The sequence below is a fragment of the Dehalogenimonas alkenigignens genome, assembly GCF_001466665.1.
GTDB lineage: Bacteria > Chloroflexota > Dehalococcoidia > Dehalococcoidales > Dehalococcoidaceae > Dehalogenimonas > Dehalogenimonas alkenigignens.
Map to the genome: position 1 here is coordinate 355,526 of NZ_KQ758903.1, position 451,440 is coordinate 806,965.

466 protein-coding genes, 10 tRNA genes, 2 rRNA genes and 5 pseudogenes (2 of these 483 only partly in view) are annotated in these 451,440 nt (G+C 58.0%); 218 read left to right on the forward strand and 265 right to left on the reverse strand.

Annotation, left to right across the window (positions count from 1 at the left end; genetic code table 11):
* The 7 genes in view from DEALK_RS01915 to DEALK_RS01945 are tightly spaced (at most 60 nt apart) and all read right to left on the reverse strand, a layout consistent with a single transcriptional unit that may run on beyond the window.
* Positions 1 to 238 carry the beginning of a DUF1295 domain-containing protein gene (locus DEALK_RS01915; protein ID WP_058438204.1) on the reverse strand. 539 nt of this gene lie to the left of the window's left edge, so the window shows 238 of its 777 coding nt (coding positions 1-238); it begins with the start codon at positions 236 to 238; its stop codon lies beyond the left edge, outside the window.
* Positions 239 to 253: 15 nt separating this feature from the next.
* Complete coding sequence (locus DEALK_RS01920; RefSeq protein ID WP_058438207.1) at positions 254 to 793, reverse strand: hypothetical protein; 540 nt, start codon at positions 791 to 793, stop codon at positions 254 to 256.
* A gap of 1 nt (position 794) precedes the next feature.
* The gene (locus DEALK_RS01925) at positions 795 to 1,634 is read right to left on the reverse strand and encodes a DegV family protein (protein ID WP_058438209.1); all 840 of its coding nucleotides are present in this window, start codon (positions 1,632 to 1,634) and stop codon (positions 795 to 797) included.
* Between the two features lie 3 nt (positions 1,635 to 1,637).
* Positions 1,638 to 2,411, reverse strand: coding sequence for a heliorhodopsin HeR (gene heR / locus DEALK_RS01930; RefSeq protein WP_058438211.1), 774 nt, complete (start codon positions 2,409 to 2,411; stop codon positions 1,638 to 1,640).
* A 30-nt stretch (positions 2,412 to 2,441) separates the two neighbouring features.
* Positions 2,442 to 2,852, reverse strand: a complete 411-nt coding sequence (locus DEALK_RS01935) for a DUF2177 family protein (RefSeq protein WP_058438212.1) — start codon at positions 2,850 to 2,852, stop codon at positions 2,442 to 2,444.
* A 60-nt stretch (positions 2,853 to 2,912) separates the two neighbouring features.
* Positions 2,913 to 3,299, reverse strand: coding sequence for a cupin domain-containing protein (locus tag DEALK_RS01940; protein ID WP_058438214.1), 387 nt, complete (start codon positions 3,297 to 3,299; stop codon positions 2,913 to 2,915).
* The gene (locus tag DEALK_RS01945; protein ID WP_058438216.1) at positions 3,296 to 3,703 is read right to left on the reverse strand and encodes a Fur family transcriptional regulator; all 408 of its coding nucleotides are present in this window, start codon (positions 3,701 to 3,703) and stop codon (positions 3,296 to 3,298) included. Before DEALK_RS01945 ends, DEALK_RS01940 begins: the two co-directional genes overlap by 4 nt.
* Before the next feature lie 185 nt (positions 3,704 to 3,888).
* On the opposite strand from DEALK_RS01945, the gene rplS reads away from it, so the two are divergent.
* From rplS to DEALK_RS01975, 6 genes are all read left to right on the forward strand, one after another.
* On the forward strand, positions 3,889 to 4,239 hold the full coding sequence (gene rplS / locus DEALK_RS01950) for a 50S ribosomal protein L19 (protein WP_058438218.1): 351 nt from the start codon (positions 3,889 to 3,891) through the stop codon (positions 4,237 to 4,239).
* A gap of 77 nt (positions 4,240 to 4,316) precedes the next feature.
* The gene (gene priA, locus DEALK_RS01955) at positions 4,317 to 6,737 is read left to right on the forward strand and encodes a replication restart helicase PriA (protein WP_058438220.1); all 2,421 of its coding nucleotides are present in this window, start codon (positions 4,317 to 4,319) and stop codon (positions 6,735 to 6,737) included.
* Between the two features lie 55 nt (positions 6,738 to 6,792).
* Positions 6,793 to 8,325, forward strand: coding sequence for a tRNA nucleotidyltransferase/poly(A) polymerase-related protein (locus DEALK_RS01960; protein WP_058438222.1), 1,533 nt, complete (start codon positions 6,793 to 6,795; stop codon positions 8,323 to 8,325).
* 45 nt (positions 8,326 to 8,370) lie between these two features.
* Complete coding sequence (gene secD / locus DEALK_RS01965; protein WP_058438224.1) at positions 8,371 to 9,720, forward strand: protein translocase subunit SecD; 1,350 nt, start codon at positions 8,371 to 8,373, stop codon at positions 9,718 to 9,720.
* Positions 9,713 to 10,621, forward strand: coding sequence for a protein translocase subunit SecF (gene secF, locus DEALK_RS01970; RefSeq protein ID WP_058438225.1), 909 nt, complete (start codon positions 9,713 to 9,715; stop codon positions 10,619 to 10,621). The genes secD and secF overlap by 8 nt, the downstream gene beginning before the upstream one ends.
* 4 nt (positions 10,622 to 10,625) lie before the next feature.
* Positions 10,626 to 11,534 carry a cation diffusion facilitator family transporter gene (locus tag DEALK_RS01975; RefSeq protein WP_058438227.1) on the forward strand — a complete coding sequence of 303 codons (909 nt, stop codon included), beginning with the start codon at positions 10,626 to 10,628 and terminating at the stop codon, positions 11,532 to 11,534.
* On the opposite strand, the gene DEALK_RS01980 is transcribed toward DEALK_RS01975, so the two are convergent.
* The 9 genes from DEALK_RS01980 to DEALK_RS02020 form a co-directional block, all read right to left on the reverse strand.
* Positions 11,531 to 12,544 carry a histone deacetylase family protein gene (locus tag DEALK_RS01980; protein ID WP_065128667.1) on the reverse strand — a complete coding sequence of 338 codons (1,014 nt, stop codon included), beginning with the start codon at positions 12,542 to 12,544 and terminating at the stop codon, positions 11,531 to 11,533. The two genes, DEALK_RS01975 and DEALK_RS01980, sit on opposite strands and share 4 nt — an antisense overlap.
* Positions 12,541 to 12,984 (reverse strand): endonuclease domain-containing protein, encoded by a 444-nt coding sequence (locus DEALK_RS01985; RefSeq protein ID WP_065128669.1) that lies wholly within the window; start codon positions 12,982 to 12,984, stop codon positions 12,541 to 12,543. The genes DEALK_RS01980 and DEALK_RS01985 overlap by 4 nt, the downstream gene beginning before the upstream one ends.
* A 140-nt stretch (positions 12,985 to 13,124) precedes the next feature.
* Entirely contained in the window at positions 13,125 to 16,685 is a 3,561-nt protein-coding gene (locus DEALK_RS01990) for a beta strand repeat-containing protein (RefSeq protein WP_058438229.1), read from the reverse strand.
* A 498-nt stretch (positions 16,686 to 17,183) separates the two neighbouring features.
* A complete protein-coding gene (gene rho, locus DEALK_RS01995; RefSeq protein ID WP_058440011.1) occupies positions 17,184 to 18,425 on the reverse strand; it encodes a transcription termination factor Rho in 1,242 nt (413 codons plus the stop codon).
* A 123-nt stretch (positions 18,426 to 18,548) separates the two neighbouring features.
* Positions 18,549 to 19,214 (reverse strand): fructose-6-phosphate aldolase, encoded by a 666-nt coding sequence (gene fsa, locus DEALK_RS02000; protein ID WP_058438231.1) that lies wholly within the window; start codon positions 19,212 to 19,214, stop codon positions 18,549 to 18,551.
* 48 nt (positions 19,215 to 19,262) lie between these two features.
* Entirely contained in the window at positions 19,263 to 20,900 is a 1,638-nt protein-coding gene (pyrG, locus tag DEALK_RS02005; protein ID WP_058438233.1) for a CTP synthase, read from the reverse strand.
* Positions 20,901 to 21,101: 201 nt separating this feature from the next.
* Positions 21,102 to 23,597, reverse strand: a complete 2,496-nt coding sequence (locus DEALK_RS02010; RefSeq protein WP_058438235.1) for an ATP-dependent Clp protease ATP-binding subunit — start codon at positions 23,595 to 23,597, stop codon at positions 21,102 to 21,104.
* The gene (locus DEALK_RS02015; protein WP_058438237.1) at positions 23,597 to 23,911 is read right to left on the reverse strand and encodes a MerR family transcriptional regulator; all 315 of its coding nucleotides are present in this window, start codon (positions 23,909 to 23,911) and stop codon (positions 23,597 to 23,599) included. Before DEALK_RS02015 ends, DEALK_RS02010 begins: the two co-directional genes overlap by 1 nt.
* Positions 23,912 to 23,928: 17 nt before the next feature.
* Positions 23,929 to 24,858 carry a DnaJ C-terminal domain-containing protein gene (locus tag DEALK_RS02020; RefSeq protein ID WP_058438239.1) on the reverse strand — a complete coding sequence of 310 codons (930 nt, stop codon included), beginning with the start codon at positions 24,856 to 24,858 and terminating at the stop codon, positions 23,929 to 23,931.
* Between the two features lie 265 nt (positions 24,859 to 25,123).
* On the opposite strand from DEALK_RS02020, the gene purM reads away from it, so the two are divergent.
* The 3 genes from purM to DEALK_RS02035 all read left to right on the forward strand — a co-directional run bounded on the left by purM (position 25,124) and on the right by DEALK_RS02035 (position 28,813).
* A complete protein-coding gene (gene purM / locus DEALK_RS02025; protein WP_058438243.1) occupies positions 25,124 to 26,137 on the forward strand; it encodes a phosphoribosylformylglycinamidine cyclo-ligase in 1,014 nt (337 codons plus the stop codon).
* A 51-nt stretch (positions 26,138 to 26,188) separates the two neighbouring features.
* On the forward strand, positions 26,189 to 27,724 hold the full coding sequence (purH, locus tag DEALK_RS02030) for a bifunctional phosphoribosylaminoimidazolecarboxamide formyltransferase/IMP cyclohydrolase (protein ID WP_058438245.1): 1,536 nt from the start codon (positions 26,189 to 26,191) through the stop codon (positions 27,722 to 27,724).
* Positions 27,725 to 27,787: 63 nt separating this feature from the next.
* Complete coding sequence (locus DEALK_RS02035; RefSeq protein ID WP_058438247.1) at positions 27,788 to 28,813, forward strand: nicotinate phosphoribosyltransferase; 1,026 nt, start codon at positions 27,788 to 27,790, stop codon at positions 28,811 to 28,813.
* Between the two features lie 18 nt (positions 28,814 to 28,831).
* Here the strand turns inward: DEALK_RS02035 and DEALK_RS02040 are convergent, their stop codons facing one another.
* Positions 28,832 to 29,401: a YdeI/OmpD-associated family protein gene (locus DEALK_RS02040; protein WP_058438249.1), complete on the reverse strand. Its 570-nt coding sequence runs from the start codon at positions 29,399 to 29,401 to the stop codon at positions 28,832 to 28,834.
* A 105-nt stretch (positions 29,402 to 29,506) separates the two neighbouring features.
* Here DEALK_RS02040 and hgcC point away from each other — a divergent pair, with 105 nt between their 5' ends.
* Positions 29,507 to 29,764, forward strand: coding sequence for an HgcAB-associated protein HgcC (gene hgcC, locus DEALK_RS02045; protein ID WP_058438251.1), 258 nt, complete (start codon positions 29,507 to 29,509; stop codon positions 29,762 to 29,764).
* Between the two features lie 13 nt (positions 29,765 to 29,777).
* Entirely contained in the window at positions 29,778 to 30,605 is an 828-nt protein-coding gene (locus tag DEALK_RS02050) for an arsenite methyltransferase (RefSeq protein ID WP_058438253.1), read from the forward strand.
* Here the strand turns inward: DEALK_RS02050 and tilS are convergent.
* The 12 genes from tilS to DEALK_RS02110 form a co-directional block, all read right to left on the reverse strand.
* Positions 30,602 to 32,032: a tRNA lysidine(34) synthetase TilS gene (gene tilS / locus DEALK_RS02055; protein ID WP_058438256.1), complete on the reverse strand. Its 1,431-nt coding sequence runs from the start codon at positions 32,030 to 32,032 to the stop codon at positions 30,602 to 30,604. The genes DEALK_RS02050 and tilS overlap by 4 nt on opposite strands.
* Positions 32,033 to 32,073: 41 nt before the next feature.
* The gene (locus DEALK_RS02060; protein WP_058438258.1) at positions 32,074 to 32,700 is read right to left on the reverse strand and encodes a histidine phosphatase family protein; all 627 of its coding nucleotides are present in this window, start codon (positions 32,698 to 32,700) and stop codon (positions 32,074 to 32,076) included.
* 61 nt (positions 32,701 to 32,761) lie between these two features.
* On the reverse strand, positions 32,762 to 33,421 hold the full coding sequence (locus DEALK_RS02065) for a TIGR03936 family radical SAM-associated protein (protein ID WP_058438260.1): 660 nt from the start codon (positions 33,419 to 33,421) through the stop codon (positions 32,762 to 32,764).
* Between the two features lie 41 nt (positions 33,422 to 33,462).
* The gene (locus tag DEALK_RS02070) at positions 33,463 to 34,791 is read right to left on the reverse strand and encodes an HlyC/CorC family transporter (RefSeq protein WP_083496313.1); all 1,329 of its coding nucleotides are present in this window, start codon (positions 34,789 to 34,791) and stop codon (positions 33,463 to 33,465) included.
* Between the two features lie 118 nt (positions 34,792 to 34,909).
* The gene (hypE, locus tag DEALK_RS02075; RefSeq protein WP_058438262.1) at positions 34,910 to 35,923 is read right to left on the reverse strand and encodes a hydrogenase expression/formation protein HypE; all 1,014 of its coding nucleotides are present in this window, start codon (positions 35,921 to 35,923) and stop codon (positions 34,910 to 34,912) included.
* Positions 35,924 to 35,945: 22 nt separating this feature from the next.
* Positions 35,946 to 37,040, reverse strand: a complete 1,095-nt coding sequence (gene hypD, locus DEALK_RS02080) for a hydrogenase formation protein HypD (protein WP_058438264.1) — start codon at positions 37,038 to 37,040, stop codon at positions 35,946 to 35,948.
* Positions 37,037 to 37,264, reverse strand: coding sequence for a HypC/HybG/HupF family hydrogenase formation chaperone (locus DEALK_RS02085; protein WP_058438266.1), 228 nt, complete (start codon positions 37,262 to 37,264; stop codon positions 37,037 to 37,039). Before DEALK_RS02085 ends, hypD begins: the two co-directional genes overlap by 4 nt.
* Positions 37,265 to 37,278: 14 nt before the next feature.
* Positions 37,279 to 39,582 carry a carbamoyltransferase HypF gene (gene hypF / locus DEALK_RS02090; protein WP_058438268.1) on the reverse strand — a complete coding sequence of 768 codons (2,304 nt, stop codon included), beginning with the start codon at positions 39,580 to 39,582 and terminating at the stop codon, positions 37,279 to 37,281.
* A 1-nt stretch (position 39,583) separates the two neighbouring features.
* Entirely contained in the window at positions 39,584 to 40,240 is a 657-nt protein-coding gene (gene hypB / locus DEALK_RS02095; RefSeq protein ID WP_058438270.1) for a hydrogenase nickel incorporation protein HypB, read from the reverse strand.
* Positions 40,221 to 40,580 (reverse strand): hydrogenase maturation nickel metallochaperone HypA, encoded by a 360-nt coding sequence (gene hypA / locus DEALK_RS02100; protein ID WP_058438272.1) that lies wholly within the window; start codon positions 40,578 to 40,580, stop codon positions 40,221 to 40,223. The genes hypB and hypA overlap by 20 nt, the downstream gene beginning before the upstream one ends.
* Before the next feature lie 188 nt (positions 40,581 to 40,768).
* The gene (gene groL, locus DEALK_RS02105; protein WP_058438274.1) at positions 40,769 to 42,373 is read right to left on the reverse strand and encodes a chaperonin GroEL; all 1,605 of its coding nucleotides are present in this window, start codon (positions 42,371 to 42,373) and stop codon (positions 40,769 to 40,771) included.
* Between the two features lie 31 nt (positions 42,374 to 42,404).
* A complete protein-coding gene (locus tag DEALK_RS02110; RefSeq protein ID WP_058438276.1) occupies positions 42,405 to 42,698 on the reverse strand; it encodes a co-chaperone GroES in 294 nt (97 codons plus the stop codon).
* 264 nt (positions 42,699 to 42,962) lie between these two features.
* Here DEALK_RS02110 and tsaD point away from each other — a divergent pair, with 264 nt between their 5' ends.
* Together tsaD and DEALK_RS02120 are read left to right on the forward strand one after the other, a co-directional pair.
* Positions 42,963 to 43,955 (forward strand): tRNA (adenosine(37)-N6)-threonylcarbamoyltransferase complex transferase subunit TsaD, encoded by a 993-nt coding sequence (gene tsaD / locus DEALK_RS02115; protein WP_058438278.1) that lies wholly within the window; start codon positions 42,963 to 42,965, stop codon positions 43,953 to 43,955.
* A gap of 113 nt (positions 43,956 to 44,068) precedes the next feature.
* Positions 44,069 to 45,334 carry a M16 family metallopeptidase gene (locus tag DEALK_RS02120; RefSeq protein ID WP_058438279.1) on the forward strand — a complete coding sequence of 422 codons (1,266 nt, stop codon included), beginning with the start codon at positions 44,069 to 44,071 and terminating at the stop codon, positions 45,332 to 45,334.
* Positions 45,335 to 45,430: 96 nt separating this feature from the next.
* On the opposite strand, the gene DEALK_RS02125 is transcribed toward DEALK_RS02120, so the two are convergent.
* On the reverse strand, positions 45,431 to 45,832 hold the full coding sequence (locus tag DEALK_RS02125) for a gamma-glutamylcyclotransferase family protein (RefSeq protein ID WP_058438280.1): 402 nt from the start codon (positions 45,830 to 45,832) through the stop codon (positions 45,431 to 45,433).
* A gap of 125 nt (positions 45,833 to 45,957) precedes the next feature.
* Here DEALK_RS02125 and DEALK_RS02130 point away from each other — a divergent pair, with 125 nt between their 5' ends.
* The 10 genes from DEALK_RS02130 to DEALK_RS02170 all read left to right on the forward strand — a co-directional run bounded on the left by DEALK_RS02130 (position 45,958) and on the right by DEALK_RS02170 (position 52,014).
* Complete coding sequence (locus DEALK_RS02130; RefSeq protein ID WP_058438281.1) at positions 45,958 to 46,956, forward strand: hypothetical protein; 999 nt, start codon at positions 45,958 to 45,960, stop codon at positions 46,954 to 46,956.
* 73 nt (positions 46,957 to 47,029) lie between these two features.
* The gene (locus tag DEALK_RS02135; protein WP_058438282.1) at positions 47,030 to 47,632 is read left to right on the forward strand and encodes a MarC family protein; all 603 of its coding nucleotides are present in this window, start codon (positions 47,030 to 47,032) and stop codon (positions 47,630 to 47,632) included.
* A gap of 109 nt (positions 47,633 to 47,741) precedes the next feature.
* Entirely contained in the window at positions 47,742 to 47,882 is a 141-nt protein-coding gene (locus DEALK_RS10080; protein ID WP_165802795.1) for a DUF5679 domain-containing protein, read from the forward strand.
* 130 nt (positions 47,883 to 48,012) lie between these two features.
* Entirely contained in the window at positions 48,013 to 48,633 is a 621-nt protein-coding gene (locus DEALK_RS02140) for a TetR/AcrR family transcriptional regulator (protein ID WP_058438283.1), read from the forward strand.
* An 85-nt stretch (positions 48,634 to 48,718) separates the two neighbouring features.
* Positions 48,719 to 49,363, forward strand: a complete 645-nt coding sequence (locus DEALK_RS02145) for a TetR/AcrR family transcriptional regulator (protein WP_058438285.1) — start codon at positions 48,719 to 48,721, stop codon at positions 49,361 to 49,363.
* Between the two features lie 15 nt (positions 49,364 to 49,378).
* Positions 49,379 to 51,580, forward strand: coding sequence for an efflux RND transporter permease subunit (locus tag DEALK_RS02150; protein ID WP_058438287.1), 2,202 nt, complete (start codon positions 49,379 to 49,381; stop codon positions 51,578 to 51,580).
* 53 nt (positions 51,581 to 51,633) lie between these two features.
* Positions 51,634 to 51,709, forward strand: a tRNA-Trp gene (locus tag DEALK_RS02155).
* 3 nt (positions 51,710 to 51,712) lie between these two features.
* Positions 51,713 to 51,799: transfer RNA gene (locus tag DEALK_RS02160), tRNA-Leu, on the forward strand.
* 26 nt (positions 51,800 to 51,825) lie between these two features.
* Positions 51,826 to 51,900, forward strand: a tRNA-Gly gene (locus DEALK_RS02165).
* A gap of 39 nt (positions 51,901 to 51,939) precedes the next feature.
* Positions 51,940 to 52,014, forward strand: a tRNA-Cys gene (locus DEALK_RS02170).
* Between the two features lie 36 nt (positions 52,015 to 52,050).
* On the opposite strand, the gene DEALK_RS02175 is transcribed toward DEALK_RS02170, so the two are convergent.
* Positions 52,051 to 52,452, reverse strand: a complete 402-nt coding sequence (locus DEALK_RS02175; protein ID WP_058438289.1) for a hypothetical protein — start codon at positions 52,450 to 52,452, stop codon at positions 52,051 to 52,053.
* Between the two features lie 77 nt (positions 52,453 to 52,529).
* Between DEALK_RS02175 and DEALK_RS02180 the strand changes: the two genes are divergently transcribed.
* Complete coding sequence (locus tag DEALK_RS02180) at positions 52,530 to 52,910, forward strand: DUF8058 family membrane protein (RefSeq protein WP_058438292.1); 381 nt, start codon at positions 52,530 to 52,532, stop codon at positions 52,908 to 52,910.
* Between the two features lie 55 nt (positions 52,911 to 52,965).
* Positions 52,966 to 53,433: a helix-turn-helix domain-containing protein gene (locus DEALK_RS02185; protein WP_058438293.1), complete on the forward strand. Its 468-nt coding sequence runs from the start codon at positions 52,966 to 52,968 to the stop codon at positions 53,431 to 53,433.
* 44 nt (positions 53,434 to 53,477) lie between these two features.
* Here DEALK_RS02185 and DEALK_RS02190 read toward each other — a convergent pair whose 3' ends face one another.
* The 3 genes from DEALK_RS02190 to trhA form a co-directional block, all read right to left on the reverse strand.
* Positions 53,478 to 53,780 carry a hypothetical protein gene (locus DEALK_RS02190; protein WP_058438295.1) on the reverse strand — a complete coding sequence of 101 codons (303 nt, stop codon included), beginning with the start codon at positions 53,778 to 53,780 and terminating at the stop codon, positions 53,478 to 53,480.
* Between the two features lie 28 nt (positions 53,781 to 53,808).
* Positions 53,809 to 53,893, reverse strand: a tRNA-Leu gene (locus tag DEALK_RS02195).
* Between the two features lie 51 nt (positions 53,894 to 53,944).
* Positions 53,945 to 54,625 carry a PAQR family membrane homeostasis protein TrhA gene (gene trhA, locus DEALK_RS02200; RefSeq protein ID WP_144437062.1) on the reverse strand — a complete coding sequence of 227 codons (681 nt, stop codon included), beginning with the start codon at positions 54,623 to 54,625 and terminating at the stop codon, positions 53,945 to 53,947.
* A 104-nt stretch (positions 54,626 to 54,729) separates the two neighbouring features.
* Between trhA and DEALK_RS02205 the strand changes: the two genes are divergently transcribed.
* The 4 genes from DEALK_RS02205 (at position 54,730) to DEALK_RS02220 (ending at position 58,624) form a co-directional block, all read left to right on the forward strand.
* On the forward strand, positions 54,730 to 55,389 hold the full coding sequence (locus tag DEALK_RS02205; RefSeq protein WP_058438296.1) for a 50S ribosomal protein L25: 660 nt from the start codon (positions 54,730 to 54,732) through the stop codon (positions 55,387 to 55,389).
* Between the two features lie 153 nt (positions 55,390 to 55,542).
* Positions 55,543 to 56,436, forward strand: coding sequence for an ABC transporter ATP-binding protein (locus DEALK_RS02210; protein WP_058438298.1), 894 nt, complete (start codon positions 55,543 to 55,545; stop codon positions 56,434 to 56,436).
* On the forward strand, positions 56,433 to 57,659 hold the full coding sequence (locus DEALK_RS02215) for an ABC transporter permease (RefSeq protein WP_058438299.1): 1,227 nt from the start codon (positions 56,433 to 56,435) through the stop codon (positions 57,657 to 57,659). The genes DEALK_RS02210 and DEALK_RS02215 overlap by 4 nt, the downstream gene beginning before the upstream one ends.
* A 485-nt stretch (positions 57,660 to 58,144) precedes the next feature.
* Positions 58,145 to 58,624, forward strand: a complete 480-nt coding sequence (locus DEALK_RS02220) for a YdeI/OmpD-associated family protein (RefSeq protein WP_058438301.1) — start codon at positions 58,145 to 58,147, stop codon at positions 58,622 to 58,624.
* 7 nt (positions 58,625 to 58,631) lie between these two features.
* On the opposite strand, the gene metF is transcribed toward DEALK_RS02220, so the two are convergent.
* The 3 genes from metF to DEALK_RS02235 form a co-directional block, all read right to left on the reverse strand.
* Entirely contained in the window at positions 58,632 to 59,519 is an 888-nt protein-coding gene (gene metF, locus DEALK_RS02225) for a methylenetetrahydrofolate reductase [NAD(P)H] (RefSeq protein ID WP_058438303.1), read from the reverse strand.
* Between the two features lie 131 nt (positions 59,520 to 59,650).
* Complete coding sequence (locus DEALK_RS02230; protein ID WP_058438305.1) at positions 59,651 to 60,262, reverse strand: LysE family transporter; 612 nt, start codon at positions 60,260 to 60,262, stop codon at positions 59,651 to 59,653.
* 6 nt (positions 60,263 to 60,268) lie between these two features.
* Positions 60,269 to 60,760: a YajQ family cyclic di-GMP-binding protein gene (locus DEALK_RS02235; RefSeq protein WP_058438307.1), complete on the reverse strand. Its 492-nt coding sequence runs from the start codon at positions 60,758 to 60,760 to the stop codon at positions 60,269 to 60,271.
* Positions 60,761 to 60,797: 37 nt separating this feature from the next.
* Between DEALK_RS02235 and DEALK_RS02240 the strand changes: the two genes are divergently transcribed.
* The 15 genes from DEALK_RS02240 (at position 60,798) to DEALK_RS02300 (ending at position 72,013) form a co-directional block, all read left to right on the forward strand.
* Positions 60,798 to 61,535: an MBL fold metallo-hydrolase gene (locus tag DEALK_RS02240; protein WP_058438309.1), complete on the forward strand. Its 738-nt coding sequence runs from the start codon at positions 60,798 to 60,800 to the stop codon at positions 61,533 to 61,535.
* A 128-nt stretch (positions 61,536 to 61,663) separates the two neighbouring features.
* Positions 61,664 to 62,869 (forward strand): DNA double-strand break repair nuclease NurA, encoded by a 1,206-nt coding sequence (locus DEALK_RS02245; RefSeq protein ID WP_058438311.1) that lies wholly within the window; start codon positions 61,664 to 61,666, stop codon positions 62,867 to 62,869.
* Positions 62,870 to 62,899: 30 nt separating this feature from the next.
* Entirely contained in the window at positions 62,900 to 63,208 is a 309-nt protein-coding gene (locus DEALK_RS02250) for a hypothetical protein (RefSeq protein ID WP_058438313.1), read from the forward strand.
* 4 nt (positions 63,209 to 63,212) lie between these two features.
* Complete coding sequence (locus DEALK_RS09905) at positions 63,213 to 63,632, forward strand: hypothetical protein (protein ID WP_116633145.1); 420 nt, start codon at positions 63,213 to 63,215, stop codon at positions 63,630 to 63,632.
* A 1-nt stretch (position 63,633) separates the two neighbouring features.
* Positions 63,634 to 64,239 carry a hypothetical protein gene (locus tag DEALK_RS02255; RefSeq protein ID WP_058438315.1) on the forward strand — a complete coding sequence of 202 codons (606 nt, stop codon included), beginning with the start codon at positions 63,634 to 63,636 and terminating at the stop codon, positions 64,237 to 64,239.
* Positions 64,236 to 65,813, forward strand: coding sequence for a helicase HerA domain-containing protein (locus DEALK_RS02260; protein WP_058438318.1), 1,578 nt, complete (start codon positions 64,236 to 64,238; stop codon positions 65,811 to 65,813). Before DEALK_RS02255 ends, DEALK_RS02260 begins: the two co-directional genes overlap by 4 nt.
* Before the next feature lie 55 nt (positions 65,814 to 65,868).
* Entirely contained in the window at positions 65,869 to 66,201 is a 333-nt protein-coding gene (locus DEALK_RS02265; protein WP_058438319.1) for a hypothetical protein, read from the forward strand.
* The gene (locus DEALK_RS02270) at positions 66,198 to 66,842 is read left to right on the forward strand and encodes a GNAT family N-acetyltransferase (protein ID WP_058438321.1); all 645 of its coding nucleotides are present in this window, start codon (positions 66,198 to 66,200) and stop codon (positions 66,840 to 66,842) included. The genes DEALK_RS02265 and DEALK_RS02270 overlap by 4 nt, the downstream gene beginning before the upstream one ends.
* Complete coding sequence (locus DEALK_RS02275; protein ID WP_186007570.1) at positions 66,770 to 67,651, forward strand: patatin-like phospholipase family protein; 882 nt, start codon at positions 66,770 to 66,772, stop codon at positions 67,649 to 67,651. Before DEALK_RS02270 ends, DEALK_RS02275 begins: the two co-directional genes overlap by 73 nt.
* A 12-nt stretch (positions 67,652 to 67,663) precedes the next feature.
* A complete protein-coding gene (locus DEALK_RS02280; protein ID WP_058440013.1) occupies positions 67,664 to 68,665 on the forward strand; it encodes an ATP-binding cassette domain-containing protein in 1,002 nt (333 codons plus the stop codon).
* The gene (locus tag DEALK_RS02285) at positions 68,666 to 69,457 is read left to right on the forward strand and encodes an ABC transporter permease (RefSeq protein ID WP_058438325.1); all 792 of its coding nucleotides are present in this window, start codon (positions 68,666 to 68,668) and stop codon (positions 69,455 to 69,457) included.
* 117 nt (positions 69,458 to 69,574) lie between these two features.
* Positions 69,575 to 69,658, forward strand: a complete 84-nt coding sequence (locus DEALK_RS10205; RefSeq protein WP_240608339.1) for a hypothetical protein — start codon at positions 69,575 to 69,577, stop codon at positions 69,656 to 69,658.
* A 122-nt stretch (positions 69,659 to 69,780) separates the two neighbouring features.
* Positions 69,781 to 70,620 (forward strand): amidohydrolase family protein, encoded by an 840-nt coding sequence (locus tag DEALK_RS02290; protein ID WP_058438327.1) that lies wholly within the window; start codon positions 69,781 to 69,783, stop codon positions 70,618 to 70,620.
* A complete protein-coding gene (gene thpR, locus DEALK_RS02295; protein ID WP_058438329.1) occupies positions 70,617 to 71,228 on the forward strand; it encodes an RNA 2',3'-cyclic phosphodiesterase in 612 nt (203 codons plus the stop codon). The genes DEALK_RS02290 and thpR overlap by 4 nt, the downstream gene beginning before the upstream one ends.
* Entirely contained in the window at positions 71,225 to 72,013 is a 789-nt protein-coding gene (locus tag DEALK_RS02300) for a hypothetical protein (protein WP_058438330.1), read from the forward strand. The genes thpR and DEALK_RS02300 overlap by 4 nt, the downstream gene beginning before the upstream one ends.
* On the opposite strand, the gene DEALK_RS02305 is transcribed toward DEALK_RS02300, so the two are convergent.
* From DEALK_RS02305 to DEALK_RS02315, 3 genes are read right to left on the reverse strand one after another with little or no spacing between them, the layout of a single operon-like run.
* A complete protein-coding gene (locus DEALK_RS02305) occupies positions 72,010 to 72,702 on the reverse strand; it encodes a TIGR01906 family membrane protein (RefSeq protein ID WP_058438331.1) in 693 nt (230 codons plus the stop codon). The genes DEALK_RS02300 and DEALK_RS02305 overlap by 4 nt on opposite strands.
* A complete protein-coding gene (locus DEALK_RS02310; RefSeq protein WP_058438332.1) occupies positions 72,695 to 72,940 on the reverse strand; it encodes a putative signal transducing protein in 246 nt (81 codons plus the stop codon). Before DEALK_RS02310 ends, DEALK_RS02305 begins: the two co-directional genes overlap by 8 nt.
* Positions 72,930 to 76,574: a DNA polymerase III subunit alpha gene (locus DEALK_RS02315; RefSeq protein WP_058440014.1), complete on the reverse strand. Its 3,645-nt coding sequence runs from the start codon at positions 76,572 to 76,574 to the stop codon at positions 72,930 to 72,932. Before DEALK_RS02315 ends, DEALK_RS02310 begins: the two co-directional genes overlap by 11 nt.
* A 124-nt stretch (positions 76,575 to 76,698) precedes the next feature.
* Here DEALK_RS02315 and radC point away from each other — a divergent pair, with 124 nt between their 5' ends.
* The 6 genes from radC to DEALK_RS02345 all read left to right on the forward strand — a co-directional run bounded on the left by radC (position 76,699) and on the right by DEALK_RS02345 (position 81,578).
* Entirely contained in the window at positions 76,699 to 77,427 is a 729-nt protein-coding gene (radC, locus tag DEALK_RS02320; protein ID WP_058438333.1) for a RadC family protein, read from the forward strand.
* 114 nt (positions 77,428 to 77,541) lie between these two features.
* Positions 77,542 to 78,312 (forward strand): TIGR00282 family metallophosphoesterase, encoded by a 771-nt coding sequence (locus tag DEALK_RS02325; protein ID WP_058438334.1) that lies wholly within the window; start codon positions 77,542 to 77,544, stop codon positions 78,310 to 78,312.
* A 93-nt stretch (positions 78,313 to 78,405) separates the two neighbouring features.
* Positions 78,406 to 79,239 carry a PHP domain-containing protein gene (locus tag DEALK_RS02330; RefSeq protein ID WP_058438335.1) on the forward strand — a complete coding sequence of 278 codons (834 nt, stop codon included), beginning with the start codon at positions 78,406 to 78,408 and terminating at the stop codon, positions 79,237 to 79,239.
* A gap of 31 nt (positions 79,240 to 79,270) precedes the next feature.
* A complete protein-coding gene (locus DEALK_RS02335; protein ID WP_058438337.1) occupies positions 79,271 to 79,957 on the forward strand; it encodes a glycerol-3-phosphate acyltransferase in 687 nt (228 codons plus the stop codon).
* A gap of 33 nt (positions 79,958 to 79,990) precedes the next feature.
* Entirely contained in the window at positions 79,991 to 81,169 is a 1,179-nt protein-coding gene (locus DEALK_RS02340) for a thiolase C-terminal domain-containing protein (RefSeq protein ID WP_058438340.1), read from the forward strand.
* Position 81,170: 1 nt separating this feature from the next.
* Positions 81,171 to 81,578 (forward strand): Zn-ribbon domain-containing OB-fold protein, encoded by a 408-nt coding sequence (locus tag DEALK_RS02345; protein ID WP_058438342.1) that lies wholly within the window; start codon positions 81,171 to 81,173, stop codon positions 81,576 to 81,578.
* A gap of 81 nt (positions 81,579 to 81,659) precedes the next feature.
* On the opposite strand, the gene queD is transcribed toward DEALK_RS02345, so the two are convergent.
* Both queD and folP read right to left on the reverse strand, forming a co-directional pair.
* Positions 81,660 to 82,025, reverse strand: coding sequence for a 6-carboxytetrahydropterin synthase QueD (gene queD, locus DEALK_RS02350; RefSeq protein WP_058438344.1), 366 nt, complete (start codon positions 82,023 to 82,025; stop codon positions 81,660 to 81,662).
* A gap of 24 nt (positions 82,026 to 82,049) precedes the next feature.
* Positions 82,050 to 83,378: a dihydropteroate synthase gene (folP, locus tag DEALK_RS10350; protein WP_144437063.1), complete on the reverse strand. Its 1,329-nt coding sequence runs from the start codon at positions 83,376 to 83,378 to the stop codon at positions 82,050 to 82,052.
* Positions 83,379 to 83,579: 201 nt separating this feature from the next.
* Between folP and tatA the strand changes: the two genes are divergently transcribed.
* The 5 genes from tatA (at position 83,580) to DEALK_RS02380 (ending at position 86,590) form a co-directional block, all read left to right on the forward strand.
* Complete coding sequence (tatA, locus tag DEALK_RS09600) at positions 83,580 to 83,909, forward strand: twin-arginine translocase TatA/TatE family subunit (protein WP_065128675.1); 330 nt, start codon at positions 83,580 to 83,582, stop codon at positions 83,907 to 83,909.
* 44 nt (positions 83,910 to 83,953) lie between these two features.
* Positions 83,954 to 84,190 (forward strand): twin-arginine translocase TatA/TatE family subunit, encoded by a 237-nt coding sequence (locus tag DEALK_RS02365; RefSeq protein ID WP_058438346.1) that lies wholly within the window; start codon positions 83,954 to 83,956, stop codon positions 84,188 to 84,190.
* 52 nt (positions 84,191 to 84,242) lie between these two features.
* The gene (locus tag DEALK_RS02370) at positions 84,243 to 84,446 is read left to right on the forward strand and encodes a twin-arginine translocase TatA/TatE family subunit (RefSeq protein WP_058438347.1); all 204 of its coding nucleotides are present in this window, start codon (positions 84,243 to 84,245) and stop codon (positions 84,444 to 84,446) included.
* Between the two features lie 28 nt (positions 84,447 to 84,474).
* On the forward strand, positions 84,475 to 85,224 hold the full coding sequence (gene tatC / locus DEALK_RS02375; protein ID WP_058438348.1) for a twin-arginine translocase subunit TatC: 750 nt from the start codon (positions 84,475 to 84,477) through the stop codon (positions 85,222 to 85,224).
* A 145-nt stretch (positions 85,225 to 85,369) separates the two neighbouring features.
* On the forward strand, positions 85,370 to 86,590 hold the full coding sequence (locus DEALK_RS02380) for a 4Fe-4S binding protein (protein ID WP_186007571.1): 1,221 nt from the start codon (positions 85,370 to 85,372) through the stop codon (positions 86,588 to 86,590).
* Between the two features lie 170 nt (positions 86,591 to 86,760).
* Here the strand turns inward: DEALK_RS02380 and DEALK_RS02385 are convergent, their stop codons facing one another.
* Complete coding sequence (locus DEALK_RS02385; RefSeq protein ID WP_058438350.1) at positions 86,761 to 88,353, reverse strand: reductive dehalogenase; 1,593 nt, start codon at positions 88,351 to 88,353, stop codon at positions 86,761 to 86,763.
* 402 nt (positions 88,354 to 88,755) lie between these two features.
* Between DEALK_RS02385 and DEALK_RS02390 the strand changes: the two genes are divergently transcribed.
* Genes DEALK_RS02390 through DEALK_RS02400 form a run of 3 tightly spaced genes read left to right on the forward strand, consistent with a single transcriptional unit; the run spans position 88,756 to position 92,845 of the window.
* Positions 88,756 to 89,949, forward strand: a complete 1,194-nt coding sequence (locus tag DEALK_RS02390; RefSeq protein ID WP_058438351.1) for an FMN-binding protein — start codon at positions 88,756 to 88,758, stop codon at positions 89,947 to 89,949.
* 22 nt (positions 89,950 to 89,971) lie between these two features.
* Complete coding sequence (locus DEALK_RS02395) at positions 89,972 to 91,786, forward strand: FAD-dependent oxidoreductase (protein WP_058438353.1); 1,815 nt, start codon at positions 89,972 to 89,974, stop codon at positions 91,784 to 91,786.
* A gap of 24 nt (positions 91,787 to 91,810) precedes the next feature.
* Complete coding sequence (locus tag DEALK_RS02400; RefSeq protein ID WP_058438355.1) at positions 91,811 to 92,845, forward strand: FAD:protein FMN transferase; 1,035 nt, start codon at positions 91,811 to 91,813, stop codon at positions 92,843 to 92,845.
* Position 92,846: 1 nt separating this feature from the next.
* On the opposite strand, the gene DEALK_RS10085 is transcribed toward DEALK_RS02400, so the two are convergent.
* From DEALK_RS10085 to DEALK_RS02455, 12 genes are all read right to left on the reverse strand, one after another.
* Entirely contained in the window at positions 92,847 to 93,137 is a 291-nt protein-coding gene (locus tag DEALK_RS10085; protein ID WP_165802759.1) for a hypothetical protein, read from the reverse strand.
* Between the two features lie 72 nt (positions 93,138 to 93,209).
* The gene (selB, locus tag DEALK_RS02410) at positions 93,210 to 95,090 is read right to left on the reverse strand and encodes a selenocysteine-specific translation elongation factor (RefSeq protein ID WP_058438359.1); all 1,881 of its coding nucleotides are present in this window, start codon (positions 95,088 to 95,090) and stop codon (positions 93,210 to 93,212) included.
* Positions 95,091 to 95,129: 39 nt separating this feature from the next.
* Complete coding sequence (gene selA, locus DEALK_RS02415; protein WP_058438362.1) at positions 95,130 to 96,521, reverse strand: L-seryl-tRNA(Sec) selenium transferase; 1,392 nt, start codon at positions 96,519 to 96,521, stop codon at positions 95,130 to 95,132.
* A 9-nt stretch (positions 96,522 to 96,530) separates the two neighbouring features.
* Positions 96,531 to 97,520 carry a selenide, water dikinase SelD gene (gene selD, locus DEALK_RS02420; RefSeq protein ID WP_425479160.1) on the reverse strand — a complete coding sequence of 330 codons (990 nt, stop codon included), beginning with the start codon at positions 97,518 to 97,520 and terminating at the stop codon, positions 96,531 to 96,533.
* 43 nt (positions 97,521 to 97,563) lie between these two features.
* Positions 97,564 to 97,809: a four helix bundle protein gene (locus DEALK_RS09740; RefSeq protein ID WP_083496320.1), complete on the reverse strand. Its 246-nt coding sequence runs from the start codon at positions 97,807 to 97,809 to the stop codon at positions 97,564 to 97,566.
* Between the two features lie 62 nt (positions 97,810 to 97,871).
* Positions 97,872 to 97,966: transfer RNA gene (locus DEALK_RS02425), tRNA-Sec, on the reverse strand.
* A 118-nt stretch (positions 97,967 to 98,084) separates the two neighbouring features.
* On the reverse strand, positions 98,085 to 99,269 hold the full coding sequence (locus tag DEALK_RS02430) for an ABC transporter substrate-binding protein (RefSeq protein WP_058438365.1): 1,185 nt from the start codon (positions 99,267 to 99,269) through the stop codon (positions 98,085 to 98,087).
* Positions 99,270 to 99,377: 108 nt separating this feature from the next.
* Entirely contained in the window at positions 99,378 to 100,094 is a 717-nt protein-coding gene (locus DEALK_RS02435) for an ABC transporter ATP-binding protein (RefSeq protein ID WP_058438367.1), read from the reverse strand.
* The gene (locus tag DEALK_RS02440) at positions 100,091 to 100,876 is read right to left on the reverse strand and encodes an ABC transporter ATP-binding protein (protein ID WP_058438368.1); all 786 of its coding nucleotides are present in this window, start codon (positions 100,874 to 100,876) and stop codon (positions 100,091 to 100,093) included. Before DEALK_RS02440 ends, DEALK_RS02435 begins: the two co-directional genes overlap by 4 nt.
* A 108-nt stretch (positions 100,877 to 100,984) precedes the next feature.
* Positions 100,985 to 101,917, reverse strand: a complete 933-nt coding sequence (locus DEALK_RS02445) for a branched-chain amino acid ABC transporter permease (protein WP_058438369.1) — start codon at positions 101,915 to 101,917, stop codon at positions 100,985 to 100,987.
* A 1-nt stretch (position 101,918) separates the two neighbouring features.
* Positions 101,919 to 102,800, reverse strand: coding sequence for a branched-chain amino acid ABC transporter permease (locus tag DEALK_RS02450; RefSeq protein WP_058438370.1), 882 nt, complete (start codon positions 102,798 to 102,800; stop codon positions 101,919 to 101,921).
* Positions 102,801 to 102,941: 141 nt separating this feature from the next.
* The gene (locus DEALK_RS02455; protein WP_058438371.1) at positions 102,942 to 103,208 is read right to left on the reverse strand and encodes a hypothetical protein; all 267 of its coding nucleotides are present in this window, start codon (positions 103,206 to 103,208) and stop codon (positions 102,942 to 102,944) included.
* A gap of 160 nt (positions 103,209 to 103,368) precedes the next feature.
* Here DEALK_RS02455 and DEALK_RS02460 point away from each other — a divergent pair, with 160 nt between their 5' ends.
* Positions 103,369 to 103,587, forward strand: coding sequence for an FmdB family zinc ribbon protein (locus tag DEALK_RS02460; protein WP_058438372.1), 219 nt, complete (start codon positions 103,369 to 103,371; stop codon positions 103,585 to 103,587).
* Between the two features lie 54 nt (positions 103,588 to 103,641).
* Here the strand turns inward: DEALK_RS02460 and DEALK_RS10325 are convergent, their stop codons facing one another.
* Positions 103,642 to 103,764, reverse strand: a complete 123-nt coding sequence (locus DEALK_RS10325; protein ID WP_275477470.1) for a hypothetical protein — start codon at positions 103,762 to 103,764, stop codon at positions 103,642 to 103,644.
* 27 nt (positions 103,765 to 103,791) lie between these two features.
* Here DEALK_RS10325 and DEALK_RS02465 point away from each other — a divergent pair, with 27 nt between their 5' ends.
* The 9 genes from DEALK_RS02465 (at position 103,792) to DEALK_RS02505 (ending at position 110,189) form a co-directional block, all read left to right on the forward strand.
* A complete protein-coding gene (locus DEALK_RS02465; RefSeq protein WP_058438374.1) occupies positions 103,792 to 104,202 on the forward strand; it encodes a hypothetical protein in 411 nt (136 codons plus the stop codon).
* Positions 104,203 to 104,215: 13 nt separating this feature from the next.
* The gene (locus tag DEALK_RS02470; protein ID WP_058438376.1) at positions 104,216 to 104,518 is read left to right on the forward strand and encodes a DUF3303 family protein; all 303 of its coding nucleotides are present in this window, start codon (positions 104,216 to 104,218) and stop codon (positions 104,516 to 104,518) included.
* 150 nt (positions 104,519 to 104,668) lie between these two features.
* Entirely contained in the window at positions 104,669 to 104,893 is a 225-nt protein-coding gene (locus DEALK_RS02475) for a hypothetical protein (protein ID WP_058438378.1), read from the forward strand.
* An 11-nt stretch (positions 104,894 to 104,904) separates the two neighbouring features.
* Positions 104,905 to 105,594 (forward strand): ComF family protein, encoded by a 690-nt coding sequence (locus DEALK_RS02480; protein ID WP_058438380.1) that lies wholly within the window; start codon positions 104,905 to 104,907, stop codon positions 105,592 to 105,594.
* Positions 105,595 to 105,616: 22 nt separating this feature from the next.
* Positions 105,617 to 106,168, forward strand: a complete 552-nt coding sequence (locus DEALK_RS02485; protein WP_058438381.1) for an HPF/RaiA family ribosome-associated protein — start codon at positions 105,617 to 105,619, stop codon at positions 106,166 to 106,168.
* A 23-nt stretch (positions 106,169 to 106,191) separates the two neighbouring features.
* Positions 106,192 to 106,707, forward strand: coding sequence for a methylated-DNA--[protein]-cysteine S-methyltransferase (locus DEALK_RS10330; RefSeq protein WP_058438382.1), 516 nt, complete (start codon positions 106,192 to 106,194; stop codon positions 106,705 to 106,707).
* 279 nt (positions 106,708 to 106,986) lie between these two features.
* A complete protein-coding gene (locus DEALK_RS02495) occupies positions 106,987 to 107,718 on the forward strand; it encodes a hypothetical protein (RefSeq protein WP_058438383.1) in 732 nt (243 codons plus the stop codon).
* Between the two features lie 28 nt (positions 107,719 to 107,746).
* Positions 107,747 to 109,714 carry an endonuclease/exonuclease/phosphatase family protein gene (locus tag DEALK_RS02500; RefSeq protein ID WP_058438384.1) on the forward strand — a complete coding sequence of 656 codons (1,968 nt, stop codon included), beginning with the start codon at positions 107,747 to 107,749 and terminating at the stop codon, positions 109,712 to 109,714.
* A gap of 133 nt (positions 109,715 to 109,847) precedes the next feature.
* Positions 109,848 to 110,189: a hypothetical protein gene (locus DEALK_RS02505; protein WP_058438385.1), complete on the forward strand. Its 342-nt coding sequence runs from the start codon at positions 109,848 to 109,850 to the stop codon at positions 110,187 to 110,189.
* Between the two features lie 470 nt (positions 110,190 to 110,659).
* Here DEALK_RS02505 and rny read toward each other — a convergent pair whose 3' ends face one another.
* The 6 genes from rny to pyrF all read right to left on the reverse strand — a co-directional run bounded on the left by rny (position 110,660) and on the right by pyrF (position 116,344).
* A complete protein-coding gene (gene rny / locus DEALK_RS02510) occupies positions 110,660 to 112,201 on the reverse strand; it encodes a ribonuclease Y (RefSeq protein WP_058438386.1) in 1,542 nt (513 codons plus the stop codon).
* Positions 112,202 to 112,274: 73 nt separating this feature from the next.
* Positions 112,275 to 112,820, reverse strand: a complete 546-nt coding sequence (locus DEALK_RS02515; RefSeq protein ID WP_058438388.1) for a regulatory protein RecX — start codon at positions 112,818 to 112,820, stop codon at positions 112,275 to 112,277.
* 96 nt (positions 112,821 to 112,916) lie between these two features.
* Entirely contained in the window at positions 112,917 to 113,930 is a 1,014-nt protein-coding gene (gene recA, locus DEALK_RS02520; RefSeq protein ID WP_116632910.1) for a recombinase RecA, read from the reverse strand.
* 174 nt (positions 113,931 to 114,104) lie between these two features.
* Positions 114,105 to 115,325 carry a DNA polymerase IV gene (dinB, locus tag DEALK_RS02525; RefSeq protein ID WP_058438391.1) on the reverse strand — a complete coding sequence of 407 codons (1,221 nt, stop codon included), beginning with the start codon at positions 115,323 to 115,325 and terminating at the stop codon, positions 114,105 to 114,107.
* Entirely contained in the window at positions 115,325 to 115,513 is a 189-nt protein-coding gene (locus DEALK_RS02530) for a DUF951 domain-containing protein (protein WP_058438392.1), read from the reverse strand. The genes dinB and DEALK_RS02530 overlap by 1 nt, the downstream gene beginning before the upstream one ends.
* 36 nt (positions 115,514 to 115,549) lie before the next feature.
* Positions 115,550 to 116,344: an orotidine-5'-phosphate decarboxylase gene (pyrF, locus tag DEALK_RS02535; protein ID WP_058438393.1), complete on the reverse strand. Its 795-nt coding sequence runs from the start codon at positions 116,342 to 116,344 to the stop codon at positions 115,550 to 115,552.
* Positions 116,345 to 116,503: 159 nt separating this feature from the next.
* Between pyrF and rpsT the strand changes: the two genes are divergently transcribed.
* Positions 116,504 to 116,767 carry a 30S ribosomal protein S20 gene (rpsT, locus tag DEALK_RS02540; RefSeq protein WP_058438394.1) on the forward strand — a complete coding sequence of 88 codons (264 nt, stop codon included), beginning with the start codon at positions 116,504 to 116,506 and terminating at the stop codon, positions 116,765 to 116,767.
* Positions 116,768 to 116,843: 76 nt separating this feature from the next.
* Here rpsT and nadD read toward each other — a convergent pair whose 3' ends face one another.
* The 6 genes from nadD to dtd all read right to left on the reverse strand — a co-directional run bounded on the left by nadD (position 116,844) and on the right by dtd (position 121,091).
* Positions 116,844 to 117,446 carry a nicotinate-nucleotide adenylyltransferase gene (gene nadD / locus DEALK_RS02545; protein ID WP_058438395.1) on the reverse strand — a complete coding sequence of 201 codons (603 nt, stop codon included), beginning with the start codon at positions 117,444 to 117,446 and terminating at the stop codon, positions 116,844 to 116,846.
* Entirely contained in the window at positions 117,440 to 118,690 is a 1,251-nt protein-coding gene (gene obgE / locus DEALK_RS02550) for a GTPase ObgE (RefSeq protein WP_058438397.1), read from the reverse strand. The genes nadD and obgE overlap by 7 nt, the downstream gene beginning before the upstream one ends.
* 284 nt (positions 118,691 to 118,974) lie before the next feature.
* Entirely contained in the window at positions 118,975 to 119,247 is a 273-nt protein-coding gene (locus DEALK_RS02555) for a DUF2277 domain-containing protein (RefSeq protein ID WP_058438399.1), read from the reverse strand.
* A gap of 45 nt (positions 119,248 to 119,292) precedes the next feature.
* The gene (locus DEALK_RS02560; RefSeq protein WP_058438401.1) at positions 119,293 to 119,988 is read right to left on the reverse strand and encodes a zinc metallopeptidase; all 696 of its coding nucleotides are present in this window, start codon (positions 119,986 to 119,988) and stop codon (positions 119,293 to 119,295) included.
* 90 nt (positions 119,989 to 120,078) lie between these two features.
* Complete coding sequence (locus tag DEALK_RS02565; protein WP_058438402.1) at positions 120,079 to 120,627, reverse strand: GNAT family N-acetyltransferase; 549 nt, start codon at positions 120,625 to 120,627, stop codon at positions 120,079 to 120,081.
* 2 nt (positions 120,628 to 120,629) lie between these two features.
* Positions 120,630 to 121,091, reverse strand: a complete 462-nt coding sequence (dtd, locus tag DEALK_RS02570; RefSeq protein WP_058438404.1) for a D-aminoacyl-tRNA deacylase — start codon at positions 121,089 to 121,091, stop codon at positions 120,630 to 120,632.
* Between the two features lie 352 nt (positions 121,092 to 121,443).
* Between dtd and DEALK_RS02575 the strand changes: the two genes are divergently transcribed.
* Complete coding sequence (locus DEALK_RS02575; RefSeq protein WP_058438406.1) at positions 121,444 to 121,701, forward strand: hypothetical protein; 258 nt, start codon at positions 121,444 to 121,446, stop codon at positions 121,699 to 121,701.
* Between the two features lie 27 nt (positions 121,702 to 121,728).
* Here the strand turns inward: DEALK_RS02575 and DEALK_RS02580 are convergent, their stop codons facing one another.
* From DEALK_RS02580 to DEALK_RS02590, 3 genes are all read right to left on the reverse strand, one after another.
* A complete protein-coding gene (locus tag DEALK_RS02580) occupies positions 121,729 to 123,078 on the reverse strand; it encodes a bifunctional folylpolyglutamate synthase/dihydrofolate synthase (protein ID WP_058438408.1) in 1,350 nt (449 codons plus the stop codon).
* Between the two features lie 76 nt (positions 123,079 to 123,154).
* Positions 123,155 to 123,928, reverse strand: coding sequence for a head GIN domain-containing protein (locus DEALK_RS02585; RefSeq protein ID WP_065128798.1), 774 nt, complete (start codon positions 123,926 to 123,928; stop codon positions 123,155 to 123,157).
* A 125-nt stretch (positions 123,929 to 124,053) separates the two neighbouring features.
* Positions 124,054 to 124,695, reverse strand: a complete 642-nt coding sequence (locus DEALK_RS02590; protein ID WP_058438412.1) for a head GIN domain-containing protein — start codon at positions 124,693 to 124,695, stop codon at positions 124,054 to 124,056.
* A 126-nt stretch (positions 124,696 to 124,821) separates the two neighbouring features.
* On the opposite strand from DEALK_RS02590, the gene DEALK_RS02595 reads away from it, so the two are divergent.
* Positions 124,822 to 125,169, forward strand: coding sequence for a PAS domain-containing protein (locus tag DEALK_RS02595; RefSeq protein WP_058438414.1), 348 nt, complete (start codon positions 124,822 to 124,824; stop codon positions 125,167 to 125,169).
* Here the strand turns inward: DEALK_RS02595 and DEALK_RS02600 are convergent.
* From DEALK_RS02600 to DEALK_RS02615, 4 genes are read right to left on the reverse strand one after another with little or no spacing between them, the layout of a single operon-like run.
* The gene (locus DEALK_RS02600; protein ID WP_058438415.1) at positions 125,159 to 125,824 is read right to left on the reverse strand and encodes an endonuclease III domain-containing protein; all 666 of its coding nucleotides are present in this window, start codon (positions 125,822 to 125,824) and stop codon (positions 125,159 to 125,161) included. The genes DEALK_RS02595 and DEALK_RS02600 overlap by 11 nt on opposite strands.
* Positions 125,794 to 125,982 (reverse strand): TrmO family methyltransferase domain-containing protein, encoded by a 189-nt coding sequence (locus DEALK_RS02605; protein WP_058438417.1) that lies wholly within the window; start codon positions 125,980 to 125,982, stop codon positions 125,794 to 125,796. The genes DEALK_RS02600 and DEALK_RS02605 overlap by 31 nt, the downstream gene beginning before the upstream one ends.
* The gene (locus DEALK_RS02610; RefSeq protein WP_058438419.1) at positions 125,979 to 126,347 is read right to left on the reverse strand and encodes a hypothetical protein; all 369 of its coding nucleotides are present in this window, start codon (positions 126,345 to 126,347) and stop codon (positions 125,979 to 125,981) included. The genes DEALK_RS02605 and DEALK_RS02610 overlap by 4 nt, the downstream gene beginning before the upstream one ends.
* Positions 126,331 to 126,918, reverse strand: coding sequence for a hypothetical protein (locus tag DEALK_RS02615; protein WP_165802757.1), 588 nt, complete (start codon positions 126,916 to 126,918; stop codon positions 126,331 to 126,333). Before DEALK_RS02615 ends, DEALK_RS02610 begins: the two co-directional genes overlap by 17 nt.
* Before the next feature lie 116 nt (positions 126,919 to 127,034).
* Here DEALK_RS02615 and DEALK_RS02620 point away from each other — a divergent pair, with 116 nt between their 5' ends.
* A complete protein-coding gene (locus tag DEALK_RS02620; protein ID WP_058440015.1) occupies positions 127,035 to 129,224 on the forward strand; it encodes a RelA/SpoT family protein in 2,190 nt (729 codons plus the stop codon).
* Between the two features lie 61 nt (positions 129,225 to 129,285).
* On the opposite strand, the gene DEALK_RS02625 is transcribed toward DEALK_RS02620, so the two are convergent.
* Together DEALK_RS02625 and DEALK_RS02630 are read right to left on the reverse strand one after the other, a co-directional pair.
* Positions 129,286 to 129,510, reverse strand: coding sequence for a NifU family protein (locus tag DEALK_RS02625; RefSeq protein WP_058438423.1), 225 nt, complete (start codon positions 129,508 to 129,510; stop codon positions 129,286 to 129,288).
* Between the two features lie 56 nt (positions 129,511 to 129,566).
* Positions 129,567 to 130,682 (reverse strand): HD-GYP domain-containing protein, encoded by a 1,116-nt coding sequence (locus DEALK_RS02630; RefSeq protein WP_065128677.1) that lies wholly within the window; start codon positions 130,680 to 130,682, stop codon positions 129,567 to 129,569.
* A 211-nt stretch (positions 130,683 to 130,893) separates the two neighbouring features.
* Between DEALK_RS02630 and DEALK_RS02635 the strand changes: the two genes are divergently transcribed.
* The 3 genes from DEALK_RS02635 to DEALK_RS02645 all read left to right on the forward strand — a co-directional run bounded on the left by DEALK_RS02635 (position 130,894) and on the right by DEALK_RS02645 (position 132,275).
* Positions 130,894 to 131,115, forward strand: a complete 222-nt coding sequence (locus DEALK_RS02635; RefSeq protein WP_058438425.1) for a hypothetical protein — start codon at positions 130,894 to 130,896, stop codon at positions 131,113 to 131,115.
* A gap of 358 nt (positions 131,116 to 131,473) precedes the next feature.
* On the forward strand, positions 131,474 to 132,061 hold the full coding sequence (locus DEALK_RS02640) for a class I SAM-dependent methyltransferase (protein WP_058438427.1): 588 nt from the start codon (positions 131,474 to 131,476) through the stop codon (positions 132,059 to 132,061).
* A 10-nt stretch (positions 132,062 to 132,071) separates the two neighbouring features.
* Positions 132,072 to 132,275: a 4Fe-4S dicluster domain-containing protein gene (locus DEALK_RS02645; protein ID WP_058438429.1), complete on the forward strand. Its 204-nt coding sequence runs from the start codon at positions 132,072 to 132,074 to the stop codon at positions 132,273 to 132,275.
* A 10-nt stretch (positions 132,276 to 132,285) separates the two neighbouring features.
* Here the strand turns inward: DEALK_RS02645 and DEALK_RS02650 are convergent, their stop codons facing one another.
* The 10 genes from DEALK_RS02650 to DEALK_RS02690 all read right to left on the reverse strand — a co-directional run bounded on the left by DEALK_RS02650 (position 132,286) and on the right by DEALK_RS02690 (position 141,981).
* The gene (locus DEALK_RS02650) at positions 132,286 to 134,652 is read right to left on the reverse strand and encodes a DNA internalization-related competence protein ComEC/Rec2 (RefSeq protein ID WP_058438431.1); all 2,367 of its coding nucleotides are present in this window, start codon (positions 134,650 to 134,652) and stop codon (positions 132,286 to 132,288) included.
* A 3-nt stretch (positions 134,653 to 134,655) separates the two neighbouring features.
* Positions 134,656 to 135,126 carry a ComEA family DNA-binding protein gene (locus DEALK_RS02655; RefSeq protein WP_083496323.1) on the reverse strand — a complete coding sequence of 157 codons (471 nt, stop codon included), beginning with the start codon at positions 135,124 to 135,126 and terminating at the stop codon, positions 134,656 to 134,658.
* A gap of 73 nt (positions 135,127 to 135,199) precedes the next feature.
* Positions 135,200 to 135,676, reverse strand: coding sequence for a PH domain-containing protein (locus DEALK_RS02660; RefSeq protein WP_058438435.1), 477 nt, complete (start codon positions 135,674 to 135,676; stop codon positions 135,200 to 135,202).
* 3 nt (positions 135,677 to 135,679) lie between these two features.
* Entirely contained in the window at positions 135,680 to 136,759 is a 1,080-nt protein-coding gene (ychF, locus tag DEALK_RS02665; protein WP_058438437.1) for a redox-regulated ATPase YchF, read from the reverse strand.
* Positions 136,760 to 136,840: 81 nt separating this feature from the next.
* Positions 136,841 to 137,167, reverse strand: a complete 327-nt coding sequence (locus tag DEALK_RS02670) for a DUF4429 domain-containing protein (RefSeq protein WP_058438438.1) — start codon at positions 137,165 to 137,167, stop codon at positions 136,841 to 136,843.
* 37 nt (positions 137,168 to 137,204) lie between these two features.
* Complete coding sequence (locus DEALK_RS02675; RefSeq protein WP_058438439.1) at positions 137,205 to 138,194, reverse strand: mechanosensitive ion channel family protein; 990 nt, start codon at positions 138,192 to 138,194, stop codon at positions 137,205 to 137,207.
* Positions 138,195 to 138,295: 101 nt separating this feature from the next.
* Positions 138,296 to 139,513, reverse strand: coding sequence for an aspartate kinase (locus DEALK_RS02680; protein ID WP_058438440.1), 1,218 nt, complete (start codon positions 139,511 to 139,513; stop codon positions 138,296 to 138,298).
* A gap of 83 nt (positions 139,514 to 139,596) precedes the next feature.
* Positions 139,597 to 140,475 (reverse strand): hypothetical protein, encoded by an 879-nt coding sequence (locus DEALK_RS02685; RefSeq protein WP_144437065.1) that lies wholly within the window; start codon positions 140,473 to 140,475, stop codon positions 139,597 to 139,599.
* Positions 140,476 to 140,529: 54 nt separating this feature from the next.
* Positions 140,530 to 140,748, reverse strand: coding sequence for a hypothetical protein (locus tag DEALK_RS09915; RefSeq protein ID WP_144437066.1), 219 nt, complete (start codon positions 140,746 to 140,748; stop codon positions 140,530 to 140,532).
* Positions 140,749 to 140,793: 45 nt separating this feature from the next.
* Positions 140,794 to 141,981, reverse strand: coding sequence for a cofactor-independent phosphoglycerate mutase (locus DEALK_RS02690; protein WP_058438443.1), 1,188 nt, complete (start codon positions 141,979 to 141,981; stop codon positions 140,794 to 140,796).
* A 54-nt stretch (positions 141,982 to 142,035) separates the two neighbouring features.
* Between DEALK_RS02690 and DEALK_RS02695 the strand changes: the two genes are divergently transcribed.
* A tRNA-Pro gene (locus DEALK_RS02695) sits at positions 142,036 to 142,113 on the forward strand.
* 89 nt (positions 142,114 to 142,202) lie between these two features.
* Here DEALK_RS02695 and mazG read toward each other — a convergent pair.
* A complete protein-coding gene (gene mazG, locus DEALK_RS02700) occupies positions 142,203 to 143,009 on the reverse strand; it encodes a nucleoside triphosphate pyrophosphohydrolase (protein WP_058438445.1) in 807 nt (268 codons plus the stop codon).
* Positions 143,010 to 143,171: 162 nt separating this feature from the next.
* Here mazG and DEALK_RS02705 point away from each other — a divergent pair, with 162 nt between their 5' ends.
* The 3 genes from DEALK_RS02705 to DEALK_RS02715 all read left to right on the forward strand — a co-directional run bounded on the left by DEALK_RS02705 (position 143,172) and on the right by DEALK_RS02715 (position 144,605).
* A complete protein-coding gene (locus tag DEALK_RS02705) occupies positions 143,172 to 143,783 on the forward strand; it encodes a DOMON domain-containing protein (RefSeq protein ID WP_058438448.1) in 612 nt (203 codons plus the stop codon).
* A gap of 373 nt (positions 143,784 to 144,156) precedes the next feature.
* On the forward strand, positions 144,157 to 144,363 hold the full coding sequence (locus tag DEALK_RS02710) for a hypothetical protein (RefSeq protein ID WP_058440016.1): 207 nt from the start codon (positions 144,157 to 144,159) through the stop codon (positions 144,361 to 144,363).
* Entirely contained in the window at positions 144,360 to 144,605 is a 246-nt protein-coding gene (locus DEALK_RS02715; RefSeq protein WP_058438450.1) for a type II toxin-antitoxin system HicA family toxin, read from the forward strand. Before DEALK_RS02710 ends, DEALK_RS02715 begins: the two co-directional genes overlap by 4 nt.
* A 134-nt stretch (positions 144,606 to 144,739) precedes the next feature.
* Here the strand turns inward: DEALK_RS02715 and DEALK_RS02720 are convergent, their stop codons facing one another.
* A complete protein-coding gene (locus tag DEALK_RS02720; protein ID WP_058438452.1) occupies positions 144,740 to 145,057 on the reverse strand; it encodes a c-type cytochrome in 318 nt (105 codons plus the stop codon).
* A 236-nt stretch (positions 145,058 to 145,293) separates the two neighbouring features.
* On the opposite strand from DEALK_RS02720, the gene DEALK_RS02725 reads away from it, so the two are divergent.
* The 4 genes from DEALK_RS02725 to DEALK_RS02740 all read left to right on the forward strand — a co-directional run bounded on the left by DEALK_RS02725 (position 145,294) and on the right by DEALK_RS02740 (position 150,885).
* Complete coding sequence (locus DEALK_RS02725; protein WP_058438454.1) at positions 145,294 to 148,359, forward strand: anti-phage protein; 3,066 nt, start codon at positions 145,294 to 145,296, stop codon at positions 148,357 to 148,359.
* A gap of 277 nt (positions 148,360 to 148,636) precedes the next feature.
* Positions 148,637 to 149,062, forward strand: coding sequence for a hypothetical protein (locus DEALK_RS02730; RefSeq protein ID WP_058438456.1), 426 nt, complete (start codon positions 148,637 to 148,639; stop codon positions 149,060 to 149,062).
* A gap of 243 nt (positions 149,063 to 149,305) precedes the next feature.
* Entirely contained in the window at positions 149,306 to 150,217 is a 912-nt protein-coding gene (locus DEALK_RS02735; protein WP_058438458.1) for a branched-chain amino acid transaminase, read from the forward strand.
* Between the two features lie 56 nt (positions 150,218 to 150,273).
* Positions 150,274 to 150,885 (forward strand): glycerol-3-phosphate acyltransferase, encoded by a 612-nt coding sequence (locus DEALK_RS02740; RefSeq protein ID WP_058438460.1) that lies wholly within the window; start codon positions 150,274 to 150,276, stop codon positions 150,883 to 150,885.
* A 114-nt stretch (positions 150,886 to 150,999) separates the two neighbouring features.
* Here the strand turns inward: DEALK_RS02740 and DEALK_RS02745 are convergent, their stop codons facing one another.
* The 9 genes from DEALK_RS02745 to DEALK_RS02785 all read right to left on the reverse strand — a co-directional run bounded on the left by DEALK_RS02745 (position 151,000) and on the right by DEALK_RS02785 (position 161,340).
* Positions 151,000 to 151,560 carry an aldolase gene (locus DEALK_RS02745; protein WP_058438461.1) on the reverse strand — a complete coding sequence of 187 codons (561 nt, stop codon included), beginning with the start codon at positions 151,558 to 151,560 and terminating at the stop codon, positions 151,000 to 151,002.
* A 64-nt stretch (positions 151,561 to 151,624) separates the two neighbouring features.
* On the reverse strand, positions 151,625 to 152,269 hold the full coding sequence (lexA, locus tag DEALK_RS02750) for a transcriptional repressor LexA (RefSeq protein ID WP_058440017.1): 645 nt from the start codon (positions 152,267 to 152,269) through the stop codon (positions 151,625 to 151,627).
* Between the two features lie 96 nt (positions 152,270 to 152,365).
* Complete coding sequence (gene gyrA, locus DEALK_RS02755; RefSeq protein WP_058438463.1) at positions 152,366 to 154,807, reverse strand: DNA gyrase subunit A; 2,442 nt, start codon at positions 154,805 to 154,807, stop codon at positions 152,366 to 152,368.
* Positions 154,807 to 155,619 carry a tetratricopeptide repeat protein gene (locus DEALK_RS02760; protein ID WP_058438465.1) on the reverse strand — a complete coding sequence of 271 codons (813 nt, stop codon included), beginning with the start codon at positions 155,617 to 155,619 and terminating at the stop codon, positions 154,807 to 154,809. The genes gyrA and DEALK_RS02760 overlap by 1 nt, the downstream gene beginning before the upstream one ends.
* Before the next feature lie 147 nt (positions 155,620 to 155,766).
* Complete coding sequence (gene hisS / locus DEALK_RS02765) at positions 155,767 to 157,023, reverse strand: histidine--tRNA ligase (RefSeq protein WP_058438467.1); 1,257 nt, start codon at positions 157,021 to 157,023, stop codon at positions 155,767 to 155,769.
* A gap of 90 nt (positions 157,024 to 157,113) precedes the next feature.
* A complete protein-coding gene (locus tag DEALK_RS02770) occupies positions 157,114 to 158,028 on the reverse strand; it encodes a TPM domain-containing protein (RefSeq protein WP_222101655.1) in 915 nt (304 codons plus the stop codon).
* Complete coding sequence (locus DEALK_RS02775; RefSeq protein WP_058438471.1) at positions 158,000 to 158,566, reverse strand: LemA family protein; 567 nt, start codon at positions 158,564 to 158,566, stop codon at positions 158,000 to 158,002. Before DEALK_RS02775 ends, DEALK_RS02770 begins: the two co-directional genes overlap by 29 nt.
* Before the next feature lie 30 nt (positions 158,567 to 158,596).
* Entirely contained in the window at positions 158,597 to 160,477 is a 1,881-nt protein-coding gene (locus DEALK_RS02780; RefSeq protein ID WP_065128679.1) for a TIGR03960 family B12-binding radical SAM protein, read from the reverse strand.
* Between the two features lie 71 nt (positions 160,478 to 160,548).
* Positions 160,549 to 161,340 (reverse strand): MBL fold metallo-hydrolase, encoded by a 792-nt coding sequence (locus DEALK_RS02785; protein ID WP_058438473.1) that lies wholly within the window; start codon positions 161,338 to 161,340, stop codon positions 160,549 to 160,551.
* Positions 161,341 to 161,401: 61 nt separating this feature from the next.
* Between DEALK_RS02785 and DEALK_RS02790 the strand changes: the two genes are divergently transcribed.
* A complete protein-coding gene (locus tag DEALK_RS02790) occupies positions 161,402 to 162,163 on the forward strand; it encodes a hypothetical protein (RefSeq protein WP_244881569.1) in 762 nt (253 codons plus the stop codon).
* 6 nt (positions 162,164 to 162,169) lie between these two features.
* Here the strand turns inward: DEALK_RS02790 and DEALK_RS02795 are convergent, their stop codons facing one another.
* Both DEALK_RS02795 and DEALK_RS02800 read right to left on the reverse strand, forming a co-directional pair.
* Positions 162,170 to 163,453 (reverse strand): homocitrate synthase/isopropylmalate synthase family protein, encoded by a 1,284-nt coding sequence (locus DEALK_RS02795; RefSeq protein WP_058438476.1) that lies wholly within the window; start codon positions 163,451 to 163,453, stop codon positions 162,170 to 162,172.
* Between the two features lie 289 nt (positions 163,454 to 163,742).
* Positions 163,743 to 164,012, reverse strand: a complete 270-nt coding sequence (locus DEALK_RS02800; protein ID WP_058438478.1) for a hypothetical protein — start codon at positions 164,010 to 164,012, stop codon at positions 163,743 to 163,745.
* A gap of 262 nt (positions 164,013 to 164,274) precedes the next feature.
* On the opposite strand from DEALK_RS02800, the gene DEALK_RS02805 reads away from it, so the two are divergent.
* The 9 genes from DEALK_RS02805 (at position 164,275) to gyrB (ending at position 174,147) form a co-directional block, all read left to right on the forward strand.
* Positions 164,275 to 165,105 carry a UTP--glucose-1-phosphate uridylyltransferase gene (locus DEALK_RS02805; protein ID WP_058438480.1) on the forward strand — a complete coding sequence of 277 codons (831 nt, stop codon included), beginning with the start codon at positions 164,275 to 164,277 and terminating at the stop codon, positions 165,103 to 165,105.
* Between the two features lie 96 nt (positions 165,106 to 165,201).
* Complete coding sequence (alaS, locus tag DEALK_RS02810; protein WP_058438482.1) at positions 165,202 to 167,793, forward strand: alanine--tRNA ligase; 2,592 nt, start codon at positions 165,202 to 165,204, stop codon at positions 167,791 to 167,793.
* An 82-nt stretch (positions 167,794 to 167,875) separates the two neighbouring features.
* Complete coding sequence (ruvX, locus tag DEALK_RS02815) at positions 167,876 to 168,313, forward strand: Holliday junction resolvase RuvX (RefSeq protein ID WP_058438484.1); 438 nt, start codon at positions 167,876 to 167,878, stop codon at positions 168,311 to 168,313.
* Positions 168,314 to 168,814 carry an HPP family protein gene (locus DEALK_RS02820; RefSeq protein ID WP_058438486.1) on the forward strand — a complete coding sequence of 167 codons (501 nt, stop codon included), beginning with the start codon at positions 168,314 to 168,316 and terminating at the stop codon, positions 168,812 to 168,814.
* 1 nt (position 168,815) lies between these two features.
* A complete protein-coding gene (tgt, locus tag DEALK_RS02825; RefSeq protein ID WP_058438488.1) occupies positions 168,816 to 170,000 on the forward strand; it encodes a tRNA guanosine(34) transglycosylase Tgt in 1,185 nt (394 codons plus the stop codon).
* A gap of 77 nt (positions 170,001 to 170,077) precedes the next feature.
* The gene (locus tag DEALK_RS09920) at positions 170,078 to 170,323 is read left to right on the forward strand and encodes a hypothetical protein (RefSeq protein WP_144437067.1); all 246 of its coding nucleotides are present in this window, start codon (positions 170,078 to 170,080) and stop codon (positions 170,321 to 170,323) included.
* Between the two features lie 137 nt (positions 170,324 to 170,460).
* Positions 170,461 to 171,603, forward strand: a complete 1,143-nt coding sequence (locus DEALK_RS02830; protein ID WP_058438490.1) for an iron-containing alcohol dehydrogenase — start codon at positions 170,461 to 170,463, stop codon at positions 171,601 to 171,603.
* 57 nt (positions 171,604 to 171,660) lie between these two features.
* On the forward strand, positions 171,661 to 172,026 hold the full coding sequence (locus DEALK_RS02835) for a hypothetical protein (RefSeq protein ID WP_058438493.1): 366 nt from the start codon (positions 171,661 to 171,663) through the stop codon (positions 172,024 to 172,026).
* Positions 172,027 to 172,218: 192 nt separating this feature from the next.
* On the forward strand, positions 172,219 to 174,147 hold the full coding sequence (gene gyrB, locus DEALK_RS02840; RefSeq protein ID WP_058438495.1) for a DNA topoisomerase (ATP-hydrolyzing) subunit B: 1,929 nt from the start codon (positions 172,219 to 172,221) through the stop codon (positions 174,145 to 174,147).
* A gap of 55 nt (positions 174,148 to 174,202) precedes the next feature.
* Here the strand turns inward: gyrB and holA are convergent, their stop codons facing one another.
* The 8 genes from holA to DEALK_RS02875 all read right to left on the reverse strand — a co-directional run bounded on the left by holA (position 174,203) and on the right by DEALK_RS02875 (position 180,900).
* The gene (holA, locus tag DEALK_RS02845) at positions 174,203 to 175,210 is read right to left on the reverse strand and encodes a DNA polymerase III subunit delta (RefSeq protein WP_058438497.1); all 1,008 of its coding nucleotides are present in this window, start codon (positions 175,208 to 175,210) and stop codon (positions 174,203 to 174,205) included.
* 65 nt (positions 175,211 to 175,275) lie between these two features.
* Positions 175,276 to 175,944, reverse strand: coding sequence for a potassium channel family protein (locus tag DEALK_RS02850; RefSeq protein ID WP_058438499.1), 669 nt, complete (start codon positions 175,942 to 175,944; stop codon positions 175,276 to 175,278).
* A complete protein-coding gene (locus DEALK_RS02855; RefSeq protein WP_058438501.1) occupies positions 175,945 to 176,343 on the reverse strand; it encodes a potassium channel family protein in 399 nt (132 codons plus the stop codon).
* 12 nt (positions 176,344 to 176,355) lie between these two features.
* Positions 176,356 to 176,790, reverse strand: a complete 435-nt coding sequence (locus DEALK_RS02860; protein WP_058438503.1) for a universal stress protein — start codon at positions 176,788 to 176,790, stop codon at positions 176,356 to 176,358.
* A 105-nt stretch (positions 176,791 to 176,895) separates the two neighbouring features.
* Positions 176,896 to 178,347, reverse strand: a complete 1,452-nt coding sequence (locus DEALK_RS02865; protein WP_058438505.1) for a TrkH family potassium uptake protein — start codon at positions 178,345 to 178,347, stop codon at positions 176,896 to 176,898.
* A 6-nt stretch (positions 178,348 to 178,353) separates the two neighbouring features.
* Positions 178,354 to 179,715, reverse strand: a complete 1,362-nt coding sequence (gene trkA, locus DEALK_RS02870; RefSeq protein WP_058438506.1) for a Trk system potassium transporter TrkA — start codon at positions 179,713 to 179,715, stop codon at positions 178,354 to 178,356.
* Entirely contained in the window at positions 179,715 to 179,864 is a 150-nt protein-coding gene (locus tag DEALK_RS10090; RefSeq protein ID WP_186007572.1) for a hypothetical protein, read from the reverse strand. The genes trkA and DEALK_RS10090 overlap by 1 nt, the downstream gene beginning before the upstream one ends.
* Before the next feature lie 64 nt (positions 179,865 to 179,928).
* Entirely contained in the window at positions 179,929 to 180,900 is a 972-nt protein-coding gene (locus DEALK_RS02875) for a cation diffusion facilitator family transporter (RefSeq protein WP_058440019.1), read from the reverse strand.
* Between the two features lie 101 nt (positions 180,901 to 181,001).
* Between DEALK_RS02875 and DEALK_RS02880 the strand changes: the two genes are divergently transcribed.
* Positions 181,002 to 181,628: a DUF47 domain-containing protein gene (locus DEALK_RS02880; RefSeq protein ID WP_058438509.1), complete on the forward strand. Its 627-nt coding sequence runs from the start codon at positions 181,002 to 181,004 to the stop codon at positions 181,626 to 181,628.
* Positions 181,621 to 182,622, forward strand: coding sequence for an inorganic phosphate transporter (locus DEALK_RS02885; protein ID WP_058438511.1), 1,002 nt, complete (start codon positions 181,621 to 181,623; stop codon positions 182,620 to 182,622). Before DEALK_RS02880 ends, DEALK_RS02885 begins: the two co-directional genes overlap by 8 nt.
* Positions 182,623 to 182,639: 17 nt before the next feature.
* Here DEALK_RS02885 and DEALK_RS02890 read toward each other — a convergent pair whose 3' ends face one another.
* The 4 genes from DEALK_RS02890 to DEALK_RS02905 all read right to left on the reverse strand — a co-directional run bounded on the left by DEALK_RS02890 (position 182,640) and on the right by DEALK_RS02905 (position 185,454).
* Positions 182,640 to 183,254, reverse strand: a complete 615-nt coding sequence (locus DEALK_RS02890; protein WP_058438513.1) for a guanylate kinase — start codon at positions 183,252 to 183,254, stop codon at positions 182,640 to 182,642.
* On the reverse strand, positions 183,244 to 183,531 hold the full coding sequence (locus tag DEALK_RS02895; RefSeq protein WP_058438515.1) for a DUF370 domain-containing protein: 288 nt from the start codon (positions 183,529 to 183,531) through the stop codon (positions 183,244 to 183,246). The genes DEALK_RS02890 and DEALK_RS02895 overlap by 11 nt, the downstream gene beginning before the upstream one ends.
* 95 nt (positions 183,532 to 183,626) lie before the next feature.
* Positions 183,627 to 184,319 (reverse strand): response regulator transcription factor, encoded by a 693-nt coding sequence (locus DEALK_RS02900; protein WP_058438518.1) that lies wholly within the window; start codon positions 184,317 to 184,319, stop codon positions 183,627 to 183,629.
* Complete coding sequence (locus DEALK_RS02905; protein WP_058438520.1) at positions 184,300 to 185,454, reverse strand: PAS domain-containing sensor histidine kinase; 1,155 nt, start codon at positions 185,452 to 185,454, stop codon at positions 184,300 to 184,302. Before DEALK_RS02905 ends, DEALK_RS02900 begins: the two co-directional genes overlap by 20 nt.
* A gap of 281 nt (positions 185,455 to 185,735) precedes the next feature.
* Here DEALK_RS02905 and DEALK_RS02910 point away from each other — a divergent pair, with 281 nt between their 5' ends.
* From DEALK_RS02910 to DEALK_RS02920, 3 genes are all read left to right on the forward strand, one after another.
* On the forward strand, positions 185,736 to 187,250 hold the full coding sequence (locus DEALK_RS02910) for a reductive dehalogenase (RefSeq protein ID WP_058438522.1): 1,515 nt from the start codon (positions 185,736 to 185,738) through the stop codon (positions 187,248 to 187,250).
* A 218-nt stretch (positions 187,251 to 187,468) separates the two neighbouring features.
* Positions 187,469 to 189,010, forward strand: coding sequence for a reductive dehalogenase (locus DEALK_RS02915; RefSeq protein WP_058438524.1), 1,542 nt, complete (start codon positions 187,469 to 187,471; stop codon positions 189,008 to 189,010).
* Between the two features lie 287 nt (positions 189,011 to 189,297).
* Positions 189,298 to 190,815: a reductive dehalogenase gene (locus DEALK_RS02920; protein ID WP_058438526.1), complete on the forward strand. Its 1,518-nt coding sequence runs from the start codon at positions 189,298 to 189,300 to the stop codon at positions 190,813 to 190,815.
* A gap of 68 nt (positions 190,816 to 190,883) precedes the next feature.
* Here the strand turns inward: DEALK_RS02920 and DEALK_RS02925 are convergent, their stop codons facing one another.
* The 4 genes from DEALK_RS02925 to DEALK_RS02940 form a co-directional block, all read right to left on the reverse strand.
* Positions 190,884 to 191,075: an SHOCT domain-containing protein gene (locus DEALK_RS02925; protein WP_058438528.1), complete on the reverse strand. Its 192-nt coding sequence runs from the start codon at positions 191,073 to 191,075 to the stop codon at positions 190,884 to 190,886.
* A 60-nt stretch (positions 191,076 to 191,135) separates the two neighbouring features.
* On the reverse strand, positions 191,136 to 192,554 hold the full coding sequence (gltA, locus tag DEALK_RS02930) for an NADPH-dependent glutamate synthase (RefSeq protein ID WP_058438530.1): 1,419 nt from the start codon (positions 192,552 to 192,554) through the stop codon (positions 191,136 to 191,138).
* Between the two features lie 7 nt (positions 192,555 to 192,561).
* Complete coding sequence (locus DEALK_RS02935) at positions 192,562 to 193,392, reverse strand: sulfide/dihydroorotate dehydrogenase-like FAD/NAD-binding protein (protein WP_058438532.1); 831 nt, start codon at positions 193,390 to 193,392, stop codon at positions 192,562 to 192,564.
* A 142-nt stretch (positions 193,393 to 193,534) separates the two neighbouring features.
* Entirely contained in the window at positions 193,535 to 194,101 is a 567-nt protein-coding gene (locus tag DEALK_RS02940) for a nuclear transport factor 2 family protein (RefSeq protein ID WP_058438534.1), read from the reverse strand.
* 339 nt (positions 194,102 to 194,440) lie between these two features.
* Between DEALK_RS02940 and DEALK_RS02945 the strand changes: the two genes are divergently transcribed.
* The 3 genes from DEALK_RS02945 to DEALK_RS02955 all read left to right on the forward strand — a co-directional run bounded on the left by DEALK_RS02945 (position 194,441) and on the right by DEALK_RS02955 (position 198,115).
* Positions 194,441 to 197,392, forward strand: a 23S ribosomal RNA gene (locus tag DEALK_RS02945).
* Between the two features lie 87 nt (positions 197,393 to 197,479).
* Positions 197,480 to 197,597: ribosomal RNA gene (gene rrf, locus DEALK_RS02950) — 5S ribosomal RNA — on the forward strand.
* A 131-nt stretch (positions 197,598 to 197,728) separates the two neighbouring features.
* Positions 197,729 to 198,115 (forward strand): Rieske (2Fe-2S) protein, encoded by a 387-nt coding sequence (locus tag DEALK_RS02955; RefSeq protein WP_058438536.1) that lies wholly within the window; start codon positions 197,729 to 197,731, stop codon positions 198,113 to 198,115.
* Between the two features lie 108 nt (positions 198,116 to 198,223).
* Here the strand turns inward: DEALK_RS02955 and DEALK_RS02960 are convergent, their stop codons facing one another.
* The 5 genes from DEALK_RS02960 to radA form a co-directional block, all read right to left on the reverse strand.
* Positions 198,224 to 199,639, reverse strand: coding sequence for a reductive dehalogenase (locus DEALK_RS02960; protein ID WP_058438538.1), 1,416 nt, complete (start codon positions 199,637 to 199,639; stop codon positions 198,224 to 198,226).
* A 257-nt stretch (positions 199,640 to 199,896) separates the two neighbouring features.
* The gene (locus tag DEALK_RS02965) at positions 199,897 to 202,425 is read right to left on the reverse strand and encodes an ATP-dependent Clp protease ATP-binding subunit (protein ID WP_058438540.1); all 2,529 of its coding nucleotides are present in this window, start codon (positions 202,423 to 202,425) and stop codon (positions 199,897 to 199,899) included.
* A 144-nt stretch (positions 202,426 to 202,569) separates the two neighbouring features.
* On the reverse strand, positions 202,570 to 202,752 hold the full coding sequence (locus DEALK_RS02970) for a hypothetical protein (protein WP_058438542.1): 183 nt from the start codon (positions 202,750 to 202,752) through the stop codon (positions 202,570 to 202,572).
* A 9-nt stretch (positions 202,753 to 202,761) separates the two neighbouring features.
* Positions 202,762 to 203,109 (reverse strand): hypothetical protein, encoded by a 348-nt coding sequence (locus tag DEALK_RS02975; protein WP_058438544.1) that lies wholly within the window; start codon positions 203,107 to 203,109, stop codon positions 202,762 to 202,764.
* Between the two features lie 2 nt (positions 203,110 to 203,111).
* Positions 203,112 to 204,518 (reverse strand): DNA repair protein RadA, encoded by a 1,407-nt coding sequence (gene radA / locus DEALK_RS02980; RefSeq protein WP_058438546.1) that lies wholly within the window; start codon positions 204,516 to 204,518, stop codon positions 203,112 to 203,114.
* 182 nt (positions 204,519 to 204,700) lie between these two features.
* On the opposite strand from radA, the gene DEALK_RS02985 reads away from it, so the two are divergent.
* The 3 genes from DEALK_RS02985 (at position 204,701) to DEALK_RS02995 (ending at position 206,005) form a co-directional block, all read left to right on the forward strand.
* On the forward strand, positions 204,701 to 205,213 hold the full coding sequence (locus DEALK_RS02985; protein ID WP_058438547.1) for a protease inhibitor I42 family protein: 513 nt from the start codon (positions 204,701 to 204,703) through the stop codon (positions 205,211 to 205,213).
* A gap of 129 nt (positions 205,214 to 205,342) precedes the next feature.
* Positions 205,343 to 205,744: a NifB/NifX family molybdenum-iron cluster-binding protein gene (locus tag DEALK_RS02990; RefSeq protein WP_058438550.1), complete on the forward strand. Its 402-nt coding sequence runs from the start codon at positions 205,343 to 205,345 to the stop codon at positions 205,742 to 205,744.
* 15 nt (positions 205,745 to 205,759) lie between these two features.
* Positions 205,760 to 206,005 carry an FmdB family zinc ribbon protein gene (locus DEALK_RS02995; protein ID WP_058438551.1) on the forward strand — a complete coding sequence of 82 codons (246 nt, stop codon included), beginning with the start codon at positions 205,760 to 205,762 and terminating at the stop codon, positions 206,003 to 206,005.
* Here DEALK_RS02995 and DEALK_RS03000 read toward each other — a convergent pair.
* From DEALK_RS03000 to DEALK_RS03010, 3 genes are all read right to left on the reverse strand, one after another.
* Positions 206,002 to 206,622: a hypothetical protein gene (locus DEALK_RS03000; protein WP_058438553.1), complete on the reverse strand. Its 621-nt coding sequence runs from the start codon at positions 206,620 to 206,622 to the stop codon at positions 206,002 to 206,004. The genes DEALK_RS02995 and DEALK_RS03000 overlap by 4 nt on opposite strands.
* On the reverse strand, positions 206,619 to 207,644 hold the full coding sequence (gene ltaE / locus DEALK_RS03005) for a low-specificity L-threonine aldolase (protein WP_058440020.1): 1,026 nt from the start codon (positions 207,642 to 207,644) through the stop codon (positions 206,619 to 206,621). The genes DEALK_RS03000 and ltaE overlap by 4 nt, the downstream gene beginning before the upstream one ends.
* A gap of 190 nt (positions 207,645 to 207,834) precedes the next feature.
* Positions 207,835 to 208,299 carry a hypothetical protein gene (locus DEALK_RS03010; protein ID WP_058438555.1) on the reverse strand — a complete coding sequence of 155 codons (465 nt, stop codon included), beginning with the start codon at positions 208,297 to 208,299 and terminating at the stop codon, positions 207,835 to 207,837.
* 342 nt (positions 208,300 to 208,641) lie between these two features.
* Between DEALK_RS03010 and ispD the strand changes: the two genes are divergently transcribed.
* The 11 genes from ispD (at position 208,642) to DEALK_RS03070 (ending at position 214,914) form a co-directional block, all read left to right on the forward strand.
* Positions 208,642 to 209,334 (forward strand): 2-C-methyl-D-erythritol 4-phosphate cytidylyltransferase, encoded by a 693-nt coding sequence (gene ispD / locus DEALK_RS03020; RefSeq protein ID WP_058438559.1) that lies wholly within the window; start codon positions 208,642 to 208,644, stop codon positions 209,332 to 209,334.
* Positions 209,335 to 209,341: 7 nt separating this feature from the next.
* A complete protein-coding gene (ispF, locus tag DEALK_RS03025) occupies positions 209,342 to 209,812 on the forward strand; it encodes a 2-C-methyl-D-erythritol 2,4-cyclodiphosphate synthase (RefSeq protein ID WP_058440021.1) in 471 nt (156 codons plus the stop codon).
* A 39-nt stretch (positions 209,813 to 209,851) separates the two neighbouring features.
* A complete protein-coding gene (gene cysS / locus DEALK_RS03030) occupies positions 209,852 to 211,288 on the forward strand; it encodes a cysteine--tRNA ligase (protein ID WP_058438561.1) in 1,437 nt (478 codons plus the stop codon).
* A gap of 175 nt (positions 211,289 to 211,463) precedes the next feature.
* Complete coding sequence (locus DEALK_RS03035; RefSeq protein WP_058438562.1) at positions 211,464 to 211,760, forward strand: autorepressor SdpR family transcription factor; 297 nt, start codon at positions 211,464 to 211,466, stop codon at positions 211,758 to 211,760.
* Complete coding sequence (locus DEALK_RS03040; RefSeq protein ID WP_058438564.1) at positions 211,757 to 212,431, forward strand: SdpI family protein; 675 nt, start codon at positions 211,757 to 211,759, stop codon at positions 212,429 to 212,431. Before DEALK_RS03035 ends, DEALK_RS03040 begins: the two co-directional genes overlap by 4 nt.
* A 9-nt stretch (positions 212,432 to 212,440) precedes the next feature.
* Positions 212,441 to 212,659, forward strand: coding sequence for a hypothetical protein (locus DEALK_RS03045; RefSeq protein ID WP_058438565.1), 219 nt, complete (start codon positions 212,441 to 212,443; stop codon positions 212,657 to 212,659).
* Positions 212,656 to 212,970: a YbjQ family protein gene (locus DEALK_RS03050; RefSeq protein ID WP_058438567.1), complete on the forward strand. Its 315-nt coding sequence runs from the start codon at positions 212,656 to 212,658 to the stop codon at positions 212,968 to 212,970. The genes DEALK_RS03045 and DEALK_RS03050 overlap by 4 nt, the downstream gene beginning before the upstream one ends.
* 101 nt (positions 212,971 to 213,071) lie before the next feature.
* Positions 213,072 to 213,380 (forward strand): 50S ribosomal protein L21, encoded by a 309-nt coding sequence (gene rplU, locus DEALK_RS03055; RefSeq protein ID WP_240608270.1) that lies wholly within the window; start codon positions 213,072 to 213,074, stop codon positions 213,378 to 213,380.
* 17 nt (positions 213,381 to 213,397) lie between these two features.
* On the forward strand, positions 213,398 to 213,652 hold the full coding sequence (gene rpmA / locus DEALK_RS03060) for a 50S ribosomal protein L27 (protein ID WP_058438571.1): 255 nt from the start codon (positions 213,398 to 213,400) through the stop codon (positions 213,650 to 213,652).
* Between the two features lie 8 nt (positions 213,653 to 213,660).
* A complete protein-coding gene (gene rpmE / locus DEALK_RS03065) occupies positions 213,661 to 213,870 on the forward strand; it encodes a 50S ribosomal protein L31 (RefSeq protein WP_058438573.1) in 210 nt (69 codons plus the stop codon).
* 81 nt (positions 213,871 to 213,951) lie between these two features.
* On the forward strand, positions 213,952 to 214,914 hold the full coding sequence (locus DEALK_RS03070) for a DUF1385 domain-containing protein (RefSeq protein ID WP_083496329.1): 963 nt from the start codon (positions 213,952 to 213,954) through the stop codon (positions 214,912 to 214,914).
* Positions 214,915 to 215,062: 148 nt separating this feature from the next.
* Here DEALK_RS03070 and hisI read toward each other — a convergent pair.
* The 3 genes and pseudogenes from hisI to DEALK_RS03085 form a co-directional block, all read right to left on the reverse strand.
* Positions 215,063 to 215,407: pseudogene (gene hisI / locus DEALK_RS03075) on the reverse strand (phosphoribosyl-AMP cyclohydrolase); the annotation flags it as partial.
* Positions 215,408 to 215,477: 70 nt separating this feature from the next.
* Positions 215,478 to 216,191: a 1-(5-phosphoribosyl)-5-[(5-phosphoribosylamino)methylideneamino]imidazole-4-carboxamide isomerase gene (gene hisA / locus DEALK_RS03080; protein WP_058438581.1), complete on the reverse strand. Its 714-nt coding sequence runs from the start codon at positions 216,189 to 216,191 to the stop codon at positions 215,478 to 215,480.
* A gap of 46 nt (positions 216,192 to 216,237) precedes the next feature.
* Positions 216,238 to 216,702 (reverse strand): MarR family winged helix-turn-helix transcriptional regulator, encoded by a 465-nt coding sequence (locus tag DEALK_RS03085; RefSeq protein ID WP_058438583.1) that lies wholly within the window; start codon positions 216,700 to 216,702, stop codon positions 216,238 to 216,240.
* A gap of 318 nt (positions 216,703 to 217,020) precedes the next feature.
* On the opposite strand from DEALK_RS03085, the gene DEALK_RS03090 reads away from it, so the two are divergent.
* From DEALK_RS03090 to DEALK_RS03105, 5 genes and pseudogenes are all read left to right on the forward strand, one after another.
* Positions 217,021 to 218,442 carry a reductive dehalogenase gene (locus tag DEALK_RS03090; protein WP_058438585.1) on the forward strand — a complete coding sequence of 474 codons (1,422 nt, stop codon included), beginning with the start codon at positions 217,021 to 217,023 and terminating at the stop codon, positions 218,440 to 218,442.
* 77 nt (positions 218,443 to 218,519) lie between these two features.
* Positions 218,520 to 220,661, forward strand: coding sequence for a B12-binding domain-containing radical SAM protein (locus tag DEALK_RS03095; protein WP_058438586.1), 2,142 nt, complete (start codon positions 218,520 to 218,522; stop codon positions 220,659 to 220,661).
* Between the two features lie 111 nt (positions 220,662 to 220,772).
* Positions 220,773 to 223,745 (forward strand): annotated as a pseudogene (gene secA, locus DEALK_RS03100) (preprotein translocase subunit SecA); the annotation flags it as partial.
* A 123-nt stretch (positions 223,746 to 223,868) separates the two neighbouring features.
* Entirely contained in the window at positions 223,869 to 223,997 is a 129-nt protein-coding gene (locus DEALK_RS10410) for an SEC-C metal-binding domain-containing protein (protein ID WP_484481523.1), read from the forward strand.
* A 3-nt stretch (positions 223,998 to 224,000) separates the two neighbouring features.
* Positions 224,001 to 224,714 carry a hypothetical protein gene (locus tag DEALK_RS03105; RefSeq protein ID WP_058438588.1) on the forward strand — a complete coding sequence of 238 codons (714 nt, stop codon included), beginning with the start codon at positions 224,001 to 224,003 and terminating at the stop codon, positions 224,712 to 224,714.
* Between the two features lie 68 nt (positions 224,715 to 224,782).
* Here DEALK_RS03105 and DEALK_RS03110 read toward each other — a convergent pair whose 3' ends face one another.
* Both DEALK_RS03110 and DEALK_RS03115 read right to left on the reverse strand, forming a co-directional pair.
* Complete coding sequence (locus DEALK_RS03110; RefSeq protein WP_058438590.1) at positions 224,783 to 226,942, reverse strand: B12-binding domain-containing radical SAM protein; 2,160 nt, start codon at positions 226,940 to 226,942, stop codon at positions 224,783 to 224,785.
* 209 nt (positions 226,943 to 227,151) lie between these two features.
* Positions 227,152 to 228,678 carry a reductive dehalogenase gene (locus tag DEALK_RS03115; RefSeq protein WP_065128681.1) on the reverse strand — a complete coding sequence of 509 codons (1,527 nt, stop codon included), beginning with the start codon at positions 228,676 to 228,678 and terminating at the stop codon, positions 227,152 to 227,154.
* Between the two features lie 319 nt (positions 228,679 to 228,997).
* On the opposite strand from DEALK_RS03115, the gene DEALK_RS03120 reads away from it, so the two are divergent.
* The 7 genes from DEALK_RS03120 to DEALK_RS09745 all read left to right on the forward strand — a co-directional run bounded on the left by DEALK_RS03120 (position 228,998) and on the right by DEALK_RS09745 (position 236,469).
* Positions 228,998 to 231,865, forward strand: coding sequence for a twin-arginine translocation signal domain-containing protein (locus tag DEALK_RS03120; protein WP_058438594.1), 2,868 nt, complete (start codon positions 228,998 to 229,000; stop codon positions 231,863 to 231,865).
* A 258-nt stretch (positions 231,866 to 232,123) separates the two neighbouring features.
* The gene (locus tag DEALK_RS03125; RefSeq protein ID WP_058438601.1) at positions 232,124 to 232,672 is read left to right on the forward strand and encodes an RNA polymerase sigma factor; all 549 of its coding nucleotides are present in this window, start codon (positions 232,124 to 232,126) and stop codon (positions 232,670 to 232,672) included.
* A 6-nt stretch (positions 232,673 to 232,678) separates the two neighbouring features.
* Complete coding sequence (locus DEALK_RS03130) at positions 232,679 to 233,158, forward strand: hypothetical protein (protein WP_058438602.1); 480 nt, start codon at positions 232,679 to 232,681, stop codon at positions 233,156 to 233,158.
* 364 nt (positions 233,159 to 233,522) lie between these two features.
* A complete protein-coding gene (locus DEALK_RS03140; protein ID WP_058438604.1) occupies positions 233,523 to 233,921 on the forward strand; it encodes a hypothetical protein in 399 nt (132 codons plus the stop codon).
* Positions 233,918 to 234,487, forward strand: a complete 570-nt coding sequence (locus DEALK_RS03145) for a hypothetical protein (RefSeq protein WP_058438605.1) — start codon at positions 233,918 to 233,920, stop codon at positions 234,485 to 234,487. The genes DEALK_RS03140 and DEALK_RS03145 overlap by 4 nt, the downstream gene beginning before the upstream one ends.
* A 32-nt stretch (positions 234,488 to 234,519) precedes the next feature.
* Positions 234,520 to 234,759 carry a hypothetical protein gene (locus DEALK_RS03150; protein WP_058438606.1) on the forward strand — a complete coding sequence of 80 codons (240 nt, stop codon included), beginning with the start codon at positions 234,520 to 234,522 and terminating at the stop codon, positions 234,757 to 234,759.
* 432 nt (positions 234,760 to 235,191) lie between these two features.
* Positions 235,192 to 236,469: a LemA family protein gene (locus tag DEALK_RS09745; RefSeq protein ID WP_083496331.1), complete on the forward strand. Its 1,278-nt coding sequence runs from the start codon at positions 235,192 to 235,194 to the stop codon at positions 236,467 to 236,469.
* On the opposite strand, the gene DEALK_RS03165 is transcribed toward DEALK_RS09745, so the two are convergent.
* Both DEALK_RS03165 and DEALK_RS03170 read right to left on the reverse strand, forming a co-directional pair.
* Positions 236,466 to 237,314, reverse strand: a complete 849-nt coding sequence (locus DEALK_RS03165; RefSeq protein WP_058438610.1) for a presenilin family intramembrane aspartyl protease — start codon at positions 237,312 to 237,314, stop codon at positions 236,466 to 236,468. The two genes, DEALK_RS09745 and DEALK_RS03165, sit on opposite strands and share 4 nt — an antisense overlap.
* 259 nt (positions 237,315 to 237,573) lie before the next feature.
* Entirely contained in the window at positions 237,574 to 238,251 is a 678-nt protein-coding gene (locus DEALK_RS03170) for a helix-turn-helix domain-containing protein (protein WP_058438612.1), read from the reverse strand.
* A gap of 665 nt (positions 238,252 to 238,916) precedes the next feature.
* Between DEALK_RS03170 and DEALK_RS03175 the strand changes: the two genes are divergently transcribed.
* The 6 genes from DEALK_RS03175 to DEALK_RS03200 all read left to right on the forward strand — a co-directional run bounded on the left by DEALK_RS03175 (position 238,917) and on the right by DEALK_RS03200 (position 249,985).
* On the forward strand, positions 238,917 to 239,150 hold the full coding sequence (locus DEALK_RS03175) for a MarR family transcriptional regulator (protein ID WP_058438614.1): 234 nt from the start codon (positions 238,917 to 238,919) through the stop codon (positions 239,148 to 239,150).
* Between the two features lie 89 nt (positions 239,151 to 239,239).
* Positions 239,240 to 241,402, forward strand: a complete 2,163-nt coding sequence (locus DEALK_RS03180) for a GNAT family N-acetyltransferase (RefSeq protein ID WP_058438615.1) — start codon at positions 239,240 to 239,242, stop codon at positions 241,400 to 241,402.
* A 40-nt stretch (positions 241,403 to 241,442) separates the two neighbouring features.
* A complete protein-coding gene (locus DEALK_RS03185; RefSeq protein WP_144437068.1) occupies positions 241,443 to 243,965 on the forward strand; it encodes a DISARM anti-phage system protein DrmE domain-containing protein in 2,523 nt (840 codons plus the stop codon).
* Positions 243,966 to 243,975: 10 nt separating this feature from the next.
* Entirely contained in the window at positions 243,976 to 247,554 is a 3,579-nt protein-coding gene (locus tag DEALK_RS03190) for a helicase-related protein (protein WP_244881609.1), read from the forward strand.
* Positions 247,555 to 247,575: 21 nt separating this feature from the next.
* Positions 247,576 to 249,438: a zinc ribbon domain-containing protein gene (locus DEALK_RS09925; protein ID WP_144437069.1), complete on the forward strand. Its 1,863-nt coding sequence runs from the start codon at positions 247,576 to 247,578 to the stop codon at positions 249,436 to 249,438.
* A 1-nt stretch (position 249,439) separates the two neighbouring features.
* The gene (locus DEALK_RS03200) at positions 249,440 to 249,985 is read left to right on the forward strand and encodes a phospholipase D-like domain-containing protein (protein WP_058438623.1); all 546 of its coding nucleotides are present in this window, start codon (positions 249,440 to 249,442) and stop codon (positions 249,983 to 249,985) included.
* Positions 249,986 to 250,062: 77 nt separating this feature from the next.
* On the opposite strand, the gene DEALK_RS03205 is transcribed toward DEALK_RS03200, so the two are convergent.
* Positions 250,063 to 252,849, reverse strand: coding sequence for a class I SAM-dependent DNA methyltransferase (locus DEALK_RS03205; RefSeq protein WP_058438625.1), 2,787 nt, complete (start codon positions 252,847 to 252,849; stop codon positions 250,063 to 250,065).
* A 141-nt stretch (positions 252,850 to 252,990) separates the two neighbouring features.
* Between DEALK_RS03205 and DEALK_RS03210 the strand changes: the two genes are divergently transcribed.
* The gene (locus DEALK_RS03210; protein WP_058438627.1) at positions 252,991 to 254,715 is read left to right on the forward strand and encodes a hypothetical protein; all 1,725 of its coding nucleotides are present in this window, start codon (positions 252,991 to 252,993) and stop codon (positions 254,713 to 254,715) included.
* Positions 254,716 to 254,961: 246 nt separating this feature from the next.
* Here DEALK_RS03210 and DEALK_RS10095 read toward each other — a convergent pair whose 3' ends face one another.
* The 5 genes from DEALK_RS10095 to DEALK_RS03235 all read right to left on the reverse strand — a co-directional run bounded on the left by DEALK_RS10095 (position 254,962) and on the right by DEALK_RS03235 (position 258,440).
* The gene (locus DEALK_RS10095; protein ID WP_058438629.1) at positions 254,962 to 255,435 is read right to left on the reverse strand and encodes a hypothetical protein; all 474 of its coding nucleotides are present in this window, start codon (positions 255,433 to 255,435) and stop codon (positions 254,962 to 254,964) included.
* Between the two features lie 65 nt (positions 255,436 to 255,500).
* Entirely contained in the window at positions 255,501 to 255,797 is a 297-nt protein-coding gene (locus tag DEALK_RS03220) for a hypothetical protein (RefSeq protein WP_065128683.1), read from the reverse strand.
* An 84-nt stretch (positions 255,798 to 255,881) separates the two neighbouring features.
* On the reverse strand, positions 255,882 to 256,184 hold the full coding sequence (locus DEALK_RS03225; RefSeq protein WP_058440024.1) for a hypothetical protein: 303 nt from the start codon (positions 256,182 to 256,184) through the stop codon (positions 255,882 to 255,884).
* A 189-nt stretch (positions 256,185 to 256,373) separates the two neighbouring features.
* A complete protein-coding gene (locus DEALK_RS03230) occupies positions 256,374 to 257,579 on the reverse strand; it encodes a DNA polymerase III subunit beta (RefSeq protein WP_244881570.1) in 1,206 nt (401 codons plus the stop codon).
* 171 nt (positions 257,580 to 257,750) lie between these two features.
* Positions 257,751 to 258,440, reverse strand: a complete 690-nt coding sequence (locus tag DEALK_RS03235) for a hypothetical protein (RefSeq protein WP_186007573.1) — start codon at positions 258,438 to 258,440, stop codon at positions 257,751 to 257,753.
* A gap of 506 nt (positions 258,441 to 258,946) precedes the next feature.
* Between DEALK_RS03235 and DEALK_RS03245 the strand changes: the two genes are divergently transcribed.
* The 3 genes from DEALK_RS03245 to DEALK_RS03255 all read left to right on the forward strand — a co-directional run bounded on the left by DEALK_RS03245 (position 258,947) and on the right by DEALK_RS03255 (position 262,774).
* Positions 258,947 to 259,705: an SDR family oxidoreductase gene (locus DEALK_RS03245; RefSeq protein ID WP_058438642.1), complete on the forward strand. Its 759-nt coding sequence runs from the start codon at positions 258,947 to 258,949 to the stop codon at positions 259,703 to 259,705.
* Between the two features lie 495 nt (positions 259,706 to 260,200).
* Entirely contained in the window at positions 260,201 to 260,479 is a 279-nt protein-coding gene (locus tag DEALK_RS03250) for an AbrB/MazE/SpoVT family DNA-binding domain-containing protein (protein ID WP_058438644.1), read from the forward strand.
* Positions 260,480 to 262,774, forward strand: a complete 2,295-nt coding sequence (locus DEALK_RS03255) for an efflux RND transporter permease subunit (RefSeq protein ID WP_058438646.1) — start codon at positions 260,480 to 260,482, stop codon at positions 262,772 to 262,774.
* Positions 262,775 to 262,819: 45 nt separating this feature from the next.
* Here the strand turns inward: DEALK_RS03255 and DEALK_RS03260 are convergent, their stop codons facing one another.
* Positions 262,820 to 263,257, reverse strand: coding sequence for a universal stress protein (locus tag DEALK_RS03260; protein WP_058438648.1), 438 nt, complete (start codon positions 263,255 to 263,257; stop codon positions 262,820 to 262,822).
* 564 nt (positions 263,258 to 263,821) lie between these two features.
* Here DEALK_RS03260 and DEALK_RS03265 point away from each other — a divergent pair.
* The 4 genes from DEALK_RS03265 to DEALK_RS03280 all read left to right on the forward strand — a co-directional run bounded on the left by DEALK_RS03265 (position 263,822) and on the right by DEALK_RS03280 (position 267,369).
* On the forward strand, positions 263,822 to 264,532 hold the full coding sequence (locus tag DEALK_RS03265; protein WP_058438650.1) for a helix-turn-helix domain-containing protein: 711 nt from the start codon (positions 263,822 to 263,824) through the stop codon (positions 264,530 to 264,532).
* A 161-nt stretch (positions 264,533 to 264,693) separates the two neighbouring features.
* The gene (locus tag DEALK_RS03270; RefSeq protein ID WP_144437071.1) at positions 264,694 to 265,335 is read left to right on the forward strand and encodes a hypothetical protein; all 642 of its coding nucleotides are present in this window, start codon (positions 264,694 to 264,696) and stop codon (positions 265,333 to 265,335) included.
* A gap of 219 nt (positions 265,336 to 265,554) precedes the next feature.
* Entirely contained in the window at positions 265,555 to 266,388 is an 834-nt protein-coding gene (locus tag DEALK_RS03275) for a DegV family protein (RefSeq protein ID WP_058438654.1), read from the forward strand.
* Between the two features lie 189 nt (positions 266,389 to 266,577).
* Positions 266,578 to 267,369 carry a patatin-like phospholipase family protein gene (locus DEALK_RS03280; RefSeq protein WP_058438656.1) on the forward strand — a complete coding sequence of 264 codons (792 nt, stop codon included), beginning with the start codon at positions 266,578 to 266,580 and terminating at the stop codon, positions 267,367 to 267,369.
* Between the two features lie 229 nt (positions 267,370 to 267,598).
* Here DEALK_RS03280 and DEALK_RS10220 read toward each other — a convergent pair whose 3' ends face one another.
* The 38 genes and pseudogenes from DEALK_RS10220 to DEALK_RS03455 all read right to left on the reverse strand — a co-directional run bounded on the left by DEALK_RS10220 (position 267,599) and on the right by DEALK_RS03455 (position 289,556).
* Positions 267,599 to 267,841, reverse strand: coding sequence for a site-specific integrase (locus tag DEALK_RS10220; RefSeq protein ID WP_244881571.1), 243 nt, complete (start codon positions 267,839 to 267,841; stop codon positions 267,599 to 267,601).
* A 160-nt stretch (positions 267,842 to 268,001) separates the two neighbouring features.
* A complete protein-coding gene (locus DEALK_RS10225) occupies positions 268,002 to 268,352 on the reverse strand; it encodes a tyrosine-type recombinase/integrase (protein ID WP_338032925.1) in 351 nt (116 codons plus the stop codon).
* A complete protein-coding gene (locus DEALK_RS03285) occupies positions 268,289 to 268,828 on the reverse strand; it encodes a hypothetical protein (RefSeq protein ID WP_244881573.1) in 540 nt (179 codons plus the stop codon). Before DEALK_RS03285 ends, DEALK_RS10225 begins: the two co-directional genes overlap by 64 nt.
* 3 nt (positions 268,829 to 268,831) lie before the next feature.
* A complete protein-coding gene (locus DEALK_RS03290; RefSeq protein ID WP_058438658.1) occupies positions 268,832 to 270,307 on the reverse strand; it encodes an ArdC-like ssDNA-binding domain-containing protein in 1,476 nt (491 codons plus the stop codon).
* A complete protein-coding gene (locus DEALK_RS03295; RefSeq protein WP_058438660.1) occupies positions 270,304 to 270,612 on the reverse strand; it encodes a hypothetical protein in 309 nt (102 codons plus the stop codon). Before DEALK_RS03295 ends, DEALK_RS03290 begins: the two co-directional genes overlap by 4 nt.
* Positions 270,613 to 270,909: 297 nt before the next feature.
* Positions 270,910 to 271,212, reverse strand: a complete 303-nt coding sequence (locus tag DEALK_RS03300; RefSeq protein WP_058438662.1) for a hypothetical protein — start codon at positions 271,210 to 271,212, stop codon at positions 270,910 to 270,912.
* The gene (locus DEALK_RS03305; protein ID WP_058438664.1) at positions 271,209 to 271,445 is read right to left on the reverse strand and encodes a hypothetical protein; all 237 of its coding nucleotides are present in this window, start codon (positions 271,443 to 271,445) and stop codon (positions 271,209 to 271,211) included. Before DEALK_RS03305 ends, DEALK_RS03300 begins: the two co-directional genes overlap by 4 nt.
* 9 nt (positions 271,446 to 271,454) lie before the next feature.
* Positions 271,455 to 271,847, reverse strand: a complete 393-nt coding sequence (locus DEALK_RS03310) for a hypothetical protein (RefSeq protein WP_058438666.1) — start codon at positions 271,845 to 271,847, stop codon at positions 271,455 to 271,457.
* Positions 271,844 to 272,044 (reverse strand): hypothetical protein, encoded by a 201-nt coding sequence (locus DEALK_RS03315; protein WP_058438668.1) that lies wholly within the window; start codon positions 272,042 to 272,044, stop codon positions 271,844 to 271,846. Before DEALK_RS03315 ends, DEALK_RS03310 begins: the two co-directional genes overlap by 4 nt.
* 3 nt (positions 272,045 to 272,047) lie before the next feature.
* Positions 272,048 to 272,728, reverse strand: coding sequence for a tyrosine-type recombinase/integrase (locus tag DEALK_RS03320; RefSeq protein WP_058438670.1), 681 nt, complete (start codon positions 272,726 to 272,728; stop codon positions 272,048 to 272,050).
* Complete coding sequence (locus DEALK_RS03325; RefSeq protein ID WP_058438673.1) at positions 272,728 to 273,198, reverse strand: hypothetical protein; 471 nt, start codon at positions 273,196 to 273,198, stop codon at positions 272,728 to 272,730. Before DEALK_RS03325 ends, DEALK_RS03320 begins: the two co-directional genes overlap by 1 nt.
* Before the next feature lie 9 nt (positions 273,199 to 273,207).
* A complete protein-coding gene (locus DEALK_RS03330) occupies positions 273,208 to 273,810 on the reverse strand; it encodes a hypothetical protein (RefSeq protein ID WP_058438675.1) in 603 nt (200 codons plus the stop codon).
* A gap of 9 nt (positions 273,811 to 273,819) precedes the next feature.
* Entirely contained in the window at positions 273,820 to 274,206 is a 387-nt protein-coding gene (locus DEALK_RS03335; protein ID WP_058438677.1) for a hypothetical protein, read from the reverse strand.
* Positions 274,207 to 274,515: a hypothetical protein gene (locus DEALK_RS03340; RefSeq protein ID WP_058438679.1), complete on the reverse strand. Its 309-nt coding sequence runs from the start codon at positions 274,513 to 274,515 to the stop codon at positions 274,207 to 274,209. It abuts the gene before it with no gap.
* 5 nt (positions 274,516 to 274,520) lie between these two features.
* A complete protein-coding gene (locus DEALK_RS03345) occupies positions 274,521 to 274,712 on the reverse strand; it encodes a hypothetical protein (protein WP_058438681.1) in 192 nt (63 codons plus the stop codon).
* Positions 274,713 to 275,969 (reverse strand): S8 family serine peptidase, encoded by a 1,257-nt coding sequence (locus DEALK_RS03350; protein WP_058438683.1) that lies wholly within the window; start codon positions 275,967 to 275,969, stop codon positions 274,713 to 274,715. It abuts the gene before it with no gap.
* Between the two features lie 9 nt (positions 275,970 to 275,978).
* Positions 275,979 to 276,734, reverse strand: a complete 756-nt coding sequence (locus DEALK_RS03355; RefSeq protein WP_058438685.1) for a hypothetical protein — start codon at positions 276,732 to 276,734, stop codon at positions 275,979 to 275,981.
* A 13-nt stretch (positions 276,735 to 276,747) separates the two neighbouring features.
* Positions 276,748 to 277,251: a hypothetical protein gene (locus tag DEALK_RS03360; protein WP_058438687.1), complete on the reverse strand. Its 504-nt coding sequence runs from the start codon at positions 277,249 to 277,251 to the stop codon at positions 276,748 to 276,750.
* Positions 277,252 to 277,719, reverse strand: a complete 468-nt coding sequence (locus DEALK_RS03365) for a hypothetical protein (RefSeq protein WP_058438689.1) — start codon at positions 277,717 to 277,719, stop codon at positions 277,252 to 277,254.
* Positions 277,719 to 278,285: a hypothetical protein gene (locus tag DEALK_RS03370; protein ID WP_058438691.1), complete on the reverse strand. Its 567-nt coding sequence runs from the start codon at positions 278,283 to 278,285 to the stop codon at positions 277,719 to 277,721. The genes DEALK_RS03365 and DEALK_RS03370 overlap by 1 nt, the downstream gene beginning before the upstream one ends.
* Complete coding sequence (locus DEALK_RS03375; protein ID WP_058438694.1) at positions 278,282 to 278,443, reverse strand: hypothetical protein; 162 nt, start codon at positions 278,441 to 278,443, stop codon at positions 278,282 to 278,284. The genes DEALK_RS03370 and DEALK_RS03375 overlap by 4 nt, the downstream gene beginning before the upstream one ends.
* Positions 278,440 to 278,940, reverse strand: coding sequence for a hypothetical protein (locus DEALK_RS03380; RefSeq protein ID WP_058438702.1), 501 nt, complete (start codon positions 278,938 to 278,940; stop codon positions 278,440 to 278,442). The genes DEALK_RS03375 and DEALK_RS03380 overlap by 4 nt, the downstream gene beginning before the upstream one ends.
* Positions 278,941 to 278,957: 17 nt before the next feature.
* Positions 278,958 to 279,545, reverse strand: coding sequence for a hypothetical protein (locus DEALK_RS03385; RefSeq protein ID WP_058440026.1), 588 nt, complete (start codon positions 279,543 to 279,545; stop codon positions 278,958 to 278,960).
* A gap of 31 nt (positions 279,546 to 279,576) precedes the next feature.
* Complete coding sequence (locus DEALK_RS03390) at positions 279,577 to 279,771, reverse strand: hypothetical protein (RefSeq protein WP_058438703.1); 195 nt, start codon at positions 279,769 to 279,771, stop codon at positions 279,577 to 279,579.
* Positions 279,772 to 279,807: 36 nt separating this feature from the next.
* Positions 279,808 to 280,011, reverse strand: coding sequence for a hypothetical protein (locus DEALK_RS03395; protein ID WP_058438706.1), 204 nt, complete (start codon positions 280,009 to 280,011; stop codon positions 279,808 to 279,810).
* 142 nt (positions 280,012 to 280,153) lie between these two features.
* A complete protein-coding gene (locus tag DEALK_RS03400) occupies positions 280,154 to 280,366 on the reverse strand; it encodes a hypothetical protein (RefSeq protein ID WP_058438714.1) in 213 nt (70 codons plus the stop codon).
* 308 nt (positions 280,367 to 280,674) lie between these two features.
* Entirely contained in the window at positions 280,675 to 282,732 is a 2,058-nt protein-coding gene (locus tag DEALK_RS03405; RefSeq protein WP_058438715.1) for an ATP-binding protein, read from the reverse strand.
* Positions 282,729 to 282,959 (reverse strand): hypothetical protein, encoded by a 231-nt coding sequence (locus tag DEALK_RS03410; RefSeq protein WP_058438717.1) that lies wholly within the window; start codon positions 282,957 to 282,959, stop codon positions 282,729 to 282,731. Before DEALK_RS03410 ends, DEALK_RS03405 begins: the two co-directional genes overlap by 4 nt.
* Positions 282,949 to 283,194: a hypothetical protein gene (locus DEALK_RS03415; RefSeq protein ID WP_058438719.1), complete on the reverse strand. Its 246-nt coding sequence runs from the start codon at positions 283,192 to 283,194 to the stop codon at positions 282,949 to 282,951. The genes DEALK_RS03410 and DEALK_RS03415 overlap by 11 nt, the downstream gene beginning before the upstream one ends.
* On the reverse strand, positions 283,194 to 283,880 hold the full coding sequence (locus DEALK_RS03420) for a hypothetical protein (RefSeq protein ID WP_244881574.1): 687 nt from the start codon (positions 283,878 to 283,880) through the stop codon (positions 283,194 to 283,196). Before DEALK_RS03420 ends, DEALK_RS03415 begins: the two co-directional genes overlap by 1 nt.
* 39 nt (positions 283,881 to 283,919) lie before the next feature.
* Positions 283,920 to 283,979 (reverse strand): annotated as a pseudogene (locus DEALK_RS10415) (C2H2-type zinc finger protein); the annotation flags it as partial.
* 194 nt (positions 283,980 to 284,173) lie between these two features.
* Positions 284,174 to 285,088: an ATP-binding protein gene (locus DEALK_RS03425; protein ID WP_058438724.1), complete on the reverse strand. Its 915-nt coding sequence runs from the start codon at positions 285,086 to 285,088 to the stop codon at positions 284,174 to 284,176.
* Positions 285,089 to 285,090: 2 nt separating this feature from the next.
* Positions 285,091 to 285,474, reverse strand: coding sequence for a J domain-containing protein (locus DEALK_RS03430; protein WP_083496332.1), 384 nt, complete (start codon positions 285,472 to 285,474; stop codon positions 285,091 to 285,093).
* Positions 285,453 to 285,674 (reverse strand): hypothetical protein, encoded by a 222-nt coding sequence (locus DEALK_RS03435; RefSeq protein WP_058438733.1) that lies wholly within the window; start codon positions 285,672 to 285,674, stop codon positions 285,453 to 285,455. Before DEALK_RS03435 ends, DEALK_RS03430 begins: the two co-directional genes overlap by 22 nt.
* Positions 285,671 to 285,916 (reverse strand): hypothetical protein, encoded by a 246-nt coding sequence (locus DEALK_RS03440; RefSeq protein WP_058438735.1) that lies wholly within the window; start codon positions 285,914 to 285,916, stop codon positions 285,671 to 285,673. Before DEALK_RS03440 ends, DEALK_RS03435 begins: the two co-directional genes overlap by 4 nt.
* Positions 285,913 to 288,216, reverse strand: a complete 2,304-nt coding sequence (locus DEALK_RS03445; protein ID WP_244881575.1) for a DUF3854 domain-containing protein — start codon at positions 288,214 to 288,216, stop codon at positions 285,913 to 285,915. Before DEALK_RS03445 ends, DEALK_RS03440 begins: the two co-directional genes overlap by 4 nt.
* A 6-nt stretch (positions 288,217 to 288,222) precedes the next feature.
* Positions 288,223 to 289,206 carry a recombination directionality factor gene (locus tag DEALK_RS03450; RefSeq protein WP_058438737.1) on the reverse strand — a complete coding sequence of 328 codons (984 nt, stop codon included), beginning with the start codon at positions 289,204 to 289,206 and terminating at the stop codon, positions 288,223 to 288,225.
* Positions 289,207 to 289,319: 113 nt separating this feature from the next.
* Positions 289,320 to 289,556 carry a helix-turn-helix domain-containing protein gene (locus DEALK_RS03455; protein WP_058438739.1) on the reverse strand — a complete coding sequence of 79 codons (237 nt, stop codon included), beginning with the start codon at positions 289,554 to 289,556 and terminating at the stop codon, positions 289,320 to 289,322.
* Positions 289,557 to 289,717: 161 nt separating this feature from the next.
* Between DEALK_RS03455 and DEALK_RS03460 the strand changes: the two genes are divergently transcribed.
* From DEALK_RS03460 to DEALK_RS10420, 3 genes and pseudogenes are all read left to right on the forward strand, one after another.
* The gene (locus DEALK_RS03460; protein WP_058438741.1) at positions 289,718 to 290,116 is read left to right on the forward strand and encodes a helix-turn-helix domain-containing protein; all 399 of its coding nucleotides are present in this window, start codon (positions 289,718 to 289,720) and stop codon (positions 290,114 to 290,116) included.
* Positions 290,113 to 291,057 (forward strand): ImmA/IrrE family metallo-endopeptidase, encoded by a 945-nt coding sequence (locus tag DEALK_RS03465; protein WP_058438743.1) that lies wholly within the window; start codon positions 290,113 to 290,115, stop codon positions 291,055 to 291,057. Before DEALK_RS03460 ends, DEALK_RS03465 begins: the two co-directional genes overlap by 4 nt.
* Positions 291,047 to 292,114: pseudogene (locus DEALK_RS10420) on the forward strand (recombinase family protein); the annotation flags it as partial. The gene DEALK_RS03465 and the pseudogene DEALK_RS10420, both read left to right, overlap by 11 nt.
* A 500-nt stretch (positions 292,115 to 292,614) precedes the next feature.
* Here the strand turns inward: DEALK_RS10420 and DEALK_RS03480 are convergent.
* The 3 genes from DEALK_RS03480 to DEALK_RS03490 all read right to left on the reverse strand — a co-directional run bounded on the left by DEALK_RS03480 (position 292,615) and on the right by DEALK_RS03490 (position 294,937).
* A tRNA-Ala gene (locus tag DEALK_RS03480) sits at positions 292,615 to 292,690 on the reverse strand.
* Positions 292,691 to 292,738: 48 nt separating this feature from the next.
* The gene (locus DEALK_RS03485) at positions 292,739 to 294,082 is read right to left on the reverse strand and encodes a phospholipid carrier-dependent glycosyltransferase (RefSeq protein ID WP_058438749.1); all 1,344 of its coding nucleotides are present in this window, start codon (positions 294,080 to 294,082) and stop codon (positions 292,739 to 292,741) included.
* 150 nt (positions 294,083 to 294,232) lie between these two features.
* Complete coding sequence (locus DEALK_RS03490) at positions 294,233 to 294,937, reverse strand: glycerol-3-phosphate acyltransferase (protein ID WP_058438751.1); 705 nt, start codon at positions 294,935 to 294,937, stop codon at positions 294,233 to 294,235.
* A 137-nt stretch (positions 294,938 to 295,074) separates the two neighbouring features.
* On the opposite strand from DEALK_RS03490, the gene DEALK_RS03495 reads away from it, so the two are divergent.
* From DEALK_RS03495 to ligD, 5 genes are all read left to right on the forward strand, one after another.
* Positions 295,075 to 295,911, forward strand: a complete 837-nt coding sequence (locus DEALK_RS03495; RefSeq protein ID WP_058438753.1) for a DegV family protein — start codon at positions 295,075 to 295,077, stop codon at positions 295,909 to 295,911.
* 154 nt (positions 295,912 to 296,065) lie between these two features.
* The gene (locus DEALK_RS03500) at positions 296,066 to 296,689 is read left to right on the forward strand and encodes a M48 family metallopeptidase (RefSeq protein WP_058438755.1); all 624 of its coding nucleotides are present in this window, start codon (positions 296,066 to 296,068) and stop codon (positions 296,687 to 296,689) included.
* A gap of 77 nt (positions 296,690 to 296,766) precedes the next feature.
* Entirely contained in the window at positions 296,767 to 297,156 is a 390-nt protein-coding gene (locus DEALK_RS03505) for a response regulator transcription factor (protein ID WP_165802748.1), read from the forward strand.
* A 36-nt stretch (positions 297,157 to 297,192) separates the two neighbouring features.
* A complete protein-coding gene (locus DEALK_RS03510) occupies positions 297,193 to 298,068 on the forward strand; it encodes a hypothetical protein (protein ID WP_133240217.1) in 876 nt (291 codons plus the stop codon).
* Between the two features lie 111 nt (positions 298,069 to 298,179).
* Entirely contained in the window at positions 298,180 to 299,097 is a 918-nt protein-coding gene (gene ligD, locus DEALK_RS03515; RefSeq protein WP_058438758.1) for a non-homologous end-joining DNA ligase, read from the forward strand.
* Positions 299,098 to 299,162: 65 nt separating this feature from the next.
* On the opposite strand, the gene DEALK_RS03520 is transcribed toward ligD, so the two are convergent.
* The gene (locus DEALK_RS03520; RefSeq protein ID WP_058438759.1) at positions 299,163 to 299,549 is read right to left on the reverse strand and encodes a response regulator; all 387 of its coding nucleotides are present in this window, start codon (positions 299,547 to 299,549) and stop codon (positions 299,163 to 299,165) included.
* Positions 299,550 to 299,604: 55 nt separating this feature from the next.
* Entirely contained in the window at positions 299,605 to 300,174 is a 570-nt protein-coding gene (locus DEALK_RS03525; protein WP_058438760.1) for a rhomboid family intramembrane serine protease, read from the reverse strand.
* Between the two features lie 87 nt (positions 300,175 to 300,261).
* Here DEALK_RS03525 and DEALK_RS03530 point away from each other — a divergent pair, with 87 nt between their 5' ends.
* The 10 genes from DEALK_RS03530 to DEALK_RS03575 all read left to right on the forward strand — a co-directional run bounded on the left by DEALK_RS03530 (position 300,262) and on the right by DEALK_RS03575 (position 308,323).
* On the forward strand, positions 300,262 to 300,957 hold the full coding sequence (locus DEALK_RS03530) for a response regulator transcription factor (protein ID WP_058438762.1): 696 nt from the start codon (positions 300,262 to 300,264) through the stop codon (positions 300,955 to 300,957).
* The gene (locus DEALK_RS03535) at positions 300,957 to 302,288 is read left to right on the forward strand and encodes a sensor histidine kinase (RefSeq protein WP_058438764.1); all 1,332 of its coding nucleotides are present in this window, start codon (positions 300,957 to 300,959) and stop codon (positions 302,286 to 302,288) included. Before DEALK_RS03530 ends, DEALK_RS03535 begins: the two co-directional genes overlap by 1 nt.
* Before the next feature lie 292 nt (positions 302,289 to 302,580).
* Positions 302,581 to 303,024, forward strand: coding sequence for a methylglyoxal synthase (locus DEALK_RS03540; protein ID WP_058438766.1), 444 nt, complete (start codon positions 302,581 to 302,583; stop codon positions 303,022 to 303,024).
* A 23-nt stretch (positions 303,025 to 303,047) separates the two neighbouring features.
* Positions 303,048 to 303,977: a PstS family phosphate ABC transporter substrate-binding protein gene (locus DEALK_RS03545; RefSeq protein ID WP_058438768.1), complete on the forward strand. Its 930-nt coding sequence runs from the start codon at positions 303,048 to 303,050 to the stop codon at positions 303,975 to 303,977.
* A 121-nt stretch (positions 303,978 to 304,098) separates the two neighbouring features.
* On the forward strand, positions 304,099 to 304,494 hold the full coding sequence (locus DEALK_RS03550; RefSeq protein WP_058438770.1) for an acyl-CoA thioesterase: 396 nt from the start codon (positions 304,099 to 304,101) through the stop codon (positions 304,492 to 304,494).
* Position 304,495: 1 nt separating this feature from the next.
* Complete coding sequence (pstC, locus tag DEALK_RS03555; protein ID WP_244881577.1) at positions 304,496 to 305,431, forward strand: phosphate ABC transporter permease subunit PstC; 936 nt, start codon at positions 304,496 to 304,498, stop codon at positions 305,429 to 305,431.
* A 66-nt stretch (positions 305,432 to 305,497) separates the two neighbouring features.
* Positions 305,498 to 306,304 carry a phosphate ABC transporter permease PstA gene (gene pstA / locus DEALK_RS03560; protein ID WP_244881578.1) on the forward strand — a complete coding sequence of 269 codons (807 nt, stop codon included), beginning with the start codon at positions 305,498 to 305,500 and terminating at the stop codon, positions 306,302 to 306,304.
* 4 nt (positions 306,305 to 306,308) lie between these two features.
* The gene (pstB, locus tag DEALK_RS03565; protein WP_083496336.1) at positions 306,309 to 307,139 is read left to right on the forward strand and encodes a phosphate ABC transporter ATP-binding protein PstB; all 831 of its coding nucleotides are present in this window, start codon (positions 306,309 to 306,311) and stop codon (positions 307,137 to 307,139) included.
* An 11-nt stretch (positions 307,140 to 307,150) separates the two neighbouring features.
* On the forward strand, positions 307,151 to 307,810 hold the full coding sequence (phoU, locus tag DEALK_RS03570) for a phosphate signaling complex protein PhoU (RefSeq protein ID WP_058438774.1): 660 nt from the start codon (positions 307,151 to 307,153) through the stop codon (positions 307,808 to 307,810).
* Between the two features lie 108 nt (positions 307,811 to 307,918).
* Complete coding sequence (locus DEALK_RS03575) at positions 307,919 to 308,323, forward strand: arsenate reductase ArsC (protein WP_058438776.1); 405 nt, start codon at positions 307,919 to 307,921, stop codon at positions 308,321 to 308,323.
* Here the strand turns inward: DEALK_RS03575 and DEALK_RS03580 are convergent.
* From DEALK_RS03580 to DEALK_RS03615, 8 genes and pseudogenes are all read right to left on the reverse strand, one after another.
* The gene (locus tag DEALK_RS03580) at positions 308,318 to 309,073 is read right to left on the reverse strand and encodes an alpha/beta hydrolase family protein (protein WP_186007574.1); all 756 of its coding nucleotides are present in this window, start codon (positions 309,071 to 309,073) and stop codon (positions 308,318 to 308,320) included. The genes DEALK_RS03575 and DEALK_RS03580 overlap by 6 nt on opposite strands.
* A gap of 223 nt (positions 309,074 to 309,296) precedes the next feature.
* A complete protein-coding gene (locus tag DEALK_RS03585) occupies positions 309,297 to 309,929 on the reverse strand; it encodes a DOMON domain-containing protein (protein WP_083496337.1) in 633 nt (210 codons plus the stop codon).
* A 177-nt stretch (positions 309,930 to 310,106) separates the two neighbouring features.
* Entirely contained in the window at positions 310,107 to 310,913 is an 807-nt protein-coding gene (locus DEALK_RS03590) for a Dph6-related ATP pyrophosphatase (RefSeq protein WP_058438781.1), read from the reverse strand.
* Positions 310,913 to 312,730, reverse strand: a pseudogene (locus DEALK_RS03595) (adenosylcobalamin-dependent ribonucleoside-diphosphate reductase). Before DEALK_RS03595 ends, DEALK_RS03590 begins: the two are co-directional and overlap by 1 nt.
* A gap of 2 nt (positions 312,731 to 312,732) precedes the next feature.
* Complete coding sequence (locus DEALK_RS03600; RefSeq protein ID WP_058438783.1) at positions 312,733 to 314,205, reverse strand: B12-binding domain-containing radical SAM protein; 1,473 nt, start codon at positions 314,203 to 314,205, stop codon at positions 312,733 to 312,735.
* A gap of 9 nt (positions 314,206 to 314,214) precedes the next feature.
* The gene (locus DEALK_RS03605; RefSeq protein ID WP_058438785.1) at positions 314,215 to 315,018 is read right to left on the reverse strand and encodes a radical SAM protein; all 804 of its coding nucleotides are present in this window, start codon (positions 315,016 to 315,018) and stop codon (positions 314,215 to 314,217) included.
* A 115-nt stretch (positions 315,019 to 315,133) separates the two neighbouring features.
* A complete protein-coding gene (locus DEALK_RS03610; protein WP_058438787.1) occupies positions 315,134 to 316,531 on the reverse strand; it encodes a reductive dehalogenase in 1,398 nt (465 codons plus the stop codon).
* A 248-nt stretch (positions 316,532 to 316,779) separates the two neighbouring features.
* Positions 316,780 to 318,177 (reverse strand): reductive dehalogenase, encoded by a 1,398-nt coding sequence (locus tag DEALK_RS03615; protein ID WP_065128687.1) that lies wholly within the window; start codon positions 318,175 to 318,177, stop codon positions 316,780 to 316,782.
* A 198-nt stretch (positions 318,178 to 318,375) separates the two neighbouring features.
* Here DEALK_RS03615 and DEALK_RS03620 point away from each other — a divergent pair, with 198 nt between their 5' ends.
* Complete coding sequence (locus DEALK_RS03620) at positions 318,376 to 318,837, forward strand: MarR family winged helix-turn-helix transcriptional regulator (RefSeq protein ID WP_058438791.1); 462 nt, start codon at positions 318,376 to 318,378, stop codon at positions 318,835 to 318,837.
* Between the two features lie 7 nt (positions 318,838 to 318,844).
* Here DEALK_RS03620 and DEALK_RS03625 read toward each other — a convergent pair whose 3' ends face one another.
* The 8 genes from DEALK_RS03625 to DEALK_RS03660 form a co-directional block, all read right to left on the reverse strand.
* Positions 318,845 to 320,557, reverse strand: coding sequence for a proline--tRNA ligase (locus DEALK_RS03625; RefSeq protein ID WP_058438794.1), 1,713 nt, complete (start codon positions 320,555 to 320,557; stop codon positions 318,845 to 318,847).
* Between the two features lie 68 nt (positions 320,558 to 320,625).
* Positions 320,626 to 321,321 (reverse strand): aspartate/glutamate racemase family protein, encoded by a 696-nt coding sequence (locus tag DEALK_RS03630; RefSeq protein WP_058438796.1) that lies wholly within the window; start codon positions 321,319 to 321,321, stop codon positions 320,626 to 320,628.
* Positions 321,318 to 322,196, reverse strand: coding sequence for a DNA-formamidopyrimidine glycosylase (gene mutM / locus DEALK_RS03635; protein WP_065128689.1), 879 nt, complete (start codon positions 322,194 to 322,196; stop codon positions 321,318 to 321,320). The genes DEALK_RS03630 and mutM overlap by 4 nt, the downstream gene beginning before the upstream one ends.
* Before the next feature lie 146 nt (positions 322,197 to 322,342).
* Positions 322,343 to 322,945: a phosphatase PAP2 family protein gene (locus DEALK_RS03640; RefSeq protein ID WP_058438798.1), complete on the reverse strand. Its 603-nt coding sequence runs from the start codon at positions 322,943 to 322,945 to the stop codon at positions 322,343 to 322,345.
* A gap of 2 nt (positions 322,946 to 322,947) precedes the next feature.
* The gene (polA, locus tag DEALK_RS03645) at positions 322,948 to 325,704 is read right to left on the reverse strand and encodes a DNA polymerase I (RefSeq protein ID WP_058438800.1); all 2,757 of its coding nucleotides are present in this window, start codon (positions 325,702 to 325,704) and stop codon (positions 322,948 to 322,950) included.
* 134 nt (positions 325,705 to 325,838) lie between these two features.
* On the reverse strand, positions 325,839 to 326,399 hold the full coding sequence (locus DEALK_RS03650) for a hypothetical protein (RefSeq protein WP_058438803.1): 561 nt from the start codon (positions 326,397 to 326,399) through the stop codon (positions 325,839 to 325,841).
* 143 nt (positions 326,400 to 326,542) lie between these two features.
* The gene (locus DEALK_RS03655; protein ID WP_058438804.1) at positions 326,543 to 326,800 is read right to left on the reverse strand and encodes a DUF4342 domain-containing protein; all 258 of its coding nucleotides are present in this window, start codon (positions 326,798 to 326,800) and stop codon (positions 326,543 to 326,545) included.
* Between the two features lie 64 nt (positions 326,801 to 326,864).
* Positions 326,865 to 327,278, reverse strand: coding sequence for a response regulator (locus DEALK_RS03660; protein ID WP_058438806.1), 414 nt, complete (start codon positions 327,276 to 327,278; stop codon positions 326,865 to 326,867).
* Positions 327,279 to 327,491: 213 nt separating this feature from the next.
* Here DEALK_RS03660 and DEALK_RS03665 point away from each other — a divergent pair, with 213 nt between their 5' ends.
* On the forward strand, positions 327,492 to 327,857 hold the full coding sequence (locus DEALK_RS03665) for a helix-turn-helix domain-containing protein (protein ID WP_058438808.1): 366 nt from the start codon (positions 327,492 to 327,494) through the stop codon (positions 327,855 to 327,857).
* Positions 327,858 to 327,863: 6 nt separating this feature from the next.
* Here the strand turns inward: DEALK_RS03665 and DEALK_RS03670 are convergent, their stop codons facing one another.
* The 5 genes from DEALK_RS03670 to DEALK_RS03690 all read right to left on the reverse strand — a co-directional run bounded on the left by DEALK_RS03670 (position 327,864) and on the right by DEALK_RS03690 (position 331,817).
* Positions 327,864 to 328,652 (reverse strand): metal ABC transporter ATP-binding protein, encoded by a 789-nt coding sequence (locus DEALK_RS03670; RefSeq protein WP_058438811.1) that lies wholly within the window; start codon positions 328,650 to 328,652, stop codon positions 327,864 to 327,866.
* Entirely contained in the window at positions 328,645 to 329,508 is an 864-nt protein-coding gene (locus tag DEALK_RS03675) for a metal ABC transporter permease (RefSeq protein ID WP_058438813.1), read from the reverse strand. The genes DEALK_RS03670 and DEALK_RS03675 overlap by 8 nt, the downstream gene beginning before the upstream one ends.
* 95 nt (positions 329,509 to 329,603) lie before the next feature.
* Positions 329,604 to 330,395, reverse strand: coding sequence for a prolipoprotein diacylglyceryl transferase (gene lgt / locus DEALK_RS03680; protein WP_058438815.1), 792 nt, complete (start codon positions 330,393 to 330,395; stop codon positions 329,604 to 329,606).
* A gap of 46 nt (positions 330,396 to 330,441) precedes the next feature.
* Positions 330,442 to 331,350 (reverse strand): metal ABC transporter substrate-binding protein, encoded by a 909-nt coding sequence (locus tag DEALK_RS03685; protein WP_058438817.1) that lies wholly within the window; start codon positions 331,348 to 331,350, stop codon positions 330,442 to 330,444.
* Positions 331,347 to 331,817: a Fur family transcriptional regulator gene (locus DEALK_RS03690; protein ID WP_058438819.1), complete on the reverse strand. Its 471-nt coding sequence runs from the start codon at positions 331,815 to 331,817 to the stop codon at positions 331,347 to 331,349. The genes DEALK_RS03685 and DEALK_RS03690 overlap by 4 nt, the downstream gene beginning before the upstream one ends.
* Positions 331,818 to 331,972: 155 nt before the next feature.
* On the opposite strand from DEALK_RS03690, the gene DEALK_RS03695 reads away from it, so the two are divergent.
* The 8 genes from DEALK_RS03695 to DEALK_RS03730 all read left to right on the forward strand — a co-directional run bounded on the left by DEALK_RS03695 (position 331,973) and on the right by DEALK_RS03730 (position 340,447).
* Complete coding sequence (locus DEALK_RS03695; protein ID WP_058438821.1) at positions 331,973 to 333,070, forward strand: IS481 family transposase; 1,098 nt, start codon at positions 331,973 to 331,975, stop codon at positions 333,068 to 333,070.
* 22 nt (positions 333,071 to 333,092) lie between these two features.
* A tRNA-Glu gene (locus DEALK_RS03700) sits at positions 333,093 to 333,165 on the forward strand.
* 109 nt (positions 333,166 to 333,274) lie between these two features.
* Complete coding sequence (locus DEALK_RS03705) at positions 333,275 to 335,272, forward strand: ABC-F family ATP-binding cassette domain-containing protein (RefSeq protein ID WP_058438823.1); 1,998 nt, start codon at positions 333,275 to 333,277, stop codon at positions 335,270 to 335,272.
* Between the two features lie 118 nt (positions 335,273 to 335,390).
* The gene (locus tag DEALK_RS03710; protein ID WP_058440029.1) at positions 335,391 to 335,711 is read left to right on the forward strand and encodes a metal-sensitive transcriptional regulator; all 321 of its coding nucleotides are present in this window, start codon (positions 335,391 to 335,393) and stop codon (positions 335,709 to 335,711) included.
* An 11-nt stretch (positions 335,712 to 335,722) separates the two neighbouring features.
* Positions 335,723 to 335,938, forward strand: a complete 216-nt coding sequence (locus DEALK_RS03715) for a heavy-metal-associated domain-containing protein (RefSeq protein ID WP_058438825.1) — start codon at positions 335,723 to 335,725, stop codon at positions 335,936 to 335,938.
* A 52-nt stretch (positions 335,939 to 335,990) separates the two neighbouring features.
* Positions 335,991 to 338,534 (forward strand): heavy metal translocating P-type ATPase, encoded by a 2,544-nt coding sequence (locus DEALK_RS03720; protein ID WP_058438827.1) that lies wholly within the window; start codon positions 335,991 to 335,993, stop codon positions 338,532 to 338,534.
* The gene (locus DEALK_RS03725; protein ID WP_058438833.1) at positions 338,531 to 338,716 is read left to right on the forward strand and encodes a hypothetical protein; all 186 of its coding nucleotides are present in this window, start codon (positions 338,531 to 338,533) and stop codon (positions 338,714 to 338,716) included. The genes DEALK_RS03720 and DEALK_RS03725 overlap by 4 nt, the downstream gene beginning before the upstream one ends.
* An 822-nt stretch (positions 338,717 to 339,538) precedes the next feature.
* On the forward strand, positions 339,539 to 340,447 hold the full coding sequence (locus DEALK_RS03730; protein ID WP_058438834.1) for an EamA family transporter: 909 nt from the start codon (positions 339,539 to 339,541) through the stop codon (positions 340,445 to 340,447).
* Positions 340,448 to 340,494: 47 nt separating this feature from the next.
* On the opposite strand, the gene DEALK_RS10105 is transcribed toward DEALK_RS03730, so the two are convergent.
* On the reverse strand, positions 340,495 to 340,653 hold the full coding sequence (locus DEALK_RS10105; RefSeq protein ID WP_186007575.1) for a hypothetical protein: 159 nt from the start codon (positions 340,651 to 340,653) through the stop codon (positions 340,495 to 340,497).
* Positions 340,654 to 340,992: 339 nt separating this feature from the next.
* Between DEALK_RS10105 and DEALK_RS03735 the strand changes: the two genes are divergently transcribed.
* From DEALK_RS03735 to DEALK_RS10365, 5 genes are all read left to right on the forward strand, one after another.
* Positions 340,993 to 341,907: a dihydroorotate dehydrogenase gene (locus DEALK_RS03735; RefSeq protein ID WP_058438836.1), complete on the forward strand. Its 915-nt coding sequence runs from the start codon at positions 340,993 to 340,995 to the stop codon at positions 341,905 to 341,907.
* 99 nt (positions 341,908 to 342,006) lie between these two features.
* The gene (locus DEALK_RS03740) at positions 342,007 to 342,375 is read left to right on the forward strand and encodes a VOC family protein (protein WP_058438838.1); all 369 of its coding nucleotides are present in this window, start codon (positions 342,007 to 342,009) and stop codon (positions 342,373 to 342,375) included.
* 3 nt (positions 342,376 to 342,378) lie between these two features.
* Positions 342,379 to 342,909, forward strand: a complete 531-nt coding sequence (locus DEALK_RS10355) for an MFS transporter (RefSeq protein WP_338032929.1) — start codon at positions 342,379 to 342,381, stop codon at positions 342,907 to 342,909.
* Between the two features lie 8 nt (positions 342,910 to 342,917).
* Positions 342,918 to 343,361, forward strand: coding sequence for a hypothetical protein (locus DEALK_RS10360; protein ID WP_338032930.1), 444 nt, complete (start codon positions 342,918 to 342,920; stop codon positions 343,359 to 343,361).
* Positions 343,243 to 343,785: an MFS transporter gene (locus DEALK_RS10365; RefSeq protein ID WP_338032944.1), complete on the forward strand. Its 543-nt coding sequence runs from the start codon at positions 343,243 to 343,245 to the stop codon at positions 343,783 to 343,785. Before DEALK_RS10360 ends, DEALK_RS10365 begins: the two co-directional genes overlap by 119 nt.
* A 105-nt stretch (positions 343,786 to 343,890) precedes the next feature.
* Here the strand turns inward: DEALK_RS10365 and DEALK_RS03750 are convergent, their stop codons facing one another.
* The gene (locus DEALK_RS03750) at positions 343,891 to 344,526 is read right to left on the reverse strand and encodes an MBL fold metallo-hydrolase (RefSeq protein WP_058438841.1); all 636 of its coding nucleotides are present in this window, start codon (positions 344,524 to 344,526) and stop codon (positions 343,891 to 343,893) included.
* Positions 344,527 to 344,691: 165 nt separating this feature from the next.
* On the opposite strand from DEALK_RS03750, the gene hrcA reads away from it, so the two are divergent.
* The 3 genes from hrcA to dnaK all read left to right on the forward strand — a co-directional run bounded on the left by hrcA (position 344,692) and on the right by dnaK (position 348,278).
* Positions 344,692 to 345,732 (forward strand): heat-inducible transcriptional repressor HrcA, encoded by a 1,041-nt coding sequence (gene hrcA, locus DEALK_RS03755; RefSeq protein ID WP_058438843.1) that lies wholly within the window; start codon positions 344,692 to 344,694, stop codon positions 345,730 to 345,732.
* Between the two features lie 57 nt (positions 345,733 to 345,789).
* Positions 345,790 to 346,299 (forward strand): nucleotide exchange factor GrpE, encoded by a 510-nt coding sequence (locus DEALK_RS03760; protein WP_058438844.1) that lies wholly within the window; start codon positions 345,790 to 345,792, stop codon positions 346,297 to 346,299.
* A 65-nt stretch (positions 346,300 to 346,364) separates the two neighbouring features.
* Complete coding sequence (gene dnaK / locus DEALK_RS03765; RefSeq protein WP_058438846.1) at positions 346,365 to 348,278, forward strand: molecular chaperone DnaK; 1,914 nt, start codon at positions 346,365 to 346,367, stop codon at positions 348,276 to 348,278.
* An 83-nt stretch (positions 348,279 to 348,361) separates the two neighbouring features.
* Here the strand turns inward: dnaK and DEALK_RS03770 are convergent, their stop codons facing one another.
* From DEALK_RS03770 to DEALK_RS03825, 12 genes are all read right to left on the reverse strand, one after another.
* Complete coding sequence (locus DEALK_RS03770) at positions 348,362 to 349,747, reverse strand: sensor histidine kinase (RefSeq protein WP_058438848.1); 1,386 nt, start codon at positions 349,745 to 349,747, stop codon at positions 348,362 to 348,364.
* Positions 349,744 to 350,439, reverse strand: a complete 696-nt coding sequence (locus DEALK_RS03775; protein WP_240608371.1) for a response regulator transcription factor — start codon at positions 350,437 to 350,439, stop codon at positions 349,744 to 349,746. Before DEALK_RS03775 ends, DEALK_RS03770 begins: the two co-directional genes overlap by 4 nt.
* Before the next feature lie 75 nt (positions 350,440 to 350,514).
* A complete protein-coding gene (locus DEALK_RS03780; RefSeq protein ID WP_058438852.1) occupies positions 350,515 to 351,468 on the reverse strand; it encodes a hypothetical protein in 954 nt (317 codons plus the stop codon).
* A gap of 92 nt (positions 351,469 to 351,560) precedes the next feature.
* Positions 351,561 to 352,748, reverse strand: a complete 1,188-nt coding sequence (locus DEALK_RS03785; RefSeq protein WP_058440030.1) for an aminoacetone oxidase family FAD-binding enzyme — start codon at positions 352,746 to 352,748, stop codon at positions 351,561 to 351,563.
* Between the two features lie 54 nt (positions 352,749 to 352,802).
* Entirely contained in the window at positions 352,803 to 354,200 is a 1,398-nt protein-coding gene (locus DEALK_RS03790; protein WP_058438854.1) for a hypothetical protein, read from the reverse strand.
* Between the two features lie 33 nt (positions 354,201 to 354,233).
* On the reverse strand, positions 354,234 to 354,878 hold the full coding sequence (locus DEALK_RS03795) for a hypothetical protein (RefSeq protein ID WP_133240249.1): 645 nt from the start codon (positions 354,876 to 354,878) through the stop codon (positions 354,234 to 354,236).
* A gap of 32 nt (positions 354,879 to 354,910) precedes the next feature.
* The gene (locus DEALK_RS03800; RefSeq protein WP_058438858.1) at positions 354,911 to 355,633 is read right to left on the reverse strand and encodes an ABC transporter ATP-binding protein; all 723 of its coding nucleotides are present in this window, start codon (positions 355,631 to 355,633) and stop codon (positions 354,911 to 354,913) included.
* A gap of 1 nt (position 355,634) precedes the next feature.
* Complete coding sequence (locus DEALK_RS03805) at positions 355,635 to 356,828, reverse strand: ABC transporter permease (RefSeq protein ID WP_058438860.1); 1,194 nt, start codon at positions 356,826 to 356,828, stop codon at positions 355,635 to 355,637.
* 33 nt (positions 356,829 to 356,861) lie between these two features.
* Positions 356,862 to 357,518 carry a hypothetical protein gene (locus DEALK_RS03810; RefSeq protein ID WP_133240248.1) on the reverse strand — a complete coding sequence of 219 codons (657 nt, stop codon included), beginning with the start codon at positions 357,516 to 357,518 and terminating at the stop codon, positions 356,862 to 356,864.
* Between the two features lie 56 nt (positions 357,519 to 357,574).
* Positions 357,575 to 357,994 (reverse strand): DUF4418 family protein, encoded by a 420-nt coding sequence (locus tag DEALK_RS03815; RefSeq protein WP_058438864.1) that lies wholly within the window; start codon positions 357,992 to 357,994, stop codon positions 357,575 to 357,577.
* A 39-nt stretch (positions 357,995 to 358,033) separates the two neighbouring features.
* On the reverse strand, positions 358,034 to 358,846 hold the full coding sequence (locus DEALK_RS03820) for a class I SAM-dependent methyltransferase (protein WP_058438866.1): 813 nt from the start codon (positions 358,844 to 358,846) through the stop codon (positions 358,034 to 358,036).
* Positions 358,847 to 358,905: 59 nt separating this feature from the next.
* The gene (locus DEALK_RS03825; protein ID WP_144437073.1) at positions 358,906 to 363,498 is read right to left on the reverse strand and encodes a laccase; all 4,593 of its coding nucleotides are present in this window, start codon (positions 363,496 to 363,498) and stop codon (positions 358,906 to 358,908) included.
* 224 nt (positions 363,499 to 363,722) lie between these two features.
* Between DEALK_RS03825 and DEALK_RS03830 the strand changes: the two genes are divergently transcribed.
* Both DEALK_RS03830 and DEALK_RS03835 read left to right on the forward strand, forming a co-directional pair.
* Complete coding sequence (locus DEALK_RS03830; RefSeq protein WP_058438870.1) at positions 363,723 to 364,796, forward strand: M42 family metallopeptidase; 1,074 nt, start codon at positions 363,723 to 363,725, stop codon at positions 364,794 to 364,796.
* Positions 364,797 to 364,863: 67 nt separating this feature from the next.
* Complete coding sequence (locus DEALK_RS03835; RefSeq protein WP_058438872.1) at positions 364,864 to 365,685, forward strand: universal stress protein; 822 nt, start codon at positions 364,864 to 364,866, stop codon at positions 365,683 to 365,685.
* A gap of 8 nt (positions 365,686 to 365,693) precedes the next feature.
* Here the strand turns inward: DEALK_RS03835 and DEALK_RS03840 are convergent, their stop codons facing one another.
* The 3 genes from DEALK_RS03840 to rlmN all read right to left on the reverse strand — a co-directional run bounded on the left by DEALK_RS03840 (position 365,694) and on the right by rlmN (position 368,036).
* A complete protein-coding gene (locus tag DEALK_RS03840) occupies positions 365,694 to 366,140 on the reverse strand; it encodes a c-type cytochrome (RefSeq protein ID WP_058438874.1) in 447 nt (148 codons plus the stop codon).
* Positions 366,141 to 366,177: 37 nt separating this feature from the next.
* Positions 366,178 to 366,963 carry a BP74-related protein gene (locus DEALK_RS03845; RefSeq protein WP_058438876.1) on the reverse strand — a complete coding sequence of 262 codons (786 nt, stop codon included), beginning with the start codon at positions 366,961 to 366,963 and terminating at the stop codon, positions 366,178 to 366,180.
* A gap of 152 nt (positions 366,964 to 367,115) precedes the next feature.
* A complete protein-coding gene (gene rlmN / locus DEALK_RS03850) occupies positions 367,116 to 368,036 on the reverse strand; it encodes a 23S rRNA (adenine(2503)-C(2))-methyltransferase RlmN (protein WP_058438878.1) in 921 nt (306 codons plus the stop codon).
* 97 nt (positions 368,037 to 368,133) lie between these two features.
* Here rlmN and DEALK_RS03855 point away from each other — a divergent pair, with 97 nt between their 5' ends.
* From DEALK_RS03855 to DEALK_RS03880, 6 genes are read left to right on the forward strand one after another with little or no spacing between them, the layout of a single operon-like run.
* Complete coding sequence (locus DEALK_RS03855) at positions 368,134 to 368,538, forward strand: Fur family transcriptional regulator (RefSeq protein ID WP_058438880.1); 405 nt, start codon at positions 368,134 to 368,136, stop codon at positions 368,536 to 368,538.
* 13 nt (positions 368,539 to 368,551) lie between these two features.
* Positions 368,552 to 369,190, forward strand: a complete 639-nt coding sequence (locus DEALK_RS03860) for an energy-coupling factor ABC transporter permease (RefSeq protein ID WP_058438882.1) — start codon at positions 368,552 to 368,554, stop codon at positions 369,188 to 369,190.
* The gene (locus DEALK_RS03865; protein WP_058438885.1) at positions 369,191 to 369,481 is read left to right on the forward strand and encodes a PDGLE domain-containing protein; all 291 of its coding nucleotides are present in this window, start codon (positions 369,191 to 369,193) and stop codon (positions 369,479 to 369,481) included. It abuts the gene before it with no gap.
* A 23-nt stretch (positions 369,482 to 369,504) separates the two neighbouring features.
* Positions 369,505 to 369,987 carry a GNAT family N-acetyltransferase gene (locus DEALK_RS03870; RefSeq protein WP_065128814.1) on the forward strand — a complete coding sequence of 161 codons (483 nt, stop codon included), beginning with the start codon at positions 369,505 to 369,507 and terminating at the stop codon, positions 369,985 to 369,987.
* Between the two features lie 60 nt (positions 369,988 to 370,047).
* Positions 370,048 to 370,827, forward strand: a complete 780-nt coding sequence (gene cbiQ, locus DEALK_RS03875) for a cobalt ECF transporter T component CbiQ (protein ID WP_058438890.1) — start codon at positions 370,048 to 370,050, stop codon at positions 370,825 to 370,827.
* Positions 370,824 to 371,543 carry an energy-coupling factor ABC transporter ATP-binding protein gene (locus DEALK_RS03880; protein WP_058438892.1) on the forward strand — a complete coding sequence of 240 codons (720 nt, stop codon included), beginning with the start codon at positions 370,824 to 370,826 and terminating at the stop codon, positions 371,541 to 371,543. Before cbiQ ends, DEALK_RS03880 begins: the two co-directional genes overlap by 4 nt.
* Before the next feature lie 22 nt (positions 371,544 to 371,565).
* On the opposite strand, the gene dnaA is transcribed toward DEALK_RS03880, so the two are convergent.
* A complete protein-coding gene (gene dnaA / locus DEALK_RS03885; RefSeq protein ID WP_058438894.1) occupies positions 371,566 to 372,930 on the reverse strand; it encodes a chromosomal replication initiator protein DnaA in 1,365 nt (454 codons plus the stop codon).
* Between the two features lie 281 nt (positions 372,931 to 373,211).
* On the opposite strand from dnaA, the gene fmt reads away from it, so the two are divergent.
* From fmt to DEALK_RS10425, 4 genes are all read left to right on the forward strand, one after another.
* Complete coding sequence (fmt, locus tag DEALK_RS03890) at positions 373,212 to 374,150, forward strand: methionyl-tRNA formyltransferase (RefSeq protein ID WP_058438896.1); 939 nt, start codon at positions 373,212 to 373,214, stop codon at positions 374,148 to 374,150.
* Positions 374,151 to 374,223: 73 nt separating this feature from the next.
* Positions 374,224 to 374,799: a hypothetical protein gene (locus tag DEALK_RS03895; RefSeq protein WP_058438897.1), complete on the forward strand. Its 576-nt coding sequence runs from the start codon at positions 374,224 to 374,226 to the stop codon at positions 374,797 to 374,799.
* 20 nt (positions 374,800 to 374,819) lie between these two features.
* Positions 374,820 to 375,188: a VOC family protein gene (locus DEALK_RS03900; RefSeq protein ID WP_058438899.1), complete on the forward strand. Its 369-nt coding sequence runs from the start codon at positions 374,820 to 374,822 to the stop codon at positions 375,186 to 375,188.
* Positions 375,109 to 375,330 carry a phage virion morphogenesis protein gene (locus tag DEALK_RS10425; RefSeq protein ID WP_144437074.1) on the forward strand — a complete coding sequence of 74 codons (222 nt, stop codon included), beginning with the start codon at positions 375,109 to 375,111 and terminating at the stop codon, positions 375,328 to 375,330. The genes DEALK_RS03900 and DEALK_RS10425 overlap by 80 nt, the downstream gene beginning before the upstream one ends.
* Here the strand turns inward: DEALK_RS10425 and nrfD are convergent.
* The 9 genes from nrfD to lsrF form a co-directional block, all read right to left on the reverse strand.
* A complete protein-coding gene (gene nrfD / locus DEALK_RS03905) occupies positions 375,249 to 376,412 on the reverse strand; it encodes an NrfD/PsrC family molybdoenzyme membrane anchor subunit (protein ID WP_058439960.1) in 1,164 nt (387 codons plus the stop codon). The two genes, DEALK_RS10425 and nrfD, sit on opposite strands and share 82 nt — an antisense overlap.
* A gap of 29 nt (positions 376,413 to 376,441) precedes the next feature.
* On the reverse strand, positions 376,442 to 378,013 hold the full coding sequence (locus DEALK_RS03910; protein WP_058438901.1) for a nickel-dependent hydrogenase large subunit: 1,572 nt from the start codon (positions 378,011 to 378,013) through the stop codon (positions 376,442 to 376,444).
* A gap of 23 nt (positions 378,014 to 378,036) precedes the next feature.
* Complete coding sequence (locus tag DEALK_RS03915) at positions 378,037 to 379,083, reverse strand: hydrogenase small subunit (RefSeq protein WP_058438903.1); 1,047 nt, start codon at positions 379,081 to 379,083, stop codon at positions 378,037 to 378,039.
* A gap of 3 nt (positions 379,084 to 379,086) precedes the next feature.
* On the reverse strand, positions 379,087 to 379,878 hold the full coding sequence (locus tag DEALK_RS03920) for a 4Fe-4S dicluster domain-containing protein (protein WP_058438906.1): 792 nt from the start codon (positions 379,876 to 379,878) through the stop codon (positions 379,087 to 379,089).
* Between the two features lie 481 nt (positions 379,879 to 380,359).
* Positions 380,360 to 383,059 (reverse strand): PAS domain S-box protein, encoded by a 2,700-nt coding sequence (locus tag DEALK_RS03925; RefSeq protein ID WP_058438908.1) that lies wholly within the window; start codon positions 383,057 to 383,059, stop codon positions 380,360 to 380,362.
* The gene (locus DEALK_RS03930) at positions 383,052 to 383,513 is read right to left on the reverse strand and encodes a response regulator (protein ID WP_058438909.1); all 462 of its coding nucleotides are present in this window, start codon (positions 383,511 to 383,513) and stop codon (positions 383,052 to 383,054) included. The genes DEALK_RS03925 and DEALK_RS03930 overlap by 8 nt, the downstream gene beginning before the upstream one ends.
* Complete coding sequence (locus tag DEALK_RS03935; protein WP_058438911.1) at positions 383,482 to 385,716, reverse strand: sensor histidine kinase; 2,235 nt, start codon at positions 385,714 to 385,716, stop codon at positions 383,482 to 383,484. The genes DEALK_RS03930 and DEALK_RS03935 overlap by 32 nt, the downstream gene beginning before the upstream one ends.
* 183 nt (positions 385,717 to 385,899) lie before the next feature.
* Positions 385,900 to 386,913: an alcohol dehydrogenase catalytic domain-containing protein gene (locus DEALK_RS03940; protein WP_058438913.1), complete on the reverse strand. Its 1,014-nt coding sequence runs from the start codon at positions 386,911 to 386,913 to the stop codon at positions 385,900 to 385,902.
* 23 nt (positions 386,914 to 386,936) lie between these two features.
* A complete protein-coding gene (gene lsrF / locus DEALK_RS03945) occupies positions 386,937 to 387,707 on the reverse strand; it encodes a 3-hydroxy-5-phosphonooxypentane-2,4-dione thiolase (RefSeq protein ID WP_058438915.1) in 771 nt (256 codons plus the stop codon).
* 185 nt (positions 387,708 to 387,892) lie between these two features.
* On the opposite strand from lsrF, the gene DEALK_RS10110 reads away from it, so the two are divergent.
* The 6 genes from DEALK_RS10110 to DEALK_RS03970 all read left to right on the forward strand — a co-directional run bounded on the left by DEALK_RS10110 (position 387,893) and on the right by DEALK_RS03970 (position 392,316).
* Positions 387,893 to 388,045 carry a hypothetical protein gene (locus DEALK_RS10110; protein WP_165802791.1) on the forward strand — a complete coding sequence of 51 codons (153 nt, stop codon included), beginning with the start codon at positions 387,893 to 387,895 and terminating at the stop codon, positions 388,043 to 388,045.
* Between the two features lie 12 nt (positions 388,046 to 388,057).
* Positions 388,058 to 388,450, forward strand: a complete 393-nt coding sequence (locus DEALK_RS03950; RefSeq protein ID WP_058438917.1) for a response regulator — start codon at positions 388,058 to 388,060, stop codon at positions 388,448 to 388,450.
* A gap of 170 nt (positions 388,451 to 388,620) precedes the next feature.
* Positions 388,621 to 388,995, forward strand: a complete 375-nt coding sequence (locus tag DEALK_RS03955; RefSeq protein WP_058438919.1) for a DUF2089 domain-containing protein — start codon at positions 388,621 to 388,623, stop codon at positions 388,993 to 388,995.
* A 116-nt stretch (positions 388,996 to 389,111) separates the two neighbouring features.
* Positions 389,112 to 389,390: a hypothetical protein gene (locus DEALK_RS03960; RefSeq protein WP_058438921.1), complete on the forward strand. Its 279-nt coding sequence runs from the start codon at positions 389,112 to 389,114 to the stop codon at positions 389,388 to 389,390.
* 24 nt (positions 389,391 to 389,414) lie between these two features.
* Positions 389,415 to 389,855, forward strand: coding sequence for an SHOCT-like domain-containing protein (locus DEALK_RS03965; protein ID WP_058438923.1), 441 nt, complete (start codon positions 389,415 to 389,417; stop codon positions 389,853 to 389,855).
* A 136-nt stretch (positions 389,856 to 389,991) separates the two neighbouring features.
* Entirely contained in the window at positions 389,992 to 392,316 is a 2,325-nt protein-coding gene (locus tag DEALK_RS03970) for an MMPL family transporter (protein WP_165802792.1), read from the forward strand.
* 70 nt (positions 392,317 to 392,386) lie between these two features.
* Here DEALK_RS03970 and DEALK_RS03975 read toward each other — a convergent pair whose 3' ends face one another.
* The 4 genes from DEALK_RS03975 to DEALK_RS03990 all read right to left on the reverse strand — a co-directional run bounded on the left by DEALK_RS03975 (position 392,387) and on the right by DEALK_RS03990 (position 399,458).
* A complete protein-coding gene (locus DEALK_RS03975; protein WP_058438927.1) occupies positions 392,387 to 396,550 on the reverse strand; it encodes an alpha-2-macroglobulin family protein in 4,164 nt (1,387 codons plus the stop codon).
* 89 nt (positions 396,551 to 396,639) lie between these two features.
* Positions 396,640 to 397,284, reverse strand: a complete 645-nt coding sequence (locus tag DEALK_RS03980) for a response regulator (protein WP_058438929.1) — start codon at positions 397,282 to 397,284, stop codon at positions 396,640 to 396,642.
* Between the two features lie 4 nt (positions 397,285 to 397,288).
* Entirely contained in the window at positions 397,289 to 398,449 is a 1,161-nt protein-coding gene (locus tag DEALK_RS03985; protein ID WP_058438931.1) for a sensor histidine kinase, read from the reverse strand.
* Positions 398,450 to 398,576: 127 nt separating this feature from the next.
* Positions 398,577 to 399,458 carry a DUF72 domain-containing protein gene (locus tag DEALK_RS03990; protein ID WP_058438933.1) on the reverse strand — a complete coding sequence of 294 codons (882 nt, stop codon included), beginning with the start codon at positions 399,456 to 399,458 and terminating at the stop codon, positions 398,577 to 398,579.
* Between the two features lie 238 nt (positions 399,459 to 399,696).
* Between DEALK_RS03990 and DEALK_RS03995 the strand changes: the two genes are divergently transcribed.
* From DEALK_RS03995 to dnaJ, 4 genes are all read left to right on the forward strand, one after another.
* Positions 399,697 to 400,872 carry a DNA polymerase Y family protein gene (locus tag DEALK_RS03995; protein ID WP_058438935.1) on the forward strand — a complete coding sequence of 392 codons (1,176 nt, stop codon included), beginning with the start codon at positions 399,697 to 399,699 and terminating at the stop codon, positions 400,870 to 400,872.
* The gene (locus DEALK_RS04000) at positions 400,821 to 401,105 is read left to right on the forward strand and encodes a hypothetical protein (RefSeq protein ID WP_058438937.1); all 285 of its coding nucleotides are present in this window, start codon (positions 400,821 to 400,823) and stop codon (positions 401,103 to 401,105) included. The genes DEALK_RS03995 and DEALK_RS04000 overlap by 52 nt, the downstream gene beginning before the upstream one ends.
* Positions 401,106 to 401,216: 111 nt before the next feature.
* A complete protein-coding gene (locus DEALK_RS04005; protein WP_058438939.1) occupies positions 401,217 to 404,354 on the forward strand; it encodes a DNA polymerase III subunit alpha in 3,138 nt (1,045 codons plus the stop codon).
* Positions 404,355 to 404,438: 84 nt separating this feature from the next.
* Positions 404,439 to 405,545, forward strand: coding sequence for a molecular chaperone DnaJ (gene dnaJ / locus DEALK_RS04010; protein WP_058438941.1), 1,107 nt, complete (start codon positions 404,439 to 404,441; stop codon positions 405,543 to 405,545).
* A gap of 26 nt (positions 405,546 to 405,571) precedes the next feature.
* On the opposite strand, the gene DEALK_RS04015 is transcribed toward dnaJ, so the two are convergent.
* From DEALK_RS04015 to argF, 4 genes are all read right to left on the reverse strand, one after another.
* Complete coding sequence (locus DEALK_RS04015; protein WP_058438943.1) at positions 405,572 to 406,639, reverse strand: NAD(P)H-dependent glycerol-3-phosphate dehydrogenase; 1,068 nt, start codon at positions 406,637 to 406,639, stop codon at positions 405,572 to 405,574.
* 37 nt (positions 406,640 to 406,676) lie between these two features.
* Positions 406,677 to 407,327 (reverse strand): glycerol-3-phosphate 1-O-acyltransferase PlsY, encoded by a 651-nt coding sequence (gene plsY, locus DEALK_RS04020; RefSeq protein ID WP_058438945.1) that lies wholly within the window; start codon positions 407,325 to 407,327, stop codon positions 406,677 to 406,679.
* A 3-nt stretch (positions 407,328 to 407,330) separates the two neighbouring features.
* On the reverse strand, positions 407,331 to 408,644 hold the full coding sequence (gene der / locus DEALK_RS04025) for a ribosome biogenesis GTPase Der (RefSeq protein WP_338032935.1): 1,314 nt from the start codon (positions 408,642 to 408,644) through the stop codon (positions 407,331 to 407,333).
* 113 nt (positions 408,645 to 408,757) lie between these two features.
* Positions 408,758 to 409,693 carry an ornithine carbamoyltransferase gene (argF, locus tag DEALK_RS04030; protein WP_058438950.1) on the reverse strand — a complete coding sequence of 312 codons (936 nt, stop codon included), beginning with the start codon at positions 409,691 to 409,693 and terminating at the stop codon, positions 408,758 to 408,760.
* Between the two features lie 830 nt (positions 409,694 to 410,523).
* Between argF and DEALK_RS04040 the strand changes: the two genes are divergently transcribed.
* The 3 genes from DEALK_RS04040 (at position 410,524) to DEALK_RS04050 (ending at position 415,835) form a co-directional block, all read left to right on the forward strand.
* Positions 410,524 to 412,098: a reductive dehalogenase gene (locus DEALK_RS04040; RefSeq protein ID WP_058438954.1), complete on the forward strand. Its 1,575-nt coding sequence runs from the start codon at positions 410,524 to 410,526 to the stop codon at positions 412,096 to 412,098.
* 312 nt (positions 412,099 to 412,410) lie between these two features.
* On the forward strand, positions 412,411 to 413,976 hold the full coding sequence (locus DEALK_RS04045) for a reductive dehalogenase (protein WP_058438956.1): 1,566 nt from the start codon (positions 412,411 to 412,413) through the stop codon (positions 413,974 to 413,976).
* A 341-nt stretch (positions 413,977 to 414,317) separates the two neighbouring features.
* Positions 414,318 to 415,835, forward strand: a complete 1,518-nt coding sequence (locus tag DEALK_RS04050) for a reductive dehalogenase (protein WP_058438958.1) — start codon at positions 414,318 to 414,320, stop codon at positions 415,833 to 415,835.
* A 972-nt stretch (positions 415,836 to 416,807) separates the two neighbouring features.
* Here DEALK_RS04050 and DEALK_RS04060 read toward each other — a convergent pair.
* From DEALK_RS04060 to DEALK_RS04135, 16 genes are all read right to left on the reverse strand, one after another.
* Positions 416,808 to 416,990: a hypothetical protein gene (locus tag DEALK_RS04060; protein ID WP_058438962.1), complete on the reverse strand. Its 183-nt coding sequence runs from the start codon at positions 416,988 to 416,990 to the stop codon at positions 416,808 to 416,810.
* A 156-nt stretch (positions 416,991 to 417,146) separates the two neighbouring features.
* A complete protein-coding gene (gene coaBC, locus DEALK_RS04065) occupies positions 417,147 to 418,328 on the reverse strand; it encodes a bifunctional phosphopantothenoylcysteine decarboxylase/phosphopantothenate--cysteine ligase CoaBC (protein WP_058438964.1) in 1,182 nt (393 codons plus the stop codon).
* A gap of 68 nt (positions 418,329 to 418,396) precedes the next feature.
* The gene (locus tag DEALK_RS04070) at positions 418,397 to 418,723 is read right to left on the reverse strand and encodes a hypothetical protein (protein ID WP_058438966.1); all 327 of its coding nucleotides are present in this window, start codon (positions 418,721 to 418,723) and stop codon (positions 418,397 to 418,399) included.
* Positions 418,724 to 418,789: 66 nt separating this feature from the next.
* Positions 418,790 to 419,140: a hypothetical protein gene (locus tag DEALK_RS04075; protein WP_058438968.1), complete on the reverse strand. Its 351-nt coding sequence runs from the start codon at positions 419,138 to 419,140 to the stop codon at positions 418,790 to 418,792.
* An 85-nt stretch (positions 419,141 to 419,225) separates the two neighbouring features.
* On the reverse strand, positions 419,226 to 419,993 hold the full coding sequence (locus DEALK_RS04080) for a type III pantothenate kinase (RefSeq protein WP_058438970.1): 768 nt from the start codon (positions 419,991 to 419,993) through the stop codon (positions 419,226 to 419,228).
* On the reverse strand, positions 419,977 to 421,566 hold the full coding sequence (locus tag DEALK_RS04085; protein ID WP_058438977.1) for a bifunctional ADP-dependent NAD(P)H-hydrate dehydratase/NAD(P)H-hydrate epimerase: 1,590 nt from the start codon (positions 421,564 to 421,566) through the stop codon (positions 419,977 to 419,979). The genes DEALK_RS04080 and DEALK_RS04085 overlap by 17 nt, the downstream gene beginning before the upstream one ends.
* A gap of 44 nt (positions 421,567 to 421,610) precedes the next feature.
* Positions 421,611 to 422,378: an MBL fold metallo-hydrolase gene (locus DEALK_RS04090; protein WP_240608233.1), complete on the reverse strand. Its 768-nt coding sequence runs from the start codon at positions 422,376 to 422,378 to the stop codon at positions 421,611 to 421,613.
* 2 nt (positions 422,379 to 422,380) lie between these two features.
* On the reverse strand, positions 422,381 to 423,058 hold the full coding sequence (locus tag DEALK_RS04095; protein ID WP_058438981.1) for a queuosine precursor transporter: 678 nt from the start codon (positions 423,056 to 423,058) through the stop codon (positions 422,381 to 422,383).
* Between the two features lie 22 nt (positions 423,059 to 423,080).
* A complete protein-coding gene (locus DEALK_RS04100) occupies positions 423,081 to 424,031 on the reverse strand; it encodes a magnesium transporter CorA family protein (RefSeq protein WP_058438983.1) in 951 nt (316 codons plus the stop codon).
* 82 nt (positions 424,032 to 424,113) lie between these two features.
* Positions 424,114 to 424,902, reverse strand: coding sequence for a sulfite exporter TauE/SafE family protein (locus DEALK_RS04105; protein WP_058438984.1), 789 nt, complete (start codon positions 424,900 to 424,902; stop codon positions 424,114 to 424,116).
* Between the two features lie 26 nt (positions 424,903 to 424,928).
* Positions 424,929 to 425,162 (reverse strand): hypothetical protein, encoded by a 234-nt coding sequence (locus DEALK_RS04110; protein WP_058438985.1) that lies wholly within the window; start codon positions 425,160 to 425,162, stop codon positions 424,929 to 424,931.
* A gap of 35 nt (positions 425,163 to 425,197) precedes the next feature.
* Entirely contained in the window at positions 425,198 to 426,046 is an 849-nt protein-coding gene (locus DEALK_RS04115) for a 3-hydroxyacyl-CoA dehydrogenase family protein (protein ID WP_058440032.1), read from the reverse strand.
* 80 nt (positions 426,047 to 426,126) lie between these two features.
* Positions 426,127 to 426,888, reverse strand: coding sequence for an enoyl-CoA hydratase/isomerase family protein (locus DEALK_RS04120; RefSeq protein WP_058438987.1), 762 nt, complete (start codon positions 426,886 to 426,888; stop codon positions 426,127 to 426,129).
* Positions 426,889 to 427,006: 118 nt separating this feature from the next.
* Complete coding sequence (yedF, locus tag DEALK_RS04125; protein WP_058438990.1) at positions 427,007 to 427,585, reverse strand: sulfurtransferase-like selenium metabolism protein YedF; 579 nt, start codon at positions 427,583 to 427,585, stop codon at positions 427,007 to 427,009.
* A 54-nt stretch (positions 427,586 to 427,639) separates the two neighbouring features.
* Positions 427,640 to 428,416, reverse strand: a complete 777-nt coding sequence (locus DEALK_RS04130) for an acyl-CoA dehydratase activase (RefSeq protein ID WP_058438992.1) — start codon at positions 428,414 to 428,416, stop codon at positions 427,640 to 427,642.
* Positions 428,417 to 429,691 (reverse strand): double-cubane-cluster-containing anaerobic reductase, encoded by a 1,275-nt coding sequence (locus DEALK_RS04135; RefSeq protein WP_058438993.1) that lies wholly within the window; start codon positions 429,689 to 429,691, stop codon positions 428,417 to 428,419.
* A gap of 464 nt (positions 429,692 to 430,155) precedes the next feature.
* Between DEALK_RS04135 and DEALK_RS04140 the strand changes: the two genes are divergently transcribed.
* Positions 430,156 to 430,230 (forward strand) — tRNA-Met (locus DEALK_RS04140).
* 114 nt (positions 430,231 to 430,344) lie between these two features.
* Entirely contained in the window at positions 430,345 to 430,689 is a 345-nt protein-coding gene (locus DEALK_RS04145; protein ID WP_058438994.1) for a c-type cytochrome, read from the forward strand.
* A gap of 49 nt (positions 430,690 to 430,738) precedes the next feature.
* Here DEALK_RS04145 and DEALK_RS04150 read toward each other — a convergent pair whose 3' ends face one another.
* From DEALK_RS04150 to DEALK_RS04170, 5 genes are read right to left on the reverse strand one after another with little or no spacing between them, the layout of a single operon-like run.
* Positions 430,739 to 431,203 (reverse strand): Holliday junction resolvase-like protein, encoded by a 465-nt coding sequence (locus DEALK_RS04150; protein WP_058438996.1) that lies wholly within the window; start codon positions 431,201 to 431,203, stop codon positions 430,739 to 430,741.
* Positions 431,204 to 431,767, reverse strand: a complete 564-nt coding sequence (gene pyrE, locus DEALK_RS04155; protein ID WP_058438998.1) for an orotate phosphoribosyltransferase — start codon at positions 431,765 to 431,767, stop codon at positions 431,204 to 431,206. It abuts the gene before it with no gap.
* Positions 431,755 to 432,354, reverse strand: coding sequence for a signal peptidase I (gene lepB / locus DEALK_RS04160; protein WP_083496341.1), 600 nt, complete (start codon positions 432,352 to 432,354; stop codon positions 431,755 to 431,757). Before lepB ends, pyrE begins: the two co-directional genes overlap by 13 nt.
* Positions 432,355 to 432,399: 45 nt before the next feature.
* Positions 432,400 to 432,861 carry a GIY-YIG nuclease family protein gene (locus DEALK_RS04165; protein WP_058439000.1) on the reverse strand — a complete coding sequence of 154 codons (462 nt, stop codon included), beginning with the start codon at positions 432,859 to 432,861 and terminating at the stop codon, positions 432,400 to 432,402.
* A gap of 8 nt (positions 432,862 to 432,869) precedes the next feature.
* Positions 432,870 to 433,823: a hypothetical protein gene (locus DEALK_RS04170; RefSeq protein WP_058439002.1), complete on the reverse strand. Its 954-nt coding sequence runs from the start codon at positions 433,821 to 433,823 to the stop codon at positions 432,870 to 432,872.
* A 231-nt stretch (positions 433,824 to 434,054) separates the two neighbouring features.
* On the opposite strand from DEALK_RS04170, the gene DEALK_RS04175 reads away from it, so the two are divergent.
* From DEALK_RS04175 to DEALK_RS04225, 11 genes are all read left to right on the forward strand, one after another.
* Positions 434,055 to 434,801: an SIMPL domain-containing protein gene (locus tag DEALK_RS04175; RefSeq protein ID WP_065128818.1), complete on the forward strand. Its 747-nt coding sequence runs from the start codon at positions 434,055 to 434,057 to the stop codon at positions 434,799 to 434,801.
* A gap of 264 nt (positions 434,802 to 435,065) precedes the next feature.
* Positions 435,066 to 437,003, forward strand: a complete 1,938-nt coding sequence (locus tag DEALK_RS04180; protein WP_058439006.1) for a proton-conducting transporter transmembrane domain-containing protein — start codon at positions 435,066 to 435,068, stop codon at positions 437,001 to 437,003.
* Entirely contained in the window at positions 437,003 to 437,941 is a 939-nt protein-coding gene (locus DEALK_RS04185; protein ID WP_058439007.1) for a respiratory chain complex I subunit 1 family protein, read from the forward strand. The genes DEALK_RS04180 and DEALK_RS04185 overlap by 1 nt, the downstream gene beginning before the upstream one ends.
* Entirely contained in the window at positions 437,938 to 438,615 is a 678-nt protein-coding gene (locus DEALK_RS04190; protein ID WP_058439009.1) for a hypothetical protein, read from the forward strand. Before DEALK_RS04185 ends, DEALK_RS04190 begins: the two co-directional genes overlap by 4 nt.
* The gene (locus DEALK_RS04195; RefSeq protein WP_058439010.1) at positions 438,615 to 440,093 is read left to right on the forward strand and encodes a proton-conducting transporter transmembrane domain-containing protein; all 1,479 of its coding nucleotides are present in this window, start codon (positions 438,615 to 438,617) and stop codon (positions 440,091 to 440,093) included. Before DEALK_RS04190 ends, DEALK_RS04195 begins: the two co-directional genes overlap by 1 nt.
* Before the next feature lie 2 nt (positions 440,094 to 440,095).
* Positions 440,096 to 441,670: a hydrogenase large subunit gene (locus tag DEALK_RS04200; protein ID WP_058439012.1), complete on the forward strand. Its 1,575-nt coding sequence runs from the start codon at positions 440,096 to 440,098 to the stop codon at positions 441,668 to 441,670.
* Positions 441,667 to 442,200 carry an NADH-quinone oxidoreductase subunit B family protein gene (locus DEALK_RS04205; RefSeq protein ID WP_058439014.1) on the forward strand — a complete coding sequence of 178 codons (534 nt, stop codon included), beginning with the start codon at positions 441,667 to 441,669 and terminating at the stop codon, positions 442,198 to 442,200. The genes DEALK_RS04200 and DEALK_RS04205 overlap by 4 nt, the downstream gene beginning before the upstream one ends.
* A 285-nt stretch (positions 442,201 to 442,485) precedes the next feature.
* On the forward strand, positions 442,486 to 442,860 hold the full coding sequence (locus DEALK_RS04210) for a hypothetical protein (RefSeq protein ID WP_133240203.1): 375 nt from the start codon (positions 442,486 to 442,488) through the stop codon (positions 442,858 to 442,860).
* Between the two features lie 143 nt (positions 442,861 to 443,003).
* Positions 443,004 to 443,219 carry a hypothetical protein gene (locus tag DEALK_RS04215; protein ID WP_058439018.1) on the forward strand — a complete coding sequence of 72 codons (216 nt, stop codon included), beginning with the start codon at positions 443,004 to 443,006 and terminating at the stop codon, positions 443,217 to 443,219.
* Between the two features lie 79 nt (positions 443,220 to 443,298).
* Positions 443,299 to 443,688, forward strand: a complete 390-nt coding sequence (locus DEALK_RS04220) for a DUF1428 domain-containing protein (RefSeq protein WP_058439020.1) — start codon at positions 443,299 to 443,301, stop codon at positions 443,686 to 443,688.
* Positions 443,689 to 443,711: 23 nt separating this feature from the next.
* On the forward strand, positions 443,712 to 444,632 hold the full coding sequence (locus DEALK_RS04225) for a VOC family protein (RefSeq protein ID WP_058439021.1): 921 nt from the start codon (positions 443,712 to 443,714) through the stop codon (positions 444,630 to 444,632).
* Here DEALK_RS04225 and purU read toward each other — a convergent pair whose 3' ends face one another.
* Complete coding sequence (gene purU, locus DEALK_RS04230; RefSeq protein WP_058439022.1) at positions 444,633 to 445,487, reverse strand: formyltetrahydrofolate deformylase; 855 nt, start codon at positions 445,485 to 445,487, stop codon at positions 444,633 to 444,635.
* Between the two features lie 42 nt (positions 445,488 to 445,529).
* Positions 445,530 to 446,504 (reverse strand): tryptophan--tRNA ligase, encoded by a 975-nt coding sequence (gene trpS, locus DEALK_RS04235; RefSeq protein ID WP_058439023.1) that lies wholly within the window; start codon positions 446,502 to 446,504, stop codon positions 445,530 to 445,532.
* 202 nt (positions 446,505 to 446,706) lie between these two features.
* On the opposite strand from trpS, the gene DEALK_RS04240 reads away from it, so the two are divergent.
* From DEALK_RS04240 to DEALK_RS04250, 3 genes are all read left to right on the forward strand, one after another.
* Positions 446,707 to 447,603 (forward strand): SPFH domain-containing protein, encoded by an 897-nt coding sequence (locus tag DEALK_RS04240; protein ID WP_058439025.1) that lies wholly within the window; start codon positions 446,707 to 446,709, stop codon positions 447,601 to 447,603.
* A 211-nt stretch (positions 447,604 to 447,814) separates the two neighbouring features.
* Entirely contained in the window at positions 447,815 to 448,240 is a 426-nt protein-coding gene (locus DEALK_RS04245) for a MerR family transcriptional regulator (RefSeq protein WP_240608207.1), read from the forward strand.
* Between the two features lie 24 nt (positions 448,241 to 448,264).
* Entirely contained in the window at positions 448,265 to 448,699 is a 435-nt protein-coding gene (locus tag DEALK_RS04250) for a flavodoxin family protein (RefSeq protein WP_058439027.1), read from the forward strand.
* 53 nt (positions 448,700 to 448,752) lie between these two features.
* Here the strand turns inward: DEALK_RS04250 and ispH are convergent, their stop codons facing one another.
* From ispH to rnc, 5 genes are all read right to left on the reverse strand, one after another.
* Entirely contained in the window at positions 448,753 to 449,601 is an 849-nt protein-coding gene (gene ispH / locus DEALK_RS04255) for a 4-hydroxy-3-methylbut-2-enyl diphosphate reductase (protein WP_058439028.1), read from the reverse strand.
* Positions 449,598 to 450,245, reverse strand: a complete 648-nt coding sequence (locus DEALK_RS04260; RefSeq protein WP_058439029.1) for a lysophospholipid acyltransferase family protein — start codon at positions 450,243 to 450,245, stop codon at positions 449,598 to 449,600. The genes ispH and DEALK_RS04260 overlap by 4 nt, the downstream gene beginning before the upstream one ends.
* 90 nt (positions 450,246 to 450,335) lie before the next feature.
* Positions 450,336 to 450,599, reverse strand: a complete 264-nt coding sequence (locus DEALK_RS04265) for an acylphosphatase (protein WP_058439031.1) — start codon at positions 450,597 to 450,599, stop codon at positions 450,336 to 450,338.
* Positions 450,600 to 450,637: 38 nt separating this feature from the next.
* Positions 450,638 to 450,778 carry a hypothetical protein gene (locus DEALK_RS10115; RefSeq protein WP_165802727.1) on the reverse strand — a complete coding sequence of 47 codons (141 nt, stop codon included), beginning with the start codon at positions 450,776 to 450,778 and terminating at the stop codon, positions 450,638 to 450,640.
* A gap of 22 nt (positions 450,779 to 450,800) precedes the next feature.
* A protein-coding gene (rnc, locus tag DEALK_RS04270; protein WP_058439032.1) for a ribonuclease III crosses the window boundary here: on the reverse strand, positions 450,801 to 451,440 show its 3' portion. 89 nt of this gene lie beyond the right edge of the window; only the last 640 of its 729 coding nucleotides appear in the window; its start codon lies off the right edge, out of view — the gene reads right to left on this strand; its stop codon occupies positions 450,801 to 450,803.

Below are 451,440 nucleotides of genomic sequence, written 5' to 3' on the forward strand. Positions count from 1 at the left end.
GCAGGAAAATGCGCACCGCCAGGCGCATCCCCCAAACGGTGACCAGGGCGGCGGTCAGCAGCTTGACCCCGGAGACTTCGCCGGCGATAACCAGGGTCGTCAGCGTCACGGCGATGAATCCGATGCCCCAGCCGGTATCGGCGACGCTGTTGTTCCGGGTAAACGCCGCGATCACGAAGAGGAATGTCATGTAGCTGAAAATAACCAGGGCGGCGGCGGTGAATAAATCAGCGTTCATGGCCTGCTTCCCTCGCTACCTGAACAACGCCGCCCAGACCAGGGCGTCCAGCACGGCGGTATGAAAGGCAAAATAAAGGCTGCCGGCGACGGCCAGGCGGTAGGAGGCGCCGCGGGCGTTGCCCCGCAACTGTACCAGGGCAGCCGACAGCGCGATCGAAGCCAACCCGACCAGGGCAAGCACCGCCCTGATAGCCAGCCATAAAGCTTCGGAAGGCGAACCGATATACAGATTGGTCAGGGGCATCCACAGCGCTGAAGGCAGCAGGATGCCGATAAAGATCCAGTAAAAGAGCTGGAACTTCCCGCCCGAGCCAATGCTGACCGATTCCGGCCGGATCTTGAAAAGCAGATAGTAGATGAAAGCGAAATAGCCCAGGGCTGATACCAGCATCGATACCGCGTACAGGGGGCGGATGGCGGCCGGGACGCCGCCCCAAAGGGCGTCGGCGCCGGAACCCAATCCGACGGCGTAGCTGCCGAGAACGGCGATGCCGCCGGCGGCGTTAATCGCGAACAGGATTTTCTGAGCCGGGGCAAAGCGGGTCATCGGCATCTCACCCCGCCCGCCTGAGGCCGACCAGGAGCACCCCCGGCCCGCCGTGAACCCCGAGCCCCGCCCCCAACTCCGAGACCAGGATTTTCTCCGGATTCAGGAACTCCGCCAACCAGCCTCTCAGTTTTTCCGCTTCCTCCGCGGCGCGGCTGTGGACAACGGTGATTTCAGTCACCGGGGCGTGTTTTCTGACGAATTCGATGATTTTTTCCATCCCCCTGCCGATCGTGCGCACCAGGCCGGCGCGGGCGATCTCACCGTCATGGAAGGTCAATAAGGGCATGACGTTGAGCACGCTGGAGGCCGCAGCCACGGCTCTGTTGATGCGGCCGCTCCGGGCCAGGTATTTCATGGTGCGGAACATGCCGAACATCCTGACCTGAGAGACAGCCGCTCTGGCTGCGGCGAGCACCTCCGCCAGACCGGCCCCGGATTTGGCAGCCCGGGCGGCGGCAAGGGCCACCAGCCCGAGGCCTGCCGAATTGTAAGCCGAATCCACCACTTCCACCGGGCAGCCGTAATCCGCCGCCCTGACAGCCATGACAGCCGAATTATAAGTGCCGCTGATCTTGGATGAGATATGGATCGAGACAATGGCGTCGGCATCCCTGGAGACTTCCTGGTAAACGGCGGCAAAGTCCTCCGGGTTGGGCTGGGAGGTGGCCGGGTGCTCTTCCGAGGCAACCAGCCTCGGATAGAGCTCGCCTGGTGTTATGTCCACGCCGTCGCGATAGACCGCCGCGCCGAAACGGACATAAATCGGGATGATGGTAATGCCCAGATCGCGGGCGACCTCCGGCGGCAGGTCGCAGGTGCTGTCGGTGACAACTTTAACAGCCATAATTTACACCGGCCTGAGGGTGCCGGCAAAGACCTGCCACGCCAGCGCGGACTTGGCTATCAGGCTGAGCAGGATGTAGACGCGCTCGCCGAACAGGTAGTCGCGCCAGGGGCCGACTTTGCGGTACTGCAGCACCATGTTTAAAGCAAAGCTGAAGAAGAAGACGAACAGGGTGGGCAGGATGACGTAGACAAAGGTGGGGACGCCGCCATCAGCCTGGGACAGCGAGCCGAAGAAATAGATGGCGATGGCTACCCACGGCGCCACGCCGGCGATGCAGCCGACGGTATAGGAAATCCAGTTGGTCCGCTGGGTGGTTTGATTGTGGACTTCCATCACCAGCCCGCACAGGTTCATTACTGCGGTCAGAGCAAAGGCCATCAGCAGGGCGCCCAGATCATACACGCCGCACAGCATGGCGATCAGCACGATCATGAGCGAAGCGCTGAAGGAGTATTCATACCACCGGGCGTAGTTGATGCCCGTCTTGAGGTTTCTGACATACCAGCCGAATACCGGCGGCGAGGCGATGATGAAATGCGCGGCCGCCGACAGCAGCAGGAACACGGCGACCATGGCCCCGAGCGGCACATTGATCCAGACATCGGTCACCGGCCACAGCCGGCCGATGGTTTCATCAAAGGACAGGAACGAGGTGGTCACCGGCAGCTTGAAATCGTTGCTGAGAACCAGCACCGCCGCCGCCTGGATAAGATGCAGGAGTCCCATGAAAGCGTTGTAAACCCTGAGGCGTTTGAACTGCGGTTCGTACTCCATATTACTCCTTCAAATTATTTGACGGCTCATCTATCCGGCGACCGCCCGGGCCGCGGCATAGGAGATAAGGGAAACGGCGCCGGTCAGCAAGGAGCCCCAGACGATATCGGCGGCGACCACGGCGCCCGGCCACTTTTTCAGGGTGGCCAAATTGGACAGGTCATAGGTGGCATAGCTGACGCAGCCCAGCAGCGCGCCCAGGCCGCCGGCCTTAAGCGCCGAACCGGCTTCGACCGCCGGCGCCACAACGAGCACCAGGAGGCCGAAAACATAAAGCAGATAAAAGCCCAGCGCCGGCTGCCATTTCAGCTTCTCCAGCATCAGGTCGGCCAGCTGCCGCCGGTAAAATCCCCTGGCGATTTTGCCCAGCCAGACCAGGTCAATTGCCAGAAACGCTGCTAAAGACGCCACATAGACTGCGACCCACTGACCGATTTCCATATCACCTCACATGTTGCCCCGCCGGGGAGTGTCAACCAACCGCCGCCGCGGCAAAGCCGGCTAGTGATGTTCCTCAGCTTCAGCCCTTTCGGCGTCAGCCTTGGTTTTATGGACCGTGCCGTCAGGGTGGTTCGGCGGAGAATAAATGGTGTACAGCTTCATCGTCTCCGTTTTGGAAGTGTTGACCACATTATGGTAGGTTCCGGCCGGGACGATAACGGCATCGCCGTCGCGGGCGACGTGCTTTTCATCGCCGAGGGTAAAAGTGGCTTCCCCCTGCTCAACCCGGAAGAACTGGTCAACGTGATGGTGGACTTCATTGCCGATCTCTTCTCCGGGCTTGAGGCTCATGACCACCAGCTGGGCGTGTTTGCCGGTGAACAACACCTGCCTGAAATTGCCGTTTTTCAGAGTCTGCTTTTCGATGGGACCGAAGAAACCAATCATTGCGTTGCCTCCTTTTTAACTTTCTGTTCTTTTTTCTGGCAGGCCGGACATACCCCGTTGAACTGCACGGCGCTGCCGTTGACCTTGAAGCCGGTCCGCTCGACCACTTCCTGATGAAAGGTATGATCGAAAGGAACATCGACGTCGGCGACCAGGCCGCAGCTCCGGCAGCAAAGATGGCCGTGACCGCCGGTCCGGGCATCGTAGCGGCTCACCCGGCCGCCGATATACAGCTCGATGGCTTCACCCTTGCGGCAGAGTTTTTCAAGATTACGGTAGACCGTCCCCCGGCTGATGCGCGGCAGGCTGCTCCTGACGCTCTCATATACCTGCTCAGCCGTCGGGTGGACGGTGGTGGCTTGTAGGTACTCTAAAATCTTCTCTTTTTGCCTGGTGCAACGCATATATTTCAATTCTTAATAGTAATTATTCCTATTAATATAATATAATACAGATGCGCCTGAGTCAAAATAGACGGCGCCGGCGCCGGGGCTTGCTATCGGACCCCGGTTTATGATTTACTATTTGGTCTGTGACCTGATACCACCGCCGGTTCAGACCGGCGCGGCAAATAAAGGAGTCCCTGTAAATGAGAATCTCTGAACTGGTACCCCCGGCGGTGAAGGCCGACTTTCCGGAAGTCAACCCCGGCGATACGGTCAAGGTGCATGTCCGGATCATCGAAGGCGACAAAGAGCGCATCCAGGTCTTCCAGGGCGTGGTGCTGCGCAAGCGCTCCGGCACTGACGGCGGCAATTTCACGGTGCGCCGCCTGTCCTACGGCGTCGGCGTGGAACGCATCTTCCCCTTCGCTTCGCCGCTCATCGCCAAGATTGAAGTCACCCGCCGCGGCCGCGTCCGCCGCGCCAAGCTGTACTACCTGCGAGGCTTATCCGGCAAGGCTGCCCGCATCAAGGAAGAAAAAGAAACGGCGGCTTAAGCCGCCGCCCGATGCCTGCGACATGAGGCTCTCCGATTGCGGAGAGCCTCGGTCAATTTAACGGAGCGGAGAGCGCTTTGGCTTACGCCGAGGTCAGCGTCAACTCTCCGGCCGCCGGCCGGAACGCTTTCAGCTACCAGCTACCGCCGGGGCTTGCCGTCCGGCCGGGACAGGCGGTGCTGGCGCCATTCGGCCCCAAAGTCCTCCAGGGCATTGTGATCGAGGTGGCCGATAGGCCGCGTTTCGCCCAAACCCGCCTTTTATCAGGCATTATCGAGCCGCCCCTGTGCCTCACCCCGGCCCAATTAGCGGTCAGCCTCTGGATCTCCAGGCACTATCTGGCGCCGCTGTTCCCCTCTTTGGCGCTGTGGCTGCCCCCGGGGTTCGAGAGGCAAGCCGAACCAATCTTCACCCGCCGTCCAGCGGCGGCCGACCTCCCCCTCTCGGAGATCGAAGCGGCCGTTCTGTCCAGCCTCGATGACGAACAGCCCGAGGAGCAAAAAAGGCTGGAGAAGCTTTTCGGCAAGACGGAAGCGCGCAAGGCGCTGCGCCGCCTGCTGGAAGCCAACCTCATCGAACGGCGGTTCAGGCTGCAGCCGGTCAGGGTCAAACCCAGGCTTGAACGGGTAATCTTGTTAGCGGTGGAACCCGGGGCGGCCGAAACCGCCGCCGGGACTCTCCGGAAAAAAGCCCCGAAACAGGCCGCCGCTCTGAGAAGGCTCCTTGAAGCCGGGGGCCGGCTGGCGGCGGCCGAACTTGGAAAAGCCCTGGGCGGTAACTCCGCATCCGCCGTCGCCGCTCTGGCCGCCAGGGGGCTGGTCAGGGTTGCCGCCGAAGAAAGCCGGCGCGCTCCGAACTTGCCCGCGGCTGTCGAGCTGCCGATCGTACCCGAACTGACGTCCGGCCAGGCCGCGGCGGTGAACGCCGTCGCCGGAGCCATTGACAGGCGCGAAGGCCGGGCATTCCTGCTCCACGGCGTCACCGGCTCCGGCAAAACCGAGGTGTATCTCAAAGCCGCGGCTCACGCTCTCGGGGCGGGCAGACAGGTCATCGTGCTGGTGCCTGAAATATCGCTGACCCATCAGATCATCGAGCGTTTCACCGCCCGTTTCCCCGGCAGGGTGGCCGTGCTTCACAGCCGGCTGCCGCTGGGAGAACGCTACGATCAGTGGCGGGGCATGGACGAAGGTCACTATGATATCGTCATCGGGCCCAGAGGCGCCCTGTTCGCCCCGTTCGGCAGCCCCGGGCTGATCGTCATCGACGAAGAGCATGAGTGGGCTTACAAGCAACAGGAGACGCCCCCTTTGTACCACGCCCGCGCCGCCGCCCGACGATTAGCCCGGGAAACCGGCGCGGCGCTGCTGCTGGGTTCGGCGACACCCGATATCGAGACCCGCTTCCAGGCTGCCGCCGGCGAGTACACCCTGCTGGAACTGCCTCACCGGCTGACTCCCCGGCCGGCCGCCCCGCTGCCGCCGGTCTGGCTGGTAGACATGCGCAGCGAACTGAAACAGGGCAACCTGTCCATATTCAGCCGCAAGCTGGCGGCCGAGATGCGGGCGGCGCTGTCAAACGGCGAGCAGATCATCCTTTTCTACAACCGCCGCGGCGGGGCTACCTTCATCCAGTGCCGCGACTGCGGCGAAGTCCTCCAGTGCCGGAACTGCCGCCTGCCGCTGGGCTTTCACCCGGTGGAAAACCGCCTGATCTGCCATCACTGCAACACCGCCTACCGGGTGCCGGATACCTGTCCGGTCTGCGGCGGCAGGCGGATCAAATACCTGGGCCTGGGGACGCAGAAGCTGGAGGATGAGACCAGGAAAGAATTCCCCGAAGCCAGAATCCTGCGCTGGGATTCCGACGCCGCCCGCGGCAAAGAAGCCGGATACGGCATCTTCGACGATTTCCGCTCCGGCAAGGCCGATATTCTGGTCGGCACCCAGGTGGTGGCCCGGGGGCTTGATCTTCCCAGAGTCGGCCTGGTCGGCGTAATAAACGCCGATACCGCTTTGAACCTGCCGGATTTCCGTGCCGGCGAGCGCACTTTTCAGCTGCTGCTTCAGGTAGCCGGCCGGGCCGGGCGGGGTGAATTTCCGGGCAGGGTCGTCGTTCAGAGCTACCAGCCGGGACACTACGCCGTGGCGGCCGCCGTCAACCACGACTATCCGGCATTTTACGAGAAAGAAATTGAATACCGCAGGATGCTGGGCTACCCGCCTTTCGGCGAACTGGCGGTAGCCACCGTCGGTCACACTGTCGAAGGGGAAGGCCTGAAACTGGCTCAAAACCTGAAAAAAAGGTTGGAACTGTCCCGCGACGCCGCCGGCATTCCCGGCATTGAGTTTATCGGGCCGGCGCCCGCCTTCGTGCCCCGGCGGAGAGGTCTTTACCGGTGGCAGGTGACCGTCAAAGGCCGTCATATCGCCGAATTTCTGGAACAAGCCGATTTGCCGGCCGGGATACAGCTGAACGTCGATCCGGTTGGTCTCGACTGATTCGCGCCCGGCAATTGCCGGATATCCCGGATGGCTGTATAGTTAGAACCCGATTATGACCCAACCGCGCAAGCCTTTCCTCCCCGTCAGCAACCCCGGCCGCCGGGGCATTATCGAAGCCGCCGCCGAAACGGCGTCGGCCCTGGACATGCCGGCGTATGTCGTCGGCGGATATCTCCGTGACACCCTCCTGGGCCGTCCGGCAAATGATCTGGACCTGGTCGTCGAAGGGGATGCCGGGAAAATGGCCGCCGCCCTGGCGGCAGCGCTGGGCACGGAGTTTTTCGCTCTCGATGCCGCCGCCGGAATGTACCGTATCCCGCTCAAGCAGGCGGTTTTCGAGGAGATTGACATCAGCTCCGCCGCCGGCGCCATCCGGGACGACCTCGCCCGGCGCGATTTCACCGTCGACGCGCTGGCAGCCGCTGTCCCGTACCCTTTACCGGAGCGACTGGTCATTACCGACGAGGCGGGCGGCCTGGCCGACCTTGAACGAAAAGTACTCAGGGCTGTCTCGCCGGGCGTGTTCAGAGACGACCCGGCCCGCCTGCTCCGGGGCGTGCGCCTGGCCGCCGAACTGGGCTTTGCCATCGAGCCGGGCACCGAAAGCCTGATAGCCGCCGCCGCCTCTCTGGCCGCCAGCGTGGCCGGCGAAAGGACCCGGGAAGACCTGGTCAAGATTCTTTCGCTGCCTTCGATCGGTCAGACCGTCGAGTATCTCGACCGGCTGGGCTTGCTGGCGGCATTGTTTCCGGAACTCGAAACCTGCCGCGGCGTCGAGCAGCCGCCTGAACACGCCTGGGACGTGCTCGGCCATCAACTGAAGACGGTCGGTGCTTTGGACTGGGTGTTGCGACGGGGCATGTGGCCGCATGCCAGCGCCAAGGCACGTCAGCTCATCCCCTGGGACGGCGAATCAGAGGCTTATTTTCTGGGAAAGATCGGCGGCGGCGCCACGCGCCTGGCGCTGACCAGGCTGGCGGCTCTGATCCACGACGTGGCCAAGCCGGAAACCAGGACTCTGGCCGCCAACGGCCGCCTGCGGTTCTACGGCCACGCCCGCAAGGGCGCCGAGAAAGCTGACGCGATTATGAAGCGGCTGCGTTTTTCCCAGCGGGAAGCAGGGTTCGTCACCGCCATCGTTGAAGCCCACCTGAGGCCGACCCAACTCGGTCCGGAAGCCATCCCTCCTACGCCGAGAGCCGTTTACCGCTTCCTGCGGGACACCGGCGACGCCGCCGTCGCCACGCTGTACCTGAGCCTGGCCGACCACCTGGCGGCCCGCGGCCCGGACCTCGACCTTGATAACTTCCGCCAACATGTTACAATAGTGGGCTATGTTTTGGCCGAACGCGGCCGGCAGCTGGCCAAGCCGTCCGGGCGGCTGGTTGACGGCAACGAGCTTCAGGCGCGCTTCGGGATGAAACCGGGTCCGGCGATGGGCCGGGTTCTGGAGGCAGTCGCCGAGGCGCGGGCCACCGGAGAAATCGCTTCTAAAGAAGAGGCTTTGACACTGGCCGAGCGGCTGATCCGGGAGCCTCCGGCTGACGAAACAAAGAACCGGCGGCGGGGCTGCCGGGGAGAATAGGCGCAGCGGCGCGGCATGGCAGGAATTACTGATGCGGACTGAAGAATGAAAAAATACCGATTCGGGTTGATAACCATCCTGGTCTTGTTCATCCTTTCGGCGCTGGTGGTGCTGCCGGTGGGCAAAGGCGTCATCGGCGGCCGGGCTATCGAACTCGGTTTAGACCTTCAAGGCGGCCTGCACCTGGTATATGAAGCCGACCTGTCCGGAGTAGCCGAGGCCGATCGGGACAGCATCCTGAACGGCGTTGTTGACGTCATCAGTAACCGGGTCAACCCGCTGGGCGTCAGCGAACCCAATATCGAGAAACAGGGCGATAACCGCGTTGTGGTGCAGCTGCCGGGAACGGCGCTGACCGACGCCCAGAAGCAGCGCATCGGCTCCACGGCGCTTCTGGTCTTCGCCGAACTGGCCGCCGAAGGCGAGGAAGCCCGGTGGGAGAATGAACTGGGGCGCTGGAAGCCGGCTACCGCCGAAATCGACGGCGCGGTCAAGGAGCTTGATTCCAGCTATTTTAAAGACAACACCTTTTTAACCAGCGACCAGACCACCGGCCGAATCGAGCTTCGGTTCGAATGGAACGAAGAGGGCGCCAAGATCAGCGAGGCGGTCACTACCCGCATCCTCGGTAAAAGGATGGGTATCTTTGAGGGCGACACCGCCCTCCTCGGCGATAACGGCCAGCCGATCGCCCCGGTCGTCGAAGGCATCATCTCCACCAGCGGCGTCATTACCGGCCTGTCGTTCAACGAAGCCGAAATCCTGTCCCGCCAGCTCAATGCCGGCCGCCTGCCGGTACCGCTGGAGATTATCTATGAAAATACCGTGTCGCCGGTGCTGGGCGCCGATTTCGTCGACCGGTCGGTACTGGCCGGCGCCGTCGGCGTCATCCTGGTTATGATTTTCATGACCGCCTTCTACCGCCTGCCGGGCTTTCTGTCCAGCCTGGCGTTAATGGTATACATTGCCATTGTCCTGGCGATATACAAGCTGGTGCCGGTCACCCTGACACTGGCCGGCATCGGCGGCTTCATCCTGTCCATCGGCATGGCGGTGGACGCCAACGTGCTCATCTTCGAGCGGATGAAAGAGGAGCTCCGGGCCAGGCGCACCGTCGGCGCCGCCATTGAAGCCGGTTTCTCCCGGGCCTGGACCGCCATCTGGGATTCCAACGTCACCACCCTCATCGTCTGCGCCATCCTGGTCTGGGTCGGCGGCAGCGTCGCCGCCGGGGCGCCGGTGCAGGGCTTCGCCCTGACCCTTGGCGTGGGCGTACTCTCCAGCATGTTCACTGCCATGTTCGTTACCCGGACATTCCTGCGGATGCTCATCGGCAGCCAAACCGCGCGGAAGTTATCTCTATTCACTACCGAAGCAGGTGACCAGAATGCCTAACATCATCGGCAAGCGCAAGCTGTTTTTAAGCATCTCCGGGGCGCTCATCGCCTTATCGCTTTTGTCTCTGGCGGTTTTCGGCCTCAAGTCCGGCATCGATTTCTCCGCCGGGTCGCTCCTGACCGTCGCCTTCGACACCACGCCCTCCCTGGCCGACCTGAAGAGCGAACTGGGGGCGCTGGGTCACGGCAACGCCATCGTCCAGGAGACCGGCAGCGAGGATTTCATCATCCGGCTGGGCGTCCTCTCCGACGCCGAGAAGAATAGCCTTGAAGACGGCCTGGAAGCGGCGTTCGGGCCGCTGACCGAGCGCGGCTTCGAGATGGTTGACCCGATTATCGCCAGCCAGACCTCCAGAACGGCCATGATCGCCGTCGGCCTGGCTTCGATCGGCATCCTGGCTTACCTGACCTACGCCTTCCGCCGCATGCCCAAGCCGCTGCATTACGGCGTCGGCGCCGTCGCCGCGGTGCTCCATGACGTCCTGGCGGTGCTGGGCATCTTCGCCGCGCTGGCGGCGTTATTAGGCCTGGAGATCAACCTGGTGTTCATCATCGGCATCCTGGCGGTCATCGGCTACAGCGTCAACAACACCGTGGTCGTCTACGACCGCATCCGCGAGAATACCCTGCGCGGCGGCGGCAGCTTTGAAAGCATCGTCAACCGAAGCGTCGTCGAGACTTTCATCCGCTCCCTGAACACTTCGTTCACCACCATCATCGTGGTGCTGGCTCTGATGCTGTTCGTCGGCGCCACCATCCAGAACCTGGCGCTGGTGATGTTCATCGGCATCGTCGTCGGCACCTATGATTCGCTGTTCGTCGCCCCGGCCATCCTGGTCATCTGGGACAACTACGACAAGAGCCGCCTGGCGCCCAGGGCTTCCCGGGCCGGAGCCTAGAACCGTGGGCGGCCCCAGCCGCGCCGCCGCCGTTTCGGTGGCTTCCAATTCACTGCTCATCTTCCTCAAGGTGACGGTGGGCTTGCTCACCGGCGCCGTCAGCATCCTGGCCGAGGCCATCCATTCCGCCCTCGACCTGCTGGCGGCGGTCATCGCTTTCTTCGGTCTCAGGGCGGCCGGCAAACCGGCCGACCGGGAACACCCCTTCGGCCACGGCAAGTGGGAAAACGTTTCCGGCAGCATCGAGGCGGTACTGATTTTCATCGCCGCGGTGTGGATCATCTACGAGGCGGTCAAGAGGATCATCGGCGGCGCCGAGGTTGAAATGCTCGGCTGGGGCATCGCCGTCATGGCCGTCTCCGCCGCCGCCAACACCCTGGTCAGCCGCTACCTTTTCAAATCAGCCAGGGAGCATGACTCGTTGGCCCTGGAAGCCGACGCCCAGCACCTGCGCACCGATGTCATCACTTCCCTGGGCGTGCTCCTGGGCCTTCTGGCGGTGCAGTTGACCGGCCTGACCATTCTCGATCCCATTATCGCTATCGCCGTAGCCCTGATCATCGTCAGGGCGGCCTGGGACATCCTGCATAAATCCTTCGGCGGCATCATCGACGCCGGCCTGCCGCCCGCCGAGCAGCGGCTCATCGCCGACATCCTGAACGAGCACCGCGGCGCCCTGGCGGGCTTTCATGAAATCCGGACGCGCAAAGCCGGCGCCCAGCGCTTCCTGGAACTGCATCTGGTGATGCCCCGCGGCATCACCGTCGAGGAGTCCCACCGCATGTGCGACCACCTCGAAGCCGACCTGCGGGCGCGCCTGCCGCGGCTTGAGGTGGCGCTTCACGTGGAGCCGTGCGATGAAGACTGCCCGAACTGCCCCGCCGCCGCCTGCCCGGAGCGCCGGGAATCTTAGTCCAGGCGGTTCCGCTGTTTCAATGCGGCGGCCAGGCCGGCGACGCGCCGCGGCACCGGGCGCGGCGACAGATCCGGGGCGCCTCCGAGGAGCGCTCTGAAAGTGGCCGCCACGGAAGCCGCCAGCGCCTCCAGGTTGTAGCCGCCTTCCAGGCATAAGACCAGCCGCCCGCCGCAGATTTCCTCAGCCAGCCGCTTGATCCTGCCGGCGATGCCGGAGTAGCCTTCGGTCGAGACCTTCATCTCCGCCAGCGGGTCGTCCCGGTGGGCATCAAAGCCGGCTGAAACCAGCAGCAGTTCCGGCCTGAAACGCCTGACCGCCGGGAGGATTATGTCGTCAAAGATGGACAAATATTCATCGTCGCCGCAGCCCTCGGGCAGCGGTATGCTGATCCGGCTGCCGCTGCCGGTGTCGTCAACATCGCCGCCGCCGGGGTAGTGCGGAAACTGGTGCGTTGAGATGAACAGCACGCCAGGGTCGCCTTCAAAGACAGCGGCGGTGCCGTTGCCGAAGTGGACATCGAAGTCGATGATGGCCAGCCGCCTCAAACCGTAACGGGACTGGGCGTACCGCGCGGCTATGGCGATGTTGTTATAAAGACAGAAGCCGCCGCCCGCCCCGGCGAAGGCGTGGTGCCCCGGCGGCCTGACCAGGGCGAAGCACGAGGAAATCCTCTCACCGCCGCCCATGACCGCCTCTACGGCCGCCACAGCGCCTCCGGCGGCATATTCCGCGGCCTCGCAGGACTTTTTTGAGACCGGCGTGTCGGCGTCCAGCCAGCCGCCGCCCGCGGCGCAAATTTCCCTGACTCTGGAGATATAGCCGCGGCTGTGGACAGCGGCAAGTTCCGCCTCCGCCGCCCGCCGCGCCTCGACGGGGACCAGCCGCTCAAGCAGGCCATCGGATTTCAGGCGGGACATAACGGCTTCCAGCCGGGCGGCGGTCTCCGGGTGGCCGGCGCCGGTGTCATGGTCCAGGTATGAGGGATGGAAAACGTAGCCGGTGTTCATATGCTCTCTGGCAAAGCGGGCAAGGAATCCCCTCTCCCGTCGCCTGACGGGAGAGGGCAGGGTGAGGGTGTAATCTTGACATCTTCAGAATGAGTGATACGGGAAAGCTCGTCTTGAATCACATGGACGACGCCGTCGCAGTTCTTTAACACATCGTTATTCCAGAACCGGATTACGCTGTATCCCATTCTCTGGAGCTGCTCTGTCCGCCGGTTGTCGCTGTCAATATCCGCGAGGGCATTATGATGCTCGCCGTCAAGTTCGATGATAAGCCGATGCGTAAGCGAGACGAAATCAACGATGTAATCTCCGATCAAACGCTGGTGCCGGAATTTAATGCCATCTAATTGCCGGCTGTTGATTTTTGACCACAGCAGCTTTTCGGCTTCTGTCTGGCTCTTTCTGAGATCCCGGGCAAGTTTTTTATTCAGGTATGGCATAGCTTGAGCGTCATTTTACACCACGCCGGTGTCGCCCTCACCCTACCCTCTCCCGCGAGGCCGCGGGAGAGGGATTATAAAAGGGAGCCCCCGTTGCCGGGGGCTCCCTTTTATCCAACCGATTTGTCTAAGTGTTCAGTTTAGACGACGCGGCGGGTGCGGACGATCAGGACGATGACCAGGACGGTGAGCAGAGCGCCGACGCCGATGATGGCCCAGATGTAGGTCGGGGTCTCAGTGTCGGGGATGACCACGGTCACGGTCGGGGTGACTACCGGGGAGGTCGGGATGGTCACCGGAGGAGAGGTCGGGGTGGCAGCAGCGGTCGTGAAGACGCTGATGACCCAGTCGGAGGTGCCGGTGCCGGTGATGGCCCGAACGCGCCAGTAGTAGGTGGTGTTGTTGGCCAGGGCGGTGCCGGTCCAGGCGGCCGCCGGGATGGAGGTGGTGATCTTGGTGCCGGTCAGCGGGCTGAAGGATGAAGCGGTGGAGACCTCAAGCTCGTAGCTGGTGGCGCCAGTCACAGCCGCCCACTGGAAGGTCGGCATGGTCGGCACGTTGGAAGCGCCGGCGGCCGGGGCCAGGTTGGACGGAGTGGTCGGGACGTTGGGCTGGGTGGAGAAGGTGAAGGTCCCGGCGAAGGTGGCGGTAGCCAGGTGAGCATCGTCAGAGGTGCGAACGCCCCAGACTCTGACGGTGTAGGTGGTGTTGGCAGCGAGGCCGGTGATGGTGTAGGAGGTGCCGGACTGGCTGGAGGTGGCCAGGGTAGCGCTGTACAGGTCGCGGGCAGCGGTGCTGCTCTGGACTATAGCGACGGCGAAGCGATCGACGCCGGTCAGAGCGGTCCAGCTGACGGTGGCCTGGCTGGTGGTGAAGGCGCCAACGGTAACGCCGGCGACGGCGACGGCAAGAGTGTCGGTGTAGGTGAACATCTTGGCGCCGGAGACGACGGTCAGCGTATTGCCGTTAGCGAACAGGGCGGAAGCGGAGGAGAAGTCGCTGCTGGGGGCGATCAAGCCGGCTTTGGAGGCAGAAGACAGCAGGCGGACAACCGAGCCATTGGCGTTCAAGCCGTAGGTGACCCAGGCTGTGCCGGCGGCGGTGCCGGAGGCCAGGCCGACCGGAGCGGTCAGCAGGTTGCCGGCGGCGGAGTCGAACAGAGCGACGCCGTCGTCCTGGCGGGAAGACCAGGCCGGGGTGGTGGCGGCGAAGTCATAGGAGAATAGACCACCGGTGGCTTCAGTAGCCCAAACGACATCATTGGAGCCGGTCCGGAAAGCAACCATCAGGCTGGTGGCGCCGGTGAGGGCGGCAGTCGAGGTTGTCCAGGTGGCGCCGAGGTCGGTGGACTTGGACAGGCGGCCCTGATCGGTGCCGACTACCAGAGCGGTGCCGTCGGACGAGCGGGCCATGGAGGTGATGTTACCAGTGGTGCCGCCGGTGGGGGCAGCGATGGTAACGTTGGTCCAGGTGAAGCCGTTGTCAAGGGTCTTGGTCACGACGCCGGAGTTGCCGCCGACGACGTAAACATTCTTGTCAAGGACGATCAGGGTGTTGGCAACAACCGGGGTGGCTCCACCGGGAGCGACGAGTTGAGCGGTGAAGAGGGTACCGTTGTTGTTGGAGACCATGATCTTGTTGTTGGTGCCCTTGGTGGTGAAGACAACAGTCTGGTCGGTGGCGTAGTTGGGCGACAGGCGGAGCATGTTGATGGCGGCGGCATCAGTGCCGCTGAAGTAAACGCGCTCCCAGTTGTCGCCGGTCTTGCGCCACAGGCTGTTGGCATAAACGGTGGTGCCGGCAGTAACCGCGGCTGCCAGGCTGATGGGTGAGGTGGTCGAGGCGGTAGCAGTGGTCAGGGCAAAGGTGCCAGCAGCGGCCACAGCGCCGGTCTGGGTGATGGTGGCGGTGGGATTAGCGGTGTCCATGGTGACGTTAACCGGGAAGGCATCGACACCGAAAGTGTAGGTGCCGTTACCAGTGGCCGCACCAGTGACGGTGACGGCGCCAGCGGTCAGGGTGATGGCGATAGAACCAGCCACGACACCCGGGGTAGCGCTAGCGGCATCGGGCAGGCTGAAAGAGCCAACACCGGGCAGAACAGCCGGGGGAACAACGATAGCGTTAGCGGTGCCGAGAAGATCCTCAACAACAGCTAACACAACGGAACCGGCGCCCAAACCCTGAATATCAATCGAGCCACTGGTTCCAGCGGCTGTAGCGGTCAGGGTAGCTGAATCACCGGCGCCAAGGAAGATGACGTTGCCTACAATGGCTGCACCAGCGCTAGAGCCGGCATTAATAGCGGCACTAACCGAACCGGTAGCAACATTGAAGGTAGCAGTTAAACCATCGGTCGCATGACCATTAGTAATGGTCAGCTTGTCAGCCGCGATAGCGGTACTAGTGGTATTACCAGTAGCGGTGAAAGAACCGGCGGGAGAAGAACCGACGCCGGCAGTCGCGCGGCTGGTGGCCAGCCAGGTGACGGTGGAAGTGGCAGCCATGTCGTTGATGGCCGAGAATGAATCATTCAGCAGGCTAACGGCGCTGAAGTTCTTGGCCTGGTCAACGCTCAGGCTGAAACCGGACTGGTCGTTCTGGGCCAAGCCCATGCCGCCCTGGAGAGCGTAGGCAACACCAGAGGTGGCGAAGTCGCTCTTGAGGGCGACCATGGTCATGCCAGCGAAGGGGGTCAGCTTCTTGGCAGCGGTGAAGTTGGCGCCGCCGTCAGTGCTGAGGAAAGCCTTGCCATTGGAAGTGCCGGCAAAGATGGTGGCGCCGGAGAAGGTGCCAAGAACATCAATGCTGACAACCGGCTGGGCAGTACCGAAGAAGGGCAGCTGCAGGATGGACGGGGTGGAGGCATTGCCCATCACGCGGTAGACGCCGCCGTTGGTGCCGTTAAGGCCGGCATAGAAGAACGGAGCGGTGGACATGTTGAAGTCAGACGGGAAATCAATGGAAACGACAGTGTTGTCGGTGGCAGCAACAATCTGAACATCTTTAAGAGTGGTGTTGAAGCCGAAGCCATTAACGGAGAAGCTAGCGATGGGGGCTGCACCAGCAGCCTTTTTGATGACGATAATGCCCAGGTCAGTGGCGAAGTTGGGGGAAAGCTTGAGGGCTTGGACATTAAAGCCAGCGGTGTTCAGGAAGGCGGTGGCGTCGAAGACGGGGAAGAGTTCGCCTTCGTTCTGGTAGAAGACGCCGTTGCCAGTACCAATGAACACCTTGTAGCTGCCGCCGGCGAGGGCGGCGCCGATGGCGGTGATAGTGCCAGCGGCAGTGCCGCGGTTGGCGAAGGTGGCGCCGCTATCGGTGGACTTGTACAGGGTGGCTCCCTGGGCGACGTAAACAACGTTCGCCTCGTTGGGGGAGCAGAAGACGGCGGTGGCGGCCTGGGTCTGGTCCGGCAGGTTGGCCATGGTCCAGGAGCGGCCGCCGTTGGTGGACTTAATCAGTTTGTACTGATTGCTGGAGTGATTGACCTGAGCATAAGCGTAAAGGGTGCCGTCAATGCCCATGGTCATGAAACCGGTCTGGAGATAGTCGTTGGGCATGACTTCGCCGGTGTGAGCCGGTACGGAGACCGCGCTCCAGGCGTTGTCAGCAGCGCTGACAGGAACAGCCGCGATCAGCATGCTGGCCGCGATGGCTACTGTCAACACGACGCTAAAGATTTTGTTTAACTTTTTCATTTCGACCTTTCGGTTAACCTTTCAATATATTTTATGGTTATTGTCTATCGGTTTTGGTTATTTCCCTTAGACTATGGGGTGGCAATGGTTGCTGTTTTTGCCTTGCGGCTCATCTTTCTAATCCCATCACCTGCCTTTCTTAATTAATCTAACAAATATGCGTAAAGCCAAGCAGTGCACGGACTTATACCTGCACTAGTATCAATGATACCACGCGTGTCAATAGGTTTAGACCAGCTTCATGGGGGTACGATGGTACCGATTTGCGGTAGCCATCTTCAGGTAATATAACGGGCGGCGGGGCGGAGTGTTAGGGACGAAGATATTATGTAGAGTGATTGGCAGTACAGTCAGACGCTGATAAACAATCAGATACAGGTCGGATCGGATTGCCACGGACTTGCCCTTCAAGGCAAGTCCTCGCAAAGACAGGCTAGAAAGACGCCGGGTGGTGCCCTCACCCTACCCTCTCCCGCGAGGCCGCGGGAGAGGAGTTGCCTACTCTTTGCCGCGCTGGAGGTTATCCAGGAACTCCACGTTGTTGCGGGATTTCTTGAGCTTGTCCAGGACGCGCTCGGTGACCTCGGCGAAGTGGGTGGCGTCATCGGCGATGAGGGCGACCATACGGCGCAGCAGCTGCACCTGGCGGAAGGTGGTGTCCGACATCAAAAGCTCCTCGCGGCGGGTGCCGGAGCGGGGAATGTCGAAGGCGGGGAAAATCCTGCGCTCGGCCAGGCGGCGGTCGAGGTGGAGCTCCATGTTGCCGGTGCCCTTGAATTCTTCATATATAAGATCGTCCATGCGCGAGCCGGTGTCCACCAGGCAGGTGGCGATGATGGTCAGCGAACCGCCCTCGGCGGTGTTGCGCGCGGCGCCGAAGAACTTCTTGGCCGGGTGCAGGGCGACCGGGTCGAGGCCGCCGGACAGAGTGCGGCCTGACGGCGGCATGGCCAGGTTGTAGGCGCGGGTGAGGCGGGTGATGCCGTCAAGGAGGATGAGCACATCCTTGCCGGACTCCACCATGCGCTTGGCGCGCTCAAGGGCCAGCTCGGCGACGCGGGTCTGGTTCTCCACCGCCTCGTCGAAGGTGGCGGCCATGACCTCGCCCTTCACGGAGCGGCGCATATCGGTGACCTCTTCCGGCCGCTCGCCGATGAGGACGACCATCAGGTGGATATCGTTATAGTTGCCGGTGGCGGCGTTGGCGATGTTTTTGAGGAGCATCGTCTTGCCGGCTTTAGGCGGGGAGACGATCATGCCGCGCTGGCCGCGGCCGATGGGGGCGATGAGATTGATGAGGCGGGTCGAAAGCTGGAGGGGTTCGATCTCCAGGTTGATCATCTTGTCCGGGAAGGTCGGCGTCAAGGAGCCGAAGTGCGGCCGCTGCTTGGCGACGTCCGGGTTGAGATCGTTGATGGCCTCGACCCGGAGCAGCGAATAGTACTTTTCACCCGGCTTGGCGTGCCGCGACTGGCCGATGATCATATCGCCGGTCCGCAGGCCGAAGCGGCGGATCTGGGACTGGGAGATGTAAATGTCCGAGTTTGACGGCAGGAGAGAAGCCTGGCGCAGGAAGCCGTAGCCGTCCGGCATGATCTCCAGGATGCCGGAGCAGAAGATGTTGCCCTGCTGCTCGGTGGAGGCCTGCAGCAGCCGCAGCACGATCTCCTGCTTTTTGGCGCCGGTGACGCCGGTGAGCTTCATCCGCTTGGCCAGCTCCAGCAGGTCTTCCCGGCTCATCGTCTCCAGGGTGGACAGGCCCAGCGGCGGAGGCGGCGGCGGCGGGGCGGGGGGCTCCGGGCGGACTTCCACCGGTTCGATGCTGTTGATGGGATCGATTTCGGACATGGAACTCTCCTAAAATTACTGGTTCGAAGCGCCGCTTGTTTTCCAGTCGGCTAAAAACCGTTCGATGCCGATATCGGTCAGCGGGTGCTTCAGCATCTGTTCAAGTACTTTATAAGGTATGGTGGCGATATGGGCGCCCATCCTGGCCGCCTGGACGCAGTGCAGCGGGTGGCGGATGGAGGCGGCGATGACCTCGGTTTTAAACTCATAGTTGCTGTAAATATCGAGGATATCCTTGACCAGCGCCATGCCGTCATGGCCGATGTCGTCCAACCGGCCGACGAACGGGCTGACGAAGGCGGCGCCGGCGTGGGCGGCCAGCAGCGCCTGGTTGGCGGAGAAGCACAGCGTCATATTGACCCGAATGCCGCTGTCAGCCAGTTCACGCGTCGCCTGGAGGCCTTCCGCCGAGGTCGGCAGTTTGACCACCACGTTCTCCGGCGCCCACTTGAAAAAGCGTTTGCCATCGGCCGCCATCTGGGCGGCGGTGTCGCTGACCACTTCGACGGAGATGGGAGCGCCGGCGGGGATGATCGCGGCGATCTGGCGCACCACCGACTGGTAATCCTTGTGGCCTTCTTTGGCAACGAGCGACGGGTTGGTGGTCACGCCGTGCACCACACCCATGGCGGCGCCTTTTCTGATTTCGGCGATGTTGGCGGTATCGAGGAACAGCTTCATTGAAAACTCCTGCTGAAATTAAAAAGTAATACGGCGCGGTCTAAATTTCTATTCGGCTGCAAGCGGCAGCGCCGCCTGCGACCCCTCCCGCAGCACGTCTTTGGCGGCGCCGATGAAGTCCCGGAACAGCGGCTGCGGCTTGCCGGGCCGCGAGGTGAACTCCGGGTGGAACTGGCAGGCCACCATCCACGGGTGATCGGCCAGTTCGCAAACTTCCACCAGCTTGCGGTCCGGCGACAGGCCGGAGAAGACCATGCCGGCGGCGCGGTAGCTGTCGAGGTAGCGGTTGTTGAACTCGAAGCGGTGGCGGTGACGTTCATAGACGAGCTCTTTGCCGTAGGCCGCGGCGGCTTTAGTACCGGGCACTACCTGGCACGGCCAGTTGCCGAGTCTCATGGTGCCGCCCTTGCCGCAAACCACCTTCTGTTCCGGCATGATGTCGATGACCGGGTGAGCGGTACCGGCGTCGAACTCGGTGGAGTTGGCTCGGGCGGCCGACAGCACGTGGCGGCCGAACTCGATGACCATGATCTGCAGGCCCAGGCACAGGCCGAAGTAGGGCACTTTATGAACGCGGGCGTACTTGGCGGCCTTGATCATGCCTTCGATGCCGCGGTCGCCGAAGCCGCCGGGGACGATAATGCCCTGGGCATGCTCCAGCAGCTTTTCGCCGCCGGGGCGCTCCAGGTCTTCCGACTGCACCCAGTCAATCTGGAGCTTGCGGCCGTGATGCATGGCGGCGTGGGTGAGCGCTTCCCGCACCGAGTAATAGGCGTCTTTCAGTTCGACGTATTTGCCGACCAGGGCGATGCGGACGGTGTCGCAGGCGCCGCTGAAGCAGGATACCATTTCCCGCCACGAGTCGAGCTGCGGCGGGTGGGCTTTCAGATCCAATTTGCGGACCATGAAGTCGCCCAGGCCTTCGGATTCCAGCACCAGGGGTACTTCATAGATGGAATTGACCGTCGGGCAGAAGATGACCGCTTCGCGGTCAACGTCGCAGAAGAGCGAGATTTTGTCGCGGATGGCTTCGGGGATGGAAATATCAGAGCGGCAGACGATAACGTCCGGCTGAATGCCGATGCGCCGCAGTTCGTTGACGCTGTGCTGGGTCGGTTTGGTCTTGAGCTCCTGGGTAGGTCCTATATAAGGAAGAAGGGTCACATGGACGTACAGCACGTTGTCGCGGCCGACGTCCTTGCGCATCTGGCGGATCGCCTCAAGGAAGGGCTGGCCTTCGATATCGCCGACGGTTCCGCCGACCTCGATAAGGAGTACGTCAGCTTTGGATTTATCCGCCAGTTTGCGGAAGCGGTCTTTGATCTCGCCGGTCAAATGGGGCACCACCTGGATGGTGCCGCCCAGAAAATCGCCGCGCCGTTCTTTGGCGATGACGGCTGAGTACACCTGGCCTGAGGTGGTGTTGGATTCCGCGGTCAGGTCAATATCGATGAACCGTTCATAGTTGCCCAGATCGAGATCGGTTTCCGCGCCGTCGCCGGTGACAAAAACCTCGCCGTGCTGGTAGGGGGACATGGTGCCGGGGTCGACGTTTAAGTATGGATCCAGCTTCTGGACGGAGACGGAAATACCGCGGCTCTTAAGAACGGTGCCGATGCTGGCGACGGTGATGCCCTTGCCGACCGAGCTGACCACGCCGCCGGTAACAAAGATGTATTTAGTCATCCAAAAGCATGCTCGAATTTATGAATGGGATTTGGTGTGTCATGCGGAATAGCTGCGGGGCGGACTCGTTCAAGCCCGTGCCGTATTATAGATTCAGGGATTTGGGTTGTCAACACCTTTGCGGAAGCGGTCATGCCTGCTTAGAAAAACTTAGCCGGCAGCCGCTTCCCAGGGCTGCCGGCTCTCAATACTGACAACGCCTTACCCGGCCGGGTCAGCTTTAGCGTTGCGGCGCTTTTTGGGGCTGACTTTAACCGGGGGAGCTTCATCGCTCTTGGGTTTGAAGGTCAGGCCGTCGGCTTCAACGTCGACGATGACGGTGGAACCTTCTTTGAAGTCGCCCTTCAGAATGCGCGTCGCCAGCGGGTTCTCGACATGTTTTTCAATGGCGCGGCGCAGCGGCCGGGCGCCGTAAACCGGGTCGTACCCCACTTTCGCCAGCCATCCTTTTGCCGACTCGGTGATCTCCAGCCCGATTTCCAGGTCTTCCAGCCTCTGTTCGACTTCCCGGGCCATCAGGTCAACGATATGCCGCAACTGCTCCTGGCCAAGTTCGTGGAAGACGATGATCTCATCGACCCGGTTCAAAAACTCCGGCCTGAACGCCTTGCGCACTTCGGCCATGACCTTGTCACGCATGCGGTCATAGTTTTCTCTGCCGTCGCCGCCGGCGGCGGTGACAAAGCCGAGTTTAGATTCCCGCCGGATAGTTTCAACGCCGGCGTTGCTCGTCATGATCACCACGGTGTTCTTAAAGTCAACCGTTCGGCCGTGGCCGTCGGTCAGGCGGCCGTCGTCCAGCAGCTGCAGCAGGGCGTTGAAGACTTCCGGGTGGGCTTTCTCAATTTCATCCAGCAGGATGACCCGGTAAGGCCGCTTTCTAACCGCCTCGGTAAGCTGGCCGCCCTCTTCGAAGCCGATATAGCCGGGCGGGGCGCCGATCATGCGCGACACGGTATGCCGCTCCTGGTATTCCGACATGTCGATGCGGACCATGGCCGTGTCGTCACCGAACAGGAACCAGGCCAGCGAACGCGCCAGTTCGGTCTTGCCGACGCCGGTCGGCCCCAGGAAAAGGAAACTGCCGATGGGGCGGCGCGGATCTTTGAGGCCAGCCCGGGAGCGGCGGATGGCCTCGGAGATGGCGACCACGGCTTCGTTCTGGTCAACGAACCTTTCGTGAATGCGGTCTTCCATGTGCACCAGCTTCTGGGCTTCCGCCTCCAGCATCTGGGACACCGGGATGCCGGTGGCGGCGGCGATAAGGCCGGCGATATGTTCGGCGCTGACTTCCCCGGATATCTTTTCTCTGGCGACCCAGGCTTCTCGTTCTTTTTTATATTCGTCGTCAAGGCGAAGCCGCTCGCTCCGGGCATTGGCGGCGGCGGGGTAATCATTACGCTGGGAGGCGGCTTCTTCCTCTGACTGCAGCTGCTGCACTTTGTTCTCCAGTTCGCGGATAGCCGGAGGGGTGCTCTCCAGATCCAATCGCAGCTTGGAGGCAGCTTCATCAATCAGGTCTATGGCCTTGTCAGGCAGATGCCGGTCGGTGACATAACGCTGGGATAAACGGACCGCGGCATCCAGCGCTTCGTCGGAGATTTTGATTTTATGGTGAGCTTCGTACCGGGGCCTCAAACCTTTGAGAATTTCGATAGCGTCTTCGATGCCGGGTTCGTCAACGAACACCGGCTGCAGGCGCCGCTCCAGAGCTTTGTCTTTTTCAATATATTTGCGGTAATCATCCGAGGTGGTAGCGCCGATAACCTGCAGCTCGCCCCGGGCCAGCGCCGGTTTCAGCATATTGCTGGCATCGAGGGCCCCCTCAGTCGCCCCGGCGCCGACCAGGGTGTGTATCTCATCGATGAAGAGGATAATCTCACCCTGAGATGAGCGGGCTTCGTCCATCACCGCCTTCAGCCGTTCTTCAAATTCACCCCGGAATTTGGCTCCGGCCAATAGCGCGCCCATATCAAGGGCGACAACCCTGCGCCCTTTCAACGACGAGGGAACGTCTCCGGAGACGATTTTCAGGGCAACGCCCTCGGCTATCGCGGTTTTACCGACGCCGGCTTCACCGACGATGACAGGATTATTTTTGGTCCGCCGGGTGATGATCTGCATCACCCGCCTGATTTCCGCCTCCCGGCCGATCACGGGATCCAGCCTGCCCTGTTCGGCCATCTCATTCAGATCACGCGAATATTTAGCCAACGAACGGTATTTACTCTCGGCCCGGGCGTCGGTCACCCGGTGGCTGCCGCGAATCTTCTGCAGCGCGATATAAACCTTCTCTTTATCGATGCCGAAGCTTCTCAGAATAGCCGCCGAAACGCCTTTCGCCTCGCTGGCGATAGCGATGAATATATGCTCGGTCCCAATGAATTCATCCTTCAGTCGCTGTGCCTCCTGAGAAGCCTCCAGCCCAACCTGCTGGATCCGCGGCGTGGGATAGATCTGCTGGGCGTCGTAGCCCAGTTTGGGAACCTTGGACAGCACGGCATCAACCTCGGTTTTTATGGCGTCAGCATCGGCGCCGAGTTCTTTGATTATCTCTCCGACCAGGCCTTTCTCCTGCCCGAGCAACGCCAGCAGCAGATGTTCGACATCCCACTGGTTATGCTGGTACTGGCGAACCAGCTGTTGCGAGGAAGCGACTGCCTCCTGCGCCTGTTCGGTGAATTTTTCCTGTCGCATTATAAATTCCCTTCTTGAAGCCGAGTGAGTTGGGCGCGCAGCTTCTCGTTTTCCTTGATCAGATCGTTCATTTTCAACAGCATGTTGGTGATCACTTCTACTCCGGCCAGGTTCACGCCAAGGTCTTCCATTAAACTCCGTACCCGGCGCAGGGTCTCAATATCGCTCTCGGAGTAGAGGCGGATGTTGCCGGATGAACGCTGCGGCTTCACCAGCCCGGAGCGCTCATAGTAGCGTAGTGTATGAGTCTTAACGCCGATAAGTTCGGCGGCGACGTGAATGACGTAGCGCGGGCGGTATCTTTCTTCGTTCAATCTTTTCCTCCCCCGGATCAGTCAGAGGCGCTTAATTTCGACAGTTCAGTGAATAGTTCTTTTTCTCGGCCTGTCAAATTTGTAGGCAGAACAACATTTACCCGGGCGATCAGGTCGCCGTAGCCTGTCCGGCCAAGATGCGGCATACCCTGCCCGGCAAGCTTAATTGTCCGGCCATTTTGAGTCCCGGGCGGAATCTTCAAAGCCAGATTTTTTCCTTTTATGGTGGGCACGTGGATCTCGCCGCCCAGTATCGCGGTATAGAGCGGAAGATCAACAGTGACGTGAAGGTCATCTTCCTTGCGCTCGAATCGGCTGTGCGGCGTCACCTTAACCACTAAATACAAATCGCCCCGGGGCCCGCCCCCGGAACCCTCTCCGCCTTTTCCGGCCAGACGCACTTTAGAGCCGGTGGTTACGCCGGCTGGAATTTTAATTTCCAGCTTCTCGGCTTTGGCCCCCTGCATCGCCAGAGTACGCTGGGTGCCGTGGTAGGCTTCTTCCAGCGTTACCTCAACCTCGTAATCAACGTCTTCGCCCCGGCGCGGCCGGCGGCGGCCGCCCCCGCCCCGGAGAATCTGCTCAAAAATATCCCCGACATCGTCGCCGGGATAAGAGCCGGTGAACGGGCCGCCTGAAGTACGATATTCAAACCCCCCGAACGGATTTTGGGTTCCCTCGTACTGGTGAAAGCCGGCGCTGGCCTTCTCATAAGCTTCGGCATGCTGCCAGTTCTCACCGTATTTATCATACTTCGCGCGTTTTTCTTTGTCCGATAATACCTCGTGAGCCTCGTTGATCTCTTTGAACTTGGCTTCAGCGGCTTTATCGCCCGGATTTACGTCCGGATGATATTTTCGGGCCAGCTTGCGAAAGGCTTTTTTTATCTCGTCGGCGGTGGCTGCCCGCCCGATGCCGAGGGTGCCGTAATAGTCTTTAGCGGCCATAAGCCCTCTTTTCAACGATTATCAATGATTCATTGTACCAGCAGTCTAGCTTTTTTGTCCAGCAGGTATCATCTTTCTTAATACTCATTTATCAATTAGGTCTTCTCGGACAAGAGTCACCATTTTCTATCAGCAACTTATCCGGGAACTCAAAGCCGCCGGCATCGCCAGGCGCGGAAGGTCTGCCGTCTTGGCCGCCAGTTTGTGAATTGCGGCCTGTGGCTGTTGATGCTATCATTTCGGCATCATTCCAAGGAGAAATTCCATCAAACAGGACGCTTACGCCGCCGCCGGCGTATCCATCGACGCCGCGGTCCAGGCCAAAGAACGGATCAAGGAACTGGCTAAGGCCACCTTCACCCCGGGGGTGTTGGGTGGCCCGGGGTTTTTCGGCGGTATGTTCGAATTGCCGTCAGGCTTTAATAAACCGGTGCTTGTCTCCAGTTGCGATGGCGTCGGCACCAAGCTGAAGATCGCCGCGGCGATGGGCAAACATGACACGGTGGGTATCGATATCGTCAACCACAGCGTCGACGATATCCTGACCTGCGGCGCCGAGCCGCTGTTTTTCCTCGACTATATCGCCATGGGCAAGCTCGACCCGGTGATAGTGGCCGACGTTGTCAAAGGCCTGTCCATGGCATGTCAAGAGGTTTCCTGCGCCCTCGTCGGCGGCGAGACGGCTGAAATGCCCGGGCTGTACCACGGCAACGACTACGACCTGGCCGGCTTCATCGTCGGCATCGTCGAGAAGGACCGCATCCTTCACGGCCGCTCGATCAGACCCGGCGATGCCGTCCTGGGTTTGCCGTCAACGGGGCTGCATACCAACGGCTATTCTCTGGCCAGGAACGTCCTGGGTGAATCACCTTCGGCGATGGCTGCCCGCTACTCCACTCTGGACACCCCGGTCGGCGAGGCGCTGCTCAAGCCCCACCGCTCTTACCTGGCTGATTTGAAGCCGGTGCTTGGGGATGTCAAGGGGTTAGCCCACATTACCGGCGGCGGCTTTACCGACAACATCCCCCGCACCCTGCCGCCGGGCACCGCCGTCCGTATTAGCAAGGGCGCCTGGGAAGTGCTGCCGATTTTTGAACTCATACAGAAGATCGGCGGCGTGGCCGAAGCCGAGATGTACCGGGTGTTCAACATGGGCATCGGCATGGTCGTCTTCGCCGACCCGTCGAAGGTTGCCGCGCTTATGCAGTCCATGCCGGAGGCTAAGATTATCGGCGAAGTCGCCGCCGACACCGGCGGCGGCCGGGTCATCCTCGAATAGCCAGGTCATTATTGCCTCGACAAGCACAGAATAATATCCAGGAGGACACAGATGCGGGCAATCCTCTCCGTTTCCGATAAAACCGGCCTTGAGGCTTTCGCTGTTGAACTGGGCAAACTGGGTTGGGAGATTTTCTCCACCGGCGGCACCAAGAAATCCTTAACCCAGGCCGGAGTGCCGGTACACGCAATCTCGGACATCACCGGCTTCCCGGAAATCCTCGACGGCCGGGTCAAGACGCTGCATCCCATGGTCCACGGCGGCATCCTGGCCCGCCGCGACAAGGCAGACCATATGTCTCAACTGTCGGAGAACAAGATAACCCCGATCGATATGGTGGTAGTCAACCTTTATCCCTTTGTCCAGACCGTGTCCAGGGCGGGCGTGTCGCTGGAGGAGGCTCTGGAGAACATCGACATCGGCGGACCCGCTATGATCCGGGCATCGGCCAAGAATTACCCGGGTGTCATCATCGTCACCGATCCCGCCGACTACCCGCTCCTCATCGAGAAATTGCGGGGCGGCGGCTTATCCCCGGATGAGCGGAAGCGCCTTGCCCAGAAAGCTTTCCAGCATACCGCGATGTACGATACTGCCATCGCCCAGTACCTGTGGCAGGGCAGCGCAGGCTTCCCGGACAACATGACTTTAGCCCTTAAAAAGCGCTATAACCTGCGCTACGGCGAGAACCCTCACCAGGCTGCCGCTTTCTACGCCGAGCATCGCGTCGGCGCCGGGCAGAATTCCGGCATCACCTGGGCGGAGCAGCTGTGGGGCAAGGAATTATCATTCAACAACATCCTGGACGCCGACGCCGCCTGGGCGACGGCCACCGATTTCGAAGCGCCGACAGTGGCCATTGTCAAACATACCAACCCCTGCGGCCTGGCCAGCCGGGATGACGTTGCCGAGGCTTATCAGCGAGCTTTTGAAGGCGACCCGGTATCAGCCTATGGCGGCATTGTGGCAGTCAACCGGACACTTACCGCCGGGATGGCCGAGGCAATGCGCGGCACCTTCTACGAAATCTCGATCGCCCCGGATTACGAAGAAGCGGCGCTGGTAATCCTCAGGAAACGCAAAGACCTGCGCATCTTGAAGGCAAGGCTGCCGGCGGCAGAGACGCAGCCGGCGCTCAATTACCGCCATGTTAAGGGTGGATTGCTGGTACAGCAGGCTGACGCCCTGCCGGAAGACCAGATTACCCTGAAGCCGGTGACCAGGCGCCAACCGACTAAAGAAGAATACGAGGACCTGCGCTTTGCCTTCAGGGCAGTGAAGCACATCAAGTCCAACGCTATCGTCCTGGTTAAGGATAAAATGCTTTTGGGCATGGGCGCCGGACAGCCCAACCGGGTGACCAGCGTGGACATCGCTGTCAAGCGGGCCGGCGAGAAGGCTAAGGGCAGCGTCATGGCCTCCGACGCCATGTTCCCTTTCAACGATTCGGTGCTCCAGGCTGCGGCGGCCGGTATTGCTGCCATCGTCCAGCCCGGCGGTTCTATCCGTGACGAGGACTCCATCAAAGCGGCGGATGAGAACGGCATCGCGATGGTCGTCACCGGCGTCAGACATTTCCTGCATTAAACTACGATACGGGCTCGTATGACCGGACCAGGCTAATATTCTGGGCGGCGGAAGGCGGCACCGATGGCTGATATCAGGGAGATCCAAAACTCGGCTTGGTCGAAATTCCGCCCGTCTGAAGCCGTCCTGCGGGGCGATTCAGCCGATGTCTACTTCCATCGCACCATCCACATCCTGGAAAAAGAAGGTCTCAACCCTATTTCCGTCATGGAGGTCTTTCCCAACGGCGGCGGCATTATCTGCGGCATGGACGAGGCGCTGGCTTTGCTTGATCGGGTGCTGCCCGCGAATAACCGTGAAGTCTGGGCCCTCCAGGACGGAAACGCCGTGATCTCGAAAGAGGTCGCTCTGCGTATCAAAGCGCCTTACCTCAGGTTCGGACTATACGAAACGGCCATTTGCGGCATTCTGGCAGCATCGACCGGTTGGGCAACGGCGGCCCGGGAGTGCGCCCAGGCCGCCGGAGAAATCCCCTGTATCAGCTTCGGGGCGCGGCACGTCCACCCGTTCGTTTCCGGGCGCATGGACTACGCGGCGATGGTTGGCGGCTGTAAGGGCTGCTCCAGCGTCGAGGGGGCGCGCCTGGCTGATATCGAACCATCCGGAACCATGCCCCACGCCTTAATCATCGTCATGGGCGACACGGTCAAAGCCACGCTGGCTTTCGATAAGCACATCGACTCGGGCGTGTCCAGGGTGTCGCTGGTCGATACATTCAAGGATGAAGCCGAGGAGAGCCTGCGGGTGGCGGCAGCCCTGGGCAATAAACTCAAGGCGGTGCGTCTCGACACGCCGGTCGAGCGCGGCCGGGTCACCGCTGAACTGGTTAAGGAGGTCCGCGCCCGGCTTGACCAGGCTGGACATTCTCACGTCGACGTCTTTGTCAGCGGCGGAATCACCCCGGACCGCATCAGGTATTTTGTCGAGGGCGGGGCACCGGTGGCTGGTTTCGGTATCGGCAGCTATATTTCCGGGGCAAAACCCATTGACTATACCGCTGACCTGCATGAGGTTGACGGAAAACCCATTGCCAAACGCGGCAGGATACCTGGGATCACCGAGAATCCACGCCTGCAACGTGTTATGTAAACTCGCCTGGCCCGAAGCTCAACCGGGTTTGACATTGTCCTGCGCCCGGCTAACGACCTGGGTAATCCTCAAGCGCCTGGTACCCTCGGTCCGGGCATTTTCGACCCAGCGGATATACATATTGCGGGAATTGTTTGGTAAGCTCAAGAAATTGAGGGCCGCGGTCTTGTCTGATTCCAGGGCTTGTCGAAGATCTTCAGGGATAACCAGAACCGCCCGGTTGGAATAAGCGCTGTCCCAATTTCCATTGGCCCTGGCTGTTTCGACTGCGGCCATCCCCGCCTGCGCCATCTTGCCCTGCCTGATCAGGCCGCTGGCGATGTCTTTGTTTCTTTGAGACCAAACACTGTTTAACTTTCTTGGAGTATAGCGCAGCATGAAACGGTCGTCGCCCAGGCTCTTCATTTTGCCATCGATCCAACCGTAGGCGATGGCTGCTCTAAGGGCTTCACCATATCGGAGCCCGGGGAGCGGACTCTTAACCTTGTAATGGACCACCCAGGCTTCTCCAGCCTTATCATGGTTGGCGGCCAGCCATGATTTCCATCCAGCGGCATCGGCAAACACCAGAGGTTCGATGTTCGGCACAGGAATATTATACAGGGAATGTCGAGTTTGCTCCGGCGGACTAAAATATTCTTTGACTTTTCTGATTCTTCTGATTATACTGATTGTTGATAACTGGAGTTGGAGATGACAAAAGCTTTAAAAAGAAGCTGTTGCGAGACCGGCGAATGTTACAGTGTTGAGGCCGTTGTTTCAATCGATGGGCGCGGCCAGGTGGTCTTGCCCAAGGGAATCCGCGACGGGCTTGGGCTGGCCGCCGGGGACAAATTAGCTCTGGTGACTCTAGCCCGGGAAGGCAGGCCATGCTGCCTGATGGTAATGAAAGCCGACCGGCTGGCTAGAGGCGCTCGTGAATTCTTAAGTCCGATAATAAATGAGATTTGAAAAGGAGCCTTTGATGAAAGACACCGAGATCAAGAATTACGTCAAAGAACGCTACGGCGGCATCGCCCGCAGCGGCGGCGGCTGCGGCTGTGGGACAGGTTGTTGCGGCGACCCTTCCCCGGACCTCATTTCCCGGGCGATCGGGTATTCCGACGAGGATCTGTCGGCGGTGCCCGAAGGTGCCAACCTCGGCTTGGGTTGCGGCAATCCCACCGCCATCGCCGCTTTGAAACCTGGGGAGACGGTGCTGGATCTGGGGTCCGGTGCCGGCTTCGATGCCTTCCTGGCGGCTCGGCAGGTAGGCCCGGCCGGCAAGGTTATCGGTGTAGACATGACCCCGGATATGGTGTCCAGGGCTCGAGAGAACGCCCGAAAAGGGGACATCACCAATGTGGAATTCAGACAGGGCGAGATCGAAAACCTGCCGGTGGCTTCAGGAACGGTGGATACCATCATCTCAAACTGCGTCATCAACCTGTCGCCGGACAAACCCAAAGTGTTTGCCGAGGCTTTCCGGGTGTTGAAGCCTTGCGGCCGCATCGCGGTGTCGGATATTGTGTTGACCGAACCCCTCCCGGAGTATATCCGCGACTCCGTGGCCGCCTACACCGCTTGCGTGGCCGGTGCGGTTTTGAAGGAGGAGTACCTTGCCGCTATCCGGGACGCGGGTTTCGAAAAGGTTCAAATCATCGGCGAGACATGCTTCGACCTTGATTTCATCGAGATGGCCCCCGGCTTGATGCTGGAAGCTGAGTCGCTCGGCTTGACCGAGGCAAAGATCCAGCACATCTCCGAGACTATTATGAGCATTAAGGTTTCGGCGGTGAAGCCGGCTTCTTAGGCGGAACGGCGCTCAAATTCCAGCCTTAAAATTCTCGCCGTCGCCGGTGAGACTTTGACCCGTTCGTCGAGGCGGCAGCCCGCCACCCAGACGATCTGTCTAGGGTTGACAACGATGGGAACGCGGGATCGCCGGTCTTGTGGAATTTTGGCGTCGATGAAGAAGTCCTTGAGCTTCTTTTCAGCGCCCATACCCAGCGGCACGAAACAGTCCCCCGGCCGTCGGGCGCGTACCATCAGTTCGCCGCCGGCAGCGCCGAAATCCAATGACTGGGCGTATGGACTCGCCTCTTTTTCCGGCGGGTTTTCGGTGACCGAGTCTTTAATGCTCGCGACAACCCGCCAACCGTCAATATCCGTCACCCCGGGAATATTCAGCGGATGCGCGCCTTCAATCGTCGGCAGCAGGGTCAAAGCATTCAAATCGCGGCCGAGCAACACTTCCGAATAGCCGGCGGAGAACGCCAGACCCCCGGGAAGATCTATGCTGCGGCCGGCACCGCCGCTGGCGATCTCCAGCATGTCTTCGATGTGGACCGCCTCGATGTCTTTAGGACTCCCCAGCGCCGCCACCAGCAGCCGCCGCAGTACGGCGCGCCGCAGGGCGGGGTGAAGGCCGCCCAGGCCGGACTTGTCGATAGCCACGACCGGGCCGTTCTTCTTTACCAGGCTTTCAATGGCGTTCGCGGCTGCCGTTTCGATGAAATCAACCTCATCGGCGGCAAGTCTCGACAAACGAGATATTGCCTCGTCAACGGCCGGATTGAAGTGTTCACGGATCATGGGCAATAGTTCAAGCCTGATGCGGTTGCGTGTCGGGGTTAGCGATTCATTAGTGAAGTCAGCGCGGAATGACAGGTCGTGTTCGCGGCAATAGAGTTCAACTTCTTCACGCGACAGGCAAAGCAGCGGCCGGATGATACGCAGCGGATTAACATCCCTAGAGTGGAATTCGCTGGCAGCTTTCAGCCCCACCAGGCCTGTCAGTCCGGTGCCCCGGAGCAAGTGCAGCAGCACTGTTTCCACGTGGTCATTTTTGGTATGCGCTACGGCCACAGAGGCGGCGCCGGTTCGTCGGGCCGTTTCTTCCAGAAACTGGTAGCGGACGTCGCGCGCGGCTTCCTCCGGCGAGAGCCGGTGCTTCTTTCGGTAACTCTGAACATCCCTCCGGTCGATGGTGAATGGCAGGCCGAGGTCCTGGGCTAAGGCGGCGACGTAATCGGCGTCGGCGGCGGATTCCGGCCTCAGCCCGTGGTCCAGGTGAGCAACATGCAGCTCAATTCCGAGTTCGCTTTTGACTTTATGTAATATGTGCAACAAGGTGACCGAATCGGCACCGCCGGAGACCGCTGCCACCACCCTGTCACCCCTGGACACCAGGCTGTGACCGCGGAGGATGTCAAGAACTCTTTTGTCAATCAAGTCCATTGATAAGATTATAGCAGTTAGAGGAAGCGGCGGCAGTCTGCCTACCAGGGCTGGCTGTCTACCTGGAAGCATGACTCGTTGAAGACGACCAATTTGGCGTTTAGCTCGGGGTCGACCTCAATAACTGACAGGCTGCCGGTGTTCAGGCGAAATTTCCGGATGTCGCCTTCAGCTAAACCCAGTACCCGACAAACCAGAGACAGAACTACGAAATAGTGGGTTACGATGAGTGCCTCGCCATCCGGGAAACGCCGTACCAGAGTCTCTACGACGTCCCAGGCGCGTGCCCTGACATCGGCCAGGGATTCGCCTCCGGGCAGCTTCGGCAGGCCTTCGGCAGTGGCGGCGGTCAACAGTTTTCCTAGGCTGCCGCCGATCTCGGTCACGGAACGTCCCTCCAGGTCTCCGGCATCAATTTCTCGCAATCCGTGCTCGAGTTCGACTGCCATCTGACCGTGCTCCCGGGCGATAGCTTCGGCCGTTGCCCGGGCGCGGCCCAGTGGACTGGATACAATAGCGGATAGCTTCTCGTTTGCCAGACGTCCCGCCAGGCACTTGACCTGCTTAAGACCGGTCTCGTTCAGTGGCGTGTCAGATCCTCCGCCCTGGATGCGCTTCAGGCGGTTCCATTCGGTCTCGGCGTGACGGGCAATAAAGATTCGTGTCATTACCAGTTATGCCACTTGAAATTTGTTTCTGATTTCCCTGTCCTCAACCAGCTGACTCATCCTAATTGTCTTGAGCCAGCACTAATCGCACCCGGTGAATTGCCATGGGGTGCTGGGCGAAACCCAGGGCTAATGCCACCTGTTCAGGGCGGCCGGAACCGGAAGGGTCGTTCTTAAGCCGCATGGACAGGTTCACACTATCCCGGCCGAAAGCCTCGACGGTGATGTCGTCGATCTGGGTGCGCAGGTCGTAATGCCGGGTTTCATCGTCACGCTTATGGCTCCATTCGAGGGTGGCCTGGCCAAGCAGGTCGCCGACGGCTTTATTAATTACCTCTGCCGGCCGGTCCAGCGGCAGCGTCACCCGGTACTCGGCAAAACGCATCATTGACTGCAGCGACGGCCCCTCCAGCGGCAGAAAAATCCCCTGATCGATGGTCAGCCCCTCCGGAAGCACGGCTGACAGCAGCCCCAGCGCCGTCTGGACCGCCGGCGGGTTCTCCAGCCAGACCTCCATCAGTTCGGCCTCGCCGGTCCAACCTACCGCCAGCGGCGAGGCAACCGCCAGCCGGGGGTGGGCGTTGAAGCCCTCGGAATAGGCAATGCCGAGTCCGGCGCGGCGGAACAGCCGCGGCCACAGCCGCATCATATCCAGGTGCGAGATGAATTTCAGGCATTCGCCGCGGGCGAAAAGCAGACGGAAACGGCGGGTGTTGATCAATTTCGAACCTTCTTAAACCGAGATGAACGGCGGGATGGCGATTATTTACCTGCGGTCTGCGGCGGAGTGCCGGCGACAGGCTGGACGGGGGACGTCGCCGCTGTCTGTTCAGGCTTTTTTTCCTTGGTAATCAGCACGTCCTCGATCTTTTTGCCGCGCATGCGGGTAACTACCAGCTTCAAGCCGTCATGCCGCAGCACCTGTCCCTGCCGGGGTATCTGGCCTAACTTTTTCATGATGAATCCGGCTACCGTCTCATAGTCTTCGCCTTCGGGCAAGTTTAGCTCCAGTTCTTCGTTCAAGTCATTGACCCGCATGCCGCCGTCCACCTGGAAGGTGTATTCATTGATGGACTCATAGTCCTTTTCGGCGCGGGACAGTTCATCGCCGACCGGACCTACGATCTCTTCCATCAGCCGGGACAGGGAGACAACCCCCGCGGTCCCGCCGTGCTCATCAATGACCACGCACATACGGAAATTCTTGTCGCGCATCTCATTGAACAGCTCGCCTATTGGTTTGGATTCCGGGGCAAAATAGGCGGGGCGCATCAAGCCGTCGACCAAATCATCCGGTTTGACCTCACCCCGCGCCTGCGCCATCAGCACGTCTTTAATCGACAGGATGCCGACAACATTGTCCATGTTCTCCTCGTAGACCGGAAACCGCGACATCGGGGATTTTTCGTAAATATCGAAGAACTCCTTCATCGAGCTGCCTTTTTCTACCGCCACCACCTCCGGCCGAGGCACCAGCACCTCAGATACCGGCCGGTCGCGGAAATCGAAGACGGCATGCAGCATCTCGGCCTCAGCCATCTCCACCGTCCCTTCTTTGTGGCCGACATCGATCATCGAGCGGATTTCTTCCTCGTTGAAGAGAGAGCGGTGGTAAGCCTTGCCGCCGCCAAACAGGCGCATGAAGCCCGATGCAATCCATGACAAAAAGGCGACTCCGGGTGCAAACAACCAGGCGATGAAGCTGATCGGACGGGCAAAGGCCAGGGTGACCTTCTCAGAATGCCGTGTTGCCACCGTCTTGGGCGTCACCTCTGCGAAAATTAGAATGACAACGGTTAAGGCGATGGTGGCAACCAGTACCCCGTATTCCTCACCGAGCGCATCGATGGCGATTACCGTAGCTAAAGCAGACGCGGCAATGTTGACAAAGTTGTTGCCCAACAAGACGGTGGACAACAGTCTTTCCGGTTTTTCCACCAGGCGGGCGACAATGTCAGCGCCTTTCACCTTTTCGTCAAGCATCGTTTGCAGGCGAAACTTGGAAAGGGAGATAAAAGCCGTTTCCGAGCTGGAGAAAAAAGCGGACAGAAGCAGGCAGATTACGAGCAGAATTAAATAGGTATTTTCCATTAAGAAGCGACGCGCCGGCCAGAATCAGAGCTAATTTCGCCTGATAATAACACTTTTACCGAAAGGTTGCACTTGTTTGGCTGTCTAGTCACCCTGGTCAATCGTGTTCCTGGAGAAGTCAACAGATCCGCGGCAGCAGTTCCCCGGAGAGCATGTCCACGATGCGCCGGGCGCCTAACGCGGTCTTTAACACCACTCGGCCAGGATGTCCGCTTACCACTTCACCGATAATTGATGCCTTGCTGCCGTAGGAGTTGCGCCGCATCGCCTCCAGGACTTTATCGGCATCTTCGGGAGCGACAATGGCGATCATTTTACCTTCGTTAGCCACATAAAGCGGGTCGAAGCCTAAAAGCTCGCAGGCGGCGCCAACGGCGTCCTTCACCGGTATTTTCGTTTCGTCGATGTCGATGCCGACATTCGACTGGGCGGCGATCTCGTTCAGAGTGGTGGCCAGCCCGCCGCGAGTGGGGTCACGCAGTACATGAATATTTTTAGACGCCTCAAGCATCGTTGTAACCATGCCGTTCAGGGGAGCGCAGTCGCTTTCCACCGGCACCTTGAAGTTGAAACCTTCCCGTTGAGCCATGATTGCCATGCCGTGGTCGCCGATGCTGCCGCTTAACATAACTATATCTCCCGGCTTAGCGTTGCATCCCGAAATGTTAATCCCGTCCGGCACGATCCCGACGCCGGAGGTGTTGATGAACAGTCTGTCGGCTTTACCCCGGTTGACCACCTTGGTATCTCCGGTAACGATGCAGACGCCGGCCTCTGAGGAAGCGGCTTTGATACTGTTGACTACCCTTGCCAGGTCTTCCAGAGGCAATCCTTCTTCGATAATGAATGCGAGGCTGAGGAACTTCGGAGCCGCCCCGGCTGTGGCCAGATCGTTAACCGTGCCGCAAACCGCGAGCTTGCCGATATCGCCGCCGGGGAAAAATATCGGGCTGACCACATAGCTGTCGGTGGTAAAAGCTAGCCTTCCCCCGTTAAGACTGAAACAGGCGGCGTCGTCCAGCCTGGACAATGTTTCGTTGGCCAGTTCACCGACGAACATCTTCCGCACCAGGTCCTGCGATAGTTTGCCGCCGGAACCATGGGCCAGCAGCACTGTTTTACTCGCGTCCAAATGTTAACTCCGTGATCCGATATTAGCCGATGGCTTCGGCGAAATGATAATAAGCAGCGCAGGAACCTTCGCTGGAAACCATGCAGGGACCGACCGGATTTTCCGGGGTGCAGGCTTTACGGAACAGTTTACAGTCCTCGGGAGTCTTGACCGCCCGGATAACCTCGCCGCAGAGGCAGCCGGCCGGCTCCCGCGGTTCCCGTTCGAGCTTTATCTCGAAAACCTTTTCGGCGTCATGAGCCGCGAACTCTTCCCGTATTGCTAAACCGCTCTCCGGAATACTGCCGACACCCCGCCAGTCGGCAGGGGCGACTTCGAATACGCGGTCGAGCATCGCCAGTGCCTGGGGATTGCCTTCAGCCCTGACGGCCCGGCTGTAAGCTGTCTGGACTCGGGGAGCGCCGGACTCTATCTGGTCGATAATCATATCAACGCAATGGAGAATATCCAGCGGTTCAAAACCGGAGACAGCGCAAGCGATGCCGTACCGGCCGGGGATGAAATACCACGCGTCGGCGCCGATGATAGCTGAAACGTGCCCGGGGCAGATGATGCCCTGGATCTTTACCTCGCCGGCATCAAGAAGGGCCCGGGTAACCGGCGGCGTCACCTTATGCAGGGAAATGACTGAGAAGTTTTGCAGTTTTTCGGCATCTGCCTGGAGGATGGCGGCGGCCACTGTCGGCGCGGTCGTCTCGAAACCTATCCCGACGAAGACCACTTTTTTGCCCGGGTTATTACGGGCGATGTCCAGGGCGTCCAGGGTGGAATATACCGTGCGGACATCGGCGCCGGCGGCACGGGCGCGATCGAGGGATCCGTAGCTGGCCGGCACCTTGATCAGGTCGCCGAAGGTTGTGATGGTCACGCCCGGAATTCGCGCCAGAGCCATCACCTTGTCGAGATCGGCCGTCGAGGTCACGCATACCGGGCAGCCCGGCCCGGACAGCAGTTTCAAATGCGGAGGAAGCAAATCACGCAGGCCGTAGCGGAAGATGGCCACGGTGTGCCCGCCGCAGAACTCCATGATGTTGGCCGGTCTGGTGGATTTCCGGCGAATGCCGTCGAGGAGCTTCTTGGCCAGCGCCGAATCGCGGAACTCGGTGGCGAACTTCATGAGGCCTCCGGGATCATCTCCATCTCTTTGAAAAGTTTCAACGTCTCAAGCGCCTCGTGCTCATCCAGCACCTGAATTGCAAAACCGGTGTGCAGCAGAACGTAATCGCCGATCTTGGCCTCCGGCACCATCACCAGACTGGCGCGAACGGTGGTGCCCGCCATATCCACTTCGGCGATGACGCCGTCAATCTTCACGATTTGAGCCGGGACAGCCAAACACATATCCAACCTCCAAACTAGATGTTCTTTACATAATGCGCGGCGACGGCGACCTGTCCTAAAGAAATGCCGCCGTCATTAGTCGGTACTTCCCGATGGGCGTAAACCCGGAAACCGGCTTGCCCAAGGCGCTCAATACTGCGTCTCAGCAGCCGCCGGTTCATAAAACAGCCCCCGGACAAAGCCACCGAGCCCAACCCGGTGTCGCCTCTAATAATCTCACACACTTTTACGATTATGTCAACGACAGCGTTGTGGAAGCGTGCCGCCATTTCGGGCACCCTGACTCCTCCATGGATATCGTCAAGGAGACCCTCGAATAGTCGACGCAGCCGGATGACCCGGTGCCCACCCTCCGCCGCGATGTCAAAGGGGTAGCTGCCGCCGGTCTCCACTCCGTCGGCGGCCATCTCCAGCTCAACCGCCGCCTGAGCGTCGTATTGGATTTCTCGTCTCACCCCTAGCAGCGCGGATACGGCATCGAACAGCCGGCCGGCGCTCGAGGTCTCCGGCGTATTCAAGCCGCGGTCGACCTGGAGCTTGATCAGGTCGAGTTCCGACCCATCGACACACCTTAGACAGGCGGCTGCCTGTGTCAATCCTTCTGCGCCGAAAAGACGGTAAAAATATCCGGCGGCGGTGCGGTATGGCTTTTTGACCGCCGCCTCTCCCCCGGGCAGCGGGAGATACTCCAGGTGGGCGATTCGATCAATCCCTGCGGCGTCGGCAACTGAAAACTCGCCGCCCCAGATTTTCCCATCGGATCCGTAGCCGGTTCCGTCCAGAGCCACGCCAATGACTTTGCCGGAAACGCCGTTTTCGGCCAGACAGGAAGCAATATGGGCATGATGATGCTGGACTTTAACCAGCGGAATATCAAGCCGGGCCGATTCCTCGGCTGCCCATTTGGAGGTGGCATAATCAGGATGCAGGTCGCAGGTAATGGTCTGCGGCTCGATGCGGAACATTCTTTTGTACAGGCTTAACGTTTGTTCGAAATGCTCGATTGTTTCGAGATTCTCCATATCGCCGATGTGCTGCGAGACGAAGGCATTGTCGTCGCGGGTCAGGCAAAAGGTATTCTTTTCTTGCGCTCCAACACCCAAGATTTGCGGCACCGCGGAAGTTAACCTCACCGGGTAGGGAGCAAAGCCGCGGGCCCGCCGCAGCACCCGCTTTTCGCAAGCTTCATGCATGACCACCGAGTCGTCGTAGCGCGAAAATATCTCGCGATTGTGGAGGATAAAATAATCGGCGATGCCGCCAAGGCGGGACAAAGCTTCGTCATTGTCCCTGGCAATTGGTTCTTCCGAAAGATTCCCTGAAGTCATCACCAGCGGCCGGCCGGCTCCAGTCATAATCAAGTGATGAAGCGGGGTATAAGGCAGCATGACGCCCAGGTACTTCAGTCCGGGGGCAACTGCCGAGGCGATGTCTGTACCTTCGTTCAATCTGAGAAGGACGATAGGCGCCGCCGCCGAGATCAAAAGCCGCCTTTCCTCCACCGACAATTCGCAGCGGGGCTCTATCTCGTCCAGGCTGGACAGCATCACGGCGAATGGTTTGGCCGGCCGCCGCTTGCGCCGTCTCAATTCTTCAACCACAGTTTGACTGGTAGCGTCACTGGCGAGCAGGAAACCGCCCAGGCCACGGACAGCCAGAATCTTACCCTGCCGCAACAGTTCGGCAGCCTTTTCGATAACGTCGGCAGCCTCAACTCGCCGCCCGGAGCTGTCCACCAGCCAGAGTTTCGGTCCGCACACCGGACATGCGTTAGGCTGGGCGTGGAAACGCCGGTCCAGCGGGTCTTCATATTCGCGGCGGCATTCCGGGCATATCGGGAAGACCTTCATCGTGGTTAACGGCCGGTCGTACGGAATGTCTTCAATGATGGTGAAGCGCGGCCCGCAGTTGGTACAATTGGTAAACGGGTAGTGGAAGCGCCGGTCCTCTGGATCGTAAATCTCCCGGCGGCAGTCCGAGCAGGTGGCCAGGTCCGGGGAGATAAGCTGGTATCTACCGGCTTCAATCAGGCTGTCGCGGATTTCGAATCGGTCATATCCAGCCGGAGCCAACCATGTTGACATAATACTTGTAATGCGCGACTGGGGAGGCGCCTCGGCCTCTAAACTCCGGCGAAAGGCTTGAACCGCCTCAGATGAACCTTCGACCTCGATGCGGACTTCTCCGGAGGTGTTGGTCACCCAGCCGGTCAGGCCGAAGCGGCGCGCCATCTGGTAAACGAAAGGCCGGAAGCCCACCCCCTGGACAACACCTTTGACAGAAATAGCCAGGCGCTGGGAGGTTTTAGCCGGAGGCACGTTAACTGCCTCGTCCTGGTATCTGTGACTTCAGGAAGGCGATCCAGTCGCTGAAGCCATGCCCCGTTCGGGCGGACAGGGGAAAGACGCGGATACCTGGTTTCAGACCTTCAACCGACCGGGTGAACTTGCCGAGGTCGAAATCAAAATAGGGCAGGATATCGGTCTTGGTAACGATCACCGCGTCGGCCGACGCGAACATGCCGGGGTACTTGAATGGTTTGTCATCGCCCTCCGGTACGGAAAGCAGGACTACCCGAAGGTGCTCGCCGAGTTTGAATTCCGACGGGCAGACCAAATTGCCGACGTTCTCGATGAATAATACATCAATATTTTCCAGCGGCAGGTTGTCCAGGCCGGCGGAGACCTGCCCGGCGTCCAGATGGCAGCCGCCGCCGGTGTTGATCTGAACCACCGGCGCGCCTTTCTGGGCAACCTTCTCGGAGTCTATCTGGGAGGCGATGTCGCCTTCGATAACGCCGACGCGAGCATCAGGCCGAAATCCGTCGATCGTAGCCAGGATAAACGTGGTCTTGCCGGCGCCGGGCGAAGCCATGATATTGACTCCCAGAATGCCATGGTTATCGAGGCGGGCGCGGTTGGCTTCAGCGGTGGCCGTATTAGCGGCCATTATGTCCTTAAGCACTTTTATCTGCATCGTCCACCTCGATCGAATCGACATAAAATTCTTTGCCGGCGATGACCTCCGCCTGCCACAGACCGCATTTGGGACAAATCCACTCGTTGGGTGAGGTGATGAACTCTTCACCGCAAGCGCGGCATTTCATTCTGGCGGGGATGCGTTTGAAATGAAGCATGGATCCCTCGGCGATGGTGCCTTTTGTCATAAAGTCGAAATAGAACTGGATGGAGTCGTCGACCAAGCCGGAAAGTTCGCCGATGACCAGGGTAACAGTGTTCACCCTTTTAGCGCCGGCTTTTCCGGCTTCTTTGAGAACGATATCAAGAAGGCTCTGGGTCACCGCCAGTTCGTGCATTCACAGTCCTAATACTTAAGTACAACTTATAATTATATCGCGATCTTAACGACCGGACAATCGTCACACCGTCATTGCCCCGGTTCAGCGGATCGGAATCGGCTGTCGTAATCGCTGATTCCCTTTTTCGGGGCAAAGAAGAGAGCCGCCTTAAGGGGCGGCTCTCTTCTGAAAGGAGTCTTTATTTTTTAGTACTCGGACGGGGGCGGAGCCTCAACCTTTTTCTCCGGGATATCCGCCACCAGGGAGTTGGTGATGATGACCATATTGGCCACCGAGGCGGCGTTCTCCAGGGCAGACCGGACAACCATGGTGGGATCGATAATGCCCATCTCCACCATATTGCCGAACTCGTCGGTCTCTGCGTTGTAGCCGACGCCGGGCGGTGAGGTGCGGACTTTTTCGATGATGACCGAACCGTCGCGGCCGGCATTGTTGGCGATCCAGCGAACCGGGGTCGGCAAGGCGCGCTTTACGATCAGAACGCCGGTCGCTTCGTCATCCTGCAGCTTCAACTTGTCGAGGGCGGGCAGGGCGTTGATCAAACCGACGCCGCCGCCGGGCAGAATACCCTCTTCGAGAGCGGCGCGGGTGGCAGCCAGGGCGTCCTCGACGCGGGCTTTGCGCTCTTTCATCTCGGTCTCGGTGGCGGCGCCAACGGCGATGACGGCCACGCCGCCGGCCAGAGCGGCTTGCCGCTCCTGCAGCTTCTCGCGGTCAAAAGCGCTCTCGACCTCGTCGATCTGGGCTTTGATGTGCTTGATGCGGTCTTTGATGGCCTCGGGGTTGCCGGCGCCGTCAATGATGACCGTTTTGTCTTTGTTGGTGGTCACGCGGTGCGCGCGGCCCATATCTTCTTCGGTGACCGATTCGAGTTTGCGCCCGGCTTCTTTGGAAATGACGCGGCCGCCGGTCAGGACGGCGATGTCTTCAAGCATCTGCTTCTGGCGATCGCCGAAACCGGGGGCTTTGACAGCCAGGACGTTCAGGTTGCCGCGCATCTTGTTGACCACCAGGGTGGCCAGGGCTTCGCCCTCAACATTCTCGGCAATGATAACCAGGGTCTTGGTCCACTGAAGAATTTTCTCCAGGGCAGGCAGCAGGTCGCCCATGGTCTCGATCTTGCGGTCGGTGATAAGGATCATCGGCTCGTCGAGACTGGCTTCCATACGGCCGGTATCGGTTACGAAGTAGGCGGAAATATAACCGCGATCAAACTGCAGGCCTTCGACGTAGTCGGTCTGGTACTTGAGGCCTTTGGATTCCTCGATGGTAATAACGCCGTCTTTGCCGACCTTCTCCATGACATCGGCGATAAGCTCACCGATTTCAGGATCCTTAGCCGTGATAGTGGCGACCTGAACGATCTGCTCCCGGCCGCGGATAGGCGTGGACATCTTCTTGAGCTCTTTGGCAACTACTTCAGTTGCTTTCTCGATGCCGCGCTTCAGGGCGATCGGCTCGGAGCCGGCGGTAATGTTCTTGAACGCCTCGTTGATAATAGCCTGGGCAAGCATGATGGAGGTGGTGGTGCCGTCGCCGGCGGCATCGTTGGTCTTGGAAGCCGCTTCCTTGACGATCTGGCAGCCCATGTTCTCAAACGGATCCGGCAGGTCGATGTCGCGGGCGATGGTCACGCCGTCGTCGATGACGGTGGGGGCGCCCCAGGCCTTAGCCAGGGCAACCGGATGGCCTTTGGGGCCGAGGGTCACTCGCACGGTGTCGCTCAGGGTATTGATACCTTTGAGCAGGGATTTCCTAACCTGATCGCCAAAAATGATCTGTTTCGCCATTTTTTCTCCTTATCCTCTTTCTCGTTGCCGTTTAGTAGATTTTCTTGGCCAGAACTTGATTTTCCGGCATGATGATCATTTCTACGCCTTCGACTTTGATCTCGGTGCCGCCGAATTTGGGATAGATCACATAGTCGCCGACTTTTACATCCATTACCTCGCGGGTGTTGTCCTTGCCAAGACGGCCGGGGCCGGCGGCGACGACCTGCCCTTCCTGAGCTTTTTCCTGAGCGGTGTCCGGGATGACGATGCCGCTGCGCATCTCTTCCTTTTTGCCGGGTTTAACCAGGATGAAGTTCTGCAGCGGTTGCACGTTGATTGCCATGAATGCCTCCTTCTTTTCTCTCTTTTTACTCAATTTTTTAGCAGTCTCAGCCCGAGACTGCTAACATCACCAATAATATCCTATGTCTCCGACGACGGCAACCCATTCTGTGGCATTCGGCAACGATTTATACCTGTTCTCAGGGATTCCTAATGCCTTTTCGTAAGTATTTTCGCCTTTTCTCGCTGAATACTAATATATCATGTATGCTATAGCTGTTTATACTGCGGGTCTGACAGGTATCTGGTCTGCTATAATACGCCCATGCGCGTATTAGGCATCGAAAGTTCCTGTGACGAAACGGCGGCCGCCATCGTCGAAGACGGGATCAGTGTAATCGCGAGCGAAGTGGCTTCCCAGGTGGATATCCACGCCCGGTACGGCGGCGTGGTGCCCGAAGTCGCCTCGCGCCAGCACCTGCTGTCGGTGGCGCCGGTGGTGGCTAAATGCCTGGACGGCGCCGCGATGAAACTGGCCGAAATCGACGCCGTGGCGGTAACCTGCGGCCCGGGACTGGCCGGGTCGCTTCTGGTAGGCGTCAATTTCGCCAAAGCTCTCGCTATGGCTTTGGATAAACCCTTGATTGGCATCAACCACCTTGAGGGGCACATTTACGCCAATTGGCTGACGGGCAGCGTTCCGGAGTTCCCGGCGCTGGCGCTCATCGTTTCCGGCGGCCACACCGACCTGGTGTTGATGAGAGGCCACGGCGACTACCGGCTGGTCGGCCGCACCCGGGACGATGCCGCCGGCGAAGCCTTCGACAAAGCCGCCCGACTCTTGAACCTTGGTTACCCCGGCGGTCCGGCGGTCGAAAAAGCCGCCGGCCTGGGGAAACCGACCCTCAGGCTGCCCCGCAGTATCATCCGCGGCAGTTTCGATTTCAGCTTTTCCGGGCTTAAAACAGCCCTCTACCGTCTGGCCGAAACGGGCCAGATTGATTCGCCAAACGATGCCGCCGCCAGCTTTCAGGAAGCCGTGGTGGGAATCCTGGTCAAAAGGACGATCGCCGCGGCCGAGGAACTGGGCGTGCGCCAGATTCTTGTGGCGGGCGGTGTAGCCGCCAACTCCCGCCTGCGGCAGAAATTTCTCGCCGATTCACCGCTGCCGGTGCTTATCCCCCCCTTAAGACTTTGCACCGATAACGCCGCCATCATCGCCGGCTGCGGCTGCTTTCACCTGGCAAAAGGGGAGCGGTCGGGACTGGATCTTGACGTTTATCCCAGTCTGCCGTTTGCTTCAATCTCCCCCAATTAGGTTGCCTTCGACAAATATTATTCCGCGCAACATCAACCGCCCAGGCCGATACTCAATCTATCCGATTTGGTTACTAGAGGTTAACAAGGTAAAATCTCCTTAGAGGTTCAATAATGTTCCAGAAGACAGTGCTCCCATCCGGCCTCAGGCTGCTGACCCAGGAAATGCCCAACACCCGCTCGGCGTGCATCTGCATCTTTGTCGGCACAGGGTCCCGCTACGAGACCGACAAACAGGCCGGAATTTCTCATTTCATTGAACACGTCCTCTTCCGCGGCACCGAGAAACGGCCGACTTCGCGGGATATCTCTGAATCCGTTGAGGGCGTCGGCGGCATCCTTAACGGCGGCACCGACCGAGAGACCACGGTATACTGGGCCAAAGCCTCCTGTGACCACTTCGCGTCCACCCTTGACACTCTGTGCGATATCCTGCTCCATTCACGCTTCGACGACGGCGACATCGAAAAAGAACGCCAGGTCATTGTGGAAGAAATCCACATGTCGGAGGATCAGCCGGACCAGAAAGCCTGTCAACTGGTCGACACCGTGCTCTGGCCGAATCATCCGCTGGGCCGGGATATCGCCGGCACCGAGGCCACTGTCAACGCTGTCTCCCGGGTTGATCTGCTGGACTATATGGGCCGCCATTATCTTCCGGGCAACACCGTGGTTGCCATAGCCGGCGGTGTCAGCCATCAGGACGTTATCGCCGCAGTCGATGACAAATTGGGCGCCTGGCAGCCTGTTGCGGCGGCACCGGTCTTCACGCCGTTCGTATCGGCCAACGGCCGCCGCCTGGTAGTGGAGAAGCGCGATATCGAACAGGACCATTTCCTGCTTGCCCTGCCGGCGCTGTCCATCGCGGATCCCCGGCGTTATGTCGAGAGCCTGCTGAACGTGATACTGGGCGAAGGTATGAGCAGCCGCCTGTTTACCGAGATCCGCGACAGGATGGGACTGGCTTATGCCATTCACAGCTACACCGATTTCCTGCAGGATACCGGCGCCCTGACGGTAGCTGCCAGCGTGGATCCGTCCAACCTGAGGAAGGCTGTCAGCGCCGTCATCAGGGAACTCGATTTGTTGAAAACAACTTTAACGCCCCATGAATTGTCAAAGGCTAAGGAGTTGTCCAAGGGCAGGCTGGCTTTAAGGCTTGAAGACTCCCGGCATGTTGCTTCCTGGCTGGGCGGCCAGGAGATACTGACCGGCGAGGTATTGACCCCGGAGGACGTCATTCGCAAAATCGATGCGGTCACCCTTGACGATCTGAGGAACCTGGCCGGCGACCTCATTCAAACGGAAAAGCTCCGTCTGTCGGTGGTTGGTCCGGTGGTTGATGAGCAGCCGTTGAAGGATATGATCGCAGCCGCGTAGCCGGGTGAATTTCCGGGGTGATGCCTCAGGAATAACTTGCGGCGGCAATTATTTTCAGATTCGCTTCAGATTGCGCAAGTGAATTCCGGTTTCAGCCTACACCAGCCCCCAGTCCCGATAGCCCTGCTGTAATATTGCCAGGTATTCCGGGGCCGGCTTGCTCTCGGCGGTCTGATGCGCCGGTACATAGGTGAAACAACTTATCGATTCACCGGTCTCGGTGTTGACCACGAGGTTAATTTTAGCGTTCTGCGCCGGGAAGCCTTCGGCGGCATCCAGCTTTTTCAGCCATGCCTCGGGAACCTCGTAGATGCCGCCTTTGACCTGCGATCCCCGCAGCGGCTTGAGCGACGCCGTGCCGCCGCGGAAAACCCTGGACCATCCGGTGAAGGATAATTGATAGTGCGGCAGGGCGGCTGATACCTTTGGCTTGCATCCGGGACAACGTTCAGCCATGTATCGGCGGGACAGGGCGGCGCCGTAGGCGAAAAACAACATAGGTGTATTATAGCAACAAACTTAGCCTCGTACTTAAACGAGGCAGGCGCAACGATTGGTCAGGTTGACTTTTAATTTTGAGCGTCTTATATTGGCGATGATTTTCCGGAACGGGTGGACGCCGCATGCGGACTGCCGATGAACCCATTGTCGTCGAAAGTTTGGGCCGGCTGAACGAGTACGGCGCGGACGACCTTTTGATCTGCTGCGCCTCCTTCGAAGATCGGAGCATTTCGGCGGTGGAACGCCTTTCCGGGAACTTCAGGGTGCGTTACTCCATCATCTTCGTCATTGAAGAATCCCGGTACCAGCCGGCGATAGACGCCAATCTGTTGAAAATCCAGTCCGTACTCTCACGTAAAACGTCCGAAGGTGTTTTTGTTATCCGATGCCAGCGTGAAGATCCGGTTGAAGGCATAAATCAGCTCAAGGCCATTTGGAAACGCTGCCGTCCCAAGGATATCGAAGAGCCGTTCATCACCCTCGATATCTCCGGATTCTCCAAGGTTTACCTGCTCGGCCTGCTGCATTACCTGGTGGCTGAGCTGAATATGGGATTGCCCCGGATCATTCATACCACTCAAACTTACGCCCCGTCGCGTCTCACGCAAGGCGTCCACCAGATCACCACCATCGCCAATTTCTTCGGGTCCTTCTCGATAGAAAAAGAAACTGTGTTGGTGCTGTTTTTGGGCTTCGAGGCTGAACGTTCACTGTCCGTTTGGAAGCAATTCAACCCCGTACGCACGATTTGCCTGATCACTACGCCCAGGGATGGCAACGACGAATACGTGCGCTACGCCGAAAAAAACAACGAGGTTTTACTGGCCCAGCCCAATGTGGAAATCCGGCAGGTGGCCGCAGACTCGCCATACCACATCAGGAACACGCTTGAATCGATATACGAGGAGTTCAAGACTACCGCCAACATGATCATCGGGCCGTTCGGCACCAAACCGCAAACAGTCGGCATCTTCGTCTTCTGGCTTGAACATCCCAGGGTTCAGGTCGTCTATTCTTTCCCCAGCGAGTACACCAAGAGTTATCTAAACCGCAAACCTGGCAGGACTATAATGCTGCCCCTGTCGAATGTCACCCGCGGCACTATTGAGCCCCGTTTTTAATTCGGTTGTAAAGCCTCCGCGAACCGGAATATAATGGAATCGATTCCGCCCGGAAGGATTTTACGTCTATCTGATGGCCGATTTCTGGCAGCCCTTCCTCCTAACCTTCGTCCCCCTTTTCATCGTCATCGATGCCATCGGCAACCTGCCATTTGTCATTGCGCTGACCGAAGATTCCACCCGGGAAGAACGCCGCCGGATTATCAACCTGGCTACCGTTACCGCTGCCGGCGTCGGGCTGATTTTCCTGTTTCTGGGCCGATTCATCCTGAGTGCCATGGACATCTCTGTCGGCGCCTTCGCCATTTCCGGCGGGATAATCCTGATGATCTTCGCCGTCCGTTATATGACCACCGGGCACATGGTCGAAGCTATCAAAGAAGAAATGGTGGCCGTCGTCCCGATAGGCACGCCTCTAACGGTCGGCCCGGCGACAATCACCACCCTCCTGCTGCTGTCAACCCAATTCGACCTTTATATCGTACTTATCTCTTTCGGGTTAAATATATTTATCGCCTGGGCCACATTTGTCGCCGCCGGCTTCTTCATGCGGGTCATGGGCCGGGGCGGGTTGCGCGCTGTCTCCCGCGTTTTCAGCCTTCTCCTGGCGGCTCTGGCGGTGAACATGGTCATCAAGGGTCTGGAATTGATCGGCGTTCTTCCAGCCGCCGCCTGAGCGCAGAAAAATGCCTCGACCCCAGCTATAAAAATATTTCCCTCAAACGTCTTGACAATCGTGTTAGCTTGGGCTATCGTATATTCAAATCTGCGAAGGAGGCTATTTAATGGAAGGTTATTGCATGAAATGCCGCACCAAGAGAGTGATGAAGGGCGCCAAGGCCATCACCATGAAGAACGGCCGGCCCGCTACTCAAGGGGTTTGCCCCGTCTGCGGCACCAAGATGTTCAAAATCGGCAAAGCCTAACAAGCCTAGAACGAGCATTCAAAAAGCCGAGCGTTGAGACGCTCGGCTTTTTTATTCGCAGTTACTTAAGCGCCGAGCCTTGACACCCTGACCACCCCCTAATATAATCCGGCCGATGAGTGAACATTCAATGAAACCTGAACCCCACCGTCGCGCAACCTGGCGCGACGAAAAGGCTGAAGAACGCCGCCAGCAACTCATCGATACCGCCCTTCAGGTCTTCGCCCGTAAAGGGTTTGACAAAACCTCGGTTCGCGAACTGGCCGCTGCCGCCGGCGTCGCTCAAGGGCTCATGTACCACTACTTCAAGAGCAAGGATAAATTGCTGGAAGCGGTAGTGGAACGCCACAGCTTCATGCCTCAGCTTAAAACCCTTCTCAGCACTCTCCACGACGAGCCGGCCCCGAAAGTTCTTAAGGTGGTGGGGAAACAGTTCTTCGAGCTGTTAGGCCAAAAAGAGAGCCTGATGAACATATTTTTCCACGAGACGCAAAGCCACCCCATCGTGCCAAGAATATGGCGGGGCATTATGAACGAGGGCATCTCCTTGTTCCAGAATTACCTTGACGAACGGGTCAAACTGGGCGAACTGCGGCCTCACAACACCGATGTTTCCGCCCGGACCCTGGCCTATACCATTGTCCTTCTCCGGGGCACCGCCACTGCGTTCCCCCACCGGACACGCGCCGATGAGTTCATCTCCCATTTAGTGGATAACACACTGAGCGGAATCGCCGCGCCGGCCGGCTGAATCCCCGTTTACATATATTTTTTATCCTTAAGGTCTTGTTTTACCTTTGATCTGGTGGCATAATTAATTGATTACTCAGTCAGTTATGAGCGCCAGCAAGACCGATGGCAGGATTACAAAGGGCGAGGCCACCCGGCAGCGGTTGGTCAGCGCCGCGTTGAAGGTATTCGCCGAACTCGGCTTTTCACGAGCGACCATCAAGGATATCGGCGCCGCCGCCGGCGTTTCGCCGGCCCTGCTGTACCATTATTTCCCGAGTAAAGAAGACCTGCTCAACGCTGTAGTAGAGCGTTTCGGGCCGATCGGCGATGTCCGCCGTTTTATCGAACAATACGAAGCCTTGCCGGCTGCCGACTTCATTAGAAAACTCGCCAGGCATTTCTACGACCTCCTCGGCGAGCGCCTGGATCTGGTGCGCATCTTTCTGCGGGAAGGCACTTCCAACGGATCCGTCGCCGATGCCTGGCGCGGCATGATCCAGCGGGGACTGCCGATTATCCAGGGTTATTTTCTGCGGCAGGTGCTCATGGGCAGGCTGCGGCCGCACAATACCGAGGTCACCGTTCGCGCCCTGAGCACCACCATCGTCATGCTGCGGTTCAGCGAAAACGTTTTTCCGCTGCAGACATTAACCGGGCACCAATTTATAGATGAATTCATCGACAATCTTATGGCCGGCCTGCGGCCTGACATTCCTGAGATCTTCGGACATAACACCGCCGCGAGTTAGAAAGGGGCAACGCTTATGGATAAAATCGCCGGATTTGTGACCCGACGCCCTAAAATCATCATCGCCATTGTTGCCCTGACCAACCTGGCGGCGCTGCTGTCCTTCTTCCGCTTCAGCCTGGACACCGAATTCCTCAACTTCTTCGACCCGGACAACGAGGAAGTGGCGGCGTACCATCAGCTTAATCTGGAATACGGCACCGGCGAGGCGGTGACCGTGCTGGTGGAAAGCGATAATAGCCTCCTTGAGCGGGCCAATCTGCTGGCGGTATTTGACTTTCAGTCCCAAAGCAGCCGGATTCCTGGCGTGCAGCAGGTCCAGAGCTACATCCCTGCCCAGATGCTGTCCGGCTCCCTCCTCTTGCCGGTCAATGCCGAGTTCATCCAATCCAACGCCGAAGCCCTGGGCCAATTTGTTGACCAGCGTTATTTTTTAACCGATCAATTTCTCTCCGGAGACCGTAAAAGCGCCGTGGTGGTGGTGAGCCTGGATGTCGGGGCGGATTCGGGCCCGGCGGTCGATGCCTTAAGGCAGGCCATAGATGATTATCCGGGACTTCGGTTGTCGATAGCCGGCAACCCGGTGATTAAAGATACGGTTGTCGGCTACCTGGCCAATATTCTGTTTATCCTGCTGCCTTTTGCCATCGGCTTGATCCTGCTGGTCTTCTATTTCATTTTGAGACACAAACGGTTGACACCCCTGGCCATGCTGCCCGCGGCTTTCGGCGCCCTCTGGACCTTCGGGACTATCTTCTACAGCGGACACGAGTTGTCGCTGGTGACTGTCATAAGTCCGATTTTCATCATAGTCATGGGATCGGCTTACGGCCTGCACTATGTCAGCCATTTTCAGGAAAACCTCGCCAAATCCGGGAACAGCCTGGAAGCTACCCATCTGACTATGAAAATGGTCGGCTTGCCGATTATTTTGGCCACCCTGACGACCATGGCCGGTTTTGCCTCCCTCATCTGGAGCGAAGCAATACCCATGCGCCAGATGGGTATTTTCGTTACCCTGGGCATCGGATACGCGGGTCTGCTGGCCATCTTCTTCCTGCCGGCGCTCATCTCCCACCTGAAGCTATCAGTCATCCATCCGCCGGAGGAATCCCGAAGGCTCGGGCAAACGATAAATCAGGCCTCAACCCATCGGGTACCTATCATCCTGGGCTGCGTCGCCGTAATAATCGCGTCGGCGGTGTTTATCCCGAAGCTTGAGGTCGTGTCCGACCAGTTGATGTTTTTTAAAGAGAGTTCCGAGATCCGCCAGGCTTCGGCGCGTATTGAAGCCACTTTCGGCAGCGCCCAACCGTTAATAGGGCAGATGGTCTCTCCAGACGGTTCGGCGGCTTTGTTTAACCCGGCGGAGGCTGCCCGTTTGCTGGCAGTTGAACGGCAGCTGGAAGCCCAACCGGGCATTAAAAGCGTGATATCGGTGTTCGATCTGGCCGTCGGATTCAACCGAATGACTACCGGCACCGCGAGTTATCCTCAGAACCCCGCGGTGGTTCAGGCTTTTATCGGCCAACTTGGCGAAGATGGCATGAAAGCCTGGGTAAACCAGAATGGTTTTCGCCTGCTGGTCCGTCCGGTCGGGCTTGAAACTGATGAGATCAAGAATATTAAGACCTGGACTGCCGGCGAGCCCGCGGTCCAGGCTCTGACCGGGATGCCGATGCTTTTTGATGAATTCAACCGCATCGTGGTCAACAGCCAGATCAGCAGCCTGGGACTGGCGCTGGCGCTGGTCTTTGTGATGCTGGTAATCAGCCTGCGCAGCCTGAAGGCCGCCCTGGTCGGCATGCTGCCCATCGTCCTAACCATCGGAGTGGTGCTGACCTTCCTGGTCATCAGCGGCTTCAATCTGAACATTCTGACCGCCAACCTGTCCGCTATCGTCATCGGAGTCGGCGTGGATTATTCCATACACCTGATTTCCGGTATTTACTATTTCCGCCGATCCGGATTGTCGGAAAACCAGGCCGTCGCCTCAGCCATCGGTTCGGTATCGCGGCCGGTGCTCGCCAACGCCTTCGGGCTTTCCCTGGGGCTATCGGTGCTCTTTTTCTCGCCCCTGCTGATTCATATCCAGGCAGCGGCGGTCATGTGGGTGGCGATGGTCTTTTCCTCCATCGCGGCGCTGCTGGTCATCCCGCAGTTCTACCGCGGCGATAAAAGAGGAAAAGCTTCAACCGGGCCGGCCGCCGGCCGTTGACAACGGCGAAGAGCTTACGCTATGCTAATTACCCGCGCCTACATCGTGGTTGTAGGAGTGTAGCTCAGTTGGTAGAGCAGTGGTCTCCAAAACCACCGGTCGAGGGTTCGAATCCTTCCACTCCTGCCAGCGGCCGAGATGGTGGAATGGTAGACACGCTAGCTTGAGGGGCTAGTGAGTGATGAGCTCGTGGGAGTTCAAATCTCCCTCTCGGCACCAACCTGTGTAAAAAAAACGGTCACCGGGCGGAAGTAGTTCAGTGGTAGAACGCCTCCTTGCCAAGGAGGAGGTCGCGAGTTCGAGCCTCGTCTTCCGCTCCATCTTTTCAAATATTCAGCTTTACCGGGCTGATTCGATACGGCGACGTAGCCAAGTGGCAAGGCGGGGGTCTGCAAAACCCCTATTCACCGGTTCGAATCCGGTCGTCGCCTCCAGTTATTTCTCGCGCTCAAGAACACTGATTTGTTCAGTCACCCTTTTCTCAGATGGAATCCGGCTGAAGACAGCAACGCGGTAACCAGAAAATAGCTCCCCAGCAGGACGTCCGGATTGACGTTGAGGTTGAGTGGCTCCGCTAACCCGAGGATGATCAGCGGCCCGATTATTGCGCCTAACACCGCCAGCCAGATCGTGCCCTGGTATTTATAAACCTTGCTGAAAACCAGAATGCCCAGCACTACGCCGATGGGATACCCGATGACCATACCCATCAAGGCGCCAACCAGGTCTTCAAAACCGCCGAGGCTGTTATCGGCAAGGACCCTCGAACCGATGAGTATGCCGGGAACAGCGGTCATAAAGCCCCCGAACGCCCCGGCTAAAGTCAGCCAGAAAAAACTTTTAACAGTGCGTTTTTCTATCGGTTGAACCATTGACATCTCCTTGTTTAGTGCCCCATTATAACACGGAGCATTGACTCCTCCATCGAGGAAAGATCGAGCCGGGGACGATGGACTTTATCCTCGCCATCCTGATGGTCATAATCGGCGCCGGCATTCCGGCGTACTGGTTGAATTACTGGGCTTCGGGTCGGCTGCCCCTGGGCTTTCGCACCATAGTCAACGGCAGCTATATCGTTTTTCACATCCTTGCCGAGCTTGTTACCGCCGGCTTGTGCCTGGCCGCTGGCGCAGTCATCGTGTTCCACGGTTTTCCTCAGGCAAGGGCGCTGGTGTTTTTAGCCTCTGGGGCATTAATCTACGCCGGTGTTAACTCGCTCGGCTGGAGCTCGCTGACCGACCACAGGATGGTTATCATCTTTCTTCTGGTGAGCCTCATCGCCGTCGCTGCGGCCTTATACGCTCAAACTGGCTGGCAACAATTCGGCTGAACCCCTTGACACCCCCTTGTCAGGCCGGATACACTATGCCACGCCGATGAACAGTATGCCCAGCTTCACCATTCCCCAGGCCGCCGCCAAGTTGGGCGTTTCGACGCGCACCATCCGCCGCTATATCAAGGCGGGCAAACTGCGGGCTGATCTGGTCAACGGCCCCTTCGGCGAGGAATACCGCATCCGAGAACTGCCGGACGATCTAAAAAAACTTGAAACCCCAGATAATTTCACTGCCCTCGACAGGCATGATCCCTTCGCCGGCGCATCTTCGGAAGCCGTGGCAGTGCTTCGCGACCTGCAGGAGAAGAACCTGGCGCTGGCCGCCCAGCTCGGAGCGGCGACCGAGCGCATCCGTCAACTTGAAAGCCAGTTGAAACAGGTCACCGACGGCAGACCGCCCCGGACCCCCTGGTGGCAAAGGTGGTATGCGGGGCTAAAGGCGCGGTTCTCGGGTAAGCCGAAAGCAGAGAAATCAGCCGCCGGTCCGCCGCCGGAACAGGTAGAAACCATCTTCTGAACCCGCCCGGCACCCTTTTTGAGAGCGCCGACGAGAATCTTTCGCTAGTTCCTTTTTGACTTCGAAGCCCGGGCCGGGCCGCCGAAGATGATGCTGCAGCCGAAAACAAACCCGAAATTATACCAGCCGCCGTTGTTATGCACCTCGTAGATGTTCACGGAATCAGAAAACAGCGAGATGATGAAGGTGAACGGCGAGATGAAGCCGTGCCACAGCCCTGACCAGAAACCGTCCAGGGTGCCGCCGCTCACCGGCACGTCCTCGGCCAGGTTGGCGCCGGCGGCGCAGCCGGCTGCCAGCAGCGCCAGCGCTAGACAAACAAGGATCAGCAGAGTTCGCTTCTTCATCGGTTGCCTCTCAAAGACCGATACAAGTTGGTGCCGGGAGAGGGGATCGAACCCACACGACCGAAGTCGGCGGATTTTAAGTCCGCTGCGTCTGCCAGTTCCGCCATCCCGGCGCCGCCAGAGATTATAGCATAAGCTTGAGTAATTTCGAGGGCTTTTACTGCTTAGAGCACCGCGCCCAGGACGACGCCGAAGTGGATGAGCGCCCCGATGATGATCCACAGGTGGAAGATGTCGTGAAAGCCGAAGACGCCCGGAAAAGGGTTGGGGCGTTTCAGGGCGTAAATAACGGCGCCGATGCTGTAGGCGACGCCCCCGGCGACGAGGCCCCAGAAAGCCGGGGGCGGCATCGAGAGCCACAATTCCCTGAGGGGCACCAGCGCCAGCCAGCCCATGCCCAGGTACATAATCGGCGAAATCACCCGCGGCGCCCGGATCCAGAACAATTTGAAAAAGACGCCGAGGGCTACTAAAGACCAGGGAATGACGATCATGCTCCACCGCCAGACGCCGTCGAGATAGATATAAACCAGCGGCGTATAGCTGCCGGCGATCATGATGAAGATAGCTATATGATCCAGTTTGCGCCAGATGGAGGTCTCATTATCCCTTCGTTTAAGGGCATGATAAACGGCGCTGAAGGAAAACAGGATTGAGGCCGCCACGCCGTAGACGGCGATCACCGCCAGGTAGTCCCAGCGGCCCCAGGTCAGGGCGAGCAGCACCAGCAAACCGATAACAAAAGCGGCCGCGCCGCCCAAATGGGAGTAGAAAGCAAAACGCTCGGATCTGTTGGCGACGATATGACACCTCCGCAGAGGGATTATTATAGCGGGGGCGCCCACCCTTTACCACCAGGGTAATTAACATAATATGTCCAGTTGACTGGAACGACCCGGTTCTGTTTTAATTACCATTTGTTTGTTGAATTAAGGGAGGTCTACTTTTCATGGATAAGATCGCTGTTAAGCTCTCACCGCGAGTAACTACCGGCAAGAAGACCCGTTTCCTGCGCCGCTCCGGCGTCACGCCATGCCATCTTTTCGGCCACAACCTGGCTTCGGAATCCCTTCAGGCCGCCACCAGCGAACTGGAGCGCGTCATCGCCGTGGCCGGCACCACCCGCCTGGTAGCCCTGGAAGCCGGCGGCAAGAAGACGCGCATGGCTTTCGTCCGCGAAATCCAGCGGACCCCCGTCGGCGGCGACCTGCTGCACGTTGATTTTTACCAGGTAAATATGGATGAGCCGATCAAAGCCGAGATCCCGCTGCACCTGACCGGCGAAGCCCCGGCTCTCAAGACCAAAGGGCGCATCCTGGTCCACCCGATGGGTCATATCGAGGTCGAAAGCCTGCCGGCCAAACTGCCGGCCACTATCAGCGTCAACCTGTCCACGCTGGAAACCCTTGACGACGCCATCCACGTCCGCGACCTGGTCGTCGATCCTGCGGTCACCATACTGACCGACGGCGATCAGCTGGTGGCCAAGGTTTCCGAGATTTCGGTCAAGGCCGAAGAGGCTGAGGTGGTCGCCCCGACCGCTGAGGGCGCCCCGGCCGGAACTGAAGCGGCTGCGTCCGCCGAAGGCGCCGAAGCCAAGAAAGAGTAGTTCCAAGCGTCTGCAATACTCACAGCAGCCGGGGATGACCCGGCTGCTGGTCTAAAGACAGCTTTCCCCGGCCCTTCGGCGGTTGTCGCCCGGGTCCAATTCAATTATCATTTGTCCCATATCCGCTCCCGAGCTGAAAGTCCCAGAGGTACCATGCAGGCAGTAAAACTATCCGGCGTCACCAAGACGTACGGCGAGAAAAGGGTCGTTGACGGGGTCTCTTTCGAGGTCAATCCCGGCGAGATCTTCGCCTTGATCGGTCCCAACGGCGCCGGCAAATCCACATCTATCCGCATGATGATGGATATCATCAAACCGGACTCCGGCGATATCCTCATCATGGGCGAACATCTTTCCGAGAAATCCAAAAACTGCATCGGCTACCTGCCGGAGGAACGCGGCCTTTACCGCAAGCTCCGCATCATGGATACCATCGCCTACCTGGCCTCGCTCAAGGGCGCCGACCGCGCCGCCGCCGCCGGCCGCGCCGAGGCGCTGCTCAAGAAATTTGATCTTTACGACCACCGGCACAAGAAGATCGAGGAGCTGTCCAAGGGCATGGGCCAGCTCATCCAGTTCGTCGTCACCGTGGCCCACAACCCGGGACTGGTCATCCTGGACGAGCCTTTCGCCGGGCTGGATCCGGTCAACTCCCGCCTGCTCAAGAACACCATCAAAGAGCTCCGCGCCGAAGGCAAGGCTATTATTCTATCAACCCACCGCATGAACGAGGTTCAGGAGATGTGCGACCGGCTGTTCATGATCAACAAAGGGCGGCAGGTCCTTTACGGCGCGCTGGCAGATATCCGCCGCCAGTATAAGAGTCATGCCGTCATCGTCGAGAGTCCTTCGCCGCTGCCTGAGACGCTGCCGGGCGTCGTCGGGCGGAGGGCAGCCGGGCCGGGCTTTGAGCTTGAACTGGATGAAGCCACCGAACCGCAGGCCGTCTTAGAGCTTCTGGTACGGGACGGCATCCCGTTGGAGCGGTTCGAGGTGGCCCTGCCATCGCTCGACGAAATCTTCGTCCGGGTGGTAAAGAAGCAGTGAACAAGACCGCCATCATCTTCAAGCACGAATTCCTGACCCTCATCCGGCGCACCGGCTTCATCATCATGACCGTCGCTATCCCCCTGCTCGCCCTGGTCTTCATCGCCGGCGGCGAAATCCTGTCCGCCATCACCGGCGGCGAACCGGGACCGGCCGATACCGTGGAAATCGGTTACGTGGACCCTTCATCGGTCATCTCCGGCCACGAGGAGCAGGGCTTCATCAAGTTCATCCGCTTCGAGTCGATCGAAGCCGCCAACAGCAATCTCGTCGCCGGCGACATCGCCGAATATATCGTCATCGACCCCGACTACCTTGACAGCGGCGCCGTTGCCCGCTTCACGCCCTCCCGCGAACTGGAAGTGCCCGGCGACCGCTTCGTTGCCATCCGCGACTTCCTGCTGGACAATCTCCTCGGCCCGGCCGTCTCCCCGGATCTGCTGGACCGCGCTAAAGCGCCGGTGAACCTTTCCAGCATCCGCGTTGACCCGGCCACCGGCCTGCCGTCCGAGGACCAGGGCGGCTTCGCGGCGCTGGTGCTGCCGTACCTCTTCAGCATCCTCCTGGTCATGGCTATCTTCACCTCCTCCGGCTACCTGCTGCAAGGCCTGGCCGAGGAGAAGGAGAACCGGGTCATGGAGGTGCTGCTGTCGTCGGTATCCGCCAGGGAGCTTATCACCGGCAAAGTGCTGGGGCTGGGCGCCGCCGGGCTGGCGCAGATGGCGGTTTGGCTGCTGTCCGCCCGGTTCCTGGCCGATATGGCTTCCCAGAATTTTGCCGATGTTCTGGGGGCGCTGGAGGTTTCGGTCTACTTTGTCACTGTCGCCCTGGCGTATTTCATCATGGGGTACCTGCTGTATGCCATTATCATGGCCGCCGTCGGCTCCATTACTTCCACCGTGCGGGAAAGCCAGCAGCTGGCCACCATCTTCAGCCTGTTGGCGGTATCGCCGCTGTGGGGGCTGGTCTTTCTGGTGGAGAACCCGGACCACCCGGCGGCGGTGTTCCTGACGCTCTTTCCGTTCACCGCGCCTATCGCCACCATCATCCGCATTGGCGCTACAGAGGTTCCGTTGTGGCAGATCGCCGCCAGCATGGGGCTCATGGCGGCTACCACCATCGGCCTGCTGCTTCTGTCCGCCAAGGTCTTCCGCGCCTTCCTCCTGATGTACGGCAAGACGCCGAAGCTTGGCGAAATCGTGCGCATGCTGCGGCAGGCATAGCCGGCGCCCGCGCCTCCCCGGCAAAAAAACGACTGAAACGACTCATTTCCCGGGCTGCCGGTGAACAGCGGTTTGTTTATTCCAATAACATAATTCTTTTTGCGGAACGAATCATCGCCGGTCGTATTCGGTTTGAACGCAAAGTTCGTTTTCAAGAACGAGTCACTCCCAACGGGAAAAAATAAAGCGCGCCGATCCGGGCCGGGGCTGACGGCCGCCGCTGGTCGCGGTCAAGCGCCCGGTGTCTGATAGAGCATTTGTTCTGTACATCGGGCGGGTATTATAGCACCCCGGTTCAGCGTTCCGTCAAGGGACTTTTGTCGTTTTTCGACGCATATTTTTTATGTCGATCGCATTGAAAACGGGCAAGGTATGAGTCGCCCCCCCCCCCGCGAGCCCTCGATTCGACCACCATGGATTCCCGCCTGCGCGGGAATGACAATTCGATGAGGCGGCTTGAATGCCGGAAAGTGTTAGGGTATGGTATGGCCGAGGCCACAGCCCCGATGCCTGAGTTCAACGCCGTAATCCAGAGCCCGCCCGACGCTCCCCGCGCCGCGTTTATCCGCGTGCCGTTCGACGTTAAAGCCGCCTTCGGCACCAGGGCCGGGGTCGCCGTTAAAGGCGCGTTTGACGGCCGGGAGTACCGGGGCACCATCCAGCCCATGACAGGCGGCCATGTCATAGGCCTGAGCGCCGGAATGAGAAAAGCGCTGGGCAAGACCACCGGCGACACGATTCACGTCACGATGGAAAGGGACACCGAAGAACGGGCCGTGGAGGTCCCCGCCGACCTGTCGACAGCCCTGGACAGCCAGCCCGCCGCCCGCGACTATTTCAACAAGCTGCCCTACAGCCACCAGAAGGAATACGTCGAGCATATCACCGAGGCCAAGAAGCCGGAGACCCGGGCGAGAAGGGTGAAGAATACGGTGGAAATGCTGGCGCAAGCACCCCTTGAGTGATGATAGCCTACGCCAGTTTCTTGGAACTGGTAACCCCCAGCGATTTGTAGATCTGAAGGGTGGCGTCGGACTTGTTCAGGGTGTAGAAGTGGATGCCGTCAACGCCCTTGTCCACCAGGTCCCGCACCTGCTCCGCCGCCCAGTGGACGCCCACGTCCCTGACGCACTCCTCATTCTCCGCCCGTTCGATGGCGCGTAAAAGCGGCGCCGGGAAATGGGTGCCGGCAGCCAGGTCGGCCATTCTTTTCATCATCTTGACCGAGGTAATGGGCGAGATGCCGGCGACGATGGGCACATTTATGCCGGCCAGGGCGCAGCGCTCGCGGAAATCATAGAAGTCGCGGTTGTCGAAGAAAAGCTGGGTGCAGATGTAGTCCGCCCCGGCGTCCACCTTGGCTTTCAGGTACTGGATCTCGGTGAGGCGGTTGGGGGTCTGGGGGTGGCCTTCCGGGTAGCCGGCCACGCCGACGCCCATCTCCGGGAAGTTGTCCTTGATGAACCGCACCAGCTCGATGGCGTAGCTGAAGCCGCCGACCTCCGGAACGAAGCTGGTCTGCCCCTTGGGCGGGTCGCCACGGAGGGCCAGGATGTTCTCTATGCCTGATGCGCGGTATTTTTCCAAAATCTGGCAGATCTCAGCCCGCGTCGAGCCGACGCAGGTCAGGTGGGAGATGACGGTAAGATCGGTCTCCTTGTGGATGCGGACGAGGAGGTCATGGGTCAGTTCCCGCGTCGAGCCGCCGGCGCCGTAGGTCACGGAGACGCAGGAAAGCTCCAGCGGCTTGAGGTCTTTAATGGTGGTGAACAGTTCCTCGGCGGCTTCTTCGGTCTTGGGCGGGAATAGCTCGAAGCTGAAGACGATGCCTTTTTTATTGTAAATGTCGCGGACGTTCATATGCGCCTCCCCGGGTTCCTTTGGGTCAATACCATATTAATCCGTTCGCGGTCAGCTTGTCGAACCAGGGATAGGTCTATTCGGGAAGATTGCCGCGGCCGCCGTGCGGCCTCGCAATGACAAGGAAACGATCAAATAACCGCCTGCAAGCCGGAAACGATGAACCAGCCGCCGAAGCCGATGAGGAGCAGCGAGCACAGGGTGAACACCGCCGTCTGGAAAGCGGGAGCCCACAGCCGGTGGGTTTTGTAAACCAGCCCGGAGACAATCGAAAGCCAGACCAAATCTGTTGACCAGTGGGTCAGGATTAGCGCCCAGAGGCCGCCTGAGCCGAATTCAGCCGCCTGCAGTACCAGGAGGGCTCCAACGGTCGCCCACCACAGAATGAAGAACGGATTGCCCGCCGAAAGCATGATGCCGGCGGTAAAGGCGTTGTAGCGGGTATCTTTCTGCCCGGAGGATAGGGATTTGCGGGCGCGGAACATGCCGACGCCCATCCACACCACCATGCCGCCGCCGGCGACGCCGAGGATGAACCTGACCGCGGCCTGGTCGAAAAACGCGGCGGCGCCGAAGTAGATGAGAAGGATCAGCGGCACCTCGACGACGGCGTGCCCCATTGAGGCCTGGGCGCCGGCCCACGGCGACTTGTAGCTTTTAGCCAGCACCGTGGCGAACATCGGCCCGGGCATCAGGGCGCCGGACAGCGAAATGACGAAGACAGAGGCCAGAAGCGCCAGCATCGCGGCCTACCGCTTCATATTCACGAACTGAAGCGGGATATCATAGTCCTGGGCCCTGAGCTGAGCCATGACGGACTGGAGGTCGTCAATCTGCTTGCCGGTGATCCGGAGCTGGTCTTCCTGAATGGCCGGCTCCACCTTGACCTTCAGGCCTTTGATGAATTTCACCATCTTCTGGGCAAGCTCCCGCGGGATGCCCTCTTTGATCTTGACCGTCATTTCGGCGCCGCCCTGGGCGGTGGACTCCATTTTGCCGAAGTCCAGGCACTTGGCGTCCAGGCCGAAGCGGATGACCTGGCCGATGAGCATCTCGGTCATGGCCTTGACCTTGAGGTCGTCGGCGGACTCCAGGTGGATGGTCTTCTCCTTGCGGTTCAAAGAAATCTCGGACTTGATGTTGCGGAAATCGTAGCGGGTGGTGATATCCCGCTTGACGTTGTTGATGGCGTTGTCCAGCGCCTGCAGATCCACGGCGCTGACCACATCTACCGACGGCATGTCTAAGCCTCCTTGAAGCGATGGCGAATATTGTAGCATGAATACCCAGCCTTTGCCCCTTGCCCGCCGCCGGGCGAAAGACTATTATGGGCGGCGTATGGAGATCTTCCCCGGCATCCACTGGCTGAAAGGCGTCATCGGCGGCAACTCCTGGCTGGTGATGGAGACCGGATACGCTTTTGTCATCGACACCGGTTCGCCCGGCAACGCCCACCACATCCTCCGCTGCGCTCAGAACCTGGGCGTGGGCGATAAACTCAAATATATCGTCCTGACCCATGCCGACATCGACCACGCCGGCTCGGCGGCGGAGTTGAAGAAGCTGACCGGCGCCGCCATCGCCGTTCATACCGCGGAGGTGCCGTTCATGGCGGAAAAATCCAACCTGCCCGGCGCCCTGCGCTGGCTGGGCGGCGTCTTCCCCAAGATGAGCCGCTGCGCCCGGTTCGAGCCTGACCAGCTGCTGAACGAGGGCGATGTCATCGGCGCCTACGAGGTGGTCCATGTACCCGGCCATACCCCCGGCAGCATCTGCCTCTACGAACCGCGGAAACTTATCTTCACCGGCGACGCCCTGCGCACCCACGCCCATGACAGGCTGCTGCCGCCGTCAAGGCCCACCGCCCTGAACCTGCGGCAGGCGACCGATTCGATGCGAAAGATCGCCGGCCTGGATTTCTACGCCCTGTTCGGCGGCCACGGCCCGCCGGTCATCGGCAACGCCGGCGCCAAGCTGCGGGACATGATCTCCCGCCTGCCGCGCGAGGCGTTTTGACGTCAGATTTCGAAGCCCGGATTGGTTTCGGATTTCGATGTTCGTATTTCGGATTTGCATATTGGGGTTGTCCCTCATTACCGCATAAACTATACTAAGTCCGAATAATCGGGCCGGGGGACTTAAACGTGTCGCTGGACATCACCAGGGTCGCCGCCCAGATAAACGCCATGGCCGAAAAGCTGGCCGAAAACGGCGCCCAGCACCGCGCCCGCCTGGCGGCCGCCGCCGAACGGCTGGGCAGCGCCGGCGACCCGGCCGCCCTGCGCGACAAGGTGCGCCTCAGCCGGACCAGTTTCCTCCTGGCTGCCCCCTTGACAACCCTGGACGAACGGCACTGCCCCGCCGGCCCCCCGGCGGCTTATTCCGTTATAGCCGCCGACGGCTCGCATATAGACGTCGACCGCAATTACTCCACGCCCTGTTCGCTGATCAACATCGGCACGGTGCGCCTGGACTACGGCGCCGAGGCCGGCGCCTGGCTCGACAGCCGGCCGCGGCTCCTCTCCGATGAATCCGACCTGGTCATCGCCGAGCCGGGCGGCGCCGGGCGGGTCCCGGTCAAGGGCCCGCTCCTGGGCATCAAGCGGGATGTCGAGGAGTGCGCCGCCCTGGCGGCGCTGGCGGCGGCCCTGCCGCCGGAGAGGCCGGCCCTGGCGCTGGCCGACGGCACGCTCATCCGCTGGAATCTGACGACCCAGAACTACGAACCTTATGTCATCCGGGAGCTGCTCGACGAGGGATACCTGAAATGCCTGTCGGCGTTCCACAGCCTGTGCGCCCAACGGCCCCTCGGGGTGGCATCGTACATTTCATCCCCCGGCGGCGAGGAAGTGGTCAATACCCTGCGGCTGACGCTGTGCCCTTATGAACCGGCCAACTGCGACCGCTGCTGCGGCAGGCTGGGGTACGGCGAAAGGCCGTGCGACCCGGTCTCCGGCGTATCGGACGCCGAGCTTTTCGGGAGGTTCCTGGCCGCCGGCGAACGGTCGGCCATATTCGAAAGCACCTCGAAGGTTATCGGCCAGTACTACGGCGAGCACCGCATCTGCTTTTTCTACCTGAGACTCGAAGATGAGATAGCCCGGGTCGAGCTGCCGGTGTGGCTGGCAACCGACCCGGACCGCGTCGGCCTCATCCATACCTTGGTCCTCGAACAGGTGAAAAAAGGCCACGGCTACCCGGTGGCCCTCTCCGAAGCCCACGAGCAGGCGGTGGTCACCGGCGCCGACCGGGAAGTCTTCTACGAGGTGATAGACGCCTATCTGGCCGACCGCGGCCTGGCCTCCGCCGTGTCAGCCAAGAGCTTCTCCAAAAAAGCGAGGTGGATCTAGTTTCCTCTCCGGTGAAAGGAGCAAACAACGATGCGCGAACTGGATAAAGCGAGGGTCCTGGCCGTAGCCCGTGAAGCGGCGGCCAAACGCGGCTTTGTGACCTATGCCGATTTCAATGATTACCTGCGGGAGCTGATCATCAAGAAAAAACTTCAGCCTATTGAGGGCGGCAGGGCGCAGTGGACGCTCAAAAAGATGCTGGTCGACGCCGCCAACCCGGTGGACGACCGCTACGTCTATTCCCACACCGGCACCAAAACGATGTTCTATCCCGCGGCCTTCGTTGAGGCCAACCCGATGATGAAAAGCGCGGCCTCGAGGCAGGCCAAACTGGAATAGTAGATTGAATACATCATGGGAAATCTCAACAAGTAATTGGCTCTCGTTCAGCGCGGTTGGCATTTTTTTCGGGATAATATTGGCTTGGTTTTGGATTAGAGGCAGGGTTTTTGAACATATACATCGCGGGGGCAAAAAGCCCTCTTGGTTTGTTTTAAAGGTCAAACCGAAAGAACAGCGAATAATCCCAGACGACTATGGGGGGATGCCTCCAAAAATATTTTCAATAATCGGTTTAGCTGCCAGTATTGTAGGGTATCATGTTTATGTGGTACTTCCAGCATCTCAAAGTGGAATTGCTGGATTTTTGTGGGCAGAAACCAGCGGCACATTGTTTTTTTTACTCACCTGGATTTCGTTAACGGTATTGGTGGACAAATCATTAACAAAGTCTCTCTCGAGGTCCAAAATCAAGGAGGACTAGTTTGCCTGAACTGATATACTCAAAACTCGCCGAGGTCATCGAAACCTCATCAACCGGCTTCACCGCCCAGTGCTACGACCTGAACGCCGCCCCGGCGCTGGGGTCGCTGGTGAAAACGTCGCTTGATGGAATGACCGTTTACGCCGTCGTAGCCTATGTCTCGACCACGTCTCTGGAACCGGGGCGAAAGCCGGTGGCCCGCGGCAAGGATATCGAGACTGAGGAAGCCATTTTCCAGGCGAATCCCCAACTCGAAAAGCTACTGCGGTGCGAGGTCGCCGCGATTATCGTCGGGCACCAGCTCGACGGCGAGGTGAAACACTACCTGCCGCCGCGGCCCGCCCGCCTCCACGGCTTTGTCCACGCCTGCGACGACGCCGAGGTCAGGGCTTTCTCGCAAAAAACGGGGTTCATCAGCCTGCTGCTCGCGGCCCAGACAGATGTCTCGGCCGAGGAGATGACCGCCGCGGTCATTCGCCGGATGAGCGCCAGTTACGAAGGCGACGGGCGGCGGCAGTTCCTGGTGACGGCCGGCAAGGCGCTGGCGCAGCTCCTTTCAGCCGACTATAATCGGCTGAAATCCATCCTGGAAAGGCTGGCCGCATGACCGAGAAACTGGGCATCGTCACCGCCGGGTCGCTCAACAAAGGCATCGAGGTCAAGCTCGACGGCGCCGCCTCAATCGAGGACATGGCCGTCGGCCGCTACGTCACCATCGAGGGCCGGAAACGCCGCTTCTTCGGCATGATCACCGACGTCTCTTTGGGCGTCACCGACCTCAACCTGACCGTGTCGCCGCCGTCGGGCGATGATTTCCTGTCCGAGGTGCTGTCAGGGACTTCGGCGTACGGCTCGCTGCACGTGGCGCCCTACCTCACCATCGGCGGCGATGCCAAATCAATCGTCGAGGGCGCTCAACCGGTCAAGACGATTCCGAGCCATTTTTCGGTCGTCAAAGAGGCCTCGGCCGAGGATATCGAGTCGGTCTTCGGCAAGGAGGACAAGGAGAAGTTCTGGATCGGCAACCCCCTGGATATGGAGGTGAAGCTGTGCCTGGACCTGCCGACTCTGGCCAAAAGGTCCAACGGCATCTTCGGCAAGAGCGGCACGGGCAAAACCTTCCTCACCCGGATGCTGCTCATCGGCCTGCTGCAGAAGTCGGCGGCGGTCAACCTGGTTTTTGACATGCACTCCGAGTACGGCTGGGCCGGGACGAGCGAAAAGAAGCGCCAGGTCAAGGCGCTGAAGCAATTATTCCCGTCCAGAGTGGCTGTCTTCACCCTGGACGAGCAGAACTCCCGCGCCCGCGGCGTTTCCACCGACTACGTGGTGCAGATCGGCTTCGAGGAGATAGAGCCTGAGGATATCTCCCTGCTGCGGCAGACCCTGAACCTGACCGACCAGGCGGTGGAGGCCGTTTATCAGCTGCGGCGGCATTACGGCCGGGGCTGGATCGCGGCCGCCCAGAAGATAGAGGATTCCGAGACCCTGGAAGAGCTGAAAATCCACGAGAGCACCTTCCAGAACCTGCGCCGCGGCCTCAACACCATTCAAAGGCTGCCGTTCATTTCATCGAATGCCCCGGGCGACGTCGTCGAGCGCATCCTGGCTTATCTCGAATCCGGCAAGCACGTCGTGCTGGAGTTCGGCCGCTACACCGACATCACCGCCTACATCCTGGTGGCCAACATGCTGACCCGGCGCATCTACGCCCGCTACCGCGACCGGACGGAGAAAGCCATCGCCGCGGACTCCGGCTACCCCACGCCCCTGGTCATCACCATCGAGGAGGCGCACAAGTTCCTGAACCCGGCCGTCGCCTCGCAAACGATCTTCGGCACCATCGCCCGGGAGATGCGCAAGTACTCGGTGACGCTGTTAATCATCGACCAGCGGCCGTCGGGCATCGACGAGGAGATCATGTCCCAGATGGGCACCAAGATCACCTGCCTGCTCGATTCCGAACGCGACATTGACGCCGTGCTGTCCGGCGTCTCCGGCAAAGGGGAGCTCAAGAATGTCCTGGCCAAACTCTCGGCGCGGCAGCAGGCGCTTATCTTCGGCCACGCCGTGCCCATGCCCGTGGCTTTCGTGCCGCGGGAATACGGCCAGAGCTACGGCGACTGGGGCGAGCAGGCGGCCAAGGTGACCGACCGGGAAATCGAGGACCTTTGGACGTAGCAAATAGCCTCCGTCGACAACGGGTGGAGATTAGGAATTTCATCCGGAGAGGGTTATGGCCCGAAATGTTGGGATAGCGGTGATGCTGCTGACGGCAGCGGCTATCCTCGTAACATCGCTCGTTAGCTGGAATTGGCTTGCCGGGATAGCTGGCGGGGCGTTTCTGTTGACGGGCTTGGCGAGTTGGAAATGGCAAGCAGGAATTAATTATGCCTTCGGCGTAGGTATTATTTTACTTCTGTCTTCGATCCCCTTTCTATTCTCGAGCGAATCACCGTGGTATTACGGCACTCTCGGCACGCTTTCTAGCGCCGTTTTTATAATCGGAGCATTGATTACATTCCGATTCGACCAAAAGAATAACCAGGTAAGGGGTATGTCGCCATGACCAGCCCGCCGCTACCCGTCCGCAACCTGGGTTTCGATGACATCGAAATCGTCGGCACCAATATAAAACTGCGGCCGATGACCCCGGCTGACGCCGATGCCGCCTGGGACCTGGTTCACGATAACCGGGAAATCCTGAAATGGCTGCTGTGGGACGGCCCGACCGACAAAACCGAATTCGCCCGCCGCTACGCCGAGGATTTTCCGGAAGACATGCGGCAGGGCAGGAGCTACCGCTTCGCCATCGAACCGCTGGCCGGCCCGGAGTTCGCCGGCAGCATCAGCGTCAAGCTGCCGTACTACCCCAATTCGGCCGACCTGGGCTACTGGCTGGGCATCCCCTTCTGGAACCGGGGCTATATGACCGAGGCTATCGGCCTGGCCTGCTACTTCGCTTTCACCTGCCTGGACTGCGTCCGGGTGTCCTCGACCGTCTTTACCGACAATATGGCCTCCCGCCGGGCGCTGGAGAAGAACGGCTTCATCGTCGACGGGCAGCTGCGGCGCGACGTCTTCAAATACGGCCGGTGGCAGGACACTTACTTCATGACCCTGCTTTCCGAGGAATGGTGCCGGTCCCGCTTCGAGCCGGTTTCCATCAGGCTGACGCCCCACGTCGAGCCGCCGGGGACGGCGGCGTGAAACTGGGGCTGGCCCTGTCCGGAGGCGCCGCCCGCGGCCTGGCCCACGTCGGCGTCATCGGAGTGCTGGAGCGCGAAGGCATCCAGGTTGATATGCTGGCCGGGACGTCCATGGGCGCCATCGTCGGCGCCGCCTATGCCCGCGGCGCCTCGGCGGCGGAACTCAAAGCCTACGCCCTGGACCTGACCTGGCCCAAGCTGGTGCGCCTGTTCGATTTCAACCCGTTCAAGACCAGCGGTCTCTCCGGCACCCGCCGCATCCGGGACAAATTGAAAGAGATTATCGGCGACCTGGATTTTTCAGAGCTGAAGCGGCCGTTTGCCTGCGTCGCCACCGATCTGATTTCCGGCGAAGAAGTGGTTTTCACCCGGGGCAGAGTCCTGGACGCGGTGCTGGCCAGCATGTCCCTGCCGCTGGTGTTCCGGGTGCCGCGGCTGGGCCGCCGCTACCTGGTGGACGGCGGCCTGTGCGATCCGCTGCCGGTCGGACCGGCGCGCCGTCTGGGAGCCGACAGGGTTCTGGCGGTGAACGTCCTGAAAAATTTAGGCATACTGCCGCCCCGGCGGGCGGCGTCCAAACGGCGGGTCCCGCCCAACATGTTCCGCGTGGCCGAGCAGGTGATATACATCGCCTCGGCCCACCTGGCCGAAGCCGGCGCCCGGGACGCCGACGCCGTCATCGAACCGGATATGACCGGCATACATCTGGAGGACTTCGGACTTGCCGGCGAGGCTATCGCCAGGGGAGAGAAGGCGGCGGAGAATTACCTGGCCCAACTGGTTAGCAAAACTGCCGCCGAAAAGGCATAATATCCTTTGACCATGCCTGAAAACACCGGCAACATCATCGAAGTCAAGGAACTCACCCGGAAATTCAAGAACCTGACCGCCGTGGACCGCGTGTCCTTCGAGGTGAGGCAGGGCGAGGTTTTCGGCTTCCTCGGCCCCAACGGCGCCGGCAAGACCACCACCATCAACATGCTGTGTACCCTGCTGAAACCCACCTCCGGCCGGGCGGCGGTCAACGGCTACGACGTCGCCGGCCAGACCGACCAGGTGCGCTCCTCCATCGGGCTGGTATTCCAGGACACCACCCTGGACGACTATATGAGCGCCGAACAGAACCTGCGCTTTCACGCCTACGCCTACGGCGTCCCGGCCGCGGTGCGTGAAGAGCGCCTGCAGTCGCTCATGGAGATGGTGGAACTCTGGCCTAGGCGCAGAGACCGCACCCGCACCTATTCCGGGGGCATGCGCCGCCGCCTGGAGATCGCCCGGGGGCTGCTGCACCACCCCAGGGTGCTGTTCCTCGACGAGCCGACCATCGGCCTCGACCCGCAGACCCGCAACAAGATCTGGAGCTATATTCACCAGCTGCGCCGGCAGATCGGCATCACCATCTTCATGACCACCCACTACATGGACGAAGCCGACCTCAACTGCGACCGCATCGGCATCATCGATCACGGCAAAATCATCGCCCTGGATACGCCGCGGCGCCTCAAGGACGCCGTCGGCGGCGACGTCGTCACCCTTCGGACGACCGACAACGCCGCCGCCATTGAGGAAATCAGGCAGAAGCACGGCATCGAAGGCCACGTCCAGGACGGGCATGTCCACTTTTCGGTGGCTAACGGCGAGGCTTTCCTGCCGGAACTGATCAAAAATTTCTCCGGCCAGATCCAGGGGGTGTCGCTGCGCCGGCCGACGCTGGACGACGTCTTCCTGAAATACACCGGCCGGGAGATCCGGGCGGAAGAATTGAACTCGATGGACAACATGCGCCTGCGGCATAACGCCTGGGCGTCGTCGAGGCGGCGCTAGATGGCCGGGCTGTTCCGCGCCGTTTGGGTCACCGCCTACCGGGAGCTCATCCGCTTCTATTCGGACGGGGCGCGCGTTTTCTCCTCCTTCGCCATGCCGGTGCTGTTCCTGTTCGTCCTCGGTTCGGGCTTCTCGCGCACCATCGGCGCGCTGATGCCCGGCGTCGATTTCCTGCAGTTCATGTACCCCGGCATCGTCGCCCTGATCGCCTTCCAGACATCCCTCCAGAGCGGCCTCTCCATTGTCTGGGACCGCGAGTTCGGCTTCCTGAAGGAGGTGCTGGTGGCGCCGCTGCCCCGCCACGGCATCGTCTTCGGCAAGGCGCTGGGGACGGCGGTCATCGCGCTGTTCCAGGGCATGATCCTGCTCATCCTGGCGCCGATAGTCGGCGTGGAGCTGAGCCTCGGCGCCGTGGCGCAGCTGATGCCGGTGCTGATACTCATTTCGCTGTCGATCTCCGGGCTGGGGCTGCTCATCGCTTCCGGCATGCGCAGCATGTCGGGCTTCCAGATGGCCACCCAACTGGTGGTCTTCCCCACCATGTTCGCCTCCGGGGCGTTCTTCCCGCTCAACAACGTGCCGGGCTGGCTGGCCGCCCTGGCCAAAATCAACCCCCTGACCTACGGCGTAGATGCCGTCCGCCACCTGCTGCTGGGCAGCGAGGCCGCCGCCGCCTTCGGCGTCCGCCTGTTCGGCAGGAGCCTCAGCTTCAGTCAGGACCTGGTGATCATCGCCGGCATCGGTTTGGTCTTCATCAGTCTGGCGGCGCTGTCCTTCGGCCGCCGGGACTGAGACTTGGGGTTCAGCTGTGCCGGACAGCACAAATATTATCCGGGGGGTGAGCCATCGATGATCAGCGCGCGCAACCAATTCGAAGGCAAAATCAAGAGCCTCAAACTGGGCGCGGTCATGGCTGAGGTCATCATCGATGTAAATGGCATGGAGATCGTCAGCTTGATCTCCCGCACCTCCGCCGCCTCGATGGATTTATAGTTCGGCGCCGCGGTGACCGCCATCGTCAAGTCCACCGATGTCATGGTCGCCAGGGAGAAGTAATCCTCCGGCCGGGCCCGGTTGCCGTTGCGGCACCGGCCGGCGGTTGTTACAATCCAGGCGTGATCATTGATTTCCACAGCCACATCTTCCCGCCGCCGCTTATTGCCGCGCGGGATAAATACCTGTCCGATCCCTGCTTCCGGCTGCTGTACTCCAGTCACAAAGCCCGCCTGGCCGCCGCCGATGATCTTATCTCCGAAATGGACGCATCCGGCGTCAATAAAGCCGTCATCCAGAACATCGGCTGGGCTTCTCATGACCTGTGCGTCCGCACCAACGACTACCTGCTGGAAGCGGCCGCCAGATTCCCCGCCCGGCTCATCCCCTTCATCGCCGTCCAGCCGCTGGCCGGGACGAAAGCCCTCGGTGAGATCGAGCGCTGCGCCGCCGCGGGCGCCCGCGGTGTCGGCGAATTGCGGCCGGATGTCCAGGGTTTCGGTCTCGGCGATGATCGAGTCATCAAACCCTTCGTCGAAACCGTGGCCGGGAATAACCTGGTGCTGCTGCTGCACGCCGACGAGCCGGCCGGCTACGCCTATCCCGGCAAGGGCGCCGTGACGCCCGGCGTGCTCTACCCCTTCATCGCCGCCAACCCGGACTTGAAGCTGGCGCTGGCCCACTGGGGCGGCGGCTTACCGTTCTACGCCCTGATGCCGGAGGTCGGGGCGGCGCTCAAAAACACCTGGTTCGACAGCGCCGCCACGCCCTACCTTTACCGGCCGGAGGTATACGAACGCGCCGCCGATCTGGTCGGGGAGAACAGAATCCTTTTCGGCTCGGACTGGCCGCTCTTGGGCCAGCGTCGCTGCCTGGATGAGTTGAAGGCGCTTAATCTGTCGACCCAGACGCTCAACGCCATCCTGGGCGGCAATGCCGCCGCCCTGCTGGGGCTGGAATGACTGAAGCGCTTTCAATCCGCGCCTTCATCGCCATCGAGCTGCCGGAAGCGGTTAAACAGGAACTCGCGGCTCTGCAGCGCGGCCTGGCCGTGGAGCCGGCGGCGGGTATCAAATGGGTGTCCCCCGGCGGCATTCACCTGACGCTCAAATTCCTGGGTCAGGCGGCGCCGGGCAAGATCGAAGCCGTTGGGGCGGCGCTGGCCGCGGCTGTCGAGGCGGTCCCCGCCTTCGAACTGGGGCTTTCCGGGCTTGGCGCTTTCCCCAACCTGCGGCGGATGAACGTCGTCTGGTGCGGCCTGTCCGGCGGCCTGGATCGTCTGGCCGAGCTGCAGCGGGCAGTTGAAGCCAGAGTGTCGGTGCTGGATTTCCCGGCTGAAAACAGGGCTTTTTCACCCCACCTTACCCTGGCCCGCCTGCGCGATGACGTTGCCCCGGAAGCGCGGCTGGCGCTGGCCAAAAAGCTGGCCGCCACGACATTCGAGCCAGGCTTGAAGATCCCCGTCGTTGAGGTCAGCCTGATGCAGAGTACCCTGCTGCCCCGGGGCGCCGAATACCGCCGGCTGGCCTCTTTCCCCCTGGCCGGGCCCGGCAAGCGGCGGGGGCAATGAATACCTCCGCGGCAGCCGGTTCGGGGCACGTCGCTATTGAGCCGCCGCCGGATTTGAATCCGGAACTCATCGCCCGGGCGGCGGCGGTCCTGGACCGGGCGCCCTGTGACGCCCGGCTGCTGCTGGCCGGCAGAGTCCCGAAGCTCATCGCCCATTTCGACAATTTTACCCGGGCGGAGGCCGTCGCCGGGCATCTCCGCGCCGCCGGCTTGACGGCGCTGGCATTTGATGACCTGTCGCTCAAATGCCAACAGCCGGTTTTCATGGCCAGGGAGATTGATTTTACCGCCGGGGAACTGGTTTTTACCGGGGACGCCGGGCTGCGGCGGGTGATGGAAAAAGAGAAGGTGTTTCTCATTATCGAAGGCGTCGGCCGCCGCGCCGAAAGAGTCGAGACCGCGGTCCAGAAAACCCGGTTTTCCCCGGGCGCGACGATTCTCGCCGGGGGCATCCCGATCTGGCGCACCCGGACCGAGACCTCAAGTTCCGAGTCGGTCACCGCCGAGCCCTTCATCCGCCTTTACGAGGCTTCGCCCCGGGCGCCGCCGGTTGCCGTCAGCCGGGACGCGTTAAAAAGCTTCGCTTTCCTCGGCGGCGGCATTGCCGGGTCTTCGACGGTCAACCTGCGGAAAACAGCCGAACTGCTGCGGTCGGAATGCCCGCAGGCGGGATATGACAGCCGCCTGTCCAAACCGGCCGCGGCCGTAAGCTACACCGGGCGCCCGAAAGAGGACCTGGAGCTTAACTGCCGTCTCATTTTCCTGTTCCGCGCGGCGCAGGCTTAGCTTCTGACGGAACCGACCCTGACATGGCGCCAGGCAACGACGGTGACCGCCGCGGTCAGCGACAGGATGATGACATCGACGAAGACCATGGCGTCGCGCCAGAAGCCGCCGGGAAACAGCATGATCAGATAGTCAGTGGCCGGATTCAACAGCCAGAAGTCGTTGACGAAGCTGACCATGTGGAACTGGACGAAGAAGGCGTCGAAATCGACGATGGCGATGACCGCCCTGGAGATGACGATCCCGAGCGCCAGCATTCCGCCCCAGAAAAGCGGCGCCGCCAGCCGCTGCGGCTCGCGGCGCCGGACCATGATGGCCGACACGGCTGCGGCATAAGCCAGGCTCAAAGCTAAAACCCAGTAATCGAGCCGGATCAGTCCTTTGACGTCATAGAGGTGGACGATCTCCCGGTCGTTGAACAGGGCGAACGGGCGGCCGTCTTTTTCGACGGTGAGGTCGATGAACTCGGCGCCGGAGTTGAAGTAATCGATGAGGCCCCGGGCCGCCTTCGATAGTTCGGCTTCTGATAACCCCGTAGTCCGGCCGACGTCGTAGCGGTCGAAGCCGTACTCGTACAGCGGCTGGAAATTGACGGCGAAGGCGATGACGGCGCCGGTGATTAACAGCGGCACCGCCGGCACCAGGCCCCAGGCCGCCGCCCTGAGAGCCAGCCGGCCGAGTTTATTCATCCGGATTTTCAGGCTGCTCGTCGGCCGGCTCGATCTCTTCCAGCAGCCTTTTGGCCTCTTCCAAGCGGTCTTCCGGCACCATGACGCTGGCCGGCAGGATGGCCGAGGCGACCAGAAAAGTCGCCGCTTCCGACTCCCGGACGAAAGCCGGTATGCCGGCATCGATCAGGATATCCCGCCACAGGGTAGCGGCGAATTCATTGGGCGCCGAAGCCGCGGCGGCCCATTTAATGTCCATTGTTTTCGCACCTGGCCGAACCGGGTCCCAGCAGGGTCTCGATCTCGGCCATCAGGTCGTTATTGCAGGTTACCTTCAGGTTGGACAGCTTCAGGTGATACAGCCGGTCGGGGCAGGCGATCTGCAGGCTGATGCTTTCCGGGCCGGGATAGACGGCCAGGATATCCATCAGCCGGTTGAAAAGGCCCAGGTCGGCATCGGCGTTTTCGGTCTGGGTCAGGTTAACGATCAGGCGGCGGGGCATAATAGGCGGTTTATCCTTCTCGATTACTTTTTTGGTCTCGGCCTCGGGGGCGGCGGCTGCTGCCGGCCGGGCCGCCGCTTTAGGCGGCGGGTGGAAGGGCGGCCCTGCCTTGGGCGGAAAGCCCGGGCGGCCGTGGAAACCGTTGCCGCCGGGCGGCTTCACCCGCACCATCTGGCCGGCTTCAACTGAATCGCCTTCGGCGTTTGGCTGATACAGCCGCACCGCGTCGGCGTGCACCGAGCCGCGGTCGCCGCGGAAAGAAACCTTGCCCTCCACAAGGAGGACATTGCCCTCCTGCCAGAATTCTTTGGTCTGGGCGTACAGCTTCGGCCAGGCGACGATCTCGGTCCGGCCGTTGAGGTCTTCCAACTCCACCGTGGCGAAGGTGTTGCCGTCCCGGGTGACCGATGTCCTGGCCGCCGCTACCATGCCGGCCAGGGTTACCAGCTGGCCGTCAAGCTCGTCGGAAATCTCGCCGCACAGGGCGGTGGTGTCCCGCCCGATGCTGCCGGCAAACTGGCTGAACGGATGGGCCGACAGGTAGACGCCCAGCAGGTCCTTCTCCCAGGCCATCAATTCCTTCTGGGACACCGCCGAGGCTTCCATCTCCAGGGGCGCCGCCGGCATCTCGGCGACGCCGCCGAAGAGGTCGAACAGGGTGCCCTGGCCCGATTGGCGGATCCGGAGTTCGCGGGCGGCGAAATCGATAATGCGCCCGACGTTGTGGAGGAGGGTCGCCCGGCTGCCCAGGGGGTCGAAGGCGCCGACCTTGATCAGGCTCTCCATCACCCGCCGGTTCATGCAGGCGGCGTCGGCGCGGCGGCAAAAATCCTCGAGCGAGCGGAAGGGGCCGTTGCGGCGGCGCTCCTCGACGATGGGGATGACGGCCGCTTCGCCGACATTCTTGACCGCCGCCAGGCCGAAGCGGATGGCGTCTCCGCCATCGCCCGATTCGATGGTGAAATTGACCTCTGAGGCGTTGACGTCCGGGCCGCGAAGCTCGATGCCCAGGCGGCGGCTCTCGGCGGCGGCCGCCGCCACTTTTTCGGCATCGTCCCGCTGGGTCGCCAGGAAGGCGGTCATGTACTCCACCGGGTAATTGGCCTTGAGATAAGCCGTCTGGTAGGCGATGAGGGCATAGGATACGGCGTGGGCCTTGTTGAAGGCGTACCCGGCGAAAGGTTCGATGAGGGCGAAAATCTCCTCGGCCACAGCCTCGGTGTAGCCGTTCTTGACCGCGCCGGTGATGAAGTTCTGCTTCTGCTTCTGCATCACCTCGGCGTTCTTCTTGCCCATGGCCTTCCTGAGGATATCGGCCTGGCCCAGCGAATAGCCGGAGAATTTTTGGGCGATGAACAGCACCTGCTCCTGGTAGACGATGACGCCGTAGGTTTCTCTGAGGATCGGCTCGAGGTCCGGGTGCGGGTAGCTGATCGGTTCCAGGCCGTGTTTGCTTCTGATGAAGCGGGGTATCTGCTCCATCGGGCCGGGGCGGTACAGGGCTACCATGGCGGCGATATCGGTGAAGTGGGAGGGTTTCAGGTCACGGATATAGCGCCGCATGCCGACGCCTTCAAGCTGGAAAACGCCCATCGTCTCGCCGGCGGCCAGCAGGCTGAAGGTTTTCTTATCATCGAGCGGGATCCGGTGCACGTCCAGCGGCACGCCGCGCCGCTCCCTGATGATGTCCTGGGCCCGCGACAGGATAGTCAGATTGGCCAGGCCCAGGAAGTCCATCTTCAGCAGGCCGATGAGCGCGATGTCCTCCATGGGATACTGGGTCATCACCAGCTCGACCTTGCCGCCGCCGGCGCCCTCGCGGTTGAGGCGCTGCAGCGGGGCGTGGAGCGCCAGCGGCTCCTTGGAGATGACCACCCCGGCGGCGTGGGTGCTGGCGTGGCGGGACAGCCCGGAAACCTGCCTGGCAGTATCGATGAGCTTCTGCACCGCACCATCGCTCTGAACGGCTTCGCGCAGTTCAGCGGTCTCGTCGAGGGCCTTTTCCAGGGTCATGTTGGGGCCGAAGGGCACCATGCGGGCTACCCGGTCGACATCGGGGAGATTCATGCCCAGGGCGCGGCCGACGTCGCGGATGGCCGCCCGGGCGCCCAGCGTGCCGAAGGTGATGATCTGGGCCACGTGGTCCGGCCCGTACTTGGCTGAAACGTATTCGATGACCTCCTCGCGCCGATCGTCCTGGAAATCCATGTCGATATCCGGCATCTCCTTGCGCTCGATGTTCAGGAAGCGCTCGAAGACCAGGGAATACTCCAGCGGGTCGACCTCGGTGATGCCGAGACAGCGGAGGACGATGGAGGCGGCGGCCGAGCCCCGAACGCCGTAGTAGATATTCCGCTCCTTGACGAAGCGGATGATATCCCAGACCACCAGGAAGTAATCGGCGAACTGGGTCTTGTCGATGACCTCCAGCTCATAGGCGAGCCTGTCCTGGACCGCCGCCGATGGATTGGGATAATACTTCGGCAGGGCCTTCCGGCAAAGATCGGTCAGGTATTCGAAGGACGACATCCCCGCCGGGCGGTCTATCTGCGGCAGGTGCAGCCGGCCGAAGTCGAGCGACAGGTCGCAGGCGTCGGCGATCTTCTGCGTGTTGGACAGGGCTTCCGGTAAATCCCGGTACAGTTCGGCCATCTCGGCTTCGGTTTTAAGATAAAAAGAGTCAGCCTGCATCCTCATCCGGGAGGTATCCTGCACCGTGGTGCTGGTGCCGATGCACAGCAGCAGATCGTGGGTTACGGCGTCCTCGCGGTTGAGATAGTGGATATCGCCGGTGGCGACAACCGGGATGCCGAGCTCTTTCGAAAGCTTCAGGAGAGCTGAATTGATCCGGTCGAACTCCGGCATGGGATGCCGCTGGATCTCGAAGTAAAAATCCCCGCTGAAGTTGTCGCGGTACCAGGCGGCCGCCTTCCGGGCTTCGTCGATGCGGTTCTCCAGGATGAGCCGCGGCACCTCGCCTGAGGGACAGGCGGACAGGGCGATGAGCCCCTCGCGGTATCTGGCTAAAACTTCTTTGTCCACCCGCGGCTTGTAATAGTAGCCTTCGGTGTTGGCGATGGACACCAGCTGCAGCAGGTTCTGGTAGCCGGCCTTGTTCCTGGCCAGCAGCACCAGGTGGCGGTGGTTCTTGTCCGCCGCTGTTTTATCCAGCCGGGAACCGGGGGCGACATAGATCTCGCAGCCGATGATGGGCTTGATGCCCTGGGCTTTGCACTCTTTATAGAACTTCAAGGCGCCGTACATGGCGCCGTGGTCGGTGATCCCGAGGGCGGTCATGCCCAGCTCTTTGGCCCGCGCCACCAGATCCTTGACGCGGCACATGCCGTCCAGCAGGCTGAATTCGGTATGAACGTGAAGGTGGGTAAACATCGGAAACTCGGCGCCCATTATACCATCGGCGGCGGGACGCGTCCCGCCCGACGGGCAGATCTCCAGCTTCCGCGGTCTAAAAATTTTGTTGCCGCGTACAAAAAGTGGTATAAGTTCCGCAGCTATGGGCGACGATAAAAACAGCCGCGGCGACGGCCACCGCGGCCGGCTGCGGGAACGGTTCAAAAAGGGCGGCCTATCCGCCCTGGCCGACTACGAGGCCGTTGAACTGCTGCTGACCCTCGGCCAGCCCCGCAGCGACTGCAAACCAGCCGCCAAGGAAGCCCTCAAGCGTTTCAAGACACTCCGGGGCGTCCTTGAGGCATCGCCCGAGGAATTACAGCAGGTCCCGGGCATCGGGCCCAATAACTGCGTCGCCATCCGCCTCATCGCCGAGGTCTCTCGGGAATTACTGAAAGAGAAAGCCGTCGGCGAGCCCTGCGTCGGCGCGCCGGAGCAGGTGCTGGACTACCTGAACGCCTCGATGGGCGGCCTTAAAAAAGAGGTCTTCAAGGTCATCTACCTGGACAACCAGAACCGCGTCATCGAGGCGGCCGACATGTTCCACGGCACGGTCAACGCTTCCGCGGTGTGGGTGCGGGAGGTCATCGAGGGGGCGCTCAAGCGGCAGGCGGCGGCTATGATCTTCGTCCACAACCACCCGTCAGGGTCGACGACCCCCAGCCCTCAGGACCGTGACATCACCCGCGACCTGGTGCTGGCGGCCTCGGCGGTGGGCATCCGCGCGTTGGACCACATCATCGTCGGCGGCGACAAGCACTACAGCATGGCCGCCGAAGGCATTTTCGACCGCTATGTTGCGGAGTTCCAGGGGCTGCGGGGTCGGCGGTAACTGCCTCCTCCTTTGTAACAGGGGGAGAGGGGCCGAATAATTGAACGCTTGCCCAATGAGTGGCATAATAGAGCGTTTTCGGATACTATCCGTAGAGGGCGTTTTTAAGGACTCATGAAGATTCTGGCCATCGGCGATATCATCGGCAAGCCCGGGCGGCGGGCGGTCAAAGAACTGCTGCCGGCCTTGAAGCTGGGGCTGGGGATAGACTTCGTCATCGCCAACGGCGAGAACGCCGCCGGCGGCAAGGGGCTGACCCCGGAGACCGCCGAGGAACTATTTTCCTGCGGCGTCGACGTCATCACCTCCGGCAACCATATCTGGGCGCAGCAGGAGATTTACCCGATGCTGGAAGGCTCCGCCCCGGTGCTGCGGCCATTGAACTACCCGCCGGGAGTGCCGGGCAAGGGATTCGTCACCGTCAAGGGGGTGATGGTGGTCAGCCTGATGGGCCGGACCTTTATCAATACCATTGACTGCCCCTTCCGCGCCATGGATGCCCTCCTGTCAAGCCTTGACAGGAAGCCGGGCCACATCATCGTTGACTTCCACGCCGAGGCCACCTCGGAGAAGCAGGCCATGGGCTGGCACCTGGACGGCAAAGTGTCCGCCGTGGTCGGCACCCACACCCACGTCGGCACCGTCGACGCCCGCGTCCTGCCCGGCGGCACCGCCTGCGTCTCCGATATCGGTATGGTCGGGCCGTGGCACTCCATCATCGGCGATGACAAGGACGAAGTGCTGTCCCGCTTCCTGACCGGCCTGCACCAGCGGCTGTCGGTGGCCAAAGGGGCGCGAATCACCTTCAATTCGGTGCTCATCACCACCGATTCAAACGGCAGGGCCATCGCCATCGAGAGAGTCGACCGGGAAGCAGCGATATGATTGACGTTCAAAGCAACCTCGCGAGGCCGTGTCGGGATTGCGCCCTCACCTTCATTCCCTCTCCCGTCGAAGGAGAGGAAGGTTGGAGGAAGAGTGGTTAGCCGCGTCGACCTGCACCTCCATTCGACAGCCTCCGACGGCGTCCTCACCCCCGCCCAGGTGGTGCGCAAGGCGGGCTATTTGAAGCTAAAGTATATGGCCCTGACCGACCATGATTCCATCGACGGCATCGCCGAAGCCCTGGCCGAGGCGGAGAATTTCCCCGGGCTGACCGTCATCCCCGGGGTGGAAATGTCCACCGATGTAGCCGCCGGCGACGTCCATATTCTCGGTTATTTCATCGACTGGCAGAACCCGGAGCTCAAGCGCCGGCTGACCATTATGAGAGCCTCTCGCGAGGACCGCGGCCAGGCCATCGTCGAAAGGCTGGGAGAGCTGGGCATGCCGCTGGACTGGGAAAGGGTCAAGGAGATCGCCGGCGAGGCCGTCATCGGCCGGCCGCACATCGCCCAGGCCATGGTAGAGAAGGGTTACATCAGCTATATCGGCGAGGCCTTCGACAAATACATCTCACGCGGCGGGCCGGGTTATGTTGAACGCATCAAGCTGGCCCCGGCCGAAGCGGTCGCCCTAATCCGCTCCGTCGGCGGCGTGCCGGTGATGGCCCACCCGCTGACCCTGCCCGGCTATGAGAAACTCATCGAGGAACTGATCCCGGCGGGACTGGCCGGCATCGAGGTTTTCTACTCCAGCTTCAAGGACTGGGAAGTTGAGCGGTTGAAAATGCTGGCCGACCGCCTGGGACTGGTGGCTACCGGAGGCACCGACTATCACGGCCTGGACCCGGCCACCGAAACGATGATCGGCGGCCAGCCGGTGCCGCTGGCGGCGGTCGAGGGCCTGATCTCGCGGCGGCAGGCCGGGTGACCGTCGGCGTATCGTCAGGGAGATTGAGCTAATGTTTATTCTGCTTCTGATAGGGGCTTACCTGGTCGGCAGCATACCGTTGGCCTACCTGGTGGCAAAATGGGCCCGCGGCGTTGATTTGAGAAAGCACGGCTCCGGCAACGTCGGCAGTTCCAACGTGCTGGCCGCCACCTCCAAGCGCTGGACGATACCAGTGCTCATTTTCGACCTGGGCAAGGGCATTCTGGCGGTGCTGATAGCCCGCTGGTCCGGCCTGGACATCCCCTACCAGTTCGCCGTTGGCCTGGCTGCGGTGGCCGGACACAACTGGCCGGTCTTCCTGGGCTTTCGCGGCGGGCGGGGCATCCTGACCAGCCTGGGCGTCATCCTGGCTTTCTCGCCGCTGCTGGGGCTGGCGGCAGCGGTCATCGCTTTTTCGTTCGCCCCGTTCAAGCAGCTTTCACTCGGCGTATTCATCGGCTTGCTGCTGCTGCCTTTCCTGGCCTACTACCTGGCCGATTTCTTCGACATTACCGAGCCCGGGACGATGGCTGCGGGCTTTTGCGCCCTCACTCTGCTGGCTTATATCCGCCGTCTGCTGGCCGGCGGCCGCAGCGATCTGGCCAAGGACCTTTCGATGAGCGAAGTCCTGTTGAACCGCCTGGTCTTCGACCGGGACATCCGCAACCGCAAGCTGTGGCTGTCAAGGACGGAGAATGCCGGGAAGGCTTTCAGTTAGAAAACCCGAAAATAGAATCAGCGACGGGGTAGTATGCGTAAAGTAGCCGTCATCGGCGTCGGGCAGACCAGGTTCTCCGGCGCCCAGGGAAAAAGCCTGTCCGAGTTGTTCGCCGAAGCCGCCTTCGAGGCGCTGGCCGACGCCCATATTGAATCGAAATCCGTCCAGGCGCTGTTCGTCGGCAACGCCCTGGGCGACTTCGCCGAAGGCCAGGGAATGACCCCGGCCTTCATCGCCGACTACATCGGCGCCTGGAACGTGCCCGCCAACCGCTACGACGGCGCCTGCGCCTCGGCATCGGTGGCCATCCGCGACGCCTTCCTGCTGGTGGCCGCCGGCGTCTACGACATCGTCATCGCCGGCGGCGTCGAAAGGGCTGCCAGCTTGGGTACCCCACTGGCCACCCGCACCTTCGCCATGTTCTCGGACTCCAGGTACGAGTTCCCGGCCGGGATGACCTTTCCCGGCGTTTTCGCCCTTTTGGCCCACCGCTACGCCGCGGTCTACGGCTTGCCGATCGAAAAGCTGAAAGAGCAGATGGCGCAGGTGTCGGTGCAGTCTTACAACCATGGGATGTTCAATCCGAAGGCCCACCTCAAGAAATCGGTCACCATCCCCGACGTGCTGAAAAGCTTCACTGTGGCCACGCCCATCCAGCTCCATGACTGCTGCCCTTTCTCCGACGGCGCGGCGGCCGTTGTCGTTGCCTCGGAAGAGGCGGCGAAGACACTGTCGCCGCGGCCGGTCTTCATCGCCGGCGCCGGACAGGCGTCCTCGGGTCCGCTGGCTTCGCAGGGAGCCTATCTCCCCAGGCTCAAGGCGCGGGAACTGTCGGCCCGGCAGGCTTATGCGATGGCCGGCATAACTCCGGCCGATATCGACGTCTGCGAGCTGCACGACTGCTTCTCCATCGCCGGCATCATCGCCGCCGAAGGCCTGGGCTTTTTCGAGCAGGGTAAAGCCGGCGAGGCGTGGCTCAAGGGCGAGGCGGACATCGGCGGCAAGGTGGCCATCAACCCGTCCGGCGGCCTCAAGAGCAAAGGCCACCCCATCGGCGCCACCGGGGCCGCCCAGGTTTATGAGGTCGTCCGCCAGCTCAGGGGCGAGGTCGAGCCGGAGCGGCAGGTGCCGGAGGCCAGAATCGGCATGACCGATACTCTGGGCGGCGACGGCGGCACCATGGTCAGCCTGATCTTCAAGAGGGGCTGGTGAGATGACAATAAAGTTAACAAACAGCGATTTCGACGCCGCTCTCCGTGAAGGGAAGCTGATGGGACTTAAATGCGGCTGCGGGGGCATCCTCTGCCCACCGCGGGGCGTTTGCCCGCGCTGCGCCAGCACCGACCTCGAGGTCATCCAGCTTTCGGGCAAGGGGAAGATCGCCAGCTATACCACCCTCTTCGTGGCGGCTGAAGGCCGTGACCAGGAACTGCCCTACGCCCTGGCGCTGGTCGCCCTTGATGAAGGGCCGTATCTTGTCGGCCGGATTGAAACAGCCTGCCCGGATAAGCTCACCATGAGCATCATCGGCCAGCCGGTGACCGTGGGGCACGGCATTTTCAAAGGCGACAAGTATTCCGCCGGAGACGCGGCCTACCCGGCGTTTAGGCTCGTCGAGTAAAAATTCTCAAAATTCGGCCCGTTCACCCTGAGCCTGCCGAAGGGGTGAACGGAATGACAGGCTCGCCGCGAACGGCTCCTGTTAGTCCTCGGTGTACTCGGCGGAAGACTCCGGCGACTCCCAGACGGTAACCGCCTTCAGCGACGCGCCGCCGATCTCGGGCTTGATTTCCTCATAGATCGTCCGGGCGATGTTCTCCGCCGAGGGATTGATCTTGTTAAACGGCGGCACATCGTTCAGCAGGCTGTGGTCGTAGCGGGCGAGTATCGGCTTTAAAGCCGACTTGACGTCGCCGAAGTCGCAGGCTAAGCCGACGGAGTCCAATTCCTTCGACGACAGCTTCACCGCCACCCGGTACCGGTGGCCGTGGAGGTTTTCGCATTTGCCCTGGTAGCCCCGGAGGTAGTGGGCGGCGTCAAAGTGGCTTTCGACGGCGACAATATACATATTCAGGCCTCGGCTTTCTCCGGGTCAATCCGGAGTATTTTCCGGGTATGGCGCCACGCCCCGAATCTGACCCAGAGCAGACAGCATCTCGGCCGCGGTCCGCCCGGTCGCCGGGTGTTTTAATTCAGGATCCAGGTCGTTAAGAGGCACCAGGTTGAACGCCCGCTGCGCCAGGCGGGGATGGGGAAGGGTAAGCGCCGGGGTATCCAGGACCTGATCGCCGTACAGCAGGATGTCGATGTCGATAACCCGCGGCTGGCCGGGACCGGCGGCGGCGCGGCCGAGCATACGCTCGAGATTCTTTACATAATCTAGCAGATCGGATGGCGAGAGCGTTGTCTGCGCTTCTATCGCCATATTCAGAAACCTCGGCTGCGGCGCCACATTCCACGGCTCGGTCTCATAAACCGGCGAAAGCTGATTGACATGCAGATCCCGGCTGACAGCTTCTGCGGCAAGCGCCAGATTCCGCTTCCTGTCGCCCAAATTGGATCCGAGACCGAGATAGACGGTAACGCCCCGGGCCACGGCGTCGGCCATCCTGGCCGCCTGAACGTTCTCTTTGACATCGTGGACGCGGACGATGTCGGCGCCGTTCATTATTCCGATGGCCGTCGTCGCCACCGTGCCGAAAAGCCGTTCTTGAGGCGGCGCGTCGCCCAGCACCTTGCCGATGGTGGATTTGCGTGACGTGCCGAGGAGTACCGGTCTGCCGAACGCCCTGAGTTCATCCAGGCGCCGCAGCGCCTCGACGTTCTGTTCGACCGTCTTGCCGAAGCCGAAGCCCGGATCGAGAATGATGTTCTCGCGGGCGACGCCGGCTTCAGCGGCCCGGCCGATAGCCCAGCGCAGGCTGTCGAGGACGGCGGTCATAATGTCAGCGGCGGGAGCATCGCGCTGCGAACTCGAAATCACGATGGGCAGCCCGCGGCGGGCGGCGACATCGGCCAGGCGGGCATCGCGCTTCAGGCCCCAGACGTCGTTGAGGAGCGAGGCGCCGGCCGTGACCGCCGCCTCGGCGACCTCGGCTTTATAGCTGTCGATACTGACGGGGAGGTCGATCGCCGCCTTCAGGCGCTCGATGACCGGGACGACCCGCGAGATTTCTTCGGCGGCGGAGACCTCCGGAGCCCCGGGGCGGGTGGACTCGCCGCCGACGTCGATGATGTCGGCGCCCTCGGCCGCCATGCGCTCAGCCTGAGCGATGGCGGCCCCGATGTCGCCGCCCAGGCCGTCGCCGGAGAATGAGTCCGGGGTGACGTTCAGGATGCCCATGACATAGGTGCGGCGCCCCCAGCGGAACGTCCGGCTGCCGATGCGGGTAGGCTGCGCCAGCGGAATGTTGAAGCTCACCTCATAATGATAGCCATGCGGCTGACCGCGGGCAAGCGATCGGCCGGGACGAGGCGTTTTGAACTCCAAATTAGCACTCGGAGTAATAGTTTGCTAATTTCTTGACACTTTATGTCTAGTAGCAATTGACAACTCCGCAACCTCGGAGTATCATCTATTTACATGTGTCTTTTTAACCTTTTTTAGTTCAAGGAGGTAGCCATGCCCTTCAGACTCGGCCCGTTGGAACTGGTAATCATTCTGGTGATCGTGCTTCTGATCTTCGGTGTCGGCAAGCTGCCGCAGATCGGCAAATCGCTCGGCGAAGGTCTAAAGTCTTTCAAGCAGGGCGTCTCCGAAGACAGTGAAGAAGCCGCCAAGGAAAAAGAAGAGAATAAGACCGAGCCTAAAGCGGAACAAAGCGCCGCCGAGGCGCCCAAGTCTGAAACCGGCGCTATGGACGAGCCGGCCAAAGTCAGCGAGGAAGATCTGGAAGCCTTCAAGAAGTGGCAGGCTGAACAGTCAGGCAAGACTGCTTCCAAAGCCAAATAGGCGCCACGGGCCCGCCGCGGCAAAGGTAGTGTAAAGGCAATCATATGAGATTCGGACCACTGGAAATCATTATCATCATCGCCATTGTTTTAATCATTACCGGAGCGGCGTTCGCGCCGTCACTGGGCCGGAACCTGGGCAAAGGCGTCAAACAACTGCGCCAGGCGGTCGGCGGGGATGACAAGAAGACCAAAGTGATAAAAACCCTGTCGGACGGCGCGACGGCCGTGGAGGTCAAGCGGCGGGTTGCCGAACAAAAAAGTTCCGCCAAATCCGGTTGACCCGGATGCGGCGAGCCAGTACTTACAATACTCTGACAAGCAAGGTGGCTGAATGAATTTCTTCGGCATGGGCACTTTCGAGATCATCACGATCCTCGTGATTGCCACCCTCATTTTCGGGCCTAACAAGATACCTGAATTCGCCCGCAAAGCCGGCGAATTCCTGCGCAGCTTCCGTAAAATCACCGGCGAGATGACCAAGGAGTTCACCAAGGCCATCGACAGCTCGCCGACCAAACCGCCGACCAAAAAATAGTCTTCGCCGAGGATTTTACTGAGACCGCATGATCAACGCTAACGAAAAACGCCTGCCCATCACCGAACACTTCACCGAGATGCGGCAGCGCTTCCTCCGCTCCATCCTGGGCATCGTCGCCGGCACTCTCATCGCCATGTTCTTCGGCGATCAAATTATCGAAATCCTGCTGGCCCCCGTCCCCGACACCCTCCGGCCCAATGTGCAGGCCATTGACACGCTGGAGTACTTGAGCGTTTATTTCCGGACGGCCTTGACCGCCGGCCTGGTGCTGTCCATGCCCTGGCTGCTGTACCAATTTTTCGCCTTCCTGATGCCCGCCTTCACCCCGCGTGAGAAGCGGGCTATTCTCGTTGGCTTTCCATTCATCGTCGGCCTGTTCCTGGCCGGGGTAGCCTTCGCTTACTTCCTGGCCCTGCCTATCACCATTCAATTCCTCTTCGAGTTCGGCAGCGACGTGGTTAATGTCGCCCCCCGCATCAGCACCTACATCGACCTGGTGCTGCGGCTGCTGGTGGCCATCGGCCTGGCCTTCGAAATGCCGGTCATCCTGGGCGCCCTGTCTGTTGCCGGCATCGTCACCTCGAAGTGGCTGGCCGGCAAACGCAAGATCTGGTTTGTACTGGCCTTCGTCATCTCCGCCTTCATCACCCCGACGCTGGACCCCATCACCCAGTCGCTCATCGCCGCGCCGCTGATTGTCCTCTACGAAATCAGCATCTGGCTGACCAGGCTCATCGGCCGGCGCAAACCGTCATCGGTACCGGCCGTCGCCTGAGTTGCCGCCCTTCGTCGGCAGGCATATAATGATGCCCGTTCTTTAGGGTAAGCGCCTGTTACTGATGAATGAATTATGTCTCCCTCTTCAATTGAATCCGGGCGCCGCCGGATGATGCCGGCCGGCAGGGCCGCCTGGAGTCATGGTGCCGGATAATTTCTTCCGGCGGCACCGTTCCCGGATCATCTTCGGTTTAGCTTTGGCGCTGCTTTTGGGCGCCGCCGCTTACGGTCGGGCCAGCCAGGGTCTTGCCGGGTATGAAAATTTCCTCCCGGAACTGGCGCCGGAGGCCGCTGCTTTCAACATCGTCCGGTCTTCCGGCACCACCGTGGTTTACCAGACCGCCGACGCTTCAGGGACCGCCACCGGTTACATCACCGCCGCCGAAGGGCCCGGCTACGGCGGCCCGATGCATGTCCTGGTCGCCTGGACCACCGACGGCGTGATTACCGCGGTTAGTGTCCCGGACCATCATGAAGACCTGCCGTGGTGGAACGTCCTGGTAAAGAGGGATTTCTTCGGCCAGTACGTCGGGCGCAGCTTTACCGAACCCATTCAGTTGTTCGAAGACATCGACGCCATGACGGGTTCGACCGTATCCTGCAACGGCGTCTCCATCGGCGTGCGCACCGGGCGGCTGGCGCTGGCGGAATACCTGGGCCAGCCTTACGACGGGCCGCCGGATCCCATCCGCATCGGCTGGCCGGAAATCCTGGTCGGCGCGGGCTTGCTGGGAGTAGTGGCCGTCCGGACGCTGCCGGGCATCCGCCGCCACAACTGGCCGAGGGTTTTCACGTTGATGTACGGCTTCGCCGTGCTCGGTGTCTGGTTGTCTATCCCGCTGTCGCTGACCAATATCGCCGCCTGGCTGATCGGCTACTCGCCGCACCTGCAAACGTTCTTCGTCATTTATATCGTCGTTTTCGGCTTCATCGGCCTGGCGGCTCTATTCGGTAAAAACTACTACTGCTTCTGGCTTTGCCCCTACGTCGCCGTCCAGGAACTGATCCATCTGACGTTCCGGGGCAAAGTTCGTCCCAATCCGGGCTTATTCAAACGGCTCAAAAATACCCGGTTCGCGCTGCTGTTCGTGGCGCTGTTCCTGGTGCTGGCTATGCGCAACCCGTCGGTTTCGGTGTTTGAACCGTGGAATGTCCTTTTCAGCTTCAAGGGCACCCCCGACCAGTGGGTACTGATGGTTTTGGCCCTGGTTTCGGCGGTGTTTATCTACAACTTCTGGTGTCATTACCTGTGCCCGGTGGGGGCGGTTCTGGAACTGGTGATAAAAATTCGCAAGGGGATCATCGGACTATGGCCGGGACGGATCAAAAGGGAAGATCTCAAAAACGCGCCGACGCCTTCGTAACCGTTATGGTTTTCATCGGCGCGCTGATGGCGCTGGCGGTGATTTTCAGCAAGCTGGCGGCGCTGGAGTAGGACGCGAGCTCGTGTAGGCCGAATTGTTTCGATAAAAGGCTGTTAGAACAGAGGACCTGCCCACTGGGCAGGTCCTCCAATAAAAAGAGCTAACTGGTTCTAAATCTTGCGACCGCCACCTCGCAAAGTATTAATACCATAAATCGGAGTTTTCGATTGATTACTCCAGAAAGCATCCAAGTTTTCTTGAACATCTGGGCCGTCGATACCATAATCAAATTTAGGATACCCGAAGACACCATCCATGTCCTTGAAGAAACCATTGAACAGTGAGGTATTCGCGACAGTGGTCTTGATTACTTCATGAATGACGGACTCAGTTCCATTTGCGAAAACACAGCGGGAACCACAGGCGAAGGAGCCGCATTTATTGATAGCCACAGATAGATTACAGTCGGCAGGGGAGAACCACCAGTGCTTCATGAAGCCAGGTTCATTAATACTCTGATATTCGTTTTTGTTCACTTTCGCTAGTTCCGGGTGTTTCGCATCGAAAGCTGACCGCCCCATCCACCGGTTCCAAGGCCCGATAGCTTCCCAAGTTGGGTCTCTAACGATGGGGCCAGTGGGATCACCCATGCGGCTGATGGCGCTGCCGGGACACATCTCGGCGCATTTCATACAATCAAAACAGAATTTGTGAATACCCGCTTCAATAGGATTGGTCGGTGCTAGCGGTAGATCGGTAACGATTGTAGCCGCAACTCCAAGTGAGGACCCGAACACAGGCGAGATGGAGGAGTACCAACGACCAACCTCACTAATACCACCCAAGACAGCAAAGGCGACGTTTTCGGAGAAGTTGTTGGTGTAGTCAAGAGGGCCATGCGCCAAATAACCCAATCCAGATATCCAACCCTGAAGTTGCCGCTGAATAATCCTACCATGCCCATAACGTCGGTCGGAGAAGTTGTTGTTGATAGAGTCATTGCTCATTTGGAGAGTATAGTTAATCGCCCATTTGGCTTTGTTAGGTAATACCCTCTTCCCTGCGCGGGGCGACTTAGAAGTCCCGGTCTCGCCTGTCTCATAACCGACAGGTACATCTTCCCAGAGATACGGTTTGCCATCATGGAAGTCGTGGGAGAAGATAAACTTGCTCATTGTGTCGTCAAGCTCGTGAAATGCGACGTCACATGCTCCATTCAGAAGTAAACCGGCTTTAATCATCTGGGCGTTTTCTTCAGGTGTGCCCTCCCAACGTGGAATACCCCTTTTATCAGGAGTCGTTACTACAGGGGGCAGGAATCCATTGGGTGAATCTTGCGAACTGGCATAGCCAAAAGTGCCCCGGTAAGCCATATTCCGGATACCACCCCAGCCTTTAGGCTGCGTTAACCCCTGTTTATCATATTCGGCTTTCTCTTTTGCGAACCGGTCGGCCGTTCCAGCGCCATCACGATCATCTAACCATGCTTTAACCTCGGGGGTTCCTTGCCAGGAGCATTGAATCATATGACGTTGGTCAGTCCGAGTCAGTTTGCTATAGTCGTGATCTGCGGTCATGTCATATTGTGCACGCTCCTTGACCCACCAAGGGAAATTGTGGATAGGTCCCGGTTTTGATGCAATCAATTCATCTAAATCGTTGAACGCAGGCGCTGCCAGACTGGCGGCTCCCAGCCCGGCGCCGGCAATGCCGAGACCCTTCATGAATTCGCGGCGACTCAGGGTACCATGGAACTTGCTCATTCTTACTCCTTTTGTGTATTTTGTATCAATCCACTAATTTGAGGTCACCTTCGAGTTCCCATTCTTTTCTTCTTCGGTTCTTACCTCCCTTAGCAATTATTCCTAACCTCCGGTTATAGGTTGTTAACTTCCACCAGTATGACTAATAATTCTTTAAAAAACATCGTACCTTGGTATTAGTACCAGTAAGCATTTATGCGTATTTTTCATTAAGAATTGTGGGTACCGCCCTAAATATTCCAGTGTTTGAATATCCAACTGGTACTAATCATTCATCTTTATTCTTCGAGGTGTTGACACCGCATCCCGCCGGATTTATAATCTGCCGACACAAGATTTTGCATTAGAAATAATAACCTTAACTATGGGCGGTGGCGGCTGGGCAAGGAAGCGAGGGCCGAATTGACACAGGGCAGTTTCTGGCAGCTCCACGGTAAAAAAGTCCTTATTATCGGTGCCGTCGTCAGTCTGCTGGGAGCCTGGACTTTCGGCCAGCTTAACATCAAGACCGATGTTGACAGCTATCTGCCGGAGGTGATGCCGGAAGCCGCCAGCTTTGAGCTCATCACCAGCAAAGCCGCTGACGGGCAGTACCTGTACTCGGCTGCTAACGGCGCCGGTCCAATCGGCTACGTCACCGCCGGAGAAGGGCAGGGCTACGGCGGGCCGATCATCGTTCTGGTTGCTTGGACTCTGGATGGTAAAATCACCAATATCCAGGTTCCCCAGCATGAGGAAACCCCGGCCTGGTACAACCGCCTTTACACCGCCCAGTATTTTACTCAATATATCGGGCGGGAGTTTCTTGACCCGTTCACACTCGACGAGGACATCAACGCCGCCTCCGGGGCCACCCGCTCCTCCCACGGCGTCGCCGAGGGCGTTTATGAAGGCCGCCTGCTGCTGGCGGAACACCTCGGCCAGCCGTTTGTCGGCCCCAAGCAGCCAATCCAACTCGGCGCCCCTGAGATCGTCCTGCTGCTGGGACTGGCACTGGTGGTCATCTTCAGGATGGTGCCGGGGCTGCGGCAAAAACGCTGGCCGCGCTATGTCATGCTGGTTTACGGGTTGGTGTTTTTCGGCATCTGGCTCTCGGCGATGCTGTCGCTGATTAACTTCCTCGTCTTCCCCATCGGGTTCGCCCCTTCGCCGGCCACCAACCCGCTGCTGTACGTCATGGTCTTCGGCATCTTGGGTCTGGCCGCCATATTCGGCAAGAATTTCTGGTGCTTCTGGGTCTGCCCGTACTGCGCCCTGCAGGAAGGCGCCCATTTCCTGGGCGGCAGCCAGGTGCGGCCGATCTCCCGGCGCCAGCTGCTTTTACGCAATACCCGTTACATCATTCTCTGGGCGCTGGTGATGTTTGTTTTCATCTCCCGCCAGCCGCAGATTTCGGTCATCGAACCCTGGAATACCGTTTTCAGCCTGGAAGGCAATCTGTCGCAGTGGCTGCTGGTGATCGCCACCCTGGGCGTCAGCCTGTTTATCTATGACTTCTGGTGTCATTTCCTGTGCCCGGTAGGCGCCACCATGGATATCGTGCTTAAAATCCGCACCTGGACGGTCAACGCCATCGGACGGTTCACCGCCCGCTGATCCCGGGGAGGACGGAGTAAAATTGGCTAAAAATGACAGAAAAAACGTCCCGGTAGTCCCGGCTGAGGCTGTTGGACGCAGGCTCAAAAACTTCGGCGCCAACGAAGAGTTCAAGTGGTCCGAGGTCAAGTGCACCGCCTGCGCCCGCTGCAGCCGCGCCTGCCCGGTGGAGGCCATCACCGTCAGCCGTACCGACACTCTTAAAAAGCGTCTGCGCGCCGCTCCCTGCTCCCAGGCGTGCCCCGCCGGCCTCGACGTCTCCCGGTACGTCCGTTTCATCGCCGAAGGCAAGTATGATGAAGCCGCGGCGGTGATTCGGGAGCGGGCGCCGTTCCCTTACGTGCTGGGGCATATCTGCAAACGCCCATGCGAGTCCAGATGCCAGCGCGACGAATATGAAGGCTCCCTCCAGATCCGGGCCTTGAAGCGCATCGCCGCTGAAAACGATAAAGGCCTGTGGCGGAAAAACCTGAAAATCGCCCCGCCAACCGGTAAACAGGCCGCGGTCATCGGCTCCGGCCCGGCCGGCCTGTCAGCCGCCTATTTTCTGACGCTGCTCGGTCATAAAGTCACCGTCTTTGAAGCCCTGCCGGACAAGGGCGGCAAGATGCTTTCCAGCATTCCCGAATACCAGCTGCCCAAGACGGTGATGCGCCAGGAAATCGAGATTATCGAAAGCCTCGGCGTGGACATCCGCACCGGAAGCCGCGTCGATTCGGTTGAAAACCTCTTCAAGCAGGGCTTCGACACCGCGGTGCTGGCCATCGGCGTCCTCGGCTGGGGCAAGTCTTTGAAACTGCCCATTCCTGGCTCCGGCGACGAAGGCGTCATTGATGGCGAAGGTATAATGGACGCCGATTTGCCGCAGATTCTGGAGATCGGCAGACCCGCCAAATTAGCCCGGCGCATAAACATCCTCGGCGGCGGCAGCCTGGCTTTCCGAATTGCGCTGGCCGCGGCCCGCGCCGGCGCCAAAGAAGTCCATATATTCGGCCAGGAGCATATCGGCGACCGGGAAGCCGATTCGTGGGAAGTCGATGAGGCGCTGGCCGAAGGCGTCGTCGTCCATTCCTCGTCGCTGTTTTATCGTGTCACCAGTGAAAATGGCAAAGTCACCGGCGTGACGGGCCAGAAGATCCGGGCTTTCGGATACGACCGGGACGGCCAGCTCCACTGGGACCCGCTGCCGGGCACCGAAGAGCATTACCCGGCTGACAAAGTGATCTCGGCCCTGGGCAAAACCGGCGACCGGCCTGCCGGCGACCTTGAGGTCTGCCGGAACGGCGTTTTTGCCATCGGCGACGCCGTGAACGAGCAGCGCTCAGTGATAGAATCAATCGCCGCCGGCCGCTGGGCGGCATCCATGGCGGATAAATACCTGGGCGGCGACGGCAACCTGGACCAGTCGCTGGCTCCGCCGGAATCTCCAAGGGCGCTAACCCCGATCCGGGAGGTGAAAAGGCGACAGCCGTCACCGGTTGAAGTCAAGCACGTGCGCATTGCCGACGGTTCGCTGGCCGCCTCGGAACAGACATTGACCGCCGGGCCGGCAATGGCAGATGCCGCCCGCTGCTTGAAATGCGACCTCTGCTACGATCTGAGCGATTACCAGCTGGATGCCCGCGCCTGCGTTTTCTGCGGCCGCTGCATCGAGAGCTGCATGTGGAATGCCATCGTACCCGGCGGCGGCTATGCCTCAACCAGGAAACGCGCCGAAGAAGCCGAAACCAAAGAACAGGCTGCCCGCCGCAGACCCCTGGCGTATGTGCTTACTATACTGGTTGCCGCCGGAGCGGTGCTGATCGCCGCCGTGGTGTTGCTCAAGGCGTTTGAGTAGTCAGCCGATGTCAAAGGAACAAATATGAACAAGCCGCTTTCCCGACGGGATTTTATACGCCTCAGCGCCGTCGGCGCCGGGGTGATCGCCCTGGGCGGTCTCGGCGTCAGGGAACTGATTCAAGCCGGCGCCGCCCGGGAGGTCAGCGAAACCAGGGCTCTCCTGGGCACCTTCATCAGCATAAAAATCATCGAAACCGAAGAGGCTCCGGCCAAAGCGGCCATCTCCGATGCTTTCGCCGAAATCGAACGGCTCTCGGCCATCCTGTCGCGCCATGACCCGGCCAGCGAGCTTTCAATCCTCAACCGCGCCGGATTCATCGAATCGGCCTCTCCGGAACTGCTGGGCGTGGTGCAGAAAGCAGGCACCTTCGCCGAAATCACCGGCGGAGCCTTCGATGTCTCCGTGCTGCCCCTGCTCGATCTGTACGCCATGAGTTTCGCCGACGGCGGCGGCCCGCCCGTCGAGCGCGACATTCAGGCAGCCAGAGAGAAGGTGGGGTACTCTTTGATAGAGATTAACGGCCGCCGCGTATCGCTGGCGGCGCCGGGCATGGGCATCACCCTTGACGGCATCGCCAAGGGCTTTGTCGTCGACCAGGCTGCCGCCCTGCTGCGCGCCCGCGGCTTGACCCAGGTACTGGTTGAGGCCGGCGGCGATATGGCCCTCCGGGGCATGAGGGAGGACGGCCAGCCCTGGAAGATCGGCCTGACCCATCCCAGGGCTATGGCCGGCTACTATGAGGTTTTTTCGACCTCCAACGACTGCCTGGCGACATCCGGGGATTATGAAAACGCCTTCACCCCTGATTATTCCTGGCATCATATTATAGATCCCCGGATCGGGCACTCACCCAGAGAGGTGGCCTCGGCCACGGTCATCGGGCCTGACACAACCTACGCCGATGCTATGGCCACCGCCGCCATGGTGCTCGGCGTTTCCGACTCGCTGGCGCTGTTTGAAAAACTGCCGGGAGTTCAGGCGCTGCTGATCGATAAAAACATGAAGAGACATTTTACCAGCGGTTTCTATAACCTGGCCAGGGCAGCCGCGTCCTGAATTAAAAGGGGGAAGTGGCCATGGCAGACAGCACTTTAATTAAAAGCCTGTTAGTAACCTCCCCGATAATAGGCGCCGCTGTCATCAGCCTGGTGTTCAGCGTCAGCGTGGCTTTAAATCCTGAACCGACCGCTACCTTCTCACCGCCGACTCCAACGACTACCCGCCCCCCGGCTACAACCACCCGGCCTCCCACCACCACCCCGCCTCCGGCGACGACGACCGCGCCGCCGGTGTCCACTCCGCCGCCAGCCAGCACTAACCCGCCGACGACGCCTCCCCCAACGACCACGCCAGGCGTAACAGTGCCGCCAGTCGATTTTTAATCATCTTGTTCTTTAGGTTGATTGATCTCGCCGGTCTGCTACTCCAGCTTGCGCGCCGGCACCCGGACGTTCTCCTGGCGCCTGGTGATGCCTTCCTGGTCCAGCCTGGTCAGAAAAGGGATGGAGTATTTCCGGGAAAAACCGGTGAGGGCGGCCATGTCCTGGATGGCGATCTGGCCTTTTGACTTGAGGACGTCGATGACCTTTTGCCGGGTGGCGCGGTACTGGGCGGCCGTCATCAGGATGCCCTCCGGCAGTTCGACCACCCTGCCCTGCTCCAGCATATAGCGCAGCACCGGAGAGGCCTCCGGCACCGATTGCAGCAGCTCGGTCCGGGTCGGCGGCGCGGCCGGGTCCTTGTCCGCCGCCGCCAGGATGCGCTTTTCCATCTCTTCCTGGCTGCCGGACAGCGCCGGCTTGTGGGTCGAAAGAGCCAGCACGTCGCCGGCGCGGATGATCTTCTTCTGGCTGGCGAGTTCGTCAACCAGGGCGGCGAACAGTTCCGGCGGCAGCGGCAGTTTGGCCGCCGCCTCGGCCTGCGGCAGGCCTTTTTTCAAAGGCTCAGCCTGATGTACCGCGGCCAGGCTGCTGATCAACCGTTTTTGCTGTTCCTGCCAGAAGGCCCCGCCGATAAGGTATTCGCCTTTCAGCAGGATATCGCCTTTCTTGGTTATTGCCTCGATCGTTCGGCCTAGAGCCGCCTCATTCAGGGCGGCCGCTCTTAAAAAGCCCCGCCGTAAAGCAAAATGAGTCTTGGAAAGCTCGGTGCGGATGATGGAATCGGCATCGAGCCTCCGGCGGGCGGCCAGGCGCGCCAGCCGGTCGGCCGCATTTTTAAGCTGGTAGCGCTCCGCCGCGGGATCAAGGATCCTGCCGCCGCCGATGGTTTCAGCCGGGGAGCTTTTCCTCAGGATGAAGCGCTCGCCGATGGTGGCCGCGGCTTCGCGGTCGAGCCTGAGTTGCACCAGCGCCGGGGCGCCGGGAATTACCTCCCTACCTTCCAGGGCGATGACCCGCGCCGGCAGCTCCGCCGTCTCGAAGAAAAGCGATACTTCGGCGCCGGTCTTAAGGGGCTGCTTCACCGTTGGCAGCAGCGTCAGGTCGGCATCAAGGTAGCGCGACAGCGGCGTCTCCTGACCCTGCCGGACGATGATATCGCCGCGTTCCAGCTCGTCTTTTTTAACTCCAGACAGGTTCAAAGCGACGCGGGAGCCCGGGGCCGCCCGCTGGAGATGTTCCTTGTAGCTCTCGATGCCGCGGACGTGGGCGGAAAGCCCCCTGGGCAGGATAGTCAGCGCGTCGCCGACCGAAAGATGCCCGCCGTGGAGGGTGCCGGTGATGACCGTGCCGGAGCCTTTGATGTTGAACACCCGGTCGATGGGCAGGCGCGGCTTGCCGGCGTCTTCCTGTCTGACATAGCGGGCGAGGTTTTCGATCGCCGCTTTGAGGCTGTCGATGCCGGCGCCGGTCCTGGCCGAAACCTCGATTATGGGGGCTTGTTCCAGGGAGGTGCCGCCAAGATGGCTGGCAATATCGGCCTTGACCATATCCCGCCAGTCGGCCTCGGCCAGGTCCATCTTGTTCAGGACGACCAGGCCTCGATTGATTCCCAGTAAATCGATGATTTGAAGATGCTCTTCCGTTTGAGGCATCCAGCCGTCGTCCGCGGCCACGATGAGCATGACGGCGTCGATGCCGGTAAGGCCGGGGATGACGTTGCGGACGAAGTGCTGGTGGCCGGGAACATCCACCAGGCCCACCTTCTCGCCGGACGGTAAAGCGAACCAGGCGAAGCCAAGGTCAATGGTCATGCCGCGCTCTTTTTCCTCCGGCAGCCGGTCAGGGTCGATGGAGGTCAGCGCCTTGACGATGCTCGACTTGCCGTGGTCGATATGGCCGGCGGTGCCTAAGGTGAGCAATCAACCGTCCTCAGTGCGGGCTTTGTTCCCCATAAATCATCAAGAACAGGTTTTAGAATTTCCCGCCGCCGCCATCGCCATAACCAGTTCATCATCCTGCGCCGGGAAAACCGTCCGCAGGTCGATGACGAATCTGCCTTCGTGGACTCTGCCCAGCACCGGCGGCGAGCCCAGCCGCAGCCGGCGGCAGAAATCGTCCATCGAGCCTTTGACCTCGACGGCGACAAGGCGCGTCGGCAGGGTCTCGTCCGGCAGCGATCCGCCGCCGGCCAGGCTCTCGCCGTCGACGACCTCGGCGGAGAAACCGGCCCCGGCCAGTTTTTCGACCAGGTCATCGCCGCGGCGGGCCAGGCTTTCCAGCGTCTCGGCCATCATGCGGTAGACCGGCAGTTCGGCGGTCTGCCCCTTGAGGTACTGGAGAATGGTCGCCGTAAGGGCTATGGCGGCGTATTTGTCGATCCTGAGGGCTCTCAGCAGGGGATTCTTGCGCAGGCGGTCGATATACGCCTTTTTGCCCAGGATGATGCCGGACTGGGGTCCGCCCAGCAGCTTATCGCCTGAGACGCAGACGATGTCACAGCCGGCGGCCAGAGCCTCAGCGACGGTCGGCTCGTGACTCATCCCGAAGGCCGCGGTATCGGCCAGGGCGCCGCTGCCCAGGTCGTAGACCAGCGGCAGGTCGAACTGCCTGGCCAGCTCTTTAAGTTCCGGCAGCGCGGCGTCGTGGGAAAAGCCGCGGATAGCAAAGTTGGAGCGGTGGACGGCAAGGAGCATGGCTGTTTGATCGGAAACCGCCGCTTCGAAGTCCCGGATGAAGGTCTGGTTGGTGGTGCCCACCTCGCGCAGGACGGCGCCTGAGGCGGCCATAACCTCCGGCACCCGGAAGCCGCCCCCGATCTGCACCAGTTCGCCGCGGGAAACGATGACCTCCCGGCCCCTGGCCAGGGTGGACAGGACGAGTAAAACCGCCGCGGCGTTGTTGTTGACCACCAGGGCGCTCTCGGCGCCGGTGGCCATTTCCAGCAGCTTTTCCATGGATTGGGCGCGCACACCTCGTTCGCCCGTCGCCAGATCGAGTTCAAGGGCGCAGTAGCCGCCCAGCAGCTTCGAGAGCGCCTCGACGGCTGCCGGGGGCAGCGGGGCGCGGCCGAGATTGGTATGTAGAATGATGCCGGTGGCATTGATTACCGGCTCCAGTAAGCCGGGCCATGCGGCAGCCAGGTGATAACTTACCATCTCGACGACAGCCTCAAAAGGCGGCACCGCGCCGCCGGCGGCGGCGTGCTGCCTGATGCGGTCGACGACATCCCGGACCGTGGCCGCGACCACCGGATGGGAATAGCGCCCGATAGCCGGCGCCAGCGCCGGGTCGGAAAGAACCTTCTCGACCGAAGGGATTTTCCGCAGTTCGCTCTGATTTTCGTTGGGCATTTTCTGCCTCTATTCTGCGACGATTATTCGCCCTTTGGGTTCGGCGACGACCTCGCCGATGATGGCGGCGGCCGGGAAACCTCTGGCTTTGATGTTATTAACCATCTCATCAGCGATGCCCGCAGGCGCGGCGATCAGCAGTCCGCCCGAGGTCTGCGGGTCGAACAATACGTCCAGCATCCATTCCTCCGCCGGAAATTGAATGTCAAGCAGTCCCTGGCGGTATTCCCGGTTGGAGTAAGCCCCCCCGGGCACCAGCCCGGCTTTGGCCCAGCCCTCGACGCCGGGCATCAGCGGAATCGCTTTCCAGTTCATTTTATACCCGATTCCGCCCTGGGTCACCATCTCCGCGGCATGACCCAGGAGCCCAAAACCGGTGATGTCGGTGGCGGCATTGGCGCCCAGTTCATTCACCGCCTCGGCGGCGGCCTTGTTCAGGGTGGACATCTGAGCGATAACCGCGGTCGTCGCCGCCTCGTCGAGTCGCCCGCCCTTGAGGGCGGTGAGCAGGATGCCGGTACCCAGCGGCTTGGTGAGAATCAGTTTATCCCCCGGCTTGGCTCCGCCCTTGGTCAGCACCCTTTTGGGATCGATAACGCCGGTGACGGAAAGGCCGAATTTGATCTCGTCGTCCTTGACCGAATGGCCGCCGACCAGGGCGCATCCGGCCTCATCGAGCTTTGACACCGCGCCTTCGAGGATCAAGCGCAGTGTCTCGATCTCTATCTTGCCGGTGGGAAAGCCGACGAAACTCATGGCCGTCACCGGCCTGCCGCCCATGGCGTAGACGTCGGACAGCGAGTTGGCGGCCGCCACCTGCCCGAAGGCAAAGGGGTCATCCACCACCGGAGTGATGACGTCTATCGTCTGGACGATGGCGATATCAGGCGTGAGCCGATAGACCCCGGCATCGTCTGGAGATTCCAGGCCCACCAGCACCTCAGGGTAGGACTTGAGCGGCAAGCCGCACAGCGCTTTAGCTAGGTCACCCGGACCTATCTTGGCCGCTCAGCCGGAGTACGCGGAGTATTCGGTCAGGCGTTTAGCCATGCGTCCCACCCCCTTTCGGCCGGCAACCCGCGGTTTGCCGTGAAACTCGAAGCGCGAAATCCTTTTTACTCAGAGACTCGTTGGCTTCGATGTAGTTCGCTCCAACCGAACCAGCCGACCTGACCACCTGCCGTACCAATTCTGTGACCGCGGGGTCTTGAGGCAATTTGCGAGAAGTTTCGATCACAGCGGCGGCAAAAGCTTCAGTCCTTTGCTCGAGATCATATTTCTTCTCCATTTTCAATCAGGTCATTCGTATTTGTTTCGTATTTCGATATTCGAATTTCGGATTTTTACTTGTGGCGGAGGGGAAGGGAATCGAACCCCCCGCGGCGGTTTGCGCCGCCGCCTACGGTTTTGAAGACCGCGAGGCCCACCAGAGCCTTTCCGCCTCCGACTAAAGCGGCATTATAGCATAACGCCGTCAACCGGCAGCAATCGGAAGGCCGGCGCCGGCGTAAAAAAAGGGCGTCCTTCGCCTGAAGGACGCCCTTTTGATTCGCGAGCGGTGACTTACTGGTTGATCAGCTTGATCTGCTCGTACTTATAGGTGGCGCCGCTCTGGACGACCTTCCACTGTTCAAAGGTCGCGGTGGTGCGGTCGCCGTACTGGTCGAAGGTGATGGTGCCGGAGACGCCGGCGTAGTTCTTGCCCAGCCGCAGGATCTCGGCGGAGATCTTGGCGGCATCGGTCGTGCCGACGTTCTGCATGGCGGCGATGGCCAGTTTGGTGGCGTCATACACGGTGTCGTTGTAGGTGCCGGGGTCGCGGTTGTATTCCGCCTTGTACTGGGCGGCGTAGGTGGCGGCCAGGGCCAGGCCGGCCGGAGCTACCGGGTTGGTGCCGGTGACCACCTTGGCCATGAAGGCCGCGGCCTGGGCGTCGGCGATGGTTTTATCGACCTTGACGCCTTCGGAGGTGATCCACTTGGCGGAATCCAGGCCGACCTGAGCGGCCTGCTTGAAGATGATGACGGCGTCATCCTCGTAGCCGGCGTGGATGACCACGTCCGGGTTCTTGGATTTCACCGCCTGGAGGTCGGAGAGGTAATCCAGTTTGGTCGGGTCATATTTGACGGTGCTGACGACCGTCGCTTTGCCCGCCAGCAGGCCGGTAACTGTATCGGCGATGCCGACGCCGTACTGGGTGTTCTGGACGACGATGGCCACGTTCTTGTAGCCGGCGTCAATCACCAGCTGGGCCATGGCTTTGCCCTGGAGGGTGTCGGAAGGGGCGGTGCGGATGAAGTACTGGCGCCAGGCCTGATTGGTGATGGCCGGTGAGGTGGCCGAGGGCGAGATCAGGAGGACCTTGTTCTGGGCAGCCCATTCGCCGGAGGCCAGCACCGCGCCGGAGATCATGGGGCCGATGATGACCTTGCAGCCGTTGACCGTGCCCAATTTCTTGACCGCTTCGAATCCGGCGGTGGGATCGGTCTTGCCGTCTTCAACGATGAGATTGATCCTGGCGCCGTCGATGCCTCCGGCGGCGTTAGCCTGTTTGACCGCCAGGCGGATGCCGTCGGCCAGTGAGGAGCCGATGCCGGACAGCGCGCCGGTCAGGTCCATGACCGCCCCCAGATTGACATCCGGTTTGGAGGTGGTGCCGGTGGGATTGGTGGTGCTGTCATCGCCGCAGGCGGCGAAGGTGAATACCATCACCAGCGACAGGACCAGGACGAGTAACCTTTTGAGCATGAAATCCCCCTTTCAAAATTAGAATAGTGACGTTTGATGATACACGCTGGCATCGCGTAGTGTCAAGAATGCTAATTAATGTCTAACGGATTCAACCCCGGCCACCGTTCAGCCGCTCAAGCCCAGGTAGCGCTTGCGCGCCTCCTCGTTCTCCAGGATGGTCGCCGCTTCGCCTTCCAGAGCCAGGCGCCCGCCGACCAGAACGTAGGCGCGCCGGGCGAAGCCCAGGATGCGGCGGGTGTCCTGCTCGATGGTGATCAGCGCCGTACCCTGTTCGTTGATCAAGCGCAGCTTCTCCAGAATGCCCTCCGCCGCTTTATGGGACAGCGAGGCCAGCGGTTCGTCCAGCAGCAGCACCCGCGGATTGGCCATCATCGCCCGGGCGATAGCCAGCATCTGCCGCTCGCCGCCGGAAAGCGAACCGGCGTAGAATTTCTTGCGCCGCTCCAGTTCCGGGAAAAGCTGGTACATCCGGGCGATGTCTGACTTGATGCCGCCGTCGCGGCGGACGAAGGCGCCCATCTCCAGGTTCTCCTGCACGGTCAGGTTGCGGAAGACGTTGTCGGTCTGCGGCACGTAGCCCAGGCCCATGGTGATGGTGCGGTCGGACGACAGGCCGGTAATATCCAGGCTGTCGAAAACGATGCGACCTTCGAACAGGCGGGCAAAGCCGAGCAGGCTTTTCAGCAGCGTCGATTTGCCCGAGCCGTTGGGTCCGATGATGGCGACGTTGCCGCCGTTCTCGAGACGAAGCGATACCCCGTTGACGATATGGACATCGCCGTAGCCGGCGACGATCCCGGACGCGGTCAGGATGTCGTTCATCTGGCGCCTCCGGCGGCTGAGGCGCCGATATAGACCTCAAAGAAGATGGGGTCGTTGATGACCTTCTCCGGCTCGCCCTGGAGGACGATTTTGCCGCGGTCCATAACGTAAACCCAGTCGGTATAGGAGATGAGCAGCTCCAGCCGGTGCTCGATGATGAGGAAACTCATGTCCTTTTCACGCTTAAGCTTGTCCAGCTCGGCAAAGATCTGCCTGCCCAGCACCGGATTGACGCCGGCCGCCGGTTCGTCCAGCAGCAGCAGCTCCGGCTCGGCCATGAGCGACCGGCCGATCTCCAGCAGTTTTTGCTGGCCGCCGGACATTTCCCCGGCCTTGGCGAAAGTCAGGTGCGACAGGTTTAGTAGCTCTAAAAGCTGCATGGCGCGGATGGCCAGCCGTTCCTCGTCCTGGTGCCACTTGCCCCGCCGGAGGAGCGAGTTCCACAGGTGGTCGCCCGGCTGGTTGCGGGCGGCGATGATCATATTGTCCAGAACCGTCATCTTCGGGAACAGCCTGGGGAACTGGAAAGCGTTGCCCATCCCCAGGTCGAATATCTGGTGGGGCGCCATTTTTTCGATATGGCGGCCGGCGAAAGTGACGCGCCCGCCGTCCGAAGGCCGCAGGCCGTAAATCGAGGACAGGAGCGTCGTCTTGCCGCAGCCGTTGGGGCCGACCAGACCGACGAACCGGCCTCGGCCGACCTCCAGCGAGGCCCCGTCCACGGCGCACAACCCGCCGTAGTTTTTAACCAGGTTCTCAACTTTGAGAAGCGGTTCAGCCACGCCGGCCTCCGCGTCCCAAACCCGCCGCGCCAGGCGCCAAATTCGAAACGGGCGTCGAGTTCGGGTCATCCGCATTAGTTTCGGATTTCGATATTCGGATTTCGGATTTTATTTTGAAGAGGGGTTCAGCCACCGCATGGCCCTCCTCGTGCCGAGCGTATTGATCTTGCTCTCCTTGAACAAACCGCTGGGGCGGTACATCAGGATGACGATGATAATCAAGCCAAACAGGATGTTTTGCAGATTGGTGGGGTCGACCGGCAGGTCGACATAGTCCTTCAGGATGATGGTGCCCCGCTCGAAAAGCTGCACCGCCGCCGCCCCGACGATGACGCCGATATTGGAACCGGGGCCGCCCAGAATGACCATCATCCAGATGGTGAAGGTGATGATCGGCAGGAAGGACTCCGGCGAGATATAGCCGACGAAATTGGCGAACAGCGCCCCGCCCAGGCCGGCCATGGCCGAGCCGATCATGAACACCTGGGCCTTGTATTTGATGCGGTTCTTGCCGATGGCGTCGGCGGCGATCTCGTCCTCCCGGAGGGCGCGCATAATGCGCCCGAAGGGCGAGTTGGCCAGCAGCTGCATGAAGAAGAAGCACGCCGCTAAAATCCCCGCGACCAGGGCCAGGTTGAGCAGCAGCCCGAGCGAGAAATTGCCCGCGGCGAAGGACGGCGCGATGTTCATCCCCCAGACGCCGTTGGCCAGCCAGTCTTCGGCCTTGATGAAAATGCGCAGGATCTCGCCGAAGGTGAGGGTGACGATAGCCAGGTAGTCTTCGCGGAGGCGGATAGCCGGCAGGGACACCAGCAGGCCGAAGAGTGAGGCGATGCCGGCGGACAGCAGCATCGCCAGCGGCCAGGGCACTCCGGCCTGGACCAGCAGGGCGAAGCTGTAGGCGCCGATCATGAAATACGCCACCTTGCCGAAGCTGGCCAGCCCGGTGTAGCCGTATTCAGCGTTGAGCGACAGGGCGACGATGGCAAAAATGCCGATGTAAACCAGCGCGTTCAGGCCGTATATCAGTATCGGATCCATGCTAATTGCCCTTGAAAGCCTTGGCCAGGCCCTGAGGCCTGAAAATAAGGACGGCGATCAGAATGATGAACGGGATGGCCATGCGGTATTCGGTGGATAGTCCGGCCTCGGCCAGCAGCACCACGCCGACGTTCTCCGCCAGGCCGATGATGAGAGCCGCCGCCATGGCGCCGTAAAAACTGCCGATGCCGCCGAGCATGGCCACAGCGAAAGTCGGCAGCAGGATGTCCCAGCCGAGGTACGGCGACAGCCTCGTCTCCACGCCGCGGAACAGCCCGGCCACTCCGGCCAGGCCGGCGGAGACGAACCAGGTGATTACGAGGACACGGGTGGTGTTGATACCTGACGATAAGGCCAGGCGGGGGTTGGAGGCGGTGGCGCGGATGGCTTTGCCGATGCGGGTGCGGGTCAGCATGAAATGCAGCCCGATACCGACGGCGACGGCGGTGATGATCAGGATAATCCAGTTCAGGGTTACCCGGAGCGGGCCGATATCATATGCCGGCCAGACGATGGACAGGGTCAGCGGCGAAAAGCCCCAGATCTCGCCGATGGTGTGGCGCAGGATAAAGCCTAAAGCCATGGAAGCCACCATCAGGTGGATCAGGCTGGCGCCCCGGTCGGTCAGCGGCTTGAAAATGCCGCGGTAGGACAGGTAGCCGACGATGCCCGCGACCAGAAAGGCCGCCGCGAAAGCCACTGGCAGCGGCGCGCCGAGCTGTTCCGTCACCCAGAAGCCGATAAAGCCGCCCAGCGACATGATCTCGGCGTGAGCGAAGTTTGGAAACTTGGCCAGGCCGTACACCAGCGTCAGCGCTACGGCTGAGATGAGGTACAGGCTGCCGGTAACCGCCGAATTAAATAGAATCTGTGCCCAGTTCAAGTAGCCGCCACGCTTACAAAAATACGCGTCAATATAACAGAATATCGCCTGGACTGGCAAACAAGTGTAAGATTATCACCTATATCATGATTCGCCTGAGCCACGCCCGCGGGGAGCGGCGAGGCCGGGGGCGATGCCGGTTTAGTGCCGGCGGGTGATGGCCAGCCAGGCGGCGGCGCCCAACGCGATGGCCGGCAGCATGGTGATGGTGATGAAGACATAAGACGCCGGCGGGTCAAGCTGGTCGCGCTGATCCAGCACCACCCACAGGCCGGTCAGCAGCAGGATGCCGCCGACGCCGCCCACGAACCGGTCGTACATGGTGACCCGGGCGCCGTGTTTCCGGAAGTAATACTCCAGGAAAGCGTATCCGGCGACCATGATGAAGAAGAAAAGAACGAAAATCATCTCTTTTACCCCGCTTTCTGCGACTTTCCCGGCAACAAATTGTATAGTATCATATCGCGGGCAGGAATCAACAACCGGGCGCGTCCGGAACGTTTGAAATTGACGCCGCGGCCGATTTGGGGTTAGAATACATAATATCCTTGAAGAGGGAAAGTGAACAATGCCTATCTACGAATACCGCTGTATGGACTGCCGCAAGAAGTTTGACCTGCTCCGCCCGATGAGCCAGTCGACAGAACCCGCCGAATGCCCCACCTGCAAAGGCCAGGCCAGGCGCATCGCCTCCACCTTCATGGCTAAAGGCTCCGGCGGCCAGAGTATCGGCGGCGGCGGCGGCTGCTCCAGCTGTTCTTCTTCCTCCTGCGGCTCCTGCCATTAGTTCGAAAGGGTTCACTGCCACTCAAAGCGGCCTCTTGTCGAGGCCGCTTTTTTATTACCGGCTTCCGCCCGCCCTGGCCTGGTCGGCATCGACGGTCATCGTGGCGGTGAACGCCCGGCGGCTGAAGTTCGGCCCCCGGAGGTAACTGCTTCGGCGGCTGAGCGTTATAATAATCATGAATATTCTGTTTCCATGGGAGGCGTTATGAAATCCTGGTTGAAAGTGGTTATTCCTGCCCTGCTGGTGGTGGCGGTCGCCGCCGGCTGCGGCGGCCTCAGCCCTGCCCTGGGTGAGAAATTCACCCTCAAGGCCGGCCAATCGGCGGTCATCGAAGGGGAAGACCTGAAAATCCGCTTCGATGCCGTGGAATCGGACTCGCGCTGTCCTTCGGATGTTGTCTGCGTCCGCGCCGGCGAGGCGGTCATCAGGGTCACCGCCACCCAGGCCGGTCAAAACGCGACGCTGACGATGGTGGAGGAGGGCTTGACTTCAGGTCTTAACGTGGTAGATTATAAGAACTACCATATAGAGTTCAGGCTGACGCCTTACCCCGTTTCGACGGTTGAACTTAAACAGGGCGACTATCGGCTGGAACTCAAAATAACGAAGTCCTGAGGAGGAGGCGCCCATGAAATATCTCGTCACCGGCCACCAGGTCATCCCCGGCGCCGGCCACTCGGATCAGGTCAATTATCTCCGCGCCGCCAAAGCCTGGGTCAAACGCCATCAGGATGACGGCCTTCTGGAAGCCGCCTTCAGCTTTTCCGACGGCGGCGGCATGTTTATCATGAACGCGTCAAGTCATGCTGACCTGATGCGCCTGATGCTGACCTTTCCCCTGGCGCCGATGACCCAGTGGCAGGTCAAGCCGCTGATGGACTTCGAGGAATCCTCGGACATCATCATCGAGACGCTCAAGCCGTTCTCCTAGTCCCTTCGAGCCAGTCACCAAGCCCTCCCGGCGGGAGGGCTTCTTTTTTTCTGCCATTTTGCAGACTTTATTGCCGATTTTGCTTGATATGGCGCCGAGGTTGGGTTATACTTCTTCACCGTTAAGGTTTATGGTTGGGAGGTAGCTTCTGTGGACGGTTCGACTTTCCCCAAATGCCAGGCATGCAAAACCGGTGACCTGGTGCCCCTGTCGGACTTCGGCAACCAGGGCGCCCCGATCCATTACAAGGCCTGGGTCTGCACCAATCCCGAATGCGGCTACAACTTAAAGATCCGCAACGGCGACGTCTATATCAACGAACCCATCGGCAGCGGCGTCAATAACCACCGCCAGCGCAATCCGGCCAACTTTTAACCGGGCTCCCGATGTTCGGCCGTCTTCTGGGCAGCCGCGACCGGCTGCTGGACGTGTTCTTCCCGCGCTACTGTCTCGGCTGCGGCCGGGAAGGCGCCTATTTTTGCGCCCGCTGCCGGGAGACGCTGCCTTTCCAGGCGGCGCCCTTCTGCCCCGCCTGCGGCAAGAGCCTGGACCATCACCCTGACTGCGACCTGCTGGCTCCCGAACTCCGGGAACTGCGGTCGGTCTTCCGGTTCGAAGGGCCGCTCAAAAAGGCGGTTCACCAGCTCAAGTACAACAACCTCCGGGACATCGCCGGGGTGCTTGGCGCCTTCATGGCCGATTTCCTCAAGTCCAATTCGATCGCCGGCGACGCCCTGGTGCCGGTGCCATTGCACCGGTCCCGCCTCCGGGAGCGCGGCTACAACCAGTCCGAACTGCTGGCCGTGGCCGTCCACCGCCTGACCGGCCTGCCGGTTTTTGTCGACGCTTTAAAGAAGATCCGCCCCACGCCGCCGCAGGCTGACAGCGCCTCCATAGAAGAGCGCCGCCGTGCGGTGGTTGACGCCTTCCGGTGTTATAATACGCTCAAAGGCCGCCGCGTCATCCTCATTGACGACGTGGCGACATCGGGGGCGACCCTTTCCGCCTGCGCCGCGGCCGCCGCCGCCGCCGGCGCCGCCGAGGTGAGGGCGCTGACCCTGGCCCGGGAAATTTAACGAAAGGTTCGAGGTGACGCCTATGGAAACGATCATCACCGCCAAGAATCTGACCCTTGATGAGGCCGCCCGCAAGCAGATCGAGCGCAAGTTCAGCAAGATCGGCCGGCACCTGCCGCAGGCGCGGGAGCTGCGCCTTGACCTGTTCGAAGAATCCACCAAAGCGGCTAAAGACCGCTTTGTCGCCCGCGGCTTTCTGGACGTGCTGGGGCCGGTCATGACCTCGGAATGCCGCGCCGCCAACCTGATTACCGCCGTTGACCAGCTGGTAGGCGTCATGGAGCGCCAGGCCCAGGATTTCAAGAATAAGAACCAGGGTTTCGACCGGGAGAGCCAGCGCTTCGCCCCGGCCGGGCACCCCGGCACCAGGCCGCCACCGCCGCCAGCCCCAAACGGCGTCGCCATCGACGCCGAGCGCGTCAGGCCGGAGCCGATGAGCCTGTCGCAGGCTGTTGACAGCATCAACGACACCAAGGACGACTTCCTGCTGTTCCGCAATCCCGGCGGCGGCGTCAATCTGCTGCTCCGGCGCGAAGAAGGCGGCCTGAAATTGATCGAGATCGAAACCGGCTGACCGGGCGATCGCGGGAGAATCTGATGAAACCAACCTCACACCATCGCAAATACGGCCTGGTCGAGACCGGCGCCGGCTGGGTCGGCATCGAGGTCACCGAAAAAGGCGTCAAGCGGCTGACGCTGCCGGCCGAAGGCCGCCAGGCGGCTCTGGCTGAACTGGGCGTCGAGGAAAAGGACCTGACGCTTGAATCCGGCGGCGGCGGCCTGGCTGACCGGCTGAAGCACTTCTTCATGGGCGAACCGGTGGTGTTCAAGGAAGGCCTCGACCTGACCGGAGCCACCGAGTTCCAGCAGCAGGTCTACCGCGCCGCCTGCGGCATCCCCTTCGGCGAGACAAAGAGCTACGGCGAACTGGCGGCGGCCATCGGCAAACCGGGCGCCGCCCGCGCCGTCGGCCAGGCGCTGGGGGCCAACCCGCTGCCCATCCTCATCCCCTGCCACCGGGTGGTGGCGGCGGATGGCGGGCTGGGCGGCTTTTCCGGCGGCGTCGAGACCAAGCAGCAGCTGCTGGAGATGGAGAAGAAGGGCAAGAAGTAGGCTCCATCACCGGCTTGGTGTAACTTTCTGTTGAAGAGCCCGGTTGTCGCCGGGCTCTTCAACTATTTATATGGAGGAATAATCATGAATCGAGTTAATAAACAACAACGCTGCACAACATAAAAAATATCGCGCAAGCGCCTATTGATAATGTTAATCCCTTGTATCAATAATCTTAGCGTACCAATCTCCGGTATGTGCGCCGATCCCGCCCCAGCGCAACCAGCCACACTTCGGCAATCGCGCCGCGACCCACTCCCGAAAAGAGGTAGGGGAACCATGACCGAAGAAAAGGTACTTTATGACTCCGGCGCTGGATTGAAAATCACCGACGAACGCATACGCATCGGTCCTGAGTCGTTTGATTGGGCTTCGGTCAAGAACGCTAGGATAACCACCAGCCGCACTTACGACAGGTTGACCGCGGCCGGTGTTTTTCTCCTCGCCGCCAGTTTTTTCGTTTTCATCCTTATGGCGATGATGTATTCCGTCGCCTCATCCGATTCAGGTCAATCCTTGACTGAACTCACACCCTGGGGGTATGCCCCGGTAATCGGCTTCCTGACCGGGGCGTTTCTTACCGTAATCCCCCAGGTCATGAAACATACAACCGCAAAGAAAACTTTGTCGCTCACTGAATTCAGTGGCAAAACGACCGTCATCAATGAGAACCTGAAAGTACCCCAGATGACCCAGGCCGCGGCGATAATTAATCAAAACGTCGGTCTGCGCATGGCAATGGACTCGGACATGCCGGCAATATACCGCAAAGCTCACTTCAAAAGTATGTTCACCACGATGCTTTTAGCCATTCTGCCCAGCACCATTTCCATCTGGGGACTCGGCCATCTGTACCTCGGCAAAACTGTCTATGGCCTTCTATGGCTGGGCGCCTCTTTGATTATCTGGTTCGTAATCCCCAATGGGCCCTATTCCGCCTTAAGCGCACTCGTTTTGTCAATAACGCATATTGTGCATGCTCACTACTGTGCGAAGAAAATGGGGGTCTAGTTCCGAACGGTAGGCGCAGGAGGCAAACGTGAGAAATAGTTCGACTGACCGGGTTTCGGTTTCTAACGATTCCGCCGCATTAAGGGACCCTCAACCGCTGATTTTCGGCGGTATTATAATGCTCTCCGTTGTATTCGGTCTCCAGGCGATCCGGGTACTCTTGCCAACGCTGATCTGGTACGTCGGCAACCACCTGCACCGCAGTTCCATCGAATCAGGTTTGATTGGGCTGGCAACTTTTATCCTGGCCTTCGCCGCCGTTCCGTTGCTGCGCGCCAAGAACCGTCTGCCGATACTGGCCGCCGTGGCGGCCAGTATCGGCGTCACCCGGGTTTTGATGCAACTATGGGATGAGCCTTCACTCAATTTGGTATTTTCTATCGCAGGTTCGGCTCTGTTCGTGACCTTTCTCCCCGTCGCATTCGGTTACCTTCACCTCCGTTTCGAATCCGCGCCGCGCATTTTCGTCATCGGGGTGCTCTCGGGTTTTCTTCTGGATACTCTTATTAGCGGTGTTTTCCTGTCATACGATATCGCTTGGCAATTGAGCGTCGGCCCGGTTCTGATGTCGTTGGCGCTGCTGGCGCTGCTGCTGGGTTTACTGTCTGCCGCGGTAATCCATCAGTTTCGGTATATACGGACAAACGATGAGGCTTCCTGGCCCGGCGGCCTCGGCTGGATCGCTGTCGGTCCCTTTCTCTTTCTGCAGCTGGAAATATTCCAGAATGTGCCCCGGATTGCCGCTGCTTCCGGTTGGCCTTTGCCGAACGCATTTTTGATCTCAGCCATAAGCCAGGTCCTGGCCATTGCGTTAATCCTTTTCGTCATGCGATTCGCCATCTCCTTGCGGTGGCCGCTGGCCGCTGCCTCAAGCCTGCTGCTTGCCGTCATCTCCTGGCTGCTGCTGCGTGACAGTGCTTCGTTTCCGGCAGTCGCTTACGGACTGTTGTTTTTCTTCGGCCAAATCATCCTTAATTTCCTGTTTGCCCTGGCCGTTGCCGGCATCACCCGCAACCGCGCAGGCATCGGGATAGCCAACGGAGTCGGCATGATTCTGTTTGTGGCTCTCTTCTTCGGCTTCTACGCCACCTTCGACATGAGCCTGCCGTATCCAAATGAGCTGTTAGGCCCGGCTGCGGCTATGATGATCGGAGCAGGCGCTCTGGCTTCTTCACTTTCCATTGTCAGTATGCCAAAGTCTTCCCCTTCGATCTGGAGAGTCCCTGCCGCTCTGGCTGTGTTGTTAACTATCCCTTTGGTTTCAGTCGCCGCCTGGCAAACCCCGTCCCCGGCGGAGGGACACGGTTTCCCGATCAAAATCATGAACTACAATCTGGCCTCCGGCTTCAGCCGCGGCGGCGACCTTAACCTGGAGAATATAGCCTTGGTAATCGAGGAAAGCCATGCCGACATCGTCGCCCTCCAGGAGGTGTCCCGCGGCTGGCTGATCAGCGGGCGGGTTGATATGCTGACCTGGCTTTCTCAGCGTCTGGATATGCCTTACGTTTCGGGACCGACAATGCCGTTGTGGGGCAACGCCATATTGAGCAAATACCCTATCATCAGTTATGCCAATTACGACCTGCAGCCGCGCACTCTCAATCTGCTCCGGGGGTTCACAAGGGCAACCATCGACATTGGCGGCAACCAGCGGCTTGATGTCATTACCACCCACCTCCACCAGATTAACGAGGACTCGGCAATCCGCCTGGAACAGGTGGAAAATATCATCCAGGTTTGGAACCACGCTCCCCGGACAGTCTTCCTGGGAGACCTTAACGCCGACCCGGAAGATCCGGAGATGGAGTTGTTGAGGCAGGCCGGGTTTATCGATTGCGCCGCCTTTGTATCAGCCTCTCCCGCCACCACCACCGTTGACCAGCGGCGGTTGGACTATATCTGGATTTCGCCCGACCTGAAAGTAACCGAAGTGTCGGTGCCCTTCACTCCGGCATCGGACCACCTGCCGGTTATCGCTTCAATCTCCAGCCGTTGAATCACAGGAGGCTGTAACATTAATTCCACTCATCAAGGTGACAAATATTGAAGATACCGGATAAACAAAACACTAAATTAGGGCTCGCGCACGAACATTACTGGGTCGATAAATCCGAGCCCGGGAGATCATAATGTTGTTTTTGGTTGTTTGGGCTATCCCGATTATCGCGTTGGTGATCCTGTCTCAGGTTATCAAATCCGCAAGGACGTTAATATGGATAGGAGCCGTTTCGTACGTCCTGTCCTCCGCCTGGCTTCTGTGGGCGACGATTGATGCTGAGGACCAGGGCGGAATAGCCTTTTTATTCTATCTGCCGTTAGTTATCGCTGCCTTAGGAGTACTTATCAGCGGGATTATGAAGGCTGATTTACCAAAAAACCGGAAAACGTTTTCAGTCGTCCTGGCGGTCCTTCTGCTGCCGGTGACGTATATATTAATTTCCTGGATTGCTTTCACCGTACGCTGGGGTTAGGTTTAATTGACCTGACTATAATCCTCTGCCATCAGGTGGTAGCGGATGGGGGGGCGGCTTTTCCGGCGGCGTCGAGACCAAGCAGAAGCTGCTGGAGATGGAGAAGAAGGGTCAACGAGAAGCTGGGTGACAACCCGGAACTTCGTTTGAGAACCAAAGTCAAGCGGCTTATGGGCTACGACCCGGTGGAGCGGAGATCCGCTCCTGTCGGCGACCGGTGAAGGAATTCGTTTATGACTTCCAGCTATTGGTTTTCACCCGCCGCCGCCATAACCAAAGCTTTGGCGGCATTCGATAACGAAACGAATATCCACGTTCGGGTCAAAGCTGCCGCCGCCTTCGAAATAGGAGAGTTTACAGGAAAACAAAAACCATCCGCCGCCTCAGGCCATAAAAAAGGAGGAGCTTTCGCCCCTCCTTTGAAAACCGCCTCTGTCTCGGATTTCGATATTCGGATTTCGGATTTCGTTCTACCTGGCGTAGTCCGTCGCCCGGGTTTCGCGGAGGACGGTGACCTTGATCTGGCCGGGGTATTCCAGCCCTTCTTCGATCTTCTTGACGATGTCGCGGGCCAGGCGCATCGAGCCCAGGTCGTCCACCTCCTCGGGCTTGACCAGGATCCTGACCTCGCGGCCGGCCTGGATGGCATAGGAGCGGTCGACGCCCTTGAAGCTGTTGGCGATCTCTTCGAGCGCCTTCAGGCGTTTAATGTAATTTTCCAGCGATTCGCGGCGGGCGCCGGGCCGGGCGCTTGAGATGGCGTCGGCGGCGGATACCAGGAAGCCCCAGATGGAGGTCTCCGTCTGGTCGAAATGGTGCTCGGCGACGCCCTTGACCACGTCCGGGTTCTTGTCCCACTGCTTGACCAGATCGGCGCCGATGGCGGCGTGGGTGCCTTCCACCTCGCGGTCGACGGCCTTGCCGATATCGTGCAGGAAGCCGGCGCGGCGGGCGACGTTGACGTTGATGCCCAGGTCGGCGGCCATCATCCCGGCCAGCTGGGCGACTTCGACGGAATGCTGCAGCACGTTCTGGCCGTAGCTGGTGCGGTACTTGAGGCGGCCCATGATCTTGACCAGTTCCGGCCGCAGGCCGTGGACGCCGGCGGCGTAGGCCGCCTGTTCGCCGGCCGACTGGATGGCGGCGTCAACCTCTTCTTTAGCTTTGGTCACCACTTCCTCGATGCGCGCCGGGTGGATGCGCCCGTCAAGGACCAGTTTACTGAGCACCAGCCGGGCAATTTCCCGGCGCACCGGGTCGAAGCTGGAGATGGTTACCGCCTCCGGCGTATCGTCGATGATGAGGTCGACGCCGGTGGCCTGCTCCAGGGCGCGGATATTGCGCCCCTCGCGCCCGATAAGGCGGCCCTTCATCTCGTCCGAGGGTATGGGCACCACCGATACCGTCGTCTCGGCGACGATGTCTGAGGCGGTGCGCTGGATGGCGTGGATAATGATGTTGCGGGCCTTTTCGTCCGCCTCTTCCTTGATGCGCTGCTCCCATTGCCGGATGCGGCGGGCGGTCTCAACCTGCATCTCGGATTCGACCATCTCGATGAGCTGGTCTTTGGCTTGCTGGGTGGTCAGGCCGGCCACCTCTTCCAGCTTGAGCTGCTCCTGGCCGCGCAGAGCCTCAACCTTCTCCATTTCCTCGTCGATGGACTTCTCTTTCTTCAGCAGGTCGCGCTCCCGGGTATCCAGGTTTTCCAGCTTGCGCTCCAGCGTTTCCACTTTCTGGGTGACCCGGTTTTCCTGTTTGGCCAGTTCGGTGCGCCGCTCGCGGAGCTCGTTCTCGTTGGCCATGCGCATTTTTTCGGCCTCTTCCCGGGCTGACTGGACGATGCTTTTAGCCTCGGTCTGGGCTTCGGCGACGGTATGCGCCGCCTTGCGCTGGGCGACTCTCAGCTTGCGGCTGTAGACCAGCTGCCGGGACAAGTAGATGAAGACAGAACCGGCGGCCGTGCCGATGAGAAAGGCGAATAGTACCGTCAGTGGATTGGCGAACTCATTCATATCTTAACCCCCGATTCGTGATTTTGGTCGGCAGCCGTCGGCTGGGGGACAACGGCTAATACTAAAGTCTGCTTCAAATAGTGTCAACCCTGCTTGTCAGGCCTTCTTCTTCCAGCCGCGCCAGCGTCGTTTCGATGACCGCCCAGCCGAAGCCGCGCCGCCGCAGGAAATCCGCCAGTTTCCGCCGGGATTCATCAGCGGGCAGCGCCTTCAGGCGGGACAGGCGCGGCAGTGCCGCCCGGTAGGCCGCCCCGGCGTCATCGGCATCCGCCAGGGCGTTCCCGGCGGTCTCCGGATCGACGCCCCGGGACAGTAATTCCCGCTTGATCATATACGCCGAACGCGGGCTGCCGGAGGCGCGGTGTTCGCTCCAGGCGCGGGCAAAGGCGCTGTCATCAACCAGGCCGGCGGCTTTGAGGAGGTTCATAACGGCTTCAATTTCCGTTTCGCTGAAGCCGCGGCGGCTCAAGCGCTGGCGCATCTCGGCCTCGCTGCGGGCGCGGTACGCTAAAAGCTTCAAAGCCGCCTGGTAGCAGGCTTCCGCCGGAGACAACCCGGGGCTGGCGGCGCTTTCAGCCTCAGCCCGGACGATTTTACCGGCGCGCCGGAAATCTGGCACCCTGAACCCCTTTCAAAAGACGTATCGGGCGGGACAACTGCCCACGCCCGATGCGGCCCAAGGGGCTTGCCGGCGCCGAAGTTAATCTCCAGAAGATTACTCGGTGTCGATAAAGCTGGCGTTGGCGCTCGCTGCGGCGCGGACATCCGATTCGACGGCATCGGCCGTCTCCGGGTGCGCGGCCAGAAACGTCCTGACCGCCTCCCGTCCCTGCCCCAGGCGAACATCACCATAAGAGAAGAAAGCGCCGGATTTCTTAATGACCCCGGATTCGACGCCGAGGTCGATAAGATTGCCCTCGCGGGAGATGCCGGAATCGAACAGGATGTCGAATTCGGCGCTCCTGAACGGCGGCGCTACTTTGTTCTTAACCACCTTGACCTTGACGTGGGTGCCGATGGCGGAGTTGCCGGATTTCAGTGTCTCCACCCGCCGCACATCCAGCCTAACCGAGGAGTAGAACTTGAGCGCCCGGCCGCCGGGAGTGACTTCCGGATTGCCGAAGACGATGCCCACTTTTTCCCGAAGCTGGTTGATAAAGATCACCGCGGTTCCGGTGTTGCCGATGGAGGCGGTCAGTTTCCTGAGCGCCTGGCTCATCAGCCGGGCCTGCAGGCCGACGTGGGAATCACCCATATCGCCTTCAAGTTCGGCTTTGGGCACCAGGGCGGCCACCGAATCGATGACCACAAGGTCGGCGCCGCCGGAGCGGACCAGCTTTTCGCAGATATCGAGGGCTTCTTCCCCGGTGTCGGGCTGGGCGATGTAGAGTTCGTCAAGATTGATGCCGCAGGTCTTGGCGTACTTGGGGTCGAAGGCATGCTCCACGTCGATGTAGAAAGCCTTGCCGCCCTGCCTCTGACACTGAGCGATGATGTGCTGCGCCAGAGTCGTCTTGCCTGACCCTTCGGGACCGAAGATCTCGGTCACCCGGCCGCGGGGAATGCCCCCCACGCCCAGGGCCAGGTCCAGCGACAGCGAGCCGGTGGGGATAACTTCCACCGCCACGGTGGAAGCCGCCTCCGACAGCTTCATGATGGCGCCCTTGCCGAACTGCTTCTCGATCAGCCCAACGGCTGCTTCCAGTGCTCTTTGCTTCTCTAAGTCAATGTTCGCCATGTTCTGCCTTTCATTGTAGCATATGTTCTAACTCAATGTCAGTAAGTGAACTCGGCCAACCGGCTGCCGCAGATCGGCCGGGATCCTTGAGCCGCGCCTATCATAGCACATAAGTACTAGACTTTCAAAGGGTAAAACGGGGAAAAGCGGCAGAAGGGAAATGGTTCAGGAATCGCCGGCCGCGGGCGGCTCAGCCCGGCGCCCTAAAGCCAGCGTCCGCCCTGTCTGGATAGCCCCGAAACCGTACTTCTTCCGAATGCGGTCCAGGGCGCGGTCGATAGACGATAGGCGCGCCGCGCCGCCGTTGTCGAGCGGCATCTGGCCTTCGCCGCCGGACAGCTTAGCCAGGCCGACGCCCAATAGCCTCACCGGCTGGCGGCTCCCGGCCAGCGCCGCGCCCAGCAGCTTGAGCGCCTCACCGAAAATGACTTCGTTTGAGTCGGTGCCGAATCCGAGCGTCCGTTGGCGGGTGATAGCCGAGAAATCAGCCCATCGGACCCGGATGTGGACTACTGAAGCCTTCTGGCCGTAGCGCCGCAGGCGCGCCCCGATTTGCTCCGAAAGGTAGCGGAGGGTGGCTTCCAGGAACTGCCGGTCGCGGGAATCGGCGTCGAAGGTACGCTCGGCCGAAATGGACCTGGCTTCGGCCGGAGGTTGGACGCGGCTGCGGTCTATCCCCTGAGCATGAAGCTTCAACATCTCGCCGTAGGCGCCGAATCGCGAAGTAAGCGAATCGAGGGGTATACTGGCCAGTTCCCCGAGCGTCCTGATACCTAGGGCGTTCAACACCTTTTCGGTCTTCTCGCCGACGCCGGGCATGCGGCCGATTGGCAGCGGGGCCATGAAGGCCGCCTCGCCGCCCGGCGGCACTTCCACCAGACCGTCGGGCTTGGCGGTCTTGGAAGCTACCTTGGCGGCGATCTTGCTGCCGGCGATGCCGATAGAAGCGGCGATGCCGATCTCATCCCGGATGCGCCGCCGGATCTTCGTGCCCATCCCGGCGAGAGAGCCGTGCAGGCTCTCGAACCCGGTGACGTCGAGCCAGGCCTCATCGAGGCCGCCGGGCTCCAGAAAAGGCGAGAAATCAGCCAGAATGGCCATGAACCTTTTCGACGCCTCGCCGTAGCGTTCCCAGCGGCCGGGAACAAAGAGACAGTTCGGGCAGAGGCGGTGCGCCTGCGATAGCGGCATGCCGGCATGGATGCCGTAACGCCGCGCCTCGTATGAAGCGGCGGTGACCACGCCCCGGCCTTTGCCCGGGACGCCGCCGACAGCTACCGGCTTGCCGCGCAGCGACGGGTCGAAAACCTGTTCCACCGAAACGAAGAAGGCGTCCAGGTCGATGTGCATGATGCGCCGCGGCTTTTCGACGGGCGGCTGAGCCATCACTCGCCCCTGGAGATGAAATTTTTGAGCCGTTTTTCGAGGTCGGACCGGGGGATGAGAAGGCGGCGGTCGCAGGTGAGGCAGACGATGCCGATGTCCGCCCCGATACGGTAAACCTTCCACTCGTAGCCGCCGCAGGGGTGGGCTTTCCTCAGGCGCAGGATGTCGTTGAGCTTGAAATCGACCATCAAACAGCCTTACAAAAGGGCAGCCGGCTGGTAGAGCTAGGCTGCCAGGTACTGGTTTATCTCGTCGCGGAGAAGGAGGGCGGCGGCGCGCGCCGCCTGGGAGTAGTCCGTTCCTGAAGAAGCGTAGATGACCTGCCGGGATACGCTGATGACCGCCAAACCGCCGCCGCTGGAACCGTACTTGACCGCCAGTTCCAGCGAACCTCCCTGAGCGCCCACGCCCGGTATCAGCAGCGGCAGGGTCGGATGGGCGTCCCGGATAGCCTTGAGCTCCGACGGTTGGGTAGCCCCGGCCACCAGGCCGAGGTTGCCGTACCTGTTCCAGGTTTCGACCTTATCGGCGACGATCTGGTACAGGGGCTTGCCGTTAGATTCGATCGACTGGAAATCGGCGGCGCCGGGATTGCTGGTGCGGCACAGGACGAAGACCGCTTTGTCACGGTACTCGAAGAATGGCTCAATCGAATCGCGGCCGAGATAAGGATTGACGGTGACGGCGTCGGCGCCCAGTTCATCGAAAGCGGCGCGGGCATAAGCCCTGGCGGTGTTGCCGATATCGCCGCGCTTGGCATCCAGGATAACCGGGATATTGCGCGGGACCGCTTCTATGACGTCCTTCAGGACGCTCCACCCGCTCGAACCGAGAGCTTCGAAGAAAGCGATGTTGGGCTTGTAGGCGCATACCAGGTCATAGGTCGCGCCGATGATCTCCCGGCAGAAATCAGTCACCGAGGCGCCGGCCGGCAGTTTCTCAGGTTCCGGGTCCAGGCCGATGCAAAGGCAGCTGCGGTTGTGCCGGGCGGCTCCGTTGAGCTTGGTAAGACAATTCACCGCATCATGGTAACAGGATGCCCGGAGGCTGGCAAGAAGGCTGCGGGCGAGGATGCTGTCCCGCCGCCGATTCAGCCATTGGAAACCTCAGGTTGCGCCCGGATGCGGCTTGGCGTATAATCTACAGCTTGTTGCCAGCAAATTAACAGGAGGCGTCCCTTGGCCAATATCAAGAGTTCTAAAAAAGACATCATCACTTCCGCTAAAAAAGCGGAACGCAACAAAGCCGCCACCAGCGCCCTGAAGACCGCGGTGCGTAAAACTGAGAAGTCTATCGCCGCCAAAGACCCGGCCATGAAAGAAGCGGTAACCGCCGGCCAGAGCGCCCTCGATATCGCCGCTAAAAAAGGCATCATTCACCCCAACGCCGCCGCCCGCAAAAAGAGCCGCCTGACCAAAAAAGCCAACGCCGCCGCAAAATAACAGCCGCCGTTCGGCCGTTAACAGAAAGAGGAGGACAGCCCTCCTCTTTTTTATTCCCGGAATCCGGCGGCTCCGATTAATCCCGGTAAAGGCCGTGATCGGCGATATATGCGGCAACCGGCGCCGCCACCAGCGCGGATATCGCCTGGTCCCGCCTCACCCTCTCCCGGATGGATGTGGCGGATATATCTATCTCGGGTTCGGTCATGACCACGGTCCTGGCCGCCAGACCGGGTACGGCTTTATCCAGAGCATTCAGGTCCGGTCTCGGGGACCCTATCCTCGGCGCCGCGGCCAGACATGCGGATTTGATAATACGGTCGGGGTGATGCCATGACGGCAGGGAAATCAGATTATCCCAGCCCAGGATAAAATACAATTCATCTTTAGGATACAGTCGCCTGAGTTCTTCCAGTGTTTGCCAGGTATAAGAAGGACCCGGGCGTTTGATTTCAATATCGCTGACCCCGGCATACGGCACATCGGCGGCCGCCAGCCGGGTCATCGCCAGCCGGTGGCGGGCGGGGGTGACCTTCATCGCCGCTTTCACCCAGGGCTGTCCGGCAGGTATGAATATCACCTCGTCAAGGTCAAGTATCCGCCGCGCCGCCTCAGCCAGAACAAGGTGCCCCAGGTGCGGCGGGTCGAAGGTGCCGCCCAGAAGGCCCCTTCTCACCAGTACAACTCCAGCTTGCCGATGATCAGTTTTTCACCCGGCTTGATCTTGGCGGCGCGAACGGCGCGGCCCACGCCCCAGCGCCAGAGCTCGGCCAGGACCTGCCGCCGGACCTCTGGGTCGTTGGTGTCAGATCCGGCTACCAGCCGTTCAAATTCATCAGATTCGACCCGATAGCCGTCGGCGTCCCGTGTGACCGTAACTTTTTCCCGCTGCGGCGCCGGGCGGAAGACTTTGATCGGCGCTTCGGCGGCGTCGGCTGAAACGGGCTGCTGCAGCATCGCGTCGAGTTCGGCCAGAAGACCTTCGATGCCTTCCCCGGATTGAGCCGAGACGAATATCGCCCTGTGCCCGGCGGCCTTGAACAGTTCTTTCAACGCCGGTAGCCGTGCCTTGACCGCCGGCAGATCTATTTTGTTGACGGCAACAAGTTGGGCTTTCCTGACCAGCAGCGGGTCGAAAAGCAGCAGTTCGGTGTTGATCTTGACCATATCGTTGACCGGTTCCGGCGACGAACCGTCCAACAGGTGAACCAGCACGCGGGTGCGGGCTACATGCCGCAGGAACTGGTGCCCCAGGCCCTTGCCCAGATGAGCTCCCTCGATGAGCCCGGGCACGTCGGCGACCACCCAGCGCCGGCCGCCGGCGTCGATGACACCGAGCGAAGGTTCGAGTGTGGTAAAGGGGTAGTCGGCCACCTTGGGGCGGGCCGCGGAGATTGCCGCCAGCAGCGAAGATTTACCGGCGTTCGGCAAACCGATGATGCCGGCATCAGCGATCAATTTCAGTTCGAGCGATAACACCTTTGTCTCGCCAGGCGCTCCGGCCTGCGCCAGGCGGGGCGCCTGGTTGGTCGAGGAGGCAAAGTGGGAATTGCCCAGGCCGCCCTTGCCGCCGTGGGCGGCGACAATGCGTTCTCCGTGTTGCGAAAGATCCGCCAGTACGTCGCCGGTATCCCTGTCGCGGATTACAGTGCCTATCGGCAGTTTGACAATCACGTCGGCGCCGCTTTTACCTGATTTCCTCTGCCCGGCGCCGCGGCCGCCGTCGGCCGCCGCATAGTGGCGCTGGTGGCGGTATTTCATCAGGCTGCCGATATCTTTATCGGCTTCAAGAATGACATCGCCGCCCCTGCCGCCGTCACCCCCGTCGGGACCGCCGCGGGGCACGAACTTCTCGCGTCGGAAACTGACGGCGCCTCTGCCGCCGTTACCGCTCTTGATTTCTATTTCCGCCTGATCTATCAATTTCTATCCTTATCTAACAAACAACATATTCAGATTCAGTATATCAAAATAAGAAGTGTTTAACAGTTGTAATAATAGGGATGCTAACAACCGGCTTATCTTTCGCCAGATTTACAACTGCTTCAATCGTTAGAGCCGCCGCCGGGTATCTAATAAAGCGGCAAGTTATCTAACACTTGCCGAGAGTTCCATCGAAATTTCGCTGAAGTTATCGAAAATAGCGCCGCGATGACTTTCAGGAAAAACCTTGAAGACCGGGTGCAGCCGTCCCGCCAAGGGTTTATCTAACGCGAGGGGAACCGGAGAGCTGCCCGGACCCGGGCCCGCCTCGCTTCCGCCGCCCGGTCGCGGGGCGGGGCTTTGGTCGTCAGAGAACCCAGCAGCCGTGCCGTGGTTTCGGCAACCTCGCCGACCGCCTGGTCGAAGGCAGCCTGGTTGGCGGCTGAAGGTTCAGTGAAGCCGGAGACTTTCCTGACGTATTGCCGGGCGGCCGCCCGGATTTCGGCGTCGCTGGACGGCGGCTCATAGTTGAAAAGCGGCCTGATGCTGCGGCACATTTTGCCTCCTTGACGGCGACGGTCAGCGGAAAACCGCCGGAACGTCTAGTCGCGCCTGCCGCCGGTTAGGATCAGGACGTAATACAGTAGCTGGCCTACCGCCGCCAGCAGCGCCGCCACATAAGTCAGGGCCGCCGCCGATAATACGGCGCTGGCGCCGCTGGACTCGGTGACAGATGCCAGCCCGGTATTGCGGAGCATTGACCTGGCGCGGGCGGAAGCGTCGAACTCGACCGGCAGAGTGATCATGGTGAAAACCACCGCGGCGCCGAACAGGGCGACGCCGATCCAGGCTATATCGAGCCCGAAGCCGGTGCCCATGGCGTAAAGAATAATGCCGACAAACACCAGGATGCCCCCGAGGTTGGAACCGAGGCCGGCCACCGGGGCCAGGGCGTTTCTGACCTGGAGCGGGGCGTATGCCGTGGCGTGCTGAACGGCATGGCCGACCTCATGGGCGACGATGCCCAGGGCGGCCACCGAGGCCTTGTTGGCTACATCGGGCGAGAGCCGCAGGACGCGGACCCGGGGGTCATAATGGTCGGACAACTTGCCCTTGGACAGCTCGACCTGCACGTTCTGCAGATTGTTTTGGTCCAGGAGCCATCGGGCGGCATTGAGACCGGTCATGTTGCGGTCATTGGGAATTTTGGAATACTTGCCGAAAGTTGAAGACACCCGCCACTGGGCGTAAAGCATGAACAGCAGCGGGGGTATGAAAAGGATTAACCACAGTTCCATTCCAAACCTCCATTACATAACGAGGAACAACCGAAGTATACCAGATTACGGCCGCCGCCTCAACGGGGATGAGGTCCGGGAGTTTAAAAACTAGCGCGAATCCGATGGGATTATCGAAAAAATGACGGCGTCGTGGATGCCGTCGGGAAGCGACAACTGGTTCCTCAAAATACCCTCGCGCACCGCCCCCACCTTCTCCGCCACCCGTTGGCTGCCGCGGTTCTCCACCGCCGCCAGAATCTCGATGCGGTTGAATTTCAGAGTATCGAGCCCGAACCTCACCAGAAGCCTGGCGGCGCGGGTGGCGATGCCCTGTTTGCAGCGGCTACTGCGTATCCAGTAGCCCAAGTTGGCCACTTTATTGAGCCTGTCAAGGTGGTTCAGCCCGGCGCCGCCGATGTAGGACCCATCGCGGTTATCGATGATGGCAAATTCATAAGCTGTTTCATCGCGCCAGCATTCGGCGCTCATTTTCAACCAGTTCTGGCTGTCGCCCACGCTGTATCCGGGGTGGGCCCACGGCATCCACCGGCTGAGCTCGGGCATCGATTCGATAACTGCGGCGTAGACCGCCGCGGCCTGGATCCGCCGATTCGGCCAAAGGCTGATCAGGTCGTCTTTAAGTTCGAAATCTTCCATGGTCACCCCCGCGCCCGCAGCCGCTCGCCGGAATCTATCATGATCGTCACCGGGCCGTCGTTGACCAGCTCTACGTGCATGTGCGCCTGGAATTTGCCCGTTTCGACTTTGACGCCGGTCTTCCTGGCCTCGGCTGCGAACTCGTTGAACATGAATTCGGCCACGTCCGGCGGTGCGGCGTCGGTAAAGCTGGGGCGGCGGCCTTTTCTGGTATCGGCGATCAGGGTGAACTGGCTGACCAGCAGCAGCTCGCCTTTAACGTCGAGGAGCGAAAGGTTGAACTTTGAATCGGCGTCGGCGAAGATTCTCAGATTGACCATTTTGTTCACCAGGTAGTCGGTGTCGGCCTTTTGGTCGCCCGCCGCCACCCCGATGAAAGCCAGCAGGCCGCCGGAAATTTCTCCGGCGACCTCACCGCCGACGCTGACCCTGGCCCTGGAAACCCGCTGGATGAGCACTTTCACGCCCGCTATTCTAAGCTATCGGGCGGGGACCCTGCCAGTATAATTTTTAAAGTCTGTGACTTTCGAGTTTGTTTCAGATTTCGATATTCGGATTTCGGACTTGGGGGCCGCCGCGGCGAACGTGGGCGCTGGCGGGTAATGAAACACAACATAAAAAATTGACCCCTAGACGGAAGGCCTCCGGCGGGGGTACAATGATGCCGTGAAGCTCATTCTGAGGTTTTGCCCGCCGTGCGAGTAGTCAGCCCCCGGGAAGTTGGGTGCTGAAGCACTGTCGCGCCTGGCGCGGCGGTGCTTTTTAGTTATCTAGACCAGCCGTTCGTATCGAGAACCAGCAAGAGGAGGGTCAGAAATGTATTCCAGCCTCATCGGTAAGATCGAGAAAGCCAACCGCTACGCCCAGGAAAAAGACCGCATCACCTTTACCGACATGAGCGTCAAGTTCCGCGGCGAAAACGAAACCCATATAACCGAACTTAAAAACGGCCAGTGGCACTGTAATTGCGACTTTTTCACCACCTGGGGCCGCTGTTCCCATACCATGGCGCTGGAAAAAGTCCTGGGCCCGATGCTTTCTGAGGAGTCCCGGGTGACGAACTTCCCGGCGTAAATTGTACCTGTCGGGCATCTGGAACGGTCAGGCCTTTGCTTCTCCGGCCTGCCAGAGTTCCAGCGTTTCCCCGACGGCGAAAAGAGAGCCGGTGACGCATACCAGGCCGCCGGCGCCGGCCATTTGAACGCCCAGCACCAGAGCCTCGGCGGTGGTTGAGGTATGGTTGACCCTTTTGCCCAACGCCTCAAAAGCCCGGCCCAGTATCCGCGGCTCCATGGCGCGCGGGTGGCGGGTGCGGGTGACGATGACCTCTTCGAACAACGGTGCCAGCACTTCCGCCATGCCGCCGACGTTTTTGTCGGCGGATGCCCCGATGACCAGTACCGCCGGGTGCGGCAGGAGATCCCGGCCGCCGAAATAGGCATCGAGCGAGGCGGCGAGTTCCGCCGCCGCCGCCGGATTGTGGGCGCCGTCGGCGATGATGAGCGGGCTTTTGTCCAGGACCTGAAACCGCCCCGGCCAAACGGTCTTTGCCAGCCCGAGCTCGATGGCTGTTTTATCGAGGCCAGCCACGCCCAGTCCGGCCAGCGTTTCCAGCGCCGCTACCGCCGCCGCGCAGTTGACCCGCTGGAAGGTGCCCAGAAGCGGCAGGCTGATGTCGTAGCGGCCGAGCCGGCCTGCCAGAGAAAACGCCTGCCGCCCGCCGCGGTACTCTGACGGCGCGGCCTGTTCCGGATCAACCCTGACCAGGTGGGCGCCCCTTTGCCGGCAGACATCCTCGATAACCCTTCTCGCCTCCGGAGCCTGGGGCGCCATGATGACCGGAACGCCGGATTTGATGATGCCCGCCTTCTCGGAAGCGATCTGTCCCAGGGTGTCGCCCAGCACCTCGGTATGCTCCAGGGCGATGGTGGTGATGACGCACAGGTCGGGACGGGCGACGTTGGTGGCGTCCAGCCGGCCGCCCAGGCCGACCTCGATGACCTGCCAATCTACGTTGTGCGCGGCGAAAAAATCGAAAGCCAGCGCCGTCATGATCTCGAAGGTGGTCAGCGCGCCGTAGCGGGCTTCGGCGTTGATGGCCTCGACTATTGGCTTCAGCCGTTCGATCCCGGCGATCAGTTCGTCCTCGCCGATGAACCTGTCGTTGATCTTAAAACGTTCGTAAGTTTCGATGAGGTGGGGAGAGGTATACAGCCCTGTCTGGTAGCCGGCTTCCCTGAGCACCGCAAAGATCATGGCCGCCGTGGAACCCTTGCCTTTACTGCCGGCGATGTGGACCGTTCTGGCTTTAAGGTGAGGCTCCCCGAGCCGCTCCAGCAGCAGCCGCACCCGGCGCAGGTCATAGCGGGCGTCGTCGCGCGGCCGCGGGACGGCTTCATAATCGACGAAACCGTAAAGCCAGAGCAGAGCGGCGTGGTATTCGGGTCGCATGATTCAATAATACCAGTAATCCGGAGGCTTGGAGAAACCCTCCTCTCCGGATTACCGGTATCAGATTATCGGGGGGTTAGCCCTTGCTGAAGGACGAGCCGCCGGTGACATTGACGTCGCCGATGGCCGGGTTGCCGAAATACCGCAGCGAGGAGGCGCCGGAGAGCTGGACATCCAGCCTGCCGGAGGCGTTCACCGTGCCGGATGAGGCGCCGGAGAAATTGACTTTGACGTCGGTGCCGGTGAAATCCCGCAGCGTGACATGGGAGGCGCCTGAGGCGGTAACCTCCAGGTTCCTGCCGAGGCCGGACAAATCGGCGTTGGAAGCGCCGCTTATATTGAGGCGGGCGTCGACGCATTCCAGGCTGCCTTTGACCCGCGACGCGCCTGAAGCTTCAATATAAACGTTGCCGCTCCTGAAATCAGCCAGGGTGATGCTGCTGGCTCCGGAAACCTTGAGATCAAGGTCATGGTTGAAATTAAAACCGCTGACCGATGCTTCGGAGGCGCTGGATACCTCGAGGGCGTTCAGATCGGGCATGGTGATGCTGGCTTCCAGGTTGGCCACTGTATAACTGCCGCTTTTCAGGCGCACCTGCAGGGTATCGCCGTTAACTTCAAGGTCGAGATACTCGAAAATATTCTCGTTGGTGGTCACCGTCACGGAGAAAGCGCTGCCGCGGCTGATCTCCGCTTCAAAGGTGGAAGACACTTCCACCCGGCTGAAACCCGATAAATTAAAAGCTTTCGTCTCCACCGGGCCCCGGCCGATGATGCTGCCGAACGGGAAGCAGCCAGCGGCGGTCACCGCTAAAGACGCGGTCAACAGCAGGGTCAACATTTTTTTCATTTTCTTAGCCTCCGGTTCCAGTATAAACCGGATCCGGGCCCGGCGCATCGGAATCAAGGGGAGTTTTTTGACTCAACTTTCGGTCAGGCTGATCGCGGTTATCCATTGAGTTGAAACCCGGCGCCTTATTTCCGGCTGAAGGAGGAAGCGCCGGTAATCTTGATATTACCCATCTCTGGCGTGCCGAGCCAGCGCAGGCTGGAAGCTCCCGTAACGTCGGCATCAAGTTTCCCGGTCAAATTGAGGGTAGCTGTGGAAGCGCCGCCGAGTTTGACTTTAGCATCGCCGAGGCTCATCTTTTCCAGGTTGGCGTTGGAAGCCCCGGACAGTTCGACGGCCGCCGAATCCGCTTTGCCGGTAAGTTCGACATGAGATGCCGCCCCGGCCATGATTTCCAGAGTGCCGCAGGCAACATCCCCGGACAGCTTGGAGGCGCCGGCCAGCTCGACCTTGAACAGCCCGCCGCCGGCAAAACCGGTAATTTCGCCGCGGCTGGCGGCGGCGAACTCAACGGCTTGAAGCGACGGCATGGCGATCAGGACTTTGGGGGTTGGCGACCCCTTGAACAGCAGTCCCAGGTGCCCCCAGCGGGCTTCCAGCCTGGCGGTCAGCCGGCCCGCGGCGACGGTCAATTTAATATCGTTCAGAACCTCTTCATCCGCTTCCACAGCAATCGAATAAGTATCCGCGCGCCTGATCTCTACTTTTAAGGCGTTGCGCGCCTCGACCTCGGTAAACCCGGAGAAATCGTATTCTTTTCGTGCCATATGCCACCTCTCGCTACTTCTGTGGAAATTATAGCACTGGCTGCCAAGCGACGGTGAACTGGCCGGGCTTCCGCTTTACGTCAGGGCGGCCGCCTTGCTATTATCTCGCCGTCGACAGGGGGAAATATGCTGCAAACGGTTAACGCTTCAACTCTGATTGCGCTGCTTAAGACACTGCCGCTGGACCTGACTTTCATGGACGCCGCTGACCGCATCGTGTGGTTTTCGGCTCACCGCATCTTCAACCGGCCACCGGACATCATCGGCAGGAACGTCAGGGAGTGCCATCAGCCGTCGAGTTGGGCGGCCATAGATAGAATGGTGGCGGACTTCAAGTCCGGCAGCCGCGACTCGGAGGAGCACCTGGTGGAAAAGAGCGACGGGCGCCGGATCCGCATACGCTACCTGGCGGTCCGCAGCCCGTCCGGTGAATACCTCGGCCTCATGGAATTGGCTGAACTGATTACGGGCTGAACGCCGGGCACGCTCCGGAAAGGCAGCAGCCGCGGCACCGCGGTTTCTTTCGGCAGCTCTCCTTGCCGTGCCGGACGATCAAGGCGTGGTATTCGTTGAATGTGGCCGCCTCGCGCGGCAGGTTAGCCATGAACAACCGCTGCCAGGCGTCGTAAGTGTCCCTGTCAGGCTTGATGCCCAGGCGAGGATACAGGCGCCGGGTATAGGCGTCGATAACGAAGATTGGCCGCCCCAGGGCGTAGAGCAGGATGGAGTCCGCCGTCTCCGGCCCGATGCCGTGAACCCCGAGTAATTCCTCTCTCAAATCTTCGAAATCCCGCCTGTCCAGCCTCGACAGGTCGTCGCCGTAGGTCCCCAGCCACTCCACCATGGCTTTCAGCTTCCTGGCTTTGGCGTTGTAGTAGCCGGACGGGTAGATCAACGCGGCCAGGTCGGCGGCAGGCATGTCTCTGAGCGCCGCGGCTGAGAGTTTGCCGGCCGCTTTCAGGTTGCCAATGGCTTTCTCGACGTTAACCCAGGCGGAGGATTGGGTAAGCACTGCTCCGGTCATGACCTCGAAAGGCGTTTCCGCCGGCCACCACCGCTGAGGCCCGTAGCATTCCAGCAGCAAGCGGTAAACCGCTTTCAGCTTTTCCGCTGATGACGCGTCGCCCATTCCGGGGCAAATACTCCTTCCAGCGGTGAGTCGTAGCCTGGAATGAAGGGCTTGATGTCCAGCACCGGCGTGCCGTCAATGGCATCCAGCCCGCGGACAACCAGAGTGGAGCCGCGCCGTTCTAACAGCCTGTCTTCGTGAAGGCGCCTCTTCTTCATCCCGCTCGCCGCCTGTCGCGTAAATATATCTTCAGCCCGATGAACAACAGCACAGCCCCTGGTATCCCCGCCATCAGGATTATCCCGAGGTCCTCCATCGGTCCGTCGCTGTTGCCGGCCAGGAATCTAACCAGAAAAGTCAGAAACAAGATGCCCCACATGGATGGCGCAAGCGCCGGATGGATCTCCCGCGCTGCGTAGCTAACGAGCAGCGCGCCGACAAGGAATAAAAATATCGTCAGAGCGCCCATTATAGAGTTGAGTGGGTCTGTGAAATAGATGCCGTAGCCCAGCACCGGCCACACCAGCGCGAGGATAATTATCCCACCCGCCGCGGCCAGGATTATTCTATGAGTTTTTTTCATGTCCTACCGCCGCTGTTTGCATGCTCCCCATCGCCGCCCCCAGCACCCCGCCCCCGATAGTTCCTGCAACCGTATACCCTAACCAATGCTGAGGCGATAGTCCATAGTAGAGCGGAGTGGTGATTAACAATCCGAATCCGAACCCAATTCCACCGGACAGTATTAAAAGACCCACACTTCTTCTGAGTCCGGAACTTAGCCATATTCCAATACCTGCCCCAACGCCGCTTATAAATCCAAGGAGCAGGTTTAACACGTACGACTCGGGTGGATTTCCACTGAAACGATCCCCGATCACAAAGAAGAGCGGAAGCAGTAGAAGATACCTGGCCGCGAGGAAACCGAAGATACAGAACAAAACCATTTTTAATGCCCGTGGCGGATTTACTCCTAAGGCCATAGCCAAAGCCAATCCACCTACTCCGGCCTGCGCCGCAAATCCAAATAGTGTTAAAAGAACATAAAAGCTGGTCCCGGGTAAAGGCGTTTGAATGCTTATCCCGTACAATAATCCCCCCAGCCCGAAACCCGCCGCTCCGAATAACGCAAACTTGAGGATATTATTTTGCATTTCCATCGCTTCGCTGGAAATTATAACACCCGCCGCAATACCGCCGGGTTACCGAATGCTGACAGCTGATGGCTTTTTACGCTATACTTGGCCACTGGCCGTATTATGGTAAACAAGTGGAAGTAACCGCTCTTTTAGAGGCTACCGCCCGCTACCTGCCGTGGGAGAAGGTCGAGCAAATAAGATCGGCCTATGACTTCGCGGCTAAGGCCCACGAGGGCCAGACCCGGAAAAGCGGCGAACCGTTCATCGAACACCCCCTGTCCGTCGCTCTGATCCTGGCCGAACTTCAGCTCGACGCCACCGCCGTCAAAGCCGCCCTGCTCCATGATGTCCCGGAGGACTCGGCCATCCCGCTCACGAAGATCGAGGAGCTTTTCGGCAAGGACGTCGGCAAACTGGTGGACGGCGTCACCAAGCTGGCCAAGCTGTCGCTGGCCGCCCCCGGCGAGACCAGATTCTCCGGCAACACCACCTATGAGCGCCAGGCGGAAAACCTCCGTAAGATGCTGGTAGCCATGGCCGAGGACCTCAGGGTCGTCTTTATCAAGCTGGCCGACCGGCTGCACAACATGCGCACCCTGGACGCCATGCCGCCTGAGAAGCAGAAGGACACCGCCCGGGAAACCCTGGAAATCTATGCCCCGCTGGCCCACCGCCTGGGCATCTGGGAGATCAAGTGGCAGCTGGAGGACCTGGCCTTCCGCTTCCTGGAGCCGCAGCATTACAAGAGCCTGGCGCGGCTGCTGGCCTCCAAGCGCGCCCAGCGCGAAGAGTTTATCGGCAAGGTCATTGACGTGCTGCGGTCGGAATTCGAAAAAGTCGGCATCAAGGCAGAGATCACCGGCCGGGCCAAACATATCTACTCCCTGCACCAGAAGGCTGAAAAATACGCCGTTCAGGGGCGTCATTTCGATGAGATTTATGACCTGCTGGCTATCCGCGTGCTGGTTGTCTCGGTAAACGAATGCTATACCGCCCTGGGCGCCGTCCACAACCTGTGGCACCCCATCCCCGGCTCTTTCGACGATTATATCGCCAATCCCAAGCCTAACGGCTACCAGTCGCTGCACACCGCCGTGCTGTCCATGTCCGCCACCCCGCTGGAGATCCAGATCCGGACCTATGAAATGCACCGGCTGGCGGAGTACGGCGTGGCCGCCCACTGGCGCTATAAGGAGGGCGACAAGGCCGCCCCCAAATCGGAAGACCGCATCTCCTGGCTGCGCCAGCTGGCCGACTGGCACCGCGACCTGGCCGGCGCCGAGGAGTTTTTAGAGTCGGTCAAGACCGACATTTTCAATGACCAGGTTTTCGTCTTTACTCCCGGCGGCGAAATTAAAGACCTGCCCAAGGGGGCGACGCCGCTGGATTTCGCCTACCGCGTCCATACCGAGCTGGGCCACCGCTGCGTCGGCGCCAAGGTTAACGGCAAACTGGTCGGCCTGGACTACCGGCTCCGCAACGGCGAGGTGGTGGAGATCGTCACCACCAAGAAGGACAAAGGGCCGTCGCGTGACTGGCTCAATCCCAATCTGGGCTATGTCAAAACCAGCCACGCCATCACCAAAATCCGCCAGTGGTTCAAGAAACAGGAGCGGACCGAAAATATTGAAAAAGGCCGGGAACTGCTGGAGAAAGAGTTCCGCCACCTGGGACTTAAGATCCCCGATTTCAAAACCCTGGCTCACCAGAACAACTGCGAGAACATCGATGAATTTTTAGCCGCCGTCGGCTACGGCGGGCTGTCGGCGCACTCCATCGCCCTGTCGCAGGTGGCCGCCGCCGAGGCGCCGCACCCGGTTGAAGCCGCCGCGCCGGCCGCGCCGGCCAGGGCTGACAGTTCAGGCGTGTCGGTTATGGGCATCGGCGACGTGCTGACCAAGATCGCCGGCTGCTGCCGGCCGCTGCCCGGCGAAGACATCATCGGCTATGTCACCCGCTCCCAGGGGGTGACCATCCACCGCGCCGACTGCCATAACGTGCTGAAAGAGGAAGAACCGGAGCGGCTGATCCGGGTGGAGTGGGGCCGCCAGGACCAGTTCTATCCCACCAGGCTGCAGGTGCTGGCCTGGGACAGGGTCGGCCTGGTGCGGGACATCTCAACGCTCATCGCGGATGAGAAAGTCAACATTTCCAACATGACGGTGGCTGAAAGCCCGGACCGGGTGACCTCCATCACCCTGGACATTGAAACCAAAGGCCTGACCCAGCTGGCGCGGCTCATCTCCAAGATGGAAGGCGTCAAGGGCGTCACCTCAATCAACCGCCTGGGCGATGATTCCAAATCCCGGCCGTCGGCCTGAGCGGCAGCAAAAAGCCCGCTTTTTAAAGCGGGCTTTCGCGTGATCGGTAATTCAGGCCGGTTCAGGCGGCCACCACCTCTTTGACTTCCGGAACTTCGCGCTTCAGAATGCGCTCGATGCCGTTTTTAAGGGTCATCTGGGACATCGGGCAGCCGGCGCAGGCGCCGGTGAGTTTGACCTTGACGATGCCTTCTTTTTCTTTAACCTCGACCAGTTGAACGTCGCCGCCGTCAGCCTGCAGGGACGGGCGGATCTTGTCCAGGACTGTCTTGACCTTTTCCAGCATGCGGGAAGCTCCCTTCAATTGGCGCGCCTCGGGGCGCCGCCGTACCTTCAAAATTATCACGAAAGCACAGCGGTGTCAATTTGGGACGATGCCCGGCTGGCCTCCAGGGTGCGGAACCGCTGGTGTTCCACCCTGATATCCGGCCAGGCGGCCTTGAACGCGGCGAAGACCGCCGGATCGAACTGGACGCCGACGCTCTGTTCAATAATCTTGAACGTCTCGTCGGCGGTGAAATCGTCCTTGCGGTAAGCACGTTTGGAAGTCAGTGAGTCGAAAACGTCGGCGATGGCGGCGATGCGCCCGGGCAGCGGGATTTCCTCGCCTTTGAAGCCGAAGGGGTAGCCGCTGCCGTTCCATTTTTCATGGTGGCTGATGGCGATGGCCGCCCCCAGCTTCACGATTTCGGCCTCGGCGCCGTCGAGGATGCGCGCCCCGATGACGGTGTGCTGCTTCATTACCGACCACTCCTCGTCGGTCAGTTTGCCGGGTTTAAGCAGGATGCTGTCGGGGATGCCGATCTTGCCGATGTCGTGCATGGTGGCGGCATACAGCAGTGACTCCACATAATCGTCGGCCAGCCCCATCCTTTCGGCTACCAGCGCCGTATAGCGGCTCATGCGCTGGATGTGGCTGCCGGTATCTTCGTCCTTGTACTCGGCGGCCCGGGCCAGCCGCACCAGGGTATCGACGGCCGCGGATTTCATCTTGGCTACCGTCTGGATCAGGTCCCGGGTGCGCTCGCTCACCCGCTGCTCCAGCGTCGTCTTGTATTCGCGGTGCTGCATCACCAGCTGTCGCCAATCCAGGATGCGCCGGGTTTTCAGTAGCGTCTCTTCCAGATTCGCCGGTTTGACCAGGTAGTCGGCGGCGCCAAGGTCCAGGCAGCGGACGGCCGCCTCCCGGTCCCGCCCGTCGAGCATCACCACCACCGCCGTGTCCGGGCTGACCGCGGTGATCTCCTGGAGGACCTGGAGCCCTGACCGGCCGGGCATGGCCGCCTCGAGCAGCACCAGGGCTACGTCCCGGTGGTAGATGAACTCTATTGTTTCGGCGCTGCTGGACGCGGTCAGGCACCGCAGGCCGGCCATGATCAGTTTGGCCGAAATTTGCTGGCGCGCCGCCTCTTCGTGAGACGCCACGATGATGATATCCTTCTTGACCGGTTGCGCCATCATCTTCTCCAGGTTGCCGTTTAGAATCTACTCCCGCGCCAGCCGCTCCGCAAGAGCCAAATAGTACTCTTTAAGAAGAACATTAGTACTCCCGCCCCCCCCCCGGAGTCATCTCCCTTACTAATTTCTGCTCCCGGGGGCACTATCGGGGGATGTACGCCGCCGATCTCCGGGACGATAATGAAAAAAAGATCTGCCGGGAGGTGAAACGATGTTTGAAGGAACTTATGCCTGCCCCCGCTGTAAGCATCCTCTCGGCGGTGATTGGCGGGGTGATGCGGGGGAGCGCCTCGGCAATAATGCCGCTCCCCTCCAGGCGCTTCGAGCCTGCGCCGCCTGCGGCCTGTATCTCTGCCCTCCGCCTGACGAAAGCCGGTTCAGGGCTTACGGCCGGCGGCCGGCCGCAGGCATCGCCGCCGGGGCTAATACCTGAAATATTTGCTCCTACGATAAACAAAAACCCGGGTGGCGCTAGCCATCCGGGTTTCTATTTTCGTTGAAGCCGGCGCGCTATTCGATTGATCATCTTCGGCTGCTGCGGAGGCGGACCACGGCGTAGCGCGGCCTGGGCGCCAGCAGCGGCCATATTTCATAGAATACCCGGTCCCAGGCATTGAAAATGCGTCGCATGATTCACCTCCTTCCGGATTTTGAATAATATAACGGCGCACCGGCGCCTTTGGTTAGCCGGGGCGGATGGTTCCTTCGAAAAAGTTGGTAAGATGAGTGATTGATGATACAATTATTAGAAATATGATTCATAACCTTGACACCTGTAAAGGGCCGCGGTGATGTCCTCTTTTTACGCCGCTGTCATTGACCGGGCGCTCCGCGGCCTGCGGCACGCCCTGCCGGAGCTCGCCGAAATACGGCCGGGGCAGAGGGTGCTGGATGTCTGCTGCGGCACCGGCGACCAGGCGGTGCACCTGGCACGGCTGGGCGCCGAGGTGGACGGCATTGACCTGGACCCGGCGATGATCGCCGTCGCCGAGGCCCGTCGGCGGCGCTTCGACCGGGACACCCTCCGCTTTCAACTGGCCGATGCCGCGGCTTTACCTTTCGGCGCCGCTTTGTTCGACGCCGCCGCCATCTCGCTGGCGCTGCATGAAAAAACGTTCGACACGCGCCTGAAAGTCGTCTCCGAAATGAGGCGGGTGGTCAAGCCCGGCGGGGTCATCGTCCTGGCTGATTTCGGCGTACCGGCGCGCCGGTTCTTCAGCTTCATTGAGAGCCTGGTGGGCGGCGAGCATTACGCTAACTTCAAGGACTACCAGTCCGGCGGCGGGCTATTGAAACTGGTTCATGGATTGAATTTGACCGTCGAGAACCGCGCCGCCGCCCTCGGCGGCGGCGTTGACCTGCTCAAAATCAGGAACTGAAGGAAAAGAGATGGAAGACAGAGTTAAGATAGACACGGACCTGTGCACCGGCTGCGGCGTCTGCGTGGCCATGTGCCCCCGCCAGATACTGGACATCGACGCGGAGACCGGCGTCTGCCGGGTCACCGACCAGAGTAAGTGCGATCTTTTGGGCGGCTGCGAGTTCCAGTGCCCCACCGGCGCCATCACGGTGCGCCAGCCCGCCGCCCGCTAGGGCTCCGCCGCTATTCCTGGAGCCACAGGGTGCGGCCGTCGGTCAGCAAGGTGACGGTGCCGTCTTCGTCGGTACGCAGTACGCCGCCCTCGACGCACTGCGCCCCGAGCGCTGCCAGGACTTCGCCGGCGGGATGTCCGTAGCTGTTGCGGCCCACCTGGATGACCGCCGCTTCCGGGCGGGTGACCGCCAGGAAGGCCGCGCCGGTCGAACCGCCTGAGCCGTGGTGCGCCGCCTTGAGCACCGTGATATCGGGCAGCAGTCGGCGGTAGATCAGCTCGAGTTCCGTCGCCGAGGGTATATCGGCGGCCAGCAGGAATGAAATATCGCCGTATTTCAGGCTGAGCGCCAGTGAAGCCTCGTTGGAGTCCGCAGCGGCCTGGCCGTAGGGGTTCAAAACCGCTATTTCCAGGCCGCCTGCCAGCCGGATGCGGTCGCCGGCCGCCGCCGTCGCCGCCGGGACTTTCTTCCGCTCCACCAGGCTCTGCCATTCCCGGTAGAGGTCGGTGTTTCCTTCAACACCGGTATGGACTATTTGCCCGACCTTGTAACGTCCCAGGACTTCGAGCAGCCCGGTCAGGTGGTCGGCGTCGGCGTGGGTCGATATTACCAGCTCGATCGTCCGGTTCCAGAACGGCATTTTTTTGCCCAGCTCCTGAACCAGCCGCTGCGGCGAAGGGCCGCCGTCTACCAGGATGTCCTGCCCGGCCGGAGTGCGGATGTAGATGGCGTCGCCCTGGCCGACATCCAGGAAACTGACTTCCAGGCGGCCTTCTCCGTTATGCCAGGGCAGCGTCGAGCCGAGCGCGCCGATGATAATCAACACGGGCACGCCGAAGCGCGCCAGCCGGCCGAAGCTGACCGGAGGTCCCGGCTCCGGCTCATCCTGGCGCCGCAGCCAGCGCGCCAGCGCCAGTGCGGCGGCGCCTGAAGCCAGATACCAGCCGGCTATTACCGCCCCGCTTACTGGCCCGGTCTCCAGCGCCGGGATAAGGGCGAACAGCTTCACCGTTCCGAGAAGATAACTTAACCCGAACCACCCCGCCGCGGCGAAAGGGACGGCGGCGGCCGGGTGAATCATGGCGGCGCCCCCGGCCAGCAGGGCGGAGAAGATGATCAGCGGCAGTGCCGGGGCGGCGGCCAGGGTGGCCGCGCCGCCGGCCAGGGCTACCAGGCCGAAGTAATAGGCGGTCAGCGGCAGGACGCCTGACATAGCCGCGGCGGAAACCGCCAGCCCCTGGCCGGCGGCGTAAACCGCGCCGTAGAGCTTCGATTTCCGGCCGGGAAATTTGTCGGCCAGGCGCCGGGCCAGCGACGAGAACGGCGGCAGCAGCAGGATCAGCCCGGCCATCGCCCCGAAACTCATCTGGAATGACGCCGACCACAGGAGTTGCGGATTGGCAGCTGTCATCAGCGCTGCCGCCAGGCACAGCGCCGGCGCCGCCGATTTCTGACGCCCAAATAACTCGGCCAGCAGAAAGATCGAAGCCATGACGGCGGCGCGCACCACCGGCGGCGCCAGGCCGGTAAGGACGGCGAAACCCCAGACCGCCGCCATTGACAACCACACGTACCAGTAGCCGCGCCGCCCGAGGATGCCCCGGGTAGCCAGCAGGACGACACCGGCGATGATGGCCAGATTCTGTCCCGAGACGGCCAGCAGGTGGGCCGTGCCCGACACCGAGAAAGCCTTCTCGACATCTTCACCGATGCCCGAACGAATGCCCAGGGCCAGGCCTTGCGCCAGTGAAGCGTGGGGTTCCGGAATAGTGGCGGCGATGCCTGCGGCCAGTTTGTGCCGCCAGTCATAGATCAGCGAAAGCGCCGGGTGGCCGTGTCCAGGCTCGACAGAGACTACTTCGGGGTACAGGACGGTGGCAAATACCTCGTCGCGGGCCAGGTGAGCGCGCCAATCGAAGGCGTCGAAGACCGGCGGTTCGAGCAGCTTGCCGGTCACCGCGATGCGGTCGCCGTAATGATATTCCGGGAACGGCGGGAGGTAGACCATCACCGCGCCGGCAGGCAGGATCCGGCCGCCGTCCGTCCCGATGGCGATGCCGTCCAGCCGCAGCGCCTGGGATTTTTCTTTCGCTTCGGGATCGCGGCTGACGGTGCCTTCGATGGTATAGGCCTTACCGTCGATATAGCGGCTGACTTGGTTCCCGCCCGCGTCGATGGTGGCCGCCTGGTAGCAGAAGGCGCCGCCGGTTAACAGGATGATCGCAAGGCAGGCCAGCGCCGCCCGGCCCCGCCGCCGCCGCGCTCCGGCCACAACCAGCGGCACGGCGGCGGCCAGAAACCACGCGGGAGAGGGTTCGATCCGGGATCCCAGCCAGATACCGGTAACCCACGCCAGCGACAGTATGACGAGAACCACGGCTTACTCCGACACCGTGATCAGGTCTTTGAGTGAATCGAAGGTCGCCTGGCCGAAACCCGGCACCTTGACCAGTTCCATGATGTTGACGAACGGGCCATGCTCGGTCCGGTAAGCGACGATGGCGGCGGCTTTGGAGTCGCCGATGCCGGGCAGGGCGGTGAGCAGCCACGGCTCGGCGGTATTGAGGTTTACTTTCTGGGGCGCCGGAACCGAGCCGCTGACCACCAGCTTGATCACCGAGCCGCCGCTCGCGCCGCCCGCCGCCTGGAGCAGGTTTTCGATGGTGTCGCCTGCTTTCAGGGGATAGACGCCGGGCAGGGTGACGGAACCCTCGATGGCAACGCTGGCAAACGGCGGCGGCTGGGCGGTGGGGGTGTAGAGTTCGACCGTGTTCGGGTCGGCGCAGGCTGAAAGCCCGCCAACGGCAAAGAATATCGCCATGACTCCGAACCGCCGTAAACGTGTGTCCATCGCTCGCCCCCGCAGGTATAAAATCGGCTTAGGCTATACCCGGGGCGGCGGCGGCGTCAAGTTTGGCGCCGGGTCAGTTCAGGCGGATTGTGGCTGTCTTCGACCCGCCGCCGGCGGCTGCCGCTGCCAGGTTGAGCTGTTCCAGGAAGGTCTCCCGGTCGCGCGGCGAGATGACGACGTCAAGCCCGCCGCGGCGGACGATCTCGACGATGCCCCGGCTGGAAGTGGCCAGCCGCAAGCCCCAGTAGACCCAGGCCTCGGCGCCTCGACCCGGGCGCGCCTCCCGGATGGTCGCCAGGGGTATGTCCACCTTAACCGGGCCGCCGAGGCGGATGCGCAGGCGGTCGCTCATGATCTGGTATTTGCGCGGGACAATGAAATAGAACAGCGCCGCCTCCAGCACCGCGGTAGCGGCCATAATCCCCAGGATTTCCGGGATGAGAAACCCTAGCAGCAGGTCGGCCGACACCAGGAATATCAGCACGGCGGCCACCAGGCCGGCGGCCGACGGCGGCGTGTCCTCGTACAGAAGTTCAGGCGCCCCGTTCATGCCTCAGACGTTGAACAGGAAGTGGGCGATGTCGCCGTCCTTGACGGTGTAGGTCTTGCCCTCGAGCCGCAGCACCCCGGCTTTCTTGGCCTCCGCCATCGTCCCGGTGCGCATCAGATCGTCGTAGTGGACAACCTCGGCGCGGATAAAGCCGCGCTCGATATCGGAGTGGATCTTGCCCGCCGCGGCCTGGGCGTTCATGCCGGCGGTGATGCTCCAGGCGCGGACTTCATCGGGTCCGACAGTGAAGAATGAGATCAGGTCGAGCAGGGCGTAGGAAGCGCGGATGGTGCGCGCCAGGCCGGTCTCCTTGAGTCCGTAATCAGCGCGGAACTCGGCGGCGGATGCCTCGTCCATACCGGCCAGTTCGGCTTCCAGCTTGCCGCACAGGGCGATCAGCTTGCGCTTCCGGCCGGCGAACCGTTTCGAAAATTCGTCCTCTATTCTTGCGGCGCTCGGCAGGTCTTCCTCGCCGATGTTGACCACGGTCAGTAAAGGCTTGGCTGACAGGAACTGGTAGCCGGAGAGGCTTTTCTCCTCCTCGGCGGATAGCTCCACGTCGCGCAGCGGGATGTCTTTCTCCAGCTCAGCCTTGAGGCGGAGCAGCAGTTCCTGTTCGGCTAAAATCTTGGGGCGGTCGGTTGCTTTGGCGGCTTTCATTGACTGCTCGATTTTACCCAGCCGCCGCTCGATGATGGCCAGGTCGGAGAAAGTCAGCTCCAGGTTCATCGCCTCGATGTCCCGCTCGGCGTCAACGGTCTCCTGCGGGTGGGGCACCGCGTCGTCTTTGAAAGCGCGGACAACGCTGACCAGTTCGTCCATCGCCGAAAGCTCGCGCAGCGCCTCGCCGGAAATATTCTTGACCGAAGCCCCCAGGTCGAGGTATTTCACCTCGGCGTAGGTCGTCTTCTGCGGTTTGAACATTTCGGACAGCCGGTCGATGCGCTCGTCCGGCACCTTGGCGATGCCGACGTGGACCGCCTCAGGCTTCGGCGCCGCGGCTTTGAGACCGCCGGCGGCCGCTTCGAAAACGGTGGTGCGGCCGCTCATGGGCAGGCCGATGATGCCAATGGATAAAGCCATGAAACTTCCTTTACTAAAAAACTACCACGGATTTGTATCGATATACCATTAGATTGGAGTAAAAGGCTGGCTCTCTCTTTCTCATTGGTACCGGAGTTCGTTAAGCTCAGATTTTAAGTTTTCGAACTCTGACAATTGCTTTTTTGTGAAAACGACGGAGTTCTCATCTTTTACGGCGTCAAATATCCCCGACTTGCTTTCTTGGCCACCGATAAATGAAAACTGGATATAACCGTTCGTAAATGTCCCTGGAACTTTGAATTGAACGGCGGAAATTTGGCTTATGGCAATCTCTTTATCGCCCTTTACACCTTGAGATACTAAAGCATTGAACCCACTTCGACGGATAACTAACATTTTGGGGTGGAGTTCCAAGCTACCGTTGAGACCCTTGGCTTGAGCGAGCATATTGCCTCCTGGTTTGTTTTGGACAATGACTCCCAATTTAGTACGGTACCGTTTCCCCTGAATCCGGAGGCAGGTCGCCTTTGGCGGCCTTAACCGGCCGCTCCGGCGGTTCGGCAGGGCGCCGGCTTGCCTCGGCCAATAGTGACAGCTGCGAAATATCCTTAAGCTGGGCGTTGTCAAAGAAGAGCTTGGTATGAGGGAACGGGATCTCGATTCCGGCTTCGTCGAAAGCCTTCTTCAGCCGGCGGCGCAGTTCGCCGGTCACCGGCCACTGCTTCATCGGGTGGACGTCGCCCAGCACCTTGATCTCGATGGCCGAATCGGCGAATTTATCGACCCGGAGCACCTGCGGCGCCGAGATGATCATCGGGGAAAACTCCGGGTCGCCAGCCAGCTCCCGGCCCACCCGGTTGATGACCGCCGCCGCCTTGTCGAGATCGGTCGAATAGGCCACCGGCACGTTCAGATTCACCCGTGCCCATTCGTGAGTGTAGTTGGATACGGTGGTGATCTGGCCGTTGGGAATGATGTGGACGATGCCGTCCAGGTCCCGGAGGATGGTGCGCCTCAGGTTGAGGTCCTCCACGCCGCCGGACACCCCGGCGATCTTGACCACGTCGCCGGTGTTGAACTGCCCTTCCAGCAGGATGAACAGGCCGTTCAGCGTGTCCTTGATGATGCTCTGGGCGCCGAAGCCGATGGCGATGCCCAGCACGCCGGCTGAGGCCAGCAGCGGCGCGATGTCGATATCCAGCTCGGCCAGGATCATGAATACCGTCAGGCCGAACATGAAGATGCCGATGGCGCCGGTCAGGACGCCTGAGAGCGTTTTGGCGCGCTTGATGCGTTCCTCGCGGGTTACCTGGTGGTGGGAATGCCGGAACTCCACGTAGCGCGCCAGGCCGCGGCTGATGGCCATTTTGACCAGCTGGTAGAATAGAAAGCTCAGGCTGATGATCAGAAGTAGTTGCAGCCCGTGGGCCCCTATCCAGTTGGAAACAGATTCGAAGATATTGCCCCAGTCCATGATTTTTCCAGTATAAATCAGAGAGAAAAAAATAGGAAATCAGCGGCCCCGGCGCCGGCCGTTTGTCCGCCCGTAAATCCGGGAACGGAAGATCGGGGGGATTACTCTTCCGTTTCCAGTTCGAAGGCCTTGTGCAGCGCTTTGACCGCCTCTTTGACCTTGCCTTCCTCGATAATCACGGTGATGCGGATCTCGGAAGTGGAGATGAGGTCAATGTTGATGCCGGCGTCATACAGCGCCCGGAACATCTTGGCGGCGTAGCCCGGCGTGTTCTGGATGCCGGTGCCGACGATGGAAATCTTGCCGATGTTGGCGTCGGCGGCGATGCTGGTCGCCCCCAGCTTTTCGGCGATCGGTTTAACCACGTCCATGGCTTTTTTCAGGTCGGATTCGGCCAGGGTGAAGGTGATGTCGGTGATGCGGGCCACCGAGGCGTTCTGGACGATGGTGTCCACCGACACGCCGGCCTTGGCCAGCGGTTCGAACAGCGAAGCGGCGATGCCCGGCTTGTCAGGGATGCCCACCAGGGTGATCTTGGCCACGTCCAGGTCATGAGCGATGCCGCTCACTTTATTGCGGATTTCCATTTTTCCTCCGTGAATCAGCGTGCCGGGATTGTCGTTAAAGCTCGAAGCGACCAGAATGGGTATGTTATAAAGCTGGCCCAGTTCGACGGCGCGGGGGTGCATGATCTTGGCGCCGTAGGTCGCCAGCTCCAGCATCTCCTCGTAGGAGATCTCCTTCAAGCGCCGCGCTTCGGGCACCACCCTCGGGTCGGCGGTATAGACGCCGTCGACGTCGGTGAATCGCTCGCAGATCTCCGCCCCCAGGATAGCGGCCAGGGCTACCGCCGAGGTGTCGGAACCGCCGCGGCCGAGGGTGGTCACCTCCATGCTGTCGGTGATGCCCTGGAAGCCGGCGACAATGACGATGCGCCCCTTGTGCAGCTCGCGGTGGATGCGTTCCGGCTCGATGCCGGTGATGCGCGCCCGCGAGTGGGAGGCGTCGGTCTTGATGCCGGCCTGGGCGCCGGACAGGGAGATGGCCTCGTGGCCCATCTGCTTCAAAGCCATGGCCAGCAGCGTCGAGGATACGATCTCGCCGGTGGACATGAGGACGTCCAGTTCCCGAGGGTCGGGGTGCTCGGAAAGCTCCCGCGCCAGCTCGATCAGGTCGTCGGTGGCGTCGCCCATAGCCGAAACGACCACCACCACCTGGTTGCCCTTCTCTTTGGTGGCGATGATCCGCCGGGCCACGGCGCGGATGCGCTCGGCGTTGGCCACCGACGTGCCGCCGTATTTCTGAACGATGATTGCCATGCTGCCTCGCAAATGCCCCTTATATCGTCATTCCCCGCGCTTGCGGGGAATCCATCGTCTTCCGATTCCTGGAGTTATCAGGCCTACCAGTAGATCTTGACCTCGGACACCACCCCCAGGCTCTCCCAGTAGTAGCTGCCCAGGGACTCGCCCAGTTCGTTCAGCTCTTCCTTCATCGCCTGAAGCCGCTTGTGCCAGCTCATGAAATAGCTGTATTCCGGCTCTTTGAGCCTGGTGCGGCCGGCCAGTTCCGCCTCGTAGGCCGCGGCCTCGCGCTCATAAGCCTGGCGTTTTTCGTCGAACACCCGGAACTGCTCCAGGTAAGCCAGATAGTCATTATAAAGCGGCGAGCCGGCCGCCTCAAGCGGGATGACGCCGTAGTCCCGGCCGATGATGATATAAGCCACCTTGTCATAGCTGTGGTTTTCGCCCTCGCCCAGCGCTTGGCCACCGCTGGAATATGAAGAGGTGTCGTCGATGACCACCAGCCCCCGGTCGGTCGTCTGGAAGGCCGTCGCCGCATGCCCCACGCTCTCACCGATAAAATCGATGGCCACCCAGGCCGCCCGGATGCCGGCCGCCTCGGCGGCGTTGTGCAGGTCGAGGGCGAAACCGCCGCACATGTAGCGGTCGGGCAGGTAGGCGTTCAAATCGGTGGCGTCGCTCCTGACGAAGGCCATGAGCTCCGCCCAGCTGACGTCCCTGGCCGCGGCGTTATTTATGAGCTTCACCAGCGGCCCGTCGGGGTAGAGCCGGTACGGCGGCTGCCGCCCGTCATAGGACAGCGCCCCGGCGATAGAGTTCCACCCGGCGTTGATATCCGGCGCCGACAGGGTCGCCGGCGGCGGCTGGTTGACGCCGGGAATGGCCAGATTGAACGAGCAGCCGGCCAGCAGCATCGCCGCTGCCACGACGAAGACCGCCGGCGGCGCCAATGCCCATTTGCCCGACCGTGTGTCCATTTTAGTCATCAGGTTCTTGAGATTGTCTCGGATTTCGAATTTCGGATTTCGGGTTTAACGTAACACCAGCGTCAGCACCAGGGCAACAACCACGATGCCGATGACCGCCCAGAACCAGGCCGGCGTGCCGCCGCCCTCTCTGGGGGATTTGTAACCTGTGGATATACCCGCCCGCCGCTTCTCGCAGCAGGCCACGCAGGTGCAGGCCGGCGGATGGCCGCCGTAGCGGGTTGAGCGATACGTTTCGTCTTCTCTAGGACACATTGCTGCCAAACACGAAGCGCTTATTTTTCGTATTTCGATATTCGAATTTCGGATTTATCCCCTCACCACCATGCTCATGATGTTGTGCGCTTCGGCCACCGTGACTCCGGTGCCTTTGGCATCGGCCTCGGTGAAGCGGCGGGCGCCGGAGGTGCGCACCCCGGAGCCCCAGATCATGAACGGCACCGGTTCGGCGGCATGGGTGCGTATCTTTAGCGGCGTGGGGTGGTCGGGCATGATGAGCGCCCGCAGTTTGTCCCTGCTGTATTCGCGCAGCCGCCCCACCATGTCGCGGTCGATCATCTCGATCGCCTTGACTTTGCCTTCGGCGTCGCCGGCGTGACCTGCCTCGTCCGGCGCTTCGACGTGGACGACCACCATGTCATAAGTCTCCAGGGCTCCAAGCGCCTGCTCCATCTGGAAGGCGTAATCGTTGTCCGCGTTGTCGGTCACTCCCTGGATGCACAGCACGTCCATGCCCTGCATCTGGCCCAGGCCCCGCAGCAGATCGACGCCTGAGGTGATGGCCGCGGATAGCCCGTAGCGGTCTTTGAAGGACGGCATGTTCGGCAGCTGGCCGCTGCCCCAGAACAGCCACAGGCTCGTCGCCGGTTTTTCGCCCCGGGCTATTCTGTCCCGGTTGACCGGGTGGTCTTTCAGCAGTTCCGCCGAGGCGGCCATGATGTTGCGCAGGATGTCCGAGCCCTCGCCCCGCGGCAGATAATCCTCGACCGGCTGCCCCGGAATGTCGTGCGGCGGCGTGCAGGCGGCTTTCAGCGTCTCCGGCCGCCCTTTAAGCTTCAAAATATGGCGGTAGCCGACGCCAGGGTGGAGCGACAATTCCGGCGTCCCCAGCTTTTCATCCAGGAAACGTATTAGCTCGGCGGACTCGTTTGAACCGATATGCCCGGCGGAATAGTCCGCCATCCTGCCGTTCTCGATGGTCACCAGGTTAGCCCGGAAGACCGTCTCGTCCGCGGCGATGGGGATCTCCAGAGACCTTGCCTCAATGGCGGCGCGGCCCTTGTAAAATACCTTCGGGTTGTAGCCCAGCACCGACATGCAGGCGCAGGCGGAAGAAGGCTCCATGCCCACCGGCACCGTGCCGGCCAGGCCCACCGTCGCCCGCCGCGCCATCTGGTCGAGATTCGGGGTTTTAGCCGCCTCCAGGCTGGTCTTGCCGCCCAGCCCCTCCGCCGGCCACCCGGAAGCCCCGTCGATGATGAGCACCACGTATTTCATAACGCCTTCCTGTTTGCTAATGCGGCGGGGGTAAGGCTATAATAACCATTCTGGCGGGGCGTAGCGCAGCCTGGTTAGCGCGCAGCGTTCGGGACGCTGAGGCCGGAAGTTCAAATCTTCTCGCCCCGACCATTCTTTCCTCTATCCGCCGCGCCGCGGGCTCTTCAGCCGTCTTTTACGATGCCCCGGTCCCGGCCACCGCTACTCTCATGATAGCACGATTAGCCGCCCGAGTCACCGCCGCCGTCCTTGACCTGTTCCCACAGCTCGTTCTGCTGGTCGAAGGTCAGCTCCCTGAATGATACCCCCCGCCCGGCGCAGCAGGCCTCCATCGCCTTGAAACGCCCGGCGAACTTCCGCCCGGCGCCCCGGAGGGCGCTCTCGGCGTCTATCCCCTGGCGCCGCGCCCAGTTGACCAGGGTGAACAGGATGTCGCCGAACTCGGCCTCTTTCTCCGCCGCCGACGCCGACTCCTTTAGCTCCGATACTTCCTCGGCCAGCTTGTCGATGACGCCCTGGTCGTCCCGCCAGTCGAAGCCCACCCGCGCCGCCCGGCCCTGGACCTCCTGGCTGTAGGCCAGCGCCGGCATCGCCCGGGGCACCCCGTCCAGCATCGAAGCCGCTGCCGGCCGCTCCGCCGCTTTAATGTCCTCCCACCGCCGCAGCACCTCCCCCGAATCCGCCGCCTGAGCCTGGCCGAAGATGTGCGGATGGCGCCGGATGAGCTTGGCGGTTATGCCGCCGATAACGTCGCCGATATTGAATCCGCCCGCCTCCGACGCGATCCGGGCATGGAACACCACCTGCATCAAGAGGTCGCCGAGTTCCGTCTTAAGCTCCGCGCCGTCGCCGGCGTCGATAGCCTCCAGCACCTCGTAGCATTCCTCAAGGAGCGAGTCGCGGACGGAGCGGTGGGTCTGCTCCCGGTCCCACGGGCAGCCGTCCGGCCCCCGCAGCCGGTCAATGACATCCACCAGCCTCTGGAAGTGTTCGCCCGCCTGCCCTGAGCCTGCCGAAGAATCCGCCAATTCCGTACCTCTCAAGAGGGGATGATGCATTATACCCGCGCCGCCGCGCCGCCGCCACGCTCTTTAAAAACCGGCTTTTGTAAGCTATAATAACGAAATTATATTTAAATCCGCCTGTAAGTTGTCCTGTCTTAACGTTCGCGGAGTTACTGAGGTGATGCGGTGAGCAAGAAAGCCCTGGGTCTTTTAAGCGTCGGCGCCGTCCTGCTGATACTGGCCGCCGCCTCCGGCTGTTCGGACAAGACCGCCGCCACCTTCCAATCGCCCCAGGGCGTCGCCTGGACTTCCGACGGCCGGGTCACACCCGGCGAATATGAAAACCATCTGGTGCTGTCGGAGTTCTTCACCCTCAACTGGAACTCGGACGGCAAGTACATCTACGTCGCCATGGAGGGCACCTCGCCCTATTCCCCCGGCTACGTCGCCCTGGGCTTCACGCCCGCGGACTGGACCGCCGAAATGAAAAAGACCGGCTCGGATATGATCATCGGCTTCGTCGCCGGCGGCGTGGCCTACGCCACCGACGCCATGTCCATCGACAAGCTCACCCCCCACCCCGCCGATGACCGCAACGATGTCGAGCAGCTTTCCGGCTCGGTGACCGGCAACACCACCATCATCGAGTTCTGCCGCAAGCTGGACACCGGCGACAGCAAAGACCAGAAGCTGGAGATCGGCCTGAACCGCATCATGTGGGCTGTCGGCTTCAACCCCACTGATTCCGGCGCCCATCCCGCCGGCGGCCGCGGCTACGCCGAGATCGAGATCAAATAACCCCTTGCCTGGAATCCCCTCGCCCGCCGAACAGCTTCTTCCACTTTACTCTCTCTCCCTCTGGGAGAGAGTCTGGAGTGAGGGCGCGCGGGAGAGGGTAGGGTGAGGGTGTCTCAGCACTTAGCCATCCGAGTCGGGCAAAGCCCCATCCCCCCGTTCGCCCTGAGCCTGTCGAAGGGCCAACCAATCCTGTCATCGCGAGGAGCTGCAAACGGCCTTTCCTTTTAATTCCCTCCCCCTTTGTGGGAGAGGGTCCAGGGTGAGGGAGTGCGACGCGGCAATCCGCTCCGAAGGGCAGCCGCCGTCCTCCGCCCCGGCGCCCGCAGCCCGTGTTTCCTTGACAATTTCCCCGTCAGAGATTAGTCTGAAATTCATGAAAGAGATTATCTTTTTGGTTGAAGAAGCGCCGGAAGGCGGCTTTACCGCCCGGGCCCTCGGCCATGCCATTTTCACCGAAGCCGATACCATCAAGGAACTCAAGTCCCAGATCCGGGACGCCGTCCGCTGCCACTTCGGCGATGAAACCTCTCCTCCCGTCATCCGCCTCCACCAGGTCAAAGAAGAGGTCATCCCGGCTTGAGGCTGCCGCGGGATGTCGGCGGAGAAGACCTCGCCCTCCGCCTGTCCAGATTCGGCTATCTCATTGTCAGGCAGACCGGCAGCCACCTGAGGTTGACCTCCAGCCGTACCGGCCGTGACCACCACGTCACCATCCCCGTACACAAACCGCTGCGCCTCGGCACATTGAATTCTATTCTGACTGAGGTCGCCGGGTACCTGGAAATGGAAAAGGAAGACCTTATCGCCGCCCTTTTTGCTTAGCCGCCCCACCACCCAACGTTCGCCCGGAGCCTGTCGAAGGGCCATCCCATTCTGTCATTGCGAGGAGCGCAGCGACGCGGCAATCTGCTCCGAATCACCCCCGTTCGCTCTGAGCCCGCCTAAGGGTGAACCCGCTACCTCTTGAGCCACTCCGCCAGTATTGCCCGCTGCTCCGCCGTAAGTTTCTTCGCCGTTTTATGGTCGCCGAGGAACGCCGCCAGGCTGGTCTGGCTGTAGTCCGTCAAAGACGCCGGCCTGATATCCGGCCCGTGGTCTCCCGTCCGGTCCGACGCGTGGCAGGAGGCGCAGTCATTGGAGAAGATCAGCCCGGCATCGGCCAGGCCGGTCGGCGATACCGTCTCCGGCGTGCAGGCCGCCGCCAGGCAGCCCAGCGCCGCCGCCGCCGTGTTAGCTTTAAGAACAACGATATCCGCTTCATCAGAACCTCTCAAATGTTACCGGGCACAGGACGCCTATTATAGCTTTGATGGCTGGCGGATACCAAAAACCCCGCAATCGGTTCTGGCATTGCGAGGCGCGAAGCGCCCAACAACCTGATTCGGATCACCGCCTCACCGTAGGCACCCGTTCCTGACTGGTTTTTCGTTATGGATAGTAGGGATATAAGTCTTTCACTCCGTGCTGGCTGATAGTATTATATGTAGGATTGACTATTTATGGAGGACAAATGAAAACGCTTTTATTACACCTGAGTGATATACATTTACAACAGTCTAGCAACATCATTTTAAATAGAATTAGTAACCTTGCGTCATCCTTGAACTTAGTTGCGCGCGAAGTAGATGACTGTTATTGCGTCTTATCGGGAGACATTGCTTTCAGTGGGAAAAATGATGAATACCAACAAGCCGAAGAATTTCTTAGAATGTTGAAACAAGCACTTGAACAGGTCACAAATATAAATAATATTGTATTTATTTTAGCTCCAGGTAACCATGATTGCGATTTTTCTCTAAATGATGAAATTAGGGAAACATTGCTTACCGGAATTGTGAGTTCTTCATCGTCTCGCTCTATTTCACCTAAACTCGTAGAGCAAGTTACACAGGTTCAAAACAGCTTCTTCAAGTTTGCCTCACTTCATAACCAAGCTGCTTTTAAAGAGAATAGACTTTGGTATGAAGCGAGATTCCCATCGGGCAAACACACGTTTGTGTTTGTGGTATTAAATACGGCTTGGATGTCAAGTATCAAAGAAACGTATGGATCTCTGTTCTTTCCCACAGAGGTTCTCACTCCCTCCGAAAAAGGTGAATCTATACGGATTTGCGTCTTTCACCACCCAGGGCGTTGGTTCAATGAGAAGGCTTTTCACGAGTTTCGTAGGTTTTTAGATAGCCACTATGACCTAGTCCTAACTGGACATGAACATGATCAGTATTACTCAGGAACAAAAACTATTGAAGGAAAATCCTGTGAGTATATTGAGGGCGGGATTCTGCAAGGTAAAAGCGATTCCTCTTCCTTCAATGCAATCGTTGTTGATACCGACCTTTGTAATTTTAAACTGCACGAATACTCTTGGGAAATTAATAGTTACGTCGTGAAAAAAACCTCAAAAGATTGGCAATCGTTATCAGACAAGGTGTTTAAACCGCTCTTTTATAATACCGCGAAGTTCTCCGAGTATCTACAGGATTTAGGTTTAACATTCTCTCATCCGCGGAAAGATAAATTAACTATCGACGATGTGTTTGTTGATCCAGAGATTTTCCTTCATATCGTTGACAAAACTGCCGGGCAAAACAGTGATATAAGAATTGATAACTTACTTGAAGTTATTACCAAGTACAATTTCGTTATTCTGATCGGAGGTTTGAGGACAGGGAAATCGGTATTGTTGAAGCGCACATACAGCGATTTGTTAGCTAACAATATCGTACCCCTTTGGGCTTATGGTGCCAAGTTGCCGTTCCCCAATGAAGATAATATTAGATCTTATATTAGGCATTCTTATGAGGAACAATATGGAACAGACAAGTTTGACGATTACGACCGACTTCCTTTACAACAGAGAGCAGTTGTTATAGATGACCTACACAAATCCAATTTAAAGCCAAAGGGGAAAATCGCTCTTCTTAAAGAGCTAAAACGTTATTTTGGTTATATTTTAGTTAGTGGAAACAATATCATTGATATTGAAGAATTTCTAGATAACAATGCTAGATACGGAACCGATATGGCTGAGTTCGCTAGAGTTACAATCGCCGAGTATGGATACCGTTTGAGATCCAAACTATTGGGGAAATGGTTGAATGCCGGTGATCCAGACAGTGCGGACATCTACTCCTCGGAAAAATACAAACAACTTGAAAACATTATTAATGATACACTTAATCGCCCGAGTATTCCACGTACGCCTTTCTACATTATGATTATTCTTCAAGCAGCGGAAAACAAATACAATCTCAACGCAGCATCCGGGTCAAATGGCTACTATTATCAAGTGATTATCAATGATGCAATACTCAAGACTAAACGGTCCAATAAGGATATAGATATAAAAGTTGGATATTTATCGCGATTAGCATATTACATGTTCAAACGGCAACTATCTTCAATATCTGCAGAAGATATGCTGTTATTTAATAATAACGAGTATCTCGCGTTGTCTGGTTTATTGGTAAATTGCGATCAGATACTCATGGATTTGGTTGAAGGACAAATATTGCGTTTGGAAAACGGTTATTACAAGTTTCAATATTCTTATTATGCACAATATTTCGCAGCAATGTTTATGGCAAATAATATACAACAGTCCAAGTATCGCGAGGAAGTTAAAAGGCACGTTATCAAGATCTGCAACAATATTCACAAAGAACACTATTTAAATATAATTGAGTTTCTATATTTCATGTCGAAAGACCCTTTGATAGCCCAAACAATAATAGACAATGCAAATAAAATCTTTACTGATGTACCGTTAAGTGATTTACACCAGGACATTCGATTTATAAACGATATGCAAGCAAACATAAAAACAGTACGAATTAGTAGCAAACCCGTGGAGGAGACACGAGGCGTAATATTAAAAGCCCAGGAAGAAGACCAGGCAAACATAGTATATAATATGGCAGATGTAGAAGAATTCAATGAACTTGAACTAGTTGGAATGATATTATATGCTTTTGCAAGTATTAATATATTCGGAGAAATCATTCGGAATTACATGGGGACAACCGATATCGACTGCATCCAACCTTTAACCGAGGAATCGTATAAAGTTGGGTTAAGGACTCTTTCTGTTTTACTAAAATCCATTGAGAACGGACGTGAAGAAATTGTTGAGGAGATTAAACAACACGTAAAAACTCCGTTACTGGAACATGAACTCGTTGAAGAACTTGGGAAAAGGGTATTCTACTATAGTGCTTTTGTTGCATTGGCAGTGATTAGAACACTATCCCATTCTCTCGGGGCTTCAGAATTAACAAAAATATATCAAACAATATATGAAAATAATCCCCTACAATCAGTACAATTAATAAATTTGACGATACGTATCGAACAATCTAAGTATCCCCCTGTAGATTATATATTAGCATTGGCTAAAGAATTAGAACAAAACCATTTTGCATTGGAATTGCTGCTCCAAATCGTGGTGGTTAATATGTCCTTATATTCATGGCCGATAGAAGCTCGCCAAAAAGTGGTTGCGGGACTAAAATTACAGGAATATGATGATAATCCCAAGGTAATAACTCGAGAAAACAAACTGTTCCCCGGCAATTGACGTCCCGAAGATTAATATCTCGGGTCTCCACCCGCCAAGAGACGCCAAAACTCAATTAGAACACGAATTACCAGTTCTGTAATGTCCGTCATGAATATTAGCCAGCATCGCTTAGCCGCTGATACCCCCCACCGCCACCTCCCCGGTGGGAAAGTGGGATCATCCCACTTTCCCACCGGCCCACAATCCGCGTCACTCGCTGTCGCCGAAAATAACCGCCCAAAAACGACAAAACTCGCTTGACAGAACGGGGAACACTAGTGCTATAATCCCCGGCATGAATATTAGCACAGACGTGCCAGTAACCCCGCCCGCCCTGCCCCGCCGCCGCGGCGCGCAGCCGGGCAACCGCAACGCCGTCAGCCACGGCTATTACTCCAAAAAGCGTGCCGAGGCCTTCCGCCGGGTGTTCTCGGACTCCGGCTACGCCGGATATGACCTGGACATCGTCCTGGCCCTGTGGCAGACGGCCCTTCTGGGCGGCGGCTTGCCCGGCCCTGCCGGCCTCCGCGACGGCTCTTTCAATCATCTGTGCGCCCTGGTGCGGCGCAAGTACCGCCTGCCCCGCCGCGGCCATGACGATGAACTGGCGGCCTACTTTCTCCGGCTTTGCTTTGATCTGGCGTTCACCCCTTCGCTCCGCAGCCGCCTCGCCGCCGCCCTGCGTCCCGGTCCGTCCCCGGCGATGAAAGCTGAAGGCTGATGGCTGACAGCTTCTTCGTTCCCGTTCCCGACGATTATCGTTCCCCCCGATTGGCCCATCGCGGAATTTCGGGGTCGTTTCCAGGAAAAGCGCTTCTTTTGCCGGGAAACAAAAACAAATCCGTTTCCTGTGAACTGAAAACTGACAGCTGATGAGCTTGCCCGTCCGCCGCCGAGAGTCTATAATCGATATCCATACTGAGCAATCCTGCACCGCGCGAAAGGATCAAAAAGGAGAAAGGCCATGCCGAGCTACTGTTATTTCAAAGGCGCCGTCGTCCCGCTGGAGGACGCCAAAATCTCGGTCATGACCCATGCCCTGCACTACGGCACCGGCCTGTTCGAAGGCATCCGCGCCAACTGGAACGCCGCCCACGGCCAGCTTTACATCTTCCGGCTGCTGGACCACATGAAGCGGATGAAGGACGGCTGCAAGGTGCTTAGGCTCGATATCCCCCACACCGCCGAGGACCTGTCCCGCATCACCGCCGATGTGGTCAAAAAGTGCGGCTTCAAGGAGGACACCTACGTCCGCCCGCTGGCTTACAAGTCGAGCGAGGCCCTGGGCGTCCGCCTGCATGATCTTAAGAGCGACTTTCTGGTCTTCGCCATCCCCTGGGGCCGCTACATCGATGTCGATACCTGCCGCTGCGCCGTCTCGACCTGGCGCCGCCCTGACGACAATGTCTTCCCGCCGAGCGTCAAGGCCACCGGGCTTTACATCAACAACGCCCTGACCAAGACCGAGGCCATCGAGAACGGCTTCGACGAGGGCATCATGCTCACCCCCGACGGCCACGTCGCCGAGGGCTCCGGCGAGAACCTCTTCCTGGTCGAAAAAGGCAAGCTCGTCACCCCGGCCACTTACTCCAGCATCTTAAACGGCATCACCCGCGATACCGTCATCACCCTGGCGAAGCAGGAACTCGGCCTGGAAGTCGAGGAAAGACTGGTTGACCGCTACGAACTCTACACCGCCGACGAATGCTTCTTGACCGGCACGGCGGCTCACCTGACCCCGGTGTGCGAGATAGACCGGCGCCGCCTCGGCGAAGGCGGCATCGGCCCGGTGACCGCTAAACTCAAGGACCTCTACTTCGAGGCCATCAAGGGCAACCTGCCGAAGTACACCGGCTGGTGCACGCCCGTCTACTAACGATCGCCCCCTCGCACGCGACCTCGCGGGAGAGGGGACAGGGTGAGGGCTGAGATATGCCGCTGTTAGCCCTGCTGTCGGGCTACCTCTGGGGCTCCATCCCGACAGCCCGACTCGTCGCCAGGCTGTCCGGCCAGCGGCTCGCCGGGAATGTCGGCGCCCTGAACACCATCCGCTCCGTGGGTCTTGGGGCCGGCATTGCCGTCGCCCTCCTGGATGTGGCTAAAGGCGCGGCGGCGGTGCTAACCGCCCGATACGCCCTGGACGCCTCGGCGGGCTGGGTGCTCTTTGCCGGGGTAGGCTGCGTCATCGGCCATAACTGGATGGTCTGGCTCGGCTTCAAAGGCGGCAAAGGCATGGCCGCCGCGGCCGGCGCCGTGCTGGCCGCTTCACTGATCTACGGCTATGGCTGGGTCTTCGTTGCCTTCGTCGGGATCATCCTGGCGGTGTGGCGGCTGGGCAGAAACCTCGTGCTGGGCAACGCCGCGGCCCTGCTCTGCCTGCCGGGATTGGCCTGGCTGGCCTCCCACTCGACGGCGGTGGTACTCGCGGCCCTCTGCCTGGACGCCGTCATCGCGCTGAAGTACGCTCCTGACGCCATCGCTGACTTTAAACGCCGCGGGTTTGGGGCGCTCGGCCCCGATGAGATCAAGCCGAAACGGTCATGACGTCAGTTCCGGCATGGGCGGAGCTCTGCCGGTGACGCGACGAAACGGTTTGCCCTGGCCGCTTCGAAGAGCGCCGGGGCGAATTGAGCGGATGGGATGGATTAGGCGAGAAGGCTACCTGGACTTGCGGAGGGTTTTAACCAGCCACTGCACCTGGCAGACCTCTTCCAGGGCGGCGGTGTATTTGTAAGCTTCCTCTAGTATCTGACCCACGGCGAAGGTGCCGTGGCCGTAGACCAGGATGATTTTATGGGTCTTCAGCGCCTCGGCGATGGCGTCACCCAGGCAGCCGGGACGGACATCCTGGTTCCAGCCTAAAACGGGCACCGTCCCCAGTTCATACGCTTCGAACTGCTCGGTGGGGATCTCCGTTTCATTCATGGACAGGGCGATGGCGTGGGGCGGGTGGGCATGAACCACTGCCCCGGCCGCCGTGCGCTGCAGTATGGCGCGGTGTACCGGTAGCTCCACCGAGGCCAGAGGGGTTTTCAGGTCGTTCTTGTCGATGCCGGTCTCGATGAGGTCCTGATCCTGGAGCGCGCCCAGCTGGCTGCCGCGGCGGGTGATGAGCATCTTCTCTTCGTTCAGGCGCACCGACAGGTTGCCGGAATGCGACGATACCAGGCCGCGGGTGAATAGGGCTTTGCCAACCTCTTTAAACTCGGTGTTGAGCATGAGTCAGCCTACCTCTAAGGTACTCGGGGAGACCTTCATATGGTAGCTGACCGGGAGGGTTTTTTCAAACGAGCTTGCGAATGACGCCGACGACGCGGCCCTGGACAGCAACGTTGGAAGCGTCGGCGTAGATAGGCGCCATCTGGGAGTTGGCCGGCTGCAGGCGGATGCGGTCGCCCTTCTCTTTAAAGAAGCGTTTTAGTGTAGCCTCTTTCTCGGACTTGAGCCACACCGCCGCCATGTCGCCGTTGTCTACCGACTGAACGGCCTGCATAACCACCAGGTCACCGTCGTTGATCAGGGCGTCAATCATCGAGGTGCCTTTGACTTTAAGGGCGAAGACATCCTTGCGGTTAGCGATGAACGACTCCGGGACCTCGATCATCTCGGCGGAGGCGGCGGCGCTCCAGCTCTCGCTGTCCGGCACCGGTATCGGCCGTCCGGCGGCAATCTGACCCATCAAGGGGACGGCGGCTGGTCCGGGACGGCCGTCTTTACTCACCAGTTCGATACCGCGGGAAATCTCATGATGGCGGCGGATGAAGCCCAGCCGTTCGAGGTGTTTCAAGTTGTAGTCAGCTACCGAGGTGGAGCTGATGCCGCACCCGGCAACGATGTCCCGGATGCTCGGCGGAATGCCGTGATGCCGCATGTAGCCCCGAATATATTCCAGAATCTTTTCCTGGCGTGATGAAAGGGTATCCGACATTTTAGCCATCTGGTCACCCCTGAACAAGTGTTCTTTGGAGTACTTTAGCTCATCCGACCGATAATGTCAATACCGTGTCTCACCCGGGAGGTCAAATCATACCACCATGCCGAAAGTCACCACCCGGTCGTTCTCATCGGGACGGATGACGATCACCCCCTGGGTGCTGCGGCCCATAACCACGATGCCCTTTTCCTCGTCATCGGTGCCTACCGGGGTGCGGATGACCACACCCTCGGCGGTGGCGATCATCACCTGATGTTCCCGGTCAACGACGCGTCCAGCGACCACCGGACCGGTCTTGTCCACTACCTTGAAGGTCAGTACACCGGAGCCGCCGCGATGCTGCAGCGGGTATTCCTCAACCCTGGTCAGCTTGCCATAGCCGCCTTCGGTGACCACCAGGACGAAATGGCCAGGGCGGGTGACGTCCAAACCGACTACCCGGTCATTATCCTTGAAAGCGATGCCGCGGACGCCGCCTGATGCTCGCTGGGACAGGCGGATATCGGCCACCGGGAAGTGGATAGATTGGCCGCAGTTGGTAATAAGGATGATATTGTCCTCTTCTTTGGCCAGTACCGCGCCGATCAGTTCGTCGCCTTTAGGCAGGTCCATCGCCAGGAGGCCGCTGGAACGCACCGCGGCGAAGTCCGAAACCGAGGTGCGTTTGATCTCGCCGCCGCCGGTAGCCATCACCAACGAGGTATCCTCCCGGAACTCCGAGAGCGAAAGCATAGCGGTGATCTTCTCGTTCTCGGCCACCGGCACCAGGTTAATGATCGCTAGTCCCTTGGCGGTGCGCGACAAATCACAGGGGACTTCATGGCAGCGGATGGAAAAGATCCGGCCACGGTTGGTAAAGAGCAGCACCGAGTCATGGGTATCGGCGACCATCACGAAGCGGACAGCGTCTTCCTCGCGGGTGGTGATGATGCTTTTACCTCGGCCGGCGCGGTGCTGTAGGCGGTAGACCTCGGTGGGCACGCGTTTGATGAAGCCGCGTTCGGTGATCGTAACCACCATACTCTGGTGGGGAATCAAGTCTTCTTCCCGGAACTCGATGACGCCCTGAGCCTGGATCTCGGTGCGGCGAGCGTCACCGTATCTGGTCCTGATTTCGCCCAGATCGGACTTGATCAGAAGCAGGATCTTGCGAGGATTGGCCAACAGGTCTTCCAGGTAGGAGATCTGTTTCAGGACCTCGGCGTATTCGTCAAGTATCTTCTGCCTTTCGAGGCCGGCCAGGCGGCGCAGCTGCAAGTCCAGGATAGCTTGAGCCTGGATCTGCGACAATCCGAAACGGCTTTGCAGTTCGCGCCGGGCTGTTTCGGCATTCTCGGCTTTCCGGATGAGATTGATGATGGCATCCAGATTATCGAGGGCGATTTTTAGCCCTTCCAGAATATGGGCGCGCTCTTTTGCTGCCTTAAGTTCGAATTTTGACCGGCGGGTAATGACTACCTGGCGGAAGTCGACATAAAGCTTTAACGCCTCTTTCAGGTTGATAACTTGAGGTTTTCCATCCACCAATGCCAGCATATTAATGAAAAAACTGTCCTGGAGATTGGTGTGTTTATGAAGATTGTTCAGGATTTGCTGCGGCTGGCCGTCTCTCTTAAGATCGATGGCAATGCGCAAACCCTGTCTGTCAGATTCATCCCGGATTTCGGCTATGCCGGTCACTTTCTTTTCACGGACCAGCATTGCGATACGGCCGACCAATTCAGCCTTATTTACCTGGTAAGGCAACTCGGTAATGATGATCTGCCGCCTGCTCCCCGCTTCCTGGGTGTCCACGATGTGGGCGCGCGCGCGGATTACTACCTTGCCGTGCCCGGAAGCATAGGCGCTTCTGATGCCATCCCTTCCCAGAATGATGCCTCCGGTTGGAAAATCCGGACCCTTGACGAAATTCAACAGGTCGTCCATAGAGCAGTCCGGGTTGTCGATCAGATGGGTGATTGCGTCACATAACTCGCCCAAGTTGTGAGGCGGGATATTGGTAGCCATGCCCACCGCGATGCCTGCCGAGCCATTCATCAGGAGGTTCGGCAGCCGGGATGGGAGCACCACCGGTTCGCTCAGCGACGCGTCGAAATTCGGCATGAAATCGACGGTGTCCTTATCGATATCTACCAGCATTTCCTCTGCCAAACGGGTAAGGCGTGCCTCGGTATAACGCATAGCCGCCGGCGGGTCGGCATCAACCGAACCGAAGTTGCCCTGACCGTCGACCAGGGGGTACCGCATGGAGAAAGACTGGGCCATCCGCACCATGGCGTCATAAACCGAAGTATCGCCGTGCGGGTGGTATTTACCCAAAACTTCGCCGACAATGCGTGCGCTCTTCTTGTAGGGGGTGTTAAAACGCATCCCAAGTTCGCTCATGGCGTAAAGGATGCGCCGGTGAACCGGCTTCAGGCCATCGCGGACATCAGGCAGAGCGCGGGAGACTATTACGCTCATGGCATAATTCAGGTAGGAGTTTTTCATCTCCTCCTCAATATTGACAGGGCGGGTTTTTCCTATGACCATTAGACTTCCAAGTCCTCCTCTTCATCGTCACCGTCATCGGGATAGGTTTCGTCTTCCAGTCTCTCTTCCTGGGACACATCGGCTTCTTCGCCCTCAACAGCGCTTTCTAACTCCTCACCAGACACTTCGAGTTCGGGTTTTCTTACTGTGGCTGGACTTTGGCGCGTCGGAAAAGAGATTTGCCCAATTTGAGAGGGATCCTGATATGTTTCCCTGATAATGACGGAGAGCTTGTCTTCGGCGGAACTGATAACGTTGGCTGAATAACGGTTACCGCCTTTCATGAGCTTCAGCAATCTCAAAGCATAACGGGGATCGATAATTCCCAGTTGCTCGCCGGATATGCCTTCAATCACCAGAACGGCACCACTGGCTCGTAAGTTGACCTTATCTCCGGCAACCACTCCGGCCAAAACTTCCCGGGGCGCCAAGCGGGATAGGTTGAATACTCCGGCTTTTCCTGTTTCCTCAAGGAATACCTGCGGCTCCACCCGCTGTACGTCTGTGTCAGCAATGGGTTTGGCGCCCGCGATGGTTAGAAGTTCCAGCCGACGTAAGTTGCGGTCAGCGATAGTGTTATAAGGATCCTGTTCCTTCGCTTTCCGATACGCTTCCCGGGCTTCACCGTACTCGCCAAGCTCAAGAAAAGCCCTGCCCAGCCGATTGAGCGCCTCGGTGTCGTCAGGAAAAAGTTCCACGATAGATTTATTAACGGTTACCGCTTCTCTCCAACGGCCAGCCAGGGCCAGGTCAATAGCGGACTGGGTGTTCTGTTTTTTCAACTTTGCCTGTTCTTCGTCACTATAGACCATTGCCGGCTCCTAAAGATAGCTTTTGGACTGAGATTGTAACCGATTGAAAAGGGGTGGGCAAACTGATCTGGCAACACTCTTGGTTGATGATGTTAATCACCGGGTATCCGGTCCGTCACCCGCCCCTTCTTTAAGTGCGGCTGATCTTCAAATAGACCTCAGGGATTCGACTATCCCTTCCAGCGGCAGCGAACGCTGGGTGGATCTCACCAGATCACGCAACAATACTTCCTGTTTGCTGATCTCGGAATCACCGATGATCAACGCGTATTCCGCCCCGAGCGAGGAAGCCTGGCGCAGTTGGGCTTTCAAGCTGCGGGCAGACAGCGATTGAACGAGGTTTATGCCGGCTTGCCGCAACACGGCGGTCAGCGAGAAAGCCGCCAGGCCGGCGGCATCGCCCAGCCAGGCAATGAAAAAGCGAGGCGTCGGCATCATCGGCACGGCCACGTTCTGCCGCTTGAGGTTAATGATTATACGCTCGATGCCGGTGGCAAAGCCGACGGCGGGGGTATGCTCTCCACCGAGTTGACCGATCAGGCCATCATAGCGGCCGCCACCTCCGATGGTGCTCTGGGCGCCTTCTTCAGCCGGCTGGATTTCGAAGACCGTGCGCGAATAATAGTCCAGGCCGCGTACCAGATGGTGATTGACCTCAAAAGGTAGGCCGACATGGTTCAAGAGCGTCATCAGTTTGTCGAAATGGACTCTGCATCCGCTGCAAAGTGAATCTACGGGATGGGGAGCCATCAGCGCGGCGGCTCGACATTCAGGTTTTTTACAGTCAAGCAGCCGCAGCGGGTTTTTTTGATATCGAGCTTTACAATCGGTGCACAACCCTTCAAGACGGTTGGTATAATACTCTTTCAAAGCGGCGACGAACATGGGGCGGCACTCGGGGCAGCCGATGGAATTGACTTGCACCGGGAGCGTGGTCAACCCGAGTTCCCTGTAGAACCGCCAAGCCATTTCTATCACCTCGGCGTCGGCGGGGGCGTCGGCCTCGCCGAACAACTCGAAGCCGAACTGGTGGTGTTCCCGATAACGGCCTGCCTGGGGCCGGTCATAACGGAAGATGCTGGCGAGATAGAAGAGTTTCACCGGTTTGGCGCGCGATGCCATGCCGTGTTCGATATAGGCGCGGCAGACCGGCGCGGTACCTTCCGGCCGAAGCGTCAAGTCCGACCCGCCTCGGTCGGCAAAGGTGTACATCTCTTTGGTGACGATGTCCGTCTCCTCTCCGACGGTGCGGGTAAAGAGTCTGGCATCTTCAAATGTAGGGGTATCTATGCGGGCGTAGCCGTACAGCTGCGCAATGGCTTCAGCTTTGTCACGGACATATCTCCAGCATGATTGATCTTCCGGGAGTATGTCCTGAGTACCGCGCGGCGCCTGGTAGTCCATAATGCTGCAGTGCTCCTTGTATTACCGCCTGATGATACCCTGAAGGTAGGGCGATGTAAAATCGGGAAGGTTTGAGAGCTCGATTGTGAATTACCAGCCGCGGGAGGCTCCGCCGCCGCCCGAGGCGCCGCCGGAAAAACCTCCGAAGCCCGAACCACCCGATCCTCCTCGAAAGCCCCCGCCGCTGGAGTACCAGGTAGTCGGCAACCCGGAGGAGGTGCGAGACTGATAATTCCGGGACAAAACGATATCCAGCAGCAGTCCCAGAAGGCCAAGACCGAGGGTAAGACCGATCAGCGCCCACGGATTTCCCAGGCCTAAACCGAGGACAGCGCCGACCGCCGCGCCCCAAACCCCGCCAAGCCAGACGCTCCTGGTGCGGGACATCCACCCGGCCATGTAGATGCTGGCAATACCCAGAACGATCCCGAGCGTCTCCTTATCCTTAAAGATGTTCCTGAGGGGATTGTCCTCGATAAAGCTTGGTGGTGAGCCGGAACGGATTAGTTCCTCAATGGCAGCCGCGCCGGCCATTATTCCGGCCGAATAGTCGCCATCCCTGAAGTGGGGGAGAACTTCATTATCCAGGATTCGCCCGGCGCGCCCGTCGGTGATGACCGGCTCCAGTCCGTAGCCGACTTCAATGCGCACTTTTCTCTCAGCAATGGCGGTGATGAAGAGGACGCCGTTGTCCGTTTCAGCCTGGCCGATCCCCCAAGCCTCGAACAGGCGCACGGCGTAGTTCTCGATGGTGTCCCCGTCCAGGGTGATGATGGTCACTACCGCCACCTCGGCGCCGTTTTCATCGGCCAGCACCTGCAGCCTGGATTCCAGAATATCGCGGTCGAATGGGTCTATGATACCGGCGAAATCAGACACGAATCCCTGAGCCGGCGGGAACGTCTGCGCCCAGACGGCGCCGCCGAAAAGGAGCAGCGCCCCTACCGTGGCGACGGCGAAGAAGATGCGCCTCATACTAGCTGAAATCGACGCGGGGCGGCACATCGGTCCCGGGGTAACTCTCAAAGTATTCGCGTTCATCAAAACCGAACATGCCGGCGACCATCACCACCGGAAAGCGCTTGATGGCGGTATTATAATCCCGGACTTCGGTATTATAGCGGCCGCGCTCAACGGCGATGCGGTTTTCGGTGCCGGCCAGTTCATCCATCAAAGTCGTCACCGCCTCAATACTGCGGAGTTGAGGATAATTTTCCATGACGACCAGGAGCCTTGCCAGGGCGCTTTCCACCTCATTGGCGGCATCGGTCTGTTCCTGGGGGGTAACCGCCCCGGCGTAGCGGGTGCGGGCTTCAGCCAATGCCAGGAAAACCGTTTGCTCCTGGGCCATAATACCCTTAACTGACTCCACCAGATTGGGGATGAGGTCGAAACGCCGCTGGTACTGAGTCTCCACCTGTGCCCACTGACCGTCAACCGCCTGGCTGCGAGCCACCAGCGAGTTATAGACGCCAGCCAGCGACAAGCCCACAATCAGAACCACGCCGAGGATGGCACCGAGTACGATCCACGACTTTTTCATGTCTTTTACCTCTCGATTAGCTCAACATCATTATATTGCGGACGGCGGCGGCTGGCTAGATGCGCCGGCCGAAATACGATGAGTTAGCGACGCTGCGCATTCATCAATTAATTCTTGCAGGCCGCAGGCCTGGCAGGGGGCATCGTGACAGTCCCCGGAGGCTTCTCCAGCCAGGGCGCGGCGGTATTCCCGAATGAGGAATCCTTCGGTGACCCCGCTCTCGATATGCGACCATGGAAACACCTCGGCAAAAGGCCGGGTCCGCCTGGCGTAGAAGGCCGGGTCCAGGCCGGCCTCGGTGAAGGCGTCGGCCCAACGCTGCCACGAAAAAAGCTCGGTCCAGCCATCGAGAACGCTGCCGCGCTTCCACGCCCCGTATATCACCTTCGAAAGCCGCCTGTCGCCCCGGGATAACGCGCCTTCGAGCAGGCTCATCTTGGCGTCCGACCACGACAGCCGGATGCCCTTGACCCTGACCCGTTCAATCAGGTGGCGCTGTTTTTGGGTGATCGTCTCCTCATCATCCTGGGCCGCCCACTGGAACGGGGTATGGGCTTTGGGCACAAAAGTGGACAGTGACACCCTGAGCTGCGGGCGGCGTCCGGGAGCGCCGCGGCTCAGGCCGTAGATCCGGTGCAGCATGTCAGCCATAGTCGACAGGTCGTCCAGAGTTTCGGTAGGCAGGCCGAGCATGTAATAGAGCTTCAATCCGGTCCAGCCGCGGTCGAAGGCTGCCTGGGCGGTGGCCAGCAGTTCCTCATCTGAGATGACCTTGTTGATGACTTTCTGCAACCGCGGCGAAGCAGCCTCAGGGGCGAAGGTCAGGCCGGATTTTCTCTTCTCCGGCAGACTCTCGACCAGGGCTACAGAGCCGGGGGTAACTCGGAGCGAAGGCAGTGAAATCGCGATGTGCTTGCCCTGGTGCCGCTCGGCCAGTTTTCCCACCAGATCATCGATCCCCGGGTAATCGGAAGTTGAGAGCGACAACAGTGAAATTTCGTCGTAACCGCAATTCTCGATGATCTCGTCGGCGGCTTGGATGATCTCCTGCTGCGGTCGGCTGCGGGCGGGGCGGTAAACGACGCCGGCGTGGCAGAAGCGGCAACCGCGAACGCACCCCCGGGAAATCTCGATTACGCCCCGATCTTGGACCGCCTCCATATAAGGCACCGGCGGGCTGGTAACCGGCGGCGGCAGTGTCTGGATGATGCGGCGGGCTATCTTCTCAGGCGCTACGGCATTGGTTTGGGTTACCGAGGCGACTGTTCCGTCGTCTTTATACTTCACCTCATAGAACGACGGGACGTACATTCCCCGGATCGCGGCCAGCCGCTTGAGCAGCCCAACCTTGCCGCCCTTTCTGCCGCCGTTTTTCCAGTCTCTATAAACGTCGATGAATTCGATGATAGAGTCCTCGCCGTCGCCGATGAAAAAGGCATCGATGAAGTCAGCTACGGGCTCCGGGTTGAACATGGAGGCGCCGCCAGCGACAATAAGGGGAAAATCCTCAGCGCGGTCCGCCGCCCAGGCGGGTATTTGTGCCAGGTTCAGCATTTCCAACATAGTGGTGTAGGCGAGTTCCGCTCCGAGCGAGAAGCCGACGACATCAAAGTCCTTCATCGGGCGGAAGTTCTCAAGGGATAACAGGCTCAACCCATTATCACGGATCGCTTTGGCCATATCAGGCCAGGGGACGTAGGCACGCTCGGCCAGGGCATCGGGGCGGCGGTTGACGATATCATAGAGGATAGGCACGGACAGGTTGGACATACCAACTTCGTAGACGTCCGGGAAGCACAGTGCCAGGCGCACCGTCGTCGCGTCAAAATCCTTGACGATGGCGTTGACCTCGCCGCCGGTGTAGCGAGCGGGCTTCTGGACCTTGTAAAGAATGGAATCGGGGTAGGCCAAATTGTACTCCTGGTTGCAGATCTGCTGCTCTGTAGAATTTGAGGTTCTTAGCTTTACCATGAAAGACCGGGTTATTTTACATCTGTATCGAGATTGGAGAGCTGAAATACCATACCGTCGCGAGCGGCGATGACGCGGATACCGGTGCGCTCCGAGATAGCGGCGGCAGCCTCCCAGGGATGGGCGCGCCAGACGTTCATGCCGAAGTGGGTCAGGATGGCGGCCTTGGGCTTGATGCCATCGATGATTTTCTCGGCGTCGGCCAGCGTGAGGTGATCAATAGTCGGCCGCGGCTCGGTCAGCACCACATTGATGATGAGGAGGTCAGACTCTTTGTAGGCATCGGCCAGGCCGTCGAAGTAGCGGGTGTCGGTGATGTAGGTTATCGATTTGCCGCCTGAATGAAAGACGATGCCGTAGGTCTCCACCGGGTGACGGTGCTTAAGCGGCGTCTCGAACCTCAGACCGTCGAGAGCGTACTTGCCGCCCTCTTCGAGAACGATGACCTCCTCGAGATACTTCTTGAGGTAGGAGAACATCACCGGCTCCGGGCCGAAGGCGTCGGCCGGGGCGTAAAACCTGCCCTTGCCGCGGAAGCCGCCGCCGGTCATGGCCTCGATCATGACATTGACATCGCCGGAGTGGTCCAGGTGGCGGTGGGATAGGAGCACCGCATCCAGGGTTTCCGCCCGTAGCTTACGCTTGTTGACCTGGACGATGCAGCCTGGACCGGGATCAACGAGCACGTTCTGGCCTGAAAGCGAAAGCCACAGGCCGCCGGAAGCCAGTATCTGGTGAGCCACCATGATGCGGGCGCCGCCGGTACCGAGGAAGATAATGGAATCGTCGTGGGATTGTGTCATGACCGTTGAAGTATAGCGGGAAACTCTCAATCGGCCAAATAGATAGGCTTGACGTTGCATCGTGTGGTATATTGACGAGGTGGGCAAGAAATCTTTCATCCTCATTGCCGGGGTTGTGGCGATCGCCGCTTCCATAGCCTTGTATGTTCTACACTATTTTATCTTCCAGGATGCCCATCATATTTTCATCTATCTTCTCGGAGACCTCGCGTTCATGCCCCTTGAGGTTTTCCTGGTTATCATTCTGATTGAACGCCTTCTCGCTCAACAGGAACGTAAATCGCTGCAATCCAAACTCAATATGGTCGTTGGCGCCTTTTTCATGTCGGTAGGCAACCGGCTCATGGCGGAATTATTGACTGATTTTCGCGAGCAGGAAACACTCTACCGGGATTTCGGAATTACCGCCGAATGGACACGGGATGACTTCTTTCAGGCGAGAAAACAGGCGCTGAAAACCCGGCTGAGAGTGGATTTCGGCAGAATTGACCTTCAAGGTATCAAGGTCTTCTTAATGGAACAGAGGGCGTTCTTACTCACCCTGATGGAAAACCCCAATTTGCTGGAGAGGGAAGCGTTTACCGAACTACTTTGGGCGATTACCCACCTGGCTGAGGAACTTCAGGCCCGGGGAGACTTGATTAAAATCAGCGATGCCGACCGCAGGCATCTTGAGGGCGACATTAACAGATTTTATGACCGGCTCATTGTTGAGTGGCTCAACTATGCCGAGCATTTAAAGAACCATTATCCCTATTTCTATTCCCTCCTGCTCAGGACCCACCCGTTCCAGAGGGAGCCATCAGCAGAAGTCATTGCTTGATTCCGACTAGAGCCTGGAATCCGTGCCTAAAATGGGATCCGGTTCGGCGGAACCCAAGGGCGTCATGGTGAGGAGACGTTTCGCTGTGTGAGGGTAGCGGGCGATGAACAGTAATTCATCCTCCACAAGCGGTTTGTGCGACAGCACGTTGGCGTAGCGAACCAGTTCCAGGATCTCCTGAGCTTCTTCTTTATCTTTGAAGTGCCAGGACATACGCTCTCCCATGATATGGGAAAAGCCCGAGATGCCCGAATATTCCCCAGCACAGATCTCCCGCCCGGTTTCCACCATCTCGGGGTCGCCGCGGCCAAGTTCCTCAAAGCCGTAAAGCTCGTAGTTGTGGGGATCTTTGAGCACTCCGTCGGCGTGGATGCCGGACTCGTGGGCGAAGGCATTGGCGCCGACGCCTGGCTGATTGATGGGGATCGGCACCCCAAACGCATAAGAGGCGAATTTAGCAATTTTCCAGCTTTTGGTCAGATCAATAGGCTGCCCAAGCTCATATTTACCGGCGAAGCTTTTACTCTTGGTGAGGGCCAGCACCGTGGCCACCAGATCGGCATTGCCGGCGCGCTCGCCAATGCCGTTCAGGGTAGTGTTGATGTAGGCATCCTGGCCGCCGTCGATGACACCGCGGGCGCCTGCTACGGAGTTGGCTACCGCCATCCCCAGGTCTCCATGGCAGTGTAGCTCAATGGGCAAGGCAACGCCTTTCGCCAGGACCTGCCCGGCTTCATATATGGAAAACGGGTCGTCATATCCCAAGGTGTCGCAGTAGCGCAAGCGGACCGCGCCGTGCGCCTTGGCAGCCTGTCCGTACTCGATTAGATAGTCGATATCGGTTCGGGAGGCGTCCTCGGCGTTGACACCGACGGTTTCCGCGCCGAGCCTGTAGGCGGTGTCCACCGCGGCGGTCATCTCGTTAATGATGTCCCTGCGGCTCTTTTTGCCTTTGAATTTGCCGTCAATCATCTGGCGCGAGGTAGAAATGGATAAGTTCACATGCTTCAAGCCCGGTACCATCTTGAAGCCCAGCTCGACATCAGAAGAGATCGCCCGCAGCCAGCCCTCCAGCCGCAGCGGGCTGATGACTCCGAGCTCGGCGAGGCGCAGATTGGCGCGGAGGTAGTTGGTCTCGTGCCTAGTGGTGGGGAAGCCGAACTCCGACTGAAAAACGCCCATCTCAGAGAGATAGAGATTGATCATGGTCTTTTCCAGTTTAGATAAACCCAGCTTGGCTGTCTGAACGCCGTCGCGGTTGGTGACATCGATTATGTATATCTTTGGCATACTGCACCTCAATCGTAACGGTTAGTGCGGCAAAGTATTATGGTAACATGAACGGGGAAGAGGAGGCAACGTAAGAGGCCGCCGCGCATTTTTGCCGGCCTGGTCAATGACGAGTTGTTCATCTGCAGGGCTGTTTAATTCAGTTGGATTCGCGCACTTTATGCCGAAGGAGCTACCCGTAGACCTTTAGTGTCCTGACTGGACGCAGAGGAGGTCCTGCGGGGAGCCAAACAAGAAGAGGGAGCCTTTTGGCTCCCTCTTGATTTGCGATATTAAGTTGTCCTGGATATTAGCTCTCCTTGTGGCGAATGACCAGCTGCCAGGTGATGGCGAGCAGGATCAGGGCCGGCAGGCCGGTGACCAGAAGGAACATGTTGGCGGCGGTGGGCTCCAACTCAGCCTGAGAACCGAAGTAGTTCTGGACGGTGAAGAGCAACAGAGCCAAGCCAATGAGGCCGAGAATCCACTCGTACCAGCGCATGGTGACGCCCTTGCCCTTCATGAAGGAGACCAGCCAGATAAGGAGCGCGCCGAGGATAAGACCGATTACCAACCACATAGACCAGATACCTCCCTTATTATTTCCTAATTATTCCCTAACTTTTGGCTTATTATAAAGCCCGGTATCGTGCTTGTCAATACCCCGAATTACGGCGGTCCAAACGTAAATGACCGGAGCGGGACTAATCATCAATACTAATATTTTTAAAAACATACCGTAACCCGCGTTAATTGTTTAGACGAGTTACCGACTTTTTGCGCTCCGGAGTCCGGCCAGCCTATAATCGGTCCAGCGTACCCACGCGGGGAGGTGCAAGCAGATGAGCGCCGCGGTGAAAAAGGCTGTTATCGTTGCCGCTGGTGCCGGTACTCGTTTCCTGCCTATTACAAAAGCCATTCCCAAAGAAATGCTGCCGCTGCTGTCCCGGCCGCTCATCCAATACATCGTTGAAGAGATAACCGCTTCATGCATCAGTGAAGTTGTATTCGTTATTGCCAAGGGCAAAGAGGTTATCGCCGATTATTTTTTACCAGCCCCGGAACTGGAGGCACTGCTGGAAGCCAGGGGCGATCTGACACGCCTCGAAGAAATTAAAGTCCTGCCGCAAATGGCCCGTTTCAGCCGGGTATATCAATCAGCCCCGCTCGGGCTTGGCCACGCCATCGCCGCCGCCCGAAGCTCTGTCGGCGACGAGCCTTTCGCCGTGATCCTGCCGGACGATATTATCGATTCCACAACCCCGGCGCTCCAGCAGATGCTTGATGTTTACCGGCGCCACCCGGGCAGCATTCTGCTGGTCGAAAAATGCGGTGCTGACGAGGTACACAGGTACGGAGTGATTGAAGGAGAAACCATAGGGCGGGGGATATACCGGGTAAGCGGGCTGGTGGAAAAACCGAAAGCTGAAGAAGCCCCTTCCAACCTGGCGGTCATCGGGCGATATATCCTGGAGCCGGATGTCTTCGGCGCTATCGCCGCCACACCACCGGGCCATGGCGGCGAGATACAGCTTACCGACGCTTTGAGGCTGCTCTTGAAGACCCGGCCGGTGTATGCCTGCGAGCTTGAGGGTACCCGCTACGACACCGGCGAGCCAGGCGGCTGGCTCCAGGCCAACAACACCTGGGCGTCGAAGCGGGGCAAACGCTAACTGGGTGCTTCGTGTATTTGTTCAGCTTCAATTGACATCCCCTCACCCCTCACATACAATCTTAATCTGAACGTTTTTCGATAGGTGACAGCCTCTATGTCCTTTACCGGTGACCAGCTCCGAACGCTTTACCTCGAGTATTTTGCCGAGAAAGCCCACAAGATACTGCCGTCCTCGTCCCTGATTCCTCACGGCGACCCCACGCTGCTGCTGACCACCGCCGGTATGGTGCAATTTAAGCCCTACTTTCTGGGCAAGGAACAACCTCCGGCGCCGCGGCTGACCACCTGCCAGAAGTGTTTCCGCACCACCGATATCGATTCGGTCGGCGACGCCTCGCACCTGACCTTCTTCGAAATGCTGGGCAATTTCTCCATCGGCGACTATTTCAAGAAAGAAGCCATCGATTTCGCCTGGGAGTTTGTCACCGAGCGATTGAAGATCCCGGCCGGGCGGCTGTGGACCACCGTCTACCTCGACGACGACGAGGCGGTGAAGCTCTGGCAAGCCAAGGGCGTGCCGGACAACCGCATCGTCCGACTCGGTGAAAAAGATAACTTCTGGGGCCCGGCCGGGGACTCCGGTCCCTGCGGCCCGTGCTCCGAGATCCACTACGATTTCGGCGAAAACGCAGGCTGCGGCGAACCCGGCTGCGGCCCGGCCTGCAAATGCGGCCGCTTCTGCGAGATCTGGAACTTGGTCTTCGTCCAGTTCGACCAGGACAAATCCGGCGCCCGGATCCCGCTGAAGAACCCCAGCATCGATACCGGAATGGGATTGGAGCGCCTGACGACCATCATGCAGTCCAAGGCTAGCGTCTATCAGACCGACCGTTTCGACTACCTGCTGCGGAAGGTCGCCGAGGTCTCGGGCAAAGCTTACGGCGACAATCAGGAAACGGACCGCGCGATGCGGATCGTCGCCGAGCACTCTCGGAGCATCACCTTCCTGATTGCCGACGGCGTTATCCCGTCCAATGAAGGCCGCGGCTATGTGCTGCGTCGGCTGCTGCGGCGCACCGCCCTTTTCGGGCGGATGCTCGGCCTGGAAAAGCCGTTCATGGTGCCCCTCATCGAGACGGTCATCGAGCGGATGGCACCGATCTACCCGGAGCTGGCCGCCCGAAAAGGCTTCATTACGGAACTGGTCGCCCGGGAGGAGACGCGCTTCGCCGAGACCCTGATTACCGGCATGCAAATCCTCGATGAAATGATGGCCTCAGAGGAGGCACGACTCAAGCGGAAGATCACCGGCACCCAGGCTTTCAAGCTCTACGACACCTACGGCTTCCCACTGGACCTGACTGCGGAGATCGCCTCCAGCAGCGGCTTCGAGGTCGACGCCGAGGGCTTTAACTTTGAGATGGAGCGCCAACGGGAAAAGGCCCGAGGCGCACATAAGTTTGCCCTGAATGAAAATATTAATATTTCGGAGTCCATCATCGTTATCAAGAGGAAACAAACCTGCTTCACCGGCTATGACACCCTGGTGCAACAGGCGGCTGTGGATGGCATCTTGATCAATAATTCCAGCGCCGATGTCATTCACGAGGGTGAAGAAGGCGGCATCATCCTGGACACGACGCCGTTTTACGCCGAGATGGGCGGTCAGGTCGGCGACACCGGCGAACTGGTTTCCGGCGAAAGCGTTTTCATCGTCACCAATACCTTACCCTTGTCGCCCGGCGTTTTCCTGCACCAGGGCTATGTCAGCCGGGGTCATATCGGCATCGGCGAAGAGGTTTCCGCCCGGATCAACGTCCAGCGCCGCAGCGACATCGCCCGCAACCACACCACCACCCATCTACTCCAGGCCGCCCTGCGGGAGGTTTTAGGTGGACACGTTCAGCAGCGGGGTTCGGTGGTCGGGCCGGACCGGCTGCGGTTCGACTTTTCTCATCTTAAAGCCGTCACTTCCGAAGAGATCGCTCGCGTCGAGGATATCGTAAACGAGCGCATTCGGGAAAACCATCCCGTGGCCGCCGTCGAGACCGGTTACCAGGAGGCGCTGAAGTCCGGCGTCACCGCCCTCTTCGGCGAAAAATACGGCGAGAAAGTGCGCGTCCTATCCATCGGCGCCGACACCCGAGTTTCCGCCGAGTTGTGCGGCGGTACCCACATCAAAGCCACCGGCGAGATCGGCTTCTTTAAGGTCGTTTCCGAATCATCCGTCGGCGCCGGCCTCCGCCGTATCGAGGCGGTCACCGGCCGCGGCGTGGCGGTTTATTTCAGGGATCAGGTCAGGTCGTTCCACGAGCGTCTCGAAAAATTCCAGACCGAGATTGAGACCGGGAAAAACGCCATTGCCGCGCTGCAAAAGGACCTGGCTAAAAAAGACGCATTAGCGCTTTTGACCTCAGCTAGAGCCATTCCCGGCGGCAAACTCCTGGTCGCCTCCGTTGCCGAGGCAGGCATCGAGACCCTCCGCGAAATGGCCGACCTGCTGCGCGATAGGCTAGGCTCGGCAGTTGTCGTTCTCGGCTCGGTCGCCGGGGAAAAACCGGTTTTTGTCGCCGCGGTGACCCAGGACCTGGTGGCTAAAGGCTATCACGCCGGCAACATCATTAAGCGTCTTTCGGAAATCGCCGGCGGCGGCGGAGGGGGCCGTCCCAACCTGGCTCAGGGTGGCGGGCGGGATGCCTCGAAGCTTTCCGCTGCTCTCGATGCGGTTGACGAGTTCATCAGATAATGAGCCGCCGCACTCCTTCACAATGACGCCTGTCCGGCTTGGCAGGTTTGGATATTTTTTAACTTGGTAGTATTCTACATCCATGCTTGAGCGCGTCATTGGCCTCGACGTCGGCGATCGTTGGCTGGGAGTAGCCCTGTCTGACCCGATGGGCATCATCGCAAGGCCGCTGTTGATTATTGAGCGCAAGGACGAACTGACCGACGCCGAAACGGTGGCACAGCTTATCAGGCGCTACGCCGCCGGTAAAGTGGTCGTGGGCTTGCCCCGGCTGTTGACCGGCGTTGCCGGAAGCCAGGCGGAGCGGGTGCAGCATTTTGCCCGCCGCCTCGCAGCCATAGCCGATGCACCGGTATTGTTTCAGGACGAGCGCTTTTCCACCGCCGACGCTAAGGACATTATGAAGGCCAATCGCAAGAGGAAAAAAGGCTACATCACCGAGCGTGACGACGCGGTGGCGGCGGCGGTCATCCTTCAGGACTGGCTGGACGAAAACCGGCCGAGGGCGGAGGTTGGCTGAGTGGAAATCATCGATTCCCATTTCAAGAAAAATCCCCGACCTTATATTTTACAGAGCCTGGTGGCGCTGGCCGTCTTCTTCATCGTCCTGCTATTTGTTGAAAGAGTAACCCAGGTGGTCATCGTGGCGGCATTGGGCGCCAGTACTTTCATCATCTTTTCCATGCCGTATTCCATCACCGCCCAGCCGCGGCGGCTCATCGGCGGACATATCGTCGGGCTGCTGGCAGGCACCGCCGGACATTTTTTTCTCACCGGCTCATTCACCGGGGTAATCAATGACCCGGTGTTGCTGTCTGCCATGACGTTTGCCCTGGCTATCGCCCTGGCGATGTTCCTAATGTCGATTACCAATACGGAACACCCGCCGGCGGCCGCGACTTCCATAGGGCTGCTAACCGCCGGCTGGAGCTGGGCAACGATCCTGTTCGTCGTGCTTTTTGCTGTATTATTATCCATTATCCACCGGGGCCTGCGGCGCTGGCTGGTGGACCTGTTCTGAGATGGAGACCGCTGGTTTTTCATTCGAATTAGCCCTCTCCGGAGCAGCCCGGGCAGGCGTGCTCAACACGCCCCACGCTGCCGTCGAGACCCCTTGCTTCATGCCGGTCGGCTCACAGGCTACGGTCAAGACGCTCACTCCGGATGAGCTGAAAGACCTGGGCTATAACCTGATCCTCGCCAACAACTATCACCTCTACCTGCGACCGGGTACTCAGGTCGTCGGCAGCTACGGCGGGATTCATAAATTCATGGGCTGGAACGGCGCCTTGTTGACGGACTCCGGCGGCTACCAAGTCTTTTCGCTATCGCCGCTCAGGAAAATGAGCGACGATGGCGTCACCTTCCGCTCCCATATCGACGGCTCGGAGCATTTCTTCAGCCCGGAACTGGCGATCAAATACCAGGAAGTCTTCGGCGCCGACATTATTATGGCTTTGGACGAATGCCCGCCGGTGGAGGCCTCGCGAGAGGTAATCGAGGCGGCCGTCGAACGGACCCAGGCCTGGGCCCTCCGCTGTAAGTCCGCCAGAACCCGCACCGACCAGTCCCTTTTTCCTATCGTCCAGGGTGGACTTCATGCCGACTTGCGACGCCGTTCTGCCGAAGGGTTGATCGAGGCTGACTTCCCCGGTTATGCCATCGGGGGTCTGGCTATCGGCGAGAGCAAGGAGCAGACTGCGGAGATCACCGCCGCCACAACAGAGATCCTGCCGATCGACAAGCCGAGATATCTTATGGGCGTCGGCTCTCCGGAAGACATCGTCCGCGGCGTGGCCGCCGGTATCGACATGTTCGACTCCGCCCTGCCGACGCGGGTAGCCCGCAACGGCGCCCTGTTCACCCGCTACGGCCGCATCGATATCGCCAACGCCCGCTACGAAGGCGATAAAGGCCCCATCGACAACGAATGCGGCTGCTATGCCTGCCAGAATTTCTCGGCGGGCTACGTCCACCACCTGTTCCGGGCTAAAGAGCTCCTGGCCTACCGCCTGGCCACCCTGCACAACCTGTACTTTATGCGGCGACTGATGACTGATATCCGCCAGTCGATTCTGGACGAGCGGTACGACGATTTCGCCCGCAGCTTCCTCTCCGACTACAAACCGACTGATGAATCGGTGCGGCTGTCACAGAAGCGGCAATGGCTGAAGGACCGCAATTCGAGCTCTCCAAGCATGGACTAATCCATTCCTTCCCGGGCACACCGGGCGACCTCCGCCGTAAGAAAGCGCGACTCGTCCTGGGGCAAGGCAATTAATCTTTGGTTGCTTTACTTGCCACCCATGCAGAAGCAACCAGCATTCCGATACCGAGAACCATCAAGCCCAACAATCCTTGCGGGCTGCAAAAAGCTAATCAGCGTAAATTCGATATCTCAGAAATGGCGATGTCGGCTCCAATGACGCCGAAGGACACAATAGCGAGTAATCGAAGAATCCAAGCCGTTCTCTTCAACCGGTTATTCTTTTCATTCATTATCCGCCCCGCCTCTTTTGTTGAATTCTAGGCTGAGGCCTAATCAAAAGCAATAGCCTTCAGGTTGAGTGTTTTGAACTGATTGGGTGAATCGAACCTATTTGGCTTTATTGTTTGACCCTGTGTCGTAATGACCTTATATTGAGAAAAAACCAGGGAGAAGTTGTCATGGCACTCACTGTATTCAATCTTCCCACCAGAGTTATTTTCGGCGAAGGAGCCTTCGATCGGCTCGGCGAAGAGGCCGCCTCGATTGGGAAACGCGCCTTGATCGTCTCCGGCCAGAAGACGATGCGCCGTCTGGGACTCCTCGACCGCTCTGCCGACCTTCTGGAGCGCGCCGGCGTCCAAACTTTTTTATTCGACAAGGTAGAGCCCAATCCCCGGGCTTCGACAATTGACGAAGGCGCCGCCCTGGCCCGCATCTCCGGCGTCGATATGGTCATCGCTCTAGGCGGCGGCTCGGCCATGGACGCCGCCAAGGGTATCGCACTGGCCGCGGCCGGCCACAAGCCCGTCTGGCATTACCTGACGACACCAGACAATCCGGGGGGCGCCATTCCGGCACTTATCATGGTACCGACCGTGTCCGCCTCCGGCTCCGAGGTCAATTCCGGCGCCGTCATCACCGACTGGGCGTCCCACCAGAAACGCGTCCTTTCCCGGCCGTCGCTGCAACCCGTCGCCGCCATCGTAGATCCCGAACTGACCTTGTCGCTGCCACTCCAGCCGACGCTCGCCGGCGGCATTGATATCTTCTGCCATGCGCTTGAGCCCTATATCACCGCCAATCATCCCGAACCCTTGAACGACGGCTGGCGCGAGGCGATGATGCGCACCGTCGTCGAGTCTCTGCCGCAAGTCCGTGAGGACCTCCGTAACCTGAAGGCCCGCCGCGCCCTGGCCTGGGCTTCGACTATGGCCTGCTCCGCCTTTTCGAGTCTGGGCGGCGGCGACGGCTGGATGACCCTCCACGGCATTGAGCATCCGCTGTCCGGGTTGTACGACATCGCCCACGGCGACGGCCTGGCGGCACTGCTGCCCGCCTGGCTGGCGGATGTATTACGCGAGCGGAGCGACCGGGTCCGGCTTCTGGGCGAGCGTGTCTTTGGCACGGGTGATGGGCAAAAGGCAGTCGAGGACTGGCTCCGAAGCGTCGGTATGAGGCTACGGCTGGAGAATCTCGGTGTGAAGCCGGAATCGATTCCGGAACTGGCACGGCTGGCAAAAGTATCTTCGCCGTGGATCAAACATAATCCGACGCCGCTGGAAGCTGACGATATCGAGCGCCTCTATCGGATGGCTTATTGACAAGTATTTTATACTGAATTTGGGGATCTAATAGGAAAATTGTTAAAAGGAAAGGCATTGACACAGGCCTCAGCATTAAAACGAGTTCGCTGCCTCGACCAGTCGGAAATCCTGGCCAGCCTCTTTGCCAGCGCAATCCTCGGAGCGATCGTCGTATTCACCGGCCAATGGAAAGAATTCGTGTTCTGGCTGGCTGTGCCTTTACTCGTAGGGCTGGCGTACCTGGTATCCTTGATACCTGACCGTCTGCGCTGGTGGCGTTTGCCGCTCCCTTTGTTGGGCTATTTTTCGCCGGGTATCTTCAAATCACTTTTTGGCACCAGTGATTATCTTTGGTCTGTTGCTATTGTGTTCCTCCTGGCCTTCTACTGGATGCCGGTCATCCGTTTGCGCCGCGAGCCATTCGGCTTCTACTTTTTCTAGCCGTGGCATTCCCCGCTTATCACCCCGTTATTCCAGTTGAGAACTGACAGTGGAGGCTGTTTTCGTTGCCTCCCTCTGGGCTGAAATGCTATAATCAATTGTCTAAAAGCGCATGATTTTACAAACGCAGACCCTCTTTCAGAATCCCCCTTCCGGCGCTGATCTATCTGAATTCAAGGCTAAGGCATAATTATGGTCGAACAGACTCTGCCCGAAGACGAAAACAGGGGATCGGCGTCCTATACCGCCGAAGACATCCAGGTACTGGGCGGCCGCGAAGCTGTCCGCAAGCGCCCCGGCATGTACATCGGCTCCACCGACTACCGCGGCCTGCATCACCTGGTCTATGAGATTGTCTACAATTCCGTTGACGAAGCTATGGCCGGGTTCTGCGACAGGATCGAAGTCACCCTCAATGAGGATGAGTCCATCACCGTTGAGGACAACGGCCGCGGCATCCCGGTTGGCATCCACAAGACTACCGGCGTCTCCGCCCTGGAAACTGTCATGACTGTGCTGCACGCCGGCGCCAAGTTCGGCGGCAAAACCTACCAGGTCTCCGGAGGCTTGCACGGCGTCGGCGCTTCGGTGGTCAATGCCCTGTCGGATTGGGTGCGAGTCGAAGTCAAAAACGAGGGCAAGCTTTACCGGCAGGAGTACCGGCAAGGCATTCCGGCGGCGCCGGTGGCGGTTGTCGGCGAAGCCTGCGGCACCGGCACGATCACTACTTTCAAGTTCGACCCGGTCATTTTCGGCGACTCCACCTACGACTACAAGACTCTGGCCGAACGCATCCGCGAGATCGCCTACCTGAATAAGGGGTTGGAAATCTCAATACTGGACCGGCGCAGCGACGAAGAGCAGACTTACTACTTCGAGGGCGGCATCACCGGCTTCGTCCGGCACCTGAACCACAACCGCAATGTCATCAACAGACTGCCGATACCGATTTACAAGAAGATCGATTCCTCCATCGTCGAGGTGGCGCTGCAGTACAACGACGGGTACACCGAGACCAATTTCTCCTTTGCCAACTGCATTAATACCCAGGATGGCGGCACCCACCTCACCGGCTTCCGCTCGGCGTTGACCAAGGTCATCAACGATTACGCCGATAAGAACAAGCTGATCAAGGACGATCTCAATATCTCCGGCGAAGACGCCCGGGAGGGCCTGGTGTCCATCGTCTCGGTCAAGCTATCCGAGCCTCAGTTTGAAGGCCAGACCAAGGGTAAACTGGGCAATGCCGAGATGAAGGGCCTGGTTGATTCGGTTGTCAGCGAACAATTAGCCCTGTATCTGGAGGAGCACCCGGACGAAGCCAGGCGCATCATCGACAAAGTACTCACCTCAGCCCGGGCTCGCGACGCCGCCCGCAAGGCGCGTGATCTGATCATCAAGAAAAACTCGCTCGACGGCGGTACGCTGCCCGGCAAGCTGGCCGACTGCTCCGAGAAAGAACCTTCACTGTGCGAATTATTCCTGGTGGAAGGAGACTCCGCCGGCGGCTCGGCCAAGCAGGGCCGCAACCGCCGTTTTCAGGCCATTCTGCCGCTAAGAGGTAAAATCCTGAACGTGGAAAAAGCGGCGCCGGACAAGATGCTGTCCCATGAAGAAATCCGGGCTCTCATCACTGCGCTGGGGGCGGGCATAGATGACGATTTCGAGTTCCAAAAACTGCGCTATCACCGCGTAGTACTGATGACCGACGCCGACGTTGACGGCGCCCACATCCGCACCCTGCTGCTGACTTTCTTTTTCCGGCATATGAGCAAGCTGATCTCCGGCGGCGGGCTGTACATTGCCCAGCCCCCGCTGTATCGCATCAAGCAAGGTCAGAACGAGCGCTGGGTTTATTCCGACACCGAAAAAGCCGAGACACTCAAAGAGTTCAAGGGCAAGAATGTGGATATCCAGCGCTACAAAGGTCTGGGCGAAATGTCCGCCGAGCAGCTCTGGAGCACCACGATGAATCCGGCTACCCGCACTTTGCTGACGGTGGAAGTGGCCGACGCCGCCCGCGCCGACGCGACCTTTGCCCTGCTCATGGGTGACGAGGTGCCGCCGCGGAAAGCCTTTATCCAGGCCCATGCCCAGCATGTTAAAAACCTTGACGTTTAATCCAGATGGAAATTGTACCTTAAGAAGGGGCGGGAAGCGCCCCTTCTTCATTTTCCTAACTGAGTTCGCGAGTCTCAAGACCAGCCCCTGAAGCCAGTTCGGCTACCAGCAGGTCAACAGCCGCGGATTCTTCCATGCGGCCGGTCTTGATCGCCAGGTCAGTCTCCAGCAGGCGGCGGTAAGCGACGGCGGCGCGGCTGAAACTGAAACGGGCAGCCTGCGCCGCCGTTTTACGCCACACAAAGTCAGCCGTTAAACCGAGACGGCGGCGGATTTCGATCTCCTTTTCGCCGCGGCTCTTTAAGTCAAGATAAAGGATGATCAGCCGAAGCTGACGCGACATCATGGACAACGCGTAGCCTGCCGGCAGGCCGCCGGCTTTAAGCGCCTCCAGAGATTCGACAGCTGGTTTCAATCGGCATTCGATGACGGCGTCTACCAGGTTGAAAATACTGGCTTCCCCTGTGTAGCCCACCAGAGTTTTGACATCAGCCTCGGTGATCGGCCGGCTTCCTGCAAAGAGGCGGAGCTTTTCTATCTCTCCGGAAAGCGCCCACAGGTCGGCACCGACATACTGAGCCAGCAGGTTGATGGCGCCCGGGGCAATGGCGCCGCCGCAAAGACTGACCCGGCTGCCGATCCAGGCTTTCAAACCTGAACGGTCAAGCACGGGGAATTCATGGACTTCAAGGATATCGGCAAGGCCAGCAAAGAGAGGGTTCCTGCGGTTGAGCTCTGGCTCAATGAGAATGATGGCGGTGGTCGGCGGCGCAGCCCGGACGGCGGCGGAGAAAGTATCGGCCTCCTCAAGTCGGGATGCCTTATTCACCTGACCTCCAGCCGGTTGGAAGCGGCTTAGCAATCCGGTCACGATTACCAGCCGGCAGGGGGTAAGGAAAGGCAGGGCGTCAACGGTCAGCTTGAATTCTGCGGCTTTGACCCGGGCGCCCTCGAACAGGGTGGTGGCATCGGCCAGCAACGCAGTATCGCCGAGCGACAGCTTGATTTCAGACAGCTTCTGTTTCAGCGAATAGTCATCTGGACCAGCCAGCAGATAGCGCAACAGCCCTCCGCCTTACGTTCAGGGATAGCCTATTGTAGCATGACCCCGCCGCGGCGGGAATCGGGCTACCTGCCGGCGAAAAGCTGCCGCAGGTCGGCTTCGGTCTCCGGCGGGGCGACGGCGATGATCTGGTCGCCGGGCATGAAGACGGTGTCGCCGCGGGGCACGAAAGGCTTTCCGCCGCCGCGGATGACCAGCCCCAGCACCGCTTTGGCCGGCAGGTCCAGTTCGTTCATCGGCCGGCCCAGTCCGGCGGCGCCGGCGGCGGCGCGGAGTTCCAGCAGTTCGAAATCCCGGTTGTCGCCGCTGATGCAGAAAAGATGGGTCATGGGGTGGGAGGGGACTTCATGCTCGATGCGTTCCAGGATGATGTTGGTGGAGTTGACGGTGACATCCACGCCGAGCTTCTTGAAGACGTCTTCGTTCTTCGGGTCGCGGACGCGGGCAACGGTACGCGGCACATTGAAGCGGTATTTTGCTACCTGACAGGCTACCAGGTTATCCTCATCCTCTCCGGTGACGGCGATGAACATATCGGCGCGGCCGGTGCCGGCTTCGGTCTGGATAGCCGTCTCGCAGGCGTCGCCACGGAGGCAGAGGCTGCCCAGTTCCTTGTTGATCTTGTCGCAGACCGAGGCGTTTTTCTCGATCAACAACAGCTCGTGCCCTTCATTCAACAAGGCTTTGGTCAGAGAATATCCCAGGCGGCCGCCGCCGGCGACAATGATATACATCTAGCTCTCCAGCTTTTCTTTAAGCATTTCGGCGAAGACGGTGGTGGGGCTGATGGCTTCCAGGCCGAGGATGGTGTAAAGATCGCGGCGGAGGGGGTCGTAGATACGGCACACGACTTTTTTAACATTGAAGATTTTCTGCGCCATCTGGGCGGCCATGACGTTGCGATTGTCGCCCTGGGTCACCGCCACGAAGGCGTCGGCCTCTTCGATGCCGGCGCGGCGCAGCACTTCTTCGTCCAGCCCGTTGCCCAGGATGGCGTTGCCCTTGAAATCGGGCGGCAGGCGGCGGAAGCTGTAAGCGTCCAAATCCAGGGCGGTGACGCTGTGGCCTTCCTGGTCCAGCATCGTTGCCAACTGGGCGCCGACGCGCCCGCAGCCCATGATGACCACTTTCATCTCCGGGACTCCTTACTCATTCTGGGAGTGGTGGCTCAGGATGACGCGGCATGGTGAGTGCTGCAGGAGATAGGGCACCACCTCGCCCAGGCTGAATTCGCCGTAGCGCATTTTATAGGACGAGCCGATGATGATGGCGTCGGCTTTTTGTTCGATAGCCTCGTCGACAATGGCCGGGGCGACCGCCCGGGCCTGCAGCAGGTTGGTCTCCAGGCTGCAGCCATATTTTTTCCCAAGGTTTTCAAAACGGGCCAGGATACCTTCGGCTTTGGCGATCTCGGATTCCACCTCGGCATCCAGCGGCAATGAACGGTCGATGGAGATGATGTTGGTGACCACCAGCTTAATGCCGCCCAGGGCTCTGGAGAGCTGGCAGGCCAGCTCCAGCGCCTCTTCATCCTCTGGGCCGCCGGCCACCGGGATAAGCAGAGTCCGGAATTGTTTCATACAGTATTACGGCATAAGGCCATAGATAACAGGCTATTATAGACACCGCGGGGGAGTTTTGACAACAAAACGTGTCGTCGGGGCGCGACGAAGCGCGGAGCTGGCTTAATAACGGCGCCAGAAAGCCGGGGTCAGCAGGATGAGAAGGGTGAACAATTCCAGGCGGCCGGCCAGCATCATAATGATCAGGACGATTTTCCCTAACCCAGGGATCCAGGCGAAGTTTTGGTAAGGCCCGACACCGGCCAGACCGGGGCCGACGTTGCCCAGGCACGTTGCTACGCTTGATAAGGCAGTCTCGAAATTGAGCCCCAGGGCGCTCATTGTCAGAAAGCCGCCCCACATAGCGGCAAAGAAGGCTACGGTCATGCCGACGGTGCGGGAGATCGTTTTTTCCGGCAGGACAATCCCGCCGACTTTGATGGGGATAACGGCGTTGGGATTATAAGCCAGAATGATGCGGCGGTAGGTGTATTTGAAGAGAATCAAAGAACGGATAACCTTCAGGCCGCCGGCGGTGGAACCCGCCGAGCCGCCGATGACCATCAGGATGAGTAATAGCGCCCGGCTGAGGTGGGGCCATTCATCAAAGTTGGCGCTGGAATAGCCGGTGGAGGTCATTATGGTAGTCGCCTGGAAAGCGCCTTGTCTCAAGGCGTCGCCGATGGGGTAGATGTTGTGAAAGGTTAGGTCAAGCGCCAGCACGATTGAGGCGGCAGCCAGAAGGGCGGCATAAAGCTTGAATTCCGGGTTGCGGAAGAGCTTGCCCGGGCGGCCTTTCATGAAGACATAGTAAAACAGGGCGAAATTGACGCCGGCGATGAACATGAAGAAGTTGACGATAAGCTGCACCGGCACCGAAGCGTACTCCTCGATAGACAGGTCAACCGGGGCAAAGCCGCCGGAAGGCAGAGTGGTCAATGAGATATTGACGCTGTCGAACAGGGGCAGCCCCGCCCACAAAAGAGCGCCGAAACACAGCAGGGTGAAGCCGAAATAGATCAGCCACAGCGCCTTGGCGGTGCTGGTGATGCGGGATGTCAGCCGCTCGCCTTTCTCGCCGGTCATTTCCGCCTCGGCCATTTGAGCGGCGCCGATGCCGAGCAAAGGGAACAGGGCGACGAACAGCATGATGATGCCCATGCCGCCCAGCCACTGGGTCAGCGAGCGCCACAGCAGGATGCTGTCCGGCTGGTCGCCGATGTGGGTCATCACCGTCGCCCCGGTGGTGGTGAAGCCGCTCATCGTCTCGAACACGGAGTCGAGATAGGTCGGCAGGGCTCCGGAAAAATAATAGGGCAGGGCGCCAAAGGCGGAAACAGCAAACCAGGCGGCGACGACGATGACCAGAGCTTCCCGCTGGGTCACCGGGCGGCGCCCCTTGCGGGTGAAGAAATAAGCCAATCCGCCGCAGATAATGGTGATCTCGGCGGCGGCGGTCAGGGCTCCGCCGGCGGCATCGTGCTGTACCAGGCCGAAAATGGCAGGCACCGCCATGACGCCGCCTACCAGGGAGAGCAGCAAGCCGAGGTAATGGACGATTGAAATGTAGCTCATGGACGGCTACTTGAAGAACTCTTCGACCTCGGGGATGCCGGCAATGGTGGAGACGACGACGACGTGATCGCCGGGTTCGATGGGTGAATCGTCCGGAGGGATGACCGGCCGGCCGCCGCGGACGACGGCACCGATGATGGCGGAAGGCAACGTAATCTCCGTCGCCGCTTTACCAGCTATCCTGGCGCCGGGCGAGACGACGAATTCGATGGCTTCCAGCGTTGATTTTTCAATCACCGCGGCGGCGACGGCGCCACCGCGCAGGACGTAATGGGCGATCTTACGCGCGGCGATGATAGCCGGCGAACCGGCGACATCAATGCCGGCAGCCTCAGCCAGCGGGATATAATCCGGCTTGTTGATGACCGTCAGGGTACGGCCGACACCGATGTTTTTAGCCAGCAGGGTTGCCAGGATGTTGAGCTCGTCGTTTTCCGTCGCGGCGACCACGGCGTCGGCGCTGGCGATGCCCTGCTCCACCAGGAAGTCGCGGTCGGTCGGCTCACCCTGGAGCACCAGGGCGCGTTCCAATTTGCCGGCAATCTCTTCAGCCCGGGACTGGTCCCGCTCCAGGATCTTGACCCGGATGCCCTGGCGCAGCAGCCCCTCGGCTACCAGGTAGCCGATGCGCCCGCCGCCGATGACAGCCACGCTCTGGGCGGGGGGTTTGGGCGCGGCGAACAGCCGGCCGAGCCGTTCGACCTGGTCACCGGGCGCGACCACATATATAGAATCGCCCTCGTGAATGATTTCGTCGGCTCTGGCGATGGCGCCGCCCTCCTCGTGACCCAGAGCGACGATGAAAAAAGGAATATCCGATTTGATGTCGGACACCTTTTTGTTAAACAGGCTCTTATCCTCGACCTTAAACTCCCGGAGCTGTACCGCCCCGCCGCTGAACTGTTCGGCCGGGGTAGAGTAAAAGCCCCGCAGTATGGAAAGAATTTCCCGGGCCATCTCGACTTCCGGGTTGATAAAGATGTCCACTCCCAGATTCTGAGGCCGGACGATGCGGCGGGTGGCGCCGGGGTTTTTGGCCGGCAGCTGAAAATAACCGGAATAGTCCGGATTGCGGATGCGGGCGGCGGTGCGAGAGGCGCCCATCTCCTTGGCGATGAAACAGACGACCATGTTGGTTTCGTCGGAGTCGGTGACGGCCAGGATCAGGTCGGCGCGGTGGGCTTCGGCTTCCCGCAGAACGCGAGGTGTGGCGGCGTTGCCCGTAATGGTGCGGACGTCAAGCTGGCGCTGGATGGACTCGACGGCCACGGCTGATTCCTCGATGATGACCACATCGTGGTTTTCGACTGAAAGAAGAGAGGCGATATTGAAGCCAACGACGCCGCCGCCGGCGATGATGATATACACTACCTCGCCCCCGGCGAGCCCCCGAAGCGGAACAGGGACGGCAGCGAGGCGAAAAAGGCGAGAATCCTATTGCGCGGGCGGCGGTGTACCCGGATGACCCGGTCGCCGGGCCGGACACAGGTGGCAGCTCTGGGCTGTTCGGTCTTCATCTCTAACTGAAGCCGCATTTTAGGCCCAAACCTTCAAGTTGTCAACCGGTTCGATGCACGTTTCTCAAGAATTCTGACCGGCATCCGGCGAGGATTCCCCGCCGGGATGGGCATGAGGGGTGAGGGGGCAGGCTCCGGGCTCCAGGGTGCACAGCAAGCCGCCCGGGGCACAGGACTGGCACTCGAGCTGTAAAGTGGTGTGAGTTATCTCGTATTTTTCGGCCAGCATCGTTTCGACCTCCGCCCGTACATGGGCTGTCTCCGAGGTCAGACGGTCGTCGATGACGATGTGGCACGAAAGAGCGTGCAGCTGCGGCGTCAGGCTCCAGACGTGCAGGTCATGAACGTCCTGAACTCCACCGATGCGCCGCAAGTCGCCGGCCAGGTCATCGAGTTTTACATGGGCTGGTGCCGATTCCAGAATGACCTTGACCCCTTCGGCCAGAATGCCCCAGGCCGAGGCGGCGATGATGAGGCCGATAATGGCCGAGATGGCGGCGTCGATGATGGAGTAACCGGTGAGCATGATGGCAATCGCGCCGATGATGACGCCGACAGAAGCCAGGGCGTCACCCAGAACATGCCAGAAAGCGCTCCTGATGTTGAGACTTTCCTTTTGTGCTTCACGCAGCCAGAAAGCGACGATTAAGTTGGCGGCCAGTCCTAGAGCGGCCACGCCCAGCATCACCGGGCTGTCCACCTCCGGCGGCGCCTGGAAGCGCCGAGCCGCTTCAAAGAAGATGAAACCAGCAATGCCGAAGATAAGCACCGAATTGATGATGGCGACGACGACGCCCACCCGGTGATAGCCGAAGGTCATGCTGTGGCTGGGAGGTTTCTGCGCCTGGCGCAGGGCGTAAGCCGACAGCGACAGGGCGACGATATCCGCGAAGACATGCCCGGCGTCGGACAGCAGAGCCAAAGAGTTGGAGATGAGGCCACCCGCCACCTCGGCGACGAAAATAACGCTGGAAAGGATGATGCCCAGCGTCAGGCGGGCGCCGGCGGCGGTATGGGCATGTCGGTGCTGATGCAAATTATTTACAATCCCCAAGTCTCGGGATCGGTTGTTTTTTCACCCCTGCCATACTATCATATCAGGAACCGCTGGCTTGTCCAGCAGCCCCCGGAGGAAAGATGGCCAAGATATCAATCATGCCCAGGGAAGAAAAGTTCTTTGACCTCATCGAAGCCGGAGCGGCTAATATGGTGCGTACCGCCGAAGCCTTGAAGGAATTGGTCAACGACTGGCGGGACATCCCGGAAAAATTCCATAAGATCACTGAACTGGAGCACGCCGGGGATTCGGTCACCCATCAGATCATCGCCATGCTGCACCGCTCGTTCGTCACCCCTTTCGACCGCGAGGACATAGCTCTCCTGGCCCATTCGATGGATGATGTTGTCGATTTCATCCACTCGGCCGCGGACTACATGATGCTTTACAAGGTCGGCAAGCCTAACGACCGGGTCAGGGAACTGGCGGAAATCATCCTGCTGGGGGCTAAGGAAGTGGTCGCGGCGGCGCCGAAGTTGCGCAAGAAAAGCGGTCTCAAGAGCCTGCTGGAGCATTGTATCGAGATCAACCGTCTGGAAAATCAGGCTGACCAGGCTTACCGCGCCGCTCTGGTTGAATTGTTCGAAGAACACAACATCGCCGATGTTATCAAGTGGCGCGAGATCTACGAATCAATGGAAAGCGCCACCGACCGCTGCGAAGATGTAGCCAACGTCTTCGAGGGAGTCGCCCTCAAGAATGCCTGATGCCTCGCTGCTGCCCATAGTCATTATAATCCTGCTGGCCATCGGTTTCGCCTTCGTCAACGGCACCAACGACACCGCCAACGCCATCGCCACCGTCGTTGGCACCCGGGTGATGTCACCCCGGCAGGCGGTGCTCATGGCGGCCGCCGCCAACCTTGTTGGCGCTACCACCGGTGTGGCGGTGGCCCGAACTATCGGCAAAGGTATTCTTGTACCGGAAGCCATTACTTATACCACTATCATCGCCGGCCTTATCGCCGTGATCTCCTGGACTTCGCTGGCCACCTGGCGGGGATTGCCGGTCAGCTTGACCCACGGTATGGTTTCCTCGCTGGCCATGGCCGGCGTCGGCGTGGCTGGAGCGGCCGCCGTTAACTGGGCGGTGCTCGGCAAGGTCGTGGCGGCCATCATAATCGCCCCGGCAATCGGTTTCGCCGGCGGCTACTTGATGATGGTGGCCATCATGTGGCTGTTCAGCAAGTCACGGCCGGATCGCGTCGGCCGCATTTTCTCCAACGCTCAGATACTTTCCGCCAGCTACATGGCTTTCAGCCACGGCCGCAACGACGGCCAGATGCCCATCGGCCTCATCACCATGGCCATGGTCATCTATTCGGGCAACCTGGCGCTGTGGGACTCGATACCTGTGTGGATTATCCTGGTCGCCGCCGGTTCGATCAGTGCTGGCACGGCCATCGGCGGCTGGCGGGTGGTCAAGACTCTTGGAGTGAGGATGACGGCCTTAAAACCGGTCAACGGCTTCGCCGCCGAAACGGCGGCGGCCACGGTCATCCAGATCGCTTCCTCCATAGGCATCCCGGTGTCGACGACGCACACTATTTCCGCCTCGATCATGGGCGTCGGCGCCACCCGGCGCCTTTCGGCGGTGCGCTGGGGCGTGGCCGGGCACATCTTTGCCGCCTGGGTGCTGACCATCCCTATCTGCGGCGTCATCGCCTTCATTCTGGCGACAATCCTGAAGGGGTTGTTCTAGTTTTTGGCTGGACCAACCTATAGAATAATATTCCGCTTGTGGACCCGGGCCTTTTCGGCGGCCAGGATGGCGGCGATGCAGTCGACGGCCTGATCAATCCGGCCTTCGTGGTTGACCACGAAATAATCAAACATACTCAGCTGTTCCAGTTCATGCGGCGCCGTTTCCAACCGGCGTTTCAGCGCCGCCGGCGATTCGGTGAGGCGGCGTGACAAGCGCGCTTCCAGGTCCTTGAGCGAAGGCGGCAGCAGAAAGATGAAGACGGCGCCGGGGGTAATCTTTTTGATCGAAGCGGCGCCCTGGACGTCAACCTTGACGACAACATCGTGTCCGGCTTTCAGCGCTTCCCGCACCGCCGCCTTGGGCACGCCGTAGAAATTGCCGTAAACCTCTGCCCATTCCAGGAGTTCATTCGCTTCAATGAGCTTTTTAAACTCGGGCTGGCTGAAGAAGTGGTAGTCCCTGCCTTCAATTTCACGCGGGCGCTGGGCGCGGGTGGTCACCGTGGTGACGTATTTGACGCCCGGCAACTGCCGCTCCTTCATCCGTTCCAGTACGGCGTCTTTGCCGACCCCGGACGGGCCTGACAGGACGATGAGCACCGGCGCCGGAAGAGGCGGCTTAAACGTCAAGCGGTACCTCGGCCACTTCGGTCTTCATGACGCCGCGGCCTACGGTCACCCGGCCGGTTATGGTCTCCGGCGCCAGAGCCGCCAGGACAATGTGGCCGGAATCGGTGAAGATCACCGCCTTGGTCTTGCGGCCGTTGGTCATATCGATGAGATTACCCTTGTTGCGGCTCTCCTGGATAATACGCTTGATAGGGGCGGAGCCGGGAGGGGCGATGGCAATCAGGCGGTTCATCGCCAGAATGTTGCCGAAGCCGACGTGGACGAGTTCAATAGACATTTACACCTCTTAAACTGAAGGAGAATAAATACTATCTTATACCGATACGCCCCGAGTGGCAAGGCTAGGCACCCGTGATAACCAGAGGGTTAATCCTACACCGTCCGGGTGAACAGGTAGCCTTCGCCGGCTTTGGTGACGATCAGCGTCGGGTTGTTGGGGTCGGCCTCGATCTTTTCCCGCAGGTGCCGGATATAGACCCGGATAATCTTGACCGCGTCCGGCACCGGGTGGCCCCAGATCTGCTGGGCGATGGCTTTGTGGGTGACGACCTTGCCGGCGTTTTCCAGCAGGCAGCGCAAGGTGACGCTTTCAGTAGACGTCAGGTCGATGGTCTTGTTGCGGTATTCCAGCTTCCTGAAGGAGGAATCGAACCGGAAGTCGCCGAAGGCCGCCCTGACCTCCTCTCCTTTGCTCTGTCCCGGCACGAAACGGGCCACCGCTGAACGTACCCGCGCCAGGAATTCGAACTGGCGGAACGGTTTGGTGACATAGTCATCGGCGCCGAGCTCGAAAGCCCGTACCACATCCACCTCGTCGTTCCTGACGGTGAGGACAATGAGCGGTACTTTGGAAAAAGCGCGGATGCGCTTCAGGACATCGAAGCCGCTCATGTCCGGCAACCCGAGATCCAAAACCACCAGGTCTGGGGACACGCTGCGCACCAGATCGGCGCCTTCGCCGCCAAGATGCGTCCAGGTGATCTTGACGTCAGGCCAGATCAGGATCAGACATAGTGAAACAAGCTGGATGATGCCATCGTCGTCGTCAACAATCAGCGCTTTCATTTTTAAAGTTCCTCCTGGTTGTCGGTAACGCCACGAAAAAGCGGCTGCCGGAGCCCGGGCGGCTTTCCACCCAGATGCGGCCTTTATATCTTTCTACAATCGCTTTGGTTATGGCCAGCCCCAGTCCCAGGCCGTCTTTACGCTGGTGGCTGGGATCCCGGCGCTGGTAAGGTTGGAACAATGCCTGCTGGGCGTCCTCAGGAATACCGCAGCCGGTGTCCTTGACCTCGATGATGAGTTCCTTTGCCCGGGTATAGGCTTTAAGCCAGACCGAACCGCCTTTGGGGGTGTACTTGAAGGCGTTGTTCAGCAGGTTCATGATCACCTGTTGCAGCCGCTCGCGGTCTCCCAGAACAGTCGGCAGCCTCGCCGGCAGTTCGACGTTGAAAGCCAGTTCGCTGCGTTCCGCCGCCGGCCGGGCGAAGGCGGCGATGTCGCTGAGGAGCCGACGGGTGGGCACCGGGTAAAACTCCAGCTGCAACGAGCCCATCTCCAGTTTCATCAGGTCGTGCAGTTCATCGATGCGGCGGTTGATCGAAGCGGCGCCGAAGCTGATATTCTTGGCGAAGGACAGCAGCGGTTCTTCCTTTATATGAGATACCAGGAAATCGCTTGAAGCCATGAGCAAGGTCAGCGGCGTTTTGAGCTCGTGCACCAGCGCCCGGGTGTAGTTGGTGCGCATATCGGTATCGGCTTCCAGCTTGGACCGCAGCGACGTTTCGTGCTCCAGCGCCCGCTGCCGGCGTTCTTCCTGTTCCTTGCGCTCGGCGATATCCCGATAAACAGCGACGATGGCCGGGCATCCATCCATAATGAAAACCTGGCAATTCGCCTCCGATGGCAGTTCCTGCCCGGTTTTGGTCCGGAGCGCCACCTCCATGGTCAGCTTCCCGTTGTCCGAAGGGGCGGCGAGTATTTCCCGGCTGCGGCGCAGGCTGTCCGGCGCGTTAAGATCGGCATCGGTCAGGCGGATCATTTCGTCCCTAGTGTAGCCAAGGCGGCGGCAGGCGGCGGGGTTGGCATCAATAATCTTTAAGACTTCCGAGCCGTTCGCGCGGCGCCAGATGATAATGGCGTCGCCGGCATTCTCGAAGACGGCGCGGTAAAGTAAGTCAACCGGTTTCGCTACGTTCAATTTCTATCCTCGGGGCGGCGGATGATGAATCATAACACAAACGATGCCGGTATATTACCACCGATACGCGGGATGGTGAAATGCCTGGAGCAACACGGTTTAATCGCGGGTTCGGTTATCCAAAGGTTAAATACTAATATTATTAAAGTGATTAAAAGTTATTAATCTTTACCTTTGGCAGCCGGATTAACAAACATAAATCGGCATAAATGCGTATTTACTCCCCTTTCGATTCAGATGTAGATTCTACACGAAGCAAATTAATTGAAAGGGGTTTAGGTATGTCAGCTTTTCACAGCACCGTCTCCCGCCGCGACTTCATGAAAGGTCTGGGCTTCGTCAGCGCCGGCCTCGGCGGCGCCGCCGCCGTTTCCCCGGCCTTCCACGACCTGGACGAACTGATGCAGTCCGGCGTCACCACCCGGAAGCGCGCCTGGTGGGTCAAGGAAGTCGATGAACCGACTGTCGAGATCGACTGGGACCTGATGAAACCGCACTACAGCTATCAGACCCAGTCCGCCGCCCTGGTGGCCCAGTACGTGGGCGTCGATGCCTACAACGCGATGAAGAAGTCCGAAAAATCTGATGCCGACCGGCTGAAGGATAACGAACCCGGCTACCGGCTGAAAGACCATGCCCTATCCGGCGCCAACGGCGGCCTGCGCATCGCCACCATCGCCGAAAAATTCGGCCAGATCAAGAACGTGACTACCCCTGAAGCCCGCGGCGTGCCCAAGTGGACCGGCACTCCGGAAGAAGGCCTCATCATGCTGCGCTCGGCCATGGTCTTCTTCGGTGCCGCCGATATCGCCACCGCCGAACTTGACGATCATCACCGGAAACTGATGGGCATCACCGGCGAGAATCCCGGCATCACCTACTGGGACAAGCAGCCGCCGACCACGGTCACCAAGCCGGTGGTCTTCTCCAAGACTGACGAATCCTTCCGCTGGGACGAAAAGACGGGCATTACCTACCTGCCCAACAAACCGCTTTACAACGTCTGCTATCTCATCCCGCAGGACAACGACCTGAACCGGATGCGCCCGACGGTGCTGGGCCGCCTGACCCAGACCCGCTACCGCCTGCGCGAAGTACCCCGCGCCTGCACCCAGGCTTTCATCACCGGTCTCGGCTATGAGAGCATGCATGACGAGCCCTATCGCTGGAATCCTTCCAACTCCGGCGCGGTGCTGGGTGGCCTGACCGAAAACTCCCGCCACACCATCATGTCCATCAGCCCTGAGTTCGGCGCTTTCGGCGGCTACTTCGATTTCCTGACCACCCTGCCCATCGCCCACACCAAACCCATTGACGCCGGCATCTGGCGGATGTGCCAGTCCTGCGGTCTGTGCGCCGACTACTGCCCGTCCGGCTCGATCGAGAAGAAGGGCGAAAGCCAGCCGAGTTGGGAAGGCCCGAAACCGTCATCCCTCGGACCGAAAGTTTATCAACTGCCGTGGGAAGGCATCCGCACCAGCGGCGAATGGGCCAAGCTGGGCCGCAAGACCTTCTGGACGGACATGCCCTCCAGCCAGATCTACCAGCGGTCGGTCGGCACCTGCAACGTCTGCTGGGGCCACTGCGTCTTCAACGGCGCCAACTCCGCCATGATCCACCAGGTGGTCAAAGCCACGGCATCCACCACCGGCATCTTCAACTCCTTCTTCGCCTCGATGCACGACATCATGGGCTACGGCCTGAAGGAAGGCGAGGCGGTCGAGAAGTGGTGGCACTCCTCGCTGCCGGCCTACGGCTTCGATTCCACCGTCTACGCCCGCGACATGGGCTACTAAGCCTGACGCCAACGGTTACCCGGGAGAGGGGCTTCCTGCAGGAAGCCCCTCTCCTTTTTATTAACGGAATTCATAAAGTCTCAATAACATACAAGATTTCGCGAGTACCAATATTGCCAGCACTCATTAAGGTTTCTTTATCTTTGGCTATCCCTGGCGCATTAATAAATATAAATCAGCATAGATGCGTATTTACGTTTAGGGAATCAGGCTGTAGGATGAAGGAAATTAAGAAAGAAAGGAAAAATATGTCCATTTTTCACAGCACCATGAGCCGCCGGCAGTTCATGAAAGCCATCGGCTTGGCTGGCGCCGGTACCGGCGCGGCCGCCCTGGTCGGTCCCAATTTCCATGACCTGGATGAGGTCGTCGCTTCCGGCGACAATCTCCAGAAGCATCCCTGGTACGTCAAGGAGCGCGAACGCCTGGATCCCACCGTCGAGCTGGACTTCGACCTGATGCAGCGCTACGACCGGCGCTACATGGGCCAGTGCGCCAACATCCGCTCCAAGTACCTCGGCCGGCAGCGGGTTGTCGATACCGACGCCAATTCCGGCGCTCTCGCCAAGAAGCAACTGGTTGAAAACCTGCCGGGCTTCGGTCACAAGTGGGAAGCCTTGCGCGTCGGTCTCAGCCAGTCCAACAAATGGTCTGTATCCTTCCTCGGCCCCGAAGTCAGCGGCAAGATCACCGCTGCCACCCCGGAATCCCTGGGCGTGCCCAAGTGGCAGGCTACCCCTGAAGAGAACGCAAAACTGGTGGTGGCCGCCATCAGGCTGTTCGGCATGGCGGAAGCCGGCTTCAACCAACTTGACAGCACCTGGCGGACCAAGCTCGTGGCTAAGAACGAGAAAGGCTCTTCCACCGGCATGCAGTGGATTGACACCGATCCGGCCAACGTTCCTGACACCGCCGCCCGCCCCATTGTTTACGAAGATGTCGCTGAGCCTTACTACACCACCACCAAGTGGGTAATTCCCACCAAGGATCAGTGGGTGGTTTACCTGGGCGGCCCGGAACCCCGCGAGACCGATCGGACCTTCCCTTCCCGCATCAGTAAATCCAACCTGGTTGCCAACTCTGGTACCCGCAATATCGCCTTCTACAGCACTTACAATTTCTTCAGGGCTCTCGGTTACAACTTGGTCGGCGGCACCGGTCACGGTACCGACTGCTTCCAGACGCCGGGCGTGGCCGTCCTGACTGGTAAAGCGGAAAACGCCCGCATGAGCAACTGGGTGATTTCCCCTTCTTGGGGTCCCCGCTCGACTGATTTGGCTCAGATCACCGACATGCCTTTGGCCGAGACTCATCCGATCGATGCTGGTCTGTGGCGCTTCTGCCAGAGCTGCGGTATCTGCGCCGACGCTTGCCCCTCCGAGTCGATTCCGAAAAAAGGCTTCGAGCCGACCTTTGAAATCCCGGACATCAACGGCGTCGCGGATACTCAGCATGCCACCGGACGCAAGATGTACTACTTCAACGGCTCTTCCTGCAACAACTGGACTAAGGAGAACTACCCGGGCTCTGGCTGTTCCGCCTGCGCCGCCCATTGCACCTTCTCCACCGGCAGCGGAGCTATGGTTCACTCCGTATTGAAGACCACCATTTCCTATGTCCCGATCTTCAACACCTTCCTGGCCAACATGGGCCGGACCTTCGGCTACGGTCCTTACGAGGATCCGGAGCAGTGGTGGAACGCCGCCCTGCCGCAGTTCGGCATCGATTCTACCCTCACCTCCACTGTCAAGAGCCAGTAGAACGCAACTTAATTCAAGTATTTACGAGGTGGGCTCCGCATGGAGCCCACCTCGTGTTTTTGCAGCTTGGGCAACTACAAACCGACATCCGCCGATACCGCTTCACTAAAATGATTCTCCCTAACACATTTCCCATAGGTTAAAAAAAGTTGCCCTGGCGAGATTAATTGTAATTAATACTTAGCTACCAAAGGAGCATTAACGAACATAAATCGGCATAAATGCGTATTTACGTTTAGCGCATCAGGTTGTAGTCTGGAGAAAAATTTGGGAAGAAAGGAAAACCTATGTCCATTTTTCACAGCACAATGAGCCGCCGGCAGTTCATGAAAGCCATCGGCCTGGCTGGCGCCGGCACCGGCGCGGCCGCCCTGGTCGCCCCGAACTTTCATGACCTGGACGAAGTCGTCGCTTCCGGCGACAATCTCCAGAAGCATCCCTGGTATGTTAAAGAGCGCGAGCGCCTGGATCCTACGATGGAGATTGACTGGAACGTGATCCACCGCTATGACCGCCGCTACATGGGCCAATGCTCCAACATCCGCGCCAAGTATTACGGCAAGGCGTATGTCGAAAAGATTGACGCCGAATCTGGTGCGCTCCAGGCGCAAAGGATGAAGGATAATGTGCCCGGCTTCGGCCATAAATGGGAAGCCCTGAGGACCGGTCTCAGCCAGTCCAACAAGTGGTCTGTGTCATACCTCGGCCCCGAAGTCAGCGGCAAGATCACTGCGGCTACTCCGGAATCACTGGGCGTGCCCAAGTGGCAAGCCTCTCCTGAAGAGAACGCAAAGCTGGTGGTGGCCGCCATCAGGCTGTTCGGCATGGCCGAGGCCGGTTTCAACAACCTGGACAGCACCTGGCGGACCAAGCTGGTGGCCTTCAATGAAAAGGGCAGTTCGACCGGCTCCCAGTGGATCGACACCGATCCCGCCAATGTCCCGGCATCTGCCGCCAGACCCATTGTCTACGAGAATGTTGATCAACCGTACTACACCACAGAAAAATGGGTCATCCCGGCGAATAAAGACCTGAACGTACTCTACCTTGGCGGTCCAGAGCCCAGGGAAACCGACCGGACATATCCTTCCAGAATCTCGAAATCGAATCTGGTGGCCAACTCCGGCACCCGCAACATCGCCTTCTATAGCACTTATAACTTCATGAGAGCTCTGGGCTATAACATGTTCGGCGGCACTGGCCACGGCACCGACTGCTTCCAGACCCCTGGCGTAGCTGTATTTACCGGCAAAGCCGAGGGTGCCCGCATGAGCAACTGGGTGATCTCTCCCACCTGGGGCCCACGGAGCACTGATCTTTGCCAGATCACCGATATGCCCCTGGCGGAGACCCATCCGATCGACGCCGGCCTGTGGCGCTTCTGTAAGACCTGCGGCATCTGCGCCGATTCCTGCCCATCTAATTCCATCCAGGGGCTTGATGCCGGGGATCCCAGCTACGATATGCCGCCCATCAATGGCAAACCCGACACCCAGCACATCTCCGGTTTGAAGCGGTTCTACTATGACGGCTCTGGCTGCCGGAACTATGTGAACGAATTCATCCCTGGCTCCGGTTGTTCAGCCTGCGCCGCTCACTGCACCTTCTCCACCGGCAGCGGGGCTATGGTTCATGCCGTGCTGAAATCAACCATCTCCTACGTGCCGATCCTCAACGGCTTCCTGGCCAACATGGGCCGAACTTTTGGCTACGGTGCATACGAGGATCCGGAGCAGTGGTGGGACGCCGCTCTGCCGCAATTCGGCATCGACTCTACTCTCACCGCTCAGGTCAAGAGCCAGTAACACCTTAACCTCCGCAAAACAAAAAAGGGGCTCCGAAAGGAGCCCCTTCAAGTTTTTATAAAGGTGTTCTAAGCGGGATTCTTTTTGATCTTGTCGAACTCCTCTGCCGATATCTCTCCACTGGCGAATCGTTCGCGGGCAATATCCAGCGGCGTCTTTTCTTGGAATCCGCCGCCCTTGATGAACGAATCCCCTTTCTGATTGGCCATGACTACAATCCAGATTAGAAGTCCGGTCAGCACCAACGTCAGAATACCCATGCCTGCCTCCTGTCTAAAATGAATATTACTGCTAGAGTCTGTCTCGGGCAAGACGGAGAGTTACAGCGAGGCCAGGTAGCGGTCAATATCCCGGGCGGCGGTTTTGCCGGCGCCCATGGCGGAGATGACGGTGGCCGAACCGGTGACGATATCGCCTCCGGCCCATACCGCCTTCTTCCGGGTCAAGCCGGTGGCTTCATCCGCCACTACAGTGCCTCTGGAAGCAAAAGCCAGGTCGGGCGTGGACCGGGCGATAAGGGGATTGGGCCGGGTACCCAGGGCGACAATAGCCATATCGATAGCCAGGGTGAATTCTGAACTTTCGACAGGCACCGGCCGGCGGCGGCCGGAGGCGTCGGGTTCACCCAGAACCATCTTCTGGCAGACCATGCCGGAAACCCATTTCTGGTCGTTTATATCAAATTTGATGGGATTGGTCAGAAAAAGGAAGGCGACGCCCTCTTCTTCGGCGTTCTCGATTTCCTCAATTCGGGCTGGCATTTCCTCCCGGCCGCGGCGGTAAACAACAGTGACGCTTGCCCCCAGGCGAACGGCGCAGCGGGCGGCGTCCATGGCGACATTGCCGCCGCCGATGACCGCAACCTCTTTGCCCACCTTAAGGGGGGTATCAACCTCGGGGAAGCGGTAAGCTTTCATCAAATTGACCCGCGACAGGAATTCGTTGGCGGAATAGACGCCGCAGGCGTTTTCGTTCTCGATATTTAAAAACAGCGGCAGGCCGGCGCCGGTGCCGACGAAAACGGCGTTGAAGCCATCGGCCAGCAGTTCATCAATCGTCAGTGTTTTACCGATAACCGCATCCAGTTCGATGATCACTCCCAGGCTCTTGACATAATTGATCTCAGCCTGGACGATGCTTTTGGGCAGGCGGAATTCCGGTATGCCGTACATCAGCACGCCGCCAGCCACATGGAGAGACTCGAAGATGGTGACGGCATGCCCCAGCCGGGCAAGTTCAGCGGCGCAGGTCAGTCCCGCCGGGCCGGAGCCAACCACGGCCACTTTGCGTCCCGTCGGCGGCGAGGCCGAAGCCTCAGGCGCCGGATGATGCCCCAGTTCCCAGTCGGCGACATACCGTTCCAGCCGGCCGATGGCCACCGGCGCCTTCTTCTTGGCCAGGGTGCAGACGGCCTCGCACTGGCTTTCCTGGGGGCAGACGCGGCCGCATATACCGGGCAGGGCGTTGGTGCGCTTGATCACCCGCGAGGCACCGGCTAGATCGCCGGATTTAACGGCGGCGATGAACTCGGGGATGTCGATGGCCACCGGGCAGCCGGCCACGCAGTTCCTGGCCTTGCACTCGATGCAGCGGGCGGCTTCCCGGGCGGCGTCCTCGGCTGAATAACCCAGGGCGACCTCGCCGAATGTCTGCCGCCGGGTATCGGCCGGCTGCTTGGGCATGGATACCCGGTTCAGGTTGATTTTAGCTTTAGCTTTGCCGCCAGATTCTTGACTCATCGGTATCTCAGGCAGTCGGGCACCGGCAAATTTCCAGCGACCGCTTCTCTTCATCGATATAGGTTCGCTGACGGGCCATGAAATTGTCCCAGTCGATGGCGTGGGCGTCGAACTCCGGGCCGTCGACGCAGGCGAACCTGGTCTGCCCGGCAACCGAAACGCGGCAGCAGCCGCACATGCCGGTACCGTCCACCATGATCGGGTTCATGGAAACGATGGTCTTGACGCCGAAGGGTTTGGTGGTCAATGAGGAGAATTTCATCATGATGCTGGGACCGATGGCAATGACGCGGTCGATCCGCTCGCCGCGTTCCAATCTTTCCTTGACCGGTTCGGTGACCACCCCCTTGCGTCCGGCGGAACCGTCATCGGTGGTGATAATCAGTTCATCCGAGTTTTCAGCGAGCCGCTCGCGCCAGAAAAGGAGATCTTTGTTGCGGGCGCCGACGACGATGATCACCCGGTTGCCGGCCGCTTTCATCGCCCGGGCGATGGGCATGATGGTGGCGGTGGCGAATCCTCCGGCCATCAGGCAGACGGTGCCGAAGTTTTCTACCTCGGTAGGATTGCCCAGCGGACCGCAGAGGTCGGCAATGACATCGCCGGGCTTCAGGCGAGCCAGTCTGGTGGTTGTGGTGCCAACCTCCATGAATACTACCGAAACTGTGCCTTCGGCGGCGTCCCAATCGGCGATAGTCAGCGGAATGCGTTCGCCGTGCGCGTCGACCCGCAGAATGACGAACTGCCCGGCGGCAGCCTTCCTGGCCACCCGAGGCGCATGAATGCGGTACAGGCGTACCCGCGGCACCAACTCTTCAGTGGCAACGATGGGGAACAACGACGCTCCTCGGAGGGACTAGTCCTAAAGAACTAGCAAGTGGTTATAATCTATCATTTTGCGGCAACCGTCAGCAAGCTCGCCCATATAAAAAGACAAGGGAACCGTTACGGCCCCCTTGTCGGAAGGACGGCGGGTCACTCTAGTAGTAGTCAAAGAATGACTGGTCGGTCGGCGGTTCATCGGCCTTGAGTTCGGCTTTGCGCTTCTCTTCTTCGGCTTTCTTCTTGGCTTCCTCAGCCTCTTTGGCGGCTTTGGCAGCCGCTTCTTCGGCGGCTTTTTCCTCGGCCGTGGGCTCCGGCATGGCGACCTCGACCGGCATTGACCAGTGCATTTCGCTCCAGCCCCATTTGTCATTGATCTTCTCGGCGACGGCGGTCATGCGCATATCCAGGAGCAGCTTGCGCGTGCCTTTCACCAGGGTTTCCCAGAGGTGGCTGGACACCCAGGCGACGTTGCCGTTGGACTTGATGGTAGTGTAGCCGTACTTCAGGGTGATGGTATCGGCCATGGCGAAATGCTTCTGCATCCGCTCTTTGAGCTGCCCCGGCCCGACCGACAATTCATCTTTGGCAATGCCGATGTTCAGCATGTTCGGATCGTCGGTGGTCAATTTGATCAGCGCGTCGGCGTTTCTGGCTTCAAAAGCCGCTTTGGTTTGTTCCAGCAGGGCGTTGATGATGGATCTTGTCTCATTGTCGGCTCTCACGAAAGACTGCCCCCCTTAACTATCAGGATATCGTCGGACTACCTTTATAGGTCAAAGACCGTTCCGGTGTCAAGGCCGCGGAAAAGTCGGTGGCGTACTGCGATAAAAAACGGACTTCATCCGTCGGAATAAAGCTAGACTGGGGCTTGACATGGCTTTACAGCCTGTGCTATTATTGCCTTCGCGTTTGAAAATTATGATGTTAAATAGAGCAGCATAAAGCGCACATAGCGGTGTTAACCAAGACGGCTTGGTGAAAACGCCAGGCCGTTTCTTATTGTACTGAACCTTTAAAACTGAATACCGCCATAAATAATAGGTTATCTCAAATCTGAAGCAAGTCAAGCGGGAAAGAGCGCACGGTGGATGCCTTGGCATCAAGGGGCGATGAAGGACGTGGCAAGACTGCGATAAGCCTCGGCTAGCTGTCTAGCAAGCTTAACCGGGGATTTCCGAATGGGGCAACCCGCTCAGGTAAAACCTGGGCACTCTCAGCCGAACACATAGGCTGAGAAGAGGTAACCGGGGGAAGTGAAACATCTCAGTACCCCGAGGAAAAGACAAAATTCCCGAAGTAGCGGTGAGCGAAACGGGAACAGCCCAAACCCTTTAAGCTCAGTGGTTTAACGGCCTAAGCTTTTAGGGGGTAGTAAGGCGGATTAAGCCCGGCGTTAGACGGGCAAAGGAGTTACCAACCGAACTCTAGTTGAAGGTCTCTGGAAAGGGCCACCATAGAAGGTGATAGTCCGGTAAACGAAAGAGCTAGGCTCCTTAATCTGACCTTGAGTACCACGGGACACGCGGAATCCTGTGGGAATCAACCATGACCACATGGTAAGGCTAAATACTCTTGATGACCGATAGTGGACTAGTACCGTGAGGGAAAGGTGAAAAACACCCCGAGAGGGGAGTGAAATAGATCTGAAACCGTGTGCTTACAAGCAGTCGGAGGTGGTCGCAAGACTACTGACGGCGTGCCTATTGAAGAATTAGCCGGCGAGTTAATCTGTGTAGCGGGTTAAGCAATTACGTTGCGGAGCCGTAGCGAAAGCGAGTCTGAATAGGGCGATATGTTGCACGGATTAGACCCGAAGCTGGGTGAGCTATCCATGGCCAGGGTGAAACTCCGATAATCTCGGAGTGGAGGCCCGAACTGATTAGCGTTGCAAAGCTATCGGATGAGCTGTGGATAGAGGTGAAATGCCAACCGAACCCAGGGATAGCTGGTTCTCCTCGAAATGTATCTAGGTACAGCCTCGGATGTTCGCTTATGGAGGTAAGGCACTGGATGAACTAGGTGGGAGAGATCCTGCCGAATTCAACCAAACCATGAATGCCATAAGCCAAAGTCCGGGAGTGAGACTATGGGGGCTAAGCTCCGTAGTCGAAAGGGAAACAGCCCAGACCATCAGCTAAGGTCCCTAAGTGCAGACTAAGTGGCAAAGGAAGTTGGACTACCCAGACAGCCAGGAGGTTGGCTTAGAAGCAGCCACCCTTTAAAGAGTGCGTAATAGCTCACTGGTTAAGTGGTTCTGCGCCGACAACCCAACGGGGCTCAAGTCTGTCACCGAAGCTATGGATCCTTCTTCGGAAGGATGGTAGAGGAGCGTTCCTCTCGCAGTGAAGCTGTTGTGTGAGCAATGGTGGAGCGTGGGGAAGAGAGAATGCCGGCATGAGTAGCGCAAGGTGTGTGAGAAACACACCCACCGTAAACCTAAGGTTTCCTACGCAAGGTTAATCCGCGTAGGGTTAGTCGGGCCTAAGCCGAGGCCGGAAGGCGTAGAGCGATGGACAGCTGGTCATCATTCCAGCACCGCCGCTGTGGAGGCAAAGGGGCAACACGGCAGGATAAGTTAGGCATACCCATCGGACATGGTGTGTCGCCAGGCAAAGGCGTTTGGGGGCAGGTAAATCCACTCCCATCTTAAGCTGAAACCTGGAGGAAGCTGCGGGGAGACCCAAGGCGATCTAGCTGAGTCCATACCGTCTAGAAAACCCTCGTTGCCGTTGAAGCAGAGGCGCCCGTACCGCAAACCGACTCTGGTAGGTGGGGGTAAGTGTCCCAAGGTGATCGAGATAACCCTCGTTAAGGAACTCGGCAATTTAGCCCCGTAACTTCGGGAGAAGGGGTGCCCTGTTTTTCAGGGCTGCAATAAAGGGGTCTGAGTGACTGTTTAACAAAAACACAGGTCTCTGCTAAAGCGTAAGCTGATGTATAGGGGCTGACGCCTGCCCAGTGCTGGAAGGTTAAGGAGAGAGGTTAGCGCAAGCAAAGCTTTGAACCGAAGCCCCAGTGAACGGCGGCCGTAACTATAACGGTCCTAAGGTAGCGAAATCCCTTGTCGGGTAAGTTCCGACCCGCACGAACGGCATAACAACTTGGACGCTGTCTTAACGAGGGACTCGGCGAAATTGAAATACCCGTGAAGATGCGGGTTTCCCGCCACTGGACAAAAAGACCCCGTGGAGCTTTACTACAACTTGACACTGAGACTGGGTTCATCTCGTGTAGGATAGGTGGGAGGCTGTGAAGCCAGGGCGCTAGCCCTGGTGGAGCCAACGTTGAAATACCACTCCTGATGGATCTAGCCTCTAACCTCGGAGCAAGCCGGGGGACAGTGCCTGGTGGGTAGTTTGACTGGGGCGGTCGCCTCCAAAACAGTAACGGAGGCGCCCAAAGGTCTCCTCAGGGTGGATGGAAATCACCCGTAGAGTGCATTGGCATAAGGAGGCTTGACTGCGAGACCTACAAGTCGAGCAGAGACGAAAGTCGGGCAAAGTGATCCTACGGCTCTTTGTGGAAAGGCCGTGGCTTAACGGATAAAAGCTACCCCGGGGATAACAGGCTTATCTTGCCCAAGAGTTCACATCGACGGCAAGGTTTGGCACCTCGATGTCGGCTCGTCGCATCCTGGGGCTGGAATCGGTCCCAAGGGTCCGGCTGTTCGCCGGTTAAAGCGGCACGCGAGCTGGGTTCAGACCGTCGTGAGACAGGTCGGTCTCTATCCGTGGTGGGCGTCCGGAGATTTGAGGGGGGCTTTCCGTAGTACGAGAGGACCCGGAAGGACGGACCAATGGTGTATCAGTTGTTCCGCCAGGGGCATTGCTGAGTAGCCAAGTCCGGTTCAGATAAGCGCTGAAAGCATCTAAGCGCGAAGCTGGCTCCAAGATTAGATCTCCCTCCCTCGCAAGAGGGTAAGACCGCAGGTAGACTACCTGCTTGATAGGCCACAGGTGTACGCACGGTAACGTGTTCAGCTGAGTGGTACTAATGGTCGAGGGCTTGACTTGCTTCAGAGTTGAGGTAACCAAATGATGGCGGATTCAGATTACAGGTTCAGATTAAAAACTTAATAGCTTACTTTCGTTAAAAAGTCTCTTGGTGATAAGAGCGACGTGGTCCCACCCGTTCCCATCCCGAACACGGCAGTGAAACGCGTCAGCGCAGACGATACTGAGGGGGCGACCCCTTGTGGAAAATATGCCATCGCCAGGGGACTTTTTATATTTTAGCCGCATGAAGCCTCGTCGAATCACGACGGGGCTTTTTGGTTTTATCCACCTCCCGACTGCCGTATTCTGGTCTGGGGGAGAGTGGTGGTAGAATTATTAGGAGGGCTCCGAACGATGGCGTATTTCAAGACTTTCAAGGCTGCAGATTTATCTGCTGGCAAGATGACCCGGATCGAGATAAACAAGAGGGAAATTCTGATTGCCGGCATCGGCGGCCAATTCTATGCTACTGACGACCGCTGCGGCCATATGAACGGTTCGCTGTCGATGGGACGGCTTGAGGGTAAAGTCGTTGAATGCCCGCTGCACCGCGCCAGATACGATATCACCAGCGGCAAATGTGTCCAGCTGCCCCAGATGGGGAACCTGGAAAATATGTTTATTGCTGCTTCCGGCAAAACCAGGATGGTCGCAGCCATCGACACGCTTGACCTCCGGACATACCGTACCAGGGTCGAGGACGGTTTCGTGATGGTTGAAATACCTGACTGCGACGGTTGATTCCGGTGTGGAGCTCTCGGGGATGCGAAGGGAGCCAAACCGCTTGGTTCTGTGAAAAAAGGGGGCGCCCGACCGGGCGCCCCCTTTTATTATTGTCTCCCGGAAAGTTTAGGAGTGGGTGTCGCGGCCGTTGATCGTCGAGTCGATGGCGTAGGTCGGCAGCTCGATGTCCCAGAACTTCTCCGGGGCATGCAGGCCGTCGTGATAGAAGACGTCGTCCATCTGCTTGAAGAAGCCGTTGAACAGCGAGGTGTTGGCCAGCGTCGCCTGAACCACTTCGTGAATACCGGACAGGTGGTCCTTGGAGAAGGTGCAGACTGCCAGGCATTTGCCTGAAGTGCAGGCGTTTGGTAGGGCACGGAAGGCGGCGCACTTGCGGGAATCTTCGAACCAGGCCTTGTGGCCGGCGTTGTTCCAGCCGCCGATAGTCTCCCAGTAGGGTTCCTTCTCGATGGAGATGGCGCCCTCGCCGCAGGTCTCGGCGCATTTCATGCAGGTCTTGCAGAAGTTGAGATAGCCGGCGTCGATAGGCTTGTCCGGCGCCAGCGGCAGGTTGGTCAGCATGGTGAAGGCGCCGACGATGGGGCCGTGCTCCGGGGTGATAAGGCGGTTCATGCGGCCCATCTCGCCGCGGCCGGAGACGGTGGCCAGCGCCGGGGCGATACCGATGGTGTTGATTGAATACTGGCCGACGGCCTGGTAGCCGAGGCTGCGGATGAACTCCATGGTGGCTGCTTGGGTGTTGGCGTTGCGGCCGTAGCGGATCTGTGACATCAGGAGCGTCGGGTTGACCTTGAAGAGGTTGATGGACTCCTGGTTGATGATTTCGATGGCATATTTGAAAGAGTTGGGAATGACGTTGTCCTGGTACCCGTTGGCCAGGGTGCGGATGGACGCCTTGTCGGTATCCTCCCAGACGTTGCGGATCTTGCCGCCGCCTTCGAAATCATAGATCAGTTTCTTGGTTTTGCCCTCTTCCAGTTCGATGAAACCTATGCTCATGGCGCCGACGCTGCGCATGAAGGTGCGGAGTAGAGAGGCGGCTTCCTCAGGTGAGCCCTGCCACTTTGAAACACCGCGGGCCTCCGGGAGGGTAGCCTTCTGAGCGCCCAGGAAACTCTGGCTGACCGACTGGTTGCTGCCGACGTTGGATGAGTAAGCCAGGTCTTTCAGGGTAAAGCCGGGTTTGTCTTCCTTGAGGAACTTGGTCTCCTCTTCCTTTTTCAGGGCGGAGCGGCGGTCCCATTCAGCCTGGTCATAGAGCGACAACCGGTACCCGCTGGCCTTAGTGCCGCGCATGGTGTCGTTCTCTGAGTAGCGCTGCATCTCGTCCCAATCGACTTCGGTGGTCATTTCGAGGTGTTCGCGGGTCTTGATCCACCACGGCCGCTTGGTGTAAAGGCCGTCTTTGGCTGCCATTTCATCCAGATCGGCAAAGGCAGGTGCCGCGGCCATGGCGCCGCCGGCGACTCCGAGTGCTTTCATAAAGTCGCGGCGAGACATGGTGCTGTGGTACTTGTTCATTCAGATTCCTCCATTTTTACGGGCGCTGAACATCATCTGAACACTGTCCGCGCCTCGAGATTACATTAATATTATAAATGACTACGTTGATTCTAGGTATCCGCCGATATGCGTATTTTTAATAATAGTTTAATAACGAATTTTGAAAAGGGTTAACAGGAGTTCACCGCCGGCGGGTGAAACCTCCCCCTCTGGGCTTTCGGGGCATAAAAAAGAGCCCTCAGCTAGAGGGCTCTTGACAGGCGATTGAGCTTCGGTTAAACGCCGTTGCCGCCGGCGGCCAGCGCTGGCTGCTCCTCAACGGCCGGGGGCGGCAGTTCCGGGTGGCGGACGCTGAAGGCCAGTTCCTCAGCTTCGCCGGCGGCGTCGATGGTGATGGTGTCGCCGGAGGCGAAGACGCCGCGCAGCAGGTCCTCGGACAGCCGGTCCTCAATGAGGTTCTGGATGACGCGCCGCAGCGGGCGGGCGCCGTAAACCTCGTCGTAGCCCTTCTTGCCCAGGACGTCTTTGGCCGGTTCGGTAATCTCGATGGCGATGCCCTTTTCCTTGAGCTGTTTGGTTACCGAGACGAGCTGCAGGTCGACGATCTTCCGGATCTCGTCGCGGGTCAGGGAGTGGAAGACCACTGTCGAGTCAATGCGGTTCAAGAACTCCGGCCGGAAACTCTTCTTGACCTCAGCCAGCAGCTTGTCCTTCATCCGTTCGTAGCCGATATCTACGGCTTTGGCGGCGTCCGAAGTGGTGGTAAAGCCGATGGCCCCAGTGCCTTTCCTGATGAGATCGGCGCCGATGTTACTGGTCATGATGATGATAGTGTTCCTGAAGTCCACGCGGCGGCCTTTGGCGTCGGTCAGGTGGCCGTCGTCGAAAATCTGCAGCAGGATATTGAACACGTCGGGATGTGCCTTCTCGATTTCATCGAGCAGCACCAGAGAGTAGCCCTTGCGTCGTACTGCTTCGGTCAGCTGACCGCCTTCCTCGAAACCGACATAGCCGGGCGGGGCGCCGACCAGGCGGGACACGGCGAATTTTTCCATGAATTCCGACATGTCGATGCGGATCAAATTGTCCTCAGAGCCAAACATGAACTGGGCGAGGGCTCTGGCCAGCTCGGTTTTACCGACGCCGGTAGGGCCGAGGAACACGAAATTGCCGATGGGGCGCCGCGGATCCTTGAGTCCGGCCCGGGCGCGCCTGACGGCTTTTGCGATGGTGACAATAGCCTCGTCCTGGCCGACGATGCGCTGATGGAGGGCTTCTTCCATATGGAGCAGCCGCTCGGTCTCGTCGCCGGTGAGCTGCAGCAGAGGCACGCCGGTCCACATCGAGACAACGTCTGCGATGTCCTCTTTGCTGACCTTGGGCTTGGTGGCGCCCTGCTCCTGCTGCCACTCCTCTTCCATCTTGCGGCGCTTTTCGGCGATCTGGTATTCGCGTTCGCGCAGTTCGGCGGCGTAGTCGTACTGCTGGGTGGCCAGCGCCGCCTCTTTATCGCGGCGGTAGGAGTCTTCGGCCTTCTTGAGGTCCTTAAGAGGCATGGGCTTGGTGCGGTGGCGGATCCGGACGCGCGAGGCGGCCTCGTCAATGATGTCGATGGCCTTGTCCGGCATGAAGCGGTCGGAAATATAGCGCGCCGAGAGGTTGGCCGCCGCCTGCAAGGCGTCGTCGGTAATCTCCAAGCGGTGGTGCTCCTCGTAGCGGCTTCTGATGCCGCGCAGGATTTCTATGGTGTCCTCGAGCGACGGTTCTTCGACGAGCACCGGCTGGAAGCGGCGTTCCAGGGCGGCGTCGCGTTCGACATGCTTGCGGTAATCATCTAGGGTGGTAGCGCCGATGACCTGGATCTCGCCGCGGGCCAGCGACGGCTTCAGGATATTGGCCGCGTCCACCGCGCCCTCGGCGGCGCCGGCGCCGACCATGGTGTGGAACTCATCAATGAAAATTATGATATTGCCGACGGAGCGGAGCTCCTCGATGATCTTTTTCAGCCTCTCTTCGAATTCACCCCTGTATTTGGTGCCGGCGACCAGCGAAGCGATGTCCAGCGACACCAGCCGTTTGCCTTCCAGCGTCTCAGGCACGTCCGAGGCGACGATGCGGTGCGCCAGCCCTTCGACGATAGCCGTCTTGCCGACGCCCGGTTCTCCGATTAGGGCGGGATTATTCTTGGTGCGGCGGGATAAAATCTGGATGACCCGCTCAATCTCTTTGACGCGGCCTACCACCGGGTCCAGCTTGCCAGCCCGGGCGGCGGCGGTCAGGTCCACCGAGACCGAGTCCAGGTTGGGGGTTTTCCCCGGGGCTTTGCCGGCCTTGACCGGCGCCGGGCCGCGGGAGGTGGCGCCCTGAGCCAGGACCTTGGCGATTTCGGCACGGACGCGTTCGACGTTGATGCCGAAGCTGTCCAGGACGCCGGCGGCGACGCCTTCGCCCTCGCGCAGCAGACCGAGCAGCAGGTGTTCGGTGCCGATGTAGTTGTGCCCCAGGCTGCGGGCTTCGTCAATCGCCAGCTCAATGACCTTTTTGGCGCGGGAGGTCAGGCCGGTTTCGCCGGCGGAGGGTTTCTCGCCGCGGCCGATGACGAACTCCACGGCGCTCCTGAGTTTGGCCAGGTTGACGTCCAGGTTGATCAGGACGCGGGCGGCGACGCCGTCTTCCTCGCGGACCATACCCAGGAGGATGTGCTCGGTGCCAATATAATTATGGTTGAGCTGCTGGGCCTCTTCCTGCGCGTAAGTTAAAACGCGGCGGGCCCGCTCGGAGAATTTGTCGAAACGGCTAGCCATGACAGACCTCTTATGATGGGGATACCGTTTCCATTATAGGTCAAAAGGCAGGCGGCGTAAAGCATTCCAGCTTCAGATACGATTAGAGCCGATGTAACTCGCGATGGACTCACTATTTGCCGGTGGCGATATGGGCGCCTGACATCAGTCTTTCTCCGTAGCGGCCTTCTTCGCCTGATCCAGCCAGCGGGTCAAGGCTTCTTCAGCGGCGGCGTTCACTTCCTGGAAGGTAGGATTTCGCCTGGGCTCGGACTGACTGATTAGATAGGCGAAAAACCGGTTGAACAAATCCTCGGGGATCTCCACAGTGAGCTTTTTATTTGTCATGAAATTCTCCTAGCGGTTGATGAAGCTTATCGCGAGCCACAAAGTCTCGACCACGAATAGAGCCATGCCTACCTGGAAGAGATGATCGGCCAGCCACCTGGGCAGGAAGATATCCGAAACCTGGCCGTTCTCCGCCCCGGCCTTTTCGGCCATGATTCGCAGCGGGCAGGTCCAGCGGTTGAAGATGAGCACCACGCCTTCGATCAGGTGGGTGCCGTAGGTTACCGCCAGCAGCCAGGTAAAAACCCCCGCGGCCGCGGCGTAGATGTTGTAAAAGAAACAGACAAGCATGAACCAGAAGACTACGGAGTGAGCCGTTTTAATCCAGAAAATCTGCCGGTCGCGGTTAGCAGCCATCGTCAGAAGAGACCCTGCCCGGTCTCGACTTCAGGTTCTTCCTGGTCGGCTGCGGTCAAGCCCTCCCGCAACGCCTGCCTGATGTCGCGGACGGGGATGAGCTTGAAATCCGTTGACGGCGGTTTGACCCTGGCATTGGCCGGGACGAGCGCTTTCCTGAAACCCAGCCGGTCAGCCTCGGCCAGCCGGCGTTCGATCTGCGGCACGTTCCTGATCTCCCCGGAGAGACCCACCTCGCCGATGGCGACAAGCTGCGGGTCGACCGGCGCGTTCTTGTAGCTGGATGCGATTGCCAGGGCGGCGGCCAGATCGGCGGCAGGCTCCGCCACGTGTAGACCGCCGGTGGCCGAGGCGATGACATCCTGCGTCCCCAGTTTCAAGTAAGCCCGCCGCGACAGCACGGCGGTGATGATAAGCAGCCGCCCGAAGTCGAGGCCGTTGGCCGTCCGCCGCGGCTGGCCGAAGCTGGTCATGTTGGTCAGGGCTTGTATCTCGACGAGGAGAGGGCGGGAGCCCTCCAGCACCGGCACCACGGCCGAACCGACGGTGTTCTGGCGGTCGCGCGATAAGAAGACCTCGGAGGGGTTGTCCACCTGCCGCAGGCCGTCTTCTTTCATCTCGAAGATGCCGACCTCGTTGACCGAGCCGTAGCGATTCTTGACCGACCGCAGGATGCGGTAGCTGGAGAACGGTTCGCCCTCCAGATAGAGGACGGTGTCCACGATGTGCTCCAGGAGCCGCGGCCCGGCAATAGCGCCGTCCTTGGTGACGTGCCCGGCGATAAGTACCGGCGTCTGGGACGCCTTGGCCCAGGTCACCAGTCGCGCCGCGCACTCCCTCACCTGGGACACGCCGCCGGGGGCCATCTCGATATCGTTGGTGTAGATCGTCTGGATGGAGTCGATGACCACCAGAGCGGGGGACAGTTTGTCCATCTCGGCCATGATCTGGTCAAGGTCGGTTTCATTCAGGAGGTAAAGTCCTTCTCCCCTCAATCCTATTCTTTTAGCCCTTATCTTAATCTGCGGCCGCGTTTCCTCACCAGAAACGTAGAGCACGGGCGATTTTAACGACTCGGCGGTCTGCGCAGCTACCTGAAGCAGCAGCGTCGACTTGCCGATGCCCGGTTCGCCGCCGAAAAGGGTCAAAGATCCCGGTACCAGGCCGCCGCCCAGTACCCGGCTGACCTCGCCCATTGAAAGGGGGATGCGCTCGTGGCCGGTCGAGGCGACTTCGGACAGCGCCTGCGGCGCGTTGGTGGAGGCGCGGCGGAGGGACGTCGCTTTCACGGCAGCGATGGTCTGCTCGAAGAGGCTATTCCACTCGCCGCAGCCGGGGCACTTGCCCTGCCATTTTGGGGACTCCTGGCCGCAGCCGGAGCAGACGAAAACGACGCGGGACTTAGGCATGGGCAGACTTTAGCGCAACGGGGCGGCCGGCGCAAGCAAGGCATCGGCCGCAAGGACTAGTCCATACCTGACCTTAAGGGGAGTTTTTAACAACCGGCGCCGCGAGAGGCTATCCGCCGCGGGCCGATCTCGTTGTATCTGATGTAAAACGAATGGCCGACCCAAAACAAAAGGAGAAAGATATGGAAAAATCACTCAAAAACAAGAGCCTGCTCTGGGGTTTGATGCCGCTATTGATCCTGACTATGGTCCTGGGAGGATGCGCCGCGCCCAACGCCGAGGCGGCCAACGAACCTGAAATCACCGACAACAACCCGCCTGCCGTGCCGCCTCTCGACGACCGCACCACCTCGGTTCAGATTGAGCTGACCTACGACGAATTATTAAGCCAGAAGCATATCGTCAGGAACGTCACCGTCGCCAGGCCGGGGTCGGTCATCGTCACCTTGGGCTCCAATCCTTCCACCGGCTTTAGCTGGGAAGAGGCGGTCATCGGTGATGGGGCTTTGCTTTCGCAGTATTCCCGCCAGTTCGTTGAGCCTTCGTTGATGATGCCCGGCGCCGCCGGTAAGGATGTCTGGACATTCAAGACCCTGGCGGCCGGCGTGACTACGATCAAATTTGAATACTCCCAGCCGTGGCAGGGCGGCCAGCAAGATGCCTGGACGCTGACGCTCAACATCACCGTTAATTAGTTGTCGGCTGTCTGAATAGAAGGGGAGGATGAGAGTCCTCCCCTTCTATTTGTCCGAAAACCACTAGTTGACGGGCTAACTTACAGGTGTTATGCTTGGCTAACCGACTTTCTTTTCCAGGAGACTCTTATGAAGATAGCCATCGCCTCAGATGATGGCAAGAATATCTCGCAGCACTTCGGCCGGGCGCCGTACTACATCGTTTACACGATAGATAACGACAAGGTCACCGCCCGCGAGGTGCGAGATAAGGTCGGCCATCATACTTTTCTCAATGAGCACGGCAACGAGCCGCACTCCTGCCACGGCGGGCACGGCGCCGACGCGGCGTCGCAGAATAAGCATAAATCCATGCTTTCCGCCGCCGGGGACTGCCAGGTTATCGTCGCCGGGCACATGGGCGGCGGCGCCTACCGCAGCATGGTGGATAAGGATATTGAACCGGTGCTTACGGATATCAAAGACCCGGACGAGGTCGTCAAAGCCATGATCGAAGGGCGGCTGGAGAACCTTATGGACCGACTGCATTAAGGAATCGAGGAAAAAATGCCCATCTATGACTTCAAATGCCGCGCCTGCGGCGCCGTGACCGAACTCCTGGTGTCATACACCGGCAAATGCGCCAACTTTGCCTGCGCCGCCTGCGGCGGCGCCGACCTGGAAAAACAGCGCTCCATCCCGGTCGTCCTCAACCGCTGCAATCCCGGCGGCAAGACCTGCTGCGGCGCCGAAGACCGCAGCCAGGTGTCATCCTGCGGCGGTGGCGGCGGCGGCAGCTGCTGCGGCCACTAGGCCGCCGTTTTTTCGCGCTTTTTGAGAAATGCCTTGGCCATGGTGCGAGCCTTGGGGCTGGGCGCCTTGACGTAGCCGCGGACGAACTCGAGCACCGCCGCCTTGTCCTCGACATCATCGAAAACTTTATCCAGCGACTCGATGGCGTAGGCAGCGATTAGGGCCTTCCTCGACGGCGTATGGTGCGTCCGGTCGATGCTCACCAGCAGCTTAACGATATCGTCCCGAAGCTCCGGTTTGGCCTTATAAACCGCTGCGGCGTTCAGGGCTACATGCATCGGAGCGATGAGGGTGTTGTCATCCAGCAGCGAGAAGTACTTGTAGAAAATGTCGTCGAACCGGTCATCCGTATCCGCTGCCGCCATACCGGCCAGGAGGTAAATGGCAATGTATTTGGCATCGACGCCGGGGTCGTCGAGCATGGCGGCGATACTGTCCCAGTGATCCTTATAGAGTCGTTGAGGATTGCTGTCGGCCAGCTTCTGGAGCGAAAGGAAGCTCCGCTGTTTGGTCTCGAGGTTCTTGGACGCGAGCCCTTCGATTAAGCCCGCCAACGCTTCCTTATCGGTTAGTGCTTGCTGGACCAGGGCGGCGATCTCAGTTTCAGTGGGTTTCATACCGCCATCGCCTTCTTCAGCCGCCGCACCGCCTCGTCAATATCCTCGGCCGTCACCATGCGGTGAGTCACGGCCCGCACCCGATTGGTTCCTACGGAGATCATCTTGACCCCTGCTTCGCCCGCTTTGTTTACAAAATCGGCGGCGGGAATTTCGCCGGTGCCGATCATTACGATGTTGGTCTGGGGTTTCTCGACTTCGAGCCCCGGAATCTGCCGCAGCCCTTCAGCCAATGCTTTCGCGTTCCTGTGGTCGTCGGCCAGGCGCTCGACGCAGGTCTCCAGGCAGACGATGCCCGCCGCGGCGATGACCCCGGCCTGGCGCATGCCGCCGCCGACCATCTTGCGCAGCTTCCTGGTCCGGGCGATGAATTCCCCAGAGCCGCACAGTACCGAACCCACCGGCGCGGACAACCCCTTCGACAGGCAGAAACATACCGAATCAACCGGCTGGCACAGGTCGGAGGCCGGCACGCCCAGGGCTACCGCAGCGTTGAAAAGACGGGCCCCGTCGAGGTGTACGAATAGATTATGGCGGCGGGCCGCTTCGGCGGCTTCGGTGGTGTATTCCACGTCCAACACCGCGCCACCGCAGAAGTTGTGGGTATTTTCAAGGCATAAGAGTCTCGACGGCGGCCAGTGGAGGTTCTTGCCCCGCACCGCCCCCTCGATCCTATCGATGTCGATGGTGCCGTCCGGGTTGTTGGGCAGCGTCCGCAAGCTGACCCCGCCCAGCGCCGCGGCGCCGCCGGCCTCGTTCAGGAAGATGTGGCTCTTTTCGCCCAGGATGATCTCGTCGCCGTGGCGGGTGTGGCTCATGACGGCGATTAAATTGCTCATGGTGCCGCTGGGGGTGAAGACGGCGGCCTCTTTGCCGGTCATCTCGGCGGCCATCGCTTCCAGCCGGTTGACCGTCGGGTCTTCGGAGAAAACGTCGTCGCCGACCTCAGCCCGGAACATGGCGTCGCGCATTTCCGGCGTCGGGTGGGTGATGGTATCGCTGCGCAGGTCGATGATTCGCATAAAAAACCTCGGGTTGAATTTCGCGTTGATTTTACACCGCCGCGCCTGACCTGTCATTTCCGGAGGTTAGGTGACGCTACCCAAGCAAAGAGGGCGTCTCAATAACAGACCGTTTGAACGAGAAAGGGGGATGGCGCGCTGCGCGCCATCCCCCTTTTTATTATTTTCGAGACAGTTTCGATAGATGATCTTATTTGAAGAATTCCTCGAGCGCAGCGCCTATCGCCGGCTGCAGCGGGTCGCGGGCCGGATAGGTTGAAAGGATTTGGAGGGTGTCGTTCTGGGCATCCAGCTTCAGCAGGGAATCGAGGATCACCACGCCGTTGACGCTGGCGGAGGACACCATTGACCAGAACTTGCCGTGGCAGATTTCCTTGTCATTGATCTTGATGACGAACTCTCGGTTGTGCAGGGTTTTCGCCAATTCCGGGATGTCCCTATGGGTCAGGAAGGAATTCCACTTATCGATGCCGCGCTGGTTGAGTTCCAGGGTGCCGTCGCCGAGATACGCCGCAATGTCACTCTCGGACAACACGGTTTCACCGGTATCGGTCAAGATGATCTGGAACCGCTTTTCAGGGGTTCCGGCACAGCCGGTTGCCACCGTAAGGAGAAGAAGAAAGCAGACCGCGAGGGTAAACAATCGAGCCTTCATAAGTCCTCCGTTATGGCGTTACACTGAATATAACTCTTAATTTTGATGGAAGCTAGCTGCAAATCAAAAATATTTTGGTCGAAAAACGATAAAAGTCGCTTGACAGCCCTAATGAACATGTGTGCTATAATACCCGCCGTGATTCTTGGAGACATCGCAACGATTTTCCCAGGGAGCGCGGCCACTCATTTTCGCGCTTGTGCCGTAGTCCAGAGATTTTTACCGAGATAATCGTTTGAATCGTTTTCACCCCCAAAACTTCTATCCGGAAAAATCTGCATCCACGGCACTAAGCCTTTGGTACGTAGCGCCTCAACGCCCGGATGCCTTATAATTACAGCTATGTTTAACGGACAACGCGTCGCCGCCATTATCGCCGCCGCCGGCCGGTCGGAGCGGATGCAGGGTGTGGACAAGATCTTCACTCTCCTCGGCAACCGCCCGGTGCTGGCCCGGACTGTATATCCTTTTGAATGTCACCCGATGATCGACCGCATCGTCATCGTCCTCAACGCCGAGCGGATGGGCGAGGGCAAGCGGCTGGCGGACTATGAGAAATGGCGCAAGGTCACTGACATCGTTGCCGGGGGCGAGCGCCGCCAGGACTCGGTCATGAACGCGCTGAAGAAGCTCGAAGGCGATGCCAGGTGGGTCTTCATCCATGACGGCGCCCGGCCGCTGATGAGGCTGCACCAGATTGACGACGGCATTGAGGCTGCCGCCGAATCCGGCGCCGCGGTCTCCGCCGTGCCGGTGACTGATACGATCAAACTCTCCAGGGAAGACGGCATGATCGAAACTACTCTGCCGCGGGAGCGGCTGTGGGCTGTTCAGACGCCTCAGGTTTTCCGCTATGACCTCATCCGCCGGGCTTACGAGGCCGCCGAAGACGCTTCGGTCACCGATGACGCCTCATTAGTGGAACGCCTGGGCGCGGCGGTTAAGATTTTTCAGGGCTCTTACGGCAATATCAAGATAACCACACCGGAAAGCCTGGCCACCGCTGAAATGCTGTGGCGCAGAAGCGGGGAATAAGATGAAAATTCGTACCGGTCTGGGTTATGACGTCCACCGGCTGGCGCCCGGCCAAAGGCTTGTCCTGGGCGGCGTGGAGATTCCCTGGAGCCACGGCCTGATCGGCTGGAGCGACGCGGATGTCCTGCTCCACGCTGTCATGGACGCGCTCCTGGGCGCCGCCGGCCTGGGCGACATCGGCGCCCATTTCCCCCCCGGCGACCCCCAGTATAAAGGCATCTCCTCCCTGAAACTGCTGGAGCGAGTCGGCGGTATGCTCACGAATTACGGCTGGAAGGTAGGCAATATCGACGTCACCGTGGTCGCCGAGCAGCCCAAGCTTCGCGACCATGTACCGGCCATGTGTCACAATATCGCCAAAACCCTGGGTGTCGATCCGACCGATGTGAACATCAAGGCCTCCACCTCCGAGGAGTTGGGCTTCATCGGCCGGGAAGAAGGCATGGCCGCCTGGGCATCGGCGCTGATCGAAAAATAGGCTTCGCCACAACCCCGTGGCCGTGATATACTCGCCGCTATGAAAATCTCGAACACTCTCACCGGTCGCAAGGAAGAATTCATTCCCGAGGGCGACCCGGTCAAGATGTATGTCTGCGGCATCACGCCGCAGTCCGCGGCCCATATCGGGCACGCCATGAGCTACATCAACTTCGACGTCATCCGGCGCTATTTGCTGTACCGCGACTACCGGGTAAAGTACGTTCAGAATTTCACCGATGTCGATGACAAAATCATCGCCAGGGCCGCGCCCCTGGGCATCACCCCGCTGGAACTGGCCGACCGCAACATCGCCGATTTCCAGGCCGATATGGCCGCCCTGAATATCATGCCCGCTGACGCTTACCCCAGAGTGACGCGTGAGATCCCGTCAATCATCGAACTGGTACAGGGCCTGGTTAACAAAGGATTTGCCTACGAGGCCAAAGGCTCGGTCTATTTCCGGGTAACCAAACTCGACGATTACGGCAAGCTTTCGCACCGCACCCTGGACCAGATGCAGGCCGGCGCCCGGATCGAGGTCGGGGAGGATAAAGAACACCCCATGGACTTCGTGCTGTGGAAGGCGGCTAAGCCCGGCGAGCCGTCCTGGGATTCGCCCTGGGGCAAGGGGCGGCCAGGCTGGCATATCGAGTGCTCGGCCATGAGCCGCAAGTACCTCGGCGAGACGATAGACATCCACGGCGGCGGCGCCGACCTGATTTTCCCCCACCACGAGAACGAGATCGCCCAGTCTGAGAGTGTCACCGGCAAGAAGCCCTTCGTCCGCTACTGGCTGCACAACGGCCTGCTGCAGCTCGGCGGCGAGAAAATGAGCAAGTCCGTCGGCAACTTGATTACCATCAAAGATTTCCTGTCCAGGAACTCAGCCGATGCCCTGCGCATTTTTGTCTTGAGCTCGCATTACCGCAGCCCGCTGACCTTTTCGGCGGAGGTTATCGACGGCGCGGAGAAAGGCGCTCAGCGGCTGGCCCAGGCGCTCCAGGCGGCGGGCGGCGGCAAGGTTGCCGCATTTGACGGCGAGGCTTATCGCCAGCGCTTCGTCGAGGCCATGGACGATGACTTCAACACGCCGCGGGCTCTGGCGGCGCTGTTCGATTTAGCCCGCGACCTGAACCGCATCGACGCCGAGGGTGGCGACGCCTCGGCAGCCAAAACGCTGCTCCGGGAACTGGCGGATGTCCTCGGCCTGAGGTTAATGGCGGCCAAAACCGCCGCGGATGGTGGGAAAATCGCCGAGGCCGGCGCCGAGATTTTCCGGGAACTTGGCCGCGATGTCCCGGACTGGAGCGGCGACGCCGGAAAGGCCATGGCGGATGTCATCACCCTGCGGGCTGAGCTGCGCAAAGTCAAAGATTTCGCTAAAGCCGACATCCTCCGTGGTAAACTGGAGAGCATCGGCGTCAGCTTGAAGGACACGCCCTCAGGAACTACCTGGGAGTACAAGCCAAAATAATCTTGTCATTCCCGCGCAGGCGGGAATCGACCGGGCGGATTGGTTGGACCCCGCGGGGGCGATCCCCAGGTTGAAGGACGTCGCCCGCCGATTTTGTCCGGGCAAAAGGCTCTGATCTTGACATTTTTCCCTCCCCGTCGTACTATTTCGGTAGTTGGCGAAATACCGAACTGATATGAGTGAAAGCGTTTATAAAGCCCTGGCCGACGCTACCCGGCGGAGAATTTTAAAACTGCTGGGCGAGCGGCCGATGACCGCCGGCGAGATCGCCGAGAAATTTAGCCTGGCAAAATCCACCCTTTCCGGGCATTTCATGGTTCTCAAAAATGCTGACCTGATCCAGGAAGAGCGCCGCGGCGCCACAATAGTTTATTCGCTGAACCTTTCAGTCGTTGACGAGACCATGGCGGCGCTGATGGATCTGTTCAAGGTCGGCAAGTCTTCTTCGATGGAGGAACCCGAGCTGTCATGAAGATAACCTGGCGCAGCGAAGCGCTTAACCTGATACTGTTGGCCGCCATGTTCATTATTTCGGCGGCGAGCTGGTCATCAGCCCCGGAACGCATTCCGGTTCACTGGGATATCACCGGCCAGCCGGACCGCTTCGGCGGCAAATTCGAAGGTCTGTTCTTCCTGCCGCTGATGGCCGCCGGAATCTACCTGCTGCTCCTTTATCTGCCCCGCCTTGATCCCAAACGCGTCAACTACGAGAAGTTCGGCGGCGTTTACCGCATCATTCGGACGCTCCTGGTGGTCTTCATGTTCGGCCTCCACGGCGTTATCGTAGCTTCGGCGGTACATGAGGTACCGATCGATGTCGGCACAGCGGTCATGGTCATGGTCGGCTTGATGCTGGCGGTGCTCGGCAATTACTTCGGCAAGTTGAAGCCAACCTGGTTCGTCGGCATCCGCACCCCGTGGACGCTGACTTCAGAACTGTCCTGGGTTAAAACCCACCGGCTGGGCGGCAGAGTCTTTGTTGTCTTCGGCTTGCTCATGGCCCTGGCCGGCATCGTCGGCGAGCCGTGGCTGTTTATCGGCGTGATGGGCGCCTTCATGGCTTCCATCGTCTTTCTGATGATCTATTCTTACACCGTCTGGAAGGCGGATCCGGACCGCGGCAACGGTCCCGGAAAACAATAGGAGAGGCCTGTGAAAACTCTGGGCTTTGTGCTGTTCGGCGTTGCGCTGGTGGCCATGGTCGGCGTTTTTATCTGGACCCTGGCCGCGGATGCCGGTGAAATCCCCGGGGTGGCCTGGGTCATCGGCGGTTCGCTGGGCGCCGGCACCATCCTCCTCCTGGCCGCGGCCATCCGCGACCGTCTGAAAGCTAAAAAGGATGAACAATACTTAAAAGGAGTGGACAATTGATCGTCGTAACCTCGCCATCCATCCCCGGTAAAACCATCGTCAAGACCATCGGCCTGGTCAGAGGTTCCACCATCCGCGCCAAGCACATCGGCAAGGACATTATGGCCGGTTTCCGCGGCATGGTCGGCGGAGAAATCAACGAATACACTCAGATGATGGCCGAATCCCGCGAAGAAGCGCTGAAGCGCATGATCGCCGACGCCGAAAAAAAAGGCGCCAACGCCGTTATCAGCATGAACTTCGGCACTTCGATGGTCATGACTTCGGCCGCCGAATGCATTGCCTACGGCACCGGCGTCGTCGTCGAGTAAGCTCAACACCTGGATAGGGACAGCTTCCCTGCCCTTGCACGGCCGCTTGCGGATTGGTATAATGGCAAGTTGTTTTTATCTGGAGGTGCGCCATTTACGCTATAGTTGAATCCGGCGGCAAGCAGTATAAGGTAACCGAGGGTCAGACCCTCGATGTTGATCATTTGAACGTGGAAGACGGATCCACCGTTGAACTGGATCGCGTCCTGTTCTTCTCTGACGGGCAGAATGACGTGATCGGCAAACCGGTAGTTGAAGGCGCCAAGGTTGTCGCCAAAGCTGAAGGCTCCGGCATGGGCGAAAAAGTCCGCGGCCTGCGCTTCAAGGCCAAGAGCCGCGCCCACACCCGCGTCGGCGGCCGCGCCGTGTTCACCCGCCTGAAGATCGAAAGCATCGTTGCCCCCAAGTAACATAGGAGATTTGAAAAATGGCTCATAAGAAAGGCGGCGGTTCAAGCCGCAACGGACGAGATTCCAAACCCAAGATGCTGGGCGTCAAGCGCTACGGCGGCGAGCGGGTGTTGGCCGGCACCATCCTGGTGCGCCAGCGCGGCACGCCCATCAAAGCCGGCGAGAACGTCGGCATCGGCCGGGACCACACCCTTTTCGCCCTGGCTGACGGCATCGTGGAGTTCGCCCCCACGGCCAACAAACGCAAGATGGCCAGCGTCAAGACTGTCTAGGAGTGACCATGAAAGAGAAACTGCACCCCAAGTTTTTCCCTGAATCCAAGGTGACCTGCTCCTGCGGCAACACCTTCCTGCTGGGCTCGACCAAACCGGAGATCAAAGTGGAGCTTTGCAACAAGTGCCACCCGTTCTACACCGGCGAGAAGCGCATGGTGGACACCGCCGGCCGCGTCGACCGCTTCAAGCAGCGCTACGGCCTCAAGGATAAGTAAACTGCTTTTGTCGATTCAAAAGGGGCGGCTATAAACCGCCCCTTTTTTGTTAGATCGGGTTTTGTGGAGTAAGATTCCGGCATGAGGCAAAAATTCTACTACGGCGGCCAGGCGATCATCGAGGGCGTCATGATCCGCGGCCAGAAGTCGCTGGTGACTGCCGTCCGCCGCCCCAAGGGAGAAATCCTGGTTGAAGCCAGGCCGCTGCCGAAGATTTACACCGGCAGGCTGCGCCAGCTGCCCTTTTTCCGCGGCGTTATCGTCCTTCTGGAGGCGATGCTGCTCGGCGTCCAGGCGCTGATGCGCTCGGCTGACGTCGCCCTGGAGGAAGAGACCGAGGAGGTTTCGCCCTGGGTGATGTGGGGCATGGTCGGCTTCTCGCTGGCCCTGTCGGTGGCCATCTTTTTCCTGACGCCGTTATTTTTAGCCAGCCTCCTCGGCGATCTGCTCGGCTCGGGATTCTTGTTCGCGCTGATTGAGGGACTGATCCGCCTGGCGCTGTTCATCGCTTACCTGGCCGCCATCGGCCGCATGCCTGATATCCGGCGCGTCTTTGCCTACCACGGCGCCGAGCACCAGACGATCAACGCTTATGAGCACGGGGTGAAGCTGGAGCCCCTGGCTGTCCGCGAGTTCTCCACCGCTCACACCCGCTGCGGCACGGCTTTTCTGCTGGCGGTGATGGTAATCGCCATCCTGATCTTCAGCCTGCTGGGCAAGCCGGCGCTGTGGCTGATGGTGGCCTCTCGCATCCTGCTGCTGCCGGCTATCGCCGGGCTGTCATATGAATTCACCCGCTACGCCGCCGGCCACGGCGGAAACGCCCTGGTCCAGGCACTGGCCAAGCCGGGCTTGTGGCTTCAGGCGATGACCACTCGCCAGCCGGAACTGGCCCAGATTGAGGTCGGCATCGCCGCTTTAAAGAAGGCGCTGGTCGACGACCATCCGGAGCTGGAGGCCGAGCTGTACCCTGCGCCGGCGACGGTCCCCGTCGAAGTCCCGGCCGAACCGGCGCCCGCCGCCGGGCCTGAAGCCCTGACCTAGCCTGCGCCGCCTTACTTCGCCCTCGATGAGGGGCGATTGACCTCCGTTTTCACACCCGATTCACAGTCGTCGCGCCTCAGAAACGAACTCGGCCTTGCCGCCCGTGGCAAGGCCGAGTTTTTGATTTTCGGGGGATTTCGGTTTAGCCCTGCGTCTGCGACACGCACTCCATGGTCAACGGCTCATAGAAGCAGCTGACCTCGCCGGTGTGGCAGGTCGGGCCCATCGGCTCGGCCTTGACCAGGATGGCGTCGTTATCGCAGTCCAGCCACACTTCCTTGACCATGAGCTTGTTGCCTGACGTGGCGCCTTTGTTCCAGAGTTCCTGTCGGCTGCGGCTGTAGAACCAGACGCTGCCCGTCTCCAGGGTCAGCCTGGCGGACTCCTTGTTCATATAACCCAGCATCAGCACCTGGCCGGTTTTGGCGTCCTGCACGATGGCCGCCACCAGCCCCTTGTCATCCAGTTTAAGACCCTTGCCCTTGATTGCCATGAACACTCCTTCTTTTTTTAGCTATCTTTGGTTCGTTTCGGTAGTTTGTTGGCCGACCTGGGGCGCCGATTCAGGCGGCGGCGTAGAGGGCTTGCCGCAGGTTGATGGTCCCGGCATAGAGCGACTTGCCCAGGATGGCGCCCGAAGCCCCGATAAGCTTTAAAATCTTCAGGTGGCTGATTGAGGCGATGCCGCCGGAGGCGATCACCGGTATCCGGAGGGCATCGATTAGGTCATACAGGGCGGTAAAGTTTGGCTCGGTCAGCATGCCGTCACGGGAGATGTCGGTGAAAACGAAGCGGCGGACCCCCAGGGCTATCATCTGCCGGGCGAACTGCAGTACCGGCAAGCCGGTGTCTTCCTGCCAGCCCTTGACCGCCATCTTGCCGTCCCGGGCGTCCAGGCTGACGATGACGGACTCGGCGTATTTGGCGCAGGCTTCCTTAACCAGCGCCGGATTTTCCACCGCCGCGGTGCCGATGATGACCCGGTCGATGCCGGCTGAAAGCAGCTTTTTGATGCGTTCGAGATCCCGGATGCCGCCGCCGAGCTGTACCGGTACTGACACGGCGGTGACGATCTGGGAAATGACGTCCAGGTTGACCATGTCACCGGAAGCCGCGCCGTCCAGGTCGACGATGTGCAGCCGCGGTGCGCCCATGGACTGCCACTTCAATGCCATTTCAACAGGGTTGTCGGAATAGACGGTTTCGCGACTGTAGTCGCCCTGGACCAGCCGCACGCAGCGGCCGCCGCGGATATCTATGGCGGGGATAATATCGATGGTATTTCTCCGTTTAAGTCAGCAGAAGATGCGCAGCATTATATCATTATGAATGGGATTTCAGCACTTGTTGCGCTGAATCGGACAACTTATCGATGATCAAGCTTAATTGAAACAGGTCGTCCGGTGATAACACCTTAAACGCTTGGCTCACTGCTGCTGTTTTGGCTCTCCCAAGTTCCCAGATCGCGATCCCTTCGTCAGTTATTTCCACGCGTATCATGTTGCGTTTCTCCAGGTCTTTAACCAGTTTAACCAAACCCCGCCCCTCCAGCCGTTTCAAGTTGACCGACACCGTATGCGGTTCACGTCTATAAACCCTGGAAATCATCGCCGGCGTAACGGGTCCTTCTATTTTCTTCAAAATATTCAAAATGCCGAGCTGCTCGGGCTTGATTCCCAGTTCCCTTAAATCACGTGCGAACACCTTATATAGAAGATTCCGCGTCCTCATGAAACGCGCCCAGATATCCAGCGTCGGGTCGGTGTAAGAAATGACTTTTTGCGGCATTATTTTTTCCAGAATTTCCGAATTGCCGAACAGATTCTAATAGACCAGAAGAGATATCACAAATGATAAGGACAGATAAACGACGAGCAAACTTGTCAACCGGAGCTATTAAACCACTTTAATTGTCTTGTAATGAAAGTATCACTAAAAATACGTCATTTGGCGGATGTTCTATGTAGAATATTGGGTTATCATATGATACTGAAAAGTGAAGAATAGGTTATGACACAGGAGATACAGGATGGAAAATGACATCCGGGAGAGACTGGATGACAGCGGCAAAGACTGCAAGTTTTGCATTTGAAAAGGAGAAAAGCAATGACTCAGTTTCACAGCACTGTCAGTCGCCGTGAGTTCATGAAAGCACTTGGGCTTACCGCCACGGGCGCTGCCGCTCTGGTCGCTCCAAGTTTCAACGACCTCGATGAATTGATTGGGTCTCAGTCCGCACAGTTCAAGCGCGCTTGGTGGATCAAGAACCGCGAAATTGATGAACCTACCGTCGAATTGGACTGGAGCCAAATGTACCGTTCCGACGGTAAGTGGACCGGTCAGGACGGCTCATGCCAGACGTATTTTATAGGTGATGAAGAACGTCAAAAGCGGTCTGCTCAGGCATCAGCATTTTCCACTGAGACACTCAAAAACGGCACACCGGGGATGAACCTTCGTGATAGAGCCCTCTCCGGCGGCCTTTATCAGGCTTCCATCAGTTTCATGGGTTTGCAGTCAGCCAAAACACCGGAACAAATGGGCGTGCCCAAGTGGCAAGGCTCTCCGGAAGAAAACAGCAAGATGCTGCGCGCCGCCGCCCGTTTTTACGGCATGGGCACTGTAGGTTTTGCCGAGATTGATCAGCGGGTCAAGGACAAGCTCGTTCGCGAATATGATAAGGCAGCCGCCCACCAGAAGTATGTCTTCGAAGATGTTCCGTTAGGGTACGAAGCAAAAGACAAACTGGTCTTTCCATCCGCGGTACCTCTGTACGATATGGCCTTTCTTCATCCGCTATCCAAGGAGATGTTCCGCACCACCCCCAGTTCCGATATCGCCAGTGCCGGCAACTCCATCCGTTATAGTCAGTGGTCGATAGTTCAACCCCGTTTGCAGCAATTCGCTCGGATGCTGGGCTACCAGATATACGGTTATACCACCCCGGTCTGCGGGGCTATTCCGACTATTGCTACCAATACTCTCACTGGCTTGGTTGAAGGAGGCCGTAACAATGGTGTCTGCATCAGTCCGGAGTACGGCACGGTGACTGGAGCTTTTAGCGTAGTTATGGATATTCCTGTTGAGCCGACGCCCCCCGTCGACGCCGGAATCTGGCGTTTCTGCCATACCTGCCACAAATGTGCCGATGCCTGCCCGACAAATTCGATCTCTCAGGACAACGAGCCTTCGTGGGAAATCCCGCAGATTTACGGCAAGGAAGACAACACACACGTTCCCGGCAAGAAGCAGTTCTGGACTAACGGTGTGGATTGCTGGAGCCTGAAAGCCACCTTTGGCGGCTGTCATACCTGCATGGCCACCTGCACCTTCAACACCGGCGCGGCAGCCGTCCACAGCTATGTCAAAGCCGCACTGGCGACCACGCCTGCACTCAACAGCTTCCTGTGGAAGGCTGACAGCTGGTGGGGCTACGGTTTGCGCGAGGATAAGGAAAGCTGGTGGGATCTGGCTCAACCCACTCTTGGTTTCGATACATCGGTCACAGCCCACCACAAAACATACTAGGATACCCTTAACTGCTAAACAAAACTTGTGGGGGTGTGAGAACCCCCACAAGTTTTTTCATGTTAAAATAACCTTCAATGAAAGTCGTATTGCTCTTTCCCCCGCAATGGCTGCCAAATCAGCCTCCTCTTGGAATACCTTCGCTGTCTGCTTTCCTGAAAGGTCACGGCATCGATGTCGTTCAAAAAGACCTTAGCATCGAATCATATGAACATTTCCTTTCCCAACGCTATTTACAATCATTGAAGGGTCGCATCGAAGACCGATTCAATGTCCTCGATACTAAAGCCAGTCTCGAGCCTGGAATAGAGCAGCAGCGGTATGCCGATCTTTTTCTGGCAAAATCATCCATTGACTCCATTTCCACCAACGTCGAAGAAGCTAAAGCGGTTTTCCATGATCGCCAGTATTTCGATGCCAACACCCTATCCCAAGCCCGCCGAACACTGCAAGACGCGCTGGCTGTGGTCTCGGCAGCCCACTTCCCTTCCCGTCTCCAGCTGACGTCGTTTTCCATACCGTCATTTGACGGCCGTTTCGATAGCGCTGAAATCTTGACCGCGGACGGTAATCAGAATCCTTATTTGAGGTATTTTGAAGAACAAACTGTTCCGTGGCTGAAAAATCAGGGTCCTGACCTGGTAGGTATTTCAATTACCGCCGAGTCCCAGTTGATACCTGGGCTTACTTTAGCTCGCCTGGTAAAAAAAGCTTTTCCTGGATGCCACATTGTCCTCGGCGGTTATCTGGCAACCTTGCTGGCATCTGTATTTAGCAATCACCCGGGCTTTTTCACCCGGTATTTCGATTCGCTTGTCATTCTCGAAGGCGAACGTCCATTGCTTGAGTTGGTCAAGAGGGTAGAGCGTCGCGAAACCCTGGCGGACGTCCCGAATCTGATTTGGTATGATGGTAAAACGGTCCGGAAGAATTCCCCTGTGCCGCCAGCTTCGATGGCTGAATTGCCGCCTCCGGACTTTGACGGCCTGGTTCTCAGCAAGTATTTATCGCCTGAACCGGTCCTGCCGGTTCTGGCCTCACGCGGCTGCTATTGGGGCAAGTGCGCTTTTTGCTCCCACAACGTTTCCTATGAGAACAGATACCGTCCCTCAATACCCGAAAAGGTTGCCGCCGATATCGATCACCTGTCCCGCCGTTACCACGTCAGACATTTCTCCTTTTGTGATGAGGCCATCGCTCCGTCTCTGATGTCGGGCTTAACCCGAACGTTTCTCGAGAGTAAGGCTGACTGTCGGTTTTCGACGAATATCCGCCTGGAAGCTCAATTCGATGGCAGCCTTTGCCAAGAGATGTACCAGGCTGGTTTTCGTGTGGTTTACATCGGTCTCGAATCCGGCTGCGACCGGGTGCTGGGCTTAATGCGGAAAGGGACTACCCGGGAACTGGCGCTGGCAGCATGCCGCAACCTGGTAGCCGCCGGCATTTGGGATCACCTCTACATCTTCCTCGGTTTTCCGGGAGAAACGCTGGCAGAAGCGGAAGAAACAATCAGGTTTATTGAACAAAACAGCGAAGTGATTCGTTCATTCAATATCGGCCAATTTTCCCTCACGCGCGGCTCTGCTGTCTTAGCCGCACCGGAGGAATTCGGTATAGATTTGCCTCAAGGAGATGCTGCCAGCTATCTTGCTGTCGGGTTCGATTTTTCACCCAGAACCGGCTTGAACCGAAGCCAGGCTGAATCTTTAAGCCGGAAAACCTGGGATCGCCTCGCCTTATCGTATCCCACCCATGACATCATGCGATTGCTTTCGAAAGAGGATCTACTGGTCTACCTCTCTCATAATGAGAGTGCCGACCCAGGCTTGTCCAACTTAAGCGCCGCTGTTCCGGCATCCGGGGACAGGTATCATAGGTTGGTCAATGAGTCTTTGGAAATGACCTCAGACTATACGCCCCTCATGATAGACGGTGTGACCCGATCAGTCGTACACTTTGACCTTCCCGCCTTTGTGCGCGGGCAATCATCTGCGCCGAACGTTCGTCAACGGCGGCTGGTGGTTTTTAATCCTGCTACCCGTCGTTTACGTCAGATTGACGCCATAACATGGGATATCTTGGGATCGTCAAACGGACGGAATACCATTCGCCAGATCTCTCGCTCATTGACGCGTAAGTACGGGCTTTCAAGTTGGCAGCTCGAGGCGGACTGTCTTCGCGTCCTGGCGGCGCTTAAAGCCGACAGTTTTGTCGTTTGAACAGCGCCCGCCGATCCTCAGTTTTTCAAGTATGGTAGAATACTAAGTCCGCTTTGATGCGTTATATAGTCTGTAGTCTGCCCCGGCCGGGGCTTGGAAGAGGTTTTTCAGATGTTCAAATGGCTTGGCAAAATGGTTGATTCCAACGATAAAGAGATCAAAAAGTTGCAGCCGCTGGTTTCGGCGGTCAACGCCCTGGAGCCTGAGTTCATAGCCCTCTCCGATGAGGAACTCAAAGCCAAAACCGCCGAATTTAAAACCAAAGTCACCGCCGAATACGAATCCCTGAAAAGCGATATCGAAAACCTGCGGGCTCAGCTAGCCGTCACCGTCAGCCCTGAAGACCGCAATAAGCTTAAAGACAAGATCATCACCCTGGAAAACTCCTGTTTCGAGGAGATCATGCCCGCCGCCTTCGCCACGGTGCGCGAGGCCGCCCGACGCACCCTGGGCTTGCGCCATTATGACGTGCAGCTTATGGGCGCCGCTGTCCTTCACGACGGCCGTATCGCCGAGATGAAGACCGGCGAAGGCAAGACCCTGGTCGCCACCCTGTCTTTGTACCTGAATTCTCTTCTCGGCCGCGGCGCCCACCTGATCACTCAGAACGATTACCTGGCCCGGCGCGATGCCTACTGGATGGGGCCGGTCTATCACGCCCTGGGGGTCTCGGTGGCTTCCATTTACCCTATGCAGACGCCCGACGAGCACCAGCCGTCGCGCCTCTTCGACCCGTCGTATAACTCCGGCAAGGACAACGACCCGTGGCAGCACTACCGGCCGGTGCCCCGCAAAGAAGCCTACGCCGCCGATATCACCTACGGCACTTCGGCCGAGTTCGGCTTCGACTACCTGCGGGATAATATGGTCATCGATCTGTCGCAGTGCGTGCAGCGGCCCGACGGCCCCTACTTTGCCATCGTCGACGAGGTGGACAACCTGCTCATTGACGAGGCGCGGACGCCTTTAATCATCTCCGCCCCGGACTTCGAGGCCGGCAAGCTGTACCAGTCCTTCGCCAAGCTGGTGCTGCGGCTGAAACCGGCGGAAGACTACGAGGTCAAGATCAAGGAGCGCCTGGCCGAACTTACCGAGGACGGCTGGACCAAGGTCGAGGGCCTGTTGAAGCGCGAAGGGCTGCTCAAGTCGGAGAACCTCTACGACCCCCAGAATTCCTCGTTGATGCGCCACCTCCGCAACGCCCTGTCGGCCAAGGAGTTTTACCTCCGCGACCGGCAGTATGTGGTTGACCGCGACCCGGATGGCCAGGCCGGTATTGTAATCGTGGATGAATTCACCGGCCGCAAGATGGTCGGCCGGCGCTATTCTGAAGGGCTGCACCAGGCCATCGAGGCCAAAGAAGGCCTCAAGGTCCGCGAGGAGACCAAGACCTACGCCTCAATCACCATCCAGAACTACTTCCGGATGTATGACAAGCTCTCCGGCATGACCGGCACCGCCCTGACCGAGGCCGAGGAGTTCTCCCGCATCTACAAGCTGGAGGTGGTGGCCATTCCCACCCACCGCCCCATGGTGAGGCAGGACAACACCGACCAGATCTACAAAGACGTGCCCTCCAAGTTCAAGGCCGTCGTCCGCGAGGTCGAGGAGATGCGCGCCGCCGGCCGCCCGATACTCCTGGGCACCGTTTCCATCGAAAACTCGGATCTTATCTCGGAGATACTCAAGAAGAAGGGCATCCCCCACGAAGTCCTGAACGCTAAAAAGCACGAACGGGAGGCGGCCATCGTCGCCGAGGCCGGCAAGCCCGGCGCCGTCACCGTGGCCACCAACATGGCCGGCCGCGGCGTGGACATCATTCTTGGCGGCAAACTCGAGGGTTACGACCCGATGGCCGATCTGAAAGCTCATCTCGCCGAAGAACTGTCGAAAACGCCGCTGGATAAGGATAAACTGACCGAATTCGAACGTGATATTGCCCGGGCGGAGACTGAGATCGCCCGCCTTCAGGGTCAGATTAATACGGCGCGCCTGGAATATATCCAGGAAATCAAGACCGATGCCTCCACAGCCGGAAAAAGCGGCAAGCTGGCTGAAATCGAGTCGTTTGAAAAGAAGCTCAAAACTACCGCCGAGGGTTACCTTGCCGCCTACGGCGGCTGGGTCGCCGATATGTCCCGCGAGCTGCCGGAAAGTCCTAAAAAGACGGTCTGCAATATCGACACCGGCCGCTGCCAGACGGTGATCGACAAAGAACGCAAGCGTTTCAACGAGTGGCTGGAGCGCTATGTGGCAGTGGTCAAGGCCGGCGGCCTGCACGTCATCGGCACCGAGCGCCACGAAGCCCGCCGCATTGACAACCAGCTCCGCGGCCGGGCCGGGCGCCAGGGCGACCCCGGCTCGTCGCGCTTCTTCGTCTCGCTGGATGACGACATCATGAGGCGCTTCGGCGGCGAGATGGTGCGCGGCCTGATGGATCGCTTCGGCTTCGATGAGAACACTCCCATCGAGAACTCTCTAATTTCCCGTTCCCTGGAAAACGCTCAGAAGCGGGTCGAAGGCTACAACTTCGACGTCCGCAAGAATCTGGTCGAATACGATGACGTGGTCAACAAACACCGCGAGATCATCTACGGCGAACGCAAGAAGATCCTGTCCGGCGCCGATCTGAAGTCCAACATCCTGAACATGGTCAAGGAGACCATTGACGGCATTGTCGCCGAGCGTCTGACAGGCCTGGACTATCAGGACTGGGATATCGCCGGGCTGCTTGCCGACCTGTCCGCCTTCATGCCGCAGCCGGAGGGTTTCACCGCCGAGGAGATATCCCGCCTGTCATCCGATGAGGTGGCCGAACGCCTGAAGTGCGCCGCTGAAGCCATCTACGAAAAGAAGGAGCAGGACATCGGCGCGCCCATCCTGCGCCAGATCGAACGCCACCTGATGCTCCGGGTGATGGACACGCTGTGGATAGAGCACCTGACTTTCGTCGAGCACCTGCGGCTGGAGGCCGGCTGGCAGACGCTGCGCCAGGTCAAGGCGGTTGACGCTTATAAGAACGAAGGCTTCCGCGCCTTCGAAGACCTGCTGGACGGCATCAAGCATGATGTTGTCCACGCCATTTTCAAGGTCCAGGTGGTCAAGCAGCCGCCCGGCGCCGCCGCGCCGCCGCGGGTTCAGGCTCATCACGCGCCCCTTGCGGTCGGGGCGGCGCCCGCCTCGCCCAAAGCCGAGGTCTCATCGCCCATGGCCGCGATCGCCGCCCCCAGGACGGCGGCGCCAACCGCCAAAGACGCCGAAGGTCACAAGGTCGGCCGCAACGATCCCTGCCCCTGCGGCAGCGGAAAAAAATTCAAGAAATGCTGCGGAGCCTAGCCTATGGTTGAAGAAGCCTGCCAGCCCGCCGGCCTCGTTGAATCGGATGCCGGAGCCGTCCGCCGCCTGCGCGCCGCCATCGGGCAGGGGCGGCACTGGTATCTGGCGCTGCTGGAAGCTGTCGGCGCCTGGCAGACGGATGAGGAGTGCCTCGAGGGGCGGCTGTACCGCTATCTGATCGACGGCGAGGCCTTTGACTTCCTGCTGCTGGCCGAGCGCCTGACCGAGACCGTCCGCGACCTGGTGCCGGAGGCTGAGCGCGTTGCCCTGCTTTTCAATTCCAAGGCTCCGGTAGAGGTCTCCGACGATGAAATGAAGGGCTTGCTGGGCGAGGCGCGCTACCGCCAGATGCTCAATTATTTCTACGGCATCACCGCGGAGGAAGCCCTGATCCTGGCCGTCCAGGAAGAAGCCCGTAAGGACGAACGTTCAATCGTCATCAAATCGTTCGATACCGCCGATGAAAGCTTCAAGCGCATTTACGACCAGCCCCGCGCTGAACTGCTGAAAATGTTCCGGCGCGAGCGCGGCGAGCGGACTTCGCGCTCGCTTAAACTCGCTGAGATGCGGGAGTTCACTTACTGGCTGTTCAAATACCGCCTCAGGCACGCTGAAAAAGCCCGCGTCGCCTCGGATATGAAAAAATCCCTCGCCCGTCTTAAAAAGTTCCCCGGTAAATCCGGCAGCCCGGGCCTGGACCAGTTGCTGGGGGTGTAGCCAGTTTTCGGCTTGAAGGGCGAGTTACGACGTCTTGTTCGGCATTGGGATGGTCCCTGGCCGCGGCGTTAAGGAAGGGCGAGGGCGTAGCCTTCATCGATAAGGGACTGCGCCATGTCTAAACACTCCCGTTCGACTTCACGCAGCGGCAGCCGGTATTTTCTGGCCAGATCACGGGCGATCGCCGAGATCGGCCGTTTGCCGTTCCAGCCGGAGAGCATCTCCGCGCCGCTGTCTGAAATTCGTTTGAACCGGTTGCGCTCGATGTCGAACAGGGACCAGCTTTCGTCCGGATAAACCGGCTCGGCGCGTTTGTTTTGAATGTTTTCCCAGACTGCCCGAAGATTAAAATGCAGCCGCTCCATCACCACGCCGGGCTTGAGGGCCGGCATTGAAGCGGCGGAAAGTTTCTTGGGCGTCTTTTTTCTGGCCGGTTTTTTCATTTTAACAATCGACGCTAACAGTGGGTCTGTTTTCTCATAATGCGAGAGGTACTGGGGCAATATGCAGGCTTTATCGTAATGATGGCCTATCTTTTCGAGGAAGGCGTCACCGGCCAGTTGAGTGGCCACCGTAGCCAGGCATTCCGCGGTCAGTTCCCAGCCCTGTATATCGGTCAGTCCACCTGAGACCAGATACGGCAGATATAATTTGAAGTCGGTATCTTCGGTGGACCGGGGCAAGGTCACGCCATAGTCACCAGGATTCTTCATCACCCGGGAGTTCCGTCCAACCGAGAAATTGCTTATTCCCAGCGACCTGATGATGTCTTTGTTCTGCGCTATGAAACTGAACGTCCGGCGGGCTTCCGCCATGGTTTCGCCCGGAAAGCCGAACATGATATAAACGTGGTCCCAGATGCCGGCCTGGCACATGTTGCGCAGCACCTCTTCATTCACCGCCGTCGTGGTGCCCTTGTTTATCAGGCCGAGGACTCGGTCGCAGCTTGATTCAATGCCTATGTATACTTCCCGGAAGCCGGCGGCGGCCATTTTCCGGCACAGCTCCGGGGTAAACTGCCTCTCCGGCCTGATGCTGGTGGAGCAACGCACATCGAGGCCGCGTCTCAAGATTTCATCGGCAATCCTATTGACTGAATTCGGCGAAGTCCCCTCATCCGAAAGGGCGATGTGCTTGACCCCGTGTTTTTTCACTAAAAACTCTATGTCATCGACGAATTTGACCGGGTCCCGCACCTGGTACGTCATACCGTAAGCCAGACTGTGGGTACAGAAAGCGCACCGGCTCCAGTAGCAGCCCCGGGACGACAATACCGGCAGCACCGGCTCCGGGCTGAGGTATTTTTCCAGCGCCAGGCCGTCGAAGTTCGGAGGCGGCAGGGCATTGATGTCTTCCGGCGGCTTTTTATCGGTGACATGGATGCCCGCGGCGTCGCGGAAAATCAAATTCGGAACGTTGAATAAAGATCCACCCTTCTCGACGCTTCGGATGAGCTCCAGCAGCGGCAGTTCTCCATCGTTGACAACCGCGCTGTCGAAGAAGATATCAAAAAGTTCCGGGTATTTGACGATCACATCGGCCAGCATGGTCACGACGTAGCCGCCGATAACGATATGCGCTTTCTTGTTTCCGGCCTTGAGGAGCCGCGCCATGGTGAGCGCCGGAATGAGCTGGCTCTCGCCGGATATGGTGATGCCGATGACGCCTGGAGCTTCATCCCGCACCAACGGCAGCAGGTACTCCTCACCCAGTTGGATGTAAGGATTCTCCAGCCGGTTTTGCGTCGCTTGTTTCAAATCTTGAAACGATCCCTTAAATGACGGCATTTCGAACGACGAAAGGCCGATGTTGGTCGGGAAATACGCCAGTGATACCGCCTGCAGCGCCTGGGTGATGGTGTTCCGGGCGTCGGCCAGGATCTCGGGATCGTAGAATTTTTGAGGGTCCCGGTAGACGTTTTTAGCGCTCTCGATTTTTCCCGCCAGCAGCGGCGCCAGCGTTTTTGCCATGAACAGGTCGTTGTACTGTTTTTGCTCCGTGCCCGGCGCCAGCCGGTCCTTTAATTCCCAGACTGAGAATTGATTTCTCAGCTGCTGGCTGATCCCGGAGAGGTAACCTTCCGAAAGTATCAAGTCATAGGCTTCAAGATTGAAGTCCTTTTGAATGACGTCAACGCCCTTGTCCTTCAGGTATGCATAAAGGGACGGCAGGCTGAGGTAAGGCCGGAACGGCGTCCACTGAGGCGGGAATACCAGCAGGACCTTCACGCGCCGGATCCCACCGAGGCTGTTTTGGCTAAGACATTGATAGAGGGCGTTCGTAACAGTAGGGATTGCCCTCGGTTAACTGCCGGCTTCATTCTCGTCTCCCAGCGCCGAAACATCATGACACTATAGAATACCCTAACAGGCAGGCCGAATTAAAACACGAGGCGGGCTCAGAGAGCCCGCCTCGTGTTTATCACACAAACTAAATACTAGTAGCCCATGTGTTTGGCATAGACGGTGGAATCAAAGCCGTAAGCCGGCAGAGACATATGCCACCACTCCTCGATCTCCTCTCCGGTCCTCATGCCGTAGCCCATCGCGGGATGCATGGAAGAGAAGAAGCTGTTGAAGATCGGTGTGATGGAAGCCGTCGCCTTCACCACCTGATGGATCATGGCGCCGTTGGCCCCGTTGAAGACGCAGTTGCCCCAGCAGACATTGCATCTTTCCCCATTCATATTCCGTCTGACCCAGAGCTGGCACTGGGGCATATCGGTCCAGTAGGTCTTGCGGCCGAGTTTATGGAACTCGCCCGCTGTCCGTATGCCTTCCCAGGGCAGAATATGCGCTTTTGGCTCATTGCTCGTCCGGACTTCCCAGCTTGGTTCACCTTCGCCTTTCTTTACTATCGAACTGGACGGGCAGAGATCGGCGCATAAGCCGCAGCTCTGGCAGAACCGCCAGATACCGGCGTCTATCGGTTTGGTGTGCTCCAGCGGCAGGGTTGTCAGCAGGTCGAAGTAGCCGCCGAAAGCGCCGAATTCCGGGCTGATTGACATGATGGAATGGCGGCCGTTCTCGCTCAAACCGCCCAATACGGCGCCGGCGTTGGAAGGAATGGCGCGATACGGTTCATCAAGCATGCTCTGGTAGCCCAGGCCCTGGATGAAACCCTGGGTGCAGGCGCGCGGCACTTCGCGCAGGCGATAGCGGGTTTGGGCGACACCTCCCAGCGTCCCGGGGCGCATCCGGTTCAACTCGCTGTCCTGCGGAATCAGATAGGTTACGCTGTATAGAGGCACATTGGGCAGATATGTGATTCTCGTCTTATCGTCAAACCTGAAACTCGAATCTGTCTGGGAGAACACAATCGGCTTGGTGACCGTGGTCGGGGGTTGCTTGTCGTAGTATGAAATGCTTGGATTCTCGCCGGTCAAACCGATCAGTTTTTGATGATGGTCGTCAATGGCCGCGGTGCCGATTTCCGCTGAACCGAAGAACACCATAGCCGCTCTCAGCATTAAAGTCGCCTCTTCAGCCGAACCCGTCCACTTCGGCACTCCGCGCTCTTCCGGTGTCTGGACTGGTTTCTGGCCGAATTTAAGATTGGAGTTGGTATCCCCGAGGGCGCCGTTGCCGATGCCATTGGCAGTTGCCAGAGCCTGATCCCGTAATCGGTAGCCGGGCTGGTTCTGCTTCATCCTGTCCGCCGGGCTCGGTCCGGTCGCCACCTCAGCGTTGTACCTTTCCAGGCCGGGATACGCCGCCACAACCGCGGCCGACTGGGTGCTGTAGTTGTAATGGCGCTGCATCAGTGACCAGTCGATCTCGACCGTCGGCTCATCGACTTCCTTGACCCACCAGGCGCGCTTCCGGGATGACACGCTGGACTGAATCAGTTCGTCCAGGTCGTGGAACGCCGGGGCTGCGGCCATCGCGCCGCCGACGCCGGCGCTGACCAGGCCGAGGCCTTTCATAAATTCCCTGCGGCTGACTGTACTGTGAAAGATAGACACGCCTTTTCCTCCTTCTTGTTATGATTTGTTAGCCTACCTTCACCCCTTATAACCCTATCCCGATAACATTTCATCGTCCTGAAGTACTAGTACTATGCTGATTTATTTTCATTAATCAGGGTATTGAATATGAAGATTAATACTAATTAATCCAAGAAATCCGCTCATTTTCTAAAACTGCATCGACTTCTCCAGAAAATACCCCGGCTTCGCGCCGGTATCGGAGCGGGATGAAAATAAGCTTTGATTTGTCCGTATCGCCTCTGGAATTTCGAGTGCGGCAAGAGTAGGATGATTGCGTTGCATGTGAAGGTGGCTTATGGGGCGTTTTGACGGCGGTATTTCCCGGCGGCGGTTCATTAAAAGCGCTGCGCTTACCGGCGCCGGCGTGGCTGTTTTCGGCCTGGAGTCCTGCACCCAGAACCTGGGGGTAGACCAGCCTGAGGATGGCTTATTCCATTTCTTCGGTTACGGCACAACTTCGGCCGGAGAGTGGGACGCTGAAGTGGCGGTGGATGCGCTGTCCTGGCAGCCGGGAGCCCAAATCTGCCTGGATGTTTCGCTCTACCTGTCGAACTCGATCGTCCAAAAACTGGCCCCCAAGATTATCGTCGAACAAGTTTGCTTGTTGGTCACCGCGGAGCGCGCTTTCGATGCCGACGGGATTCACCGCTTCCCGTCTCACGAACGAATGTCCAGCTATATTACGCCCACCGGTCTCGCCGTCGAAGGGGGAATTCAAGGGGCGGTCACCCGCCGTTTCGGCGGCCGGTACCAGACGCCGCTGGACGAGTTTCTGACCGCACCCCTTGAAGCGCCGCCGACAGCCTCGGACGAACGGCGCATTGTTTTCAAGCTGCTTCCGACCGTTCCGGCTGAGGTGCCGCCGGGCATCTACCGGCTGCGTCTCGATTTCGGCGTTGTCGCCAAAGGCAAGAATTACTCGCTGGCCGGCCTGGCTTTCGCCCAGCGGCCGGCGGCTTCCGCCATGCCCGCCGAATCCCATTTTTATTCCTGTCCCTTCAAAGTCAGCGGCCGCCGGCCGGACGGCAGATTCATCGATGCTTCAGCCATTAAACCCCGCCTGCCCTGGGTCATTCTTTCGGGGTACGGATCCAACGGTTACTCGGGAGTGGTCGCCGAGGAGGACAAGGACTCATTCGCCCTGTCGCCCCGCAATATCATCCCTGACGACGTCATCCTGCCGTTATACTCCGATGATAACAAGACTAAAGCGGTGTATTCGCTGGAGCCGCGTTTTCTCACCCAGACCATCGAAGCCAGGAACGCAATACCGCTGGACCACACCCGTGGTGAGCTCTCGGTCAAGGTTATCGGGCCTGACGGCCATACTGATGACCTCGGCCGGTTTCCTTTTACAGCTTTAAGCGGCGGCTGGCCTACCACTTCGAACCCGGCTGTTACCGCCTGGAAGCCTCCGGCTTACGGGGAGTACACGGTCAACGTCGCCGGCTACGTGGAAGATATCTGGGGCAACCGCTACGAAGGCGGGGGCAGCTACCGTTTCGCCATCGCCAAAAGGATGACTCTGGCTACTGCCACTTTCCAGGGAGCGGCGTTTCAGGTCGGGGGCAAATATGGCCGGGACCTGGGGTTCGCTCCGGCGGTGCCGGCGGACGTTTTTGTGGCGGCCGACCTGTATCCTGATTCGGATCCGGGCAAGAAAAAAACGCTTACCTTCTCCGGGCGCGCCTCGCCGTCAGGCGTCTTCGGCGCGGCGCAGGGCGCCATGCAGCTGGCGCTTGATTCACCCGGCGAATACTTTGCCCACATTAAGGCCAGGTATATAGACCAGGATGGGCATTTATGGCTGTGTTCGGTGCGCCATGCCGGCGTCGTCTACCCGCCGGATTCTTCCATTGTCGCCCACGGGAAAAAGCTGACCATCGGCGGCAAATACGTAGACCGCGGCGAGACCAAATTTGAGGGTTATGTCGATGCTTCGGGCGAAAATCACCTGGCGCATCTCAACTACCCCTATAACAACGGCGACGTGCTGCTTATCGGGTCCGAACAGCAGGGGGCTAACAAGATTGAGCCGGTTTTGACCTATGATTTCAAGGCGGCGCCGCTTGCTTATGAAGCCCGCTGGCAAAACATCGGGGTCACCAATGTTAGCTTCAAAACATCGAACAACTATTCACCCCAGCTGTTCCCTGAATTCATCACCGACCGGGCATATTTTTACGCCGGGGCGCCGCGGCCGGGTTTTATGTCCCGTTTTATCGTCGGCTCGGACGGCCTCAAGGCGCCGTACTGGCCGGTAAGCCCCAACTCCTTCGGCGGGCAGATCAACGCATCAAGCAACGGCGACCTGCCCGGCACTATCTACCGGCTGATTGGCGGCGTGGCTTTATTTCAGAAAGACCAGGCTCCCGCCTATGCCGGGTATCTGGCGTCGAGCTTTGTCATGTCCGGGAAAACCAACAACAACCGGGTCATCGCCCCTGGCGCCGAGGAACTGCTTGGCGCCGACGGGACTAAAGCCCGGCTTTTCCTGGTGAGCATCCGGCCCGGCATGACCTACGAGACCGGCGCTGCCTTCGTACCGGTTGCTCAAATTGATCCGGTGCTGCCGGCGGTGGTCACCTTCAAGCTGACTTATCCTGACGGCCGCGTATTCACCGCCCAGGGCACCGGCGATTCGGGCGGTTCCTTTGCCGGTAAAGACCGCTGGACGCTGGATGTCCCCGGCGTCTACCTGTATACCATTGAAGCTGATTGGCAGGGCAATAAAGGTCATATGCCGGGGATGCCGCCTGAGGGCGGCAAGATCTTCGTCATTGAAAGGTCGCGTTTGCCGCAAAGCCCGGAGCTTTCACTGGTCATCAAAGAGCAGACGACTTTTTCCCAGAGCGGCACTTTAACCATCAACGGTCAAAGTACCGGGGATGAAGTTCACTACGCGGCGGTCACGCCCGGCGCCATCACCTCTCAGGGGGTGATCCCGGTGAAAAACGGCAAGTTCAGCTTTGTCTTCGACCCCGCGGCCGTCGCCCGATCTTCTGCGTTCTATGAAGTTAAAAACCTCCGTACCAACCAGCCTGAGGTTAAACGGGTGATTCATTTAACATTGTTCAGCAGGGAGAGGGCGGAAAGCGGCCAGGTGTACCATTCCTTCGTTCGCTTGATCATCCGCGGCACCACGGTGCTTTATACCTACTAGCTGCCTTCGGGCTGGCATATATTCGTGCGATAAAACAACAGGCCCGGCCTGGACGATTTGACCAGGGTGTAACCATTCCGGTCGGCGCAATGTTCCCTCAAGCCGGGTGCCGCCTCTTTGCCCTTCCTTTGGCCAGGATTAACTCAAGTTACCCGCAGCCATTATAATGGGTGACGAAAATCCGCTGTCCGAGAATGGAACGATTTCGCCCGTCCCTGCATCCTATTGTTAGAGAATCATTCAAAAGGAGCGCTCCTGTTGGATGAGCCGGAAGAAGCGGCCTTAGTACGCCGCTGCCAAGCTGGAGACGCGGAGGCATTCCGTATTCTTGTCGAGGCGTACAGAAACACCCTCTTCGGCGTCGCCTTTCTGATGACTCATGACCGGCCTGCCGCCGAAGATGCCGTCCAGGGAGGTCTCGTTCAGGTCTGGAGATGCCTGCCGTCCCTCCGCGGCCCTTCAAAGGTCAAACCCTGGCTGATACGCATCGTGGTCAATGAAGTGAAGCAGCAATTCAGGATGAAACATGTGCCTGTCGCCCCGCTCGAAGCCGCCGCCGACATCCCGGACGAGACGGATTTGCCGGAACAAAAGGTCATCTCCGCGGAAAGGCGGCAGACCATCCGGCGGGCGCTTTCGAAACTGCCGCCGGAGCAGCGCGAGGCTGTGGTACTGCGCTATTATTCCGGCCTGACTGTACCGGAGATCGGGGGAACCACGGGTCAGCCTCAGGGTACGGTCAAGTCCCGCCTGCACCGCGATCTGGCGCATCTTGGTAAAGAGTTGGGTTATGAGGGTTTGAGGTGATGTTGGATGGCTAAGCTCGAACACGAACTCGAGGTTTTTTTCAAATCTGAAGCCGCCGCCGCCTTGCCGCCGCCGGACTTCTGGCGGACCGCAGTATCAAAAGCGACGGTCGTCTCGCAACGGCCTGTGAAGAAATCCCGGTTGGCGACCTGGTTTTCAGACCTGCTGGAGGCTCTGCATATTGACGCTAGGAGGCTGGTTTTAGGCATCGCCACATACCTGGTCCTGCTTTTGGTGATTGCTGGTTTGAGCGCCGGTGTCAGCATCTATGTTTCCGGTCTGGGTATCGGCGACGCTCCGCCAACGATCACAAGTGGGACGATCCCACCACACGTTACCCCGACGGTGACGGTGGTGATTCCGCAAAATACCTCAAACGCATTGTTTGCTGCACTGCTTGGTGTTTCATTCGCTCTTTTCGCTGCCGCTGCCTTTGTAATATGGCGGTTCCGCTGCAATAGAGCTTCCGAAAGACGCCGGCAATGAAAGCCGTATCTTCCATACAATGCGTTCTTTTAGTGTTCATCATCGCTACAGGCTTGCTTTTGGCGTTTCCTGAACCAGGGTTCGCTGGCGCCCCTGAAGCTACCAAGAGTGTTCTGCCTCGGATCACCCTCGGTGGAATACCAGAGGAAAAGAGTTTATTGGGGCTAGTTATTGTTTCGGTGGTGATTGTGGCCGCCTTGCTTTTAGCGCTATGGTTCTTGATGCGCAGAGGCAGCCGATGAAGCTCTGTAAATTATTTCACCTTGCGCTCATCCTTAGCTTCTCTTTTCTACCAGCTTGCCTTCAACAGACGCCTGTTTTGCCGGTATCATATTTCCCTGTCCGTCATGAACCGGGGCCCAGCATGTTGTTGCTCAACTATGGCAAACTCGTCCTCGAAGACGGTTTGTTGCGTTTCGAGGAGACAGGTTCCGGCCTGTCGTATCTGGTGATCTGGCCGTATGGCTATTCCTGCCAAAGCGTTGGAAGTCGGGTTGAAATTCTTGACGCCGAAGGTGCCGTCGTCGCTAAAAGCGGGCAATACCTGCGTATCGGTGGCGGGCCGGCTTTTTCAGTTAGCTACTATACCGGTGAAGAGCCGCCGTGGTCGCTACCCGGCCCGTATTGGGCTTTAGGCAGCATCGAGCAATGGTGGCCGTGGGATTTCGTCGCTTTGATGGAATTATTTGCCGTAATCTGCATGATGGTTATCTTGACACTAATAGCCCTGGATTTGATACGGCTGAGGCGCCCGAAAATATGAAGATTCGGACCGCCGCCAAAGCCTTGTTTCAACTGATTGCCGGTATTCTTATCGCCGTACTTAGCGTTTATGTCCACCAGCACCGATTCCCCTCGGACATAACCGTAGCCGCCGCCGACGGAACAGTGTTGCACGTTTCTTGGCTTTGGGACACCACCGTCACCTATGCTCTATTATTCATTCTTCTCATAAGCTTGCTCGGCGTCATTGTCTCCGTCTTTGGTCTTGTTAATCTGTTCGCCTCCGTTACCGCTCGGCAGTCCCCTGCGACTGAAATCAGGCCAAAAGCATGGGCCAGCATAACCGACGCCGTGCAGCTTGTCGTCGGGTCGGTCGTTGGCGGGCTCTGCTTATATATCGCCGTGCTTCCTTATCCGGCGGATGTCGTCAAGCCTCAACTGGATGGGACACTTGAAGTTTTGTATCTTTTCCCAGATTCAGCGATCAACTCGGCAATAAATGTGACCTATGTGATTGCCGCACTGGGTATTGCTGTGGCTGCCAGTGGTCTGTGTAACCTATTATGGCAAGCGCCCCTAATTCAACAAAAAAAGCGTGAGTGTTAGTCCATTTACTTCGGCGCGAACGGAGATAGGGCATGAAAAAACTCGCAGTTTTGCAGATAATTCTGGGGGTTGTCATTTTGGCGTTTGGCGGAATCGCCGTCGGCGGGACGTTCTCAATACATTTTAGCTATCCTGGTGGCTTACATGGAGAACCGGATCTCGCCGTTTTCCAACCCGAAGCCCTGAAGGTTGCTCGGTGGGCCGGGGCCGCCGTTCTCCCTTTAGCTTTAAGCGTCATTGGTTGCGGCATCGCCCAGTTACGAAGGAGTTGATTGGGGACGCGGGTTTGCGGATTTCACACCGATAAGTTACACGCCCTGCCGTTGTTCAGCTTGTGGCTTTTTTACTAAACTTGACATAATAAAATAACGCGCCAAATACGACAGAAGTCGGTTGACACCTATTGTGAACTGGTGTGCTATAATACCTGCCGTGTTATTGACGGACAACCTGACTCCCGCTTTGACGCCGGCCGGCGGCCATGAATTGTTTTCCCGGCTTCCATGCTTGAAGCCGGCTTTCCGGAACCCGCTGGCTGCCGGCCGCAGCGCGCGCAAGGATTCGATTCTTTTTTCTGCCGATCCGGGCATTGATCGCCGGCTCCGGCCGGATCGAACGTGGCAGGCAGGAATCGTTTCCGTCGATTTATATTATTCTGCGGAAAACAAAAACCAAACCGCTGAACGTCTTGAGGCTTCCCCCCGATGCCGGTAACTGCCTCGCCCTTCATCCTCCTGGCCGCCGCAGCGCTGGCCCTTGGCTGCCTGCTGGGCGCCTTCCATTTCTACCGGCGCCGCCGCCTGATTGATGAAACCCCCACATCGAAGACCCGCGGCGTCTTTATCGGCCTGGCGGAGGTCAAAGGCACCGCGGAGTCGGAAACGCCGCTGGAAAGTTACCTGGCCGCCGCCCGCTGCGTCTGGTACTCCTATAAAGTGGAGGAGCACTGGCAGCGGACCACGGTGAACGCCAAAGGCCACGTCCAGACCCAGAGCGGCTGGAAGACCGTGGCCTCGGAGACCAGATATGTGCCTATTTTCCTGAAAGATGATACCGGCGTCCTCCGCGTCATGCCGGAAGGCGCCGAGGTCCACGCCGATAAAGTCTTCGATAAAACCTGCCGCCGCGACGATCCGCTCTACTACGGCAAGGGGCCGGCGAAGGCGGTCGGCGGCTCCACCCACCGGCGCCGCTTCACCGAACTGGCGCTGCCCCTGCACGATGTCATCTATGTCATCGGTCAGGCCAAGGAGCGGCAGGATGCGGTAGCCGCGGAAATCGCGGCGCGCAAGGGCTCCATGTTCATCATCTCCACCCATGAGGAGAAACACCACTCTGACCGGTTCCGGCTTTTCTTCTGGCTCTGGCTGGGGCTTGGAATAATCGTCTCCGGCGGCGGCGCGGCGTTATACCTCCAGCAGGGCTGGCTGACTTCCTACGCCCCGGCGATTCTCTCCTCGGTCGGCATCTACCTTGGCGCAGCGGCGATAGCCTGGGTGTGGACGGCTTACAACAGCCTGGTAAACCTGCGCCAGCGGGTACGGCAGGGATTCTCCCAGATTGACGTGGAACTCAAGCGCCGGGCTGACCTGATTCCTAACCTGGTTGCCGTCGTAGAGGGCTTCCGCCGCCACGAAAGCTCGCTTCAGCAACTGGCCGCCGAACTTCGCAGCCAGGCGGCGGCCGCTGGCAGAGTTGACGAATCACACGGCTTGTCAGGCGCGCTCCTGGCTGTTGCCGAAAAATACCCGGAACTCAAAGCCGACCGCCAGTTCCTGGCGCTCCAGCTGGCGCTAACGGACACAGAAGAGCGCCTGGCGTTGGCCCGGGATTACTACAACTCCATCGCAACCTTTTTCCGGACGCGGCTGGAGGTTTTTCCGGATGCGCTTCTGGGCCGGCTGCTGGGTTTTCAACCCCTGCCGCTGCTTGAGGCCGAATCTTTCGAGCGGGCAGCGGTCGCGGTCAGTCTGGCCGCCTAGACGATGCCAGCGAGCAGCATCAGGCCGTAACCCAGGCCGGCGGCGGCGGTGATAGGCGGCATGGCTGGCGTTGGGCCGCCCTTGAAGAATGCCCGCTGCACCCAAAAAACCGAAAGCAGTCCCAGCATCAAAGCGCCAGCGGTCAGGAAAGCCGGGACAATCCCCGCCGCTGCCAGCACCGAAACCAGGAGTATGAGCGCGAAACCGACATCGCCGCCGCCAAGCAGGGATACGATACGCTCGTCAGCCTCGTTTTCCAGCCGGAGGTCAGATAACTCGATGCTCCAATCGGCGCCCCGGCGCGGGAACACGAAAGCCGGCACGATGGCAACGCCGGAGAGTTTCTTGACCATCCACATCATATGCCCGGATTTAACCGAGACCAGGTCGTAAATTGAGATAACCGCCATGATGACCAGCACCGAGCCTGGTGACAGGATGAAACCAAAGACCGAGCCGTAGCCAGCCAGGGCAACCCCCAGAAGGAGGTTATGCAGCCACAGCCGTGGCCACTTGAGCCAGGCCAGCGCCCCGGTCAAGGCGATAACCCCTGCGGCCGCCGCCGGCAGGGTGAGCCCAAGCACCACGAAGACGCCCCAGGCGTAGAGCAGCAGGAACATGCCCTTGATGAGGTACTTAAGGAACCGCAGGGGTAGTAAAGCCAGCGTCAACCCCAAAACAGCCACTGTGAGGGAAAAATATACCAGAGGCGGCCCGGCGGTGATTTCCGGCAGGATGATGCCCTCTTCCTCGATAAAGACCTGTTGGCGTAATGAAACGGCAATGGCTAGCGCTTGGCAGGCTGCCAGAGTGATCAGGCTATAATGCGTTGAATTCAGTTTCACAACAGCAGCCGCGGCGGATGAACGTCCAAAATACGGGTAGGTTCTGTCATGAACATCGAAAAGGTGTTAGAAGGGGCGTCGGCAGTCGGCGCCGGGGGCAGGCATAAAGATGGCAGTGAAATCTGCGGAAAAAAGTTTTGGTGGAGCCGGAGTATCAATAGGTAGAACCGGCCAGGACTTCGAAGTGAGTTTTGGCCTGAGCCTTTAAGCCTAAAGTTCGAGTCCCCACAAATGGAGAAGTGGAGCGTAATTAAAACGTTTAACGAGGCCAAACTATCCAGCCCTTTTTGCCTACGGCATCCTTCAGTCCTTGGCTGCTACACTCAGGGGCAATCAAGTAGGTCCGCACACCTTTCTGTCTGAGGTCATTTATCAATTCGGCAAAATCCCCATCCTGCGTAATCAAGACAAAAATCGTATTCTCTGCATTCTGGTTGCAGTCACTCCATACCTGAGAATCGAGTTCTTCGTCAACGTCATGATCGAACTCTTGTAAGCGCCACCCTAATTTTGCCATCTCGGTGGTCGTTGTCGCGTGGATTGGACTCGCGAAGACCTTAAAAAGGCTATATGTGATGGTAGGGAATCGTTGGTTTAGGTAGGTTCGTATGAACGAATCCCGTTTTCCAAATTCCTGGGGTGAAACGGCTAAGTTCTGAAAATCCCAGGCGACAATTAGCCTGGAACGACCCTGCTCGACCTTTACTTGAGTTTTCACGAAGAATTCTGGCTGAACCCTGTTCTCCACAGCGATTGAGTATATTCCTGCCAGTGAATCTGCATCCGGTTTGACGGTGCCTTTTTCCCATCGAGATATCGCCGCTTTGGTAACTCCGAGTTTGTCAGCGAATTGCTGTTGGGTTAACCTTAGTTGGTTACGGACGCCCAAGATGCCCTCTGGATTGAAGACGTACAGACTCGATTTTAATGGAGCCATCGCTTTTTGCCCTCCTACCCGCGTTAGGATTATCTTACCATCCTGGTCCGAGCTAGTCAATACCTATATGATAACAGATGTTGCTATATATGATAACTAATTATGAGCCTACGGCGGTAAAGCATGACCTGCGAAAACAACGAGGAAACTGGACATCAACTCTAATTGACCTTAGATAAAGCTCTGGAAAGGCCGTTCAAAACGACATAGAACCTAACCGGACGATTCGGATTATTAATGTGTGAAAGAGGTATCAGTATCAGGCTCAGAGTGTAGCTCCACCAAAGAGGACGATACCTAGAACTCTTCGGATAGGAAGAGTCTTTTCAATAGCCTTCACTTGGCCTACTCCGCAAAGCTGCCGCTAATGCCAGAATCCTTTCTTGCCTAAATCGTTGGAGCGGGGGTATCAATGGATAACAGTTGGGGGATTTCGACTTAACCTTCAGCTTGGTCCCGTAAAATATGGCCGACTCCTACCTTCTCGTGCGCAAATCGATACTTTCGCTAAGTTCGTTCAGGCATGCTTTATGCACGGGATGGGAGCCAACAGTCTCGGATCCATTCTCTCCCAAGGATAAGAACATATTTTAGTTGCTCATTGTATCCACTTTTTGTCAAGAGTATAATGCAATCACTAGCGTTAATGCGAGGATAATAAGTTAATGATTACCAATGGTAATGACAAAACGGACTTTACGCCCAAGCTAAAAGAAATTCTGTCCAAGGAACCAGGTTTAAGCGTAAAGGAAATCGCTGAAAAGTTGGGCACCAATCGTCAGTTTATGGCTGGCGTACTCAAAGTATTAGAGGAGCGAGGCGAAGTCACGTACCGCCAAGTCGGACCAGCTCGAATTTACTATGCAGCTAGTTTTACCAAGGGAAAAAACCATTGGTAAGCAGGTTCGAGACTTGCAATATACTGAGGATGGCTTTATTCGTCATCACTAACCGGCAGCTAATCCAGCCAAGAGTAAAGGAATTCTGAATGGAAAATGAGCCTAATGTCTTCTCTGTCAAAAGTGTTTCCTGGAAAGGTCACTTAAAGCGTATTCGATTAGAGCCAGGGGGAAAGCTGTTTGATCTTCCCCTATCTAGTTGTGTCAGCGAGGGTGACAAAATCACTTCCAACTCATCAGGTTCGTGGGTGATTTGCAAGAATGGCTTGGCACAAATACTAAATCCTTACATAGCTCGCGAGACGTTACATTTGGGCGCCATCCGGTTAGAAGTAGTCGTGAAAGAAATTACTGAGGCAGACGAGTTCAAGGCATACTCTTCTCTATCAGAATTTCATTATCGCAGCCATGTTGTGCATGGCCGAACGTCCCGTCTAGTTATCCGAACGTTCGATCCAGTTTATCCTAAAGTCGTAGGCTTCATCGAGTTGGCGACTCCTTTCTACATGAACAAGGCACGCTCAACAATCCTCGATGCGCCATTGAACATCGACTCTATCGAATGGCAGCGTTGGGATATGCCTACGCTCCGTAAATACATTCACCTGATAGCACGAATTGCCAGAGTAGTTGTGTACCCAGAGTTCAGAGGTTTCGGGACCGGCCAGATGCTTGTCAAACATGCAGCCGAATTTGCAAAAACACGATGGCAAGTTTCAGGCTTAAAACCTTACTTCCTGGAAATCTCTGCCGACATGATCAAATACATTCCATTTGCTGAACGTGCGGGCATGATTTACGTTGGTGATACCCAAGGCAATCTGCAACGCGTGGCAAAAGATATGAATTATCTCATCTCACGCTTCGGGACAAATCATGAAGGGCAAGCAGATTTTGAGAAAACCTGCGGGATCTGCGATCAGCAAGTCTCCCGAATGACGACGGCGTTACAGATCATGGAGCAAGAAAAGCTGACACGTGAAGACCTTATTAAGAGGTTAGGCAGCCTATCAAAAGAGAAGGTGTTGAAGGATTTTGCCTTATTCCATAAGGTAGTTACTCTCCCGAAACCGCATTACATGCTGGGATTGCATCCAGTAGCCCAGGAATTTCTAATAAAGCGGGTAGCAGAGACCTCAATGCACAATGGCAAAACACCGCCAGCCGTTAGCGTTCAGCCGATCGCAGATTCGATCCGCCTTAACAGACTGGGAGTAACATATGTCTCCCACGTTCGTCGCACCCAAAAGACCCATGCCGTGCAGCAAGCATTTGGCATCTCCCCCGATGATTTGAGAACCGCGGTGATCCGTAACCTATCCGTCGAACTACCGCCAGGAACAATAACCCTAGTCGTTGGACCCTCTGGGTCAGGGAAAACGACGTTATTGGACGCGCTGCTCGGCAGTTTTACGAAGCGGCATGATGCGCAAATTGATGGGCAAGTGATAATGCCTCGAAATAGCAAGATTGGAAGCTTTGCATCAACACGGTCTGAAAAGGCGCTGGTTGAAGTTCTCGGCACCAAAGATGTCGAGCTTAGCCTTTACTTACTCGGTCTGGCCGGGCTATCCGAAGCGTTTTTGTATCTCAAGAGGTTTAGCGAACTGAGCGCAGGTCAGAAATATAGGGCAATGCTCGCGCGACTGCTCGCCTCTGATCGCAATGTTTGGGTTGCAGATGAATTCTGCGCAAATCTTGATCCAATTACTGCCAATTTAGTCGGCCACAATGTTCAACGCATTGCAAGGAAAGTCGATGCTACAGTGATACTGGGGGCTTCTCACTCTGATCATTTCGTCCAATCTCTCAAGCCTGACATAGTCATACAACTGACAAGTGCCTGGGAGCACGCGATTATGCCAGGCAATGAATATTGTCGCATGATGGTCAGCCATGCGAGAAACGGACATATACCTTCTGTTAAAATTCCATCTAGCTTCATGGGAGCAATCCGCGAGGGAAGGGGAACAGCAGCCATATGCGCTGGTAAGAGAGAATTTGCGTGCGAACTTCTGTTGGTTGAAAGCGGTGCTGAAAGCATTTGGGTCAGAATCGCTAGTGTCGAGCATAAAGAGATAAGCCAAATTACCGATAGGGATGCACAAAAAGTTGGCGCGTTATCGGTTGATGAGCTGACGATGACGTTGAACGAAAGAAGCTCGGGATCTCAAAGCAGAGCGTTATTCACGATAGTACACTTCGATTCCCTGCTCGGTGGGACTCCCGGAGGGAACAAGGCAGGGATCTAAAACAAGTCCAATAAATTAGAACATGCGGCAGGAATATACTATGGAAGTCCAGGAATTTGCCAAGTGGATACGCATTAGTTTTGAATCCCTGCCAAGATCGAAAGACCCATTTTTTTATAAGTTATGGCATGACGGGAAGATTCGTTATAAGTCCAACCTGGTCAAACAGGATTTGCTCGGAGAACTATGTGCTAGGCTAGTGTGCGCGACTATAGCTGAAAAACAACAGACTTTATTACTTATGCCCGATTCAAACCGAAGCCTGGTGGCGGAGCTTCTGGCTACAGGGTTGATTATGAGTTCAATTGATGCAATACAAACAAAACAACGAGGGAGAAGAGTCTTATATTTTGGCGTGACAACAGGCATAAAGTCCGACCTCTCAAATGTATCAATAGGGAATCTTCCAATGGGCGAGGTCTTTAGACAGACCTACCAACGAGGGGGCCCTGATAAGCCCCAAAGAGTTATCGGGACGCTACCAACTGTCGTTTGCATTTATTCTCCTTCCGACCCGGCATCTTCAGTATCCAAATATTCTCCTCTTTGGGTAGCAATAGATTGTGGAGACACTTCCTCAGTTTGGTGGCTGCCTTCATTACTTCCACTCCTTCATGAAAAGGGAATTCCCACAATAGCGTGGTCATCTAATCCTCTGACTTCTATCAGGCACGACTTCCAATCGATTGATGCCCATGTATTCAGGATCCCTGATAACAGAGGAGCAATTAGTTCCGACATTTTCCGTTTGTTTGTAGAATCACCTTCGGCAACGAAGGTTGTTCCGCTAGTCATAAGTGGTGACTTCGCAGATAACCTGTCGGGTAATCTTCGCAAGGCGTATCACGCGCTGGCCGCGGTTATGGCGGAAAAACCGGGACGACTGGGGCAAGATGCCCTAGCAGTAAGTTGGAGATACTTGAGATCGTTGGAAAGGTTAGCCATTCCCCTCGGGCTTTTTGAATCAGAGTCTGTTCAATATTGGGGGGTTAAACCAATAGGTCGTCTGCGCAGCGCATGCGAAAAATTCCTCTCTGCCATTCATCTCGGATCTTCAGTTAATACCAGGAATCAATTGGAATTGGCAAAAACCCATTTGGATATTGTTTATAATACGCTCCAACAAAATGACCCTCCTCTTTGGAATTCACTTATTGATCTTTGCTTAGTGGACGTACCAGCGGGACATGCAAGGGTCATCATTTTCCCAAGCACAGCCTCGAAGTCGATGTTCTCATTTGCTCTCTTGGCACGGACTAAGACCTCAGAAAAAGATTTGGCCAAGATGCGCGTCTGGCTTATGCCATTAAAGGATGCGGCCTCAAGATTACAGAGTACTTCCAGAGACGAAAAAGAGGAATTTGGCTCTAGTTCAGCTGAGAACATGACCAGTGAACGTTTGCCTGAGGATGTCGTTTGGGATGTGATTCTCGTTGGACTACCTAATCAAAAACAATCGGAGAAGATGGCTCCGTTCCTTTGGCATGGCAAATGCAATTTCCTTCTGTACCAGCACCAGGTGCCAGCTTTAAGTCGCTTGGCTCGCGCATGGGGAGATGCCCTAAAGAGTGATACTGTGGCCCTTGCACAAAGCCTTTCGGGGCTAACTGGATTGGCGTTACCGAAGGATATCCCCGACTCGCCACCCATCTGCGATGTTGATGATGCTCAGACTATCCTTGGTGGAGAACTCACCAAGCTTGCGCCTCAAGCATCAAAATCGATATGGGAGCCCAAATCGGAGGTCGACGAAGTCGCTTTCTTATTCAAAGACGACGATTCAGACTCTTCGGAGACTGATTACGAGGGGATTGTTTTTGAAGAAGAACCTGACTCTGATAACGGTCAAATAGTTGTGGTCGACAAAGCTCTTGAGGTCAAGTTCACCGGAGGTTGGTCGGGGCTATTTGCCCAAAACATGCTGCTAAATGTGGTCACAAACGCGTCAGCCGGATCCAAAGTGGACAGACGTTATGCTAAATCTCTTCGTCCCGGCGATACAATTATCTATATTTCAGGTCAGAGACGCCAGAGCCTGTACGAATTGGTTCTCTCACGAGTACACAGGCATCCTTCAATTGAAATTCATTTAGCACTGATTCGGCAATGGCAAACTGAAATCAGGCAAGGGTACCTTGATTGGACCAAACAAGGCCATTCTCTAAATAAACTTTTCAACGAAATGATTAAGCGTGGTACTCAATTGGAAACTGATATGGCACTTCGCTTCTGGGTGTCGGGCTACACATTGCGTCCACGCGATCGGGAGGATATGCGTCGCATCGCAGAGATACTAAATCTACCGTTCACTCGCGAACACTATGTAAGAATTCACCTTGCAGCCGACCGTATTCATGGTTTACATATATCCCTCTCTTTAAGACTGAGCGGCTGGATAAAGTCAGGGGCAGCCGAAGCTACCGACGACCTAATAGATGAGGCTACTGGCTTAACCTTCAGCGATGTTCGAGACTCTCTATTACTTTTGCACGTCGAGTCAGTAACCGAGATATCCGGGCCTTTTTACGAATCTACCCTCGGACGGATTGAAAGGAGCAACTAGAGTGGCTAGCATGTCTTGGACTTCGGAAGAAGAAATCAAACTCACACAACATCTCGTTGACCAAATCTGTTTCAAGGCGTTCGGAAGAAGTGAAGACGAATGCGTAGGAAACTTTCCTAGAGATGTTTATTTCATAGGCAACCTAAGACCTAAAAGTGACGTCTCCGAGGACAACCAGCCTACGTCGCTACGGGAATTACTCAGCAAGATGTCTCCCATGGCGTTCGGTGCCGAGTTCCGATTAAAGCCAGAGGAACCTGAACTAATCGTTAATGTTGGCGTTAACTGGTCCTGCTACTACAGAATTTTCCCAACGTTGAACCAACAGCTCTCGTTCTACCAGCAAGCAACGTCAGCAACTGAGAGCCTGACTGCAGAAAAGCCATCGACTAACCCACAGCATGGACCTCAATCCAATCCGGTCAATGAAGAAGCTGAGAATGAGTTGGAGAACGATTCAGAAGAGGCCGCCGCGGAGCGGATTGAAAAAGATTCACCAGAGGTAGCACTGTCCACGTCTGATCGTAAGCGGCCAAAAGCACAAAAAGACGAACTCCTGAAACGCTTTCGTAAAATAACCTGCCTAGCAAAAGGAAGGATTTATCTTCGACATATTGGAGATGAATGGGTCATAGACACACATGAATTACGTGACGCTCTTCGGGCAGAAACAATACGTGCACAACAAATTGCGATGAACGATCCAGACCGAATCAGAACCTCAGGGGCTCAAACGGAACGTGTGCGGGTTACTGAAACCTCCTTAACCTCAGCAGCCAGCTACGCTAGCTTTATTCGTTCACTTACCAGTGACGTGATCCCGGAATGGAGATGGGAATTGCATGCCACCGTCCGACAATACAATGACCCTTCAGAGTGTACCCTGCTGTTGGAATTTGTCAACGCTTCTCCTATGCCAGATGAAGCCCCAAATACAGAAGCCTTTTTGTTCGATACCAGGGCTGATTTCAGTTTCCTTGGTGGCCTCGTGCTTCCCTTTGAATTGAATTTAGCTCCGCGTAGCTTCCGTAATGACCGAAGATTATGGGGGCGAGGGTTCAATTGCTCGGTTGAGCCTGAATATGATAGTTCCGGCTCGGTAAAGGTTTTGGCGACGACTCATACACCAACTCACAGACAGATGCGCTTTGTCACCCGGATTTCCCCTTCTGCTCGCTTCGCTGACCTCACACAAGATCCTTTTCCTACGCTCGAAGCAATACTGAACGCAATGACTGAATATAAACAAGTGTGGGAAAGCGCAGAGAATCAATATGCAAATAACGACCCAGGATGGCAGACTGAATTTGGACCAGAGTTTCGTAAAGACCTTCAACAATTTGAGGCAGAAATAGACCTTTTCCGGCGCGGTTACAAATTGATCCGAAGCAACAATGATATAAGATTAGCTTTTCAACTCACGAATGAAACTTTCCTTCGAGGCGACCCTAACAAAACGGCATGGCGACTTTTTCAAATTGTCTTTATTGTTAGTCAGATACCCGGGATCATGGCGCTTGCCATGGCCAATGGTCCTTACGAATCCGAACGAGAAATGGTTGACATCATATACTTCCCCACAGGCGGTGGCAAAACCGAAGCATACCTAGGAACCACCGTCTTTCATTGTTTCTTCGATCGTTTAAGAGGAAAGACGGCAGGCGTGACAGCATGGACGCGGTTCCCGTTGCGTCTACTAACATTACAACAAACACAACGCGTCGCAGATATTATTGGACTAGCCGATTTGGTTCGGCGAAGTCACAATGACCCTCGGCTCTCAGGTCCAAATGTTGATGGATTTGCTGTTGGCTACTTCGTTGGGAAGGAAGCAACGCCTAATGACATAACTCCTCCGTTTTCTAACGAGCCACCAGACCCGCCTTGGAGTCAAGCGAACGATCCGGTAGCTCGCCAACACTGGAAGAGAGTGGTTCGTTGTCCCTCTTGTCGTACTTCGACTATTAGGGTTGATTTTGATGCGTCAAGTGTTCGAATCATTCATCGATGTACAAACCATGATTGTAGTTTTCAAGATGGCGTGATTCCGGTTTACGTTGTTGACAATGAGATTTACCGCTATTTGCCAAGCGTGATCGTCGGTACCATCGATAAGCTCGCAGGCATAGGCAATCAACGCAAGTTATCACAGATATTTGGCCAAGTAGACGGGCGTTGTGTTGCGCATGGCTATTACAAGGGGAAATGCTGCCAGAAGGAATGTACAGATCGAAGCCGACTTCGTCCCGGAGCCCCTTCGGGAGTGTCAGGACCAACTCTGTTCGTTCAAGATGAACTACATCTTCTAAAAGAGGGGCTAGGCACCTTTGATTCGCATTATGAAACCTTCGTTCAGCGTTTGAGGCGAGAATTCGGTGAAAATAATTCCATCAAAATCATCGCGTCTTCAGCGACGATTGAATCGTTCGCAAGACAAACGGAGCACCTATATGGTCGCGCCCAAAATCAAGCCCGCGTGTTTCCAGGACTTGGGCCGACTCTAGGGGAATCATTTTATGCGCAAACTCTGACCTACCCACAACGCCTGTTTATCGGATTAATCCCTCACAACAAAACGATTTTCAATACAATGCTCGAAATCATAGAGTATTATCACCGCGAGATCCAAAACATGCAACAGGTATCCGTGAACCAGCCAAATCCCTATGGAGGACATCTATCGCCAGGCACCAAAGAATACAGAGAATTACTTGACTCGTACATAACATCCCTGTCCTATTTCTCAGCTAACCGTGAGTTAAATTCCATACGTACCGACCTGGAAGGAGATGTGAACCCTAATCTAGAGCGTGATGGGCTATCAGGGTTAGAAATTGCTGAGCTTACCGGCAGCACCAGCACTGACGATGTCACGCTTATACTCGAGAAATCTGAAAAGATGTCGCTAGCAAATCCACAACCGGTTTCCATTCTTGCGACGAGCATGATTAGCCACGGTGTTGATGTGGACCGCTTCAATACCATGATTTTCTATGGAATGCCTCGACAAAACGCAGAATATATCCAAGCTTCGAGCCGCATTGGACGCACGCACATAGGGGTTGTATTGTGCTGTCTTCATCCAGTCCGTGAAAGAGACCAAAGCCATTATTCATATTTCAACAAATTTCATGAGTTTCTCGGACAACTAGTCGAACCTGTGGCTATTAACCGATGGTCGAAATTTAGCATTAACCGGACGTTACCCGGATTGTTTATGGGGATATTGTTGCAACTCGTCGCAAACAATTCCACTGAATCCAACCCCGATAGATACTACAAGCTTGACTTCGTTAAAAAGAAGATAAGCGATGGAACCATCAAAGCTGATATGTTCACACCTTTCCTGGAGGAAGCCTACCTAGTACAGGCGGCCGCCAGCAAAGGGGAAAACACATTTCGGGATGAGATTCATGTACGAGTTCAAGAATTTTTGGACCAAATTGTCGGCTCGAGTTCAGGAATGATTTTCGTCTCGGATGTGCTGATACCCCGGCCTATGCGCAGCTTAAGAGACGTTGACGATCCTATCGAGATAGATCTCGACGACGTTGGTACCCAATGGACTAATAAAATGCGCAAGTGGTAAATCTCAGAAAGGAACAGAGTTATGGGACGTAAGATGCAACGCGGCAAACAGCAGATAATGTTCAATTACCTTCCGGGAAAAACCTTTGATTTTGAGCGAGTTGCAACAATCGCGAAAGTGGCTAACATTCGAGGGGTGCAGCGGACCGATCTCAACGCAGTAGTTCTTCTTCGTAATGTTGCTGACGAAGCGAGGGCTTGGCGTCAGGATTTCAGGCCCTTGCTCAGAGATGACGTGCTGCGCGACACATCCAGATTTGTTTTACTTGATCCGCAGAGCGTACAGTCAGAGATTTTCCCGAAAGTGCTCTGGTGTCAAAATCGTGTTTGCGGTCGAGTGTTCGATTTTACTGGGAAAGATTCGTTGCCAAAGTTATGTCCAACTTGCAAGCGTGGAGAACTGATGCAATTACGCTGGGTAAAAATTCATCGTTGCGGCGCCGTGCAGGCACTTCGGCCACCTCCCTGCACTCAGTGCCATTCTTCAAATAACATGGCTCTTGACACGCGAGGAAGCGAACGAATATCAAGTTTTCGATGGATATGCAGACAATGCGGAAGCGCAGTGCCGGTTTTTGGTGGATGGTGTCCAGAATGTCAGTGGCCCGACACTGACCCAAATCTAAAGCGAATGGACGTTTTAGTTCACCGCGCTGGGCCGACGTTCTACGCACACACCGTTGTTCTCCTCAATATCCCTCATCGGCAGCTTGATCCTTTCTTTAATTTGCCTGAATGGCCTGCCATTGTGGCGGGAAAATTTATTGGTCTCCCGGAAGTTGGGCACAAACCGCTTAATGAATTTTCCTCTGTCTCGCCACACAGTCACGAAAACACAGGTGTTGGATTATCGGGAGCTGATTTGGACGGCCTATTAAGGCGGCAAGCGAGCGGTGAACTTACTCCGGAACAATTCGTAAAAGAGATGGAAGCTCTACGCCGGCAGCGTGAACAAGAAGGTTTAGCCTCTTCCCCAAGTGGCATAATAATGGCTCTTGAACAACGTACGGGTGTGCAGAGGCAGGTATGGGAGCGCGCGGGTCAAGGTATGTTGGACGCAATAATGCCAAAGGAAACTGGGCGTTCCCAGGAATTGTTTGATAATGCCTCCGCCGTTTCAACTGTCGAAACCGCACGAGGATTGGGATTATCTCGTCTGACATTAGTTATGGATTTCCCTATCATTAACGCCTCTTACGGATACAGTCGAGCTGAGTACTCGCCTAAGCAATGCCGCCTCAACCCCTTCCCGCAAGACCGTGAGCATGGCGGTAAGTTCCCCATTTTCGTAGACCAAGTACAAGCCGATGCTCTCATGTTAAGTCTGGACCATAACCGTGTTCTAAAGTGGCTGGAAAGAAACGGATTCAACCCCAAATTACCAAACGGAGGTGACAAAGACCTTTCGAGCAAGGCGTATTTCGTTAGATTATTCGACAATATCCCTTTACGTGAAACTTTGGGTGCCGATAATCCAGAGGCCCGAATGGTGTTTGGCTTGCTTCATACGCTGAGCCATATTTCAATCCGCCAAGCAGCCCTTCTATGTGGCTTAGATCGGACGAGTCTGTCTGAATACGTTTTACCATCAGCGCTCATGTTTGCCTTCTATAGTAATCATCGGTTTGGAGCTACTATCGGAGCTTTGACTGCTCTCTTTGAACAATCCATTGACGAATGGCTCAATGCGATTCATGACGCTGGCCGTTGCGTGTACGACCCGGTTTGCTTCGAACGCGAGAGCAGCTGCCACGCGTGCACACACTTGCCCGAGACGAGCTGCAGATTCTTTAATCTTAATCTGAGTCGTTCGCTACTTTTTGGTGGCCCGGACCCAAAACTTGGAAATATTAGCGTCGGATACCTCGATTCTACACTGAGATGAGATGATTAGCACCGAAAACAATTACGATCAATTAGAGTTGGTCATCACCCCTCCAGAACCTTACGGAGCACAGCTAGCGCATCAGTTTCGTGCGCGTACGACGATTGGGGTTTTGACACAGCTGGTTGCCCAAGCAAAGATGCATATACTAATAGCTTCTCCCTTCGTGCAGGCTAGTGATAATCAAACGGGCAGTCCTTTAGCGGACGCATTAAGGCACGCTTTGAACAGGAACGTTCGGCTTGATGTCATCTCCACTTTGCCTGGGATTAACATCTTTAAAACGGGGTGGGTTTCCTCTGTGGGAAATACCCGGGTCAATCTATACCGACCAATGCCAAACGTTAAGGATGAAAAACTTTTAGGATCACATGCCAAAGTATTTGTCGTTGACTCCACCCATGCATATATTGGTAGTGCAAACCTTACTAGTCCTGGACTAACGGGCAACCTCGAAATGGGGGTCCTGGTGCATGGCAAGGTGGCAGCAAACGTCGCTTCATTCTGGGAATACCTAATCACGAATGGATTTTTGCTTAAGGTATAATTCATCGATTCGTAAGCCGCGATCCACCACTATTTCCAAAAGATTGAAATTCGTTTTGGTGTAGTCTTGCGTTTCTCCTACACTTGGTCGCGTTCCAAGTTTAAAGTTAGTAAACGCGATAAAATATCGTTCGGCGTTAAGTCAACAGCCCAACCGTAAGCCTGAAAAACGGCTTGATCTAATTCATAATGAGCTAGGTCAAGCCAGGTAGGTCGAGAGTTGTATAGGTTTGTGAGGGTTCTGTTTCTTAGCTCACTTGAACTGTATTCACCGTCCGAAGGATTCAACCACCGCTCGCGAAATTCGTTTAGGCGTTTGGCGGTGATAGAGATGGCTTCCGTCTGCTCGGGAGTGGGACTGGGGAAAGGAAATGTTTCAAACGTCGTCGTCGGAGTGTACCTAAATCCGCTTATTACATCCCTAAGCTGGGTCCCCATTGCGCGAGCCCAAAGTTCGTGAACTTTAGATTGGAGTATCCCAAACGTGTAATCGTCATCCCTTGCAAAAACAAGTGTGCCTTGATTGCAAAGGACTGCATGCGGCACCCAGACAAATATCCTGTGTTTAGAAACGCCAGGAGTAGCTAAATAACGCTCCTTGCCATGCAAAGCTGCGCGCATTCCAGGCCGAGATTCGGCATATTGCCACCATTTGGCAGCATAGCTTGAACGGCGATTCTTAGAACGAATCGGATAGACTGTCTTTTTAACATATTCAAACGGCAATTCGTAATACGCAGCTTCCTTTTCGGACATCAAGCCAAAATCTATTGTCCATTTATTCCTAGTTCTTTGAACGAGGTCAACTGCGCTTGCAACAGGACGTACAACGTCCGAGTTAGGACGTCCATTGATGTTGATGGGGGCTTTAAGAAATGTCCTCGCCAAAGGTGTGTTGATATCGAAGGGTGCCTTCGCCGAAGGACCCATGTAACAAATATTTAAATTTTCTTTTAGGCGCCTTGCCTTCGTCAGATCGACGCCGGCAGTCAAATCAGCATTGATTGAAGTGACAGGATTACCATCTAATGTCTTGTTATGCTCAGAACCTTCATCAAATCCGATAATGGATATGTGGACGTTAGCTCCATCTAGTATCCATGGACGATCAGCGTAGGCAAAGAAGATGTCCCCGGTCTGCTTAATTCGTTCTAACACTCTTCTACTAGTTATACCCCGGATTCCTTGGGTGGCAAGAAGACCGGCTCTATTAAGATGCCGATATTCAATCATCGCACGTGCTTTTTCAAGCCAATAGCAACAAAGATCACTAGAATTGGGTATACGGTCACCGTACAAACTAAATAGAGCGTCTACATACTCGTTCCCAAGACGAGAGCGTAAAAGGCCACTTCCCAAAAAGGGGGGATTACCCACGATCACATCGGCATCAGGCCACTCCGGTTCTCTTGGGTTAGCTGGATCGGTTCTATCTAGTATGGCGTCCATATGATGGATATTTTCGAGTGATTGAAGTATTGGGTTTTCATTCTCGAGGTCAATGGCATTTCGGTATTTCCATTGAATGTAGCCAATCCAAACAACCGCCGAACTCAGCTGGTGTGCGTATTCGTTGATTTCGATCCCAAACAATTGTCTGGGGTGAACTTTGGGCGCCAAACCTTGAATACCATGCATAGCGGCAAACGCTAATACTTCTTTTTCCAGTGCTTTCAACATTGAAAGGCTTGTGTACAAGAAATTCCCAGAGCCACAGGCAGGATCAAGAACTCGTATGCTGCTTAATCGCTTTTGGAATTTGGAGAGTGATGTGTAGAGTTCCTTTTGCTGGCTTATATTCGCCGATTCACGCCAAGACAATAACGGCTCAGCTTTCGACTTTATTTCTGCCCATTGTGCCCGGAGCGGAGACATCAACACTGGTTCAACAACAGTTTGAATGTCTTCTTTTGAGGTATAGTGCGCGCCTAATTCTGCCCGCGTGTCAGGGTCTAAAATCCGTTCAAACAAAGTTCCAAATACTGATGGTTCGATGTCCGACCAATCTAGCCGATCAAGACGTTCCAAAACATCAATCTGGTCGGCTAATACTTCGGGAACAATTGAATCGTCAAACAGCCCGCCATTAAAATGGGGCACTCGGTGCATTAAGAATTCACCGCCATCTCTCATCGCTGTAAACAATTCGCCTAGATATTTACGAAAAAAAGCGGGTTTACCTTTGTTAAGGCGAATTATGTTGGTAAGCGACTCCTTGGATAATAGGCCGACATCGCTGGCAAAAAAGCAGAAAATCATTCGCATGATGAAGCGAGCGATTTCGTGGTCGGTGATATCGGTCAGCTTGCGATACTGCCGCATATTCTCAGCCAATTCACCTAAAAGCCTGGCCGCTTCTTCGGTCAATTTTTCTGGCGTTTTGCCTGGATTTAGCTTCTCTGGGTCTTCGAATAAAGCCCGTAAAATATCAATTGCCGAGAAACGTGACCCGCTAACCGGGGATTCGACTGCAATATCATCGTTAGTAAATTTGTAGATGCGCTTGACGGTATTGTTGAAGTTTGTATGTATTTCAAAATTCTCGAAATCGCACACAACAAGAAGTGGAGGATTGCCCAAAGCATCGCGATATAGCTGAAGTTGGCTGTAAGCGACGACTAAGTCTTTGTGCCGACCTTTATATTCCCATGCAAAATGATCTTTACGCCAGACGTCGGCGAAACCGTCACCTCCGGCTTCTTTCTTTAAGCCCTGGTCGAACGTGAAAAATAGCCCCAACGGATCAGCTTCAGCAGGAGTAGCGACTTTAAGCAAACGGCATAAGTCTAAAAAGTGCTCTTGAGAGGATTGCCGCTCCCTCAACCTCGTACGCCCCCACTTGGCGACAAATTCGAGTGGTATCACGTCTTAGGCTCCTAACTGTTTACCGTGCTCGGTTCAGGCTATGATAAGACCGGGTGATATTTTCTGCAAGGGTCACCATATTTCAACGTGTTGTGGGCATGTTATATGATTGGCGATACTCACTAGGAAGGGGAACGAACTATGGAAACCCAGAAGGCTGAGCCCAAAACGAAAGAGCCTGAAGACTTGATAGCCGATTTGGACGAAGGCCCGTGGCCAGGCCCCATAGAATACGCTGTTCCCTCCAAAGAACTAAGTATAGGGACTGGTGTTTTACGTGACTGCGAAAAACTAACCGTGTGCAAACACAAAAAGCGCAGCCATTGGTGGTTAACTGCGTCAGCCCAAGTCAATCCGGAAAAATGCAAACAAATCCGTTGGGATTACCGTGCGAGTGTGACGACGACAGATCAAAGTGAGCGGAAGTTCGGGGGCACATGTGTGGCAGCACACTATTTGCCAGGAAAACCGTTGGAGCTGTCATTCCATGACCATTCCCTTGAACTTACTAGAACACCTATCACGCTGTATTCTTTCGGCCTATCAAACAAGGAATTAATGTATTGGATACCACTACTGGCCGGACTCCCAGGATCAAATGTCCCTGATTTGATTCATGACCAACAATTAAGGCCGTTCATTTATGCGGTTCCCATTCAAGGCCTTGAGATGAAAGACCAAAAAAGAATGCTCTGGATCACTGACATGGGTATCTCCGGCGGTGAAATGGATGATGTGGTGTACCCGATCGTTAATAAGTTAAAAATCGACGAAAGACATCCCGAATGGAGGAAGGGTACTCCACACGTGTTCGGAGTTGTTATGGCGAAAACACTCCTTGAGGCAGAGGAGTTTGGATTGGAACGAGCGAGGTTAACCATCGACGTAATCAATTTCGCACTTAAGACCGGAGTGAGTCACCTAGAAACCCGACGACAAAGCGAATTACTTGGATGGAATTGTGAATATCTCGAATCTAATATTAAACTAACTGATTGGATTTTCATCAGAGAAGTCCAAAGCATTAAGGGTTGGATAAGAATTCCCAAAATCCAACCGGATAAACAACAGCTTGATTTAGAATCAATTTCACAACGACTGTTGATATTTATACGTCGATTCCAGAAAATATTTACTGAAGGGGGCGTGGCTTGTCAAACGGGAAAGCACGTCCTATCCAAAACAGAGAATAAACTGATTTCAGGACTGCAAAGAGCAATCCATTGGTATGCGATTGGCTCCAGTGAAGTTAGCATCCTCGATAAATTCTTGGGCTGTTGGATTGCACTAGAGTCGGTTCTAGATACGATAAGCTACCCCGCAGTGTTTAGCGGAACCGGAAAGCCTGTCAAGCACACTTTGGAAAAAGCGATCACCAGTATTCAATATCCCAAAAATGCTGAAGAGTTACTAACCATTTCACCGGAAATGTTACAGAGAAGGTTACTTGCGAGCGATTGGCCTCTTTCTCGCAAGTTAGAGTTATTCGCTAAGAGTATAGGGGTACAATTACAAAACGGTGACGTCGCGCTAATCCAGCGATTAGGGAAATTGCGTGGACAGGCTCTTCATTGCGGCAACCGTGATTCAGGCATTTCGGCGCTAATGATGAGGGAACTTGAATACCTTACGGAGCGTTTGATTATTGGAGCTTCCATCTGCGCATACAAGAAAATTGAGGATGGAAGAATCCACGAAATTAAAATTCTTCCTCTTGGACCAGAAGGTGGCGCTGCACCACTCCTTTTGGATGGAAAGGATGTTGGATATGAGTTTTATCTCCAGACCAATGATAAGGGCGAACAAACCGAAGAATGGGTAATCGAAGGCATTATTTATAATGAAACCAATTCAAAGATTGTGTGATTAGCGCAAACTGCGTATGTCGGACTAAGCCCCACAGTGCTTGCCAGAGCCGCTTGAAATATGAATATTCTGGTGTGGGGATTATCGGAAGAAACAGCCGCCGTCTCGGACCAGTGTGGCCACCTCACCGAAGTAATCTGGCCACCGTTTCGGACCAAATCGGGCCACCCAAGTCCAGTAGTAAAAACGAAAAAAGGGAGCTGAGATATCCCCAGGCTCCCTTTCGATTGAGCTTTCTTCTATTGGTTAGTTCTTGAATCTGGTGATGGCCAGACAGGCGTAGTGCGATCGATAGCTATAGATCGGGCTTTGGCCGAAGCCATTCCAGAAATCCAGGAGATAGTGGTAGTAATCTTGGTACTCCTGCTCTCGAACGGCCAATAAACAGTCGGCGAATATCCTGATGCAAGCCCCTTTGTTGCCCCACAAAACGATGACCGGTGGCGGGACGGATTCGTCACGCTCTGTCCTGAACGATTCCACTCTCAGCTTGGAAAGCTTCAAGTTATCGATCCAGAAGTGGCCGCCACCAGTACTGTATGAGCCGATGAAAATGTCGTTACCCTCCAATTCTTTCAATATTTCCATCAGACGTTTTGCGGCTTCCTGTTGTTTCTTTCGCAACGGTATCTGGGCCGCCCTCCGGCCGAGCTTCACCGTCGTTTTCGGTTCCGGCTGGGCCAGTTCAACGCCCTGAAACAGATTGAGCTGACCTGTCATGCTTGTTACTACTTTCCTCCAGTTTCTGGGCACAGGTATCCCTGTGGATACTGGGATGACTTGGTCTAGGCCACCAGGACGAGCTGGTTGCCGCTTTCGATTCTTTTTCGCTCTTCAACCGCGGCACCGACTGGCAAAGACTCACGGACTGCCTTGATTGAACCCTTAATGTGGTCGATTCGTCCGATGCTGGCAGTAAGATGAGCCAATCGCTCGTCGATGTATTGCGGTATATCGGCAATACCTCTGGCTGCGATTGCCACAAGTCTGGCCTGTTCTAACGGTTCGGCGGACTGGTCGATGAATTCTTCGACCATGTCCATCGCCTCGCTCACTTTGAGAGCACTCCATTTGATTGGCAAAGTTCTCCCTCCAATTTGGGCGTAGTAGCCCCTCTAATCTGCTGGCACTGATAACCCTGTGCCGGTGGACAGGGACCATCTGGGTTAGTACTCATCCGGGAACAGAATCGTTGTCGCCGACCGGTCGGCCTCCGTGATGATCCAGATTTTGGGTAGATCCTCTGCCTCATATGCGGACAGTAGTCTGAAGCCCTGTTTCAGGCTGAGCTCATTCTCCCGCTTATCAGCCTCATCGAGCTCGCCCCAGTCACCTTTAGCATGGCGGTTCAAGGAACGGCGCATGAATTCGGCAAACTCGGGCTTCTCACCAGCCAGAGCGAAAACTCCCCGTGTGGCCGCCACCTGGCCTAATGGGACGGTGGGATTGATTACCAATAGTGCGTCCAAATTGTCATCCCCTTCGTTACCTATTTTCTCTTTTCGTGATTGGATTGCCCGTTCAGTCAAAACGAAAGGGGATGTTCCCGCCGCATGGGGCAGGAATATCCCCTTACAAAAAGAAAGCACAAAAAGAGGCTTTGACACCTCTTTCTGTGCGGCTGTTTTGCGAGTTCAAGCGTTCAAGTTTCAGGTTTTTCAGGCTACGGCGACTGGTTCTTTCGCCTTCGTGTGCTTCTTGGCCTTCGCCCCCGATCCAGTCGGGGGTTTCGTGATGGCCTCGGCCTCGGCGACGGCTTGGGCGACTTCCTCGGCGGGTGCTGGCTCGGCTGTCGGCTCCGGCGTAACGGCCTCGACTGTCTCGACCTTCGGCTCGGCGGGTTCGGCGGGCGGCGGTGTTTCGGCCTTCGCGGGTTCAGCGGTCTTGGACGTGTCCGCCGGCTTCTTGGCTTCCGGCAGGAGCATCGGCATGACCACCAGCTCATAGTCCGGCGCGGTGAAGAGCATCGGCGACCTTGCGTCCTTGACCCTTAGCTCGACCATCCCGCCAGAAGCTCTTAGAGCTTCGGCGAGGTATCCGCCGTCAAGCCTTACCTTGATCGGCTCGCCCGTGGTGTCGGCAGGTATCTCCGCCGTCCCCTTGTCATCGGTGTTTGAGACGACCAGTTTGCCGTCCCCGATGGTAAGGTCTAAGGCGTAGGCTTTGACGTTGGCGACGACCTTGAGCGAGCTAACCGCCTTTATCGCTTCGTTGGTGTCGAAGCTGGCGCGGATGTTGGTTTCGGCGGGAATGAGCTTCTCATAGTCCGGGAAACTCCCGCCGCATCCCCGCCACGTGTAGCGGATTAGCTCCGTGTCAAGGACTAAGCTCATCGGGTCTTTGTCGCCGTTCTTGTCAAGCGACAGCCTGACCCGTCTCGCCCGTTTCAACGCTCCGGTGACGCCCTTAAGCTCATCGCGGCTAACAAGCACCTGTCCCTCATCCCCGTCGAAGGGGAGTCGAAGGACGGCGAGGCGATAGCCGTCGGCGGCCACTAAGGACAGCTTGCCGTCTTTCACCCGAAAGAGAACGCACTGGAGAATGGGGCGTGTCGTCTCATCCGAGGTGAAGGGCAGTACCCTTGACAGGGCATCCGATAGCTCCGTCGCGCCGAGGTTGGGGCTGACCGAGTTCGAGGGGCTTACCCTGATGTCGCATAGGGTAAGGGGTGTCTTTTCGCCGACCCAGGCCATGTGTTCGAGGTAGCTGGTGCTACTTCCGCAGACCACCTTGAGGCATTTTTCGGCGACCCGCGATACGCTGGCATCGCCGTTAGACGGGACAATCTTGACGATGTTACTCCCGCCTAAAGACTTAAGGTAGGTGAGAAAGCCTTTCCGCCCGATAGTGAGGTCAAGAAGCATCGCCCTTTCGGCGAGTGCTCTTGATAAGGCGTTGACCAGTACCGCCTTGTGCGCTAAAAAGCCCTGACCTGAACGCTTGCCCTCGATATTCAGTTGTTCGATTGTCCGACCCCCTTAATGCTATCCGATGACGGGCAAGTCCATCGGCTTCGCCTAGTAGTAAGCTACCGGCTACCCGCAAACCGCTGGCATAGCCGAAGCTCCCACTGTATTAGTTGCGAAATGGGGCTGAAACCTTTCACCGGAAAACAGGCTTTTTTGTTCCCGTTTCCGAAAGCGGCAAAGGTAAATCATCTCGGCATTGTCGAGGGCTAACCCGTCCCGCCGCTTTTCGGCGATAGTGATTAGCCTGTCGGGGCATTGAAGCAAGAAGGTATTGGCATCCAGCCAGGCATCGAGGTCCAACGCCCTGTCGTCGGCAATTAGATCGCCGAGTTCGGTGATGTTGCCTTCGTCGTCTGTGACCGGCTTATTCAGGCTTTCGAGCTTAACCGCTTTGGGACACGCCGAAAACAGCCAGTCCTCTTTACACGTCCGCCGCTGTGCCTTGCTACAGTCCCCGCAGGTAAGGCCGTTGTCCATCCGGTAACGCTTCCGCCAGTACAGGGCTTGGGCGCGGCTGGCGATGCGGTACATGGCCGCTTCGGTAAACGGATGGTGGCCGTTGTTGCGCTCCACGTCGGCAAGGGTAATGATGATGTCGTGTAAAAGGTCATCCTGTTCATCCGGCTTGGCCTTGTGGCTGAACTTCGAGGCTATGGTATAGAAGGTAAGCCAGTTGCCGGATAGGTGGTCATAGCCGTTGCCGGATGTATCGGCTTGCTTTGGTCTTGAGCTTCGATTAGACTTGAAGCTACGCAAGGCGCTTGTCTTAGTGGTCTGACAGGTGGCGACCTTTCCGCACCATCGGCAAACGCCTTGCCTTTCTTTTAGCATCCAGACCTTGTGACACCGACTACAAAAGCCCCCAGGCCGGTTGTATTCCCCCAGTGCTGTTACGCTTGAACTCACGCTTTCCCCCTTTCGGGCAAGCGTTCAGGTCAAGGCTTTTCGTGCTCAGTTGTTAAGGTGCGTTTGCGTGTTTTTCCAGCTTCATTGTCAAACAAAAAGTCACATTGTTCATCCTTAAGAACTAGCACGATTTTCACCCTTCCCCCCGGGGCGAATTAATTGTCAGAAAATGAAAAATGGGAGCCTGGAGTTCTTTTCGGCTATTGACAGTACTAGTACCAAGGAACTAGAATTAAGCCCTCCAAAAATCCTAAAAGACCTCATTCCTTTTATCCCCGTCCTAAAATTATATTCGGGTGATTTGACCGAACCACCCGGATTGAGGATATGCCCGAATAAAATTATGGAGGGGATCTATGGCTAGGTTAATTGGCAAGGTAGCCCTAATAACTGGTGCTGGATCGGGAATTGGTCGTGCAACTGCCCAGCTGTTCGCCAAAGAAGGAGCCAGGGTGATGGTGGCTGATATTTCCGGGACAGGCGGACAGGAAACGGTTGACATGATAAGAACCTCAGGCGGTGAAGCCGCGTTCGTCAAAGTGGATGTGTCGAAAGCGGTTGACGTCGAAAAGGCGGTCAAAAGTGTGGTCGACAAATACGGGCGGCTTGACATTCTATACAACAATGCCGGTATTGAAGGTGCCTTGGCTCCGACCCACGATTCGACTGAAGAAAACTGGGATAGGGTGATCGACATCAATCTGAAAGGTGTCTACCTGGGTATGAAATATGGTATAACCCAGATGCTCAAACAAGGAGGCGGTATCATAGTCAGCACGGCATCGGTCGCTGGTCTCGTCGGTTTTACTAACATGCCCGCTTACTGTGCCAGCAAGGGAGGTGTCGTTCAGCTGACTAAGACAGCGGCCCTGGAATACGCCAAGCAAAACATCAGAGTAAACTGCGTCTGCCCCGGTGTTATTGCTACCCCGATGATCGACCGATTTACCGGCGGCAGCGCAGAGGCTAGGCAGTCATTTGTGGCTCTTGAACCGTGTGGCCGCTTGGGGAATCCCGAGGAGATTGCTCAGGCGGTGCTATTTTTAGCATCGGACGAGGCCTGCTTTATCACCGGCGTCGCTTTCCCCGTGGATGGTGGCTTTATCGCCCAATAATCAAGTTAAAATTCAGGGTGGACTCATCCGAGAGTCCCCCCTGAATTATCTAAAACGCGGATTGCACCTCTACCATCATCGGACAGCTAAATTTCAAGCCACCGGGACGGATCAAAACCGGCCACTTTGAGCAGACGATAATACAAAATGCTCTCATTGGTCGCGTCTTTGAGTTCGGGTCGCCTTTTTTTGTTTCTTCCGATCGTTCATTCGGTAGCTCCGTCTATTCAATTTCATGATCGTAGTGTGATAGAAGGAATCAATCCAGAGTAGCAACCGGCGGCTGCAATCAATAGGCCTATATAACATAAGGGGAATCCTTGAATGCCCCCGCTATTTGCAAACGTTTATGCTTATCTAGCCATCCATTACTTGAAATCGTTAACGCCAAAGCACCTTACAAGCCACCATAAGTCTTGAATGGACATATGGCTCCTTTTACAATTAGATAAGTATGATGTATCATGTATATCATATCCTTGTGTGGGGGTTTTTATGGCTAAGACGAATTTTGATGACGTTTGGAAGCCCAAATTTTATGGCTCAACCACCATTGGCGAGCGGGGGCAAATGGTCATTCCAGCGGAAGCGCGAAAAGATTTTACTCTTATCCCTTCTTCGAAGCTGCTTGTTTTCGGTAGCCCCGGTGGACTGATGATCGTAAAAGCCGAGCATATCACTGGATTTTTGACTCGAGCGGCTGAGATGTTGAGGGCTATGGACCTGGGGCATTTACAGCCTTCAACTCAATCTGATACTACCAGCGAGGATTAAGTGAACACTCTTTTTAGACATCTTGGCCGGTTTATTGAAAATAGACGTATTCTGATAATAGGCATCGGGGTCCTGTTTCTTGTCGGTTCGCTGTATGGCGCAACCCGTTTAACATTTGCAACCGGTATAGAAACCATGGTCAGCACCGATTCTCAGGTATATCAGGATTACCTGGAATTTAACGAACATTTCGGCGCGGAAACGATAATAGTACTCGCCCGGGCTGAGCGTCTGTCTGACTTGACATCCCTGCAAAATATCACAGCGCTAGATACCATTGAACAGCAACTGAGCAGCGAATCCGGCGTCCTTTCTGTTATCGGACCAGGATTTGCTTTAAGACAAGCTATGGCTCAAATAACGGGTGCAGCCATTTTGCCTCCGGATCAGATGACTTTAGATTCAATCCTGTTTGATAACGGCGTATTACGGCCGGATTTGAAGAACCTCTTCCCAAGTGATGGGCTTAGTATCGTGATAATCACTTTGAAGGGCGATGTTGCTGCCGAACAAATCGATGCCGTGGTAGCCTCGGTACAGTCGGCGATAGAGCGGGCCTCATTTGTTGGGGTTGAAGGGTCGGTCACCGGCACTTCGGTGATATTTTCCGAGATGGAGACTTTGCTTAGTAAAAGCATGGGCATTATGGTCGGGATATCGATACTGTTGATGCTTCTAATTCTGGCTGTAGTCTTTTCGGTTCGTGGTTTTTTTGCCTGGCGCTGGCTGCCGCTCGGTGCCGTGATAATCGGAAGCATCTACGTCTTTGGCATGATGGGCTGGCTGTCGGTGCCGGTCACGATGGTCAGTATGGCTATTTTGCCAATACTAATAGGTTTAGGTGTCGACTACGCGGTACAATTCCATAACCGCTACGATGAAGAGGCGAGACGGGGAGAAACTGTCGCAGAGGCCATCATCGATTCTGTTACCCATATCGGGCCGGCAATCGCCATAGCGATAGTAGCCGCCGCCTTAGGCTTTATTGCTCTGTTTATTTCACCCGTACCCATGATCCAGCAGTTCGGCTTGATGCTCGTGCTAGGAATTATAGCTTGTTATCTTGTTTCATTATTTATTTTATTGCCGGTTCTTTACATGCATGACCGGCGCAAAAACTCCAAAACGACTGCGAAACTAGGCAAAAACACAACCCAGACCGGCCTAGTTGAGCGCGGCCTGGAGAAACTTGCGCCGTGGGTCATCCGTAATCCGCTGCTTATTATTATCGTTGCTGGGGTTTTTGCGGTAGTCGGTGTAATTCTAGATAACCGCATACCAACCGAAACTGACGAGTTCAAATACATCTCGCAAGACCTGCCGATAATGAAGGATTTCAATGAACTGTCCCAAATATCCGGCGGATCAGCAGCATTTAACATATTGGTCAAAGGGAGCAATGTCATAAGCCCGGAAACACTCAAGTGGATGTTGGAAATTGAGGGTCAAATTTTAGACCAGTCAACCGTCCCGGTAGTCAGCGCCAGTGGTATTGCTGATACCGTCGCTCAGATAGGACAAGGTCAGATCCCGCCTACTCAGGCTGCCGTAGATCAGGCCCTGGACTACATACCCTCTTTACTAAAGGCGAACCTACTAACTCCGGACAACGCATTGGCAAATATCACCGTGCGCACCGGACCTGAGGTTAGCATCGCAAAACTACAGGAATTGAAAACTCTTATTGAGGGGTATGTTGCTTCACCGCCCGTTGGAGTAACTGCCGTAGTTACTGGTCAAGGGATTCTAGGTATTGAGATCTTGAATTCACTCACGACCGGGCGTACCGAAATGACCTTATTGGGAGTGGGGCTGGTGTTTATTGGCCTCTTCCTGCTTTTCAGATTCAACCTTCCGCGCGCCCTCATCGCCACTTTGCCAATCGCCATGATTATCGGTTGGTCAAACATTGTGATGTTCCTCGGAAGCATTAAATACACCGCCCTCACCGCCACGCTAGGCTCCCTAATCATCGGTATTGGTGTTGAATTCACCATCTTAATGATGATGCGCTACAACGAGGAAAGGAACAAGGGTGAAGATCCAAAAACTGCGATGACTACTGCCATGACCAAGATTGGTAGAGCGGTTATTACGTCCGGTCTCACGGTCATCGGCGGGTTTGGCGCTTTGCTCTTCGCACGTGATTTCCCCATTGTGACCGACTTCGGAGCGGTGACGATGATCAACGTGGGTTTTGCCCTGGTGTCCAGCCTTGTTGTACTGCCGACCGTGATCGTTGCCGTAGACACAAGAAAAGAACGGAAACTTTCCAAATTGGGAGGATCTGGTTGATCGACCGACCATAAGCAGGTCGTTTTCTATTAAAGGTTCCACGGATTAAACTGCTTTAATAACGAGCACCGGTATCTCAGCGTGGCTGATTACCCGGTCTGTGACACTCCCTAAGGCTAGTCTTGCAATTCCACTTCGCCCGTGGCTTGCCATCGCAATTAAATCAGCTTTCATTTCTCTAGCTGTCTGGAGGATCATTACCGCGGGTTCTCCCTCTTCGACTATCGTGCGTACATTTTTATCCGGTAAGATTCTCGCGGCGATATCCCTGAGGTAATCGCTTGCCTCTCCATGTGTTAGCGTCATTATTTCGCCTACCGTTGACAAGGCAAGGGTGCCGGTAACACTTGAACTAAGGGGTTGGATCACCTGTAAAAGAATAAATTTGGCATCAGAAAAACATTTAGCCAACTCTACAACCTTTGGTAACACTTGTTCAGAAACCGGTGATCCGTCCAGAGGAACGATAACCGTCTTAAACATGATTCACCTCGCAATAAAAAGTCGTCTTTGGTTCCCCATGCATAAAAACAACATCAACAGACCAAGGCAAATATTTAACATTACGGGTCTCTCGATACTTAATAGGACTTCCTTGCCTTACGAGTGGCCCCGTCCTAGGATCGAATCCCATATCAATTTTAGCATATTCTTTGGGAGGCAAACCTTTTCAATATCTTCGGTTTCACTTCGTTCCCGTCAAAACTCTCTGCAAGACATTTCCAACCGGTTTCCGAGCCGGATGAAAATCAGCTTCACGCCAAAGCGATAAGCCAATCATCCAGTGCTCGGTGACCCAGCATCGGCCTCGTTTCCTTTTAGAACGGCGATAACCTCTCCCCCCTTGGTGTACTGCTTGGCTTTCAAGGTAAATCCTTGTTGCGCATCTTATCACGCTGGAGGACTCCAAGTCAGGGTTCATCTGTTTTCGTGGGGAAGGTCAATCACAGGTCACCCGAACGAGCAGGCTGGGTTGACACCTTAAAGAGAGGGGTGGTAGTATATTTTTGTTTCTTTGGATAATACGCTTCCTAGTGAGACATCATAATGCAGCTTACTTTTCGGCAACAAACCTTTATTAAAAAGTTACTCGATGTTTATCGAGAGATGCAAGAACCTATACACTATAGTGTGATTGCTAAAAGGTTGGGAATAAGCGCCTCAACTGCTTACGACATGTTAAGACTTCTGGAGAAGAAGGGGCTGGTAACCTCGAGATATGATACACCAAAAGAAAGCGGTGGCCCTGGGCGCTCAAACATACGCTTCGTTCCTACCGCCGATGCCGCTGAGTTGTTCTCATATTTAACAGGCGATCTCCATGAAGGGGATAACTGGAATGACGTGAAAGTACATATTTTAGACAATTTGAGCCGCGGCAAGGCTGCCGAATGTGAAAACACTCTAAACGAGTTGCTAACTGCCGTCTCAGGAAAGCGCTCACCGCTTGTTCAATGCGCCGAAGTCATGGCGGCGCTGTTTCTGAAGCTCAAAGAAACCAGGCATGAATTGGTCGAACGTTACTTGATTGATAATTTACTGGAGGCGCCAGCCAGTAAACACCGCATGAGTATCCTCCCTGGCATAGTTCTAGGATTAGCCCATACCGACCAAAAGACCCACAGGTTAATGCGTAAATATCAGGAGATCGCCGAGAAGTATGAGGCATCTCTACAGATTCTTTGCAGGGACAGTGTTATTAAACTTCATCATTTTATCAGGGACGCGTGGCATGTAATAAAAATACCCGTAAATTAAAAATTTTAGATAATATTTTGGTTTCTTAAGGATAAATAGTTACGAAATGTGTTGGGATTCATATCATATTCACCGCCTCGCAGCATACCTCAAGACGGCTGTTCATTTCCCAGTGGTTCCGGTCGGGCCTCCTTCGCATAATGACCATGGATATTGGGTAAATGAGTAATGAAATGCCTGTTTCGACTATAAAAATGGCCATGGCGCCGCGATACGCCCGGATGATTTCTAACATTTTCCACCCCTGGGCGATGCTGGTACCGACGACGGCGATGACTGCGTGTCACGTCTACAAAGAACCTATTGAATGTACCAAGTGGACGGTATTAGCGCTCCTTCCGGCGTTTGTCTTCCCTTTTTTTTACACCTTGTTAAGAGCTCGAGCGCAGTCTAATGGCGGAATCCACCAGAAGGTCTCCCGTTCTCTGGTTCGCGACGACCCAGGACAACTTCTAATTCTCACTCTTCTTTTTGGTGCCCCCGCTATACTGATTCTCCTTGTTCTGAATAGCGCACCTGATTTACCAATAATGTTCACTGGATTTACCGCCGTAATGTTGGCTACCGCGCTGGTTAACTTAAGATACCGGGCCAGTTTTCATATATCCATGATCACTTCCATGCAGGTGGCACTGTTATTTGTTTACGGACCGATCGGGCTTGTTTTTATCCCGCTGTTGCCAATTATCGGCCTGTCACGTTTCAAGTTGGGGGAACACACCCTAAAGCAGATATTAGCGGGGCTTACTATCGGGATCGTTGTGAGTGGCGTTGTCTTTTTAATTTTAGGCTTAGGCCAGTAGAAAGGATTCTGAAGCTACAGGTAATCACGGGTTCATTAGAAGGAGGGCAAGGTGAAAAATGGTTTACGATGGTTTTTCAATAAAATTGCCGACCTCATAGTGCTCCTATGGGATTGGAAGGTGAGAACCTGGCTTCGGATGGGTTGGTCACGGCCCTTGAAATTAAAAAGGGGGAACGATTAGGCGTTTGACTGATAAATTAAAGGGAAAGGAGCAACAATGACGATTCGCATCGTGACTGATAACACCGCAGACATTCCTCCCCATCTGGTGGACGAACTTGGTATCACCGTGGTGCCGTCGTATGTGATTTTCGGCAGTGCGTCCTACCGCGGCGGTGTTGATTTGACCACTGAAGAGTTCTATAAGAGACTACAAGGCCCAGTTTTACCCACCACCTCTCAGCCAACTCCACAGGATTTCGTAGCTGCCTACAGCTGGCTTGCCAAGAGCGCGGATGGCATTTTGTCCATACACATATCTTCAAAGTTAAGCGGTACCCTGAATTCTGCCGAACAAGCCAAAAAGTCCGGGAATTTTGAATGTCCCATCGAGATTATCGATAGCAAGAACCTGACGATGGCTCTAGGCTTGATGGTGATTGCCGCAGCCAAGATGGCCAATGCTGGCAAAGAGCTATCTGAAATCGCCACTGCCGTCCGTAATATGGTGGTTAACACGAGACTACTAATTTTATTCGACACCCTAGAATACCTGTACAAGGGAGGGCGCATCGGTAAAGCGAAATCCTTAATGGGCTCGATATTAAATGTCAAACCACTACTAACCGTCAAGGAAGGCGAGTTCGTGCCTGTAACCCAGGTTCACAGCCGCACCAAGGGTAAAGAGAAGCTGTTTGAATTCGTCCAGAATACGCCGGATGTAGAGGAAGTAGCCGTTGTGTACGCTACTCTTCCAGAGGAAGCTAACGATCTTGCAGCCCGTATTGCGGCTGGCCATAAAATAGGCGTCACCAATAGCCGCATAGGCCCAGTACTCGGCGTGCACAGCGGCCCAGGGGCGCTGGCTGTTGCCCTAAGAACGAGTGGTTGATGTTTAAACGGAATAGGCACTAATCCAAGTGAACCTTACATTTAAGGTGGATTACCACCGCCTCGGTTCCTTCCCAGAGTCTAATGGGGCGTGAAATGACGGTGGGTCCATACATAACCAAGATTGTAGTTCATATGTTTTAAAGGTCGTTCCCACTTCCATATCTTTTCCAAGCTAGAGAAGCAGTTGATGCATAAGAAGGTTGGTTTAGCCCTAAGTAGCGGCGCTGCTAGGGGTTTGGCTCATATCGGAGTTCTCGCAGGACTCAAAGACCACGACATCCACATCGATATGATTACGGGTACCAGCATGGGAGCGTTTATTGCTGCCATGTATGCTCGTGGAGAAGAGGTCGAAGGAATAAAACGTGTTGTAAGTGACTTGGGCCAGAAAAGGCTCTCGCTGCTCTTTGACCCCGTATTGCCACGGTCGAGTTTAATCCGTGGCCGAAAAATGGCTGAGGAGGTAAGATCTGCCATTGGCGATATTCGTTTCTCTGAATTAAATATACCCTTTGCGTGCTCGGCCACAGACTTGGCTCAAGGAAGAACCGTAGTGATTGACGAAGGGCCAGTTTGGGAAGCCGTCATGGCCAGCATTTCTATCCCGATCCTGTTACCACCAGTCCGCCTGAAACGGCACTTATTAGTGGACGGAGGAATTACCAATCCGATCCCCGTCGCCACCTTGAAAGACATGGGCGCTGATGTGGTGATCGCGGTTGATACCGTTTCTAGGGAAAATGCGCTTGGGGATATGATCTTTGATGGAAATTCTAAACCGCCTAATATCTTCAATATTGCCTTTCAAACAATTAACCTTGTGGGTTGTCAGGCGTTAAAAAACAGCGTTGTCGATGCAGATATTGTAATTAAACCTCGAGTCAATCAGATTGGATGGATTGACTTTAAAAGCATCGATGACTGCATTGCAGAGGGCAGATTGGCGTTGGAAAAATCAATAGACCGAATTAATGGTTAAGTGACAGACTAACACTAACCCCCAGGCATTCGGCTGCCCACCAAGGATAGTCAGTTATATCTTATGAACAATGAGAAATGCGCATATCCTTTCTCATCGGTTTGACAACTTTCTCTATCTTAAAAATCGCGATCTCAACGTCTGATAGTAAAATCTCTTTTGGTGTATGGTCACGTTGTCTGCGAATGTGCAGCCTCCCCAACCAAATGGTCGTGGGCGGTGGCCCCGTTTAGGCATTAACGGGGCCACCGCTCTCCCAGAGATCATCGTACCAACGCCGATGTTCCTCACCAGCAACCTTGCGATACTGGGCTGTCGTGTTGAAGCTCTGGTGACCAAGATGCTCCTGAAGCATTCTCAGGCCGTCGCCGGTGTCATTGTGTTTAACTGCGTGCACCGCAAAAGCGTCCCCGAGCTTATGCGGTGAAACGTAATGAACCTTGCCTGATTCGTTGTTGATGATCCTCGGCAAGCCAGCTTTCTCGGCGAGAGTTTTAATAATTTGCCAGGCTCTATGCCTGTTGAAAAGGAGGCGTTTCCCGTTTCGACTGACCGGGCTTGGGAGATATATTCCCTAAATAGGGTGATAAGTGCGTCGTCCAACGGTAGCACATGCTGCCTGCGATGCTCTCTCAGCTCTTTGACCGCTGTCTCGACCTTGTCCCCACATTTCGGGCAGAAGACCGTTGCCAGACAGAGAGCTGTACCGCATTTAGGACATTTAGCTTGATGCGGGATTTCAAGTGCTTGATGTTGACAGTTCTGTTGTTTAGGTCAATGTCATCGGCAGTGACACCCAGCGCTTCCGAAACCCGGCAGCCAAGATGGAACAATGTGGTGGCCAGCAGCTTGTCGCGTAAATTGCCAGCGGCGCTAGTTAAGCAGCCGATGTCTTGCGGTTCGAGATAACTTTTTGTGCTCAATTGTTTTTCAGATGGTTCGGTCCGATTTCGGGATACAAAGTAAATAGTGGATTCGCCCAAGACCGGTCATCAGCAGAGATCCCTTCTTGGGTCAGCCGGTAATAAGTCCGCTTCGGGGCATCGGGGTAATTGTCCTGAATAGCAGACGGTTCTTGCCGCTCTGTCGCCTCCACCCAACCTAACCTCTTCAACACACCGAAATACATCAGGAACGAGTGGTAGCGCATGTGGGTAAACTTCCGTGACACCTTCCTGAGCTGGCTCTGGTAGATTTCCTCGGCATATTCCTCGGTGACATCCACACCGCGGACCACCTGCTTGCTGATGATCCTCTCCGCCCGCTCCCTGGCGGTCGCCCTGGCCAGCGCCTCTTTATATTCGTAGTTGATGTCCGCCTGCGGAGCGCCGCGCTCCGGGTCGATTCTTGGCGAATCCTCCGGTCCGTTCCCCAGCAGGTATTCCCGTATAAACCAGCCGCAGCCGAAAGGCCGGAGGAAACCGCCCCTGCTCGGTCTCAGTTCCATCTCCGAAGGCATACGTTAGCACACTCCTGCCGGCTTTTTAGGGAGAGACTCCAGCCCTTCGATGATTCTGGTGGTCACCTGGCGGATCGAGGCCAGATTTCGCTCAAGGACCTTCTTGTCCTGCGCCCAGAGGGCGACATAAGGGAAAGACCTGGTTCCGGTGTCGAAGCCGAAGTGGGCGCCGACGGTGAAGGCAACGCTTTCGGCGATGGTTTCGGCATCACGCCGCGGGATGTGGAAGACCCCTTCTGAATAGTAGTGAGCCACCTCGTGGATCAACGTCTTCAACTGCTGGGCTCGCGATTCCTCGGGCCTGACCCAGATTTCCTTGCCGGAGAAAAAGCCCTTGATGGCCGGATCCTGGTACGGCTTAGAGTCAAACCCGACATGCACGCCTTCACTGCGGACGAGGTGCGTAATGTCACCGAAAAGTTCCTCATTGGCTTCGCCGGTGAGCACCGGCACCTCGAATTCGGGCAGCGGTTTGCCCTCGGTCTGACTGAGGTCGAAGACATAGACCACCTTGAAGTAGATCGGCCGCAGAAATTCCTGTTTCTCCTCTTCCTCGTCATCTTTCTTGCCCTTGGGTTCGTCAACATGCTCGGCTTTCAAAGACGATTTCGGCGGCAGGCATGGCGCGAGGATGGCAATGCCCTTCTCGCCCTTCTTGACCCAGCGGCCGAGGTCCTTCCAGGTGTTAAAGCCAGCCACCCGGCTGGCGTTCGGGTTCTGTGACGCAATGAGAATGAGATTGCCGATAGAATAGTCGTGGAATTTCGACATCGTGAGAAGGAAGTTTCGGAAATGGCTGCTGGACTGGATGCCGTCGACGCCGTCCTTGAGCTTTTTCAGGACCTCATCGATGCGGCGCTCTTTAGCCTCGGGCTCGATGGAAAAGCTGTAATCCGGCACCGGAGCGCCGACCCAGCTCATCAAGTCGTAACTTCGAGGGGTGACGATCTCGCATTTGGCATCAAAGTGCCTAGCCGCAGACTGCGGGACAGAACCGGATGAGCCGATAACTGAATTAGTGAGATGGCGGGACAAGCCAATCAGAAATATCCCGGCCGCCAAGGACCCGCCAAGTAAAGCAATCGTGCTTGACCAATCCGGCGCTGCCGGCGGCAATTCCTGGAGCGGAAGCCAGCTCACTGAGGCCTCGTCGCCAACCTCGATTCCCGCTAACTCGCCGGCATTCACCTCGATGAAGAATCGGGCTGGCGAAGTCGAACTGACCAGGTAGCCTGGCGAGACATCACGATAGAACTCTGTTATGGTGAAGTCCTCGGAGAGAAAGACGATGTCCAGCGGGAACAGCATCGGCGCCGTCGTAACTTCGATAGCCCGGGAAGACCCCAGGTCAAAAAACATTCCGGTCCCAACCGCAAGCCCGGGTGATCCGCCTAGTCCCTGGTTCAATTCCCAGGGGGCGGCCGCCACAGCGGCGATCCACTCCCTGTCTTTGATGGTTATCTTTACCTGGCCGCTCACCCGCGCCTCCCGGGGATCCGCTTGATGCCGTTTCGCTTGCTCTCAAGACCCATCTGCCGGCTCTCGAAGTCGGCATCTCCGATATCCGATCCGCCGAACATGGCCTGGTCGAAGTTTCGGTGCCACCGGGCCGAGGCCTTGAAGTCGGTCTTCTCCTCGAATTTCTCGCCGCGGCTCCTCTTAGGCCTCATGCCGGGCGGCGCGATCGCCGACATACCTTCGAGATAGACCTCGCTTGTCATGTCCTCGCGGTAGTTTACGGGAGCGTTCACCCCGAACTCTTCATGGTTGGCGTAACGTCCCATGATTTCCTCCTTTAATTAATCTGAAGCCGCAACTCTGGGGCACGCAGCCGAGCTCGAAGTCCCTGGCTGTCGGAAAATTCCAACAGCCCTCGGGACGGTCTCCCCAAATCCGGCAGGCTTTCTTTTCCAAGTCTAAATGAGGGCACCAGCCTTTTCTCGGCGGCGCCTCCGCGCTACCGTTGGGAAGCTCGTATATCCAGCAAATGCAGCACTGATAACAACGGGTACAGCCTCCCGTAAGGAGCATCGTCTCTTCCACGACTTCAGGTTTCAGCCTGGCAATTTTCCAAGCCATAGTCATGAATAAGCCTGGTAAGCCCAAGTCCTTTGCGCCCCGTCGATGGCCGACGACGACCAATTGCTGATCCTGATCCTGAGAACGTCGTTAGCCGGAGAGTAAACGGCGATGCAGCTTAAGCCTGTTTCCAGGTCGGACTGGCACTGGGCAAAGACCGTGTGCCCGGGAGTTATCCCAGCGACGGCGACGTCGATGTTCAGCGTCGAGGCTTTGGCGATGCTCGGCGGGTTGACATCGACCGTCCCCTCAAGGACTGCGCCGCCGCCTGCATCGCCGTCGAGGAGCATTTTCTTCCAGCTCACTGCGGCGCACCGTCGCGCATTTCCCCCGGTTTCGCATCGGCAGCAAAGAGGCTGCGGTACCTTTCCTCTAAGAGTTCAAACCGGACCATGTCGAGGACATACAGCACCGTCTGGATTTCAGCCTTGTGCTCAGAGAGCAACCCGGCGATGGCATTGTGGAGGGCTTCCGCCTCTTTCAGCTTTTCGTCTCGGTAGGTTTTTTCGAACTGTTCCAGCAGGTCCTTGGTTTTCATCTGTCCTCCTTATGGCACCCAGATATAGGGGTGCTTATCTCCGGCTGTGGAGTTATAGTAGATCTGGCCCTCGACTTCAGTGCCGCTGTTAGGGGCAGCCGCCGCCACATGTACCACCGGTCCGATGAGCTCTTTCTGGTTGCAGTTGAGACTTGCCTGAAGAGGCCCCAGGGGATGCCGGTGGTCGGCTCTAACGAACTTGTTGGCCACGCCAACTGCCGCTGCCTGGCCGTCAACCGCCGCGAGGTCGCCTACAAGGGCCTCCGGCACGTCATGCTTATGGTCCTGTCGCGATGCGGCCGCCGCCACGCCGGCCAGAGCGGCGGCGAAATCGGTGTCCACAGGCGCGGTGTCGGAGAGGACAGCGACTTCTCCCTCAAGCAGGATCTTCTTCCAGGTCATGATTTTTCCTCCTCCGGTACATAAACCCAGTAATTCCCGGTATCGGGGTCAAGATAGAGCCGGCCGGATAGCGGCGTTTCCGCCCTGGACGCTGAAAATGACTTTGAAAGCACCGGCCAGAGAGCGAAAACGCAGCCCGACACGATAATCGCCTTCATCATGAAAGCCAGCATCTCGTCTTCGAATCCATCTTCCACACGCTAACTCCAGAGCCTCTGATACCATTCTTTCTGTTCCTCGCCCGACACCTTCCGGTACTTCATGGTGGTGACGATGCTCCGATGCCCCAGGTGCTCCTGCAGCAGCCGGAGACCGTCGCCCGAATCGTTCGCCTTGACCGCGTGAACGGCGAAGGCATCCCGCAGCCGGTGGGGAGAGACGTTGTGGGTCTTCCCGCTCTCGGCGTTCACCAGTCGGGGGAGACGGGCGCGCTCGGCGCACTCTTTCACGATCTGCCAGGCGCGGTTACGCCGCAGGTCGAAAAGGTGCGTTTCACCGTTCCTCTCTACAGCGCCGCCACGGCCGATGTATTCTTTGAGCAAAGACATTGTCATTTCGTCCACCGGAATCGTCCGGTAACGGTGATGCTCTTTCTCTTGGGCGACCGCCTTCTCGACATGTTGCCCGCACCCCGGACAAAATCTATGGCCTTTGCCCAGGCGCGCGCTGCAGCCGGGGCAGGACAACAGGATCCGAGACTTCAGGTGCTCGATGGTCGCCGTGCCGCGTCTGATGTCGATATCCTTGAGCCGGAGGGCGAGGGCCTCGGAGACGCGGCAGCCGAGGTGAAACAAGAGCCGGATGAGCAGCCGGTCCCGGAGGTACTGCGCTGCGTCTTCGAGCTTGGCCACGTCGTCTGGTTCCAGGTAAGCCTTGCCCACTATCCCGACTCCTCACCCAGATTTTGTGTCATAGACAAGATCATGCCCATCATAAGAAGCATCATCAGCATCGGCATCATCCCGGAGAGCATGTCGCCGCCCGAAGAATTGCCGGCGACGATAATGACGGCGTCCTGCTCGGCTACGGCGTTGGTGTCTTCGATCCAAACGCGAAGGCCGAAGGTGCCGTCGTCGATGCCGCCGCTTCTCTTGGGCACCAGCAGGAAGTCGACCGAGCCGGTCCCTCCTGCCGGGGTCGAGCTGGCCGGAAGGGAGAGGTCGGCTTGACCGACACAGGCATCCACCATGTGTTTCCCAAAAAGATTAGTCGAATAAGGACCGGCCAGGAGCTTCACCGTCTTCGTCACGCCTACGACGTACTTGAAGGACACCGTCACCCGGACAGTGTCCCCGGCATTGAAGGTAGTCGGCGAAAGCGCCATCGGCGCAAAGACGATATCGAGAACCACGGCTCTCTCCTACACCTTGGCGAAGTCCGAGATCTTGAACTCCGAGATTGTCGGCTGGATGCCGGCGACCAAAAGAGCATTTTCATAGCCGAAAAGGTAGTTCGTCGTCGCCTGGCCGCCGATGGACGGCGTGCCGCCGAAGATCTTCACATAGATGTCGTCCCAGTTGGTGTCGACGTTTGACGGGATGGTGAAGGTGAAAGAGTTGGTGACGTTGGGATACGACGGCGGAGAAGTCACCTGAGGGATGCTGAAGGTCGTCAGCTGCACCAGCTTTTCGTCAAAACCGAACATGCCGTTCGTCCCGATGCAGTAGTAGCCGGTGACGCCGGAGATTGCCGGTCCGGTGTACTTGAACGAGATCGAAACCATGAGCCGATCGCCAGGGGCGACAGCCACCTGCTTCGGCGCCGGGTTCATGTAGCCGAGGGGGATGTAGACGCCGCCCGCGACGGTGAAGAATTTGCCGGCCACCGGATCGAAAAAGACGCGCTGCCCGGTTACTGGATCGACATACCAGCCGGGCAATGCCGGATCTTCGGCGAGGGCAATTGCGCTTTCTCCCTGAGCGGTAAACGGTTTCAGTTCGAGTTCCAGTTTCTTGAGAGCCATGATAACCTCCTATGCTTTAGCGAAATCGGCGATGCGAAAGTCCGAAATATTCGGCGAACCGACCGAAGCGAGATTCACGGTCTTCGTCATCTCGTCATCGGCATACCACACTCCGTCGGCGCCGTACCAGAAGCTTTTAGCGCGAACGGTTAGCTTCTGTCCGGGCATGTAGAAATAGCCGGAAAACGGCCAGGTAGCCTGAGCATCGACGTTGACCCAGTCAACCGGGATAACGGCGCCCGGGTAGGGCGGAGCGTCATATTCCAGCGTCGCCGCGACCTTCATGCCGATCGGCGCTGAATAGGTGTTCTTCACCCGGATGGTGAGATCCACCCGGCTGCTGGAGGCGGCTTCGGACGGGGCATCGATGGAGATGATATCGGCGTACTGCGCCATTTAGCTCTCCTCGGAATCCTCCGGAGCTTCCCGAGCCAGCGGGAAACTGCCGTTGCCGAAGTTGCCGGAGAGCCTGTTGCCGATGACGTCGACCCCGGCGCCGCCCAGGAAAGCATACAAAAGCGCGGCGACGTCGACCGGACCGGCGAGGCTCGAACTAAGCGCCAGCACCATCCCGGCGATCAGCGACCGGAAGATAGAGCTGCCGAACTTCCGCAAGTCGAAGGCCTCTTTGCTTTCCAGCCAGCCGAGGGCCGCGGCGACAGCACCGCCGAGTAGGGCTGCCAGGGCGATATACAATCTTTCCATCGGCGTCAGTCCTTCTTCCGGTTGATGCAGATGAACTTGCCCCAGATGACACCGCCCATGGCGATGAGGCAACTGCCGCTGGTGGTCACCACCAGGCCGAAATCGACGGAACTGGCCAGCTCGATGCCGATACCGACGCCGGTGGCGCCGATGCCCACGAGCTCGATGACGATAGCCGCAATCATTCCCTTGTTCATCTATATCGCTCCCATTACACCGGCCATCATCATCATGGCGGTCATCATTTGAACCATTTCCGCTGTCTGAGCGCTGGGTGAAGCATTACTCATCACCTGGCCGAGCATGGCGCCCATGGCCGGCAGGCCGTAGCCGTAGGCATTGTCCTTGCCGAGAGGCGCATCCTGCGGCTTGGTCGAAAAATACGGCGCCACTTCCCTGGCCGCCGTCCAGCGGTAGCCCCAGCCCTCGCCGTAGGCTCTGCGGCCGCTTTCCCAGAGAAGCCCAGTGAGACCTGAAAGCATCGGCGCCGCAAAGCTCGTTCCCGACTTCACCAGGAAGCCCTCGTCGTTTTTATCGGAGGCCATTTCGAGGTTGGTGCCCCAGATGACGAAATCCGGCTTGGTCTCGCCCTGGACAGTCGGGCCGCGCGAGGATCTCTCCCAGACAAGAAGCTCGCCTAACGTCTCCACAGCGCCTACAGCGATGACCTCCGGCTCGCAGGCCGGCAGCATCACCGTCGTCATCTTGGGGCCGGTGTTACCTGCCGCGGCGATGACGTCCAGGCCGTATTCGACGCTTGCCATGCGGCAGGCCACCCGGACCGGATTATCGGGGTCACCGTCGTCCTCGCCACCGAGCGAGAGGTTGACGACATTGGGATACATTTCATCGGTCGGCAAAAGCCCGGATGTCCTTGCCTGCTCGGCAAGGTCGCACACCCGGTCGATGCCGAGCACGATGGCTTCGTCCGAGGCGATACCCTCGTCGCCGATGACCTTGATGTTCATGATGGAGGCGCCGGGTGAGACACCGGCATTCGCGCCCAGGGCGTGCATTCCGCCGGCCACGGTGAAGGCCACCTGGGTGCCGTGGCCGAAGACATCGGCAGCAGTCGGCGAATCGGTGAAGTTGGCCTCGTAGACCACCTTGTCCTGAAGCGACCGGTGGGTCTTACGGACGCCGCTATCTAAAACTGCCACGGTTAGGCCGGTGCCGGTGATCGGCGGAGCGAAATAGCTCCGCAGGAGATAGAAGACGTCCGAGATGCTTTCGGCCGGCGGCGCCTGGGCGGCCATCTGACTGGTGCCGTATTCCTTGAGGGGCTTAAGCACCAGACCCGGGACCGCGGCCAGTTTCTCGGCCTGGGATTGGTCCAATTCACAGAAGACCTGGCCGATGACCTCCGCCTTTTTCAGGTTCCGGGCGCCAGCCTTCCTGGCTTCTTCTTCGATCCGATCGATTGATAGTCCTTTGGAAACAAGAGCGTAGCGCATGTCATCTCCTTACGCCGGATAGGCGAGCTGGATGGTGTAGGTCACCTTGAGCTGGCCGGTGCTAGGCACGTTTACCGTGGATGCCAGGAGGTCACGGGAGAACATGATAGTGCCGGTCCCGGCCGAGGCGAACTTGACCTTGCCGTACAGTCCGACCTCGTTCACATCGATGGCGGCGCCGGAGTTGTTATTGATGTAACGGATCAGGGTATCGGTGAGGGTCTTGGTTGGCGCATCATAAGTAATCGAGTGGAGGTCCGACTGGGCATAGTCCATCTGCCCGGCCCCGGAGCCATTGGCGATCGGAGCCCCCAGGACGTATCCATCGAACGATTCGGGAAAGTTATTGGTGCCGACGATGATGCCTTTATCCGTTGCGCCGGCCGTGGCCAGAAACCCGGTATTGGTCGAGCGGTCATTAACATTAACGCCTTCATCCAAGCCAGCGACCTGGTTCAAGCCCCAGCCGGATCCATTGGGATAGACACTACCGCTCGTCCACTTGAGGGATATCGCGCCGGCTTCGAACAGGTTGGTCCCAGTTAGGCCATAGGCGGCCATCTGGGAAAAGAGGAAGTTATAGGCGTTGCGGTTCCAGGAATGGCTCCGCTGCTTGTGGGCATGGATGGTTTTGCCGTCCCCGTCCCGGACCTCCATTTCGAGGAAGGTCTTGAAAACGGGCAGCTTGAGCTCGGTGCCCAGCTTTTCAAAGCGGCGGTACTTGGTTTCAAGTTTTGGGTCCTCAATGTAGAATCGTTCGTTCATTTTCGTTTTTCTCCTAAACAAGTTGTGCTGTCACGCCGATGCTCGGCGCCGGGACAACGAGCGCCATGGCTCTGCTTTGAGCCAAATCGACATTGGCTTCGTGCGACACCGCGATACCTGGCGCCGCAATAGAAAGCGCCTTCCCGGCCGTAAAGGAGCCCCCGGAGTGGTCCTCGGCTGTTAATAGAGCCATTGACGGTCTCGGCATGACCAGGAGTGGCAGGGACGCGACACGGTTCACGGCGCCGGTCATGTAGATAATGAGCTCCTGGATGTCGAGCCAGCCCGGCCGTCCCGATCCGTGATTCAAGGCTTTAAGGACGTTGTAGCCGTTGCCGTACTCCAGGGGCAGTCTTTCGAATACGGCGTTACCCCGATAAATAATGTCGCCCGGTTGCATCGACGTGCCGATTCCGCCGAGGTTGCGGATGAGCTTGCCGCCCCAGTCCTTGTCGGTATCGATCTCGATCTCGGAAAGCCTGGATACTCCCGATTTCGCCCTTACGAAAAGGCTCACCTACATCGCCTCCAGCAGAAAGTCGTAGTCGACCGCCTTGCCGTTGTCGGCCGGGTCGTTGCTCTGGACGGTCACCCTTAGTGTGTCGTGGATCGCCCAACTTCCGTTCACTATCGGCAGTCCCGACCCGTCGGCGGCGGCATCGAAAGACTGCTCGTAAACTCTTCGCTCCACGCCGTTTATCTTCTTGTACAGCCGGACCGTTACCTGGGTTCCGGTGAGGTTCTGGATGCCGAGCGAAAGGTCGTGCAGCTTGTATTTCGCGCCGGGCGCACCGACAACGATCAGGTTGCTTTCGGCGGCTTGCCAGTCGGCGACGGCGAAACCAACGTAAGGCACCTCGCCGGCAAGCTTGTCGGTCTGGTTTCTCACCACCTCCAGTTTCGCTTCCAGGCTGGCAACGGCCGCTTCTATGGCCTTCAGGGAGACCTTTGTTTTGCTGTCCTCGACGTAGAACTCGCCTGGCATCAGCTTCCCCTCCCTGGCGGCAACTGTTTCACCGGCTCTCTTCCCGGCTCAAGGCGTTTGGTTTCATCCTTTTTGGGCTTCATCGCCGATGCAACCATGCCGAGCATCATAACCGGCAGCATGAAGCCAAGGAGCGAGGTCCAATCGAAGCCATTCGTGCCGGTGTTCACCGGCGCTCCCGGCCAGGCTGGCGGCAGAACTGAGCTGGCCGGAGATACCAGCATGGTGGCCACCGAGTCGATGACCTCGCCAGTGTCTTTCTCGTGTAGAAGCAGCGTCAGGACCGCGTTGGTCTCGGAAAAGCGCAAAGCGCCTTTAAGCCTGGCGACATCCCCCGGCTCGACTTTGAACCAGGTGTAACCGAAGACCGGCAGGGCTTCTTCGCTGATCTGGGTTGCATCCCGTGACAGCCGGGCTAAGAGGGCATACTCTTTGTCGACGTCCGTGGGATTGGCCACATAGACGGAAAGGCCGAGGTCGTAGCCCGGGGTATAGTAAAGCCACGGCGGCAGGTCCCAGAAGACGTCGCCCAGCGCTCCACCCATAACCGATGACGCTTGGCTCATAGAGGGAACTCCACGTCCTCGCCCTTGAGGGCTTTTCTCACCGTGGACAGAGCCCAGGCACCCAGGGCGACCATCATGGCGACGCCGATAACGGCCGAAAACGCCGATTGCCAGAACATCGGCTGATAGTTGTTGTACTCTGCGGGATAGCTGGTCACGATTTAGCCTCGGGCAGTTTCTTGGGTTTTGAAGGGGACGTTAGCGGCTTCATCACCTGCATCAGGATGAACATGACCAGAAGCATCATGCCCATGTTGATGAGCCTGCTGATGAGATTTTTCACGTCTTCCGGGATGAGCCACCAGATGACGGTGCCGACCAGCGGCGGCAGGGCGATGAAGCCGATGATGCCGGCGATAATTGGCAGCCAGGCCATACCCTTCTGCCAGGCGAGATAGACGGCAGGTTTATCGGGATCGGCATGGACGATATAGCTGTTGCCGGACCAGTGCTCGACGCCGGCATTGGTAAAAGCCTGCTCTATCTCTGCTAAAGTCTCGGCCGAAGGAAAATCCTCGAAATCGAGCCGGGCTAAGAAAAGAGCGCCTTCGTCTGAGCTCTCTTCGAGCGGGGCGAAGGCGCCCAGTCCTTCAATGCTGCCGGCAATTCCCAGAGGTATCGCCCGGTAGCCCGGCGGCACCATCGCATAGGGCATGGGAAGCCTCCCTACGCTTAGACCAGCCGCCTGGCCTTGCGGCCGTACGGACTGAGGGTCACCTTTCGAGCCGCGGTGGTACCGCCGGCGGCGGTCACCGTGGCGATCACCGTCAACTTGTCGCCGCCAACAAGCCGGAGATCGGCGCCGAGCTGCCCGGCCGCGGACAGGTCATAGTTGGTGTTACCGCCTGCCGCCTGGTCGGTGCCCAGGTACTTCTTGTCAATGGCGTCCGTCTTCGGGAACTTCGAGACGCGGATGTTGCCGGAGACCTCGGCCTCGGTGACGAGGTTGAGGCGGTTCAAGAACCACACCTCGCCAGCCGGCACTTCCAGCTCGACGGTCTTCACCGTGTCCTGGGCGGATGCGTCAGGTACTGTCACCTCGACCTTATCGCGCTCGTCGATCCTGTCCTCGGTATGGATGGCTTCAGCGTTAAGCAGGGCCTCGCGAAGGACCTGGAGCGGCAAGCCCATCCAGGCGCCGGACTCGTTGTCGTAAACGCCGATTAAGGCAAGCGACTGCCCCAGCGGGGGCACCCAGCCCTTGGGAGGCCGCGCCCCGGGATAACCCGGGTATTGCTGCGGGATATTCTCTTTCGTCATGAATTTCATTCCTCCTGTCTAACGGGCTCGCCTAGGACTTTGAAGTGATGCCCTTCATCATCGGCATCAGGATGGCCATCATCATCACCATCATGATCATCGGCATCATCGCCGAGAACATGCCGGTCATGTCGGTGGTCTGAAGGGGATAGTAGCCGCCGACGGTGCCGTACTGGTACTGCTGCGGGCGGATCTGCTGGGTATTGAACTGCTGCGCGGGATACATTTTCTAGCTACCTCCTACGTTAGCTTTCGTTTTGGTTCAGTCCTTGGACGTGACGCCCTTCATCATGGGCATGATGATAGCCATCATCATCACCATCATGATCATCGGCATCATGGCGGAAAACATCCCCGAGAAGGGATCGGTGGTCTGGCTCGGGTAGTAGGCCGAAGGTCCGGCCACCTGCATCGGACCCGCCTGGCCCGGTGCGAACGGCCCGCTGATTTGCTGTGTCCTGTACATCGCTTTCTCCTTACTGCTTTCGGTTGATCTTCATGCGCTGGCCTGATGCCGTCTCCCCCGGGCTACATCCCTCACCGCCGCCGCGACGGCGGTGAGGGATTCAAAACCAGCCTCCAGGGGAGGGCATCAGGCGAAGGTGGCGCTACTCGAACATGGCGCGCTTGTAGCCGCTAACCATGACCGGACCCTTGCCGTCGACGCCGTCGCGATAATGGCTTACCCGGCCTTCCTTGACCTTGAGGCCGGACGGCGCGATGCCGTTCATGCCGGTGCGGAAGGCTTCGGGGGTGGCTTTCTCCTGATAGGCGACGGGGACATTCTTTTCCAGGTCGTTCCAGCTGGCGTACTTACCCATACGGGCACCTCCTATTTAGTCTCGGTCCGTTCGCGGCCGGGACAATTTTCGGGGTGCACCCTGGTCGGAAAGGCAAAGGGGTCAGCCTGAACTTTACCGATCCAGAGTGCTGACCCCTTATCGAAGCCTATGAGCTGCCGTGAAAAACAACGAGCCTCGTGAGCCGGGTTTTTCCGGCAAGCTCACGAGGCTTACGGTTTCAGATTATACAGGCTGTAATTGGCCTGTCAATAGGGTGAGGGTATTTTAGCTTTAATTGCTAGTCACCCGATAAAGGCCAACTAATTTCTTGTATTGTTATGGAGTGGTTAGGCTTTGGGGATGCAAACCACGGGTGGTTGTACAGATGAACTTCTTTTTTGTCTCTTAACGATGGCATTGGCCTCATCATTGTTTGTAACGAGTTTGTCTCTTTCGAGTTCGAGCTTCTCACTAATAAATCTATGGTGAAGATCGAATTCGGTAAATATTTCACTCCACTTTTTCACATAGATTCTGTACCGGTTATTTTTGAATACGAGAGATTTTTCGCCATGTGATTGAGCATTCTCGAATTGTCTCTCAATGTGACCTGAGCCATCAAAACAGTTACCGATCAGATAGAATTCCCAATGCATATTTGATCCATTAAACATCGGTTCGTTAATAATTACGTTCAAGTACGTATCGACTTGATCCAATTCCTTCTTACCTAACTTTATAGAAGGATGTTTCAATTCTACAACAATGTTGTTAATAATATCGTGCTGATAGTCCTGACGCACTGCAAATATATCCATCTCCCTGTTCTTATCTACGTGATCAATTTGAACAGGTTTCTTTTCACCTCGTAAATAATAAATATACCGTCTCAAAGCCTCTTCGAATTTTGTCTCTGCCGCAGCAACTAAGTGGTATTGCTCACCAAAAAGCCAATAATGCTTTTCAACTACCGCTTGTATGTGATCTTTTTCATTGGCGTGAAGTGCGGGATTAAAAACAAGTTGCTTTAAGTCTTCAATGGTCCTATAACGATCCTCGATTAGCCGGATAGTGGAAATAATACTTGAGAGCCGAGTCGCTTTTAGGAGATCCGCGAAATCCTTCCTTTCATCAGAATCAAGGCTTACTATTCCTTCGAGAATCTGAAACAACTTGTCTTTTTCATCCGCATCGATAATCAGGTCCAGAAGACCGAACATTGTCTTTTTTTGTTCTTGATTAAGATTAGAAAATATTTTGGGTTCAATCTGAAATATGCCTTTAACCACATTTTTGAGCTCATCTCTTCGGGCTCTCTCCCAAAGATTGTCGGAGTTGCATTTTGGGAACACCTGCTCAGATTCTAGGTCAATAACAAGCTTGTCAGCATATTCTGATAGAAATGGTTTTCGTTTCTTTCTAAGAAGCTTGTCAATTTCTGTCTTTATATATTTGTATTCGTCATCCTTCTTTGAATGCCCAAAGAGCTGGTTTTGGGGTATTGTCTCATCTGTATTAATAATAAAATTGTCGAATAATTCACTTTTAACAAACACACTGTGATAGTAATGATCGGATTTGTTATTCAGCGTTGTCGTTTCTTTGAAAACTTCATTTTCCTTGGAATCGATAAAGTAGTATCTGGAAAATTCGTCATTGATACGGGTATTCCATTGAATATACTTGATTTCAAAGACCAAGCCGGTGGATTGATATGTTTGGCAAAACACACCTTTATCGCCGATAATCGAGCTGTAGTCTAAAGCCTTTCCATTAATACTTAAGCAATAACATTTGGATTGATTTAATTCTAAGAACCACCCAAATTCTCTTTTTAAAAATTCCTTAATATCGGTCTCAAAATTATAGGCGGTTATATTTTTGATACCATCAAACGTAACTGTCGTTCCTGGCAAATCCTCTACTTCTTTAGGGGGCGTCGAATCATAATGGTTTAACTTATTCGCGTTCGTCTCTATCCGGTATTGATAATTATGACCTTCCGATTGGTAGACTGTATCCCATGTGGCTTTGAAGGCAAAATGAAAAAATGTAAGCCGGCCAACGCCGTTTTTCCCATGCACAGCTGACGTAAGCTGCGCCTGCATCGTCGAGGCAAGTTTTTCTGATTCATAAAACGGAACGAATTTCGATGGCAAACGATCATAGGGAATTCCATATCCATTGTCTTTTATCGAAAGAGAAGCAATGTTCCCAATTTCGTTACAAACAAAAGACAAATCTACAGAAGTGGCTTTGGCATCAAAGCCATTCCAAATGAACTCTGCTAACGCTTTACAGTAATTGTAATCGCTCAGGGCTTTTTTAATGCCCGGTACTGTAATCTCAATTTTTGCCATAGCTAAGTCAGTTTTCGGTACATCATGAAACGTAAATGCGGTCATTTTACCTCAAACATGGCTTGATTCCAATTACGCCACTTCTTTTCTTGAGCTTCGGCGTAACGCCTCACCGCCTTTGCCGCCCAATCCCTCCATTTAGCTGCCAGCATGTCTTCACTTCGAGATTGAGCAGCCGCCGGAGGAGACGCCTCCTCCGGCGGTCTTCGCATCTCGTAATCAGCCCTCAGGAGCGCAGCGATAGCGAGCAAGGTAATGTAGTTATTCCACATTGATGATCTTGCCTTTGATGCCGAACATCGTGGAAAAGCCCCAGGCCAATTGCTCGCAGAGTTTATCCACCGGCTCGCCAAGGTCGAGTTTCTCATTCGGGTCCAGGAGATAGAACCTGACCTCGAGCCGGCCTTCCTTCCGGCGCTTGGTGATCTCCATGCCCATATGGCGCCCGACCTCCTGGGCCTGTTCCATTTGCTGCCGGCTGATGCCGGCCATTCCCGGATTAAACATTACATGCCTCCTTTCTGTTGTTCTGTCTCCCAGCCTTCCGGTACGCCACCGCCACCCCGGCCCGGGAACATCTGCTGCTCCATCATGCCCCACACCATGTCCATCACCTTGTCGATCCTTTTGGCGTAGGCCTCATCGACCGTCTTCGGCGGCGGTCCCTTGGGCAACTTCTCCTCGATGTAGCCCAAGACACCGCCGACCGCCTCCTGGGCCGCTTCCCTGGCCATTTCCGAACTGGCGCCCCGGGCCCTGGCCGCCGCGGCATCGAGTTCCTCACGAGAGGCGTTCAGCATCCGAAGAAGCGGCTCGAAGCGTTTGGCTTCGGCTTCAGCCTGCGTCTTTTGGATCTGGGCCAGCTCCATCACAAGAAGCATTGACGACCGGAGCTTCATCATGCCCCGGAGCTCGCATTCCTCTTCGTAGCTGTCGCCCATGTATCGGCGCAGGACCGCCTCCGGGGAGATGACCTCGCTCTGCTTGTACGTCGCCGGCAGGGCGCTTGATTGGGCGTCGGCTGCCGGGATCATCTTGGCCAGTTCCTGGCGGACCGTTCTTTCTTTGAAATGAAGGTCTTTGGTGAGTTGCTCGAAGCTGTAACCCTGGCCCAGGTACTCCCGGATCTCGGCGGCGATGCTTTCTTCATCGACCTTTACTTCCACCTGTTCGGGGGCCTGGTTTTCGCTCATGGGCTGTTCATCCTTATTCACCGGATGGGCGCCCGACGTATGACCGCCGAGGGCCTTAATCGATTTAAACTTCCTGTTGCAGATCTTGCATGTGTACACTTCCTGCCTCCTGTGACCGGCGCCGCGCCGGGTAAAAAGTCAACGAACCATCCTGTGGAACGTACAGGCCGTGACTACAGTGTAAATACCCGCTGTAAATACCCGCCTGTGAATACCCGAAATTGACTTCATATCCCGGATTCTTCTCCCCAGGGGGTCACCCCCTCCCCATCGTCCGGCGAGTCGCCCAGAACTCATTTTGTTCCTCCTTCCAAAAGTAATTTGATTGCCTTTTCTACGCCGAGTTGAGGGGCGAGGCGCGCTACCCTTATGGCATCTCGGACGTTCTGGGTGAGGCCGTCTAGGCGGCCGGCGATCTCTACGGCAAGCTCGGCACTTAAGCCTTCGCATCGCACCAGCACGCCCTGTACCACAGTGAGATATTCCGCCCGGCCGTAAGGAAAGAGCTGCCGGATGGCAAACCGCGACCTCAGCTCCGGCGACAGTTTTTCGCTTCTGTTGGATGCGGCAATCACTCGAATGGGATTACTCAGGTTGAGCTCACGGCCTCTTTTGGCTCGCACCAATCGCCCGCCTTCCATCATAGTGAGAAGCGCCGCGGTGTCGGCGGAGTTCATCTTGTCGATCTCATCAATAAGAAGAATCCCCGGCTCCCGCTCGGCCACCAGGTCCCATAGCCCGGCCTTCGAAGTGGCTGATCCCACTAGCCAGATGGCTTTCTCGCCGCCCGCCCTTTCGATGTCCCACAGAAACAGCGTCTTGGCCAGCGCCGGCGGACCGGTGAGGAGCACGTGCACCGGCTTTTCGGCAAGGAGCGAGGCCCTCAGAAGCTCTTTTACGCCGTCATGGCCGATGATGTCCCCGAAAAGAGAGTCGGTCTCGGCTGGTTTTGGCTCCTGGCGCGTCTGGGGCGGTGCGTTTTCGGCTGAAAGAAGGCTTCTGCCCATTTCGCTCAACCGGTAACCGGTATGGGAGTTGGAGCGGAAGACGTTTTCGAGGTAGCCGTCCTTGAAAAGCCGGGAGAGCGTCGCTGGCCAGATGCGGACCTGCCGCCAGCCCCAGCCGATGCGGTAGTCCTTGTCCATGTCGACCGAGTCTTCAAACCGTGCGATCTCCGAAAGCAACTCCAGGGTGTTGTCGTCCTTCATCGCTACCACCTCCTTTCGGCGGAGATTTTCTTGAAGGCCTCCGTTACCATTTGCGTCAGATACTCGGTACCCTTGATGCCGGCGGTGTCTGGATGGAGCTTCCGCAGAAGATCGAGATAACGCCGCCTCACCTGCTCTTGCGGCATAGACCGGTCGCAACCGAGAATGCGGTAGGGGTCGAAAGCCGGCTGAGGGGGCGGCACAACTCTTTCAGCCGCCGAAATGTCCATCCCGAGCCTCTGGGCGAAACCGATGATGACGGCCGGGTCCGCGGCATTGGTAAAGAGGTCAGCCATGAAAGCCTGAAGCTCGTACGCCAGGTTCTGCTGCATCCGTTTGATACGGTTGAAACGCTCTTCCATGATTACCACCAGAAATGACCGCATAAGATGCCCAGGAAGAAGCCGAAGAGGATCTGCCACCAGTATTTGCCACCGAACTTAAAAAGCATCATCCCCAAGCCGAGGAAGATGATCATGAAGACGAGAGGCGATTTCTTCTGGTCGTCCCGGATAATCTCAGTCCACGGCCGGCCGCCCACCCGGCGCCACAGGCTTTCATAGAGCCTTCCCAGAAAATCGATCACTTCTTGCCTCCTTTCGGTTTCAGCCAGCCGCGGTCTTCCTGGGAAATGGTTGGGGTCAGCTTGTCGCAGTCAGGGCAGGCCTGGCAGATGTCGAGCACCAGGGGTTCGCCGCGGGCGAGGCGTTTTAAGTCCAGGCTGCCGGTTCCCGCCTTGAATGACAGCGGGTAGCCCCTGCGGCAATAAATGCGCTGCCCCAGCACCCGGGCATGGTTGCAGTCGTAGAGCGATCTCCTTTTTCTCATTTCACCCTCATCGAAGACTCTTCTTGTCCATCATCAATATCGATGCCCCTCTTATACCCGCCCAAACCGTCCGAACCGTCCGCACTGTCCGCCTCACGATTGAGCTTAGCTTTGGAGCTTGGCGGACGGTTTGTAGGGCTCTCGGCCAAACCGTCCGCCAAATCAGGGGATTTAGCTTCAGCCGGCGGACGGTTTGAAAAACCGTCTTCAAAACCGTCCGCCGAATTTGTATCTGAAGCGGACGGTTCGGACGGAGCGGACGGTTTTTCAGGGGATACGGGGATATCCTGTTTCATGCCGTACATCGAGGCGATCCTTTGAGCCCGCTCAGGCTCCCAGCGGATCAGCCTCTGGCGGCCTTTACCGACCCGATCCTTGGCAAAGCCGAGTCTCTTGGTCAGATGACCCACCCGCTCCGCCGTCAGCTCGGACGCCTCTTCATCGAGCCGGTTAGCCCGCGTGGCGATGCTCCTCGATGTTAGCTCGCCGCCCTCTCCAACGAGCTCGATCATGGCCGAAAGCACCCGTCCGGCATCGCTCTCCCGGCGCCTGGCATAGAGTGATTCCTGCAGCCGGTGAACGAAGCTGCCCAGCGCCTCGGCCATGGCGTGATCGCCGTTAAGCATGGCCTTCATGGGAATGAGTATCTCCTGAAGGCGCGGTTGAAGATTCGGTTCGAGCAGTTCGTTGCCGAAGGTCTTGCCCCTGAGGCGGCAAAGATTGTGAAGACGAAAGGTCAAGAGCTTTGAGCGCAGGATCCCGACCTCTTTGTCGAAAGATGCCGGAAGCACCCGGGGAATGTCGTCGCGGGAAAGCGGCATCATCTCGGAGGTGAGGCAGCGGCTCTCCAGAGCTTCGTCGGCAAAAGGAAATCTTGTCGACAAAAGTTTCGGGCCGAATACCTGGTAGCCCCGGGGAAACCATTTGCCGTTTTCCTTGTCGGCCCGTAAGACCGGCATGCCCGGCCGATAGCCGTTGTTTAGAAGTTTGACCATCTCCGCCCAGGCGGTCGAATCTTTGAAATCGGCCTCATCCAGGACAAGCGTCCCCCGGAACTGCTCCAGGATGCGAAAGATCGGCGACGGCGTGGTGGCCCCGGAGGCGAACATCGGCCGGAAACAAATGCTGCCGACCACCTGCAGAAAGCGCGTCTTGCCGGTGCCCCAGTCGCCGATCACCCGAAGATACGGAATCGACGGGGCGAACTCGTACACCCAGCTTAATAGGACATACAGAGAGGCAATCTCCTCGAAGTCGGATGGGAGCTCCAGGTAGTAATGAATGAACCTTTGGATTTCGCTGAAAAGTCGAGCCTGCGAATCGTATGGCGCGGCCGTTGGGGCAAAATGCACCACGTGGCCGACCAGCATGTCCTGGGTCGGCAGGTAAGTCACCTTCGGCGTCTCGTGTTGGTAAGCCTTTCTGACGGCGCCGTTCACCGAAACCATGAAGTATCGCTCATCCTCATCGACCACCATCTCGCCGACCGTGCCGTCGCGGAGGACGAAGCCGGAGACATAGTGCTCCTTGTCTTCTTCTTCCAGCTTAAACTCCCCGACGAGCTTTTCGGCATCGGCGAGGGAATGCTTGAGCAGGTAGTCGTCGATCCCAGTTTTTTGCTGGCCTTCCAGTTGGGGCAACTGGACGATGTGAAGGCTCGCATCCTTGCGCCGGAGGTGTTCGGCGATGTGCGACAATGCCTTTTTCACCGGCTCCTTTGTCGCGATGTCGGAATCGAAGGCCAGATATACCTGCCGGTCCTTCAGGGCGATGTGATCCCAGTCAGCCAGGAGCGTGACGCCGCCGAACTCGTTCTTGCCCTTGAAGCCCCAGACGCCGGTGACCGATATGGCGCAGGCACCGCGGCCAGCGAGGGCATCGGCTTTCTTTGAGCCTTCGGTGATCCAGAGGGGGACCTTGGGGTTGCCGAGGGCCTTCTGGCAGCGCGGCGGGCAGTCGAGCCGGTTTGACGAACCGGCCGGCAGTTCGTACTTCACCGCTTTGCCCTGATTATTGGTGCGAGGGTTATCGGACCTGAACTGGTAGCCGGCCGGCTGCCCATCGACGCCCCATAAGGGAATCAAAAGACCTGGCACGCGCTGCTGAGCCGGTGCAAAGCCGAACCTCCCCAGCTCGGCTTTGCACACGATGCTCCGGTATTTCCGCTCCCGGATGATGTCGAGGTCGAGGCCGGTTTCTTCCAGAAGATGCTTCAGGTGACTTTCCAGAAGCTCCGGCACGGCCTCGGAGAACACGCCTCCGCTAGCGGTCTTTTCGCCGCTCATGTCTTTCATGGCCATGATTGATTAGCAAGCGGCGTCGCGGTCGACAGCTTTCAGGAATCGGTTGAGGGCTTCGGCGCTGAATTTTGCCGGCGGGAGCGGCCAGTTGAAGTCCCGTATCTCGACATCGATGTTGCAGTGCTTGCTAAACCACTGCCTGAGCTGGTGTTCCCGGATGTCGAGCTGCCACACCTTGCTCTTGGCTTTGTCCCAGAGCCTGATGAGGTCGCGCTCGGTAACGCCGTCTTCGAGCCTGACGTTCTCTTTATTGATGTTGATCGTCTCTTCGGGAAAAAGATCGTCCGGCGCCGCGCTGTCGGGCGGCGGCAGGAGCAGCACCTCGCTCGGCGGTAGTTGAGCGAGCTTCTGGATCTCGGAGAGGGTAGAATGCGAGGTCAATAGCAGTACACGGACCGTTTTCTTCCTTCCCTCGACGTCGACCTCTTTCTCGATGAGCCTTAAAGAAAGAGGGATCATCGACAACCGGCCGCAGGCGCTCTTTATAAGGTCGAGGCTGTTGTTGACGTTGAGGATGGAATGATACGAGCCGGTGTCGAGTTGATAGACGCCGATGCCCGGGCAGTCGGGGATGAGGAACTGGAGGTTCATCACCCGCTTGCAGCGGCCGGTCTCGTAGTGGTGGCATGACTTCGGGCTGCAGGCGATTTCCCTTAGTTCGGTCTCGGCATCCTCGTGGGTGGCGATCTGGCCGGTTTTCAAGTTCACCCTGGCCACCGCCGTCTCGCCGTCGCCGCGGCAGATGAGGCCGCGATAGGCTGAGTAGCACCTGAGGTACTGACTCGCCCATTGGTTGGGGTTTTCGGTCGGCAGCATGACCGAAAGCTCGGTCGGGCATTGCCCAAAGACCTTCTTCACCTCGTCCGGGCAGACGAAGTAGTCGGTCGGGACTGGATAGGAGAAGCCTTCGCTAGACTCCTTCGTCAGCCCTAGCCTGATTTTGCCCAGCCTCGGCAACCTGATGACCCCGGTGATTCCCTTGATCGGCATTTCCTTCTCCCTCCGTGTTGATTTCTCTCGTTCTGGCTAAATCCCTCAGGTGAGCCCTTGCGATCATGCGGGCCCAGATGCGCAGGCCGTTCTCAAAGTCTTCCCTATCGGTTTCAATCGTCATCGCCAGCCCCGTTTTCCTGGATGGTGAACAGGTCGTCGAACGAGCTGCCTTTGAAGTAGTCGAGCAGTTGCTGGCGTACCGCGGCTGTCGGGGCCTGCTTGCCGCTCAGAATTCGGCATAGGTAACTCGACGTAATCCCGATCTTCTTGGCCAGGAGCTTGCGCGAGAGGTTGTGACGCAACATCGCTTTTTCCATGTAGGGCTTGTTCAGCACCACCTTGAACATGTGGTACTCCTGAAAGAATTTATGAGCACAATAGTAAAACATCAGCCAGGTCAGGTCAAGGGCTGGATGTCACTTTCATCTCAAAACAAATGTAAAATAAATGTCAGAAACATGTTGCAACTGTTACCGGAATGTGCTAAGATTGTGAACAAGGAGGGTCTATGCCAGATTTCGGCGGATATATCAGACAGTTGCGCCAGAAGCAGCGGTTATCACTTCGGGACGTCGCCCAGAAGACCGGCATCTCTTACTCGTACCTCGCCCAGATCGAGCAAGGCCGGAGAAACCCGCCCGGGCCTGATTTCATGAAGCGCCTGGCGCCGGTCTACCAGGTGACCCTGAGAGACCTTCTCAAGGCCGCCGGTTATCTTGAAGAGGCCGACGCCAGTCTCAGCGACGAACAGGAAGTGGAGATGGCCTTTAACTATGTCATGAACGACCCGCGATACCAGTCCGGCACCCGCATGACCGGGGAGTTGACGACGGACGTAAAGCGTTTCATCGTCGAAATGTACGAGAAGGCCACCGGGAAGAAACTGCTGCCAGGGCGCAGCGCGTGAGAAGCCTCAATGACCTTGAAGGTTTCTGCGACTACCTGGTCAAGATGTATGGTAGTCCCAGGGCGTCGACCGAGGAACAAAAGGCGGCGGAGTTCAGGAAACTCTATTTAAAAGATCTACCGACGAATGTGAGGGCGCTGAGAGCGGTTGCAGGATGTTTCGGTATCTGTCTCAAAGAATTGGAAAAAATGCCGCGCAATGTGAGGGGCTATCACGAAATATGCGACGGCCGGAAATACATCTATTATCGCGCAAAGGATTCGGCCAGCGGCATCGAGAATACCATCCTTCATGAGCTCAGAGAGATGATGGAGACAGTATTTGGGCAGATCCAACCGGGATATGAGGCGCTGCGGACAAGTGCCCGCCACATCGCTGCGAACCGGTTTGCCTCGGCGGTCTTGTTGCCTGAGGACGAATTTCGAGAGAGAGTCTATCAGACCGGGTTCGATGTCATCAGCCTCTCAAGGATTTATTCTAAGAGCTATTCCCAGATATTGCTTCGCATGGGCGAAGTGTTCGAGGGCCGGGTCTTCTTCTACGGCGCGCTGTATGAATCGGACGACGCCGAAGGCGAAGAATGGGCAGTCACGTACTGGTCGGGCTCCCGGAACGGAGAAACGAACCCAAACATCTTCGATATCGACGGACCCTTCCCCAAAAAGGGCGGGCGGGCGTTACCCGGCTCTCTCGTTGACAGGGCCGTGAAAACCAAAAAGCCTCATCTGTCAAACAAAATTACTCTGAATCGCGCCTGGCGTCTTGAAGGAGGGCTGATCGCTCTGGCTCAACCCATGGTCGATAGCGCCGAGATCGAAAAGGTAGCCATGGTAGTAATGAAGGCTAGCGACGGCCACCTTCTCAAACCTCAAATAGACGTACTAAAACCAGTCACAATGGAAGTCATTCCAGCATCTTTAGGAGGGAAAGATGGACACTGAAATTAAAAACGTCGCCCTTTATGCCCGGGTTTCGTCAGACAAGCAGGACACCGACCTCTCGATTTCGGCCCAGATTCGTTCGATTAGGGAGTACGCCGCAAAAACCAATTCCCGGATCGTGCGCGAATTCATCGACGAAGCCGAAAGCGGGCGCACCGCCTCGCGGCCGGCGTTTAAGGAGATGGTCGCCCTTGCTAGGGCCAAGAACCCGCCTTTCTCGGCCATCCTGGTTTGGAAGCTTAACCGCTTTGCCCGGAGCCGTGCCGACTCGATCACCTACAAGACGCTACTCCGCAATAAAGGCATCGAGGTTATCTCGATCAACGAGCCGGTTGATGACAGCCCGACCGGGAGGCTTCTCGAAGGCGTCATCGAATCAATTGATGAGTTTTATAGCGCCAACCTCGGCCAGGACATCCGGCGAGGCATGCGCGAAAACGCTTCACGAGGTTTCTTCAATGGCAGCAAGCCTGCCTATGGCTTTCACGTCGTCCACGTAAAAGACGGCGATCGGACCAGGAATAAACTTGAACCCGATCCCGAAGACTCGGGCAGCGCCCAGACAGTCCGCCGTATCTTTGATATGGCCATGAAAGACATCGGCTGTAAAGAGATCGCCAAGACTCTAAATGGTGAAGGGCTGCGCACGGAACGGGGCCAACGGTGGGGCAGGACCACAATCTATAAGATACTATCGAACGAGGCTTATACTGGGACACTGGTTTGGGGAGATCGCCCGGATTGCATGGTACGCCGCTGCGGCGAGAAACCGGTCAGAGTGGAAAATGCATGGCCGGGTTTGATCGACCAGAAAGTGTTCAAATCGGTTCAGCACAAGATGACGATGAAAAAACCGGAGGTTACCCACCCCAGGACGGTTCCGAGCTTCTACCTGCTCAGTGGATTGTTCCATTGCCGCTGCGGCGGGGCGATGATCGGCCACAGCGCCAAATCGGGCCGACATTTTTACTATCTGTGCTCCAAGGGCGCCAAGCAAGGCAAGGATGCCTGCGACGTGCGGATGCTGCCCAAGGAAAAACTGGAACGGCAAGTCGTCCATGAGCTCCGGACACGGGTGCTGACCGATGAGAACATGGAGAAAATGGCTCTTCTTACTAATGAGGAGCTCCGGTCGACTTCGAGCGCCCTTACAGAACAGCTCGATGTTATCGACGCTGAACTTGCCGACACCAAGGCTAGGCTGGTGAGGTTGTACGATGCACTCGAGACCGGGAGGATCGGGCTCGATGACCTGGCGCCGCGGATCGGCGAGCTACGAAGCCGGCAGGCGGACCTTGAAAAAAGCCGTCTCAAGGTCGAAAAGGAAATCGATAAAGACGGGGTTGAGTTGATTGATGTCGACTCGGTCAAGAGGCGAGCCCGAGACCTGCGCCAACTACTAGTCGATTCGAGCTTGACCGAAAGAAAGTCTTTCCTCAGGTCGTTTGTCCGGGAGATCAATACCGACGGACAATCTATGAGGGTTAGATACAAACTCCCCATCGTGGTTGGACCCGATGGAGGAGGTTATGACGCGGTTCTACCTATTGATAAGCTTGGTGGAGCCGGAGGGGATCGAACCCTCTACCTTTTGACTGCCAGTCAAACGTTCTCCCAAGTGAACTACGGCCCCACGGGACAGATTTGAAATATAGCATAATGCTCAAGATTGATGCAAGGTTCATCCCGGGTTGGTCGGCCACCAGTTGGTAAACGGTGAAAGGGCCAGAAAAAAAGCCAGGTGTACGGTGATCAAGATTCCCATTCCGATAAAAAATAACCTCCGGCGGCGGACCGTTGTCCACCACTTCGGCTTTGAGGTCAAAACAGGATGGGCTCCCTCGGTTTCACTTTCAGAATTCGTGGTGATATCGTTTTCGTCGCAGCTGACAGTTATTGGCTCCAGGTTTGCAGTATCGGCACCGGCAGGGATTGATTTTTGGACTCCAGGTGCTGCTTCCGTGGTCCAAGCCCAGGCTTTATCAAAGAAAAGAGCAAATGCTAAAAGAACGCCGCCGACAATCGGGACAAAATAGAAGATGTAAGTTATGCGGTCGGTGATTGCCCCCAGGATGATCCATACGATTAGTGTGGCGAAAATCCAAGCAGCGGCGAAGAATGCGGTTTCATCCCGGCGGCGCCAGGCTAGCCAGGAGGTCCACACAAACCCCGGCAGAGTCATCGCCCAGACTGTCGGCGTAACCGCCGACAAGTATTGAGGAGACCACCAGAACGGCATGATGTAATACCCCAGGACCCATTGCCAGGGATGGAGGGCGGAAGGGTGGCTGGAATTTTCAAAGGTGATGGTACCCGGCACGGTAAACAGATGGTTGATGCGGCTAAAGGGGTTGCTCCAATCGTCGGTGAGAAGATATTCCAGCCCAGGTACCGCCAGGATGGCACCGGCGTAAGCCGCCAGACCGGAGATCGCCAGGACCAGGACCTTGTCTCTCCGGAAAACTAGCCAGTGGGAAGCGATGGCGATTACCGGAAATAGACCTGTCAGTTTGCATAAGGCTGACAGGAGCAGGAACAGCACCGCCAGCGGGTATTTACGGGCGAGGTAAGCCCAAAAGCCGGCCAGCATAAAAGTGACGTTGAAAATATCCAGCATGGCAACGCTGGCCATTAAAAAGGTGGCGTTTTCAAAGGCGAATAGTCCAACCGCGATATTCACCGCGGCGTTGGACAGCGGGAATTGCCGGAGAATGAGATAGAAGAAAAAAATGGCACCCGTGCCGAATACGGCTGGGAAAAAACGCCAGCCGAATGGATTGTCACCGAATACTTGCATGCCCGCGGTAATCACCAGCTTGGCCAGGGGAGGGTGCTCCGGCTGGTGGAGATCGCCCTGAACGAGATAGTCACGGGCGGCAACGACATAATATTGCTCGTCCAGCACCAGTTCGTCGGGGTGCCACAGCAGACCCAGATGGAGGATCATCGAACCGATCAAAACCGCGGCCAGCCACGCATACTTCCAGGCGGTGAATCGTTTGATTATGTTGAAGAATTTTGTCATAAATGCACGTATTATTAGACATAACGACGGCCGACGTAAATAGATAGCCGGTCGGTTCTTCCCTGTGTCTTGTAGGAAGCCGGTCAATCAGGGCAGGGAATGGTAAATTATAACCGGCTGAACTATGGATAACAAAAGCCCCGGCTTTATTTACGGATGGGTCACCGGGCGGTCAAGCAGCAGGCGGCTCCAGAAAATTTTCCAGCGGGATGTTCCGGAGGCAAGGTCCTGAAACAGCCCGGCGGTGAGGCGCCGCAGCATGATCAAGCCGAACAGTGCGGCAAACCCGTTGACGATTTCCGGGGATTCCCCGAGCGCTTCGGCAATCAGAGGCAGGGCCAGGAAAGCCAGGGCGACGCCTAATGGCAGAGCCGCGCTTTGGCCGGCGCCGGTTTTGAGGCGCTCGCTGGGAGGGACATCTTTTAGCCGAAAAGCTTTGGCTGCTTTTAAGCCGATCGCCATAAACACCGGGATGAGGGATACAAGCGCCGGGACAATTGACAGAGCGACCGCGGCGCCGAAACCGGTGGTATTCCCTTTTTCTCCATCGAACCTCTTAAAAACCGGCCACATCTGGCCGCAGGTGACAGCCAATGCCGCGATGACAACGGTCCCGGTGTCGAAGCCAAAAAGGCGGGCGATGACGATAGTGATAATGCCCTTTAAAACATCGACAGCGGTAGCAAATAGACCCCATCCCGGCCCGGCTTTCTGCCAAAGGGAGATATGAAGATCGCCTTCGGTACTTAGCCGGTGCAACCGGGCGAGAATCAGCAGATGTGGGAAAGCCCCGATAAAATAGGCAGCGGTGACAACGGCGATCTGTCCGGCGATAGTTGATACTCCTGCCATCATCGAGAGTCACACGTATTATAAGACTATTGGAGAATATTTTTACAGCAGGGTTATGAAAGTCTTTACTTTGAACGATAATTCAAGTTATCATATCTGCGGTCGCCGCCGTTTCGGAAAATCTTGAGGAGGGTCGTCTGATGACAGTCAAAGTTGTGACCGATACCACCGCCGATTTGCCGCCAGCCATCGCTTCGGAATTGGGTATCAAGATCGTGCCGATGTATGTGCGCTTCGGCGAAGATGTCTTCAAAGACCGGGTCGAGATCACCGAAGACCAGTTTTACACACGCCTCCAGAGCGACCCGGTGCATCCCAGCACTTCCCAACCGTCGCCAAAGGATTTTTTGGACGTTTATAAGGAAATAATGCCTGCTAAGGATGGGATTTTCTCGCTTCACATTTCAAAAAAATTGTCCGGAACTTATGATTCGGCGCTACAGGCAAAGCAGATGCTCGGCGGCAGTCAGGTACTTGAGGTGATGGACACCCTTTCGGTATCAATGGGTCTGGGTCTGCTGGCCATACTGGCTGGGCGCCTGGCTAAAGGCGGCGCCAGCATCGAGGAGATTTCAACCGCCGTCAACGATGCCATTCCACAGGTCAGGCTGCTGGGCATTTTCGATACTTTAAAGTACCTTGCCGCGGGCGGGCGCATCGGAAAAGCCAAAGCACTGGTCGGTTCTATCCTGTCAGTCAAACCAGTGCTCACGGTCAAAGACGGCGAGATGCATCCGGCCGGGCAGGTGCGCAGCCGGGCGAAAGGCATTGAACGCTTGGTTGAATGGGCAGGTAGCCTGGGCAAACTCGAGGACCTAGCGGTGGTCCACACGACCACCCCTGAAGAAGCAAGCAACCTGGCAGATCGCCTTGGGGCATTATTCCCCCGGGAAAAGATTATCATTTCCCGGCTGGGGGCGGCGCTGGGCGCTCATGCCGGCCCCGGCACTCTGTTTGTCGTCGCTAGAGTCGCTTGATCCGGGCGGAGACGGTTGCCGTTTCAACGTTCGAAGGATCTCGGAATCCAGGTGTCATGATTCGAATGAATCCTAGACACGGATGCCGATACCGGTGAGTATAGCAGGCGCTGGGTCAAGCGGTTATCTGTTGATTCGTTCCAACCGGCGGACGATGGCGGTTGAAATTAAAGCCGATGGGGCAGTTGTGGTTCGCGCCCCGAGACGCATACTGTCGGCGCTGATTGCTGATTTTGTTAAGCGCCATGCAGATTGGATCGCCCTCAAACAGGCGGAGATAGCTAAAAGGCCGCGGGCGGAACCAAAAAGCTGTGTCGAGGGCGAAGAATTTCTTTTCTTGGGGCAAACCTGCCGCCTTCATTTCGTTGACGCGGGTATCTCGAAAATTGACTTTGATGGCCGCATTCAGCTGCCAAGAACGAAGGAATCCCAAGCAAGAGAGCTAATAGAAGACTGGTATCGGGTTCAGGCCTGGAAAGTAATTACAAAGAACATCGAACGACGTGTCTCAGAGATGGGCTGCCGGCCCAGCGGTCTGCGCATTACCGGCGCGCGGCAGCGGTGGGGTTCCTGCGGTATCAGAGGAGCATTAAATTTCAACTGGCGACTTGTCATGGCACCGCCGGATATTATCGACTATATCGTTGTTCATGAGATGGCGCATTTGAAGTTTCGGGGGCACGGCCGTGATTTCTGGCATTTTCTCGGGCAGTTTGTGCCCCGTTACAAAGAAATGCGGCAGTGGCTCCGCGACAATTCTGCCAGAATGGCAATTTAGCTGTACATTTCCGGCAAACGGTCGCCCGAGACTGGACGAAGTGCTACAATGGTTGCCGGAAATGGGGGCGGGTGAGCTTGAACTCCAACGATCAACCAGCCATCAGGATTCTGGTGGTAGACGATGACGAAGCAATACTGCAGTATGTCTGCGCCGGGCTCGAAATTGCCGGATTCAGGGCAAAGGGGACCTCCGACGGCGAGGAAGCCCTTGCGGCGGTCCGCGACGGGCATTCGGATTTAGTTCTGCTGGATTTGTTTATGACTCCGGTCACTGGATTCGACATTCTGACAAAGCTGCGTGATTTTTCCGATATTCCGGTGGTCGTTTTCACCGCTAGGGATGATATCGGAGGATTTGCTCTTGAAACCGGCGCCGACGGCTATTTGGGAAAGCCCTTCAAAACCAAAACGCTCATTGAGAAGATAGAAGAAGTCATAGCTAAGCGGGGGGAAAACCCAAAGTAGGAGGAAAGCCTCCAAGAGACTCTTTTCGAGGATGAAATGAGGAAATCAAAATTCCTGGATACTCTCCTGGTTATATATGTGGTTCTGTCGGCGGCAGCCTGCGGCGGAGACGGCGGGGCAGGAACTGCGAACCCTGATCAACCAGACCTGAGTGCCAGCGTGTCTGCGCCAAATCAGACGGTTCCTCAAACTACTCCCCCACCGGTAACCCCGACTCCGGAAACTATTCTTAAATCAATCACTGCCACTTCATCGTCGTTAACCAGCTATGAGGGCAAGCTGACGACAGTGATGAACATGTCTTTGGCCGGGATGGTGATGGACTTTGACATCACGGCTTCAATGGCAGTCGATATCGCCAGCAAAAAAGTGTTCGTTGACATGAACACCGCTGGCGTCACCACCCAGATGTATATTATCAACGATACAGAATACATCAAGGTAAACGTCCCGGACGGTCAACTCCAAGCCAACGTATGGTACAAGGTTGTCCTGCCTTCATCCGACTTCCAGGACATGTGGCTTTCTCAGGACCTCGGAAAGCAATATCAAATATTGCTTAACCAGGCATCTTTGACGATAGTCGGGACGGAAGAGGTCGGCGGCAAAACCTGCTTCAAGGTTAAGATAACGCCCGACCTGGTTAATTTCATGGCATATCTAGATGCTTCAGGCAGCAACCTGGCCGACATGGGCATTGCTGACCCAGCCCATGCTTTCAAGCAGCTTGAGGTTACTTTCTGGGTCGATACAACGACCTATGTGACTGTTAAAACCGATATGGTCATCGAGATTGATGTCCAGGGAATGAAAATGAAGATGACCATGATCATGGTACTGGATAGAGTCAATCAACCGATTGTAATCGCGCTGCCGTTTGAAGCGCAATCGGCCGTAATCCTTGATTATTAAAACGGTAGATTGAGTTGATCTGGTTAGCACTCCCGAGCGACGAGAGTTTCGGAAAATACGGCTGCGGTACCACCCTTTGAGGGATCGCCAGTCGCAGGTGACAACAGGTCCATGTCGAATAAAATAAAAACCACCGTTGGCAGCCATCGTATAGAACTCACTAATCTTGAAAAAGCGCTGTTCCCGGGCATCAGCAAAGGGGAGTTGATCCGGTACTACTTAAAAATTGCTCCGGTGATGCTGCCCCATATCAAGGATCGCCCGTTATCGTTTCAGCGTTTTCCCGACGGCATCAACGCCGAAGGTTTTTATCAAAAACAGGCCCCCTCCGCGTACCCGGAATGGATTAAAAGGATACCGCTCGGGGTCAAGGATATTGTCGACTATGCTTCGGCAGACTCGGCGGCGGACTTGGTCTACTTTGCCCAGCAGGCCGTGATTGTCATTCATACTTCGCTGGCCCGCGCCGATAAACCCCACAATCCCGATTTGCTGGTTTTTGACCTGGACCCTCCGGCCGATGATTTCGGGATGGTTAAGAAGACGGCGCTTCAAATGCGGGCGCTGCTAGAGGGGCTTGATTTGAAGTGTTACGTCAAACTCACCGGCAGCCGCGGGGTGCACCTCGCCGTACCGTTGGACCGGAGCTGGGACTTTGGCCTGGTTAACAGCTTCGCTGACCGCGTGGCCGGGTTATACCAGCGGAAGCACCCGGATGAAACCACAGTCGAGATATCCAAAGCTAAAAGAGGAAATCGTATTTTTATCGATACCAACCGCAATCATTTCGCTCAAACTGCGGTGGCGCCTTATTCAGTGCGTGCAAGGGAAGGCGCCCCGGTAGCTGCGCCAATCACCTGGGGAGAATTATCCAACGCCGACATCAAACCAGCACAATTCAATATCGAGAATATTTTCGACCTTTTAGCAAATCGCGCGGACCCGTGGGCTGATATTTACAGACACGGTTTGCCGCTGAAGAGGGCTGAAGGTTTATTGCAGAGCCTGGAAAATTCAGAAAAGAGCTGAAGAGAAGTCCCGGATTGGGTGTTCGTTAGTTCCGGATTGGAATTGGTGGCACTACCGGCATGTTTTTATACTGCCGGGCCGGTTTTCTCTGCAGGTTTGAGATGACGGACCACGGCCTGCCGAAGTTGTTCGGCGGTGAAAGGTTTGGTGACGTACCCGTCGGCTCCCAGATTGTTGGCAAACCGCCGATTAAGGTCATGGTCGATGATAGTCAATACGAGTACCGGAATCTCTGCAGTAGCTGGATCCGCTTTAATCTGACTGCAGGCGGTCAAACCGTCCATCCCTGGCATCAGGATATCCATAATCACCAGATCCGGCTGCGATTCCCGGACGACTCTTAACGCCTCCTCGCCGGAAGAGGCCTGGAGAACCAGATATTCCGAAAGCATGCTTTTTACTAGGTTGCGGATCTGGGGCTGGTCATCGGCAATAAGAATTTTTACAGGCATATTAGGAAGAGTATAGACTCAGGCGACAATAATGGCAAGGATTATTTCTGGTATTTTAAAGCCGCAGACGGCTTCGGTTTACCAGCCCGGCGGCGATGCCTGTCACCAAGCCGCCGAGGTGAGATTCCCAGGCAACATTGGCCGCCAATGAGATCAACAGTCCACCGCCGATAACCGCGACCCAGAGGGGCAGGGGGATGGGTATCGGAAAAATGATGACCTTTGTCATTGGGCGCAGCACCGCCAAAGCGCCTCCCAGGGCGAAGATTGCCCCGGAAGCGCCGACCGCCAGGCCGTTTGATGGCCCCAGGATCCAAAAAAACAAACTTCCGACGATACCACCGACGAAATAAATTGCCAGCATTTGCCGTTCTCCGACAATCTGGGAGAGGTAATTGCCGAAAAAGTACAGTGCCAGCATGTTGAACAGTAGATGGGAAAGGCCGGCATGGACGAACATACTGGTGACCGCCGTCCATGGCTCGGATAAGAAGGTAGCCGGGCTTATAGCTAAACGAACAAGGAGAGCGTCGGAACCGGTCGTCAATAAGAAAAATACGACATTCAAGCCGATGAGGACAAACAGGGGGTCCTGGTAGAACGGTCTCTGGTATCGGCGGTACATGGGGCAATGATACGTGTTTCAGAGCCTTATTGGCAAGTTCACGGGAGGGTAGTTGTTGCCTTTGAGCAGAATTCGTATACTGATTATATGTCTACAATCATCGTCATCGAGGACGACCGAACCCTCGCCGAATTGGTGAAATACAACCTGATCCGAGAGGGGTTTGCTGTTTTCACCGCCGCCGACGGCGTTGCCGGACTGGAGTTAATCCGCCGCGAAAAGCCCGACGCCGTGATTATGGACGTCATGTTGCCGGGTATGGACGGTTTCGAACTGACCCGGCTGTTGAGGCGGGAGTTCTCGACTCCGGTTCTGATTCTGACTGCCCGCAGTGAAGAGATTGACAAGGTTCTTGGACTGGAATTGGGCGCCGACGACTATCTCACCAAGCCATTCTCTATGCGTGAGCTTTTAGCCCGAGTCAAAGCGATGCTGCGTCGTGGCGATCTGGCCCGCCTGGACGCGGTATCGCAGCCTGAGGGTTTGGTGCTCAAGGCGGGCGGCATCGAAATTGACCAGGCGCGCCATCGGTTGTCTGTCGGCGGCCAAGCGGTTGATGTCACTCCCCGGGAGTTCGACCTTTTAAGTTTCTTCATGACCAACCGTGGGCTGGCCTTCTCTCGCGACACTCTGCTTGACCGCGTCTGGGGTCCGGATTATCCCGGCGACTCCCGTACTGTCGATGTCCACGTACGCTGGCTGCGGCAAAAAATCGAAGTCGAACCGTCCCGGCCGAAGCACCTGGTGACGGTACGCGGTCTGGGCTACAAATTCGAGGGCTGATGACAGACCAATCCGTCCGCCGCCTGATCATCTCCGCCGCGCTCACCCTGGCTGCCGTCTTCCTGGCGGTTGGCGCGGTGAGAGGCTACGACCTGACGTTGCTCATTGCCGGTACCATTGCGGCATTGGGGGTGTCGGTGGTTATTTACCTCCAGGTACCCTCGATGAGCGACGACGAGGTTGAACTTGAGGTGGCAATGAAGAAGCTGGGCGGCGGGGAATCGCCGGACAAGGTGCGCCTGGTAGCCATTGGTGAACTGGCTGATGTCAAGCACGCCTTCAACGAAATGGCCAAGCGCGTCGGCGACCGGATGCGGCAGGCCACTGCCGAACTCTCCCACCTGGAGCTGATGCTTCAAAGCGTAGCCGATGCCATCATTATGGTTGACCGACACGGCGAGATCGTCCACCTCAACCAGGCAGCCGAGAGGATGTTCCATCTTAAAGAGAAGGCTGTCGGACGCACCTTTATCGAGGCGGTACGCGATCACGAATTCGACTCCCTGCTCAAAAAATGCCTCTCGAGCGGCAGCCGGCAAGAGGGCACCATTGAAGTTCGGCCAGGCCGCCGCGTTTACGACGTAACCGTGTCTCCGCTGCCCGGCGAGCCCGGGGCGGCTATGGTCATCCGCGACCTGACCGAGATCAAACGCCTGGAACGGGTGCGCCGTGACTTTGTGGCTAACATCTCGCACGAGCTGCGTACCCCGCTGGCATCTTTGAAATTGCTAGCCGAAACCTTGAAAGCCGGCGCCTGCGATGACCCGGCAGTTGCCGCCGACTTCCTCGGCCGCATCGAGGTGGAGACCGATAAACTAACCCAGATGGTACGGGAGTTAGGCGAGCTTTCGCGTATCGAAAGCGGCGAATCCCCCCTGGTGAAAAAGTCTCTGGATATCGTCCCGTTTATCGAGAAGGTTGTCAAGCGGTTGCGGCCCCAAGCCGACCGGGCTGAACTCGCCCTTTCCGTCGAGACGGTGCCGGGCTTGAAACCGGTGCCCGCCGACGCCGACCGTATCGAGCAGGTGCTGGTCAATCTAATACACAACGCCATCAAGTTCACCCTGCCCGGCGGGAAAATCACCGTGACTGCCGCGACCACACCCGTTGGTGTCGAGATTTCGGTCAAAGACACCGGCGTCGGTATCTCGCCAGACGACCTCCCGCGCATCTTCGAGCGTTTCTACAAAGCGGACAAGGCTCGTTCTGGCGGCGGTACCGGCCTCGGTTTGGCTATTGCCAAGCATATCATCCAGGCCCACGGCGGCGATATCCGCGCTGAGAGTTATCCGGGGAAAGGCGCAAAGTTCACGTTCACCCTGCCTGGATAGCCGTTCCGTCAATCCGTTAATAGCCGTGATGTGGGCTTTTAGCTCCCACCTGGTTTCGTTAACCACACGCTTTCCCATGGCATTTATCGGTTATCCAGACCGCTCTGGTGACTCTGTTTATTCACACAGGTAATTAGCTCGTTCTCCTTCTGTTCGGCGAACTGCCATGCGCTACTAATTACCAAAATCTTTAACAAATCTTTAATCTTGCCTTAAAGGCGCTTTAAAGTACAGGGTCTATACTGTGACCATATGATGAAGAGAAGTATGAACACAGACGAAGGAGGTGAATATGGCACCTAACATCACACTGGCTCTGATTGCCCACGACAACAAGAAAGAAGAGATGCTGTCCCTGGTTAAGGACCATCGGGATGAGCTTTCCCGACTGTCCCTTGTGGCTACCCGCTCCACTGGCCTCTTGATCCAGGCCCGCACCGATCTGGCTGTCACTCTGATGCAATCAGGCCCCATGGGCGGCGACCAGCAGATTGGCTCTCTGGTCGCTTCTGGCGTGGTCAAGGCGGTCATCTTCCTGCGGGACCCGCTGACCGTTCAGCCCCACGAACCCGACGTCACTGCCCTCTTACGAGTTTGTGACGTCCACAACGTGCCGCTGGCTACCAACCTGACCACCGCCGAGGCGGTGCTCCACCTGATATTCGAACATCCCGAGATCATCGGGGAACTATCCGTAAGATCGCGTTTCTTAACCGGGGTCGTCTCGGCCCTGTAAAAATAAAAAAATAGGAGAATGAATTGAAAACAACTGGTTTCAAGAAATGGTTGGTCCTACCGCTGGTAGCGGTGTTGGCTCTGACCGCAGGCCTAGCCGGCTGCGGCGAGAGCAACGGAGGTGCCCAAACCACCTCCCCCACCGGCACTGTGGACACGTTATCCGGGACTCTGGACATCATCGGATCGAATACCGTTACCCCGGTTAGCACCCGCTGGGCCGAGGAGTTCATGAAACTCCACAAAAACGTCAACATCACGGTTGCCGGTCCCGGTTCTTCGGCAGGCATCGCCGCCCTGATCAATAAGACTACTACCTTTGCCCAGTCCTCACGGCCCATCAAGCAGTCCGAGATCGATCAGGCTAAAGCTAATGGCGTAACCGTGGTGGAAACAAAGGTAGCCCTTGATGCCCTTTCCGTCGTCGTCCATCCCTCAAACCCGGTTAATACCCTCACCATCGAACAACTTTCCGATATCTATACCGGCAAGGTCACTAACTGGAGCCAGGTCGGTGGCAACAAAGCCCCCATTGTGATCCTGTCCCGTGACACCAACTCAGGCACCTATGCCTACTTCCTGGAGGAGGTTGTCCAGAAACTGATTGCTGGCAAGCAGGACAAGACCCTGCAGTATTCCACCAGCGCCCAATTGCTGCCTTCAACCGAGGTCGGCATCACTCAGGTAGCTCAGAATGCCAACGCCATCTTCTACTCAGGTCTGGGATATGTCACCAGCGCTGTTAAGACACTGACTATCAAGAAGACCGCCGAGTCCCCCGCCGTAGCTCCGACATTGGCCACCGCCAAGGACGGTAGCTACCCTATCTCCCGATACCTTTACTACTACACCGCCGGTGAACCTACGGGTTTGACTAAGGCCTTCATCGACTACGCCCTTTCGACAGCTGGCCAGAAAATTGTCGAAGAAGAAGGCTTCGTCGCGCTGAAGTAAGAGCCATCCGATCTTTGCGGGCTGCCGCTTCCCCTAGCGGCAGCCCGCGCATTTGCCGGTGAAAGCATCGGCGCCGGGTGTTATAATTGGCTGGTTTCAATTTTAGATCTTCCGAGGGCGAGTGGATCACTATAAACTTATTTTGCCGGAGCACCTGAATCACGACGGCTTCCTATTCGGCGGCAATATGCTGAAATGGATTGACGAGTTCGCATACATCACCGCCAACCAAGAGTTCCCTGGCAACCGCCTGGTCACTATCGCCTTGGACAACGTGGCTTTCCACCACCCGGTAGCCGGCGGTGAGATTATCCGCTTTGATATCGAACGTGCCCGCCTGGGTAACACGTCAGTGCAGTACAAGGTCAAGGTTTTCGGCACCCGGCGCCATGCCTGCCCGGAGACCATCCTGTTCGAAACTCGTATCACCTTCGTCAGTGTCGATCGCGATGGTAAAAAACAGCCGATATCCGGGCTGGCCGACGATTTCCCGGCTGCGACAACGGGGTCCGCCTAGAGTGGCTATTACTCCAGTCGACTTATATGCCGGCACCGCCGCCAGTTTGCGCAAACGCCGTCGCCCTTTAGAGCAGGTGACTGAGTTGGCCATACGCTTCACCGGCCTCCTGGCCATCGTTGTTCTTGTGGGCGTCTTTGCAATCCTGCTGCAGCAGGGTTTACCGGCCTTGTTCCAGACCTCACCCTGGGAATTTCTCACAGGGGACCGCTGGCTGCCCTTTTCCGAACCGCCGGTGCTGGGTATCCGCCAGTTTTTTGTGGCTACACTGTGGGTTACCGGCGTGTCCACCGTCCTGGCCGTGCCCATAGGGGTCGGCTGTGCAATCTACCTGGCAGAAGTGGCGCCGCGCAGGGTCTCAGATCTGGTCAAACCGCTGGTCGAGCTGCTCTCCGGCTTCCCGTCGGTGGTCATGGGCTTTATCGGGCTGTTACTCCTTTCGCCTTGGGTGCAGAACACCCTCGGCCTCAATACCGGATTGACCGGCTTTACCGCTGGCATCATGCTGGCCATGATGAGCCTGCCAGTCATCGTCTCGGTGTCTGAAGACGCCTTGCGGGCGGTGCCGGACGAGTACCGTCAGGCGTCTTATGGCTTGGGAGCCACCAAGTGGGAGACCATCTGGCACGTCTGTCTGCCCTCGGCTTTGTCCGGCGTCTCGGCGGCAATCATGCTCGGCGTAGGCCGAGCCATCGGCGAAACGATGACGGTGCTGATGGTGGCCGGCGGCGCGCTGGCAGTGCCGAACAATCCCTTCACACCGATGATGCCGATGACTGCTGCCGTGGCTTCCGGCATCGGCAATGCGGTGGTCGGCGGTCCGGTGTACAAAGCCCTGTTCGCTATCGGCCTGGTGCTGTTCATGCTAACCCTATTGGTCAATTTCATTGCCGCTCACGTCCTCAATGCCCAGAAGCGCAAGTTCGCCAGGAATTAGAATGTTGACGACGACACGACGATGACATCAAACCTGCGATCAAGGCAACTTACCCAGAAAACGGCGATGAGCCTGTTGTTTGGGGCCATGCTGGCCGTCGTCGTGCCGATCATCCTCATCATCATTTACATGGTGGCTTCCGGCTACAGCGTCATCTCCTGGGAATTCATCAGCCAGGCGCCGTCACAGGCCGGCAGGGCTGGCGGCATCCTGCCGGCTATCGTGGGCACAGCCTACCTGATGCTGGGAACCATCCTCATCGCCCTGCCTATCGGCGTTATGGCCGGCATCTACCTTTCCGAATATGCGCGGGACAACTGGCTGACCCGGCTGATCAACCTGGCCATTATCAATCTGGCCGGCGTGCCGTCGATCGTCTTCGGCCTGTTCGGCTTGGCCGTCTTTGTATTGGCTCTCGATATGGGCCTTTCGCTCATCGCCGCTTCTTTGACCCTGGCAGCACAGGCACTGGCCATGACCATTACAACCTCCAGAGAGGCTATCATCGCCGTGCCAAAGGAATATCGAGACGGGTCTCTGGCCATCGGTGTCTCCAGGTGGCAGACCATCCGCCATGCCGTACTTCCGGAAGCCTCGCCTGGTATTCTGACCGGCGCCATTCTAGCCATGAGTCGGGCCGCCGGAGAGACAGCGCCGATACTTGTTGTCGGTGCTGCCTTTCTGGTGCCCAACCTGCCGACCTCGCCCTTTGACCGTTTCATGGCCCTGCCCTACCACCTCTATACTGTCTCGGCCCATGTCCCAGGCATGCCGCGGGAGGTGATGTGGGGGGTAGCCCTTGTGCTGGTGGCTATGGTGTTATTGTTCAATATATTGGTCGCCGTTATACGTATAAAGACCCGCAAGAGGTAATCATATGGACGTGAGGCCTTCGATAACCACCGAAAAAGAACCTATCGCCTGCGGTTGCGCCCCCGGAACCGGCAAACTGCGAGCCGAAAAAGTCAACCTTTATTACGGTCACTTCCGGGCGCTCAAGGATGTGACTCTAGACATCCCGGCCTGCGGCATTACCGCCATCATCGGCCCTTCGGGCTGCGGCAAGTCGTCGCTGCTGCGGCAGTTCAACCGCATGAACGATCTCATCCCATCTGCCCGCACCGAGGGCTTGATGGAATTCGACGGCGTGGACATCTTCCGCAGGGACGTCGACGTAGTGGAACTCAGGAAGCGCGTCGGCATGGTTTTCCAAAAGCCCAATCCTTTTCCCATGTCCATCTTCGACAATGTTGCCTACGGGCCACGGCGACACGGTATTCGCAAGAAGCACGTGCTGGAAGAGATCGTCGAGAAAAGTCTGCGTCAAGCGGCCATCTGGGATGAGGTCAAGGATAAACTGGGGCAGTCCGGTCTGTCCATTTCCGGCGGCCAGCAGCAGCGCGTCTGCATCGCCCGGGTACTGGCTGTGGAGCCGGAGGTCATCCTCATGGACGAGCCCTGCTCAGCCCTGGATCCGATCGCCACACTTAAGATCGAGGATTTGATGCGCACCCTGGCCTGCACATATACTATCGTCATCGTCACGCACAATATGCAGCAGGCGGCCCGCGTCTCCGACATGACAGCCTTCATGATGGTCGACGACGATCGTTCTGGGACGTTGGTTGAATACGGGCCAACCACCGAGCTGTTCACTAATCCCCGTGACAAGCGTACCGAGGACTATATCACCGGCCGCTTCGGTTAAGGAGAAGACCCATGAGAGTGGATTACGAGCGCAACTTAAAACAGCTGCAGGATAAGGTACTGGCCCTGGGCAGCATGGTGGAGAAAGCCATCGGCCTGTCAATGGAAGCTATGAAAAACCGTGACATCGAGCTGGCTAGGAAACTGGTGGAAGATGACGAGCTTATTAATGTCAAGCGTTACGAGATTGAAGAAGATTGCATCCACCTGATCGCCACCCAGGCGCCGATGGCTCGGGATTTACGCGTCATCGTGGCCGTCTTGAACATCATCATCGATCTGGAACGCATTGGAGATCACGCCGCCGGCAACGCCAAAATCGCCATCATGCTGGGCGAAGAGCCGCCTCTTAAGCCGCTGATCGACCTGCCGCGGATGTCTGATAAAACAGCCGACATGCTGCATCGGGCGCTAGACGCCTTCATCAAGCGCGATGCTACGGCAGCTCGGGCGGTCACCATGGATGACGACGAGGTCGACGCCCTCTACGACCAGATCTTTCGCGAACTGCTCTTCTTTATGGCCGAAGATCCCAAGACGGTCAGCCGGGCTACCCGGCTCATCTGGGCGGCCCATAATCTGGAGCGCTCCGCCGACCGGGTGACCAACATTTGCGAGCGTGTGGTCTTCGTCGTCACAGGCAAACAGGAAGAGATCGCCGGAAAATATTAATTAGCGCAGTCACGAAGTGGCTCCGGACTGGTCATTCCTCTCAAACAGGTTCGCAGCGCGGGATCCGATGGATCCGGGACCCAAGTTCGGATTAAAGAGGTGTGTCCGATGAGAAGGCTCCTGTTTATCTGCGTCCACAACTCTGGGCGGTCTAAGATGGCTGAAGCCTTCTTCAACCGTTATGCCGGTGGCCAAGCCATAGCCGAGTCTGCCGGCACTGAGCCGGGGGAAGCGGTCAATCCAGTGGTCGTCGAGGCGATGAAAGAATTGGATTTCGACCTCGCCAATAACCTGCCGCGGGCTCTGACTTTCGAGATGACTCAGGGTGTTGAAAAGGCTGTCACCATGGGCTGCATGCAAGGCGCCTGTCCGGTGGTGAACGCCCCGCATGAGGACTGGGCGCTTCCTGACCCCAAGGATAAGGATATTTCCGAGGTCAGGCGGATCCGGGACGAGATCAAAAAGCGCGTCGTAGCCCTCTTGGAGGGTATGGGCATCACTCCGAGGTTATGAACCGTCAGTTTTATTTCTTAGCGAGCGCTGAAACAGGTTGATAACGCGGTTGCGGATAAGAGGATAAAACAACCAGGCGGTGGCATGCCCGGTGGGCAGCCATAATTGTTCCGGACAACCGGCAGCCTTTCCGAATTCCCTGGCGGCTTCCCTGGGAAAATATTCGTCCCACAATGCATTCACGAATAGTGTGGGCTTGTTCCGGATTGCGGCAGCGAAGGTATACGGGTCGAAAGGGTACCCAGGGTGAGGCGGCGGTATCCACTCAAATCCTCGATTTGAAACTAAATCAACATACTTGAAATATTCGACTTGCTGCTCATTGAAAACCTCTTCGGTAACATCCCATTTGCCGAAGCGACGGCTAGACCGGCTCCAGGCAAGTTTCCCCAGGTTCCCTGCCGAGAGTAAAATTGCGCCAGCTTTGAGCCTGGAGTCAAGACCCAGCGCTATGGCAGCAATATAGCCGCCGAAACTAACACCGGAAATCCCTATTCGTTCAGGGTCTAACTCCGGCCTCCCAACTGCCCAATCTAAAGCCTGGCGAATGTTTATCACCGATACCCGGTATAATTCAAACCACTCCTCCCGAGTCAGTTTGTAGAACCTCTTTTTAAATTCCGGATTGAGTCTTCGCGAATGGATTGGCAGATGCAAAACCAGTCCGGCGATTCCCGTCCGGGCTAGTGCTTTCGCAAGCAGGTGACACGGTATGGCGCTGGTGTCGCCAACTCCATGGGCTAGAATCACCAACGGCCGGTTTTGTTGAGCCGGGGGTAGGTAGCAGACGGCGGTAGCGGGGGAGACAGGCAGCGCTATGTCCGGGGGATTCTTGAAGCCGACAGCGAGCCGTCGTAAACCGTTTGCGGATGCGAGGGGTAACGTGACAGCCCGCGAAACCGGGTATTCGTATGGATTACGAAAGCCACTTGTCATGGCAACCCACGACCTGAAGAAATCGACCTATGAAAGACTAGGGGTGAGTCAGGACGATGATGATTTCCCCCGCACCCACTAAGCTGTGTTCGCTGGCCATCGTGTCATCGGGTCCCATGGCAAATAGAAATGGGTTGCTTCCATGTTGAAATGCAACGTCCCTAGAATCAAGTGTATTAATTTTACGTTTGAATTCGATGGTCGTCACACCGCCTGACTCGCTGCCCCTGATGTCATACAGGTCATCGGTTCCGCCGCTCGAAGCATCGCGGGGGTGACCGCCGGAATACCCTGGGCTGTAGGAATCAATCAATGTCACCTGACCGCCCGTTACCGCGCCGATTATCAGGTCGGCTCCGCCTTTACTCAATGTCGGCGACAAGGCGATGGCAATCCACCCTCCCGTTTTACCCTTGATGCCAATCGAGATGGTATCGTCCGTGTTAGTCCAGCTTATTCTGAAATTATCACCAGCCAACAGTCTGGTGTTAGCATAACTTCCAGATGGAAAATCCATGATGCCACCGGTTGGGGTTGTGGACGTCGGTGTTGGATTGGAAGTCGTTGGATTCGGAGAGCCGCCGCCGCAAGCGGAGGCGAAAACACCTAAAAGCAGTATCAATGTGACGGCAAATTTCGCTCTGGTTTTATCGATCCGTATACGATTCATTCCGACACCTTTGAGTTATTTTTCACCCATCACTAAGCCAAAACGCCAGGATACTCCCAGCAGGCATTCTAAAGGCACATTCTAGCACTTTATGAATAAATTACAAGTTGATAATCATTTCCGCAGACTGGATGGCTCATTCACCTTCCAAACTTCCCGTTGCTGAAACAAGTTGTTTCAACGTGTGTTCTCAAATTCAGGTTTGGTTGCCATTCGAAAAGATTTAACTTCTAGATATGAGACTCCGCCGGCTGTAACCTTTTCACTCTCAGTGATCTCCAGGCGGGATCTAAAGATCGGTCCGTCAAGGACGAAAGTATGGTAGTAGATACGTTCCTGCTCTTTCGACCGCTCATACCGCGCCTTGAGGTCGTCGAGAATGGTATGGTCAAGCACTTTGCCCAGCAACTCCGGCAGGCGGTTGTCGGCGACGATAACCAGCGGCTTAAAGCCCAAGTCGATGAATTCCCTGATCATCGTTTCACGGTCCTGGTCCCACAGAGGTCGATAAGCCTTCATCCCGACAGGGCGAGTGAAATCCTCCACCCGATCCCAGTGGGCTTGAGCAAAAGGGTTGCCCCGGGAGACGTCGCCGAATACGCCTCCGGTAATACCCAGAGACTTGAGCTTTTCCAGCATCTCCATGTACTTCCGGTCGTAATCAACGAAGCGGACGTGTTGGGTGACATTTTCCGGCACTTCCAGCCACTGTTCGAAGAGAGGTATGCCGATAGCCGCCGCCTGTGCCTGCAGCACTTGTGCGGTGACGTAGTGCGGGAAAAGCCGGCCTGTGTTCCTGGTCAGCATCGAGGCCAGGTAACGGACATCCAGCCCAGCCTGAAGCGCTTTGTAACAGGCAAAGCAGGAGTCTTTGCCGCCGCTCCAGGAGACGAAGACCTTTTCACCGATGGTGGATGGTTCAGGCGAATGTTTCGTCAACCGCTCGATATCCTGATCAAGTTCGATACAAAGTGAATGAGGCATTATATCGCCTTTGCAACGCTGCCGTCACCGCCGGACCGGGGTCCGCGGCTGAAATACTCATCGACCAGTTCTAAGCCCAGTTCCCCGGTGCACTGCGGCTGCTCGTCGCGGCTACCGTCGCGGTAGACGGTGATGCCCTTAAGGCCGGACCGGTGGGCCAGCAGAAAAACGCGCGCGATGTCCTCGCGAGTGGCCGAATGGGGGAAGTTCACCGTCTTCGAAACCGCAGCGTCGACGTTTTCTTGGAAGGACGACTGGATCTTAACGTGCCACTCCGGGGCAATATCATGGGCGGTGACGAACACTTTCTTAATCGGTTCGGGTACGTCTGCCTGCTTCTGCAGATGATTGCAGCTCACCAATCGCCGCGCCAGATCGGGCGTCCAAACACCAGCCCTCCGTGCCGCCGCCTCGAAGTGCGGGTTGATGTCCAGGAGTTTCTCGCCGTCAAGCATATGGCGGACAAAGGCGACGGAGAACAACGGTTCAATGCCGCAGGAGCACCCGGCGATGATGGACAGGGTACCTGTGGGCGCCACCGTGGTGCAAGCGGCGTTTCTGACCGGTCCGCCTCCGGGGACTTCATAGATGGAACCTGTGAAGGCGGGGAAAGAACCGCGTTCGATGCCCAGCTTTCGCGACGCCCGGTGCGCCCGCTCCTGGATGAAGCCCATGACTTCAGTGGCGACCTTCGCCGCTCTATCAGAGTTATAGGGCACGCCCATCTGAAAGAGCATGTCGGCGAAACCCATAACCCCCAATCCGATGCGGCGAGTATTTTTAGTGGCTCGTTCGATGAGGTCCACCGGATAGGCCGAGGCGTCGATGACATCGTCCAGGAAGCGCACGCCAAGGTCTACCAGCCGGCCGAGTTCATTATAATCGACAACCGTGTCTCCATTGCTTTTCAGCATCTGCGCCAGGTTGATCGAGCCCAGCGGGCAAGATTCTTATGGCAGCATCGCCTGTTCGCCGCAGCCGGTGATCATGTCGATGCTCCCAAGGTGTGGCGTGGGGTTGTCGCGGTTGATCCTGTCCAGGAAAATTAGCCCTGGATCGCCGGTGTGCCACGCCTGGTCGACGATACGGTCGAAAACCTGCCTCGCGTTCAGGAAGGTCACCGTTTCGCCGCTGCGTGGATTAACCAAAGGGTACTCTGCCCCGGAATTCACCATTGACATAAAACCTTCGGTGACCGCTACTGAAATGTAGAAATTGGTCAATGATTCGGGGTCGCTCTTGGCTCTGATGAATTCGAGGATGTCCGGGTGGTCCACATTCAAGACCACCGAGTTACAGCCTCGCCGCACCCCGCCCTGCCGGATGTAGTCGGCGGCGGTGGCGATGACATCGATGAGCCCTACCGGCCCGGCGGCTACGCCGTGCCGGCCTCCAGCGCGGTCCAGCCTCGGGCGCACCCTGGAGAAGTTGAAACCGGTACCGCCGCCGTTCTTGTGGATGATGGCAGTGTGTTTCACCGCCTCGAAAGTGGACTCCACCGAGTCCCCTACCGGCAAGACGAAACAGGATGCCAGCTGCCCGTGGTCGGCTCCGGCATTCAATAACGTCGGCGAGTTGGGTAGGAATTGCAGACAGACCATTGCCTGGAAGAAGTCCTCGGCGATGGCTTGAACGTCGGCGGCCGGGTCGTAAGTCCTCTCGACGGCGGCGACGGCCCAGGCTACGCGCCGGAACATCTCCTCCGGCGTCTCGGCAACATCCCCGTCGTCATTACGCCGTAGGTAGCGCTTTTCGAGGACGCGAAAGGCGTTTGGTGTTAGCTTAACCCCAACATCAGGTGTGGACTGGGCAGCCATCTCTATTTCCTGGCCTCGGACTGGGTTTCGGCCAGTTTCTTGGTTCGGATGTCCTCCACCTTGATCTCCGGCGCCTCGCTCGTGTTCTTGTTGAACATCACTGGCAGGGTGTTCTTGATCAGTTCCTTAACCGCGCCGAAGAACTGCAGCGGGTTCTTGACCATAGAGAGGAAAAAGCGCTTATTGTAACGCCACATGAAGCGCACCCGCCGCGGCCCGTATGTCCGGGCATATTCAGCGAAGGCTTCCGTCACCACCTCTGTCGGCACTTCGGACAAGTTGCCCCTAGTCGCCAGGTTGAAAGAGAAGTGCGGCCAGTCGGCCAGCTTCTCCGGAGGTTTGATCAGCCCTTTTTCGATACAATAGTAGTAGATCGGCGTCCCTGGGTATGGCACGAAGCGCATATAGAAATAGGGTGTATCACCCATTTTATGCAGCAGGTCGCGAGTCGCCTGGTAGTCCGCCAGCGTTTCCGTCGGCACCGCCTCCATGATGTAGATACGCGGCATAATGCGGTGCCGCACAATGTTCCAGAAACTCTTTTGCATGACATCTAGATCGATATCTTTTTTCAGGAACTCCAACAGCCTCTTAGAGCCGGTCTCCACCCCGATGCCGACACTGACGCAGCCGGCCCGAGCCATCAGATCCACGTCCTTCTCGGACAGGTCGGCCCGAGCCTCGCAGTCCCATTTGAGCTTGATCTTCTTTTCGATGACCAGCTCGCAGAAGCGGTGCAGTCGTTTGCGGTTGAAGGTGAAATTGTCCTCGAAGAAGCGGATGAATTTCACCCCGTACCTCTGCTGCAAGTGCTCCACCTGGGCGACGATGCGTTCCGCGGAGAAATCACCGCGGTAGCCGGAGTGGAAGGCGGAATTGTAGCAGAAGGTGCAGCGGAACGGGCAGCCGCGGGATGTATTCAGGGACACCTGCCAGTACTTCGGCACGTCGATTAAGTGCCAGGCTGGGTCCGGCAGTTCATCCAGGTTCTTGAGTTCGGATGCCCGCTCATTCATTTTGAGCTGGCCGTTTTCGCGGTAGACCAACCCGGCGATTGCCGCCGGCTGCGTAGAACCTTTTTCGATATAATCGATGAGTTGCAGCAGCGCTGTCTCGCCGGCACCGACGATGACGTAGTCGATATACTCTTCGGCCATCGTCTGCTCCGGGGTGCAGGAGGGATGGACGTTGCCCCAGACGATCCTGGCCTCAGGATAGAGAGCCTTGAACTCCTTCGACTGGAGGATGGCCTGGGTGATGTCCGGGCCGGTCAGCACTGAGTAGCCGATGAGTTGGGGGTCGAAGTCTTTGAAATCAACTGGCTTGCGGCGGTCAACAACGTTGTCATAGACTTTGACCTCGTGCCCGGCGCGCTCCAGCACCGCCGCTAAAAATAAAAGCCCGTTCGGGAAAACGGCGTAGGTGTTGAATCGGGGGTTGACCTCGGAGCCCGGATTGACCAGCAATACTCTCATAAAAACCTTCTAAAATAGTCTGACCGGCGGTTCGCCTACCCGCGGCATGTCGCCCGAAAGGTAGTTCACCGTCTTAAGATGCTCCATTGCCAATCGCGCTGCGGTTTCGACCTCTTCTCCGGTCGGCGCCCGGAACTCCATACCGGAGAGTTTGATAAATCCGGTAATCCTTAACGGGATGTCCTTGTTGATCGAGGAGATGAACTTCGCAGCCTCTTCAATCTCAGCGGCGTCGATAACACCTGGAATGAGAGTGATCTCTGCCTGAAGCTTTTTGCCTGAATCATAGATACGGCGGAAGTTTTCCAGCGTCTTGCGGTTTTCGCCCTCAGTGTACTGGTGGTAGAGCTCCGGCGTTACGGCTTTGAGGCTGACGATGATTTCATCGATGTCGGAGATGTCCGGCAGGCTCACAGCGTTGGTGAACAAAATGTTGTAGCTGCCGTACCTCGACTTGAGTTCATGCGCCAGCCGAGGCAACCCAGGATCGAGCGTCGGCTCTACCCCGATAAAAATAGCTCGATCAATCGCCAACCCTTCTATTAATTTCAGGGTTTCGCTGAGAGAGAGCAACACCTCCGGGGGAGATTCAGGGGGGTTGGTCGAAAGGCGCACCTGCCAGTCCGGCAGCAGCGAAAAGTCTATCTTCTCCCGCCGGCAGTAGCAGCCGCGGCACTTCAGGTTGCATTCGGTCCAGTGGTGGAAGATTATCGACTTGAAGGTCGGTTCGTACACCACGTGGTAAACACAGAGTGAATTTTCTGGCTTTTTGGCTGTTACGGAGATTGATGGCTTATTTGAGACTGTTGTCATAAGGTTCTGAAGCTAAAAACACGGCTTAACTCGCCCATTATACAGCCATCATAGGCTAACTGCCGGGCATTTGTCGAAAGGGGGAGGGTTTCCCCTCCCCCTTTCGGTTTGATTTCTACCAGTTGAACTTACCGGCGCCGTGGGTAACGTCGCCTTTCCAGGTGTTAAGGTCGCGCGTCCACCAGGCTTCGAGATCTTCAGGGCTCTTGGGTTCGCCGTAAGCAAAGATGCGATCCATGTCAGCAAAAAACTTGTTGAACATGGAGGTGGTGCTGGCTACGGTGCGGACCACCGGGTGGATAATACCCTCGGACGGGTGGTTGAACGGGCATAGAGTATGGCAGACGCCGCAGCGGGAGGGCGCGCCCACCTCGATACACTTCAGCCAGTCAACCCGCCAGCCGCGATAGCCGGGGCGGTTGCCCGGGCCGGCGTCCCAGGTCGGTTCGGTTTGTTTGCCAAGGGCGTCGGAGGGGCATTTCTCGGCGCAGCGCATGCAGGTCTCACAGAACTTGGTGCCGCCGAAATCAATCGGATTTGTCGGCGCTACTGGCAGGTCAGTGATGATGTAGTTGGTGATGCGGGTCATTAAGCCGGATCGCGGTGTCATCATGTAAGTTGCGCGGCCTTGTTCGCCAAGGCCTGAGAAGATGCCCAGGGCAACGTTGGCGGTCACGCCCGCTTTATAGGCGCCGTAGCCCAGGTTCTTGATAAAGCGCATCGCCTGCCACTCGGTGTAGCGGCCATCGCCGTAGGCGCGGTGGATAGCCGGGCGGCCCAGCGGCATCGGCATAGCCAGCTTGTCTGGATAAGCCGGATCTTCCCTGAGCTGGTACAGGCTTTGCAGGTAGTTCTGCTGCACCGAGTAGGTGATCAGGTACTTGCTTTTGTCCGGGATATGATAGACCTTCTTGGCGTCCTGGGTACCCTTGTCGATATTCTCAAATACGACGGCGCCTTTGTCGAAGATCTGAAGCATGTGATCGTTGATCGGCATTGCACCGGTCAGAGCGGCGCCAGCCAGATGGAAAGCGGCCGTCACCATCTGCAGATTATCCTCCGGCGAGCCTTCCCAGCGGGAAGCTCCCTTTTCCTGGGGTGTAGTGATGCCGGTAGGGCCATCCCATGGCGCCGCAGTCTGCAAGCCAGTGACCATATCCGCCAGGGCGGCGCAACGGACGTTGCGGCCGGGAATCTTCTGGGTCATACCCTCCAGGTCGAACTTCGCGTCTCGGTCGGCGCGCCAGGCGATATTCTCTGCACTGGCAGTCGGCATTCCGGTGGTGGTCTTGTCCAGCATTTTGAAGGCCGTCCAGTCAACGTCGGAAGTGATGTGCTCCAATTCATTTTCTTTAACGAACCAGGGGTGCCGTGCCGATGGCGCGGAAGCCGCCAACTCATCAAGGTCATTGAAGCTGGGGGCTACGGCGCCGGCGATGCCGACACTCGCTCCGGCCAGCCCTAAACCTTTCATGAAGTCGCGGCGTGAAAGTGTTCCGTGGTACTTGGTCATTCCATTTCTCCTTTTTTAGTAACCGGTAGGTGCCCGGTTTGTTCGGTGGTTTTTATTCCGATTATTACCGTAATCGGGTTAATCATCATCGACCGCGTAACATATTATAATATCCTATACGATCTGTAAATACGCATTTATGCGTATTATTAATAAGTAATCGATAACGTCGACTCGTCGGGCACCCGTGAAGAAGGAGCAGTGTACACTGCTCCTTCTTAAGATCCTGATTCGGTGTTGCGGTTGAATTACCAGATATTCTTGCCCGAACCCAGGGTAGTATCAGCCTGCCATTTGTCCAGATCCCGCGACCACCAGTCGGTCAACTCCTTATCACTCTTGGCTTTAGCGTAGTCAAATGCCCGGTCCATGGTGGCAAAGAAGCTATTGAAGACAGGTGTGGTCGCCGCGGCGGCGCGGACAATTGGGTGGATCACGCCGTCTGAAGCATGATTGAATGGGCAGGTTGCCTGACAGTTGCCGCAGGCGCCGGGCGAACCGAAGTCGATGCAGGATTGCCAGTTCATGAAAAAGCCTTTGAAACCGGGGCGGTTGCCGGTACTGGCTGTATCCCATGTCGTGTCATTATCCTGGGAGATAGATTCCGAAGGACAGCGCTCGCCGCAGCGGACGCAAGTTTTACAGAAGGTTATCAGTCCCGCATCCATCGGTGGGGTGGGAGCCAACGGCAGATCAGTGAAGAAGTAGTTGGTATAACGCACCATAAGGCCATATCGGGGTGTTAACAAGGAGGTGGCTCTACCCTGTTCTCCCAGCCCCGAGAAAATGCCCAGAGGCACATTAGCGCGGACACCGGTCTTGAGGGCTTGGTAGCCTAATGTTTTAACCATACGCATTGCGGCATAGCCGGTTTGGGAGGAGTTGGAATAGGCGTGACCGATTGCTTGATTGCCCAGTGCCAATTTTGTGCCATACCCGCCGGGCATACTGTCATCCAACCGCAGCTGATACAGGCTTTGAATGTAGTTCTGCTTAACGGCGAAAGTCAGCATGTATTTACACTTTTCAGGAATGTGGTAGACCTTCTTCTCATCCTGATACCCCTTATCGCTCGAATCGAAGACAAAACCCGATGCGTCGAAGATTTTTTTAGTCTTGTCATTGACTTCAAGGGCGCCGGTCAATACTGCGCCGTAAGTGTGCAGGGCGGCACGCATCATCTGAAGGTTGTTTTCAGGGGTGTCCTCCCATCTTTTACCCTCGGCATTGGCTGGCAGGCTAGCTGACGGGCCGTCCCAGGGTGCGTCCGGGCCGATGAAACTTGAGCCTTGGCCGAAAGCGTAATCCCGGAGCGAATCGCCCGGAGCCTTGGATGCGAAGGCCGCCTTTTGAATGTTGTTGTCACGGATAGTATTGGCGTCTTTCGCTGCCTGATTGATCGTGGGCATGGCATTTATTTTATTGTCGTAAGGTTTGAACGTGTTCCAGTCGATCTCATTTGTTGGATCATTGAATTCTCGATCCTTCACCCACCAGGGATGCGACTGGTTGGTTGACGTAGCCGCCAAGTCATCAAGATCTTTGAAACCTGGAGCCATGGCGGCTGCGGCGCCGACGCCAGCACCGGCCAGACCGACAGCCTTCATGAAGTCGCGGCGGGATAGGGTTGCGTGGTATTTACTCACAGTGATGCCTCCTAAAGTTACATTTTGCAATATGTCGTATTCGATATTATAACAAACGTTAGTAAAATTACATCGTACGTAAGGACTAGTACTAGTAAGCATATATGCCTATTTTTAGTTAAGAAAAGGTTAAGTTGATTGTGATAGGCTGGGGGAACTGTGTTAAAATGCGGCGTGTGAACTGGAGGAACCTCAAACATGACTTCAGGGGCAAGTGAAGCGTTTATTTCTGATGCTGATCTGATATTCATCCTGTTCCGGGCGAGGCAAAGCATCTACCGCCTGAGCGAAAAGGAAGTCGCAAAACATGGTGTCACCCTGGAACAGGCTACGGTGATGAGGCTGTTAAAAGCAAAAAACGATATCTCGATCGATGAAATCTGCCGCATAATGATTCGGGAACACCATACAATCTCCAGTCTGATCAGGCGGATGTCCAGGAAAAACCTGGTAACGATTAAAAAAGGCGAACGAGGAAGAATCGAGCTTGCTTTAAGCGACAAAGGCGCCGAGATATTAGAGCGAATCGAAGCTTCAAGGTACCGTGAGGGATTTATATCAATGCTGAATGCAAAAGAAAAGCAGCAGCTTGCGGGTTACCTAAAAAGAATAACCGATACCGCACTTCAAAAGGCCGGTAAGGCTGAGGTTCGGGGTTAAAGCCCGATCAGCCCGCGGACGGCATCTCCCTCTCAATGACCGCTTTCACTTCTGCCACGGCATTTTCGACAGTGACGATGACGAACGCTTTCTCATTGCGTTTTTTAAGTTCCATCCCGCCCTTGTCCAGGGAACGCGGGCTGATGGTAATGCGAATGGGCATCCCCAGTAAATCGGCATCATTGAACTTGACGCCGGGCGAATCGATCCGGTCATCGTACAAGACCTCAACGCCCGCCGCTCTCAGATCTTCATACAATTTCTCGGCTGCCGCCCTAACCCTTTCGTTATCCAGCGACAGGGCGCATAGCTGCACCTGGTACGGGGCGATGGGCATCGGCCAGATAATGCCTTTGTCGTCGTGGTTCTGCTCGATGGCCGCCGCCAGCAGCCTGCCCACGCCGATGCCGTAGCAGCCCATAATGCACGGCCGCTGGTTACCCTCGGCATCGGCGTAGGTGGCGCCGAAAGTTTCAGCCAGGAAGGTGCCCAGCTTGAAGACATGGCCGACCTCGATGCCTCGGGTGGATTCAAGGGTTCCACCGCAGCGGGAGCACTTCGCTCCGACGCTGGCCGAGGCGATATCGGAGGTCTTGTAGGGATTAAAGTCGCGCCCCAGGACGATGTTTTTCATGTGGCGGCCGGCGACGTTGGCGCCGCCGACGTAGTTAACCGATGAGACGATAGAATCATCGGTGATGACCATGGCTCTATGCCCCACCGGAGAAGCGGAACCGGCGATGATGCCCTGCCCAGTCACTTCCTCGGCGGTGGCCAGCCGCAGGTCGGTAGCTTTGAGCAGATTCTTGAGCTTGACCTCGTTAATCTCCAGGTCGCCGCGGATGACGGCGATGATAAATTCCTTATCCGCCACGTAAAAGACGCACTTGAGCATCTGGCTCGGCGCCAGGCTGAGGAAAGCGGCCACGTCTTCGATGGACTCCTTGCCTGGAGTGGCAACTTCCTCGATCGGCAGCGGCAATTGGGCGGCGGCGGCGCCTTTGTCGAATTTGGCCTTCTCGACGTTGGCGGCGTAGCCGCAGCCGGAGCAGAAGATGACCTCGTCTTCGCCAGACTCGGCCAGCACCATGAATTCGTGGCTCGCCTTGCCGCCGATAGCCCCGGAGTCCGCCTCGATGGCTATAGCCCGCAACCCGCATCTTTTATAGATGTTCTTGTAGGCCTGCACCATCTTCTGGTAAGAGACTTCCAATCCGGCCTCATCGGCGTCGAAGGAATACATGTCCTTCATTATGAACTCGCGGACGCGGATCAGCCCGCCGCGGGGCCGAGGCTCGTCGCGGAGTTTGGTCTGTATCTGGTACAGCCGCTGCGGCAAATCCCGATACGATTGGATGTACTGCGCGGCCAATGAGGTGACTACCTCTTCGTGAGTCGGGCCGAGGGCGAGGGTCCGCTCCTTGCGGTCCTGCAGCTTGAACAGGTTGGCCCCAAAGGCTGCGCCGCGGCCGGATTTCTCCCACAGATCAACGGGCTGCAGCACCGGCATGGTGATCTCCTGGCAGCCGGCGGCGTCCATCTCCTCGCGGATGATGTCCATAATTTTGCGCGCAGTGCGCCATGCTAGCGGCATCATCGAATAAACGCCGGCGGTAAGCTGGTTGATCATGCCCGCCCGCAGCAGTAGTTGGTGAGATATCGTCTCCGCCTCGCCGGGGATCTCGCGCTGCGTTTTACCGAAAAGCTGGGATACTCTCATTAATAACCTCGCCTCAAATACCGATAGGAAAGCATATCTAAAACGGTGGCGTTAAGCAAAGGGCTGGATTACTCCGCTACTGCTCGCCGCACGGCTGCCTCCGCATGTATCTTTACCGTGTCAAAGATCGGCACCTTCGAATCGCTCTGCTTGATCAAGAGCGGTAATTCGGTGCAGCCCAGAACGATACCCTCGGCGCTTCTTTTTACTAGATTCTCGATTATTAACCGACAAGCCGGGTTCGAGGTGGGCAGGACGCAACCGCGGCACAACTCTTCGTAAATGATGGAGTTAACCATCCGCTGCTCGTCTTCTCGCGGCACCACCACCTCGATGTCGAATTTTTCCTCCAGCCGCCTGCGGTAGAACTCCTCACTCATGGTGAAGCGGGTTCCCAGCAATCCGATCTTTTTCAGTCCGGCTTTGGTGATGGCCTCACCCGTGGCATCGGCGATGTGCAGGACCGGCAACCGGGAAATTGCCTCAACCTGGTCGACGACCTTGTGCATCGTATTGGCGCAAATGACCAGAAAATCTGCACCGGCGTCTCGAAGCGCCCTGCCCCGCTCCCCCAGCAACGCCCCCAGTTCGTGCCACTCCCCGGCGCTCTGCCGCTTCTCGATCTCCTCGAAGTCGAATGAATACAAGAGCACCTTGGCGGAATGCAGCCCGCCAAGCGCCTTGGCCACTCCCTCGTTGATCAAACGATAGTACGTCGCCGTGGAATTCCAGCTTATGCCGCCAACCAGTCCGATAGTTTTCATCGCTTTGAATCTTGGGACTTTAAATTTGTTTCGGATTTGGTGTTTTCGGCTTCAGAGTCAACGTTCAAGACCTGGCATTTTGGACAAAAATATGTACCTCTTCCTCGCACCACAATCCTCTCCAGTGCCTCGCCGCACCGGGAACAGTTTTCACCGCGGCGGTGGGCAACCTTAAAGGCAAAATGGGCGTGACCCAGCTCCCCGCCCGGCCGGACGTAGTTGGCGATGCTGGCGCCCTTGGCTTTGATGGCGGTGGCGAGGATGTGCTGGATCGCCGTGTGCAGCGTGCGGTACTCAGCCGGTGACAGGCTGTCCGCCGCCCGCAGCGGGTGGATTTTGGCCTCGTACAGCGCCTCGTCGGCGTACATGTTGCCTATGCCGGCGATGAGTGTTTGGTCTAACAGCGTTGGCTTGATGAGCCCTTTGCGTTTCTTCAAAATCGATTCGAGGACCTCGGCGGTGAACTCCGGCTCTAGCGGTTCCGGGCCGAGTTCGTCGAGCGCCGCGTCACCTTCGACCACTCGCATCCGGCCGAACTTTCGCGGGTCGCGGAAGTAGATTTTCATTCCATCCTCAAGAGTGATCTCCACCCGGTTGTATGGCGGCGGCTCGATGCCTGCCTCTTGGGCGATCAAGGCGCCGGTCATCTTGAGGTGGGTCAGCAGCCTTTTTCCGTTCGACAGTTCCCAGACGATGAACTTCCCCCGGCGGCGAACATCGACAACCGTTTGCCCTTTGAGACCGGATATGAACTCTTCGGCGCTGTTGCCCTTGACCGTCCCCGGCCAGGTTACCTTCACGTCCTCAATGCAGCGCCCCAGGACGTAAGGCCGAATCTCGTTGGTGACAGTTTCAACTTCAGGTAATTCAGGCATCTATCCCTCTCGTCATTCTGAGTCCCTCGGCGGAAGGACGAAGATTCCGTCCTATTTTTTTTCATTCCGCAAAAGCGGGGAATCCATAGAATCCGTTTGTAGTGAGCTTGCCGAACCATGAGTGGACTTCCGGGTGATAATCTCGATTATGTCTCAGCACTCCTCTGATTATCAACCGCCCGCAAAACCGGCGCCAGCAGCAGTATCCCCAGTAAAAAGCCGCCGAGTACATCCGTCGGCCAGTGCGCTCCAAGGTACACCCGGGAAAAACCGGTCAGGACAACAAGAGCCACCAGTCCGATGCGCCAGCCGATCAACCATCTTCGATTACCAACCACTTTCTGGAGGGTGAAAAACAGGTAGCCGGCAAAAACCGTGAAGTACGAAGTGTGTCCGGAGACGAACGCCAGCCCGCCGCCGTCGGGCCTTGTTCGGTCGAAAATGTTCTTGACACCGCTAGTGGTTGCGGCGACTGCCGCCAGGACGATGACGAACCCCAATGCCTCCCGGCGGTTCCCTTTGACCCACAACCAGATGGCGAACGGGGCCGCAACCAGGATCGATGGCGCTGTTTCGCCCAGGAAAGACACCACTCGCATCGGCGTGTCGAGGAACGATGGATTTAGCCCGTGGATGGCGTTGAAAACAGCCGTATCAAAAGGCAGTGCCGGGCTGTTCCCAGCCAGCACGGCCAGCAGGGTAAAAGCAAGGAGCGTGAATAAGTACGAGGTCGTCGGGAACAGGCGCAATGCTATTCCATCTCGCCCCAGTTGGCGCCGTATTTGAGGTCCACCTTCAGAGGTACGTCGAGCTTGATTGCCGCCGCCATCAGCCGCGGCGCTAACTCCGACATGTGGATGAGTTCATGCTGCGGCACTTCGAAAATGAGTTCATCATGCACCTGCAACAGCAACCGGCTGTGGAGCTTGCGCTGGTTCATTTCCCGACAGACGTCAAGCATGGCAACCTTGATGATGTCCGCCGATGTCCCCTGCACCGGCATATTGATGGCCATGCGCTCCGCCGCTTCCCGCACCTGGCGGTTTGAGGCATTAATGTCCGGTATATAGCGGCGGCGGCCAAGAATGGTCTCGACATACCCCTGTGACCGAGCCTTCTCCTTGGTCGCCCCTAGGTAGGCAGCCACGCCGGGGTAGCGCTCGAAATAGGTGGCGATGAACTTCTGGGATTCCTGGCGCGACATTTCGGTCGCCTGCTCCAGGCCGTAGTCGCTCATGCCGTAGATAACGCCGAAATTGACCGTCTTGGCAAAGCGGCGCATGTCCTTAGTGACGTCCTCTCTGGGTACGCCGTACAGCCGTACTGCGGTAGCGGTATGAATGTCCTCGTCAGCTTTGAAAGCGGCAATCAGGTCCGGATCGCCGGACAGGTGGGCTAGCGCTCTTAGGTCGATCTGGGAATAGTCGGCCGCCAGCAGCACGTGACCGGCAGGGGCGATGAAAGCTTTCCGGATTTCCCTGGCCAAATTTCCCTTGATCGGGATGTTCTGCAGGTTGGGATCGGACGATGACAGGCGACCGGTGGCGGTACGCGCCTGGTTGAAGCTGGTGTGCAGCCGCCCGTCGCACGGCGACACCATTGTCGGCAGAGCGTCGACATAGGTGGACTTCAGCTTGGCCAGGGTACGGTATTCGAGAATCTTACCGACAATGGCATGCTCGTCCTTCAGTTGGTCAAGGACCGCGGCGTCGGTGCAGAAACCGGTCTTGGTCTTCCGCCCGGCTGGCAGGTGCAGTTCGCCGAAAAGAACATCGCCGAGTTGCTTCGGCGAGGCGATATTAAACTCGTGCCCGGCTATGGAATAGACGTCGTTCTCAATTGCCTTGAGGGCTTCTCCGATTTCGATTGACATTTTTCCTAAGCGCTTAATGTCAAGGGTGATGCCTGAGCGCTCCATATCCATAATTAATGGCACCAGCGGCATCTCCACCTCGGTAAAGAGTTTCCATTGGTTCTGCTCCTTGAGTTGTGGCTCCAGGTGCTCGGCCAGGCGGATGGTCATGTCCGCGTCGGCGCAGGCGTACTCCGCTGTCTGCCGCAGCCCGCAGCGGGAGATGCATATTTGGCTCTTGCCCTCGCCGATGAGCTCGGTGATCGGCGTCATCTCTACGCCGAGGTGGGTTGATGCAAGGTTCTTAAGTCCCGGCGCCTTCTCGCCAAGGAGATGTGCCGCTAGCATGGTGTCGAATTCCAGGCCGGAGACGGTAAAGCCCGATGTCCGCAGTATCTGCAGGTCGAACTTGGCGTTGTGGGCTATCTTGGCGATCTTCCTGTCTGCGAACACCGGTCCGATGACTTTCTTCACCTCGGACAGTTCGAGTTGCACTCCTTCAACGCCAACGTGCCCAACCGGCAGGTAGAAGGCATTGCCCGGCGACAGGGCGATCGACAAGCCCACCAGTTCCGAAGTCAGGGTGTCGAGGCCTGTCGTTTCCGTGTCCAGGGCAAATCTCGTTGATTTCGCCAGCTTGTTGGCCAGGTCGGCCAGCTTCTCCGGCGTGTCTATCAGAGTATAGCGGCATTCGACGGACGAAATATTCGGGGCCAAAGGTGTTCGCGATCCAGTGGATCGACCGTCTGCGGCGGCGGAAGATACGGTACTAACCCTGGGTAGCCGGTTGATCAGGCTGGTGAATTCCAATTCGCGTAAAAGCGGGATGACCTTGGTGCTTTCGAAGCGGGCAATCCGGCACGCCTCGATGTCGAATTCTATCGGTAAATCGGTGACTATCGTTGCTAGCTTCAGGCTCCGCCGCGCCGCCGCTTCCTCACGTCGCAATAGTTCTCGGGTCTTCTCGGGTTTCACCAGTTCGATGTTTTGATAGATCTCTTCGATGCCGTCGAACTCGGAAAGCAGCTTTACCGCCGTCTTGGTCCCGATGCCCGGCACTCCGGCGATGTTGTCGGAAGGGTCGCCGACCAGGGCTTTGTAATCGGCGACTCGATGGGGCGGCACGCCGAATTTTTCCATAACATCTGCGGCGCCGTATAACTTTGTATCGGAGAAAGTGCCGCCGGGCTTTGGGTACAGGACTTTCACCTCGTCGTCAACGAGTTGCATGGCATCGGCGTCGCCGGTGACGATGACCACCTCTGCGCCGGCTTTTGCCGCCCGCCGTGCCAGGGTGCCCAGTAAATCGTCGGCTTCAAAACCCTGCTGCTCGAAGACCGGCATGTCGAAGGCGTCCACCAACTGCCGGACGCGGCCCATCTGGGCGATAAGCTCTGGAGGTGTCGGCGGGCGGTGAGCCTTGTACTCCTCGGCCATTTCGTGCCGGAAGGTCGGTCCCTTCCTGTCGAAGGCGATGGCGTAGCAGTCTGGCTTCAAGTCGGACAGCACTTTCAAGAGGATGTTGGCGAAGCCGAAGACCGCCGAGGTCACTTCTCCCGTTTTCGATACCATTAGCTGCCGCCCGTGGGCGAAAGCGTGGAACGCCCGGTGCACCAGCGCCGAGGCATCAAAAAGCACTAAACGAGGTTTGCTCATGGCGGAATTATAACAGAAATGGAGTCTGAATTAGGGGGGACGCGTTGCCTTGTTATTCATTCCTTATAGGCGGGGGACCATCGATCGGTTGTTGGGAGCATGGGCAGACCGGGCGGTCCGGAGTCGCTCTTGAATCAGACAGGCGCAAACCGGCTTAGTTCGCCCTGACTGGAAAAAATACCGCCGGGGCAGGCCTGGCGGGTTACGATAGAAATGGATAGTATTGGAATACCCATTTCAATCTGATTGTTATATGAAACGACCAGGTTGTGGTAGTGGCAGAAGTATTGATGGGAGTCTTTTTCGAAACGGATATTATTCCGCCCGACCACGGCGTCGATCAGCCGGGCAAAACGGAGGTTGCCGTAAACGATCGCTCCGGCTTTGCCCCATATTCCTTCGAAGAACAGGTGACCGTGGAAATTCTCCAGACGGTTGCGGTTGAAGGTCACGTCTATCGTGCCGCCGCGGTTGAGGCTCTCCTTGAACTGGTAAATCCGCTGGTCGCCGCCGTCATACAGACTGAAGACGGCATCGCCCCTCTCAGGTGTGTGAGTCACGTCGGCCAGCCGTCTTTCACCCACCAGCCTCAAGATGTCTTCCGGACGCCGGAAGTCATCGTAGTGGTGCAACACGGTCTCTATCAACTTGAGATAGGATACTGACTTTTCAGGGTCGTATTGTCGCAGGCGCAATACTATCTCTCCAGCCCCGAATACTATCACTCGAGGTTAGAAAAAACAAGATACGGAGGTTATTATTGTTTTTCCCGAGTTAATTACTAACACCTGCACAGCGGCCCGCGACTTCTGATGATTCACCCGCGCTATTTCCCCGGTTATGCCGGTGACTCGTCTACCTTTTCGACCTCGATAGTGCATTCGGTAACCAGCGCCGCGAAGGCGCCAACAGCGGCCAGAAGCGGTGCCGCGAGGATGCCCACCGCGGCTACTGGTGCTCCGACAGAAAGTGGAATATCGATAATTGCTTTACCCTCATGGATTAATCGAACCCGCCGTATATTGCCCTGGCGGATCAAGTCTTTTACCTTACCGACAACTTTCTCTCCGGAAATGCTGAATTTTTCAGTTGACATACGCGAGTTTCCTCCTGAATTATCCTTCGATCTTTCATATGATGTCTTGGTTTTTCAGGAATTGTCAGTTCACCGCTATCGTTTCAGATAACGGCGGGCTGAGGTACCGCCGGCCGGATTGAGCCTCACGGATTGCGGTCACCAGGTGCTCCACCCCCGCTTCCTTGAGAACATAACCATATGCTCCGGCTTCAATAGAATCAAGGACGTAAGGAGTATCCCCGTAAGTGGAAAGCACCACCGATCTGACCGGCAGTTTTTTCTCCTTAATAATTTTGAGGAGTTGGATCCCTGAAAGGTTGGGCATAGAAAGGTCTGTGACAAGAATATGTGGGCGGTGGTTTTCAATCAATAAAAGTGCCGCAGCCCCGTCACTCGCCTCAGCCACAACGTGGAAGTCCGGTTCATATTCCAGTAAAGCTTTAATACCCCGTCTTACGATAGCATGATCATCGGCCAGAACTATTGTGGTCTTCACAACGACAACTCTCCCAACCGTGGCGATCCTTTGGACTCAAACAGACGCATTATTTGTTTTCCAAATTTGCGTATTATTCTAAAAATATTAAGAACTGATTCTACTGTACACCTAATAAACCCATTATTCAACACACAGTTGTCTTTTGAATTTCAATTACAAAAGCATTAATATTTGTGCTGAAAAAAATACTTTCAGTAATACAGGGACTTGATGTCAATCGGTGACAGGATTCGAAGAAAAAGAATCGGATTGAGGCTTACCCAACTGGATCTCGCAAAACAGCTGGGTATCACGCCGCAACACGTTTCAGCGATAGAAAAGAATCATCGCCTGCCTTCGATAGAGATCCTGGACAAGCTGGCCGAGGCACTTGGAGTCAGCATAGATTTTTTAGTAAACGGCCATTCGTCGATCCTTCAGGATCTGATCTCCTCGATTCAAGCGGACCGCCGCTTATCTCAGAGAGCGCGTAATACCATATTCTTAATGTTGGAAGAGCTGTACCAGAAAGCTTCTCCCTCAGAGAAAAGGATCATTATTAGTTACCAAAAGAAACTAAACAGAAACGCAGGTTAGTTGCCGTCACCGATGCTCATGGTGGGGGTGGACGCACTCAAGGACGGTGAAGCGTTTCTGGTCGCCGCCGATGACGATGCCGAAGGTCTCCAGCAGCGCTTGAGGTGTCAACACATCGTCCGGCGGACCAAGGGCGACAACGCGGTGGGCCAGAAGCATTACCTGGTGACACAGCGCAGCCTCGTCCTGAACGTCATGAGTCGCTACCACGACGGATGCGCCGCGGCAGAGTTCATCCTTGATGGCCTGCAGGTAACGTTCCCGCCCGCCGACATCCAAGCCGGCCGTCGGCTCGTCCAGAACTAAAAGATCGGCCCGGTGGGCCAGCACCTGGGCAAGAAAAATGCGCTGCTGTTGGCCGCCGGACAGGGCACGCAGCGGGGCGTCGGCCAGCCTCTCCACATCCATGACCGCCATCGATTGGCGGACGATATCTCGGTCCTCGGCGTTCATCCGGCCCATAAGCCCTAATCGGGGGTAGCGGCCCATGCTAACAACATCGGCAGCCCTGAGCGGCATAACGAAGCCTGAAGTGTGGAACTGCCCCAGGTAAGCGATGCGTTTGGGGTTGCGGCCGGGTTTGTCACCGAAAATCTGAAGATCACCGCCCAGCTGAGGCAGTAATCCTACTATGGTTTTCAGCAGTGTCGACTTGCCTGAGCCGTTGGTGCCGATGAGGGCGATGGCCTGCCCTTCTGCCAGTTCGAAATTGATTTTATCGACGACCTTGACCCCATTATAGCCAATGGTCAGGCCGCGGGCGGCGATGTCAGGGACGTGCGCCAGACTAACCATCGGTTGCCTCCTCCGAGTGCTCCGGCAGGGACGGCGTGCGGGTCCGAAGATTCTGGATGGTGAAGACGACGAAGAAAATAATCGTGGCCACCAGTATGACGGCAGCCCCGGCGGCCAGATTGAAATGGTAGCTCAGAAGCAGGCCGGCGTACATAGATAGCGTCCCGAAACCGGCCGCCCATACCATCATGGTGCCGATGCGCGGGGCTAGAAGCGCCCCCGCCCCGGCTGGCGCAATGAGTAGTCCGAAAACCAGGAGCGTCCCCACCGTCTGGAAGGAAATGATGATAGTGGCGGCGATGAGCATTAGCATCAGGTAATGGTATTTTTTTGACAAAAAGCCGGCCACCTGGGCCTGCTCCGGGTCGAAAGCCAGCAGCATGAAAGGGCGGGCGCAGATAAAGGCGACAGCGGCAATGCCAAGCGTGGCGATGAGTTGGACCACGATGCCTTCCGGGGTTATTCCCAAAAGTTCACCGAAAAGGATGCGCGTCAGGTCACCGGAGAAAGAACTGGAGCGCGATACAATAACCACACCCAGGGCCAGCATCCCCACGAAGAGGAGCCCGATGGCCGTATCCGAGGACAGGCGGGAGCGCTGTGTGATCAAGGTTACCCCTCCGATCATCACTGCTGCTCCCAGAGCGGCGCCCAGCAGACCGGGAAATCCCAACAGCATTGCTACGGCAATACCAGGCAGAACGCCGTGAGCCAGAGCGTCGCCTATAAAAGCCAGTCCGCGCAGCACGATGAACGTCCCGGCGATGGCGCAGGCAACTGACACCAGGACTCCAGCCAGCAAAGCCTGGACCATAAACTGGTTATCTGAGAACGGGACGACGAAAATATCTAGCATCGGAGCGTTAAATACGAAGCATAAAATCCGAAATACCAAACAGATTCAAAATCATCATAAAAATTAAACGGCAGCTCGGTCATTGCGGATTTCACTTATTCAGACTTGTTTCGAATTCCGAAATTCGAATTTTGGATTTTCGTCCTGCGGTACCGGTACCAAAACAAAGTGACACCGATGACTACCGCGGCACCGGCGATCCAGCGGGCGGTGGGCACACCACTCAGGGTCCAGACCTCTGGCTTGAATCCCTCCAGGAAGAAACGCACCACGCCGTACCAGATGAAATACATGAGCATGATGTCGCCGTCTTTGAGCCTGTCTTTAAACTTAAGCCCGGCGGTTATCAAAGCGATAAAACCGAGGAGGTTCAATGAAGATTCGTAGAAAAACATTGGGTGGAAATGGGTGAACTCCTCAAAGCCGGGCAGTCGGTTCTCGGGGCTGATGGGAATGCCCCACGGCAGGTCGGTGGGATAGCCGTAGAGTTCCTGGTTGAAGTAGTTGCCCCACCGCCCGATGCTCTGGGCTAAGATTAGACCCGGCGCCAGTATATCGCACCAGCGCAGCGTCGATAGACCCTTCCAGGCGGTGTAGATGATGACGCCCAGGGCGCCGCCGGCAACCGCGCCGAAGATGCCCAATCCCTCGCCGCCGATTATCTGGCTCGGATTTGCGGAGTAGAAGTCCCAGCGGTCGATGACGTGGTATGCCCGGGCGCCAACAACACCAAGCGGGATAACGATAAGTGCCATGTTGAACAACTGCTCCGGGTCTTCGCCGCGACGCTTGGCCTCGATATAAGCCACGGCCACGGCGGCCAGTGCTCCCAGTGCCAACATCAGCCCGTACAGGTGGATAGTGAACGGCCCCAGTTCGAAAGACATCCAGAATCACCTTTATCGCATACTATCACATGACGCAAGCGTGTTCCTACCTGAGTGCATCGGCGATCTTCACAACAAGCTGGTGCATGAAGGTAAAATAGGATCCGTCTGGTGGCAAGCTAGCGGGGGAAAGTTCGACAATCACCGCCCCAGTGGCGGTGGCAACCTGTTGCACGGCAACCGCCGAAGTACCGGTTTCGGTAAAAACTGCCTTGACCTGATTTGAGCGCACCAGCTCGATTAGTGTGGCCAGATCAGCGGCAGATATTCCGGCTTGAGATGACAGGTTGGGGACGACGGAGCCGATCAGTTGGAACCCATAGCGCTGGGCGAAATAGCCCAGAGACTCGTGGCCTGTCACCAGTTTTCGGTTTGCCTCGGGAATTACAGCCACCAAGCTGGAAATCTCTGAGTGAAGAGCCTCAAGTCGTCCTTCAAGATTACGAGCGCGGGCTGAGGCGTCGATACCTAGGGCTGCCTCGAGTTCAATAGCCAAGGCGGTAACGACGCTTTTCATAGCCAACGGGTCAACCCAAAAATGCGGGTCCGGGGCGCCGACCTGTTGGTCCGGATCGCCGCCGGGGATTCCCTCGCCCTTCCCGACGAGTCGTACCTGGATATGGTCAGTTGCGGTGAATATCCGGACGCCATGATTTTTGGCGGTCTCCATGGTCGATTCCAGGCCTTCTTCGAGGCTGAGGCCGTTTCGAACGACGAGGGCGGCTTTATTGACCCGCTCGATGTCTCGGGCTGAGGGTTCCCATTGGTGAGGATCGGAGCCGTCAGGAATAAGGACGGTCACGATTGCCTCGCCACCGACCAGGTCCTTCACGATTGAACCGAGAACCGAATAAGTTACGACGATTGCTTTATCGTCGATACCGGGACGGCAGCCGGCGGCGCCGGAAACCACGCTGGCGACTAAAAGAGCCACGAAGATGACCCGGGATTTCATTCCGGTTCACCTGTATTACCTGAGAACGACTGCGGTCCTTGGTTTTCTTTTCCCTGACATGCCCGGCAGACTCCCGCGAATTCCAGCCGATGGTCGGTAATACGGAATCCGGTTTCCTTTTCTAAAGTCGTCTCTAGCTCCAGCGGGCAACGGCCGAAATCCACCACTTCACCGCAACAGCGGCAAACCAGGTGGTGGTGGTGCTCCAGCGATCCCGCCTTGAAGCGCTGGGCTGTGCCGTCCAGCTGGAATTGGCACAGCAAACCCAGCCGCTTCAGAATATCTAGGGTGCGGTAAACAGTAACCACCCCGATTTCGGGGTGGTTTTGGGATATGACGGCATGGAAAGCCTGGGGTGTCATTGGGTTTTCGGCGGCGCAAACCGCTTCGACAGTGGCCCGTCGCTGTAGTGTCAGCTTGTAACCTGCCGCTTTGAGCGTTTGGAAAACGGAGTGTTCGTTAGTCATAGTGGCTAATTGAAAATCATTTTCAATTAAAATTAGCAGACCCTATTGGTCGTGTCAAGACCATGGCTGATCCATCATCCTCCCGGGGAGAGCCTGTCGGTGTAAAAGTTCAGAAACATATTGGACTCCTTGGAGGGTGAATCAAAGGAGTCCCGGTGAAACAGATATATGTGCAAAGCTACTACAAACGCGGTTATAGTCGGTTCATGCAGTATGTCTATAACATCCTGGAGCATCCTCAACGGGAGGCGATCGAGGCAAGGCTCAAGATCATTGAGTTCTGTGATAAGTTTGGCTTTGAAGCCACCAAGAGCGCCTTTGGCAAGAGCCGCGCCACGATCTACCTCTGGAAGCACGGACTTAAGCAAGCCGGTGGCAGGCTCTCCGCCTTGGCTCCCGGCAGCCGCGCACCCCACAACAAGAGAAAGCGGATTGTAGATCCATTCATCCGGAGCTTCATCATCCGGTACCGGACCGAGCATCCCAAGGCTGATAAGGTGACTATCACTCCTATTCTGGTGGCGGCGTGTAAATCGGCTGGCATCAAACCTGTGTCTGAATCAACCGTAGGCCGCATCATTCACGATTTGAAAGAACACGGCAGCTTGCCCAAATCCACCAGGCTTCTGATGAACGCTCAGACTGGCGGTCTAAAAGAATGGGAACGGCAACCAGTCAAGAAGTTACGCCGGAAGGGCTTCAATCCTCACCAACCCGGGGACCTGGTACAGGTGGACACCGTCCATCTCTTTGTCGCTGGCCTCAAACGCTATCTGTTCACTGCCATTGATGTGCGCACCCGTTTTGCTTTTGCCTATACTTACTCCTCCAATTCCTCCGCTCGCGGCCGCGATTTCCTGGATAAGCTCATCACCGTGACGCCTTTCACCGTCGCTAGAGTCCAGACCGATAACGGCAGTGAATTCCAGAAGCACTTCGCCCAGGCCTGCCAGGATAAGGGACTGGTGCATTTCTTCAACTACCCCAAACACCCCCAGTCCAATGGCTATCTGGAGCGTTTCAACCGCACCATCCAGGAGCAGTTCGCCTACTGGCACTCCGATGAGTTGGATGATCCTGCAGTCTTCAATCGCTCCCTCATGGAATACCTGCTGTGGTACAACGCCGAAAGACCACACCGCGGTATTGGCAAAGTACCGCCTTTGAGATACTATCTGGATAACTTCGTGAAAAACCACGAGCAGTCCAATATGTACTGGACGCTTACAGTCGGTTGCCAATTTCCGGGCTAATTTGTTATACTTCGTTTCACGCGCCCCCATCGTCTAGTGGCCTAGGACAACGGCCTTTCACGCCGTCAACAGGGATTCGAATTCCCTTGGGGGTATTTTCTCCCCGGCCGCCTTTTCTCATTGTTTTTCATTCACCTACGCCATAATTTTGTGCTAAAGATTTTAAACATCGACCGCCCGCAGTTATAATGTCTCCGTTTTGCCATGCTCAACCTGAACAACATATCCAAATCGTTCGGCGCCCGGCGTCTTTTCAGCGGGGTCGGTTTTCACATCGGGGCGCGGGATCGGACTGCCTTGATCGGTCCGAACGGCGCCGGTAAAACAACGCTATTTGAGATCATCGCCGGTGGCGTCGAGCCTGACGGAGGTGTCATCACCCGGCCCAAAGGCATCACCATCGGCTACCTTCGCCAGGACGTAGACAGTCGGTCGGACCGCCCGCTGCTGGGGCAAGTTATTGCCGGCGCCGGCCGTATGGCAACCCTCGAACACCGCATCAAGGTGCTCCAGGACGAAATCACCACCGAAGCCTGGCCTGATGACCGGGCTGCAATCCTTCGAGAACTGGGCGAACTCCAAACCAAGTTCGAGGCCGGCGGCGGCTACGATCTGGAGCACGAAGCTCGAGCCATCCTGGCTGGTCTGGGTTTTAAGGAAAATGATTTCAGTAAACCGCTTTCAGCCTTAAGCGGCGGCTGGATGATGCGGGCTGAACTTGGCCGGATACTCCTGCAAAACCCGGATCTGCTGCTCCTCGATGAACCTACCAATCACCTCGACCTGGAGACCCAGATATGGTTCGAAGACTACCTTGGGAAGTACCAGGGCGCTGTTCTGTTGACTTCGCACGACCGGGCTTTTCTCAACCGGGTAGTCCACCGCGTCGTCGTCCTGGAAAACGGCAAAGTCTCGGTTTACCCCGGCAACCATGACGACTATGTTTTAGCGCGCCGGCTTGAACTTGAGGCGCTCGAAGCCGCGGCTGGCCGCCAGGCAGTTAAGATCGAGAAAGAGGCCCGTTTTATCGAGCGCTTCCGCGCCAAAAACACCAAAGCCAGGCAGGTGCAATCGCGCATCAAGGCGCTGGCCCGGATGGAGCGGGTCGAGGTGCCGCGGCTGGCCCGTCGAATTAAGTTCAATTTCCCTGAGTCGCCGCGCTCCGGCGATGAAGTCATCAGTCTGCAGAGTATCCGCAAGGCTTACAGCGAAAAGGTGGTCTATGTCGACCTCAATCTGACGCTGCGCCGCGGCGACCGGGCGGCGCTCATCGGTCCAAACGGTGCCGGCAAGAGCACCCTCCTCAAAATCATGGCTGGCGTACTCCCGTTCGACCGAGGCGAACGACGGCTAGGCTATAACGTGACGGCCGCTTACTATGCTCAGCACCAATTGGAACTCCTTGGTCGGAGTAACACTGTCCTCGAAGAGCTGCGCTGGGCTGCCGCCGGCGAGACAGAACAGCGTTTACGGGCCATCCTTGGCGGTTTCCTGTTCTCCGGCGATGATATCCAAAAACAGGTCTCGGTCTTATCCGGCGGTGAAAAAGCGCGCCTAGCTATCGCCAAGATGCTGGCCCAGCCGGTCAACCTCTTACTCCTGGATGAGCCAACCAACCACCTGGATATACTCTCCCGCGAAATATTGTCCGATGCGCTGGATGATTACGGCGGCACGCTGTGTTTCATTACCCACGATCGAACATTGATACGCCAGGTCGCCAACAAGATCATTGAAGTCAAGGACGGCAATGCCGTCGTGTTCTCCGGTGGCTACGACGACTACCTCTATCACCAGGAGTCTGCGGCGGCTTCGCCGGTCGAAGAGAAGCGGGACAGCCGCCGGGCAGTGCCCGAAATTTCGCTAACAGACCAGCGGGCAAGGCGGGCCGCCGTCGGAGGTCTGCGGAACGAGTTTAATCGCAAGGTCAGCCCCATCCGAAAACGGCTGGTCGATATTGAGGCTGAGATTGCTCGGAGTGAATCCGAAGCGGCAGTCATCGAGTTTGGATTCGCCAGCCCGGAATCATACGAGGACTCCCGGTCCGTCGTCTCCCGAATCGACCGCCACCGGGCACTTAAAAGCGAACTGGCTCGTCTCACCGGGGAATGGGAAACGCTGTCGCTCGAGGAAGAACGGCTTCGGTCGGAACTTGAAGCTACGCTAGCTCAGACAGCCGCGGCGCCGCCGTCCGGATCTTAGTTGAACTTGCCGTTATTCCCCAAATCCCCGACCGATGATCTTTCAGATTCCACGAGGCCACCGGAGAATTATCGCGAGCATTTTGCCGTAAATGATACTCCATGATAGTATCATTTATATGACAACGCACATCGATCACGCTGCCGAGCCTGGTCGGCAATACCTTTACACCGCCGAAAAAGATCTGTTGCTCGGCCGGCTGAAGAAGATCCAGGGCCAGGCCCGAGGTATCGAGAAGATGATCGCCGATGGCCGCTACTGCCTGGAGATCGTTCAGCAGTTGACTGCCCTGTCCGCCGCCGCCGAGGAGCTTTCGCTGAAGCTACTGGAAAGCCACATCGAAGGCTGTGTCGCCGGGGCTATCCGCGCCGGTGACGGCAGCGATCAAGCGCACATTAAAGAGCTTATGAAAGCCATACGTAAATCAGTAAAACGTTAAGGAGGCCTGCCATGGCTGCGAGCGTTAAAGCAAGCCTATCGATTAAAGGTATGTCCTGCGGCGGCTGTGTCCGCCATGTAGAAATGGCACTGAGAAAGATTGCCGGTGTTTCCGCCGTCTCGGTCGATCTGGCGGCTGGCAAGGCGACGGTTGAGTTCGATCCAAACCAGACAACTCGGGAGGCGCTGGCCAAGAACGTCACCGCGGCCGGTTACCCCGCTTCCTAAAGCATCCTGAGTCTTGCATCTCAGCTCAGTGGCGTGTATTCGGCAACCAGAAATGACAACACCAAAGAAAAAGATCTCACTCACCCTCTTTATCGGTGGGATGACCTGTGCCGCCTGTGTCCGCCACGTCGAGGGGGCGCTTAAGAGCGTGCCCGGCGTCGGCGCGGTGACGGTCAATCTGGCCACCGGCAAAGCTGCCGTGGAGTACGATCCGATGCAAGCTTCTCTCGCCGATTTGAAAAATGCCGTCGAGAACATGGGCTACAGCGCCTCGCTGGAGGTCACCGAGCTGTCCATCACCGGCATGACATGCTCTGCCTGCGTCAAGAATGTCGAGCGCGTGGTTGCCGCCATGCCTGGAGTCACCAACACCGTGGTCAATCTGGCTGCCGGCAGCGCCCGCATAGAATACTCGCCGACCGTCACTCCGCTGTCCGAAATCATCGCCGCCATCGGCGACATGGGCTACAGCGCCGCCGAGAAGATCGAAGGCCAGGCTTCCCTCGACAGGGAGCAGGCCGCCCGCGCTGAGGAAATCTCCCGGCAGAAGCGCAACCTCACCATCGCCGGGACACTTGGCCTGCTGGTCATGCTGGGCATGTTCCAGCCTTACTGGATCCTTTCAGACATCGTCCCGACCTGGATGAACAACAAGGTTTTCCTCTTCTTTCTGACCACGCCCATCGTCTTCGGCCCTGGGCGGCAGTTCTTCATCAATTCCTGGAACGGCTTGAAGCGCGGCCTGACCGACATGAACCTGCTTTACGCCACCGGCATCGGCGCGGCGTACCTCATCGCCGTCATCAACACCTTCTTCCCGGACGCCGGCTTCGGCGGGAGGGAAGCCACCTTCTATGAGGCCGCCGCCCTTCTAACCGCCTTCATCATCCTCGGCAGGTATCTGGAAGCGGTTACGCGGGGCAGGACCTCGGAGTCCATCCGCCGCCTGATGAAGCTGCAGCCGAAGCTGGCCCGGGTCATCCGCCAAGGCATCGAGTCCGAGATACTCGCCGAAGCCGTCCTCGTCGGTGATGTCGTGGCGGTGAGACCAGGAGAGGTCATACCCGTCGACGGCGTGGTCGCCGAGGGGTACTCGGCAGTCGACCAGGCGATGGTCACCGGCGAGAGCATTCCGGTGGAGAAGAAGTCCGGCGACGAGGTTTTGGGCGGCACGCTGAACAAGACCGGCGCCTTCCGCTTCCGGGCGACGCGGGTCGGGCGGGAGACGGCCCTCGGGCAGATAATCAAGCTCGTCGAAGAAGCCCAGACGACCAAAGCCCCCATCCAGAAGCTGGCCGACAGAGTGGCCGGGCAGTTCATCGCCGGGGTGCATGCCATAGCGCTCATTGTCTTCGTGTTCTGGTTCTTCATCGGTTTCGAGGCGTGGTTTACGCCTGACACCCGGCTGATACTCACGCCGTATGTCCTCACCGGCCTTGGGGTCTTCGGCTTTGCACTTTTAACTTCGGTGACGGTGCTGGTCATCTCCTGCCCCTGCGCCCTGGGCCTGGCGACGCCTTCGGCGGTCATGGCCGGCAGCGGCAAGGGGGCGGAGTACGGCGTCCTCTTCAAGGGCGCCGACGCCATGGAGGCGACGGCGAGGCTCGACGCTGTGGTGTTTGATAAGACCGGCACGCTCACCCGCGGCGAGCCTTCGGTCACTGACATCGTCCCCGCGCGTAAAAACGACTCAAACGATTCGGACGCTGTTTTAAGGCTGGCGGCGATTGCCGAGAAGCACTCGGAGCACCCGCTGGGCGAGGCTGTCGTCAGGGCGTATCGGGAGAAGTTCGGCGAACCCGATGACGCTGAATCGTTCGAGGCGGTACCCGGCCACGGCATCATCGCCAGGATCGAAGACATGTTTATCCTGCTGGGCAACCGGAAACTGATGGCAGCCAACGGCGTCGACGTTAGCTCGCTCGAATCCGAGGCGGCAAGGCTCGAATCCGAGGGCAAAACAGCCATGTTTGTCGCATCGGACGGGAAGCTTTTGGGCATCGTCGCCGTGGCCGACACGCTCAAAGCCACCGCCGCCCGGGCTGCCGCCGAACTGAAGAAGATGGGACTCAAGGTGTACATGATCACCGGCGACAACACCCGCACCGCCGCCGCCGTCGGCAGGCAGGCCGGCATCGAAAACGTTCTGGCCGAGGTGCTGCCCCGGGACAAGGCGGCCGAGGTGAAGAAGCTGCAATCGCGCGGCTTCAAGGTGGCCATGGTCGGCGACGGCATCAACGACGCGCCCGCCCTCGCCCAGGCCGATGTCGGCATCGCCATCGGCAGCGGCACCGATGTCGCAAAAGAAACGGGCAACGTCATCCTGGTGAGGAACGACCCGCTCGACGCCGTCGCCGCTGTCCAGGTGGGGCGCAAAACGCTCGGCCTCATCAAACAGAACCTGTTCTGGGCTTTCGGGTACAACACGCTGGCTATACCCATCGGCATGGGGGTGCTGTATCCCTTCACCCACCAGATGGTCTCACCCGAACTGGCGGCGCTTCTGATGGCCACCAGTTCGCTCTCGGTGACTTTGAACACGCTCCGGATGCGGGGTTTCGTTCCGGCCGTACGCCGGGAGAAGGCAGCGGCATGAAGGCTTCTGTCATCTATACCAGCCTGTCGCTCATCGCCTCGGCGCTGTTCCTGCTGGCAACGCTCGGCGGCGAGTACACCACCGTCGAGCGCATCGGTGGGGCGGTGTGGGTGTTCATGCTTTCGATGATCATCCTGATGCCGCTGGTCACCAGCTCGGTCAAGAAGCGCTCCGGCGGTTAAGCCAAAGGCCGGAAAAGCAAGGCGCAGGCGCCGGGTCAAGGGCGGGGTGAATTGGTACAAGTGTGCTATATCTATTCACGCCGGGTATTATAGCACAAGCGTTCCTGCGGGTTGTCAAGCGAGTTCTGTCGTTTTTGGCGGTTTGTGGAAAATATATTTTTTAGGGCAGGGGCGGCTATCCTCGGTCAACAACACCGCGGGGTCTGGAAGGAAAAAGTGGGAAAGTGGGACCATCCCACATTGCGCTATTGCCCACCGGCTTGTGCGCAAGGTCAGCAATGCCTTTTTGGTGGGGTCTCGCTCCTTTGTGATCGATTCCCGCCTTCGCGGGAATGACAACGAGGGACGCGGCGTGCGAGGGGTGTATTAAACTGAACAGGAGATTGCCACGTCGCTGCGCTTCTCGCAATGACAGGTCCGGGGACAGGGGTTTTTTCCTTCGACTGGCTCAGAATGAACGGCGATGTGTGGATGGATTCCCCGCTTTCGCGTGGAATGACAATGGTGGCGGAGCCAATTAGGTTGGCACGGGCTGCCGACTGGCTCCTCGCAAAGACAGACTAGAGGCGGCTGTTCATCCTTCGACAAGATCAAGACGAACGGGGTATTTTAGCGTGGATTCCCGCCTTCGCGGGAATGACAATTATGGGCGAAGCGGGCGAGGTGATAGAAGTATTTCCTTCGACAGGCTCAGGATGTACGGGTGATTTTAGCGTGGATTCCAGCATTCGCTGGAATGACAAAAGGGAAGCAGAGGCGCCAGGGAGGGGATTGGCGCGATTGTGTTCCCGAAACGGGGCGTCTATAATACGGTAACATCCGATGTCACCCCTGTGGTTTATCCTCGCTTTTTCAACAACGATCATTTCGGCCTTAGTCAATATCCTGGACAGCCACTTCATGTCGCGGCGGATGCCAGGCACCCGGGCATATATCCTGATCTGCGGCATCTTCATTCTACCGGCCGGCGGCATCATGCTGATTTCATTCCCGCTGCCGGCTGGCATCGGGCCGGGACCGATTTGGGCAGTGATTGTATCGGCAATACTGATGTCAGGGGCATCGGTACTGATTCTCCAGGCGATGAAAAATGTCGACGTCGCCAGGGTGGCGCCGCTGACGGCCACATCACCCGCTTTTGTGGCTGTGCTGGCGACGGTGTTCCTGGGCGAAGACCTTGGGCTGCGCCAGTGGCTCGGTATCGGGGCGGTGGTTGCCGGGGCGGCGGTCATCTCTTCCAGGTGGGACGCGGCGGGCGGCGGGGGCATCAACCGCAAAGCCCTGTTCATGCTCCTGGGGGTCGCCGTCCTGGCGGCGGCGGCCAGCGTTATCAATAAATACGGTCTGGAATACATGTCATTCTGGACATACGCCGGCATCGATTTCCTGGTCGCCTCAATTCTGATACTCGCCTTTTGCCTGAGGCGGGAGGTGCTCAGCAGCATCAGGACAATGGCAAATCGGCGGCAGGCGATCAACCTGACGGTACTGAATCAGGTGATAGCGACGACGGCTACCATTATGGCCTTCTGGACGATCCAGTTGGGCCCGGTGTCGCTGGCTTCCACGGTGTTCAATGCCAAACCTTTGCTGGTCTTTGCCGCTTCAGCCGCCATCAGCCGCATCGCGCCGGGTTTCATGATCGTCGAGAAGTTGAGCCGGAGATCAACGGCGATAAAGGCGGCGGGCACCGCCGCCGTGGTGGGCGGATTGGCGGCAATTTTCATCTAGATCCGGCGCCGCCCGGCGATGGTCCGCCCGAAAGCGGCGGTGAAGGATCAGGTATTTCGGGCGGTTTTATCCCACCTGGGTTTCTGACAGCTGGGACAAGCCTTCGGTACTTCCCGCTGGGTTTTTTCTCTTACCGACCTGGCAACAGATTCAGCGGTCTTTCTTTTGGACTGTTCAGCTTTCTTGTCGTTTATATCATCAGCCATTTAACACTTTCCTCTCTCGTTGATACTTAAACAATAAGGCTTTGCCCATGCCGGGTCAATCAGTATAAGTACTCATTTTAACAGCGATTATTCCGTATTAGCCGCTATTTGGTGAATAAAGGGCGCGGCTTACCGGCAAATTCGGCAGCCTGACCAGAGGACGGTTTTTTCCTTCGACAGGCTCAGAACTAACGGGATTTTTGAGCGTGGATTCCCGCTTTGGCGGGCACTCGAGATATGGCGAATATTTATGGATTTAACAGGTAGTGGAGATTGCCGGCACTTGCCGCAGCAGGCAAGTCCTCGCAAAGACACTAAAAATCGCCTATAATCTTGCCGATGCCTGACATGTCGATCGAACTGCTGCCGGGCTTAAAGCTCCGGAACCCGGTCATCGCCGCTTCCGGCACGGCGGGTTACGGCGACGAGCCCTTCAGGCTGTATGACATCGCCGAACTCGGGGCATTTATCTGCAAGGGCACCACGCTGAAACCGCGGGCCGGCAATCCTCAACCCCGCATCATGGAGACACAGGACGGGCTTTTAAACGCCATCGGTCTGCAGAATCCGGGCGCGGATGCTGTTATCCACAAATACGCTCCGATGTGGTCGGCCTGGCCGACGCCGGTGATGGTCAACATCGCCGGCGAGTGCATCGATGACTATGCCGAGATCGCGACCAGGCTGGACAAAGTGCCGGGCATCGCGGCGCTTGAAGTCAACATTTCCTGCCCCAACGTGGCGGCCGGCTGCCTGGAGTTCGGCACCACCCCTGAGGGAGCGGCGGCGGTGACCGCCGCCGTGAAAGCGTCGGCGTCTTTACCGGTCATCGTCAAGCTGACCCCCAACACCGCGGACATCGCCGCCCTGGCCCGGGCGGTGGAGGGCGCCGGCGCCGACGCGATTTCTCTCATCAACACCGTCCGCGGCATGGCTATCGATATCAATAAACGAAAGCCGATTCTGGGCAACACAACGGGAGGATTGTCCGGCCCGGCGATCAAACCCATCGCCCTGGCGATGGTGTGGCGGGCGGCGGGGGCGGTCCGCATCCCGGTCATCGGCGGCGGCGGCATCGCCACGGCGGAAGACGCGCTGGAATTCCTGATGGCCGGGGCGTCGGCCGTCGAAATCGGCACGGCGGCGCTGGTCAATCCGACGATGTTCACGGGGATCATTAAGGGAATCGAAAAATACATGCTAAAATTTAAAATAGCCAATCTGAGAGACCTGATCGGGGCGGCGCGGAAGTAAACACCGCGCCGGGTAACCGGGAGGTTCGTCTCGGGCGGTAAAGATGCCGCGCGCCTGCCAGGGCAGACGCGCGCAAAGAGACAATAGAAGGAGGCTGCCATGTCAAGGGTCATCCATTTTGAAATTCCGGCGGTCAAACCGGAGCGGGCGGTTGAATTTTATAAGAAAGCCTTCGGCTGGAAAATCGAGAAATGGGCCGGGCCGATGGATTACTGGAACATCACCACCGGCGGCGCCAAGGAGCCGGGCATTGACGGGGCGATAATGAGCATCGACGGGGCGATCAAGCAGGTGGTCAACACCATCGGCGTCGAAAACCTGGCGGCGGCGGCCAAGAAAATTATCGCCGCCGGCGGCAAACGCGTCTCCCCCGACCAGGCGGTGCCGGGTATCGGGTACTTCGCTTACTTCGCCGACACCGAAGGCAATCCCTTCGGCCTGATGCAGAACGACCCCAGCGCCAAATAAGACATGCAGTCTCGCCCCGTCGCGCCGCCGGTTACCGGCGCCCCGGCGCGCCGGGCGGCACTGGCCGCGGCGCTGCTGGCGTCGTTCCTGACGCCGTTCATGGGCTCTTCGGTCAACATCGCGCTGCCGCCGATCGGCCGCGAGTTCTCCCTCGATGCCGTGACCCTGGGATGGGTGGCCACGGCTTACATCCTGGCGGCGGCGGTATTCCTGCTGCCCTTCGGGCGGCTGGCCGACATCGCCGGCAGGCGGAAAATCTTCACGGCCGGGCTGGGCGCCTACGCGGCGGCATCCCTCGGGGCGGCGCTGGTCCAGAACGGCGGCCAGCTCATCGCCTTGCGGCTGCTCCAGGGCGTTTCCGGGGCCATGCTGTTCGGCACCGGCGTGGCCATACTGACCTCAGTTTTCCCGCCAGCCCAGCGGGGCCGGGTCTTGCGCTGGAACGCCGCCGCGGTGTACACCGGCCTGTCGCTCGGCCCCACCGCGGGAGGCCTGATCACCGAGGCTTTCGGCTGGCGCTTCATTTTCATTTAAACGCCGCCTTGGCGGCGGCGGCTTTCCTGGTGGTGTCCCGCAGTCTCAAGCTTGATTTCCGGGAAGCGGCGGGCGAGGGTTTCGACCTGAAGGGCGCAGTTATCTACGGGCTGGCTCTGTCAGCGGTGATAGCCGGGTTTTCCGAGATGCCGGATGCTGCCGGGGTCATCCTGGTTGTCCTGGGCGGGGCCGGCCTGGGATTGTTCATCTTGATTGAAACCCGGATAAAGCACCCGCTGCTCCAGGTGAGCCTGTTCCGGGGCAATCCCGGTCTTTGTTTTTTCCAACGCGGCGGCGCTCATCAATTACTCCGCGACTTTCGCCGTCGGCTTCCTGCTATCGCTCTATTTACAGTTCGCCAAGGGTTTCAGCCCGGCGGCGGCGGGGCTGGTCCTGGTCGCCCAACCTGTTTTGATGGCGCTTATTTCGCCCTTTGCCGGGAGGCTGGCTGACCGGCTGGAACCCAGGCTGATTGCTTCGGGCGGCATGGCGCTTTCGGCCGCCGGCCTGTTGATGCTGGCTTTCATCGGGCAGGATACATCGCTGGTTTATCTCATGGCGGCGCTGGTGGTTATCGGCGCCGGATTCGGCTTTTTCTCGTCGCCCAACACCTCGGCGGTCATGGGAGCGGTGGAGCGGAAATGCTACGGGGTTGCCGCTTCAACGCTCGGCACCATGCGCTTGGTAAGGCAGATGCTGTCGCTGGGTTTAGCCATGCTGCTCTTTGCCCTGATTATCGGGCGGGTGCCGATCTCGGCGGCGGTGCTGCCTGAATTCATCGACAGCCTCAGAGCGTCCTTCACGCTGTTTGCCGTCCTCAGCCTGGCTGGAGTCGCCGCATCACTGGCGCGCAACCGCATCGCCGGCGCAGCCTAAAACATCCAGCCGGGATTTCTCTGTTTTCAAATTAATGTCTTGACGCCGGGGGAGAAACGGACGCCGGGGTTCAACCTGAGCAACGACGGAATCATCGGGAACAGGTCAGACCGCAGCTTCCAGTAGAACCACCTGGGTGGGCAGCGGCAGATTGCCCCGGCTAACGTTTAATTTGGGCTGGGCCGTGACGCCGGCGACGCCCATTTCCCCCAGGAAGCGTTCGACCGGTTCCAGTTCGCGGTTGATCTGCGGCATACTGTAGTGCATGGGGATAACGATGGCAGGCTCTATCTGGCGCACCAGCCGCGCGGCATTGGCGGCATTAAGCGCGCTCATATCGCCCACCGGCACCAGTAAAATATCAACCTTGCCCAGTTCTTCAACCCGGCTTTCGGAGAGCATTTCGCCCAGGTCGCCGAGGTGGCAGACCACCAGGTCGTCCATAGAGATGACGAAGATGGTGTTTTTGCCCCGGATGATGCCTTTTTCCGAATCATGGAACGACGGCACACCTATCAAGATGGCGTCGCCGATTTCATATTCTCCCGGGCGGTAGACTATCCGGAAATCGCCGGAAACGCCCGAGGTAAAGTTGTGTCCGTTGTGCTGGTGGCTGACAGTGACGATGTTAGCCGTCTGCTTGCCGAAGGCGCCGAGCTCCGGGGCGTAAGGATCGGTGATGACGGCGGTGTTCTTGCCTTTGAGGCGGAAACAGGAATGGCCGAGGTACTTGATTTCCATGCCCCGATTATAGCAGAAGGGGGGCTTCCGGAGAAAGGCGCTCAGCGTTTGATTCCGGAATCCAAAAAGCGCGAATCTGATGGGAACCTTGACAAAAACATCTTAAAAGTGCTAAATTACGTTTGTTAGCAATCAAGGCATTAGACTGCTAACAGGTACGGAACAATGCTGAACCCAAGATCTGAAACCATACTTTCGAGCATCATCCGACAGTACATCGAAAGAGCTATGCCGGTTTCTTCGGCGGCGGTCATCTCCGAGTGCGGTCTGGACGTTTGCTCGGCAACGGTGCGCAACGAGATGGTGCGGCTGGAGGAGGAAGGCTACATCCTGAAACCCCACCATTCAGCGGGCAGTGTTCCATCCGACAAGGGCTACCGCTATTACGTCGAGAGCATCAAGCACGCCCAGATGTCGCTGACCGACCAACTGCTGATAAACCACCTTTTCCACCAGGTGGAAAAAGAGATGGAGAACTGGTTGTCGCTGGCGGCGGGCCTGGTCTCCCAGCGGGTGCACAATGTGGCGGTGGTGACCCAGCCCAAGCAGACCGCCAGTAAATACCATCACTTGGAACTGGTGACGCTGCAGGAAAACCTGGCGCTGGCGGTTTTAATCCTGCGAGGGGCGAGGGTGCGGCAGCAACTGGTGAGTTTCGACGACGCGGTGGGACAATTTGAACTGACCGCCATCTCCCAGCGGCTTAACCAGGCTTTCGACGGCCTGACGCGGACGCAGGTTGAAAAAGCCAACGTATTGCTTTCGGATACGGAGAAGAAAGTCCATGCGGCGGTGCTGAAGATGATGCAGGCCGAGGACGAGCAGCGCAACGAAGAACCGTACCTGGAGGGTTTGAACTACCTGCTGGAGCAGCCGGAGTTTGCCCGGAGCCAGCGCGCCCACTCCCTGATGGAACTGGTGGAGAAACGCCAGCTCGGACGGATGCTGGGCGAAGAGGAATTCGAGGCCCATGAGATCAAGGTATACATCGGCCAGGAAAACCGGGAGCAGAGTATCCGGGACTTTTCGGTGGTGTTGGGCAGCTACGGATTGCCCAACGAAGCCCGGGGCACGCTGGGTGTTATCGGCCCAACCCGGATGAATTATGAAAAAACCATCGCGGCGGTGCGGTATCTGTCGCTGGTGATGAGCGCCCTGGTGGCCGAGCTTTACGGGCGAGAGCCGGAGATGGGCAGCGGCGGTTAATCCGCTTTGAGCATCAGCCGCCCGGCAACCCAAGATAAGATTTTCTAGAGGTTTGAGATGACGCCTGAGAACAACAATGAAGAAATCCTGGAGGGTGATTTTGACGCCCTGCGCGGCGCGTTGGAACAGGAAAAATCCCGCGCCGAGGATAATTTGAACAACCTGAAGCGCGCCCAGGCCGACTTCATCAACTACAAGCGCCGGGCTGAAACTGAGAAAGCCGAGGCGGTGGGCCTGGGCAAGAGCCTGGCCTTCCTCTCCGTGCTGCCGGTGCTGGATGATTTCTCCCGGGCGCTGGGTGCCGTGCCGGAACACGCCGCAGGAGAACCCTGGCTGCAAGGGATGGTGCAGATCGAACGCAAATTCCGCCAGATACTGTCCCGCGAGGGCGTGGAGGCGATGAAAACGGTCGGCGAGCGATTCGATCCCGGCCTGCACGAGGCCGTCCTCAGGTGCGCCGGAGAGGAAGGCATCATTGTCGAGGAATTGCAGGCGGGTTACACCTATAAGGACAGGGTGTTGCGGCCGGCGCAGGTGAAAGTGTCCTGCGAGGATATCGGAGAATAGTCACTTTGAACTGGCGAAAAAGCAAAATATAATCTAATTGTAAATTAAGGAGGAAACTGCAAAACATGGGTAAAGTAGTCGGCATCGATCTGGGCACCACCAATTCCGAGGTCGCCGTCATTCAGGGCGGCGAACCGGTGGTCATTCCCTCAGCCGAGGGCGGCACGCTGGTGCCTTCGGTAGTCGCCGTCAATAAAAACGGCGAACGGCTGGTCGGGCGGCAGGCCAAGAACCAGTCAGTACTCAACCCCGAGAACACCATCTATTCCATCAAGCGCTTCATGGGCCGCAAATGGGGCGAACCCGCCGGCCGCGAACTCCCGGTGGAAGAAGACGCCCGCCGCAAGCCTTATAAGGTCGTCAAGGGCGCCAACAACGAGGTCAAAGTGCTCCTTGGGGGCAAAGAGTACTCACCGCCGGAAGTTTCGGCGATGATCCTCCAGAAACTCAAGACCGACGCCGAGGCCTTCCTGGGCGAACCGGTGACCGAGGCGGTCATCACCGTCCCGGCCTATTTCAATGACGCCCAGCGCCAGGCGACCAAAGACGCCGGCCAGATCGCCGGGCTCAAGGTGCTGCGCATTGTCAATGAGCCGACGGCCGCGGCGCTGGCTTACGGCCTGGATAAAAAGCATGAGGAAACGGTGGCGGTCTATGACCTGGGCGGCGGCACGTTTGATGTTTCCATTCTGGAACTCGGCGAGGGCACCTTCCAGGTGAAGTCCACCAATGGCGACACTCACCTGGGCGGCGACGACTTTGACCAGAAGATCATTGACTGGCTGGTGGCCGAGTATAAGAAGGATCAGGGCATCGACCTGTCCAAGGATAAGACCGCCATGCAGCGCCTCAAGGAGGCGGCGGAGAAGGCCAAGATCGAATTGTCCACCGTGGCTCAGACGGAGGTCAACCTGCCATTCATCACCGCCGACGCCTCCGGTCCGAAACATCTTAACATAACACTGACCCGCTCCAAGCTTGAGCAGCTGGTGATGGACCTGGTCGAGAAGACCATCGCCCCCTGCCGCCAGGCGCTGACCGACGCCGGCAAGACCACTGCCCAGATCGACGAGGTCATCCTGGTTGGCGGCCAGACGCGCATGCCTCTGGTCCGGGCCAAGGTCAAAGAGTTTTTCGGCCGGGAACCCAACATGAGCGTCAACCCGGACGAGGTGGTGGCCATCGGCGCCGCCATTCAGGCCGGCGTCATTAAAGGCGAAGTCTCCGACGTGCTGCTGCTCGATGTCACCCCGCTGACTCTCGGCATCGAGACGCTGGGCGGCGTGGCGACGCCGCTCATAACCCGCAACACCACCATCCCGACCAGCAAGAGCCAGGTCTTCTCCACCGCCGCCGACAACCAGCCGAGCGTGGAAATCCACGTGCTCCAGGGCGAGCGCCCGATGGCGGGCGACAACCGGACGCTGGGCCGGTTCATGCTGGACGGCATCCTGCCGGCGCCGCGCGGTCTGCCTCAGATTGAGGTCACCTTCGATATCGACGCCAACGGCATCCTGTCGGTTAAAGCTCAGGACAAGGGGACCGGCAAGGAACAGAAGATCACCATCACCGCTTCCTCGGGCCTGTCCAAGGAAGAGGTCGAAAAGATGCAGAAAGAGGCCGCCGCCCATGCCGCCGAGGACACCGCCCGCAAGGAACTGGCCGAGGCTAAGAACCAGGGTGACACCCTGGCTTACCAGGCGGAAAAGATGCTGCGGGATAACAAAGACAAAGTTCCGGCCGATCTGAATACCGATATAACCGCCAAGGTTGAAGCGGTGAAGCAGGCGCTTGGGGGTTCCGATGCCGCGGCGATCAAGTCAGCGACGCAGACCCTGTCAGAAGCGATGCAGAAACTGGGCGAGGCGGTCTATAAGGCCCAGCAGCCTCCGCCGGGCGCCCAGCCGCCGCCTCAGGGCGAAGAGGGCGGCAAGAAACCCGACGAGGGCACCGTTGAGGGTGAATTCCGCGAAGTCTAATCAGGGATCGAAACAAGTTAAAGAGGGAGGGGCGAAAGCCCCTCCCTGTTATTTATTACGTTCAAAGAGCCCGGCGACCGCCCTTACATCGAAGGTAAACTTACCACAAACTCCGCGCCGGACCCCGGGGCGCTTCTGGCCTCGATGCCGCCGCCGTGGGTCAGAACGATCTCGCGGGTGATGGCCAGGCCGAGGCCTACGCCCGTCCTCACCCCCGATACCTGGTAGAACCGGTCGAAGACACGGGGCAGGGCATCAGGGTGGATGCCGGGGCCCTGGTCTAGGACACTGGCGATGACATTCCTGCCTTCAGCACGCGCGGCGATCTTTATCCCGGTGAAAGGCGGGCTGTTCTTCACGGCATTGTCCAGCAGGTTGTTGAACACCTGCTCCAGACGATCGGCGTCGCCTTTGACCCAAAGGCCCGGTTCAGCGTCCAGTTCGATCCTGACCGATTTATCAGCGGCCGGCGGGCCGAAAAGGTCGGTCGAGTGCCTCATGACATCATAAAGGTCGAGCCGGATCAATTCCATTTTGAACTGCCCTGACTGGAGACGAGAGAGGTCAAGCAGTTCATCCACCTGGCGCCGCAGTCTTTTAGCCTCGTCGTTGATGATGCGGGCGGCTTTATCGCGAGTCTCCCGGTCGGCGGCAGTGCCGTCAAGGAGAGCTTGGGAGAAACCCTGGACGGCGGTCAGCGGGCTCTTGAGTTCGTGAGAAACGTCGGCAACGAAATGCCGCAGTTTGAGCTGTGATGCCTCGACCTCGGCAGCCATGCGGTCGAAGCTTTGCGCAAGTTTGCCGACATCGCCGGTATCTTTGGAGTTTATCCGGTAGCTGTACTCTCCGCGGGCAATCTTATCGGCGGCCGCCGATACCTCGCCCAGAGGCTTGTAGACCGAACGGGACAGCCAGTAAGCCAGGACGATCGAGGCTGCCAGGGCGATGACGCCGGCCCAGGCGAAGGGCCGGAAAACCCCGGCCAAAGCAGCGGCAGCCTCAGGCCGGGGCACCGCCAGGATGAGAGTCTGGGCGCGGGCGATACCGGCGGGCGCCCGCGCCAGCGGGTAGGCGGAATAAAAATAATCAGCGCCGGCGTCGTCAACAATCGCGCCGGTGGTACCCTGCGGCACACCGTGAGGCAGCGACCCTTCAGGGAACTGCAAGGCCGGTTCGCCCTGCGGCACCAACTGACGGAGCAGGTTGCCGTCGGCGTCCGACCACAGGATGTGCATTCCGGAGGCGTCGGCCTGGGCCTGCATGTTCTCGACGAGTTCGGCCAGGGTGACGTTGCCCCGGATGAGGGCGGCCACCTGCACCGAAATGGGGCGGGCGGCGTCATCCAGCCGTTCCATCGCCAGGCGGTCGGCATACTGGCGCACCAGTACAGCGCTGCCGAGCGCGGCGATGAACAGGGTGACGATGACCACCAGAGAGTAAGTAAGAAACAGTTTCAGACGCAGGCTCATGCGGCCCCGCTCGCCACCAGCCGGTAACCGGTGCCCCGCAGTGTCTCGATATCAACGCCGGAACCTTCGAGTTTATCGCGCAGGTGGTTGATGTGGACGTCGACTGTCCTGGTATCGCCGTAGTAGTCATAACCCCAGACCTGGTTCAGGAGTCTTTCCCGGGAGAAGACTATGCCTGGCTGCCGGGCAAGGGCGATTAACAGGGACAGTTCCCTGGCCCGCAGCTCGATCGGCGAACCGTTGACCGCCGCCTCGTGGCGTTCCGAATCGATGCGTAGCTTGCCCAGTTCGATGACCTCCCCGGCGGAAGCCGGAGGCTGGCTGCGGCGGAGCACGGCTTTGACCCGAGCCAGCAGCTCATGCGGGTTGAAGGGCTTGGTCAGGTAGTCGTCGGCACCCATCTCCAGGCCGACGATCTTGTCCACGTCCTCGCGGCGGGCGGACAGCATCAGCACCGGGACTTTACTTGATGATCGCAGCCGTTTCAGCACCTCGAAGCCGTCGATGTCCGGGAGCATGATGTCGAGAATGACAAGGTTCGGATTGCTGGCCGAGACGAGGCTGATGCCTTCGCGGCCTTTGCCGCAAGCCGCGACCTTGAAGCCCTCGCGTTCCAGGTAGAGGCGGGCCAGTTCGACGATATTTGTTTCGTCGTCGATGATGACGATGGTTTCCATAACGTTGTCCGACATTATAGCCAATCGAAATCACTGATGAAACAGGCCGGAAGAAACCCCTCCGGCCTGTCTTTTTTAGTTGAGTCGGCGTTAAGTTTTGGGTGTCCTGGCGGGCGCGGCGGCGTGGAGGCCTTCCCAGTCCTTCAGGATTTTATTGGCGTCGCCCTGGTTGAGACGGCCGCCTTCGACCAGCCGGTCGAGGAGGGCTACCACGTTATCGCGGTTCTGCATCTTCATCACTCTATCGTGGAGCACGGCCGAATCCAGCACCCACCCAGGATGAGCGTCATCCCAATCTTTCAGTATCTTATTGGCGTCCCCCTGGGTGATTTTGCCAGCCGTCACCATCCGGTCCAGCAGGGCTGTCACCAGATTGCGGTTTTTCATCTCCATGATTCGCTGGATGGGGTCTATTGGCTGCCAGTTGGGGTGGGCGTCGTCCCAGGCGGCGAGGATGCGATCGGCCTCAGCTCGATCGATCTTGCCGGCGGCCACCAGCCTGTCGAGCAATATGACGACATTGTCCCGGCTTTGCATCTCCATGATGCGGGTAAGGGGGTCTACCGGAGGCTGCCAGTTGGGGTGGGCATTGTCCCATCCGTTTAGAATCTGGTGGTATTCCCCCTGGGTTATCTTGGCGCCGGCCAACAGCCGGTCAAGCAAGGCCACGACATTGTTCCGGTTGCCCATGTCCATGATACGGGCTTTAAGCTGGTCGATAGGCGGCTGCCAGTTGGGGTGTTGATCGTCCCAGTCTTTCAGAATCTTGTTGGCATCGCCCTGAGTGATCTTGCCCGCCGCCACCAGGCGGTCGAGGAGGGCCGCTACCAGATTGCGGTTTTGCATCTGCATGACGCGGGCGGCCAGGTCGGCTGTGTTCTGGAGCCTGTCGCCGGCAGCGCCCTGGGACTTTTCTCCAGCAGCCTGTTCGGTCTTTGGCTGCGGCCGGTCGGTCTTATCGGCGGCGGCAAGCGCCACCGAACCCCCGGCCAGCACCGCTAAGATAATGGTTCCTGATATTAGTCTCAAAACGATCTTGTTCATCTCTCCGTCCTCCTTTTGAGACCATGTTACCCCCTCAATGTTATCCCGGTGTTAGCCGGATGTAAAATGTATGTAAAATGTGAAACAGCGAATCAATCCGCCGCTCCGGCCACCCAGCCTGAAGCCCAGGCCCAGGCCAGATTGTAGCCGCCGCGCTCTCCATTGACATCCAGCATCTCGCCGGCAAAATAGATGCCTTTTTTCAGTTTCGATTCCAGGGTGCCTGGCGCGACTTCGTCGACCGCGACACCGCCGGCGGTGAACTCGGCTTCGTTCCAGCCGCGGGTATCGGCCACCCGGAATAAGTGATTTTTCAGTGATTCGACGATTACGGCGACATCGCTGTTTTCCAGAATACCCTGAAGCGCCGGCCCGAACTTGTTCGGCAATATACCGGTCAGCAGGTCGGCCGGAGGCAGACCTTTGTCGCGCCGCCGCTGGAGTTCGCCTGCCAGTTTCTCGCGGCTGATGAAGGGTACCAGGTCAACCGCGATGAAGACCTGCGTCCGGTGTTTTCGGGTCAGGGCGATGGACACTTCCTCTGAAGCATCCAGAATGCAGGTGCCCGACAAGCCGTACTTGGTGAAAAGGACCTCCCCGGAGTATTCAACGCCCGGTTGACCGTTGATCATACTGCGGGCGACAGCCAAAATCTTCTGGCCCTGCAGCAGGTGGCACAAATTGTCTTTCACCACCAGCGGCACGGCGACAGGAACCGGCTCCACGATGGTATGGCCCAGTTTTCGGGCGATTTCATATGCGCCGCCATCGGCGCCGAAGGCGGGATATGTCCGGCCGCCAGCGGCGAGGACAACGCGGCGGCAGTCCACTTTTTCACCGGAACGGGCGGCGACAATGAACCCGCTTTTGGCATGATTTATCGAGGCGCAGTCGAAATTGTATTTAACCGCCACCGGCAGCCTTTTTAACTCAAGTTCGATAACCTTGAGCACCGAAGAGGCCTGGTTGGTGCGGGGGAAAACGCGGCCTTCGTCAGAATAAACCTCAAGGCCAAGTTCTTGGAACAAGCCGAGCATGCGGTCACGGTCAAAGATTGCAAAAATGGAGCTAACCAGGCCGCGGGCGGCGGCGTTGAAGTGGAATTCATCCAGATTGGTATTGAGAAGATTGCACCGGCCGTTGCCGGTGGCCAGCAGTTTTTTGCCGAGCTGCGACGTTTTTTCACAAATTACCACCGGGACGCCGCGGCGGCCGGCGCTAATGGCAGCCAGCAGGCCGGCGGCGCCGCCGCCGATGACAGCGGTCTCGAAGCGTTCCATAACAGCCGAATCATACCATTTTAGGCCGGTTTTTTGCCCAACTGGCATTGACCGTCAAGCGTTGCGGCGCAGGGCTGATTTGAGATCCGAGGCGGTCAGTGGCTTAGTAGGGAGTGTTTTCCAGGCTAGAATCGACAACCAGGCAAGAATCGCGGTTCTGATGACAATGATGATCCAGAAACCAACCCCGAGAGGCGCCAGCGCCATGGTTACCGAAGATGGCAGCCCGGATACTGACGACACCAGATCCGGGGCGATATGAACCAGGTAGAGACCGTAGAGAAATGGATATTCCAGAAGCACCAACAATTTAAATGAAACTGAAAACCAAACCGGCAACAGGATCAGCAGGAAGGGTATCAGCCAGTAGAAAAAATTGGCTGACCAGCCGTAAAAAACGGTGAAGTAACCGCCAAGTGCAAATAACAGACCCCAGATGAACTGGTTTTCCGTCCTGATATTTTTAAAATAGATGAAACCGCCGATAACAATCGCCATCAGGACGATGAAAACGAGGCTGTACCAATGGGAGTAATCCGGGACGATCATGGTCATGACGGAATGGTCTGGGGTTATGCCGGTCCACCCCCAGTCTCTTTGAGCCACGCCAGAATAATCCTGGAAAAACACATCCTGAGGCACCGGCTTATCCAGGAGTTTTTGAATAAGGGCATAAACGGTTTCCCAGGGCGGCCGGCCGGCCTGCCAATTGAACGAACTTAAAAATACCCGGAAATTTCCAATTATGAAAGGTAGAAATAATAGAGAGAACGTGGCAGTCGATAATCCGGTGAAGAGTATTTTAGCCTTTTTAGACAGAAATTCGCTTTTCAAAACGACGGGTATCAGAAGCATGCCGAAGGGTTTGATGACTGAGCCTATTCCCAATATGAGGCCGCCGGCTGTTGGGGAGCCTTTCAAAACGTAATACACCGCCCCGAGAAAGGCCGTCAGCGGTATGGAATCGACCACGGTGTACCATTTGAAGGTAATGACCAGTATGGTGTAGACCAGCCCGAGGATGAGCGCCTGATTAGGGCCTATCATGCGCTCAACGATTTTATAAAAATAGAATATGCCCAGGAAAACCGCGCCCATGCTCAGAAAATACCAGAGGACGGAGAAGATAATCTCCACCGAAGAGCCGGAGCCGAGCGCTTGAGCTGGTTTCCAGAGCAGGTAGTAAAGATAATGAGTACCGGGGCTTTGGCCGGACCAGACATTAAGGAATCCATGTTGGTCCATCAGTTTAAAGACGCCGCTTAACCAGTCGGTAAACCAGTTCGCGGGCAGCTCCAGCAGGAGATCACCTGTGAGAAAATAGCTGCCGCCGTAAAACAGAGCGACGAGGAGGACAAGACCTTTGAAAAGGTTTTTATTGCTAAGATGTTCACCTGCCTGAGCAGCGCAGGTGGTGTCTTGAGGTTTAAGTTGCCCGGCTATTTTCGGCATCGGCTGGAAAGATAAACCCTGCGGCGGGTAATGTCAATTGGCGGTGGCGGTAACCTGGTCAATAAGGAAAGCCGAAGCACCGTTCAGCACCGGCACGGTTTCCAGGACGATGATATTGAAAGCGACGGCGGAAGTGAAGGTGACAGTGCCTTGCGGAAAGGTATCGCTGGCGAAAACGCCGCGGGCGGCCGCATTGCCAATCGGCGGGCTTGATATCGAACCTGAATAGGCGACTACCCTGAGTTCCGTCGGGGTCTCGACATTGCCCGGGCCGTGTGAATCAGTGGTAGCAAACACAATAGAAACCGAGTTCATTGGCTGGCTGAACTTAATCTGGAGCGAACTCCTGGAGACATCGTTGTCATAGATATATTTGCCTGAAAACTGGGACAGGATAAAATTGGTCGCCGCCTGGTTCTGGATTGAATAGGCCGCTCCGGATGACGAACTGAATTCAGCGGTGATGCCGTTGACGGTGCTGCTGAATGGCGTGCTCTGGCCAACATTCAACACGGGGCTGCCGGCGTCGAAATTGAAAATGAAGGTGCCCGAGATTACGGGAGGAGGGGTGGTTGTCGGCGGCGTTGTGGACGGTAAAGAAGTCGTTGAAGGCGAAGTGGCGCTCGGCGTTCCGTTGTCCGGACCGCAAGCCGGCAGTACCAGGAGCAGTAAGAACATTACGGCCGTTGATACTGCTTGCCGGTATTTCATCATGGCAATTCCCTCGCTACCCCGATGGAAGCAACCGGCGTATTTCGGCATGGTATGGGTTTCAGCCTGCCGTCTTCCATTTCGAAAGCCCGGCTGGCGAAAGGCAGCAATTCCAGACTGTGGGTAACCACCAGAAAAGTTACCCCCTGTTTATTGATGCTGCAGATTAACTCCATTATCTGGTTTTCAGTGTGTTGGTCAAGGTCGCTGGTCGGTTCATCGGCCAGTATCAATTTGGGCTCGTTCACCAAAGCCCTGGCGATGGCTACCCTTTTTTGTTCACCGGCCGAAAGCTGTTGGGGATGTACCTGGGATTTTGCGCTTAAGCCGACTGTTTCCAGCAGTGCTTTAGAACGTTCCAGAAAATGGTTTGGGGATTTCCTGGAGGTGAAGCCCGAGGGAAGATAAACGTTATCCAATACCGTTATGGAGGGAATCAGGCTGGGAAATTGAAAAATAAAGCCCATGGTTTCACGGCGCATGGTTGAAAGCCCTTGATCATCCAGGCCGGCAAGATCGCCGCCGTTCATTGTCACCCGGCCGGATGTTGGTTTGATCAATCCGGCGGCCAAATTTAGAAGGGTGGACTTCCCGGTCCCGGAGCGGCCGATGATCATGATCAATTCCCCGGCTTTGATATCGAGGGTGACATCGCGGACGGGACTGATGGATGTAGACGCATCCAGGGCAAAGGTTTTGGTGACGTTCTCAAGTTTCAGCATCTTATTGTCTCATGGCTATGGCGAGTTCCTGGCGGCTCAGGCGGAAGGCGGGAATGGAGGCGGCCAGCGTCACGGTCACCAGCGCCAATCCGACACCGGCACCCACAAGCCCCAGAAACACGCCAAGCGGAGGGAAGAGAAAGGGCATGCGCAGCGAACCGGCGATGAGGTCCTTAAGGACAAACAAACCTCCGGCCGCCACGATAATGCCGACCAGGGAGCCGGCGGCGGCCAGTAAAGCCGCTTCCGAAAGGAGGGTTTTAAATATGAACCCCCGGGTGGCGCCAATGGCTCTGAGGACAGCCATTTCCCGCCTGCGTTCATTGGCCGCCATGGAAAATATTAATCCGATCAGCAGCATCGACAGAATCCAGATGATGAGCGAGATGATGAAAAAACCCCACAACAAGCCGTTCATCTGGTTCCGGAAAGCGCCGAAGAGGTTCGGGCTTTCGATTGGCACCATCCCCCTGGTATTGGACAGAATGTCCAGGGCAACTCTGTGGATATCGGCGGACGGTTCTACCCGGACCATGATGGTGGAGATCAATTCGGGGTCGACCACCAGCGGTTGAACCGCGGTGGTAACGGATGATTCGGCCATGGCGATAGCCGTTTCCATGGTCATGAACAGCGTTTGATCCAGCCCGGTCCCGGTGGCTGACAGGTTGCCGACCAGGTCCATGCCGTAGCCGTAGAGGATTATCTGATCGAATTCAGGCGGGACAAAAATATAGTGGCCGCCGACAACCTCACCTCTGGCAAGGTCCCGTCCGAGATTGTCTCTCAGCCAGGGTGTCACCGTGAAATCGGTCGCCGGGTCGTATACCACAATGAACATCTCCCAAACAGCGCAGCAGGCGGCGCCGTATAAGGAAGCCAGGTATACCTGGGGAGAAACAGCCTCAACGCCGGGGACAGAAGCGACTGATTCCAAGTTGCTTCTGGGCATCCAGATTTCAGTCGGTTTACCCATCAAGAGGGCGGTTTCCAGCTTTGTTTCGGCGCCGACCGGAACCACCAGGATATCAGCGCCCATGCGCTGCAAACCTGAATCAAGGCTGGTTTCAGCGCCTCGGATGATCAGGGTCGTCGAGAGCAGGAATGCCGCTACCCCGGCAACCCCGAGAAAAATACTCAGGCTCCGGAAGCCGTTCCAGCGGATGTTTTTCAGAGCAAGTTTAATCGTGCCCATAAACACCAGAAAATTCTGACGGAGAGTTAAGCTTCAACAGGGCGGCAACCCGCCGCCGGCGCCTTCCTCGAATAAGACCAGAATATACGGCGCCTGCCCGGCGATATCCTTAGACCAATCCGTGGTCTTGTAAGTGGTGTTGGTTACGAGTTGGCCGTTGCTGTAAGAACGTTCAACATATTCTACCGATTCAACGTGCTTGCGAAGGTCCGAGCCCTGGGCTTGGGAGGTAATCAATCCGGATTCCAGTACGGAAATGGGGACGTTTTTAAAGGTGACCTGGTAAAAAACGCCGTCCTCGGCTGATGTCCGGGTGATGCTTCGGGCTAGTACCAGCGATGACAGCCATTTGCCGTCTGGGGTAATGGTGCCGTGAACCTGATCGGTTATTTTCTGGGTTGGCGTTGCTGCCTCGTTGAATCCCCTGAAGGTGTTGGCCATCCAGCCGATCGGCACTCCGGAGGCTTCCAGTGACGTCGGGTGTTTAAAGATAATGCCGAACGTCTCGAAGTCCATCAAGCCGTAAAGCCGGACCGAGATGCTGGTGGTCTTCCGCAGTTGTTCAGCCTGAACGGTATCCGGTGAGGTTGAAGCGCCCAGATCCGGCGAGCAACCCAACGGGAGAACCAGCGCCGCGGCTAATAACAACCACGCCGTTGGCCGAAATTTCTCTAAAATACTCTGTTTCATGCCCATTGCTATTTTGCATGACGCTTTGCCGCAATTTGAACAAACAAAATATTAAACTATTCCAACCGGTTGGACCTGGCCGCCATAACCATGCCAACCAGGCCGGAAGCAATCACCAGCGCCCCGGCGGTGATGAGTCCGGGCCTTTCCAGGGTGACACAGGTCATAGTCGGGGTCTGGCAGACGCCGATCAGAAAGGTAGGCAGGGCGATAATCACCGCTCCCAGCACTACGCCGAGTCCGCCCAACTGCATAAGGGTGGTCTTGCGCCGGTTGAAAGTCATCATGACGCCGACGACAGCCAGCGGGGCGGCGGCGGCGATCTCGGCAATACCGCTCCAGTGACATTTCATGGGAACGGTCTTGCCGTTGGCCAGGGTAATGGCTTTTCCCTGGGACTGGCAATCGGTGAACATCGGGAAAACGGCGGCGAATATCGCCAGCACCACCAGGACAACGCCGAGGACTTTAAACATCTTGAGCGACTCCTTTTGCTGCCTTTACAAATGAGAATATCACTTCTGTACCGTCCACAGCCAGTTGAGACCGAAGCAAATACCATGGATCTGGCCGTCATAGCCGACGCGATGCCACAAGTCAGTGATTTCATTGCGGGTGAAGTTGCGGTGAAACGGTTCATTGCCAGCACAGGTCATGCTCAGGTGCTGGCGCATCTTCCAGATGCTGTTGGTGCTGGGGACAGACCCGACAAGCCAACCGCCGGGACGGCAGACCCGGAGCATTTCCTGGAGGGTGGTTTCAGGATTCTCCAGGTGTTCCACCACCTCAGTGGCGATGACCATATCCACCGACGAGTCTTGAACGGGCAGCATTTCAGCATCCGCCTGGGCTTTGACAATGTATGGCTTGCCGTTCATCTGGTTTAAAGCCCAAAGGTTCATGTCCAGAGCTACGGCTTTCTGCCTGATGGTGGCCAGTCGGTGAGTGATCAGGCCGGTACCGCAGCCGATATCGAGGACAATCCCGTCACGGGGCAGCAGTTTTTCGATGTAGTGCCAGGTTTCGGCTCTCCTGGTGTGGTGATAGATATATTCGAGCCCCTTGGAGTCTTTGGTCCAATCGTAACGTTCAAAAAGGTAAAACTCTTTGACCGGGAGATGCCCGGCCGTCATTTCGAGGGCGGTGTCCGGGCTGATGAGCGACGGGATGCCGTTGAGTACGGAGTAGACGGTACCGCAGGACTCGCATTTCAGAACACTGTCCATAGGAACCAGGTTGGATTTACAGCCAGGGCACCCGAAAACATCCAGATGCCAACGCTCGAATGAATGTCCTCCCGCAGAGTCAACGGGATATGTCTGAATCATACGAACCTAGTTTCTCCGGCGGGTTCCGCGTTTTGCGGAACCCGCCGGTGTTCATTTTGTTACGGAGTGACGGTGATGCGGCACTGGGTGGGCTGATAGGACCAGCCGGCCGGACTCTGGTATCCGCCGAAGCTGGCCGAAACTACCCCTGGGGCACCGCTCAGCGCCACGGCGACATCGCCGCCGGCGGAGGTCAGTCCGGTGGCCGAAGACAAAGTGCCAGCAGTGGTTAGGAAGGACAAAGTGCGCCCAACCAGCGGGTTGCCATACTGATCAGCCAGGTGGAAAGTGATTACGCCCGCTGAAGTTGAGCCGGTAATCACCGTCTGGATGAAGGGTACCACGGCGATGATGCCCATGTGGGACGAAGCCAGGCGATTGGCGTCACCGAAGAAAACGGCGTCGATAACCACTGTCGATTTTTCATTCGGCGCCGGGACGCTGAGTGTAGCGACTCCGGAGGCGTTTGTGGTGGCTACGACAGAGCCATTCTGGGTAGTGCTGGATTCCAGCTTATAGAACACGTAATTGAAGGTGATGGACAAACCGGCGATGTTGACCGGAGCCTGGGCGGGCAGCGTTTGAAGCTGGGCGGTCATATTGATGTTCTGCCCCGGGCTGACCGAATCCGCCGAGGCGGTAACGACCCGTGTAATCGCCGGACCTGAAGCCGCGATTTCGGCGGTGATGCGCGCCTGGGAAGGCTGATACGACCAGCCGCTGGCGTTCACGAAACCGCCGAAGCTGGCGGAGATGACCGCGGAGTTGACGCCGCTGAGGACGACCTGGGCATTGCCGCTGATATCGGTGGTGGCAGAACCGACCGACAGGGTGCCGGCGGTGGTCAGGAAGGACAGGTCCTGCCCGGCGATGGCATTGCCATAGGAGTCAGCCAGGTGGAAGGTCACGACACCCGCCGCATTGGAGGCCGTCAGCACCGTCTGGATGAAAGGCACCACGGCGATGGTGCTCATATTGGATGAAGGCTGCAGGTTGGCGTCGCCGTTGAAGATGGCGTCAACCACGACGGTAGCCTTTTCATTGGGAGCGACGATGGCCAGGACGGCTTTGCCGGCGGCGTCGGTGTTTACCGTCGCCGTGCCGGATTCGGTAGTGCTGGATTCAATCTTGTGGAAGACGTAGTTAAAGAGAACCGGCATCCCTGCCCGGACAACATCAGTCAGACCAGGCAATTGCTTCAATGAAGCCGTGACTGTGATCGTCTTGGCCGGGCTGACCGAGGTCGGGGAGATGGTTACCATCCTGGTCTGGGCCACACCAGTGCTCTGGGCACCGGCGACCGTCGGAGCGGATTCGGCGGTTGCCGTCGGGAAGCCGGGTATGGTGCTGCCGACTGTGTTCAAAGCGGCAACCCTGTAGAAGTAGGTGATGGCGTTTTCAATCTCAGTATCATCGAACGTGGTGACCATGCCTACGGTGCGGGTTACCAGGTTAGCGGTGAAGCCGGCATTGGTGGCGCGTTCGATCTTGAATCCGGTGGCATTCACCGCCGGGTTGGTCCATGACAGGCTGACCCTCTTGGGGTTGTCCAGGACGGTGGCGGTTACGTTGGTCGGCGCGTCAGGAGCGACGGCGAAGCAGACGCCGTGCATCATATCCATTTCCTCGTGGCCGAGGATATGGCAGTGGATGACATACTCCCAGCCGAAGTTGACCATCTGGTTGGTGATGGTGATCGGATTGCCGGTCGGATCGAAGAAACCGCCGGGCGGGCCGATGAGGGTCTCACCTAAAGGCATGGTGGCATCGATCGGACGGATCGAGTTGGGCACCTTGAACGGCAGTTGCGGCGCTACCGGCCTGAGGGCGACGATGGTATCCTCCAGCGGGCTGACGCGGAGGGTTTCCTTCCAGCCGCGTTCGGTCGGGTGGGGAAGCGACAGGAAGCCGTCCCAGGCGACGCGGTTGATCACCTGAACGTTAAACAGGTGGAAGTGGATCGGGTGGGTGTCAACGCCGTTATGGGTGATTTTCCAGAGCTGGGTGCCGTCACCCGGCATAGGCTCCGACAGCGGAACCATGGAGTCTTTGAGGACCTCGACCGGCGGCGAGGCATAGGGGTAAAGCATGAAGTTGGCGGCGCCGGCAACGGTATTGGGCAGTTCCAGCCCGAGCATGCCGCTCATGCGGCCGTAAACCGGGTCATAGGCTTCACCCATTTCGTCCTGGATGGCTTTGGGCTGCAGCGGCAGCGTCATCTGCTGTCCGCTAATGGTCTTAAAGGTATGGGAGTTCTGGAAGATGCGGACATAAGTATCAGCCGGGAAGGAAGTAGCGCCACCCCTGGGCGAGAAGGTGCCGTTGCCGTTATCCACCCTGTAGGCGTCGTTGTGAACGGCGTTGGGCACGATCAACTTGGGCTGCGTCCGCTCGAAGACGCCAGGGTGGGCGGCATTGGAAGCCCAGGCTTCATTCAGCGCGGAGACATTATACTGGGCTGCCGGCGCAACATTCCTGACCCGGATCTGCATGACAGTGCGGGTGTTGGGCCCGTGGCCGGGTAGAGTGGTGTTGCCGTTAGCGGGATAGGTATAGCCGCCGGCATCTGCCATATCCGGTGAGCCGGTGTAGTAGTCCAGGCGCGGGTCGGGGGCCGGGAAGGGGGCGGGGGCGTCGTTATAGACGATGAGTGTCTTGCCGGCATATTGTGAGAAATCAACGATAACGTCAGCCCGCTCGGCCGGGCCGAGGGCTAGGGAGAACGAGTTGACGATGCCGGCGTTGAAGGTGGTGACATCAACGTTCCAGTCGATCGGCCGCTGGGGGACGACGGCCGGCATGGGCAGGAAGCCGCCCTCGTTGCCGATGACGATCCAGTCAGGGCCAGCGGTGTTCCAGTCCGGCACGCCGCCATCGCGGCCGTCTATCGGCCAGGTGGCATTGCCCAACTCGAAGTTCTGCGGCCAGGTGGGGTCGTTGGGATACGGCGCGGCAACGACTGTCTTGATTTCGGTGCCGAAGCCATTGACAGTAAATCCTGTAGAATCCGCCTCATACATTTGAAGGTTTAAGAACCGGTCGTTGCAGGCGTTGAGGACGCGGAGCCGGTAAGATTTGGGATCAACTTCCACGTATGGGAAGGCGGTGCCGTTGACCAGCATGGTGTCCTGGAATGATTCCATCTGCATGGCAGGGTGGGGGGCGCCCGGAATGAAGGGGGCTTCCCACGGGGTATTGGCAGGATTGACCGAATCATAATACGGGTTGGGTTGCGGCCCGACCAGAAGGTTGGTGGCCGGCGGCCAGAACCACGGGGCATAGTGCCAGCGGCCCATGGGGTTGATGCCGGAATTGTCCGGCGCCCAGGGGTTCTGAGCCGGGTTGTAGACGTGGCCCATCCACAGGTCGCCGGTGTGGGGTACCGGCGGGGTGATGCCCCAGTTCCAGGTGGGATCGGTGGAGGGGATCATCGGGGCGTCAACGAAGGTCTTGTCCTGGACGATGAGCGGGATCTGGTCGGCGGGGATAATGCCGCTATTTACCAGTTCGGCTTCGACCGGGTCCTGAATGATGTATCCGGCGGCCATGCCGACATAAACGTTGAGGCGGGTAATGCCGAGCGCATGATCGTGGTAGAACATCAGGCGGGCGCTCATCTGATTGGGGTAGTAATAATTGTACTGGCCGGGTCCGGGATCAGGCATATCCGGCACGCCGGAGTAGAGGACGCTGGCGCCGTCGGGGTAAGATGTCGTCTCGCCGGCCGGGGTGATCCACTGATGAGGCGTGCCGTCGGAAATCCAGGGGGCGTCGGCGCCGTGGAGGTGGATGACGGCGCGGTTCTGGGTGTAAATCTCAGTGCCGCCCATGGGGCCAAGACCGGCGCCCATCATGGCTTCGTCAACGGGGATGAACAGGTTGCCGCCGGCGCCGGTGGGCAGTTCATTGGTGAACCTGATGCGGACGGCGCGGTCCTTCTGTGCGATGATCAGCGGGCCAAGGTAATGGATCGGCGCCGGCGTGACATTGTTGAGGGTGCCGCCGGCGTTGGTGCCGTTGTTGGTCTGGACATAGCCGCGGAGTCGGGTGGGGGGCAGGTCGGAGTGCAGTTTCTCGTTATACTCGCGGAGGGAGATCTCATAATAGTCGGAACCGGGATAAGTCAGTTTATCGGGGTTGGCGATGGGGATATATTGCCCGAGGTTGTTGGCGGCGCCGGGCCCAAGGCCGGGCAAGCCGTCAACGAATTTCCGAATCGGCGGGCTGTAGGCCCAGTTGGGCACGGTGATGCTGAAATAGTCCGGCACATCGCCGGGTCCCGGATTGGCCGCCAGCGGGATGGCCTGGGCGATGAGGCTGCCGCCGTTACTGGGGGTGAGCTGACCGGCTTCGGCCAGCGTCTCATTGGCGCGGGCGGCGGCGGCCATGCGCTCTTCATGGGTGATCTTGTTACGGTAAACCGGATTGGTCACCTGTTCGGCGCCCTGGACTACCTTACGGGCGGCTATGGAATAACCCAAAAGCCCGGCGGTGCCGGCGGCCATCTGCAGGTACTGGCGCCGGGTTACCTCCCGGGGTTTGGCAGGCTGAGCAATGACCGAAGAAAGAGAAGTCGGGGTAGCGCCGCTGCCAGCCTCCCTCATCTTGCGCCTGAAAATATTGGTTGACATCCGCCTTCTGGGTGCTGGCATGCTCGTCTCCTCCGCATATTTATTCTGTTGAGAACCGCGTCCCCGCCCAACCATTATAGGCTTTATCACTGTATCAATATAGGCGGGTTAAGGCAATACGTATAATTACGTATTTTTATGGAATTGTTGCGGATTGATAAACATAATCAACACACGTAGAATCTGAAATCAGTTAACAGGCGGCGGCAGAGCCGTTAAGATATGAGGTTGGAGGTAAAAGATCAATGGATGCCATCGAACAACTGCTCAAGGACCTGACGGAAGCCAGCGGGGTGCCGGGGTATGAGGGGGATATACAAAAGATCATGGAAAGCCGGCTTAAGCCGGTCGGTGATGTGTCAAGAGACCGGCTGGGCAGCGTCATTTGTGCCAAACGCGGGAGCGCCGGAGGCCCCAGGATACTTCTCGCGGCACATATGGACGAGATCGGATTCATGGTGAAACTGATCAATAAGGACGGTTTCATCAAATTCGTGCCCCTCGGCGGCTGGCCGAACCAGCACCTCCCGGCGCAGCGAGTGCGCATTGAAACATCAGCCGGGCCGGTCACGGGCGTTATCTGCGGGCCGCCGCCGCACCTGCTGCCGGAGGCGGAGCGCGGCAAGTCCTTCGATAAAAAGGAGCTGTTCATCGATATCGGCGCGACTTCGCGGGAAGAGGCCATCGGAGCGGGTGTCCGCGTCGGCGATCCGGTGGTGCCTGACAGTTCCTTCAAGGTGCTTTCGATGAAAGAGCCGACCTATGCGGCCAAGGCTTTTGACGACCGGGTGGGCTGCGCGCTATTGATCGCGGTTATGGAAAAGCTGGCGGGGGTTGAACATAAAAATACGGTTTTCGGCGTCGGCACGGTGCAGGAAGAAGTCGGTTTGCGCGGCGCCACGACCAGCGTCGAAGTGGTTAAACCCGATGTGGCCATTATCCTGGACATCGGGCCGATCGGCGATGTGCCGGGCATCAAACCTGACGAATCGACAACGAAACTCGGCGGCGGACCGACGCTTTTGGTCTACGATACCAGGATGATCCCGAACCTGAAGCTCCGCGATCTGGTTATCAGGACCGCCGACGAACTCAATATCCCCCTTCAGCTCGATACTCTGGAATTCGGCGGGTACGACGGCGGCGCCGTTCACCTTCACGACCGGGGGGTGCCCACCGTCGTCATCGCCATACCCACCCGCCACGCCCACAGCCATAACTCCATCATCCGGAGGAGCGATTTCGATCACGCCCTCAGACTGGTCGGCGAATTGATTGTAAGGCTCGACGGGGAGGCGGTTTCCGGCCTGTGCGACTGATCAGAGCGATTGACCGGGGCTGCCGCCGGAGGCTATAGTGTCACCGAAATTATCGCAGAGGTGCCAGATGTTTAAAAAAATCCTGCTCCCCTTAGACGGCTCAGAAATGGCTGAGGCGGTCATCCCTTACGGCGAGGAATTGTTCCGCAAACTCGGCTCCAGCCTGGTGCTGTTTCACAGCTGCGGCGCCGCTCACCGATCGGCGCGGAACATGCACCGTCTCTACATTGAAAAGGCCGCGGAAATCATCAGGCAGCGGCTCGAAAAAGACAGTGCTCCGGGCAATTCACGAGTCAACGGGGAACAGGTATCGGGCGAGTTTGTCCCGGCGGTTTGCAGCTACATAGATGAAAAGCAAGTTGACCTGATCATCATGGTGGCTCACGGGTTCACCAGCCCGATCCTCGACAGCGTGGTGGACGACATCGCCCGGCTGGCTTCCTGCCCTACATTGCTGGTCAGGCCGAAGCAGGCCGAAGGGGCGGGGGATCTGGTACAAAGGATACTCGTCCCCCTTGACGGCACTGCATACAGCCAGCAGATACTGAATATCGCCAGGCCGGTGGCCGAAGGACTGGGAGCCGAGGTAATCCTCTTTTCAGCGGTCAAATCCGCAGGCATTCACCCAACGGCGGTCGAAGCCGATAAAAAGAACGCCCGGGAGTACCTTTTGAGTGTCTCCAGGCTGCTTAAAGGTATCAACGTATCGGTGGCGGTAGCCGAGGCGGCGGATTTTGCCGTGGCGATAGATGAGGCCGCCCTGAATACTAAATCCGACATGATCGCCATGGTCACTAATTCGCCTTTAACCGAGTGGGCGGAAAGCAGCCTGGCCAGGAAGCTGCTCAACAAAGGGGCGACTTCGCTGCTGGTGACGCACCGGAAATAGACGCCTGTTCACCTCAATAAAATAGAGCTTAACTGGGATTCGTTGAATATTTCTGTTTGGGTGACCCAGCCGTTCTGGAGCAGCAAATAAGCGGCGATTTCAATATGGTTCTGGCGGGAGATGGTCCCGGAGGCGCCCGGCGGCATCGAGCCCGAGGTGAAACTGAGCAGCAACTGGGCGTTGCCTAAATCGCTCAGATGGCTGTTGGCGCCCCAAAGCGGCGGCGCGCCGGCCCCCTGACCGGCGTTGCCGTGGCAGCTGGCGCAGCGGGAGGCGTAGACCGCCTGCCCCGCCGAAGCAAGTTGCCCGAAGGTCACCTGGGACGGCGGCTGGGTGGCGGTGCTGGTCGCCGTCGTCGTAGCCGGAGCCTGGGAGTTACACCCGGGGATGAAAAGCAGAAGCGCGACCGCCGTGATCACGGCGCGGTTGTACTTTAGAACAACTGGATGGTCCATTTTCCCTCCTGAAGCGGGCTTATCTGCCCTGCCGGGGTTACCTGAAATCCTCTACGGCAACGATCACCGCTCCCCAGGGACAGTATCGGCCGACGGTATTGACCCAATAATCAATGTCGGCTTCAAGGTCCGAAGGCCTGCCGTCGCATAATTCAATAGTGACTTCCACCATCTGGATATCATCGGGATCTATGTGCCAGCTCCACGGCTGATTATAAAACGCCCCGCCACGGATCACCCTGCCGCTGGGAATCCTGGCCTGGCTGGCCCCGTTATAAACCGCCAGCACATCCCGGATGGCGTCAGGCTCCCGGAAGAAGACGGAGTATTTCTCACCGACGACGTCGAAAGTGACCAGAACACCGCCTGATAACGCCGCTTCCTTAGTTACAACCAGTTCCAGCCGGTAATCACCCTTCTTTATCGGCGAGCCGGCCTGAGGGTAAGGCGTTACTTTAAACGCGATCTTGTATTCGTTAAAAAAGGCTGTGGTCAAGCCCGGAGCCGCGCCTGATTGAACCAGAGTCTTTTGATGCAGCGACTTAAAATAAGTTATCTGGATCTGGACCGATATCTCGCCAGGCCAGACACATTCGACCCCCGCCGGGCAGCGGCTGTCGGAGATGACCTCGGCGAACCTGATGGAGAGGTCTTCTCCGGCGAAAGACAGGGTCTGCCCGATGGAGACATGGGAGGATTTGCCGAGTTCCCCTGAGACAACGCCAGAAGTGGAATCGCACGCCGGAAGGGCAAGCAAGAGGTAGAGCAGACCCGAGGCGCAGATCGCCAGCCTGTTTCGGGACCGTTGGTTGCGCTCAATCATCATTCACTCCCAGGGTTGGGGACTATTCGTTCACTTGATTATTTACGGAAGAACAAATCCCGGTCAATACGTATTTGTACTGATTTTTCATGCTGATCCGGCGGTTGTTGGGGAGCGGCAGTGCCGGGCACGGGGGAAACATGGTTATGACTCTATAGGTGATGAGCCGGGTTGCCCGACCCGGACAGCCAGCGGCTCCGCAGCTGGCCGCATCCGGCTTCGATGTCAGCTCCGCGGGAGGCGCGCAGCATCGTCCGTATACCGCCAGCGATTAGACGTTTCTGGAAGTCAAAGGCGACCGCCCGCGTTGAGGGCTGATACCCTCCCGAGCCCAACTGGTTGCCGAAGATCAGGTTCACCGGGCAATCCATGCCGCCGATTAGCTGGATGAGTTTGTCCGCATCGGCAATTGAGTCATTGATGCCGGCGAACAGAGCGTATTCAAAATAAATATGGCGGCCGGTCGAGCGGATGAACTCCCGGCAGGCTGCTATCACGGATTGAAGCGGGTAGCGGGTGTTAACCGGCACCAGGGCATTCCGGAGATGGTCATCCGCGGCGTGCAGGGACACGGCCAGTTCAGCCTGGATGTTTTCTTTTCCGAATCGGACGATTTGAGGCGCCAGGCCGGCGGTTGAGACCATGAGTTGACGACGCCCCATCCCCAGCCCTTTGGGGGATCCGAGGAAGCCGATTGCTTGCTGGAGATTTTCAAAGTTGGACAGGGGTTCCCCCATGCCCATAAATACGACGTTCGTCAGCCATCGCTTATCTCGGGGGATGGCTGCCGCGGCCGGTGGCCTGAATGAATTTTCAAAGTACAGAACCTGGGCGACTATCTCCTCTGCCGTCAGACTGCGTTCCAAAGGCTGGCGCCCGGTGGCGCAAAAGGGGCATCCGATAGGGCAGCCGACCTGGCAGGAGGCACAAACGGTGCGCCTGGGGCGCCCTCCGGGTTTTTGAAAAAGCATTAAGGCGGCTTCGACGGTTTTGCCGTCGCCACATTGAAAAAGCAGCTTGTGGTTCAGCCCGTCCGAAGAAACGGCGTGACTTAAAGGAGAAAGGCATTCCATAGTCGTTGTATTTTAAGCCATTCCGCTTCGGGAGGAAACCGTTGACACAAATATTAGCGCCTGTCATAATCAGTTATTGCAAAGAGTCGCAATAACTATGAGTTGCAATACTACACTCAAGGCTAAGGGTTACCGGCTGACGCCGCAAAGGCGGATCATCCTGGACATCCTCCACGCCGAAGGGACGCACCTGACCGCCGACGCCATCTACGAGCAGGTTAAGGACAAAGTCGAAGGCGTCAATCGCTCCACGGTGTACAGGACCCTCGAACTCCTCGAGAGCCTGGGTCTCACCGTCAAAGCCGACATCGGCGGCAGTCACGTCTACCACCACGCTGAAGAAGGCCACCACCACCACCTCAAGTGCCGGAAATGCCGCAAGGTTATGGAGTTGCCCGAGGAATCTCTGGCACCTTTGGCCGAGGCGCTGCGAAAAAAACACGGTTTCGAGGCGGACCTGCACCATCACGTCATTACTGGCCTGTGCGCCAGTTGCCGGTAAGGAAGGGATCGAAATGCACATTCCCGATGGTTTTTTGAATATGACCACTGTGGCCGCTACTGGCGTCATCTCCGCCGGGGGCATCAGCGCAGCAGTGAAGATTGCTGCTAAAAAAATCGGCGAGAAGCAGGTGCCGCTGATGGGTATGCTGGCGGCATTCATTTTCGCCGCCCAGATGCTCAATTTCCCGGTTGCCGGCGGCACATCGGGCCACCTTATCGGAGCGGCGCTGTGCGCCATTCTCATCGGACCGTGGGCAGGGATCATCATTATGTCCGCCGTGCTTATAGCTCAAGCGCTGATTTTCCAGGACGGCGGATTAGCCGCCCTGGGCGCCAACATCCTCAACATGGGCATTATCGCCGTGTTCGCCGCCTATTTTGCCAATAGTGCGGCGGTCTCAATCTTCGGCGACAGCCGCCAGGGCAAGCTCATCGGCGCCGCGGCCGCCGGATGGAGCTCTGTGATGGCGGCGTCACTTGCCGCGGCCATCGAACTGGCCGTTTCCGGAGCCTCGCCGCTGGGCATCGTCCTGCCGGCGATGATGGGCATTCATGCCCTCATCGGCATCGGCGAGGGGTTGATTACCATCCTGGTTGTTTCGGCTGTGATGGCCTCCCGTGCCGACATCCTGCAACTGGAGAGGATTTAGATGAGTTTCAAGAAATGGTGGCTGATCGGCCTCGGCGCGGCGCTGCTGCTGGCGACACTGTCGCCGTTGGCATCCGGTTCCCCAGATGGCTTGGAGCGAGTGGCTGAGGATAAAGGCTTTCTTGAAACGGCTGGCGACGCCCCGTTTCAGATAATCGCCGACTACGTCTTTCCCGGTGTCGAAAACGAGGCGCTAGCAACCATCCTGGCCGGGTGGATTGGCGTGTTGGTGATGTTTGGCGCGGTCTACGTCATTGCATGGGCGATAATGAAAAATCGAAAGACAACCTGACTACCGGTAAAGTTCCTATTCAGATGAACGGTATACAGATCTCTATACGTGAGGCTCGGCTCGATGAGCTGCCGGCAGTCTGTACTATGATCGGCGATTGTTTCCAACGGTTCATTGCGCCGGATTACGTTGAAGAGGGTGTTCGGGAATGCCTTAATTTCATGAGCCCAACCGCTCTGGAGAAGCGCCTGGCCGGCGGCAATCTGGTGCTGATAGCTTCCTCGGGAGACGACATAGTCGGGACGCTGGAGATTCGGTCGCAGGGGCATATCTCGTTGTTCTTCGTGAAACCTGAATACCATCGCCGAGGTATTGGCCGTAAACTTCTGAGAACGGCGATTCAAAAATGTCTTGAAGCAAATCCGGGATTGTCAACAATCGAAGTTCACTCTTCCCCTTATGCGGTAGGCATTTACAAACAACTGGGATTCACCGCAGCCGGGCCGGAGGCTACTGACAAAGGCATCAGGTTTACGCCGATGCGCATGAGCTTTTCTACTGCTTGAAACCCAGCAATCGTGCTCTGTGGAAATATGCCCCCGCTAAAGGAAGATTCGGAATAGACCATGCGACACAGTTTCTTAGACCAGTACAGCCACCTAGTCAGCCCGGCTCACCGCCGTGACCCGAGGCTGAAGTTCCTGCTGTCGCTTCTTTTCATCGTGGCGGTGGTGCTGACCCCTGCCGGCAGCTGGGCGACCTACGCCGCTTACTTCGCCATTTTGGGCTCGATCTTCGCCATCTCGAAACTGCCGCTGGGCTACGTGCTGAAGCGCTCGCTGATCATCCTGCCGTTCGTCTTCCTGCTTGGAGTCATCAACGTGTTCACGCGTCCGGGGGTTGAGTTACTCAGCTTTGACATCGGGGGCTGGCACCTGGGGGCGACGGACGGCGGGCTGAAGTTCATCAGCACGCTGCTGGCCCGGAGCTGGCTGTCGGTGCTGGCGCTCATCCTGCTGACCTCGACGACGCCGCTACCGGCGCTTCTTAAAGGGATTGAGCGGCTGGGGGCACCGAGGGTGCTGGTGATGATATTGTCTTTCATGTACCGCTACCTCTTCCTCCTTATCGACGAGGTGTTACGGATGAAGCAGGCAAGGGACTCGCGGTCGGTCGGATCGCCGCCGGCATCGTTCCAAGCCAGGACCGTCGGCTCGATGATCGGCAGCCTTTTTATCCGCTCTTACGAACGAGGCGAACGGGTTTACGCCGCCATGGCCGCCCGGGGCTTCGACGGGCAGTCCCGCACCTTCAACGAGCTGGCATTTGACGGGACAGACATCGCCGCTGGCGCCGCTTTGTCGCTGGTGCTTATTCTGCCGTTAACCGTGAGCCTGTTAGTATGAGCGACCCGGTCATCGGCATCGAGAACCTTCATTACGCCTACCCTGACGGCCGAAAAGCCCTCGACGGCGTCAGCCTGAAGATTAAGCGCGGCGAGAGCGTGGCAGTGGCCGGGGCCAACGGCGCCGGCAAGTCAACTCTACTGCTGCATCTAAACGGCATCATTCACGGCGCCAACGGCGCGGTGAAAGTCGGCGGTCTGCCGGTGACTGGCGCCAACCTGAAAACCATACGCGCCAAAGTCGGCGTCGTCTTCCAGAACCCTGACGACCAGCTCTTCTGCCCCGAGGTCTTCGACGATGTGGCCTTCGGGCCGATCAATATGGGTTTGGCGGAGGCCGAGGTCCGCAGCCGGGTTGCCGATTCATTGGCGGCCGTCGGTCTCCAGGGCTACGAGCGGCGGAGTTCCCACCATTTGAGCCTGGGGGAAAAGAAACGAATTGCCCTGGCTTCGGTGCTTTCGATGCAGCCGGAGGTCCTGGCCCTCGACGAGCCTTCTTCCAACCTCGACCCCGCGGCCAAGTGGGGGCTGATCCAGCTCCTGAAATCACTCGACGTGACCAAGATCGTTGTCTCCCACGACCTGGAACTCATCGAAGCTCTCTGCCCGCGCCTCGTCATCATGAAGCAGGGTAAAATCCTGGCCGATGGACCGACACCGGAGATTATGTCGCGGGTGGAGCTGCTGGTGGCGGGGGGCTTGGCGCACCGCCCTTGATCGGTCGGTGGAATTGAAAGGGCTACTCTTTGCCCAGACGGGATTCAATGTCGATTATCTTGCGTTTGAGCAGCGGATTGTATTCCGTTTCCTGAGAAATTTTCTCACAGGCATGACTGACGGTCGCAGCGGCGCGGTCTCCCACCAGCTTGCCGATCTCCGCCATCGACCAGATATTCTGGTTTTTCATGACGAACATGGCCACCTGACGCGCCATCGCGGTCTCTTTATCCCGTTTGCGGCCAAGTAGGTCCTCCGGCGCCAGGCCGAAGCATTCAGCCACGGCGGCGAGAAGCAGCTGCGGTTCAGATGGTTTTTCCTGTACGGAGGCGGTCGGGGCGATATTCTTGAGGGCGCGGCGGGCCATATCCGGCGTGACCGCTGAACGAAGCAGCCTGGCGTAGGCCAACACGCGGTTCAGGTTGCCTTCCAGTTCTCGGATATTGCGGGTGACTTCTGAAGCCAGATATTCAAGCACGTCCGGGGGCATCTCAGCGCCAAGTTCATCAGTCCGGGCCTTAAGGATTGCCAGGCGCATCTTCTCATCCGGCGGCGTGATCTCGGCGGTCAAGCCCCATTCAAAGCGGGAGCGTAACCGGTCTTCCATCTGGGAAATCGCCCGGGGCGGTGAATCCGCCGAGAGGACGATTTGCTTGCAGGAATTGTGCAACTCGTTAAAAGTGTGGAAAAAACACTCTTCGGTCTGCGTTTTGCCGGCCAGGAACTGAACATCGTCAACCAAGAGCAGGTCAACCGCGCGGTACCGTTCGCGGAACTCCTCGGCGCGTCGCTCTTTAAGCGATGAGATAAACTCAGAAGTGAATTGTTCGCCAGAGACGTAACGTACAGATTTCCCGGACCGCTCCGCAAGCTGGCCGATGGCCTGCAGCAGGTGGGTTTTACCCAGCCCCGAACCGCCGTGGATGAACAGGGGGTTATAGCCTTCACCCGGCTTTTGAGCGGCGGAAAGCGCGGCGGCGTGGGCTAACCGGTTGGTGTTGCCGACAATAAAAGTCTCGAAGTCATAACGCGGATTGAAATGACCGCCGGAGGTCTTGATACTTGAGGGCTCGGCGCGGGGGGCGTGGCCGGTGGGTTTGCCGCCGGCCGCCACCTGGAAAATGACCTGCACCCCTCCGCAGTTCAGCAGCCTGAGAAGGGTCTTTTCAATGAGCGAACGCTGATTTTGCTCCAGGTATTCCGCGACGAAAGAATTAGGCACGCCGACGGTAAAACGGCGGCCGTCCCAGGTCAACCCGACAGTGCGGGAATACCAGGTGCGGAAATTGGGGCGGCTGAGGGAGCATTCCAGAGCCCCCAGCGCCGTCTCCCACAACTTAGCGGCGTCATCCTTCTGGTAAAGGGGCGCCGGTGTATCAAATTGCAACTATATCTCCCCGTTAAGAGACAAAACGCCCCCATCTTCAAGCGTTTCCTGGGGTCGTTTTATCACGGCGGAAGCCGTTAAAAAAGATGTATCTATACTACCAGCCGGATACTGCCGCGGGCAACCGTCATAAGGGGCTGTGCACGTGCTTCAGCCCCCCGCTACTCTGCGCGATACTCTTTGTTGCTCTATTTTTTAGCCTACGCAATCGTAATGCCCGGCCGCGGTGAAAAAATAAATATTTGGTGCTACAATCGCCCCGAGAAAATGGTACTGATTCGATGAAACTGGTTTTCATGGGCACACCTGAGTTTGCCGTTCCGATTCTGCGAGGGCTGATAGGAGCTGGCTACGACGTTTCTGCTGTATATACCCGCCCCGACGCCCCGGCCGGCCGCGGCCGGTCACTAACCGCTTCTCCGGTGAAAGCCCTGGCGGACAGCAGCGGCCTGAAAATTGTTCAACCGCGCTCATTGAAAAAACCGGAAGTCGCCGACGAATTGCGGTCTTTGGCACCCGATGCCATCATCGTCGCCGCCTACGGCCTGATTCTGCCGCAATCGGTACTCCAAATTCCGGTGCACGGTTGCATTAACGTGCATGCTTCATTGCTGCCCCGGCACCGCGGCGCTGCCCCGGTGGCCGCTGCCATACTGGCCGGTGATGAATTCACCGGGATCTCGATCATGCGCATGGACGCCGGCATTGATACCGGTCCTGTCTTTGCCACGGCTTCGATCCCGATTTGCGACAACGATACGACCGGCTCGCTGACCGAACGCCTGGCTTATCTCGGTTCCAACCTTCTTCTTGAGGTTCTGTCGCGCATCACGGGCGGTGAAATTTCCCCGGCGCCGCAGCCCGCCGCGGGGGCAACCTATGCCCCGATGCTCGCCAAAGAGCAGGGTTGTATCGACTGGAACCGTTCGGCGATAGAGATCTGGCGGCAGGTGCGGGCGTTCCAGCCGTGGCCGGGAGCCTTTACCACCTGGGACGGCAGACTGTTGAAACTCATCGAGACCCAACCGCTCGATATCCCGGCGGCAGCACCCGCCGGCACGGTTACCGCCCTTGCCGGCCGACCGTCAATGCCGTTCGAGATCGTCACTGGAGACGGCGTGCTGGGCGTCAAACGACTCCAGCTGGAAGGCAAGAAGGCCGCGACGGCCGAGGAGTTCCTGCGGGGAGCCAGGGGGTTGGCAGGGGCGATACTTGGGTAGAATCAGCGCCGTGCATCCCCTTGAATGACCGTTCAAATAGTGCTAGTATCCTCCCAGTGTGGAGGGGTGTGAAATGATGTCTTCTGGTACCTCAAACAAGCAGGAAGCCAAACACCTTGCAGCACAACTGCAGCGTATTGAAGTGTCCGTGTTTACCGCAGACGCTTTATACCATGGAGAAATCACCTGTAAAACCAATCAACGACTCCTCGACGCTTTAAACTCCTGCATCAACCCGACAGCCAGTTTAAGCCGGGAGTATCTGGAAATCCGTAATGTGTCAGTATATGCGCCGGGCGCCGCGGCGCCGCACCGGCAATTAGACGTCGGTTACGCCAGGCGGGGCAGCATCCTGTGCGTCGTTGAACACGGCTGTCTCGAGGGCTGCCGCATGGAACGCTCCCACCCGATGCGGCAGAAAAAAGCGATGCGGGCTGAAGTCGAGTTGCCGCACCTGCTGGTACGCGGCTCATTCTTCGGCGAGACGTGGCAGGTAGACCTGCCAGCCGCTTTGCACCGGGATGAAGCCTTTTTACCCCTGACAGATGTTGAACTCAATGTCGATCTGGCTTCTTACGGACGGAAATTCGGGTTCGCGGCGGTGAACCGCGAGCATGTCATTTTCATTGGGGCTGAAGCCCAAACCTGAAATTTCCACCAGGCGCCAATTTGAAGAACCCTGTTGTTTATTGGGAGCTGGCATCATCGGACGCCGGGAAAACGGTGGAATTCCTGCGCAAGGTTTTCGACTGGAATCCCGAATACGACCCTGGCACCACAATCCATGAAATCCCCGCCGGGGAGTCATCATCGGCATTCAGCGGCGGCGGAGTGTTCACTTTGCGGCGGGCGAAGCTGCCTTTTCTCACCCTGTACATCCGGGTAGAAGATATCGAAGAAAAAGCCAGGCTGGTTGAAAAATCCGGCGGCTTCATCGTCGAGCCGCCGTTTTCGGTCAATGACTCAACAAAGATTTGCCTGTTTAACGAACCCTCCGGGGTCACCCTGGCGATGCTGGAAAAAACAGCGGAAAAGTAAAAAGAAGAGAGGAGCCGGAAGAGGCTCCTCTCTTCTTAAAGATTTCACTCGACAGCAGAATCAGGCAGTCACCACTTCAGGGTTGGCGCGGGCGACCGATTCAGGCAGCCCGGCCTTCTGCTCGGAGAACAGCGGCAGGTAGCGCGCCGCCAGGCGGAAGGCGAACATGGCGCCGAAGATGAGCCCCAGGGTGAAGATGAACTCCCACACCGTCGGGAAGTAGCTGCCGAAGCGCGCCGGCGCATGGGAGATGACCAGGGTGTTCACCCGGTTCAGCACCAGGCCCATGATGATGAGCGATGACGCCCAAAGCAAGCCGCTCCGGGACTCCCTCACCTTCTTCATGGCGATCAGGATGATCGGCAGCACCATGCCCAGGCCGACCTCCACCAGGAACAGCGCTCCGAACTCGTCGAAGGCGAACTCCGAGAAGCCGCCGGATGCCGCCGTGTCGTAGAAGCGCAGGCCCAGGTAGAAGACCAGGATCCAGGCGGCGATGGCCATGACCTTGGGCAGGAGGTCCATCCGCAGCGTCAGCTTCCAGCTCTTGGCCATGATGACCGAGAAGAAGGTCAGCACCGACAACCCCAGCGACATGGCCGAGATGACGAAGAGATAGCCCATCAGCGGCAGGTGCCACAGCCCGTGCTGGTCAGGCGTGATCAGGAACAGGGCGCCCAGGCTCGACTGGTGCAGGAAGGACAGAAGGATGCCGAAGATGACCAGGGGAACGACCAGCGCGTGCTGCACCGCCGCGGCCTTCACCCAGCCGAAGCGGGCGAAAAGGTTGGGCGAGAACTCCAGGTAAAGCACCGTCAGGTACATCATGACGCACCAGGCCACTTCGAACATGATCGAGCCGGGCTGCCACATCCACAGCGGGTGGATGATCAAGGGGCTGCGGCCCAGGTCGATGGCGATGCCTAAAGCGCCGATAGTGTAGCCCAGGGTGGCGATCAGGATGGCCGGCTTGACCAGCGGCCGGAAGGCTTCCACCTTGAAGATGTAGACGATGGCCGCCAGGACGAAGCCGCCGGCCGCCGAGGCGATGTAAACGCCGACGTCGAAGGCGACCCACAGGCCCCACGGCCAGTTGTCCGACAGATTGGTGACCGCCCCCAGGCCCCAGATCAGCTTGGCGACGGCCACGCCGATGGCGCCCAGCAGGAACAGGAACTGGACGACGCCCCAGAAGCTAAAGAGGGGTACGTTTCGGTTGGTCAAATGGCACCTCCTTGCTGGTTTCAGGACATTCAGGCAACACGGAACTGGCCGATAACGTCGCCGTTGGGACGCACCAGATGGACGGCGCAGGCCAGGCACGGGTCGTAGGCGCGGACGATGCGGACGACTTCGAAGGGATTGGCTTCATCTTTCACTTTGGCGCCGATGAGGGATTGTTCGATCGGGCCGGGCTGGTCTTTATCATCACGCGGCGAGCAGTCCCAGGTGGACGGCACGACGCACTGGTAGCGGTCGATCTTCTTGTCCTTAATGGAAATCCAGTGGCCCAGCGCGCCGCGCGGGGCTTCCCACAGCCCCATGCCTTCGGCTTCGTCCGGGATTTCGAAAGGCACGTTGAAGGGCTCGCCGGGCTTCAGTTCATCCAGCCATTTGTCGGCGGCGTCAGCCACCAGCTTGCACTCCAGCGCCCGGGCGGCGTGGCGGCCGAGGGTGCTGAACAGGACAGACGGCGGGGCTTTGAAATGGGCCAGGGTATCATCCACCATTTTTTTGACCGCCGCGTCGCCGGAAAGGTAGGCGACCAGCATCCGCGGCATCGGGCCGACTTCATGCACGCCGCCCTTGTAGCGGGGGGCTTTCAACCAGGTATAGGCGCCGGTTTTATGGGGGTCGTCCTTGGTATCGCCGTCGCCAGGGTAGGCCGACGGGGTGGAAAAACGGCTGTATTTGACGTCCTCGGTGATGGACCTGGGATCCATCGCTGAAAGCGACAGCGAGGCAGTGGCCACACCCTGAGGCTGAAAGCGCTTGCGTTTGGTCAGGTCGGCGTTGGAATCGAAGTCGAAGACACCGTAGGACAGCACCTTGCCGCAGCCGAAACCCTGCTCGAAATGGTCGGCGTAAACCTCGGCGACGGCGATGACATCCGGCAGGTAAACGTTATCAATGAAGTCCCTGAGGACGGTCAGCTTCTGCCGGTACAACTGGATATTATCGGCGGTCGGTCCCTGGGTGACGCCGCCGACCACCAGCCCCGGGCCGTGGGGAATGCGGCCGAAATAGATGGCCGTCATTTCATGGGCCAGCCGCCGCATGTCCAGGGCCTTGACATAATCGGCAACGGCCTTCTGGTTGATGGCTTTGGGCAGGCGGTAGTCTCCCTCGTAGCGGGGGAAGAACGGGCCGAGCATGGCCGTATTGCCTGCCGCCAGCGCTCGACCGATGAAATCCCGGACCTTGATGAGGCCGGGGTCCGAACCGGAATAATCGGCGGCGGCGGTAACATCAACGTAGTCCAGCGCCGCCAGATGGTAGAAATGCAGGATGTGGGATTGGATGGTGTTGCCGGCCTGGATGAGATTGCGGATGATGCGGCCGTTAGCCGGGATTTTATCGGCGATGCCGAAAGCGCTGTCCAAGTTCAGTACCGAGGTCACGCCGTGCGATACCGGGCAAACGCCGCAGATGCGCTGGGTATAATGCTGGGCATCGGTCGGATTGTGGCCTTTCATGAATATCTCGAAGCCGCGGAACAGGGTGCCGGAGGAATGGGCGTCCTTGACCACGCCGTTTTCCACCACCACCTCGATTTTGAGATGGCCTTCAATCCTGGAGATGGGATCGATGACTATTGTTCCCATTTATCTATCCTTCGCTTTCTCGGTTAGTGCCCGGACTTTTCGCCCGATGATTTGGTGACGGCGGCGGCGGTGACGCCGACCACCGCGGCGGCGGCGGCGATGCCGATGGCAGCCTTGTCGAGGGTTTTAGACAGGTCGATCGGCTCGTGGATCGGGCCGAGGTGGCCGGGGAACTTTAGCTCGGCGCAGCCGATGCACGGGGCGCCGGCTTCGATGCACCAGCGGGTTTTGTTGTTCCACAAACGGATATTGCAGTCGGCGTGGGTCACCGGACCTTTGCAGCCTAGCAGGTAGAGGCAATCCGGCTCGCCGAAATTCTTGGCGAACTGGTTGGCGGTAAAACTGCCGCGGCGGGGGCACTGATCATGAATCGTTTTACCGTAGAAAGCCAGCGGCCGCAGGTCCTCATCGACTTCGACGGACTCCGGGCCGTTCATGAGTACCTGGGCCAGCGTGCCGACGAACCAGTCCGGGTGGGGCGGGCAGCCCGGCACGTTGATCACCGGCGTGGTGATGCCTTTCTGCTTGTAGAACTCGGCCACACCGACCACCTCGCCGATATTGGGCGGGGTCGAAGAGATACCGCCGGAGGAAGCGCAGGTGCCGATGGCGATGGTGGCGATGGCCTTCGGGCCGAGCCGGCCGATGGTTTCGGTCATCGGGATGCCGTGGCCGTCCTTTTCGCCAACTTCGCAGTAAAAGCCGCCGTCTTTGAGCGGGATGCCGCCCTCGACGACCAGGGCAAAGGGACCGGTCTCGGTGTCGTACAGAGCTTTCATAGCCAGGTCGCCCTGGGCCGCCATGACGGTGTTGTGAACACGCAGGGAAACATGCTTGCCGGAGACAACCTCGGTGAGCAGCAGGTTCTGGATGGTGACCGGGAAGGTGTTCAAAACTGAAACGGAGCAGCCGTTGCAGCCGGAACCCTGAAACCAGATGACCGGCACTTCCTGCAGCGACTGAGCCAGCAGGCGCTCAAATTCGGGGTATTTGAAAAGGGACATGCCGAGCGCGGCGGTGGAACCGGCGGCGAGTTCGACAAAATGACGTCGAGAAAGTCTTACTGTCACCTTTTAACCTCGCTTCTCAGTGTCATGATTTTGCTTCGCCAGAGCGGCTTCGCGGCGGCTGCGGAAGAGATAGGCGCCTCCCAGGAACAGAGCGAGAGAAGCGATCTCAATGGGGATCTTGCTCAGGAATTCATGGGTGTATTCCGGGTACATTTCTGGCTCAACCTCACTCGGGAAGCCAAGCTGGCGCATATCCACCGCGCCGATGTACAGCTTCAGAGTCCCGCCGACTTCTTCCTCGCCGTAAACGTGATTGAAATACTTTTCAGGGCTTTCCGCGATGCGCTGGTGCGCCAGGGCGATCATGTCGGCCCGCTCGCCGAAACGGATGGCCTGGGTGGGGCAGACTTCGGCGCAGACCGGGGTTTTGCCCTGCAGCAGCCGTTTCTCATGGCAGAAGATGCACTTCTGGATTTTGGGCCAGGCGACGTCCCATTCAAACTTGGGGATATCGAACGGGCAGGCATTCTGGCAGTAGCGGCAGCCGATACACTTGCCTTCCTCCCAGACCACCGGACCCTCTTTAGTTTTGTGCAGCGCTCCAACCGGGCAGACCGACGCGCAGGCCGGGCTGAAACAGTGCAGGCAGCGCTTGGACACGCCGATGGTGCGCCGGCCGGTGGGGGTTGCCACCTCATGAGCTTGTAAAACCACGTAATGATAGGCGTCGAGTTCCGGCGCGTCGTCGGTACCTTCCAGCCGTTTATTGGGGAGCCCGTAGAAACTGTGGCACTCGTTTTCGCATCTCAGACAGAGGATGCACTTGGTAGTGTCGATGAGCATTCCGGCAGGCATCAGCGGTCTCCTTCACATCTGTTAATCCGGCAACCCCATGTCGGGCCCAGGCGCATGACAATCATCGCTATTGTATCAAAGATGAGGCTGGAAGAGAACAATTTATGTTCAGATGGGATGATTTGACCGCAGTATTCCCAAGTATTAGAACTTGATAACGTCATCGGTGAATTATGCACCTGGCCGCGTTTTTCCGTTATCCCAAGCCCCCGGTTTACCATTTTGAGGCTGGCAGAACCGTATGATGGCCTCATTGAGGAACGGAGATTTTTCAGCCCCAGCCCGGAAACGATTGGCAGTTGCCGCCTCCAGGCGCTTTCCGATTCCGGGGACTCAGCCCCGGGATAGGGAACCGCCGTTTCATGGAACCCGCGAGATGATAGCATCGGGGTGAAAAGGCGTCAATCGGCCTTAAAAGGCGAACCAAAAAGACAGGTTACCGCCGCTACCCTGGACGTTAAAAAATGGTAGGAATCAAAGATTAAACCTGGGTTACCTCGACGCCTGATTCCTTGGCGGGCGGTTCCAGGGGCAGGTCAATGATGAATGACGCGCCGCCCCCCGGGGCATTTTCCGCCCTGATGGTGCCGCCGTGGGACTGGATCAAACCGTGGCAGATCGACAGCCCCAGCCCGGTGCCCTTGCCCACTTCCTTGGTGGTAAAGAACGGGTCGAACAGGCGGTCAATGATCTCCGGCGGGATACCCGGTCCGTCATCGGTGAAGGTTATCCGGATAAAGCCTCCGGCGAGTTCAGTGGCGACGGTTAAATTGCCGCCGCTGTGGGCTTTAGACATGAAGTATTCAGCATTGATGACAATATTCAGGAAGCACTGCTGCAGACTGAAAAAATCAGCATGGATGGCCGGCAGAGCGTCGTCTAAACGCCGGGTCACATTGATGTTGTTTACGCGCTGCTCATAAGCCCGCAGGTCCAGCACCTTTTCGACGACGTTGTTGATATTCAGCGATTGCCGCTCGGGCTGGTGCTGGCGGGCGAAGGTCAGTAAATTGCGGATGATCTCAGCGCAACGCATGGCTTCCCGGTAAATGACGTCAACATCATCCGCCACATCGGCCGGAAGCTCTTTTCCTTTGAGCAGTTCGGCAAAGCCGATGATGCCGGTCAGCGGGTTGTTGAGTTCATGGGCGATGCCAGAGGCCAGTTCGCCGATCGAAGCCAGCCGGTCGGTGACGACAAGCTGGTTTTCCATTCTGCGGCGCTCGGTGACGTCGCGGGCTACCGCCAGAGTGAGCGTCCGCCCGCCGCTGGTGATTTTCTTTGCTTTGGCTTCCACTTGGAACACAGTGCCGTCTTTTCGGTGATGGGTCGCTTCGAAAACGGTTTCGCCGTCCCGAAGCACCTGTTCGACCTGATCTTTGTAAAGCTCGGCGATATCCGGGGTGCGGAATTCGGTAATGTTGAGGCCCAGAATTTCTTCCCTGGTATAGCCGCGTGATTTGTAGGCTTCCTCATTGGCGTAGAGGATACGGCCGCCGGGCTCGATCAGGAAAATAGAATCGGAAGCGGAATCAAGAAGCTGGGCTTTTAGTGCGACCTCCTCCTGCGCCTTCAACCTCTCGGTGACGTCCCAGGCGGTTGAAATCATCAGTCCCTGTTCCGACAGGGGGATGTTAGCGGCGCTGATAAAACGTTTTTCCCCAGTTTGGGTTGTAATCATGATATTTTCCCAGCGCATCCGCGCCGGGTCGCCGCTGGCGATGTCCGCCATCACCCGCTCCTGGATCTGGCGCCGGTATTCCGGGTCAGGATAAACCTTCTGGAAAAAATCGGCGACGCCGCTGATTTCCTGCCTCGGCCAGCCATATACCATCTCAAACATGGGGTTAATGTAAACTGTCGAGCCGTCATTCATCCGGTTGACCGCCAGGCCGATAGGCAGACGGTCTAAAATGGTTTCGATGAATTCGTTGCGGCGCCCGAGTTCCTCGCGCTTGCGGATCTTTTCGATGCCCAGCGCCAGGTCGCCGGCCAGCTCCAGCATCAAGGCGCGTTCCTCGTCAGATATGGTCGGGGCGCTGTGAAAACAGGCGTTCAAGATGCCGATGGGCTGGCTTTCGATGGTCAGAGGCAGAGAAAGAGCGGCGGAAAACCGCTCCAGATGGCAGCGGTGGCTCACTATGGATTTCTGCATCAAGTCGGGTATTTCCATCACCCGCGCGACACAGCCCGAGTTTTCAAACGACACGCCGGCAGCAGTGGCCAGTGCCATGTTGCCGTTTCCATCAGCGAGACTGATCCAGGCGGCGCCGTAATCTGAGCCGGGGAACACCATCCGGTCGCAGGCTTTCTGCAGCAGGCTTTTTTCATCGTTTTCACCGACGATAAGCTGGTTGATGTCGCGGATGATGCCCAGCACCTGGTTGAGATGGGATATCCTGTCCTCGTGCCTCTTCCGGGCGGTGATATCGTGGAAAATGGTCAGGGTGCTGGCAAAGACGCCGTCAACGAAGTAGCCGACGGTGTTGCCCTCGGCAATAATGTCCTCTCCCTGTTTTGTCCGGAGCTTGATCTCGAAACCCCTGGGATGGACGCCGCTTTTCACCAGAGCCATTATGGAATGGCACTTCGCCAGGGAATCCGGATGGACGAAATCCGCAATATTGAGGCCGGCAACTTCAGCAGGGGAATAACCCAGAGTGGTGAGCCAGGCTTTATTGACAAAGAGCAGCTTGCCGGACCCGTCGATACTTTGCACCAGGTCATGGGTATTCTCGATAAGGTTGGCGTATTGTTCCCGGGTGCGGTTCAGGGCGGCTTCAGCTTCCCGCCGCTTGCGCCGCACCGCCGCCTCGCGCAGCTCCCGCTCCGCTGCCGCCTCCAGCCGGGTGAGGTTGTTCTTCATGACATAGTCCTGGGCGCCGGCGACCATGGCATCGGCGGCAAGTTCCTCTCCGATAGTACCCGAGACGATGATCAAGGGCAGTTCCGGCGCCAGCCGGTCGCGCAGCTTGATAGCCTCGGGAGCGGAGAAATGGGGCAGCCGGTAGTCGGCAATGATGAGATCATATTGTTCCTGTTTCAGCGCCTGGTACATGGCCTCAGCGGTCTCCACCCGCCGCCACTCCAGCTTCATCCCGCCGCGCTCCAGCGCCCGGGTCACTAAAACGGCGTCGTCCGGGTTATCCTCAACAATCAACAGGCGGATCAACTTATCCATCTTGGCTTCGGCCTCCTCTGGGCGGCGGTTCGTTCAGCAGCAGCCAGTACATGCCAAGCTGCCTGACCGCTTCGGTGAACTGAATAAAATCCACCGGTTTGCGGATGAAGCTGTTGGCGCCGAGCGAATAGGAACGGATGACATCCTGTTCCTCTCTGGAAGAAGTCAGGATGACTACCGGAATGAGTTTGGTGAATTCATTGGTGCGGATTTGCTTCAGCACCTCCAGACCGTCAATTTTCGGCAGCTTCAGGTCAAGGAGGATCAGGGCAGGCAGATCCCGGGTATCGCGGCCAGCATAGGCGCCTCCGCCCAGCAGATAATCAAGCGCCTGCTGGCCGTCGGTGACCACCATCATCTTGTTCAGGATGTTCTGTTTTTTAAGCGCCCGTTCCGTCAGCAGGACATCGTCCGGGTTGTCCTCAACCAGCAGCAGCATCGAGCGGTTCTCCATTTGCCTGTCCTCCTTCATTAATACCCAGGGTAAAATAAACGGCGGCGCCCTTGCCCGGCTCCGCCTCAGCCCAAATCCTGCCGTGGTGTCGGCTGACAACGCGCCGGGCGATAGCCAGACCGACGCCGGTGCCGGGGAACTCGGCAACACTGTGCAGCCGCTGGAACGGGCTGAACAGCTTATCGGCATATTTCATGTCGAACCCGGCGCCGTTATCTATAACGGAATATACCACTCCCTCGTCAGTAAACGCCCGCCCAAACTCGATGCGGGCATCCGGCGTCTTCCTGGTGAATTTCCAGGCGTTTTCCAGCAGATTATGCAGCAGCACCCGCAGCAGGTGGCGGTCACCTGAGGCGGTAGTGTTCGGGGCGATGGAGATAGCCACCTCGCGGCCAGGCTCGGCGGCGGCAAGTTCGTTCGTTATCTCAAAACCGAGGGAGGTCAGGTCCACCGTTTCCAGTTTAAACTCCGTTCTGGTAACCCGGGAGAGACTCAGCATGTCGTCAATCAGATGCCCCATACGCTGGGTGGCGGCGCGCACGCGGTTCAAATAGTCCCTGCCGGTGTCATCCAGAGAGCTGTTGTAATCATCAAGGAGCGCCTGGCTGAAGCCGTCTATGCTTCGCAAAGGCGCCCGGAGATCGTGGGACACGGAGTAGCTGAAAGCCTCCAGCTCCGCGTTGGCGGCGGCGAGCGAACGATTCGCTGTTTCAAGCTCCAAACGCGACCTTTTTTTATCGGTGTAGTCAATCACCGTTGACCGGCTGCTCAGGTATTCCCCCCGGTTATTCTTGATGGCGGTGGCCGAAAGAAGTACTGGCAGGATTGAGCCGTCCCGCCGGATCATGTCGAATTCAAGGTCTTTGACCGCGCCGGATTCTTTGAAACGCGGGAAATTCTGCTTGAATGTCTCGATGCTTTCGGCGGCCAGCAGTTCGGGGAAACGCTTGACGCCCAGCATATCTTCACGGCGGTAGCCCAGCCAGCGCAGTTCGGTATCATTGATCCGGGTGAAATAACCTTCGGCATCAAGCGAGTGGTAGCCGCAGGGCGCGGCGTTGTAAAGGTCTTCCAGTTCATTCTGGATTTGATGTAAGCGGTCGACCATAGCCTTGATGTTCCGGGCAACCAGCGCCACCTCATTTTCGCCTTCGGTCGAGATAACGGCCGAAAAATCACCGGCGCCGACCCTCACGGCATAAGCCGCCAGGCCGGACAGGGAGCGCGTAGTCCGGCGCACCGACCATAGGCCGGAAATCAGAACCGCGGCAAAAAGCCCTCCGGCGACAAGGATTACCAGATTGCGCAAGTCCCGAACCGGGCTGAAGGCGACGGCCTGGTCTATTTTGGCGACCAGTGCCAGACGATACGCCGGTATCCAGCGGTAGGCGCCGATGACCGGTTCCCCGCGATAATCTTTATATAGCTCAACCCCAGTCTCACCATTCACCGCTCGGGTGATACCTTCGCCAATGATCTCAGTTTCAAAAACCTTTCCCGGATAATTGATTAGCTGAGTGATCAGTATTCGATCGCTATTTGTTATGAAAGTTTCGGCCGTCTCCGCCAGTCCGGAGCGTTCGGTCATGATGATAGTCAAATCATCAAGGTCAGCGTATAACGCCATTACAGCCGAAGTGGCTCCGGAGGAGTTCAGTATTGGCGAAGAAATTACTATCGCCGGTTGTCCCAACAGAGCGCTCTGGAAAACATCGGAAACGGAAAGCCGCAGTTTTCCCGCGGTAAAATAGGGTTGCGAGGCACGGTTCTGACCTTCCCACCCGGGATCAGTGGCCACCAGGATATTTCCGGATAAATCCATCAAGGCAATATGAACGATGTCACCCAGGTTGATGGCGCGCTGGAACTCGTCACGCAGGAACGAACTGATCTCCTGGCGTTGTTCAGGCGTGACCTGGCCGCCGGTAAGTACCAGCGCGCCGCTGCGAATCTGCGGATTGCCGGAGATCCAGGCGGAGGTATGGCTGAGGTGGGTGATCCACTCGTGTATCTGCTGCTCTTTGAGGGCGGCTACGCTTTCCATCTGGGCTTTGACATTACGCTCAATGGCACTGCGGCCGATGGAGATGGCGGCGAACGCCAGCAGAGAAAGAGCGGCGGCGATGATCAGAAAGTTCAGAATGAAATACGGCGCGAGAACGCTGCGTCTGAGGCCCCAGACGGTTGTCGGGGCCGCCATCCTAAGCCGCCTCCGGGTCTCGAAAGTTGCGCCAGGCAGGTGACCTTACCAAAAAGCCGGGGAGGGAGGATCTGCGCGTCACGGTATCCCCCTATTTGAAGGTGCGGTATACCTTAATGTTGAAACATAACACCGTCAGTATCTAAAGTCAATAGGTTTAGTACAATTATTTACAATTTCAGGTCAATCCGGCACAACAACTACTTTCAAAGAGTCGTTTGCCTCGGCAACCAGGTTGAAGCCCTCGGTTATCCGGGATAGCGGCAGGACATGGCTGATCATGTCCCGGGCGGCGAACCGCCCGCCGGCGATGAGGTCCAACGCCTCCTTGATTTCAGCCGCGGCGGCGCCGTAGGAGAATAGAACGGAGATTTCCTCCCGCCAGAAACGGACTGAAGGCAGCTCCAGAGGCCGCGGCGGCACGGCGAAGAAGAGGATTGCCCCGCGTTTGTCGACGGACTCAAAAGCATCGGCGGCGGCTTTTTCGGCGCCGGCGCAAACGATGACCGCATCAGCCAGGCGGCCGCCGTTAAGTTCTTTCAACCGATCCGCCGAAAAGGCGGCGGCGTCCAAAACGTGCGCGGCGCCCATCCCGGAGGCTTTCTCCAGCCGGGCAGGGTTGATGTCCGAGGCGATGACTTTCGCCCCGGACAGTACGGACAGGCGGATGTGGCACAGGCCGGAGATGCCGGCGCCGATGATCAGGACTGTTTGCCCTTCGGCAACGCTAAGGCGTTTTTGCCCGGCGACGGCGCAGGCCAGGGGCTCGATCATCGCCGCTTCCTCGAAGCTGATGTTGTTGGGCAAGGTGAAGGTGCCGTGGCGGACGTTAAGCTCCGGCACGCGGATGAATTCGGCGAAACCGCCCGGGTCGTAATTGCCGGCGTGCAGCGTCTGGCAGGCGGACTCCCGGCCCGTTTCACAGTAACGGCAATTGAAGCAGGGCACATGATGGGAGACGAAGACCCTGTCGCCGACGCGAAGGCCGGACACGCCCTCGCCGATCTGGACGATCTCTCCCGCCATCTCATGGCCGAGCACCCGGGGCGCCTTCGGCTTGCGGTACCATTCCATGACGTCGGTGCCGCAGATGCCGCAGGCTTTCATGGCGATGAGCAGTTCACCGGCGCCGATTTCGGGTACCGGCCGGTCTTCGATGCGGATGTCCGCGTTGGAATAATAAACTGCGACTTTCACGAGGTCCTCCGCCAGGATCCGATTTACCCGTCCCGGTAGATGTCGAAAGCTTGCTCGGCAGTCGCTTGGTCATGCACCATGGCCTTCACGGCGCGGAGCATACCGGCCGGATTATCCGACTGGAAGATGTTGCGGCCCATGTCCACGCCTCTGGCTCCGGCTTTGAGAGCTTCACCTGTCATCTGTAATGCTTCCATTTCAGGCATTTTCTTGCCGCCGGCGATGACAACAGGCACCGGGCAGCCGGAGACCACTTTCTCGAAATTGTCGCAGTAGTAGGTTTTTACAAGACGCGCCCCGGCTTCGGCGGCCATACGGCAGGCCAGACCGAGGTAGCGGGCGTCGCGGGTCATATCCTTGCCCACGGCGGTTACCGCCATCACCGGCAGGCCGTAAAGCTCGGCTTCGCTGACCAAACGCCCCAGAGAGGCGACGGTCCTTTCTTCATCCGGGGCGCCGACGAAGATGGACATGCCCACGGCGGCGGCGTTGAGCCGAAGGGCTTCTTCGACCGACACCACGACTTCTTCCCGTGACAGCTCTCCCAGGATGGATGGTCCGCCGGAAACGCGGAGGCAGATGGAGGCGTTCAACCCCGGGTCAATGCAGCTGCGGAGCATGCCGCGGGTAATGAACAGGCAGTCGGCTTCGGCGGCGAGTGGCGGGATGCAGGCGCCGAACTCGGCCAAGCCGGTGGTCGGTCCCTGAAAGTAGCCGTGGTCCACTGCCAGCATGACGGTCCTGCCGTCACTACGGAATATCCTTGACAGCCGGTTTGCCATGCCAAAATCCATCGCAGCACCTCACGTATGTTACGGCGTAAGTATAGGCAAACGCCGGGGCAACGGCAAGAAGCCATCGCCTAGCCTAACGGCTAAATAAAAACCCGCCCTGCGGCTATCTGAAATCCGATCCAACAGCAGATTTCCCCGGCGCCTGACCGGCGTATCATTCAATCAATAAACAAAGGAGAAAAGATATGTGGTTAGTGTTATTGGCCGCCGCTATCAGCGCCGCCGCCTGGCTGGCGGATCTTCACGCGTCGCGCATTCCAATCAGGGAAGAGCGGCGGGTGGATGTCTATCCGGACAGCGCCGGCGGCGGCGGCATCAGCCGCCTGCTGGACCGATAGGGACAACGTAGAATGAATAATAGTCTGAGAGTGCTGGTTGCCGACGGCGACCCCCAGGTATGTTCGGCGCTCAAGCTGTTTTTGGAGCAGCAGCCGGACACCCTGGTTTCCGTCGCCGGCCGCGCCGAAGAGGCCGCCAACCTTGCCGCCGGCAGCACCCCGGACATCATCCTGCTTGACTGGCAATTAGCCTGCAAATCCAGCTGCGGCGGTTTTATACATGAGCTCAGGAGATTATGTCCCGGCGCCGCGGTCATCGCTATGAGCGCCCGCCCGGAAGCCCGACAGGCTGCCCTAAACGGCGGCGCCGACCGATTTTTCAGCAAGAACGAAAACCCCTGCATCCTCCTTAGTTCCCTCGGTAAACTGGCCGGCCGTAAGGCCGCAGACTGCCCCAGCCGGTAATCCGATAGGCGGGCGCGCCGCCGATCAGACTCTACTCCCCCTTGAAACGTCTCGTGCAACTCCAGAATTGTCATTGATGCCAGGTAATATATGAAAATATTTAAAATAACTATTGACAAAATCAAATAATTAGGTATAATAGTTTCAGAAAGTCAAGGTGGAGGTTCAAATTGATCAAGGAATGGAATGAATTGACCCGGTTGACCGGCGGAGCGGCTCTGGTGGTCGAGCGGGTCAGGCTGGCCGAAAGCGGCATCGCCATCGAGGGGGAATTCGCTCCGCCAGTTTTAGCTACCCTGTCCGCCGAGGACCAGGTTTTCATTATGGCTTTTATCGGCGCCCACGGCTCTATCAAAGACATGGAGCGGCTTTTCGGCATCAGCTATCCCACCGTAAAAAACCGGCTGGATAAGCTGGCAAACCGGCTTAAGATGGTTGAATTCGAAGCAATGCCCCGCCCGGCTGCAGACTCAAGCAAAGACGTCCTGGAGATGCTGGAGCGAGGTGAAATTTCTGCCGACGAGGCGGTAAGGAGACTGGAGTGAAAGGTGTTATCGGCTGCCTGGGGTTTATCCTGTCGATTATTTTACTGATTTTTGTGTTAACCCACATTTCCGAGATCTGGAACTGGCTGGAAAGCCTGTTTGCCTAGGAGAAGAATATGAATTGGCCGCCGCTGCTGCTGCATCTGAAGGTACCTTCCGGAGACGGTTTTATCGGGCTGTGGCTGCCCTGGTTCCTGATTTACCCGGTGCTGCTGCTCCTGATGCTGATCGCCCTGCCGGTAGTGATCATCCTGGCGATTATACTGGTGCCGGCAGGCAAGGCAAGGCCGCTGGTGATGGCCGGGCCTTATGTCTGGCGGCTGCTTTTTGCCATGCGGGGCTTGAAGCTGGACATCCAGACCGGCAACCGCAAGATGATGTTCGATTTCATTTAGTCTAAAGAACAAGGAGAAGGAACAATGGATAGCCGCAAGAAGATACTGGAGATGCTGGACGCGAAGAAGATCACTGTTGATGAAGCTATGCGCCTCCTCGGAGCTGTGGACCGGGGTGAAAAACCATCGGGTGATAAACCGATCGAAGTTCTGACTGACCGGATCAGCCGCAAGATCAAGTACCTTAGAGTGCTGGTTGACAGCCCCGGCAGCCGCGGTGCCGGAGCTCCGGAGCAGGTCAACGTGCGCGTGCCGGTGGCGCTCATCCGGGCTGGTATGAAATTCACTTCACTGATCCCCCACGAAGCCGGGGATAAGATCGAAGCCGAACTGCACAGCCGCGGCGTTAATCTTAACCTCAAGAATATTAAAGATGAAGATATAGACCAGTTGATCGAAGCCCTGGCCGAACTTGAAGTGGATATCGACGGCGGGGACGGCAAGGTTAAAGTCTTCGTTGAATAAACCCCGTTAGCGCCTACCTGCCCGTTCAGGCAGTCTGAAAACCCCCACACAATCCAGTCTAAATCCGTCCGACCGGCGGTTAAAGGCGGAGCTTTGCCCGGATAAGATTATGGCAGACAAAAAAGGGAGGAACACCGTGAATCTGAACAATGGCATTTCATCACTGGCAAGAGCCTCCGCCCGGCGTCCCTGGGTGACCATCGGGCTGTGGCTGGCATCCCTGGCGGTATCCATCGGCCTCATCGTGACTCTTCTGGGCAGCGCCCTGGTCACCGAGGTCGAGGTGATGGATAATCCCGAGTCCCGGCAGGCCGATACCCTGATCACCGACCGGCTGGCCCAACCGATCGACCCTGAAGCTGAATCCACTGACGATGAACTGATCATTGTCCGTTCCGCAACCTTCACTGTGGACAGCCCCGTCTACCGCAATGCCGTCCAGAATCTCTACCGGGACATCCTCGGTCTGGGCGAAGATGTCATCAAAGGCGCCAACAACTATTTTCAGACTGGCGACGAGACGCTGGTCTCCGCCGACCGGCACAGCCTGATGATCCCGCTGCTCATGCCAGAAAACGGTCTCGACTATGTTGATCAGGTTTACGCCGTGGGCGACGCTTTCGCCGCCGCCAATACCGAGTTTGAGATATTTTATACCGGTACCGCCTCCTTCGACGCCGACACCACCAAACTGGCAGAGGAGACGATGAGCAAAGGCGAGACTATCGGCATCCTGGTGGCTCTTGTTGTTCTGGCCGTGGTCTTCGGCGCCCTGGTAGCCGCCACCCTGCCTATCGCCCTCGGTATCGTAGCCATCGTCGCCGCGCTGGGCTTGACCTCGCTGGTCGGCCAGGCGATGGACCTCAGCTTCTTCGTTACCAATATGGTGACCATGATGGGTCTGGCGGTCGGCATCGACTACTCTCTATTCATTGTCTCACGCTACCGCGAGGAGCGCCGGAAGGGTCTTGACAAGGTTGAAGCCATCGCCGTGACCAGCCGGACCGCCAACAAAGCCATCTTCTTCTCCGGCATCACCGTCGTTCTCGCTCTGGTCGGCCTGCTGGTCTTCCCGCTGTCCATCTTCAAAAGTATGGGCATCGGCTCGATTCTGGTAGTCGTCACCGCTATCGTCGCTTCAATGACTCTCCTGCCAGCGATCATCAGCCTCCTGGGCGACCGCATCAACAAAGTGCGCATGCCCTTCAGCGCCCGCGCCGACAGGAAAGAATCGGAAGCGGTCACCGGTTTCTGGGCTGGAATGGTCAAAGTAGTCACCCATAAACCGGTCATCAGCATGGTCATCGTCGCCGGCATCCTGGTGGCAGCCCTGGCTCCGTACTTCGATAAGAACACCGGCATGTCGGGCATTTCCGGCCTTCCGGATGACCTGCGCGCCAAAGCCGGCTTCATGGTACTTGTTGAGGAATTTCACATCGGTATGGACGCCCCGGCTATTATCGCCGTGGACGGCGACATCGATGCCGCGGCGACTCAAGCCGCCATCGCCCGCCTCCTGGAGGACATTGAATCCAACAGCGCCTTCTCCGGCGCCAGCGTCGTCCCCTATGCCGACAAAGACCTGGCGATCATCTACGCCGCTCTGGCTGGCGATCCCCAGAGCCTGGACTCTATGAACGCGGTTACCGCATTAAGGAATGACTACATTCCTGCAGCCTTCGCCGGCGCTCCCGCCAGCGCCCTGGTCACCGGGGCTACCGCCGGCACTCTGGATTTCAATGCCACCACTGATCAATACACGCCTATAATCTTCGCCTTTGTCCTGGCGTTATCCTTCGTCATCCTGACTGTCGCCTTCCGCTCGGTAGTGATTCCGGCCACGGCCATCCTGATGAACCTGCTGTCGGTCGGCGCCGCTTATGGTCTGCTGGTGCTGGTCTTCCAGCAGGGGGTGGGCGCCAGCCTCTTCGGCTTCATCCAGGTTGAGGTAATTGAAAGCTGGCTGCCGCTGATGCTCTTTGCCCTTCTCTTCGGCTTGTCCATGGATTATCAGGTGTTCCTGCTCTCCCGCATTCGCGAGCGCTACCTCAAGACCGGCAACACCGCCGATGCCGTGGCCTTCGGCCTGTCCTCAACCGGCAAGCTCATCACCGGCGCCGCTCTGATCATGGTGGCTGTGTTCGGCGGCTTCGCCCTGGGTGACATGGTGATGTTCCAGCAAATGGGATTCGGCCTCGCCGTCGCTGTACTGGTTGATGCCACCCTGGTGCGCTGCGTCCTGGTGCCCGCCACCATGACCCTCCTCGGCAAGGCTAACTGGTACCTGCCCAAGTGGCTCAACTGGCTGCCCAACATTTCACTGGGCGAAACTGACGAGATCCCGGCGGCTGCGGCTTACCATGCTCCTCACCGCCTGCCGGCTCTGCCGGGATTCGGCCCGGTTCCTTCGCCAGCCTTGGTCCGCATCAATGACCAGGTGATCGAAGACCGTTCAAAATAGCGTTCCTCCCTTCCCAATATGAAAGGGGCGGCCGGCCGGCCGCCCCTTTCATATTATCCCCGGGTAAACTTTAATGAATTACCATGTCTTCCCCCAGCGTTTCGCCTTTAAAATCAGGCTGGTAGTAAAAGTAGACCTGAGACACAGCGCCTTTGGCTTTCACCGGGTAGGTCGCCATGACCTGGAATTTGATCGTGATCGTCTCGCCGGCTTTGATCTCGTCCAGGTAAAAAATAACCTTGCGCCCGGAGATGTCGTATCGCTTGATGATGGGGATACTCTCTATTGCGGCATCGATAGACTCGACCATGGGGGTGAAGCCGGTAGGCACCGAGATGTCCAGCACCACCATGCCGGACTCGATGAATTCCGGCGGATTGAAGCTGACCGTAGCGGTGACGTCGACCAGGTCGTTGACCGCGACATTGGTAGAGTCGTAGTCCACATCTATCTTGAGAATGGGATCGGTTTCTTCCGGCTGGGGGATATTGAACCGGGTGACGGCCTGGGCCATGACCTCGCCATTGCCGCTGGCAGTGACCTGAACCTCCGCGCCGAGCGGCAGCTCGATGACCTGAAGCACGTCGAAGCTTTCCGGGGTGACGCGCAGGGCGCGGTCGATGCCCGGGCCGGTGACGCGGACCGTGAGGTCGACGTCGGCGCGGATGTTACCGGCGTAGGCGGTCAGGGCTTGCAGGGCGACGACGGTGTCCTGGGTGGAGCCGTAACCGCCCAGGCTGTTGCGCTGTGAAGTCAGCCACTTGCCGGCGCGGCCGGCGTTGAGCACGTCGCCGTGGCTGGTCAGAGCCAGCATGGCATAGGCGGTGGTCTCGACGACGGCGGTGCGGTTCTCCCGCGGCGGCATGAACGGGACACCGACGCCCGGTTTACCAACGCCGCCAGCGGGCTGCTGCGGCAGCGGCTCGGCGAAACCGATGCTGCCCCAGTGCAACCCGTTCTCATCCTCGATAGCCAGGGCCATGAGTTTGTCATGGGCGGCGTTCTTTTGCGGGCTGCCGCCGAGCGCCAGGGCGTAGGCAGTCAGCGCCACAGTGTACGGATCGTCCATGCCGCTTAGTCTGCTTTCGAGGTACTTGATGGCTCTGGCTGAGGCGGTCTTCTCACCTGCCTCCAGCAAGGCGCTGGCGACATAGGCGGTAAGGGCGTCTTTGCCGGACAGCCCGCCCAGCATCTCCTGGTGGTGGACGAAACCCACTGCCTCAAAACTGCCGTCGGCCTTCTGGGTCTTGATGATCCAGGCCGCGGCGTCATCAAGCACCTTCTGGTCGATGAAGATGATGTCCCTGGCCTGGGCAAAGCTCTTCAGCACGAAGGAGGTGAGCCATAAGCTGCCTTCCCCGTCCTGGTTGCCGAAAGCGGAGAAACTGCCGTCGGCGCGGCGGTAGGTCAGTTCACGCTGGTAGCCGGTGATCATCAGCTTTTCAGCCTTGGCCATAATCTCCGCCTTTAGCTGGCCGGAATCGCGGAGGTATTTGGTGATAAAAACGTCAGGGGCGAAGACGATCATGTTCTGCTCGCCGCAGCCGAAGGGCATCTGAATGAGTTGTTCCAGCCCAGAAATTGTTTGAGTCAGGTAGCTGCCGGTGACGCTGAGAAACACCTTGCCGGAGCCCTCGACAGCTCCTTCGGGGATTTGTGTGCTGATCGTTCTGGCCGCTCCATCTTTGAGGATGAGGTTCTCGACAAACTCGCGCGGCACGCCCTCGGGTTCTATCAGCAGCGGCTGTACCAGGGCGTCAGCCGCCGCGGCCGAACGGGAGGTGACCTTGAGGTCGTTGAAACCCAGGCCTTTCGGCCGAATCGTAAAAGAAGCCGAACCGACATCGCCCGGACCGACGCTGACGATCTTTTGGGAATTATCGAGGAGGTCGAACCAGCCGGCAGGCGTCAGCTCGACGACGATGTCCTGCGGCGTATCGAGGTAGTTATAGACAGCCACTCTGACCGGGAATTCCTCGCCGCGGACGGCGGAGTAGGGCAGGTCCAGTTTGATGAAGAACGGCTGGAAAGCCTTAAGTTCCGCCTCGGCGATGCCCAGTCCTTTTTCCTGGGAGACTGCCACCGCACGCAGCATCCAGGTGGTGATGGAGTCGGGCACTGTCAGCTTGATCTTGGATTTGCCGTCGGCGTCGGTCACCACCTGCTGCCACACCCAGGTCTCCGGAAAATACTGGCGGATGCGCTCTACTTGAGCCAGAGCGGAGGTATCAATAGCCTGGTTGCCCTGAGAAGGCAGGGGGGCAAGACCCGGCGGTATGGCGCCTGCCTTATCAGCCCCGCCGAAGATAACCCCGCCGCCCTCGGCCAGCAGGTCGTTCCATGGCGAACCATATTCCTTACCTTCGGGAACCTTATTGTCGGAAAGGATGATGACGCCGGCATCTTTGATAATATCGGCGGCGCCTTTGGTCAAGATGGAAGGATAAATAGTTATGTTATGGAGTTCCGCCTGCGGAGTCATATATAGTCGCTCCAGTTCGGCGAATACCTGGTCCAGGTTCATGCGGTTCTCAGCCAGGATGAAGACCGACTTATCCACGACGACGACGCCGACTCGGGATTGGCCTTGAGACTGGATACTGATCTCGACACTGTCGCCCGGTTTGGCTTCATCGGAGCTGAATTGAACCGCCAGTTGGTTAGGGTAAACTGCCTCGACCCCAAACGGCAGGTAGTCGGCGGCGATTTCGGAGTTGGGCAGCACCTGGTAAACCAGCAAGCGGCAGGCGCCGGCCATCTGAGGCGTCGCCTTGAAGGCGATATCCCGGCTGCGGCTGAAATCTGAAAAGACGACCCGGCCGCTGCTGATGACCTCGTAATAGAAATTCGATGCTTCTTTGGTGGCATGAACCCGGAATTTGGCGGTATCGCCGACCTTAAGGGAGGCGGCGGAGGTCATCTCCAGATGGATGAAGTTACCGGACGGGGAATAGCCGGCCAGCAGCGTCTGGCTGGCATTTGAACCGCCGCTTTGCGCTTCGATGATCACGGCTATCGCTTTGTTCGGCGGAGACAGGGTTACCGTAGCCATGCCTTGGCCGGTGTCGACGGTCTTTATGGACTCCTGACTGATCTGCTGGTAGTCGGCGCCGAGGTAGCTGGCGGTGAGACTCACCTTGGCCGGCAGCGGTTTACCGCCCGGGTCCTCGGACAGGAGCAGGATTTTGAAGGGCAAGCCCGGCTGGAAGACGTTGCCCTCGGGTACGATCCGGAGGACGAGAGGCGTTTCGGCGATGGTCAGGAGCCTGGTGGTCTTTTCCTCATAGCCGGTGGACTGCTCGCGGAGGACGAATTCTATATCGACGTTGCCCAGACCGCCCGAGGCCGGCACCCCGGCGGCGTAACCCACCGCCGGGAGTTCGAAAGCCGTCTCGCCGTCGATACTGAGAACCACTCTGGCATATTCCTGCCAGGTGCCGACGTAGCGCTTGGCGATAATCTCAAGTTCTCCCTGAACTGGTTTGCCGAAGGAGTATATTCCTTCAACCTTCCCGGTGATGCGGTCAGAGGCCAGGAACCAATCTTTGGGCAGGGTCACCTTAACCTCGTACTTGGGCAGGACGTACCTTTCGACTTTGACGTCGAGTTGAGCCCTGGAATCATCGGCGGCGGCGGTCAGTTTCCAGGTGCCTAGATTAGGCTCTTCGGACAGCGGCAGTTCCAATTCGGCCATGCCGTATTTATCGGTAAAGACCTCTTTCTTAAAGACCTTGATACCTTTGGCGTCCTGAGCCTCGACGGTAACCTTCTGGCTCACCGGCCGCAGTTCGGAGTTCAGGCTGATCAGGCTTATCTGGATGGTCTGGCCGGGCTTGTAGATAGGTTTGTCGGTCTCCAGGAAGAGCAGGAATGAGCTTTCAAGTTTAATAGAAGCCTTCTCGGTAAAGCCTGGCCCCTTGACCTGGAGCTGATAGTCGCCGGAAGGGAGTTGGGGCACCTGGAGTTGGATGAGGCCTTTACCGCCGATTCGGCTTTCTGAACTGGCGACGACTTCATCTCCTTTAAAGAGTTCGACCTTGACATCTCCGGCGGTAAAGGAGTCTCCCTTCAGCAGAGCTACCGAAAGTTCCGCCGTTTGGCCGGAGTATAAGACCCGCGGCACGATGGCGACGTGACTTTCTGCTGAAAGGACCGGGTTGCAAGCCGGCGCCGAGGTGGCCAGTATTGCTAATGCCAGGAAGAATCCAGACAGGGCGAACCGTTTTGATTTCATATTCCACCGCCTATGCCGAAAATTTACTGCTCATACAGTAATAACGGCGAAACGGCCGGTCGGATAGCCTTCCCGTAGAACGGAAGAAATCAGGCGCTGGTCATGCCGCGTCTGGTGGCATAGGCTACGGCGGCGGCGCGGTTGCGCAGGTGCAGCTTATCAAGCAGCCTGGAAAGGTAAGTCCGTACGGTGCTTTCACCCAGAAATAGTTTTTCTGCTATTTCGGCGTTGGTCAGCCCTTCGCCGACCAGTTTCAACACCTCAAGCTCCCGGGGGGACAGGTCCATCTCTTCCTTGGAATTCTGACGCTGGCGGAATTCGGATACCAAACTGCCAGCCATTTGAGGTGAAAGGATGACCTCTCCGGCCGCAATCCGCTTGATGGCGTTGACCACTTCGGCAATGCCCGCGCCTTTAAGCACATAGCCCTGGGCGCCGTATTTCAGCGCTGTGAACAGGTCTTTTTCTTCGTTGGACACGGTCAGCATGAGCACCTTCGCCTCAGGAGCTTTCTCCCGTATCAGCGGCAGCGCCTCAAGCCCGGTACATCGCGGCATCAGAATATCCAGGAGGATTACGTCCGGTTGAAGCGCCGCGGCCTTGGCGATGGCCTCTTTGCCGTCGGTCGCTTCCCCGACGATTTTAATCGCTGATTCACCGGCCAATATGCTGGATAGGCCGCTCCTGACGATGGCGTGGTCGTCGACAACTAATACTCTGGTGGTTTCTGACATTCCGCTATCTCCTGCCGATCGGCACATCTATTTTGACTGCGGTACCCTGCCCGGGGGCGCTGATGATTGTCATGCTGCCGCCGGTAGCTTCAGCCCGCTCTTTCATCACGCTTAGACCGTGACCCTGCGGGCCTGCGGCGCGAGATTGAGAATCGACATCGAACCCCCGGCCGTCATCGGCGATGGTGATTAACAGATGGCCGTTGCTCTGGGTCATCGCCAGCGAGATGGTGCTGGCCGCGGCATGCTTCCTGATATTGGTGACCGCTTCCTGGCATATCCGCAGCAGCTGGAGTTCAGTATACGGCGGCAGTGACGGTTCTTCACCCGGCAGGTCAATATGGTAGTCGATACCGGAGTCCTGTTTCAAATGATGAAGGTAATTCTTTAGATGGGATACCAGCTGGCCGCAGCCGGTGTAGCGTCTCAAGAGTTCCAGCGATTCCAGCGCTTCCACTCTGGCCTCATCCACCAGATTAAGCAGCTTGCCTACTTCGGGCATTTCGATACCCCGCCGCTTGAGTTCCCGCTCAATGACCTGTCCCTGCCACTTGAGCGCCGAAAGCGTTTGTACCGTCCCGTCGTGGATTTCTCGCGACAGCCTCCCGCGTTCTTCAGCGATGAACTCCCCGCGCAGTCTCTGGTGGAGGTTGATGTTGACCAGATATGGCAGCGACGCCGATAAAGCAACCGCCACGATGTAAATCAGGTAGTAGCCCAGCTCCAGCGGCCCTGGGCTGAACTCATAGAACGGATTGGCCAGCTGGACCAGTAGAACATTCAAAGTTGAAGCGATGCCGACCATCGCCGTCATGTGAGAGTCGTAGAAGAAAGACGCCGACAGCACCGGAGACAGGGTATACAGCAGGAAAGGGCTGTTGATGCCGCCGGTAAGCCATACCAGGACGGCACACACAATTAGGTCCAGGGCAAGGATGACCTGTCCCAGCATGTTGCTCCGGGGCGACACCGGAATCAGGAATTTGAGCAGGGTATAACCAGTCGCCGTCGGGATAAGGATTCCGGCGGCAACGGGCAGGCTTTCTCCGTTTACCGCCAGCTGGCTGACGGCTACAGCCAGCGCCAGCGCCCGGTAGACGCCCAGATATAATCTTAAGCGCCCGCCGAACCGCCTGGCTTGGAGTACTGGGGAGGAAGCCTCCATCGTTCTCCGCTAAAACTGCAGGATAGAATCGGTCACGAAAACCTATTCGTCGAGTTCGCGTGTATCATAGGTCGGCACCGTGGCGGTGTCAATGGTTCCTCTTTTCGTAAATCAACCCCCGCTTGTACTAATCTTCGGACGGGAACAAAAAAGGGGACCCGGGAAGCGGCATCTGAAGCGCCTTGATCAGATCGCCGGCGTTCCGCGGGGCGTAGGCTTTCCAATGGTTGTTGAAAAAGACGAAGGTCTGCTCAGCCGCCGCCGCGGAGGTTTTGACTCTGCTGGCCAGCTCTTCGATCTCTTGCGGCGAGTAGAAGTAGCGGTAGCGGGTCTCATTGTTGCCTGTCCACCAGTCCGCGGCGTTGCGGCCGTGGAAGCGGAAGTAAGCCAGCCGCTTGGATGTCGCCGGCAGCTCTTGGGCGATGGAAAAACTGAACCTGGGCTCGTCTATCTGCACCCAGGCGGCGCCGTACGCCGAAAGTAATTCGGCTGTCGCCGGGTCGTCGCTCCAGCTCCTGTGGCGCAGTTCGACCGCGATGGGGAAGTCGCCGAATGTCTTCAGCACCGCTTCGAGCGTCTGACGGCTGTCGCCGGTGTTCTCGAAACTTGGCGGGAACTGGGCCAGTATCGCCCCCAGTTTGCCAGCCTCTGCCAGGGGCTCGATGCCTTTGAGGAACAGGTCTACGTCATCCCTGGAGATGGCCGCCGCCTCCCCGGTAGCCGTTTCGAACATTTTAGGGTGAGTGAATTTCTGCCACAGCTTGGCGGTGAACACGAATCCCTCCGGCGTCTTTCTGGCCCAGGCGGCGGCCCAGGCGGGATTTACGGGGGAGTAGAACGAGGAATTGATTTCGACGCAACTAAAGAACTGGCTGAAATAGCCCAGCTCATTTTTGGTCCCGGGCGGATAGAAGTAGCCATTCCAGGTACCCTCGCCGCGCGGGTAGCTCCAGCCGGAGGTGCCGACGAGAATCCGCTGCTTTTCAGAGTTTTCGTGATGATTATCCATAGCTGGCAACTACCCGCATCTATTATGCGGCGCGGCGCGCCCAATAACAATCATCGGAATCCCCCTTGACAACGTACAAGTGTTCTATTACAATGATAGAACACTTGAACTAGTATGCTGCGAGGCGTGTATGTTTTCCTTTCTTGCCCCAGGAACCGGGATCTCCTCCTGCCGCGGTCGGCGCGGGTTAAGCAGGATGTGTCCCTTGTTCAGGAGAATATACCCTGGTGGTGGCTGAATGAAGCTGCTGTGTGTTCTGCTGCCCCATTTTCCGTTTCGCTGCGAAGCGCTGCGCCGTCACGACCTTGCCGGACGCGCGGTGGCGGTGGCCTATTCGCTCGGCTCGCGGCGCCGCCTGCTCGATTTCACCCCTGGACTGGAAGGACTGGAACGGGATATGCCCCTGCCGCAGGCACTTTCGCGGCACGGCGGATTGGAGATCCTGCACGCTGATATGCCGCATTATTGGCGGGTCTGGAACGGGGTGCTGGACGCTTTGGAGAAGGTCAGCCCGCTGGTTGAGGGAGCTGTGCTGGGAGAGGCTTACCTTGGCTGCGACGGCCTCGGGTTGCTTTACCCAGATGACGACGCCCTTGCCGCTGCGGTCAGGCAGGCGGTGCCTCCCGGGTTTGAGGCTGGCATCGGCATTGCCGGGGGGAAATTCCCGGCCTGCCTGGCGGCTGCGGCCGGCCCGAGCGGCGGCTGCCGCGCCGTCGGCAACGAGATGGATTGGCTGAAGGACCTTCCCTGTGATTTGCTGCCGGTGTCGCCTAAGATCAAGGCCCGGCTGCACGATTTTGGGCTTCATACTATGGGCAAAGTGGCTGAGATTCCGCTGTTTAAGCTGGAGGCCCAATTCGGACCGGAGGGCCGGCGCCTCGGTGAACTGGCAGCCGGATGCGACAGCACGCCGCTCTGTCCGCGCCAATCGGAGGAAATAATTGAAGAAAGCACCAGCCTGCCTTCCCCTTCGGCATCGCTTGACGTTATTCTCATGGCCGTAGAATCGCTGCTCTATCGCGCCTTCGCCCGCTTTAATCACCGGGGCCTCGGCATGAGAAGCGTTGAATTATGGAGCCGCACCAGCCTCGATGAGCATTGGCAGAAGCTTGTTCATTTCAAGGAGCCGGCCATGAACTGCCGCTCTGCGATGGTGCGGGTCAGGCAGGTCATGGAATGCTGCCCGCAGCCCGGCCCGGTTGAGGAACTGGGCATTAAACTTGTTCGTATCGGCCGGCCGGCGGGACAGCAGGACAACATTTTCACCGACACCAGGTCGGATGAGAAGCTGCTGGATGATATCCGCCAGCTGGAGCTCAAAATGGGCGCGCCGCAGCTTTACAAGATGAAGGAGGTCGAACCGTGGTCCCGGATACCGGAAAGACGCTATGTGCTGACACCATTAGGCCGGTAAACCTGCCGGAACCGGTCGCCGTCCGTGAGGATGCTGCCGGCCGCCCATTGATGGTAGCCCTCGGCCGCCGCCTTCCGGTCGCCGCCATCGAAGACTGCTGGCGGGTGGACGACGAATGGTGGCGGGCGCGGGCGCTGTCCCGGATGTACTATGACGTCATCCTCGGCAGCGGGCGCCGGGTGACGGTTTTCAAGGACCTGATAGACGGTAAATGGTATCACCAGAGCTACTAGGGTCGGCTTTTCACATGATTGCTAATGGAAACCCTTCGTTCTGTAAAACGAATCCCCCGTTGGGTTGAAGTTGGCAGGGGAAGATTCGTTTCCTAAAAATCTTTGAGTCCTATGCCTTACGCTGAACTTCATTGCCACAGTTACTATTCTTTCCAAGACGGCGCATCATCGCTGGAGGAGTTGCTTGCCCGATCGAAGGAGCTTGGTTACTCTGCCCTCGCGGTGACGGATCACGACAACTTCTGCGGCGCCATGCGCTTTGCCCACCTGTCTAAATCACTGGAACTCCCGGGAATTATCGGCGCCGAACTGACCCTGAGGGGCGGCTACCACCTGACGCTCCTGGCTAAAGACCGGGACGGCTACCGCAACCTGTGCCGTCTTATTACCGCCGCCCGCGAGGCGCCGGATCGTGCCGAACCGGAACTGCCGCCGGAGGTCATCGGCGCTCATGCCGCGGGGCTTATCTGCCTGTCGGGCTGCCCCAAAAGCGAACTGTCCCAGCTCGCCGCGGCGGGGCGCATCAACGAGGCGAGGACGCTGGTGCGTCTGTACCTCGACTGGTTCGGCGCTGATAATTACTTCATCGAACTGCAGCACAACCTGGCCTTTGGCGACACCGCCCGCAACAGGGCGCTCCTGGCCATCGCCCGGGAGGCTGGAGCCCAGGTGGTCGCCACTGGAAATGTCCACTACCATATGCAAGAGCGCCACCGCCTGCAGGACTGCCTGGCGGCGGTCAGCGCCTGCAAGAGCCTGGAGGACAGTCATCGGGAACGGCGGCCGAATTCGGAATTCTATCTGCGGCCGGCAGCCCAGATCGAAGGTCTTTTCAGTGACTGCCCGGAGGCGGTGACCAACACGGTCAAGATCGCTGAACGCTGCCGTTTTGATTTGACCAGCGATCTGGGCTATACCTTTCCTGACTACTGTGCCCCAGGCGGCCTGAGCCCCGATGATTACCTCGAGCAGTTATGTCTCGAAGCGGCGATCAGGCGTTACGGCGCCGTTACCTCCGAGGTCAGGGCGCGGCTCGACGATGAGTTCCGGCTGATTAAAAAGCACGGGCTGGCCGGCTTCCTGCTGCTCTATCGCGATGTCATCGAACTGGGCCGGCAGGTCATGATTGACCAGGGGCTGTCAGATCCGTCGCAGTTTATTGAAGACAATCCGCCGGGACGCGGCCGCGGCTCCTCGGTGGCCCTGCTGATCGGCTACCTGATTGGGCTGTCTCATATTGACCCCCTTAAATACCGGTTGTCGCTGGAACGCTTTTTACCTGAGGATGCGCTGGGCTGCGTGCCGGATATTGATCTGGATTTTCCGCGCCGCATCCGTGAGGAACTCATACTGCGCGTCCACCGGAGGTGGGGCTGGCGCAACGCCGCCCTGGCCGGCACCATTGCCACATACCAGATCAAAGGAGCGGTGCGGGACCTGGGGAAAGCTCTAGGTTTACCGCTTGAGGAGGTCGATCGGCTTTCAAAATTCGTCGATTGGGGCAGCGCCCGGAAGCTTGAATCGCAGATGGAGAAGCATCCCGGCTTCCGCCATTTGATTAACCAGCCGGTATGGCGAGACCTGATCTCGCTGGCGGCCGAACTTGACGGTTTCCCTAAATACATGGGGCAGCACCCGGGAGGGATGATTATCTCCTCAGGGCCGCTGACCGATATCGTGCCGGTACAGCGCGGCGCTATTGACGGCCGCTATGTGTGCCAGTGGGACAAGGACTCTATCGACGACGCCGGCTTCGTCAAGATCGACTTTCTGGCCCTGGGGGCGCTGTCCCAGATGCAGGAGGCGGTGGAGATCATCAGGGCGCGAACCGGGCAGCGCATCGACATGTCGCGCATCGACTTCGACGATCAGGCCGTCTACAACATGCTGTGCGCCGGCGATACCGTCGGCATTTTCCAGGTGGAGTCTGCCGCTCAGATGCAGACCATCATCCGGCTCAGGCCACGCAATCTGACGGATATGGCTCATGAAGTGGGAGCGGTACGCCCCGGCGTCGGCGTCAATGGAGGGGTCCAGGAATATCTGGCTCGGAGGAGCAAAAAGAAGCCGGTTGTTTTTGACCACGAGCTGGAGAGGCGGGCGCTGGAACGCACCCTGGGAGTTGTCCTGTTTCAGGATCAGGTGAATCAGTTAGCCGTGGATGTCGCCGGCTTTTCCCCGGCGGCGGCCGACCAGCTCAGACGCGCCTTCGGCCGCCGCCACAATGAAGCGATGCTGGACCGCTATCATGAAAAGTTCATCTCAGGTGCCGCCAGGCGCGGTGTTGATGAGGCTTCCGCCGAAAAAGTGTGGCAAAAATTCAACGGCCAGTATATGTTTCCGGAGTCGCATGCCTTTGCCTTCGGAGTGACCGCCTTTCAGGCGGCCTGGCTGAAACTCTATTACCCGCTGGAGTTCTTTGCCGCTATCTTCAACCAGCAGCCCATGGGCTTCTATAACCTCGAGACCTTGAAGGAAGATGCCCGGCGGCACGGTGTGGCGGTGCTCAACCCGGACATCAACCGCAGCGAGGCGCTCAGCGTCGTTGAAAACGGCGCCCTCCGGCTGGGTTTGCTTCATGTTGGCGGGGTGGGGGAGTCATTTGCCAGGGCCATCCTCGATGAACGGGCCAGGGGCGGATATTATGCGGATGTCGGGGATTTCCTGGCGCGCAGCGCCGTGCTTGAGGAAGCGGCGCTGGCCCTGGCGGCCGCGGGGGCCTTTGACGGTCTTGAGTCGAACAGGCGTAAGGTAAAATGGGAAGTCGGTCTGAAATACCGGCCGGTAAACTCGCAGCTTTTCTTGCCGCTGCCAGCGGCCCAGGATATGACTGAACTATCGGCTATGACCGCCTGGGAGCAGATGCAGGAGGAATACGGCACCATGGGACTCTTCCCTTCGGGGCATATCATGGCCTGTCTGCGGCCACGGTTCACTAACCAGGTGGCTACCAGCCGCGATATCGCTCAACTTGTCGATGGGTCAGAGGTTACCGTCGCCGGCATGGTCATCCGGCGTCAGCGCCCGCACCGGAAGGTGGTCTTCATCACTCTGGAGGACGAGTTCGGCCACGTGCCGCTCATGGTTTTCCCCGGAGTTTATGAGCGAGCGGAGCAGAGATTTAAATCCCCTTTCCTGGTGGTCAGAGGCAGGGTGTCGCGGCGGGATGGCGCTCACAATGTGGTGGTGGCAGAGGTCAGGTCATTTTCCGCTCTGGAGAAGGCGCCGCCGTCCAAGGACTGGCATTAGGTTCCGGCTGCGTTTGCCGATGGCATTTTTCGCTGAAACGCGATACAATAGTTCGTTAATCTGCCAGTTTGAGGGGCACCGTTTATGGCTGTAAAGCGTGACTATTATGAAGTGCTGGGAGTGGCCCGCGGCGCTTCCGACGAAGATATCAAGAAGGCTTTCCGCAAGCTTGCCTTTCAGTACCATCCGGATCGCAACAAAGAGGCCGATGCGGAGGCTAAGTTTAAAGAGATTAATGAGGCTTATTCAGTGCTTTGCGACGGCAACAAGCGCGCCGCATACGACCGCTTCGGCCATGCCGGAGCCGCCGGCGGGCCGTTTGGCGGAGGGGCTGGGGGCTTTGAGGACTTTGCCGGTTTCGGAGGCCTGGGGGAAATCTTTGAAACCTTTTTCGGCGGCATGGGCGGGCAGGGGCGCCAGTCGCCCCGGCGTGGCACCGATCTTAATTACAGGGTGGCTGTTACGCTGGAGGAGGCTTCTACTGGGATAGAGAAAGAGATCAACATCCAGCGTATAGAAGCTTGTGAAGTGTGCAAGGGCACAGGCGCCAAAGAAGGATCTTCGCCGACCAAATGTCCCGAATGCGGCGGCCAGGGGAAAGTTTACCAGGTGCAGCGCAGTGTTTTCGGAAGGTTCACCAACGTTGTCACCTGCACCCGCTGCCGAGGCGAAGGTCAAGTCATCAGCGACCCATGTCCCAAGTGCAAGGGGATCGGTCGAGAACGCAATTCACGCACTATCAGCGTCAAGATACCGCCGGGCATCGATAACGGCAACCAGATCCGCATCTCCGGGGCGGGCAATCTCGGTGACCGGGGCGGCGGCGCCGGTGACCTGTACGTTACCGTCGCGGTGATGCCGCATAAGCTGTTCCGCAGGGATGGCGACAATATCATTTACGAACTGCCGCTTAATTTTACCCAGGCGGCGCTGGGTACTGAACTTGATGTTCCGACACTCTTCGGTCCGGCCAAACTCAAAGTGCCGTCCGGGACTCAAACTGGCAAGGTCATCCGCCTGAAAGGGAAAGGCATGCCGCTGCTGAACCGCCCGTCGGCCCAGGGCGATGAGTGGGTGGAAATTAGAGTAGTCACTCCGGAGAAGCTGACCCGGCGCCAAAAGCAGCTACTGGAAGAACTCGGCGTTACCCTGGGTACGCCTGCTGCAACGGTTGATGAAGCTGAGAAGTAAGAATTCAGTTAGCCGGAAGAACCTGGTCAGAAGGCGATTTCCGGCTTTTTCCGGCGCCGGAACAGGCTGAACAAACCCCATTTCCGGCCGGCGAGTTCGTGGGTGGCGGCTGCCGCCATCAGCTCTTTAGCCGTGGCTCGAACGTCGTCGCCGTGGTAAAGCACCCGGTACAGCCTTTCGGTGATCGGCATCTCGATGCCCATTTGCTGCGCCAGTTTCCAGGCGACGAGGGTCGTCGTCACCCCTTCGGCGATGCCGTTCATGGTTGCCTGGATATGCTCCAGGGATTCGCCCCGGGTCAGGCGGGCGCCGACCTGATGATTCCTAGACAGCTTGCTGGAACAGGTGGCGATCAGGTCGCCCTGCCCCGCCAGCCCGGCCAGGGTCAGCGGATTGGCGCCGAGGGCAGTACCCAGGGCGGTGATTTCAGTCAAACCTCTGGTCATGAAAGCTGCCTTCGTATTATCGCCGTAACCGAGACCGTCAACAATTCCTGCCCCCAGGGCAATGATATTTTTTAGGGCTCCTCCCAACTCTACCCCGATCATGTCGGTATTGGTGAAGGCGCAGAAATCCGGGACGGTCATGAGCTTGGCGCCGCGCCGGGCTCGCGATTCCTTTTCAGCGGCGATCACTGTCACTGCCGGCCGGCCAGCCAGTATCTCCCAGGCCAGGTTCGGACCCGACAGCACGGTGATATTGTCATGGATATCTTTCCTGGTTTCCTCAGCGATGATCTCAGACATACGTTTGCCCGTCTCGACCTCGAGACCTTTGGCGGCGCTGATGATCAGGGTGCGTTTGCCGATGTGCGGGGCAATCAACTTCATGTTGCGGCGCATCGACTGAGACGGAACAGCTACGATGATAGCGTCAGTGTTCTGGAGAGCCTCTGCGCCATCGGCGGTGACCGAAATGCCTTTAGGCAGGACAAAGCCCTCCGGCAGCCTGGGAGTGCGGAAGACGCTGGCGCGGGTCATAGCGGCTTCGTCCTCAGTGCGGGCCAGTATCCTGAGATCGACGTCCTTGCGCGCCAGTACTGCGGCGAGAGTAATGCCCCAGGTGGTTGCGCCGACAACGGCGATTCTAGTCATAGTTTAACCATCCCGGAGGGGTCGAGTTACAGCGCATCTAGTGGGCTTTTTCGTTGATGCGGCGCTCTTTACCGGCGATCAGTCTCTGGATATTGTCACGGTGCATGAAGATGACGACTGTTGAGCCGATAAGCGAGTAGACCAGATACTCCATAGGGATGCCGGAGTGAAGCGACAAGGGGATCATCATGGCATAGGCGCCGGCAACGCCGGCTATACTGCCCAGGGAGGCAAACCCGGTCAATCCGACGCTGATTATGAAAACCTCCCCGCCGAAAACGGCCGCCAGTGGATAGAGGGCTATGAAACCCCCGAAGAAGGTGGCCACGCCGCGGCCGCCTTTGAAGTGGTTGAAGACCGGAAAGATATGACCGGCAACCGCCGCCAGGGCGGCGGCTACCTGAGCGGCCAGGATGCCCAGGTGATAATCGCCTACCAGGACGTAATCGTGCCCGATTACGGCTCCGGCCAGGAGGACCGCGGCGACGCCTTTAAGCACATCGAGCAAAGCGACGAGGGCTGCCATTTTACGGCCAAGGGTCCGCAGGACGTTGGTGGCGCCGATGCGGCCGCTGCCGAAAGAGGTGATGTCGATCTTGGCCTTGCGACGGGCGATGAGGTAGCCGAACGGGATGCTGCCGATGAGATAGGCAGCCATGGTCACGAGGACGAGTTCAGTCACCAGCATTGATTATTCACCTCTGGATTTGAACGTGAACTTGATCGGTGTGCCCGAGAAACCGAAGACTTCCCTCAGCCGGTTCTCCAGGAAACGCTGAAAAGAGAAATGAACCAGTTTAGGATCGTTGACAAAGAAGACGATCTCAGGCGGACAAACACCCACCTGGGTGGCGTACAATACTTTCAGAAGCTTGCCGCCGGCACTGGGAGGGGAATGCTTCGCCAACGCCTGGCGGACCAGGCTGTTGAGTTCAGGCGTAGGGATGCGGTGGCTGCGCTGGGCCTGGATGTCGAAGGCGGCGGGGATGACGCGGTCAATGCCGTCGCCGGTGCGGGCGGAAAGGTAAAGGCGCTGGGCATAGGGAATAAACTTAAACCGCGCCGCCATATTCCGGTCGAATTCGGTCATATCTTTGTTTTCTAACAGGTCAATCTTGTTGACGACGAGTATGAGACCCCGGCCTTGATCCCTGGCGTAACCGGCGATATGGGTGTCTTGAGAAGTAGCCGGTTCAATGGCGTCCAACACCACAAGGACGATATCGGCGCGGTCAATGGCGTTCAAAGAGCGGATGACACTGTACTCTTCGACGCCAGGTTCTACCCGGCCGCGCCGCCTGATTCCAGCGGTGTCTATAAGTACCACAGAACCCTGCGGCGTGTCAATAGCAGTGTCTATTGAGTCCCTGGTTGTCCCAGGAATGGGAGAAACGATAGTCCTCTCCTCCCCGGTCAGGGCGTTCAGCAGCGACGACTTGCCGACGTTGGCTCGACCGGCGATAGCGATGCGCAGACCGGGTTTCTCCACTACCGCCGCCTCAGGTTCGGGCAGGAGTTCGAAGATCCGGTCCAGCAGGTCTTCAACTCCCCGGCCGTGGTAGGCTGAAATAGGCATTGGTTCACCGAAGCCCAGGGCGTGGAACTCCGCGCCGTGGAGGGCCAGCCTGGGATTGTCCGCTTTGTTGACAGCGACTACCACCGGCTTGCCGGCTCGCCTGATCTCATCGGCGATTTCGTGGTCGAGCGGCGCCAGCCCGGACTGAGCGTCGACCAGGAAGACAATTACCGCCGCTTCTTTCATGGCGGCGCGCACCTGGTCGTTGACCGAGCGGGCGATGGCTTCCTGCGGTAAGTTTTCCATGCCGCCGGTGTCCACCAGGATGAAATCGCGGCCGGCATGATTCATGGGGACGTGCAGCCGATCCCGCGTGGTGCCTGGCAGGTCCTCGGTGATAGCTGTCCGCTTGCCGGTCAGCCGGTTGAGCAGGGTAGACTTGCCGACATTCTGACGGCCGACGATAGCGACAGAAGGGAGTGAATTCATCAGGTGTCCGGATACTCCTCTATTTTAGCGCCTCTCCCGAGAGGGGCAAGGAAAAACGCGCCCTTTGCCGTAACGTCTTTGCTGCGCTGTACTGTCAATCCGAATTTCATGCGTCAACCCGGCCACGGGAAGCATAAGCCGCCCAGCATATCGGCGAGGAGCGCCTTCTGAACGTGGAGGCGGTTCTCCGCCTGGTCGAAGACGACTGATTGCGGGCTGTCCAGCAGCCCTGCGGCGACCTCTTCGCCGTGATGGGCTGGCAGGCAGTGCATGACGATGGCATCCGGCTTGGCCAAAGAGACCAGCCTTTCGTTAACCTGATAACCTTCGAAAGCCTTGCGGCGCGCCTCGGCGTCCGCCTCCTGCCCCATCGAGGTCCAGGTATCGGTGTAGATGATGTCGGCGCCGAACGCCGCCTCCCCGGGATCATCGGTAAAGCTGAAAACGCTCTCGCTCCGGGCCGCCAGCTCAAGAGCCCTGTGCACCGCTTCAGGCGGCAGTTCATAACCTTTCGGCGAAGCCATGGTGAACGACAGGCCTACCGAGGCGGCGGCCAGCGCCAGGCTCACCGCCACGTTGTTGCCGTCGCCGATGAAAGCCAGTTTCAGACCGGGGAATTCGCCTTTGTGCTCGAAGATAGTGAGCAGGTCAGCCAGCGCCTGGCAGGGGTGCTCGGCGTCCGACAGGGCGTTCACCACCGGCACGCCGGCCCAGCGGGCCAGTTCCTCGACGGTGGATTGGGCGAAAGTGCGCACGGCGATGGCATCCACATAGCGCGACAGCACCCGGGCGACGTCGGCGATGCTCTCCCGCTTGCCCAGGCCGACCTCGGCAGGCGAGAGGTAGATGGCCTCTCCGCCGAGCTGCTTCATAGCCAGCTCGAAACTGAGGCGGGTGCGCAGCGATGGTTTCTCGAAGACGAGGGCCAGCGTTTTGCCGGAAAGCGTCGTCTGCCAGCCCTGGGCTTTCATGGAGGCGGCATCGGACAGAAGCAGCCGGATCTCATGGGGCGCCAGGTCGGTAATGGAGAGAAAATCTTTAGACTTCATAAGTCACCGTAAAACCATAATGTTTAAGTATATCACAGTCCGCCGTACGGCATGGTTCCGAGCCCAGGCGCCGGGCATCCGGCACCGGTGATTGGTATTTGTTCATCAGCGAAAAAAGTACATTCAGGGGAAACGATTCCAAAATTCCGCGATGGGCTGAACGTGTGAAACGAAAGTCGTCGGATTTGGGAACAAAGGCAGTATTCATTCGGCGCCGGAGATATAACCAGCCGTTACCGGGGCGGCAACACCGGCCAAGCGGTTCAAACGAAACCGCCTTATGCGCCTGATGAATCATGTGTCGCGTCAACCCTCCAGCCCTTATCCTGTCCATACGCCGAATAATCGGCACACTTGTGCTATTCAAGGCGGGTATTATAGCATACCGGTTCCTCGTGAGTGTCAAGCGACTTTTGTCGTTTTTGGCGCGATTTTTTACGACAGCTTTCGGCAGGCAGCAAACAGCAGGCAGCGGGGGCGGATATTCCGATTTTTATTGAGACCTGGCTAAATTCCTGACGTAGACGGGGGAGGGTCGGCTATAACAAAACAACTGTGGACAACTGGCGTAGTTGAATGAGGGAATGAGATCCATTGCCACTTCGATTCTTTAATATTATTAGTTAGATTAGCGTTTATTTATCATTTAATTTGATAGTTACATTAACGAAAATAAATCAGTATAAACACGTATTCACATGGTTTTCTCCCAGTTTTAAGATATCGTTAAAAGCAAGTATTCAATAAGGAGGTGAAGATAACGATTTGACATCTGGGAGAGACCAGAATTGTAGGATTTTATCTACCATAATCGTGTCAGGAGGAGAGATATGTCGGTTTTTCACAGCACAATGAGCCGCAGAGAGTACATGAAAAGTCTGGGTCTTTTTGGGGCCGGAATAGGCGGCGCCAGCCTGGTAGCGCCAGTATTCCACGATCTCGACGAATTGATGGCTTCAGAATCTGCTCAGATCAAGCGAGCCTGGTGGATTCGAAACACTGAACATCCGACTGTAGATATAGATTGGAACCTGATGAAACGGCATCACGGTTTCCATAGCACACAGTCCGGCGTCATCCTTGCCCGTTATGCCGGCGGTCCAGCGGAGTATCAGGCGATTCTCGCTGCCGGAGATAAGGGGGTTACTGACGGTATCAAGAACAACACCCCTGGTTTAACGTTGAGGGATAACGCTCTTGGTACTGTCGCGAGGGGCTTGGGTTTCACAGCCGCGCGGACTGATAAATTCGCTGACACGCGCCTTGTTGGCGTTAAAACACCGGATCAATTTGGAGTGCCCAAGTGGCAGGGAACACCGGAGGAGAACTTCCGGATGATGCGAGCGGCGATGGTATTCTTCGGAGCTTCACATATCGGCGCTTCGGAACTCGATGCCGATCACAAGAAACTAGTCGGTTTGTACGGCGATAACATCGCCGAATCATACTGGCCTTTTGGTTCAGCTCCAAAATGGCCGCCGCCGACGACAGTGACACAGCCCATCGAATTCGCTAATCAGTCGACCTTTTCGTTTGATAACGCTACCGGTTTAACAAAGATTCCTTCTAACATCCCGATCTTCAGTATCAGCTACACGATTCCTCAATCGCATGAGTTGTTCCGAACGACGCCGTCTTCGGCGCTTTTCGCCGCTGCCAATATCACCAGGTACCGCCTGCGCGAGAACATGCGTATCTCTACTCAGGGCTTTGTCCGGATGCTTGGATATCAGATGATGTATGACGAGCCGTATAGAGGCATTCCGAGCATCGCCGGTGCCACGTTGACCGGCTTAGTAGAAAACTCACGCCACACTATCATGGGTATCAGTCCTGAGCATGGCAACACCGTCGGTCTGTACGAAGTGTTGACCGACTTGCCAATTGCCCATACTCCGGCGATCGATGCTGGTATTTGGCGCTTCTGCCAGAGCTGCGGTATCTGCGCCAAGCACTGCCCGCCTGAAGCAATCGAGAAGAAAGGTGAGAGTGAGCCTTCCTGGGAGACTAGACCCTCCGCGATAACTCCGAAATTCGGTCAAATTCCAGGACTGGGTTTTGATACAGAGCCAGAGTTCTTCAAGGCTGGCCGCAAGACATATTGGACCGATATGATTAGCTGCCAGTTATTTGCCCGTGGGCTGCCTAACCGCTGCCAGTTATGCTTCGGTGTCTGCGTCTTCAATAACCAGTACGGTGCAATGATCCATGATTTAGTGAGGCAGACGGTTTCGGTAACTTCTATGTTTAATGGCGTGTTTGCCACTGCCGGTGAAACCTTTGGTTACGGTCTTAAGGAGGACGAAGCCAAGGAAGATTGGTGGGATATGGTGCTGCCAGCTTATGGCTACAGCACTGGTTTCTACTCCAAACATGGTGGCTATAACCGAGAACGGCCTGCTTAGTTCATTCACAGCCGAGATAATAAAGGGAGAGCCCAATAAGGGCTCTCCCTTTATTTTTTTATTGCGCTGGCCTGCCCTAATGAGTCCCGTAAAAATGATTAATAAATATTAATCTATACGTATAAATAAGCATTAATAAAAATAAATCAGCGTAAATGCGTATTCACAACAAGATAAAAAGATTGTACATTATCTAATTAAGAAAACCAATATATTGGTGATCCAAAAAGAGCCGGGATACCAGGAGGTGGCGCGTATAGACATAGCGTAAGCAGATGCCTAAGGTTCAAAGTCAAAATATTAGGAGAAGAAGTGAAAAAATTCCATTCCACCATCAGCCGCAGGGATTTCATGAAGGGTTTAGGTCTTGTCGGCGGCGCCGCCGCCGTAGCTCCGGCGTTTCATGACATTGACGAACTTACCGCCTCGCCAAACAACACCAGAAAACGCAGTTGGTGGGTTAAGGATGTTGATCATCCAACCGTCGATATTGACTGGCAGATGATGGCTCGCCACCACGGCTTTCACAGCACTCAGTCAGCGGCAATCGTAGCCAGGTATTACGGGCTCAATGAATATAACGCGATGACCATGCCCAGTACTGTTGAAAGACTGAAAAATAATGAGCCGGGATTCCGCCTCAAAGATTACGCCTTCGGTTCAGCAGCGGGTATCTGGGAAGGGCCTCTGGGTTTCGGCTTCGGTTCCTGGCGCGTTACAGGCGGTCCTGCATCACACAAAGCCTACGTGGGATACCAGCGAGCCTCGACCCCAGCCCAACTCGGTGTGCCGAATTGGACAGGCTCTCCTGAAGAAGCGGCAGCAATGCTTCGGTCAGCGATGATTGCCTACGGCGCCTCTGATGTGTCTTTCGGCGAGCTCCACGACGATCACCTGAAGCTGGTCGGCACCCACGGCGACAATATCTCGACCGCTTTCTACCCGCCGAAATTTCCCCCGCCGGACACCGTTATCAAACCCCAGGTATTCGAAGATGTGCCGGTTGGGTATTGCGATGAAAAGACTGGTAAGTACGTCCTTCCCAGCAAGGTACCGCTGTATATAGTCACCTGGGCTATGCCGATGCCCCAGGAGATGGCCAGGACCGCTCCTTCAATGCTAATGTCTTCAGCAAATTCCAGCCGCTACCGCCGGGACGAGCATGTAACCTACTGCACTCTGGAATTCCTGCGCGGTCTTGGCTACAACGGCTACAGCGACACCAACTACCGCGCCATCCCCACCGGCGCTGACGCGGTGCTTCAGGGTCTGGCCGAGAACGGGCGCCATACCATCATGGCCCTCAGCCCGGAGTTCGGCGCCTGGTGCGGCTTCTTCCACCTGATCACCGATCTGCCGCTGGCGCCCAGCAAACCCATTGACGCCGGCATGTGGAACTTCTGCCACAGCTGCGGCCAATGCGCCAACGCCTGCCCCTCGAACTCAATTGAGCATAAAGGCGACCGGGAGCCTTCCTATGAACCTTACCCCTCATCCATCACCCCGAAAGACCCCGCTCTGCCGGGCCTGGGATGGGACAAACCGACCCCCGGCGAGACTGACTACAATAAAACGGGCCGGAAGACCTATTGGACCGATATGATCACCTGCGCTGGCTATCGCAAAGCGGTTGATCCTTGCTTGAGGTGTTTCGGTTCTTGCGTATTCAATAGCCCTAAGGGCGCTATGGTTCACGACATCATCAGGGGTACCGTCGCTAATGTCAGTATCTTCAATGGCTTCTTCGCCACGATGCACGAAGCCTTCGGCTACGGAGTTGTCGAAGGCGAGGCAAAGGAAGAGTGGTGGGATGCATCTCTTCCAGCATACAACCTTAACAGCATTGTCGGCGCCCAGCACGGTGGCTATAACAAGTAATCAAAGGTTTACACACGGCAAAAAAGGGAGGTTGCCAAACGGCAACCTCCCTTTTTTCGTGATTTTGATACCTCTCGTAATACGGACGTGGGCTCCCTGTTTGTTTTGTCTGGTTGCCTCTCCGCGTAGAATTTCACTGGACGTGGGACAATGAATAACCATGGTGGATGATCAATAAAATGACCAAAGCAGGGATTCGGCGATTAGTTATTAGATGATTAATGATTGTTAATCATTGAATGTGATCCGAGATTAAAAAATAAAAATCAGCATATATACGTATTTACAGAATTAATAATTATTGTTTAAAGTAATCCCATGTTTGGATAAAAGGAGGGCAAATGACAACATTCCACAGTACAATGTCTAGGCGCGACTTTATGAAAGGTCTCGGATTGCTCGGTGCCGGTATTGGTGGTGCCTCTTTAGTTGCCCCTGCGTTTCATGACCTTGATGAGCTTGCTTCTTCAGAGCAGGCGACATGGAAGCGACCGTGGTGGGTAAAATATCGCGAAGCCCATCACCCAACCGCTGAAGTAGATTTCGACACAATGCAACGCTTTGATCAACGACTAACAACACAGGCACAATATGTTAACAACAAATATGCTGGAAGTACCGAGTGGTCTGGGGTTCTCTCCAAAGCCAAAGAATTCGCTACTCAGAACCTTGGGAAAAAAGGCAACACTATTCGAGATAAATCTCTGCAGAACGCTGCTACTCAGTTCTACACAGCCAGTATTTATACTCACGCTACACTGACTGGTTCACCGAAAGGAATCCAGACACCCGAACAGATGGGGTTACCTAAATGGACTGGTACGCCTGAAGAAGCTAGTCGGATGCTCCGAGCTGTTGCCGTGTTTATGGGCGCCGGGGCTATTGGTGCAGCCGAATTGGAAAAAAAGCTTGTTTTCACATACATCAAGGCAGGCGATGCCAAAACAGGCGCAACCGCCAATGATGCAACGTTCATGAACAACTGGCCTCCACCGCTCGCTGCTGGACCGAAAATTGATTTTGAGAATGTCGCGGTTGGCTATGAAACCCCTGAGCGAAAAGTATTGCCAGACGCGGTTAATTTACATGAGGTCGGTGTTATGATCCCTATGTCGAAAGACGCATGGCGCACGGCAATGCCTGACGCTCCCTCTGGTGTGGCACAGGCCTCTAACATCAGTCGCTACCGTATGTGGACTTGCTCCGTGCAACCCGGTATCCAGGCTTTTCTACGCGGTTTGGGTTACACCGGCTACGGCTATCCGTATCCCGACATGTCGGGCGGTTTGGTACCCGCCCAGGCTAGTGCAGTTCTAGGCGGTATCTCCGAAATTGGCCGTCACAGTGAAGCGGCTATCAGTCCGGAGTTTGGCGCAAATCATGGATACTACAGTTTCCTTACTGATTTCCCAATGGCTGATGACAATCCAATCGATGCCGGCATTTTCCGCTTCTGCCACACGTGTAAGCGCTGTTCTGATGCCTGCCCGTCAGGATCCATCTCAACAGATGCCGAACCTTCTTGGGAGGTGCCTCAGAACTATAAGGTTCCCAACATGAACAATCAGGCCGGGAAAAAACTGTTTTGGACTGATTCCCATAGCTGCCAAATGTATCGCACTATCTATACCTGTAATATTTGCCGCCCAGTCTGCACCTTTAACACAAACAATGCGGCTATTCACGACTATATTAAGGTTACGGTTGCGAACACATCTGTATTCAACAGTTTCTTCTATACCATGCACGAGCCGTTCGGGTACGGGCTGCATGATGTCGATGAATGGTGGAATCTGTCACTTCCAATTTGGGGTACCGATTCAACCACAGCGGCATACGATGGCGGTTACCGGAAGTAAAGTCTAATCTGTACCATTTTGAACGAAGAGAGCGATAAAAACGCTCTCTTCGTTTTTGGTTCTCAAGCGGTCGTATTGATAGAATAAAACCTCTATAAAAAGACACCACCTTTGCTCTTGATCTGTAGTTTGGTCGTCCTCTTCTGAGAGTCAGACCCTGCCGGAACCAATACTTCAGGAGGTTTGGTCCATTTTCCTGCCAAGAGGACAGATATTTGACAGCAAGTTATTGAAATACTGGCCGAAAGTCGAGGCGGAATCCAGTCTTTTGACTGATGCCGCCTCCGAAGCGGCGGATTATAGTGATGGGGCAAGAGAATGATCGTAGGAGGAATAATCTATGGGATGGTGGATTGGCGCCGGAGCGGCTTTCATCTTCCAACTGGTTTGAATCATCATGGTGATGAGCGGCGTGTTCCGCAAAAAAGAGAAGCCCTGGAGCAAGACCTCGATGGTCGGGTACGCCATCCACGGCACCTTCGCCCTGCTGGCTCTGTGGATGTTCTCACAGGCAGTGACCCAGTAAAGGAGAAATGAGATGAGCGGTTTTCTGAAAGGCCTGGGACTGGCGCTGCTCGGCATCGGTGTCGCCTGAGCGGTCAGCATCGTCGCGGCGGTCGCCGCGAAGGATGGAGCGACCTTCACCTCGCAGATACCGGCGGTGATTTTTCACATCGTTTCGATGGTCGGCGGTTTCTATTTTTACGGCCTGTCCCTCAGGTTCAGGAAGAAAGCGGTGACCGCTGGTTAGCATCCAACCGGTGTTTGAAGGCTTCCCGCCCTGGCCTGGTTCACGGCAGAGACGGTAGATTCAGGAGGGGCGCCGAAAGACGCCCCTTTTCATTTCCTTCAAACTGAATTTCAGGCAGGCTCCAGCCGGTAAATTTTTCCGCGCTCAATTTCCGTAATGGTGACCAGGCCGCGGGGTTGAAGTTCAGGGTGAGCCGCAAAGAACTTGCGGAGCTTGTTGATTCAGATATATCCCTTGCTGTTGAACTGGAGTTCCGCGGTGAAGCTGCCGGCGGATTCTATGATTATCGGAGTCGAGGTGAACGGTTGGCCGGGAGGGAAGAATGACCTCAGCCGGGCCGGGATGTAGAGGTAGTTGTTCTTGATGTAGACGGATTGGAGAGTGATTTCGATGGTTTTGGTCATGATTCACCTCCCGATGAGTTCGAGGGCGCCGCCCGCGCCGCCCTGCGGCCGGTGCTTCCCCGCCACCCCCTCACCCTCCTGTCCCTCTCCCGCCAAGGTAGAGGGAGGCAGAAATTTGGGGTGGATTCCGGCTTTCGCCGGAATGAGAAAAGAGCACTAATTCAGCATGGTGGCGAGGTAATCCATGATTTTTTCGGCGACGGCGCGTTTAGGCATGAGGGGCAGGTCCTCGGCGCGGCCGTCCTTGAAAAGCAGGGTCACCTTGTTGGTGTCGGCGCCGAAGCCGGAGCCGGGGGCAGTCACATCGTTGGCGACGATGAGGTCGAGATTTTTCCCGCCGAGCTTCTTTTTGGCATTATCGATCAGATCGGCAGTCTCGGCGGCGAAGCCGACGCGGATGAAATCACCTTTAACTTCGGAGAGGATGTCGGGCGTCGCTTCCAGCTTAAGGTCTAGCGGCGCCGCGTTTTTCTTGATTTTGCCGCCGGCTGCCGTCAGGGGCCGGAAATCGGCCACCGCGGCGGCCATAATGAGGGCGTCGGCGCCTTTGACCGCGCCCCGGACGGCTTCAAGCATCTGGGCGGCGGTTTCGACGCGGATAACGGTCATGCCGGACGAATCGGGCATATCGACCGTCGAGACGAGTTTCACCGAGGCGCCGCGGGCGCTAGCGGCGGCGGCCAGGGCGCAGCCCATCTTGCCGGAGGAGCGGTTGCCGATATAGCGGACGGGGTCAATCGGCTCCCGGGTGCCGCCGGCGGTAACGACAATCGTCTTGCCGGCAAGGTCGTTTTTCCGATTAAGAACCGCGGCGAGAGTCTCAAGGATGGTCTCAGCCGGGGCCAATCTGCCTTTACCCTCGGAGCCGCAGGCGAGGCGGCCGGATTGGGGTTCGACGAAGGTGAAGCCTCTCGACTTCAGGGAGGCGATGTTGGCTCGGGTCGCCGCATTGTCGTACATATTGCAGTTCATAGCCGGGGCAATGATGACCGGGGCCCTGGTGGCCAGTACGGTCGAGGACAGGATATCGTCAGCCAGGCCGCCAGCCAGTTTGGCGATGGTGTTGGCGGTGGCCGGAGCGATAAGGATGGCGTCGGCGGCCTCGGCCAGGGAGACATGCTCGATGGAGAACTCGCGGGCATCCTGCCACATCGAAGTCACCGGCTGGCGGTTGGTGAGGGCCCGCAGGGTGAGGGGCGCGATGAACTTTTGGGCGGATTCGGTCATGACGACTTCGACCGCCGCGCCGGCCTGGACCAGCCTGGAGGCGAGGTCGGCGGCCTTGTAGGCGGCGATGGAGCCGGTGATGCCCAGGATGATGGTGCGATCTTTAAACATATTTCAGATTACAGACTCCCGGAATCTCCTGAATCCTTCCTTGCGGACAGGAGAAGCTGGGGCGGCGGTCAGCCGTGGAACACGCCGCCAACGATGAAACTAAAGATTATGACCATGATCACCGCCAGGTCAATATTGGTGGCGCCGCCTTCAGGCCGTTTCATCGCCCGGACGGCGAATACCGCCAGCACCAGCATGCCGGCGGCGGCGACCAGGGCGACGGCGGTGACGGCTGAGGGGCTGAGATCGGTCAGGTTGGCGATCAGGGCGACGATCATGCCGATGATAATGGCGGTCAGGCCGATGCCCTGCTGGGTAGCCGATGACGTCCTTTTCATGACCCGGAGCAAGCCCCAGGCGATGGACAGCACAGCGGCGGCCAAAGTGATGATCATCCTGCCTCCAATTCCGGAGTAAAGCGATATTAAAATACTACAAATCTCGGAATTGTCAAATCAGCTTCAGGAATTGATGATGCTGCCGGCAACCAGCAAGGCTCCTGACACCAGGCCGAGGACTCCGCCCAGCCTGGCTTGAAGCGCGCCTGTCTTAAGGCCGTTCATCAGGTTGAAAACGCCGAGGGCCAGCGTCACCGACGCGGCCAGCCAGGTGACGACCCGAACCCCGGTATTCTCCGTACCGTATTGGGCGACAGTGAAGATGACGGCAGCGCCGGCGATCGCCAGAGCCAGGCCTTCGACAGTCCAAAAACGCGAGACCGCCGGGCGTCTCAGGAAAAAGTGGGCCATGCCCCAGGCTACGGCGATGAGGCCCCCGGCCAGGAAGAGGTAGTCGTCAATAATGAGAATCAAAGCGAAATCCTAATCCTTGTATTTATTGTCATTGTCAGCACCTTTCCGGAAAGGCCGCACCGGGCTGCGCCCAACCTGCAACGGCTCAAGCCCGGTTCATGTAATAGATCAGCCGCAGGCCGTATAGAGTGAGGTCAGGGGCGACGGCGTCGAAGATGCCCGTTTCGGCGGCGAGGAGGCCGGCGTAACCGCCGGTGGCGATGACCAGAGCCTTGGACGGCAGTTCGGCCTGGATGCGGCTCACAATGCTTTCCACCAGCCCGGTGTAGCCGAAGACCATGCCTGACTGCATGGCCTTTACCGTGGAGGTGCCGATGGCCCGCTCCGGCCGCTGGAGCTCAATGCGCGGCAGCATCGAGGTCCGGGCGGTCAGGGCTTCGGCGGCGATGCCGATGCCCGGGGCGATGGCGCCGCCGATAAACTCGCCGCTGGCCGAAACGGTGTCGAAGGTGGTGCCGGTGCCCAGATCGACGACAATGCAGGCGGTTTTGTACAGCTGGAAAGCGGCGGCGGCGTTAACGATGCGGTCGGCGCCGACTTCCCGCGGGTTGTCCATGCGGATCTTGACGCCGGTCCGGGTGCCGGCGCCGATGGTCAGCGGTTCAGCATGGAAATATTTCCGGCAGAGTTCCTCGAAGGCGCCGGTCAGCGGCGGGACCACCGAACAGATGGCGACCTTATCAACCGATTTGGGGTCGATGCCGTTAAGCGGCAGCAGGTGGAGCAGCAGCGAGGCGTATTCATCCGGCAATTTCTGCAGCACGGTGGCCACCCGCAGGCTGGCGGCCAGCCGGTCGCCGTCATACGCCCCGAGCGAAATGGTGGTGTTGCCGATGTCAATGACAAGCAGCATGGTCATGCTCCTTGAGCGCCTTGAACGAACGGGGGATGTGCCCCAGCAGGTCCGAGGCGACGGCGCCGCAGTCTCCCAGCGCGGCGCGCACCGACTCGGCGGCCATGGCATGGATATATACCCCGGCGCGGGCGGCATCGAAGGGCGCCAGTCCCTGGGCCAGCAGCCCGCCGATGATGCCCGCCAGGACATCGCCGGTGCCGGCGGTGGCCAGGGCGGGGTTGGCATTGGGAGCCAGGGCCGCCCGCCCGTCAGACGAAGCGATGACGGTGTGAGCCCCTTTGAGCACGACGACCTGCCGCCACAAACCGGCGCAGCGGCGCGCCAGCTCGATCCGGTCGCTTTGCACCCGGGGGACGGCCAGCCCGGCCAGGCGGGCCATTTCGCCCGGGTGGGGGGTGAGCACGGCAGGGAAATCCACTTTGAGCCACCAATCCGATTCCGCCGACAGGATGTTCAGGGCATCGGCGTCCAGGACGGCGGCGAAGCCTGAGGCGCGGTTTTCAGGCCGGGACAGCGCCGCCAGCAGGGCACGGGTAAAAGCGGCGGCTGACGGCGACTGCCCCAGCCCCGGCCCGATGACGGCGGCGGAGAATTCTTTCAACCGGCCGGCGATCAGTTCGGCGGCGCCTGGCGCCGGACCGCCGTCCGCTGTCTCCGGCAGGATGAGGTGAGTGGTTTCGGTCAGCCTGGAAGCCAGGACGGGGTACAGGCTTTTCCCGGCGGCCAGGGTTACCAGGCCGGCGCCAGCCCGGCCGGCCGCCTGGCAGGCCAGAACGGCAGCGCCGGCATACTCCGGCGAACCGGCGGCCACCAGCACTTTACCGAAGGTGCCTTTGTGGGCATCGGCCGGCCGGTCGGGGAGTAGATCAAGAATCAGATGCTCGTCGAGGACTTCAGTGTTGAGGCCGGCGCCGGATCCTTCGGGCAGTCCGATATCGGCGACCAGAATCTCGCCGGTGTAACCGGCGCCGGGAAACAGGAAGAAACCGCGCTTGGCGTATCCCAGGGTGATGGTGAAATCCGCCCGGACAGCCGACGGGTCGATAGCTCCGGTGTCGGCATCGAGGCCGGACGGCAGGTCGAGGGCGACGACGGTCATCTCCGGGCGGCGGTTACGGGCTTCTTCAACCAGCGCCAGGGCGGCCGCCGGGGCGCCGCTGATGCTCCTGCCCAGCCCGGTGCCGAAAACGGCGTCCAGGACAACATCGGCTTCCTCAAGAGCGGCTCTGAGACGCTCGAAGCCAACGTCATAACGGGCTTCAAGCGGCGACAGGCCGGCGGTCACGGCCTCCCGCAGGACGATATCGTCCGAGCCGCGGGGGGACAGGAGGTATATATCGGTCAGAGCGCCGGCGGTTTTGAGATGGCGGGCGGCGACCAGGCCGTCGCCGCCGTTGTTGCCCGGCCCGACCAGGACGATGACCCGCTTGCCGGCGGCAGGCTCCAACAGCGCGGCGAGCTTATCGGCCACTTCCCGGCCGGCGCGCTGCATCAGTTCGGCTGCGGAGACACCCAGAGCGGCGGCCTCCTGTTCGAGCCGGCGCATTTCGGCGGCGGTGACGAGATTCATGGGATGAGTGTAACAGCGCCAAAGTCAGCGGTCAACGCCCGCGTCTAGACCGAGATTGTCAGCCCCTCGCGAGCGAGATAGACGGGCGAACCGAGTTCAGCGGAGAGGCGCTCGATCTCAGCGGCTATTTCGGCTTCGCCGTGGGGGTTCATGTGCACGCAAACCACCGGAGGCAGATGACCTTTCAGCTTTTTGAAGGCTTTAAGCTCCGCGGCCAGGGTCTCCGGGGTCAGGTGCTGATTCCGGGCGGCAAAAAAGGCAGTATAGCGCGAGGGCGCGGTGACGTCGATGGCCATGAGGTGAGGGTCAATATCACCGAAACATGCGGAAAGGCCGGCTCCGGTGTCGCCGGAATAAAAGAACCTGCGGCCGGAAGCGTCGGTCAGCTGGTAGCCGAGCACCGGCACCGGGTGCGGCAAAGCTACCGGCAGGACTGCGTAATCGCCCAGCCGGAAAGAGGTGCCGGGCTCGACGACATGATACCGCAGCGTCGGGCTGCCCTCCGGATGGTCAAAAAAGCGGGAATAAATGCCGCCGTTCAGGACGTGCTCCGCCAGGGCGCGCCGGGCGTCATCAGATCCGTAGACGTCCACGCTCCGGCCGTTGAGGAAGAGGTTCATCCCCAGCATCGGGATGTCCCGGAAGTGGTCGTAGTGGCCGTGGGTCAAGAGCACCGCCCGGATGCCGAACTGGTCCTCCAGCGGCAGGTTGCGGGTCAGGGCGCCGGCGTCAAGCACAATCCGGCCGTCAACGAGCAGGCACATCATGCCGGCGGCGTCGGTCTCGCAGTTGTGGGCCCCCAGGAAGCGCACTTTCAACGCCGGGCTTCCTTCAGGGTGAAGGGATTGAGGCTGATACCGGAGTCATAGGCGTCAATTTTCTCCGCGCCCTTCAGGTAATTGACGACGGCGTAGGTCAGCGGCGTCGCCGCTACCTCGATAAGCGTCTTGGCCGCCCAGTGGTAGAGGATGAAAACAGGGGCGAAAGCCGGGGTGCCGATGAAGGCGACGGTGATGAAGACCATCGAATCCAGCCCTTCGCCGATGACGGTCGAGCCGATAGTGCGGCTCCACAGGTGCCGGCCGCGGGTCAGGAGCTTCATCTTCGACATGACGGCGGCGTTGGCGAAGCTGCCGATAAGGTAACCGGAGAACGAAGCCAGCAGCAGGCGAGGGGTATAGCCCAGTATCGCCTCATAGGCCACCTGTCCCTGCCAGAAAGAGGCGCCCGGCAGCAAGCCGCCGAGCCAGGCGAATCCGACGAAGATAAGATTACATAAAAAACCGAGCCAGATGACCCGGCGGGCCCAGGCGAAGCCGTAGACCTCAGTCAGGACATCGCCGATGAGATACGACAGGGGGAAGACCAGAATGGCGGCCGGCAGGACGATGTCCGCCCCGAGGGAAATGAGTTTGACGGCGATGATATTGGCGGTGATGAGGCAGGTGACGAACAGGGCGGCCACGACGATAAGGCGCTGGGAGACGTGCAAAGGATTCTTTCCTTTCAGGGAATCAGATGATTTTAAGCCAGCGCAGGACCACGGCGGTGATGGCGGTGGCCGCCAGGGTCAGCAGGCCGACGATAATAATCGTGTGATCATTATGTTGGAATGGCAGGTCGATGTTCATCCCGTAAATGCTGGCGACGAGCAGGGATGGCAGTGAAATGGTGGCGAATATGGTCAGGATGCGGATGCCTTCGTTGTAGTTGTTGATCGACATCGAGTCGAAGGTGGAGGAGAGGCCTTCGATGATCTCCTTGCATTCATCCAGGCTGTCCCAGAGTTTATCGGTATGGTCGATAAGGTCGCCGAAATAGACGTTCAGGTCGGTGTCGATATAACGCTTGATCTTGGGTTCCAGGCCGGCGATGACCGCCCGCATCGGCCAGACGGTGCGGCGGAAGGTGATGATGTCGCGGCGCAGTATGGAGATGTCGCGCACCGTGCCGCTGCGGCGCCGGCGGGCGAATATTTCATCCTCGATGGAGTCCATGCTGTCCAATATTTTATTGACGATGGGCTGGCAGTAGTCCACCAGCCGGTCCACGATGCGATAGAGGAGGTAACCGGGCCCGTGGCGCATGTATTCCTTGCGGGATTCCTCGTCCAGTTCGCACTCTCTGAAGAGCTTCATCAGCGGTTTCAGGTTGCCGGCGTGGAGGGTGATGAGGAAGCCCTGGCCGATGAAGACCGAAAGCTGGGAAGGCATCAACAGGCGTTCAAGCTTGTTGTAGGCCGGGAAGTGGAAAACGAAGAAGAGATAGTCCTTATATTCATCTATCTTGGGGCGCTGGCGTTTGGACAGGACATCATCCAGGTCCAGCGGGTGGAAGGAGAAATTCTGCGACAGGTGGAGGGTTTCAACCTCGGTGGGGCGCTCGACGTCGTACCACACCAGGCCGCCGAACTCGACGCTTTCCATGCGGAGCTTTGGGATTTTTGAGTTTTGAACAACCGCCATGGGCCTACTGCCTTGTTCCAGTTTTGGGGCTAATTGTAGCACAAACTGCCAGCCGGAGAGTACACATTCGCTGTGTTGGACGTTAACCCAGGATAAGCCTGAGGCCGGTCAGCGCCAGGGCGACGGCCAGCAGCCGGATGAGGACGCTGCCGCGCAATCTCCGGGATAACCGGGCGCCGATCTGAGACCCGAAGATCACCCCGACCGCCAGCCAGATGATGATGCTCCAGTCATCGCCGTAGCGCCCGGCGCCCAGGTGAATCAGGCTGCCGGCCAGGGCGGTGAAGACCAGGATGAAGCTGGAGGTGGCGGTGGCGACATGGGCGGGAAAGCGCAGGATGTGGGTCATCACCGGGACATGGATGATGCCCCCGCCGATGCCGAGCAGCCCGGCGAAATAACCCGCGGCAGCGCTCAATGAAAAGCCGAGCGGGCGGTTGTACCGGCGGCCGCCGCCGGTATCGGCGGGCAGACTTTCAGGGTGCGGTTTCAGGATAAGCGCAGCGGAAATGAAAAGCATGACCAAGCCGAAAATAAGACCGAATGAAGTCCGGCTCACCTGGTGAAGCGTCCAGATGCCGAGCAGCAGCCCGGGAATAGTGCCGGCGGCGAAGAGCAGGCCGGTTTTGTAGTCAACGCGCTTTTGCCGGCCGTAGGCGTAGGCTGCGCCGAGACCGTTGATGAGAACTACCGCCAGCGAAACGGCGGTGATGACCAGCGGATCGGCGTCAGGGTAAAGGAACAACAGCGCCGGCACCAGTACCAGGGCGCCGCCGACGCCGATAAGCGTGCCGTAGGCACCGACCAGCAGACCAAGGGCGGCCAGGGCGAAAGGCAGCAGGCCGCCGCCGTCGAGTATCGATTCTCCCATAGAGTCAGAGACAGTATAGAACGGGGCTACCCGGTTTGACCAGACGGATCCGGGACAACCTCGATAACGGCTTTACCGCCGGCGATGACCTTGAACAGGTGGGACAATAACTGCTCCGGGCTCATGCGGTATTTCTTTCCGGCGGCGCTGGTAATGGTCCATTTGGTGCCGGAGCTGCCCTTGTGAATGGTCTGGGACGAGCCTCCGGTGCCGTCTTTCCGCTTCAGTGATATATGGATGGTGATTTCATTGTTCCGCATTGGCGTCACGCTCCCGCCCGGAGGCTGCAGGGCGGTTAACGGTATTCATAGAAGCCCTTGCCGGATTTCCGCCCCAGCCAGCCGGCGGTGACCATCTTCTTCAGAAGCGGCGGCGCGGCGTACTGCGGTTCCTTGGATTCCTCATACATGATGTTGGCGATGAAGAGGAGCGCATCGAGGCCAATATAGTCCGCCACCTGCAGCGGTCCCATGGGATAGTTCAGGCCGGCCTTAATAGCGGTATCGATATCCTCGCGGGCGGCCTGGCCGCGGTCCAGCATGCGGATAGCGTTCAACAGGTAGGGGATCAGCAGGGTGTTGACGATATAGCCGGGGGCATCGCGGGCGACGATGATGGTCTTGCCCAGGCTCTCGCCGAAAGCCTTGCCGGCCGCCAGCGTCTCGTCCGAGGTGGCGATGGTCCTGACCACCTCCAGCAGCGGCATCAGGGGCGCCGGGTTGAAGAAGTGCAGTCCAAGGACCTGATTGGGGCGCCGCGTCGCCATAGCCAGGTCGATGATCGACAGCGACGAGGTGTTGGTGGCCAGGATGGCATCGGGGCGGCAGACGGCATCCATCTCGGCAAAGATGCTTTTTTTGAGTTCCATGTTCTCGACGGCGCTTTCGATGACCAGGTCGCAGTCGCCCAGGGCGGTCATGGTATCGGCAGTGGCGATGCGCGCAAGGACAGCCTGGCGCTCATCGGCGGCGATCTTCTCTTTTTCCACCAGCCGGGAGAGGTGTTTTTCTATAGTGGCCATAGCTTTTTTCATCCGCTCGGGGCTGCGGCTGAAACCGACAACAGCGTAGCCGGACTGGGCGCAGAGCTGGACGATGCCGGCACCCATGACGCCGGTGAAACCGACCACGCCTACTTTCTTGATTGGCATTTGTTCTCCTTACCCGGAAATCCGCCGTTCATGGATTCGACAGGCTCACCACGAACGGTTTTCGGAATTTTTTATCAGGATTTATTCTTGTGCGCCCGGCGCTTTTCGCGGTAAGCGCGGAGGCTCTCGTCGAAGCCAGGGGTATGCAGGGCGGCGTCCTCAAGCGCGGCTTCAAGGTCGAGCGCCTCGCCGAGCGGCAAGTCAAAGCCCTTATACATCGTTTCTCTGGCGAAGCGGACGGCGTCCGGCGATTTCTCGGCGATGACGCCGGCCATTTCCAGGGCGGCTGCCATGAGTTCGCGGTCCGGGACGACCTTGTTGACCAGCCCGATACGCTCGGCTTCGGCGGCATCGATCGCTCGGCCGGTGAGGATCATCTCCGCCGCCCGGCCGCCGCCGACGAGCCGCGGCAGGCGCTGGGTGCCGCCCCAGCCCGGGATGAGCCCCAGGCCGATTTCGGGCAGGCCGAGCCTGGCCGACGAGCCGGCGACGCGTATGTCACAGGCTAAAGCCAGTTCCAGCCCGCCGCCCAGGGCAAGGCCGTTAATGGCGGCGATAAGGGGTTTGGAGCAGGTTTGACCGCGCATGATGGTCGGCGGCAGGCTTTTAGTGCCGTTTTCTTTCATGCAGGGGAGGGTTTCGCCGATATCGGCGCCGGCGCAGAAGGCTTTGCCGGTGCCGGTGATGACGGCGACCCGGAGGCTGGGATCCGTCTCGAAGTGGGCGACGGCATCGGACAGGGCGCGGAGGCTGGCGAGGTCGAGGGCGTTATAAGCCTCGGGGCGGTTCAGGGTGATGAGGGCAACGGCGCCGTCGGTGGTGAAATCTATCGTCATGTAATTCCGTTGAACGAGCGTTCAGACGGCGGCATTGTAACAGGCGAGGGGCGGCGGGTCAAGGTATTCTGCCGCCCTCACCTTAGTCCTCTCCCGCGAGGCCGCGGGAGAGGAGATATTACAGGCTGACAACCTTCGCCGCCCGAAGCATGGTGTCGGCGATGGTGAACATGTTGGAGACCTGACCGACCGCAATTTTGTCAGCCAGTCCCAGCCGCGACAGGCAGGTGCCGCAGGCGAGTAGCTCGATACCGGAATCGGCAAACTGTTTAAGTTCGCCCAGGACGTGAGAGCCTTCAGCCACCAGTTTGACGCCGTTATTCATGAACAGGATCGTTTCGGGGCGGCCGGGCAGGGACTGGAGGGTGTTAAGGAAACTCTGCATCAGGAGGCTGCCGAGTTCGACATTCTCGCCGCGGCCGATGATGTCCGAGCCGATGAAGATGACGATGCCCGTAGCCTTCGGCGGTTCGGGTTTCGGAGTGGCGGCCGTTTTGGCAAGCCGGACATAGATACCGTCGGGTTTGATCTCCGCCGAGATGCTGCAGCCCTGGGTTTTACCGAATTTGGCGACGTTATGCTGCGAACCGGCGTTATCGACAATGACGGTCACTTCATCCGAGCGTTTGAGAGCTTCGGCGGCCAGCAGCACGGGCTGCGGGCACGGCTTGGCGCGGGCGTCGATTATTTCGGGCATAATTTCCTATCTCCTGTTTTCATATCGTGCCGGATTCGTTGGGCTAGGGCACCCTCACCTCGGTCCCTCTCCCGTCGGGGGAGAGGGAGGTTGGAGAGATGCGATTATGGCAGCGCCGAGGGCGGCGGTGGTTTGCGGCCCCTCCGGCACGGTGATTTTAAGGCTTAGTTTCTCCTCCAGCAACCTGACCAGGCAGGGATTCTTAGCGCCGCCGCCGGAGAATATTAGCCTGTCAGCCATGCCCACCCTTTTTGCCATCGAACCGATACGGGAAGCGACGGCCTGGTGCAGGCCGAGGGCGATGGCGTGGGCGTCCTCCCCCTTGTTGATCAGCGAGACGACCTCGGATTCGGCGAAAACGGTGCAGAGGGAGTTCAGAGTCACCGAACGGCCGGCGCCGAGGGCGGTTTTGGCGAATTCGTCGATGGAAAGCTCCAGCGCCCGGGCCATGATCTCCAGGAATTTGCCGGTACCCGCGGCGCAGCGGTCGTTCATCTCGAACTTCTGGACCCCGGTCGGCGACAGCCGGATGACCTTGGAGTCCTGGCCGCCGATGTCGATGACGCTTGATACGTCGGGGTAGAGGAAGCGGGCGGCGGCGGCCTGGGCGGAGATCTCCGAGATGGTGGCGCCGGAAAGCTCCGGCGCCACCAAATCACGGCCGTAGCCGGTCACCGTCAGTTTATCGAACGATCGCCCGTCGAGCAGCCGGCGGCAGCGGTCGAGCGGTTTCAGTCCGCTGTCGGCGACGGCGGAATGGACAATGTGTCCATCGGCGAAGAGCACCAGCTTGATGGTGCGGGATCCGACGTCGAGGCCGGCGGTGATCAATTAGAGCGTCTCCAGGAACGCGTCGATGCGGGTCTTGAGCTGGCCGGCGTCCTCGTCGGAATAGTCGGTCTCGATGCGCAGCAGCGGGATGCCGGCCTTTTCCAGGGCTTTGTCCACCTGGATGGCTTCGTTGGCGTAGGTGTGGCAGAACTGCAGGTTGTAGTGGATGACTCCATCAGCCTTGAGCGTCTTGGCCATGCCGATGATGTCGTCCAGGCGCTCGCAGTTGGGGGTGAAGCAGGCGCAGTTGGTCTTGAGGTAACGGTCGGCCAGGGCGGTCACCACCTCGTCGAGGTCGGTGATGCCCTCGGGCGCCAGCTCGTTGAAGAAGCGCGAGCCGGTGCAGGACTCCTCGCCGACGACCACCGCCCCGGCGCTCTCGATGAGGTGGTGCAGCTTCCAGTTGGGGATGGCCATGGGCGAGCCTGAGACGAGGATGCGCTTGGCGCCCCTGGGGAAGACGCCCTCGCCGTTTTTCACCCGTTCCTCGAGTTCCTCGTTCAGGGTTTTCATGATCTGGGTCTCGCGTTCGACGTCGTCGTACATCGATACCTGAGTGGCGAGGAGGGCGTCCTTGCCGGAGATGGGGGCGGGGTCGGCGGCGCGAAGCATCGACAAACGCTTGAACTCGCGGCGGCGGGCATTGACCTTCTTGATGGCCTCGCCGAGGTTTTCGGCGGTGATCCGGTTGCCGGTCAGTTCCTCGATCTTAGCTTTGAAGTCGCGGACTTCCTGCTGCCACAGGGCGCGGCCGGCGGGCCCGCGCTTGTTGGGCACTTCCATGACGTACACCGGCTGGTGTTCGGCCAGAAGTTCAAACATTTTTTTCTTGCCGTCGCAGGTGGTCTCGCCGACGATGAGGTGCGATACCTGGACGTAGGGGCAGAGCCTGCCCAGCTTGAAGCCGAAGGAGGACTTGATCAAGGCGCAGGTGTTGCGGGGCAGCACCTCCTCGGCGGCGGGGATGGAGAAGGCGGTGCCGGCGCACAGGCTGACGGGGATGGCCCCCGTCGCCCAGCAGAACTCCTCCGGTACGAAAACGCAGTAGGTGGCGACGACTTTACCGCCGGATTTGGCGTGCTCACGCAGTTCCTTGACCCGTATTCCGTGGATGTCGCCGACGACGAAATCGTAAAAGCCCATACCCTTTGGGCGGTTCTTCTGGCTGAGATAAATGTCCCGGTAGATTGGTCCCAGGGCGTTCATCAGTTGACCGTGGGAGGCCAGGTCAATGCCCAGTTCCGACCACATCTGCTCGCTTTCGGTTAAAGCCATGTCAAATCCTCTCAATGTTTTCTAACCTGGTCGATTGCTGCGGTTTGCCGTGACGGCAAACCTCGCAAAGGCAAACTCACATTCGAGGGGACTGCGGCCGAAGTTTCCAATCGCGGCTGAGAAGCCCGTAAAAGAAAAACGGCGGAGTTGCCTCCGCACGTCGTAATGAAACTGAGGAAGTGTCCGGCTAGTTAGCCAAAAACACCGACGGAAGGGAGGCGTAAGCAGTCCCGGGCGCGGCACCCGCGCCGAAAAGGTTCCGTCAGGTGCGGCGGTGGAAGGGCGTCCTGGACATACTTATCACCTCCTTTTAGCGGGGATTTTCAAATGACTACGGCCGAATTATAGCGCCGGCCGCCGCCCGAGGTCAAAAAGAACTAGAACTTTGGGCTTAGTTAGAGCCTCGGATTGACAGGCTGAGGCGGCGGATTATAGAATGATTTCCCGGTTATCGCAATCTGCATGCCATCGTAGCTCAGCGGCAGAGCAGGGGACTCATAAGCCCTTGGTCGGTAGTTCAAATCTACCCGATGGCACCAATGACTTCTTTCTCATCGCTCCTGACCCCTTCATATCTGGCTGCGCCGGTTTTAACGACTTCCCAAAATGATGTTATACAATGGGATTAGTTCCGGAAATGGAAGGAGCAGAAGATGAACAGCAAGAAAATGATCCCGGTACTACTGGTACTTGTCATCATCGGGGCAATCGGGCTTACCGCCTGCACCACCAACGGCGGCGGCACGACCACCAGCAACCCTCCGTTCACGACCGTGGCCAGCACGGCGCAGCTTTATGCCGACCAGTGCGCCTTCTGCCACGGGGCGAATCGTGAGGGCGGTCTGGGCCCGGATATCCGGCCGAACTCCGATACCATCAAGGCATTCAGCAGCGCGCCGTCATTATACGACCGCATCGCCGACCACTACCCCGCCCAGGACCTGGGAGCCGACGCTCAGCGGCAGCTGGCGGCCTATCTCTTCCAGGAAACTCACTAGTTATTCGGATCGGGAAGCGGGAGGGGGCGGATGTTCCCTCCCGTCTCAGCTAAACCGGGTTTCCTGAATCCGGCGGGCAGGGGCGTTCAACCAGTTCCCAGCGGACCATGCCGTCCTCAATAAGCTGCCGGATCTTCCGTTCCGATGGAGTGAGCTGGCAGTTAACGCCGCTTTTAACCTCGAGGATAACAACTTCTCTGGGGTCGCCGGCGGACAGGCCGGGGAAGACGACGAAGTCGATAGGGCTGCCGATGAAGCGGGCCTCGGTGGGGTCGTACTTGAACTCCGGCAGGAACGGCACCATTTGTTCAGTGAATTTACCTCCCAGAACCGCCCGGCTCTGGGTCACCGCCTGCCTGGAGGCACGCAGCACTTCCGACTTCCAGTAAGCCTGTTCCTGGACCTGCCACTCACGGAAGCGCGACTCAAATCGCCGCCGGATGACATAATAGTTTAGATAGATGATGGCAAAGGCGGCGAGAACGGCGGCGGCAATGACCAGCGCCGTGTCCAACTAGCTGCTCCCGGGCTTTGTCAGCGGCAGACCGGACCGGCACAGCGGGCAAGCCTCAGGCTGGTACGCCGGCGTGGCGGCGCGGAGGCAGGAATACAACTGGGCGCCGAAGTCCAGCGGGACTTCCGAGCGGTCAACCATCACGCCGACGCCGACGATGTCGCCCCGATGCTTCCTGACTGCTTCAAAGACCTCGCGGATGCTCTTGCCGGTGGTCAGGATGTCGTCGACGACCAGTATCTTCTGGCCCGGCCGGATCGTGAAGCCGCGGCGGAACTCCCGCTCGCCGGACGGGACTTTCTCGGCGAAGGCCGCCGGTAAACCCATCTGGCGGGCGACCTCAAATGCCAGGATGATGCCGCCGGTGGTGGGGCCAACGACCAGTTCGATGCCCCTGCCCTTGAAGTGATCGGCGATCATGCGGCACAGGGGGACGGCGGCCGCGGGATTTTCGATAATACGGAATTTCTCCCAGTAGACCGGCGAATGCAGGCCGGAGGTAAGCAGAAAGTGCCCCTTCAGCACGGCGCCGGAATTGATGAATAGCTGTTCTACGTTTTCGATAACTGGCTTCCTTTCAGGCGGCGGGGGAACAGCGCCAGAGGCAGCAGCAGCCTGGCGGTCTCCGGGAAGTCATAATTCGGGGCACCGCCGAAGCTGTCCAGGGGCCAGAAAACGACCCAGGCTTTGCCGTGGACGTCATCGCGGCTGACCGTCCAGCCCTGGCGCGAGTCCAGGCTGACCGGCCGGTTGTCGCCGAGAACGAAATACTGGCCCTCGGGGATGGTGACGGCCGGGTAGCTGCGCTGATCGCGGTTGACCAGATAGGGCTCTTCAATGGCGGCGCCGTCAATGTAAACGGTGCCGGAGACGATGTGCACCGTCTCCCCGGGCAGGCCGATGATGCGCTTGATGAACTCCCGCCCGTCTTCGTAAGGCGAAGGGAAGACGATGATGTCGCCGCGCTGGGGCTCGCCGAAAGCATAGCTGACCTTGCTGACCAGCAGTCGGTCCTCGTCCATCAGGTTCGGCTCCATTGAGGTGCCGTCAACAATGGAGTTCTGCAGGGTGAACTGGAAAAGAACGAAGATTATAAGCGCGCCGCCGAGGATGTAGGCGATTTCGATGACGGCGGCTTTGAGTGTTTTCAAAATGTCTCCTGAACCCGCACTATTATAACAGCCGAGGCGTACCGGTCAACAACTTCGGCTGCTTTGAGCATCGCGATCGTAAAGATGAGTATCACCTATACTCATCGTTCGAGGATCGAGACCCGCCGCCCGGAATGCGCCGGTGGCCCGAGATGTTAAATCAATGAGGTCGGGGCTGAAGAAGAGGTGCGACCGGCAGCGGCAGTCGGAGCAGCCGAAGCCCGCCACCGCCGGCAAATCAGACAGGCGCCCGGCGAGCAGGCACTCCGCGTCGGCATTGGTCTCCGCCGACAGGACCGAGCGGACGGCGGCATGGTCGAGCAGGTAGTCGATATGCCAGTGGCGTTTCTTGTCCGGCGACTGATGGCGGGCGATCCGGGCCTCCAGGCCGTTCATCGCCGAGCCGACGTAGGCGTAGAAGCCGGCATCGAGAGCGAAGGCGCGGCGGCGGGTAGTTATGGTGGTGGGGTGCGGCAGTTCGAGTATAAGGATGTAGAGGCCTGTCATCCCAAACGCTAGTAAGTTGGAGTTTGCAGGTCGATCGCTAAACTAGAAATTGCAGCAGGCCAGGCGGCCGGGTCTGAAGGTAGCCAGGCCGTTTTACCCCCAGCCCCTTCCAGCTCAATCTCATATCCGCGATGTTCATCGAACCTAATGATTTTCCCATGGACCTTTGTCGGGGTGTCGGTGCCCGCAGGTTGACTGGAACTGATTGTGAGGTCAATGTCGGCGCCGACCGGCAGTTTATCCAATTTTCCATCAGATTTCTTGAGAATCTTTAATCCCGGAGTTGTGACCTTGATCGAAAATGATTCTGATTTAGGTTGGCGGAAATCCTCATTGAGCCACAATCGTTCTCCCTTGTGTTTACCCTCAAGTTCAACCTCATACCCACGGTGCTTGTCAAAGTTGATGATTTTTCCCTGTTTTCTTGTTTTTCCAACCGGTTTCCCGTTCACGGTTCGGCTTTCTTCGAATACGACTGGAGAACCAGTCGAGAGAAGATCGCTTTGCGTTTGAATGGGAAGGGTGCTAAAAATCGAATGTAGAGATGAGGTTATTTTTTCATCCTCGGTTTTAATGAAGAAGCTTTTCTTATCAATAAATAATACATAAACTCCAGGGACTTGGTGCTGGCCTCTGCGGGAAATCGCTATACCTTTTATACTAGAAGTATCGATTTTTTTTGTTGAATACCAATACCCTAGAACACTTTTCCTTATACTTACTTGGCCTAGGTCCGGTTGGACTTTGACCTCGATAGTCTCTAGTGCTCGGAGTAATGAATAGATGCTGAAACCAAGGACGGCGAGCACAATGGCAATAGGCCTAACACTGATTCCCCTGGCTTCCCCGAAAATGAAGTAAGCGCCAACCAGGAACAAGGCCACCAGCCCAAATTCTTGAATTTTGATCCAAAGCGGATAAGAAAAGGTAATACTGTTTTCTGACTCTCGGATGATAGCCATACGTTCCTCAAAATGCCGATCTCGTTTGGTAAACTGCTTTTGTAAGCGTATCTTATTCCAAAGCAGCAAATAACACCAACATCAAAGTAGGAGCATCAGTGACAATAACACCTCTCGATCCCTGTGATGCTGCTCGGACTAAAAAATCTCGGCACCCAAGGGCTAACTATCTCCGCTGGTCTGCCGTTATACATTATTGAAACCAGTGAAAACAGGCAAGGAGAAAGAAAGATGAAAAAGGGAGCTATCATAGCTGTCTCGGCGATCATGGTGATCGCGCTCGGCATCGGGGCGATGGGCTTTACCGCCGCCCAGTCCGGCAATCTGATCAACACCACCCAGCAGGTGGGCATCTGGGTCAACGGCGAAGGCAAGGTTACCGTCACCCCGGACACCGCCAACCTGTCGCTCGGCGTTCAGGTTGAGGATGCCACCCTGGCGGCGGCCAATCAGAAAGCCGCCTCCGCCATGGATGCTCTGGTAGCCGCGCTCAAGGCGCAGGGCGTGGCTGAAAAGGACATCAAGACCCAGGGTTTCAACATCTACCCGGTTTACGATTATGACAAAGAGACCGGGCGCAGCACCATCCGCGCCTACCAGGTATCCAATACCGTAGAGGTCAAGGTGCGGGTAGTTGCCAATGCCGGCAAGGTCATTGACGCCGCGGTAGCGGCGGCCGGCAACGCGGTCAGGGTCAACACCATCTACTTCTCGGTCGACAATACCGCCGCGGCGATGGACCAGGCCCGCGAGCTGGCTCTTCTGGATGCCAAGGCGAAGGCGGAGCAGATCGCCAGAGTCACCGGCGTGTCCCTGGGTTCCGTCAGCTTCGTATCAGATTCAACATACGGCGGCGGCCGGGTCACTCCGCCGATGGCCATTGATTCCAAGGCCGGCGCCGAGGGTTCGGTCACCCCTGTCCTGGCCGGCGAGAGCGAGATCGTGGTCACCGTCCAGGTCATCTACAACATCAATTAGCGCCTCCTCCCTTCAAGCAGAGGGCGGTCCTTCATCCGATGGGCCGCCCTCTCTTTTTACTGCTTCGCCCGTCGACCAAGTTTCAGAAACGGTCGGTTCTTTTCGGGGTTTTATCGGCTCGATGTCCTTGACACTTCACGGCTGGGGCGAATAGAATAACGCCCATCAACAGCGACGACATACCGGCCGGCTGACCGGGGAGAACGGAGGGGAAGTCCCGCGGGACTTCCTTTTGCTTTTCTGCCCAATGGACATTAAAACAAGGTGATACAGGCGCTCTTTCTCGGCGGGGCAGGGCTCATGCTGCTGGCGGCGGCGGTGGGCGTCATCGGCGGCGGGGATTCCGGCGCCGGGCGGCGGAAGGCAGCGCTGGCGCTGGTCATCGCCGGCGCGGTCGCCTGGACGGCGGCCTCGGCAGGCGTTCTGGCCGACGGCGCCGCGGTAGATTTCACCTTCTACCGCCTGACGCCGGACCTGGCTTTCGCTTTCCACCTGGACCGGCTGTCGGCTTTCTTCTGCTTGATCATTGCCGCGGTGGCTTTTTGCGCCGCCGTTTATTCCCTGAATTACATCGAACACGGCGCCGGCGGCCGCCAGCGGGATTTTTTAACCGCCGCCATGGCGGTGTTCATTCTGTCGATGGGGCTGGTCGCAGCTTCGGCCAACTTCTTCGCCCTCATCTTTTTCTGGGAAATGATGTCTCTATCTTCGCTCCTTCTCGTCCTCTACGAGCGCGACCGAGCCGAGACGGCCAAGGCCGGGGTCTACTATCTGGTGATGACCCAGTTTTCAACGCTCTTTCTGCTCCTGGGAGCTCTCCTGCTGCACCGTTATACCGGAACCTTCGACATCGGCGCCGCCGACCTGTCGCCAGCCGCCGCGGGGCTCATCTTCGGCGCCTTTTTCATCGGCTTCGGTACCAAGGCCGGGGTCATGCCCTTCCACAAATGGCTGCCTTTCGCCCACGCCGCGGCGCCTTCGAATATCTCGGCGCTGATGTCCGGGGTGATGATCAAGGTGGCGGTCTACGGCCTGGTTCGGATTCTCCTGGACGTGCTCTCGCCGGAACTGTGGTGGGGCACGGTGCTGCTCGTTTTCGGCAGCGTGTCGGCGGTGCTGGGAGTCATCTATGCCCTGAAAGAGCACGACCTCAAAAAGCTGCTGGCCTACCACTCCATCGAGAACATCGGCATCATCGTCATCGGGCTGGGGCTATACGTCATCTTCGGCCACTACTCGCTTGCCGCCCTGGCTGACCTTTCGCTTTTCGGGGCATTGTTCCACACCCTGAACCACGCCGTCTTCAAGAGCCTGCTGTTCATGACCGCCGGCTCGGTGGTGGCCGCCACTCACAGCCGCAACATCGAAGAAATGGGCGGGCTGGTGAAGCGGATGCCGGCCACGGCGGTCATCTTCCTTATCGGCGCCGCCGCCATCTCCGCCCTGCCGCCTTTAAACGGCTTCGCTTCCGAAGTGATGCTCTTTCAGGCTTACCTGGGGGCTTTCCAGGTGCCCAGCCCGCTGACGGCAGTGCTTTTATTCACCGCCCTGGCCGCCTTTGCCCTGATGAGCGCCCTGGCCGCCGCCTGTTTCGTGAAAGCTTTTGGCGCCGTGTTCCTGGCGCTGCCGCGTTCCAAAGAGGCGGAGCAAGCCGTCGAAGCCCCCCGGGCGATGCTCATCGGCCCGGGGATACTGGCCGCCGCCTGCGTCGTTTTGGGGGTATTCAGCTATCAAATATTCAATGCCGCCGGCTTCGACCTGCCGCTGATCGACCTGCTGCCGGTGACCGCCGTCACCGGCGCGATCTTCGGCCTGGCGGTCTTCCTGGTGAGGCGTTCCGGATCGAGAGTGCGCGTCTCCGAGACCTGGGGCTGCGGCATCCACCGCCAGACAAGCAAGATGGAGTATACCGCCTCCGGCTTCTCCGAGCCGATCGTCACCATATTCAGCCCGATCTTCAGGACAAGAAAGTCGCTGCGCCGGGAGTATGCCGACAGAGACAAGTCGATCGTCGCCGGGGGTTCCGGCGAAATCCACACCCTGCAGTTTTTTGAAGAGCGCATCTATCTGCCGGCCGCCCGGCTGGTCCAGCGGCTGTCCGGATTTGTCTCCCGGCTGCATAACGTAGACCTCGACGCCTTCGTTCTCTACGCTTTCGTGATTATTGTCATCCTGCTGCTGGCGGTAGGGAGGTGGCTGTAATGGCGGAATACCTGCTGTATGCCGTCCTGAACATCGGCTTCATCACCGCCATTTCTCCCCTGATGCTCGGGGCGGTCAAGAAGGTCAAGGCACTGAGCCAGGGACGCATCGGCCCGCCGCTGCTCCAGGGCTACTACAACCTGGCCAAACTGCTGAAGAAAGAAATCATCTACTCCCCGAACACTTCATTCATCATGCGCCTGGCGCCGTACATCAATATCGGTTTCCTGCTGGCGGCGGCGGCGATGGTGCCGGTGGTGTTCCTGCCGTCCGCCGAGGGCGCGCCGGGCAACGTCATCCTGTTTTTATATCTTCTGGTCTCGGCCAAATTCTTCATGGCGCTGGCCGGCCTCGACGCCGGCTCCACGTTCGGGGGCATGGGCTCGTCACGCGAGATGAGCCTTTCGGCCATTATCGAGCCGGTGACCATCACCTCTGCGGCCGCTCTGGCTTTTGTACTCAAAACGACCGACATTTCCGAGATGTTCGCCGCCGTTCTGGGCGCCTCGCTGGCGCAGTACCCGACGCTTATCCTTATCGGCATGTCCCTGTTCATCGTTCTCATCGTCGAGACGGCGCGGATCCCGGTGGATAACCCCGAGACTCACCTGGAGCTGACCATGGTCCATGAAGCGATGCTCCTGGAACAGACCGGACCGAAATTGGCTTTGATGGAGCTTTCCTACGGCGTCAAGCAAACGGTGCTGATGGCTATCCTGATCAACATCATTTTCCCCTGGGGCCTGGCAGCCGAGGCGACCTTGCCGGCCATCGCCGTTTCGATGCTCAGCTTCGGACTTAAAGCCCTGGCGCTGGCGGCGGTCATCGGCGTTTTCGAATCGCTGATGGCCAAGATCCGCTTGTTCCGGCTGCCCAGCTTCTTCATGCTGGCGCTGTTTTTCTCTTTTGTGACTATCGTCTTCGAGCTTTTGGCATGAACGAACTCATTATCGGCGACGACTTTATTAAAATACTGCTGGTGCTGGTGCTGGGCTCGGCTGCTCTGATCATCACCCAGCGTTCTCTAGTCTCGCTGTTTTCAATCTACGCCGCCCAGTCGGCTATCCTGGCGGCGGTGGCGCTGGCCCTCTTTACCCGGGAGGGTACGGCCAGCCTGCTGTTCATGGCGGTACTCACCGTCGCCTCGAAGGTGATAATTATTCCCTTTTTCCTGAGGCGGCTGCTGGCGGTCATGCCGATCAAGCGCGACCTGGAGTTCCATTACCTGACGCCCATCGGATCGATTATCCTTTCGACCGGGCTTTTCTTCGTGGTCTATCAGGCGTTCAGCGCCCTGTCGCCGGCGCTTGAGGTATCCCGGCTGTTCATCCTGGGCGCGGTCATCGGCGTGTCGCTGGCGCTCATGGGCATGATGGTGATCATGAGCCGGCGCAAGGTGATCACCAAGATTATCGGCTACCTGTCGATGGAAAACGGCGTGCTGCTGTTTTCCATGTTCATCGCCGAGATGCCTTTCATCATCGAAGTTCTTATCATCGTTGACCTGTTGATGATCATAGTCCTTTCGGCGGTACTGGCTTTCGGCATCGACTCATCCGTCGAGGCTTTCCACAAGCGCCTGAACCAGCTGGGTCTGGACTTCGAAGACTGATGGACAGTTTGATTATATTCGGTTATGCCATCCCGGCGGTGATCGCCGCCGCCGCGGCTTTCTTGATCGGCCGGTTTCAGCCCGGAGGCGACGGCCGGCGGCTCAACAGCCTGATCATCGGCGAAGCGGTGATTTATCTCGGGTTATCAATCTGGCTGGCGGCGTCCGGCCTGCCGCGCTTCTTTACGGATAACGGCTATCTGATGGCCGATACCCTGGGCGCCTACGAGGCGGTCATCACTTCGGTGCTGTTTTTACTGGCCTCGGTCTACGCCCGAGGTTATGTCGGTTCGCTGTTAGAGCGGGGTGAGATCGAGCGTTCTCTACTGGGGTTGTTCTACGGGGCTTTCGCTTTATTGCCGCTAGTCATCGTCATGGGTTTCCTGTCAAATAATCTGGCGCTGCTGTGGATCTTTGCCGAGCTGTCCACCCTCTTTTCGGTGGTGCTGGTGGTAACCCTGAAGGCTCGGGAAAACATCACCGCGGCGCTGAAATATGTCTTCGTCACTTCCACGGCGATGCTGTTCGCCTTCGTGGGCATCATCATCCTGTTCGCCCTGTCCAGGGAGGTCGTCCCCGGCGGCACGCTCAACTGGACTGACCTGATGGACGCCGCTGCCTCCATCGAACCCCGGATGTACACCTTCGCCTTCGTTTTTCTGTTTATCGGTTTCGGGGCCAAGGCGGCTATCGCGCCGTTCCACACATGGCTGCCGACGGTCTATGTCCGGGCGCCTTCAGTGGTCGCCGTGGTTTCCGGCGCTGTATTGAACCTGGGGCTGTACGCCATCCTCCGGCTGCTGGCCCTGGGCCACCAGGCCGGCGACGAAGCCTTTCTCAATCCTTTTCTGGTAGCCTTCGGCACCGCCAGCCTGTTCCTGGCCGCCCTGGCTCTCATTTCCCGGACGAATACCAAGAAACTGATTGCCTTCTCCGGCATAGAACATTCCGGCCTGATCCTGCTGGCTTTCGGCCTCGGGTCGCCGGCAGCCCTTTTCTGGGCCTTGTTCCACAAGGCAGGCAACGCCCTGGTCAAGGCGCTGCTCTTTTTCTCCGCCGGCATTTTCCATCGGCAGTATGGTTCCAACAAGTTTTTTGCCATCAAGGATCCCTTCAGGCTGCAGCCGCTGGCGGCCTGGGGACTGGTCATCGGTTCGGCGGCGGCCATCGGCGCGCCGCTCACCCCGGTGTTCCTGGCCAAATTCAATATCCTGGTCGCAGCGGCGACTCAGGCGCTGCCGCTGTTCATTGCCGTCCTAGCGGCGTTCCTGCTGGCAGCGGCGGGTTTTGGCTACTACCTGATCAGGGCTTTCACCCAGGGCGGCGATGCCGGTATGGAACGCTATGACACACCCGCGGCAATGCGGCTGCCGATAGCCGCCGCGCTGGTACTGCTGGTGGCGCTGGGGGTATGGCTGCCCGGCTGGCTGGGTGATGCCTTGAACGTAATTATCGCCGATCTGGGCTTCCAGGGGTAATTATGGCAGAACTGATGACAATCATTGAAAGCCACCTCGTTGCCAAAGGCTTCGACGGGCGAAGCCGCGCCGGAGCGGACGGCACGGAATACCTTTCGATCAGCGTCGTAGCCCTGGTCGAGGCGGCCGAGGAACTGAAAAGGCAGCCCGGCGTGGTCCTTATCGGGCTGTGGGCGGCCGAGGCTTTCGGGGCTCCGGGTTTCACCCTGTTCTACGCGTTTGAGCAGCGTGGCGCCCCGGCCTTTTTCATCCTGGAGGTGCGGCTGCCCGGCAACCGCGGCATGTCCATCGCCGGCGAATTCCCCGCTGCCAGCTACTACGAACGGGAGGTGTCGGACGGCTTTGGTATCGAGTTCGACGGCGCCTTCGACCGCCGCCGGCTGTTCCTGCATGAGGTTTATCCCGACGGCTGCCACCCGCTGCGGAAATCGTTCGATGGAGGCAAAGTCCTCCCTGCCAGGATCACCCCGGAACGCGAATACGCCTTCAGGGAGTTCGGGGGCGAGGGCATCTATCAGATACCGGTCGGACCGGTGCACGCCGGCATAATCGAGCCGGGACATTTCCGGTTCAGCGTCATCGGCGAGACCATTTTCAATCTGGAAACGCGCCATTTCTGGAAGCACCGCGGCCTGGAGAAGCTGGCAGAAGGCCGGACGGCCGATGCGGTGGTGCAACTGGCGGAAACGGTTTCCGGGGATGAGAGCGCAGCCAATGCCTGCGGCCTGGCTATGGCCATCGAACGCGTCGCCGGCACCGTGGTACCCCGGCGCGCCTGGGAGTTGCGGACGGCGGCGCTTGAACTGGAGCGCATCTACAGCCATCTGGGCGACCTGGCCGGTATGGTGGTGGATGTTGCCTACCCGGCGGGGGCGGCCCCTTTTTTCATTCTGCGGGAAGAGATACTGCGCTGGAATGCCGAACTGACCGGTTCGCGCTTTCTGAAGGGCTTTATCGTTCCGGGCGGGGTGAGCCGCGACATACCGATAGATTTCCTGGAAGATCTTCATGAATACACCGAGTGTTTTCTGGCACGTTTCGACGCCGCCCTCGACGATATTTACAACTCGGCCTGGGTTATCGACCGCCTGGAGACGACCGGGATAGTCAAGCCGGAATTGGTATCCCCGCTGAACCTGACCGGACCGGTGGCCAGGGCTTCCGGCGCCCGCGTCGACAACCGGATTGATCACCCGTACGGACTTTATCAGGAATTGAAACCGGAGATCCAGACCGATGAAGCGGGGGATGTCCTGGGGCGCTTCCAGGTTAAAGCCGGCGAGATCGAGGAGTCCTTACGGCTCATCCGCGACGCGGTCAACCTGGAGGAGACCGGCCCGGTGCGAGCTGAATGCCGTCCCGGCAGCGGTTACGCCGCGGCGGCGGTCGAAGCGGCCAGAGGCCAGAACCTGCACTGGGTCTATTTCAAAAACGGCCGGGTGGACCGGTGGAAGGCGCGCACCGCTTCATTCAGCAACTGGCTGGCGATGGAGCATGCGGTCATCGGCAATATCGTGCCGGACTTTCCGCTGATCAACAAGAGCATGAATCTGTCATACGCCGGGAATGATCTATGAGCCTTTCACAAATTATCGGCAACATCCTGGGACCCAAACGCGCGGCGGCGCTGGTGTTCAATGAGTCGGAGTTCGAAAAAATCGGACTTGAGCTGAAGGGGGAGATCGACCGGGTCTTCGGCAGAAGCCTGGCGATCAGGGAACTGGATACCGGGTCGGACAACGCCGTCGAGATCGAGTTGAACAATTTAGGCACACCGTATTACGACGTCGAAAGATTCGGCGTCTGCTTTGTCGCCTCGCCGCGCCATGCCGATGTCATCATCGTCACCGGGGCTGTCACCCTGAATATGGCCGAAGCGGCGCGCAAGACCTATGAGGCGATGCCCCAGCCGGGATGGGTTATCGCCGTCGGCGACGACGCGTGCGGCACCGGACTGGTCAGAGATTCGTATGCCGTACTGGGGGCAGCCGATAAAATCCTTCCGGTGGATTTCAAAATCCCGGGCAATCCGCCGACGCCGACCGACATCATCCGAGGCCTGCTGGCGTTTATGACAACTATCCTGAGTCAGAAAAAAAAGCGCTAAAGTGCCAAGGTGTTGTCTGCTCCATGATTGGTACACCTGTGTACCCATTTATCGACAGGATACCGCAGGTTCTATCGTGTCTTGCGAAATCCAGGGTAAATGCCGTACGACCGCCAGGGTTCCCAGGCTTTAAAGTCAGGCAAAAGTCATCGGGAAGTTTCGGGCAAAGGTTTTTCCTGGGACTCGGTCACAGTCATAAGGCTGCCATCGATTCAGGCGCCCCATATACCCCGGTGATTGACGATTAGGATATGCTCGTAATACCATTGACCCATGGATAATGTTTTGTCAAAAAAAATGCTCATAAAATCTGGCTTTCACGGCGCTGTTCTCAGCGCCCCGCCTGGTTATATTCAGCGTCTAGGTCTTATGGTGGAGACAGGCTTTTCGGGTCAGACGGGGCTGGATTTCATCCAAGCTTTTATCAAAGAAAAGAACGACTTGCCCTCCCTGGTACCTGCCATTGTCAAAGCCCTGAAGCCCGAAGGATTATTGTGGCTCACCTACCCCAAGGGGACATCAAAGGTGGACACTGATCTGAACAGGGATATTTTATGGGCGGAGATGGCCAATTACGGCCTGGCGGGAGTGGCTATCATCTCCATCGATGACACCTGGTCGGCAATGCGTTTCCGCCCGGCCGACAAAGTTGGCAAGTAACCACGAGGTATCAGGCTTTCTAATTTCCTTTATGCGCTTGCCCAATTGCACTTCAAGAAATTATTGGTCTACCCGATTAAAATTACGTAGAAATACCTATTTATTTTGTCTTCCGGCGGATGTATAACAGTACCAGACATCCGATGAATGACAGCCGTCCGGATAAAAGTATTGCCGCTGTGGTGGGCGAAAGGCGCAGCCAGCCTGCTTCCGCACTTCAGCCGTTTTCCAGTTTCACCCTGACATTGCCGATTGCCGGCGGTTTCCAAATACCGCTGCCTGGCATAGATTCCAACACCCTCGCGCCAGCAGAAATCGAAAAAGCCGACGAGTGGCATTGCTACCTGGGCTCCAGGTAGGGCTTGTTCCCCGGATTGACTAAATGGCCGTCCGGCGGCACTGCCTCTGCCCCCGAATTAAGAAATAGGAGTTAGCCGAATGAAGTATGTCGATGGGTACGTCATCGCGCTGCCGGAGAAAAATATGGCAGCTTACCGCCAAATGGCCGAGATGTCAGCCCGGGTCTGGAAAAAACACGGCGCTCTCGAATATTTCGAGTGTGTTGGTGAAGATCTCAACCCCAAGCCACAGCCGGGAGTGCCTCCGGAAATGGCCGGCACCACCTTCCCCAAAGCCCTGAGCATTAAACCCGGCGAGACGGTAGTTTTTTCGTTCGTAGTCTTCAAGTCACGGGCGCACCGGGATGAGGTGAACGCCATGGTGATGAAAGATCCGGAGATGAACGATCCACAGTACCAAGACAAGCCAATGCCATTCGATATGAAGCGGATGATCTACGGCGGTTTCAAAGTCATCGCCGAGGCGTAATCTTAACTCCAGAAGGAAGCCGTATGCAGAGAATCACCCCCAACCTGTGGTTTGACAACAATGCCGAGGAGGCCGCCGCCTTCTACACATCTACCTTCGGCAATTCAAAAACCGGATTAGTCACCCGCTACGGCGCGGAGGGGGCCAAAGTTTCCGGCATGGCAGAAGGCTCGGTGATGACAGTCGAGTTCCAGATCGAGGGATTCAACTCCATCGCCTTAAACGGCGGCCCGATATTCAAATTCACCCCGGCGGTGTCGTTCTTCCTGAATTTCGATCCGTCCAGGGATCCCGAAGCCAGGAAGCATCTGGACGCATTGTGGCAGAAACTCTCGACCGGCGGAACGGCGCTCATGCCGCTTGACAAATATCCCTTCAGCGAACGCTACGGCTGGATCCAGGATAGATACGGGGTCTCCTGGCAACTCATCCTGTCCGATCCCGGCGGGGAAGAACGGCCTTTCATTGTGCCTTCACTCTTGTTTGTGGGCGAAGTCGCCGGCCGGGCGGAAGAAGCGATCGAGTTGTACCGTTCGGTTTTTCCCGATTCCAGGCGGGGGCTTACCGCCCGCTTCGGCAAAGGCCAGGAGCCTGACAAAGAAGGCACGCTTATGTTCGCCGACTTTATGATCATGCACCAGTGGTTCGCCGCCATGGACAGCGCCGGGCCGCATCAATTCACCTTTAATGAAGCAATTTCACTGATGGTAGAGTGCAGGGACCAGGCGGAGATCGACCGCTATTGGGATAGGTTGATCGAAGACGGCGAGGAACAGCCCTGCGGCTGGCTCAAGGATAAATTCGGCGTGTCATGGCAGATTGTCCCTGCCGGGATGAACGAGATATTGCAGGACCCGGACCGACTGAAGAGGGAACGGGTAATGAAAGCCTTCTTTCAGATGAAGAAGATTGATGTTGCGGCGCTGAAGGCGGCGGCGCAGTAGCTACAGGATTATTGTCCGGTTGCCGTGGACAAAGACCCGGTGGGCGATATAGAGTTTCACGCCGTCGCTTAAGACCCGTTTCTCGATGTCGCGGCCTTTGGTGATCAAGTCGTCGACGGTATCCTGGTGGGAGATGGGCAGCGTCGCCTGGTGGATGATCGGGCCTTTATCGAGATTTACCGTGGCGAAGTGGGCGGTGGCGCCGATGATCTTAACCCCGCGCTCGAAGGCCTGATGATAAGGCCTGGCGCCTTCGAAAGCCGGGAGGAATGAGTGGTGGATGTTGATGACCCGGTTCTGGTAGCGCGACAGGAAATCTTCGCTTAAGACCTGCATGTAACGGGCCATGACGACGAAATCAATCCGATAACTCTCCAGAATTTCGAATTCCCGGCGCTCGGCCTGGGACTTATTCCCCGCGGTCTTGGGGACGACGCGGTAGGGGATGCCGAAAAACTCGGCGGCCGGCCGCAGGTCTTCATGGTTGCTGATGATGACCGGAATATCGCACCGCAGTTCACCAGCCTGATGGCGGAGCAGCAGGTCCCATAAGCAATGGTCATATTTGGAGACGAAGACCGCCATCTGCGGTTTGATATCCGAGAAGAATATTTCCCACTTACCGCCGAATCCGCCTTCGGCAGCCAGGCCGTCAACGGCCGCGGCGATGTGTTCGCGCTCGATCGAGAAGTTATGGATGTCCCATTCGACGCGCATGAAGAAGGTATTCGAATTACGCTCGACGAACTCGTCCAGGGTGATGATGTTGCCGCCGCGGTCGGAAATGAAGCCGGACACCGCGGCGATGATGCCGCGCCGGTCCTGGCAGCTGACTTTGAGTATAGCTGATGTCATGTTACCTTCATCGCGGCGCGGCGGGGCAAAGCGCGCCGTGCCCTACAGAAGTCCCATCCGCCGCTTGACCTCGACCATAGTCACTTTGGCGATGGCTCGGGCTTTTTCAGCGCCTTCTTTGATCACCCGGTCTAGATAGGCCTGGTCTTTGGCGATCTCGGCACGGCGGGCGCGCAGCGGCGCCAGGTATTCGTTGATGGCATTCCCGAGTTCTTTCTTACACTCGACGCAGCCGCGTGAGGCGGTGCGGCAGCCCTGAGCGATCTCATCGACGGCGGACGGCGTGAAGGTCTTGTGAAGTTTATAGATGTTGCAGACCTCGGGGTGGCCGGGATCGGCGCGCCTCATCCGAGCCGGGTCGGTGACGGCGCTCATCACCTTTTTCATCGTTTCTTCGGGCGTTGCTGCCAGCTCAATGTGGTTGTTCAAGGATTTGCTCATCTTGTCGCGGCCGTCCAGGCCGACCACCATCGGCACGCTGGTCAGGCGACCCTTGGGTTCGGGGAAGGTTTCGCCGAAGATGTCGTTGAAGCGCCGCACGATCTCGCGCGCCAGCTCCAGGTGGGGCAGCTGATCCTCGCCCACCGGAACGACCTCAGCTTTGTAAAGCACGATGTCGGCGGTCATCAGCACCGGGTAACCGACCAGACCGTAGTTGACGTTCTGCGGCTGCTGCTTGACCTTCTCTTTAAACGTCGGCACCCGGAGCAGCCAACTCAGTGGGGTAGCCATGCCCAGCAGGGTGAACAGTTCGGTCACTTCCGGCACATGGGACTGGACGAATAAAGTGCATTTCGAGGGGTCAAGGCCGGCGGCCAGCAGGTCGATCACCTGCTCCCTGATGTTTTCCTGAAGCAGGTGGGTGTCCTCCAGCGTGGTCAGGGCATGGATATCCACAACGCAGTAAACACATTCAAACTCGTCCTGCATCGCTACGTAGTTCTGCACTGCGCCAAGGTAGTTGCCAAGGTGAATGCGGCCGGTGGGCCGTATTCCGGAAAAGACGCGTTTTTTCATCGAAAATGAATCTCCTTAACGAAGGGCAATTGTAACACAGGGCTAAAAAGCCCTCAAACCGGAGAAAATCTGAAGAAATGTATTGACGCTGAACGCGGGAAGGCGTAATCTCTCCTAAACACGTCGTCGAGGTGCTGCTGTCCGATGAGACAGTGCGGTAAGTCTCGGGGGCGGGGTTCCCAATCAAACACAGGAGAAAACGATGGCTTTGCTAATCATCGGCGTCATTCTAACAGTCATTATCCTGCTCTTTCTCGGGTTCGGATTCAAGATTGTCCGCCCGACTCATCGGGGGCTGGTTGAACGGTTTGGCAAGTACAACAGGTTCGCCATGCCGGGTCTCAATGTCATCATCCCTTTCATCGATGACCTCCGGCAGGTCGATATTACCGAACGCATGGTTGATGCCGGTTCACAGGAGATCATCACCGCCGACAAACTGAATGCCTCGGTGGATGCTCAGGTCTATTTTAAGGTGAGGTCTTCGGAAGAGGGAGTCAAGGCTTCGCAATATAATGTCCAGGAATTTGAACGTCAGATAGTATCCTTGGCCCGGACTACTTTACGCAATATTATCGGCACGCTGACCCTTACTTCGGCCAATAGCGAGCGAAACGTCATCAATGGCAATCTCTATGCCACACTCGAAAAAGAAACGGGAAATTGGGGCATCGATATCGTACGCACCGAACTCAAAGAGATAAATCCGCCTGCCGATGTTCAGACCACGATGAATAGTGTCGTTATGGCGGAGAACAAGAAGCAAGCCGCAGTAGACTTTGCCACGGCAGCGGAGACAGAAGCTGATGGTAAACGACGCGCAGTCATCAAGGCGGCTGAGGGAGCCCGGCAGGCCGCGATTCTTGAGGCCGAGGGCAACAAACAATCGCGCATCCTCGTTGCTGAGGGTGAAGCCGCGGCTATCAAGCTGGTCAATGAAGCCGCTGAAGCCTATTTCAAAGGCAACGCCCAGGTGCTGCGGCGGCTGCAGGCGGTCGAAACCTCCCTTACCAGCAATACCAAGATCGTACTGCCCAGCGGTACCGCAATTACTAATGTCATCGGTTCCCTGGCGGGAGTTGAAACGCCGGACGCGTAACTGCGGCATGCCGGTTTTGAAGTGTTCTGAGCGTTAGGCGGCAGCGAAGCATCCCGAAAAACTCCGCCTGATGGCGGTTGCCCGCCTCCCGGCGCTACGACGACCACACCGCTTTCAGTTTATGGGGTCGCCTGTACCAAAAATTAACGTAACGTTAGCTATTGACACTTAGGTCAGGTGTCTTTTATACTCACCCCTGAAAATGAGCGGAGTGATACCGGAATTCTATCAAATTGGCGAATTAGCGCGGCGGGCTGCGGTCTCCGCCAGGACCATTCGTTTTTACGAAGAAAAGGGGCTTCTGGGCGCGCCGGCCAGGACCTCCGGCGGGATGCGGCTTTATGACGAGCGGGATGTCAACCGCGTGAAGATCATCCGGCGCCTGCACCATGTCGGGCTGGGACTTGAGGATATCAAGAGCTTGCTCGGGGTGTCTGAAGACGCGCCTCGGGCGGAAAGAGTGGAAAAGACGCTATCGGTCCTGAACATTGAGGCGGAGCGCAGCCGACAGAAAATAGCCCAGCTTCAGGCGGAAAGCCTGGAACGGGAAGAAGCCATCAGCCTGGTGTCGAAATGCCGCGAGTGCGCCGTTGAATCCTGCCCGATCCATTGCCCGCCGCAGCATCACGTGATCTGAATTTATTTAAACGGGGAAGCGTCAATGAGTAAAGTCCTGATTTCCTACCAATCATTCACCGGCAACTGCAAGGCTCTGGCTGAAGCGGCGGCCAGGGGAGTTGCCGAGGCCGGCGGCCGGGCTGATGTCAAGAATGTCGCTGAGACGACCGCGCCGGACCTGGCCGGACACGACGCCTTCATCCTGGTGACGACCCAGCCGTTCCAGTCACTGGCCGGGGAGACTAAAACAATGTTCGAAAGACTGTGGCCCGAGAGAGCCAAGATACAGCCCGGCCTGCCTTTCGCCGCGGTCATCTGTCACGGAACGGATGCCGCCGGGAGCGCCGCTGCCCTGGATATGTTCGCCAAGTATTTCGGATGGAAGAAAGCCGGCGATTGGCTGCTGGCCAGCATGACTTCTTCGGATAAACAGGAACGCGCCCGGCAACTCGGAATCGCGGTGGCTCAGGGCGGGTAAGCCGGATTCGGCTTCAAGAAGCGGGGCAAAGCTGTTTTTCAGGTTTCCCAATATTACCGGGGAGCCGATTCTTCCAACCGCAGCACCACGGCATCGATAGTCTCAGGCGCGGTCGAGGCGCCGGCGGTGACGCCGATAAGCTCCTTGCCCGCAAGCCAACCCGAATTGATCTCGGCGGCGGTCTCTATCAGGTGGGTTTCGGTATGCGGCGAACACAGGTCCACCAGGTGGCGCGTGTTGGCCGAGTGGTGCCCGCCGATGACCAGCATCAGGTCGGCGCGGCGCGCGAGGTCCAGGGCGGCGGCCTGGCGTTGCCGGATGTCGTGGCAGACGGTGTCCACCAGCCGGAGTTCGGCGTCTTTAACAAGTGCCCGTTCCGTAATCGTCTTAACGAAGTCGATGAACCGCGCCGGCACCTGGGTGGTCTGGGACAGCAAGCCGATATGCCGCGGCAGTTCGATTTGATCGAGGTCGCCGGCAGACAGGGTGGCGATGCCCTTGCCTTCGGCCCAGCCCAATATACCCTTTACCTCCGGGTGGTTGACATCGCCGTAGATAACGGTAAAGAAACCGGCCTCCGACAGGCGGCGGGCGGCGGTCTGGGCGCGCTGCACGAAGGGGCAGGTGGTGTCGACGATGCCGATGCCTCTGGATTTGATCTCGGCCAGCACCTTGGGCCCGACCCCGTGGGAGCTGATAACGACGGTATCGCCGGCGATCTCGGCGATGTCCTTGACGACACGGACTCCCAGGCCGTTAAGACGGGACATGACCTGCTGGTTATGGACTAAGGCCCCGAGGGTTTCCACGCCGCCTTTTTGACGGGCGACGTCCTCCAGTATCGCCAGGGCACGCTTGACGCCGAAGCAAAAACCCAGGCCTTCGGCGCGTTCAATCCTCATTCCGGGACGTTCCCGTACACACCGCGGTATGACGGCGGTAAAAGTCCGGCGACAGCCTCCATGATCCTGTCCCCGTGGCCGCCGAGGTCGTCTTTTTCAATCTGCACGTCCGCTTCGGTGAGCCGGAAAGGCCGGCCAAAAGCAATGGTCACCCTGCGGCTTTTTAAAAACCACCAGCGCCCCTTAACCGTTTCCGTTCCGGTGATGGCAGCCGGAACAATGGGCACACCGAACGTCGCGGCGAGGTAAGCAGCGCCGGGCTGGGCGCTGGAAAGCCGGCCGTCGGGATTGCGCTTGCCTTCCGGAAAGATAATCAGGGCGCCTCCATGGTCGAGAACCTGACGCGCCAGCTTAATGCTGCCGCCGGAAACCCCAGCCCGGTTCAGTGGAATAGCCCCCGAGCCTCTAAGAACGCGGCCGAAAAACTTGTTTTGGAAAAGTTCTTTTTTGGCTAAGAAAAAGACCGGGTTGCGCGGCACCTGCAGCCCTAACAGGGGCGGGTCAGCAGAATTGATATGATTGGCGCAGACGATGACCGGTCCGGTTCTGGGGAAGTATTCCCTGCCGGTCACTTTAACTCTGGTCAGTAAGAAAGCGGTCCGGGCGGTCAGGCGCACCAGGGGGTAGAACCAGGCGGTCTTCATGTCGTTAGATTATAGCGTTTAAGATCACTGGCGAACAAACGCAGACCCGCGAATTGGGTTGAGGAACTTAAAAAAGCCTGATTGGCAGGGTCAGTAGCGGATAGAGAAATCGGTAAAGTCGCCCGAAGGCTTAACCCACTGGGTATCCACCGAGTTGACGGCGGCATGGGGCGGCCCCGACATCAGTTGCTCAATAAAGTGCAGGATGTCCGGGCGCTGGCCTTCGGCTATCACCTGGACGGTGCCGTCTTCCAGATTCCTGACACAACCGACAAGATGGTGTTCCTCAGCCTGACGGCGGGTGAAATCCCGGAAGTTCACGCCCTGCACCCGTCCGCCGAAAATCAGGCGCACCGCCGCTTCTTTGGATGCGGATAAAGGCCGATCGATGGTTATTCGCCCTTGAGTTTCTTGCCTTTTTTGATGACTTCAACCGGCGGTGGCGGAGGGGTGAACTGGCTGCTGACGACTGGTTTGGAGGCGTCCTTCCTGACCTTTTTCTGTTCGCGGCCGCCTTTATCTCTCTGTCCCATGGCGTTTGCCTCGTATATTTGTTTATTTCGAATCCAAGTTTAACAAAGGACTGCCGGGGTGTAAAGAATTTTCCAGCGCCGCAATCGCCTGGCGGGCGGCGTGGGCCTCCGCCTCTTTCTTGCTGCGGCCCCGGCCGGAACCCAGGTATGAAGATTTAACCCGGACCTCGGCGTTGAACGCCGGTTCGTCGCTATCGGAAACATCAACGACTGTGTAGGCCGGGGTCGCCTGGAACCTGGCCTGAACAATTTCCTGCAGCCTGCTTTTTGAGTCGGCGACGCTTGCCAGCGTCTCGATGCGCTCGAGTTCCCCGGCAAACAGACGGTGGATGAAACGGGCGGCGCGGTCGCAACCCTGGTCAAGGTATACCGCCGCAATTACCGCTTCCAGAGCCCGCGACAGGTTGGCCGGCTTGGCACGCCCGCCGCTTTGCTCCTCGCCGCGGCCCAGATAAAGGAAAGCGCCCAGGTCCAGCGAGACCGCCAGGCGGGTCAGGGTTTCCCGCCGCACCAGGAGAGAGCGGAACCGGGTGAGTTCACCTTCATCGGCATTCGGGAAATCCAGGTAGAGCTTTTCGGCGATATACAGGCCGAGCACGGCGTCGCCCAGGAATTCAAGACGTTCGTTGGAAACCAGTCCCGAGCCGGGGCGTTCATTGATG

Excerpts from the sequence above, each read along its gene's own strand:
- DEALK_RS02880 (WP_058438509.1), top strand. The coding sequence starts at position 181,002 with ATGGCCAAGATATCAATCATGCCCAGGGAAGAAAAGTTCTTTGACCTC.
- cbiQ (WP_058438890.1), top strand. The coding sequence starts at position 370,048 with ATGCGACACAGTTTCTTAGACCAGTACAGCCACCTAGTCAGCCCGGCT.
- DEALK_RS03980 (WP_058438929.1), bottom strand. The coding sequence starts at position 397,284 with ATGTCAGAAACCACCAGAGTATTAGTTGTCGACGACCACGCCATCGTC.
- DEALK_RS03735 (WP_058438836.1), top strand. The coding sequence starts at position 340,993 with ATGCCTGACATGTCGATCGAACTGCTGCCGGGCTTAAAGCTCCGGAAC.
- DEALK_RS02675 (WP_058438439.1), bottom strand. The coding sequence starts at position 138,194 with ATGGACTGGGGCAATATCTTCGAATCTGTTTCCAACTGGATAGGGGCC.
- lexA (WP_058440017.1), bottom strand. The coding sequence starts at position 152,269 with ATGTCGGATACCCTTTCATCACGCCAGGAAAAGATTCTGGAATATATT.
- DEALK_RS02645 (WP_058438429.1), top strand. The coding sequence starts at position 132,072 with ATGGAAGACAGAGTTAAGATAGACACGGACCTGTGCACCGGCTGCGGC.
- DEALK_RS02990 (WP_058438550.1), top strand. The coding sequence starts at position 205,343 with ATGAAGATAGCCATCGCCTCAGATGATGGCAAGAATATCTCGCAGCAC.
- DEALK_RS02760 (WP_058438465.1), bottom strand. The coding sequence starts at position 155,619 with ATGGTCTATAGTGACGAAGAACAGGCAAAGTTGAAAAAACAGAACACC.
- DEALK_RS03090 (WP_058438585.1), top strand. The coding sequence starts at position 217,021 with ATGACTCAGTTTCACAGCACTGTCAGTCGCCGTGAGTTCATGAAAGCA.
- DEALK_RS03865 (WP_058438885.1), top strand. The coding sequence starts at position 369,191 with ATGAGTTTCAAGAAATGGTGGCTGATCGGCCTCGGCGCGGCGCTGCTG.
- cysS (WP_058438561.1), top strand. The coding sequence starts at position 209,852 with ATGAAAATCTCGAACACTCTCACCGGTCGCAAGGAAGAATTCATTCCC.
- DEALK_RS10425 (WP_144437074.1), top strand. The coding sequence starts at position 375,109 with ATGACTCAACAAAGATTTGCCTGTTTAACGAACCCTCCGGGGTCACCC.
- DEALK_RS03150 (WP_058438606.1), top strand. The coding sequence starts at position 234,520 with ATGAAAAAACTCGCAGTTTTGCAGATAATTCTGGGGGTTGTCATTTTG.
- rlmN (WP_058438878.1), bottom strand. The coding sequence starts at position 368,036 with ATGGAATGCCTTTCTCCTTTAAGTCACGCCGTTTCTTCGGACGGGCTG.
- DEALK_RS03250 (WP_058438644.1), top strand. The coding sequence starts at position 260,201 with ATGGCTAAGACGAATTTTGATGACGTTTGGAAGCCCAAATTTTATGGC.
- DEALK_RS03730 (WP_058438834.1), top strand. The coding sequence starts at position 339,539 with ATGTCACCCCTGTGGTTTATCCTCGCTTTTTCAACAACGATCATTTCG.
- DEALK_RS02590 (WP_058438412.1), bottom strand. The coding sequence starts at position 124,695 with ATGGCACGAAAAGAATACGATTTCTCCGGGTTTACCGAGGTCGAGGCG.
- selA (WP_058438362.1), bottom strand. The coding sequence starts at position 96,521 with ATGCCCAACGAAAATCAGAGCGAACTGCGGAAAATCCCTTCGGTCGAG.
- DEALK_RS03350 (WP_058438683.1), bottom strand. The coding sequence starts at position 275,969 with ATGCGCTACGCTCTTGTTTCCAAAGGACTATCAATCGATCGGATCGAA.
- rny (WP_058438386.1), bottom strand. The coding sequence starts at position 112,201 with ATGAATGAGTTCGCCAATCCACTGACGGTACTATTCGCCTTTCTCATC.
- DEALK_RS04170 (WP_058439002.1), bottom strand. The coding sequence starts at position 433,823 with ATGGCTATCATCCGAGAGTCAGAAAACAGTATTACCTTTTCTTATCCG.
- DEALK_RS02915 (WP_058438524.1), top strand. The coding sequence starts at position 187,469 with ATGAAGGAAATTAAGAAAGAAAGGAAAAATATGTCCATTTTTCACAGC.
- fmt (WP_058438896.1), top strand. The coding sequence starts at position 373,212 with ATGAAACTGGTTTTCATGGGCACACCTGAGTTTGCCGTTCCGATTCTG.
- DEALK_RS03395 (WP_058438706.1), bottom strand. The coding sequence starts at position 280,011 with ATGTACAGGACACAGCAAATCAGCGGGCCGTTCGCACCGGGCCAGGCG.
- DEALK_RS03985 (WP_058438931.1), bottom strand. The coding sequence starts at position 398,449 with ATGGAGGCTTCCTCCCCAGTACTCCAAGCCAGGCGGTTCGGCGGGCGC.
- DEALK_RS03260 (WP_058438648.1), bottom strand. The coding sequence starts at position 263,257 with ATGTTTAAGACGGTTATCGTTCCTCTGGACGGATCACCGGTTTCTGAA.
- DEALK_RS02920 (WP_058438526.1), top strand. The coding sequence starts at position 189,298 with ATGTCCATTTTTCACAGCACAATGAGCCGCCGGCAGTTCATGAAAGCC.
- DEALK_RS03705 (WP_058438823.1), top strand. The coding sequence starts at position 333,275 with ATGCTCAACCTGAACAACATATCCAAATCGTTCGGCGCCCGGCGTCTT.
- DEALK_RS03780 (WP_058438852.1), bottom strand. The coding sequence starts at position 351,468 with ATGAACAAGATCGTTTTGAGACTAATATCAGGAACCATTATCTTAGCG.
- DEALK_RS02565 (WP_058438402.1), bottom strand. The coding sequence starts at position 120,627 with ATGGAAGATTTCGAACTTAAAGACGACCTGATCAGCCTTTGGCCGAAT.
- DEALK_RS02230 (WP_058438305.1), bottom strand. The coding sequence starts at position 60,262 with ATGCTGGCGCTTCTGGCCTCTGTCTTCGTCATTTCGCTGTCCGGCGCC.
- DEALK_RS02610 (WP_058438419.1), bottom strand. The coding sequence starts at position 126,347 with ATGAAAAAAACTCATAGAATAATCCTGGCCGCGGCGGGTGGGATAATT.
- DEALK_RS02190 (WP_058438295.1), bottom strand. The coding sequence starts at position 53,780 with ATGAAGAAGCGAACTCTGCTGATCCTTGTTTGTCTAGCGCTGGCGCTG.
- DEALK_RS03390 (WP_058438703.1), bottom strand. The coding sequence starts at position 279,771 with ATGTATCCCGCGCAGCAGTTCAATACCCAGCAGATCCGCCCGCAGCAG.
- rho (WP_058440011.1), bottom strand. The coding sequence starts at position 18,425 with ATGAGCCGGGAAGACCTGCTGGAGCTGGCCAAGCGGATGAAGCTCACC.
- DEALK_RS03880 (WP_058438892.1), top strand. The coding sequence starts at position 370,824 with ATGAGCGACCCGGTCATCGGCATCGAGAACCTTCATTACGCCTACCCT.
- DEALK_RS02635 (WP_058438425.1), top strand. The coding sequence starts at position 130,894 with ATGTTTGAAGGAACTTATGCCTGCCCCCGCTGTAAGCATCCTCTCGGC.
- DEALK_RS04195 (WP_058439010.1), top strand. The coding sequence starts at position 438,615 with ATGGACAGTTTGATTATATTCGGTTATGCCATCCCGGCGGTGATCGCC.
- gyrB (WP_058438495.1), top strand. The coding sequence starts at position 172,219 with ATGGTCGAACAGACTCTGCCCGAAGACGAAAACAGGGGATCGGCGTCC.
- DEALK_RS03140 (WP_058438604.1), top strand. The coding sequence starts at position 233,523 with ATGTTGTTGCTCAACTATGGCAAACTCGTCCTCGAAGACGGTTTGTTG.
- DEALK_RS03510 (WP_133240217.1), top strand. The coding sequence starts at position 297,193 with ATGAGGAAATCAAAATTCCTGGATACTCTCCTGGTTATATATGTGGTT.
- gyrA (WP_058438463.1), bottom strand. The coding sequence starts at position 154,807 with ATGGTCATAGGAAAAACCCGCCCTGTCAATATTGAGGAGGAGATGAAA.
- DEALK_RS02995 (WP_058438551.1), top strand. The coding sequence starts at position 205,760 with ATGCCCATCTATGACTTCAAATGCCGCGCCTGCGGCGCCGTGACCGAA.
- DEALK_RS03170 (WP_058438612.1), bottom strand. The coding sequence starts at position 238,251 with ATGGCTCCATTAAAATCGAGTCTGTACGTCTTCAATCCAGAGGGCATC.
- DEALK_RS02865 (WP_058438505.1), bottom strand. The coding sequence starts at position 178,347 with ATGAGCTACATTTCAATCGTCCATTACCTCGGCTTGCTGCTCTCCCTG.
- heR (WP_058438211.1), bottom strand. The coding sequence starts at position 2,411 with ATGGAGTACGAACCGCAGTTCAAACGCCTCAGGGTTTACAACGCTTTC.
- DEALK_RS03585 (WP_083496337.1), bottom strand. The coding sequence starts at position 309,929 with ATGAATCGTATACGGATCGATAAAACCAGAGCGAAATTTGCCGTCACA.
- DEALK_RS04250 (WP_058439027.1), top strand. The coding sequence starts at position 448,265 with ATGAGTAAAGTCCTGATTTCCTACCAATCATTCACCGGCAACTGCAAG.
- DEALK_RS03840 (WP_058438874.1), bottom strand. The coding sequence starts at position 366,140 with ATGGACCATCCAGTTGTTCTAAAGTACAACCGCGCCGTGATCACGGCG.
- pstA (WP_244881578.1), top strand. The coding sequence starts at position 305,498 with ATGAGCCTGTTGTTTGGGGCCATGCTGGCCGTCGTCGTGCCGATCATC.
- DEALK_RS03950 (WP_058438917.1), top strand. The coding sequence starts at position 388,058 with ATGAATAATAGTCTGAGAGTGCTGGTTGCCGACGGCGACCCCCAGGTA.
- DEALK_RS02220 (WP_058438301.1), top strand. The coding sequence starts at position 58,145 with ATGGCCGAGGCCACAGCCCCGATGCCTGAGTTCAACGCCGTAATCCAG.
- DEALK_RS04110 (WP_058438985.1), bottom strand. The coding sequence starts at position 425,162 with ATGCGGAACAATGAAATCACCATCCATATATCACTGAAGCGGAAAGAC.
- DEALK_RS03305 (WP_058438664.1), bottom strand. The coding sequence starts at position 271,445 with ATGAAAACCAAGGACCTGCTGGAACAGTTCGAAAAAACCTACCGAGAC.
- DEALK_RS03685 (WP_058438817.1), bottom strand. The coding sequence starts at position 331,350 with ATGAAATCCCGGGTCATCTTCGTGGCTCTTTTAGTCGCCAGCGTGGTT.
- DEALK_RS01945 (WP_058438216.1), bottom strand. The coding sequence starts at position 3,703 with ATGCGTTGCACCAGGCAAAAAGAGAAGATTTTAGAGTACCTACAAGCC.
- DEALK_RS02145 (WP_058438285.1), top strand. The coding sequence starts at position 48,719 with ATGAGCGCCAGCAAGACCGATGGCAGGATTACAAAGGGCGAGGCCACC.
- DEALK_RS03795 (WP_133240249.1), bottom strand. The coding sequence starts at position 354,878 with ATGTTCTTACTGCTCCTGGTACTGCCGGCTTGCGGTCCGGACAACGGA.
- DEALK_RS02970 (WP_058438542.1), bottom strand. The coding sequence starts at position 202,752 with ATGACAAATAAAAAGCTCACTGTGGAGATCCCCGAGGATTTGTTCAAC.
- DEALK_RS02110 (WP_058438276.1), bottom strand. The coding sequence starts at position 42,698 with ATGGCAATCAACGTGCAACCGCTGCAGAACTTCATCCTGGTTAAACCC.
- DEALK_RS04205 (WP_058439014.1), top strand. The coding sequence starts at position 441,667 with ATGAGCCTTTCACAAATTATCGGCAACATCCTGGGACCCAAACGCGCG.
- DEALK_RS03995 (WP_058438935.1), top strand. The coding sequence starts at position 399,697 with ATGAAGCTGCTGTGTGTTCTGCTGCCCCATTTTCCGTTTCGCTGCGAA.
- DEALK_RS02795 (WP_058438476.1), bottom strand. The coding sequence starts at position 163,453 with ATGCCAAAGATATACATAATCGATGTCACCAACCGCGACGGCGTTCAG.
- DEALK_RS03770 (WP_058438848.1), bottom strand. The coding sequence starts at position 349,747 with ATGAGCCTGCGTCTGAAACTGTTTCTTACTTACTCTCTGGTGGTCATC.
- DEALK_RS02310 (WP_058438332.1), bottom strand. The coding sequence starts at position 72,940 with ATGGACATTAAATGGGCCGCCGCGGCTTCGGCGCCCAATGAATTCGCC.
- DEALK_RS02585 (WP_065128798.1), bottom strand. The coding sequence starts at position 123,928 with ATGAAAAAAATGTTGACCCTGCTGTTGACCGCGTCTTTAGCGGTGACC.
- DEALK_RS02060 (WP_058438258.1), bottom strand. The coding sequence starts at position 32,700 with ATGACACGAATCTTTATTGCCCGTCACGCCGAGACCGAATGGAACCGC.
- DEALK_RS03200 (WP_058438623.1), top strand. The coding sequence starts at position 249,440 with ATGATTAGCACCGAAAACAATTACGATCAATTAGAGTTGGTCATCACC.
- DEALK_RS03530 (WP_058438762.1), top strand. The coding sequence starts at position 300,262 with ATGTCTACAATCATCGTCATCGAGGACGACCGAACCCTCGCCGAATTG.
- DEALK_RS04165 (WP_058439000.1), bottom strand. The coding sequence starts at position 432,861 with ATGACAGGCCTCTACATCCTTATACTCGAACTGCCGCACCCCACCACC.
- DEALK_RS03925 (WP_058438908.1), bottom strand. The coding sequence starts at position 383,059 with ATGGATAAGTTGATCCGCCTGTTGATTGTTGAGGATAACCCGGACGAC.
- DEALK_RS02735 (WP_058438458.1), top strand. The coding sequence starts at position 149,306 with ATGCCGAGCTACTGTTATTTCAAAGGCGCCGTCGTCCCGCTGGAGGAC.
- DEALK_RS03000 (WP_058438553.1), bottom strand. The coding sequence starts at position 206,622 with ATGAAACCCACTGAAACTGAGATCGCCGCCCTGGTCCAGCAAGCACTA.
- purH (WP_058438245.1), top strand. The coding sequence starts at position 26,189 with ATGCGGGCAATCCTCTCCGTTTCCGATAAAACCGGCCTTGAGGCTTTC.
- DEALK_RS02400 (WP_058438355.1), top strand. The coding sequence starts at position 91,811 with ATGAACAAGCCGCTTTCCCGACGGGATTTTATACGCCTCAGCGCCGTC.
- DEALK_RS04060 (WP_058438962.1), bottom strand. The coding sequence starts at position 416,990 with ATGACCAAAACCATCGAAATCACTCTCCAATCCGTCTACATCAAGAAC.
- DEALK_RS03540 (WP_058438766.1), top strand. The coding sequence starts at position 302,581 with ATGGCACCTAACATCACACTGGCTCTGATTGCCCACGACAACAAGAAA.
- DEALK_RS02385 (WP_058438350.1), bottom strand. The coding sequence starts at position 88,353 with ATGAGCAAGTTCCATGGTACCCTGAGTCGCCGCGAATTCATGAAGGGT.
- DEALK_RS04040 (WP_058438954.1), top strand. The coding sequence starts at position 410,524 with ATGTCGGTTTTTCACAGCACAATGAGCCGCAGAGAGTACATGAAAAGT.
- DEALK_RS03405 (WP_058438715.1), bottom strand. The coding sequence starts at position 282,732 with ATGACCGCATTTACGTTTCATGATGTACCGAAAACTGACTTAGCTATG.
- hgcC (WP_058438251.1), top strand. The coding sequence starts at position 29,507 with ATGACAAAAGCTTTAAAAAGAAGCTGTTGCGAGACCGGCGAATGTTAC.
- DEALK_RS02300 (WP_058438330.1), top strand. The coding sequence starts at position 71,225 with ATGAATACCTCCGCGGCAGCCGGTTCGGGGCACGTCGCTATTGAGCCG.
- DEALK_RS01960 (WP_058438222.1), top strand. The coding sequence starts at position 6,793 with ATGACCCAACCGCGCAAGCCTTTCCTCCCCGTCAGCAACCCCGGCCGC.
- DEALK_RS03800 (WP_058438858.1), bottom strand. The coding sequence starts at position 355,633 with ATGCTGAAACTTGAGAACGTCACCAAAACCTTTGCCCTGGATGCGTCT.
- der (WP_338032935.1), bottom strand. The coding sequence starts at position 408,644 with ATGAATTCACTCCCTTCTGTCGCTATCGTCGGCCGTCAGAATGTCGGC.
- DEALK_RS10090 (WP_186007572.1), bottom strand. The coding sequence starts at position 179,864 with ATGAAGACCGAACAGCCCAGAGCTGCCACCTGTGTCCGGCCCGGCGAC.
- dinB (WP_058438391.1), bottom strand. The coding sequence starts at position 115,325 with ATGGCTCAGCCGCCCGTCGAAAAGCCGCGGCGCATCATGCACATCGAC.
- DEALK_RS04050 (WP_058438958.1), top strand. The coding sequence starts at position 414,318 with ATGACAACATTCCACAGTACAATGTCTAGGCGCGACTTTATGAAAGGT.
- DEALK_RS02285 (WP_058438325.1), top strand. The coding sequence starts at position 68,666 with ATGGCCGGGCTGTTCCGCGCCGTTTGGGTCACCGCCTACCGGGAGCTC.
- DEALK_RS04185 (WP_058439007.1), top strand. The coding sequence starts at position 437,003 with ATGGCGGAATACCTGCTGTATGCCGTCCTGAACATCGGCTTCATCACC.
- DEALK_RS03820 (WP_058438866.1), bottom strand. The coding sequence starts at position 358,846 with ATGATTCAGACATATCCCGTTGACTCTGCGGGAGGACATTCATTCGAG.
- DEALK_RS02265 (WP_058438319.1), top strand. The coding sequence starts at position 65,869 with ATGGCCCGAAATGTTGGGATAGCGGTGATGCTGCTGACGGCAGCGGCT.
- DEALK_RS02345 (WP_058438342.1), top strand. The coding sequence starts at position 81,171 with ATGACAATAAAGTTAACAAACAGCGATTTCGACGCCGCTCTCCGTGAA.
- DEALK_RS03035 (WP_058438562.1), top strand. The coding sequence starts at position 211,464 with ATGAGTGAAAGCGTTTATAAAGCCCTGGCCGACGCTACCCGGCGGAGA.
- DEALK_RS02955 (WP_058438536.1), top strand. The coding sequence starts at position 197,729 with ATGGCGTATTTCAAGACTTTCAAGGCTGCAGATTTATCTGCTGGCAAG.
- DEALK_RS03600 (WP_058438783.1), bottom strand. The coding sequence starts at position 314,205 with ATGAGAGTATTGCTGGTCAATCCGGGCTCCGAGGTCAACCCCCGATTC.
- DEALK_RS03715 (WP_058438825.1), top strand. The coding sequence starts at position 335,723 with ATGGCTGCGAGCGTTAAAGCAAGCCTATCGATTAAAGGTATGTCCTGC.
- DEALK_RS03930 (WP_058438909.1), bottom strand. The coding sequence starts at position 383,513 with ATGGAGAACCGCTCGATGCTGCTGCTGGTTGAGGACAACCCGGACGAT.
- DEALK_RS01980 (WP_065128667.1), bottom strand. The coding sequence starts at position 12,544 with ATGAACACCGGCTACGTTTTCCATCCCTCATACCTGGACCATGACACC.
- DEALK_RS03870 (WP_065128814.1), top strand. The coding sequence starts at position 369,505 with ATGAACGGTATACAGATCTCTATACGTGAGGCTCGGCTCGATGAGCTG.
- DEALK_RS03625 (WP_058438794.1), bottom strand. The coding sequence starts at position 320,557 with ATGAGAGTATCCCAGCTTTTCGGTAAAACGCAGCGCGAGATCCCCGGC.
- DEALK_RS09740 (WP_083496320.1), bottom strand. The coding sequence starts at position 97,809 with ATGGAGAAGAAATATGATCTCGAGCAAAGGACTGAAGCTTTTGCCGCC.
- DEALK_RS02745 (WP_058438461.1), bottom strand. The coding sequence starts at position 151,560 with ATGCTCAACACCGAGTTTAAAGAGGTTGGCAAAGCCCTATTCACCCGC.
- DEALK_RS02805 (WP_058438480.1), top strand. The coding sequence starts at position 164,275 with ATGAGCGCCGCGGTGAAAAAGGCTGTTATCGTTGCCGCTGGTGCCGGT.
- DEALK_RS02895 (WP_058438515.1), bottom strand. The coding sequence starts at position 183,531 with ATGTCTATTGAACTCGTCCACGTCGGCTTCGGCAACATTCTGGCGATG.
- DEALK_RS03690 (WP_058438819.1), bottom strand. The coding sequence starts at position 331,817 with ATGACTAACGAACACTCCGTTTTCCAAACGCTCAAAGCGGCAGGTTAC.
- secF (WP_058438225.1), top strand. The coding sequence starts at position 9,713 with ATGCCTAACATCATCGGCAAGCGCAAGCTGTTTTTAAGCATCTCCGGG.
- DEALK_RS03425 (WP_058438724.1), bottom strand. The coding sequence starts at position 285,088 with ATGAAGGACGACAACACCCTGGAGTTGCTTTCGGAGATCGCACGGTTT.
- queD (WP_058438344.1), bottom strand. The coding sequence starts at position 82,025 with ATGTATATTGTCGCCGTCGAAAGCCACTTTGACGCCGCCCACTACCTC.
- trpS (WP_058439023.1), bottom strand. The coding sequence starts at position 446,504 with ATGAAAAAACGCGTCTTTTCCGGAATACGGCCCACCGGCCGCATTCAC.
- DEALK_RS02615 (WP_165802757.1), bottom strand. The coding sequence starts at position 126,918 with ATGCAAAATAATATCCTCAAGTTTGCGTTATTCGGAGCGGCGGGTTTC.
- DEALK_RS09925 (WP_144437069.1), top strand. The coding sequence starts at position 247,576 with ATGGGACGTAAGATGCAACGCGGCAAACAGCAGATAATGTTCAATTAC.
- DEALK_RS02085 (WP_058438266.1), bottom strand. The coding sequence starts at position 37,264 with ATGTGTTTGGCTGTCCCGGCTCAAATCGTGAAGATTGACGGCGTCATC.
- DEALK_RS02630 (WP_065128677.1), bottom strand. The coding sequence starts at position 130,682 with ATGGCGCAACCGGTCAAGAAGGATATCATCATCGTGGCGTCTCACGAA.
- DEALK_RS02460 (WP_058438372.1), top strand. The coding sequence starts at position 103,369 with ATGCCTATCTACGAATACCGCTGTATGGACTGCCGCAAGAAGTTTGAC.
- DEALK_RS04070 (WP_058438966.1), bottom strand. The coding sequence starts at position 418,723 with ATGATCATCACTTTGGCCGCCGCTGTGCTGTCCATCGCCTGGGGCTTG.
- DEALK_RS02210 (WP_058438298.1), top strand. The coding sequence starts at position 55,543 with ATGCAGGCAGTAAAACTATCCGGCGTCACCAAGACGTACGGCGAGAAA.
- DEALK_RS03975 (WP_058438927.1), bottom strand. The coding sequence starts at position 396,550 with ATGAAATCAAAACGGTTCGCCCTGTCTGGATTCTTCCTGGCATTAGCA.
- DEALK_RS03445 (WP_244881575.1), bottom strand. The coding sequence starts at position 288,216 with ATGGCCATGAAAGACATGAGCGGCGAAAAGACCGCTAGCGGAGGCGTG.
- DEALK_RS02150 (WP_058438287.1), top strand. The coding sequence starts at position 49,379 with ATGGATAAAATCGCCGGATTTGTGACCCGACGCCCTAAAATCATCATC.
- DEALK_RS02270 (WP_058438321.1), top strand. The coding sequence starts at position 66,198 with ATGACCAGCCCGCCGCTACCCGTCCGCAACCTGGGTTTCGATGACATC.
- DEALK_RS02885 (WP_058438511.1), top strand. The coding sequence starts at position 181,621 with ATGCCTGATGCCTCGCTGCTGCCCATAGTCATTATAATCCTGCTGGCC.
- DEALK_RS02480 (WP_058438380.1), top strand. The coding sequence starts at position 104,905 with ATGTTCGGCCGTCTTCTGGGCAGCCGCGACCGGCTGCTGGACGTGTTC.
- DEALK_RS03270 (WP_144437071.1), top strand. The coding sequence starts at position 264,694 with ATGAGTAATGAAATGCCTGTTTCGACTATAAAAATGGCCATGGCGCCG.
- DEALK_RS02305 (WP_058438331.1), bottom strand. The coding sequence starts at position 72,702 with ATGAATAAACTCGGCCGGCTGGCTCTCAGGGCGGCGGCCTGGGGCCTG.
- DEALK_RS02580 (WP_058438408.1), bottom strand. The coding sequence starts at position 123,078 with ATGCGACCCGAATACCACGCCGCTCTGCTCTGGCTTTACGGTTTCGTC.
- DEALK_RS10110 (WP_165802791.1), top strand. The coding sequence starts at position 387,893 with ATGTGGTTAGTGTTATTGGCCGCCGCTATCAGCGCCGCCGCCTGGCTG.
- coaBC (WP_058438964.1), bottom strand. The coding sequence starts at position 418,328 with ATGTTTAAAGATCGCACCATCATCCTGGGCATCACCGGCTCCATCGCC.
- DEALK_RS03810 (WP_133240248.1), bottom strand. The coding sequence starts at position 357,518 with ATGAAACAGAGTATTTTAGAGAAATTTCGGCCAACGGCGTGGTTGTTA.
- rpmE (WP_058438573.1), top strand. The coding sequence starts at position 213,661 with ATGAAAGAGAAACTGCACCCCAAGTTTTTCCCTGAATCCAAGGTGACC.
- DEALK_RS04085 (WP_058438977.1), bottom strand. The coding sequence starts at position 421,566 with ATGAATCTCGTCACCGCCGCCGAAATGCGCCGGCTCGAACAGGAGGCC.
- DEALK_RS01925 (WP_058438209.1), bottom strand. The coding sequence starts at position 1,634 with ATGGCTGTTAAAGTTGTCACCGACAGCACCTGCGACCTGCCGCCGGAG.
- DEALK_RS03720 (WP_058438827.1), top strand. The coding sequence starts at position 335,991 with ATGACAACACCAAAGAAAAAGATCTCACTCACCCTCTTTATCGGTGGG.
- pyrG (WP_058438233.1), bottom strand. The coding sequence starts at position 20,900 with ATGACTAAATACATCTTTGTTACCGGCGGCGTGGTCAGCTCGGTCGGC.
- DEALK_RS02685 (WP_144437065.1), bottom strand. The coding sequence starts at position 140,475 with ATGGACACACGGTCGGGCAAATGGGCATTGGCGCCGCCGGCGGTCTTC.
- DEALK_RS02785 (WP_058438473.1), bottom strand. The coding sequence starts at position 161,340 with ATGACACAATCCCACGACGATTCCATTATCTTCCTCGGTACCGGCGGC.
- DEALK_RS04220 (WP_058439020.1), top strand. The coding sequence starts at position 443,299 with ATGAAGTATGTCGATGGGTACGTCATCGCGCTGCCGGAGAAAAATATG.
- DEALK_RS10095 (WP_058438629.1), bottom strand. The coding sequence starts at position 255,435 with ATGACAGGTCAGCTCAATCTGTTTCAGGGCGTTGAACTGGCCCAGCCG.
- gltA (WP_058438530.1), bottom strand. The coding sequence starts at position 192,554 with ATGAGTCAAGAATCTGGCGGCAAAGCTAAAGCTAAAATCAACCTGAAC.
- DEALK_RS02205 (WP_058438296.1), top strand. The coding sequence starts at position 54,730 with ATGGATAAGATCGCTGTTAAGCTCTCACCGCGAGTAACTACCGGCAAG.
- DEALK_RS02555 (WP_058438399.1), bottom strand. The coding sequence starts at position 119,247 with ATGTGCCGCAGCATCAGGCCGCTTTTCAACTATGAGCCGCCGTCCAGC.
- DEALK_RS04240 (WP_058439025.1), top strand. The coding sequence starts at position 446,707 with ATGGCTTTGCTAATCATCGGCGTCATTCTAACAGTCATTATCCTGCTC.
- rpmA (WP_058438571.1), top strand. The coding sequence starts at position 213,398 with ATGGCTCATAAGAAAGGCGGCGGTTCAAGCCGCAACGGACGAGATTCC.
- DEALK_RS02625 (WP_058438423.1), bottom strand. The coding sequence starts at position 129,510 with ATGCTGGAAAAGGTCAAGACAGTCCTGGACAAGATCCGCCCGTCCCTG.
- DEALK_RS03230 (WP_244881570.1), bottom strand. The coding sequence starts at position 257,579 with ATGCTTCTTGACCTCACTATCGGGCGGAAAGGCTTTCTCACCTACCTT.
- DEALK_RS02435 (WP_058438367.1), bottom strand. The coding sequence starts at position 100,094 with ATGAACGACATCCTGACCGCGTCCGGGATCGTCGCCGGCTACGGCGAT.
- DEALK_RS02035 (WP_058438247.1), top strand. The coding sequence starts at position 27,788 with ATGGCTGATATCAGGGAGATCCAAAACTCGGCTTGGTCGAAATTCCGC.
- DEALK_RS02830 (WP_058438490.1), top strand. The coding sequence starts at position 170,461 with ATGGCACTCACTGTATTCAATCTTCCCACCAGAGTTATTTTCGGCGAA.
- DEALK_RS02960 (WP_058438538.1), bottom strand. The coding sequence starts at position 199,639 with ATGAACAAGTACCACAGCACCATGTCTCGCCGCGACTTTATGAAAGCA.
- tatA (WP_065128675.1), top strand. The coding sequence starts at position 83,580 with ATGCCCTTCAGACTCGGCCCGTTGGAACTGGTAATCATTCTGGTGATC.
- DEALK_RS03190 (WP_244881609.1), top strand. The coding sequence starts at position 243,976 with ATGTCTTGGACTTCGGAAGAAGAAATCAAACTCACACAACATCTCGTT.
- ltaE (WP_058440020.1), bottom strand. The coding sequence starts at position 207,644 with ATGCGAATCATCGACCTGCGCAGCGATACCATCACCCACCCGACGCCG.
- dnaJ (WP_058438941.1), top strand. The coding sequence starts at position 404,439 with ATGGCTGTAAAGCGTGACTATTATGAAGTGCTGGGAGTGGCCCGCGGC.
- DEALK_RS02740 (WP_058438460.1), top strand. The coding sequence starts at position 150,274 with ATGCCGCTGTTAGCCCTGCTGTCGGGCTACCTCTGGGGCTCCATCCCG.
- DEALK_RS02430 (WP_058438365.1), bottom strand. The coding sequence starts at position 99,269 with ATGCTCAAAAGGTTACTCGTCCTGGTCCTGTCGCTGGTGATGGTATTC.
- DEALK_RS01940 (WP_058438214.1), bottom strand. The coding sequence starts at position 3,299 with ATGATTGGTTTCTTCGGTCCCATCGAAAAGCAGACTCTGAAAAACGGC.
- DEALK_RS02280 (WP_058440013.1), top strand. The coding sequence starts at position 67,664 with ATGCCTGAAAACACCGGCAACATCATCGAAGTCAAGGAACTCACCCGG.
- DEALK_RS03590 (WP_058438781.1), bottom strand. The coding sequence starts at position 310,913 with ATGCCTCATTCACTTTGTATCGAACTTGATCAGGATATCGAGCGGTTG.
- DEALK_RS03920 (WP_058438906.1), bottom strand. The coding sequence starts at position 379,878 with ATGCCTGCCGGAATGCTCATCGACACTACCAAGTGCATCCTCTGTCTG.
- DEALK_RS03620 (WP_058438791.1), top strand. The coding sequence starts at position 318,376 with ATGACTTCAGGGGCAAGTGAAGCGTTTATTTCTGATGCTGATCTGATA.
- radA (WP_058438546.1), bottom strand. The coding sequence starts at position 204,518 with ATGCCTAAGTCCCGCGTCGTTTTCGTCTGCTCCGGCTGCGGCCAGGAG.
- DEALK_RS02655 (WP_083496323.1), bottom strand. The coding sequence starts at position 135,126 with ATGGACACACGTTTACGGCGGTTCGGAGTCATGGCGATATTCTTTGCC.
- groL (WP_058438274.1), bottom strand. The coding sequence starts at position 42,373 with ATGGCGAAACAGATCATTTTTGGCGATCAGGTTAGGAAATCCCTGCTC.
- DEALK_RS03910 (WP_058438901.1), bottom strand. The coding sequence starts at position 378,013 with ATGGGAACAATAGTCATCGATCCCATCTCCAGGATTGAAGGCCATCTC.
- DEALK_RS09745 (WP_083496331.1), top strand. The coding sequence starts at position 235,192 with ATGCCGGTAACTGCCTCGCCCTTCATCCTCCTGGCCGCCGCAGCGCTG.
- DEALK_RS02135 (WP_058438282.1), top strand. The coding sequence starts at position 47,030 with ATGGCCGATTTCTGGCAGCCCTTCCTCCTAACCTTCGTCCCCCTTTTC.
- DEALK_RS03495 (WP_058438753.1), top strand. The coding sequence starts at position 295,075 with ATGACAGTCAAAGTTGTGACCGATACCACCGCCGATTTGCCGCCAGCC.
- DEALK_RS02725 (WP_058438454.1), top strand. The coding sequence starts at position 145,294 with ATGAAAACGCTTTTATTACACCTGAGTGATATACATTTACAACAGTCT.
- DEALK_RS02975 (WP_058438544.1), bottom strand. The coding sequence starts at position 203,109 with ATGGCTGCTAACCGCGACCGGCAGATTTTCTGGATTAAAACGGCTCAC.
- DEALK_RS02985 (WP_058438547.1), top strand. The coding sequence starts at position 204,701 with ATGGAAAAATCACTCAAAAACAAGAGCCTGCTCTGGGGTTTGATGCCG.
- DEALK_RS10355 (WP_338032929.1), top strand. The coding sequence starts at position 342,379 with ATGCAGTCTCGCCCCGTCGCGCCGCCGGTTACCGGCGCCCCGGCGCGC.
- DEALK_RS03725 (WP_058438833.1), top strand. The coding sequence starts at position 338,531 with ATGAAGGCTTCTGTCATCTATACCAGCCTGTCGCTCATCGCCTCGGCG.
- DEALK_RS02465 (WP_058438374.1), top strand. The coding sequence starts at position 103,792 with ATGAAATCCTGGTTGAAAGTGGTTATTCCTGCCCTGCTGGTGGTGGCG.
- DEALK_RS02120 (WP_058438279.1), top strand. The coding sequence starts at position 44,069 with ATGTTCCAGAAGACAGTGCTCCCATCCGGCCTCAGGCTGCTGACCCAG.
- DEALK_RS10325 (WP_275477470.1), bottom strand. The coding sequence starts at position 103,764 with ATGATTATTATAACGCTCAGCCGCCGAAGCAGTTACCTCCGGGGGCCG.
- DEALK_RS03525 (WP_058438760.1), bottom strand. The coding sequence starts at position 300,174 with ATGTACCGCCGATACCAGAGACCGTTCTACCAGGACCCCCTGTTTGTC.
- DEALK_RS02495 (WP_058438383.1), top strand. The coding sequence starts at position 106,987 with ATGACCGAAGAAAAGGTACTTTATGACTCCGGCGCTGGATTGAAAATC.
- DEALK_RS03835 (WP_058438872.1), top strand. The coding sequence starts at position 364,864 with ATGTTTAAAAAAATCCTGCTCCCCTTAGACGGCTCAGAAATGGCTGAG.
- DEALK_RS01985 (WP_065128669.1), bottom strand. The coding sequence starts at position 12,984 with ATGCCATACCTGAATAAAAAACTTGCCCGGGATCTCAGAAAGAGCCAG.
- DEALK_RS03790 (WP_058438854.1), bottom strand. The coding sequence starts at position 354,200 with ATGCCGAAAATAGCCGGGCAACTTAAACCTCAAGACACCACCTGCGCT.
- DEALK_RS03185 (WP_144437068.1), top strand. The coding sequence starts at position 241,443 with ATGGAAGTCCAGGAATTTGCCAAGTGGATACGCATTAGTTTTGAATCC.
- secD (WP_058438224.1), top strand. The coding sequence starts at position 8,371 with ATGAAAAAATACCGATTCGGGTTGATAACCATCCTGGTCTTGTTCATC.
- tilS (WP_058438256.1), bottom strand. The coding sequence starts at position 32,032 with ATGGACTTGATTGACAAAAGAGTTCTTGACATCCTCCGCGGTCACAGC.
- DEALK_RS03860 (WP_058438882.1), top strand. The coding sequence starts at position 368,552 with ATGCACATTCCCGATGGTTTTTTGAATATGACCACTGTGGCCGCTACT.
- DEALK_RS03340 (WP_058438679.1), bottom strand. The coding sequence starts at position 274,515 with ATGGAAAGATTGTATATCGCCCTGGCAGCCCTACTCGGCGGTGCTGTC.
- DEALK_RS03655 (WP_058438804.1), bottom strand. The coding sequence starts at position 326,800 with ATGTCAACTGAAAAATTCAGCATTTCCGGAGAGAAAGTTGTCGGTAAG.
- DEALK_RS02235 (WP_058438307.1), bottom strand. The coding sequence starts at position 60,760 with ATGCCGTCGGTAGATGTGGTCAGCGCCGTGGATCTGCAGGCGCTGGAC.
- DEALK_RS02855 (WP_058438501.1), bottom strand. The coding sequence starts at position 176,343 with ATGAAAGTGGTCATCATGGGCTGCGGGCGCGTCGGCGCCCAGTTGGCA.
- DEALK_RS03430 (WP_083496332.1), bottom strand. The coding sequence starts at position 285,474 with ATGCGGTCATTTCTGGTGGTAATCATGGAAGAGCGTTTCAACCGTATC.
- DEALK_RS02175 (WP_058438289.1), bottom strand. The coding sequence starts at position 52,452 with ATGGTTCAACCGATAGAAAAACGCACTGTTAAAAGTTTTTTCTGGCTG.
- DEALK_RS03280 (WP_058438656.1), top strand. The coding sequence starts at position 266,578 with ATGCATAAGAAGGTTGGTTTAGCCCTAAGTAGCGGCGCTGCTAGGGGT.
- DEALK_RS02315 (WP_058440014.1), bottom strand. The coding sequence starts at position 76,574 with ATGTTTACCCACCTTCACGTTCATACCGAATTCAGCCTGCTGGACGGC.
- DEALK_RS03825 (WP_144437073.1), bottom strand. The coding sequence starts at position 363,498 with ATGCCAGCACCCAGAAGGCGGATGTCAACCAATATTTTCAGGCGCAAG.
- DEALK_RS03130 (WP_058438602.1), top strand. The coding sequence starts at position 232,679 with ATGGCTAAGCTCGAACACGAACTCGAGGTTTTTTTCAAATCTGAAGCC.
- DEALK_RS04145 (WP_058438994.1), top strand. The coding sequence starts at position 430,345 with ATGAACAGCAAGAAAATGATCCCGGTACTACTGGTACTTGTCATCATC.
- DEALK_RS03460 (WP_058438741.1), top strand. The coding sequence starts at position 289,718 with ATGCCAGATTTCGGCGGATATATCAGACAGTTGCGCCAGAAGCAGCGG.
- purU (WP_058439022.1), bottom strand. The coding sequence starts at position 445,487 with ATGACATCAGCTATACTCAAAGTCAGCTGCCAGGACCGGCGCGGCATC.
- tgt (WP_058438488.1), top strand. The coding sequence starts at position 168,816 with ATGGAGACCGCTGGTTTTTCATTCGAATTAGCCCTCTCCGGAGCAGCC.
- phoU (WP_058438774.1), top strand. The coding sequence starts at position 307,151 with ATGAGAGTGGATTACGAGCGCAACTTAAAACAGCTGCAGGATAAGGTA.
- DEALK_RS02140 (WP_058438283.1), top strand. The coding sequence starts at position 48,013 with ATGAAACCTGAACCCCACCGTCGCGCAACCTGGCGCGACGAAAAGGCT.
- pstB (WP_083496336.1), top strand. The coding sequence starts at position 306,309 with ATGGACGTGAGGCCTTCGATAACCACCGAAAAAGAACCTATCGCCTGC.
- fsa (WP_058438231.1), bottom strand. The coding sequence starts at position 19,214 with ATGAAGCTGTTCCTCGATACCGCCAACATCGCCGAAATCAGAAAAGGC.
- DEALK_RS04175 (WP_065128818.1), top strand. The coding sequence starts at position 434,055 with ATGAAAAAGGGAGCTATCATAGCTGTCTCGGCGATCATGGTGATCGCG.
- DEALK_RS02445 (WP_058438369.1), bottom strand. The coding sequence starts at position 101,917 with ATGGATCCGATACTGATATACGGCCTGAACGCGCTGGTTTACATCGGC.
- DEALK_RS03400 (WP_058438714.1), bottom strand. The coding sequence starts at position 280,366 with ATGGGTAAGTACGCCAGCTGGAACGACCTGGAAAAGAATGTCCCCGTC.
- DEALK_RS02260 (WP_058438318.1), top strand. The coding sequence starts at position 64,236 with ATGACCGAGAAACTGGGCATCGTCACCGCCGGGTCGCTCAACAAAGGC.
- DEALK_RS02775 (WP_058438471.1), bottom strand. The coding sequence starts at position 158,566 with ATGAAAAAGTCGTGGATCGTACTCGGTGCCATCCTCGGCGTGGTTCTG.
- DEALK_RS04080 (WP_058438970.1), bottom strand. The coding sequence starts at position 419,993 with ATGCTGCTTGTCATTGACATCGGCAACACCACCATTTCGCTCGGGGCG.
- DEALK_RS02020 (WP_058438239.1), bottom strand. The coding sequence starts at position 24,858 with ATGGCCGCTAAAGACTATTACGGCACCCTCGGCATCGGGCGGGCAGCC.
- DEALK_RS02660 (WP_058438435.1), bottom strand. The coding sequence starts at position 135,676 with ATGAACGGGGCGCCTGAACTTCTGTACGAGGACACGCCGCCGTCGGCC.
- DEALK_RS02185 (WP_058438293.1), top strand. The coding sequence starts at position 52,966 with ATGCCCAGCTTCACCATTCCCCAGGCCGCCGCCAAGTTGGGCGTTTCG.
- hrcA (WP_058438843.1), top strand. The coding sequence starts at position 344,692 with ATGCTGAACCCAAGATCTGAAACCATACTTTCGAGCATCATCCGACAG.
- DEALK_RS01935 (WP_058438212.1), bottom strand. The coding sequence starts at position 2,852 with ATGGAAATCGGTCAGTGGGTCGCAGTCTATGTGGCGTCTTTAGCAGCG.
- DEALK_RS03085 (WP_058438583.1), bottom strand. The coding sequence starts at position 216,702 with ATGCCGCAAAAAGTCATTTCTTACACCGACCCGACGCTGGATATCTGG.
- DEALK_RS02370 (WP_058438347.1), top strand. The coding sequence starts at position 84,243 with ATGAATTTCTTCGGCATGGGCACTTTCGAGATCATCACGATCCTCGTG.
- DEALK_RS03935 (WP_058438911.1), bottom strand. The coding sequence starts at position 385,716 with ATGGCGGCCCCGACAACCGTCTGGGGCCTCAGACGCAGCGTTCTCGCG.
- DEALK_RS03410 (WP_058438717.1), bottom strand. The coding sequence starts at position 282,959 with ATGTGGAATAACTACATTACCTTGCTCGCTATCGCTGCGCTCCTGAGG.
- DEALK_RS03610 (WP_058438787.1), bottom strand. The coding sequence starts at position 316,531 with ATGACCAAGTACCACGGAACACTTTCACGCCGCGACTTCATGAAAGGT.
- DEALK_RS04005 (WP_058438939.1), top strand. The coding sequence starts at position 401,217 with ATGCCTTACGCTGAACTTCATTGCCACAGTTACTATTCTTTCCAAGAC.
- DEALK_RS03370 (WP_058438691.1), bottom strand. The coding sequence starts at position 278,285 with ATGAGCCAAGCGTCATCGGTTATGGGTGGAGCGCTGGGCGACGTCTTC.
- argF (WP_058438950.1), bottom strand. The coding sequence starts at position 409,693 with ATGAAGTCTAAAGATTTTCTCTCCATTACCGACCTGGCGCCCCATGAG.
- hypB (WP_058438270.1), bottom strand. The coding sequence starts at position 40,240 with ATGCAGATAAAAGTGCTTAAGGACATAATGGCCGCTAATACGGCCACC.
- DEALK_RS04215 (WP_058439018.1), top strand. The coding sequence starts at position 443,004 with ATGAATGACAGCCGTCCGGATAAAAGTATTGCCGCTGTGGTGGGCGAA.
- DEALK_RS03895 (WP_058438897.1), top strand. The coding sequence starts at position 374,224 with ATGATGTCTTCTGGTACCTCAAACAAGCAGGAAGCCAAACACCTTGCA.
- DEALK_RS03245 (WP_058438642.1), top strand. The coding sequence starts at position 258,947 with ATGGCTAGGTTAATTGGCAAGGTAGCCCTAATAACTGGTGCTGGATCG.
- DEALK_RS03520 (WP_058438759.1), bottom strand. The coding sequence starts at position 299,549 with ATGCCTGTAAAAATTCTTATTGCCGATGACCAGCCCCAGATCCGCAAC.
- ispD (WP_058438559.1), top strand. The coding sequence starts at position 208,642 with ATGTTTAACGGACAACGCGTCGCCGCCATTATCGCCGCCGCCGGCCGG.
- DEALK_RS03830 (WP_058438870.1), top strand. The coding sequence starts at position 363,723 with ATGGATGCCATCGAACAACTGCTCAAGGACCTGACGGAAGCCAGCGGG.
- DEALK_RS03210 (WP_058438627.1), top strand. The coding sequence starts at position 252,991 with ATGGAAACCCAGAAGGCTGAGCCCAAAACGAAAGAGCCTGAAGACTTG.
- DEALK_RS02560 (WP_058438401.1), bottom strand. The coding sequence starts at position 119,988 with ATGGAACTGTGGTTAATCCTTTTCATACCCCCGCTGCTGTTCATGCTT.
- DEALK_RS02680 (WP_058438440.1), bottom strand. The coding sequence starts at position 139,513 with ATGGCAATCATCGTTCAGAAATACGGCGGCACGTCGGTGGCCAACGCC.
- DEALK_RS02455 (WP_058438371.1), bottom strand. The coding sequence starts at position 103,208 with ATGATTTTCGTTCTTTTCTTCTTCATCATGGTCGCCGGATACGCTTTC.
- DEALK_RS03415 (WP_058438719.1), bottom strand. The coding sequence starts at position 283,194 with ATGTTTAATCCGGGAATGGCCGGCATCAGCCGGCAGCAAATGGAACAG.
- DEALK_RS02925 (WP_058438528.1), bottom strand. The coding sequence starts at position 191,075 with ATGGGTATTCTGACGTTGGTGCTGACCGGACTTCTAATCTGGATTGTA.
- DEALK_RS03385 (WP_058440026.1), bottom strand. The coding sequence starts at position 279,545 with ATGACGAAAGAGAATATCCCGCAGCAATACCCGGGTTATCCCGGGGCG.
- DEALK_RS04200 (WP_058439012.1), top strand. The coding sequence starts at position 440,096 with ATGGCAGAACTGATGACAATCATTGAAAGCCACCTCGTTGCCAAAGGC.
- DEALK_RS02180 (WP_058438292.1), top strand. The coding sequence starts at position 52,530 with ATGGACTTTATCCTCGCCATCCTGATGGTCATAATCGGCGCCGGCATT.
- DEALK_RS02530 (WP_058438392.1), bottom strand. The coding sequence starts at position 115,513 with ATGGTCGATTTCAAGCTCAACGACATCCTGCGCCTGAGGAAAGCCCAC.
- DEALK_RS02730 (WP_058438456.1), top strand. The coding sequence starts at position 148,637 with ATGAATATTAGCACAGACGTGCCAGTAACCCCGCCCGCCCTGCCCCGC.
- DEALK_RS03330 (WP_058438675.1), bottom strand. The coding sequence starts at position 273,810 with ATGGCTCTCAAGAAACTGGAACTCGAACTGAAACCGTTTACCGCTCAG.
- DEALK_RS03675 (WP_058438813.1), bottom strand. The coding sequence starts at position 329,508 with ATGCTAGATATTTTCGTCGTCCCGTTCTCAGATAACCAGTTTATGGTC.
- DEALK_RS02600 (WP_058438415.1), bottom strand. The coding sequence starts at position 125,824 with ATGGGCGACGCGTCATCAGCGGAAAAGCTGAAAGCGGTTTACCGCTTG.
- DEALK_RS03845 (WP_058438876.1), bottom strand. The coding sequence starts at position 366,963 with ATGATTGAGCGCAACCAACGGTCCCGAAACAGGCTGGCGATCTGCGCC.
- DEALK_RS03760 (WP_058438844.1), top strand. The coding sequence starts at position 345,790 with ATGACGCCTGAGAACAACAATGAAGAAATCCTGGAGGGTGATTTTGAC.
- DEALK_RS03740 (WP_058438838.1), top strand. The coding sequence starts at position 342,007 with ATGTCAAGGGTCATCCATTTTGAAATTCCGGCGGTCAAACCGGAGCGG.
- DEALK_RS03710 (WP_058440029.1), top strand. The coding sequence starts at position 335,391 with ATGACAACGCACATCGATCACGCTGCCGAGCCTGGTCGGCAATACCTT.
- DEALK_RS03010 (WP_058438555.1), bottom strand. The coding sequence starts at position 208,299 with ATGAAGGCTCGATTGTTTACCCTCGCGGTCTGCTTTCTTCTTCTCCTT.
- DEALK_RS02910 (WP_058438522.1), top strand. The coding sequence starts at position 185,736 with ATGTCAGCTTTTCACAGCACCGTCTCCCGCCGCGACTTCATGAAAGGT.
- DEALK_RS02575 (WP_058438406.1), top strand. The coding sequence starts at position 121,444 with ATGTATTCCAGCCTCATCGGTAAGATCGAGAAAGCCAACCGCTACGCC.
- DEALK_RS02470 (WP_058438376.1), top strand. The coding sequence starts at position 104,216 with ATGAAATATCTCGTCACCGGCCACCAGGTCATCCCCGGCGCCGGCCAC.
- DEALK_RS04120 (WP_058438987.1), bottom strand. The coding sequence starts at position 426,888 with ATGACGATAGATTTCACCACCGACGGCGCCGTTGCCCTCATCACCCTG.
- hisS (WP_058438467.1), bottom strand. The coding sequence starts at position 157,023 with ATGGACTACCAGGCGCCGCGCGGTACTCAGGACATACTCCCGGAAGAT.
- DEALK_RS03420 (WP_244881574.1), bottom strand. The coding sequence starts at position 283,880 with ATGAGCGAAAACCAGGCCCCCGAACAGGTGGAAGTAAAGGTCGATGAA.
- yedF (WP_058438990.1), bottom strand. The coding sequence starts at position 427,585 with ATGCCCGAAATAATCGACGCCCGCGCCAAGCCGTGCCCGCAGCCCGTG.
- DEALK_RS10410 (WP_484481523.1), top strand. The coding sequence starts at position 223,869 with ATGGCCGCGATCGCCGCCCCCAGGACGGCGGCGCCAACCGCCAAAGAC.
- DEALK_RS02670 (WP_058438438.1), bottom strand. The coding sequence starts at position 137,167 with ATGCTCGCTCAAGCCAAGGGTCTCAACGGTAGCTTGGAACTCCACCCC.
- ispH (WP_058439028.1), bottom strand. The coding sequence starts at position 449,601 with ATGAGGATTGAACGCGCCGAAGGCCTGGGTTTTTGCTTCGGCGTCAAG.
- DEALK_RS03500 (WP_058438755.1), top strand. The coding sequence starts at position 296,066 with ATGGCGGTTGAAATTAAAGCCGATGGGGCAGTTGTGGTTCGCGCCCCG.
- DEALK_RS03665 (WP_058438808.1), top strand. The coding sequence starts at position 327,492 with ATGTCAATCGGTGACAGGATTCGAAGAAAAAGAATCGGATTGAGGCTT.
- DEALK_RS02505 (WP_058438385.1), top strand. The coding sequence starts at position 109,848 with ATGTTGTTTTTGGTTGTTTGGGCTATCCCGATTATCGCGTTGGTGATC.
- DEALK_RS10330 (WP_058438382.1), top strand. The coding sequence starts at position 106,192 with ATGAAACCAACCTCACACCATCGCAAATACGGCCTGGTCGAGACCGGC.
- DEALK_RS02595 (WP_058438414.1), top strand. The coding sequence starts at position 124,822 with ATGCTGCAAACGGTTAACGCTTCAACTCTGATTGCGCTGCTTAAGACA.
- DEALK_RS03485 (WP_058438749.1), bottom strand. The coding sequence starts at position 294,082 with ATGACAAAATTCTTCAACATAATCAAACGATTCACCGCCTGGAAGTAT.
- DEALK_RS03440 (WP_058438735.1), bottom strand. The coding sequence starts at position 285,916 with ATGAGAAAAAGGAGATCGCTCTACGACTGCAACCATGCCCGGGTGCTG.
- DEALK_RS02050 (WP_058438253.1), top strand. The coding sequence starts at position 29,778 with ATGAAAGACACCGAGATCAAGAATTACGTCAAAGAACGCTACGGCGGC.
- DEALK_RS03775 (WP_240608371.1), bottom strand. The coding sequence starts at position 350,439 with ATGTCGGACAACGTTATGGAAACCATCGTCATCATCGACGACGAAACA.
- DEALK_RS03175 (WP_058438614.1), top strand. The coding sequence starts at position 238,917 with ATGATTACCAATGGTAATGACAAAACGGACTTTACGCCCAAGCTAAAA.
- lgt (WP_058438815.1), bottom strand. The coding sequence starts at position 330,395 with ATGTCTTTCGAACTGGGGCCGTTCACTATCCACCTGTACGGGCTGATG.
- DEALK_RS02605 (WP_058438417.1), bottom strand. The coding sequence starts at position 125,982 with ATGAAGAAGAGGCGCCTTCACGAAGACAGGCTGTTAGAACGGCGCGGC.
- DEALK_RS03605 (WP_058438785.1), bottom strand. The coding sequence starts at position 315,018 with ATGACAACAGTCTCAAATAAGCCATCAATCTCCGTAACAGCCAAAAAG.
- DEALK_RS02640 (WP_058438427.1), top strand. The coding sequence starts at position 131,474 with ATGTCCTCTTTTTACGCCGCTGTCATTGACCGGGCGCTCCGCGGCCTG.
- DEALK_RS03670 (WP_058438811.1), bottom strand. The coding sequence starts at position 328,652 with ATGGTTAGTCTGGCGCACGTCCCTGACATCGCCGCCCGCGGCCTGACC.
- DEALK_RS10115 (WP_165802727.1), bottom strand. The coding sequence starts at position 450,778 with ATGGGACAGAGAGATAAAGGCGGCCGCGAACAGAAAAAGGTCAGGAAG.
- ligD (WP_058438758.1), top strand. The coding sequence starts at position 298,180 with ATGTCGAATAAAATAAAAACCACCGTTGGCAGCCATCGTATAGAACTC.
- DEALK_RS02900 (WP_058438518.1), bottom strand. The coding sequence starts at position 184,319 with ATGAAAGCGCTGATTGTTGACGACGACGATGGCATCATCCAGCTTGTT.
- DEALK_RS02690 (WP_058438443.1), bottom strand. The coding sequence starts at position 141,981 with ATGAAATACGTGGTGCTCATCATCGACGGGGCTTCCGGGTGGCCGGCG.
- alaS (WP_058438482.1), top strand. The coding sequence starts at position 165,202 with ATGTCCTTTACCGGTGACCAGCTCCGAACGCTTTACCTCGAGTATTTT.
- DEALK_RS03490 (WP_058438751.1), bottom strand. The coding sequence starts at position 294,937 with ATGATGGCAGGAGTATCAACTATCGCCGGACAGATCGCCGTTGTCACC.
- mutM (WP_065128689.1), bottom strand. The coding sequence starts at position 322,196 with ATGCCTGAATTACCTGAAGTTGAAACTGTCACCAACGAGATTCGGCCT.
- DEALK_RS03070 (WP_083496329.1), top strand. The coding sequence starts at position 213,952 with ATGAGGCAAAAATTCTACTACGGCGGCCAGGCGATCATCGAGGGCGTC.
- DEALK_RS02965 (WP_058438540.1), bottom strand. The coding sequence starts at position 202,425 with ATGGCTAGCCGTTTCGACAAATTCTCCGAGCGGGCCCGCCGCGTTTTA.
- plsY (WP_058438945.1), bottom strand. The coding sequence starts at position 407,327 with ATGCTGGTGACTGAACTCGTCCTCGTGACCATGGCTGCCTATCTCATC.
- DEALK_RS02850 (WP_058438499.1), bottom strand. The coding sequence starts at position 175,944 with ATGTATATCATTGTCGCCGGCGGCGGCCGCCTGGGATATTCTCTGACC.
- hypA (WP_058438272.1), bottom strand. The coding sequence starts at position 40,580 with ATGCACGAACTGGCGGTGACCCAGAGCCTTCTTGATATCGTTCTCAAA.
- rplS (WP_058438218.1), top strand. The coding sequence starts at position 3,889 with ATGAGAATCTCTGAACTGGTACCCCCGGCGGTGAAGGCCGACTTTCCG.
- DEALK_RS03040 (WP_058438564.1), top strand. The coding sequence starts at position 211,757 with ATGAAGATAACCTGGCGCAGCGAAGCGCTTAACCTGATACTGTTGGCC.
- DEALK_RS03265 (WP_058438650.1), top strand. The coding sequence starts at position 263,822 with ATGCAGCTTACTTTTCGGCAACAAACCTTTATTAAAAAGTTACTCGAT.
- DEALK_RS03965 (WP_058438923.1), top strand. The coding sequence starts at position 389,415 with ATGGATAGCCGCAAGAAGATACTGGAGATGCTGGACGCGAAGAAGATC.
- hypD (WP_058438264.1), bottom strand. The coding sequence starts at position 37,040 with ATGAAGTTCGCCACCGAGTTCCGCGATTCGGCGCTGGCCAAGAAGCTC.
- DEALK_RS03380 (WP_058438702.1), bottom strand. The coding sequence starts at position 278,940 with ATGCCCTATGCGATGGTGCCGCCGGGCTACCGGGCGATACCTCTGGGA.
- DEALK_RS03630 (WP_058438796.1), bottom strand. The coding sequence starts at position 321,321 with ATGAAAACTATCGGACTGGTTGGCGGCATAAGCTGGAATTCCACGGCG.
- metF (WP_058438303.1), bottom strand. The coding sequence starts at position 59,519 with ATGAACGTCCGCGACATTTACAATAAAAAAGGCATCGTCTTCAGCTTC.
- DEALK_RS03295 (WP_058438660.1), bottom strand. The coding sequence starts at position 270,612 with ATGGGACGTTACGCCAACCATGAAGAGTTCGGGGTGAACGCTCCCGTA.
- DEALK_RS03990 (WP_058438933.1), bottom strand. The coding sequence starts at position 399,458 with ATGGATAATCATCACGAAAACTCTGAAAAGCAGCGGATTCTCGTCGGC.
- tatC (WP_058438348.1), top strand. The coding sequence starts at position 84,475 with ATGATCAACGCTAACGAAAAACGCCTGCCCATCACCGAACACTTCACC.
- DEALK_RS03120 (WP_058438594.1), top strand. The coding sequence starts at position 228,998 with ATGGGGCGTTTTGACGGCGGTATTTCCCGGCGGCGGTTCATTAAAAGC.
- DEALK_RS02335 (WP_058438337.1), top strand. The coding sequence starts at position 79,271 with ATGTTTATTCTGCTTCTGATAGGGGCTTACCTGGTCGGCAGCATACCG.
- DEALK_RS03345 (WP_058438681.1), bottom strand. The coding sequence starts at position 274,712 with ATGAACAAGGGAATGATTGCGGCTATCGTCATCGAGCTCGTGGGCATC.
- DEALK_RS04260 (WP_058439029.1), bottom strand. The coding sequence starts at position 450,245 with ATGAAGACCGCCTGGTTCTACCCCCTGGTGCGCCTGACCGCCCGGACC.
- DEALK_RS03105 (WP_058438588.1), top strand. The coding sequence starts at position 224,001 with ATGGTTGAAGAAGCCTGCCAGCCCGCCGGCCTCGTTGAATCGGATGCC.
- DEALK_RS04135 (WP_058438993.1), bottom strand. The coding sequence starts at position 429,691 with ATGGCTTTAACCGAAAGCGAGCAGATGTGGTCGGAACTGGGCATTGAC.
- DEALK_RS04190 (WP_058439009.1), top strand. The coding sequence starts at position 437,938 with ATGAACGAACTCATTATCGGCGACGACTTTATTAAAATACTGCTGGTG.
- DEALK_RS03535 (WP_058438764.1), top strand. The coding sequence starts at position 300,957 with ATGACAGACCAATCCGTCCGCCGCCTGATCATCTCCGCCGCGCTCACC.
- DEALK_RS02070 (WP_083496313.1), bottom strand. The coding sequence starts at position 34,791 with ATGGAAAATACCTATTTAATTCTGCTCGTAATCTGCCTGCTTCTGTCC.
- DEALK_RS03145 (WP_058438605.1), top strand. The coding sequence starts at position 233,918 with ATGAAGATTCGGACCGCCGCCAAAGCCTTGTTTCAACTGATTGCCGGT.
- DEALK_RS03960 (WP_058438921.1), top strand. The coding sequence starts at position 389,112 with ATGAATTGGCCGCCGCTGCTGCTGCATCTGAAGGTACCTTCCGGAGAC.
- DEALK_RS02325 (WP_058438334.1), top strand. The coding sequence starts at position 77,542 with ATGAAGATTCTGGCCATCGGCGATATCATCGGCAAGCCCGGGCGGCGG.
- radC (WP_058438333.1), top strand. The coding sequence starts at position 76,699 with ATGGGCGACGATAAAAACAGCCGCGGCGACGGCCACCGCGGCCGGCTG.
- DEALK_RS02130 (WP_058438281.1), top strand. The coding sequence starts at position 45,958 with ATGCGGACTGCCGATGAACCCATTGTCGTCGAAAGTTTGGGCCGGCTG.
- DEALK_RS03310 (WP_058438666.1), bottom strand. The coding sequence starts at position 271,847 with ATGACCTGGAAGAAGATCCTGCTTGAGGGAGAAGTCGCTGTCCTCTCC.
- polA (WP_058438800.1), bottom strand. The coding sequence starts at position 325,704 with ATGAGCAAACCTCGTTTAGTGCTTTTTGATGCCTCGGCGCTGGTGCAC.
- DEALK_RS03365 (WP_058438689.1), bottom strand. The coding sequence starts at position 277,719 with ATGCCAGGCGAGTTCTACGTCGAGGACAGCAAAACAAAGGTCTCCCTG.
- DEALK_RS10105 (WP_186007575.1), bottom strand. The coding sequence starts at position 340,653 with ATGGCTGATGATATAAACGACAAGAAAGCTGAACAGTCCAAAAGAAAG.
- DEALK_RS02860 (WP_058438503.1), bottom strand. The coding sequence starts at position 176,790 with ATGAAACAATTCCGGACTCTGCTTATCCCGGTGGCCGGCGGCCCAGAG.
- DEALK_RS04015 (WP_058438943.1), bottom strand. The coding sequence starts at position 406,639 with ATGACTAGAATCGCCGTTGTCGGCGCAACCACCTGGGGCATTACTCTC.
- DEALK_RS02010 (WP_058438235.1), bottom strand. The coding sequence starts at position 23,597 with ATGCGACAGGAAAAATTCACCGAACAGGCGCAGGAGGCAGTCGCTTCC.
- DEALK_RS10205 (WP_240608339.1), top strand. The coding sequence starts at position 69,575 with ATGGCTGAGGTCATCATCGATGTAAATGGCATGGAGATCGTCAGCTTG.
- DEALK_RS03335 (WP_058438677.1), bottom strand. The coding sequence starts at position 274,206 with ATGGCGCAGTACGCCGATATCATCTCCATCGATGCCCCGTCCGAAGCC.
- DEALK_RS04100 (WP_058438983.1), bottom strand. The coding sequence starts at position 424,031 with ATGGCGGTTGTTCAAAACTCAAAAATCCCAAAGCTCCGCATGGAAAGC.
- DEALK_RS01920 (WP_058438207.1), bottom strand. The coding sequence starts at position 793 with ATGCCGATGACCCGCTTTGCCCCGGCTCAGAAAATCCTGTTCGCGATT.
- DEALK_RS03450 (WP_058438737.1), bottom strand. The coding sequence starts at position 289,206 with ATGCCGATCAAGGGAATCACCGGGGTCATCAGGTTGCCGAGGCTGGGC.
- DEALK_RS03805 (WP_058438860.1), bottom strand. The coding sequence starts at position 356,828 with ATGGGCACGATTAAACTTGCTCTGAAAAACATCCGCTGGAACGGCTTC.
- DEALK_RS03750 (WP_058438841.1), bottom strand. The coding sequence starts at position 344,526 with ATGGAAATCAAGTACCTCGGCCATTCCTGTTTCCGCCTCAAAGGCAAG.
- DEALK_RS03455 (WP_058438739.1), bottom strand. The coding sequence starts at position 289,556 with ATGTTCAAGGTGGTGCTGAACAAGCCCTACATGGAAAAAGCGATGTTG.
- DEALK_RS03180 (WP_058438615.1), top strand. The coding sequence starts at position 239,240 with ATGGAAAATGAGCCTAATGTCTTCTCTGTCAAAAGTGTTTCCTGGAAA.
- DEALK_RS04105 (WP_058438984.1), bottom strand. The coding sequence starts at position 424,902 with ATGGGAGAATCGATACTCGACGGCGGCGGCCTGCTGCCTTTCGCCCTG.
- DEALK_RS02710 (WP_058440016.1), top strand. The coding sequence starts at position 144,157 with ATGAAAGAGATTATCTTTTTGGTTGAAGAAGCGCCGGAAGGCGGCTTT.
- ychF (WP_058438437.1), bottom strand. The coding sequence starts at position 136,759 with ATGGCTTTATCCATTGGCATCATCGGCCTGCCCATGAGCGGCCGCACC.
- ruvX (WP_058438484.1), top strand. The coding sequence starts at position 167,876 with ATGCTTGAGCGCGTCATTGGCCTCGACGTCGGCGATCGTTGGCTGGGA.
- DEALK_RS03855 (WP_058438880.1), top strand. The coding sequence starts at position 368,134 with ATGAGTTGCAATACTACACTCAAGGCTAAGGGTTACCGGCTGACGCCG.
- tsaD (WP_058438278.1), top strand. The coding sequence starts at position 42,963 with ATGCGCGTATTAGGCATCGAAAGTTCCTGTGACGAAACGGCGGCCGCC.
- DEALK_RS02485 (WP_058438381.1), top strand. The coding sequence starts at position 105,617 with ATGGAAACGATCATCACCGCCAAGAATCTGACCCTTGATGAGGCCGCC.
- DEALK_RS03575 (WP_058438776.1), top strand. The coding sequence starts at position 307,919 with ATGAGAAGGCTCCTGTTTATCTGCGTCCACAACTCTGGGCGGTCTAAG.
- DEALK_RS01990 (WP_058438229.1), bottom strand. The coding sequence starts at position 16,685 with ATGAAAAAGTTAAACAAAATCTTTAGCGTCGTGTTGACAGTAGCCATC.
- DEALK_RS03355 (WP_058438685.1), bottom strand. The coding sequence starts at position 276,734 with ATGAACGAACGATTCTACATTGAGGACCCAAAACTTGAAACCAAGTAC.
- DEALK_RS02770 (WP_222101655.1), bottom strand. The coding sequence starts at position 158,028 with ATGTGCCGCCCCGCGTCGATTTCAGCTAGTATGAGGCGCATCTTCTTC.
- DEALK_RS03285 (WP_244881573.1), bottom strand. The coding sequence starts at position 268,828 with ATGCCTTCGGAGATGGAACTGAGACCGAGCAGGGGCGGTTTCCTCCGG.
- DEALK_RS04225 (WP_058439021.1), top strand. The coding sequence starts at position 443,712 with ATGCAGAGAATCACCCCCAACCTGTGGTTTGACAACAATGCCGAGGAG.
- DEALK_RS03095 (WP_058438586.1), top strand. The coding sequence starts at position 218,520 with ATGAAAGTCGTATTGCTCTTTCCCCCGCAATGGCTGCCAAATCAGCCT.
- DEALK_RS03275 (WP_058438654.1), top strand. The coding sequence starts at position 265,555 with ATGACGATTCGCATCGTGACTGATAACACCGCAGACATTCCTCCCCAT.
- DEALK_RS02250 (WP_058438313.1), top strand. The coding sequence starts at position 62,900 with ATGCGCGAACTGGATAAAGCGAGGGTCCTGGCCGTAGCCCGTGAAGCG.
- DEALK_RS02365 (WP_058438346.1), top strand. The coding sequence starts at position 83,954 with ATGAGATTCGGACCACTGGAAATCATTATCATCATCGCCATTGTTTTA.
- DEALK_RS02240 (WP_058438309.1), top strand. The coding sequence starts at position 60,798 with ATGAATACCCAGCCTTTGCCCCTTGCCCGCCGCCGGGCGAAAGACTAT.
- DEALK_RS02125 (WP_058438280.1), bottom strand. The coding sequence starts at position 45,832 with ATGTTGTTTTTCGCCTACGGCGCCGCCCTGTCCCGCCGATACATGGCT.
- dnaK (WP_058438846.1), top strand. The coding sequence starts at position 346,365 with ATGGGTAAAGTAGTCGGCATCGATCTGGGCACCACCAATTCCGAGGTC.
- DEALK_RS10080 (WP_165802795.1), top strand. The coding sequence starts at position 47,742 with ATGGAAGGTTATTGCATGAAATGCCGCACCAAGAGAGTGATGAAGGGC.
- DEALK_RS03815 (WP_058438864.1), bottom strand. The coding sequence starts at position 357,994 with ATGTTTAAAGTCCTCGGCGTTGTCCTGGTGGTGCTGGCGATATTCGCC.
- lsrF (WP_058438915.1), bottom strand. The coding sequence starts at position 387,707 with ATGGATTTTGGCATGGCAAACCGGCTGTCAAGGATATTCCGTAGTGAC.
- DEALK_RS02800 (WP_058438478.1), bottom strand. The coding sequence starts at position 164,012 with ATGTGGTTGGTAATCGGTCTTATCCTCGGCGCGCTCCTTATCTGGCTG.
- DEALK_RS03785 (WP_058440030.1), bottom strand. The coding sequence starts at position 352,748 with ATGGAACGCTTCGAGACCGCTGTCATCGGCGGCGGCGCCGCCGGCCTG.
- DEALK_RS02340 (WP_058438340.1), top strand. The coding sequence starts at position 79,991 with ATGCGTAAAGTAGCCGTCATCGGCGTCGGGCAGACCAGGTTCTCCGGC.
- thpR (WP_058438329.1), top strand. The coding sequence starts at position 70,617 with ATGACTGAAGCGCTTTCAATCCGCGCCTTCATCGCCATCGAGCTGCCG.